The following is a 416,375-nucleotide window of genomic DNA, read 5'->3' as shown; positions in this document are numbered from 1 at the left end:
AAGTGCGGTGGCGATAGCGAGAAGGATACACCTGTTCCCATGCCGAACACAGAAGTTAAGCTTCTCAACGCCGAGAGTAGTTGGTGGGTGACTGCCTGCGAGGGTAGGAAGCTGCCGCGCTTTTTTTGTTTTTCCGGATTAGCTCAGTGGTAGAGCACCTGACTGTTAATCAGGGTGTCGTCAGTTCGAGCCTGACATCCGGAGGAGATACGGGCCGCCTGCGGCCTGTTTTTTTATCTTGAGACCGGCCGCAGATCGCGCAAAAAGACCCTGAAAAGGGGTTTACACCGCGATTTGCGTCAGGTATAATCAATCTTGTTGTTGCGACGGCTTGGCCGTCTGGCAGCGCATGATGCCGTCTTAGCTCAGTTGGCAGAGCACTTCATTCGTAATGAAGGGGTCGCTGGTTCGAATCCAGTAGACGGCAGATTGGCCTCGCGGACGCGAGGCTTTTTTGATACCAAGGGGGACTTGTAACATGGCAAGACGACGCAAGCAGGCCAGCCTGGCCAGTGTGGCCGCCACCGCGCTGATCGCGTTGGCGGCGTGGGGATTCAACGCGTGGCAAAACGGCCAGGCGCCGGCACCGGCGCAAAAGACCACGACCACGGTGGCGGCCGGGGCAGACCAGACCACCTACAAGAAGCTGGCCGCGATGGACTACGCAAACGACAGCGACCCCGTGATCGAGGTCGGCGGCGACGCGTCCGGGCTGGACCTCGCCAAGTGGCAGGGGCCGCGCATCCAGTACGGCAACCTGGATTCGCTGAATCGCACGACCACCAACGTCGGCTACCTGGACGCGCGCACCCTGATCAAGTCGGCGGGGCGGCCGGGGCAGACCTTCGAGCCCACCGGTTGGCACAACCGCTACACCTGGGTGGACGGGCGCCGGGTCAACCGCCAAAACCGCGGGCACCTGATCGCCTACACCCTGTCCGGGAACCTGGACAGCGATGGCAACTACAAGCAAGGCGAGCTTGGCTCAAGCGACAACCCCAAGAACCTCGCCTCACAGACCGAATTCGCCAACCAGGTGCTGATGCAGCCCTTCGAGCAGCAGGTGCGAGACGCCCTGGCCAAGCGCCAGCGCGTGATCTACAAGGTCACTACCGTGTTTCGCGGATCGGAGCTGATGCCGCGCGGCTACTGGCTGCGGGCCAAGGCGGCTTCGGGGCTGGACTTCAACGTCTACGTGTTCAACGTGCAAAACGAGATCCGCTACGACTACGCGACCGGGCGCAGCACCGTGGACCGCAGCGTGTCGGTGCCGGACAAGGACCAGTGAGCGCCGGCACGCGGAGGCCGTGGGCCGGCCGCGCCGCCTGCCTGCGCGGACCGCGACCGTCTGGGGGCACGGCGTAACCGGGCCCTTGTGACTGCCGGGTCAGGCATAGTTCAAGCCTCAGCAAAAAACGGCAGCCCCGCCTCCTCAATCGGAGGCGGGGCTGCCGTTTTGGCGTCATCAGTTGCTCAGCAGGAAGTCGAGCACGTTCATGCCGGTGCTGGTGGTCTGGCGGTACAGCTCGGTGTAGCCGCACTGGGTGCAGGAGACGGTCACGAAGCGCTTGTTTTGGACGTCGAAAATCTTGGCGAAGTTGCCGCCGGTGGCCTGGAACTTGTCGGCCTCGTAGCTGTGGTTGCCGCACTTGGGGCAGACGTACTGAATTGGGTTCATGCGTTATCCTTTCTCCGCGTCATCGCGAAATCGCAGTGCCGATTGATCCGTGGCGGGCGCGACGATCGGGGCGCCCTGCCAGAACATGATGTCGAGGCTGTGGTCGGGGTACTGGTGGTAGGTGATGTCGAGCTCGGCGAGTGTGCGCTGCATCACGGCGAAGTAGACCGGCAAAGGCGCCTTGTCGATGCGCCCGGCCAGGACCACTAGGTACTTGGTCATCTCCTCGAACAGCGCCTGGGTCAGGCCGATCGGCTGCACGAAGTCGAGGTCGACGTACCACAGCTCCTGGGTTTCCCGGACGATGCCGACGTGGTTCAGGGCAAAGCCGCCGAACGACTGGGCGTCCTCCAGGGTGTAGACGATGTGTTTCATCTGGCCTTTGGTGTAGGCCGGACGCTTAAACATGAGGTGCCATAGGGCCACGCTGTCGCCTCCGCTCAATTATGCTATGATATTAGGCACAAGGTGTCTGCCCACAGTATACCAGAAAAAACTTTGGGCCGACGCACGGGAAGGAAGACGCACTGTGGAATTCAAGGCAATCGTACAACAACCCCTCACCGAGGCCGACTGGGCGCTGACGCTGCAGGCCGCCCTGCAGGCGCTCGCACGCCTGGGCGGCGGGGCAACCACGCGCGTGGCGGTGCTGCCGGTGGGGCAGACCACACTGGTCGAGGTCCAGGGCCTGTGGCCGGCCCGGCTGACCCTGGACGGGCAAAAAGTGGCCGCGCCGGGCCTTGCGCCGACCGTCGAGCTGTGGGAGACGCCGCGCGCCGGGCAGCCGGTCGACAAGGTGCTGCGCAAGCTGATCGCCGCGTACGTCGCGACGCTCCGCGACCCCGCGCAGCTGCCCGCAACACTGGCCGCGGACTGGCCGCGGGTGCGGGCGGTCGCCAACCACCTGCTGGCGCTGCAGGCCGTCTGTCACCGCCTGCGCCTGGAGCCCGAGCGCACGCTGACCGTCACGCTGTACGGACCGGTGGCGGCGGAAACCGCGGCCGTTTTGGCGAGGGCCGGGCTGCCGCTGACGGTGCGGCCGATGATGACGCCGTGGCCGCAGGCGTTCACCGCAGACGCCATCGGGCCGATCGTGCTCGGCGCACCCAAGGCGACCAGCTGGGCCGGCCCGGAGCAGCGCGCGGCGGCCACGGCCCGGGCGCGCGCCCTGCGCCCGCACCGCTACCCGAAACCGTCGCACCCGGCCTTCGCCAGGCGCGAGGCGCCTTTGGTGCTGGCGCACGACGCGCCGCGCGATTACACCGTCTTTGACCTCGAGTTCTCCAGCGGCAACGCGCGCGAGGGCTGGTTCATCACCGAGATCGGTGCGCTCAAGGTGCGCCAGGGCAGGATGGCTCAGGCGTTCAACACGTTCGTCAAGATTCCGGCCGGCTGCCACCTGAACCTGCAGTCGCAGCGGATGACGGCGCTGGACGCGCGGCTGTTGAACCGCTACGGGCAGACCCCGGAGGCCGCCTTGGCCGCCTTCCTGGGCTTTGTCGGCGACGACGAGCTGCTCGGCTTTTCCGTGCGCGGCGGGGACCTGGCTGTGCTTCGGCGCCAGTTCGCGCTTTTTCCCCAGGCCGGCCGGGTGCTGGACGTGGCCAAGCTCGCCGAGGCGGTGGGGCCGATGCCGGGGATGCCCGAGGTCAGCCTGTCCAAGTACCGCGTGTACCTGGGGCTCAACGCGGTGATGGCGCACGGCGCGCTGTACGACGCGCTGACCACCCACGCGCTGTACGCCTACCTGCAGGGCCACCCGGTGGATCCAGCGGCCGCGGTGGCCGGCGTGAACCGCCTGATGAAGGAGGAGGAAACCCGATGACGTCAATCAGCCTGAACACCCCGGTGCGGGAGCTGGTGCTCGCCCACCCGGCCATCGTGCCGGTCATGGTCCAGATGGGCCTCGACGGCGTGACCGACCCGGCGCTGTTGAACACGGTGGGGCGCTTCATGACGCTGGCCAAGGGCGCGCGCATGAAGCACATTCCGATGACGCAGCTGACGGCCGCGCTGGCGGCCGCCGGCTTTGAGGTGACAACAGATGACTGAACACAACGCCGTGACCCGGCAGAAAAAAATTGTGGAGATCCTGTCCATGCTGCACGACGGCGGCGACTTCGAGGCGGCCAAGGCGATTTTTGACGCGACCTTCGACGGCGTCGACGTCGCAGAGATCACCAGCGCCGAGCGCGAGCTGATCGCAAGCGGCCTGAACCCGATGGCGATCCAGACGCTGTGCAACGTGCACGCCGCGGTCTTCCGCGGCAAGATCACCAACGGCGAGAAGACGCCGATGGCAGACATTCCCGGCCACCCGGTGCAGGTGATGAAGCTCGAAAACGTCGTGCTGATGTCGCTGCTCAACGACGAGCTGCTGCCGGCGCTCAAGAAGTGGCAGCAATACGGCACCGACGCGGCACTTTTGGCCCGCATCGCCGCCGCGCTTGAAGACCTTGCGACCATCGACCGCCACTACCTGCGCAAGGAGAACCTGATTTTCCCGCTGATGGACAAGTACGGCATCACCGCGCCGCCCAAGGTGATGTGGGGCGTCGACGACGAGATCCGCGGCTGGATCAAGGACGCCCGGCGGCTGGTGGCGACGCGGCCGCTGAACGATTTGTATGTGATCGAGGCGGCCGTCGAGAAGGCGGCCAAGGAGGTCGACGAGATGGTCTTCAAGGAAGAGGAGATCATGCTGCCGATGGTGCTTGAGGTCTTCACCGCCGCCGACTGGGCGCTGGTGCAGCGCGAGTCCGCGGCCATCGGCTTCACGCTGATTCCCGAACCGCTGCCGTGGCAGCCGACCAAAGCACAGCTGGCAGCGCAGCCGAAGCCGTCCAAGATGGCGCAGGAGCTCAACGAGATGGCCAAGGCGCTGGCCGCAAGCCAGGAGCTGGGCTCCGCTCGCACTGCAAAGGCGCCAAGCGACGCCGAGCTGCTCGCGACAATCCACCAGGGCCAGCCGGCGCCGGTGCCGCTGGCCACGCAGGCCAAGCTTGAGGCGGCCCGGGCCGCGGCCCCGCAGGCAGACGCCGCGGATGCGGACGCTTCGCCAGACGGCCCGCGGATCTCGATCGCGCCGCGCAAGGCCGGCGGCACCGCAGCCCCGGCCGCCGAGGCGATCCCGGCGGGCCACCCGGCCAAGTCGGCCCCCGCAGCCCCGACCGCGACCGAAGCGGCGGCCGTCCCGGAAGCGACCGCGGCTGCCGCCACAGCACCGGACGTCCCGGCCGGCATGCCGCCCGAGATCGCGGCCGCGCTGGCCCAGGCGCCGAGCGGGCCGGTGCCCGGCACCTCGGGCACGGCGGACGGGCGCATCGAGATCGACGGCGTGCACCCGGCGCGGGTGCTGCTGCCAACCGGGAGCTTCGACCTGGCCCAGCTCACCCATGTGCTGCGCCTGCTGCCGCTTGACCTCACCTTCGTCGACGACACCGACACCGTGCGCTGGTTCTCCGACTCCGGCGAGCGGGTCTTCCCGCGCACCACGGCCGTGATCGGGCGCAAGGTGCAAAACTGCCACCCGCCGCGCTCGGTGGACAAGGTCGAGAAGATCCTGGCCGACTTCCACGCCGGGCGGGAGACGCACGCCGATTTTTGGATCAACTTGCACGGTGAGCGCATGGTGTACATCCGCTACTTCGCCATCACTGACGCCGCCGGCCGCTACCTCGGCTGCCTCGAGGTGACCCAGGACATCACGGCGATCCAGCAGCTGGAAGGCGAGAAGCGGCTGGGCGACTGACGGCCCAAAATTTTTCACTGATGACAGCGCTCACGCGGCAAAAAGGCGTCGCCCCGGGCTTTGGCCGCTGAAGTGCAATAGAAAAGTTAGACAAGTTCAATTTTGAATCAAGCAATCATGGCCTGTTCCCGGTACGCGACTGGGGTCAGGCCATTTTTGGTTCTCGAGATTCTGGCATTGTTGAACCAATCAACGTAGCCGTTCACCAGCTGGCGCAGGCTGGCAAGGTCATCAATCCGATAACGATTCAGGCACTCGCGCTTCATCAGGTTGAAGAAGCTTTCAATTGGCGCATTATCATGGCAGTTGCCCTTGCGTGACATGCTCTGAACAATGTTCATGTCCTTCAGGCGCTGCTGATAGTCTGGCATCTGATACTGCCAGCCTTGATCAGAGTGAAGAATCGGTCGTACTCCTGCTTTGAGATGATGTTTGAGTTCGTCAAGCGTCGCTTGGATAAGCGCCTTATTTGGTGAGGCACTGACAATGGTGGCGAGGACTTCGCGACTAGCCTCATCGGTAATCGACGAGATGTAACCCCATTCGCCGTTATAGAGCCGAACCTGGGTGACATCGGTGTGAAGGACGGTGAGCGGCTGTTTCGCGCCAAAATGTTGCTTCAAGATATTGGGGACGATATTACCAACCGTGCCTTTGTATGAGTGGTACTTGGCCGTGTGTTTGGAGTAAATCGTCACTTTCAAGCCCATGTCGCTCATCAGACGTCGAATCGTCTCCTCGGCATAATGAAACCCGTGCTTCAACGCTTCATCATGAATCCGCCGGTAACCGTACGTCTCCCTAGAATCGTAGTAGACCCGCTTGATGAACTTCTTAATCTCAGCGTACTTGTCGGCCTTCTTATCCCGCTTAAGGCGATCATAGTACGTTGCTCGAGGCAACTTGAGTTGCCTAAGCAGCTCTTGAAAACCATAGCGCGACCTCAACGAGGTAACGATGCCCGCCTTCACTTTTGCTGAGAGTGCTTCGGTGAGTTCTTCGTCAGGGTCGCGAGTGCTTTTAAAATATCACGATCCAGCTCTGCCTCGTGAAGCTTGCTTTTGAGTTCCAGAATCTCCTGTTGGTACTTCTCTTCCTGCGTCGGCTCAAGTTTCTTGATTGGTTTGATTTTCTTGTGCTTACCCATGGCTGGTCTCCCTTTTTGAGTAGTGCGCAATCCAGCCACCCCTTGATCTCTCACGATGCGATACCAAGAATTGACCTGGCTGGGTGAGATGCCGAAATGAGCCGCAGTTTGCGCACGACTTATTTGATGTGTATGCACATACTCTACCACTGCAATCTTGAATGTTTGGGAGTATTCAACGTTTGTATGCTTAACTTTTAGAGAATCGAGGCCATGAGCCTTAGCCTGATTAACCCAAGTTTGGACGATTCTGGCATGGGGTATTCCAAACTCTGTGCACAGATTTTTATAGCTTATGCCACCCTTAAGATACCTGGAGACAACCCTGATTTTAAATTCACTACTGTATTTAGTCATAAGAAAAGCCCCACAATCGTTAGACTTCTTGTCTAACAATTGTAGGGCACTTCACGCAGGGGGGCGCCTTTGGTGTTGCCCCGTTTTCTGGTACAATAATAGCGATACGCGCCACGCATTCGGCGCGCTTAGCCAGTGGCTTCGGCCACGCGCACGCGAAAGGACGATTCCATGGATTCTGCACTGATTGGCATGAACGACAAGCAACAAGAGGCCGTGCTGGCCACCGAGGGGCCGGTTTTGATCATGGCCGGCGCCGGCTCCGGCAAGACGCGGGTCCTGACGCACCGCATCGCCTACCTGATTGAGGAGAAAAACGTCAACCCGTGGCGGATTCTGGCCATCACCTTCACCAACAAGGCGGCCAAGGAGATGCGCGAGCGCGTCGGCAAGCTGCTGGATCCGGAGCTCGCCCGCGACGTCTGGGTGTCGACCTTCCACGCGCTGTGCGTGCGCATCCTGCGCCGCGACATCGAAAAGCTCGGCATGGCCCGCGCTTTCACCATCGCCGACCCGGCGGAGCAAAAGACGCTGGTCAAGCACATCCTGGCCGACCTGAACCTCGACCCCAAGCGCTACGACCCCAAAGCCTTGCTCGGCACCATCTCCAACGCCAAAAACGACCTGCAGACGCCGGAGGACTACGCCAAGGCGGCCGGCACGCCGTACGAGCAGATCGTCGCCAGCGTCTACAAGGAGTACCAGCGCCGGCTCAGATCCGACCAGGCGCTTGACTTCGACGACCTGATCATGCAGACCATCGTGCTGTTCCAAGAGAACCCGGAGACGCTTGAGTTCTACCAGCGCAAGTTCCAGTACATCCACGTCGACGAGTACCAAGACACCAACGAGGCCCAGTACCAGCTGGTGCACATGCTCGGCGAGGGCTACCACAACGTCTGCGTGGTCGGGGATGCCGACCAGAGCATCTACGGCTGGCGCGGCGCCAACATGCAAAACATCCTGGACTTCAAGAAGGACTACCCGACGGCGCAGGTCGTGATGCTCGAGCAGAACTACCGCTCGACCAAAAACATCCTGGCCGCGGCCAACGCGGTGATCAAAAACAACAAGACGCGCCAGGTCAAGACGCTGTGGACGCAAAACAAAACCGGCGACAAGATCACCTACTACCGGGCGCAAAACGAGATGGACGAGGCCTTTTTCATCATCAAGGAGATCGAGGCCCAGACCGCGTCGCACCACCGCCGCTACGGCGACTTCGCGATCCTCTACCGCACCAACGCGCAGTCGCGTGCGATCGAAGAGGTGTTCGTCAAGTCGAGCATTCCCTACAAGATGGTCGGCGGCCACAAGTTCTACGACCGCAAGGAGATTAAAGACGCCCTTGCGTACTTCCGGCTGGTGGTCAACCCGGCCGACGACATGTCCTTCAACCGCATCGTCAACGAGCCCAAGCGCGGCATCGGCCCGACGTCTTTGGAGAAGCTTCAGGCCTTCGCCGACGGCAACGGCTGGAGCCTGCTGGAGTCGGCGGCGAACGCCGAGCTCTCTCAGGTCGGCGGCAAGGCCCGCACGGCGCTGGTGCAGTTCGGCCGCACCATTGAAAAAATCGCGGCCAAGCGCCAGGACGGCTCCGTGACCGCCCTGATGGAGGCGATTCTCGACCAGACCGGCTACCTGCCGACGCTCAAGGCCCAGGAGTCGGTGGAGGCGGACACCCGCATCGAAAACCTGCAGGAGCTCCTGTCGGTGACCCAGCAGTTCGACGCGCGGTACCGGCCCGAAGAGGAGGATTCCGACATCTTCGTCGATTTTCTCGCGGAGCTGTCGCTGTTGTCCGACCAAGACGACGTTGAGGAGGACGCGCAGGAGGTCACGCTGATGACGCTGCACGCCGCCAAGGGGCTGGAGTTCCCGGTCGTTTTCCTGGTCGGCATGGAGGAGGGGCTTTTCCCGCTGTCGCGCGCTTCGATGGACGAGACCCAGCTTGAGGAGGAGCGCCGGCTGGCCTACGTCGGCATCACCCGCGCCAAGTCCAAGCTCTACCTCAGCAACGCGTACGGCCGGATGCTTTACGGCCAGCGCCAAAACAACCCGGAGAGCCGCTTCATCACCGAGATCGATGACGACCTGCTGACGCGCGCCGGGCAGGCCCAGCCGAAGACCAACATTCCGTTCATCGACCGCACCCAGCGCGCCGTGACGCCGACCTACTCGCGCCACCCGGTCGGCACCGGCGCCAAGGTCGTCGCGGCCGCGCCGACAAGCGCGGCGGGCAAGGTGGCCTGGGCCGTCGGCGACAAGGCCGAGCACCGCAAGTGGGGCGTCGGCACCGTGGTCAAGGTGTCGGGGTCAGGCGACGATCAGGAGCTTGACATCGCCTTTCCGCAGCAGGGCGTCAAGCGCCTGTTGACCGCCTTTGCCCCGATCGTCAAAAAGTAAAGGAGAGACACGATGGCCGAATCTGATGTGACAAGCGAATACCGGGCGCTGGTGGCCAAGCTCAACGGCTGGCGCCGCGAGTACTACACCGAAGACGCGCCGAGCGTGGAGGACCATGTCTACGACGTCGCCTACCAGCGCCTGCTGGCTATCGAGGCCGCGCACCCGAATCTGGTGGCCGTGGACTCCCCGACGCAGCTGGTCGGGGACGTCGTGTCGCCGGACTTCAGCAAGGTGCCGCACCCGGTGCCGATGCTCTCGATGGGCGACGTGTTCTCGCTTGAGGCGCTTCAGGCCTGGGCGGACCGCCTGGCTGCGAGCGACCCGGCGCCGGACGGCTACAACGTCGAGCTCAAGATCGACGGCCTCTCGCTGTCTTTGGTGTACGAAAAGGGCGTGCTGGTGCAGGGCTCCACGCGCGGCGACGGCAGCGTCGGCGAGGACGTGACCGCCAACGTCCGCACGATTCCGGACATTCCCCAGACGCTGCCGCGCCCGCTTGACCTCGAGGTGCGCGGCGAGTGCTACATGCCCAAGGCCGCCTTCGCCAAGCTCAACGCGGCGCGCGAGGCGGCCGGCGAGCCGCCGTTTGCCAACCCGCGCAACGCCGCGGCCGGCAGCCTGCGCCAGCTGGACGTCGCGGTGACCCGCGCGCGCAGCCTGGCGACCTTCATGTACACGGTGGTCGCCCCGGAAAACTACGGGCTGACCACCCAGCATGAGGCGCTTGGCTTCATGAAAGACCTCGGCTTTGCCACCAACCCGACCAGCGTGGTGGCCAAGGACATGAGCACCATGGCCGACTACATTCAAAGCCAGACCGCCGACCGCGACGCTTTGCCGTACGGCATCGACGGCATCGTGGTCAAGGTCAACGACCTGGCGCTTCAGGCGGCCCTTGGCAACACGGTCAAGGTGCCGCGGTGGGAGATCGCCTACAAGTTTCCGCCCGAGGAGGCGGCGACGACGGTCCTCGACATCGAGTGGACCATCGGCCGCACCGGTGTGGTCACGCCGACCGCGGTGATGACGCCGGTGCAGCTGGCCGGCACCACGGTCGCCCGCGCCAGCCTGCACAACGTCGACCTGCTGCGCCAAAAGGACATCCGCATCGGCGACACGGTGATGCTGCACAAGGCCGGGGACATCATTCCCGAGGTGTCGACCGTCGTGATGGCCAAGCGGCCGGCGTCAAGCGTGCCGGCGCCGGTGCCGACGACCTGCCCGTCCTGCAAGGAGCCTTTGGTCCACCTGGACGACGAGGTGGCGCTGCGCTGCATCAACCCGCGCTGCCCGGCGCAGGTGCAGGAGCAGCTGACCCACTTCGCCTCCCGCAACGCGATGAACATCGACGGGCTGGGACCCAAGATCATCCAGCAGCTGTTGGCCCGCAAGCTGGTGGACGACGTCGCCGGGCTGTACCGGCTGACCGCCGCCGACTTGGCCGACCTGGACAAGTTCAAGGAGAAGTCCGTTAATAATTTGTTAAAGGCGATTGAGGCCAGTCGGCAAAACTCGGTGGAACGCCTACTATTTGGGTTAGGCATCCGCCACGTCGGCGGCAAGGCCGCCGCGTCTTTGGCTGCAGCCTTCGGCGACCTGGACCACCTGGCGACAGCCGCCCACGACGACATCGCGGCGGTCGACGGCATCGGGCCGATCATCGCCGATTCGGTGGTCGCCTACTTCAAGAACCCGGGCGCCAAGGTGCTGATTGAGGAGCTGCGCGAGGCCGGCGTCAACCTGGCCTACAAGGGCGCGGCGCCCGCCGCAACCGACGGCTTTTGGGCCGGCAAGACGGTGGTGATCACCGGCAGCTTCGCGGACTTCTCGCGCCCGGCGCTGACCGCGCGGCTGAAGCAGCTCGGCGCCAAGGTCACCGGGTCCGTGTCCAAGCGCACGGACCTGCTGGTGGCCGGCGAGGCGGCCGGGTCCAAGCTGACGAAGGCCCAGGACCTCGGCGTGACCGTGATGGACGCGGCCGAGCTGGCCCAGACGCTGAACCAGGCGTGACGAGCAGGAGGCGCGCGCGTGCAGATGCGCGCACGCAAAAAGGAGAATGACGCAATGAAGAGATTTTTGGCCGGTGCCCTCGCACTGGTGGCCGTGACGCTGGTCGGGTGCGGCAAGCTGAGCTTCGATGACACGAGCACCGCAAGCTCCGGCACCAAGACGGCGACTTACCAGACCACCGGCACGGTGGACGACAGCATGTACCAGGGCGTCATCAAAAACGGCCGCTACCAGACCAGCTCCGCGCGCGGCCTGACCCTGCAGACCAACACCCAGGGCGGCAACAGCTTCAACATCAAGAGCATGGAAACCGGGCTTCAAGACATCGCCAAGACCCATTTTGCCACGTCCAAGTACGTGTTCCAGGAGGGGCAGCTGCTGAGCACCGCGACGACGACCAAGTGGCTCGGCCGCAAGAGCAAGAGCAACGCCGACGGGCTCAACCCGACGGACAACAAGAAGACCGGCGAGAACGACCGGCGCCCGATCTACCTGCAGAGCCTGGTCGAGCAGGACTACATGCTGCAGAGCAAGGGCAAGCTCAAGTACGGCGGCATCGCCATCGCGTTGGGGCTCAACGAGTACGACTACTACCAGAAGGTGAAGTACGGCGCGACCTACACGACGCACATCGACCAGGCGAAGCTTGCAAGCGAGGGCAAGCAGATGGCCGCCACGGTGATCGCGCGCATCCGCCAGATGAAGGGCGTCGGTCAGGACATTCCGATCGTGGTCAGCCTGTACAAGAACGCGGCGCGCGACTCGCTGGTCGGCGGCACCTTCTTCGCCACGGTCACCGCGTCAAGCGGCACGACCCTCGGTGACTGGAAGACCCTCAACCAGCAAAACGAGGTGCTGCCGGTGGTGAACAACGCCAAGCCGGTCAACACCACGGTCGCCACCGACTTCAACAACTTCTCGACCCAGGTCGAGAACTTCTTCCCGACTTTGGCCGGGATCACCGCGCAGGCCCACTACGACGGCGGGGAGCTCAGCGGCCTCAACGTGACCATCAACACCCAGTTCTACGGCGAGACCGAGGTGGAGAGCTTCACCCAGTACGTCGCGACGACGGCGGCCAAATACCTGCCAAGCGGCGCCAAGATCGAAATCACGGTGCAGGCGACGCAGGGCATCCAGGCCTTCCTCGCCAGAGAAAGCGGTGAAAAGAACTTCACGACCCACGTCTTTGGCAGCTACTGACCGCACGGGGGCGCAAGTTGCGCGCGTTTTGGCCGGCGGTTTATGGTAAACTATGATGAGAATACGGGCCAAGCGGGCCAGTCATTCGTGGCTGGCTTTTCGCGTTGCCCCAACAGAAAGTAGGGATTCGATGATCACCAAAGAAAGTGTTGCCCACGTGGCGGAGCTGTCGCGGCTGAGCTTCAGCGACGCGGAGCTCACCCAGTACACCGCCCAGCTCGGCGAGATTCTGAACATGGTCGAGCAGCTGGAGGAGGTCGACACCACCGGCGTGCCGGCGACGACCCAAAGCATCCACCTGCACAACGTGATGCGAGAAGACGTGCCGCACAACGACACCAAGGTCGAAGACCTGTTCAAAAACGTCCCGACGGCCAAGGGGACGCTGATTCAGGTTCCGGCCATCATCGACAAGGAGGAAGACTAGTGGCGGATAAGTTAACGATCACCGCAATGCACGCGGCGCTTGCGGCCAAGCAGACGTCGGCCCAGGCGCTTTTGGCCGCGGCCAACGCGCGCATCGAGGCCAAGGACGGCAAGCTTCAGGCCTTTTTGACGCTGAACCCACAGGCGCAGGCGCAGGCCGAGGCCGTCGACCAGGCCGGCGACTTCTCCCAGCCGCTGGCCGGCGTGCCGGTTGCCGTCAAGGACAACATCGTCACCAAGGGCCTGACCACCACCGCGGCCTCCAAGATCCTCGAGCACTTCGAGCCGATCTACGACGCGACCGTGGTTGAGAAGCTCAACGCGGCCGGCGCCGTCACCGTCGGCAAGGTCAACCTCGATGAGTTCGCCATGGGCTCCTCGACGGAAAACTCGGCCTTCAAGGTGACCAAGAACGCCTGGGACGACAGCCGGGTGCCGGGCGGCTCCTCAGGCGGCAGCGCGGCCGCCGTGGCCGCCGGCGAGGTGCCGGTGGCCCTGGGCACCGACACCGGCGGCTCGATCCGCCAGCCGGCCGCCTTCAACGGCGTGATCGGCATCAAGCCGACTTACGGCCGCGTGTCGCGCTGGGGCGTCATCGCCTTTGCGTCAAGCCTCGACCAAGTCGGCGTGCTGAGCCGCACGGTGACAGACGCCGCGTTGACCCTGAACGTGATTGCCGGCCACGACGACAAGGACGCGACCACCTCCCCTGAGCCGGTGCCGGACTTCACGGCAAAAATCGGGAAGAGCATCGCGGGGATGAAGATCGCGCTGCCGGCCGAGTACCTCGGCGAGGGCGTTGACCCGCAGGTCGCCGCCCGCATCCAGGCGGCCGCCGACCAGTTCCGCGCGCTTGGCGCGACGGTCGAGACGGTCAGCCTGCCGCACACCAAGTACGCCGTGCCGGCGTACTACATCATCGCAAGCTCCGAGGCCAGCTCCAACCTGCAGCGCTTCGACGGCATCCGCTACGGCTTCCGGGCCCAAGACGTCAAGAACCTGACGGACGTCTACGTGCGCTCGCGCTCCGAGGGCTTTGGACCCGAGGTCAAGCGCCGCATCATGCTCGGCACCTTCTCTTTGTCCGCGGGCTTTTACGACGCGTACTTCAAGAAGGCCGCGCAGGTGCGCACCCTGATCACCCGCGACTTCGAAAAAGTCTTTGAGGACTACGACCTGATCATGGGCCCGACGACGCCGACGGTCGCCTTCAAGATCGGCGACAAGGTGACGGATCCGTTGACCATGTACATGAACGACATCCTGACCATCCCGGTCAACCTGGCGGGCCTGCCCGCCGCGTCGATTCCGGCCGGGTTCGTGTCGGACATGCCGGTCGGGCTCCAGCTGATCGGCAAGCCGTTCGAAGAGACCACGATTTTCCAGGCCGCCGATGCGTTTGAGGCCGCCAACGATTACTTGGCCCAGCTGCCAGGAGGTGCAGAATGAATTTTGAAACCACCATCGGGCTTGAGGTCCACGTCGAGCTGAAGACCAAGTCCAAGATGTACTCGCCGACGCCGGTGTCTTACGGCGCCGCGCCCAACACGCAGACCAACGTGATCGACTGGGGCTTCCCGGGCGTTTTGCCGAGCATCAACAAGGGCGCGTACAGCTACGGCATCATGGTCGCGCTGGCGCTTCACGCCGACATCACGCGCGACACCCATTTTGACCGCAAGAACTACTTCTACCCGGACAACCCGAAGGCCTACCAGATTACGCAGTCCGAGACGCCACTGGCGACCAACGGCTACATCGAAATCGAGGTTGACGGCAAGAAGAAGCGCATCGGCATCCACGAGCTGCACGTCGAAGAGGATGCGGGTAAAAACCAGCACGAAGACGACGGCTACTCCTACGTCGACCTGAACCGCCAGGGCACGCCGCTGATCGAAATCGTGTCTGAGCCGGACATCGCAAGCCCCGAGGAGGCCTACCAGTACCTCGAGCAGCTGCGCCAGATCGTGCAGTTCACCGGCGCCTCCGACGTCAAGATGGAGGAAGGGTCCATGCGCGTGGACACCAACCTGTCCGTCGCGCCGATCGGCAGCGCCAAGTACGGCACCAAGACCGAGATCAAAAACCTGAATTCCTTCGTGCACGTTCGAGACGGCCTGGCCTACGAGCAAAAGCGCCAGGCCCAGCTGCTGATGGCCGGCGGCACCGTGCGCCAGGAGACGCGGCGCTGGGATGTCGACAAGAAGGAGACCATCCTGATGCGCGTCAAGGAAGGCGCGGACGATTACCGCTACTTCCCGGAGCCCGACCTGCCGCCGGTGCACGTGTCCCAGGCCTGGATCGATGAGGTCGCGGCCACTTTGCCGGAGCCGCCGGCCCGCCGGCGCGCCCGCTACGTCGACGACTGGAAGATTCCGGCCTACGACGCCGGCGTTTTGACCAACACGCTGGAGATGTCCGACTTCTTCGAGGCCACCGTGGCTGAGGGCGCCGACCCGAAGCTTGCGTCCAACTGGCTGATGGGCGAGGTGTCGGGCTACCTCAACGCCGAGCACGCCGAGCTCAAGGACGTCGCGCTGACCCCGGCGCACCTGGCCGAGATGATCAAGCTGATCGCGGACGGCACCATTTCCAGCAAGATCGCCAAGAAGGTCTTCAAGGAGATCATTGTCAACGACACGGATCCCAAGGCCTGGGTTGAGGCCAAGGGCATGGTGCAGCTGTCCGACCCCGCTAAGCTGACGCCGATCATCGACGCCGTTTTGGACGCCAACCAGCAGAGTATCGACGACTTCCACAGCGGCAAGGACCGCGCCGTCGGCTTCCTGGTCGGCAAGATCATGCAGGAGACGCACGGCAAGGCCAACCCGAAGGTGGTCAACCAGATTCTGATGAGCGAGCTGAGCAAGCGCTAAAAGGAGGACGTCATGCAACGGGCACGACTGATCTACAACCCAACCAGCGGCAATGAGGGCATGAAGCGCTACGTTGCGGACATTCTGGACGTGATGGAGCAGGCGGGCTACGAGAGCAGCGCCTTTCAGACCACGCCCACGCCATGGTCCGCAAGAACCGAGGCGGCGCGCGCGACGGAGGCCGGCTTTGACCTGATCGTCGCGGCCGGCGGCGACGGCACCATCAACGAGGTGGTCAACGGCATCGCGCCGCACGAGAAGCGTCCGAAGATGGCGCTGATCCCGGCCGGCACCACCAACGACTACGCGCGCGCCCTGCGGATTCCGCGCGAGGACCCGGTGGCCGCGGCCAAGATGATCCTGCAGGGGCAGACGCTTCTGATGGACATCGGCCAGGCCAACGACCACTACTTCATGAACATCGCCGCCGGGGGCATGCTGACCGAGCTGACCTACGCGGTGCCGTCCGAGTTCAAGTCGATCTTCGGCTACTTCGCTTACGTCATCAAGGGCGCGGAGATGCTGCCCGGCGTGCGCCCGGTGCCGATGCACCTGGAGTTCGACGACGGCAGCTACGACGGGCCGGCCTCGATGTTCCTGCTCGCGATGACCAACTCGATCGGCGGCTTCGAGCAGATCGTGCCCGACGCGTCGCTCGGCGACGGCAAGTTCTCGCTGATTGTGGTCAAAACCGGCAACCTCGGCGACATCCTGGTGCTGATGGCCAAGGTCCTGAACGGCGGGCGCCACGTGGACGATGCCAACATCATCTACACCAAGACCCGGACGCTCAAGGCCACCCGCACCGACGGCGGCGAGATGAAAATCAACCTGGACGGCGAGTTCGGCGGCCAGGCCCCGATGACGTTCCAGAACCTGCGCCAGCACATCGAGATCTACGCCAATGTCGACGAGATTCCGAAGAACAACCTGCCACCGGCCGACGCCCAGCACGACTACATGGCCGAGGTCGAGCACCTCACCGGCCACGACATCAACGGCAACGGCACCATCGGCAGCTAACCCGCTGCTTTGCGACCCCCGCACCGGCACTTCGCCGGTGCGGGGGTTTTGCTGTTTGTGTGGTGGCGGCCGCGGCCTCCGAAGCCCGGATTCGTGCGGGCTGACGGCCGCGGCCTCCGGGTCCCGGGCCGGTCAGGCTGTGCGGCCGGGCCAAGCCTTGGTCTCGGCCCTAGATTTGGCGCCGGAGCCGCTTCGCGTTTGGCCCGTCGCCAAATCTGCCGGAACCGGTGGCGCGAATGCCCCGCAAAACCCGCGGGTCATCCGGGCCACCGGTTCTCTCTCGGCCTGACCGGCCCGGGACCCTGCGGCCGCTACGGTGCAGGTGGCTGGCTACATTGGGGATGGCCCGGTGCGCCGGGGAGGGGGGCGACGACGGCCAGGTGGTTGGCGGTGAGGCGGCGCGAGTCAGTGCGCGCTGGCCCACTCATGCCGCACCGCGCCCGTTGTGCCGCCGTTGCGGCAACGGTATACTGAACCTAACTGAGATGCGGAGGGATTGCGATGGACTACATTCAGGACCTGCGCCGGGCGGTCGGGCACGCGCCGGTGATTCTGACCTTTGCCGGGGGCATCGTTTCGGACGCCGACGGGGCGATTCTGCTGCAGGAACGCAGCGACGGCGGCTGGGGACTGCCGGGCGGAGCGCTTGAGTTCGGCGAAACCGCGGCTTCGGCCTGCACGCGCGAGTTTCGGGAGGAAACCGGGCTGGCGGTCGCGCCGATTCGGCTGCTCGGGGTCGACTCCGGGGCGATTCAGCACTACCAAAACGGCGACGTCGCCCAGTGCGTCGTGCTGTTTTTCGCCTGCCGCGTCGTCGGCGGTCGGCTCGACGCCGCCAACGCCGAGACCGCGGCGCTGCGTTACTTCGCGCCGGACGCCCTGCCCAAGCTGTTTTCCCCGCAGCACGAGCGGGCGCTTGCGCACTACCTGAACGGCGACGTGCCGTTCGCCGATTAGGAGGACACGATGAGGATTCGCGAGATGCGGGAAACGGATATTGACGCGATCAACGCCGGCTTCGCCGCGATGGGCTGGCCGGGGCGGCCGCGGGTGCTCGCGCAGTACCTGGCGGAGCAGGCGGCCGGCAGTCGCCGGGTGTTTGTGGCGGAGGTGGCGGGTCAGGTCGCCGGCTACCTGACGCTTTTGCCCAAGGCGCCGCACGGGCCCTGGGCCGGGCAGTTGCCGGAGCTGGCCGACTTCAACGTGTTTGCGGCCTTTCGCCAGGCCGGCGTCGGCACGTCGCTGATGGCCGCGGCCGAAACCGCCGCCGGGCTGCCGGTGACGCTGGGCGTCGGGCTGCACCCCGGCTACGGGCCGGCCCAGCGGCTTTACGTGCGGCGCGGCTATGTGCCGGACGGCTCCGGGGCGTGGCTGGACGGCAGGCGGCCGGTGGCGGAGGACGAGGTGGCACCGGTCGCCGACTTGGTGCTGTACATGATCAAGGAGCGGTAGCATGGACGTGGTGATCAAGGAGACGGCAGCGCTGACGCCGGAGGAGCTGCTGACGATTCTGGCGGCGCGCACCAAGGTGTTCGTCGTCGAGCAAAACTGTGCCTACCAGGAGGTCGACGACCGCGATCGCCAGGCGGTGCACGTGGTGCTGGCAGACGCCGGCGCGTTGGTCGCCTACGCGCGCATCGTGCCGTGGCCGGCCGGCGGCGCGATCAGCTTCGGTCGGGTGCTGGTGGTGGCCAAGCGCCGGCACGAGGGCCTGGCCCGCCGGCTGGTGGAAGCGACGCTGGCCGAAATCGCGCGACGCTACCCGGATCAACCGGTGCGCATTCAGGCGCAGGCCTACCTGCAGGATTTTTACGCGGGGTTCGGCTTCGCGCCGACCAGCGCGGTTTACCTGGAGGACGGCATTCCCCATCTGGACATGCTGCGCGCGGTCGGGTAGGGTAGAGGTAAGAATCTGAACAAAAGGGGATCACGACTTGGTGCAACTACTGAACATTCATCACGGCTACAACTTCCGCGACCTGGGCGGCTACCGCACGGCGGACGGTCGCACGGTCGCCGACCACCGGCTGGTGCGCGCCGGCAAGCTGGACCGGCTGTCCGAGCGCGACCAGGCGTTCCTGGGCGCGCACGGCGTCACCACGGATCTTGACTTCCGCTCGCCGGAGGAGCGCGCGGAGGCGCCCGACCGGCTGCCGGTCGGCGCGGACTACGACTTCAACCCCGTTTTTCCCTACGACAAGACCCAGGTGACGAAGTCCTGGGCCGAGGAGCAGGCCGAGTTCGCCTTCGACGCTAAGGGCGGCTACAAGAACATGCTGAAGACCTACCGCGAATTCATCACCAACGCCACGTCGCAAAAGGCGTACCGCCACTTCTTCGACCTGCTGCTGGCCAAAACGGACGGCACCGTGCTGTTTCACTGCTCGGCCGGCAAGGACCGCACGGGGATGGCCGCGGTGTTCGCGCTGGCGGCGCTCGGTGTGCCCGAGGCGACGATCCGCGAAGACTACCTGGCGACGAACCAGTACGTCGGCGGCCAAAAGGCGAAGGTGATCGCGGACGCCAAGCGTGAAGGCGCCAACGCCAACATGCAGCAGAGCCTCGCGGACCTGTGGATCGCCCGGCCCGAGTACCTGGACGCGGCGCTTGCCACCATCGCAAGCGAGTACGGCGGCATGGCCCGCTACCTGGAACAGGGCCTCGCGCTGTCTGCCGGCGAGCAGGCGGACCTGAAGCGGCTTTACCTCAAGGAGGCGTGATGATGCTGACTTTCAAACCCGTGAGCGCCATGTCCGACCGCAAGGCGGCGCTCGCCCTGTACCAGGGAGCCCCGGACTACTTTCGCCTGACCCACCAGCCCGCCCCGACGCGCGCGACGGTGACCGAGGACCGGCTGGCCAAGCCGGCCGACGCGCCGGCCAGCGCCAAGCACTACGGCCTGCTGCTGGAAAACGGCGTGCCGGTCGGCGTCTTGGACCTCCTGGTGGGGTACCCGGACGCGGGCACGGTGTACATCGGCCTGCTGCTCCTGCCGGCCAGCAACCAGCGCCGCGGCCTCGGCCGGCAGGCTGTGGCGCAGCTTGCGGCACACTTCAAGGACTACGCGCGCCTGCGCGTCGCCGTGGTCGACGACAACAAGCCGGCCGCCGCGTTCTGGCAGGCGGAAGGCTTCGTGCCGGTCAGCGCGACCACCACGGACCTCGGCGACCTGAACGTGGTCGCCGTCACCATCATGGACAAGGCGCTGTCCGAGGGGTGAAAGCGGCGCGGCCAGCACCGCACACGCACAAAACCAAAAGTTAACGCGCACGTCTGCAAGGGCGCCTGCCACGCATTTCCCAAGGGAGGGCGTGGTGGGCGCCCTTTGCGCTGCCACGGCGCTACCGGTCGTTGGGGTCGAGAATCAATCGTGGGAGCGCACACGGCACCACGCGCACCACGCGATAGGGCGGAGGCCGCGGTCCGTTCGTGCCGGCGCCCGGGCCGTCGGTTTTGCGTCGTCGCGCGAAATGTGACAAAATGTTCGAAGCATCACAATTTTCTTGCGTGACCGCGCACAACGGTCTATCTTATGAGTAAGTACTCACTGCATTTTGGGTGAACAGTTGAACAAGGAGGACATCATGGCATCAGCACTGATCGTTTACGCCAGCCTGACTGGCAACAATGAACTTATCGCCAACCACATCAACGAGCGGTTGGAAGCGGCGGGGTACGACACCGACGTGCAGGAGATCTCCCAGGCGGTGGCCGAGGACTTTCTGGACGTCGACCTCTGCGTCGTCGCCTCCTACACCTACTCCGGCGTGACCGACGGCGAGCTGCCGGACGAGGCGCTGGACTTTTACGACGAGCTGCAGGAGCTCGAGCTGCCCGGCAAGGTGTTTGGCGTCGCCGGCTCCGGCGACACGGCCTACGAGCGCTTCTGCACGGCCGTCGAGATGTTTGAGGCGGCCTTCAAGCAGACCGGCGCGACCCAGGGTTCGGCCAGCGTCAAGATCGATCTGGAGCCCGAGGCCGAAGACCTTGAGCGCCTCGACACCTTCACCGACGAGCTGATCGCCAAGGTGGGCGACAAGTAGGTTTTTGTGCCGGCACGGCCGGCACCGTTTTGAGCAGCCGCGCATTCAATGAAGCGCGGCCGTGGCACCAGGCACCGGCGACTGCGGCCGCCACGGGAGGTAAGTATGGATCAGCACTGGATCGGCGGCATCGACGTCGGCTCCACCACGGTTAAGCTGGTGGTGATGGATGAGGCGCACAACACGCAGTTCGCCCGCTACGAGCGGCATTTTTCGGACGTCAAGGCGGCCAGCCGCAAGATTATCGAGGAGGCCGTTCACGAGCTGGGCCCGCTGACCCACCTGTCCTTGACCATCACGGGATCGGGCGGCATGGGGCTGGCCAACCTGCTCAACCTGAAGTTCGTCCAGGAGGTGATCGCCTGCACCAAAACGGTGGAGACGCTGATCCCCCAAACCGACGTGGCGATCGAGCTGGGCGGCGAGGACGCCAAGATCACGTTCTTCGGCGCGGCGCTTGAGCAGCGCATGAACGGCTCCTGCGCCGGCGGCACCGGGGCGTTCATCGACCAGATGGCGACGCTGCTCAAGGTGGACGCCGACGGGCTCAACGAGCTGGCCAGGGACGCCAAGGTGATCCACCCAATCGCCAGCCGCTGTGGCGTGTTCGCCAAGACCGACGTGCAGCCGCTGATCAACGACGGCGTCGCCAAGGCCGACATCGCCGCCAGCATTTTCCAGGCGGTGGTCAACCAGACCATCTCCGGGCTCGCCGCCGGCCACAAGATCCGCGGCAACGTCGCCTTCCTCGGGGGGCCGCTCTACTTCATGGACCAGCTGCGCGAGCGCTTCATCACGACACTGCACCTGACCCCGGAGCAGGTGGTGTTCCCGGCCGATCCGCAGCTGTTCGTGGCCAAGGGCGCGGCGTTTTACGCCGAAGATCAGCCGCAGACCACGCTGGTCGCGCTGCTCGATCGCCTCGAGCACGGCGACGACTCGGGCATGCGCCCGGCGCACGCGCTGACGCCGCTGTTTGAAGACGACGACGCGCTGCAGGAGTTCCGCAAGCGCCACGCCGAAGCACGGGTCGACACCCGCGACCTGGCGAGCTACCAGGGGCAGGCCTTCTTGGGCATCGACGCGGGGTCGACGACGACCAAGGTGGCCCTGATGAGCGACGACCGCAAGTTGCTGTACACCTACTACGACAGCAACGACGGCGACCCGCTGGAGAAAACCAAGCAGATCATGCGCGACATGTACGCCAAGCTGCCGGCGGGTGTCACCATCGCCAAGGCCGCGGTGACGGGTTACGGCGAGCACCTGATCAAAAACGCGCTGATGGTCGACATCGGTGAGGTCGAAACCGTCGCCCACTACCGCGCGGCCAGCTTTTTCCAGCCGGACGTCGACTTCATCCTGGATATCGGTGGCCAGGACATGAAGGCGATGACCATCAAGAACCACGCGCTGTCGACCATCAAGCTCAACGAGGCCTGTTCGAGCGGCTGCGGGTCGTTCCTCGAGACCTTTGCGACCAGCCTGAACTACAAGATCCAGGACTTCGCCCAGGCGGCGCTTTTGGCCAAGCACCCCAGCGACCTGGGCTCACGCTGCACCGTGTTCATGAACTCCAAGGTCAAGCAGGTGCAAAAAGAGGGCGCGACCATCGGTGACATCGCCGCCGGTCTGTCCGTTTCAATCATCAAAAACGCGCTGTTCAAGGTGATCAAGATGCGCAAGCCGTCGGACATGGGCCAACACATTGTCTGCCAGGGCGGGACCTTCTACAACGAGGCCGTGCTGCGCGCCTTCGAGCAGATCGCCGGGGTCAACGTCATCCGGCCGAACATCGCCGGGCTGATGGGCGCGTACGGCGCGGCGCTGATCGCCCAGGACGCCGCCGCGGCCGGCGACCACACCACGATGCTTCTGCCTGCCCAGATGGACAATCTGACCTTCACCAAGGAGTACATGCACTGCGGGGGCTGCGAGAACAACTGTGCCCTGACCATCACCGTGTTCAACGACGGCCGGCGCTTCGTCACCGGCAACCGCTGCGAAAAGGGTGAGGCGCGCGGCCTCAAAGAGCGCTTGCCCAAGGACAACGGCAAGGTCAACCTGGTGCAGGAGAAGTACAACCTGCTGTTTTCCTACAAGCCGATGCGCAAAAAGCTCGCGGTGCGCGGCACCATCGGCCTGCCGCGGGTCTTGAACATGTACGAGAACTACCCGCTGTGGCAGACGTTTTTCACCCAGCTGAAGTTTCGCGCGGAGCTTTCGCCTAAGGGCTCGGCGGCCCAGTACGAAAAGGGCATGGAGACCATCCCGAGCGACACGGTCTGCTACCCGGCCAAGCAGGTGCACGGCCACATCCAGGCGCTGATCGACAAGGGCTACCAGCACATCTTCTACCCGGCGGTGGTCTACGAGGTGACCGAGTCCCAGCAGGCCCAAAACCACTTCAACTGCCCGATCGTCCAGAGCTATCCGGCGGTGATCCGCAACAACGTCGACGAGATCGCCTCGGGCCAAGTCGACATGCGCTCGCCTTATTTGAACTTGGCCGATCACGCCGGCACCGCGGCCAACCTCTACGAGTGCCTGCAGGACTTCGGCGTGACCAAGCAGGAGGTGACCGACGCGCTTGAGGCAGGCTACAAGGAGCTTGACCACTTCCACCAGCAGATTCAAAACCGCGGCGAGGACACGCTGAGGATGCTGATGGCCACCGGCGAGCACGGCATCGTGCTCGCCGGGCGCCCGTACCACCTGGATCCCGAGGTCAACCACGGCATCTCGCAGCTGATGACGGCCGAGGGCTTCCACGTGCTGACCGAAGACTCGATCGCCCACCTCGGCGATGTCGAGGGCCTGCGCGTGGTCAACCAGTGGGTCTACCACAGCCGGCTTTACGCGGCGGCCAAAATCGCGGCCAAGACGCCGCAGCTGGAGTTCGTCCAGCTCAACTCCTTTGGCTGCGGCATCGACGCGATCGACGCCGACCAGGTCGAGGAGATCATGGACCGCTACAACCGCCTGTACACCAGCCTCAAGATCGACGAGGGCACCAACATGGGCGCGATTCGCATCCGGCTGCGCTCCCTGAAGGCCGCCGTCGCCGAGCGCGAAGGCCGCCACATCCTGCCGCAAAAGCTTGCAGACGCGCCGGAGCCGGTCGACTTCACCAAGGCGATGGCCCAAAGCGGCTACACGCTGCTTTTGCCGATGATGTCGCCGATTCACCAGGCCGGCCTGGTCGACGTCGCGCTTCAGGCGTCGGGCTACAACGTGGTCAACCTGCCGATGGAGGATCGCAAGGCGGTCGACGTCGGCCAGCAGTTCGTCAACAACGACGCCTGCTACCCGGCGATCATCTCGATCGGCCAGATGCTCGAGGCGCTGCAAAGCGGCAAGTACGACCTGAACAAGACGGCGGTGATGATGACCCAGACCGGCGGCGGATGCCGCGCGACCAACTACATCCCGCTGATTCGAAAGGCCTTGAAGGACGCCGGCTTCGCTAACGTTCCGGTCGTCTCCCTGTCTTTGGGCAACCAGGGCGTCGAGGAGACCCCGGGCTTCAAGTTCACGCTGCCGCTGTTGCGGCGCGTCGCCATCGCCTTTTTGTACGGCGACCTGTTCGAGCGTGTCGTCTACCACACCAGGCCCTACGAGTTGGAGCCTGGCGCGGTCGACAAGCTGCACGCGGACTGGCTGGACCTGGTGCGCCCGTCGATTGAAAAGGGCAGCTTCCACGAGTTCAAGAAGAACGTCGCGCAGATCGTCCAGGACTTCGACACGATTCCGCTCACCGCTGCGGTGAAACCAAAGGTCGGGCTGGTCGGCGAAATCCTGGTCAAGTACTCGCCAATCGCCAACAACGACCTGGTGCGCCTGCTTGAAAAAGAGGGTGCGGAGGCCGTGGTGCCGGACATCGTCGGCTTCATGAACTACTCGCTGTACAACCAGGTGTTCAAGTACGAGCACCTCGGCGCCAAGGCCTCGGCCAAGTGGTTCGGCGAGTTCGCCATTCAGGTGATTCGCTGGTGCGAGCTGCCGATGCAAAAGGCCCTCAAGGCGTCCAAGCGCTTTGAAGGCATCGAGGCGATCGAGGAGATTGCGCACGACGCCAGCAAGGTCTTGAGCCTGGGCAACCAGACCGGCGAAGGCTGGTTTTTGACCGGCGAGATGATCGAGCTTTTGAAGTCCGGCGTGCCGAACATCGTCTGCATGCAGCCGTTCGGGTGCCTGCCCAACCACATCGTCGGCAAGGGCATGGTCAAGGCGCTGCGCGAGCAGTTCCCGGGCGCCAACATCGCGCCGATCGACTACGACCCCGGCACCAGTGTGGTCAACCAGCTCAACCGCATCCGGCTGATGCTGGCGACGGCCAACAAGCACCTGGCCGAAACCCAGGCGGTGGCGAGCCGCTAGCGGCGGGTGCGCCACAAAAATACGGTCACTGCGCGAATGCGTGGTGGCCGTTTTTTTTGCGTGGCGGGGATGCGGCGTGGCGGGGATGGCGGCGTGGCGGCGCGGACCGGGGCCGGATGAAGGCCAGGCGCGGTGACTCAATCCGCAGGGCCTTGGTCAAGCGGCGCAACGGCCCCGGCGGCGTTTTGCTGCCACTGCTCGAACAGCTGGTGGCGGTAGGATGCGTCGGTCAGTCGGGCGGCGTCGATGGCAAGCATCGGCAGCATTTCGCCGCCGTCCGTTGTGACCTGGTCGGTGATGTCGGCTAGAAACCACGCCGGACGGGTCAGCGCTTGGTACTTGTGGGTGTAGGCCCGCCAAGCCGCGGTTTGACGGGCGGCCAGCGGCGGGTCCGCGGCGCGGAGCTTGCCAAGCCGCTTGAGGTAGTCGGCAAAGCCGAGTTTTCCCGCCGCCAGCCGAGTCGACAGCCGCGCGTAGATTGGCAGAACCGGGTCGCCGGTGGCCGCAAGCGACTGGTCCAGCAGCTGGCGCAGGCGGTGCAGTACCTGCTGTTGGGCGCGAACTAGGGCGGCCTGCTGCGCGGGGACCACGAGCCGCACCTGATTGAATGTTCCTGTGAGCACGCCCTGCCAGCCTGGGGTCAGCTGCAGGCGGGCCAGTGCAGCATCGTACACGAGAAAGGTCGCAAAGTGTGGATTGAAGGCTGCGCCGCTGCCGTCGGTGGCCTGAGGCGGCAGGTCGAAGGCAGTCACCGTCGCAGCCAGGGCGTCCATCGTGGGCAGTGGGCCGAGTTTGGGGGCCAGGCACACGGTTTCCGCGTGCCGGACGGTGACGGTGAGCGAGACTTGGACGGGTGCAGCATGACCCGGGGCACGGCCAGACGTTGGATTTGACTCAGAATTAGGAAGGTGGACACGGGGCGGGTCCCCCGGGTTAATCCAGCGCTCGTGGGTGTGGATGCTCATCAGAAGCTGGTGGTGGTAGTCGTCATCGGCGGCGCGGTCGCGATTAATCTGCATTGCAAGTTTGCCGCCGCTCGTCAGTTGACGCACGCGGATTGTAGTGGGGTGCGTAATGATAAAGGTGTCCGGTGCTAGCTGGGTCATTGCGATGCGAAGGGCGCGCCATGTCGCCATCTGTTGATCCTGAGCCGTGCGCAGATTGCGGCGAATTCGCGAGGAAAGGGGACGACTCTGGGTCCGCAGCTGATTCTGAAACTGGGCAAACGTGATGTCGTTTAGGATGAAGCGTTTTAGGCTCCGACTCAGCATTGCACGTGTGGTCGGACGGGGGATTTGGCGTAACCAGGTGCGTGTTGAGCCGGTAACGTCGTGGATCGCGCTTTCACGAAGTCGACTGAGCTGCTCGAACTGAACACGTCCCGGGTAAAGGTGGGTCTTGTGGAGGCGACCGGACACCTGAAAGGCGTCGCCGACGCGCCACAGCAGACCCAGTGGCGTCTGGGTCGGGTCGAATTCCAGCAAAACTTGAACCGGTGTAATCGGAATTTCGGTGTCATCGGAGAGCACTAGCGAGTCGACGGTCACGACCAGCATCTCGGTGTGGGTGAGGTGGAGGGTATCGTCCAGAAGGTTGCCAAAAAAGACGTCAGAGAGCGTCACGTTGACGCGAATGAGGGGAGCGTTTCCTGTCATCTGCGGTACCTGCCTTCCTGCTTTTTGTCAGTATATATCCGATTGGTCTAAAAGTAACGTAATCTGTCCGATAGTTGAAACGGAGAGAACTGAGTTTGGCGATAAAGTCAATTATTCTGCGCTAGTGCGGTGTCTAGCGACCTCGAAGTGGAATTTGTCGTCGTGTGATCGCGATGCTTGACGAGAAATTGGTATAGTGTTAAGATGCCTTCAGATGATTATCTTAGCACGGAGATTCAGCTAGGCCATGGCTGTGTACTATCTACCGCGCAGGATCGGGCTACGGTTAGCACCGCGGTGCCGGTTCACCCTTGCCAAGCCGCAGTGTTGTGCCACACGGCTTTTGAGCGCAAACGCTTTAGTGCAACCCCGGTACGAAGTGAGGGGACACCAGGGAGACCCGCTCCACCCCGCCGGCTGCTTGCCGGCAACCGCCACTCCTAAACGAGCCAGCAGCGCGGTTGCCGGAACCGGTGGGTGCACCACAAGGACCACCACGGTAAGACGAAGCCGGAAACCTAGCCGAACAAGGCCAAAGCCACCGCACAGTGTGAGTGCGGTGGCTTCGGCGCGCCCGTCGCAGCTTGTGGCGGGCGTTTTTGCGTTAGGGGGATCCGGCGGCGCTCTGGATGCGCGAGCGGCCGCCAATTTTGCATATTGTATCCGCTTACAATCAGTGGCATAATGCGATTAGAGGGCGGCGCGGGGCCGCTTGGAGACTGCGGACATGCGGGAGGTGCGCGCGATGGCTTGGTTGATGTGGATTGTGTTGATCGGGGCAGCGGTGGTGTTTGTTCAAGATGTGCAGCTGGCACGGTTTTCGGCCAGCATACCGCGCGATCCCGCCGCGCTGGAGGCGGCCGCTCGGCGGCTGACCCAAGACCTTGGCTTCGGCCAGACGCAGGCCATCCGGGCGCTCCAAAAGGCCTTCCCGGGCCTGTCGGTGGTCGCGGCCCAGGGCATCGTCGACCGGGTACTGACGGAGCAGCCGCGCCAGGCGGCGTGATGCGACGTGCGACAAGACGCAAGATGAGACGCAAACGGCAGGCGGCCGGATTCCATTGCTGGGGTCCGGCCGCCTGCCGTTTTGCGTCTTAGGCCGCGTGGTGCAGCCTTTTTTCGAAGTGGTGCAGCAGGCGCGACAGGCCGAAGGTGAGGATGAAGTACAGGACCATCGCGATGGTGATCGGCAGCACGCCGGAGTAGGTGTCGGCCTGGACGACGCGCAGCTGGTAGATCAGATCGGCGACACCGATGATCGAGACGATCGAGGTCTCCTTGATCAGCGAGATGAACTCGTTGCCAAGCGCCGGCCAGATGTTGGCCAGTGCCTGGGGCAGCACGACGTAGCGCATGGTGTCCTTTTGGCTGAGGCCCAGGGACCGCGCGGCCTCGCTTTGGCCCTTGGCAATCGAGTCGATGCCGCCGCGGAACACCTCGGAGACGTAGGCCGCCGAGTTCAGGCCCACGGCCAGGGTGCCGGCGACCACGGCGGAGATGTCGTAGAACATGCCGATGCCAAAGTAGATGAACATCACCTGCACCATCAGCGGCGTGCCGCGCACGAAGGTGACGTAGGCGGTGGCCAGCGCCCGCAGCCAGGCGAGGTGGCCGAGCCGCACGAAGGCGATCAGCGCGCCGAGCAGAGTGCCGATGACGACGGCCACCAGCGAGATGCCGACGGTGTAGAGGACCCCCTTGGCGAAGTACGGCCAGTAGTGCCACATCGACTTGGTCGCGTTGGTCTGCGCAATCGCCTTGCCGGCGTCCTTGAGGTAGACCTTGTTGAACAGGTCCTGCTTTTGCACCTTGGCGATGGTCTTGTTGACGGCGGCGGTCAGGCTGGTCGCGCCCTTGGGCAGAGCGATCGCGTTGCCGGCCTCGTCCGCGGAGACTTCGAACTTGCCGTCCATGGCGGCCAGGCTGCTGTCGCTTTGGGCGTAGGCGATGGCCGACGCGGAGTCCTTGACGATGGTGTCGATCTTGTGGGCCTTCAGCGCCAGCACGAGGTCGGCCGCGTTCTCCATCGTCGTCAGGTCCGCGCCGGGCATCTGCTGCTTGACCAGGGTGGCCGCGGTGCTGCCGAGCACCGCCCCGACCTTTTTGCCGGAGAAGGAGTGGCGGTCCTGGTAGTAGCCCTTGTCGGCCTTGTTGACGATCAGGTACTGCTTGGAGACGTAGTAGTTGGCGGAAAAATCGACGTGGGCCTTGCGCTCGGGCGTCGGGGAGAAGCCGGAGAGGATCATGTCGACCTTGCCGGTTTCAAGCGCGACCAAAAGGGAGTCAAAGGACATCTTCTTGATCACGAGGCGCACGCCGAGGTCCGCCGCAATCTGCTTGCCCAGCGCGATATCCATGCCGACGATCTTCTCCTTGCCGTTCTCGTTGACGGTGAACTCGTAGGGCGGGTAGTTCGGCGAGTTGCCCATGACCAGGGTGCCCTTGGCCTTGATCTGCGCCAGCGAGTCGTCGCCGGCCGCCTGAACGGGGTGGGCGGCCAGCCCGCCGAGGCACAGCAGCCAGGCGAACAGCCAGATGAGGGGGGATTTCAGTTTCATGATGCGCTCCTTTGCAAAAAACAATATGCCCTACTATACGACTACGTGGAATAATATTCAATAAAAATTCATATCGACGCGCGCAGCCCACGCCAAAAAGCCGGCGCGGGCCCCAATTGGGACTGCGCCGGCTGCCTTTTCAGTGCCGGGTTGTGAGCGGGGCGGCCGCGTGCCGGCCTGCCAAGGCTTCAGTCGCGCTCGCTTGCCGCGTGCTTGGCGCGGTACTGCGACGGCGTCAGGCCGGTGTGGTGCTTGAAGTGGCGGTCGAAGCTCGCGGGGTTCTTGTAGCCCAAGGCCGCCGCGATGTCGTTGATGCTCTGGTCGGTCAAGGTCAGCATCTTCTTGCCCTGGTTCATGCGGATGAAGCGGACCTCCTCGGAGAACGGTTTTTGGAACAGCTGGTGGCACAGGCGCGAGAAGTAGTTCGCCTCGTAGCCAAAATGCGCCGCCGCGGCGTTCAGCGTCACGCGGTCGATGTGCTGCATGATGTAGTTCAGGATGCTGCCGGCCTGGCGGTCCTTGGGGGTGTGGCGCAGGTCGGTCTCGGGGAAGTCGGATTCGATGATCATCATCGCGTTGAGGTCGGAGCGCGACAGCTCGGTCAACAGCAGGTGGGCGACCGACTCCTGCTGGTAGGCCAGCAGGTCGTCTTGCGGCGTGGTGCGGATCAGCCGGGCGAGCTGGGCGCAGTAGCCGTTGGTCAGCGCGTGGTCGATGCGGCGAAACACGATGTGGGCCGTCTCGGTCGAGGCCAGCATCGCGTGGATCAGCTCGTTGGGGCCGAAGCTCGCGTCGGCGGTCAGTGGCACGGTGAAGTAGCGGGCGTTCAGCGGGCCGGTGGTCGGCGCCAGGGTGAACGGGCCGTTGGGACGCAGCAGGGCGATGTTGCCGGGCTTGAGCGTCACGTCGCGCGAGGCCAAGCGCAGGCCGGCGCCGGTCAGGCACTGCAGGATGCCGAAGGGCACGCGGCTGCCCAGTGGGGTGTCGAGGGTGATTGGGTCGGAGCCCGAAAGTTCAGTGTACATCGCGGCTCCTTTCAGCCAAGCGGCGAATACGGGTGGTCGTGCAGCAGCCCGGCGTAAAACGCGAGGTCGTGACGGGCGACGGCCAGCCGGTGGGCGTAGTCAGCGCTTTGGGGCAGCGCCTCATCGAGGCGGCCGTCGACCGTGAAGTGGCGGTCGCAGCGGGCGAGGCACACGGGCTTGGGCAGCACCAGCATGTCGAGCATGCGAAAGACGTTGACCATGCTTTCGGCGGCCATGATGCCGCCGGTGTCGTCGTGCGAGTAGGTGACGATCTGCACCGGCTTGCGCGCGACCTCGGGGCCGACGTAATCCAGCGCGTTTTTCAGGGCGCCGGTCATCGCGTGGTCGTACTCCGGGCTGATGATCAGGTAGCCGTCCTGCGCGGCCAGGGCGTCGAGCCACGCCCGCTCGCCGGGCACCAGGTTTTGGACCGGCTGGTGGGCCGGGGTCTCCGCGTGGTCGTACAGCGGCAGGGGAAAATTGTGCAGGTCAATCCAGTCGTAGTGCACGTCGGCCTGGTCCGGCCAGGTGGCCTGCAGGTAGGCGAACAGCTTGCCGCCGATCGATTGCGAGCGAATGGTGCCGAGGATGATGCCGAGCTTCAAAGGCATGATGTGCTTCCTTTCGGGGGTTACTTTTGGACGTGGCGGGCGCGGTAGGCGGTCGGGGACTCGCCGTTGAGGCTTGAGAAGGCCTTGGAGAAGGAGAACTGGTTCTCGTAGCCCACCGCGCGGGCGACCACCTGGATTGGGTAGTCGGTTTCGCGCAGCAGCTGGCTGGCCTGGTCCATGCGGTACTTCTTGATGTAGGCCTGCGGGGAGCGGCCGACGCGCTTGGTGAACAGGCGGTGCAGGTAGGTGCGGTCGATGTGCATCACCGCGGCCAGGCTGCCGACGGTGATCGGCTCGCTGTAGTTTTGGGAGATGTAAAACAGGGCGTACTCGACCAGCTCGCGGTGCGACATCGTGGTGGTCGCACGACGGTTGGGGTAGTCGGTGGCCAGCCGGTACAGAAACTCGAACAGCCGCCCGGTCATGATCAGGTTGCGGTTCTCCTGGTGGTTGGAGCCTTCGATCACGCCGTTGGCCGCGCGCAGGATCGCCGAGTTGAACTCGAAGTCAAACAGCGGGGCGGCGGAGGAGAGGCAGGTGCCGGCGATGTACTTGGCCGCGCTTTGGCCCGAAAAGCCGATCCACAGGTAGGTCCAGGGCTTGTTGTGGTCGGCCTGGAACGTGATCAGGGTGTGGGGCTCGATGAGAAAGCCCTGCTTTGGGCCCAGGTGGTACTGGCGGTTGCGCACGGTGTAGGTGCCCTCGCCGTTGAGCACGAAGTAGATCATGTAGCCGGAGCGGACGGTCGGACCGTACGCGTGGTCGGGCTCGCAGGCCTCGCTACCGCAGGTGTAGACATTGACGTCCAGGTTGAAGGTGCGGTTGGTGTTGGAAAAATCGTAGATCCGCGGATTCTCGTGGGTTGTCGACATTTGGCGATGCCTCCTCAACATTTGCATATATCGCTTTTCAGTGTAAGCGGTTAAGATGGGTCTTGTAAATCGATTTATTCAAAATATTTTGTTCGTGGGGACATCGCTTCGGCAACGCTCGTCTCGGCCAAGACACGGCCGCCGGTTCCCCCCAACGCCATAATTATAGGAGGCACATCGCATGAGTATGCAAGATGTGATGACAGACAAGGTCCTACCGATTGCGACCAAGCTGTCAGAAAACAAGTTCTTGTTAAGCGTTCGTGATGGGATGATGGTTGCGTTCCCGGCAACCATGTTCGCGTCCATCATGATCATTGTTCAGAACCTTCCAACGACCTTCAGCTTCGCCAAGTACCTGCCGAAAGTGGTCACCGATTTCCTTAACAACTTCCTCGGCCCCATCAGTAACGCGACCATGAACATCACGGCGCTGTTCGTCGTGTTCGGCATCGCCTATCACCTGGCCGGCAAGCTTCACGCGACGCAGCTTTACGCCGGCGGCATCTCGCTGGCCGCGTTCGCGATGCTTCTGCCGATCATGACCAACAAGACCAGCTCCTACATCGACATCAACTACCTGGGCTCCAAGGGGATGTTCGTCGCCATCATCACGGCGATCATCGCCACCGAGATCTTCGCGGCGCTTGAGAACGCGAACATCACGATCAAGATGCCCGAGTCCGTGCCGCCCGCAATCGCGACCTCGTTCACCGCGATCATCCCGGGTTCCGCCTCGCTGCTGGTGTTCACCACGGTGCGCTACCTCTTCACCTTCACCAGCTGGGGCAACGCCTTCGACTTTATTTATGACATTCTTCAGACCCCATTGCAAGGGATTGGCGCCACGCTTCCCGCAACATTAGTCGTGGGCTTCTTCTCCCAGTTCCTGTGGTGGTTCGGGATTCACGGCACCCTGGTTGTCAACTCGGTGGTTCAGCCGATCTACGACGCCCTGGCGCTTCAGAACTACAAGGCCTACTCCTTGGGCCAGCCGATTCCACACATCATCTGCACGACCTTCATGGGTGTGTTCGAAATCACCGGCATGATCCTGGGCTTCGCCCTGGCCATGGGCTGGGTCTTCGCCCGTTCCGCACGAATGAAAAAGACCATGCGCATGGTTGCCGTGCCGGCCTTCTTCAACATCTCCGAGCCTGTCACGTTCGGCCTGCCGATCGTGCTGAACCCGACCATCTTCATTCCTTGGGTGCTCGGCCCGATGGTGATGATCACCATCGGCTACGTCGCCATGGCCATCGGCCTGGTGCCAAAGCCAATCGGAGCGACCGTCGTCTGGTCCACGCCAATCTTCCTTTCCGGCTGGATTGCCGTCGGCTCTTGGAAGGGTGCCGCGCTGCAGCTGGTTCAGGTCGCCGTCTCGACTCTGATCTGGATTCCGTTCCTTCAGGTCTTGGATAAGCAGTTCTTGAAGGACGAGCAGGACGGCGAAAAGGAACTCGCCAAGGCCGCTGAAGGAAAGTAACTTCCTGACGTGTACCCGAAGGCCGGGCTCCGGCGCGAGCCGACCACGACTTCCGGCTCCGGGCCGGGACGGCGGAACGCGTGCGGCTCCCGCAAGCCCGAAGACCGGTCTTGCGACCCGCCGTTGCTGTAAGCCAGCCAAACCCGCTGGCTAACAGCAATTTCACGCTGGCTCGCCCCGGCCCTGCGCCTGCAGCCGTGGTCGGCTCGCGCCTCCGCCCTACGGATGGGGTGTGTGGCTACCTGGGTCAATGCCGAGTATTAGCCACACGAACAATTGGGGGGTGGTGCCCGGGTTGTTCCCGATCATAACGGGGCAGTCACGTCACGCGTGCTGACACATGCCGGCGTGCAGCGTGCCCAAGCCAACTTAGAATGATGACCAAAGAAACGGAGGCCCCACCATGCCACTGAAGCCGATGACTTACACCACCACCCTGGACGCGCCGCTTGAGGCGACCTACCAGACGGTGTACGACCAGCAGCTCAAGTACTTCCAGCACTTCGACCCGAGCATCACCGAGCTGGTGCCGGGGGAGGTCATCGAAAGCCAGATGCGCACCAAGGTTCAGCAGGAACAGGTGCCCACGCAGGTCGAAGTGACCGCAATCACGGCCGACGCGGCGATCGAAACCAAGGTCTCCTACAGCCAAGGCGAGATCACCGTCGGCTACCGCTTTGAGGCGGCTGAAAGCGGCACCCGGGTGACGTACTCGGAGCTCAACTCCTTCAACAAAAACAGCCTGACCACCAACTTCTGGTTCGTCGGCTGGCTCTACACCTTCATGTACAAGCGCAATCTGAAGAAGCGCATGGCCGTCATCGAGCAGCTTGCCCTAAAAGCTGCGAAGTGAGCCGCGCCGCTTCTGGAGCGGGCCCGGCGGACTGCACGGTCCGGCGGGCTCGTTTTTTGCCGCAAAATATTCCGAACGTTCAATCAACCGCCGCATGTGGCGGTGACACAGAAAGTAGATGAGACCACTGCTTAATGTAATCAACGACCGCGTGTTCCACCTTGCCAACGACACGGTCAGCTACATCCTGTACCTGCTGCCCAACAACCAGCTCGGCCACCTGTACTACGGGCCGCGCGTGACGGTCGACGAGGCGACGCTTGCCGCCTACACGACGCTTGAAAGCAAGTCGGGCGGCACGGTGCACTTCGACGCGACCAACACGATGTTCACCCTGGCCGACCAGCTGCAGGAGTACCCGGTGTACGGCACCTCCGACTTCCGCCAGGGCGCCATCGCCGCCGCCGACGGGGACACGCCGCTGTACCTGAACTTTACCTACGTCGGCTACCGCGAAAGCCACGAGAAGCCGCGCGACCTCGCGTTCCCCAAGAGCTTCGCAAGCGACGGCGAGGTCGACGTGCTGACCATCACGCTTGAAGACGCCGCCCACGGGCTGACGCTTGAGCAGCACTACGCGATTTTTGAAGACGCTGCAGCAATCGTGCGCTGGCAGACTGTCACCAACACGGGGACGACGGCGGTGACGCTGACGCGCGCGCTGTCCGGCGGGCTGGACCTGCCGACCGCCGACTACCGCTTCGTGCAGCTGTCCGGCAACTGGGCCCGCGAGCGCCACGTCAAAACGCGCAAGCTCGCGCAGGGGACCACGGCCATTGAATCGCAGCGCGGCGCCTCCAGCCACCAGCAAAACCCGTACGTGGCGCTGCAGGCGGAAGGCGGCACGCTGACCACCGGCGCCGCTTACGGCTTCAACCTGATCTACTCCGGCAACTTCCAGGCGTCGGCCGAGGTCAACGAGTGGAACCAGACCCGCTTCATGATCGGCATTCACCCCGACCAGTTCGCCTGGCGCCTGGATCCCACCGCCAGCTTCACCACGCCCGAGGCCGTGGTGACCTACAGCGGCGCGGGCTTGTCCGGGCTTAGCGCGGCCAACGCCGACTTCGTGCGCAACCACGTGATCGCGCCGGAGTGGCGCAATCGCAAGCGCCCGGTGGTGCTCAACTCCTGGGAGGCGGCGTACTTTGATTTTGACACCGAGAAGCTCTTGAAGCTGGCCGCCGCGGGCAAAAAGGTCGGCATCGACTGCTTCGTCCTGGACGACGGCTGGTTCGGCCACCGCGACGACGACCGCTCGAGCCTCGGCGACTGGCAGGTCTACGACAAAAAGTTCCCGCACGGCATCGACGGCTTCGCCGAGTCGATCCATAAGCTTGGGCTGCAGTTTGGCCTGTGGTTTGAGCCCGAGATGATCTCGCCGCGCTCCAACCTGATCGCCGCGCACCCCGACTGGGTGGTCGCGCCGCCGCACGAGCGCCGCGCGATCGGGCGCAACCAGTACGTGCTGGACTTCGCCAACCCGGACGTGGTCGACAACCTGTTCGCCCAGATGACCAAGGTGATCGACGCGACGCACCTGGAGTACATCAAGTGGGACATGAACCGTAACATCACCGAGGCCTACTCGCAGTACCTGGCCCGCATCTGCCGGCCGCAGGGAGAGTTCTTCCACCGCTACATCGGCGGGGTGTACAATCTGTATGCGCGGTTGCTTGCGGCCTACCCGGATCTTTTGATCGAGGGCTGTGCCGGCGGCGGCGGCCGGTTCGACCTCGGCATCCTGTTCTACTCGCCGCAGATCTGGGTGTCCGACGACTCCGACGCCGTCGAGCGGCTGCGGATCCAGACCGGCACCGCGCTGGGCTACCCGCTGTCTGCGATGAGCAACCACGTCACGGCCGTGCCCAACGGCCAGGTCCAGCGCACGACGCCGCTTGATACCCGCTTCAACGTCGCGCTGTTCGGGACGCTGGGCTACGAGCTCGACTTGACCAAGGAGCCGCAGGCGGTGCTCGACGCGATCGCCCAGCAGATCACCACCTACAAGGCGCTTCAGCCGCTGGTGTTGACCGGCCGCTTCCACTTCCTGCGCACGCTTGAGGACCCCGGGCACAACACGGTGGCCTGGGCGCTCGAGGCGGCGGACCAAAGCCGGATCGTGTTTGGCTTCTACCGGCTGCTGGCCAACCCGGACGGCAACGCGGTGGACCGCATCGCGATTCCGTTCGCGGACCCTGCCGCACGCTACACCATCAGCGGCCGCGAAGGCACGGTCACGGGGTCGGCGCTGCGCCACCTGGGGCTGCGCCTGCCGTACGAGTTCAACGGCCCCAACCAGGCCGTGGCCGAGCTCGCCGGTGATTTTCAGTCCAAGCTTCTGATTCTGACCAAGGAGGACTAACATGCGATTCGATGTCGATTCACGCCTGCTGCACGGCGGCGACTACAACCCCGACCAGTGGCTGGACTACCCGGAGGTCCTGCGACAGGACCTGGCGCTGATGAAAAAGGCGCACATCAACACGGTGACCCTGGGCGTGTTCGCCTGGAGCGCGCTTGAGCCGGAGGAGGGGCATTTCACCTTCGACTGGCTGGACCGCGTCTTCGAAGACGTCAACGCCATGGGCGGCAACGTGATCCTCGCCACGCCGAGCGGGGCGCGCCCGCAGTGGCTGTCCGAGAAGTACCCGGAGGTCAACCGCGTGGACGCGGACCTGCGCCGCCACACCCACGGCTTTCGCCACGACCACTGCTACTCAAGCCCGGTGTACCGCAAGTACGTCGCGCGCATCGACGCGGAGCTGGCCAAGCGCTACGGCAACAACCCCGCGCTTGCGATGTGGCACGTGTCCAACGAGTTTTCCGGCGAGTGCTACTGCGACCTGTGCCAGGCGCAGTGGCGCGCCTGGCTGCGCCGCAAGTACGGCAGCCTCAAGGCGCTCAATGACGCCTGGCTGATGGCGTTTTGGAGCGGGACCTACACGGACTGGGACCAGATCAAGACGCCCAACAACCTCGGCTCGACCAAGGTGCACGGCATGGCGCTGGACTGGAAGCGGTTCGTGACCGACCGCACCATCGACTTCTTCGACGCCGAGGTGAAGGTGCTGCGGGCGGCCAACCCGGCGGTGCCGGTGACCACCAACTTCATGGCGGAGGGGCCGGGCCACGACTTCATTCCGCTTGAGGGCATCGATTACGCCGAGTTCGCCAAGCACGTCGACGTCGTCTCCTGGGACGCGTACCCGCAGTGGAACAACAACTTCGAGCCGCTGGCCGAGACCGCGATGAAAACGGCCTTCGTCCACGACACGTTCTACGGCCTGAAGCACCAGCCGTTTCTGGTGATGGAGTCCACGCCGTCGCGGGTCAACTCGCCGGTCGCCAAGGCCAAGCGCCCGGGTGTCCACGCGCTCAGCTCCTTTCAGCAGGTCGCGCACGGCTCCGAGGGCAGCCTGTACTTCCAGATCCGCCAGGCCCGCGCCAACTCCGAGAAGTTCCACAGCGCCGTGATCGGCCACGACGGCAGCGCCGACTCGCGGGTTTTCCGCGAGGTCGCGGCCTACGGGGCGCGGCTGGCGGCGATCGATGGGGTGCGCAACACCACCCGCGAGGCGCGCGTGGCGATTGTCTACGACTGGCAGAGCCTCTGGGCGCAAAAGCGCGAGGCGGCGTTTGGCCGCGACCGCAAAAAATACTTCCAGACCCTGCAGGACCACTACGCGTACTTTTGGGCCCACGACATTCCCGTCGCGATGGTGCCAAGCGACCAGGACTTTTCCCAGTACGACCTGGTGATCGCCCCGATGCTGTACGTGATGACGCCGACTCTGATGCAGCGGCTGACCGCCCACGTTCAGGGCGGCGGGACGCTGGTCTCCAGCTACTTCACCGGCATCGTCGACCCGACGGACACCGTGTACCTCAACGGTTGGCCGCGCCCGCTGCAGGCGCTGTTTGGCATTCGGCTGCTGGAGCTCGACTCGCTGTACGAGGGTGAGCACAACGCGCTGACCTTCGAGGGTGCGCGCTTTGAGACCACGCAGTTCAACCAGGTGCTCGAGTCGACCGGCGCCACGACGCTTGGCACCTACCAGCAGGACTTCTACCAGGGCAGCCCGGCCTTGACCGTCAATGCGGTCGGCGACGGGTTCGCGTACTACATCGCGCCGCGCACCGGCCGCGACTTCCTGTTCACCCTGTACAAGCAGCTGGCCCAGCGCCTGGACCTGCGCTCGACGCTGGTCACGACGCCCAACCCCGCCGTTTCGGTGCAGGCGCGCCACGGCCAGGCGGCCACGACCTACTTTGTGATGAACATGAGCGAGCAGGCGCAGGCGGTGACCACGGCCAAGGCGACCACGGACGTCGAAAGCGGCCAGGCGGTGCCGGCCGGGTCGCTTGAGCTCGCCCCGTACGCGGTGCGCGTGCTGCGCGCGTGAGGAGGGAAAAACATGCAATATCTCGACATGGACCTGCACAACGTCGCGCGGGTGATTCCAAGCGACCACGGGGTGCTGCTCGACCGCGTTGACGCCGCCACCTTTGCGAAGCTCGACGAGCCGGCGACGCACACGTCCAACAACGCCTCGGGCATCGAGCTGCGCTTCGTCATGACCACCGACACCGTGCGCATCACGCTGCAGGCGCAGGAGGCAGAAGAGCTGCAGGTCGCCTACGTGATGCACGGTTGCTTTGCCGGCACCTACCAGGAGGCGAACCTTTTGGTGCACACCACGCCGACAACCCTGACCATCCACCGGCCGGCCAACCTGCCGCGGCTGCAGGAGGTCGCCGAAGCCTTGGGCCAGCCCTTCGACCCGGCGGTGGTGCGCGTGTGCCTGCCGTACTGCCGCAACTGGCTGATCGGCGTTGCCGGCGGCCTGCGCCCGCCGCGCCCAAGCGAGGTGCCAAGCCTCACCTACCTGGCTTACGGCTCCTCGATCACGCACGGCACGCTGGCGCTGACGCCGATGACCACCTACGCCCAGCAGACGGCCGCCAAGCTTCGCGCGGACCTGTTGAACTTCGGCTTCCCGGGCTCCGCCTGGCTTGAGCCGGGGCTGGCCGACGCGCTGTGCGCGCGGCCGGACTGGGACTTTGCGACCCTTGCGATGGGCATCAACATGCTCGGCGGCTTCAGCGTTGACGACTTTCGCGCCCGCGTGCGCCGCTTCATCGCGCCGTTCGCAAAGGACTCCCGGCCGGTTTTGGCCTTTGACATGGTGGCCACCGATTACCCGCTGGACCAGGCCAAGGTCGGCCAGTTCCGCGCCGTGGTCAAGGAGGAGTGTGCGGGCAAGCTGCCGTACATCAGCGGTCTGACGCTTTTGCCCGACCTGAGCGGCCTGTCCGCCGACCTCCTGCACCCGAGCATCGGCGGCATGACCACCATCGCCGCCAACCTGGCGACCCAGCTGCGGCCGCTGTTGCGCGGGCGCGAGTAGCGCCGCGGCGACGGTTCGGTGCGCGGGACGCCGCGCGGCGAGCTGGAGATGATCCGCACAGCAAGCGACAATTAACCAGATGCGAGCAACCCAAATTCTCGTGTGGCGTCTGGCGCGGCTTTTCCCCCCTAGAAAGCCGCGCCGGGCGCCATTTTGGTGTGCGCCGGAGGTTGAATCCGGCAGGGGCGGGGACAATTAATAGGTGAGCGCGGCGCCGCGGCGTGCTAGAATAGAAACCGGATTCAATCAATCGTGAAATGAGGGTGATGACGATCACAGAAACTCGTCTTGGCAGCATTGAGGCCGGCGGCACGAAGTTCGTGCTGGCGGTGGCCGATGCGGACTACAACATTTTGAAGACCTTACGCATTCCAACCACCACACCGGAGGAGAACCTCGCGCAGTGCGTGGCGTTTTTCAAGGAGAACCCGGTTGATGCGCTGGGCATCGGGAGCTTCGGCCCCATCGACGTCAAAAAGGACTCCGCCACTTACGGCCACGTGCTGGCGACCCCTAAGCCGCACTGGGAGGGCGCAGACGTGGTCGGCACCCTGAAGGCTGCGCTGAACGTGCCGATCGCCTTCACCACCGACGTGAACGCGTCGGCCTACGGGGAGTACTCGGAAGGCGCCGGCAAGGACGTCGACTCGCTGGTTTACTTCACCATCGGCACCGGCATCGGCGGCGGCGCAATCCAGGACGGCCACTTCATCGGCGGCCGCGCGCACGCCGAGATGGGCCACGCGCTGGTCGTGCCGTACCCCGGCGACGACTTTGCAGGCGTCTGCCCGTTCCACGGCAACCACTGCTTCGAAGGCATGGCGGCCGGTCCGTCGATCGAGAAGCGCCTGGGCATCCCGGGCGAAAAGGTGCCGCGCGACAACAAGGTGTTCACCTACATCAGCTACTACGCCGCCCAGCTGGCGCTTGACGCCTACCTGAACCTGGCCCCGGCCAAGATCGTGTTCGGCGGCTCTGTGCTCAGTGAGGCCGAACTGCCGAAGGTGCGCGACTTCTTCAAGCAGCTCAACAACGGCTACGTGCAGACGCCACCGCTGGAGGACCTGATCGTCTTGAGCCAGGTGCCGAACAACGGCTCGGCCACCGTCGGCGACTTCGCCACGGCCAAGGCACTGCTCAACTAATTCGCCTGAACCCGCAGCGTGGCTGCGGGTTTTTGTGTGGGCTGCGTTGGGGGTGAGGGAGACTGGTTGAGGTCAGCATGCGGGGCTGGTGGCGGCCGCGTTGCGCGGTTGACACTTGCGCTGCGCCATGAAGGCGACCACAAATTGAGGTTACTTGCGCGCGTCGCGGCATTTGTCTGGGCAAGCGGATTTAGCCGTATGTTCGAGTGCGGGCCTGTCGTATAATGGCCTCAAGCGCATCACACTTTCTTGAAAAGAGGTCCCGCCATGCAAGACGCCGACGTAAAGCAAGCCTTTCTCGACTATCTCACCCATGTTTACGATAAGTGCAACGACCACCTGCTCGAGCAGGGGCACAAGCGCGACCAGGTCATCGCCTTTTACATTGTTCTGCTCTCCTTTGTCGTGACTTACGGGCGCCAGTTGGCCGGGGAGGCGAACATGATGGTGATCGACCTTGGGCTGGTGGTGGTCGGCTGGATCTGCGTTCGGCTGATTGCCGACCTGCGCAGCTGGCACAAGCAGTACCTCGACTGCATCGAAATCATCAACTGGGCCATGGCGCATCAGCAGTTTTTTGATACGGTGACCGCGCTCAAAACGGCCATTCAGGCGTTGGTGAAGTCTGAACGCGGGCACGGGCCTGATCAGCTGGCGGCACGAAACGCCAAGCAATCTGGCGGCGAGTCGGCGCCTGAAGCCGCAGTCGGCGTTGCCGCCGGTACGGCGAGGCAGGCCCAGAACCCGCGGCTGCGTTGGCCAAGCCTCAGTACCGACGATGCCGTGTACTACGGGGTCCTTTTGATGACCGTTTTACCCGTACTTTTCACGACCCACGATCTGCTGACTCAGCTTGGCCCATGGGCGGGCTGGGTGACGGCGGCGGTGGTCGGCGTCTATGCCGTGCTGGGTTATGTCGTGGCGCGTCGGTACCTCAAGCGCGTGACGCACAACGGGCTGACGTACCTGACCTGGATTCTGGATTTTGATTACGCCGGGAACACCTTGACTTACAATAATCGGTACATGACTGTGTCGGTCGAAGGTGAGCGGCTGCACGTGACGCAAAAGACCGGCGGCGTTGTGATTGTCGCCCAGTACGAGGGACGGTTCGTGCTGCTGACCAGTCAGCGCGGCGAGCGCGAGCTGCTCGAGTTTCCACGCGGCTTTCGTGAGCGCGGGGAAAGTGGGGTGATGGCCGCGGCAAGGGAGCTTCAAGAAGAGGTGCAGGTGCCGCGCAAGCCGTACACCGGCGCACCGACGCTGCCGAATGCCGCGGTGTCCGACCTGATCGACCTGGGTGAGCTGATTCCGGATTCGGGGTTGATCACAAGCGACGTGCGGGTGGTCGCGGCGACGCTGCACCTTGCGCCGCAGCCGCACCGAACGCACTACGAAGGAATCGACGGTGTGACGCTGGTCGATGAGGCACAGCTCGCCGCGCTCATTTCCGACAATGACATTAAGGACGGGTTCACGCTCGGGGCATGGAGCCTTTATCGAGCACAGCGCCAGAATCGCTGAGGGAATGCGGGGTTCAAGCCGCTCACCCTTCACAATGGCGCGGTCGCCTCGCGAGACGGACACCGCCCCGGCACCCGGTGTGTTTGTGACCTAGTCACCACCGCCGACGAGTGGTGACAAAGGTTCAGGCTGCCCCTCGCAGCCGGCAGGACGCGTGGCGGCCTGCCGGTGGCGAGGGGTTTGTGCGTCCCGGGCGGGTGCCCACCAAAGGCGCAACATCGTGTTAGTTTTCGCTTCGATTCTTCAAGCCGCCGGCGGCCGCGTCGGCTATCATGACGTTAGGCCTTGACCTCGGCGGGCGCATTCGTGTTAACGCCCGCGGCCGCGGCCGGTTGGACCGCCAAGACAGGCCAACTTTCACCGCGAATCGCGCTGAAACCGTTGACATTCGCGGCCGCTTTCGTGAGAATGGCGGTATTGAACCTAAGGAGATAGACGATGTTTTCAATTCTGATGGTAATTATCTACGTGGCCTTCATCAGCCTCGGCCTGCCGGACTCCCTGATCGGGTCGGGGTGGCCGGCGATGCACACGGCGCTTGGGGTGCCGACCAGCTACGCGGGCATCCTGACCATGATGATCTCGGGCAACACGATCATCTCAAGCCTGTTGTCCGACCGGCTGACGCGGCGGTTCGGCACGGGGCTGGTGACGGCGACGTCGGTTCTGACCACCGCCGTAGCGCTGTTCGGCTTCTCGCTTGCGCCGAGCTTCGCGTGGCTGGTGGTCTGGACCGTGCCGTACGGGCTTGGGGCCGGCGCGGTGGACGCGGCGCTGAACAACTACGTGGCGCTGCACTACAAGGGCCGCCAGATGAACTGGCTGCACTGCTTTTGGGGCGTCGGCGCGTCGATCAGCCCGTACGTCATGAGCTTCGCCCTGACGCACAAAATGGGCTGGACCGCCGGCTACCGCCTGATCGGGATCGCGCAGCTGGTGTTGACCGTCGTGTTGTTTGCGAGCCTGCCACTGTGGCAGCGCTCCACCGCTCAGGCCGGCCCGGCGGCGGCCAAGCTGAGCTTCCGGCAGCTGCTCGGGCTGCGCGGCCTGCGCCAGCAGCTCACCACCTTTTTGGCTTACTGCTCGCTTGAGGCGACGGCGGGAATCTGGGCGGCGACCTACCTGGCGCAGGCCCGCGGCGTCGGCATCAGCGCCGCGGCGCGCTACGCCTCGCTGTACTACCTCGGCGTGATGGGCGGGCGCTTTGTGGCCGGCATCATCGCCGATCGGCTCGGCGACCGGCGGATGATCTGGCTGGGCTCGTCTCTGATCCTGACCAGCCTGGTGTTGATCGTCCTGCCCGGGCTGCCCGTGACCGTGACGCTGGCCGGCCTGCTGATGCTGGGGCTTGGCTGCGCGCCGATCTACCCGACCATCATCCACGAGACGCCGACCAACTTCGGGGCGGCCAACTCGCAGGCGGTCATCGGCGTTCAGATGGCCTTCGCCTACGTCGGCTCGACCTTTGCGCCGCCGATTTTCGGTGTGCTGGCCGGGATCGTCGGCATCGGGCTGTACCCGTACTACATCCTGGCCTTCACCGCGGTGATGGTCGCGGCGGTGTGGTGGGGTAACCGTCTGTTGCCGGCTGCGTGACTTCTCCTTATAATTGAGGAAAGGGGGTGAGCGAATGCTTGAGGCCGACCAGATTCGCGCCATGTTTGAAAAAGATCAAAAAGTGAACTACGACCTGGTGCTGCAGCGGGAGATCAAGTCCTGGCAGGCCCAGGCCAGGCGTCCGCGCATCCTGATGCACTCGTGCTGCGCGCCGTGCTCCACGTACACGCTGGAGTACCTGACCCAGCACGCCGACGTCACGATTTACTACGACAACCCAAACATCCACCCGCGCGCGGAGTTCGAGCGCCGGCGGCTGGTGCAGCAGCAGTTCATCCTGGACTTCAATGCGCGCACCGGCAACCACGTGTCGTTTCTCGGTGCCGACTACCGGCCCAGCGACTGGCTCAAGGAGACGGCCGCTTTGAAGGACGAGCCGGAGGGCGGCGCGCGCTGCCGGGTGTGCTACAACTACCGGCTGGACCGCGTCGCCCAAAAGGCCCAGGCGCTGGGGTTTGACTACTTCGGCTCCGCGTTGACCATCAGCCCGAGCAAAAACGCGCAGGTGATCAACGAGCTGGGGCTTGAGGTGCAGCACCTGTACGCGGTGGCCTACCTGCCGTCGGACTTCAAGAAGCGCGGCGGCTACGCCAGAAGCGTGGCGATGTCCAAGGAATACGACGTCTACCGCCAGTGCTACTGCGGCTGCGTGTTCGCCGCCACCAAGCAGGGCATCGACCTAACCAAAGTCAACCGCGAGGCCACGGCCTACGTGCGGGCGCACGCCCAAGACGATTTTGCCGCCATTCAGTTCGCCATTGCCCGCCCGGCGGGGGTGGACCATGTTTGACGCGGCGTTCGACGCGCAGTACGCCTTCGACGGCTGGCTCGGTGTGCGCTACACCCCCGAGGCCACCGCGTTTCGCCTGTGGGCGCCGACCGCGACCAGCGTCACGCTGTGCCAGTACCAGGGCGTGGACCCGCAGGCCGCAATCGTCGCGACCTGGCCGCTGACGCGAGCGGCGCGCGGGGTGTGGACGCTGGGCCTGCCCGGCGACCGGCGCGACCTGGTGTACACCTACCAGCTGACCTTCGCCGATCGCCTGCAGACGGAAACCATCGATCCCTACGCGACGGCGGCCACGGTCAACGGGCTGCGCGGCGTGGTGCTCGCGCCGGAAGCGCAGGTGCCCGAACGCTGGACGCCGCGGCTGCCGGCGTTTGGGCCGCTCACCGACGCCGTGATCACCGAGCTGCACCTGCGCGACGTGACCAGCGGGGCGGCCTCCGGCGTCGGCCACAAGGGCCAGTACCTGGGGCTTGCGGAGCGGGGCACCTGCACGCCGGCGGGGCAGCCGACCGGGCTTTCGTACCTTGCGCAAAGCGGCACGACGCACGTGCAGATCATGCCGATGTTTGATTTTGCCACGGTCGACGAGGCCCACCCGGAGCGCGCGCAGTACAACTGGGGCTACGACCCGGTCAACTACAACGTGCCGGAGGGCTCCTACGCCACGAACGCCTGCGACCCGGCGAAGCGGCTGGTCGAGGCCAAAACGATGATCCAGGCGCTGCACGACGCGGGCATCCGCGTGATTATGGACGTGGTGTACAACCACGTCTTCGACCCGGCGACGCACGCCTTCAACCAGACGGTGCCCGGCTACTTCTTTCGCACCTGGCCGGACGGCACCCCGGCCAACGGCACCGGCGTCGGCAACGACGTGGCGTCCGAGCGCGCGATGGTGCGCAAGTACATCGTCGACAGCGTCTGCTACTGGGCGCGCGCCTACCACATCGACGGCTTCCGCTTCGACCTGATGGGCATCCTCGACGTCGAGACGATGCGGGCCGTGCGCGAGGCGCTGGACGCCATCGACGACGGCATCGTGATGCTCGGCGAGGGCTGGGACATGGCGACACCGCTTGCCGCCGGCCAAAAGGCGACGCGCGACAACGCCGCGGCGCTGCCCGGGGTCGCGTTTTTCGACGACGACTTCCGCGACCTGGTCAAGGGCCACGTGTTCACCGCGGCCGCGCCGGGCTTCGTCAGCGGCGAGGCCGGCCACGAGGCGGCGCTGCTGGACGCGATGCTGACCCGCGGCCGCGAGCCCGCCCAGGAGGTGCAGTACGTCGAGGTGCACGACAACCTGACGCTTCTCGACAAGCTGGCGGCGGTCAGCCCGGGTGCGGACGCCACGACGCTTGCGCGCCAGGCGCGCCTGGCCAACGCGATGGTCGCGCTGAGCCCCGGGGTGCCGCTGATCCAGCTGGGTCAGGCCTTCATGCGCAGCAAGGGCGGGGACGCGAACTCCTACCGCTCGCCGGACGCGGTCAACGCGATTGACTGGACTCAGGCGTCAGTGCACCGTGACGCCGTGGCCGAGCTTCAGGCGCTCTGGGCGCTGCGGGCGCACCGCCCGGAGCTTAGGCCCGCGACCGCGGCGGCGCTGGCCGGCGTTTCGCGGCTGCGGGCGGACGACCGGGTGATCGCCTGGCGCGCGGGCCAGCTGGTGGTGGCGTTCAACGCCGCACCGGCCCCTGCGCAGCTGGCGGTGCCCGGCGCGTACCGCGTGCTGTTCTCAAGCGACGCGGCGCAGCAGGCCGAGGCCGGCACGGCAAGCGTGGCGCTGCCGGCGGTTGGCGCGCTGGTGCTGGCGCTTGCTGATGCGCCCACAGCTGAATCATGAATGACCAGGGACCCGCCGCGCGCGGGTTCTTTTTTTGGCCCGGCCAGCTTGCGCAGGGGTGAACATTCAGGCGCGGTGCCGGGCGCGGCCGCGCCTGCCCGGTGGTTGCCGCCGTGTCCCAACGGCCGGATTCTCGACGGGCGGCGATGGTTCAGCAACGACATTAGCCCTGACTTACTGGACTTTTCGCCCTGTCTTATCTGCGATTTAATCGTGCGCTATCTGGCATTGTGCGTGCGGAGTGTGCTACAATACCCTTGTGAAAGCAGTATCATTTACCGCCTCGCGCACAACGAAAGGAAGCCTTACGATGAAAATCATTGTGGTTGGTGCCACCCATGCCGGCACCTTTGCAACCCAGCAGATTCTGACCGCGCACCCCGATTACGACGTGACAGTTTACGAGCGCAACGACACAGTGTCCTTCCTGTCCTGCGGCATCGCGCTGTGGGTCGGCGGCCACGTGTCCGACCCCAACAAGATGTTCTACTCGAGCCCCGAGGCGCTGACGGCGCTTGGGGCGACGATGCGGATGCAGCACGAGGTCACCTCGATCAACGCCGACACGCGCACCATCTCCGTGACCGACCTGGCCACCGGCGCCCAGCTCACCGACACCTACGACAAGCTGGTGTTCACGCCGGGCTCGTCCCCGATCGTGCCGCCGCTGCCGGGCATCAAGTCCCTGAAGCTTTTCCTCTGCAAGGACTGGAAGGATGCCAAGCGCCTCCAGGAGAACGCCGACAGCGTGCGCTCGGCCGTCGTGATCGGCGCCGGCTACATCGGCGCGGAGCTGGCCGAGCAGTACGCGCTGGCCGGCAAGCAGGTGACCCTGATCGATGCGCTGCCGCGCGTTTTGGCCAAAAACTTTGACCAGTCGATCACCGACCGCGTTGAGGCGCTGTACCGCGCCCACGGCACCCACCTGGCGCTCGGCGAAAAGGTCACCGGCTTTGAGGACACGGCAGACGGCATCACCGTCACCACCGACAAGAGCACCTTCACCGCCGACATCGCCGTTTTGGCCATCGGCTTCCGCCCGGCCACGACGCTGCTCAAGGACCAGGTCGACATGCTGCCGAACGGCGCCATTCTGACCGACGACTACATGCGCACCAGCCGGCCCGAGATCTTCGTCGCCGGGGACTCCGCGGCCGTGCACTACAACCCGACCGGCAAGTCCGACTACATTCCGCTGGCGACCAACGCGGTGCGCCAGGGGATGCTGATCGGCCAAAACATCGAGGTCGCGACGGAGGCCTACCTCGGCACCCAGGCGACCAGCGCCGTCGAGCTGTTCGGCCACTGCATCGCGGCCAGCGGCCTGACGCAGGAAGGGGCCAAGGCGCGCGGCGTGGCCGCCGCCTCGGTCGAAATCGAGGAGCCGTACCGGCCGGAGTTCATGACCAGCACGACCAACGTGCTGGCCAGCCTGACCTACGACCCGGCCACGCGCCGGGTGCTCGGCGGGGCCTTTTACAGCCAGCACGACGTCTCCATGTCCGCCAACGTGATCTCCATGGCGATTCAGACCCAGATGACCATCGACCAGCTGGCGATGGTGGACTTCTTCTTCCAGCCGAACTTCGACCAGCCGCTGAGCTGGATCAGCTCGGTCGCCCTGGCGGCCAAGGCCCGCGCCGACCAGGCCTAGGACACGGCCGGAAAAACCGGGGGCCCGGCCCCAACCGGCCGGTTTGCCGGATTGCCACCGGCGCGCCCCGCTTCGTGGTACAATGAACGAAACCAGCATGTGGCGGATGACCGCCCATGAGGCCTTTGGCGCCCATGTCTCCTGACGTGGGCGCCTTTTTTGATGAGGAGTGATCAATATGACAAGCATTGAGTTGGCCCCAGGCGTCGCGGTGCCGCGCATCGGCTTTGGCACCTTTCAGATCTGGGACCAGGCGGCGGCCGAAAGCGCGGTTGCGGCGGCACTGGGCACGGGCTACCGCCTGATCGACACGGCGGCCGGGTACTTCAACGAGGAAGGCGTCGGGCGCGGCCTGCGTGCAAGCGGGGTGCCGCGCGACCAGGTCGTGGTGACGTCCAAGCTTTGGCCCACTGACGCGAGCTACGAGGGGGCCAAGGTCGCGCTGCGGCGCAGCCTGACCAAGCTTGGCCTCGACTACCTCGACGTCTACCTGCTGCACCAAGCGCTCGGCGACTACTACGGCGCCTGGCGCGCCATGCAGGAGGCCCAGGCGGCCGGCCTGGTGCGGGCCATCGGGGTGTCCAACTTCAGCGCCGAGCGGCTGGTGGACCTTGCGACCTTCAGCGGGGCGGTGCCGGCCCTCAACCAGATCCAGCGCCACCCCTTCAAGCAGCAGCGCCTGACCGTGGCCGCGGCCGCAAGCCTTGGTGTCGCCGTTGAGGCCTGGCAGCCGCTGGGCCACGCGGACCCCGAACTGCTGGGTCACCCGGTGCTCGCCGGCATCGCCGCAACGCACGGCGCCACCGTCGGCCAGGTGATGCTGGCCTGGCAGATGCAGCAGGGCGTGATCGTGATTCCCAAGACCAGCCACCGCGCGCGGATGGAAGAGAACCTGGCCGCCCAGGCGCTGACGCTGACGGCCGCGGAGATGGCGGCCATCGCCGCCTTGGACCGGGCGCCGCGGGATCCGGGCCCGCAGAACTCGCCGGACCTGATCGCGCGCCTGATCCAGATCGATCCGGCCGGCCGCCACCAAGGCTAGGTTTGCGAAGCGCCCGTCCGACCTGCTATACTGGGGTGTTTGGTGCGGCGACGCACGGAAAAGGGGTGCCTCATGAAAGTTAGATGGATGCTGGTGGTCGGCCTCGCGCTGGCCCTGGTCGGCTGCGGCCGGCGGCAGGACTCAAGCGCGGTCGGCGCCGTGTACACCGCCCAAAGCTACACGGTGGGCGACAAAACCACGAAGCTGACGGCCAAGCACAACCTGACGATGACGCTCAGCCTGGCGGCCAACCACAAGCAGGGGATGCTGCAAAACAGCACCGCCGACGACGGGCAGTACGTCCTGAACGCCGAGCTTTTGGACGTGACCAAGTCTGCGCTGCACAGCACCGGCGAGTCGACCGTGGTGCAGTACGGCAGCGCGTCCGACCTGCAGCACGGCATCAACGCCACCGCCTACGCGTACCGCAAGGACGGCCCGACCGGCAAGCTCGGCACGTACACGCGCACCGGCAAGACGCTGGACCTACGCTTGGGCAAAACGACCTGGCACCTGCGCCTCAAGGAGGCCAAGACCCGCTTCACGCTGCCGTACGGCATTGCCACGCAGGCCAAGGAAATCGGGGTTCAGGCGCTGAAGTGACCCCGGGTGCGGCCAATGTGTGCTATCCTTAAAGAACAGAATGGTGGTGGGGGAACATGGCGCAGCAAGACGTGTCGGACTTGTTCGCATCGGAGCTGGATCAGACAACGTTATCCAAAAAGCAGCAGGCGGTGCTCAAGGCCAGCCTGAAGCTTTTTGCCGACCAGGGATTCGCCAGCACCAGCACCCTGGACATCGCCCGCGCGGCGGGGGTGTCGGAGGGCACGGTGTTCAAGCGCTTCAAGACCAAGGAGGGCCTGCTGCGGGCGATCCTTGGGCCTTTTTTGCGCGGCGTCCTGCCGATTGCCGCCGGTGAGTTCATGAACCGCTTGGTGCGCACGCACGCGCCGCACTTCAAGGACCTGCTCGAGTTCGCCGTGCGGGACCGCGTCACCTTCGTCATGGCCAACCGCAACGAGATGAAGGTGTTTATCCAGGAGATGGTCAAGGACCCGAACATGCTGGCCGACCTCACCACCCAGCTCAACCAGCTGATCAATAGCGCCCTGGCGCCCCTGTTCAAGCAGTACCAGGACGCCGGCGAGCTGGTGTGCTGGGAGCCGATGCGCATCGTGCGCTACATCACGGGCACCATCCTGAGCTACCTGCTGCCCAACGTGGTGATGAGCGCCGCGCCGCTGGACATCGACCAGGTCTGCCAAGACTCCTACGAGTTCCTGCTGCGCGGCCTGACCCCGCGCAGCGACGCCGACCCGCTGCCGTAGCGCGCGGCCGCTCAAGACGAATTAACCAACACAAAATACGACCGCCACGCATGGTCCCCGACTGGGAGGCCATGCGTGGCGGTCGTTTTGCGGTGTGCGCGGGCCGAACCGGCTGCACCGGCGTCGAACCGGAGGCCGTGGCCCGTCAGCGGCCGGTCCAGCCGGCGATGTCCCGGGGGCTGAAGCGGTAGGAGAGCTTTTCGCCGTACGCGGTTTCGTAGGCGGCGACCTTTTGGCGGTAGTCTTGCTGCATCATCGCCAGGCTGTTCTCGCGGACCGACTTGGCCGGGTCCGGGTAGATCAGCGGCTGGATGTACATGTCGTAGCCGACGGCGTGAAAATCGGGCGCGGTCAGCCGCGCGCGCGGCGTCATCGCGACGAAGCAGGAGATGATCGGCACGCCCAGGCGCGCCGCGTAGTAGTAGGCGCCGCGCTTGGGCGGGCGGGGCTTCTTGTACTGGTACCACATCTCCTGCTCCGGGTAGATCAGCACGCGGTGGCCGGCGTCGAGCGCCTGGACCAGAAGCTGCGGGAAGGCGTGGCCGAGGTAGTCGACGTTGTTGCCGATCGGCAGGGTGTCGGCGTAGTTCATCATGAAGCCCAGCGTGCCGGGCATTTTCAGGTTGGTCGCCTGGCTGACGATGAACAGCCGGTGCATGCCCAGGGCCTTTCTGACCACCATGTTCTCCCACGGGGAAAAATGGTTGCTGGTGACGATGGCGCCGCCGGTGAGGCCCGCGAGGTTGGCGCGCCCGTGCACGGTCAGGTCGTGGGCCTTGACGCGCGTGGTCATGTTCATCGCGGTGCGCGCGATCACGTTGTTCAGGCTGTAGCGCCAGGTGCCGCGGTTGGTGACGAAGTCGTCAAGCAGCGTGTGCTCCTCTTCCGGCGCCAGGGTCGGGTCGTTGACCTCGACCTTGGCGTTGAACTGGCCGGTCGCCACGGCGTCCTTGATGTTGGCAATCACGGGGTTCATAGCTGCACCCCGCCTTCTGAAGCCGCCACCTTGGCGAAGGTGACGGGCTGTTCGCAGATGCTTTGCGCAAGCTGAATCAGGTTGGCCTTGTGCTGGCAATCGGCCGCCACCTGCGCCGGGCCGAAGGCGGCCTGCGCGGCGTGCAGGTCGGCGGCAGCTGCGGTGTCGTCGGCGGCCGCCCAGAATTCGGCCTCGTGCGGCACACCCTGGTAGTGCCACGGCTTGTCGAACAGGTTGTAGTGGATCAGTCTTGGTTGCGCAATCTGCGGCTGCTCGCCCTGCACGTTCCACGCCGGGTCCAGGTGCAGCAGGCGGTTTTTGGTCATCGCGTTGAGGTAGTCCTGGTCGGGCGCCAGGCTGCGGAAGTGGTAGCGGTTGAGCAGCGTCAAAAAGGCGTTGGCGAAGCGGGCCTCGCGCATCGCGGCCAGGTCCATCACCAGCACGCCGGAGTTGACGTAATCCGCCACCGGCAGGCCGATCGCCTGGGCCGCGTAGTTGGATGTCTCCGGGTTGGCCGCCATGAACGGGTCGCTGACCGCGCCGACCAAGGCCCCGTCGAGCGGTGTGTTGAACAGTTCCGCGACGTCGGCCAGCACCACGGTGTCCGCGTCGAGGTACAGCGCGCGGTCGAGGTCCGGGAACAGCTCGGCGATGAACAGCCGAAAGTAGATGGTCAGCGTGAAGTAATCCGCGCGCAGCGTGTTGCCGTGGTCGTCGATGCGCGCCTTGAACTGCGCGCCGATGGAGGCGAAGTCCACGTGCACGTTGCTTGTCGCCTGGGCCAAAAGCAGCGCGCGGTGCGGCTGCGTCAGGTGCTCGGTCAGGATGTAGACCTGGTACTCGCGCTTGGGGTCGGCGTGCTGCGCCAGCGAGTGCAGCGCGACGGTCAAAGGCCCCACGTAGTTGTCATCGACGGAAAAGAAAATCGGGATCATGATAGTCCCTCCTTTGTGAAGTTGGTCAAAGCCGCGAACTCGTCGAGCAGCTCGTCTTGGCTGTGATCGTGAAGCGTCTCGTGCATGGCGGCCACGTTCCAGGGCTTCACCGTCACCGGGTGAAACCACGGCCACAGGTGCAGGCGCGTCGAGTAGTGCGCAAACACGGTGTCCGGGTGCGGGCCGTGCTGGTCGTTGGCCCACCGCGGGGCGATGCGCACGTGCGTCGCCAGCCGGTTCAGCACGCTTTGGTCCGGCATGAAGTAGCGCTTCGTGGCCAGGGCATGGCGGCAGCGCGCGAACAGGCCGGTGCGGCGAATTTCCGCAAGGTTTAGCAGCAGCACGCCGGAGTTCAGGTAGGACAGGCGCCAGCCGTGCCGGAAGAACCACCTACCGTAGTGGTCAAGCGTGCCGACCACCTCGACGCCTTGAAGGTCCTGGTCGTAGTAGGCCGTCGGGTCCTTGACGCTCAGCACGTCAAAATCCAGGTACAGCAGCCGGTCTGGCAAGGGCAGCAGGTCGGCGTACAGCCGCAGCATGCAGTAGGGCGTGAAGCGCGTGGCGAGGTTGGCGGTCGGCGGCGCGGCTTCGAACTGCGGTGTCGCGTCGATCAGGGTCACGGTGTGCGCCGGGTCAAAGCGCGCAAGCAGCGCGGCCAGCCGCGCGCTGGCGGCTTCGGACAGCGGCGAGAAGCCTGCGATGCGGGCCGTCAGCAGGTACACGTGCAGCGGCCGGTGCACCTGGTGGACCAGCGCGAGGCTGGCCAGCGTGATACCGACTTCGGCGCGGGCATCCCCGCAAAATAGAATGTTCACGACGTTTTCCTCCGGTACAGAATATGCTGCGCGGTGCTGGCCTCGGCGCGCGCGGTCATCGCCCCTTGCACCTGCGCCGCCAGCGCCGCCTGCCGCTTGGCCTTGGGCAGCGTGGCGTCCGGCCAAAACGGCCCGTCGACGTACACGGTGCAGCCGGCCTTCTGGTAGGTGGTGGTGAAGGCGAAGCTCGGGCGGTTGGTCGCCACCGGGTAGTGGAACGACCCGGCGCGAAACGGCCGGATGCCGGTGTAGTAGGGCCAGACGTGGGCCTCCGGGTAGATCGCCACCGCGTGGTTGGCGGTCAGGGCCGCCTGAAGCGCCGCCAGGAAGCGGCGCGTCTGGGCCTTGGTCTGCGGCAAAAGGAGCGCGTGCCCGTACGGCAGCAGCGGCCCGAGCACCGGCACCTTGCGGTTGGCGGCGCCGGCCAGGGTGTGGACGGGCTGTTGGACCAGCTGCATCGGCAGGAACGGGTCGCCGACCTCCTGGGTGTGGTTGCCGTAGAGAAACAGGCTCTGGTTGCGGTAGGGGGCCAGCACGTCCAGGTTGACGAACCGCGCGTGCAGGCGCCGGCGCCAGTACCAGCGGCCGAACCACCTGGCGGCCGAGTAGACCACCGCCGTCAGCAGCCGCTCGCCGGGTCTGGTGCGCGCGAAGCGAAAGTTGGCCGGCAGCGCCGGCTCGGCCTGGCCCGGCGCGATCACGTCGTCGGTCAGGGCCTGGTAGTGAATGGTTCGCATCGCCGCGCCTCCGTTTCTAAGTGAGTGCTCACTTTACTTTCCATATTATACCGCCGTGAAAAGCCGCGTCAACGTTTATGAAAACGCGGGGACCGTTTTCACCCGCGCATACCGGTGCAAGCGACGCCTGGCGCTCCCGGCCAGACGTGGTATCCTAGTGGTGGAGGTGGCCTCATGAGCAGACGTTGGGTGAAATGGGCGATTCCGGTGGCGGCACTGGGAATTGGTACAGGGGTGTGGGGCGGTGCGCGCGTGCTGCTGTCGGCGCCCCAGTCGGCGGCGCGGCACGCGGGCGCCGGCAAAGTGGACAGGCCCGCGAAGGCGGGGGACGGGGTGAAGGCGCGCGACTCGGTGAAGGCGCCTAGCACGGCGAAGGCACCCGGCAGTGGGGCGCGCTCGGCGCCCGGCAGGCCAGCCGCGGCGGCCGAGTCGTCGTCACCGAGCGGCAAGTCTTCGCCGGCGGCCAAGCCCGCGGCGCCGGCCAGCCCCAAGGCGGCCACGGCGACCGGCGGCGCGGCGCAGCTGTTCTTGGGCGGGCGCAACCACGTGCCGGCGGCCGCGGCCTACGCGACCCCGGCCAAGGCGGTGCACGACGGCCTCTTCGCCCCGCTTGACCCCAAGCGGCCCAAGGTGGTGTACCTGACCTTCGACGACGGGCCGAACCTGACCATGACGCCGCGGGTGCTGGCGGTGCTGAGGGCGGCCAAGGTGCACGCGACCTTTTTCGTCGTCGGCTCGCAGGTCGGCGCGGCGACCGCGCCCGTGCTGCGCCAGACCCTGGCGCAGGGCAACGCCATCGGGCTGCACAGCTTCAGCCACACGTACGGCTTTGAAAAACGCGGCAGTGCCGCCGCCACGACCCGCGAGGTGACGCTGACGCTCGCGGCGCTGCGGCGGGCGCTTGGGCCGGGGTTTGCCACCCACGCCTGGCGCTACCCGGGCGGGCACATGTCCTGGTCGACCCTGGCCGCCCCGGACCGGGCGCTGGCCCAGGCCGGGCTGTCCTGGATCGACTGGAACGACGCGGTGGGGGATGCGCTGGGCGAAAGCGGCCCGCACTCGGTGGCCGGCTACCTCGCCTACCACCGGCACGCGCTGGATGCGTATGGGACGCACAACACGGAGGTGGTGCTGATGCACGACGCCGCGGGCAAGGCGCTGACGCTTTCGACGCTGCCGAAGCTGATCGCGGATTACAAGGCGCGCGTCTACCGCTTCGGGATTATCGAATGAGGGCTTGACCTGTAACGCGTTACAGGTGGCATACTGGGTAAAAAGGCGGCGCTGCCGCAAGAAAGAGGACACAATGATTCGCATGATTTTCTCCGACATGGACGGCACGCTGCTCGACGACCACGGCGACGTCACCGCTACCAACGCGGCGCTGATCAGAAAGGCCAAGCTGCCGGTGACGCTGGTGTCGGCGCGCGCGCCGATCGAGATGGCGGCGGCCATCGACGCGCTCGGCCTGACCGGCCCGCAGATCGGCTTCAACGGCGGGCTGATCTACCAGCCGACCGCCACCGGCTACGAGCCGCTGGTGGCCACACCGATGGTGCCCGCCACCGCCAAGGCCATCATCGCCGCGGTGGAGGCCTGCTTCCCCAAGGTCAGCCTGAGCTACTACACCGCGACGGACTGGTTCGCGCCGCGCATGGACGCGGGGCTTGAGCACGAGGTGGCGGTGTCGCACCTGCACCCGACGATTCGGCCGACGGCGGCGGTGCTTGCGCAGCCCGACCTCGCGTTCTTCAAGATCATGATGATCGCGCTGGACCCGGCCGAGCTGGTGCGGCTGCAGGCGTTTTTCGCCGCGCAGGCCTGGCCGGGCATTGCCGCTCAGCGCTCCGGCACCGCGTGGCTGGAGGTGACCGCCGCCGCGGCGCAAAAATCGACGGGCATCCGCTACATCCTCGACCGCTTCGCGCTGAGCCAGGCGGAGACGGCGGCCTTTGGCGACGGGCACAACGACCTGCCGATGTTTGAGGCGGTCGGCCACGCCATCGCCATGCAAAACGCGCTGCCTGAGATCAAGCAGCGCGCGGACGCGGTCACCGCGGCCAACAGCGAAGACGGCGTCGGCCGCGGCATCTGGCAATTTCTGATGCCGTGAGGTATACTTTGGTTAACGCGATGGCGATGGTGTTCGCCTAGGACCAGTTGATGACACCTACCTGATAATGAGGGTAGGTGTCATCTTTTTTTTACGGAGGGCTGACGATGACGAGAACAATTGATTGGCGGAATGCGGCGGCGGTGTTTGGCGGCGGGGCGGTTGGCGGTGTGCTGCGGTACGGGCTGAGCCTGGGGTTGGCCGACACCACCACCTTGATGGGGACCACGGTGGTCAACCTGCTGGGCAGCTTCGGCTTGGCGTTCCTGACCGCCGCGACGCTTCACCGCTGGCCGCTTGCAGACTGGGTGAGCCTGGCGCTTGGCACCGGGCTGATCGGCGGCTTCACCACGTTTTCGACGCTGATGCTGAGCGTCGGTCTTGGCATCGCCGCCGGCCGCTGGGCGGTTGTGGCGGTGCTCGTGGTGAACCTGCTCGGCGGCCTGGCCGCGGCCGCACTGGGGCGGCGCCTCGGCGTCGGGGGCCGGGCGTGATTGCCCTGGTCGCCCTGGGCGCGGGGCTGGGCGCGGTTGCGCGCTACCTCGTGGCCCAGGCGGGCAAAACCCGGTGGCCCAACCGCCCGTACGCGACGCTTCTGGTCAATGTGGTCGGGGCCTTTGTCGCAGGTCTGCTCACTGGCGCGGCGCTGCCCGCGGCGGCTTCCGCACTGCTGCTGACCGGCGGGTGCGGTGGGCTGACCACGTTTTCGACGCTCGAGGTCGAGGCGCTTGGCCTGCAAGGCCGGCGGCGTTGGAGCTACCTGCTGGAGTCAACTGGACTCGGGCTGCTGGCCGTCGCGCTGGGGACGTGGCTCGGTGGCCTGCTCTGAGCGCTGGCCGTCTCGTGAGCTGGACGAAGCCCGACTGATGGCCCGGCCTCGCCTCGATTGCGTTGTGCCGGGAGTCGCGGCAGTCAGTCGCGAGCGGTGGCCGGCGTCAGTTCGTGATTCAGCGTCAGCTCCGAGACGTGGTCGCGTGCCAGCAGCTGGCGGTCGTAGTGGTGCGCGACCTCGATCACGGTCTGCGGCAGCCGGTACAGCAGCTCGCGAATCGCTAAGGCGGCCTGGTCGTCCAGCCCGGCGGTGATCTCGTCCAACAGCAGCACCGGGCGCTTGCGCAGCAGGCCGCGGGCAATTGCGAGGCGCTGCTGCTGCCCACCGGACAGGGTGGCGGGGGAGACGGGCCGGTCCAGCGGCGCGTCGCCCAGCTGGCTGGTCAGGCCGACCTGGGTCAGCACGGTTGTCAGCTGCTGGTCGGAGAAGGACTGGCCCAACGTCAGATTCTCGCGCACGGTGCCGGCGAAAATCCAGGCCTGCTGGGTGATGTAGGTGACCGCCTGGGGTGTGGCCTGGGTGCCGTCAATCGTCACGTTGCCGGCGGTCGGCTTCAGGCGGCCCGCAATCAGGTTCAGCAGGGTGGTTTTGCCCACCCCGGACGGCCCGGCAATCAGCGTCTTCGAGCCGGCGGGCAGGTGACGGGTGGTCGGCGCCAGCACTTCCTGGTCGCCGAAGGTCTGGCTGACGCCGTCAAGCACCACCGCGCCCGGTCCGGCCGCAACCGGCGCAGGGGCCGGCGTGGCGTCAACCGGCGGCAGCTGGCGCAGCGCGCGGGTGCCGGCCAGGCCGCTCCAGCCGGCGACCACGGCCCGCACGCCGGCCGTCACGTGGTCGGCCGACAGCTGAAGGGTCAGCAGCGTGGCAATCGTGATGCCGAAACCGCCGCGCGCCATCAGCAAAAAGCCGATCAGCATCGGGACGAAAAGGCCGAGTACCACCATCAGCGCCGTTGCGAACTGCGCGGTGTACTGGCGCGCGGTCTGCTGCTGCAGGCGCCGCTCGCTGAGGGCCAGGGCCGCCTTGACCCGGGCGAAGAACGTGCCGGCGGCCAGGTACTGCTGCAGCTCCGGCTGGCCCTGCAGCCAGTCCTGCGCCGCGGCCAGGGTCTTAGCGTTGGCGTCGCTCCACTGCTGCCCCAGGCGCGAAAGCGACTTGGTGAAGGCGAGCATCGGGAGCATCGCCGCGGCGGAGAACGCGATGAAAATCAGCCCCATCAGCCAGTTGACGGTCAGCACGAACCAGGTGGAGACCAGGGTCATCGCCGCGTTTTGCATCAGACCGACCACGGCCTCGAAGTAGCGGGCCTGGATCTGGGCGGCGTCGTTGGTCAGGCGGTTCATGCCCGTGCTTTCAGCCTCGCCGCCGGCCGCGCTGGCCTGAAGCATCTGGGTCTTGAGCGCGACGTTCCAACGGCGGATGGCGGCCTGCTGCAGCAGGTTCAGGATGTAGCCAGCGCAGTACGTGCCGGCGTACAGCGCGATCGCCACGCCGACGTACCGCAACCGCCCGGTGAGCCCGACGGCGGTGAGGTTGGGGACCTGCCCCAGGACGTAGCCGTTCAAGACGCCCTCGAAGCCGCCGAGAAACGCGAACAGCACCAGCGCCAGGCTCAGGCGGCGCGGCAGGTGACGGTAAAGTCAGGTGAAATCGATCATGTTTAACATCTCCCTTTCATGCCCGTAGTTTAGCTGGTAGACTGGGGGCAACACGAAAGGGTGACAAAAATGGCACAATCAATCGGCGGCTTCATCCGCCAGCTGCGGGAGGCCCGCGGCATCAGCCAGGCGGTGCTTTATGCGGCGCTGCTATCGCCGCGACAGGCGATTCGCTTTGAGGCCGGCGGCTCGGTGCGCGCCGACACGCTGCTGGCGCTTTTGCGCCGGCTTCAGGTGTCGGCCGCTGCACTGCAGGCCGCCTGTGACCCGCTCGACGAAAAAGGCGATGCGAACATGCGCGCTGCCCTGGGCAAGCTGGCCGCGTGGGGGGATTGGCCGCTGACGCCGGCGGAGCAAAAGGCGGTGCTGTCGGCCCTGGCGAGCGCCGACACGCTGACGCTGCCCCTGATCCAGCGCATCGGCGCCTTGGTCGCGCGGTTTTCACCGCTGCCCTGGGCGAGCTACCGCCGGCTGTGGCACAAGGCCCAGGCGTTCCGGACGGCGCCGGACTACCCAGACGTGGCGCTCGGGCTTTGCATCGACGTCGGGTTTGCGGCGCTGTTCGGACGGGAGGCGGCCATTGCGGCGGACTTTCTGCGCCGCGGGCAGACCGTGCTGGCGGCGGCGCCGGCGACCTGGCAGGCGGCGCTGTTGCCGCGGCTGCAGTTCCGGTTCCTGACGGCGATTGCCACGGCCATTCCCGCGGGCCAGGCGACCGCCGCCGCGGCGGGGGACGAGCTGATCGCCGGGCTGCGGATGATGGGCGAGGTGCAGCTTGCCGACGGCTTCGTGGACAACCGCCGCCACATCCTGACCAGCTTCGACCTGCACCCGACTTGGACCGAGGCGGAACTCGGGGGCGCCGCGCGGGCGATGGCCGCTGCCAGTCGCCGGGTGCCGGACCTCGACGTCGCGGCCTACCAGCGTCAGCTGCCGGGGTTGGACGCGGCGCTTGCCGGTCGGCCGCTGAGCGCCTTTGAGTCGGTGTTTTGAGCGCGCCGACGTGGCAACTTGCTTCTATTTTGATCTCGCCGCGCAAAAATCCCGCCGTTTTGACCAGGTGAGCGCCAATCGTTCATCTGGTCAAAGTGGCGGGATTATCGTAACAACGGCGTCTGGCCTGCTAGTTCTGTGGGCGGCGCCGGGCCAGCCGCCGCAGCGCGTTGAAGCTGGCCTCGGCGATGACGAAGCCGACCGCCAGCGCGATGGCAATCGTCAGCGTCTTGGTCAGCCCCTGCTGGGCCGCGGCCTCGCGCCCGAGGGTGAAGTCCTTCATCGACATGTAGATGATGGCGCCGGGCACCAGCGAGACCAGGCTCGGGATGTACATCACGTTCACCGGCGCCTTGACGCGAATCGCGAACAGGTTGGCGAGCACGCCGATGGTGACGCCGGCCATCAGGTTGGGCAGAATCACGGCGTGGGTCGCGGCGGTCAGCGCGACGTACACCAGCCAGGAGGCGGCGCCGGTGATGCCGGCGGGCAAAAGCGTCCGGCGGGGGATGTTGGTGATGATGCCAAAGCCGACCGACGAGGCGAAGCTGATCAGCGCGTGAATGAGGTAGGTCATAGCAAGCCTCCCAACAGCCCGTGGGCCAGGGCGTTGCCGACCACAACGCCGGCGCCGATCGCCCCGGCGACCATCACGGCGTCGACGGCGCGCACCAGGCCGGAGATGGTGTGCTTGGCGATCAGCTCCCGCAGCGAGTTGGTGATCGCGACCCCCGGCACCAGCGGCATCAAAGCCGAGATCACGATGTTGTCGGCGGAGGCGCCGAGGCCGGCCAGGGCCAGCGTGGTGGCCAAAAAGCCGATGGTCAGCCCGCCGACCCCGACGGCGATGTAAGGCGTGCTGGTGTGGCGGCCGGTCAGCTGCGCGGCGAGGTAGCCGGCGATGCCGACGCCAAAGGCCAGCGCCAGGTCGCCCCAGGTGGCCTGAAACAAAAGCATCGGCGCGACCGACACCAGCCCGGCGCCGAGGATTTTCTGCGGCCAGGTGTAATCGACGCGCTGGCGCTCGACGTCGGCCACGCCGCTTTCAAGCGTCGCCCAGTCGATGCGCCCGGCGACGAAGCGGCGCGACAGGGTGTTGACCGCGTCGACCTTGCGCAGGTCGAAGTCCTTGGTGCGCACCTTGACCAGGTGGGTCGCGGTGTCGAAATCCGCGTCGACGAACAGCGCGGTCATGGTCGCGTGGCAGGACACGGCCAGACCGGCGGCGCGGCCGATGTACTCGACGGTGCCCTCGACGCGGCCGGTTTCCGCGCCGTTTTCCAGCAGCAGCTTGCCGACGCGGCCGCACAGCGCGATGATCGCTTTTTCATTGGTGACCACGCGGCCGCCTCCTTTCGTGATGCTGACCTCCCAAGTATAATGGCGGTCCCCAGACTGTGCAAAAAAAGTTGCGCCGGGCCCGCTGATTGGGGGTATGATAGGTCTCATTGACGACAAGGAGTTCGACATGACGACGCGACATAAGGGAATCCTGTTTGCAATTTTGGGGCCGCTGCTCTGGGGCATCTCGGGCAACGTGGCGCAGTGGCTGTTCGCCCAGCCCGGCATCCGGCCCGACTGGCTGGTGGCGGTGCGGCTGCTGTTGAGCGGGCTGATCCTGCTGGCGGGCAACCTGGCCACGCAGCGGACCGAGATGGCGGCGGTGGCGCACGACCGCCGCGCGCTTTTCGGCCTGTTCGTCTTCGGGGTGTTCGGCGTCGTGATCTCGCAGTTCACGTACTTCACGGCCGTGGCCGTCAGCAACGCGCCGACCACCACCGTCATCCAGTACCTCGGGCCCGTGTTCATCATCATCTACCTGGCGCTGCGGCACTGGCGGTGGCCGCGGCGCATCGATCTGGTCTCGATTGCCGTCGCGTTCGTCGGCGTGGTGTTTTGGTCACGCACGGCCACCTGACGACGCTGTCGCTGTCGCCGCAGGGCCTGTTTTGGGGCCTGGCCGCGGCGGTCGGGGCGGCGGCCTACACGCTGATGCCGGTCGGACTTCTAAAACGCTACAACGCGCGGCTGGTCACCGGGTGGGGGATGCTGTTCGGCGGCCTGATCCTGTCGCCGATCCTGATTCTCCAGCCCGGTCCGCACCTGACCTGGCCGATCGTGCTCGGCATCGGCTACGTCACGCTGTTCGGGACGCTCATCGCCTACCTGCTGTACCTGGAGAGCCTGCGCTTCGTGCGCCCGACCACCGTCGCGATGCTCAACGTGTTCGAGCCGCTGTCTTCAACGGTCATCGCCATCGCGCTCTTTCACGCCCACTTCGGCTGGGCCGAGGTGCTCGGCGGCCTGCTGGTCCTGAGCACCACCTTCCTTCAGGTGCTGCCCGCGCGCCGGCCGCGGCGGCTGGGGTAGGGCCGGGCTAGGGCCGGGCTGCGGTCCGGACGCGCGACGGCTTCCGGCTTCGGGCCGGGGCGGCGGAACGCGTGCGGCTCCCGCAAGCCCAAAGCCCGGTCTTGCGACCCGCCGTTGCTGTAAGCCGGGAAAATCACCCGGCTAACAGCAATGTCACGCTGGCTCGCCCCGGCCCGAAGCCTCCAGCCGTGGCGCGTCCGAACCGAAGCCCTACACAGTGGGTCGGCCGCGTTCACGGAAGGGTGTCGCTTCGACGCGGACCGGGCGCACACGAGCAACCGGACGGATTGCTCATGAACAGCCACGCATTCTAACCGTTTCTAACGCCGCAACGCAAACCGCGCGCCGGCCGCATGTCCAATCAAGGACACGCGGCCGGCGCGCGGTTTTTTGGTTTGCGGTTAGTCGCTCAGCGGCGTCAGCTCGATCACCTTGGTTGCCACGGCGTCGATGAAGTGCTGGTCGTGCTCGGTGAAGAGCATGGTCGGCTTGACCGCCTGGATCACCTGGATCAGCTGGTCCTGGTTGAAGACGTCGAGGTAGTTCAGCGGCTCGTCCCACACGTAGAAGGCCGCGGAGGTGGCCATGCTGGCGGCCAGCTCGACTTTTTTCTGCTGGCCGCCGGACATCTGCTCGATCGGCGTGGTGAACACGCTGCGCTCGACGCCCAGCTTGTGCAGGTTGTTCAACAGGTCCTGGTAGTTCAGGCGGCGGCGCTCGGCAAAATCCGCCAGGTTGCCCACGTTGTCGGCGTACTGCTGGCGCACTAGGGCGCGCGTGGCGTTGACCAGCGTGATCTCGCCGGCCACGGTGCCGGTGAAGGCGGCGCTCTCCTGGCCGGTGGCCGTGGTGCGGCCGGCGGTTTCAAGCACCGCGTCGAGCAGCGAGCTCTTGCCGGCGCCGTTGGGGCCGACCAAGGCCACCCGCTCGCCGCGCTTGACGGAAAATGTCACCGGGGCAAACAGCGGCTGGCCGTTGAAGCTCAGGGTGACCTCGCGCAGCGTCAGCAGGGTGTTGTGGTAGTCGGGGACGTAATCCAGCGCCAGCGGGTCGATGAACTCGACGTTTTGCAGCAGCGCCTCCTTGTCGGCGATCTCGGTTTGCATCCGCCGGTCGAGGTTTTTGGCCTTTTGCATCATGCGCGCCGCGCGAGCCGTGGTGAAGCCGTCGTGGCCGGTACCGCCCGAGCCCTTGACGTGCGGGTCGCCGTGGATGTCGCCCTCGCGGCTCTTGGACCAGTCGGCCTTGTCGCGCGCGCTTTGCTTGAGGCGGCCGATGTCGCGGCGGAGCTTGCTCTGCTCGGCCTGCTCGCTCTGGTCCTGGGTGGCCTTGGCCTGGCTGTACGCGGTGAAGTTGCCGTGGGTCAGCACCAGCTGCTTTTTCTCGATGGTCAGGGTGTGGTCGGTGACGGCGTCCAGGAAGTCGCGGTCGTGCGAGACCACGATGTAGCCGCTCTTCTTGGCGGCCAGGTAGGCGGCGACCTGCCGGCGACCTGGCGCGTCGAGGTGGTTGGTCGGCTCGTCGATCAGGGCGAACGCGGTGGTCTGGGCAAAAAGCGCCGCCAGCAGCAGCTTGGTCTGCTCGCCGCCCGACAGGCTCCGGTACGGCCGGTACAGCACGTCCTCGGCCACGCCCATGGCGGACAGCTCGCGCTGCACCTCCCACAGCTCGGCGGGGGTGATGTCGGCTGCGACCTGCCAGGCGTCCTGGGTTGGGTCCGCCACCGGCTGCGGGAAGTAGGTCAAGGGCACCGGGACGCTCAGGCGGCCGCTGGAGGGCGAAAGTTCTTGCTGCAGCAGGCGCAGCAGGGTGGTTTTGCCCCGGCCGTTGCGGCCGTTCAGGCCCAGGTGCCAGCTCAGGTCGAGCGTCAGGCTCTGGTCGGTGAAGATGTCCGCCTGCCCGGGGTAGGCGAACGTGAGGTGCGAAATTGTGATGTTAGACATGGTGACCCCCTTGTGGTGAGTCCAGCCGACCGCCGGGGGCGTGCGGTGCATCCCACACAAAAAGCCCCCAGAGACTCCGGGGGCTTGCGGCCCGCCGAAGAAGTCTAGCGGTCGTCTGGACGGCGCACGAATCCCGTGGTGCGGTGATGGGACGTGCTTGGTTCAGACAACTCGCTTAGAACTTCAATGGCGTGACCTCCGTTTTCGTAATTGACTTATTTATATCACGGCGCGGCACGGGCGTCAACCGCGCGGGGGCAGCGGGCGCACCGCGCTCATCTTCGGCAGTGCCATCACCGGCCGGCTGAGCCAGTAGGTGATGGCGCCGCCGATCAGGCTCAGGCCCAGGAGCGCCATGCCCCACCGTGCGCCGATGCTGGCCAGCACCCAGCCGCCGAGCAGGCTGCCCGCGGGCATGGCGACGGTGATCAGCGAGTCGACCGTCGTGTTGACGCGCCCGAGCAGCGTGGCGTCCGGCAGCACCTGGTACAGGCCGGCGTACAGCGTGTTGGACACGCTGCCGAGCGCCGAACTCAGCGCCAGGAGCGCCGCGGTGGCGACCACCTGGTGCACCGCCACCGCCAGCACCCAGGCAGCGCCCTCACCGACCAAAAGCCAGCTGATCAGCCTGCCCACGCCGGCACGGCGGGCGAGTGCGGTGACCGCCAGCGCCCCGAGCATCCCCCCGACGCCTTCCGCCGTGGTGAACAGCCCGAACACGAGCTTGGGCCGCGCGAATTCCTGGCTGAAGTAGGGCATCGCCACGCTGGCCAGCGCCGTCGCCGCGTTCATGGCCACCAGCGGCCAGGTGAGCGCGCGCAGAAGCGGTGCGCCGATCAGGTAGCGCCAGCCCGCGGCAAGCTCGGTGCGGTAAGCCTTGGCGGAAAACGGCACGGTGGTCACCGGCCCGCGGTGGAACCGAAAGGCCACCAGCGGCACGAACACCAGCGCGAACACGCCGAGGTCCGCGGCGTAGAGCGCAAAGAAGCTGAGCGCCGACAGGAGCAGCCCGGACACGGCGTTGAACGCCGTGTCGACGGCCTTGTAGGCCACCGCAAACAGGCTGTTGGCAAACACCAGCCGGTTTTGCGGCGCGAGCCTTGGAATCAGCACGTCCTCCAGCGGGTAGGTCAGGCTCGACGCCAGCGTGCTGCCGAGGGCCAGGGCGTAGGTCAGCGGGAGGTTGAAGGGGGTGAGCGTCGCCAGCCGCACCAGCTGAATGGCCAGCTGCAGCCCGCTTGCGACCACCAGCAGCCGCCGGGGCTCGAAGCGGTCGATCAGCGGGCCGATGAACACCGCCAGCACGTCCGGCAGGGTGAACAGCGCCACCAGTGCGCCGGTGGCGAGCGCGTCAGCCGCCTGGGTGACGTTCCAGAGCGTGACGACGTAAAATAAGCTGTCGGCGAGGTTGATTAAAAGCCGCACCGCCAGTAATTGATAGAGATTTTTCACGTGAATCCTTTCTGCGCCGGGAGCACCCGGCCGCCATGACTAGCCGTCTGTCATGGTGTGCTCCCAGTTAATAAGGCGCCACATGCGCCGGGGGTCCGGTGCGGGTGGCAGCGGCCAATCGCGAAAGTCTGCGGTCATGGCAATGCCTTCTTCCTGCCGTGAGGCGATGATAGGCCCATTCTACCCCGCAGCGCGCAAAAAAGCCCGCCGAATCGCAATTCGGCAGGCTCTGGATGCGGATTACAGCGCGGCGCAGAAGCGGTCGAAGGCCGCCTGACCTTCAGGGGTGCGCTTGAACACGCCGGCGTCTTCGAGCACGCGGGCGAAGACCTTGCCCACGGCCTGGTTCAGCAGGTCGTCGGCGTTGGCCGGGGTCCACGCGAAGCTCTGGCGCAGCTGATCCGCCCACGGCCGGTGGGACTCGGCCATGGCGTTGGGCTGGTCCAGCAGGTACTTCTTGACCTCGGCGAGCTCCAGGCGCAGGCGCGCCGGCAGCACCGCCAGGCCCATGACCTCGATCAGGCCGATGTTTTCCTTCTTGATGTGCTGCACGTCCTGGTGCGGGTGGAAAATGCCGTCGGGGTAAGCGGCGCTGGTCTGGTTGTCGCGCAGCACCAAGTCGAGCTGGTAGTCGGCACCGACGCGGCGTGCGATCGGGGTGACGGTGTGGTGCGGCGTGCCGTCGGTGACGGCGCGCACGTCCACGGCCTCGTCGCTGTAAGTCGCCCAGGTCGCGCGGATGTGCTCGGCGGCCGCGGCGAGCTCGCTGCGGTTGGCGCCGGTCAGGCGAATCACGCTCATCGGCCACTTCACGCGGCCGGCCTCGACGCCGTCAAAGCCGGGCAGGCTGAGCGTTTTCTCCAGCGGCGCCACGGCCATCGCGAAGGTGAGGCGGCCGCCCTGGTAGTGCTCGTGCGACAGCATCGAGCCGCCGACAATCGGCAGGTCGGCGTTGCTGCCGACGAAGTAGTGCGGCAGCATGGTCACGATGTCCAGCAGGTTGGTGAAGGTCTGCTGGTTGATGTGCATCGGCTCGTGAACCGCGTCGAGGAAAATCGCGTGCTCGTTGAAGTAGGCGTAAGGGGAGTACTGAAACCCCCAGGTCGCCCCGCCCAACGAAAAGCGCACGATGCGGTGGTTGCCGCGGGCTGGGTAGTCGGCGCGGCCGCGGTAGCCCTCGTTTTCAAGGCACAGCTGGCAGGCCGGGTAGCCGAAGGACTTGACCTTGGCCGCCGCGGCGATGTCCTTGGGGTCCTTCTCCGGCTTGGACAGGTTGATGGTGATCTCAAGGTCGCCGTACTCCGTGTGGGCCGGGAACTGGATGTTCTTGGCGATCGCGCGGGTCTGGATGTAGTTGTTGGCGCGGCTGAGCGCGAAGAACCAGTCCGTGGCGCTTTGCGGCGACTGCTGGTAGCGCGACCAGAACGTGGCGTTGACCGTGCTCGGTTTCGGCGTGGCCAGGGCCATCAGCTCGGCCTCGAGAATCTGCTTGGCCGCCACGGTGTCGTCGCAGGCGCCGTGTTCAACGGCGGCCGCGACCAGCGCGTCGAGGTTGGAAAGCGCGGTCGCGGCGCCCGGCGTGTCCGCCGCCGCGTCGCCGACCAGAGCCAGCACGCGGTTTTTCAGGTACACGCGGTCGAGTTCCGTGTAGTCCGGATTTTGCTTGAGGATGTAGTCCAACTGTTGGTCAACGGCGGTCAAATCTTGTCACCGAATCCTTCCGGCTTGCTTTCGTGCCAATTCCAGGCGGTCGCGAGGATCGCCTCGATGTTGTCGTAGTTCGGCTGCCAGCCAAGCACTGTGCGGGCCTTGTCGGAGGCCGCAATCAGGGTGCTCGGGTCGCCGGCGCGGCGCGGGCCGATGGTGGCCGGGATGGCCTTGCCGGTCACCTTGCGCGCGGCGTTCAGGATCTCCAGGTTGGAGAAGCCGGTGGCGGAGCCCAGGTTGAACGCGGTGCTCGGCTTGCCGGCCTTCAGGTAGTCCATCGCCAGGATGTGGGCGTCGGCCAGGTCGACGACGTGCACGTAATCGCGGACGTTGGTGCCGTCCTTGGTCGGGTAGTCGTCGCCGAAAATCTGCAGCCCGTCGCGGGTGCCCGCGGCCACCTGCAGGATGATCGGAATCAGGTGGGTCTCCGGGTGGTGATCCTCGCCGATCGAGCCGTCCGGCATGGCGCCGGCGACGTTGAAGTAGCGCAGCGCGACGAAGTGGATGCCGTACGCGACGTCGGCCCAGTGGATGATTTTCTCCATCGCAAGCTTCGACTCGCCGTAAGGGTTGGTCGGAATCTGCGGGTCGGTTTCCTTGATCGGGATCTGCTTGGGCTCGCCGTACGTGGCGGCGGTGGAGGAGAAGACGATCTTGTTGATGCCGAACTGCTTCATCGCCTCAAGCAGCGTGATCATGCCGGAGGTGTTGTTGTCGAAGTACTTCAGCGGGTCCTTCATCGACTCGGGCACGATGGAGAAGGCCGCGAAGTGGATGACGCCGTCGATTTTTTCCTTGGAAAAAACGCTGCTCAAAAACTTGTAGTCGCGGATGTCGCCCTGGTAAAAGCGCGCCTTGGGGTCGACGGCCTTGCGGTGGCCGGTGATCAAGTTGTCGAGCACGACGACGTCTTCGCCGTGCTTGATCAGCTGCGCAACGGTATGGGAGCCGATGTACCCGGCCCCACCTAAAACAGCAATTGTCATGTGGAAAACTCCTTTCAATGTGTGAGGCAAGCGCATTGCGTTGGCTTGCGATGGCCGTGTAGTGGACGGTCTGTTAGACGCTCTAAGTGGCCTGAATTCTGATGATTCCTATCGACCAGCCGTATTCACAGTCGGTTAACCACTGTATAGGGCGGATGCACGACCGGGTCACAGCTTCCGGCGTAGGGCCGGGGCGAGCCAGCGTGAAATTGCACTCAGCCGGCGTACTTTGTCGGCTTAGTGCAAGGGCGGGTCGCAAGACCGGTCTTTGGGCTTGCGGGAGCCCCACGCGTTCCGCCGCCCCGGCCCGGAGCCGCAAGCAGTGGCCCCGTCGTGCCGGAGCCCGGCAGGGACGGCTTAGTCCAGCTGGCGCGGGCCGTCGGCGATTTCGGCGACGTAGAAGTCCGCCTTGTAGCCGACCGTCTCCAGGTAGGCGGCACCGACCGCTTCGGTGAAGGCCGGCACGGCGTCCTTGTTCACCAGGGCGATGGCGCAGCCGCCAAAGCCGGCGCCGGTCATGCGGGCGCCGAGGACGCCGGGCTGCTTCAGCGCGTTTTGGACCAGGGTGTCGAGCTCAAGGCCGGTGACCTCGTAGTCGTAGGCCAAAGACACCCCGGAGGCGGACATCAGGCGGCCAAACGTCGCCAGATCGCTTGCCTTGAGGGCCGCGGCGGCCTGCAGCGTCCGCTGGTTTTCAAACACCGCGTGGCGGGCACGGCGGATCAGCGTGCCGTCGTAGATCAGGTAGCTGTACTGGTCGAACTCGTCGATGCTCAGATCACCCAGGCTCTTGATGTCAAGCTTGGTCTGCAGGCGGCGCAGGGCCTCCTCGCACTCGCTGCGGCGCTCGTTGTACTTGGAGTCGGCCAGCTCGCGGCGCTTGTTGGTGTTCATGATCACGACCACGTTGTCGCCCATGTCAAGCGGCAGCGACTCGTACTCCAGCGTGTTGGTGTCCAGCAGGGTGGCGCGGTTCGCTTGGCCCATGCCGATGGCGAACTGGTCCATGATGCCTGAGTTGACGCCGATGTACTGGTTTTCCACCTTCTGGCCGTTCTTGATCAGGTCCAGCATGGTCTCCGGCAAGCCGTACGTGGCCTTCAGGATGATGCCGGTCAACAGCTCAAGCGAGGCGGACGAGGACAGGCCGGACGCGTTGGGCAGGTTGCCCTTGATGTAGACGTCCAGGCCGTGGTTGAAGTCGGCGCCGCTCTTGGCGAGAACCTGGGCCATGCCCTTGAAGTAGTCGGTCCAGCTGTTGGCCTTGGCGGAATTCAGGTCGGCCAGCGCAATCGTGGTCAGACCGGCGTCCGGGAAGTTGGCGGAGAACAGGCGGAAGGCGTCTTCCGTGTTCGCACCGACGGCCGCGTAGGTGCCGAGGCTGATGGCGCAGGGGAAAACGTGGCCGCCGTTGTAATCGGTGTGCTCGCCGATCAGGTTGATGCGGCCGGGGGCGAAGTAGGTGTGGGCCGGCGCGTGGCCGAAGACCTCAGTGAAGCCGGTGCGAAGTTCCTGTGTATCCATGGTGCTCCTCCTTTGTGATGGTGCGGTTTTTTTAAAAGTAGCGTAATGCCAGTGGTTAGTCGCTGGAGTCGCGCAGCAACAGCGTGCTGCCCAGCGTGATGCGAACCGGGGTGGTCGCCAGGCCGTCGAGCTGGTCCTTCAGCAGGCGCGCGGCGTTCATGCCCATCAGCTGGGTGGCGACCTGCACGGTGCTCAGGCTCGGGCTGATGTAGCGGCCCACGGCCAGGTCGTTGAAGCCGATCACGCTGACCTGCTCCGGCACCTGAATGTGGTGCTCCTGAAGCGCCTTGATCGCGCCGATGGCCATCGTGTCGCTTGCGACGAAAAACGCGTGCGGCAGGTCACCCTGAAGCTTCTCGATGACGGCGGTCATGGTCTGGTAGCCGCCCTCGATGGTGAAGGGCCCGGGGAAAATCAGCGCCTCATCGAGCGTGGCGCGGCGGCTCATCGCCCGCTTGAAGGCGGTCAGCCGCGCGTCGGTCAGCGGCACGCCGTCGGTGGTCTGCTCCGCGCCGGTGATCATCGCGATGCGCCGGTGCCCGGCGGCCAGGAAGTGCTGCACGATCCGGTCGACCGGATCGCCGAAGCTCGTGGTCACGCAGCTAATTTCCTGGGCCAGGGTGTCCTGGTCCACAATCACCAGCGGCAGGCCGAGCGCCTTGAAGTTGGCCAGCTGGGCCTCGGAGTACTTGCCGATGGCGATCAGCCCGGCCAGCTCGGTGCTCGGCAGCGTGTCGCTGGCGAAGACGTGGTCGATGGCGAACCCGTCGGCCTGAAGCTGGGTCTCAACGCCCCAGCGCACGGCGCGGTAGTACAGGTCGTTGGTCTCGGCGGCCTCGGAGTACCACTGGACCAGGCCGATGGTGCTGGCCGCGGGGGTGGCGCGCCGCTGGTGCTTCGTGTAGTTCAGGGCCTCCGCGGCGGCGAAGATGCGCCGGCGCGTGTCCGGGGCGACCGAAAGCGACGTGTCCGCGTTCAGCACGCGGGACACGGTGGCGGCGCTGACGTGCGCGGCCTTTGCGATGTCTTTCAGGGTGGCGATGACGACCCCTCCTTTCCAAGCCAGGCGCTGCTCGCGCCTTCACGGATAGTTTACTAAAATTCCGGGGAAAAGTGAACCGAAAGTTTACTAAATTTTGCCGTGATTCATTTTGAGTGAACCGCTGCCAATCCCGTCGCTTCGGGAATGATTCGCAGTGCTAAATGTTTACTAAACTTTGGGCAAAAAAATAGCCGCCGGGGCGCGACGGCGGGCGAAACTAAACGGTATCTGAAAATACAGCCTGTCTGTTTTGGGCATCGAATGTCGCGACTTGGCGGATGAATCACTAGGCAGGGCGTAGGCTGGATGCATCACTGCTGGAGGCGCAGGGCCGGGGCGAGCCAGCGTGAAATTGCTGTTAGGCGGCGGTTTTTGCCGCCTTACAGCAAGGGCGGGTCTTGAGACCGCACTTTGGGCTCAAGAGAGCCCCACGCGTTCCGCCGCCCCGGCCCGGAGCTGGAAGTAGTGATGCGTCCGGGCCGGAGCCCGGGTGTTCAGATGTTAATTAGTGGAACAGCAGTTCGGTGTTTTGGCCCGTCACGTTCAGCACGTAGACGAAGAGCAGCACCGCGTTGACGATCAGCGACAGGATGATGACGGCGTAGCGGAAGGTGAAATTGTGCGCCCAGGTGCTGAAGTTGAACCAGCCCAGCCGCTTGCCCTTGTAGGCGAACGTCATGATGAGCAGCGCCAGCGTCAAGACGCCCTGGAAAATGGTCCCGGCCATGTGCAGGCCGGACGTGGCCTGGACGTGGTAGCCGGCCGCCGCCAGCCCGTCGATCAGAATTGCGATGAGTGTCATCTCGGACCTCCTAAGTGTTTAGGCGTAGTGTACACTAATTGACCGCAAAACCCAACCGCGTCACGTGGCGCAGGTCGGCGATGCGCACCGCCACGTCGCCGATCTGCACGCCGTCGTCGGCCGTGTAGCCGCGCACCTTGCCGGTGAAGGGCGGCTGCAGCGCGTGCTCGTAGTCGACGGTTTTCAGCTGGCAGGTGACGGACTCGCCGCTGGCGTAGGCCAAAGCCAGCGCGGCGCGCACCGTGGCCTGGTCCTGAGGCTCAAGTTCGGGGACGGCCACCGCCGCCTTGGCCTGCTCCTTGTTCAGCGCGGCGGTGTGGTCGGACAGGAAGAACCCCTGCCACTTCAGCATGCCGCGGTCGCGGTACTCGTGGGCGAAAAAGTCGGCGACGCGGCGGGCCGCCGCCCGGTGATCCACGCTCATGGCGCTCACCTCCTCGAGATTATTATACAAACACTTGTTCGGTTTAACGACGACGAAATGCTTTTGTAACATTTTGGCCCGGCGGACGGTGCCGCCAACTCGGCGATTTCTTAAGAATGTGTCAATTACGTTACAGATTCGTGTCGCCGTGTTATACTGGGCGTAACAAAACAAAAGGAGTGATCGCGATGAAGAAGTGGCTGTTGATTGGGCTGGTAACCCTGGGTGTGGGCACGTGGGCAGCAAGTCGGGTAGACGTGCAGACGGACACGGCCGCCACTCGCACCGCGGTCACCACAAAGACGGCGCGGACGACCGCGACGACGAAGCAGGTAGCGGCAGCAAAGAAGACAGCAGCGACCGAGAAGGCAGCAGCGGCCAAGCAGGCGGCGGCAGCGAAGCAGGCGGCGGCAACCAAGCAGGCAGCCGCAGCGAAGCAGGAAGCGGCGGCCAAGCAGGCAGCCGCAGCCAAGCAGGCCGCGGCAGCCAAGCGGGCAGCGGCAGCGAAGCAGGCCGCGGCAGCGAAGCAGGAAGCGGCGGCCAAGCAGGCAGCCGCAGCCAAGCAGGCCGCGGCAGCGAAGCAGGCAGCCGCAGCGAAGCAGGCAGCGGCGGCCAAGGCGGCCACCGGGCTCGCCGGCTACTACGGCACCTGGCGCAACCCGAATGTGACCATCACGCTGACGGCGACGACGCTGACCGTCGCGCAGCCGGGGATGACGCCGGTCACCACCGGCTACCGCGCGGCGCGCACGGGGAACGGGTACATCTTCACCCCAACTCAGGCCGCTGATCCGCTGTACCTGGTTCACGACGGCAGCACGCTGCAGTGGGTGACGGGCGCATCCGCGCCGCTGGTGCTGACCAAGTAACGCGATGACAGACCAAGATGCCGGGCAACCGCCCGGCTTTTTTGTGCGGCGACTTGCCGAACTTACTACTCGGTAATATAATTTACTGGAAGGCGCGGACGCGCCGGCTTGAAAGGTGGCAACAATATGAACGGTTCGACGGAGCTTCTGAAGGGGGCCCTGGACGGCATCATCATGCAGCGCATCAGCCAGGGCGAGACCTATGGCTACGAGATCACCCAGTACCTGGCGGATCACGGCCTGGACGACATCGTGGAGGGCACGGTGTACACCGCGCTGTTGCGGCTGGAGAAAAAGGGCCTGCTGGACGTGACGCGCCGCCAGTCCAAGCTCGGGCCGGCGCGCAAGTTTTATTCGCTCAACGAAGCGGGCAAAATGTACCTGGCGGATTTTTGGCTGCGGTGGGACTGGCTGACGGCCACCGTCGCGGGTCTGCGGAGGTGACGGCATGAATTTCTGGGACAAAATTACCGGCAACGACATGAACCGCGAGCTGGCCGGCTTCGACAAGCGCGTGCAGCAGCTGCCACCGGACTACCGCACCGCGTGGCAGACGGTGCTGGCAACCGTGATGGCCCGCAGCGATTTTTCCGGGCGCAACCTGATGCCGATCCTTTCGGGCATCCTCGAGCTGATGGAGGCCGCCGCCGCCCGCGGTGCCAGCGCCCAGGACGCGCTGGGTGAGGACGTCGCCGAGTTCGCCGACGGGGTTGGGGCGGCCAGCGGCGCGACCAGCCTGCAGGACCGCTGGCGCGCGCAGCTCAACGCCGCGGTGTACCGGAAGCTGGGGAGGAAGCAGCCATGAGCCTGATTGAGGACAAGCGCGCGTGGCGCGCGCACGCCGCGGCGGTGCACGCGCTGCCGCACGACTACGAAGTGGTGTACAAGGAGATTCAAAAGTACCTGCTCAAGGTGACCGCGCCGGTGTGGGCCGACCAGTTCGCGCGGCTTCAAGACCTGCTGGCGCTGTTTGAGGCCGGCGCGGCGCGGGGCGAGGACGTCCTGGCGGTGACCGGCCCGGACGTCGCGGCCTTCGCCGACGGGCTGATCTGAGCCGCCGCACCCGAGGAAGCCTGTGGAGGCTCTGAAAATCCGGGCTCCGGCCCAGACGGCCCACTGCCTCCGGCTCCGGGCTAGGGCGGCGGAACGTGTGGGGCTCTCCTGAGCCCGTTCCGGTCTCAGGACCCGCCCTTGCTGTAAGCCGACAAGTTCGGTCGGCAACAGCAATTTCACACTGGCTCGCCCCAGCCCTGCGCCTCCGCCAGTGGGCCGTCCGCACCTCCGCCCTACATTGTTGATAATTCCACAGATTTGTAATACGCGCTTCTAAATCCAGACAAGTTAGATTTCAAGTGCACATCTTAGCTATAAAACGCAAAAAGCCTGCCCGATAATAATTCGGACAGGCTTTTGTGTCGCTCAGTGAAGCGCGATACCGCAGGGGAGCCGAGGCACTTGGTTCTGGATAACCTGTTACCGGCGGTCGCGCTACTGAATCGTGACGACGATGGTGCTTCTGATCGACTGCACACCCAGGTCCAGGAACAGCCCGGTGGCCGGACGGTGCAGCACGTCGTCCGGGCGCGGGCCGACCACACCCTGAACGTCAAGCGGCTGGCCGTCGACGGTGACGGTCGCGGGGCCCGTGGCACCCTGGACGAAGACTCGAAGCGGCACGCACTCGGCCTGACCTTCAAAGTGGCCGGTGGTCGCTTCGATGGTCAGCGCCTGCGCCGTGCCGGTCAGCTCGGTGCGGGCCTGCTCGCCCCTGAGGTAGGCGTCACTTGCCCCGTCGTCCTCAACCAGGGTGAAGCGGCCGACGCCCGGCGTCCAGTCGATGACGCGCGTCGCCGGGCGGGCGTCCGGGGTCAGGTGCGGCGCCGTCAGCGCGAGGATCGCGCCCTCGCGCACGAAGAGGGGCAGCCGGTCCAGCGGGGTAACCAGGTCGTGCAGGGTGGCGTCACCGGTCAGTTTTTCCCCGGTCCAGAAGTCGTACCAGGTGCCGGCCGGCAGGAAGACGTGGTCGCGCCGGCTGGTGGTGCCGTCAAGTCCGTACGCGTTGACGATCGGCGCGACCAACAGCGCGTCGCCGAGCAGGAACTGGTCTTCAAGCGCCGGGCCCTGGGTGTAGGCGCTCGGCGCGCTCCAGAAGGTCGGCCGTATCACCGGGGCGCCGGTGTCGCGGGCCAGCGCCGCCAGGCTGTACAGCGTCGGCAAAAGCGCGGTGTGGAACTGCAGGAACGCGCGGTTGATCGCGCGGTACGGGTCAGGCAGCTCCATGCCCATCAGCTTGGGCTGGTCGCCCCAGCCGTCCATGGCGAAAAAGTGCGGGGTGAAGGCCTTCCACTGCAGGTCACGGGTCTGGATCACGGGGTTGCCGCCGGCGTAGATGCCGTCGACATCCGAGGCGACGTTGGGCAGCCCGGACAGCCCGGCGGAGAGGTAGGAACCGATGTGCACCGCGAGGTTGAGCCAGTCGGCGCCGTCCTGGTCGCCGGTCCAGGTGATGCCGGTGCGCTGCGAGCCGGCCCAGCCGTCCAGGGTGACGATGGCCGGGCGCAGCTGGCGCTTGGCGAACTCGGCGGCGGCGCGCGCCCCGGCGTTCAGGCCGAAGGTGTAGCCCTCGCCGACCCAGGCGACGTCGGTTTTGATCGCGCGGACGCCGACGTCAAGCTCGCGGGCGAAGTCGCGGTCGCCCTTTTGCGGGGCAGCCGGGTCCTTGGGCGTCAGGTTGGCCTGGGTCCACAGCCCGGTGGTGACGCCGCGGCCGCGCGCGTAGTCGGCAAACGCCGCGAGGTTTTGCAGGTCGCCGGCGAGCGAGTCGGTCTGGCCGTACCCGGCGCCGTAGCCGTCGTTGGGCAAAAGCCAGCCGAGCGGAAAGCCGTTGTCGAGGTAGCGGTCCAGCACCGCGCGCGCGGAGAACTGCGGGTCGTGCTCGCCGTTGAGCGTCTCGCGCACGGCGCGGCGCGGGTTGCCCGCCTCGTCAGGCTCGGTGAAGGTCACGTGGCCGTGGCCGAAGACGTTGGGCACCAGCGTCACGCCGGCGACGGTGATGGCGCCGCGGCGAAAGCCGGTGTTGAAGGTCTCCTTTTTGATCGGCTGGTACTCCTTGTACCACTGACCGTCGGCAAAGCGGATCGCGCCGGCGGAGTCTTGGGTGACAGGCACCCAGTAATCGCGGTTGTAGGCGTTGAAGTGGGCGGGGTAGAAGGTGAAGGCCGGCGGCAGCGCCGGCAGGCCGGTCAGCTCGTGGTAGCCGTGGATCAGCCCGGCCGGGGTCGTCGCGAGGATCAGGTAGGCGTCAAAAACGGGATCCTCGTGCATCAGGTAGGCGCCGGCGTGCGGGTTGGCGAAGTCGTACTCGCCGGGGGTGAAGGAGTTGACCAACAGGCCGTAGCCGGTGGTGGACCAGTAGAACGGCACCGGCGAGGTCACGCCGCCCTTGGTCCAGCGGTTCTCGTTGCGAATCGAGATCAGCTGGCCGTTCAGGTTGACCCGCCCGTTTTGCATCCCGCCGCCGAAGTAGTCGGCGCCGGGCGTCGTGCGGATGCGGGTCGTCCAGCGGTGGTCCTCCAGCTGCGGCAGCGCGAGGGTGCAGACCATCTGCTCGCCGAGCGTCACGGTCAGGCGGCCGTCCTCAAGCACCAGGCGGTAGGCGCCCAGCGCGGCGGTGTTGGCCGTCAGCGTCAGCGGCCGGTGCGCGGTTGCGGTGACGATTGGGGCATCGAAGCGCTGGCCGGAGCCGCCGCTGGCGACCGTGGCGTCGGCGTGCTTTTGGATGTCCGGGGCTTCCTGGATGCTGGGATGGGCCGGCCAGTCCGGGGCCTGGGTGACGGTCAGGCGCACCAGGTGGTCGTTGACCGCGGCCAGGCGGGCGTGCCAGCCGTGGTAATCGAAGTGGACGTCGCCTTCGACCAGCGTGAGCGGGCCAAGGGCGTTGGGATCTGGAATCATGGCAGTGCCTCCTGCGTTTTTCCCCACTATAACCCAAATCGCTTGCGGGTGCGCACCGATTCTCCGGCGCGGCCGGCCGACATTGGGTATAATCGAGACTTGGAGGTGCGAGATGAACTATCAATTCGAATTCACGGCAACACGAGAGACGACGGTGCGGCGGCTTCTGGACGCCCACGGGGTCAGCTGGCGGCTGTACAAAAAGCTGGCGGCGGCCAACACCGTCTGGCTGGGGCGCCGGCAGACCAGCGTGAACGAGCGGGTCGCCAAGGCCGCCAAGGTGCGCTTTGAGCTGCCACCGAGCGACGCGGTCGCGCAGACGCCCGGGGACCTCGACATTGTGCTGGAGCTGGACAACTGGCTGGTGGTCAACAAGCCGGCCGGGCTCAACAGCGTGCCCGGCCCGAGCCACCCGACCGAAAGCCTGCTGAACCGAGTGGCGGCCTACCTGGCAAGCGAGGGCATCGACGGCCCGCAGCCGGCGATTATGACGCGGCTGGACCGCGACACCACCGGCCTGGTGCTGGTCGCCAAGCACGTGTTCGCGCAGAGCCTGCTGGACGAAAGCACGCTGACCAAAACCTACCAGGCGGTGGTCGAGGGCACGCCGGAGCCGGCCCAGGGCGTGATCGACCTGCCGCTGGGCAAGGGGGAGGATGGCATCCACCGCGTGGTGACGCCGGCGGGCCAGGAGGCAATCACCGACTACCGGGTGTTGGCCGCCGGGCCGCAGAGCCTGGTCGAGCTGACGCTTCACACCGGGCGCACGCACCAGATCCGCGCGCACCTGGCGTACATCGACCACCCGGTGGTCGGCGACCCGCTGTACGGGCACGCAACGGCGCAGTGGCCACACCAGCTGCTGTGTGCCTCCACCCTGGCCATCACCGACCCGTTCACCGGCGAGCGCCACGCACTCAGTCTGCCGCTTCCGGCGGGCTGGCCGGTGATCGGCGCGTGACGCGCCGCGCGCTGCCTGAGGTGGCGCTGCGCCCGATCGGCCCGGGGGATGCCGCGGCGTTTCTGGCTTACGCCAACGACCCGGCGGTGGCCGGGCCGGCCGGCCTCGCGCCGGTGGCGGACCTCGCCGCGGCCGAGACGCGGCTTTCGCACGCGCCGGAGGTGTTGGCGGTGGTGCACGACGGCCGGATGGTCGGCCAGGTCGGGGTCTACGCCCGCGCCGCCGGCGGGCCCGACGCGCCGGAGCGGGAGCTGGGGTACGCCTTGGCGCGCCCGTACTGGGGCCGGGGGCTGATGCAGGCGGCGCTGACCACCGTAATCTATGACCTGCGCCGCCAGGGCATCGCGCGGGTCTGGGCGTTCGTCGCGGTCAGCAACCGACGCTCGGCCGCGGTGCTTGAGGCGCTCGGGTTCACCCGCGCGGATCGGCTTGAGGCCCAGCCCGGCGCGCTTTTGGGGCGGCCCGAGGCGGTCGACGTCTTCACCCTGGATTTGAAAAATGAAAACGAAAATCAATTAATGTGATGTAAAATATTTTTTCTTTTCATTTTTCAAAGATTACTCGTGGCATGGCCGAGTTAATGCTATAATGAAACCAACATTATATGTGGAGGTTTCACAATGAGCTCGCAGACAGAGTATGATCAGGTGTACGCCAAGCGGCTAGCCGCGATCGAGAAGGATCCCCAGTTCACGATTCTCTCGAGCATGAACCGGCCCCAGGCGCCCGGCGAGACGACCGCGACGCAGTACATCGTCTACACCGATTACAAACTCGAGGATAAAAAACGCAGCAGCTTCACCGTCAGCGTGTACACCCCGTTCGAAAACGTCGACAAGTACGGCCACTCCAAGGCCGACTTCCAGTCCCAGCTGCTGTTCGACCTGAACCGCTGGCAGAACACGATGCACATCACCGTGCTCGAGACCTTGGGTTCCGAAAGCCGCCTGGCGTTCTACGATTTCCAGAACATGGGGCTGGCGACGCTGGCGCTGAAGGCGTTCATCAACCTCGCCAAGAAGGCGGGCATCACGACCATCGACGGCAACCTGAGCTCCTTTGACCGCGACAACTTCAAGAAGCTCACCCACCTGTTCTCGAAGTTCGACTTCGACATCACGGTGATGGATTCGGCCCAGGGCATCGGCAAAATCGCGCTGACGGTCTGATTCAGGCCCGCCGTAGCGGGTGACAAGGATTAGTGCTTGACTTTCCGGCAGAATCCTGTATGCTAGTAAAGTTAGTAATTCTTGAAAGGGGAGGTGAAAGTAAGATGCGTGATAACATTCTTCTTGCTTGCGCCGAAACCGGCGAACGAATTTACCTAACTTCTAAGAACAAGCGTAACACGCCTGATCGTCTTTCTTTGAAGAAGTACTCTCCAAAGTTGCGTAAGCGTGTGACCTTCACCGAAGTTAAGAAGTAGTTCGTCGCTTACGGCCGTAGCGACTAACCGACAGGGCACCGCAGACATTGTCTGCGGTGCCCTGTTTGCGTTCCCCAGAGCAGAGCGGGGCGCACTTAGGCCACCGGCCAGCGTAAGTCCAGCGCTTGGGCCGCACTTTGGCCCGAGCGCTGGACTTAGCTGGACGGGTGGCCGTTGCCCCGCGGAGCTCGACGATGACCAGAGCGGAGAAGCGCGGGCTCAGCGGGACGGGCTTGACGACCAGAGCGGAGCAGCCCGGGCTCCGGCACGCACGGGTCACGGCTTCCGGCTCCGGTCCGAGGCGGCGGAACGCGTGGGGCTCTCTTGAGCCCAAAGTGCGGTCTCAAGACCCGCCCTTGCAGTAAGTCGGCACAAATCGCCGACTTACTGCAATTTCACGCTGGCTCGCCTCGGCCCTCCGCCTCCAGCCGTGACCCGTGCGTGCCTCCGCCCTACATCGTGGTTGATTGGCTACGGGGTTCAAAGCACGAGTGATCCGCGCTGGGAGCTTGGACTGTCCGAGCCTTGCGGTACTGTTAGTGCTTGGCATTGCGGGCAGACCTTGGTTGGGCACAATGGGGCGTTGTGCTGAGCACACCTGGGCGAAGCGCTGCGGACGGGTTTTCTTGGCCGAATCTGCGGGCAATTTGCTGCGCCGATTCTGCGCTCAAAAGTTCTGAAAACTTTTTTTGCTGGAACGCTTGACCTGAAACGCGTTACACAGAATACACTGATTTTGCAGGTGAGGGGCGCGCCGACCTGCAGCCGATGACACTGCTCAGTCTACTATGGAGGGATTACCATGTTCACATTGTTTGCTAAGAAGCACGCGGTTGTTGACCTGCCCCTGGATAACGCCAACGAGTTGGCCGCCCTGACCGCCGTTGCGGCGGTTGTCGCCGACCGGCTGAACCTGGATCGCCAGGCGCTCAAGTCGAGTTTCATTGCCAGCGAGGTCGCCGGCACGCAGATTGTGGCCGACCGCGTGGTGGTCATGCACGCCACCTCGGACCAGCTGACTCGGCCGCAGTCGCTGTTAATCACCTTCCAAGAGACGGTGCGCTGGGGCGACACCAGCACGCCGGTCGACTACGCCCTGGTTTTGGTCATCCCCGACGGCAGCGACTACGAGACCGTGGCTGCCCCGGCGGTCGCCAAGCTGGTTGCTCAACAAGACACGCTTGGCACGCTGAAATCCAACGCTTCGGCTTTGAACCGCCTGAACGCCACGCTGCTTTAACTCTCCCTGGCCGCAGTTTTTGCTCACTCGCCTTCTGAGCAGAAGCCCGGCCATTTTGGTACACTGGGGGAGATGCCGGGAGGAGACAACATGACAACCATTCGTGATGTGGCGAAAAAAAGCGGGTACTCGGTGGCGACGGTGTCGCGGGTGCTCAATCACAAGCCCTACGTGAAGCCGGCGGTGCGCGCGGCCATCGAGGCGGTGATCCAGGAGCTCAATTACGTGCCCAACGACGTCGCGCGCGACCTCAGCCGGGGCAGCACGCGCGCCATCGGGGTGGTGCTGCCGCAGTTTTTGCACCCGTACTTCACGGATCTGACGGTGGGCATCATGGACGCCGCCTTTGCCGCCGGCTACAACGTGGTGATGCTGCCGTCGGGCTACGACCCGGCGGTTGAAAAGGATTACCTCGAGCAGCTGCGGCGCAAGGCCTACGACGCGCTGATCTTCACCTCCCACCAGCTGGCGCTTGCGGCGCTTGAGCCGTACCTGGCGTTCGGGCCGGTGGTGGTGTGCCAGGACCCGGGGGCGACGAAGCTGCCGGCGGCCTACACGGACCGCGGGCAGAGCTACGACGACGCGCTGACGTGGATCCGCGACCGGGGCTTCACCCGCGTCGGCCTGATGCTGCCGCGCAAGGCGGCGCTGTCCGCCACATCGCAGGCGCTGGTCGCCGCCTACACCCGCGTGTTCGGCGCGGCACCGGACCCGGCGCTGTGCTGGGTGGACTCGATGAGCTACGAAGACGGGGTCGCCGCCGGGGCGTTTTTCGCCCGGGCCAAGGCCGACTTCGTGTTCGCAAACGGCGACGACATCGCCGCCGGGGTGCGGCAGTCCTACCTGGACCACGGCCTGGCGGTGCCGGGGCTGATGGGGCAGGAGAACCAGCTGGCCGGGCGGCTACTCGGGCTGCCGACGATCGACCACCACTTCAAGCGCGTTGGCCGCGCGGCGTTAGAGCTTGCCATCGGCCGGCGCAGCGGCCGGGTGGTGGTGCCCGCGGACTTCATCGCGCGGTAGCGGCGCAGGGCCTGGGGCGCGTCTGCCTTGCGGGCTGCGACTGCAGCACAAAAAAAGCCGGCACGATTGTGTCGGCTTTTTTGCTGCACTGATTCAGGCCGCGCGGTGCCTTACCCAGGCCTTGCGCGCCTCCTCAATCAGAAAAATCGGGAAGGGAATTACGGCGAGCAGCGCCCAGTCGGCGAGGCCCAGCGGCGTGGTGTTGAACAGGCCCTGCAGCCCCGGGGTCACGGTGAGGACGAAGAACAGCGCGACCTCAAAGGCGATGCCAAACCAGATGCGGCGGTTGGCGAACAGGCCGGACTGGATCACCGAGGCGGCCTTGGTGCGGCAGTTCAGGGCGTTGCCGATCTGCGAGAAGACGATCGCGCCGAGCACCATCGTGGTGGCCTTGGCGTAGGTCACGCCGCTGGCCGCCAGCGCGGTCTGCGGCCAGCCATTTTGCAGGTTGACGAAGAAGTAGGCGAAGGTCGAGACGATGCTTGCCATCAGCCCGTACCAGGCGAAGGCCGTCCAGATCACGCGGCGGCTCAGCAGGTGGGCGGAGCGCTTGCGCGGCGGCTGGTGCATGATGCCCGGCTCCGCCTGCTCTGACCCCAGCCCGAGCGCCGGCAGCATGTCGGTGCCCAGGTCAACGGTCAGGATCTGCATCACGGTCATCGGCAGGGGAATCAGGCCGCGCGAGAACAGGAACAGGACGCTCGGCACCGCCTCGGGCACGTTGCTGGTCAGGATGTAGGTCAAAAACTTCTGGAGGTTGGCGTAAACGGTGCGGCCCTCCTCGATGGCGGCGACGATGGACGCGAAGTTGTCGTCGGTCAGGATCATGTCGGCGGCGTCCTTGGCGACGTCGGTGCCGGTCACGCCCATCGCGACGCCGATGTCGGCCTTCTTGAGCGCCGGCGCGTCGTTGACGCCGTCGCCGGTGGACGCGACGATCTCGCCGTTTTTCTGCAGCGTCGAGACGATCTTGTACTTCTGCTCGGGCGCGACGCGGGCGAAAATGATCTCGCCCTTCAGCGCGTCTTGGAGCGCGGACTCGCTCATCGCGGCGAGCTCGCTGCCGGTGACCACCCGGGCGGCCGGGCTGGTCAGACCGATTTTGACCGCGATCGACTTGGCGGTCAGCGCCGAGTCGCCGGTGACCATGATGATCTTGATGTTGGCGGCGTGGCACTTGGCGACCGCGTCGTAGATCTCCGGGCGCGGCGGGTCGGCCATCACGGCCAGGCCGACGAAGGTCAGGTGGGCCTCGGTGTTTTCGATGGTGAGCTGATCCAGCTGAGACGCCTCCTCGCCCTCGCGCGGCAGGGTGCGGTACGCGGCGGCCAGGCTGCGCAGGCCAAGCGCCGCGTACTTCTGGTTGGCGGCGTTGATCGCGCGGACGTCGTCTTCGGTCAGCGGCCGCTCACGGCCGTTCACGAGGATGGCGTCGCACTGCGGCAGCAGGTCGGACAGCGAGCCCTTGACGAAGGCGGCAAGCGCCGAGTCGTCCAGCCGGTGGACGGTGCACATGCGCTTGCGCTCGGAGTCGAACGGGAAGGCCTTGAGCCGCGGGGTGGCGGCCGCCGCGGCGGTCGCGTCAAAGCCCGCCTTCTGGGCCAGGATCACCAGCGCGGCCTCCGTCGGCGTGCCCAGGAGCTTGGGCTTGCCGCCGTCTTTGGCGGGTTCGACGGCCGAGTCGTTGGCCAGAGCCATGATTTCGATCAGCTTCTTCAGATCCGGGTCGGCGTCGTAGCGCTGCTTGGTGCCGTCAAGCTCGACTTGGCCGTTGTTGACGTAGCCGAGGCCGGTGACGGCAAAGGTGTGGGCGCGGGTCCAGACGTGGTTGACGGTCATCTGGTTTTGGGTCAGCGTGCCGGTTTTGTCCGAGCAGATCACCGTTGTTTCGCCCAGCGTCTCCACGGAGTTCAGGTCCTTGACCAGCGCGTGCTTCTTGGCCATGCGCTGGACGCCCTGCGCGAGGCTCAGCGTCACCGTCGGCAGCAGCCCCTCGGGGATGAACGCGACGATCATGCCCAGCGCGAAGATGAACGCCTGGGCCGCCGGGTAGTGCACGAACAGAATCGCGGCGGCGAAAAAGGCGGCGCCGATGCCGATGGCAATCAGCGAAATCTGGCGGGTCAGGCGGTTGAGCTCCAGCGTCAGCGGGCTTAGCACCTTCTTTTGGTTCTGCGTCAACGCGGCGATCTTGCCGAACTCGGTGCGCATGCCAGTCGCGTAGGCGAGCGCCTTGCCGCTGCCGGCGCCGACGGTGGTGCCGGCGTAGACCAGGTTGGACTCGGCGAACTCGCCCTCGCCGGGGTCGTAGCGCACGGTTTTGGACTCCGGCACCGACTCGCCGGTCAGCGCACTCTGGTCGACCTGCATCGCGCTGGCCTCAAGCAGCCGGGCGTCGACGGGGACCGCGTTGCCGGCCTGCAGCACGAACACGTCGCCGGGCACCATCGCGGTGGCGTCGAGCTGCTGCAGCTTGCCGTCGCGAAAAACCTGCACGTAGGTCGGCAGCATCGCCATCAGGGAGTCCGTCGCCTTCTTGGCCGCGCGCTCCTGCCAGTAGCTGAACAGGCCGTTGATCACGTTGACCAGCCAGATCGCGACGCCCAGCGCCACGGTGCCGGACAGCATCGCGATCAGCCCGGACACCCACAGCAGGATCGCCATCAGGCTGGCGAAGTTTTTGAGAAAAACCAGCCACTGCGACTGCCCGCGGGCCTTGTTGATCGTGTTGGGCCCGTACTGCTGCAGGCGGCGTGCGGCCTCTTCGGCGCCGAGGCCGGTCGGTTGGGTCTTCAACAGCGCGAGCGCCTGCGCCGAATCCGCCTTGGCGAACTGGGCGCGAAGATTTGTTTCGTCCATCATTGCCACTCCTTTCGAGACGTCCCCGAGGGTCGCGGCTGTGCGTCCGCACAGTTGTCTGTTTACCCGTATTCTAACGCATTGAGGGCGGGGCGGCACAAGCATTTAGGCTCCCGTCGCCGGCGGGCCGCGCGGGGCCGGGGCGCATTTTTGACCGCCCGTAATGTGCGGAAAAAATCACAAGCTGATAATTCGAGTTTTGGCCGGTTAGCCGTTATCCTTATGCCGAGCGGCCGGAAAACGGTCGGACGATGGAGGCGAAGCGATGATGAACTTGTGGGTGACGCACCACCCGATTCCGGTGGTCCTGACTTACGCGGGCCAGACCTGGCCGACGACGATTCCCGCCGGCGTGGGGTTCGCGACGGCAGACGAGACGCGGGGCGCGGGGACGGCCGATGGGGGCGCCGCGCCGGCAGCCGACGCGGGGGTGCCACTGGCGGGCGACGCGACGTTCGCGGCGGCAGGCGAGGCGAGGGGCGCGTCGTCAGGCGACACGGCGAACGCGGCGGCAGGCGACGCAAAAGAAAAGACGGCAGGCGACGCGTTGGGGAAGGCGGCAGGCGGCGTGGCCCGGGTGGCGGCGCGCCGGATTGTCACCCCCTGGCAGGGCAGCGCGACGGTGGCCTGGCCGGCGCTTGCGACCGGGGCGGCCCCGGTGGACAGCCGGCGCTTCATGGCGCAGCCGTCCTGGATCTACCCGGACTGGGTGGTGACCGCGCCGATCGGGGCCAAGCTCGGCGGGGTCAAGCCCCGGCTGCTGCACGTCGGCGACCGCCTCGAGATTCAGCAGGCGCGCCGGGTGGATCAGGACCTGTTCCTGTATGTGGTGCGCGTGGGGACGGCCGAGCTGACCGTGAAGCTGCCGGTGGCCGAGCTGGTCGCCAAGGCCGCACCGCTGCGGCGCGGTCGCGGGGTGTGTGCGGCACCCGATGCGGCGGCGGGCCAGGGCTGATTGGGCGGCCGGGTCGTCACGGCCAGCGAGATGGCGGCTTGAGCGCGCCGCCGCGGCGGTGCCGGGCCGAGGGGCCGCCGCGGCCCGGGAGACCCGGGACAGCCCGCGGTGGGTCGGGGGCGCGGCCAGGTCGGCGCGGCGCGTGTCGACGGCAATCGGGGTGTTGGGGTGCAGCAGGCGGAGGTCGAACGGGCGGGTTCGGCCTTTTTGGCGTGGCCGGCCGGGTGCGGGGATGCCGGCATTACAAGGATTCTGTTTACCGCCTCAATTCCGTTATGCCGGCGTGGTATAATAATATGTAACACGACGGCCGATTTTGGCCGGCACTGAATTGGAGGCAAGTCTATGCAGGATTTTTGGACCAATCTGCTGCGTTGGTCGACGCTCGCCAACGTGATCGACATCCTTGTGGTTTGGTACGTGGTCTACCGGCTGATCGTGCTGATTCGCGGGACCAAGGCCGTCCAGCTGCTCAAGGGCGTGTTCGTGATCGCCGTCATCAAACTGGTGGCGGTGGCCCTGCACCTGCAGACGGTCGGCTACATCATCGACCTGATCATCACGTGGTCGGTGCCGGCTTTGGTCATCATTTTTCAGCCGGAGATTCGCCGCGGACTCGAGCACCTCGGCCGCGGCTCGGTGCTGCCCTGGATGCGCACCGACCGCCACGACGTCGAGGAGCGCATGGTCAAGGAGCTGGACAAGGCGATTCAGTACATGAGCAAGCGCCGCATCGGGGCGTTGATCTCCATCCAGCAGAACACGGGGCTTGAGGATTACATCGAAACCGGGATCCCGCTGGACGCGGACGTCTCCGGGGAGCTTTTGATCAACATCTTCATCCCCAACACCCCGCTGCACGACGGCGCGGTGATCATCCGCGACAACCGCATCGCCGTGGCCGCGGCCTACCTGCCGCTGTCCGAGAGCAACCTGATTCCCAAGGAGCTCGGGACGCGCCACCGCGCCGCGGTCGGCATCTCGGAGGTCACCGACGCCTTGACCATCGTGGTGTCTGAGGAAACCGGTGGCGTGACGGTGACCAACAACAACCACCTGATCCGCGACCTGACCCGCGAGGATTACCTGAAGCTTCTGACCGCCCAGCTGGTGCCGGCGCCCGAGGCCAAAACCAACCCGGTGAACAGCTTCTTCGCCGAGCTCCTGCACAAAGGAGGGACCAAGCGATGAAACTCAGCAAATTTTGGGAAAGCGCCTGGTTCTACCGGCTGCTCGCGCTGCTTTTGGCCGTCGGGCTGTTCGCCTACGTCCACGCCGAGGACCTCAACAACTTGACGCCGTCCACCAGCCGCCACAACGCGATTTCGGCGACCACCAAGCGCACGCTGAACGTGACGCTGCAGCTCAACGCCGACACGGACAAGTACTTCATCACCGGTTTCCCCAAAAAGGTGGCGATCACCCTTGAGGGGTCCAACAGCCTGGTGACGATGACGGCCAACACCCTGAACTTCCAGGTGATTGCCAACCTCCGCAAGCTCGGCCCCGGCAAGCACACGGTCGCGCTGACCACCAGCGGCCTGAACAAGGACCTGACCTACACGCTCAAGCCCAAGACGATTCAGGTCACCATCCGCGACCGCAAGACCAAGACCATGCCGATCCAGGTCAAGTACAACCAGGACAGCCTGGCGCCGGGCTACACCGCGGACACCCCGCAGCTGTCGGCCGAGACCGTGTCGGTGACCGGCAGCAAGGGCGAGATCGACCGCGTCGCGCAGATCGTCGCCAACCTGCCGCTGAACCGCAACACCAAGAGCACGGTGTCGCAGACCGTGCTGCTGCAGGCACTCGATAAGAGCGGCAACACCGTCAACGTGGTGATGACCCCCGAGACGGTGCAGGTCAAGTTGCCGATTGCGCTACCGTCCAAAAAGGTCCCGCTGGCCCTGAGCCAGGAGGGCAAGGGCACCAGCGGCCTGGCGTACACGCTGAGCACCACCACCAAGTCGGTCACGCTGTACGGCCCCAAGGAGATTTTGGCCAAGCTCGACAAGCTGGTGGTGCCCGTCGCGGTCGCCGACATCGGCCAGACCACGACCAAGACCATCGCGCTGTTGGACGTCGAGCCCAAGCTGATTGCGACCGCGCCGACCACCGTCAAGGTCAAGGTCACCGTGGCACCGACTGTCAGCTCCGGCGAGGTGACCAGCCCCGCCAGCAGCAGTAGCAGTAGCTCAAGCAGTTCTGACGCAACGGCGTCGAGCAGCGCATCAAGTTCCACCACGTCCAGTAGCGAAGACGCGGACTAAACACCGAGAAGAAATGAGGAAATTACGATGACGAAGTATTTTGGTACGGATGGGGTCCGCGGAATTGCGAATCAGGAACTGAGCCCGGAGCTGGCGTTTCGCCTCGGCCGCTGCGGCGGCTACGTGCTGACCCAGCACAACCAGGACCCGGCCAAAAAGCCGCTGGTGCTGGTCGCACGCGACACGCGCGCATCGGGGGAGATGCTCGCGCAGGCGTTGACCGCCGGGCTGTTGTCCGTCGGCATTGAGGTGCTGTCCTTGGGCGTGATCACCACGCCGGCCGTCGCCTACCTGATCAAGGTGCAAAGCGCGGCTGCCGGGATTCAGATCTCGGCCTCGCACAACCCGGCCGCCGACAATGGCATCAAGTTCTTCGGCCCGGACGGCTACAAGCTGTCCGACGCCACCGAAGAGGAGATCGAGGCGCTTTTGGACGCCCCGGAGGACACCCTGCCGCGGCCGGCCGCTGAGGGCCTGGGCACCGTCGCCGACTACCCGGAAGGCGCGCTCAAGTACACCCAGTTCCTCGAGCAGACCCTGTCGGATGACCTGTCCGGCATCCACGTCGCGCTCGACGCGGCCAACGGCGCCACCTCGAACCTCGTTTCCCGCCTGTTCGCCGATCTGGACACCGAGTTCGACCTGATGGCGACCCACCCGGACGGCCTGAACATCAACAAGAACGTCGGCTCGACGCACCCGGAGGCCCTGGCCAAGCTGGTGGTTGAAAAAGGCGCGCAGGTCGGCCTGGCCTTCGACGGCGACGGCGACCGCTGCATCGCCGTGGATGAAAAAGGGCAGATCGTCGACGGCGACAAGATCATGTTCGTTCTGGGCAACTACATGAAGGCCAAGGGCCGCCTGAAGCAAGACACCGTGGTCACCACGGTGATGAGCAACCTCGGCATGTACAAGGCCCTGGCCGCCAACGGCATGAAGTCCGTTCAGACCGCGGTCGGCGACCGCCACGTCGTCGAGGAGATGCGCGAGCACGGCTACAACATCGGCGGCGAGCAGTCCGGTCACGTCGTGCTTTTCGACTACCACAACACCGGCGACGGCATGCTGACCGGCATCCAGCTGCTCAACGTGATGAAGCAGACCGGCAAGCCGCTGTCCGAGCTGGCCGCGCCGGTCACGACCTACCCGCAGAAGCTGGTCAACATCAAGGTGACCGACAAGAACAACTGGCACAACTACCCAGCCATCCAGCAGGCCATCGACACCGTCGAGGCCCAGATGGCCGGCGACGGCCGCGTGCTGGTGCGCCCAAGCGGCACCGAGGCGCTGCTGCGCGTGATGGCCGAGGCCAAGACGCAGGCGCTGGTCGACCAGTACGTCGACTCAATCGCCGCGGTCGTGGAACAAGAGATGGGCTGCTAGACCAGCCGCAGAGAGACCCGGGAAACCGGGTCTTTTTTTGTTCCCCAGGGCCTCTAAGCGCGTACTTAGCGGGATGGATTGCCTAGCGAGGAGGCTTGAGCCGTACTTTGGCTCGAGCCTCCTCGCGTAGCAATCCATCCCACGTAGCCCGACGACACTGTGACTGTCGCCCGGGCTCCGGCCCGGCCACGGCGGCGCTTCCGGCTCCGGCCCGGGGCGGCCGTGCCTCCGCCCTACATCGGGGGGGCGTCATGTGGGAGGTTGTACTGAGCGACTCGGTGAGCCACTTGGGCAATCCTGTGGGCAGTGCCCACATTTCCATCGAATCACTTCTCCACGTCAATCAATTTGGTCCTGACCAAAAATGTTAAGAAAGATATACCAATAACGATATTTTCCTTGACCACGCTTGATACACGGGTTTATAGTTTGAACTACCGTTAATACCAATTTGTGAAAAACGGAATATACCAATAAAGGATGTTGAGTGGTTATGTGTGGAATCGTCGGTGTCATTGGCAGGCAGGATGCGACCCAGGTGTTGCTGGGCGGGCTTGAGAAGCTGGAGTACCGCGGCTACGACTCGGCCGGGCTGTACGTGAACGACCAGCACGGGCACGACCACCTGATCCGGCGCGTCGGCCGAATCAGCGCGCTTGAGGCCGCGGTCATGCCGGACATTCAGGGCGTGATGGGCATCGGCCACACGCGCTGGGCGACCAACGGCCGGCCGACGGAGGCCAACGCGCACCCGCAGGTCTCGTCAGACGAACGCTTCTACCTCGTGCACAACGGCGTGATCACCAACGCGCAGGCGCTGGCCGACCGGTTCCTGCAAAACGTGACGCTTGCCAGCGACACCGACACCGAGGTCCTGGTTCAGCTGGTTGCCGTTTTCGCGCGCCAGGGGCTCGACACCCCGGCCGCCTTCAAAAAGGCGCTGAGCCTGTGCGAGGGCTCGTACGCCTGCTGCCTGGTCGACCGCCTCGATCCCTTGCACCTGTACGCGGCCAAGGCCAAAAGCCCGCTGCTGATCGGGCAGGGGGACGGGTTTTACGTCGTCGCTTCGGACGCCTTGGCGATGCTGGATCGCACCGACCAGTTCCTCGAGCTCGAGGACGGCGAGGTGGTGACGCTGACGGCCGACAGCTGCCGCATCGAGACGCTGGCCGGCCAGGTTCAGCACCGCACGCCGATCACCGTGGCGCTTGACGCCGCCGACCTCGACCTCGGGCCTTACCCGTACTACATGCTCAAGGAGATCGACGAGCAGCCGGCCGTGCTGCGCCGGCTGGTCAGCCGCTACGTCGAGGCCGACAGTCGCATCGCCGTTGACCCGGCGCTTTTGACCGCGCTGGCTGCCGCCGACCGGCTGTACATCGTCGCCGCCGGCACCAGCTACCACGCGGGGCTGGTCGGCAAGCCGCTGTTCGAACAGCTCGCCCAGGTGCCGACGGAGGTCCACCTGGCCTCGGAGTTCGGCTACCACCAGCCGCTTTTGGCGGAAAAACCCTTCTTCATTTTCCTGAGCCAAAGCGGTGAGACGGCCGACAGCCGCCAGGTGCTGGTCAACGTCAAGCGGCAGGGCTTCCCGAGCCTGACCATCACCAACGTCGCCACCTCGACGTTGGCCCGCGAGGCGGACTTCGCGCTGGACCTGTGCGCCGGCCCCGAGATCGCGGTCGCGTCGACCAAGGCCTACACCGCCCAGATTGCCGTCGAGGCGCTGTTGGCGCAGGCGCTGGGGCAGCAACGCGGCGTGCCGGCGGCCCAGGCCTTTGACGTCGCCCACCAGCTCAGCCTGGCGGCGACGGCGCAGGAGGCCATCCTGGCCGAAAAGCCGACGGTGCACGCGCTGGCCGGGGAGCTGTTCGGCGACACCCGCGACGCGTTTTTCATCGGGCGCGGCGCGGACTACGCCGTGAGCCTGGAGGCGGCGCTCAAGCTCAAGGAGATCTCCTACGTGCAGGCCGAGGGCTTTGCGGCCGGCGAGCTCAAGCACGGCACCATCGCGCTGATCACGCAGGGCACGCCGGTGGTCGCCTTCATCACCGACCCGGCGACCGCGGCGCACACCAGAAGCAACGCCCAGGAGGTTGAGGCGCGCGGCGGGCGGGTGCTGCGCATCGCCGCGGCGAGCCTGGCCACGCCCGACGACGAGCTGGTCGTGCAGGACGTGCCAAGCCTCCTGACGCCGCTTGTGACCATCGTGGTCGGACAGCTGCTCGCGTACTTCACCAGCCTCGACCGCGGCTACGACGTCGACCGGCCGCGCAACCTGGCCAAGTCCGTCACGGTGGAGTAGGCGACGGTCACGTGTTTTTTTCGGAAAATGGCGATGGCAATTTTTACACGATAGAGCCGGACGGAATACCGGCTGCCGGTACGCAGCGCGTAACCAATTGACGAGAAACGCCGCCTTCTAGGGCGGAGGCACGAACCGGTCAATGCTGGAGGCGTATGGCCGGGGCGAGCCAGCGTGAAATTGCACTTAGCCGGCCGGGTTTGCCGGCTTAGTGCAAGGGCGGGTCGCAAGACCGGGCTTTGGGCTTGCGAGAGCCCCACGCGGACCATTGCCCCGGCCCGGAGCCGGAAGCAGCGGCCCGTTCGCGCCGGAGCCCGGTTACTGACCGCAAAAAAAGGAGCTTTGCACGACGCAGATGCGCGGTGCAAAGCTCCTTTTTGTGGTTGCGATTAGTCTTCATCAGGCCATTCGGCGCTGGTGTAGACGTTTTGAACGTCATCGTCGTCTTCGAGGGCGTCGATCATGTTCTGCATGGTCTCAAGCTTTTCGGTCGGCACGGCCACGGTGTTTTGCGGCACCATGGTCAGCTCGGCGGTGGTGAACTTGAAGCCCTGTTCCTCGAGGGAGTCGCGCACGGCGGCGAAGTCCTTCGGGTCGGTGTAGATGGTGAACTCATCATCGGTGGTCTGCAGGTCCTCGGCGCCGGCCTCGAGCACGGCTTCGAACATCTGGTCTTCATCCACGTCGAGGTCCTCGCGGTCGATGACGAACATCCCGCGGCGGTCGAACATGTAGGAGACGGCACCGGCGCTGGCCATCGTGCCGCCGTGGCGGGTGATCGCCACGCGGACGTTGGAGGAGGTGCGGTTCTTGTTATCGGTCAAGGCCTGAACCAGAATGGCGATCCCGGCCGCGCCGTAGCCTTCGTAGGTGACCTCGTCGTAACGCGTGGTGTCGCCACCCTCGGCCTTATCTAATGCGCGCTTGATGTTGTCCTTGGGCATGTTGGCAGCACGAGCCTTGTCCATGACAAGCCGAAGCGCTGGGTTGTTGTTGGGGTCAGAACCACCTTGCTTTGCTGCCATGAAAAGCTCACGGGAGATTTTCTGGAAAATTTTGCCACGCTTAGCATCCTGGGCGTTCTTGCGGCCCTGGATGTTATGCCATTTACTGTGTCCTGACATCGTAAACCCTCTTTTCAAAATTATTGATGCACATAAGCGCTCCTATTATACCAAACCAGGCGGGTCCATTCAACGCTTTTCACCGCGGCCGCGCGCCCGCCGCCACCACCAAAACGCAAGCCCGGCGCCGACAAGCGCGCCGCAAGTGTCCAGCACCACGTCCTGGATCAGCGGGCTGCGGCCGGCCGTCAGCGATTGGTGGAACTCGTCGCCGGCCGCCACCAGCAGGGCGGCCAGCACCGCGACCACGGCCGCCCAGCCGCCGCGGCGGGTGCGCGCGGCCAGGCCGCGGGTCACCGCCAGGGCGAAGACGGCAAAGACGGTGAAGTGGGCGGCTTTTCGGATGAAGAACTCGACGAAGGCGGGAAAACCCAGCGCGTTCACGCTGATGACGGTGCCGGCGTAGGTGAAGCGCACGCCGGCAAGCCAGTGGGGCGCCCGGGGCAAAAGGCGGGTGAGCAGCGGGATCAGGGACTGCTGGTTGTAGGACATGCTGGAGCTGACGGCGAGCACGCCGATCACCACCAGGGCCAGGGTCAGCCAGCCGATTTTCTTGCGCACGGGCGGCGCCTCCTTTGCGGTGCGTTTTTCCCATCATAGCACACCGCATCAATGCTATAATGAGCGCAATCACACGTTGGAGGTAAATTAATGAAATATCCAATTAACTGGCAGCTGGACTCGATCTTCCCCGGCGGCATCGACTCCCCACAGCTCAAGGCGCGCATCAAAGACGTCACGGCCAAGCTGCCAGAGCTTGCCGCGCAGATTGCGGCCTGGGATCCGGCAAGCGACAAAGACTTCGCCGGCCTGACCGCCATCATGGCGCTGCTGGAGGACGTGGAGAACGGCCTGGCCACCTGCGCGACCTTCGCCAACATGATCCAGTCCGCCGACACGGCCAACCAGCAGGCCGGCGTGGTGGCCGACGCGGTGCAGAACCACTTCGCCGACCTGAGCGCCGCCGTCCTGCCGCTGCAAAAAAAGCTGTCGGCGATGTCAGACGCGGACTTCGCCGCGCTGACGAAGACGCCGGCGCTGGCCCCGATCGCCTTTGGCCTCGGCGAGATGCGCCGCGACGGCTGCGAGCTGCTGGACGACGCCACCGAGGCCCTGATCGACCGACTGGCGCTGGACGGCTTCAACGGCTGGTCCAGCCACTACGACAACCTGAGCGCCGACCTGCACTTTGCCATCGACGCCGGTGGCCAGCCGCTGTCGGCCGGCCAGGCACAAAACCGCTTCGAGGGCGATCCAGACGCCGACAAGCGCGCGCACGCCTTTGACGTCTGGGAAAAGACCTGGGCCGCGCACGCGCAGCCGTTCGCCGACACCCTGAACCACCTCGCCGGCTTCCGCCTGAGCAACTACCGCGCCCACGGCATCACGGATTACCTGCAAAAGCCGCTGGAGCTCAACCGCCTGAGCCGTGCCAGTCTCGATCAGATGTGGGCGACCGTCGCCGCCAACAAGGCGCCGTTCGTCGATTACCTCGATGAAAAGGCGCGCCTTGCCGGCCAGACCAAGATGGCGTGGCAGGACCAGTGGGCACCGGTGGTGGTCGGCGATTACGTGCCGAAGACCTACACCTTCGACGAGGCCGCCGAGTTCATCATCGCCAACTTCGCGAAGTTTTCCAAGAAGATGGCGGCCTTCGCCCAGCACGCCTTTGAAAGCGGCTGGATCGAGGCCGAGGACCGGCCGGGCAAAATCGCCGGCGGCTACATGACCTCCGTGCCGGACGTCAAGGAGGCGCGGATCTTCATGACCTTCGACGGCTCGGCCGCCGGCGTCTCGACCATCGCCCACGAGCTCGGCCACGCCTTCCACAGCAGCATCCTCAAGGACTTCCCGGCCATGCGCCGCGACTACGCGATGAACGTGGCGGAAACCGCCTCGACCTTCGCCGAGCTGATCGTCGCCGACGCCACGGTCAAGGCCGCGGAGAGCCCGGAGGAGAAGCTGAACCTGCTGGACGCGAAAATGAGCAACCCGCTGGCGATGTTTTTGAACATCCACGCCCGCTACCTGTTCGAACGCAGCTTCTACGACGCGCGCCAAAACGGCCTGGTGACGGCCAGCCAGCTGTCCGACCTGATGACCAAGGCCCAGGAGCAGGCCTACGCCGGCGGCCTGAGCAGCTTCGACCCGATGTACTGGGCCAACAAGCTGCACTTTTTCATCGACGATGTGCCGTTCTACAACTTCCCGTACACCTTCGGCTACCTGTTCTCAAGCGGCATCTACGCCAAGGCCCAGGCCAGCGGCGGCGACTTCGAGGACGCCTACATCGCGCTGCTTCAAGACACCGCCAACATGTCCACCGAGGAATTGGCCCAAAAGCACCTCGGCGTCGACCTGACGAAGCCTGACTTCTGGCAGCAGGGCATCGATCTCGCCGCGGCGGACGCCAAGACCTTCATCGACCTGAGCCGCAGCCTCAAGTAGGGCGCACCAGCGCAGGACAACACAAAGGCGCGCATTCGCTGGAATGCGCGCCTTTGCTGGCTGTGGGGCCGGGCTCCGGCCCGGCAACGCCGCGGCTTCCGGCTCCGGGCCAGGGCGGCGGAACGCGTGGGGCTCTCCTGAGCCCAAAGTGCGGTCTCAGGCCCCGCCCTTGCACTAAGCCGGCAAGCCCGGCCGGCTTAGTGCAATTTCACGCTCGCACGCCCTGGCCCTCCGCCTCCAGCCGTGGCGTGGCCGTACCTCCGCCCTACGGAGTGGGTGAGGGGCTACAAGGCGTCATTGCGATTGGTGTGCGTAGCCTTGATTGCCAGACTGCCGCTTGCCGAGTCGCGGGTGGCTTGAGGCAGGGTTTAATGCGGGGTCGGGGGCGGTTGTCTCCGGAGCTCGAAACGCGGGCTCCTCTGCGCCAGCTTCCGATACCACAATCGCAGGGCTACTTGCGAGAGGCTCACTCGGCCTTGCTTGGTCATTGAGACGGATTGTACCTAGGTTGATAGTGCCGACCCGAGGATGGTCATGCGCTTCGGCAGGATGAATATCGCTACGTTTGACTCTACAGACAACAATGGCGCGCATTCTAGTGAATGCGCGCCATTGTTGTCAATGTATGCAATCTACCTCGTTTCGATCATTTCGGCCGCAACTGACGGCCGGTCAAGACCCTCGAGCCGTCATATCGCACGGATTGGTTCACCTTGCGATGTAGGGCGGAGGCACGAACCGGTCACTGCTGCAGGCTTCGGTTCGGGGCGAGCCAGCGTGATATTGCTGTTAGCAGGCGAACTTTGCCTGCTTACAGCAAGGGCGGGTCTTGAGACCGCACTTTGGGCTCAAGAGAGCCCCACGCGTTCCGCCGCCCCCGGCCCGGAGCCGGAAGCAGTGGCCCGTTCGCGCCGGAGCCCGGCCTTTAACCAGTCAGCCCGGGCTTAGTCCCGCGCCAGGTGCAGGCGCTTCACGGAGAAGAGGGCCTTGACGATGATTGGGGTGAGGATCACGGCGCCGATCACCTCGGGCACGCCGTTGGTCGCAATCACGCCCATCAGGACCTTGAGCAGGCCGCTGGAGGTGACCCCGTAGGCCTTGGCCACGGTTCCAGTGTATAATAGCCCCATGAGGGCGATTACCAGCACCGTGTTGGTCAGCGTGCCCAGCGCCGCGGCGACGACGCTCGCGACCACGGTGTGGAACCGCTTGTACAGCGCGTTGAACGTCACGCCGGCGACCAGGCCGATCAGGACGCGCGGCACCACCGCGACGATCGGGTTGGTGAAAATGATCGGGTCAAGCGGCGTCGTCGGCGCGGTCAGCGCCCGCACGATGGTGAACAGGCCCCACATCAGGCCGATGAACATGCCGTCCCATGGTCCGAGCACGATGGCCGCGATGATCACGGTGATGTGGATGACGGTCAGCGAGGTGAAGCCCAGCGGGATGAAGCCGATGGTCATGGTCTGGACGATGATCAGGGCGGTGAGCAGGGCCCGGATGGTCAGGCGATAGACGGACTTTTGGTTGTGCATGTTAGCCTCCAAGGTGCGCGTCGAACTGACACGCGTGTCATTTTGCAGTTAATTAAACCACACCGTGAGAACGCTGTCACGCGTTTTGCGTTAAAAAATTGGGGGAATTTGTGTGTCAGATCAGCTCAGGGAAAAAAAGCGCGCGGCCATACTGGAGGCAGCGCGCGGCGTGTTCAGCCAAAAGGGGCTGATCGGGGTCACCATGTCCGACTTGGTGGCGGCCAGCGGCATCAGCCGCGGCGGGCTTTACCTCTACTTCAAGTCGGTGGACGAGGTCTTTTCCGCCGTGATTCGCGAGCGCGAGGTGCACCGCTTCGCCGGCATCGTCGACGCGGCCAAGCGCAACGTGCCGTTTTCCGCACTCTTGGACACCTACCTGGCCGAGCACAAGACGCGGCTTTTGCACCAGATGGACGACTCGATGCTGCGCGCGATGTACGAGTACTACTTCACGCACAAGACGCCGGCCGACCACGCGTTCCAAAAGGCGCAGTTCGCCACCACCCAGGGGACCATCGAGTCGCTGCTGGGCCTGGGGGTGTCCCAGGGCGTGCTGCGGCCGGTGCCGCTTGAACCGGTGGCCCAGCACGTGATGTTCACCATCGAGGGGATGAACGTGCTGGCTCTGACCGGCGGGGTGTCGGAGGCGCAGATCGACGCGCAGTGGCAGCTGCTGCGGCGGGGGTTGCCCTGGGTGGCGAGCGTCTGAGACGCGATTGAGAGTCCGACCGGGCGATTGTAATAAGAATTAGTGAGATTTCATATTTTCCTCATTAACTAAAATTTCAGTCTCATTTTTTAGCTAGGGTGTCCGAACTCCGTGAACGCCTGGCGCTCAGCATGGACACCGACATTTCCCGACGGGCGGGCCCGGACTTCGATGAGAAGTCTATGGCACCGCCCGTTTGCAATTTGTAGCCGGTTTCGCACCGGCGTATAATGGTCACCTGTGCTTGTCCGCAGAACCCAGGCGGGCAGCAGCACGACGAGGAGATGTCGATAATAATGAAACAAAATTCGCAAAAAATGTTCCTCGGCCACCCGCGCGGGCTGCTGACCCTGTCGATGACCGAGTTCTGGGAACGCTTCAGCTACTACGGGATGCGGGCCATCCTGATCTACTACATGTACTACTCGGTCGAGTCCGGCGGCCTGGGCTTCGACAAGCCGACCGCGCTGTCGATCATGTCGATCTACGGCTCGCTGGTCTACCTGAGCGCGACCATCGGGGGCTTCATCTCCGATCGGCTGCTCGGCAGCCGCAAGACCGTGTTCTGGGGCGGCATCCTGATCATGCTGGGCCACATCGTGCTCAGCCTGCCGATGGGGGCCGCGGCGCTGTTCGCCTCGATCGCCCTGATCGTGCTCGGGACCGGTCTGCTCAAGCCCAACGTGTCCGAGATGGTCGGCTCCCTGTACCCTGAAAACGACCTGCGCCGCGACGCCGGCTTCAGCATTTTCGTCATGGGCATCAACTTCGGCTCGCTGATCGCGCCGATCATCGTGCCGTGGCTGCAGGACCGCTACAACTTCCACGTCGGCTTCTCGCTGGCCGCCTTCGGGATGGCCATCGGGCTGGTGTTCTACGTGGTCGACGGGCGCAAGTACATCAACCCGGCCGACAACGTCGCGCCCGATCCACTGCAGCCGGGCGAGCTGCGGCCGCTTTTGGCCAAGTGCGGGCTCGGCGTCGCGGCGCTGGCCGTGGTGCTCGGCGCCATGGCCGGCCTCGGCAAGTTCACCGTGCCGAACGTGATCACCCTGATCACCGTCATCGCGCTGGCCGTGCCGATCACGTACTTCGTGATGATGCTCAAGAGCCCGAAGGTGTCCAAGATCGAGCGCTCGCGCGTGTGGGCCTACATCCCGCTGTTCATCGCGGCCGTCCTGTTTTGGGCGATCGAGGAGCAGGGGTCCGTGGTCCTCGCGGTGTTCGCCGCCGACCAGACCCAGCTGAACTTCGGCGGCTTCCACATCCTGCCGGGCTGGTTCCAGACTCTCAACCCGCTGTTCATCCTATTGTACGGGCCGATTTTCGCCACCCTGTGGATGCGGCTGGGCAAGCGCCAGCCGAGCTCGCCGAAAAAGTTCGCGTACGGCCTGGTGTTCACCGGGATCTCATACCTCGTGATGGTCGTGCCGGTGCTGCTGTTCGGCACCGGGACCCGCGTGTCGCCGCTGTGGCTGGTGCTCTCCTGGGCGATTGTTGAAATCGCCGAGATGCTGATCTCGCCGGTCGGCCTGTCGGTGACCACCAAGCTGGCCCCTAAGGCCTTCGCCAGCCAGATGATGAGCATGTGGTTCCTGGCCGACGCCGCGGCGCAGGCCATCAACGCCCAGATTGTGAAGCTCTACACCCCGGCCACCGAGGTCGCGTACTTCACCGTCGTCGGCGTGGTCACCATCGGCTTCGCGGTGCTCCTGTGGTTCCTCATTCCCCGCATCGAGAAGCTGATGCAGGGCATCAACTAGCGCGGCACGCGCAGGCCGGGCTCCGGCCCAGACGCGTCACGACTTCCGGCTCCGGGCCAAGGCGGCGGAACGCGTGGGGCTCTCCTGAGCCCAAAATGCGGTCTCAGGACCCGCCCTTGCAGTAAGCCGGCCAAACCCGCCGGCTAACTGCAATTTCACGCTGGCACGCCTTGGCCCTGCGCCTCCAGCCGCGACGCGTCCGGGACTCCGCCCTGTACAGTGTTTGAATCGTAACTTGTGCCACTCGCGGAGGACGGGGACGGCACACCATCCGCGATATCGTTTCGTCAATCCAGGGTCAGGCCCATTAGTGCCTGGCTCTTTTTGTGCGCAAGGAAGCCGTCAGAGGCGGCGTGGTATACTGGAGAAAAAAGGAGGGACGCCATGAGACTCGCCTTCAGTGTGGACAACCACGTCGATGTCAACCGGCTCGACGCCGCGGCGGTGGCGGCGCAGCAGGCGGCCTACCTGACCGAGCAGGGGATCGACTACTACATCAACGCCGGGGACACCTTCAACGACTTTGGCAAGACCCGCGACTTTTTCCACCACCTGGCCGCGCTTGCACCTCACACTGTCGTCCGCTTCCTGGCCGGCAACCACGACCTCGTGCAGGGCATCGACTACGCGACGGCGCAGGGGCCCGCCGACCCGCTGTACCTCCACGAGCGGACGCTGGCGGTGCCGGGCACCGACACGGTGATCATCGGCAACAACGGCTGGTACGACTACACGCTGGCGCCCGTCGACCTAGGCAAAACGCCGGCGGAGTTCGCGCAGTGGAAGCGCGCGTACTGGATCGATGGCGCGATTCCCCAGCCTGTCAGCGACCAGGCGCGCATGAATCGCGTGCTGGCCACCACCGAGGCGGCGCTTGACGCCAGCGCCGGCAAGCGCGTCATCTACGTCACGCATTTCGTGCCGACGCCGCTTTTGATGGTGTACGCGCCGGACCACCCGCGCTGGCAGATGGCCACGGCGGTGATGGGCTCGGCCCGCCTCGGTCAGCTGTTGGAAAGCCGGCGCGTGGCGGACGTCGTGTTCGGCCACCTGCACCGCCGCGACGCCCCGCTGACGGTGGGGCAGACGACCTACTGGCACCGGCCGATGGGCTACGGCATCGCGCGGCTGAACGAGTGGGCGACGCCCGACTGGTTCACGGAGTGGCGCCGGACGCTGGTGGTGCTGCAGGCGTAAAAAAGCGTTGCATTTTGCTGCGGTATCTTGTATATTATTAAACGTTGATTCGATCAACGTTTCGGAGGATTAGCGAAGAGGCTAAACGCGACGGACTGTAAATCCGTTCCTTCGGGTTCCTAGGTTCGAATCCTAGATCCTCCATCGAACGGCTTGCTGCGGCAGGCCTTTTTTTGTGCCAGAGTGGAGAACCGCGGGCTTAGCGGGACGGGTAGCCTAGCCAAGGCGGTTGGGCCGCACTTTGGCCCGAACACCTTGGCGTAGCTAACCGCTCCCGCGTTGCGGTTCGCAGCTCGAGGAGGCCAGAGCGGAGCAAGGCGAACTTAGGCGACCGGGCAGCGTAGGGCCGGCGCTTGGGCCGCACTTTGACCCGAGTGCTGGCCCTAGCTGGACGCGTCGCCGTTGCCTTGCGCAGCTCGAGGAGACCAGAGCGGAGCGGGGCGCTCTTAGCAGGCCGCATAGCGTAGCGCCGGCGCTTGGGGCGCACTTTGCCCCGAGTGCCGGTGCTAGCTATGCGAGCCCGCGTTGCCCCGCGCAGCTCGACGGTGCCAGAGCGGGCCGACTGGTAACCGGACTACCCACAATGAAGTGACGTTCTGCCGCTCACTTGTCGCAGTCCAGACCGCGACGCGTCTGTCGCCGCCACCACCACGCAATTTTTCTAATTGGTATTGCCCAGAGGTGGTTGACCTGAACCGGCGCCGCTGCTAGGCTAGAGAAAACACGAGGGAGCATGATTATGAAAATTGGTTTCATCGGGGCCGGCAACATGGCGCAGGCCATCATCGCCGGGCTGCTGCAGGCCGGCACGGTCGCAAAGTCGGACATCATTATCCACGGCGGCACGCCGGCGCACTACGAGGCGTTCGCGGCGGAAAGCGGTGTGCTGACCGCCGCGAACAACGCGGCCGTGGTTGCGGCAAGCGACGTCGTGGTGCTTGCGGTCAAGCCGCAGCTGGCCAGCGACATCATCGCCGAGATCCAGCCGGCGCTTGCAACCAAGCGGCCCGTTCTGGTGTCGTTGATGACCGGCGTGTCGATCCTCCAGATTGAAGGGTACCTCGGCACCAAGGACTACCCGCTGGTGCGCACGATGCCCAACCTCAACGTCGCCATCGACGCGGGGATGACGGCCTACGCCGCCAACCCGGCCGCCGAACAGGTGCTGCCGCAGGTCGTCGGCCTGTTCGACGCGCTCGGCGAGACGATTCCCTTGGCCGAGGCGCATTTTTCCACCTTCGTCGCGCTGGCCGGCTCCAGCCCCGCGTTCGTCTACCTGTTCATCGACGCGCTGAGCCGCGCCGGGGTGAAGTACGGCCTGACCAAGGACGCGGCGACCAAAATCGCGGCGCAGGCGGTGCTGGGCTCCGGCGCGATGGTGCTGCAGAGCCCGGAGAGCCCGTTCAACCTGATCGACAAGGTCTCAAGCCCCGGCGGCTCGACCGTGGCGGGCCTGTTGGCGATGGAGGCGGGCGGCTTCATGTCCGCCGTGGTCGCCGGCGTGGACGCGACGATCGCCAAGGATCAGGAGGAATAGCCTTTAATTTGCGCGAGGGCTTGCTTTTTCGGTCTATACCAGTTATGGTGGTAGGGAAACGGTAACCAGGAAGGACGACGACTTTGGAATCTCCAATCTATATTCAAATTCACAACCAGATTCGACAGGAAATCGAGGCGGGCAAGTGGCAGATCGGCGATCGCATTCCAAGCGAGCGCGACCTGGCGCTGACCTTTAACGTGTCGCGCATGACGCTGCGCCAGGCGATCCAGACCCTGGTCGACGAGGGCATCCTCGAGCGCCGCATCGGGGCCGGGACCTTCGTGGCCAACCAGAAGGTCCAGGAGAAGGTCAGCGGCGTGACCAGCTTCACTGACATCATGCTGGCGCAGGGCAAGACCCCGTCGAGCAAAACGATTTCCTACCACATCGCCAAGCCGTCCCTCTCCGAAAGCGAGAAGCTGCAGCTGGCCGACGGCGCCCAGGTGCTGCGCATGGAGCGGATTCGCTACGCCGACGCGGTGCCGATCAGCTTCGAGGTCGCAACCGTGCCGTACGAGCTCGTGAAGGACTTCTCCAAGAGTGAGGTGACCAAGTCCTTCTACCACGCGCTGGAGAAAAAGGGCGGCTACCACCTCGGCGGCGCGACCCAGACCGTCAGCGCTCAGGTGGCCTCCGAGCGCATCGCGGACTACTTGGACATCAAGCGCGGCTCCGCGATTCTGCGCCTGCGCCAGGTGTCCCTGCTCCAGGACGGCCGCCCGTTCGAGTACGTGCGCACCCAGTACGTCGGCGAGCGCTTCGAGTTCTACCTGGAACGTTAGGCTCGGGCTCCGGGCCGATTGACCCACCGGGTGTTACCTAGCCGACCACAACTTAGACAGTCATCTGGCGTGCCGCTTGCGGCACGCCTTTTTGCTGGGTGCGGGCTTACGGGTGGCCGTGCGCGCCGGTTTGCGCAAACGGCCGTCGCCGCCGGCTGCCACGGTGCCCGCAACGGGCGCCGGTCGGCCCGCGCCGTGCCACTGGTCAGCCTAGCACCGGCCCCGCGGCACCGGCCCTAGCGCGTGTCACGACACGGATTGAGCGAATTGCGCGCGTTCTTGCTGAAAGTCTGGTATAATTCAACGTAATTGGTGAAATCATTCACGCGAATAGGCACCGAAAAAGGAGAATTTTTGGCATGACTTATGAAGATGACAGCTTAGTCCTTCATACCGACTTTTACGAGCTGAACATGATGTACACGTACTGGCAGCAGGGGATTGCGGAGCGCAACGCGGTGTTCGAGGTTTACTTCCGCGACTTGCCGTTCGGCAGCGGCTTTGCCGTGTTCGCCGGGCTGGAGCACGTGGTTGACTACCTCAACCAGCTGACCTTTACTAAGAGCGACCTGGCCTACCTGAAGGAAACCACGGACTACCCGGAGGCGTTCCTGGATTACCTGCGCGACTTCAAGTTCACCTGCAGCGTGCGCTCGGCCGTCGAAGGCGACCTGGTCTTCAACAACGAGCCGATCCTGCAGGTCGAGGGGCCGCTGGCGCAGGGCCAGCTGGTCGAAACCGCGGTGCTGAACATGATCAACTACCAGACGCTGGTCGCGACCAAGGCCGCCCGTATCCGTGCGGTGGTCGGCAACGACCCGCTGATGGAGTTTGGCACCCGGCGCGCGCAGGAAACCGAAGCGGCGATCTGGGGCACCCGGGCGGCCTTCATCGGCGGCTTCAACGCGACGTCCAACGTCCGCGCCGGCAAGCTGTTCGGCATTCCGATCTCCGGCACCCACGCGCATGCTTTGGTGCAGGCCTACCGCGATGATTACACCGCCTTCAAGGCCTACGCCGAGGCCAATCGCGACGTCGTTTTCCTCGTGGACACCTACGACACGCTCAAGTCCGGCGTGCCAGCCGCCATTCGCGTGGCCAAGGAGATGGGCGACCGCATCAACTTCCAGGGCGTGCGCATCGACTCCGGCGACATGGCGTACATCTCCAAGCGCGTGCGCCAGCAGCTCGACGAGGCCGGCTTCACCGAGACCAAGATTGTGGCCTCCAACGACCTGGACGAGCACACCATCCAAAACCTCAAGATGCAGGGCGCCAAGATCGACACCTGGGGCGTCGGCACCAAGGTGATCACCGCCTACGACCACCCGGCCCTGGGCGCGGTCTACAAGCTGGTCGCCATCGAGGACGAAGGCGGCGCGATGGTCGACACCATCAAGCTGTCCAGCAACGCCGAGAAGGTCTCGACCCCGGGCAAAAAGCAGGTGTGGCGCATCACGCGCCGCAGCAACGGCAAGTCCGAGGGGGATTACATCTCCCTGTTCGACGAGGACATCAAGGACCTAGACGAGCTGTACATGTTCCACCCGAGCTACACCTACATCAACAAGACCGTGACGGACTTCAACGCGCGGCCGGTGCTGCGGAACATTTTCGACCACGGCGAGCAGGTTTACAAGCTGCCGACGCTTGAGGCGATTCGCGCGTTTTGCATGCAAAGCGTCGACTCGCTGTGGGACGAGTACACTCGCGTCTTGAACCCGCAGGAGTACCCGGTGGACCTGTCGCAGGCGCTTTGGGACAACAAGATGAACCTGATCAAGCACATCCGCACCAAGGTCGCCAAGGGCAAGTTGTAAACTCAAAAGTCTGCCGGCGACGGCAGGCTTTTTGCGCGCAATGTCAGCTAAGCTTGCAGGAATGCTGGGCGAATCCCGGCGCTTGCGGTATGCTGAAGGCAAAAATTCGGGAGGCAACACATGAGTTCAACACAAGAAGCAATCATCAAGGCACTGGGCGTGGCGCCGACCATCGACCCGCAGGCGGAAATTCGCCGCAGCGTGGACTTCCTCAAGGCGTACATCCAGCACTACCCGTTCCTCAAGACCTACGTGCTGGGCATCTCCGGCGGCCAGGACTCGACTTTGGCGGGCACGCTGGCCGAGATCGCGATGACCGAGCTGCGGGCGGAAACCGGCGACGACGGCTACCGCTTCATCGCGGTGCGGCTGCCGTACGGTGAGCAGGCGGACGAGGCCGACGCGATGGCGGCGATCGCCTTCATGAAGGCCGACGACACGGTCCGCGTGAACATCAAGGCCTCGGTCGACGCGATAGTGGCCGCGGTCACCGCGACCGGCATCACCGTCACCGACTTCAACAAGGGCAACATCAAGGCGCGCGCCCGCATGATCGCCCAGTACGCGATCGCCGCGGCGCAAAACGGCGCGGTGATCGGCACCGACCACGCGGCCGAGGCCGTCACCGGCTTTTACACCAAGTTCGGCGACGGCGGCGCCGACCTGACGCCGCTGTCCCGCCTGGACAAGCGGCAGGGCGCCGCGATGCTCAAAACGCTTGGGGCGCCTGCACACCTCTACCAGAAGGCGCCGACCGCCGACCTCGAGGAGGACCGCCCGGCGCTGCCCGACGAGGTCGCGCTCGGCGTCTCCTACAAGGACATCGACGACTACCTGGAGGGCCGCACCGTCTCCGCCCACGCGGCAGCCACCATCGAGGGCTGGTACAAGAAGTCCGCCCACAAGCGCCACCTTCCCATCACCGTCTTCGACGACTTCTGGAAGAAGTAGGGGGGCGGCCGGGCGACGGCGGGGACGGGCCACTGCCTCCGGCTCCGGGCCAAGGCGGCGGAACGCGTGGGGCTCTCTGGAGCCGAAGTGCGGTCTCCAGAACCGCCCTTGCTGTAAGCGGACAAAGACCATCCGCTAACAGCAATTTCACGCTGGCTCGCCTTGGCCCGGAGCCTCCAGCAGTGGCGCGTCCGCGCCGTCGCCCTACATCGCGGGTTGCCATCCATCGGGCGCTCGATGTTACACGGCGAGCGCGTGAGCTTATGCGGCTGCGTGGAATCCGACTGGGTCAGGATATGCACAAGACCGCGTCACGACCTGACTGTCCGATCATACCTGTACATCAGTGTCCTGTGGCGCATAGCGCGAATAGTGAACCAAGACTGTGGCGAGACCACTGTGTAGGGCGGAGACGCGGACGCGATGGCGCTGGAGGTCCCGGTTCGGGGCGAGCCAGCGTGACATTGCTGTTAATCGGCGGTCTGTGCCGATTTACAGCAAGGGCGGGTCGCAAGACCGGGCTTTGGGCTTGCGGGAGCCCCACGCGTTCCGCCGCCCCGAACCGGGACCGGAAGTGCCATCTCGTCCCCGCCGCAGCCCGGCTTGGCCGCAATTGCCGCTTGTCAGGCGATGGCTGAGCCGGTATACTGATGATAGACATAAGGGAGTAACACGCGGCGAATGCCGTGGTAGTGCCACCAGCTAGGCGAATATTCTGGCGCTGCCTTAATCTGTGAGACTTATGACCTGCCTGTTTGGGCGGCCGTAAGTCTCTTTTTTTCCCGCCACTCCCGTCAATCGAAGGAGGAATTCAATTGACCCAACGACCTGTGTACGCCCAGACCGACGCGGAGGTGCTTACCGCGGTTGACGTCGACCCCAAGCGCGGCCTAACGCCTCAGCAGGCGGCCGAGCGCCTGGCGCAAAACGGCCCGAACGCCCTGGCCAAGGGGGAGAAAAAGACCCTGGTTCAGCGCTTTTTGGCCCAGTTCAAGGACTTCATGATCATTGTGCTGCTGGTCGCCGCGCTGGTGGCCGGCGTCGTGGTCCACGAGTGGGCCGACGCCGGCATCATCCTGGCCGTCGTGCTGCTCAACGCGGTCTTCGGCGTGTTCCAGGAGAGCAAGGCCGAGGAGGCAATCGATGCCTTAGCCGAGATGGCGACGCCCAACGCGCACGTGCGCCGCGGCGGCGCCGTCGAGACCATCGCAAGCCCCGACCTGGTGATCGGCGACATCGTGCTGCTGGAGGCCGGCGACGTGGTGCCGGCCGACCTGCGCCTGCTCGAGTCCGCCAACCTGAAGGCCGAGGAGTCCGCTTTGACCGGCGAGTCGGTGCCGGTGGAGAAAACCACCGCGCCGCTTGACGGCACGGACGTGGGCATCGGCGACCGCACCAACATGGCCTTCATGAACGCCAACATCACCTACGGCCGCGGGGTCGGGGTGGTGGTCGCGACGGGGATGCAGACGGAGGTCGGTCGCATCGCCGGCATGATCAACGCGGCCGAGGAGACCACGACGCCGCTGCAGGAGAACCTCAAGCAGCTGGGCAAGTCGCTGACGCTGATGATCCTGGTGATCGCGGCCATCGTGTTCGGCGTCGGCCTGTGGCGCCAGGCGGCCAGCCTGCCCGAGATGTTTTTGACCGCAATCTCCCTGGCCGTGGCCGCGATTCCCGAGGGGCTGCCGGCCATCGTCACCATCATCCTGGCGCTGGGCACGCAGAAGATGGCCAAGAGAAACGCCCTGGTGCGCAAGCTGCCGGCCGTTGAGACGCTGGGCTCCACCGACATCATCGCCTCGGACAAAACCGGGACGCTGACGCAAAACAAGATGACCGTCGAGAAGGTCTACTACGACGGGGCGCTGCACGACGCCGCAAGCGGCATCCAGGGCGGCAACCGCATGATGACCATCATGAACTTCGCCAACGACACCAAAATCCAAGAGGACGGCGTGATGCTCGGCGACCCAACCGAAACGGCGCTGGTGGCTTACGGCCAGACCCAGGGCTTCGATCTGGCGGCCGCCCTGACCGCGACGCCGCGCGTCGCCGAGGTGCCGTTCGACTCCGAGCGCAAGCTGATGAGCACCGTCCACCAGCTTGAGGACGGGCGCTTCCTGGTTGCGACCAAGGGCGCGCCGGACCAGCTGCTGCGCCGCGTGACCGGGATCGCGACCGGCGACGCGGTGGCGCCGATCGAAGACGCCGACCGCGACGCCATTTTGGCCGCCAACACCGGCATGGCCAAGCAGGCGCTGCGCGTGTTGATGATGGCCTACAAGGTGGTGGACGCCATGCCGGCCACCATCGACTCGGCGAGCGTCGAAAACGAGCTGATCTTCGCCGGCCTGGTCGGCATGATCGACCCGGAGCGGCCGGAAGCCGCCAAGGCGGTGGCCGAGGCCAAGGCCGCCGGCATCCGCCCGATGATGATCACCGGTGACCACCAGGACACCGCCGAGGCCATCGCCGTGCGCCTAGGCATCATCGACGCAGGCGAGGACGACGCCGTGATCACCGGCGCGCAGCTCGATGCGCAGTCCGATGAGGAGTTCGCCAAGAACGTCACCAAGTACAGCGTGTACGCCCGCGTGGCGCCGGAGCACAAGGTCCGCATCGTCAACGCCTGGCAGAAGCGCGGCAAGGTGGTCGCGATGACCGGCGACGGCGTGAACGACGCGCCGGCGCTCAAGGCTGCCGACATCGGCATCGGCATGGGCATCACCGGCACGGAGGTCTCCAAGGGCGCGTCCGACATGGTCCTGGCCGACGACAACTTCTCGACCATCGTCGTGGCCGTGGAGGAGGGCCGCAAGGTTTTCTCCAACATTCAAAAAAGCATTCAGTACCTCCTGTCGGCCAACCTGGGCGAGGTCTTGACCCTGTTCATGATGACCATGCTGGGCTGGGACCTGCTGGCACCGGTGCATATCCTGTGGATCAACCTGGTCACCGACACCTTCCCGGCCATCGCGCTTGGGGTGGAGCCGACCGAGCCGGGCATCATGAAGCAAAAGCCGCGCGGCCGCAAGTCCAACTTCTTCTCCGGCGGCGTCGGCCAGGCCGTGATCTGGCAGGGGCTGCTTGAGGGCGCGCTGACGCTTGGCGTCTACTTCGTCGGCATCACCTGGCCGGTTCACACCGGCAGCGCGGCAATCCACGCCGATGCGCTGACGATGGCGTACGCGACGCTGGGCCTGATCCAGCTGTTCCACGCCTTCAACGTCAAGTCGATCCACCAGAGCCTGTTCACCGTCGGCGCCTTCCGCAACAAGGCGTTCAACTGGGCAATCCTCGCGTCCTTCCTGCTTTTGGCCGTCACCATCCTCGTGCCAGGCTTCAACGGGCTGTTCCACGTGACCAGCCTCGACTGGCACCAGTGGGCGACCGTGCTCGGCGCCGGCGTTGCGATCATCGTGATTGTCGAGCTGGTGAAATTGGCTTTACGTCTGCGCAAAAACAAGTAAACTAGAACTAGACTGCCCCGCGGCAACGCGGGGCATTATTTTTGGAGGTCAACATGAACAAGAATCAAGTGAAAATGGTCCGTTACGGTCAACTGGTCAACAAGGTGATCGAAGACACCGAAGCCGTGCAGGAGACGATGAGCCCGAAGTTCCAGGTGCTCAAGGACGCAATCGTCGCCGGCACCATCGCCGACGTCGCGGAGGCCGATTACGAAGACACGTTGAAGAGCTTCACGGAGGGCACCGCCCAGTACCAGGGCTTCTTGACCAAGCTGCAGGGCGTCTCCGCCCCGGCCCGCCTGATGGGCAACCACAAGCTGCTGTGCGGTGCGTACGCCGAGTTCGTCGCCGGCTGCGAGGCGATGGTCACCTCCCTGCACAACGCCCCGGCCCAGCTGGACGAGGCCGCCTTCAGCGCCGCCGAGGCCGACCAGGACGTCGCCACCGACAAGCTGATGCACTACCTGCAAAAGATCTCGGCGCTGATCTAGCTTTGGTGGGGGTGGCCGGGCACCGGGGCCGGCAGGTCGCGGCTTCCGGCTCCGGGCCAGGGCGGCGGAACGCGTGGGGCTCCCCTGAGCCCGAAGTGCGGTCTCAGGACCCGCCCTTGCTGTAAGCTGGCCAAGTCCGCCAGCTAACAGCAATGTCACGCTGGCTCGCCCTGGCCCTCCGCCTCCAGCCGCGCCCGGCCGGCGCCGGCGCCCTACACAGTGGGGGACGGCGACTCGGCGCGGGATGCAGCATTCATCGCGGCTGCGGGAACTTCTTGGCTGACGTGTCGATGGACCGGTGATGCACCGTTGGATTAGTTGAGGAACGGTTGGCGCTCCTGTGCCTGGCCTTGGCAAGACTGCCGAGAACTGTTGATAATCGTGGCCTCCGATTCGAAGGCTTACGACCGTCTGACGCGCGTTGCCCACTCCGCCAAATAACCGTGCATTGCTGTGTAGGGCGGAGGCGCGGACGCGATGGCGCTGGAGGTCCCGGTTCGGGGCGAGCCAGCGTGACATTGCAGTTAGCAGGCGGTTTTGGCCTGCTTACTGCAAGGGCGGTTCTGGAGACCGCACTTCGGCTCCAGAGAGCCCCACGCGTTCCGCCGCCCCGAACCGGGACCGGAAGTGCCATCTCGTCCCCGCCGTAGCCCGGCCCCACCCACAACAGAAGTTTTTTCGCCGCCAGGGTTGACAACGCTTGCGGCAGGCATTATCGTAAGACACAAGAACTGATTGAGGAGGAAGCAGACATGACTAAGGTATCTACTGTCATCAAGAGCTGGCAAAGCTAACAGTAGGTAGGTTGTCGCGACACAACCTGCCAGACGCGCAGGTTGTGTCTATGTTGGCTTCCATTTTGTCCGCATAGACACCCATATACTGGGGCTATGCGGACTTTTGTGTTTTTCGGCAGATCTTCGCATTGCGGGGACCTGCCATTTTTTGTTGGAACACAAACCTCACACATTAGGGAGAAAATTATCATGAAAAGAATGATTGCACTCGTTGTTGCACTGCTCGCCTTCATCGGCATCGCGTACGCCGTCACCAGCCACAACGACGCCAAGCCGGCGACCAAAAAAGAGGTGCCGACCGTCGGCATCCTGCAGATGATGAGCCACCCGGCCCTCGACCAGATTCACAAGGGCATCCTGAAGGGCCTCAAGGATGAGGGCTACAAAGTCGGCAAGGACGTCAAGATCGACTTCCAAAACGCCGAAAACGATCAGAGCAACATGAAGACCATGTCCGAGCGCTTCGTCAACGAGAAGGCGGACGTCGTCGTCGGCATCGCGACCCCGGCCGCGCAGGCGCTGGCCAACGCGACCAAGAAGACCCCGATCATCCTCGGCGCCATCACCGATCCCAAGGGTGCCAAGCTGGTCAAGAGCAACACCAAGCCCGGTGGCAACATCACCGGCGTCTCCGACCAGGCCCCGATCGATGCCCAGCTGAAGCTGATCCGGCAGCTGATGCCCAAGGCCAAGGTGCTGGGCGTGATCGCCACCTCCAGCGACGACTCCGCGCAGACGCAGGCCAAGATGGTCGATGAAAAGGCCGCCAAGTACGGCTTCACCGTCAAGGACTTCGGCATCAGCTCCACTAACGACCTGAACCAGGTGGCCGGCGAGATGGCCAGCCAAGTCGACGCCGTGTTCGTCCCGACCGACAACACCATCGCAAGCGCGATGCAGACGCTGGTCGCCGCGACCAACGCCAAGAAGATCCCCGTTTTCCCAACCGTTGACACGATGGTCAAGGACGGCGGGCTGGCCACGATCGGCCTGAACCAGTTCCACCTGGGCGTCTCGACTGGTAAAATGGTAGCGGCCGCGCTCAAGGGCAAGAAGCCGGCCACCACGCCGATCCACTTCGAAACCACCGGCGACCTGGTCGTCAACCTCAAGGTGGCCAAGAAGCTGGGCATCACGATTCCCGACAGCGTGGTTACTAAGGCAGAAAAGAACGGAGAAGTGATCAAATGAGCTTAGGCGTTTCCGCCATCGGGCAGGGCCTGTTGTACGGCCTGCTGGGCGTCGGGTTGTTCCTGACGTTTCGCATTCTAGATTTCCCGGACATGACCGTTGAGGGTACGTTTCCCTTCGGGGCCGCGGTGGCGGTGTCCGCCATCACCCACGGGATTCACCCGCTGGTGGCAACGCTGCTTGCGCTGCTCGCCGGAATGCTGGCGGGCCTGACCACCGGCCTGTTGTCCACCAAGGGCCACATTCCGGTGCTTCTGGCCGGCATTCTGGTGATGACCGGGCTGTTCTCCATCAACCTGCGCGTGATGGGGCGGGCGAACCTGTCGCTGCTCAACCAGCGCAACCTGTTCGACACGCCGTTCCTGAAGTCCCTGCCGGTGTACTCGGACAGCGTCGTGGTCGGCGCCATCGTCTGCGCCGTGGTCGTCGCGCTCTTAATCGGTTTTCTCAACACACAGCTGGGGCAGGGCTTCATCGCCGCCGGGGATAACCCGACCATGGCGCGGAGCCTGGGCATCAACCCGGCCCACCAGCAGGTGCTCGGGCTGATGCTCGGCAACGGGCTGATCGGCCTGTCCGGCGGCCTGATCGCCCAAAACAACGGCTACGCGGACGTGAACATGGGCATCGGCGTCATCGTCATCGGCCTGGCCGCAATCATCATCGGCGAGGTGGTGTTCGGCCAGCTCAGCCTGAGCCAGCGCCTGATCGCCACGGTGCTCGGCAGCGTGCTGTACCGCTTCGTGCTGCTGATTGTGCTGAAGCTCGGGTTCGCCCCGGACGACCTGAAGGTGATCTCCGCGGTGGTTTTGGCCATCGCCATCGCCGTGCCGCAAGTCGAGTCGCGCCTGCGCATTCGCCGGGTGCTGAGGAATGGGGTGACCAACAATGGCTGATGTGCAGCTGCAACTGAGTCACGTGCAGGTCAACGTCGCGGTCGGCGAAGAAGTGCGGCCGCTTCTGACCGACATCTCGCTTGACGTCGCGCCCGGCGATTTCGTCACCGTGCTCGGCAACAACGGCGCCGGCAAGTCCACGCTGTTCAACGCGATCACCGGCGACAAGCCGCTGGCCGGCGGCACCATCACGCTGGCCGGCACCGAGATTTCCCGCATGGCCCCGGAAAAACGCGCCCGCCTGATCGCCCGCGTGTTCCAGGACCCGAAGATGGGCACCGCGCCGCGCATGAGCGTCGCCGAAAACCTCGCCCTGGCGACCCGCCGCGGGCAGCGCCTGACGCTGGGCTCGCGCAAGCTGCGCCAGCAGCTGCCCGAGTTCCAGAAGCTGGCGGCCCAGACCGGCAACGGCCTCGACAAGGCGCTGGACAAGCCGACCGAGCAGCTGTCGGGCGGCCAGCGCCAGGCGCTGAGCCTCCTGATGGCCACCATGCGCCAGCCCGAGCTCCTGCTTTTGGACGAGCACACCGCGGCGCTTGACCCGCACACCAGCGCCTCAATCATGGCGCTGACGGAGCAGATCGTCGCGCGCGAGAAGCTGACCTGCCTGATGATCACCCACCAGCTGGAGGACGCGCTGAAATACGGCAACCGCCTGATCGTGCTGGACGCCGGCCGCATCGTCGCCGACTACGACCGCGCGGCCAAGGCCAAGCTGACCCAGGCCGACCTGCTCCAGTACTTCGGCTAGACGCCTGCCAAAAAACGACCGGGAGCGGCCGTTTTTTGCGTTCCAGAGCGGAGCGGGGCGCGTGTAGGACACCGGGCTCCGGCGCTAACAGGGCACTGCTTCCGGCTCCGGGCCGGGGCGGCGGAACGCGTGGGGCTCTCCTGAGCCCAAAGTGCGGTCTCAGGACCCGCCCTTGCTGTAAATCGGCAAAGCCCGCCGATTAACAGCAATTTCACGCTGGCTCGCCCCGGCCCTCCGCCTCCAGCAGTGTCCTGTGCGCGCCTCCGCCCTACATGGCGGTTGCCCAGTGGTTACGCGGTCATTGCGGTGGGGGCTGTGATGTGGATTCCTCGCACGATTGGGCAGGTTGATCGGCGGGCCATTGCCAGAATAGGAGCAAACATGACGAATCAAGATTTGCAAGCGCTGGTGGCGGCGGTGTCGACGGAGTGGTTCCACCGGCCGTTCACCAACCGCGCGAGCTTCAACAACCGGCTGCGCACCACCGGCGGGCGAATGCTTTTGGCGACCGAGAACCTCGAGTTCAACCCCAAGGTCTTCGAAGCGGGGGACGAGGCGGTGCGCCTGGGCATCATCAAGCACGAACTGTGCCACTACCACCTGCACCAGCTCCACCGCGGGTTTCGCCACCGCGACGCGGACTTTCGGGCGCTTCTGCAGCAGGTCGGCGGGCTGCGGTTCACGCCGCAGCTGACGCCGCCCGCGCCGCCGCGCTACCTGTACGTCTGCACGGGGTGCGGCACGCCATACCCGCGCAAGCGGCGCATCGACCTGCGGCGCCTGCGCTGCGGCAAGTGCGGTCAGCGGCTGCGGCTGGTGGCGACGAACGGCAAGTAGTTTACTTAATAAAACAAGGCGTCCGGCCCGGATTTCCGTAGTGGAAAATCCGAGCCGGACGCCTGATTTGTGTGTGTGCGTCGGTGCTGGCTTGGCTTGGCGGGGCGCTGCGGACGCGGCTACGGCAGCCGGCGCAGCGTCAGGTTGGCGGTGGTGAAGCCCAGGCTCGCGTAGAACTGGCGGGCGGCCAGGTTGTCGCCGAGCACGTCCAGCTGGAGGAACTCCAGGTCGTGGGCGGTCTGCCACGCGGTCACGGCGTCGACCAGCGCGCGGCCGACGCCGCCGCGCCGGGCCGCGGGCGCGACATACAGCGCCGGGACGTAGGCGAAGCGGTGGGCGACGGCCTCGGCCTCCACACCCGTGGACGCTGTGACCACCAGCGCGAAGCCGAGCAGCGTGCCGTTTTCCACGGCGACGAGGACCGCGCTGGCGGGATCTTGGATGTAGTCGCGAAACATCGCGACGTCCGGCTCGCGCAGCGGCCGCAGCGTGAGCGGCGAAATCAGCGCCATCTCCCGGGTCAGCGCCAAGTAGGCGTTGGCCACGGCCGGGGCGTCCTCAACGGTAGCAGTTCGAATCATGACAGCCTCCTAGCGCCGGCGACGGCGCTTGACGTCGCCCAGCACGGACCCGAGAATCGGCGTGACCACCGCGGCCATCGCCGACTCGGCCACCGCGTTGATGGCGAATGCGATGATCAGCAGCCACCCGAGGTTCTGGGCGTTGGCGCCCGGCACCACCGCGGTGGCCCGGCTGGCGAAAAACAGCCAGGTGAAGCCGATCACGAGCAGCGTGTTGGTCAGCGCCCCGCAGATGCCGGCGAGGCTCATGCCGATCAGCGCCCCGCGCCGCGTCTGGAAGCGGCGGGTGAACGCGGCGAAGACCAGAGCGGCGACGACGCCGACCGCCACGCGCGGCAGAATCGCGATCACCGGGTTTTGAAACAGCAGCAGGGTCATCGGGTCCGTCGCGCCGGTGTAGGCCTTAATCAGGCTGATGGCGCCCCACAGAAGCCCGAGCCCCGCGCCGCCGCGCACGCCGAGCAGCACGCCGCCGAGGATCACGGTGAGGTGGATGGTGGAGATGGCCGGCCACATCGGAAAGATGCGGATGTAGCCGATCATCGGAATGTAGGCCTGCAGGATGATCAGCGCGCCGAACACGCCGAGCACGCTGATCATGTAGGATGAATTCTTGTGTGTCATGCGGCACCTCCGTGTTTGCCAAAATTGTAGCAGACCGGGCCGGGTTTGGCGAGTGGCGAACGTGACGGAATTATTCGGCGGAGTGTCGCGTGGCAGTCCGAGCCTCCTGCCCGGGGATGTCGATTATGTCGGGAGAATTATTACGAAAGGCGTTGACATTAGTCCGCGTACCTAATATACTATTTCTTGTGCTTATGACACATGCGGGCATGGCGGAACTGGTAGACGCGCAAGATTAAGGATCTTGTGGGCATTGCGCCCGTGGAAGTTCGAGTCTTCTTGCCCGCATCGCATGGCCCTCAACCGAGATGGTTGAGGGCCTTTTTGTTACCCAGAGCGGAGCACGGCGATGACCAGAGCGGAGAACCGCGGGCTTAGCGGGACGACCTCGCGTAGCAAGCCGCTCCCGCGTTGCAGTTCGGAGCTCGACGATGACCAGAGCGGAGTGTGGCGGCACCTTGGCACTAACACAACAGCCCCGTGCCAATTCGGCACGGGGCTGTTCGCATCACGCATCAGTCTGGTTCAGGCTTCTCCCGGCAGCTTCAGCACGGTGGCCGCCACGCTCGCCGCGGCGAAGACCACGCCGATGACCAAAAGCACCGCCTGGGCGCTGATGCCGATGAACAGCGAGACGATGGCCGGGCCCAGCAGGTTGCTGAGACCGGAGCCCAGGTTTAGCGCCGTCACGCCGGTTTCCAGGTCGTGGGGCAGGAGGCTGGGGATGATTGCCGACAGCGGGCAGAAGCCGGCCATGCCGACCGCGTAGGCCAAAAGGGGCAGGTACAGGGCCAGTTGGTTGTGGCCCAGCAGCGGCGGCAGCAGGAGCAGGCTGAACGCGCTCAGCGCGCAGAAGGTGCCGGAGAAGGCCACGACCGTTTTGCGCCAGCCGATGCGGTCGCCGATCCAGCCGAACAGGTAGTCCAGGGGGATGTTGACGGCGTTGGCCACGCTCCACGCGATCAGCCACTCGCTGAGGGAAAACCCGTAGTGCGCGAGGTACACGGGCACCACGATGACGAAGCCGAACTTGCCGATGTCGTTGGTGCCCTTGACCAGGACACCGACGCCGAGGCGCCAGTTGCCAGCGATGGTGCGCAGCTGCTGCCACAGCACCTCCAGCAGGTTGGTGTCCGGCGCGTTTTTGGCCAGGCGGTCGCGGTTGATCAGCAGCGCGAGCGCCGCGCCCAGCAGCACGAACAGCAGGCCGCTCCAGATCACGTTCACCTCACCGATGCGCGGCATCAGGGCGTTGGCGACCAGCGGCCCGACGATGACGAAGCCGAGGGCAAAAAAGATCCAGAACCAAGACACCGCCTGGCCGAGCGTCGCCTTGGCCGCGCGGTAGTTGACCCACACCAGGAAGGAGTAGGCGAACAGCGGGTAGGCCGCCCCGCGCAGCGCGTAGAGCACGAGCAGCCCCCAGGCGCTGTGCGCGGGCAGCGCCCACAGCAAAAGCGGCACGGTCGCAGCCAGCGAGGTCGCGGTGCCCAGCCACATCATGCCGCGCACGCCGAGCATCCGCGTCCCGACGCCGCTCAGGCACGCGGCGACGGTGACCACCAGCCCGTAGCAGGTGAAGACGGTGCTGACGAAGGACGCGGCGAAGCCTTGGTGGATCAGGTAGGTGGAAAACCAGCTCTGCTCAATCGAGGTGCCGAGGATAAAGAAGAACAGGCCGACAAAGCCCCACACAATCTGGTGGGGCAGCCCGATGCGGTCGAGGCGGGCTTGAAAGGTGGATGTAGTCATTCGTTAATCTCCAGTATTAATCGGAATGTAAACGCTGCTAACTCTAACAAAAAAGCCCCGCGCATTCAAGCGTGGGGCGGTGGTGAATTCAATGTTTGGGCGCGGGTGGCAACCGGGCCGAACGCGCCGCGTGTCAGCGGGGCGCTGGTTGGTCGGTGGCGTCAGTCCATCTTGGCGATGGCCTTGGCCAGCGCCTGGGCCTGCACCGTCACCGTCTGCAGGTTGGCCGTGACGATTTCGGCCTGCTGCGCCAGGGTGCTGTCGAACTGGTTGAGCCGCGTCAGCGCCGTGTCGATGTCGTCTTGGCTGTCGGCCTCCGACACATCCTTGAAAAACACGCTTTCCGCCTCGGCCAGCTCCTTGTAGTAGGCATCGTAGGTCTTGTGGTCGAGCTTGGCCAGCTTCAGCCCGTTCAGCGCGTCGGTCAAGGCCGCCGCGGGCAGGTTCGCGTTGGTCTGCGTGCGGGCCTTGATCAGCACCGTGGTCGCGTCCTCGATGGCCTTTTGCGCCGTCTCGAGCTTCTGGTACGCGGCCTCGCGCTTGGCGATCAGCTTGGCGACGCTGCCGGTGCTCTTGAAGTCGCGGGCCGGGTTGGCCGCGTACGCCTTTTGGAAGGTGGAGGGGAATGCCGTGGCGGTGTCCGTCATCGTGTCGAGCGCCTTGTTCTCCGTGGCGACCTGCGTCAGGATGGTCTGCGTGGCGTCTTTCATCTGCGCCTTTTGGTCGAACACCCTGGCGGAACAGCCCACCAGAACGAACAGACTGGCGAGTAGGATTGCGATTCTCTTCATGACGAGCCCCCCTTGATTGCTTTAATCGTAGCTGATTTGGCGGGGAAATGCTAGCACTCACCAATCAAAAATAAAAACGCCACCATTCTGCCGCTCGCGCCGCACATGGACACATAGTATCTGGAATTGGGCCGAAACCGCACGCCAAATATTAAAAATTTGATACGAAGGCCCCAAACTTGAAGGGATTTGCCGATGGTGTTAGAATTCAGGAGTGCTTTTTGATGGGCGCGGTCGGGGCAGTTTCAACATGGCCGCGCCATCAAGGGCTGCAATTATCAATTCGCGCTTGGCGCAAGGAGGAAGTTCACTCATGGAACACGGCACAGTTAAATGGTTCAACGCAGAAAAAGGTTACGGCTTCATCACCCGCGAGGACGGGTCTGATGTCTTCGTTCACTTCTCTGCCATCCAAGGCGACGGCTACAAGACGCTTGACGAAGGTCAGGCCGTAACGTTCGAAGTTGAGCAAAGCGACCGCGGCCCACAGGCGGTCAACGTCAACAAAGCCTAATCCGCCATCAAGGCCTTGGCCGGGGAAACCCGGCCTTTTTTGATCCGCCGACGAATTGACACTCTGATGGCAGGTTTCTGGCTGAGTTTGACGATCGTGTTCTTCGAGGATCTGCATGGAAAGCCGTGGTCGCTGCTGACCACGGCTTTTGTTTGCAGTCGTATATCTGATGTACTATACTAAACTAGACATTAGATATACTAAAAAGGGGGGCACCCGATTTGGATGAAATAGCTAGTGCTTCAGAACAGATCTCATTGTTTTGTCGCCTGAACGTTAATGCAAAAGTTGATTTACCGATCCGCTCGAGTGAAATGGGCATGTTGATCTACTTATGCCAAAAAGATGCGCAAGCGACGCCGATGGCAGTGGCGGACTATTTCCAAGTCACCAAGGCCATGGCCACGAACATGGCGACGGCGTTGGTGAAACAAGGTTATTTGCAAAAAGTCCCATCAAAAACCGATCGGCGGCAAAAATACTTGGTTCCAACTGACCAGGCGAGAGCCCTAGTGGCGACGACGTACCAGCAATATTATCAATCGGTGCAGTTGATCAAAGCGAAACTCGGCGATGCGCAATTCGACCAGCTCATCCACAGCTTGGCGCTGGCCAATCAAGTGCTATTGGAGGCAAAACGCGATGAGTAAGATTTTGATCACTGGGGCATCAGGCAATGTGGGTCAGTATGTGGCCAAGTATGCGTTGCAGCATGGCGCCGATATCAGAGTTGCCGGCCGCAGCGTTGAGAAATTGCGTGGGCAATTCGGCCAACAAGTTGACTGCGTGGCCTTTGATTTTAGTGATCCCAGCAGCTTTGATGCGGCGCTTCAAGGTGTCGACCGCGTGTTTTTAATGCGACCGCCATATATGGGCAAGCCAGAAGACTTACAACCGTTTATCGAAGCGATGGCGGCAGGCGGCCATATTAAGCTGGTCAGTTTTCTCTCGTTGATCGGCATCGAGCATAACCCAATACCACCGCATCATAAAATTGAAAAGTATATCGAACAAGCCGGATTGCCGTATTGTCATATTCGGCCCAGTTTCTTCATGCAAAATCTCAGCGGGGTGCACGCTTTTGAGATCAAGTATTTCAATCGCATCGTGGTGCCAGTCAAACAAGCACTGACCAGCTTCATTGATGCAGAAGATGTCGGGGAGCTGACCTCTACCGTGTTGATGCATCCAGAAAAGCACACCAATCAGGCCTATGCGATCACTGGGGCAGAGGCGCTGAATTACGTTCAAGTGGCAGGTATTCTCAGTGATGTGCTTGGCCGCACGATTACGTACGCAGATCCCGCGCCACGCTTAGCCAAGCAGTATTGGATTAATGTGCGCGGATTAGATCCCGAATACTCCAAGGTGATGGGGATGCTTTACATGATGACGCGCATGGGGACTGCCAAGCAGACCACGGCGACCTTTGAACAAGTCATGGGCAAACAGCCACAAACCTTCAGACAGTTTGCCGAGAAGAATATTGCCGCTTGGCAGTAAAGCCGAGACTCATCTTTTTTGCACTTCGGAGCCCGACGGCCAGAGCGGCGCGAGGCGTTCGGGCTCCGGACCGGCCGGCATGGCGCTTCCGGCTCTGCCTCGGCCCGGCGCCTTCAGTCTTGACGCGTTGACAACGGAGCCCGGGCTGCGATGCTTTTTCGCTTGCACCGCCCGCCTCGCTGCGGTAGCGTGAAGTTAGCGAGATAGATAGGAGGCAGGACGATGCGCAGTGAGATGTTGCAGGAGCTGACCCGGTTGCGGGGCGAAAAGGGGATTGCCAGCGTTGAGGCGCTGCGCGAGCGCGGCCGGGCCCTGCGCGAGCAGGTGCCGCTGGCCGCGCTCGGGCGGCGGCCGGTGATTCAGCGCGACCCGGTCGCGTTCATCGACGCGATTGAGGCCCAGCTGATTCCCGCGCTGTTGCCCAAGCGCCACCAGCGCATGGCGCAGAGCCCCGCGGCGTTTTTCCGCGGCACGGCCGAGCTGATGGCGTACGACCTCAGCCACGAGGTCAAGTCGGACATCCGCGTGCTGGGCGACGGCGACGCGCACCTGCAGAACTTCGGCTTCTACGCCTCGCCCGAGCGCAACCTGCTGTTCGATCTCAACGACTTCGACGAGGCCGCGCCCAACCCGTTCGAGTTCGACGTCAAGCGGCTGCTCACCTCGGTTTACCTGCTCGGCGCCCAGAACCACTACGAGGAAAACGACCTGGATCACCTGGCCGCCAAGGTGGCCAAGACCTACCGCAAGACGCTCAAAAACGCCTTCAAAAAGGGCGCGCTGACGCGTTTTTACACCTCAAGCGCCGTACGCGACCTCGCCGCGGCCCTGCCGGAGTCGGCGGACCTGGACTTCGTGGCGGCCATCAGCGACCGCGCGCAGAACCGCGACAACGAGTCCGTCGTCGCCAAGTACACGACCGTCCAAAACGGCCAGCTGCGCTTCAAGGTCGCGCCGCCGCGCTCGGCGCGCGTCGACCCCGGCACCGAAATTGCGCTGATGAAGGGCATGATCGCCTACCAGCAGACCACGCGCGCGGACGTCGCGCTGCTGCTCAGCCAGTACCACACCACCGACATCATCCGCCACAGCGTCGGCATCGGCAGCTTCGGGACGTCCTGCTACCTCGTGCTTTTGACCGGCCTCGGCGGCTCCCACCTCGTGCTGCAGGTCAAAGAGGCGCTGCCGCGGCGCCGCGAGCTGACCGCCCCGGTGCAGGTGGACCTCGCGCGCGAGGTCAGCGAGGGCCAGCGCATCATCGCCGCCCAGCAGATTTTGCAAAAAGCCTCCGATCCGTTCCTCGGCTGGTTCAGCCAAGGCGACAAGAGCTACTACGTCCGCCAGTTCCGCGACATGAAGGAGTCCATCGACGTCGCCGCACTGACCTGGCCGCAGTTCACCGCGTACTGCCGCATCACCGGCTACCTGCTGGCGATGGCGCACGCGCAAAGCCCGACCGCCGCAATCGCGGCCGGTTACATGAACCACGACTTCGACGCCGCCATCCAGCACTGGGCCAAGGGCTACCTCGGTCAGGTGATCGACGATTACGCCGCCTTCGTGGCCAAGTACGCACCGGCCAAGTAGCCACGAACGCCCACCGCAGACGATAGCGGTGGGCGTTTTTGCATGGCAGGCAAGCAAAAAGCACGCCGGAGAAGCGGCGTGCCTGATGGTCTAGCAGGGAATGATGAAGAAGATGAACAGCGGCGCAATCATCGCCAGCATGCCGACGGCCAGGGCGACCTTGGCCAGCCGCCCGCGGTGCGTCGCCAGGCCGAACACGGCCAGGCCGAGAACCAGGATGCCGGTAATCGTGAAAGGTAAGAACATGAGGCGCCTCCTAACTGTCGGGCCAAGCGCGGCCCACGTGACTTGTTGATTCTAGTATAAGCCCGGTGTGTGCGGGGCGCACGAAAGGGGGCGGGGCTTGAGCAAAGCTTAACAAGTTGAGGATGAGGATTCATCGTGGTGCCAGACACTGAATCCGGGTTCGAGTCGAGCTGAGCGGGAATGATGCGTCGTGCAAGATATCAGAGACGCGAAACTTCTCGGTGATACGGTGGAGGCGATCGGTACATCGAATGATCAGGTATCCGCTATGTAGGGCGGAGGCGCGGACCGGTCACGACTGGAGGCGGAGGGCCAAGGCGAGCCAGCGTGAAATTGCTGTTAATCGGCGGGCTTTGCCGATTTACAGCAAGGGCGGTTCTGGAGACCGCACTTCGGCTCCAGAGAGCCCCACGCGTTCCGCCGCCTTGGCCCGTAGCCGGAAGTCGTGGCCAGTCCCCGCCGGAGCCCGGCCCTAAAACCGCTAAGTTCGCTCGGCTCCGCCCTCTACCATTGACCTTACTGCAAGTTTTCAGTATCATTGATGTAATTCAAAAGAGGAGCGTGGCAAAACGTGGCTAAGACGACCCAGGACTATGATCAGATCATCGTTCTCGATTACGGCAGTCAGTACAACCAATTGATCACGCGGCGCATTCGTGAGTTCGGCATCTACTCCGAGCTCAAGCCGCACACTATTTCCGCTCAAGAGGTGCGCGAGATTGCGCCCAAGGGGATCATTTTCTCCGGCGGACCGAACTCCGTGTACGATGAAGGGGCGCTGGACGTCGACCCCGAGATCTTCGAGCTGGGCATCCCGATTCTGGGCGTGTGCTACGGCATGCAGCTGATGGCCGAGCGACTCGGCGGCCGCGTCGAGTCCGCCAAGAACCGCGAGTACGGCAAGGTCGACATCAAGGTCACCGACGACTCCGCCAAGCTGTTCCAGGACCTGCCGGCTGAGCAAACCGTGTGGATGAGCCACGGCGACCTCGTGCGCGCCGTGCCGGAGGGCTTCCGCGTCACCGCCACCTCCGACAACTGCCCGATTTCCGCGATGGACGACGACGCGCGGAAGTTCTACGGCATCCAGTTCCACGCCGAGGTTCAGCACACCCGCTACGGCCACGAAATTCTGCACCATTTTGCCTTCGATGTCTGCCACGCGACCGCCAACTGGAACATGGGCGACTTCATCGAGCAGCAGATCACCGCGATTCGCAAGGAAGTCGGGGACAAAAAGGTCCTGCTCGGCCTCTCCGGTGGCGTGGACTCCTCCGTCGTTGCAGCGCTGCTGAACAAGGCCATCGGCTCCCAGCTCACCGCCGTCTTCGTCGACCACGGCCTGCTGCGCAAGAACGAGGCCGACCAGGTGATGGCCGCGCTGTCCCGCGACCTCGGCGTCAACATCGTCAAGGTCGACGCCGCCGACCGCTTCCTCGGCGACCTGAAGGGTGTGACCGACCCTGAGCAAAAGCGCAAGATCATCGGCCGCGACTTCATCGAAGTCTTCAACGAAGAGGCCCGCAAGCTCGACGGCATCGAGTACCTCGCCCAGGGCACGCTCTACACCGACGTGGTCGAGTCCGGTACCGACACCGCCCAGACCATCAAGTCCCACCACAACGTCGGCGGTCTGCCGGACGACCTACGTTTCAAGCTGATCGAGCCTTTGAACAAGCTGTTCAAGGACGAGGCGCGCGAGCTCGGCGAACGCCTGGGCATCCCGCACGAACTCGTGTGGCGCCAGCCGTTCCCGGGCCCGGGCCTCGGCATCCGCGTCCTCGGTGAGGTCACAGAAGACAAGCTCGAGATCGTCCGCGAATCCGACTGGGTCCTGCGCGATGAGATCAAAAAGGCGGGCCTGGACGAAAGCATCTGGCAGTACTTCACCGTTCTGCCGGGCTTCCGCAGCGTCGGCGTGATGGGCGACGGCCGCACCTACGACTACACCATCGCAATCCGCGCCATCACCAGCATCGACGGCATGACCGCCGACTTCGCCCGCATCGACTGGGAAGTCCTGCAGAAGATCTCCGCCCGCATCGTCAACGAGGTCGGGCACATCAACCGCGTGGTTTACGACATCACGTCCAAGCCGCCGGCAACGGTTGAATGGGAATAAAAGGTACATGTTAATTGAGTCCGGAATGTTGATTTAACGGCGTTTTCGGGAGATGCAAAGGATACGATTGGCGGGGAAATTATTACGTTCCCCGCCAAAATCCCCGCCAAGTTTGGGCTGTAAAAGCCTAATCAGGCAGGGATTTTTTTGACTAAGCCGATGATTTTTGGGAGGGTCTGTGTAACTGGTGAATCGCTGCACGCTAATAGTAGCGGAATCGGGTCTGATGTTCCAGACGGGTGCAGTACCTAATCTGCTCCAGCAGATGCCGGTGAATCAAGCCTACGCTCCTAGCCGCGATAATCCAGTTGGCGTATGTCCTTTCTGGAAGGTTGATGTCGCCATGGTGGACAGTGTTGTTAGTATGTTGATATTGGGGTATCCATCTTGATCTGGACAATATCAGATTTACCAGCAATTGAAAATATGTCATCACAATGATGTGGCAAGTGTTCTACAAGATGATGTAGGGTGAGAAACTGTTCCATTATCTCATGATAAATGATAGGTGTCAGCCTATTTGACAAAGAGCTATGTATTCTTTATGCGGTTACTATTTGTCCAGAAAGCATCCTATATTGGAAACTTACCCTGAAACTCCACCGAATTCTCTGTATAATCAGGATGAGAACAAATGCTCAGATAATCACTCTTGAGCCAACAAATAGGGGGTAACACGATGGCGTTAACGCACGAAAGAGAAGCACTGATCTGGAAAACCTTGAATGACACTCGGGGTAAGATTGAGCCGTCACAGTATCAGAACTATGTCTTCGGTGTGATGTTTTACAAGTTCTTATCTGAGAAAGCAGAGAAGTGGCTAACAAGCGTGCTCCGTGGTGAGACCTGGGCGAATGTATGGGCAGAAGATGCGGGCAAGGCTGCCGAGTTTATGCAACGCAATCTGGGGTATGTGATTCAGCCTGGTGATATGTTTGATGACTGGAAGACGGCCATCGATGAAGATAAGTTCAATGTGACCATGGTGGCAGACGCCTTGCTTCATTTTGACCAAGGGGTAAGTTCGGACGCTAAGCATGATTTCGCTGGGATTTTTGCCGACATGGATTTGACGTCTTCGCGGCTTGGCGCAAATGCACAGACGCGGACGACAACGATGATTAGTTGGATCGAGTTGATGGATAAGATCGAACTGGACGACAACGCGGATGTGCTCGGCGATCTCTATGAGTATTTGATTGGAATGTTTGCCGCAAACTCCGGTGCAAAGGCCGGGGAGTTCTATACGCCGCACCAAGTTTCAGATATCATGGCGCGTATTCTGACCGCTGGCCGTGAAAATGTTGAGGAATACAGTCTCTATGACCCTGCACTGGGGTCCGGCTCGTTGCTTCTGACCACGGCGTCATATATGCGTAACGCCGGGGTGCGTGGTGCGATCAAGTATTACGGACAAGAGCTGATCACGACGACCTTCAACCTTGCCCGCATGAACTTGATGATGCATGGCGTTGAATATAATGATATCAACTTGCGCAACGCGGATACGCTGAACAACGACTGGCCGGATGGCGTTATTGAAGGGGTGGATAACCCGCGGATGTTTGATGCCGTAATGGCCAACCCACCGTATTCGCAACACTGGGACAATCAAAACCGAGAGGACGACCCTCGGTTCAAGTTCGGTGTGGCGCCGAAGACTAAGGCGGATTATGCCTTCTTGTTACACAGCCTTTATCACTTGAAAGCTGATGGTCGTATGGCGATTGTGTTACCACACGGCGTTTTGTTCCGAGGGGCCGCGGAAGGAAAAATTCGGCAAGCACTGTTAGACAATCACAATATTGCTGGGATTATTGGGCTGCCAGAGAAGATTTTTACCAATACCAGTATTCCAACAATCATCATGATGTTAGAGAAGAACCGTTCATCAGACGATGTGATGATTATCGATGCGTCCAAGGGCTTTGAGAAGCAAAAAAACAGTAATCGATTGCGTGAAGAGGATATCAACAAGATCGTTGAAACCTATTTGACGCGCAAGGATGTTGATAAATATGCGCACCTTGCTCCGTTAGCTGAAATCCAAGAAAACGACTACAACTTAAACATTCCGCGATATGTGGATACTTTTGAAGAAGAGGCACCAATTGATACGGCGGCACTGCTTGCTGACATGAAGTCTATTTCAGAAGAAGAAGCCAAGCTTAACACCGAATTGAAGGAAATGATGGCAGATTTGGTAGTAACCGATTCGGCTGATCAGAAGCTCCTCGATGACCTGAAGGGAGTTCTAGACTATGAGTAAAGATCGAGGAAAACAGAGGCTCATTCCGACCATTCGTTTCAAAGGATTCACTGACGATTGGGAACAGCGTAAGCTCTCAGACGTTGCAACTTTTTGGGATTCGCAGCGGATACCTGTCACAGCAAGTGATAGGGTTCCTGGGGAAACTCCATACTACGGCGCTAATGGTATTCAGGATCATATTGAGGGTTATACACATGAAGGAACTTATGTGCTAATTGCTGAGGACGGCGCAAACGACCTAATAAACTATCCAGTTCAGATTATTGAAGGTCGCTCATGGGTCAATAACCACGCGCATGTCGTCCAAGGGATAACCGCCCAACTTGATACAAAATTTTTAGCCTACAGAATCTCTTCTATGGATATTTCTCGCTGGCTGGTTGGTGGCGGACGTGCAAAGTTAAATGGCGAGGTTCTCCAAAAGATGCCAATAACCATTCCAAGATCTGAAGAACAAACTATGATCAGAAGGTTACTTTCGAACTTAGATAAAACGCTCGTTCTTCATCAACGTAAGTATGAAAACTTACAGGCAGTAAAAAAAGAATTATTGAAAAGAATGTTCGCTTCTGACAAGAAACCAGTCCCTGATTTTCGATTCAATGGATACACTAACGATTGGGAACAGCGTAAGCTCTCAGACGTTGCAACTTTTTGGGATTCGCAGCGGATACCTGTCACAGCAAGTGATAGGGTTCCTGGGGAAACTCCATACTACGGCGCTAATGGTATTCAGGATCATATTGAGGGTTATACACATGAAGGAACTTATGTGCTAATTGCTGAGGACGGCGCAAACGACCTAATAAACTATCCAGTTCAGATTATTGAAGGTCGCTCATGGGTCAATAACCACGCGCATGTCGTCCAAGGGATAACCGCCCAACTTGATACAAAATTTTTAGCCTACAGAATCTCTTCTATGGATATTTCTCGCTGGCTGGTTGGTGGCGGACGTGCAAAGTTAAATGGCGAGGTTCTCCAAAAGATGCCAATAACCATTCCAAGATCTGAAGAACAAACTATGATCAGAAGGTTACTTTCGAACTTAGATAAAACGCTCGTTCTTCATCAACGTAAGCTCGAAGACCTCAAACAACTGAAGAAAGTCCTTCTGCAGAAACTGTTTGTATAGTTCGACTTTTTCAGTACGGCGAACACATCTCAACGAAACAGGAGGGGGAGCATGTATGGCAGAAAATAAATTTGAAGATGCCGTGATCGAGAAGCTAAAGAATGAGGGGTGGACTTATCGCAAAGACCTTTCCGGTGTGACGGCGCCGCACCTGTATGACCATTGGCGAGAGATTCTAAATCAGAATAATGCAAGAAAACTGGATGGCAAGGAACTCACAGACGGCGAATTTGCACTGATTAAGCAGGAAGTTGCCAAGAACAAGACACCGTATGACGCGCAGTTGATGTTAGCCGGTTCCGGCGGAGTCGGTACGGTGCCGTTGTTACGTGAAGATGGCACCAAGTTAGAAATTGAAATCTTCTACGGAGATGAAGTGGCCGGTGGCCGCTCACGTTATGAGATCGTTAACCAGATCACCTTCACTGACTTGCCATATACCCTCAGCAAGAAACGCCGCATCGACGTGATGCTATTGATCAATGGGTTGCCTGTGGCACACATTGAGGAGAAGGACGAATCCCTTCAGAATCAGTGGAACGCCTTCGAACAGCTGCAGAAGTATGATGGCGACGGGATGTACACTGGCCTGTTCTCATTTGTGCAGGTGCAGTTCATCTTGTCACAACATTCAGCTCACTACTTGGCACGACCACGAAGCACTGAGGATTATAATAAGGACTTTTGCTTTGGTTGGCGCGACGACAACGGCAAGGACGTTACGGATACCATGACCTTCATTCACCAGGTAATGGGGATTCCAGCGCTACATCGGCTGGTCACCGTCAACATGATCCCTGATGAATCTAATGACAACTTGATGGTCATGCGCTCTTATCAGATTCAAGCAACGCGCGCGATCCTGGATCGGATGCGTACAATGGATGCCAACGGCTTGATTGAAAAAGAAGGCGGGTATGTGTGGCATACCACTGGCTCCGGTAAAACGGTCACTTCTTTCAAAGTTGCGCAGTTATTGGCAGCGATGCCGCGTGTGCGCAACGTCTTGTTCATTGTCGATCGCGTCGATCTGATTAACCAGACCTTCGAGAACTTCAAGTCGTATGCTTATAAGACGTTTGAAGATCGGATTCAGGTGGTGAAGGGACATGAACTCAAGAAGGCACTCAAACATAGAAAGGCAGCCTCACACATTTTCCTGATCACGGTACAAGGTTTGGATAAAGCGGTAAAAGCAGGCCTGACCTCCGATGAGCGCAATGTCATTCTGATGGATGAGGCGCATCGTTCGGCCAGCGGCGATACCGTGAAGCGAATCAAGGCGGCTTTTCCTAAGACCACATGGTTTGGCTTTACAGGCACGCCGAATTTCTATAGCGATGAAGTCAATGATGTGACCACGTCGCGCGCAATTTCTACTTATGACGTTTTCGGCAAACGCCTACACCGATATACCATCAAGGACGCGATCGGCGATGGCAACGTGTTGGGCTTCGATGTGACCTATAGTACGGTGGATGTGGAAGCTGACGCCAACACTGAATGGACGGAAGAGGAACTTGAGCGGGAGGTCTACACGTCGCTTCCTTATCGGCAGGAAGTGGTTCAAGATATTCTCAATCATTGGGCTGACGACCATTCTGGTCCGATTGAGATGGGGGTTCGCCAGCCCAATCAGTTCCATGGGATCTTTGCGGCTTCTGGCAAACAGGCAGTGGTGGCCTACTACAACCTGTTTCGAGAGATGGCACCAGAGCTGCGGGTGGCGATGACCTATTCGCGTGATGAGGCGAATGGTGTCGGTAGTTCAGATTTGCAGGCCGCCTTGAAGAAAGCGATGACAGACTATACTGCCTTCTTTGGCACACAAGATTTTCTCAACAGCCGCAATCCGGAACGCGACTACCTGAACGATATCACGAAGCGGTTGGCCCACAAGAAGCCCTACAATCATCGGCTGACCGCCGCCGAAGAGGCTACGATGCCGCAACGCCTGGACCTGGTGATCGTTTCTGATCAACTCTTGACGGGGTTTGATGCCAAGTATGTGAACGTGATCTACTTAGACAAACTACTTAAGGAAGGTATGCTGATTCAGGCAATGTCACGGACTAACCGCACCATCGACAAGAACGCGAAGCCGCACGGGAAGGTGCGCTTCTTCCGTAAAGGCGAGTTGATGGAGGAGAATGTCCGCAACGCATTGATTATCTATACCAAAGGTGGCAACGACACGATCGAAGACGCCAAGAAGCAGCCTGATGATTCTGAGCAACAAGACTTATTCGATGATGATATTCTGGCGCCTAAGATGGCGACACAGATCAACGACTTGGCACCGAAAATCGCGCGTTTGAAAGCAATCGCAGGGGATGACTTCAGCCAGACGCCGCGTTCTGAGAAGGAACAACTTGAATTTGCTGTCATCGCTGCCGAAGTGAATCAGAAGGTCCAGCGATTGGTCCAGCAAGGCTACGCTTTTGGCTCGGCAGTCGATGACTTCGATGAGAAAGGCAAACCAACTGGTGAGAAAGTCAGGTTGGCTATTCAAGACAAGGATCGCTTCAGTGCGCTCCAGGCACGGCTCAACGATGTCAACGAACTACTCCCTGATGATAAGAAGATCGACCTGACCAATATCAAAGTCGCAATTGATCTTTACAACCACGAGATCATCGACTACGACAAGCTGGTTGAGTTGTTGAACACCTATATCGACGATACGATTCCGGCTAACCGTGATGCGGTTGAAGATCATATCACACCGATGGATGATGATAACCGGTCAGAGATCGAAGATATCCTAGATGGGATCGAAAGTGGTGATTATACTGAACACTTTGATACAGATTCCCTTCAGCACGCGCGCCGCACCATCCGCACGGAGAAGAAGGAATTGAAGATCAGACGCTGGTCTGCTGACAATAATTACAACGGGAATGCAATCATGGAAGCATATGATTGCTATTTGCCAGGCGTTGGCCTGAATGACAACCCGAAGCTGAAGGATCGTATTGACAAGATTGAAGAGTCAGAGAACTTAGGATTCTTCGAAACCGCTGACTTCGAAGACGGATTATTGGCATTCTTTTCCGCATTGAAGTGAGAATCAGTCTAGAAAACGTCGAAAAGGCCTTTTTCTTGCTGAAGTTAGCCTTTCAAAACATACAGCGCTTTATCGAAATCCCCGACCGTTATTCTGCATGTAGCAGTGGTAACGATCGGGGATTTATTTCACTAGAATGATCTATTTTAGACTAACGATGCACATGAGCGACAGATTAGATCAGCCCAGATAGGAACCGCATTGCCTTGTCGGTATCTTGGCTTTCTAATTCTTGAATGATATGGAGATAAGTTTGCTGAGTCGTCGTCATGTTGGAATGGCCGAGTCTGCGGGCCACACTCGCAATCGTTACGCCAGCGAATAGGAGTAGAGATGCATGGGTATGGCGAAGCCCATGAATGGAGATTACTGGTACGCCAACATTCTCACAGTGTTTGCGAAGTTGGTTGTTGACCGTGGAGTTGAAGACTCTGCCATTAACAAATATTGGTTCATCCTCTGGCAGATCTTTGACAAGCTGGGAGAACTGGGTAATTGTCTGCCAGTCGATTTGGATTCGACGCTTTGAGCTGAAGTTCTTAGTTGGCTGAAAGCCACCGTTAGCTGATTTATAGTTCCAAGTTTGCTTGATATTCAGTGATTGGTGCGTGAAGTCAAAGTCTTTTGGGGTCACGGCTAACGCTTCAGCAAAGCGCAGTCCAGTTTTGGCAACTAGAAGGAGGAACCAGTCCCAGTTCGGTGTATCGCTAAGATCCAGATCTGAAAGTACTGCATGTAGTTCAAACTGATTGAGGTATTTTGCCTTTTTCGGCACAGGGGCCATTCCTTTAACGACGATTTTGCGGGTTGGATCGGTTTTGATTAGACCCTCATCGAACGCATCTAACAGTGCACTTCGCAGGTGGTGATGAAAGGCGAGTACGGTCTGGCGTTCATGGTTGTCGGCAAAAAGGTTAAGTAATTGTTGGTAAGTTTTACGGTCGATCTGATTGAGCGTAAGTGTCGGTGCGAGTGCAATCAGATGATGATAGGTCATGTCGTATTTCTGCAAAGTGACAGTGCGAACCGCACCAACTTTGTAAAGTTCGTACCATTCTTTGAAATAGCGGTAGAAGAGTGAACTCTTTGTGATGGTAGTTTCCATTGTATAGCCTCCGAAATATTTAATTGATGAAATCCGTTCATCGCTCATACTGTAATTCAAAATCGATAGGTAATGAAATAATGTAATTTCGGAGGTGGAAGGGAAAAATACTTACGTTGATGAAGAGCGACAGTCTGAGATATCTCATCAAGAACTTTGGCGATCTTCACGGCTTCATCGTCGTGAGTGATTGAGATAGTCAGGTTAGATACGATTCCAAGGCTTAGATTGGCTTGACCGCCTTCATTTGCCAACCTACGAATCCTAGAGTAATTGGACTCAAGTTGGTAATACACAATCTTGGTTAATGATGAATTGTGTACGGTTATATTGGCATTTGCTTGGTTAGTTGCTGCATCCATCCCTAAGATGCCAACCTGTCCACGTGTTTTACCTTGACCGTACATGGCCATCACAATACTACCTTTAGGAATCATTTTTGCGGCAGAACTCGCCATCCCATTTGAAGTTATTTTTTCTGCGGTATCCACAATAAGTTGATAATTAACTTCTGCGGTAGTGACCCAAGGAATATTGCCATTCCAGTATTCAGCAACATCACGTCTGGGGGTCCCTCCAGACGAAATTGAACTAATTTCATCAAGCTTACGTTGTTCCCAAACGTACGAATGTTTGACCGAGATATCATGGTTAACAATATGATGCATTTTTAGTGTCAAATAATGCGTCAAATAATGCGATAAAGCATGTAAATCGCCATATTATCGCCTCGATTATTGGAACTTTATGTGAGAACGTTCCAATAATGTAAGCTTTCATGTTTTTGAAAATGAGCACTCGACACTCCAACATCGGCGCTATAATAATCCTGATTCATTCATAGGTTTGTGAAATACAACCATAGGCTCAATAGCGACACTAACTTCGCCATGCCGAATCAATACACCTTGATTTTGGCCAACTTATTCAGAGTCGGCGTCGCCAAATAGACCGAACGTATTTCAACACTTCGGCCAGGCCCGACCATTTAGTTGCTTTGGTCACGTTTGCAAAATATCGTTCAACACATTGCCTATAAAGCCACTAAAAACTTGGCTTGAAGCTAAATGTAGGACGATTCGGTGCGCGTGATGCGTGACCTTACCCGCAACATGGAGCAATTCAAAGCGCAAGGTTGCGATTGTCTTTCGTGCGTCAAAAGGTATCAAAATGAGTTTGAATAGTTGAACGATGTTGTAAGCAACAGCACTGATCAAGGCCCTAGCAGCGTTCATCGTAAACGAGTGACTGTCAGTCTTGTCGAAAGCAAAACCGGCTTTCAATTCTTTGATCAGATCTTCGACTCTTCCGCGTTGACGATAGCGGGTGATCAATGTTTCACACGGAATCTTCGTATCATTAGTGACCAACCAAGTATGATCGTCCCAAAGAAAAGACTCAGCCTTACTTTCAGAATGCACGATCACGCGATAATTATCCGCCCAAGTTTTAACTTGATAGTCCAGTTCGTGGTCTTCACTTTGAAAATCAGTCGTCATCTCAGTGGCTTGAGTTGCCGTTGTGGTGAGTTCGTTAATGCGGTTATTCTTCTTCAGCCGGACAATAAATTTAACACTGCGCTTGGCACAGGCTGCATAAAACTCTGGCTTGGCAAAGCCTGAATCACCGCGGACTGTGATGTTCATATCAGGGCGTAAGGCTTTAAGATGATCAAGGATCGGGGCGATGAACGTATCAGCATCGCTACTGGTATAGACGTTACCCGGGCGCAACTGCGCACCTAGTGAAAGCCCGGTGGCATCATCAAAAACCAGCAGAGGGTGATAGCCATTAGCTGAATAATGACCATTATAGGTTGCGTGTTCTTGATGGCCGAAGGTATCCGAGTGTGTGGAGTCGATATCAAGGATCATTTCAGTGCGTGAAGGATCTTTAAGGACCACATCAGCCAGTTTCAGCAACAGGTTTTGGATTTCAACCAGATTATCTTGAGTCAGGCTTGCGATGAAACGTGAAATAGAAGCTGGAGAGGCCACACCACACTCACCTAAAGCAGTCCTAATAGCAGGATCCTGACGCCAAGTATTTGCCGCAGAGTCAGTGCAATAACCGGCAATCCGGAGCATAAGCGTAAATTCAAATAGATCTACGAAAGAGATCTTGGCAAATTTTCGCTCATCATTAAAGAAAATCGTATTACGAATCAAGTTTTTGAGGTGGATCCGATTGGCAAATTCAATTGGTAGTATCATTCCAGCATCATTGGATAATTGTCCGGCGTCGTTGATAACAGATAAATGAGGATTGCATTGAAGTGAAGTTGCGCGTAGTCTAAGCATTGTGTTATGGCCTTCATATTGTTGGTTTTCAGCGACTCTACAATATCACAAGACCGCACCCAGTGGGTGAAAAACACAAAGCAGCGCAACTTCATGCCAGTCATGAGGTTGAGCTGTATTTTTTCGTGTTTAAGAATAATCCAGGCTAAATGTTCTCCCGCTCCGAAGTCTGTTATACTATGCTTTATCGTATAAATTTCAATTTTAATGAATTTCTTTAGGGGGAATAGGTAATGCTATTTGTAAAGGATATGTTCGTGCTACTAGTCGCCGTTGAGGCATTGCTGATAATGCTTCTCGAGATGTTTGGCACCCAAACAAAAATGGCCCGTAAGGCTTTTGACTTGTCAAAAGGATATCTTGCCACCAAAGAAGCCAAATCATCGATGGCAAACCAAGGACTATATAATGGATTCATCGGTGTAGGCTTGTTATATGCTCGATATGGGCTCAGTGGTGGTGCCTCCTACCACGTTCAGATTTTATTCGTGGGTTTTGTCGTGCTTGCTGCCGCTTTTGGATCACTGACAGCTAACAAGAAAATCATATTTACACAGGGTAGTCCCGCAATCGTAGCGCTTTTTCTGCTTATATTTGTACACTGATGTGCTCCTCATAGTAAGATAAACTTTGGCTCCTAAAGAAACGGTAAGAATCGTTAGATATGCCAGTTAATTCTGATGAGGATAAGCAATTGAAAGTATTATTGGCCTGCCATCCGGTGGGCTTTTTGATTGCAAAAAAAATAAGCCCCATATAGGGACTAGGGTGTACTAATTGGTATGCACATGGTTGGTACACGTGACTACTCTGTGGTCTTTCATGACGTGCAAGTTATATGGGCCTCGCCTCTAGAATGAGTTATTATTGAGTGCCACGGGTGCTCAAAATATCGGTATAAAAGCATTTCTAGTTTTGGGCTTGTCACTGATTTGCACTGATTTTCAAACCTAGGTGATTATCTAAATAGCTAGGCAGACGCCAGCTAATTCATTATGAGGCGCTATTTTTAATTTTCAGAACGTCCCCACTCTGCTATAATTCTTTTCGTAACATAAAATTTGGAGGCATTCAAAATGATTAAAGAATTTAGAGACTTCATTATGCGTGGCAACGTTCTAGATCTTGCAGTAGGTGTCATTATTGGCGGTGCGTTCACCGCTGTTGTAACTTCCCTGACCAAAAACTTGATCAACCCAATTATTTCTATGTTTGTAGGTAAGGCTGATTTAAGTAAGCTATATTTTACATTTTTGAACGCAAAATTTACGTATGGCAGCTTTCTTAACGACGTCATTAACTTCTTGATCACTGCTTTTGTAGTCTTTCTTATTGTCAAGACGGTTAATCGTATTATGCCGTCTAAGAAACCTGATGCTCCTGTTGTTTCGAAGGAAGAACTCTTACTTACACAGATTCGCGATTTACTGCGCAATTCAAAATGAGCTATCATAAGTATAAGAGGGAATAGATACCTTCGGCTTTCTTTTTGGCCTTAACTCCTGTATACTTATAATTAGTAACAAAGAATATATTTAATGGGAGGGATTTACATGCACTTCATTTGGTCACTAATTGTTGGCGCAATAATCGGTGCTATTGCTGGCGCTATTACAAGCAAAGGAAAATCGATGGGTTGGATTGCAAATATTATTGCTGGGCTCATCGGATCATCTATTGGTGAAGCACTACTCGGCCATTGGGGTCCTAAACTTGCTGGTATGGCAATAATTCCATCGATAGTTGGTGCAGTGATTGTCGTAGCGGTTGTATCATTCTTTGTTGGTAGATCTAAAGATTGATTGGAGGTCATATGCATGGATGCTTTAAAATCAATTTTTACATTTATGGTAGCCAGCACTTTGCTGGTTGGAGGAGCTCTGGTAGCTGGTACAATTTTGGCAGCCAAGGAAATAGATAAGGCTGGGGATAAATTGCAGGATTCGATTCATGACTAATGATATACGGGCCGTCTGTGATAGACACACGTTCGCAAAATCCTGCTGAAAGCGTAACTTTCAGCAGGATACGGTACGGTTGAGGTACGAGAAGACCTGATGCTACACACGGCAAAGGGTATCGTGGTTTAAAATGCATCGAAATTAACCCCAGCTCGGCATGTCAATTGGCATGCCGAGTTTTTTTACTCTTTCAACGAGCTATACCAATTACCTAGCGGCACGAAAAGCTGTGAGCTCAGACAAAAAGTACTCCGGCGGGCTGGTCATGGAACGCAATGTCGCTCGTCGGAGCTAACTCGCAAAAACCGCGAGTGGATCTCCTTGTATATTAGATTTATCAGTTAGCACCACAAATGGACTACACTGATAATGAGCGCTGCGGATTAGTTTGATCTCCGACAGACCTTGTTAAGGTACTGGTTCGAGAAGGCTCTAACCACAGCTTTTTGTCATATTGTTAATGAGTTAGATAACACGTGGTGCACTGCGCTTCGATGTTTAATTTGACGCAAGGTTACATCGGCAAAAAGCTTGTGGAGCACAGTGCATCTACATATTTGAGGAGCGAGTGAGATGTTATACGTAGGAATTGATGTCGCCAAGAACAAACATGACGTCGCAGTTATTGACTCTGAAGGAACCATTTTTGTCAGACACCTTGAGATCACCAACAACAGCGAAGGCTTCCAGTGTCTAAAGCAGACGCTGCACAATCTCATGCGAGCAACTGGCGACACTGTTTAAGTAGGGCTAGAAGATACTGGCCACTACTGTTACAACCTCATCTCGTTCCTACGGCAAAATGATTTTGCCCCGCGTTTTACAATCAAGTTAGCCACTATCGTTAGCACTCAGACAAAATAAAAAACACCAAGTCGATACGACCTGTTATCATTAAAGTTCCTACACAATTAATGAAAGAGGTATCGTCTTGATGCAAGAACAGAATATCATGTCTCACACCAAAGGTCACCATCTGACTGCTTTCGAACGTGGAAAAATCGCTGCACTTCATGGAGAGGAGAAGTCAAATCGAGAAATTGCACGCATACTTGGTATCTGCCGGCAAACCGTCGCCAACGAGCTAAACCGAGGCCAAATCGATCAGGTCCAGAAGGTCAATGGCAAGCGTGTGTATCGCACTGAATACAGCGCTGAGGCAGCCCAGCTTCGCTATAAAGAGAACCGGCGGCGATGCCACAGACCCCTCCAGATCGTCCAAGCCGCTGACTTCATCGCCCACTTCACAGAACACTTCAAACAAGACGGCTGGTCCCCAGACGCCGTGGTTGGTCGCGCCAAGAAGAAGAAGCTCTATCGACCTGAGGAGATGGTTTGTACGACGACGCTGTACAACTACATTGATGCTCAGCTCCTGGAGATCAAGAATATTGATCTGCTGGAGAAGACCAGCCACCGCATCAAGCATAAGGCCAACACTCAGCACAAACGACTGCTTACTGGACGTAGTATCGATGAGCGCCCGAAACGTGTGGATAGTCGCCGTGAGTTCGGCCACTTCGAGCTAGACACAGTGGTGGGTAAGCGTGATGGTCAAGAGAGTGTCATTATGACGTTCATCGAACGCAAGTCACGTTTCCAGTTCATGCGTCTGATTGACGGCCGCGACGCCGATTCGGTAAACTACGCCATGCGCGGTATCGTTGCGGAGTACGGCGAGGTCATTAAAACGGTTACTGCCGACAATGGCTCTGAGTTCGCCGACCTAGACTCGGTGCTCGATGGCGTGACCACTGTGTACTATGCGCACCCATACCGTTCCAGTGAGCGCGGCACCAACGAGGTCCACAATAAGATGGTTCGGCGAGACTTCCCCAAAGGTGAGTCCTTAGACGCTGTCAGCCCACTAGCTGTCGCCGAGACTCAAGATCGGCTCAACCGCCTCCCTCGTCGCCAACTCAAATATCGCACAACCGAGGAAGTCTTCATCGCTGAGCGCGCTCGAGCTCAGCGACGAGCTGCCAAGTCAGCCGTAGCCAGCTAACTCAACTCATCAAAGGTAACAGTTCGCCTCACGGTGTCGTGCCACGGAGTGGCTAACTTGTTCTTGCAATTTGCGAAAATGATTTTGCCGTGTTTAGCTATAATCCCTAAAAACCGCAATTTCACAAGGGGAAACATTTGCCTGAAGCCTTACGTAATCAGATAGTGACTAACTTTGATTTTGACAAACTGGAGCAGTTAATTCGAAATCGTCGGCGAGGGGGATACTTCAAGGAAGACTGGGAGCAATACTGGCCCGGCTTCGGATTAAAACGGCTTTGGCAACACGTTTGTCGATCGTTAAATTGTCCACAGAGAATTCGTGCTGAAGTGAAGCACGTTATTGGAGCAAGGCTCAATGAGTTTTATAATGCATATAATGATTGCATTATTTCCGATGAAAATCTCCCAAGTCTTGATATACGTGACGCATTTCAAGATTACACGCCAGATTATGCTCAAAAGTCATATTTAGAAGGGCAAAAACTGTTTGCCAATATTGCACATGAATTTAATAAAAAACATGGTGATGATGACGCCGACGTTGACTATCTGCTTAAATTTATTGATGTAGCAAACCAAGCTCTGGATGTGCCACTATCTTTGGAAAATTCGGTAGACGGTGTGGTATGCGATTACTTCGTTAAATCCGTTGAGACGAAACTATCGAAGATGTGACATTCGAGTTTTTACTATTCACACCCTGAGATAAAATACTCAGTTTTGAATTGCTACTATTTAGTTGATTTCAACGCCGCCTATCGAGGTGCGATGAATCTTAATGAGTGCTGTAGCGCTGTGATGCTGATACTCTTGCATGCCGTCACGATGTATCTGTAATCCACAACAGGGAGGCTACCGAATAGTAACAGCAGTGAGTAGATTGATTGGAGAGTTACAATGGTCGACATCTATTACTGTGTCGGCCTTTTTTGGTTTCCAAACCGATATTATGACCGCAGTCAATGGTGTGGGTATTTCCTTTTCAGAGAGCGTCGGAATAGAATTATTATTCATAAATCTCGCGATCTATATTGCGGATGGTCATATTGATATGCGCTATATCGGCGCGTAAAGCCGATAACATTAAGAGTTTGTTACAGTACCAGCTTTTGTTTCAAAGCGTGTCCCACAAACTGTCTGTATATGTTGAGAGCGAAAGTTCTCGCAGACCTTCCGGAGGGGTCTTGCAACGTACGCCGCCGTGCGCGGCGTGCAGCGCGAAAGCCGCTAGCGCGAGCGGCGGCGGTCGGCGTTAGCCGGCCGCCACAAGCCCCCGGTCTCTAATAGGGGGGCAAATATTAGAGACAAAATACACGTAAGTAGGACGAAAGCGCCGGTGGCAAGCCACTTTGCGTAGGCAGATAGGTGGCTTTGCTGTCAGGTTGCTTCGAAAGGAGCTAACATGCTGAAAGATTTGAACTTAGTCGGCGGGATGACGAATATCGACTGGCTAAACCAGTTTCATGATGAGATGCGCATGCACAAGATTACTCAGGGTCAATTAGCGAAGACGGCTGATTATAGTCGGTCGCATTTGAACCAGTTGCTGACAGGGAAGAGTCCGATTAACAAGCAAGCGCGATTGCGATTGACATTGGCACTGCGGTCGTTGACCGGCCAGAACAACGTTGACGTCTGTATTGATTACTTGGGCGTTACCTTCAAGTCGCACGACTATGAAGAACTGGTGACCGAACTGTTCCAGATTAACCTGAATCACTTTAATCTCAAAGAAGGGGCGCGATACGGGTACGCGGCGACCTTCAAATGTGGTGAAATCGATGTGTTGCTGTCGCCGTATCAAGATGTGAATGCAGACGGTTATGATCCAAGCGAAGACAGTGGCACAATGATTGAACTGAAGGGCCAAGGCTGCCGCTATGTTGAATCGTATTTGCGCCAGCAGAATCGCACCTGGTACGACTTCCTAGAGACGTGCATTGCGCTTGACGGTCATTTCACCCGAGTTGACCTCGCCATCAATGATCGCAATGGCTTGCTTGACGTACCAACCTTGATTGAGAAGTGTGACCGTGATGAATTCACCTCACGTTTTCATGGTTTCCGAGATAATCGCACCAAGCAGTGGAAGGTATCGGGCAGAACCTTGTATCTGGGGTCGCCGCAAAGTGAAGTGTACTTCTGTATTTACGACAAGGCTTTTGAGCAACACCAGAAGCACCCTGAGATTGCGATTGAAGATCAGCCGATACGGACACGCTTTGAAGTCCGGTTACGTCGCAAACGCGCCGCTGCGGCAATTAAGAATTTGTTGGCAGAGCATGATCCAGAGAAAGTTGTGTTCGGCATCATCAATCGCTACCTGCGTTTTTTGACGCCGAGTCACAAAGCGAAGAGTCAGTGGGCGACAGATCCGCGCTGGGATGCTTTCATCGGCAATTATCGCGACAAGCTGCGACTTTCTACCAATCCTGAACCATTGAGTTACGCGCACATTACCCGTTGGCTCAAGAAGCAGGTCGCGCCGTCGCTGAAGATGTTGCAGCTGATTGATCAGTACAATGGCACTACTGAGCTGAAGGCGATTATTGACGGCGGCAAGTTGACGCAACGCCACTGGGACTTGATTCACCACTATCAGCATCACCGCAACGGCGTTTTGACGGATTCAGAACCGAGTGAGACATCAAAAAAGAGCGACTATGCCGACCAAAGCAAGTAGTCACCCTTCACAGATAAGATTTGGGTCCTATCTGGTTTGATTATCTCACTTCAATCAATGAGAAGGAAGTGACGTAATTGGATAAGAGTTTTGTCTGCTATCAAGATCTGATGGCATTAGGTTTTAAGCAGCACACCGCGCGCAATATTATTAGACAAGCGAAGCAAAGGATGGTACAAAAGGGTTATCCCTTGTATCTCAACCGAAACTTAGGGCGCGTGCCGCGTTCTGTCGTTGAGTCCATTCTCGGGTCACCGATGAATGGAGCTGTTGAGAATGAGTAAAACCAAATATCCAGGCGTATTCATAGACGCCAAAGGTAACTTCTACTATGAAACCGAGTTGGGCACCGATAAGATGAGTGGCAAGCGCGTCCGCAAGAAAGGGCGGAAGGACAGTCAAGGAATGCCATTCAACACTGCGTTTGCGGCGAACAAGGAACTTACGCGGGTGAAGCGTGAATATCATGAGGCGCATGGGTTTACGAACTTTCGCATGACCTACTGCCAGTTCATGAAAGACGCGTATATCCCAGCATACAAAACCGACGTGGAGGAAAGCACCTTCGCTGTCCGTAATCGCAGCTTTGATATCTGTATCGCCCGCTTTGGCGACCAGCTGTTGCGCGATATCGATATCACCGACGTGCAGAACTTCCGCACGTGGCTGCTCACGGATGAAAAAGACGGCGGTGCGGGCTACTCGCAAGGCTATGCTGGTTTGGTATTCGGCTGCTTCCGCAAGTCCCTTGACCATGCGGTGCAGATGCAGTACCTGTCCAGCAATGTGTCGAAGCGGGTCAAGGCGATCCCTAAGGCCAAAAGCAGCGTGCCGTTCTGGACGAAAGCTGAGTTTGAACAAGTCATCGCGCAAATCTGCATTGATGACATTTACGGTCACCTGAACTTCGTGATGTTGTGGCTGTACTTCCTGACTGGCGTGCGCGTCAACGAAGGCACGGCGCTGTGGTGGCGAGATGTTGATCTCGCCAAGAAGCAGCTACACGTTGACCACATGCTGGTGATGAAGAACCGGCATGACTGGGAGCGCCACGACTACACGAAGACAGACAGCGGCAAGCGCATCTTGACGCTCGACGATGACACCGTGGCAATTCTACGGCGCTGGCGGGAGGTACAGACGAGTTTCGGGCTGGGTGGGATTGATGATTTCATCATGACCTACGACGGCCTGCCGATGACCAAGTCCACGATCTCACGGATTATTCACCGCTACGCCAAGTTGGCGCAGGTGCACCCAGTCGAAGGCAAAGGGCTGCGCCACAGTCACGCGTCGTATCTCATCAATGAGTTCAACGTCTCGGTGCTGGTGTTGTCCAAGCGCTTAGGGCATTCGTCTCCTGAGATCACGCTGAAGCACTACTCACACTTGTGGGGCGGGCTTGATGCGGACATCGCCGAACAGATCGCAGGCAACATCACGATCAAGACGGCGGGTCAGAATCAGGTGCGATTCGTGGGGAATCAGGCGGTGAAGTACGATCAATTAAGCCCCGCCAAACTCCCCGCCAAAACGGCAGTTGAAGCATAGAAAACCAGTAGTGACGCAGGTTAGCGCTGCTGAAGATACCCTCGAATGGGAATAATGTGCAGGTGGCACTTGAGATGAAAAGCCTGATTTAACGGCGTTTTCGATTGAGTGAAACGAGTTGAAATAGGTAGAATTCAAGTGGTTCCCTGCCAAAATCCTGCCAAGACATGAAGAGCCAGTCCGGAGAAATTTGGACTGGCTTTGTTGCGCAAATATAAAAGCAGTAGATTCGCCTGACCTGTGGTGTGCGATTAGGATAGCTAATCATCTAACAAGTTGCATTAACTTAAAGGAGCCCTTATGAAATTTAAGCGTAGATACCAAATATTTGTGTCTTCAACTTTTCAGGATTTAAATGATGAGCGTGTCGAGGTTGTTATGTCAATATTAAAGTCAGGACACATTCCGGTTGGAATGGAATTGTTTACCGGAACAGGCAAGCAGCAAGAAATCATCGCAAGAACAATTGAAGAATCTGATATGGTCGTATTGATCATTGGGATGAGATATGGAAGCCTGATTGAAAATTCTGAAATTAGTTATACAGAATGGGAGTATCAACAAGCGCTCGCTTCGGGAAAGCCGGTCATTGTTCTTTCATTGTCAGATCAATTTCTTGCGATGAAGTTGCGTGATGATGATTTCGTATTGGGAAACGCTCAGATGGCTGATCCTAAATATAAACAATTCAAGCAAAAGGTCTTGAGTGAAAATTGGGTGGAGATAATTGAAAATATTGATCAAATTGATGGAAGATTATCCCATTCAATTGATTCTGTGATTAACGATTACGGCTCTAGCTTGATTGGATGGGTATCGGGTCAAGTTATTACCGAATTGGAGTCAAGGAATCGCTCTGTTTCTGAACTCACTGAACAAAAATCTGCTTCGGAGCGGCGTGCAATTCGTCTAGAGAAACAAGTTCAGCATGCGCAAAATGATGATAAGCTTTCTTCTGAGGATATTGCCGACATTTCCACAAGGTTAAAGCAGCGTGCGAGTGAATTAGAAAAGAAACGACCTGCGGAAAACGCAATTGCCTTGATTGGAACAATGCTAAAGGATTATCTCGATAAGTTGATTGTGAATGGTGTGGATACCAAGCGCTTGAACATTTCGACAGGTGCAGTACTCAATACTTCAACGCCACAGGCATATCTAAAGCTAGAAGATCATATGCTTGCATTTATTTATAAAGATTATCAGACAATACGCGTTAGGGATGTGGTTTTAGGAGGAAAACCACGAATTAAAGAGGATGCCTTAAACATCCTAGATGCGAATAATCCAAAATTTATCAGTTCTCAGTTTAATTTAGAGATATCTGAGGAGCTAATTAACAAGTATATGGACGATTTCATAACTCATTTAGATGAATAACTGGATTAGTAAAATATGGTAAACCAGAAATGCTAGATGTATGTGGGCCTGAGTCCTGAAGCCATCGTACTAGGGCCTGAGCACTCCGGGCATCCGCCGTGCCAGACTCCTTGCCTTGTATGCTTTGCGCGTATGGATTGCCGTTTCCATTTGGGTTCAGCATCTTATAGTACACAAGAAATTTTCACAACGGTCGGGCGTTGTGGCTCTTCAAGGTGTCGTGAAGCACTTGGTAGGTCTCACACGCCGTGGCAACCGAGGTTTGATGGTGAAAGCTACATTCAAAGCACTTTATCCGTGATGTTTCGTTCAGACCGCGCATGTAGTTGACATTTGTCACGTCGATGCTATTTTGTGGACTAGCTGCGACAGATGCCTAAGAATCCGATAGGTCCGGACCGTTTTTGAGGAAAACTTGACATTTTCTGAAAACAACCGATATAATAACCCTTGGTTAAGTCACAAGCTCATGTCAATTCGACATGAGAGATCAGAATCGTAGTCATCCGGTCGCCATTCCGGATTACTGCTCGCCCGAGTGCAGACTCGGATTCGGCCTTTAGGGGCCGATTTTTTTTGCTCTCGGTTGTGCTTCGGCCGAATCTGGGGGCAGCATTCCCAGCTTGAATACATACCCAAAATTGGAGGATTTATATTTTGCAAACAGAGCAATCTCAAGTCACGCCACGGACCTTACTGGCCATCTTCGGCACCACTGGCCTGGCCTTTTGCGGGGTCTTGGTTGAGACGTCGATGAACGTCACGTTCCCAACCCTGATTCAACAGTTTCATACCTCGATGAACGCGGTCCAGTGGGTCACGACCGCGTACCTGCTCGCGGTTGCGGCCACCATGGTCATCGCCGGGTACGTTCAGTCTCGCTTCACCGCGCGCAGCATCATCGTGACCGCCGGCGCGGCGTTTGCCATCGGGGGGGTGTTATGCGCGGTGGCGACCAACTTGCCGGTCATGCTGCTCGGACGGATCATTCAGGCGGTCGGCACCGGCTGCGCGATGCCACTGGTGTTCGCCTTGATCATGCTCCAGATTCCGCAGCGCAAGCAGGGGATGTTCAACGGTCTGGCCGGCATGGTGATCGCCCTAGCGCCGTCGCTCGGCCCCACTTACGGCGGCAGCATTGTTCAGTTCACCACCTGGCGGCTGATTTTCATCATCACCGTCCCGGTTGGCGTCATCGCGTGCTTGATTGCCGCCAAAAATGTGACGCAGCCTTATCCCGTCCAAAAATCCAAGTTCGCCCTTGATCAGTTCGCGCTGATCCTGGTCGCGCTGATTGCCCTGACCCTGGCCGCCAACACGCTGGGCACGGCCGGCCCGGCCAGCGTCAGCTTCATCGCGGCGCTGATCGTCGCCGTGCTCGCCTTCGCCGGCTTCATCATCCGGTCGCTGAAATCTGAGCACCCGATCCTGCAGGTGACCATCTTCAAGAACCACTTTTTCGCCCTTGCGATTACCATCTACTTCTTGATTCAGTTCGGTCGGATTGGCTTCACGTTCCTGCTGCCCAACTTTGCCCAGCTGACGTTGGGGGCCAACTCGATGGTTGCCGGCGCAATGCTGCTGGTCGGTAGCATCGTGTCCGCAATCATTTCGCCGCTGGCAGGGCGCTTGATGGATTCGATCGGCATCAAGCACCTGGTGCGCACCGGGAGTGTGCTGCTGGTCATTGCCACGCTGTGCTTCAGCCTGCTGGCCAGCCGGCTGACGGTCGGGCTGATCACGGGGATTTTCACGGTTTACCTGGTCGGTTTTTCGCTGATGTTCAACACGTTGCTCACGTTCGGCTTGCAGCAGCTGGCACCGATGCAGATGGGGGACGGTAACGCGGCCTACAACACGCTGCAGCAGTACTCCGGGTCGCTGGGCACCGCCATCATGGCCGCGCTGCTTGCGACCGGCGCGCGGTTTGCGCCGCACGCCAACACCGTGCACCAGACGCTGCAAGGCGCCAAGCTTGGCTTCTACTTCATGACCGCGATCATGGTGATCGTCTTGGTCCTGAGCTGGATTGTCACGAGCAAAAAGCCAGCCGCTACCGAAGAAGAAGATATCAATCTCATGAATTAAGCGGGAGACCCCGGGTGCAGGACGTTTGAGCTGACTTGCCGATGCGGCGTCGCAGAACTCCGCGAAAAATCGCGTGCACCGCGCCGACTCCGACGCAATCGGCGTCACCCGTACTGCAAAACTCGCTCCGCCACCCGTAATTGGGTGGCTTTTTTGTACTCGGGGCGTCGTAACGAGAGACGCAGGAACGCCACGCACTTCATCCGTTCATTGATAGCAGGGGGGATAGGCACATAGCTGTGCGAATCACGTTGCGATGTCGACCGGGCGTCGGCCTTGTGCATGGTTGCGGTGATTAGTGAAAATATTGGCCCAACCACGGCACAATTCCAAGCCACAAAAATGGCTTGCACTCAGCACAACACCGAAGGCAAGCCATGGTCGTTCAGTTCATACGGTCATCGGGCTGTTACTTGTGATTCCAGTAATCTGGGTTCAGACCGATGATTGCCACTGTAAAACTGCGGTGCATCAAGTACGGCGCCTTTTACCCATCGTCCCGATCACAAGCGAGACAATGAAGACCAGAATCACGGCGCCGATGATTGCCGGCAAGATGGCCATGCCGCCAACAACCGGGCCCCAAGTCCCAAGTAGCTTGGTGCCAATCCAAGCCCCCAGCAACCCGGCGACAATATTGCCAATCCAGCCACCGGGCATGTCGCGCCCAACAATCAGCTGGCCGATTGCGCCGATCACGGCGCCGACGATTAGTACCCAAATGAGGTGTAACACGTCCGCATCTCCTTTCATTTGCGAGCAACTACCGCTAAGCATGCCGCAATCACCAGCCAGCACAGGCGGCGTCATTAAAAAAGTGATTACGGCATACTCAATTCAAGCATAACGAAATGCGAGAGTGGGCGTCAAAACTTAGCCTGTTGCGGGTACTAACTCCCACGGCCGGACACGCAGCTACGCCTTAGCGCAGGACGAAGCGCCGCACCGCGTAGGTCACGACGAAGCTGAGCACGAGTCCGCCCGCCAGCGTCGGTAGGAGATCGACGCCGAGCAGCTGCGGCCCGTAACTGACGAGGTAGGTGCCAGAGTAGCTACCCAGCGCCCCAAAGACCAGGTCCAGGCCCAAGACCGCGAGGCTTCGGCCGTGGATCAAGCTATCGATGACATAAACCAAGGCCCCCATGATCAGGCCGATGATAACTGCAGTAATGATTGACAACATGGTTGACTCCTCCTTAATGTGCGTGACGGGTGGGCATTTCGACGGCGCGGCGCGAGCGCTTGTGCCGGTACCAATACGTCCCAAGGCCACAGGTTGCTATAACAAGCGTGATAAGTTTCAATTCAGTCATTGTGGCCCACCTCAATGCATCAGCTGAAAGGCCTGCTGGCAGCTGTCCGCCGCCGCGTCGTAGGTCTGAGTCAGGACCGGGGCAAGTTTTGCGATCCGACGGCTTTTGGCCCAGTTATAGCTCAGGTAGGCCAGCCCCCAGCCGGCAAATCCCGGCACCGCCAGGATGATCGAGAGAATCAAGAAACCGCCGAGGTAGGCGAACACCGACCCGGCCATAAAGGCGGTGCCGAGCAGGCCGACGCCCAAGGCCACCATCGTCGGAATCGACGTCTTGCTGCCTTCCATCAGCGCCGCTGACGCCATCTCCTGCTCGAATTGTTTCTGCAGGCGGTTCAGGGCCGCCTTCTCCGGCAGGCTGCGGTCGCGCTTGAGCTTCAAGGTGACAGTGTTTTTGCCGAGGTCCGGCGTCCGATCGGTGACGGTCCAGCCGAAGTTCGCGTAGCCGTCGAGGTATGCGTTTTGCATGGCCTTGGGGATGCGCTGTTCCAGGTATTCGTAAGCGATGAAGTTGGTGTCTGTCATTTGAATGTCTCCCTTGGTTGATTTAACAAGATCAGTATATAAAGCCACTGTTGGCGAAATGTTCACGAGATGTTGCCGAGATGTTAAAGCTGTTTTTGAGGCAAAAAAATACTGGCAACTGCCAGTATTGCTCAGCGCGGAAGCGTGATGGTGAAGGTGCTGCCTTGAGCGACCGCACTGGCGACCTGAATCTGCCCGTGAACGAGCCTCAGGATCTGGGCGACCATGGCCAGACCAAGCCCGTTGCCCATGGCCTTGTGCGATGAGTCGCCCTGGAAGAATTTTTGAAACATGTGGGCCTGGGTGCGTTCGTCCATGCCGACACCGGAATCGGCGATGCTGACGGTGACGTGGTTGGCGTGCTCGCTGGCGGTTAACGTGATGCGGCCGTGATCCGGGGTGAACTTGATGGCGTTGGCCAGCAGGTTATTCCAGACGACTTTGAGCAGCTCCGGGTCCCCAATCATCGCCAGGCGTTCGGGCATGGCCACGGCGAGGTCCAAGTGGTGCGCCTCAATCAGCGAATCGCTGGCGAAAATCACCTGGGTCAGCTGCTCAACGAGGTCAAAGGCCTCGCGCTTTGGTTCAGTGACCTGGGTTTCGAGCTTGTTCAGCCGCAAAATGTTGGAAACCAGGTCGGCCAGATCGGTCGCGGCGGTGTCGATCGTGTGCAAATACGCGCGGCGCGTCGCTTCGTCGACGTCTTCGCGCTGTAAGGTCTCGGTGTAGCCTTTGATGATGGCCAGTGGGCGCTTGAACTCGTGAGACACGTTGGCAACAAAATCGCCCCGCAGCGTTTCAATCGAGTTGAGTTCCGCCACCATCGTGTTGAAGTTGGCGAACATCGCGTCGAGGTAGTCGTAGTGCGCCGGCCGATGAATCGGCTGGAGGTACACCGAGTAGTCGCCACCGGCAACCTTTTCGGCGGCGGCACTCAACTGCCTCAGTGGTTTGTCGAATCTGCGGTATTTCTGCCATGCCGTCAGGGCCGCCAGGAGCAGCGCGACGAGTAGGCAGTACAGCAGGTACCAGCCGGCGTAAGGCGAGAAGACGTCTCGCCAATCCCTTGAGTAGGCGAGACCGGGCACCGCGGCGAGGCCGCCGAAGCCGAGAAACAGGCCGGTCATGGCCAACCAGGAGAAACGGGTCGTGTGTGTGATGAAAGTCGCCCTGCGCTTAGTCATTGATCAAGACGCCCTTGTAGCCCAGGCCGTGCACGGTTTTAATGGCAAAACCATCCGCCTGAGCGAATTTCTCGCGCAGCTTCGTGATGTAGACATCGACCGACCGCAAGCTGGTGTCGTGGTCGAGAGCCCAGAACTCGTTGATCAGCTCGGGGCGTGAGAAGGCGTGGTTCGGATAGGTGAGAAACTTCGTCAGCAGGTTGAACTCACGCACGGTGAGGGCGACTTCCTCCCCGTTCAGGGCGGCGACGCGACTGTCGGCATCAAGTGTCACGTTGCCGGCTGTCAGCACGTTGGTTCTGCCGATGTTGGCACGACGCAGCAGGGCGCGGACGCGCAGCTTCACTTCGTCGAGCTGCACGGGCTTGATCATGTAATCGTCGATGCCGACGTTGAACCCTTTTTCCTTGGAGGCGATGTCGTCACGGGCGGTGATGAACAGAATCGGAATCGCGGGGTCCGTCCGCCGAACGGTGGCGGCGAAGGTGTAGCCGTCAGTCTCGGGCATCATGATGTCCGAGACAATCAGGTCAAAATGCTGGTCGTACATGAGATTGTAAGCCGCATTGGCGCTGGTCGCCCCTTGCGCTTGGTAGCCGGCCTGGCCCAGGGTGCGTGTCAGGATTGCATTGAACTGGTCGTCGTCTTCGACCACTAAGATTTTTTGCATCATTGCTCCCTTTCTTGTCCCGATAGATCACGGTGCGTCGCGACAATCGTGATCCACAGCCCGACAATCACGACGACCACGCTGATGGCCATGCCGAACAGGCCGGTGGCCGCGTTGGCCTGAGGACTGTGCTGGTAGGTCAGCAAGGCGTATTGGGTCAGCACAATGGCCGTCATGCCGTCGGCGACGCTGTAAGCCTTCAGTAGCGTGATCAGAGGGCTCAGCAGGTGTCTTGAGCGCACCAGGCCGACGGTGGCCGAGGTCAGCTTGGTGAAGCCGATCATCGCGACGATCAGCGCCGCGTTGAGGTTGAACCGCTGATCGTAGCCGTGCGCGTACATCACGTAGCAGAAACTGCCGAAGGTGATGCCGATCAGGCAGTACCCGATTCCGCCAAGCGTTAAGAAGGCCTGCTCGGCGTGAATCTTCGCCTTAATCGGTGCGTCTTTGACGCGAATGCGACGGTAGCGCCACAGGGTGGTGCTCTTGACCGCCAGCAGCACCACGTAGTAAGTCCCGAAAATCAGCAGCCAGCTCGAGGTAAACAGCAGGCCCATCACCAGCTTGGTGAGCGCCATGATCAACCCGACCGGGATGCCGAGCGCGGCGTACATGGCGATGCGGTCGCGGCGATGGTCGAGCTGAAAGGGCAGGTGAAGCCGTTTGATGATGGCATTAAGCATGGGGGGCCTCCGGTTGATGATGAAAGTGCGTGCGTCTCGCCTGATTTTCGGCCGATGCGTCAGTCGCTCGGCACCGGTGAAGCCTGGAAGAACAGTCGCCGGCAGCACGTCGAGGAAGGACCTGAGTCGTGCGGACCCAAAGACGTGGTGTGTCGGCGGCCCGCCGCAATCATGGGCTGTCTCGATTGTGAGCGTGCGAGGTTAGGATAATGTTGCTGAGATGTTGCCGAAATGTTAATGCGCCGGGGCCGGTTTCGTCGCCGCAGCGATCACGGCAATGATGACTAAGACCACCGCAACCACGCTCAGGGCGATGAAGGCCGCGTTGATTCCGGCATAGGTCGTCGCCCCGTGGCCGAGCTGGCTCATCAGGCTGGTGGCGCCGACCATGCTGATGGCGCCGGCAATGGTGCGCAGGGTGGTGATGATGGCGGAACCGTCAGCCGTCAGGTGCGCCGACAGTGCGGCCAGCCCCCAAGACACCAGCGGCATCATCAAGGTCGCGACCGCAAGCATCCGAACCGCGTAGACGAGAACAATGTACCACACTGCGGTGGTGGCGGACACCGTGGTCAGGCCGACGCAGCTCAGGGTTAAGGCCGCGCTGCCGATGATCAACAGCGGCTTCATGCCGATGCGATCATACAGCTTGCCGGCAACCGGTGACCACAGCAGCATGACCAGCGATCCCGGCAGCGTGATCAGACCGCTCGTCGTCGCGGTCATCCCGCGCAGGCTCTGCAGGTAGATGGGCAGGAGCAGCGAACCCGCCATCATCACGGCATAAAGCAGCATGCTGGCGATTAGCGCTAGGACAAAGGGGCGATTGGCCAGGGGACGCAGGCTCAAGAAGGGAACCTCGGCCCTGAGCTGCCGGCGAACGAACAGGCCGAGGCTGATGGCGGCGGCAACCAGCAGGCCGATGGCAAAGCTTGGCGCCACGGTGAGCTGATCGAGGCCTAGGGTGAGCCCCCCGAAGCCAATCGCGGAGAGGGCAAAGGACACCCAGTCCAGCCGCGCGGTGTCGGCCGCGGAAATGTTTTTGGCGGCGAGCAGGGCGAACCCGAGCGTGAGCAGGGTCAAACCGGCGCCGCCAAAGAAGATGGCCCGATAACCGAAGGCATCGGACACGTACCCGGCCAGCGTCGGGGCGATAATCGGAACGCCGCCGACGACCAGCCCGTAGATGCCCATGTACGTGCCCGTTTTGGCGCGCGGGAACAGCGCCAGAATCGCGACTTGTGTGATGGAGACGAAGATCCCCGAGGCCAACGCCTGCAGGACCCGGCCAATCAGCATGACGGCCAGGCTGGTCGCCAGCCCGGAAATCACCAGGCCGACCGTGAAAAGGCTGAGGCCGCCGATCACGACCTGGCGGGTCGAGAACCGCCGCAGCAGAAACGGGGTGACCGGAATCATGATGCCCATCGCCAGGGTGAAGGCACTGGTGAGCCATTGCCCGGCGGTGGCGTTGACGTGCAAGCCGACCATGATGGCCGGCAGCACGGTGGTCATCGCGGTCTGCATCAGCGAACTGGCGACGCAGCTGAGAAGTAAGACAACGAACAGGCGATTGGCCTGCGATTTTGTGAGAGTGGACATGGGCGGCTCCTTCATTGATTAGTTAAACATTCGTTGAGATTATGATATGCTAGCGGTGCGTCCGGCACCACCGTCATTACACGGACGAATGTCTTATTAATGGGAGCGAACATGGCGAATACCAAGAATAATCAGCGGTACCAAGACCCCGAGACCAAGATCAAGCAGGCCTACCTACACCTGATTGCCCAAGAACCCGACCGGCGCGTCAAGGTCATTGACTTGTGTCAGACCGCTGCCATCAACCGGGCGACGTTTTACGCCCACTATTACGATGTCGATGCGGTCGCCGAGGCGATTCAGCAGGCCATGATGGGGGAGTTAGTGGATGCCCTGCAAGCGGCGGACCTGCAGCAGGTGTTCACCGAAGTGTTGAGGCTGATTAAGTCGCAGCGGACCTTCTTCTATCACGTTTTTGTCACGGCGCGGTCCGCCAAGAGCATTGATGTGCTCCAGACGCTGGCGCCGAGAATCGAAGCCGCCCGCGCAAGGAGCAAGTCGCGGTTATTCGACTATCAGCTGGCCTTCTTCAACGGTGGCCTAGCGTCCCTGTTCCAGCAGTGGCTGGAGCAGGACTGCCGGACGCCGATTCCGGTCTTGGTCGACCTGCTGCTGAGTAAGGTGAGCGGCTTTGAGGCGTGAGGGCGCAACTGCTGGCAGTTAATGCCTGGCCTCCAGTGACGCGCTGGCGTCACCAGCCACCAATGATGCGAGAAATGTTGGCTCCCAGCAACGCAACATGACAAAACAAGCCTCAAGCTATCGAACAGACGATGGCTTGGGGCTTGCCGCATGGTTAGGTTTGAGGTCACTAGGTTAGAAGAAGGCCGGAGTGCTTGGGGGTGAGTTCAAAGTTAGTGAGGCCGTAGATGGTATGCACGACGTTTCCGCTGCGCGCCCAGATTAACCGCGTACCCGGGCCTGCATTGCGCAAAGTCAGCGCGGTTCTGAGCAATCCCGCTACGGCATCGGTGACGCGGATGATTGGGGTCAGCGACTCGCACGCCTCAGATGATTGGCTGCTGCGGCTTCAGTTCCCAGACCTGCGCCGTGTGCTGGTCGTCCAGCGGCTCGAGGGTCAGTGCGGCGTTCACCTGGTCGTTGGGGCTGGTCAGGTACAGCGCGGCGTCGGCCAGGCGGATGCGGAATTGGTGCGCCTGCACCTCCTCGAATCGCCAGTGCTGCAGCGCATTGCCGCCGATTGGCATCTGCACCAGCGTTGCCCCGGCCGTGGGGGTGGCGGGGTTGAACGACTTTTGCGTGTACAGGTCTTTGAGCAGGTACTCATCGTTGCCGATGGCGATCATCTGCCAGGTGACGCACTCCCAGTTTTGCGGGAGGTACTGGACGATTGGGGTACCGTCCGCGATGTTAGCCGCCTTGGGCCGCACGACCTTGCCGCTTTCGACGTTTTGAATCATCACCGCGTTGGCGGTCTGGCGCTTGCGCTGCATCGTTTTGTGCAACCGCGGGCCAAAAATCAGTGCGCCTACCGCCACGACGACGAGGTCAGCAATCAGTAGAATGGTAAATGGCATGTTTTTCTCCTCATGTTAGAGCCAGGCGGCCAGGGTGGTCTGGCAGTACTGCCAAAGCGCGGCCCTGTTCTGCGGTGAGTCCTTCTTCGTTGCCGGCTGCTGCTCCCGGCTGTTGCCGAAGTACTTGCCGGTGACACCCGCCACCTCGGGCGATGAGGCGAGGTACACATCCGTGGCGGCGCCGTGTTCGACCGAGAAGTGGCGGCCGATCGGCGGGAACTTGCTGAGCGTGATTGCGGTTTTGTAAATCGCGTTGTTGACGAAGCCCTTGTCGCTCGCCTGGCCGAACTTCGTGGCGACGGTGCCGGGGTGGGCGGCGTTGACCGTGACGTTGGTGATGCCGGCGGCCGAAAGCCACGCCGCCTGCGTCTGAGTGTTCCAGATCAAAAAGCGCTTCGACAGGCCGTAACGCCGCTGCGCGGAGGGCGTGTGCTGCAGATTCAGGTCCGCCATGTCCGGCCTGCCGCTCATCTGGTGCGCCGCGGAAGAGAGGTTGATGATGCGGCCGTCGTCACTCTGGCGCAGGCTGGGCAGCAGCAGCTGATTCAGCAGGAAGGGGGCCATCACGTTCAGGGCCATGGTCACTTCGATGCCCTGCTTGGTCTCGCGGCGCTGGTTATCGAACACGGCGCCGGCGTTGTTGATCAGCACGTCCAAGCGCGGGTAGCGCTGCGTGAATTGCTGCACCATCGCCTTGATGGCCGCGGGGTCCAGCAGGTCGGCAATCAGGTAGTCGATGTTGGGGTTGTGGCTCGCCGCCTTGAGCTCCGCCACCACGTCCTGTGCCTTTTGCGGGTTGCGGCCGTGGACGATCACGTGCATGCCCAGCCCCGCCAATTTCAGTGCGGTCATCTTGCCGATGCCGTCGGTGGCACCGGTGATCAGAACAAGTCTCATTAGCTTTCCTCCCATCGGGTAACTAAACAGTTACTTTTGAACAAAAGATAAAGCGCTACGGCTGTAACGCTTTGACAATCAGTGCGATTGCGCTGTCGATTTCGGCGTCGGTGACGTCGTGATTCTGGTGCCACAGGGTCATCGGCACCGCCAGCATCGCGGCCAGCACCGTCGGCGGAATCTGGCGGATGATGGAGTCCTCATCCAGTAGCCGGTAGAAGTCCAGGAACTCCTGATCGGGTCGCTGCGTGAAGGCGATGGCGTGGGCATCGAGCATCTCGGGGTTCGCCCACATCGCGGAGACGAAGTTGGCCTCGCGGGGAAAGCGGCGCGACTGCTCGACACTGAAGCGCATCAGTAGGTCAATCTGCGCCTTGTGGTCGCCCTGCAGCTTCGCCGATTGCGTCCGCAGTCCGGCGTGGAGCTTCGCCTTCGCCTGCTCGTAAATCCGGCTCAGCATGTCCGTCTTGTCCTGGTAATTGAGGTAAAGCGTGCGCGGGCTGACGCCGGCGGCCTTGGCGACGCTGGCCGTGGTGAGGTTGGTGATGCCGTTTTGCTGGCACAGATCCAGGACCGCGTCGGTGATGGCCTGAATCTTACTTTCATCTTTTGTTCTCATGGGCCAATTGTAACTGAACAGTTACTAATGGTCAAGCCCCCCTGCAATCGCGTGATTCGGGTGACCAGGGGCGGCTGAGTGGCCTGGGCCGGCGTGGTACGGGAAGTGACGTTGCATGACCAATGGGCCTGCTCCGCAGTTGGGAGTAGGCCCGTTCTCGTCATTCCGTCCGCGTGTTCGCGGCCGGAAGTCAGTACACCGGCCGGTCTTCGCCTTGGGTGGCGGGGTCGGCCATGCCGATGCTGTTGTTGGCCGCAAAGCCCGGATCGGCGACGATGCGCAGCACGACGTCGGCGACGCTTTGGCGGGACCCGGACACGCCGACGTAAGGCTCGCTGCGGCTGGTGACGGTGTACCTCACCTCTGGCCGGTCGTTGAGCCACGGCAGGCGCAGGGTCGTGTAGGTCAGGCCGGAGTCGGCCAGCAGCTGGTCGGAGCGCTGGGCGGCGGCAAGGCCGGCGCGGACCTGCACCAGGTTCCAGCGGCCGAACTCGCCGGGCACTTCGTTGTACAGGCCCAAGATATTGGTGAAAATGACCCGCGCAACGTGGTGTTGCTGCATGGCGCCGATCACGTTTTTGGTCATCGCGTTGTCGCGGTCGTGATCGACCACCGCAACGAAGACCAGGTCCTGGCCGGCCACCGCGGCGGCGACGGATTGCGGACTTTCGAGATCGACATCCAGCAGGTGGACGCGCGGGTTCCTCGAGAGCGCCGCCAACCGCTCCGGACGGCGCAGCCCCAGGGTCAGCTGCACGTCTGCGAATTTGGATTCGTTCAGGATTCGGTGCTCAACAATCCGGGCAATCTGCCCATTGGCGGCTAAAATCAATAGTTTCATTGCGACGCTCCTTACTTGCGATTGATGCCAAGACTGTCGCGGCTGCCCAGTTCGGGGTCGTGGGCGAGCCGCATCACCAGGTCGGCGATGCTGGCCCGCGCGACGTCGTGGCCGCCGAACGGTTCGCCCTTGTGGGTCACCTGGTAGGCGGTGCTGCCGTTGTCGAACCAGCCGGGGCGAATCACCGTGTAGTTCAGGTCCGAGGCCTCGATGATGTCGGCGGCCCGGCGGTAGGGTGCCAGCACCGGATTGTGGTCGAGGTTGCCGTCGGTACCGATGCGAGCGGGAATCTCGTTGTAGATGCCCATCGAGCTGATGAACAGCAGGCGTTCAACGCCGGCCTCGGTCATGCCGGCGACCAGAGCCTGTGCCATCCGCGGCAGGTCGCCGCTCAGCGCCGCAAAAACGACCTGTTGGCCTTGCAAGGCTTTTTGCAGCGCGCCTGGGTCGGTGACGCTGCCTTCAATCACGCGTTCGCGGGTCGCATCAAGGCTGCGCAGGCGCTGGGTGTGCCGGGCCATCAAGGTCAGCTGGTCGGTCGTGTTTTGCAGTAAGTAGTTGCGGGTGGCCTGGCCGATCGAGCCGGTTGCGCCGATGATTAAAATGTTGGTCATTATGAATGCTCCTTTGGTGTGTGGTCTGGGATTAAAGTGAGTTCTTGCCGTGACGCGTAAAGCAGGCGCATGGCGTCGTCATCGTGCAGCCGGCTGAGATCGGCGGGCGACCCGAGCCGGATCGCGTCCAGCTGGCGGATATCCGCGGCCCAGCCCCTAAGCTGCTTTGTCCGGCCGCTGACGCCTGACGCCGCCAGAACCTGAATCAGCCGGTCGGTGTCAGAACGCGACCAGGGTTGCCCGATACTGGCCAAAATGGCGGCGAAGGTAGCGTGCAGTTGCCCTAGGTCGATGCGCCCGCGGTCTGTGAGGTAGCGGCTGAAGCGGCTCAGGCCGTCGTCGGCACTGTTGTCGAGGGGGTCTTGGCCGAAGTCGTGGAGGTAGGCCGCCAGCAGTAGGAGATTCACGTCGCGCGGGGCCAGGGGTTTGAGCGCCGCCAGGTAGAGCGTGAGGTACCCCAGCCGCATGGCGTGCGCGGCGCCGTAGTGGGCGGCGCCGCGGTCGAGCTGTGCGCCCAAGAGTGCGTCGAGGACCGCAATCAGGCGGCTGCCCGCCGCGCTAGGTCGCGGCGCCATGAGGCCAATTGCCTCGAGCGTCAGCTGCGGCTCGATCGTCGCCACGACGCTGCAATCGGTTTGATCATCCGGCGACTCATGGCAGATCAGCAGCTTGGCCTGATGGTGGCCGTAGAGATAGCGCACGATTGGGGCAGAATCTCGCGTCCAGTCGCGCAGGTAGTCGCCGTCGACACCGACGACGGCGTAGTAGACCAACGGGTTGGTCATGGTGATCACCTCCGGTTACGCGGTTAGTGGGCGCGGCGTTCGCCCGGGAGAACCAAGAAGATTGCGGCCAGCAGCGCCAGGAACAGGAGGGCGGAACCGGTCAGAATCGCGTGTTGAAAACCGGTCACGGCGTCGCGCGCCAGCCCCTCGACGGCAACCAAGATCGACAGGCCGATCGAGCCCCCAATCTGGTGCATCACATTGACGACCCCGCTGGCGGCGCCGGCGTCTGCCCCGAGGGTGTTGGCGACCCCGGCGGCAGTGAACGGACTCAGCGCCAGGCCTTGCCCGACCCCAATCACCACCATCGGCAGGGCGATGCCTAACCAGTACCCCGTGGCCGGGGCGAAGCGGCTGATCCAGAACATGCCGGCGAAGGTGAGAAAAATGCCGATGATCAGCAGGCCACCGTTGCCGAGTTTTTCCGTCAGGCGCGCCACCTGCAGGGCGACGACGAAGTTCACGATGGTCAGCGGGAAAAAGGCGATGCCGGCCATCAGCGGGGTGAAGCCGAGCTGACTTTGCATCAGCTGCGGCGTGATGAACCAAAAGCCAAGCATCGCACCCATATAAAGGAAGCGGCCGAGGTAGGCGCCGACGCGTTGGCGATCGGCGAACAGCCGCAGCGGCATGATCGGCTGGCCGGTGTGGGCCTCCTGCGCGATGAAGATGCCCAACAAGACGATGGCGGCAATCAGGGTGTACAGCTGGCCCACGCTGCCGACGATGCTGTAGACCAGGGCAATCATGCCGAACAGCGACGTGAAGGTGCCGATCCAGTCGAGCTTGCCCGCCTGGGTCGGGTCCTTGCGCAGGTGGCGAATTGAGAGATAAAACATCCACGCGGCGATCGGCACGTTGATGAAGAACCCGACGCGCCAGGTCAAAAGGCTGGCGAAAACGCCGCCGATCACCAGGCTGACGGAGGCGCCGATGCCGGCCATCGCGCCGTAGTAGCCGATGGCGCGGACGCGCTTGCTGCCGGTGTAGGTGTCCATCAGGATCGCCAGGGTCGTCGGGGCGAGGATCGCGCTGCCGATGCGCTGGAAGGCGCGGGCGGCGATGATGACCGCGGCCGAATTCGCGGCTCCAACTAGGAACGAGCCGAGGCCGAAGATGATCAGGCCGATCTGAAAAACGCGCCGCCGGCCGAACAGGTCACCGGCGCGCCCGCCGACCAGCAAGAAACCGCCGAAAGTCAGTGAGTAGGCGGAAGACACCCAAGACAGCGTGCTTTGGTTCAGGTGCAGGTCCTGGGCGATTTTGACGGTGCCGGTGAAGATAATCGAGTTGTCTAGGAGAATCATGAAGTAACTGAACAGGATCACCAGTAAGATCCAGTCGAAGCGTTTGTGCTGTTGCATGGGTGTGCCTCCGTTTTCGTTGATGACCTTAGCTTAAGGGTTACAGCTGGTGGAGGCGCAAGGCTTTTTCAGAAAAAACTTTCAGGCCCGGCCCAGCGGCCTTTCGCCGCGGCAGGCGCCGCGCCGACGGCAGTTGGGCGAAGGCACGGCCGCCTTCGCGCGGTTGAAATGCCGTTGCGTCGCGGGTTCGTCTTACTGTAATTAGGGCTTGCCTTACAGTGGGGCTAAGGGGGTATGATAGCCCCAGAGATTCCTGAAAGGAGTTATCACCATGACTTACACAGTCCAAGAAGTTGCCAAGAAGATGGGCCTGACCACATACACGGTGCGCTACTACCACGACCACGGCCTGCTGCCTTACGTGAAGCGCGACGAGAACAACAACCGCGTGTTCGACGACGTGGACCTCGAGTGGGTGCACCTGATCACCTGCCTGCGCCAGACGGGGATGCCGCTGGAAAGCATCAAGCACTACTTCGATCTGGTGATCGAGGGCCAAAGCACCGTGCCGGAGCGCTACCAGATCATGCTGAAGCAGCAGCAGCGCACGCTTGACGAAATCGCCGAGCTGAACCACCACCTCGAAACCATCAACAAGAAGGTCGCGCACTACGCCGACGTGTTGATCAACGCCAAGCCCGACACCTACGAACCGTCTAACGTTGCCGCCGTTCCCGACGGTGACCCGGACATGGCGACCAAGGCCTGAACCCAAAACACGCGCCTACCATCAGCGGTAAGCGCGTGTTTGCATTTACCCGTTTTCAGGAAGTAGGCCGGTGCCAAGGCCGACAGGAAATCGTTGGCGTCAGTGCCGCCTCACTGGCTGACGATGAGCAGCGACTTGATGGCCTTGCGCTGATCCATCGCGTCGTAGGCCTGCTGGACGTCTGCGAGGGCGAAGCGCTGGGTGAACACGTGGCCGGGGTGGATCTCGCCGCGCAACACCGCGTCAAGCAAAACGCTGCGGTCGTAGGTGGTCACCGAGGCAATCCCGCCGCGCAGGCCGACGTTGGTCCAAAACGGGGCGGCGTTGGCGTTGGTGGCCTCCTGCGGCACGCCGACCCGGCCGACGATCGCACCGGGCCGCGCGACTTTGATCGCAGTGTCGACGGACAGGGCCGTGCCGACGCATTCGAGCACCGCATCGGCGCCGCCGTCGGTCAGCGCCAGCACCTTGGCCACGGCTTCATCGCCGCGTTCCGCGATGATGTCCGTGGCGCCGAACTCGCGCGCCAGTGCCTGGCGGTCGGCGTGGCGGCTCATGGCGATGATGCGCTTGGCCCCCATCAGCTTGGCAGCAATCACGCCGCACAGGCCGACGGCACCGTCGCCCATCACCACCACGGGTCACCGGGGTGGACCTCGGCGCTGGCCGCGGCGTGGTAGCCGGTGGCCATCACATCGGACAGCGCCAGCAGGTCGTTGAGTTGCTCGTCGGTGTAGTCTGCCGGCTGGCCGGGGATTTTCACCAGCGACCAGTTCGCTTCGGTGAAGCGCACGTACTCACCCTGGAACCCGCTGGAGCCGTGTTCCGTCGCGTTCAGGCAGTTGCCCTCGAACCCGGCGCGGCAGGCGGCGCAGTGGCCGCAGCCGTGGGTGAACGGCAGGATGACGAAGTCGCCGGCCGCCACGTTGTTGACCGCCGCGCCGACGGCCTCAACCACGCCGATGGCCTCGTGGCCGACGACGCTTCCGGCCTCGCGCTTGGCCAGGCCGCGGAACCACCAGAGGTCCGAGCCGCAGACACAGGCGCGGACGATTCTGATGATCGCGTCGGTCGGCTTTTGAATCTCCGGCATGGCGAAGTCACGGACGGCGACTTTGCCTGGTGCTACAAATACAGCTGTTTTCATTGTCATGTCTCCTTTAGAGTTGGTCTAACCATTGTTGAATCTGCGGCGCGGAGTCCGAGATGCTGGACCCCGATAGCCCCAATCCCGTTGCGAGCGGCCGCGCGCCGGCCGCCTGCCTGAACGCCGCCTCGTAGTCGCCGGCGGTGCCGGCGTGCGTGTAAAACGGGGCGAGCACCGCCGGACCGGTGTCGGCGGTCGCCAGAAAACTCAGCACCGGCGTGGCCGGCGCCCCCGACCAGACGGGTCCACCGACCAGAATCAGGTCGTAGCGGGCAAGCTCGGGCAGCGGCCGGCTGAGTGGGGGAAGCTCGCCGGTGGCCAGCTGTGCCTTGGCGATGTCCGAGGTCTCGTACATGTCCGTCGAAAAGGTGTCGGCGGGCACCTGAATCTCGTACGTGTCCGCCTGGGTGAGCTGCCGAATCTTGTTGGCCAGGGCGGCGGTGTGGCCGGACCATGAGTAGTAAACAATCAGTGTTTTGGACATCAGTGCCTCCTTAGTCACGGTGACGTCGCAATGCGCGGTTGAATCACGCAAGCCGATCACCGTATCCTTGCGGTGGGCTGCCGGGGGACGCGCACTGCCGCCGCTAAGATGTTAAGACTAGCATAGTGCCTTACAGTTGGTGTAAGGCAAGGCCAAATTCGATTTTTTTCGTGCGCACACCAAAATCGCCAGCAGGGGTGAGCCCTGCTGGCGATTCGACGTGTCGGCGACGCTTGGCTGACGGTGCGAAAGCACGTTAATCGACAATCAGGTACGACTTGATTGCCTCACGCCGGTCCATCGCCTCGTAGGCCGCCTGGACGTCGTCGAGCTTGAAGCTCTTCGTGAAGATCTTCCCCGGATGAATCTCGCCCTTGAGCACGGCATCCAGCAGTAGCTTTTTGTCGTAGGTGGTCACCGAGGCCGGGCCGCCGGCGATGGTGGTATTGCGGAAGAAAAGCGGGGTCAGATCCATCTTCGGGTTGTGGGGAACCCCAACGCGGCCAATCGTGGCGCCCGGACGGCCGACCTTGACGGCGGTGTCCACGGACTGTTCCGTGCCGACGCACTCAAGCACGGCGTCGGCGCCAACGCCCTGGGTCAAGGCCATCACCTTCACGACCCCGTCGTCGCCGCGTTCCGCAACGACGTCCGTGGCGCCGAATTCGATGGCCAGCTTTTGGCGGTCGGCGTGGCGGCTCATGATGATGATGCGCTTGGCCCCGCGCATCTGGGCCGCAATCACGCCGCACAGTCCGACGGCGCCGTCGCCGACAACGACAACGGTGTCGCCCGGCTTGACGTTCGCGGTGCGGGCGGCGTGGTAGCCGGTCGCCATGACATCGGCCAGGGAGAGCAGGGACTTCAGCATCTCCTCGCTGTAATCTTCAGGCTTGCCGGGCACCTTGATCAGGGACCATTCCCCGTGCTGGTAGCGCATGTACTCCGCCTGCGCCCCGTTGCTGAAGTTGTCCTCATGGCTGAGGCAGCCCCCTTCAAAACCGGCGCGGCAGGCGGCACAGTGACCGCAGCCGTGGGTGAACGGCGCGATCACGAAGTCGCCGGGGACCAGCGTGGTGATGGCGTCGCCCACGGTGTCAACGACGCCGATCGCCTCGTGACCGCTGTTTTGGGCGTGCGCGGCCATGTCGTCCTGGCCACGGAAGCCCCAGAGATCGGAGCCGCAGACGCAGGCGCGCAGGACGTGAATGATGACGTCATCTGGGAATTGAATGCTGGGCTTGGCGACGTTTTCGATGGCCACCTGGCCGGGTTGGATAAAAATTGTGTCCTTCATGCTGAAAACCTCCATTGTATTGTGATGGTTACATCCAGGCCGGCTTGTCGCCGTCGGTGTTGGGCTTGTTCAGGCCGATGCTGTCGTTGGGGTACAGGGTTGGGTCCTTAATCAGGCGCACGACGAAATCGGCCACGCTTTGCCGGGAGACCTCCGTGCCCCTGAATGGGTCGTCGGCACTGGTGGTTTCGTAGTCGATTTCGTCCCGGTCGGTCAGCCAAGCGGGGCGAATCTGCGTCGCATTGAGCGCGGGATGCGCCGCCAGAATCTTGGCGGATTCGCGGAACCCCGGCAGGTAGGCGGCAATCGCCTGCTCATTCCATGCGCCGAACTTGCCGGGCACCTCGTGAAGGGCACCGAGGGCACTGTAAAAAATCAGGCGGGCGACGCCGGCCGCGCTCATGGCGGCCACCAGCGCGTTGGTGGTGCTGGCCAGCGCAGTCCCGCCGAGGTTGGCGTACACGAGGTCGATGCCGACCATCGCGGCGGTCAGCGCGGGAACATCAGTCGCATCGCCCTCGATGACGGTCACCCGCGCGTTGCCGGCGTACCGCGCCAGGCGCCGGGCGTTGCGCAGGTACAGCACCAGGGTGTCGGTGGTTTCCCTCAACAGCCGTTCGGTGACGATTCTTGCGGTGGCGCCGTTCGCCCCGACAATCAAAATATGTGCCATTCAACACACTCCTTTTTTGTCCTTAATCATGCGTCATTGCGCCTTTTGAATGGTGCGAATGACCTTCGCGGGGACGCCGGCGACCACGGTGTTGGCCGGCACGTCCTTCGTGACGACCGCGCCGGCCCCGACAATCGCGTTCTCGCCGATGGTCACCCCCGGCAGCACCGTCACGTTGGCGCCGAGCCATGCGCCGCGCTTGATGCGAACGGCCTTCAGCACCAGGTCGCGGCGATGGGCCGGGTCTTCGTTGTGGCCGACTGAGATCAACATGGCCCGGGGCCCAATCAAGGCGTGGTCTTCAATGTAGAGGCCGCCGAGGTCGACGAAGAAGCAATCCCGATTGATGAAGACGTGTCGGCCGATGAACGTGTGCGCGCCGAAGTCGGTCTGAAACGGCGGGTTGATCACCGAATCCTGGGCCAGCGGCGCCGCGAAAAGCTGACTGAGTAATTCGCGCCGCGCCGCCTCGCTTTGTGACTGGTTGAACGCGAGGAGGGCGCGGCTGGCGCGGGCGACGATTGCGTCGATCTGGCGCGGCGTGTCGCCTTGCCACTGCACCGCGCCGAAGTCGATTAGCTCTGGTAACGGAATTGTCATTGATGGGCCTCCTTGTTGGTGACAGTCATGAGTATAACTGGGATCCGTCCTCCTGACTAATATCTATGCTGAATGCTATACTATGTTCAAAATGCATGGAGGACGGACGGATGGAACTACGTGTTTTGCGTTACTTTTTGACGGTTGTCGACGAGCGCAACATCTCGCACGCCGCGGAGAAGCTGCACGTGTCGCAGCCGACAATCTCACGGCAGCTGCACGACTTGGAGGACGAGCTCGGGGTCACGCTGTTCGAGCGCGGGAGCCGGAGCATCGCGTTGACCAGCGCCGGCGACTACTTCGTTCACCAGGCGCGGCAGATCGTCTCGCTGGCGGACAAAACCATCGCCAACGTGCAGCGGACCCAGGAGGTGACGGGCAACATCACGATCGGTAGCGCGGAGGCGCCGATGATGGCGACGGTCGCGACGGCAATCGGCAGGCTGCGCGAGACGGCGCCGCACGTCACCGCCAATGTTTACAGCACCGACGCCAACGATGTCCACGCCCGGATGGCAACCGGGCTGTTGGACTTCGGGGTCGTCATGGAGCCGACCGATAAGACCGACTACCACTACCTTAACCTGCCCGGCACCACCGGCTGGGGAGTGCTGGTGGGGCGCGATTCGCCGCTGGGCCAGCGAGCCAGTGTGACGGTGGCGGACCTGCGCGACCAACCGGTGATCGCCCCGCAGCAGACGGGGAGCCTCGACCTCCTGGGGGATTGGCTGGGCGCTAGTGAGAATCGCCTGCACGTCGTGGCCACCTACAATCTGCTGTACAACGCCAGCATCATGGTGAGCGCCGGCGTCGGCGTGGCCCTGTGCCTGGACGGCATCATCAACACCGCAAACACCGATCTGCGGTTCGTGCCGCTGGCCCCGCGGCTGGAGGGGCACGCCAGCCTGATCTGGCCCAGGGCCGGGCAGCTTTCGCCTGCGGCACGCGCCTTCTTGGCGCCCATGCAGGCCCTCATGCCCGGCAACGCGTGATCACTGAACGAACGTGATGTGGTGCAGGCGGTAGGCCTCCTCGCAGGTGTCGACCGCCAGAATCAGGGGGTGGCCGGTGTCGAGCGCGGCGATGGCCGCCATGTCTGCCCCGGACAGCGTGAAGTCATCGACGGCGAAGTTCTGCCGAATTCGCGCCAGGTGAACCGACTTGGGAATGGCGATGATGTTGCGTTGCCGCAGCCAGCGCAGCGTCACCTGAGCGGGGGTTTTGCCGTACCGGTCGCCGATTGCCTTGAGCACCGGGTGCGTGAACAGGTCATTGCGGCCCTCGGCGAACGGTGCCCAGGCCATCGGCGCGATGCGGTACTTGGCCATCAGGTCGCGCAGCGCGCGGCGCTGAGAGAACGGATGCAGTTCGATCTGGTTGACCGCGGGCATAACGTCGAAGGACTGAATCAGGTCAACCAGGCGGTCGGGCAGGAAGTTGCAGACGCCGATTGCGCGGATTCTGCCGGCCCGGTATAGTTCCGTCATCGCCCGCCAGCTGCCGTAATAGTCGCCGTAGGGCATGTGAATCAAGTACAGGTCGAGGTAGTCCGTCTGCAGGTTAGCGAGCGTCTTTTGAAACGAGGCCATGGTCTTCTCGTAGCCGGTATCTTGAATCCAGACCTTGCTGGAGACGAAAATGTCCTGGCGCGGGACGCCGCTTTTGGCGATGGCGCGGCCGACGGCGGCCTCGTTGCCGTAGGTGGCCGCGGTGTCGATCAGTCGGTAGCCGGTTTGCAGGGCGTCAAGCACGGCCTGCTCGCACTGCGCTAAGTCGTCAATCTGAAAGACGCCGTAGCCGAGCTGCGGCATGGACACGCCGTTGTTGAGTTGAATCTGCTTCATGATGGGACCTCCATTCGATTGCGGATACAGCTTATGGCGTTTCGGCCGCCAAGTCTAATGCTTATATCGAACGTTAATTCATAGCCAAAACGTATTGATGTGGTGATCGGCGGGTCACAAATCCCAGCCCGCCGCGTGCGGTTACGGTGCACCTCGCATCTTTTCGGTCTGCACAAAAACGCCCGCTCAGGAAGGCAAGCGTTTCCGAGTGGCTTGTCTACCCAAGAGGGCGGATTGTGTTGGATTCGTTGGCGCGAACGTGGACTTTTCGGCTACACGTGCGCAGTTCGCCGGGTCGTCTGAATTGCGAGTGGGTACAGGATGAAGGCTGCGATGATGAACCAAGCGGCGTTGGCTTCCTTAAGCAGCGCCGTCATTTTTCCGCCCAGAATGAGGCTGGCGTTCAGCACCCCCAACGTCAGCGGCAGGGCACCGACTAAGCGCGCCTCCAACCGTTCAATCCAGCTCAGCAGGGTCTGAGGCATGCCCAGCTGGGAAAGCGTGTCTGTGTTGCTGATTGCCAGACCGTTCAAGCGTTGCGCAAGACCGAGGATGATGGCCGTTGCAATGATGGTGGCCAACCCGATTACGGTGGTGGTGAATAAGGAGATCCCGGCGACGGCATCGATTCCGACACCGTTGACGGGAATCAATGCGCTCAGGAAGGGCACCAGCGGCCTTGCCGTGTGCAGTGCCTGGTACTGGATCAGGCCGGCAATCAGCAGCACGAACGCGCCGCTCAGCAGACCCGCGGCCAGGCTCATCGTCAGCCAGTGGTGCCGCAAGAACTCGCGACTGGTGGTGACACCTAATAGCCATGCCGCCCGCCGTCTGACGGCGGACGCCCTGGCCAGCAGAGCCAACGCTGCTGGCAGCGTGGCGGCGCAGGTCCCAATCAGGCCAATCAGTGCCAGACCAAACCAGGCGGCGTCGTCTAATGGGGAGGCCGCCCAGTGACCCAGTCCGTAATCGCCGACGCCTAAGCCTAGCGGGGACAAGGCAGCCGCAATCCACCACCACCGGGTCGGGTCAGGGCGTGCGCGACGGCCGCCATCGCGACCGCTGGCTGGCTGGCCCAACCGCAGCCAGCCGCTCACGGCCAGCGCAGCGTAGCCAAGGGTGTAGCCGATCAGCAGCAGGCCCGCCGCACGTCCCGACCACAGGATACCGGTGCTCAGCGGCAGTGCCATCATCCGCACCAGCCACATGACCCAAAATTTAGAGGTGAGGATGCCAAAGACGATTCCGAAGCCGACGGTCAGTACCGCCCAGACGAGATTATCGCCGATCAGCTGGCAGGCGAGGTACCACCGCGGCATTCCAATCGTTCGGTACAGGCGAAACTCGGACGTGTAGCGGGATAGCATCACCTGGTAGAGGTACGCCATGACCAGCACCTCAAGTCCTCCGAGTATCTCAACGAGGGGCCACAGGCATTGTGCGATGAGCCGTGCCGTGGTCGGCATGGTCGCTTGGGTGATTGCCGGGTCGGCCAGAATTGCGAGCAGCGCGTACAAGACGGCCGCTAGCGTCCCGCCGGCGAAGACCAGCACCCGGCCCAAGGCCTTGTGGAGGGCCAGCCTAGTCTTGATTGAATGTCGCATCCTGCCGCCTTCCCCCGCCGATGGTCGCGGCCATGTCGATGATTCGCTCGAAAAAAGCTTCTCGGTCGCCGTGGCGCGTGACCTCGGCGAAGAATTGCCCGTCTTTAATGAAGACGATGCGGTCACAAAAGCTTGCGGTGAACGCATCGTGCGTGACCATCAGGATGGTCGTCTGGGCCCTACGATGCAGCCAGTCTAGGTGCTGCAAGAAGGTGGTTGCGGCATGTGAATCGAGGCTGCCGGTCGGCTCATCGGCCAGAATCAGGCGGGGCCGGGTGATGATGGCGCGCGCAGCGGCGACGCGCTGCTGTTGGCCGCCGCTCAGCTGGTGGGGGTACTGGGTCAGCAACGGCTCGAGGCCGAACTGATCTGCAACCTGGGCTACCCGCTCGGCCAGATCCTTGGGCCGCGGCGGCAGCATGGTCAGCGGCAGCGCGAGGTTGTCCGCAACCGTCAGCTCTGGAATCAAGTTGAACGTCTGCACAATCAGGCCAAGCTGGGTGCGGCGAAATGCGGCGCTTTTGGCGTCGCCCCACTGTGTCACCGGTTGGTCGCCAACATGCACGGTGCCTGAAGTCGGCTTCGTCAGGGTCGCAATGATATTGAGCAGGGTTGATTTGCCCGCCCCGCTTGGGCCCATAACGCCGACGAACTCGTTGGCTGCGACATCTAGGCTGAAGTCGTTCAGCACTGCCCGGTGCTGCCCGTAGCGTTTGGTCAGGTGCTGAATCCGAACGAATGCCACTGCAATCATCCCCCTTTGAACCATCATAACACCGCTTGAGATGGCCACGCAAAACCGCTAAGCTAAGTATAGAAGGGGAGCGATGCCGATGGTGAAAATCATGCTGATTGAAGACGAGGGCACGGTTGCCGAGCTGTTAGCCAAGGCCCTGCGCAAGTGGCAGTTTGAGGTGCAGGTGGTGACCGATTTCACGACCATCGAGCGCCAGGTTGCCGACCGCCGTCCCGAGTTGATCTTGCTGGACATTAATCTGCCGGTGTACGACGGCTTCTACTGGATGCAGAAAATCCGTGACTTCAGCCAGGTCCCGGTCATTTTTATCTCGAGTCGCGATGCGGATGCCGACCAGATTATGGCAATGAACCTCGGCGGCGATGACTACATCCAAAAACCGTTCGACATGGACGTTCTGATCGCCAAAGTCAACGCGATGCTGCGGCGCACGTATCAGTACCGCGACGACGCGACCGCACTGGCCCACAACGGTGTGAGCCTCAATGTCCAAACGCGCGAGGTGCTTGTCGGGGAGCAGCAGATCACGTTGTCAACCAACGAATTTCAACTGCTGTGGCTTCTGATGCGCGCCCACGGCCACATCGTCACCCGCGACGAACTGCTCAACAAGCTGTGGCAGGATAAGCGCTTCGTGGACGATAACACGCTGACGGTCAACATCTCCCGGTTGCGGCAAAAAATTGCCGCGGCGGGCGTTGATCAGTACATCGTCACCCGGGTCGCCCAGGGCTACATGGTGCCATGATGATTGAAAAGAATCGGATGTCTTTTCTCGCGTACCTCAAAGATCGTCGGATCGATATTGCCCTGCTTTGCGGCGGCGTCGGTCTTTTTTGCTTTGGTCTGTGGCTGGATCCGCTTCAGCAGGTGCGCGCGGCGACGCTGGTGTACATCGCAACGTTGAGCCTCCTGGCCGGAGCGGGCAATCTTTGGCGCCAGTACCGCCGCGCGCGCCGCTTCCTGGACCGCTTGGCGGCGGTTCAGGCGAGCGATGACACCCCGCTGGTGGGGCGAACGGCTTACCAGCGGGAGGTGGCCGCGGCGGTTGACCGCCTGCAGTTGACGCATCGCGAGTCATACAACCACCTGCTTGTGGCCCATCAAGACCAGGCAGCCTTCATCGAGTCCTGGGTGCACGAGATTAAGCTGCCACTGGCGGCTGCCGGCTTGCTGGCCGACGAGGCGACGGATTTTGCGACGAAATCGGCGCTGCACCATCAGCTGAGGCGCGTTGATCATTACGTGGCGCAGGTCCTCTACTACGCGCGAATGGACAGCTTTGCCCACGATTACCTGCTTGCGACGTGTTTTCTTCAGGCGCAGGTTGAGCAGGTGATCGTCGGCTTGCGCGACGAATTCATTCAGGGTCGCCTCAGCGTCGCAATCGAAGGGGATGATTTGCAGGTCGTGACCGACGGCAAGTGGCTGCGCTTCATCCTGACGCAGCTTTTCTCCAACGCGCTGAAGTACACCGCGCCCGGTGGCCACATTACGGTGACGCTCGCGTCGCTGGCCAATGAGGTAACGCTGACCATCCAGGACGACGGCATCGGCATCGCTGCGGATGAGCTGCCCCGGGTGTTCGACAAGGGCTTCACCGGCACCAACGGCCGCGTCAACGACACCAAGTCAACCGGCTTAGGCCTGTACCTAGCCCAGCGGTTGAGTGAACGCCTGGGACATCACCTCACCATTGCCTCGACGCCGCACGTCGGGACCGCAGTCACGCTGCATTTTCCACGGCTGAGTTACTTCGACCAGCAAGACGAGACGGTTGGTCATGGCACGTCGTCGTATCAATGGTTCCGCCAGCAGCCGAGTCCGCCGAAGCAAGCCAAGGGCTCTGAGAATCAGCAGTAGCACGTGGTGATGGTTGCGGTGCCTGTGCGCTGATTGACCCAGCCAAAATAAATCGGCACGCGTAGCGTTGGCATTATCCAGTGTCGGTACGGGTCGGGCCATTTTTCCTTGGCGGTTAAGGGCTCATTCTGGCTCAGGACGGGCGAGGGGCTCACCCCACCCGCACCGGCAGCTGCAGCCTTAGGAACATGTGCCGCGAGTCGCCGGCCAGGTTCGGCGCCTCGGTCAGCACCTCGCACAGGTAGTCGCCGCAGACCCGGTAGTGCCCGCCCTGCACCGCCCGCCTGAGCCGGCCGATCGCCGCAATCTCGTCCTCGAAGCGGTCGCAGTACGTGGTGAGGTAGGGGCCGGCCGGCATCACCTTGGTCGGCAGGCCGCGGTGGCCCGCCGCCATGACGAACATGGTGTCGGCAACCAGCGGCGCGTCGCCGGTGAAGTAGCGCCCGTCCAGCACCGAGCCGACGCGCTGGTAGTAGAACGCGTCCACGCCGTTTTCGGCCAGGTAGCCCTTCATCTCGCGCAGCGCCAGCTCGTAGGTGGTCGCGTCCATCTGGTAGATGTTGCCCCGAATCGCGTGGGTCAAAAGCCGCCGCTCGGGGCGCTGCTCGAGGTGCGGTGTCGCGTCCAGGTGGCCCTTAATCTGGTAGGCCTCGCTGGCCCGGTAGTCGTTCAGAATCCGGCGCTGCTCCTGAATCCGCACGGTCAGGGCGTCCAACTTGGCCTGCTTGGCGTCCAGCGCCGTTGCCAGCGCGCGGTTGGCGTCCGGGGCGGTCATCAGGGTGCGAATCTCGGCCAGGCTGAAGCTGAGCCCGCGCAGGAACTGGATCATGTCCAGCTGCGGGCACTGGGCCAGCGTGTAGTAGCGGTAGCCGGTGTCCGCGTCGCGCTCGGCCGGCGAGAACAGGCCTTCCTGGTCGTACAACCGCAGGGTCTGAATCGAAATGTGATTGAGCTTGGCCATCGCGCCAATTTTGAGTAAGTTCACAAGTGTCCCTCCTTGACTCTCTACCTGCCATAGACATTATACTTAATTATGTTCAAAAGTGAGCAATCAATCTATGGGAGGCTTTTCAATGACGAATCAAAAAGTGCGTGTGATCCAGTACGGCTGCGGGAACATGGCGAAGGTGATCGTGCCGTACCTGCTTGAGAAGGGCGCCGAGATCGTCGGCGCCATCGACACCAACCCGGCGATTGTGGGGATGGACGTCGGCGAGTTCGCCGGCCTCGACCACAAGCTCGGCATCACCATCTCCGACGACGCCGACCAGGTGCTGGACACCGTCAGCGCCGACATCGCCGTGGTCACGCTGTTCAGTTTTGTCTCGGATAACTTCGCACACTTCAAGCGCGTGCTCGAGCACGGCGTCAACGTGGTGACCACCAGCGAGGAGATGTTCTACAGCTGGAACACCTCGGCGCAAAAAACCAACGAGCTCAACCGCATCGCCAAGGACCACGGCGTCTCGATCACCGGCTCCGGCATGCAGGACATCTTCTGGAGCCAGCTGCCGCTGACCGTGATGGCCGGCGCGCACCAGGTCGACCGCATCGAAGGCGCCGTCAGCTACAACGTCGAGGATTACGGCCTCGCGCTGGCCCAGGCGCACGGCGTCGGCCTGTCGCCGGATGACTTCAAGCACCAGATCACGGAGGTCGAAAGCTTCCCGTCCTACATGTGGAACTCCGGCGAGGAACTGGTCAGCCACCTGGGCTGGACGATCCGCAGCATCAGCGAAAAGCGCGTGCCGGTCACGGCCGACCAGACCGTGCACTCCGACACCACCGGTGAGGACATCCCGGCCGGCCACGCCATCGGCATGTCGGCGGTCTGCACCATTGAGACCTACCAGGGCCCGACGCTGGTGCTTCAGACGATCGGCAAGGTCTACCAACCGGGTGAGGGCGACCTCTGCGAGTGGCACCTGAAGGGCACCCCGAACGTCGACTTCGCAGTGGCCAAGCCGGACACGGTGGCCCATACCTGCGCCACCATCGTCAACCGGATTCCGGACGTGATCAATGCCGCACCTGGGGTTGTGACGGTGGATCAGCTGCCCGGGCTGCGGTACCGGTCGGCGCCGCTTGGGAGCTATGTGAAGTAGCACTAGACACGCAGACCGAGTGTACGTACTTTGCTCGTAGTCATGAAGTCCTGTTCTCCTTTTATTTTGGAGACTCAGGGCTTTTTTGGTCGAGACAAAGAAATTCGCCTTAATATTTACTTCCACTTTTCTATATTGAGTGTTCCATACTACGTTCGGAGAAAGGATGAATCGGGAAAAAATTTCTGACCCTATGTCGCGAAATAAGATAGGCTGCGCCTGCCGTAAAATTTTACGTGAAGCCGAATATTCAATGACCAAATCAGGTAGAATGAAGCTATTGAGAAGCCATTGGAGGAAAATTTGATGCCAGCTAAGAGCAACGAACTGAAGATTGAAGATAAGCTTTGGGAAGCCTGTGACAAGTTGCGGGGGTCTATGGATCAGTCGACTTACCGGAATGTTGTGCTAGGGCTGATTTTTCTCAAGTACGTGTCTGACACATTTGAAGAACGACACGCTGAGCTTGTTGCAACCGAGTACCCAGAAGACGCTGAAGATCGCGACGCGTATGCCGAGAAAAATATTTTCTGGTTACCTGAGAATGCACGGTGGTCTGTAATAGCGGCGGCAGCCAAAACGCCAGATGTCGGAACCATTATTGATTCTGCCATGACCTCGATTGAAAACGAGAATGACAGCATCAAAGGTGTGCTGCCAAAGAACTATGCATCTGACGACCTATCTAAGGAACGGCTCGGTGAAGTAATTGATCTGTTTACTGATGTGCAGGTTGGGGATGAAGAGTCGCGGAAGAACGACGTGCTGGGGCGCGTCTACGAGTTCTTCTTGCGCAAGTTTGCAACCAATGGTGATGGTGAATTCTATACACCGCGCTCGATTGTTCGAACGTTGGTAGATATGATTCAGCCGTTCAGTGGCAAAATCTATGATCCGTGCTGTGGTTCAGGCGGAATGTTCGTCCAGTCTGAAGAGTTTGTAAGCGAACATCAAGGAAATATACTTGACCTTTCTGTTTATGGTCAAGAATGGAATCCGACGACTTGGCGTTTAGCAAAGATGAACCTGGCAATCCATGGTATCGACAACAATCTTGGCCCACGAAATGCTAACACGTTATTAGATGATCAGCATTGTGGTGAACGTTTTGACTTTGCGCTGGCAAACCCACCATTCAATTTCAAAGATTGGGGCGCGGATAAGGTTATCGACGATGCTCGCTGGAAGTGGGGAATGCCTGGAAATAGCAATGCCAACTATGCTTGGATTGAACATATTCTAAGCAAGCTCGCACCTGATGGTAAAGCTGGTATTGTTCTCGCTAACGGTGCACTGTCCACATCAGTTAAAGATGAACTTGCTATCCGTAAGGCACTACTTGAGGATCATAAGGTGGATGCGATTGTGGCGATGCCATCTCAGATGTTTTATTCGGTTTCGATTCCTGTCGCCGTTTGGATTTTTGATATGAATCAGGCAAGTGTAGGTGAGCGTGATCGGACTGGTGAGACGCTATTTATTGACGCGCGTGAAATGGGGTCAATGACTGACCGTACTCACAGGGAGTTTAGCCGTGACGATGTTGATAAAATTGCGGGTACTTATCATGCATACACAGGAACTTCTGGTGAAAAATATGACGATATTCCGGGATTCTGTAGATCGGCAAAGCTTGAAGAAATTGAAAGAAATGACTATGTTCTTACGCCGGGTCGATATGTTGGCTTGGTTGAAGAAGAACAGATGAATGCTGAAGACTTTGATGCCGAAATTAAAAAAATAAGCAGTGAATTGCAGAATCAATTTGAAGATAGCGACGTGCTTCAGAAGAAGATTCTAAATGTATTGCGAGGGCTTAATAGTGGAAACTAAAAATTATCGTCTGGGCGATGTGGTTGAAGTTGTTGATACTTTGCATTCTACTGCACCAGTAGCTGAGAACGACACTCAGTACAGGATGATTAGAACTGCGAACGTTCGTGACGGTCATTTGTTGACTGATACAATGAAATGCGTAACTGAAGAAACATATGACAAGTGGACACGTCGTGGGACGCTTGAGGTTGGTGATGTAATTTTAACTCGTGAAGCTCCTATGGGTGAAGTTGGTATCATAAAACGTAACGATGTACGTTATTTTTTAGGACAACGGACACTTCGTTTGAGGCCAGTTAGTGACGTATTGAACAACGAGTTTTTATATTACTACTTGCAAGGATCATATATGCAAAATCAAATTGGCTTCAACGAAGGTACCGGTGCGACGGTAAGCAATATTCGAATTCCAATTCTACTTAGCATGCGGATGGAATTACCGACACTGGATTTTCAGCTCCGAATGGTTCAAATCCTTGATGCCATAGATAGCAGAATTGAACTTAATCAGCAGATTAATAGTAATTTGTTGAAACTATCATCGAATATAGTGATGGTGGCTTCGTTAAAAGCAGAACAGATTACCGATTTGCAGACACTGCTCAGCAGTAGTCGTAAGGCGAATATTTCAACAGATGAAATTTCGTTGGATACGTATGTGTCAAATACAAGTCTGCGAGCAAATAAGCGCGGGTTAAACACTGCAGAGGACTATCCATCTGTGAAGTCGGTTCGATCTGTTGACCCGGGAGACATCCTAGTCGGCAATATTAGACCATATTTCAAAAAGATATGGTTTGCTGATCGAAAGGGCGGTGCCTCTAATGATGTCTTAACGTTCCATGCTGATAGTGCGGTTGTCACACCGGAATTCTTATTTGGAATACTGTATTCTGATCGATTTTTTGATTATGTGACTACCACGAGTAAGGGGACAAAGATGCCACGTGGTGATAAGCAGGCCATTGAACTCTATCAAGTTGGCTTACCCGACAAAGGTGAAATTGCTTCAGTGACAGATGTGGTGAAGCCTATGCTCGAACAGGTATCACTTAATGAAAGACAGAATCGGCAGCTAACAGAGCTTCGTAATTTGCTTTTGCCTAAACTGCTTGCTGGTGACATCGACCTATCAAACATCGAAACGGTGATGAATAATGCCTAACACCAGATCATTTACAAACGAACAAGATGTTGAGCTAGAGGCAATCGATGCGCTGGTCTTTTTGGGGTATCAAGATTACCGGAGTCAAAGCTATAAAGACCCCAACGACGTCATTGATGCTGAACGTGACAATGACCACAAACAGGTCATTTTGCACCGACGCTTGCGAAGCGCTCTAGAACGCAATACACCAGGACTGAAGGACGCCATATATAAAGAGGCAGTCCGTCAGTTTTATTTGGTGACAGATGGCCCTGACTTGATGGCTAATAACCATCAACTACATAGGCTAATCGTTGAGGGTGCAAAAGTTAAAGTTTCTGAAGATGGGCAAGACCGTACCTATATTCTTAAACCAATCAATTTCGACGATGTGGACTCCAATGATTTTGTAGTGACTAACCAGTTTACGATGGAGCAGGGTAATTGTATACGGCGGCCGGATATTACGATATTTATAAGCGCCCCAGTTTACAATTCAAGTGCAACACCCTGACGACTAGACCAAAAAGGCCATGAAGACCTATTCTTGTTAGTGCTAGCTAAACAAGAAAGCAGGAATCTTCATGACCCACTCTCAGACTAACACCCACAAGCATTACCAACAACTCAGTTTTAGCGACCGTGCTACAATTCAGGCCCTTCAGGCTGCTGGTGACACCGCGACCGTGATTGCACAGAAGCTTCATCGCAGTAAAGCGACAATCTCACGAGAAATCACGCGTGGATCTGTAACTCAGCTCGACTCGAAGCGTCACTCGCATCAAGTCTATCTTGCGGAAACTGCCCAAGCCATGCACGACCGTAAACGCGATAGAACCGGTCACTACGCCTTTCTTAAGACCGGCCGTGCGTTCTTCAAGGCTCTCGCCAGGGAGCTTACTCGTAAGCCGCGCGTACACAGCGTTGATAGCTTCGTACACTTCTATCGCGACCAGGGCAAGGCTTGCCCTTCAACGACAACTGTGTATCGCTACATCGACGCCGGGCTGCTTGAGCTAGACAACATGACACTTCCCAAGAAGCTCCGACGCCGCATCAAAGGCTATAAGAACGCCCACAAGCGCAAGAATAAGAAGATATACGGCGACTCAATCGAGTTGCGTCCTGCGGCCGTGAATGACCGCACAGGCGTGGGACATTGGGAAGGCGACTTGGTCAAAGGTATTCGCTTAGCTGATGAGCCAGCATTAATGACGCTCACAGAACGGTACAGCCGGACTGAGATCATCGTCAAGATTCCTGACTATCATGCGGACACCTGCCTTAAAGCCTTGCAGGACACGATCGACGACTACGGGGCCAAGGAATTTGAGAGTATCACTTTTGACAATGGTTCCGAGTTTGCCAAGTTATCAGAGATTGTTGGAACCCAGATTTACTTCGCACATCCGTACTCGCCTTGGGAGCGTGGCACAAACGAGAACGCCAATGGACTGCTTAGGGAATTCTTCCCGAAAGGGAAGTCTCTCAGAGCAGTTACCCTGGTTGAAATTCAAGCAGTCCAATCCGCACTGAACCATCGTCCCAGACGTATTCTGAACTATCTTCGCCCATGCGATTACTACCGATGCATGGCGTAACAGCCTAGACCACTATCAAGAATTCGTTATCATCGTTGCACTTGACTTGAAAATTGAGGGATATTTATAAGCGGCTTGCCACTTGTAACTTTTGAATTGAAGAATCAGGCCAATGCTAATGTAGGAATTGAAGATGCGTTTAACCAGTTACAGACCTACAAGCAAGATATTTCTGACTACATGGCTTACAACGAAATTCTCGTCATTAGCGACGGGGTGAATGCGCAAACGGGTTCCCTGTCTGCTGGCTTTGACCGCTTCATGCAATGGCGATCACCTGAGCAGCGCGATGACAAGCAGTTGGATGTCTATGCAATGGAGACGCTAATCAAGAACATGATGAAGCGTGACGTTGTATTAGACTTGATTCAAAACTTCATTATTTTTGAGACTGATGGGGCGAAGACTTTCAAGGTTCTCGCCGCCTACCATCAATACTACATGGTCAACAAAGCAGTCGATGCTGCGGCTAAAACGCTCCAAAACCCTGATAGCAACCGCATCGGGGTGGTTTGGCATACACAAGGTTCTGGCAAGTCCCTTTCAATGGTGTTCTTCTCGGGTATCGTCAGTCGCAAGCTGGGCAATCCGACGATTCTGGTTGTGAATGATCGCAATGATCTTGATGACCAACTAGGGCAGACTTTTGCTGCAGCACATGACTATCTGCGGCAGACGCCACAACAGGCAAAATCGCGCACGGAAGTTCGTGACTTGTTGGAGCGAAAGGGCGGGGGTATTGTCTTTTCCACCATTCAGAAGTTCACACCAGAAGATAACGAAGACAGAATGCCGGTTCTCAATACACGGTCTGACATCATTGTGATCTCTGATGAAGCCCACCGTTCGCAGTATGGTTTGAAGGCGAAGTTTACCAAGAACGGGGTGAAGTACGGTTACGCGCAATATATGCGAGAAGCATTACCAAACGCTTCGTTCATCGGTTTTACCGGTACACCGATTGACTTCAGCGATAAGTCGACACGCGGTGTGTTCGGTGACTATATTGACGTGTACGATATGACCGCGGCGGTGCGTGATCACGCAACGGTACGAATATACTACGAGAACCACATTATTCCGTTAGATCTCGATCCCCAAGTACAACATAAGTACGAGATGGTTATGGAAGAGGCGGGCGTGTACAACGCTGGCGAGGAGACAGAAGAGCAGAAACGTCGAGCCGAGTATACGAAGCTGGAGCGATTGGCTGGTACGAAAGGCCGTTTGGAAGTACTGGCGAAGCACTTTGTAAAGCATTTTGAGGCGCGTCAGGCGCGTGAATTTGGCAAGTCAATCATCGTTGAAATGTCACGTCGTAACGCGGTAAAACTCTATGACGAAATTATCAGAATTCGACCAAATTGGCATTCGGACGACTTGATGAGAGGCAAGATAAAGGTCATCATGACTTCCGACGCCGCCTCTGATGGACCGGAGCTTGCCAGACACCACACGAATGCAGCTGACCGTCGCAAGCTGCAGATGCGAATGAAGGACGATCGAGATGAGCTCCAGGTCGTGATTGTTGTCGACATGTGGCTGACAGGGTTTGACGCTCCTGCGGTTAATACGATGTACATTGATAAACCGATGCGCGGGCACAACCTGATGCAGGCCATTGCCCGTGTTAACCGCGTTTTTAAAGACAAAGATGGCGGTCTGATTGTTGACTACATTGGGATTGCTGACAGTCTGAAGACCGCGCTGCAGCAATATTCTGATTCTGACCAGGAGCAGACAGGCATTAACGTGGACAAGGCTGTGTCGCTGATGAAGGAGAAATACGACATCATCACGAATGACTACCTGTACCACGTTGATTACAGTGGCTTCACCAGTGAAGACCGTAAGGCAAGTCAGAAGGCCTTTCGCACAGCGCTCAACGCTGTCGCAGCTCTTCAGCCAGATCAACAACACAGATTTGCTGACACCGTTGTCCAGCTTCAGAAAGCACATGCGCTAGTTGTCACGACGGAACAAGCTGTTGCGATTGCTGGGGAAGTCGGATTCTTCGTAGCGGTTAAGAACGCGTTGATTAAGTTGATGCAGACTGCCACTGACTCCAGACGCAAGATTGGCAACAGCCAGTTAAACTTGAAGCTTGATCAGCTGGTTAATCAGTCGGTCCTTGCAGATAAGCCGATTGATTTGTACGAAGAGCTAGGATTAGAGAGACCGGAATTAAGTTTACTCTCTGACGATTTTCTGGACAGCGTTGGAAAAATGCCGGAGAAGAGTTTAGCGATGAAACTGCTCGAACGTCTACTCAAAGGCAAAATCAAGGCAATGACCAAGATGAACCTGGTTCAATCGCGCAAGTTTGGCGACATGCTGGAGGCGTCGTTGGATGCTTACAATCGGCGTGGTGTGACAACCGAATTAGTGATTCGTAAGCTCATTGAACTCGCGAAGACAATGCAAGCGGCGGAGACCGAGGGGCAGGATCTTGGCTTGTCTCTTGAGGAAAAAGCGTTTTATGACGCGCTAGCCGATGAGAAACGTGCTGCTGAGGAATTAGGTGCGGATAAGCTGCAAGAGATTGCGAGAGCGCTAGTAAAGGAAGTGCGTGAATCTGCACAGCGAACGGACTGGGTACAGCGCGAGTCAGCGCGGGCAAGCATGCGAATCGCGGTCAAGAGATTGCTGCGCAAGTATGGGTATCCGCCTGACTTTACGAAGTCTGCCGTAGATACGGTGGTGGAACAGGCCGAGAAGATGGCATTCAACCAAAGCGTAAATCATGACTGACCGATTGATCATGACAAAGGACACTTTGTCGTGAAGGAAAGAGGAATTATTCAAATGCTTAAAGTGGATAAGGCCATTTTAGACACAAATAGCGTAATTTGCGACAATATTTCTCGATTGGCTACGACTGATAGGGGACTCTTAAGCCAAAATGTTCTCAGTCAAGTTCGTAATTTTGTAGAATATGTTGCGATCAAAGTATGCTCTAATGATCTTGATGTCGATCCCAATGACTATAATTTAAATGTGCAGTCCTTGAAAAATGTGCAGCGCCGAGGTGATCTCCAATTCCTTTATAAATTTCATGAAATGCTACAGAAATCGGTATCGCATTATACCCTTGACAAGGATGGTTCAGAACGTCTTATGCTCAAATACTACGAGCATCTACTAAAAATTAAAATGTACCTGAAAAAGAATTTCGATTTTGAAGTGCTTGAAAACATTTGCGATTTTCCAATAAATACTGACGCAGAGCTTTCGAGTTATTTTACAAAAATTGCTGAAAGAATTGAAAATCCGAGTTCATGCAGTTACCCGGTAACTTATAATGATCGGTATTATGTGAAAAAAGTAAAACCGTTTTTCGTTGATCAGAGAATATATTATGAGATAACCTTCACTGCTGCAAATTCCAATGCAAGTAAATTCGATAGAGTGATTGCATTTACGAAACAAGAAATTGTTGATAACTATGCCGTGAAATTCTCGCTCCATACTGATACAATTCGTATTCTACACAAGAATATGACCATTCTCGTGATCGATGGATATAATGTATCAATTCGACCGTGTGAGTGGGATAATCTGTCTGAAATCTTTGGGCCAAGAGTGAGACATAGTACTAACTCCAATGAGTATAAAGAGCTGATGAGATACCTTTCAAGCGTCAAGATGTCTTTGACTGAGCTGGTGAGCAGCGACCAAACTTACTATGATTCTATAAAACATCAGGTTACAGCTGGTGTTCAATCGGTTAGTATTTACGAAATGCTTGATCAGTGTCGAAATATTATAGTCGGTAATAAGCAGGGTGCCAACATACTAAGATATTTGCTCTTAAGAATGAATAACCGTGTTATCAGATGGCAGTATTCAAATGAGAAATGCGGCCGTCTGTCGAATCTTTATTTGGATTATGGCTGTATTCCATTTGATGAGATGCCTTATTGCACATCGCTTCGAAGACATAACCCGAAAATATCTGATTTGTTTGCATCTATTCCCGTTTTCGGACATGAACACGAATTGTTTACTAGATACATTAAAAACAACACGGAAGTAGAGGAACAGCTATTTACACCAAAAAACAAAATTGATGGCTTCGAAAATATTGATAGGCTGGTTTTGAAATACAACTCTTCACTGTACTATAAACACATCGGACGTAGAATTGAAGAATATAAAAACCATCTCTACATCAAAAGTCATGTTGATGATAGCACTGTGATAATCAAAACACTACAGCAGCTAGCGACTACTGGCGTATCACAATATACGAGATCGGTTGATTCTTGGCTATCAAGAGAGGCATATACAATTGATGATAAGAGCAAGAAAGAGGCTCTTCGGCGGATGTTTTCAAAATCCCATGTTGCATTGATCTACGGATCTGCTGGCACTGGGAAATCTACGCTAATCAATCATATTTCTAATTTTTGGGCCAAGAAAGCGAAGATATACCTGGCCAACACGCATCCAGCTGTAGATAACATTCGCAGAAAAGTCACGGCTGGAAATAGCGAGTACCATACGATTGCAAAATTTCTTTCGAAACTGAACATTCGCCCGGAATGCGATATCCTCTTTATTGATGAGTGTAGTACCGTCAGCAATGAAGATATGCGACAGGTTTTAGAGAAAACAAACTTTAAACTGCTTGTCCTTGTTGGCGACATCTATCAGATTGAGTCTGTCTATTTCGGAAATTGGTTTAGTATTGCAAAAGAATTTGTACCTGAAACATCCATTTTTGAATTGAATAATCCATATCGTACAACTGACCAGAATTTGCTGACTGTCTGGGATCGAGTCCGCAAACTTGATGATGCAATTCTAGAACCATTAGTCAAGAACGGGTATGTGTCGAGATTGGACGAATCCATCTTTGAGCACGGCGCAGGCGATGAAATTGTTCTGTGTCTGAATTACGATGGACTTTATGGAATTAACAATATCAATAGATTTCTGCAAAATAGTAATCCTTCTAAGAGTATTTATTGGGGAATAAATACTTATAAAGTAGGCGATCCAATTTTATTTAATGAATCCAACGTTTTTTCTCCTTTGATTCACAATAATTCAAAAGGAAAAATTGTTGACATCCGCCCAGAACAGCAACAAATCTGGTTTGAAATCGAACTCGAAGAATCATTGAATGAGTTTGATGCTAGTGGATATGACTTTGAACTTATTGGAGAGTCTGAGTCGGGAAAGTCAGTTATTTCATTTTGTGTGAATAAATATCGAAGCACCGATGAGGATGATCAGGATAACGATTCTACTATTGTCCCATTCCAAATTGCGTATGCTGTCTCCATTCATAAAGCACAAGGACTAGAATATGATTCAGTTAAAATTGTGATTACAAATGAGACAGAGGAGAAAATCACACAAAATATTCTCTACACGGCTATTACTCGGGCTAAGAAAAAGCTGAAAATTTACTGGAGCCCTGAAACTGAAAAGTCTGTGCTTGAACGACTGGCAGTTAAAAACTTTGCAAAAGATGCGCACTTGTTGTCTCAACTTTCTTCGCTACCAATGATGAAATAAACCTCGTGAGGGGTAGGCCTTTCATTTCCAAATTCCTAATGCGGTTTTTCGAGATCTAGCAATACGAGTTAGGCTGTCAGCTTGTCAGTTGTGTCAATCATTCGATGTACTTGGATTCCTGTTTGACTTTGGAGCGCTACTCTCGGTCTCATCTCAAGATATTTCTTTCCCTCAATTTTCAAGTCAAGTGCAACGATGATAACGAATTCTTGATAGTGGTCTAGGCTGTTACGCCATGCATCGGTAGTAATCGCATGGGCGAAGATAGTTCAGAATACGTCTGGGACGATGGTTCAGTGCGGATTGGACTGCTTGAATTTCAACCAGGGTAATTGCTCTGAGAGACTTCCCTTTCGGGAAGAATTCCCTAAGCAGTCCATTGGCGTTCTCGTTTGTGCCACGCTCCCAAGGCGAGTACGGATGTGCGAAGTAAATCTGGGTTCCAACAATCTCTGATAACTTGGCAAACTCGGAACCATTGTCAAAAGTGATACTCTCAAATTCCTTGGCCCCGTAGTCGTCGATCGTGTCCTGCAAGGCTTTAAGGCAGGTGTCCGCATGATAGTCAGGAATCTTGACGATGATCTGAGTCCGGCTGTACCGTTCTGTGAGCGTCATTAATGCTGGCTCATCAGCTAAGCGAATACCTTTGACCAAGTCGCCTTCCCAATGTCCCACGCCTGTGCGGTCATTCACGGCCGCAGGACGCAACTCGATTGAGTCGCCGTATATCTTCTTATTCTTGCGCTTGTGGGCGTTCTTATAGCCTTTGATGCGGCGTCGGAGCTTCTTGGGAAGTGTCATGTTGTCTAGCTCAAGCAGCCCGGCGTCGATGTAGCGATACACAGTTGTCGTTGAAGGGCAAGCCTTGCCCTGGTCGCGATAGAAGTGTACGAAGCTATCAACGCTGTGTACGCGCGGCTTACGAGTAAGCTCCCTGGCGAGAGCCTTGAAGAACGCACGGCCGGTCTTAAGAAAGGCGTAGTGACCGGTTCTATCGCGTTTACGGTCGTGCATGGCTTGGGCAGTTTCCGCAAGATAGACTTGATGCGAGTGACGCTTCGAGTCGAGCTGAGTTACAGATCCACGCGTGATTTCTCGTGAGATTGTCGCTTTACTGCGATGAAGCTTCTGTGCAATCACGGTCGCGGTGTCACCAGCAGCCTGAAGGGCCTGAATTGTAGCACGGTCGCTAAAACTGAGTTGTTGGTAATGCTTGTGGGTGTTAGTCTGAGAGTGGGTCATGAAGATTCCTGCTTTCTTGTTTAGCTAGCACTAACAAGAATAGGTCTTCATGGCCTTTATGGTCTAGTCGTCAGGGTGTTGCACTTGAATTGTAAACTGGGGAGATATTTCTTTCGATTGTCTTGAATGCTACAGTGAACACATATGTACAGAATGAACGATAGAAAGGAGTACTAACATGACAGAACAACTCAAACGCAGCGAGGCCCCGGAGTCCCTGACCTGGAACCTGACCGCACTATTCCCCAACCAGGCCGCAATCTCGGTGGCAGTAACCGAAGTCTTGGCAAAGTCGCAGGCACTGTCGCAGATGGAGTCAATCTTCACCGCCGACCCCAAGCACTTCGCAGACACCCTGGCGGCGTACTACGCAGCCAGCGAACTGGTGGACCGCATGAACATATACGCCATGCTGGCGGTGGCCCAGGACACCACCGACCCGCAGGCCCAGCAGCTGGAGGCGACCGCGGATCAAGTTGCGACCGCGTTCGCGCAGGCGGTGGCCTGGCTGGAGCCGGCGATTGTGGCGTTGCCCGAGGTGAAGCTGGCTGAATTCGAGGCGGCCGAGCCGGCGCTGACGCAGTACCGCCACGCGCTGGCCGCCATTCGCACGCAGGTCGGCCACGTGCTGGCGCCGGGGGAGGAGCGCCTGCTCGCCGCGCTGGACACCACGATTGCGGCGCCCGAGGCGATTCAGTCCACGCTCGACGACGCGGACCTGGCCTTTGGCAGCATCGTTTTTGCTGGTAAAACGCAGCCGCTGACCAAGGGGTTGCAGTACCTGATCGCCGAGAACGGCACGCGCGACGAGCGGCGGCAGGCGTCCCTGCAGTTCGGGGAGGCGTACTACCAGCACCGCTTCACCTTCGCGCAGAGCCTGCAGGCGCACATGCACGCCCAGAACACGCTGGCGCAGCTGCGGCACTACGACTCGGCGCGGGCGATGGACTTGGGGCAAAATCGAATCCCGGAGGCGGTCTACGACACCCTGGTGGCGGAGACCCACGCGCACCTGGACCTGGCGCACCGCTACTACGCGCTGCGGAAAAAGGCGCTGGGCCTAGATGTGATGTACGGGTACGACCTGTCGGTGCCGCTGACCGGCGGCAAGCCGCCGTTTGCGCCGACGTACGAGGAGGCGAAGACGACGACGCTGGCCGCGCTGGCACCGCTCGGCCGCGACTACCGGGACCACCTGGAAGACGAGTTAGCGCACCGCTGGGTCGATGTGCTGGAGACCAGGGGGAAGACCTCCGGCGGTTTCGAGGACGCGGCGTACGGCGTGCACCCGTACATTTTGCTCAACTGGACCGACAGCTTCGATGCCATGAGCACGCTGGCGCACGAGTCGGGCCACGCGATGCAAAGCGTGTACTCGGACGCCAATCAGCCGTACTGGGACGCGCAGTACCCGATTTTCACCGCCGAGGTCGCATCGACCACCAACGAGAGCCTGCTCAACGCCTACCTGTTGGACCAGTCCCAAGCCGACCGGGACAAGCTGATCTACCTGCTGAGCAGCGAGGTGGAGGACTTCCTGGGCACGTTTTACGCTCAGGTGCGCTTCGCGGAGTTCGAGCAGTTCATGTACGAGACAGAGGCCAGCGGCCAGCCGCTGACGGTGGAGACGCTGACCGCCAAGTGGGACGAGCTGGAGGCCGCCTACTACGGGCCGAGCGTTACGCCGACGGGCTGGCCCCATGCGCAGTGGGCCAGAATTCCGCACTTCTTCTACGACTACTACATGTACCAGTACGCGACGTCCAAGGCGGTGGCGACGACCCTGGCCCGGCGCATCCTGACCGAGGGCGCGCCGGCGGTGGCTGCGTACAAGGACTTCCTGAAGGCCGGCAACTCGGACACGCCGGTGAAGCTGCTGAAGCGCGCCGGTGTCGATGTCACCAAGCCGGAATACTTGGAGACGGCGTTCGCGCAGGTCGAGTTGCGGCTGGATCAGCTCGAGGCGCTGCTCAAGGCGTAGGGCGGTGAATTGAAAAAGGGCGCGTCGGTGATCGGCATCCTCGGTTGCCGGCGCGCCCTTCGCGTGGCGGCATCGCTCGCCGAGGCGGACCTGCCCGATTCTCGCGAATGTGGCTAGTGCATATGGCAAACTATGCGCCGTGGGGTGGTGCGAACCCAGGCACAGTGCAGGTTTTCGGCGCCCGGGTGAATATGTCCTGCACGCGGCCATATCCAGTCCGTCGGAGCCGATGCCGTCACGGCGCGGGTTCGGGCGATTGCTTGCGCATAGTTGTGAATAGGCACTAGCCGTCTTTCGATTTTTCGCGTGAAGGGCGCCGCGCGCGCGACGGCCGCTTGCGAAGCGCGGGCGTTGGCGGTAGAGTGGAGGCGACGATGACGGAGCTGTCGCGAATGGAGGGCGAACGATGAGTCGAGCAAAACGCAAGCGTAAGAACGCGATGAAGCGGCGGGCGGCGCAGCGCCCTGGGACGCTGACGCTGGATGAGGCCAAGCGCGCGGTCGATCGCGCCATAGTGAATCTGCAGCCGCAGCTCAACGCGATGGCCGAGCAGCTGGTGCAGCAGGCAATCCGGAACGCGGCCGCGAGCCAGGACGACGCGGCGGACTTGGCGCCGATGACAGACTTCGAGGGCACCGACGACGATGAGACGGATGAGGACACCTTGGCCGCCGACCGTGACGACGACGCCTTTCCGGGCGAGAACGAGGATTCCGACGCCTGGCTCGAGGACGAGCAGATGGCGTACGGCGACGACTGGGACGGCCTCGGCGACGGGGATGACGACCGGTTGTAGCCCGGCGCGGCCAGCACAGTTGAAGACTGATTGAGGCGGGGAGTCGCGCATTTGCGCGGCTCCTCTTTTGTGGTTGCATAAAAGTGATGTTGAAAGCTCGCTCGAGGGCCGGCACTATGATGAGTCTTCGGACGACAATTGGCCGATTAGTCGCTTCAAGGGGCTGGCGTGGTACGCGTACATTGTGAATTATTTCTCGCAATATTCATGCAGTTTTTAATAATAATGGAATTGCATACGCTTCTGGTCACTTGTTCTTTACTATATCCAGGCCCTTTAATATACTTAACCTATTGATTTAGAAAAAATTGGGGGCTGGACACATGGCGGATTACGAGCGAGTCAGGGCGGTCGCGTACCTCGACGTTGAGAACAGCAGTCGCTACCGGCGCATCATGCATTTTTGTTACACCCAGAATCTTAGCGTGCGGGCGGCGCTGTACCGCGATGAGCTGCTCGAGGGCGTGCGGGCGCAGGGGTTGACCGATTACACGGATGAGCAGCTGGAGGCCGATCTGAACTACTTGGTGGCCAACGGCAATCTGACCCGGCGCCAGGAGATGAACCAGGCGCGCAGCATCGAGGAGTTCAAGAACAAGCATTTTCGCTATCAAATCACCGCGGCCAGCATCGCCATTGAGCACCTGATGGCTCACCTACCACAGGAGGACGCGGAATCCGGCGACCTGAACGCCCATCTTTTCGAACGGCTGCTCAAGCTGTTGACGCCGCTGGCTACCCTGCACGAGGTGGATCTTGCGGATCAGTGGCAGCAGGTGATGGGGCTGTTCGAGGAGCTTCAGCAGGGGGCCGCGCTGTATGTTAACTACCTGACGTCGGTTCAGATGGATCAGATGCTTCAAACGCGCGAATTTCTGGGCTACAAGGCCGAGTTTGTCCATTACCTGCAGGTGTTCATTCGTAAGATGCAGCAGAGCGCTGCGGAGATCCAGGAGACGATTCGCAGTCTGCCGTCGTCGATGCTAGAAGAGGTTGCAGCGGAACTGCTGCGGCAGAAAACGACCCAGCCGAGTTTCGAGGCTGCGGACGAGGCCGACCTCGCGGCATCGGTTCACAACCAGTGGCAGGCCCTGCACCGGTGGTTTTTTGACACGGGATCGCGGCCGAGTGAGTATCACAACCTGATTCAGCAGACCACAAGCGCCCTGGATCGCATTACCCGGGTGATTCAGTCACTGACCGCGAACTTGCAGCAACAACGCAGTCGGGCCAAGGACTACCGTCAGCTCGTGCAGTGGTTCCTTGAGATTGCGGAGGGACCGGATGTGGAAGCGGAGAAGCTCCAGGCAGCCAATCAGCTGGCCGCGGCCTTTCTCAGCTTCGACAAAACCTTGCACATCCAGGCCCCGAAGGCGGATGCCCAGGGTACAATGACGGACCTCTGGACGCTCAAGTTGAGTCCGACCCAGCTGACGTCGAAGAGTCGTGCCAACCGCAGGCGGGTGGCGGTCAAGCCGTTCAAGCGCGACCGGGCGGCGTCGGCGGCGGTTGCCAAGCAGTACCGCGAGGAGCAGGCCGCCTACAAGGCACTGTGGATTCGCTACTTGGATGACGGCAAGCTGAGGCTCAGCGACCACGCAAGTCTACCGCGGGCGATGCGCCGCGACCTGCTGCGTTACATCTCGCAGGCGCTGATGGCGCTGGCCGAGAATCGCGTGATTCTGGCGACAGAGAATCCCGGTGCGTACACGCTGATTCGCCGCAACTTCCTTGACCTTCGCCGGTTGTGCCTGGAGAACCTGGGGCTTGAGCTGATTCAGCACCCCGATTTCTACAAGCTGGAGAAGCTGATGGCACGGCCGCGCGGCTTCATGACGGTGAACGGTCTGACACAGCCGATGGACTTCGTATTCATGACCGCGATCTTAACGTACACGGAGACGCTCGGGGCTGATCAGCCGTTCCTGCTGTCGGAGATGGTGACCGCGCTGAATGAAATCATGGCGCGCGCGGTGGACTGGACTCAGTTCGCTCAGCGACGCAGCCTGGTGCGCGTGCTCAATGTGATGACGCAGCTGAATCTGCTGACCCGCCTCGATGGAGAACTGGCCGGATACGAGAGCAGTGGCCTGGAGGTCCTACTGATGGCGACGACCTATTCGACCTACTTTCTGGCGCGCGAGGTGGACGACCTCGGCGGTTTTCCCGACTGGCACGCTGCGGTGGCGAACCGCACCGAGCTGACCACCCGGCAGCAGGTGCTGCAGGAGCTCCTGTTCACACCGGGGCTCTGTCGGACGCCCGAGACGGTGCCGCTGTTCACCTACATGCGCAATCAGGCCGCGTCCCTGCACCAATTTTTGGCTCAGTACACAGAATTTGCGTTCGAGCTGACCAAAAACGTGGCGATGTTGACGCTGTCGGAGCGCCGAGCGGGATTCGGCCAGCTCCCTGGTGGCAGGAACATTGATGATCTGCTGATGGTGATGGGGCACAAGCTGCGAGCGTCCGCTTGGGAGCCGGACGAGTTCGGCCAGATTCGCCTGACGCGGGCGCAGTGGGTCGCGATGGTCGGCGAGCAGACGGCCATCAATCATGACTGGCTGGCCAAGAGCGATCGCGAGCGGTCGGTCAAGGAAATGAGTGAGTTGCTACTGGCGCAGGCGCTGTCGGCGGGGATGGTGCGGACGACCGAGACCGCGGTGATCATCACGCCGCTGTTTGGGCGGCTGGATGGGACGTACGGGGCAAAGGAGACAAGCAATGAGTAAATTCGTGTTAAATCGCATGGGGCTGGTCAACTTCTGGTATTACCCCGAGATGGTGTTCGAGCTCAGCGACGGCCACATGCTGCTGCGCGGTCACAATGCATCGGGCAAATCAGTCACGATGCAGAGCCTGCTGCCTGTGCTTTTGGATGGGGTGACGAGCGCTCAACGAATGGACTCGTTCGGGAGTCGGGACCGCAAGATGGCCGACCTGCTGCTCGGAGAGTACGACGCCAACCACAAAGAGGAGGCCGTGGGCTACCTGTGGGCGGAGTACCGCAACGGGGCGCAGTACCTGACGACGGGGCTGGGGCTCCACGCCCGGCGCGGTGGGGATCTGACCCGGTGGTTTTTCGCCGTTGAAGATGGGCGGCGCATCGGTCAAGAGCTTCGGCTGACAACCAACGACACCGGCGACAGCGCGGCGCCGCTGCCGAAACGGGCGCTGCGCCGTGCGATGCAGACCGGTGGCCGATTCTTCGAGCACCAGCACGACTACGCCGAGTACGTCCGGACGCACGTATTCGGCTTCGAAAGCGTTGAGGACTTCGACGATGCCATTCGGCTGATGATTAACCTCCGCAGCCCGAAGCTTAACAGCGACTTCAAACCCGAGGTGTTGGAGGCCATTCTGACCGAATCGCTGCCCAGCCTGAAGGTCGATAACGTGCAGGCGAGCGCCCAGACCCTCAAGCAGATTGAGGCGATCAACAAGAACGTCGAGAACAATCAAAACGAGTTGCAGGAGCTCAAGCCGCTGATGAACGCCTACGCCAAGTATCAAAATGCCCAGCTGGCCAAGGTGGTCGCGCAGACGGCGCGGGCACAGCGCGAGGCCAAGGCCGCCCAGGCGCAGGTGACGCGCCTGGCTGACGAGCAGGGGTCCTTGATGGCCACGATGGCGGCCGCTAAGGCGCGTTTGGCGACCATTGAGGCCGATCAGCAGGCCGCCTTCACCCAGCGGGAGCGCCTGGAGCACTCCGCCGGGTTCGATCTTGCGGACGAGGCGGCCAAGCTGGCGGCGGCACTGGCCAAAGCGACCAGCCAGCGGGATGCGCTGCGTCAGCGGGTGATCAAGGCAGAGACCAAACTGCGCAGCGCACAGGCGGCGGTGGCGGCCGCTGTGAAGGAATTGGACGCCAAGCAGGCAGCGTTGGCAACGCTGCGGCAGTCAGCCGATGACTTCGCAGCGAAGGCCGGCTTTACCGCCGAGCATGTGCTCTTGGTTGCCGGTGAAGAACCGGAAAGTCGCGTGGCGTTCGCGACCGTTGATGACCGGATCACGCCGTACCGACAGCACCTTGAGGCGGTCATCGAGCTGTTCGTCACACTTGATGAGTTGGGGCGTGAGGTCACGCGCCTGAATGAGGCGTTGGAGAAGGCCAATGCGGAGCTGGATCGACTGAAGCGTGAGCAGTTTAACTGGCAGGCGCAGTACGATGACGAGCTGGATCGACTCAAGCGCCTTCTTTTGACCCAGCGCGATTCCTGGACCGCGGCGGTGGCGCCGGAGGTAATCGGTGAAGTGCAGCGGAACATGGATCATCTGTACACCGCCGAGATGCCGGAGTGGTCTCTGGCGCTTCGCCCGCTGCATGCGGCGTTTGAGGCCGCTCAGCAGGCGCTGATCGCTGAGCGGCATGAGCAGCAGGCGCGAAAGGCTCAGGCCGAAAAAGAGATTGACCGGCTCCTGGTCGAGCAGGCAGCAATCCGCAAGGCGCCGTACCCCGTTCCGGAGCGACTGCCGCGGGTGGCGACGGCACGGCAGTCCGAAAATGGCCATCCGCTGTACCAGCTGGTTGATTTTCGCGCCGCCGTTGACGAAACCACGCGTGATGCGCTGGAAGGGGCGCTGCTCACCAGCGGAGTTCTGGACGCACTTGTTGTCACGGATGGGCGCCTTGTCTGGGGTGATCAGACCCTGAGCGCGCAACCGGTGATGTTTGCCGAGACGCTCGCGGACTACCTGCAGCCGGACCTTGACGAGGCCGATGTACTGCTTCAGTCGCAGGTTGAAAACCTGCTGCAGACGGTGCAGGTCAGCGGCGCGGCGCTTGGGCAAGGTGAGCTCGGCGTCGCCACCGTCAGTCTGACCGGCGACTTCAACATCGGTGTGCTGACCGGCCACGGCCCTGCGGCTTATCAGGCGCAGTTCATCGGGGCCTCGGCGCAGGCGCGCACGCGTCAGCGTCAGATTGAGGCGCTTCAAGCGCAGATCGACGGCCTGGCGACGACGGTGGGGGAGCTGAACACGACAATCGACGCACTGAATACCCAGCACGAGCAGATTGCGGCCGACCGGGAGCATCTGCCGGTGGACGATGACCTGAGCGGGTTGAACCGGGAGCTTCTGGATACCGACCGCAAAATGGCCGACGTTCGCCGACAACAGCGTGACCTGAGTCAGCGGCTGGGGCAGGCGCAGGCGAACCAGCAAGCGTCGCAGATCAAGCAGCGTCGTCTGATGAGCCAAGATGCCCTTGCGCAGACGGCGCAGGCTTACCGCGATGCCCGGATCGCGTTGTCGGCCTACCGTGATACGATGCGGGACTTGGACGCTGGCTGGCGCAACCTGGCCACCCAGCAGCAGCTTTTGGCGGCACAGCGAGCAGGGGCAAGCGATGCGGCCGAGACGCTCGAGTCCACTACTCGCCAGGCGCAAGACGCCGAGGCGACGGTGACCACGGTGACGGCCTCGGTCACCGCCAATCAGCAGTTGCTGGACGCGGCGGGTGATTTGGCCGAGATTCGCGCGCAGATTACCGCGCTGCGTCAGCGCGAACAGGCACTGCAGCGGGAGCAGAAGCAGCAGACCGAAAGTTATACTGAGGCGGACAAGCGGCTGGCGGTGACCCAAGCCGACCTGAAACGGGCAGAGGAGGCGCAAAACGACTCACAGCGCCTTGCAGATCTGTTCCTGGGAACGCAGGCGGCTGCCGTGAAGGCGGCCGGCGGGGACGACGCACTAGCAGCGGCACGTCAAGCAAGCGTACCGAGCGACGAGGAGTTGACGACGCTGCTGGACCGGGCGGGGAAGCAATTCAATCTGCACAGCGGGGTCCTGATGGATTTTCGCCCGCAACAGGTGACCCGGCCGTTCATCGAGAGTCCCGACTGGGCGACGCATTCCGAGTTGCCGGAAATTGCAGCCTGGCGCACCCAGAGCAATCAGCGCATGGTGATTGAGGCGATGATCGACAATCTGTACCAGCTGCTGGGCGCGCTGAAGGCCCTGCTGACCGATCAGGTTGAAAGTGATCGACTGGCCATGCAGCGCAGCGAGGAGCAGTTGTTCAAGACCATCATTTTCGAAAGCCTTGGCAACGTCATTCGGCAGAAAATCACCAGCGCGGAAGGTTGGGTAGCGCGCATGAACCAGGTGCTGGCGGAGCAGGAGAACAACTCCGAGCTCAAGCTGCACATCGCGTGGCAGATTAAGCCCCGCGACGACTTCAGCGACGCCACCACCCAGGAGATTGTCCGGCTGTTTCGCAAGGATGCCCGCCTGCTGACCGAGGCGGACACGCAGAAGCTTCAGCGCTTCTTGGCCGCACAGATCAGCGACCGTCAGAAGGCCTACGCCGCGATCGATGCGCAGCCGCAGATGCCGGTGGTGCTGCAGGAGGCGCTTGACTACCGGAACTGGTTTGAATTTCACCTGTTTTTCTCCAAGGCCGGACGCGAGCGCAGGCCGCTGACCGATAAGGTGTTCAACCAGTTCTCCGGCGGGGAAAAGGCGGTGACGATGTACACGCCGCTGCTTGTGGCGATGTACTCGCGCTACCAGAACGCGGGGCCGAGCGCGCCGTACATCATCACGCTTGACGAGGCGTTCGCCGGCATCGACGACCGCAACATCAGTGAGTTATTCAAGACCATCGATCGCTTAGGCTTCAATTACGTGATGAATTCCCAGTTTCTCCAAGGCGAGTACGCGACGGTGCCAAGCCTTAATACCTACGAGCTGCTCCACCGACAGGGCAGCGACTTGGTCACGGCGATTAAGACTCACTGGAACGGTAAGCAGAGCAGCATGCCAGCGGACGGCGACAATGATCGGATGGAGGTGAACGACGATGGCAACACTGAGTGACGCACGGGCGTACTTCCAAAGCGCGCCTGCGCTCCAGGCGTTGATGGCGGCGCTGGCTAAGCGCTATCGTCAGTACGGTGAGTTCAAGGGTAAGGTGGCCAAGGCGAGCCTGAACCCGGCTGAACCGGTCATGAGTTTCCTAGGGGTCAGTGCGACCGAGTGGACGGCGAGCAAAACCCTGGATGTCGCGCTGGTGCTACGGGCCTACGACAGCACCGCCTTCGCTACGCTGCCGCTGACTGCGGTAGTGGCTGCGGTCACGGGCAAACCGCTGATTACGAATGAGGCTGCGCGCGTCGTCGCGCAGAGTGCTCGGGCAGCGTTCGATGATGAGGCGCGGCGAACCGCGCCACACGTGGCAGAGTTACTGAGGGACGGTCAGCTGGGCCATTATTATCGCTCGGGTGAGCTGGCCCTACTTCGGCAGGGTGAGGCGGTGTGGCAGCACCTGCCAACACAGCCAACCGCGCTGCCCCTGTTCGCCTACCAGCAGACAGGCAATCCGCACGCCCTCGATCGTGACCGACCGCTGGGGGCGCTGCTCCTGAAGCTGCTTGCCGCCAGCGCTGATCGGCCGGTTGAGACCGCGGCAGATCAGTTCGAGCGTTACCTGCAGGTCAACCTGGTCCCAGACAGTGTGCTGAACTTCGTCACGGTGCAGAACCTGACCGCCGATTCGACGTTGTTTGAGGCGGCAGCTGCCGAACGGCTCGTCTGGAACGTGCCCATGATGAGTCTGCTGCCATTGGCGTCGGTGCGTCCGGTGGTGGGATCAAAGGTGTTCCTGATCGAAAACTCCAGTGTGTTCGCGATTTTGAGCGCGAGGTTTCCCGCGCTGCCGATGGTCATGACCAGCGGTCAGTACAGTGCGGCCGTCTGGGCGCTCCTTGCGCGGCTGCCGGAATCTTCGACCATCTATTACGCCAGTGATCTTGACGCCGCCGGGCTCGGGATGGCGAACCGCCTGTGGCACCGCTACCCGCACCGCGTCCGCTTTTTCGGCATGGCGGTTGCGGACCTGGAGGCGGCAGACCAATCAAGTCCAATCGACGTGGCGACTCAGATTATCGAGCTCAAAAACATCACCGCGCCGCCGCTGCTTGCGGTGCGGCACGCGATGGTGATGGAACGCCGGAAGGTCTTTCAGGAAGCCATTATTGCGCGGCTGGCGGCTGAAATTGAGCGGATTAACGGGAGTCAAGCGGACTGATCGGACCAAGTCTTGTCGGGTATTGGAGCGGAAACCGGCGAGCACCGGTTGCAGAGGGGGGGCTGAGCACCGGTACAGAATCGTGCTTGTGTTTGAAATAATTGGAAGCGATTGAACCAATCCTGAAGCGGCAAACAAATGGCGGATTGAGGTGAATCGTCGGACTAGACCTTAAAAGAAGCGTGAGAAGTCCGTCGTAACACGCAACCAGATTCTGGTTGTGCGCTTGCAAAGTGAGGAGAAGTGTCAGTTTACTCTTGACATCGAATGCTCACGCGCTATTATGTAGTTAAATAAGATCGTATGTATCAAGAGCGTTGGTAGTGGCTATGCACTGTGACCAACCGGCAGCGTACCGAAAGGCAACGTGCCCCACCATAGACGGATGCAGATCAGCCTCGGAGGGTCGTGCATTTAGTGTACGACCTTTTTTAATTCTTTGGGGGTGATGAAGTGACACAACGAGTGCGTGAGACTTCTAGATTGACGTGGCAGGATTATCTGAAAGAGCGGTATGGCGGGCGACTCATCGCGGATTCCGTCATTCAGGTGCAGGCGGGCTTGGCGGAGGCGCTCAAGGCGGGGCGAATTGTGAAGGACCCGATCCTTGGGTACAAAGGTCTGGCCTTTCGAGAAGCGCTGGAAGCGAACGGCTTCCTCTGCAACCTCAAAAATGCGGTGCCGACGAGAGCGTGTCCGATGACGCCATCAGTGAAGAACAATCCAGCGCCAGTGAAGAACAATCCGTTACCCGTGAAGAAAGATGCGACACCAGTGGATGATTTTGATCCCAATCAGGTGATCGCGGACATCGACGCCGGAACGCTTGACACCATTCACATCCAGCGCGGATTTGCTGATAATACGGCGATGGTGGCGGAGTACCAGCAAAGCCGGGATCGGAGCCAAGCGGTCTACGAGAATCTCTTTATCGCCAATCAGGGGCTGGTGCGAAAAGTCGCATTGAGGTACGTTAGGCAGGCGAGTCGCACCTGCCTCACCCTTGATGATCTGATCGGGTATGGGAATGAGGGCCTGATCAAGGCAATCGAAAAATTTGACCCGAAAATGGGCGTATCATTATCCACCTACGCCACGGAATGGATTCGGCAGTCAATCACCCGACATATCGCCGATGACGGGTCGATGATCCGGCTTCCGGTGCACCTTGTTGAGAAGATTAACAAGATGACTAGGCTCGAGCAGAGTCAGCTTAAAGACTTGGGGAAGATCAACGTTGACGAAATTTGCGCAGCGCTAGAAATCGACCTGGACAAGTATCACGACTACCAGCGCCTGATCTACCAGTTTCGCAGCGCGGCCTCGCTGAACAAGCTGATCGAGGCGGATGGCGAGGGGGGTACAGAGCTCGGCGACTTCATCGTGACCGACTTCAGCGGAGGGCTCGCGCCTGCCATTGATCCGGAGACAGAGGCGCTGAACGAGTCCGCGCGGCAAAGCATCCACGGGTTATTGACCGCGTACCTCACACCGCGCCAGGCGCAAGTCATTGACATGCGCTTTGGTTTTGAGGACGATCAGACCCACACGCTCGAAGAAGTTGGTCAACAGATGGGCGTGACCCGTGAGCGGATTCGGCAGATTGAATCCAAAGCGTTGAGGCGCTTGAAGCGTAAGATGGACAGAGACGGTAAGGAGGACTATACGATTGAGTAAGTTGGACATTAACACAACAATTGCGGCACGCGGTTATGACACACCCGACAGTGTCGTTGTCATGAAGGGCTTTGCGCCCGATTCCTTAGCGGCGTTACCAAACAAGCTGAGCAGCCTGCCTGTCGGGGCCGGCATCGATGAGATTGCCCAGCAATCCAGCAGTGACTATGCGAAGTGGATGGTCGCACTTCAGGGCGGTCACTGGTGCTGGCTCACCTTCGAGGAATTTCTCCAAGTGAACGCCGCCGGGTGGAGCGTGCCACTTTTTGGAGACAAGCGGGTGCTTGTTCTCGAGAATAATCTGTACCCGCGCCTGCAGCCTCTGTATACGCCCTTTGACCACGTTGACGAAGCCTATCAGTCGCTGTCTCAGAATGATGCTGAGGATCTTCCCGATGAGCTTGCGTCGCTGGCCGACGTTTTCTATCGGTTTTACGAGCAGATCGACCGATTGGATGGGACATATTATGTCCGGTGCGCCGAGGTTCCCAAAGACTCGCGACTGAAAATTCAGACGCAACCGCTGTGGACGGCGGCCGAACTCGACGTAGTGCCGGTCTCAATTCTGGAGGAGCCTGCGGAAGCGTCGGTCTTTAATCTCGAGTCCTCCGAGAGTGATTTTCAGCACTTTATGACTCAGCTTGTCCAGGCCCCCGTGCATGATTTGAAGGTTGCCTTCACGACCAAGCTTGAAGACAGCTCCCAAAGCGAAGAGCGGTTGAAACAACTGCGGGTCCTGGTGAAGCTTGGGTTTGCGAGCCGCATCACCGGCTATCGCCAGATTCCGGTTTTGCGCCCCGTTCAGAACGAAGCGGCCTACCTGGCAATTCTGAAAGAGAACTGGCACTACGACGGTTTTCGCCCGTTGAAGATGTACAAGGATCCTGATTCTGGCGCCAATACAACCATCGAGGTCTCACAGGCCCGCATCATCGAGGATATTGTGGATCAGGCGGAAGTCGCACTGAAGGGCAAAGTGCCGCGTGACGTGTTCATCACCGCCTCGACCGGCGCCGGGAAGTCCGTCATGTTCCAGATTCCGGCCCTGTACCTCCTTGCCAAGCATCCCGCAGAACGACCGCTGACGATTATCATTTCGCCGTTGATTGGGTTAATGACGGACCAGGTCGACAGTATGATGGCGCACGGCATCCAGAATGCCCGCACGATTAACTCGGCCTTGGCGCCCAGCGAGAAGGAGGAGATTGTTCAACAGATCAAGAACAACGAGATTGACCTGCTCTACCTGTCGCCGGAGACGCTTCAAAACCAGGCGGATATCACCCAAATCATCGGCGATCGGCACATCGGGATGGTGATTGTGGACGAGGCGCACACCGTTGTGACCTGGGGGAAGAGCTTCCGCGCGGATTACTGGTACCTCGGCCTGTACCTGCAGAAGCTGCGCAAGGCGCAGCATTTCCCGATTGTCACCTTCACAGCAACCGCCACAGTCGGGGGTACGAGCGATATGTTCCGGGACATTCGCGACAGCCTCAACATGATCGACCCGATTCGCTACATCGGCTATGTCAAGCGCGACGACATCGACATGCAGATTACGCAGCTCAATCCTTTGAAGGGCAGGGATAGCCTCGAGGTGAAGGCCACCATTCTCGAGAAGCGCATGCGGATCTGGCTTCGTAACGGTGAAAAAACGTTAATCTATTTTCCGACGGTGAAGCTGTTAAACGCGGTGAAGCGTGCAATCTCGGAAACGCCGAAGCTTGGCGACCAGAGTCGGGCCTACTACGGCAATATGACAGCGCCTGATAAGCTCAACAGTCTGAATGACTTTAAGGACGGCAAGGCACTGTTCATGTTTGCTACGAAGGCATTCGGGATGGGCATTGATATCCCGGACATTAAGAACGTCTACCACTACGCCCCAACCGGTGATGTGGTTGACTACGTTCAGGAAATCGGCCGTGTGGCACGCAAGCATGAGTTGGTGCCGCGCGGGAATGCCGTCTTCGATTTTCTGAAGCCGGATGACTTCAAGTACGTCAAGCAGCTGCACGGCATGTCCACTATCAAAACCTGGCAGCTCAAGGATGCCATGAAGAAGATTTTGGAGCTGTACAAGCAAAATCGCGGCAGCCGCAACCTCGTGATCAGCGCGGAGGACTTCAAGTACGTCCTCGATCTTGATGACGATAAAGACAACCAGGCAGACAACAAGCTGAAAATCATTCTGTTGATGCTCGAGAAGGACTTCGCCTCCAACGGGACGTACAACTACGCACCATTCGTTGCGCGACCAAAGTCAGTCTTTGGCAAGGAGCTTGTGCTCGTGCGGCGCGAGGAGGCCGCGCACCTGCTTCAATCGAAACTCGGGCCATACCTCGATATGGTTCGGGAGGCCCAAGAAGGCTTTCCGACAGTGTACAGCCTGCGGATGGCAGACTTTTGGCGGCACGTGGATCGCAAGAACAGTTATCCAAATTTCAAACGGCAAATCTTCGACCAGAAGGAACGCGCCCAAAAGCCGATGTTGAAGGTGTTTGATCGACTCGATTTTGCCACCCAAATTGACGTGACCTGGTCCGATTACGACGGCTTGAACGCCGCAAAAGCGGCTTCTAGTCGCGTCCAAACGGTCCTGCGTGACATCCTTTCCGAGTATGCATACTCGGGCAGTCAACTGCGGGCTGATGTACTGGCGAGCGCACTTAAACAGCGGGTATCGGAAGTCAAATCCGAGACCGAGGCGCTGACGGTCGTCGCGAGCTTCATCAATCTGTGTGATGTTTACGAAAAACACACAAAGAACGCCATCATCTCGCGTCGCATTAAGGCCAGCGCTGACCAAATCAGGGTGACGCGAACATTTTCAAACCTGTTTGACAAGATCCGTGAGCTCAACGCGCAACTCTTTGAGGAGCAGCCAAATCGCCGCCTCACACTGAAAGATAAAGAACTTACGCTGTTTTACAAGCGCACTTTCGGTTCTAATAAATCCGAGCGGTATGAGTTAATGCTCGCCTACGTCGGTTTCCTGGAGAGTCTCGGCCTGATTACTTTCTCGACCCGCAGCGGCGGTGACGCGCAAATCTACGTCCGCATTAACAACACGTACCGAATGGAACAGGCCATCAAAAACCCGAAGTACAAAAATGATATTTTATCGAAAATTACGCGCGATTACTGGCAGAACGTGGCAATGCTGGAGTACCTCTTCACGCATAAAGGCCAGGGAAACGATAAAGCCGAGGTGGCGGCGGATTACACCGAGTTCTTCTGGAATCGCGTGGAAGACTTTTTCCTGGGCCACATCCCTGAAGAGGTCAAGCGGGCCGAGGAGACACTGGCCAAGGCAAAACCCGGTAAGCAGTAAACAGTGCGCTGACTTTTGAAGGGCGAATGATTAGTCGAGCATAACGCATGCGCAACAACGTGATGAGGCGTCGGGCGGCGCAGTGCTCTGGGACGTTGACGCTGGACGAGTGCATGCACAACGGCTGATCGCGCCGTTGCGAACTTGTAGCCTCAGCTCAACGCGATGGCAGAGCAGTTGGTGCAGCAGGCGCTCGAAAACGCGGCCGACCAGAACGACGCAGCGGACCTTGCGCCGATGAACTGGATAGTGAGGATGACGACCGGCAGTAGCCCGGCCCGGCAAGCACAGTTGAAGACTGATTGAGGCGGGGAGTCGCGCAGATGCGCGGCTCCTCTTTGCGTCGCCTCGGCCCCGAAAAAACTTTCGGCCGTCTGTTGACAGCCAAACTACTCGGCGTTATTATGTACCGGTACTTAGCGTTGACGAATAGCTAAGCAGACCGCACAGAATGAGGAACGCAAAACAGAGAAGAGATGGCGGAGCCGGCCGTGCCGGCCCGCGCGAAGGAGCGATCACATGAGCAACGTGTTTAATGGTGTGAACCAGATGGTGAAGGACAAGAAGCGGTACCGGCAGTTCCTGAGGGACGTCAAGGCGCTGCCGCCGGCGTACGCCGAGACGCTGCTGGCGCTGCAGGCCTACCTGTGGAATTTTGCCCGCAGCGGGGGAATCATCGTGCCCCTGGAGGAGATGCTGCGAATGTTTCAGGAAAGCGCGGCGGAGCAGGTGCCGGTCGCGCAGCTGGTGGGCGGCGACCCGGTCGCGTTCGCCGACAACATCATGGCCCAGTACCCCGACGAGCTGTGGCTGATTAAGTACCAGAACCGGCTGCGCGCGGCCGTGAAGGAGGCAGAGCAACATGAACGCGATTGAAGTGCATGGCGTTAAGAAAAATTTCGGCAAGCTGGCGGTGCTCAAGGGCATCGACCTGACCGTCGCACAGGGTGAAATCTTCACGCTGCTGGGGGAGAACGGCGCGGGCAAAAGCACGCTGATCAACATCCTCGCGACGCTGTCCAAGGCGGACGGCGGCGAGGTTCGGGTCCTCGGCCTGGACCCGGTGCGCGACGGCAACAAGGTGCGCGAGTTGATCAGCCTGAACGCGCAGGAGACGACGTTCGACGAGGAGTTCACGGGCAGCGACAACCTGCGCCTGATCGCGCAGCTGCGGGGCATTCCCAATGCCGCGGCGACCATCGCGGACGTCACGGCGCGCCTGGACCTCGGCTCCTTTCTGGCGCGCAAGGTCAAGACGTACTCGGGCGGCATGAAGCGCCGGCTGGACTTGGCGATGTCGCTTCTGGGCAAGCCCAAGCTGATTTTCCTCGACGAGCCGACCACCGGCGTCGACCCGAAGAACCGCCTGGCGCTGTGGCAGCTGATTCGCGAGATCCGAGACGCCGGCACCACGGTGTTTCTGACCACGCAGTACCTGGACGAGGCGGACGCGCTGTCCGACCACATCGCGTTCATCAAGGACGGCGTGATTGTGAAAAACGGCACGCCGGCGGAGATCAAGCGGCGGCTCACCACGACCTACACGCTGCAGGCGGCCGACGGGCAGGGCGCCCGCGCCCGCCAGGCGCTGACCGCCGGCGGGGTCGCGTTTGCCGACAAGGCCGACGCGCTTTCGCTGGATGAGGCGAACGCCGCGCGGGGGCTTGAGGTGTTGACTGTGGATGGCATCACCGTCGCGCACTACAACCGCGACGAGGCCGACCTCGAATCCGTGTTTTTGGCCGTCAACGGCATGGAGTGAATCATGCAAGTCATTAAGCAATTGAACGTCTTGACCGCGCGGATCGTGCGGCAGAACCTGACCAACGCGGACACGCTGATCACCGTGATCGCCATGCCGGTGTTCATGCTGCTGTTCTTCGTCTTCGTGCTCGGCGGCAACATCGCCATCGCCGGCACCGCCGGCGGGGCCGGCGCCTATCTGCGCTATGCGCTGCCCGGCTTTCTTCTATTAACCATGGCGATGGGGTCGGCCTACACGTCGCTGCGCATTAACAACGACCGCACCTCGGGCTTTCTCAGTCGCCTGCACTCGCTGCCGATCCACCGCTGGGTGATCCTCGGCTCCCACGTGCTGGCGTCCGTGATCTTCATGGTGCTGGCCGAGGTCGTGGTGATGGTGGTCGGCATCGCGGTGGGCTACCGCGTCCACGCGTCCTTCGGAGCCTTCCTGGCTTTCTTCGGCCTGTCGCTGCTGTTCGGCCTAGCCATCACGCTCTTGGCGATTCCGTTCTCGCTAAAGGCCGACAACTACGCCTCGGCCGGCGGCTTCTCCTATGTGCTGCTGATGCTGCTGTTCGTCAGCTCGGCTTTGATGCCGACGCGCGGCATGGCCAAGGCGGTGCAGGTCTTCGCCGACAACCAGCCGATGACGCCGATTGTGAATGTGGCGCGCGGGCTACTCGATTCGGGCGTCAGCGTCGGCGGCAACACAATCTGGATTGCGCTGGCCTGGCTGATCGGCGGAATCGTCGTGTGCGGGGTCGCCGCGTACCGGGTGTACGCGCGGATGTACTTGGGGAAATAGCGATACTGCTTTGGTCCTCGTTTAGAGAACTCTGACTAACTGGGGTTCTCTTTTTGTCTGTCTGATTTAGCGGACCTGTGATGTATTTCATTGGGTACTCTTTCACGGCCAATCGTGTGACACGTCTTTCGCAGTTACGGAATAAACGGCATAATAGGGTGTGAACAGCCTACAGCTATCGGGGGCAGCACGAATGCCCGGGACGTGAATCCGTTGCTTTGCTGAATACTTATGTTGAGGGAGTTAATCCAGATGTCAGAGCTTTCGCAAAAGAACTTTACCCTAACGATTACCGCAGAGAAAACCGTGTCGACGGACTCACGCTTCACGATGGCAAACCTATCGCTGGGTGACAACTATAAACCGTTGGACGTGTACTACAAGCCTAATGAGGGTGAGATTGAATATCGCCGCTATGCCAAAGGCGAGTGGCGTAGCACGAATCAGACGCTTCCTCGTCTGGCATGTCAGGTTTTTGAGGAGCAGTTGCTCGGTCTGTCGACTGAAGAACGGCTCAACTTTCCTGTGTGTCAGTACCGACCAGAGTCAGATGTTATCCGCGGGATTTTTGAGAGTGTTGAAGCATTTAAGCAGTATCGTAACTCGATTGAGTCGGTTGTCTATCGATATGACGTTGACAAGCAAATGGTTTTCTATTGCTGGAACATCTTTTCTACCGTTGTATTCGTCTCGGAATGCTTGAAGCGATTTGGGCATCAAGGCGATAGCTTTGTTCTCACCTACACAGAAAAGGAAAAGAGGGACCAAGGACTGCCAGGTGCGCAGGAATTCAACGATGACGCTGAACAAAAGCAGGGCGTGACGTATAACAACCCGTATTCGGAGTCGTTGCTTCAGGCGAAGAACATCATCTTTCGCGGTGCTCCCGGAACCGGGAAGTCGTATCTGGCTAGAGAGATTGCTACCGACATTATTAGCCACGGCGAATTCGATGACTACACTCAGCTCACGGATCAGCAAAAGCAGCAGGTGGAGTTCGTCCAATTCCACCCGAGTTATGATTATTCGGATTTCGTTGAAGGCTTGCGTCCGACAACAAGCGAGGATGGCGCCATGTCGTTCGAGCTGCAGGACGGGGTATTTAAGCGCTTTGTTGCTCGTGCACAGCGCAATCTAGACAACTCTCGCAAATCTCCGGAGACCATTTCCAGGGAAGTCACGACTCAAGAGATGATTGACACCTATTTTGAAAATGTCGAGTTGGGTGTTGATCAACTTCAGACGTTGAAAGGAACAAAATTCGTCATCTCCGGCTTTGATGAGAAGCATATCAACATCTCGATTCCGGAGAACCAGGTGTCCAACAAGCTGAAACTGAACATTAATGAGTTGCGAACGATGCTGGAGTCGGATCAGACCTTCACACAGGTCAAAGAAGTCGTTCATCTCTTCAACAAGACCAACGCGACTCAGAATTTCTCCTACGATCTTGCACTCTACGCAGACATCAGGGCGAAAATGACGAATGTTGCCAGCACCGTCGTTGAACCCGAGTCGATGAAACCCTATGTCTTTATCATTGACGAAATCAACCGTGGTGAGATTTCTAAGATTTTTGGCGAGTTATTCTTTTCAATTGATCCCGAGTACCGTGGCCCAGCTGGAGAGGTGTCGACGCAGTACGCCAATCTTCATGAAAACCCAAGCGAGAAGTTCTCGATCCCGGAGAATGTGTTTATTATTGGGACGATGAACGACATTGACCGGTCGGTTGATACGTTCGACTTTGCAATGCGACGGCGTTTTCGCTTCATCGAAATTAAGGCGGATGATCGTCTGGAGATGCTGGATTGCCTCGGCGAAGAGCTGAAGATGAAGGCAGTCTCACGAATGACGGCACTCAATCAGGCAATCTCTGACGTCGATGAGTTGAACGACAACTATCACGTTGGGGCCTCGTATTTCTTGAAGTTGCAGGAAGTCTCGTTTGCTCAGCTATGGACCGACTATCTCGCACCCTTGCTTCGCGATTATGTGCGAGGCATGTACGACGAGGATGAGATTATGGGGACATTCCGTAAGGCGTACAATGCCTCACCGGCGGACAATCCAACCAAGGAACCAAGCGATGCAGCTCAGGGATAACACGCGGTATAAACAGGCAGAGCTGGACGGCATTCCAAATGTTGTGAAATCAGTTGCTGACAAGACGCTACTACAGCTGGAGCGGGAAGGTCTTCTGGTTTTCCCACCCGTGGTCAGTCATTCCAATGGATTGACCGAAGATCAGATGATTCTCCAGCACGTCAACTCGGAATACCGGACGAGCAACGTGATGGGGTTTCTCGGCCATGGGCAAGAACGTCTCACGATTGCGTCGCGCTTCTCGAGTGGTGCAAAGGACTTTTTCTTTGAGTATCTTTTGGCTCAGATATTCGATTTTCCGAGTGTTGTGGCGCTGGACAGCGATGTCGGACGAGACCGGCAGCTTCTTCAAATCGTGCAGTTCATGTTCCCCCAATATCTTAAGTCGGCCATGCGCAAGGGTCTGTTCAAGGCCTACGTGAATCGACAGTATAATGACCTGACCGTAAAGGGGGTAATTGACATTGCCCGCCACATTCAAGTCAACACACCCTTCATCGGCAAAATTGCGTCTAATCAGCGGGAATTCTCGTTCGATAATCAGCTGATGGAGTTGGTAAGGCACACGATTGAACTTCTGAAGCAGATGCGCTACGGCGAGATGATTCTGCAGCCGGTGAGTGCCGAGGTGAGGGCCGTGATCAACGCCACGCCGGGGTATCAATCGGCCAGTCGGCGGAAGGTGATTGAGGTCAATGAGAAGCAACCCGTTCGCCATGCTTACTATGCCGAATACCAGGCGCTACAGCGACTGTGCCTCTTCATTCTGAAGAACAGGAAGCAGGCACTCGGGGGCAGCACTCAGCACGTGCGTGGCATCCTGTTTGACGGTGCCTGGCTTTGGGAGGAGTACGTCAACCAATTAATTCACGGGGCCTTCTTTCACCCGATGAACAAGCGTAAGAGCGGCGCGCAGAAGCTCTTTTCAACGCTGTCCGGGAGTAAGGTTGGGTTGATCTATCCCGACTTCATCAGTCGATGTGCACATCCGCGCGTAATCGCGGACACTAAGTATAAGCCGTGCGCAAATATTGGCAATCGTGACTATCTTCAGCTGCTGGCCTATATGTTTCGATTCGATGCGAAACGGGGCTTCTACCTCTATCCCGAACAAGACCAGCAGGAAGCGCTCGTGTTGCAGCTGAATCAGGGTTCTACATACGAGCAGGATGTCATCGGTCGTGAGGGCGTGGACGTCACAAAGCTGGGATTGAGGATACCGGTGGTGACGCCCGAGCTCGGTTATGATGATTTCGTCAGCCTGATGCACGTCAGCGAACAGAGCTTCGTGGATAGGCTGCTTGCGGCAACCAACTGAAGTGGTGTGACAACCTTGTTCAAGACGCTGATGAGCTGGGCAGACTCATGCGCTCACAGATATCCTGCTTGGTAGTTGGGATTCGAGTTGGAGATTGCTTCCGAGTCGTATTGTTTGCCGAACTCCCGATTCCGGGCTATACTGGCTTCATCTTCAGGGGCGGGCGCGACCGCGTGCCCGCCCGGCAGCTTTTCCGTAACCCCGATGGAGGCGAGATCATGACCGCAATCGAAGTTTTGGGTGTCCGTCAACCGAGCCTGCAACTGCCGGACGAGTTCGTCCTGGTTGCGACCGAGCACCGCTCGCGCAATGTGGAAAAAGTGCGGGTGGAGCGCTACCAGGCGCAGGCGCCGCCCGTGCCGTTTCGCGCGCACGCGACGCTGGTGTACGGCAACGACGACCGGCTGCTGAGCTTCAACCGCTTCACGGTGCCGCTGGACGCGCCGCTGCCAGACCTGGCGGAGGCGCAGGCCATCGCTCGGCGCGTTTTCACTGAGCTCGATCCGGATTACGCCGCGGGCCTTGAGTACATCCGCACCGACAAGCTGCGGCGCGAGGTCGTGGACGCGAAGGGCGCGGTGGTGCCGATCCCGATTCGGTGGGTGAAGTTCACGCACGAGAACGGCAGCTACAACTGGGTGTCGGTCGGCGCGGGCGGCGCAGTGGTCGAGTACGAGCGCGAGTCGATGTGGGACTACCGGGAGAACTGGCGAGCCACGGAGGAGTGGAACTACGACCAGTGGGTGCTGGCGCGCGCGGGCAAGGCGGTTCAGCCGCCGGCGCCCGAGGCGGTGGCCTGGGGGCGCGACCATGGCAGATGAGGCGCGGCTCGACCGCTTGATCCAGCAGCTGGGGGAGGCCAACCGCCGACTGCAGCAGCTGGTGGACGTCGACTACCCGACGGCGGCGTACAAGGGCTTCAGCCAAAACGGTGACACCCTGGCCGACGTCAAGGCTGCAATCGACGAGGCCGAGGCGCGGGTCCAGCGGCTGGAGGAACAACTGGCCGCGGCCGACGCGGCGGATGAGTAAACAAATCAGTGAGACACACGAAAACAGCCCTGAGATTGCACATTCAATGTGTACAATCGCAGGGCTGTTGCTCACCGCTCACGCCGAAGCGAACGCGGTGGTCAGCTTAATCTCGTGGACCTTGAACCGAAGCGGTTCGATCTGGGCCGCCTGCCACTGGGCGAGCAGCGGGGTGAAGTCGGTGCGGCGGTCGATCAGCGCGATGCCGCAGTCACCGCCGCCGGCCCCGGAGGACTTGGCCGCGGCGCCGAAGGACTCGGCGATGTCGCAGAGCTTGCGCAGCGCCGGGGTCTCGATGGCCACGCCGGAGCGGCGGCTGAGGTCCTCCAGCAGCAGGCGGTTCTTGCGGATGCCGGCCTGAATCCGGTCGATGGCGCCCTGGTGGAAGCCTTCAATCAGGTCCTCGAGCACCGCGCGGCTGGCCGCCAGGAACTCGCGGTAGGCGGGCTGCTGGTTGGCCTTGAACACGGCGATTTTGTCTACGAGGCGCGAGGTCGAGGCGGGGGAGCCCGTCCAGCCAATCAGGAGGGCGAGGTCCTTGGGGGCCTTGAGCAGCTCGACGGACAGCTGCGGCCAGGTCATGGCCAAAAGCGCCTTGAGGCTGTGCGTGCGCTGCATCTCCGCCAGCCACGTTTTGTCGAACGACCGGTAGGCAATCCAGCCGCCGTACACGGAGGCGGCGATGTCGCCGAGCGACCCGTTGCCCTGAACGGCGAGGTGGGCGATGGCGGACAGCTTGTACACCTCGTCGTTGGTCATCTGCAGGTGGTACAGGGCGTCAAGCGCCCGCACAGTGGCGACGGTAATCGCCGCGGAGCTGCCCAGGCCGTACTTGCGGCCGCCCTCGGAGTCGAGCTCCGAGTCGACGCGCAGGTCGTAGACGGTAAGCTGCCGCCCCAGCTCGTGGGCGTACTGCTCGGTGTAGCGGATGGCGCTGAGAATGTAGTGGAACGGGTTGTCGCGGTTGTCGAAGACCATCTCGTCGCCGTTGCGCTGCCACATCAGGGCGTTCTCCTGGTACTGCTCGGAGACGATGCTCCCGACGTCGGTTGTCTCCGTCACGGTGACGGTGACGAATTGATCCAAGGCCACAATGATTGCGGGGTAGCCAGTCTCCACCACCGCGTACTCCCCGGCAATGAACAGCTTGCCCGGTGCCTGCGCTGTTACCACTTCATCAGTTCCCTTCACTCTTAACTCACCTCGCTAGTGCGAGGCACTGCTGTTGATGCCGCGCTGCGCGACAATCACGATTACGCTTTGGGCAAAAATCGAAAGATCGCGTCGCATCGAGTAGGTCGCGGCGTACTCGGCATCGTAGGCGGCCTTCTCCGGATTGCTAATCTCGTTGCGCCCGTTGATCTGAGCCAGCCCGGTGATGCCGGGGCGGACCCGGTCGGCGCCGCTGGCCTGCCGCAGGTCGAGCACCTCGCGGTCGGTGGCCGCAAGCGGCCGCGGCCCCACCAAGCTCATTTTGCCGCTCAGCACGTTGAAAAACTGGGGCAGCTCGTCCAGAGACGACTTGCGCAGAAACCGCCCGAGCGGGGTGACGAAGGAGGCCATGGCCTCCTTGGTGAAGTCCTTGTTGGCCTTGACCGGCGCGTTTTGAACCATGGTGCGGTACTTGATGATCACGAACGGCCGGCTGTCCTGGCCGAAGCGCTCCTGGCGGAAAAAGACGGGGCCGGGGCTGGTCAGCTTGACCAGCGCAGCGATGATCAGCATCGGAATGGCGGCGACCACCAGGCCACAGGTGGCGAGCACGATGTCGCACAGGCGCTTGCCGCAGCGGCGGTACACTGTCGGGCGCGGAACCGGTCGCGCGGCCGTTGTGCTTTGGTTGGCCTCCTCGACCTGATCCTGATTCTCGTGATTCATCGCGCCCGTGGCCTCCCAACCGTGACAGACTCGCTCACGGCGTGCGGTGCGCGTCGTGACACATGTTACAAGTATATCAAATTGTTCAGGGTTAGCTTAGGCGAATGAATAGTTTTAGTAGAATTTAACAAACCCGAGTGGGGGCGGCCGGGTTCCGGTGCGAGCGGGCCACGGCTTCCGGCTACGGGCCGGGGCGGCGGAACGCGTGGGGCTCCCGCAAGCCCAAAAACCGGTCTTGCGACCCGCCCTTGCACTAAGCCGGCACAAACCGCCGACTAAGTGCAATTTCACGCTGGCTCGCCCCGGCCCTCCGCCTCCAGTCGTGACCCGCACGCACCTCCACCCTACAGAGTGGAGGGTGTCCTCACGGTTCCATCGTCTTGAGTGCCAATGACTTGAATGCGATTGGTGAGCACTGGCGCAGCGGGTGCCAATGACTTGAAAGCAATTGGTGAGCGCTTGTGCTGGGGGTGTCAGTAACCCGAATTCAGGTGGCGATGTTTGTGCCGCGGGCTTGCCACGGCAAAGAAACGGTGGACCGGCCTTTGGGCGCGGTCCACCGTTTCAGCTCTTGTCTTGGTGTCAGCCGAGCGCCGCCTTCAGCGCCACCGCCAGTGCGCCGAGCACCAGCAGGGCGGTGGCCGCCCATAGCGTCATGCGCGCCGGGCCCGCCAGGTGCAGGCGCCGCGTGATCAGCGTCGCCACCAGCAGCAGCCCTGCGGCGGCGAGCAGCGGCGCGACCACGGCGCTCACTGCAGCCGGTGCAGCGTGACCGTGGTGGATCGGTCGAACGGCCGCGCCGGGGTGAGCATGAAGTTACCGTTTTGGGGCCGGATGCCGACCGCGACGTGCGGGTGGCCCGGGATGCCGTTGAAGTAGTTGGTCTCGTCGACGTCCGGGAAGGTCGTGACCTCCAGGCCCTTGGCGTCGGTCTCAAGCGACAGCGACCAGCGCTTGCCGATCAGGCTGGCGGTCTGGGACTCGGAGCGCACCGGGCGGTCGTCGGGCAGGGCGACGCGCTCGGCGTCCAGCCGCAGTTTTTGGCTCATCACGGACTGGGCGGGGTCGCCGGTCAAAACGAACGGGATGTTGATCAGCGGGCGGCACGGCAGGGACGCGGTGGTCTCGACGTGCCAGTCGATGGTCCAGTGGTTGTCCTGGTCGAGGGTGTGCAGCACGGTGACGTGGCGCTCGCCCGGGTAGCCGTCGGCGCCGTCGGGCAGGTCAAGCGTCAGGCGAATCTGCACGTGGCTTTCGTCCTGGCGGGTCTCCGCCTGCCAGTTCCAGTTCTGCCAGCCGGTGCGCCCGGAGTGCTCGGGCAGGTCACCCTGGGATCCGAAGACTGGGCCGACGGTGGCGCCGAACAGCCCGGGCTCGTTGATGTAGTCCTGGAAGGTGATGTAGCCGAGCGTCAGGTTGGGATTGTTGCCGTCGCGGTCGGGCAGCCGCACGCGCGAGACGCGGGCGCCGAAGGTGAGAAAACTCAGGCTCATACCCGCGTCGTTGGTCAGGGTGTACTGCGTGATGTTGTCGTCGCGCAGGCGGACGAAGGTGGCCGACTCAATTTGCATCTGTAACCGCTTCCTTTCATATCTGTTACAATCGTACCGAATTTACCCGCTGGAATCAAGGCTTTTCCGCTCGAGACTGTCGTGGTCGGGGGCTGGGGAAAAGGGCTAGGAGAATGCGGCGGATTCTGGTACGCTTAGGGGGACGAAACAGACGTTCGTAGATCGGAGGCTACCATGCACCGCTTACTCATGAGACTGTACTGGCTGTGGACCGCGGGGTTCGCGCTCGCATTGGGCTACGCCTTTTGGGGGCGCGCCTACTTCCTGGCGTGGCGACCGCGGCTGGACCTGGCCGCGTTCGTGCTGATCGCCGGCTGGGCCGCAATCAACGCGTGCCTGCTGTACCGGCGCCACTTCCGCTACCGCGACCTGCAGATGGAAAAAGTCGACGCGATGGAGGGCGAGGAGTTCGAGCATTTTTGCGCCTACCTGCTGCGCCGCAACGGCTACAAGCACATCCAGGTGACGCAGTTGGCCGGCGACCAGGGCATCGACGTGATCGCTAAAAAGGATAAGAAAAGCATCGGCTTTCAGTGCAAGCGCTACACGGGCTTCGTCGGCAACAAGGCGGTGCAGGAGGTCTGGACGGGGCACAACTTCTACAAGCTGGATGAGGCCGCGGTGATCACCAACTCCGAGTTCAGCGACTCGGCCAAGGAGCTCGCCGACGACCTCGGCGTCAAGCTGATCGACCGCCCGCGCCTCCGTCGCCTGATGCGCCGGCTGCCGAGCTGAGGTCGGGCTGCTGCCGGGCTGCGGCGGGGACGAGACGGGCTTCCGGCACCGGGCCGGGGCGGCGGAACGCGTGCGGCTCTCCTGAGCCCGAAGTGCGGTCTCAGGACCCGCCGTTGCTGTAAGCGGGCAAAGACCGCCCGCTTACAGCAATTTCACGCTGGCTCGCCCCGGCCCGGTGCCTCCAGTGTCGCCGCGTCCGCGCCGGAGCCCTCCACGGCGGCGGCTCGTCTTTGCGGGGAGTCACTTATTCGTGGCGATTCAGCAGTCGCGGCTTGCGCGGTCGATTGGGCGCGAGCGCTCAGGTCCGTGCGGCCTGCCTGGCCGGCCGTCGCTTTCCCCTCAGTTGATCACCAGCGCCGCCTTGCGCTGCTGGAAGCCGAAGGCCGGGACCGGGCCGGTCGGGGTCTGCAGGTAGACGTAGCGCGGGCGCAACTCCGTGCGGTCCAGCAGCACGCGCAGCTCCCAGAGGCGGTGCGGGTGGCCGCCCGCCTTGGGGATGAGCGTCAGGTGGTCCGATTCCAGCACGGTGCTCAGCTCGAAGCGCTCAATATTTGCCACCGTCTCACCGCTTTGCATCTGCACGGCGGTGTTTTGGTTGTAGTCGGCCAGCAGGGCCAGCAGATCGATCACGCGCATGGCGCACCTCCTCGAGTCGTTGCCTCCATGATAAGCCCGCGGTGTGGCAAAATGCTAAGTTTTTCTTAGCGGTCGGCCCGGGCTTGCCCGCGCTTGGTATACTAATAGTCATAACCAGTGGCCCTAGGGCCCGAGGAGGAAACGATGACCGAAGTTGTGATTCTAAGCGCCGCCCGCACGCCGATTGGGCGGCTGGGCGGCAGCCTTGCCGGCGTGTCCGCCGTCGAGCTGGGCACCGTGGCGGCCAAGGCCGCGATTGCCCGGTCCGGGCTGGCGGCAAGCGAGCTCGACCAGGCGGTGTTCGGCAACGTTCTGCAGGCCAACTCCGGCCAAAATGTCGCGCGCCAGATTGCGCTGGGCAGCGGCATGGGGACGGCCAGCACCGCGATGACCGTCAACGAGGTCTGCGGCTCCGGGCTCAAAGCCGTGCGCCTGGGCCAAAGCGCGATTCTGCTGGGCGACGCCGAGGCCGTTCTGGTCGGCGGCACCGAGAGCATGAGCCAGGCGCCGTTCTACGCGCCGGACCTGCGCTTCGGCCACAAGTTCGGCGGCGTGTCCTTCGTCGACGGGCTGCAGCGCGACGGCCTGACCGACGCGTTCACCGGCCAGCCGATGGGCATCACCGCCGAGAACGTGGCGGCGCAGTTCGGCATCAGCCGCGAGGCCCAAGACGCCTTTGCCCTGGCTTCGCACCAAAAGGCAGTGGCGGCGCAGGCGGCCGGCGATTTTGCCGCCGAGATCGCCCCTGTGACGGTGCCAACGCGCCGCGGCCCGGTGGTGGTGGATACTGACGAGGCGCCGCGCCCGGACACCAGTGCCGCCAAGCTTGCGGCGCTCAAGCCGGCCTACCAGGCGGGCGGCACGGTGACCGCAGGCAACGCAAGTGGCATCAACGACGGCGCGGCCGCCTTGGTGCTGATGGACAAGGCGGCGGCCGAGCGCCGCGGCCTGCCGTACCTGGCGACCATCGCCGGCTACAGCGAGGGCGGCATCGACCCGAACTTCATGGGGTACGCCCCCAAGCGCGTGATCGAGAAGCTTTTGGCCAAAACGGGCAGTAAGATGACCGACATCGACCTGTTCGAGATCAACGAGGCCTTCGCGGCGCAGAGCCTGGCGGTGGCCCAGGAGCTGGCGCTGCCGGCGGCCAAGCTCAACGTGGCGGGTGGCGCCATTGCGCTCGGCCACCCGCTCGGCGCGTCCGGCGCGCGGGTGCTGATGACGCTTTTGGCCGCCATGGCCCGCCGTGACGTGACGGAGGGCATCGCCGCGCTGTGCGTCGGCGGTGGCATCGGCGTGGCGATGCAGGTGCGGCGGTGAAGTTCTACGAGCTGAGTCCCGAGGAACGGCGCCGGCAGCTGGTCGAGGCCGGCCTGATGACGCCGGCAGACGCCGCGCTGTGGGCCGGCACGCCCGGGCTTGACCCGGCCGTGGCCGCGCACCTGATCGAAAACCAGATCGGCCAAATCGCGCTGCCGCTGGGCGTGGTGCGGGACCTGCCGGTGAACGGCCGCAGCGTGCAGGTGCCGCTGGCCACGGAGGAGCCCTCCGTGGTCGCCGCGGCCAACAACGGCGCGCGCATCGCGGCGCTCAACGGCGGCGTGCAGGCGCAGGCGCCCGCGCACCTGGTGGTCGGGGAGGTGGTGTTTGCCACCGCCGCGCCGGACCGGGTGGTGGCGCTGCTCGCCGCGCACGAGGCCGAGATCCGCGCGGTTGCGGCCGCGGCGCACCCGTCCATCGTGCGGCGGGGCGGCGGGCTGCGCACGGTGACCGTGACGCGGCTTGACGGCTTCGTGAAGCTGGCGCTTGGCGTCGATTCGCAGGCGGCGATGGGGGCCAACATCGTCAACACCATCGCCGAGGCGGTCGGCCACGCCGCCGCGGCCTGGGTCGGGGAGCCGCCGCTGGTGGCGATTCTGACCAACGGCGACACCGAGCCGACGGTGGCGACCGTCACGCTGGCTCCCGACACGCTTGCGACCCGCAACGTCGCCGGGGCCGAGATTGCGCGGCGCATCGCGCAGCTCAGCCGGCTGGCGACGGTCGACGTCGCCCGCGCGGTCACCCACAACAAGGGCATCATGAACGGGGTCGGCGCCGCCGTTTTGGCCACCGGCAACGACTGGCGCGCCGTGGCGGCCGGGGCGCACGCCTTCGCCGCCGCCAGCGGCCGCTACCAGCCGCTGGCGACTTGGCACCTGCAGGAAGACGGGCGGCTGGCCGGGCGCATCGCGCTGCCGCTTCAGGTCGGCGTGGTCGGCGGCGCGATGAGCGCGCTGCCGAGCGCCCAGGCGGCGCTGCGGCTCGGTGGGTTTGACAGCGTCGCGGCGTTGCAGCAGGCGCTGGCGGCGCTCGGGCTGGTCCAAAACCTTGCGGCGCTGCGGGCACTCGCCGGGCCCGGCATTCAGGCCGGGCACATGGCGCTTCAGGCCAACTCGCTGGCGATCGCCGCCGGGGCCACCGGTGACGAGATCGCCGTGGTGGCCGCAACGCTTCGCGGCACGGCGATGAGCCTGGCCGCGGCACAACAGGCGCTTGCCGCCTTACGAAAGGATGAACAGCAGTGACAATCGGCATCGACCAGATCGCTTTTGACACCACGACTCTCTTCGTCGACCTGCGCGACCTGGCGCAGGCGCGCGGCGACGAGCCGGACAAGTACACCATCGGCATCGGCCAGGACCAGCAGGCCGTCGTGCCCAGCAGCCAGGACATCGTGACGCTGGGCGCTTCGGCCGCCAGCCGGCTGACGCTGGATCCGGCGCGTCTGGGGCTGATTGCGCTTGGCACGGAGTCCGGCGTCGACGCCAGCAAGGCCGCCGCGCTGTACGTGCAGCGGCTGCTGAAGCTGGGACCGTGGGTGCGCGCGGTCGAGCTCAAGGAGGCCTGCTACGGCGGCACCGCGGCCTTGATGATGGCGCGCGATTACGTCGCCGCCCACCCGGACCGCCAGGCGCTGGTGATCGCCGCCGACGTCGCGCGCTACGGCCTGGCGACGCCGGGCGAGGTGACGCAGGGCGCAGGTGCCGTGGCGATGGTGGTTTCGGCCGAACCCAGGCTGCTGGCGCTTTCGGACGATTCCGTCCACTACGCCGAGGACATCCAGGACTTCTGGCGGCCGGTGTACACCGATCGTGCGCTTGCGCGGGGCAAGTTTTCCACCGAGCAGTACCTGCGCTTCTTCAATCTCGTGTGGGCGCGCTACAAGGCGACGACGGGCCGGGGCATCGCGGACTTCAAGGCGCTGTGCTTCCACCTGCCTTACACCAAAATGGGCCTGAAGGCGCTGCGGCAGGTGCTCCCGGAGGCGACGCCGGCCCAGCAGGCGGCGCTGAGTTCGGCCTTCACCGCCAGCGCCGCGTACAGCCGCCGGGTGGGCAACCTCTACACCGGCTCGCTGTACCTGGGCCTGCTGTCGCTGCTGGAGCACGCCTCGGACCTGGCCGAAGGCGACCGGATCGGCCTGTTCTCCTACGGCTCCGGCGCGGTCGGCGAGTTCTTCAGCGCGACGCTTCAGCCGGGGTTTGCCGCCCAGCTGGACGCGGCCGGGACGCTCTCGCGCCTGGACGCGCGCCGGCGGCTTACCGTGGCCGAGTACGAGTCAGTGTTCAACGACAAGGTGCCGTACGGCCCGGCGGACTATGAAGCCGACCCGGCGCTGTTCGCCGGCCGCTTCGTGCTGACCGGCGTGACCGGCCAGGAGCGGCAGTACCGGGCCAACGCCTGACGCGGCCGCGATGAGCTGAACTGCATTGACGCAATGACGGCCGGCGGGCTGTCCCACTTAGGGGCGGCGCGCCGGCTTTTTGCGTGGCGCGAGCCGCATTCTGGCGCGGCGGGGCCCTGCGATGGTACGCTTGCCTTGGAACCGTTTTTATTAATCCACTTGTTTTTTGTCAGCAACTCGTTATACTCAGGTTGTAACTTATTTTAAGTAAGCGGAGGGAACGCCCATGACAAAGATCAATGCATCAGACGCAGCGCTCAAGGTCATCGAAAGCTGGGGGGTCAAAAACATTTACGGCCTGCCCGGCGGCTCGTTTGATTCCACGATGAACGCGCTGCACAACCGCAAGGACACCATCAACTACATCCAGGTTCGCCACGAGGAGGTCGGCGCGCTGGCCGCCGTCGGGGAGGCCAAGATCACCGGGAAAATCGGCGTCACCTTCGGCTCGGCCGGGCCCGGCGCCGTGCACCTGCTCAACGGCCTGTACGACGCGCAGTACGACCACGTGCCGCTGCTCGCCCTGGTCGGCCAGGTGCCGACCGCAACCATGAACACCAGCTACTTCCAGGAGATGAACGAGAACCCGATGTTCGCCGACGTGTCGGTGTACAACCGCACGGTGATGACCGCCGCGCAGCTGCCGGGGGTGGTGGACGAGGCGATTCGCCAGGCCTACGCCAAGCGAGGCGTGGCCGTGATCACGATCCCCAAGGACCTCGGCTGGGAGCCCATCGAGGACGATTACGTGTCCACGGCCAGCCTGTACCAAAAGCCGCTGCTGCCGACGCCGGACCCGGCGCAGGTCGCTGAGGCCTGGGACATCCTGGCTTCGGCTAAGCACCCGCTGCTGTACATCGGCACCGGCGCGCGCGGCGCCCGCGCCGAGATTCTCGCGCTGTCCAAGCTGCTGCACGCGCCGATTATGAGCTCCGCGTTGGGTAAGGGCATCGTGCCCGATTCCGATCCGGCCTACATGGGCTCGGCCGGACGCGTCGCCAGCAAGCCCGGCGTCGAGGTGGCGCAGGGCGCCGACGCCGTGCTGATGCTCGGGACCGACATGCCGTTTCAGGCCTACTTCATCGCCCCGGACGCCAAGTACATTCAGGTGGACATCGACGGCACCAAGTTCGGGCGGCGCCACCATGTCGACCTCGCGATGCTGGCCGACGCCAAGCAGGTGATGCAGGCGCTGTTGAGCGTCGGCCACCAGCTGCCGGAAACCGGCTGGTACCGCGCCGCGCTGCGCAACAAGCAGAACTGGGCGGACTGGATCGCCAGCAAGGAAACCGACCCGACCACGCCGCTGCGCGTGGAGCCGGTGTTCAAGGCGATCAACGACGCCGCGACCGCCGATGCTATTTTCCAGGTCGACGTCGGCAACGTGACGATCAACGGCATGCGCTTCCTGCGCATCGACGACCAGCAGCGCTTCACCACCAGTGGCTGGTACGCGACGATGGGCTACGCGCTGCCGGCCGCGATCGGTGCGCAGGCGGAGTTCCCGAAGCGCCAGGTGTGGTCGATCTCTGGTGACGGCGGCTACGCGATGGTGATGCAAGACATCCTGACCCAGGTCAAGTACCGGATGCCGATCATCAACGTGATCCTGACCAACGAGAGCCTGGGCTTCATCGAGGCCGAGCAGGACGACACCAAGCAGCCGCACTCCGGCGTCGATCTGATCGACGCGGACTACGGCACCGCGGCCCAGGCGCTGGGCGCCACGGGCTTTGAGGTGCACAACTTGGACGAGCTGCACGCGGCCTTTTCCGGCGCGGCCGAAGCCACGGGGCCGGTGGTGATCGACGTGAAAATCTCGGACCTGCGCCCGCTGCCGGTTGAGCAGCTGGTGCTCGATCCCGAGGTGCAGGATCCCGAGGCCGTGCGGGCGTTCGTCGCCAAGTACGCCGCGGAGGACCTGATTCCGTTCCGCAAGCTGCTGGCGGAAGAGGAGAACTAGCAGTCAGCAGCATCAGGGGTCGCGTCCACGGGCGCGGCCCTTTTTGCGGCCGGCCGCGCACCGTCCAACTTGGCAACGGGCGGGGAAGGGGCGTAGAATAGGCCCATTGGAGGCGATCGATATGGATAAAACGGCACTGGTCCTGGAGGGCGGCGCGCTGCGCGGACAGTACACCGCCGGGGTGCTCGACACGTTTTTGACCCACGGGCTGCACTTTGACACCGTCATCGGCGTGTCGGCGGGCGCGCTGTGCGGCACCAATTACGTGTCCGAGCAGCTCGGGCGCACCACGCACGTGAACGTCGGCTACCGCCACGATCCCAACTACATCTCGCTGCGGCGCGCGCTGCACCGCGAGGACATCATCAACCTGGACTACCTGTTCGCCCCGCACGGTGACGGCTGGGAGGACTTCGACCAGGCGACCTACGACGCCTCGCCCACCCAGTTCGTGGTGGTCGCGACCAGCGTCACCAACGGCCGGCCGGTATACTTCGTGCACCCGACCGGTTCGGAGCTGGTCGACGCGCTGAAGGCGTCCAGCGCGATGCCGTTCATCTCGGCGCCGCAGGACACGCGCCTGGGCCTGTGCCTGGACGGCGGCATCACGGACTCGATTCCCTATGGCTACGCGCAGGCCGCCGGTTTTGACAAAATCGTCGTGATCCGCACCCGCGAGCGCGCGTACCGAAAGGCGGCGACCTCGCCGGTGCTCGCCGCGGCGTACCAGCATACGTTCGGCGAGCACCCGGCCTTCGTCGAGGCGGCAATCGGCCGCCCCGAGATGTACAACCGCCAGGCCGACGCACTCGACGCGCTGGAGCGAGCCGGCGCCGCGTTCGTCATCGCGCCGAGCCAGCCGGTCACCGTTAAGCGGCTGGAGGGCGACACCGGCAAGCTTCAGGCCCTGTACGACACCGGTCGGCAGGAGGGCGAGGCCAGATTCGCCGCGCTTCAGGACTACCTCAAGGCCTAGTTGGGTTCACCGGGAGACGACAAACGCCCCTGAATCGTTCGGATTCAGGGGCGTTGTCGGTGTGTACGTCAATCTCAAGCCGTGGCCCGGCTTCTAGCGGACGATCTAGGCCTCCAGCCGCGCGCGCAAGTCGGCAATCAGCGCGTCTTCGGTGTTGTACACCGCGCCGTTGAGCTTGATCAGGCCGACGGTGTAGAGGTTCAGGTAGGCGAACTGGTTCTCGGCGATTTCCGCCAGGGCGGCGAGCTTCTTGGCGTTGCCCGCGCCCTGCTGGCGGGAGTCGGTGTACAGCCCGAGAATCGGGATGCCCTTGGCGTAGGCGACGCCGATCTCGCTGGCGACGCCCGCGTCGATCACCGGCCCGTCGAGCACGGCGATCATTAGGTCGGACGCCAGCACCTCGTCGGTGTCCGCCTGCGCGATCATTTTGGCGTCGGCGTAGGCCTGCTTGTCGTTGATCGCCGCGTTCTCCTGCGGCAGGTAGATGTCAAGCGCCGGCAGCGCCTGGCGCAGGCGGGCGACCAGCGCCTGGTTGTAGTTGAAGTCGGCCTGAGAGAAAAGGCCGTTGGCAAAGTAGAGTTTCATGACAACCTCCGATTGAAAGGGTGAGCAGATGAGGATTCAGGAAGTGACCGGCGACCGGGCCCCGTACCGGCAGCTGTTGCTGCTGGGGGATGAGGACCCCGCGATGCTCGACCGCTACTGGCTAAGCGGCACGCTGCTGGCGGCCGTCCAGGACGGCGAGCCGATCGGCGTCGCGCTGGTGACCGTGGCCGATGGGACAGGTGGTACCGAGACCGAGACCAGGGCTGACCGCGAAACTGCGCCGGCCGTGGATGCCGTCGCCTCGCTGCTTGAGCTCAAGAACCTGGCCGTGGCCGAGCCCTGGCAGCGCCACGGGGTCGGCGCGGCGCTGGTCAACGCGGTGCTCGACCGCTACCAAGGCGCCGCCGCGCGCCTGATTGTGGGCACCGGCGACGCCGATTTTGCCAACCTGCGCTTTTACCGCCGGCTCGGCTTTCGCTTCTGCGGGGTGCGCCGCGAGTTTTTCACCGCGTACCAGGCGCCGATCGTGGTCGACGGCCTCGCGCTGTGCGACATGGTGCTGCTGGATCACTCGTTGGGGTAGGCGAAGCCCCAGGCCTTGCGCGCGTCGGTCATGATGGCCATGACGTCGCGGGTCCAGGCCAGCGTCGGGTTCTCGCCGGTTTCAACCGCCGTTGCCATGTCGTGGGCCTCGTAGGCCAGGGCCTGGCCGGCGTCGCCCTCGAGGATCACCTCGGAGAGCTGGTCGGGGCTGGTGAAGGTCGCCTCCTGGCTGCGCGGGTACTCCATGACGCTGTAATAGCCGCCGTCGTACGCGACGATGCCCTGCTTGGGCATGCGCGCCTCGAGGTTCAGCGCGACGGTGACCATCTCGTTGTTGGCGTTGTTCAAAAGCAGCGTGCTCTGGCCGTCGACGCCGGTCGAGGTCGGGGTCCACTGGGTGGCCACCAGGTGCGGGGTCGCGGTGAGGAAGCGCCGCGCGAAGCTCAGGGCGTAGACGCCGATGTCGAGCATCGCGCCGCCGCCGAGTGCCGGGTCGTACAGCCGCCCGTTGGTCTTGCCCTGGGCGAAGGAGCCAAACATCACGTTGATGGTCTTGAGCTTGCCGAGGTCCTTGGCGCCTTCCGCCAGCCGCGGGTACAGCGGCATGTGGTAGATGGTCTGCGCCTCCATCAGAATCAGGTGGCGCGCTTTGGCCAGTGCGATCAGCTCGTCCAGCTGCGCGAGGTTTTCCGTGATGGCCTTTTCCGCCAGCACGTTTTTGCCCGCCATTAGCGCCGCCTTGATGTTCTCGTAGTGAAAATTGTGCGTGGTCGCGACGTAGACGATGTCGATGGCCGGATCGGCGAACAGCGCCGCGTAATCGGCGAAGGCGTGCTGGGCGTGGTACTTGGCGGCGAAGGCCTGGGCCCGCGCAAAGTCGTGGGCGGCCACGCCGTAAAGTGTCTGATCCTCCGGCAGGCTCGCGGCGAACTGGCTGCCGATGCCGCCGAGGCCGATGATGCCCCAATTGTGTGTCATGTGCATTCCTCCTTGATTGTGGTTGCGCTTTAATGTTAGCACAATCCGGCCGGCGATTCTGCTACAATGGTAGAGTAATCACCGGTTGAAAGGAGCGATTCGTTGTGAATGATCAGACGTTACTGGCGCTTGCGGCGCTGACCTTGGCGGCCGCGGGCGAGACGGAGAAAAACAGCTGGCTCGATCGGCTGCACGTGCCCGTGACCGCGGTGCTCGCGGGGGATGCGGCGCTGACCGGCAAGCAGCGTGGCAGCCTGCGCTACCTGTTTTCCGATTACGAGTGGATGCTGGCCAACAAGGTGGCGGTGCAAAACGAAACCGCACCGGCCGAGCAGGGCGTGGGCTGGCGCTACCAAAACGCCAAGGCGACCATCGCCCTGGCCTGGCTGCAGGCCGGCGCCGCCACCGCGGTGACCCAGAGCCAAAGCGGCACCGCGCACCTGGAGATTCGCCGCGGCTACGGCGTGCGCGGCCTCGACGACATCCTGGACTTCGCGGTGCCGGCCCCGGTGGCCAAGAAGCTGCAGATGCAAAAGCTCGACCTGCTGGAGTGGGCGCAGACCCAGCTGCCGGCGCCGGGCGAGGCGACCGACTGAGCGGTTGCGCGCGGCACGCAGCCGGGCCGACCGCAATCCGCAGCGTGACCGCGGCCCAGCATTGTGGGCGCATGCCGTGAATTGGCGGTTGACAGCGGCCGCGCCGCCGCGTAATCTCGGTGCAACTGGGTGAACCGGCACGTGACCGGCCACCCAACCGGCGTGTGATTGGTGAGGCAGCCAACACGGGACCGGCAACGCAACGAAATGGAAGTGACGAGATGGCGCGACGGCGCAAGTTCCACAAGATTCCGCTTTTTGTGACATTGGTGATCGCCCTGATGCTGACCGGCGTGGCCGTCGTCGCGGTGCAGACGCTGATGACGCGCCGCGACCTGGCGCGGCAGGCCAGCATCGCCAAGAGCCAAAGTGAAAGCGTGCTGGCGGAGAAAAAGGCCTTCATCACCCGCCTGGCGCCGTACGCCCAGACGCTGCACACTCAGTACCACGTGCTGCCCAGCATCACGCTGGCGCAGGCGATTCTGGAGTCCGACTGGGGCCGCTCGACGTTGGCCAGCGAGTACCACAACCTTTTTGGCATCAAGGGGTCGGATCCGGCCAAAACCAAGCTGCTGGCGACCAAGGAGTACGTCAACGACCAGTGGGTGACAGTCAAGGCGCGCTTCGCCGTGTACGACAGCGACGTCGCGTCGATGAAGGCCCACGCGCTGCTGTTCGTCAACGGCACGGCGTGGAACAAGAATCAGTACGCCGCCGTGATTGCCGCGCGCGACTACAAAACCGCGGCGCAGGCGCTGAAAACGGCGGGGTACGCGACCGACCCGGACTACCCGGCCAAGCTGATCAGCGTGGTCGAGACCTACGACCTGGCGCGCTACGACTGAGCGTCCGCCTAACCGCATGACAAAGCAGGACCGCCGCGGCCCATCCCCAATCTGGGATGGGCCGCGGCGGTCCTGCTTCTTTCGGCTGAATTTGGCCGCCGAGCCGGCCGGTCAGCGCAGGTCCTGCGCCCGCAGCTTCAGCGTGCGCCTTGAGCGCACGTTCAGGCGCTGAACGTAGGCGGGGCGGTCGCCGTCCCTCAGCGCGGCGTTCGGGTCCAGGTAGATGACGGCGTCCCACTTGCCGTCCTTGGTGCCGGGCGGGGTCAGCACCACCCGGTAGACAATCGGGCAGTTGGCAAGCGTCAGCTTCGCGGGGTCCTTGCCCCGATGCGTCGCGTAGGCGCGGCTGGCCTTCAGCGCCGCCGCGTCGGCAAAGGTGTAGTTGTACCAGGCGATGCCGCTGAGGGGCCGGTGGCCTCCTTGTAGACCCTTCGCCGCACGGTGCGCTTGGTGTAGCCCGCGTCGGCCAGTGCGTGGTCGGTGCGCTGCGCCACCCGATGCAGCGTGGGCGCGCGCCAGCCGAACCACACCCCTGTGACGGCCAGCAGCGCCACGGCGACGATGAGCAGCGCCTTGCCCTTGGTTCCCATGTTCTGCCACTTCAATCCCATCACTCCCAACCCTGCGGCCCGCGGGTCAACGCGAGTCGTGCCTCAGAGAAAACGCGTATCCAACGACCCGAGCATAGCCTGCGCCAATCAATGATTCAAGTGGATGACAATGTGAACGCGGTGAATAAAAGGTGAGTGACGACCGGTCGGGTACCGGTAGCCTGTCACTACGAGGCAAAAACGGCCGATTCGCCGATTTTTAGTTAGTGAATCCGCAAAATGTTCGGATAAAGCCCCGTAACGGCGCGGATTCGGTTGCAAATTCGCCGCCCGGGTGGTAAAATTTGGAAAATTCTTATTTCTGAAAAGGAGTGCTAACAGGTGAAATTACTGGAGGATCGGATCAAGCAGGACGGCCAGGTGCTGGGGGCGGATGTCTTAAAGGTGGATAACTTCCTCAACCACCAGATCGACCCGGACCTGATGACGGCGCTTGGCGCCGAGTTCTACGCCCGCTTCAAGGACACGAAGATTACCAAGATCCTGACGGTTGAAAGTTCCGGCATCGCGCCGGCTTTGGCCGCCGGCATGCAGTTCCACGTGCCGGTGGTGTTCGCCCGCAAGCACAAGTCGCTGACCCTCAAGGACAACCTGTACACCGCCGAGGTCTACTCCTTCACCAAGAAGACGGCGAACATGATCGCGATTGCCCAGAAGTTCCTGAACCAGGACGACACGGTGCTGATCATCGACGACTTCCTGGCGAACGGCCAGGCGGTCGAGGGCCTGATCGACATCATCGGCCAGGCCGACGCGACGCTGGCCGGGGTCGGCATCGTGATCGAAAAGACCTTCCAGAAGGGCCGCAAGCTGCTGGACGAGCGCCATATTCACGTGGAGTCGCTCGCGCGGATCGCGGCGTTCGAGAACGGCGAAGTCGTTTTCGCCGAAGAAGACTAGGAGGGCATGATGAACAAGCAGCCAGATGTTTCCGCACCAAAGGCCGCAGTGCTGGGGATCCAGCACCTGCTGGCGATGTATTCCGGTTCCGTGCTGGTCCCGATTCTGATCGGGGCATCGCTTCACTTTTCAAGCGAGCAGATGACGTACCTGGTGTCGATCGACATCTTCATGTGTGGGATTGCCACTGCGCTGCAGATTTTTGCCAACAAATACTTCGGCATCGGGCTTCCGGTGGTGCTGGGCTGCGCCGTGCAGGCCGTCGCACCGCTGATCATGATCGGGCAGAAGTTCGATTTCCGAACGATGTACGGGGCGATCATCGCCGCCGGGCTGTTCGTGTTCCTGATCTCGGGCGTGTTCGCCAAGCTGCGGCGCTTCTTCCCGCCGCTGGTCACCGGCACCTTGATCACCGTGATTGGGCTGTCCCTGATCCCGGTCGCGTTCCAGAACCTCGGCGGCGGCGACACCGCGGCCAAGTCCTTCGGGAACATGGGTAACCTCGCCATCGGCGCCTTCACCGTGCTGCTGATCCTGGCGTTCAACGTGTGGGGCCGCGGCTTCGTCCGCTCGATTGCCATCCTGATCGGCCTGGTCGGGGGCACCGTGCTCGCCGGGCTGATGGGCCAGGTCAGCTTCGCGCCGGTCGCCGAGGCCAGCTGGTTCCACGTGCCGACACCGTTCTACTTCGGGGTGCCGAAGTTCGAGTGGAGCTCGATTGTCACGATGATTCTGATTTCGCTGGTCTCCATGGTCGAGTCCACCGGCGTGTTCTTCGCCTTGGGGGACGTGGTCGGGCGCCGCATCGAGCAGGACGACCTGCGCCGCGGCTACCGCGCCGAGGGGATTGCCGTATTCCTGGGCGGGATTTTCAACACCTTCCCGTACACGACCTTCTCCCAAAACGTGGGCCTGGTGCAGCTGTCCGGGATTAAGACCCGCAAGCCGGTGATTTTCTCCGCGCTGTTCCTGGTGATCCTGGGGCTGCTGCCTAAGGTCGGGGCGCTGGCCACCATCATTCCCAACCCGGTGCTGGGCGGGGCGATGCTCGTGATGTTCGGCATGGTGGCCGTTCAGGGCATCCGGATGCTCCAGCAGGTTGATTTTCACAACGACAAGAACCTGCTGGTCGCCGCAATCTCGATCGGCCTGGGCCTGGGCGTGACCGTTCAGCCGGACATCGTGCAGTTCCTGCCGAAAACGGCGCAGCTCCTGTTCTCGTCCGGCATCCTGATGGCCTCGATCTCGGCGGTGGGGCTGAACCTGCTGTTCAACGCCCGCACGCCGCAGCCCGACCTCGACATCAAGGACGGCCTGAACGAGAAAGACGACGACAAATAAGGGGAAGCTATGAGTCAATTCATTCAACCCGGCGCGGTGCTCGGCATCGTCGGCGGGGGCGTTCTGGCCTACCGCATGGCACTGACCGCGCGGCAGCTGGGACTGAAGGTCGTGGTGCTGGCGCCGACCGACGGCGACGTCGCCTTTGACGCCGCCGACATGGCGCTGACCGGTTCCGTGACCGACGCGGCCGCGCTGGCGCGCCTGGCCGAGGTCACCTCGGTCATCACCTACGTGGACGAGAACGTCAACGGGGACGTGCTGACCAGCCTGACCACCGCGCGGCAGCTGCCGTCCGGCGTCGACATTCTGGCGGTCACCCAGGACCGCTACCTGGAAAAGGTGTTCCTGGACGACCTGAACATGAACACGCTGCCGTACGCCCAGGTGGTGTCGCCGGCCGATGTGACCAAGGCCGTGGAGTCCGTGGGCTTCCCGGCCGTGCTGAAGCCGATCCAAAAAAGCGGCGGGCAGGCGGCCCAGATGCTGCTGAAAACGCCGGCCGACGTGGCCCGCGCCCAGGCGCTTTTGGCCACCCAGCCCTACGTGATGGAGGCCTGGCTGAGCCAGCCGGCCGAGTTCGCGGTGATGGTCGCCAAGAGCGGGGACACGGTGCGCGTCGCGCCGCCGGTGCAAAACGTGTTTGCGGCCCACCAGCTGCAGGCGTCGATTGCGCCGGCCGGCGGCGGGGCCGCCGTGGCCCAGGAGATCACCCGGGTCGCGCAAGTCATCGCCAAGCGCCTCGACTACTGCGGGGTGTTCGGCATCGAGTTCTTCATGACCCCGGCGCAGACGCTGTACGTCAAGCGCATCTTCCCGGGGCCGCAGCTCAACGGGCACGTGCTCGCACCGACCACTGGCGTTTCCGAGTACGAGCTGCACCTGCGCGCGCTGCTCGGCTGGCCGCTGCCTGAAGTCAAGCTGCTGCGGCCCGGCGTGCTGCTGCCGCTGCGCGAAGGCGACCGCGCCGCCGCGATCACGCAGCTGGCGATCAAGCCGGACTGGCAGTTTCGTTTCTACCCGGCGCCGGCCAGCGGTCTGATTGGGCAGGTCGCCCTGTTCGGCAACCTGCCACAGGTCCAGGCCGCGCTCAACGCGACGGACCATTTTCACCTGTAACCCCAACGGATTCGAAGGAGGAAGAACATGATCGAGCGATACAGCCGCCCGCAGATGGCGGCGGTGTGGACCGAAGAGAACCGCTACCGTGCCTGGCTTGAAGTCGAGATTCTCGCGGCGGAGGCCTGGTCGACCCTGGGCGAGCTTCCGGCCGAGGACGTCGCCAAGCTGCGCGCCAACGCCAGCTTCACCGTTGACCGCATCCACGAGATCGAGGCCGTGACCCGGCACGATGTCGTGGCCTTCACCCGCACGGTGTCCGAGTCCCTGGGTGACGAGAAGAAGTGGGTCCACTTCGGGCTGACCTCAACCGACGTCGTCGACACGGCGCAGGGGTACGTGCTCAAGCAGGCCGACGCGATCCTGCGCGAGGACCTGGTGGCGCTTCAGGCCGCTTTGGCCAAGCTGGCCAAGGCCTACAAGCACACGCCGATGATGGGCCGCACCCACGGCGTCCACGCCGAGCCGACCACCTTCGGGCTGGTCGTCGCGACCTGGTACTCCGAGATGACCCGCAACATCGCCCGCTTCGATGAGGCCGCATCCGAGGTCGAGGCCGGCAAGATCTCCGGGGCGGTCGGCACCTTCGCCAACACGCCACCGGCGGTCGAGGCCTACGTGACCGAGCACCTCGGCATCCGCGCCCAGGAGATCTCCACCCAGATCCTGCCGCGCGACCTGCACGCGCGCTACGTCCAGACGCTGGGCCTGATTGCGACCTCCGTCGAGCGCTTCGCCACCCAGGTGCGCCACATGCAGCGCACCGAGGTCCACGAGGTCGAGGAGCACTTCAACCCCGGCCAAAAAGGCTCCAGCGCGATGCCGCACAAGCGCAACCCGATCGGCTCCGAGAACGTCTCGGGCCTGGCCCGCATCATCCGCGGCTACAGCATCCCGGCGCTTGAGGACGTCAACCTCTGGCACGAGCGCGACATCTCGCACTCAAGCGCCGAGCGCGTGATGCTGCCGGACGCCACCGGCCTTTTGGACTACATCCTGCACCGCTTCACGTCAATCATCGAGCACCTCGACGTGTTCCCGGAGACGATGCTCGCCAACATGAACAAGACCCACGGCCTGATCTACAGCCAGCGCGTGATGCTCAAGCTCATCGAGGCCGGCCTGTCCCGCGAGGCCGCCTACGACCTGGTTCAGCCCAAAACGGCGCAGGCCTGGGATGAGCACCGCGACTTCCGCCAGCTGCTGGAGGCCGACCCGGCGGTCACCGCCCGGCTCGATCAGGCGGCCCTGGACGACGCCTTCGACTACCACTACCACCTCAAGCACGTGGACGAGATCTTCGCCCGCATCGGCCTGGGAGACTAGCACCACCGACGCCACGCAACCGCGTGGCGTTTTTGATTCCAGAGCGGAGAAGCGCGAACTTAGCTAGGCGTACCGGCGTTGCGCTTCGCAGCTCGACGATTCCAGGGCGGCCCGGGCTCCGGCGGGGACGGGCCACTGCTTCCGGCTCCGGGCCAAGGCGGCGGAACGCGTGGGGCTCCCGCAAGCCCAAAGCCCGGTCTTGCGACCCGCCCTTGCTGTAAGCAGGCAAAGACCGCCTGCTAACAGCAATCTCACGCTGGCTCGCCTTGGCCCTTCGCCTCCAGCGCCACGCCGTCCGCCCCTCCGCCCTACAAGGTGGGGGACCTTCCGGGTAGCCCTGCGGACATCGCGCGCATTGTTGTTTCAGCATCGTGGGTTACTAGGGAGTCGTGCGCCGTGCTGGTGGAGAGGAGCCAGACAACCGGTAGTCTGCGCCTGTGTGAGCAAGACGCATGGTCGGTGATTATGGGGGACCGGACGTTGCCCGCCGCGCCTCGGTGGGGTAAGATGGGCACATTGAATCTGTGACCAAAAGGAGTAACCATGACCCAAGCCCTGGTATTTTTCGATCTCGACTACACGCTGCTCAACGACGCCAAGCAGGTGCCGCCGGAGAACCTGGCGGCGATTCGCGCGCTGGTCGCCAACGACTGCCTGCCGATTCTCTGCACCGGCAAGAACTACTGGGAGGTGGCGGACCTATCCGCGCAGACCGGCATCGACACGCTGGTCTGCGCGAACGGCGCCGACCTTTACATCCGCGGCGAGCACGTCAGTCAGCAGCCGATCGGCCGGCCGCAGCTTCGGCGGCTGTTGAAGGCGGCCGCCGAAGCCGACCTGCCCGTCGCGATGTTCAATGAGGACACGGTGGTCCTCGACCGCGCAACCGCGGCGACCAAAGAGGAGTTCGCGATGATGCACCAGCCGCAGCCGGCGGTCGATCCGGCCTTTTACCTCAAGGCGCCGGTGTGCATGTGTCTGCTGTTCATCGCGGATGAGCCGGCCAATGCGGCGCAGGTCGCGGCCTTCACCGCGGCCTTCCCTGAGCTGACCTTTTACCGCAACGGGCCGTTCGCGCTGGACGTGGTCGCGCACGGCATGACCAAGGGCGCGGGCATCGCTCAGCTGCAGGCCCGCCCGGAGTTCGCGGGGGTGAAAACCTTCGCGTTCGGCGACGGCAACAACGACCTGCCGATGTTCGCCCAGGTCGACGTTGCGGTGGCGATGGGCAACGCGCTGCCCAACGTTCTGGCCGCGGCGGATTACGTGACCGCCGACTACCTGCACGGCGGCATCCCCAAGGCCTTGGCCCACTTCGGCCTGATCGCGGGCGAGTAGGGGGTCGACACCCGCAAATGATTGACCGGCCCGTGACACGGCGACACAAAAATGGCCCACCGCATTTTGCGGTGGGCCTTTCTGTGTCTAGTGGTTAGTGGTGGTGGCGCTGCTTGCCGGCGTTGCGCCCATGTGCGGGACGCTCCGGGCGGCCGTTCTCGTCGATGGTTTCAACGGTTGCGGCCGGCGCCGGTTCCGGCTTGGCGAAGGTGTTCTCGTCGACCACGATCACCGGCGGGTTCTCGGCGAGCTCGGCGTCCATGCGGGTGCGAATCGCCGGGGTGATCACGTAGGTCACGATGACCTGCTGGACCAGGATGATGATCCCACCGGCAAGGAAGTAGAGGCCCAGGCCGGCGTTGTACATCATACAGAAGAAGAAGGTCATCAGCGGGCTCAGGAAGGCCGTGGTCTGCATCTGCTTGCGCTGCTCCGGCGGGTAGGTCTGGAGCATGATGTAGCTCTGCGCGACGTAGAGCAAAGTCGCGATGATGGTGATCACCATGCTGGACTGGCCCAGCGCGATGCCGAAGAACTTACTCGAGGAGATCTCGGGTGAGTAGGCGACCGCCTGGTACAGGCCGGAGAAAATCGGCAGCTGAATCAAAAGCGTGAGGCAGCCCATCGACGGGATCATGCTGGTGCCGTTCTTGCGGTAGACGTCTTGCATCATCTGGTTGAGGCGCAGCGTCTCGGCCTGGTCGTGCGGCCGCTTCATCTCGGCCTGAATCAGGTCGATCTGCGGCTTGAGCACCTTCATCTTTTCCTGCGACTGCGTCATGTTCTTCTGCTGGCGCAGCATCAGCGGCAGCAGGATCAGCCGCACGACCACCGTGATGATGATGATGGCGATGCCGTAGCCGCTGGCGGTGCCGAGGTGGTTGGCAATCAGCTCCATCAGGTTCTGCAGCGGCTTACCGATCCAGTTGTAGAAAACGCCGAAGAATCCGGTCGGCGGCTTCAGCTGAGTGGTGGTGCGCTGGCACGCGGTCAAAAACACGGCGGCGGCGCTCATGCCACCGAGAAGCGCCCATTTCTTCAAATTACGCATGTTGTCTGTCCCTTCAATGTACTGCAAACAATCATACTTGAAGCGGTCCATGGGCGCAACCCGCCTCGAGGCTGATTTTGCCTCGTGTCACTTCAGCGCACCGAAAAGCGGCTGTAAGCCGGAATCGGGTCCAAAAGCTCCTCGTGGTACTCGGTGACGCGGCCGCTGGGACTGGGGCTTGCCTTGACCGCCGCGGTGAACTTGGCCATCGCGTCTTCTGGGCCCACGGCCTCGATCAGCACCGTGCCGTCGTCCAAGTTCTCCGCCTTGCCGACGATGTGCAGCTGCTGGGCCACCATCAGGGTCATCCAGCGGAACCCGACGCCCTGCACGCGGCCGCCGACGCGCATTCGCTTTGCAATCATAGTCATGACCATCCCTCCATTATTATTCTATTTTAGCATAATTGCCGGCGCGCTATGTTAGACTGAAGGCCGGAGGTGCGACATGGAATACATTCAATCTGCTAAGAACGAGCACATCAAAAACGCGAAGAAGCTGACCACCAAGAAGTACCAAAAGGAGGGCCAGGCCTACCTGCTGGAGGGCTGGCACCTGGTGGAGGAGGCGCTTGAGGCCGGCATCACGCCCAAGCGCATCTACGCGACGGAAAAATACCTGAACGAGCGGCTGCTCAAGCCGTTCTACGACATCACCACGCAGATCTCGGACGACGTGGCCAAGCACCTGAGCGAGACGCCGACGCCGCAGGGCATCTTCGCCGTGCTGCCGCGCGTGCCGGGCAAGCTGGACGAGCCGGTGTCGGGCCAGTATCTGCTGCTGGACGGCATCCAGGACCCGGGCAACGTCGGGACGCTGGTCCGCACCGCGGACGCCGCCGGAGTGGCCACCGTGGTCTTTGGCAACGGCACCGCCGACGCCTTCAACCCCAAGGTCCTGCGCGCGATGCAGGGCAGCCAGTTCCACGTCAACATCGTGACCGCGCCGCTGCTTGACGTGATCCCGCAGCTGCAGGCCGCTGCGATTCCGGTGTACGGTACCGAACTGAACAAGGACGCCGAGGGCTACCGCGACGTCGCACCGGCCGCGCAGTTCGCGCTGGTGGTCGGCAACGAAGGCAACGGCATGAGCCCCGCCGTTTTGGCCCAGACCGACGCCAACCTCTACATTCCGATCAAGGGCCGCGCGGAATCGCTCAACGTCGCGATTGCCGCGGCGGTGGTGCTTTTTCACCTTACAGCCTGATTAAGAATTGCCTTTCTCGTGCCTTCCATTCGCGCAACCTGTTATACTTAGGGTGTGTTGAACGACAGGCACAAGAAGGGGACTTGCAATCGATGTCACACAAGGCTTGGACATCCGACGCCGAGTACATGGCGCTGGTCCAGGATCTTCTGGATCAGCCGGCGGTGCAAAAGCTGGCCGATTACACCCAGCACCACTACTCCAACCGGTTGGAACACTGCATCAGCGTCTCTTACCAAAGCTACCTGCTTGGTAAGAAATGGCACCTGAATGTCCGCGCGCTCGCGCGTGCGGGGCTACTTCACGATCTGTTCTACTACGACTGGCGGACGACGAAGTTTGATCTAGGCACACACGCCTACATTCATCCACGCATTGCCCTGCGCAATGCGGAGAAGCTCACTGACCTGACACCGATGGAGAAGGATATTATCATCAAGCACATGTGGGGTGCCACACTGGGCTTGCCGAAGTACCGCGAAAGTTTCGTGGTCTCCTTGGTCGATGATTACGCTGCGGTCGACGAAGTCTTAGTCCCGTGGCTGAAGAAGGTCCGTCATCCCTTCCGTTACAGCCTGAACTGATCGTCGGGGGCCACGCCTAGCGTGGCCCTTTTTGCGTCCCAGAGCGGAGAAGCGCGTACTTAGCGAGACACATAGCCTAGCCGCAGCGTTCGGGGCGTACTTGGCCCCGAGTGCTGTGGCGTAGCTATGTGCTCTCGCGTTGCGCTTCGCAGCTCGACGAGGCCAGAGCGAAGCAAGGCGCATTTAGCGGGCTGCGGAGCTCGATGATGCCCGGGCTCCGGCCCGGCAGGCAGGATGCTTCCTGCTTCGGTTCGGGGCGGCGGAACGCGTGGGGCTCTCTTGAGCCCGAAGTGCGGTCTCAAGACCCGCCCTTGCTGTAAATCGGCAAAGATCGCCGATTAACAGCAATTTCACGCTGGCTCGCCCCGAACCGAAGCCTCCAGCAGCCTGCCGGCCGGGCCTACGCCCTACCTAGCGGGTGACGCAACCTGCGGCTTGTCCGCACGGCGACCCAAGTCGTAGGCCGAAACTGCGCTGACGCCGGTGCCTCGTGTAGTTCAGCGCATCAGATAACGGGTGAGGTCGAGGCTGCGGTTTCGGATTCGTACAGGCAACGATTCGGGCCGGGGTTTCGCGTTTTGCGAGGTCATTTTGGTTAGCTTCTCGGGGCGTCAGAGATTCCCCCCTTGTAATCTTCGCCAAGTGCGCTATACTGATACTATCTAATTGTAAGTGCAAATATCATGAGGTGAAAGAATATGGCTGAGAGCTTGACGACGACAACGAGTGAGTGTGACAAACTGACCCTTTGTCCGAAGTTTACCAAGACCTTCGCAATCTTGGGCAAGAAGTGGAACGGGATGATTCTTGAGGTGCTTTTGAATCACGGCCCGTCGCGCTTCAAAGACATCGCCGGCGCCATCACCAAGTGCTCCGACCGCGTCCTGGTTGAACGGCTCAAGGAGCTCGAAGGCGAGGGGCTGGTCGACCGTGTGACGCACACGAACTCCGCTTTGATCGAGTACACACTGACCGGTAAAGGGGCGGCGCTTGGCCCGGTGATGGCCGCTGCTCACACCTGGGGCGATGACTGGCTGTCCGACGCCGAGTGCGAATAGCAAGACGGTGACGGGCGTGGCTGGGTGATTCGTCCGGCTAAGCCCGCGCTTCTCCGCTCTGGGTGCCCTTGTCCCCCGTGGCCAAACGTGCTACACTGAACCCATCTTAATCAGACAAATACGATGACGAAAGCTCGGGTTGGCGGCCTTTGCAGGGAATGGCACTCATGACTGGAAGGTGCCTCAAGGCCAAGAACCTGTTTTCACTTTCAGAGTAGACTTTGGAGGCTGCGGCCAAGAAAGCTCCGGTCCTGCCGTTATGCTGTTGAGTTGCACGATTATTTCGTGAACAAGGGTGGTACCGCGACGCTTCGTCCCTTTTTGGGGTGGGGCGTCTTTTTTGTGCGCCGCGCCGCGTCGTCAAGAGTTACGAAAGGAAGATCACGATGGATCTTAAGACCAAGTTAGAGCAACTGTTCGAAGAGAATCACCAGCAGATTGGGGAGACCCACGACCTCGAGAAGCTGAACCAGATTCGCGTCAGCCTGCTGGGCAAAAAGGGCCCGATCACCGAGGTGCTGCGCGGGATGAAGGACCTGAGCCAGGAGGAACGTCCCAAGGTCGGCGCCTTCGCCAACAAGATCAAGGCCGACCTGCAAGACGCCATCGCGGCGCGCAAGCAGGTGCTGGAAAACGCCGCGATTCAGGAGAAGCTGGCGGCCGAGACGCTGGACGTCACGCTGCCCGGCGACGCGGTGGTGCAGGGCACCCCGCACATCCTGGCGCAGATCATGGACGACGTCGAGGACTTCTTCATCGGCCAGGGCTACCAGGTCGTCGACGGCCCCGAGGTTGAGGAGGACCACTACAACTTCGAGATGCTGAACATCCCAAAGGACCACCCGGCCCGCGACATGCAGGACACGTTTTACATCGACTCTCAGCTTCTGATGCGCTCGCAGACCAGTCCGGTTCAGGCGCGGACGATGGAGATCCACGACTTCAAGAAGGGCCCACTCAAGATGATCAGCCCGGGTCGCGTGTACCGCCGCGATGACGACGATGCGACCCACAGCCACCAGTTCCACCAGATCGAGGGCCTGGTGATCGACAAGCACATCACGATGGCCGACCTGAAGGGGACGCTGCTCGCACTTGCGCAGCACGTGTTCGGCGCCGACCGGCAGATTCGCCTGCGCCCGAGCTTTTTCCCGTTCACCGAGCCGTCCGTCGAGGTCGACGTGTCCTGCTTCCGCTGCAACGGCGCGGGCTGCCCGATCTGCAAGTACTCGGGCTGGATCGAGGTGCTGGGCGCCGGCATGGTGCACCCGAACGTGCTGAACGCCGCCGGGGTTGACGCCGACGTGTACGGTGGGTTCGCGTTCGGGCTCGGCCCGGACCGCTTCGCGATGCTCAAGTACGGAATCGACGACATCAGAAGCTTCTACCAGGGCGACCTGCGCTTCTTGTCCCAGTTCCAACAGGAGGGTTAATTCATGGATGTCTCATACGCTTGGCTCAAAGAACTGGTGGACGTGCCGGCCACGCCGGAGGAGCTGCTCGACAAGGTTTCCCGCACCGGCATTGAGGTCGACTCGGTCACGTACCCGGACGACCAGAAGATGAAAAAAGTGGTGGTCGGCAAGGTCGTCGAGCTCGCCGATCACCCGGATTCCGACCACCTGCACATCGCGCAGGTCGACGTCGGCGAACCGGAGCTGCGCCAGATTGTCTGCGGCGCGCCGAACATCGCGGTCGGCCAGACCGTGATCGTGGCGCTGCCGGGTGCGCGCATCGGCGGCAACGAGAAAATCAAGAAGGGCAAGATGCGCGGGGTCGAAAGCCTCGGCATGATCTGCGCCCTGCAGGAACTCGGCTTCAGCGATTCCGTCGCACCCAAGTCCTTCGACGCGGGCATCTACGTGTTCGACGAGCCGCTGACCCCGGGCAGCGACGCCCTTGAGGCGCTCGGCATGCACGACGCAATCCTCGACTTCGAGATCACGCCCAACCGCGCGGATGCCCTGGGCATGCGCGGGGTGGCCTGGGAGGTCGGCGCGACCTACAACACCACGCCGCACTTCACCGACCTGCCGGTGGAAGAATCCGGCAAGCCGGTCACCGACTACCTGAAGGTCGCGGTGGCGGACGCCGAGGACGCGCCGAGCTACCAGATGCGCGTGGTCGACGGCGTCACCGTCAAGGACTCGCCGCTGTGGCTGCAGCGCCGCCTGTGGAACGCCGGCGTGCGGCCGATCAACAACATCGTGGACATCACCAACCTGATCATGCTGACGTACGGCCAGCCGCTGCACGCGTTCAACTACGCGGCGCTGACCAGCCGCGAGATCCTCGTGCGCCGCGCCGCGGCCGGCGAGCAGCTCAAGACGCTGGACGGCAACGACCACGAGCTCGATCCCGAGGACATCGTGATTACCGACGGCACCAAGCCGATCGCACTGGCCGGGGTGATGGGGGGCTTTGACTCCGAGATCACGCCGACCACCACGACCGTCGTGATCGAGGCGGCCAAGTTCGCGCCGACGCCGGTGCGCCGCACCGCGCTGCGCCACAACCTGCGCTCCCAGGCCTCGGCCCGCTTTGAAAAAGGCATCGACGTCGGCGCCATCAACCAGGCGCTGGACGAGGCTGCACGGCTGATGGCGGAGCTGGGAGAGGGCACCGTTGCCAAGGGGACGCTGGCCGCCACCAGCATCCCGGCCGAGCCGGCCGTGGTCGACATCTCGCTGTCGCGCATCAACCACGTGCTGGGCACGGCGCTTGACGCCGACACCGTCACCGCCATTTTCAAGCGGTTGGGCTTCGGCGTCACCGAGGCGGACGGGCTGTTCGCCGTCTCCGTGCCGACCCGCCGCTGGGACATCGCCATCGAGGCCGACCTGATCGAGGAGGTCGCGCGCATCTACGGCTACGACAACCTGCCGAGCACGCTGCCGACCACGACCATGACCATCGGCGAGTTCACGCCCAAGCAGGCGCGCCTGCGCCGCAGCCGCAAGCTGCTCGAGGGGCTGGGGCTGACCCAGGTGATTTCTTACAGCCTGACCAGCACGGACAAGGCCGGTCGCTTCATGATTGAAAAAGGCGACGAGACCCACGTCGCGCTGCCGATGACCGAGGACCACGCGGCGCTGCGCCGCAACCTGGTCTCCGGGCTGGTCGACGCCGTGGCCTACAACGTCGCGCGCAAGCAGACCGACCTCGCCCTTTACGAGCAGGGCCGCGTGTTCCTGCGCAGCGCGGGCCACACCCGCCCGGCCGAGCACGAGTACATCGCCGGCGCCTTGAGCGGCAACGTGATCGCCAAGGGCTGGCACCAGGCCGCCCAGACGGTGGACTTCTACTACGTCAAGGGTCTGGTCGAGGCACTTTTGGCCGACTACCGGCTTGAGGCGCACCCGCGCTTCGAGGCCCTCACCGACCTGCCGGAGCTGCACCCGGGCCAAAGCGCCGCAATTCTGCTCGGAGACGAACAGATCGGGCTGATCGGTCGCCTGCACCCGCAGTTCGAGGCCGACAACAGCCTGCCGCAGACCTTCGTGTACGAGCTCAACCTAGACGCGCTGATGGCCGCCGACCGCAGCCAGATGCAGGCCGTCCCGGCGCCGAAGTACCCGGAGATGACCCGCGACATCGCGGTTCAGGTCGCAACCAGCGTGACCAACGCCGAGATCGAGGCCAAGATCCAGGAGGCCGGTGGCAAGTACCTGCAGGACATCCGCCTGTTCGACCAGTACATCGGCGACAAGGTCGGTGACGGCCAAAAGAGCCTGGCCTACACGCTGACCTACCGGCGTGACGACGCCACCTTGACCGAGGACACCGTCAGCGCGGCGTTCGCCAAGGTCCAGGCGGTGCTCGAGTCCCAGCTCGGCGCCCAGATCCGCTAGGTACCATCCTGCCGCCCTGCGCGGCAGGTTTTTTTAGAGGTGCGGCACCGGCTCCGGCGCGGCCACCGCCATACACAGCAAGTCGGCATTCGGTATTCGGCTTGCGTCCCGCGTCGGCTGATTCGAGAGGGCCGCACAGGCCGCCTTGCCCGGACCCGGTGCCGCGGCCGTTACCAGCAGTGCAGGCGATTTTCCTTAAGTAAGCGTTTGGATTGGCAAGTTGAATTGCCGCCGGGCGGCGTAGCGGGTACAATGGTTCCTGATGGCGCGGCGGCGGCCGCGACGATACTGACTGCGATCACTTGGTCGCAGTCAATTTTTGAGGAGGGCGACAGTTGGATAACTCGCCGAAAGATAACCAGCAAAGGACCCGCGACCAGCAGGTGGCGCGCGCATCACAGCACATTGTCGGCTGGGTGGTGGGCGTCGTGGCCACACTGACCGTGATTGTGGGGCTGATGGCGGCGCTGTACGTGCGCCGCGCCCTGCAGCCACTGGATGAGACGGATCACACCAAGATTGCCGTGACGGTGCCCGTCGGTGCTAGCACCGGGGACATCGGGGAACTGCTCGCCAAGAAGGGCGTGATTCAAAGCGCCCTGATTTTCAAGTTCTACGTGAAGTTCCACAACGTGCCGAGCTTCCAGGCTGGCCCCTACCAGTTCACCAAGGCGGACACCTTCGATGACATTCTGACCAGCCTGCGTGGCGGCGCCGATTCCGACGTCACCGTCGGCAAGGTGCTGGTCGCCGAAGGGGTGCGCGCCGAGGCGGTGGGCGATCAGATCGCCAAGCTGGCCAAAAAGAACCCGAGCATGACCAAGGCGGCGTTTTTGACCACGCTGAAGGACGACGCGTTCTTCAACTCGCTGGTCAAGAAGTACCCGCAGCTGCTCAAGAGCGCGCAGACCGCCGAGGGCGTGCGCTACCGGCTGGAGGGCTACCTGTTCCCGGCGACCTACGACGTCGGGTCCAAGACCACGATGGCGACCCTGGTCACGCAGATGGTGGCCAAGACCGATGAGGTGATGAAGCCGTACTTCGCCACCATCAAGGAGAAGGGCTACTCCGTCCAGGAGGTCATGACCCTGGCCAGCCTGCTGGAGCGTGAAGGGTCCAACGACGCGGCGCGGCGCAAGATCGCCGGCGTGTTCCTCAACCGCCTGGCGCTCAAGATGCCGCTGCAGTCCGACGTCTCCGTCACCTACGCGCTGAACACGTACAAGACGGTGCTGACGAACAAGGACACCAGCGTCGACTCCCCGTACAACCTGTACAAGCACACGGGCTACGGTCCCGGACCGTTCAACCAGCCGTCGGAGGCCGCCATCCGTGCGGTGTTGTCGCCGACCGACCGCGCGTCCAACTACCTGTACTTCGTGGCCAACCTGAAGACCGGCGAGATCCTCTACGCCCGGACCTTGGCCGAGCAAAACATCAACCTCGCGAAGTTCGCGGACGATAACAACAGCGCCAAGTGACGCTGATCTGATTTGGAGGCAGCTTTTTGACAGTTCAAAAACCCATCGTGATCGGCGTGACCGGCGGCTCCGCCAGCGGCAAGACCAGTGTGTCGCGGGCCATCTTCGACCACTTTTCCGGCCACTCCCTGCTTTTGCTTGAGCAGGATTCCTACTACAAGCACTCGGACCTGCCGTTCGAAAAGCGGCGCAAGATCAACTACGACCACCCGCTGGCCTTCGACACGCCGCTTTTGCACCAGCAGCTGCGCGAGCTGATCGCCGGGCACGCCGTGGACAAGCCGGTGTACGACTACGCCAACCACAACCGCTCGGACCAGGTCGTGCACGTCGAGCCCAAGGACGTGATCATCGTCGAGGGCATCCTGATCCTCGCCGACGAGGAGCTCCGCAACCTGATGGACATCAAGGTCTACGTGGACACCGACGACGACATCCGCATCATCCGCCGCATCCGGCGCGACATGAAGGAGCGCGGCCGCGACCTGGACGACATCATCGGCCAGTACCTGCGGACGGTCAAGCCGTCCTACCACCAGTTCATCGAGCCGACCAAGCGCTACGCCGACATCATCGTGCCGGAGGGCGGCAGCAATTCGGTCGCCATTGACCTGCTGGTGACCAAGATCAAGGCGATCCTGGACGCGCGCGGGTTGGTGGACTAAAACCGGTCGCAACCCCGGGCTCCGGCACGAACGGGCTGCTACTTCCGGCTGCGGGCTAGGGCGGCGGAACGCGTTGGGCTCCCGCAAGCCCGAAGTGCGGTCTTGCGACCCGCCCTTGCAGTGAGCCGGCAAAACCGGCCGCCTAACTGCAATTTCACGCTGGCTCGCCCTAGCCCTCCGCCTCCAGTCGCGGCCCGTTCGTGCCTGCGTCATCTCACCGCTTGCGAAGTCTCCGCTGATTCATCAGGCGGTTTTGGATTCGTCTCGACTTTGCCCAGGCGAGGGTGCTTTTGCCCGGTGGGGACAAGAGAAGGCGACGGCTGATTGTTGACAAGGCCGGGCGCCAGGTTGTACATTGCTATTTGATAAGAAGAAGAATTGAGGAAAATACTATGGCAGATAAAGTCTATCCAATGACCGAAGCCGGCAAGGCGAAGTTGCAAGAGGAATTAGAGACCCTGAAGACCGTCAAGCGGCCCGAGGTCATCAACCGCATCAAGGTGGCCCGCGGCTTCGGCGACCTGTCCGAAAACTCGGAGTACGAGGCGGCCAAAGACGAGCAGTCCACGCTTGAGACCCGCATCGTGACCGTCGAGAACATGCTGCGTTACGCGCAGATCATCGACGCCAACGCGGTGGCGGCAGACGAGGTGTCCTTGGGCAAGTCCGTCAGCTTCGTTGAGGACGGCGACGACGAAGAGGAGACCTACGAGATCGTCGGGGCCGCTGAGGCGGACGCCTTCAACGGCAAAATCTCCAACGAAAGCCCGATCGCAGAGGGCCTGATCGGGCACAAGGTCGGCGACGTGGTCTCCATCCAGACCCCGGGCGGCGACATGACCGTCAAGATCACCAAGGTGCAGGGCTAACCGCACCGACCGAAGGACTCCGGCTTGCCGGGGCCTTTTTCGGTCTTAGGCCGGACGGCGCGGGGCACTTGGCTTGATATAATGGGGCCATAAGCCCCGCGCAACCGTGGGGGAGGAGGTAATCATGCATAGGCGATGGCAACTATTCTGGCTGATTGAGTGCGGCCTGTTAATTCTGCTGGGCTTTCAGACGGTGACCAACCCGTCGTCTTTGACGCCGCTTCTGGTCGGCAGCCTGGCCCTGGTGCTGGGGCTCAAGGGCCACTTCTGGCGCACCTTCTGGCTGACGCTCGGCGCGGTCCTGATTGTCGTGGCGGTGTTCTCCAACCCCACCGTGTGGGTGATCCTCTTCATCGGGCTGATCGGGCTACTCAGCGTTTTTTCCGGCAAGCAGCACGACCGCATCGTGCCGTGGGCCAAGAAGCAGTACGTCGCGGTGCGCGCCACCGAGTCCACGCTCAAGGGCGGCACGCGCAGGCGTCACCCGTGGTTCGGGGATGAGACGATTGGCCAAAACGTCTACGAGTGGGATGACATCAACCTGACCCTGGCGGCCGGCGACACCATCGTTGACCTCGGCAACACGCTTTTGCCTCAGGGCGACAGCACCATCGTGATTCGCAAGGGGTTCGGCAAGACCCGCGTGCTGGTGCCGGTCGGCGTCGGCATCCTGGTCGACCACAGCGCGGTGATGGGCGACTTGACCCTTGATGGCGTCGAGCTTTCGCTTCATAATGAGTGCGTGAAGCATTACAGCCAGGACTACGACACCGCGGCGCGCCGCGTGCACATCATCACCAACGTGCTGGTCGGCGACTTGGAGGTGCTATCCGTATGAAGCGTAACCGTTTATGGTGGCAGTTCCTGGTCACCTTGGTGCTCACCGGGGCGCTCGAGTTCGGCCTGGTGTACATGGTGGCGGTGCGGCTCAAGCGCGGCTACCTCGACCTGCTGATGACGTCGGTGTTCGCCGGGCCGCTTTTGGCCTACCTGATCTCCGGCGCGGTGCTGGTCGCGCTGGTCGTCAGCCTGTCCACTTACGGCATCGTGCGCTACCAGCACAACCAGCTCTCCCGCCGGCTGACGCAGCTTGCGGCCGGCCAGTACGAGGCGCCGGTCCTGGCCCGCACCGGCCAGGCGAACGCGGCGCTGGGCGCCGACGTGGCGACGCAGCTGGAGACCCTCCGGCAGAAAATGATCCGCCTGCAGCACGAGATCGAGCGCTACTCCAGCGCCCCGGTGATGGTGGGCGGCGAGACCAAGGAGGAGATTCTGACCGGCGAGCGCCACCGCCTGGCGCGCGAGCTGCACGACTCGGTGTCTCAGCAGCTGTTCGCGGCGATGATGATGCTGTCGGCGCTGCGCTCGGTGGTCACCCAGACGCGTCCGGAGGCTCCGGAGCTGCGGCAGATCACGACCATCGAAACCGTGATCAACGAGGCCCAGGCCGAGATGCGGGCGCTTTTGCTCCACCTGCGGCCGACCACGCTTGAGGGCAAGTCCCTGCGCGAGGGCATCATCGCCTTGCTCAAGGAGCTGCAGACCAAGATCAAGATTCAGATCACCTGGGAGCTGGCGGATGTTCACCTGTCCGCGGCGGTCGAGGACAACCTGTTTCGCATCGTCCAGGAACTGCTGAGCAACACGCTGCGCCACGCCAAGGCCCAGCACCTCGAGGTCTACCTGCGCCGCATCGACACGAACGTGATTCTGCGCGTCGTCGACGACGGGGTGGGCTTCGATCCGAAAACCGAAAACACGACCGGGAGCTACGGCCTGTCCAACATCACCGAGCGCGCCGCAAGCATTGGCGGCGCGGCCAAGGTGATCTCGTTTCCCAAGCAGGGCACAAGCGTCGAGATCCGGGTTCCACTATCAAAGGAAGTAGCGCATGATTAAAGTATTGATCGTAGACGACCACGAAATGGTTCGCCTGGGCATCTCCACCTACCTGGGCGTTTTGCCCGACCTCGAGGTGATCGGGGAGGCGACGGACGGCAAGGAGGGCCTCGACATGGCCCTCGACCTGCGCCCGGACGTGATCCTGATGGACCTCGTGATGCCGAACATGGACGGCATCGAGGCCACCCAGAAGATCCTCGCCGCCTGGCCCGAGGCCCGCATCATCATCCTGACCAGCTTCATCGACGACGAGAAGGTCTACCCCGCCATCGAGGCCGGCGCGGCCAGCTACATCCTGAAGACCGCGACCGCCGAGGAGATCGCCAACGCGATTCGCCAGACGGCCCAGGGCGAGTCTGTGCTCGAGCCGCAGGTCACCACCAAGATGATGAACCGCCTGACCCAAAAGGCTAAGCCGGAGCTGTACGACGACCTGACCAACCGCGAGCGCGAGGTGCTGATGCTGATCGCCAAGGGCAAGAGCAACCAGGAGATCGCCACGGAGCTGTTCATCACGCTCAAGACGGTCAAGACCCACGTCTCCAACATCCTGGCTAAGCTTGAGGTCGAAGACCGCACCCAGGCGGCCATCTACGCCTTCCAGCACGGCCTGGTCAAGAAGGACGCGGACTGAGGCCCGGGCTCCGGCTCGGGGCCGGGTCACGGCCTCCGGCTCCGGGCCGGCGCGGCGGAACGCGTGCGGCTCTCCTGAGCCCGAAGACCGGTCTCAGGACCCGCCGTTGCAGTCAATCGGCCAAACCCGCCGATTAACTGCAATTTCACGCTGGCTCGCGCCGGCCCGCCACCTCCAGCCGTGACCCGGCCGCGCCTCCGCCCTACATGGTGGGTTGCTTGCCCACCACGCAGCTTACATACGCTGATTCACTGGATTGGCTGCGTTGACGGCCAGCGCGCAAGGTCGGTCGTCACGATAAGAAAGCTCCCGCCGCGTTCGCGTTCGCACATTGTGTGCGAACGCGAACGCGGCGGGAGCTTTGTCGTCTCGATTTTTGTCAGGGCTGCGGTGTCGGGCCCGCTTCGGGCTCGGCGCGCCGGCGCCACCGGCGAGGCTGCGCGTGGCGGCCCACCGGCGAGAGCGTCAGCACCAGGGCGAACACCAGCAGCGCCAACGCGCTGACGGCGACGCCGACCCACAGGTACGGCGGGGTGTAGGTCATGGCGATGCGGTGGGTGCCGGCGGTCAGCGGCACGGCGATGAACAGGCCGAGCGCCGTCTGGGCGGTGACGCGCTTGCCGTCGACCTTGACCGACCAGCCCGGGGCGTTGGGGATGCTGGTCATCAGCACCTGGCGTTTGGCGACGGTAGCGGTGGCGCTCAGTCTGCGGTCGCCCAGGCGCAGGTTGTGCCAGGCGCCGCGCTTCAGGCCGGTCAGCGCGGTCGTGACCTTGCTTTGGTCGAGGCGGTAGAGCTGAACGTCGCCGAAGTCGGCCGAGTCCTTGTTGAGCGTGAAGGTCAGCGTGGTCGACTTGCCGGGCTCGCTGGGCGTGACGTTCAAGAGCTCCTTGTCGCGGAAGGTGTCGTAGATCGGCACCGCGCGGCCGTCCTGGGTCAGGCTGACCAGGCCGTCGGTGAAGTTCGCGCCGATCTGCAGGTAGTACGGGTCGGTGGTGGGGGCGGTGAAGGTGTAGGCCACCGTCTTGGTTTTGGCAATCGGCTTCTTGGTGAACACCGCGCCGGTCTGCGTGACGCCGATCAGGTGCGGCGCTGCCAGGGCCACCGGCGTGAAGTAGGTGTCGGCGGTTTGACCGAGCAGGCCGTTGAGCAGGCGCTCCTGGTTGAGCACCGGGGCGTTTTCGGTCAGCTTGGTGGTCAGGATGTCGGCGCTGGCGGCAAAACCAAGCCCCAGCGCGTAGGGGTTCTCGTACAGGGACAGCGCCGTTGTGTGGCCGGCCTCGTCGTAGCGCAGCAGGTCCGGGCGCGCGGAGACCTGAGGCAAAAAGGCGGTGCTGGTGCCGTCGAGGTTCGGCGACACGAAGCCGCGCAGGTCCAAGAAGGCGTCGGTGATCACGGTGCCGGCGGTGTAGGCCACGAAGCCGTCCCCGGCGGACTGGCCGATGGCGCCGAAGAAGGTCGGCACCGCGGGCTCGAACATCGAGTTGAACTGGTCGGTGCCCATGTAGCCGACCTGCATCGCGTCGTTCTTGGTTCGCAGCACCGTTTTGCCGATGCGATCCGCCGTGCCGATGCGCCGCTGCAGCTTGGTGATGCCACCGCGCAGGGCCTCGGTGTAGGTGTGGTAGTCCGAGTGGCTGATGTAGCTGAGCTGATTGAGCGTCACCACGGCGTTGGCGCCGGCGTTGACCACCAACAGCGTGCAGGCCAGCAGGGGAAACCAGGGCCGAGCGTCGTCGCGGATCGCCATCAGCACGATGGCGGCGGCGAACATCAGGGTCGTCAGCACAATCTGGCTGGTCGACAGGTACGGGTAGTCGTCGGCCTTGAAGAAGACGAACGCGCACAGCGCGCCGGTGCCGGCCAGCGCCCCGAGCAGCTGAATGAGGCTGGGCCCGTTGGGACGGGCCGCAAGCTCGCGCCAGGCAATCTGCAGCATCCAAAAGACGATGACGAACGAGAAGCGGTAGGGGTACCAGACCGGAAACTGCATCCCGTGCCACAGCAGGTCCAGCGGCTCGAACATCACCGACAGGCCGAGAAACAGGGTCCACGCCCCGGCGGCCAGCCGCTCCTGCCAGCGGATGCGCCGGTCGAAGAAGTACAGGCCAAAGGCAATCAGCACCAGCCCCGCCAGGAAGATGTTGGCCTCGCCGCTGGGCATCTGGTCAAAGGAAAAGGAGCCGGCAAACAGCTTGCCCAACAGCTTGATGGGGTCGGACTCAAAGCGCCAGTGAATCTTGGTGACGGTGTAGGTGCCCTTGCTCTGCGCCAGCTGAAACAGTGTCGGCAAGAGCACCCCGGCGGCCAACCCGCCGGCCAGAAGCGAGCCGGTGGCGAAGCGCCAGAGGCTGCCCCAAAGCCTGCGCCCGGTCTGGCCGGCCGCCACGACGGCGAAGCCGAAGTAGCCGATCAGAAACAGGCAGATCATGTAGCCCATGTAGTAGTTGGCGATGATCGCCACCGCCAGCCACGCGGCATAGGCCAGCACGCGCCCGCGCGCCACCAGCCGGTCGAGGCCAAGCGCAATCAGCGGCAGGAACACCGCGGCGTCCAACCACATCAGGTTGAGCTGGTTCGCCAGCATCCACCCGGACAGCGCGTAGGTGGTGGCCAGCCCGATCAACCAGCCGCCGCGCGCGTCGCGGCCGCGCAGGTACCAGCCCGCGGCCAGCCCGCACGCCGCGTACTTGGTCAGGGTCATCGCGGTGATGGCCAGATCCAGCGCCGTTTTGGGGAACAGGAGGATCACCACGTTGAAGGGGCTGAGCAGGTAGTAGGCGAACACGCCGAACATGTCGCCGCCCAGGTCCTTGCTGAAGGCGTAGAACAGCTGCCCGGGATGCCCCAGCACGGTCTGGCGCCACAGGCTGTAAAAATCGATGTACTGCTGGCCCATGTCGACGGTCATGACGCTGCTGTTGCCGAAGGGGTAGACCTTGGTTGCGGCGAAGTAGACCGCCATGATGAGGGCCGGCACCAGCGCGGCGAACCACAGCGCGTGGCGGTTGACGAAGCGAATCAGGCGCATGAATTCCTCCAAGAAACGTTAAAGTTCTTCAGTAAAGAAGCCAAAAGTGTTACTCATAGTCTAACATACTGGGTGAGCCGTGGCGTTTGAACCCAATTTTTGCTACACTCGAAGCAGACACTTAAAGGGGATCTGATCTTGAAATACATCCGGACGCCAAAACCCAAGCGCGAGCGCTCACACATTCCGTTTCGCCTGAACCTGCTGTTCTTTTTCGTGTTCGTCCTCTTCGCGGCCCTGGTCGCGCAGTTGGCGTACCTGCAGATCATGAACGGCGAGAAGTTCCGCGCCACGGTCGATAGCACCGGCTCCGCCACGGTCACCGGCACGGTGCCGCGCGGTGAGATCTTCGACAGCCTGGGCCGGCCGCTGGTCACCAACGAGCCGAACTCCGCCATCACCTATACCAAGGGCGTCGGCATCACGTCCGAGCAGATGCGCGCGGTCGCCGACCGCCTCGCCGGCTACATCACCGTCACCGTCGACGGGATGCTCGACGGCGATTACGCCGACTACTACCTGGCCGACCCGGAGACCTCTAAGGCCGTGATCGCCAAGCTGCCGGCCGCGATGCAAAAAAACGGCGTGAAGCCCGCCGTCCTTTACCAGGCCGAGCGCGAGTACGCCAAGTCGCACCTGCCGACCTACACCAGCAAGCAGCGCCAGGCCGCTTTTATCTACAAGAAGCTCAACGGGGCCGGTCAGCTGACCACCGTGTTCATCAAGGACCAAGACGTCACCACCAAGGAGGTCGCGACGGTCGGCGAGCACCTGACGCTGATGTCCGGCGTCAACCTCGGCACCAACTGGACCCGCAGCTACCCCAACGGCAGCTCGATGGCCGGCATCATCGGCACCGTATCGAGTGAAAAGGCCGGGCTGCCCGAGGAGACCATCAACGCCTACCTCGCCAACGGTTACGCCCGCAACGACCGCGTCGGCACCTCGTACCTGGAAAAGGCCTACGAAAACGTGCTGCGCGGCGCCAAGTCCCGCACCAAGGTGGAAATCGGCAACGACAACTCGATCATCGACCAGGTCCAGCAGTTCAAGGGGGCACAGGGGGACAACCTCAACCTGACCATCGACTCCCAGTACCAGGCCAAGGTCCAGACCGCGTTGACCAAGACCTTCGCGGCCGCCATCAAGTCCGGCAAGGCCCAGTACGCCGACGGGGCCTACGCGGTGGCCATCAACCCCAACACCGGGGCGATCCTGGCCATCGCCGGTCGCGCCCACAACACCAAGACCGGCAAGGTGACGGACGACTCGCTGGGCGTGATCAACCGCGCCTTCACCATGGGGTCCGTCGCCAAGCCCGCGATGGTGCTCGGGGCGCTTCAGGACGGCGTCATCACCACCACCGACAACACCCAGTCCGATGTGCCGATCTACCTGCCGGGCACCGGGGTCAAGAAGTCCGACTACGCGGCCGGGACCTTCGGCAGCCTGACCGCGGCCAAGGCGCTGGCGGTGTCCTCGAACATCTACATGATGCGCCTGGCGATGAAGGAGGGGCACGCCAAGTACGTACCGAAGAAGCTGTTCGGCATGGACGACGACATTTTCCAGAAGATGCGCTACTACTTCTCCCAGTTCGGGCTGGGTCAAAAAACCGGCATCGACCTGCCCGGCGAGGTCACCGGGGTCGCCGGTGCCACCATCAACCCCGACACCGGCCTGACCGCGTACGGCTCGGCGCTGGACTTTTCCTTCGGTAACTTCGACACCTACACGCTGATCCAGGAGGCCCAGTACGTCTCGGCCGTGGCCAACAACGGCTACCGCCTCAAGCCTTACGTGGTCAAGAGCATCAGCAAGACCCTGAGCAACGGCCAGGCCGGGCCGATCGTCTCGACCACCACGCCGACCGTGCTGAGCAAGGTCAAAAACACGCAGGCCCAGCTGAACCTGGTCAAGCAGGGGATGTGGGAAGTGGTCCACGGCACCTCCGGCTGGTCCACGGGTATGGCGCTCAAGCCGCTGAACCCGGGCGTCGCCGGCAAGACCGGGACCGCGCAGTCCTTCGCGCACGTCGACCCGGACAACATGAACTCCAAGATGGTCGAGACCATCACCCAGAGCTTCATCGGCTTCGCCCCGGCGAAGAACCCGCAGATTGCCATCGCGGTGGTGGTCCCGAACCTCTCCGAGCAGACCAGCTACGCGATTGAGATCGCCAAGCAGATGTTCTCCGATTACTACAGCCTCTACAAGGTCGCCAAGCTCAAGGACTACAACGAGACCCAGGCCACCATCAACGGCTAAGTGGGCCGCGTGTCTGGAATGCCGGGCTCCGGCGCGGACTGGCCACGACTTCCGGCTCCGGGCCGAGGCGGCGGAACGCGTGGGGCTCCCCTGAGCCCAAAGTGCGGTCTCAGGACCCGCCCTTGCAGTAAGCGAGCAAAGTTCGCTCGCTAACTGCAATTTCACGCTGGCTCGCCTCGGCCCTCCGCCTCCAGTCGTGGCCGGTCCGCGCCTCCGCCCTACACAGTGGTCAGCGGGTGCTTGGGTAGTTGCTTGCGCAATCTGAGGTAGTATCGATAAATCATGATAAGTCCGACCTTAGAAGCGGGTTTACTTCTGGGGTCGGACTTATTTCGTCCTAGCCAATGACACTTTTGCAGGCCGTCGATTGGGACGATTACTCGGGTCAGAATTGACTCGCTCATTGGGCAAGTAATGAGTGAATTGCTGTCTCACTGCGAAATCTGTGGTAACAAGTGTCGCGATGCGAGCGTCAGTGTACCTCTGGACGCTATTAGTAAGGAGCCGCCATGTTTTCTTCTCTCGGAACGAATGCAAACCGCTGAGTAGGGCGGAGGTACGAACGGGCCACGACTGAAGGCGGAGGGCCGGGGTGAGCCAGCGTGAAATTGCAGTTAGTCGGCGGGTTGGGCCGACTTACTGCAAGGGCGGGTCGCAAGACCGGGCTTTGGGCTTGCGGGAGCCCCACGCGTTCCGCCACCCCGGCCCGGAGCCGGAAGTCGTGGCCCGTTCGTGCCGGAGCCCGGACTTTTCAGCACAGTTAGGGCTGTCTACCGACCTAAGCCCGCGCTTCTCCGCCCTGGTTCGTCGGGCTCCGCAAGGCGACGCGAGGCCACATAGCGAGACCCGACACGCGAGGCCAAGTGCGCCTCACGCATCAGGTCACGCTATGTGTCTCGCTAAACCCGCCTTGCTCCGCCCTGGTTTACTAGGCAGCGCATTCAAAAAATGCTACACTGTAAGGGATAACTGGACTGACCAGTTGTAGGGGATAAGTTTTGGCTCCCGCTTGCGGGGGTGGCAGCGCCCCGTCCGGGTGACCGTGACGGGGCGTTGTGCGTGACTGTGATTGTCAAAGGAGGGTGCCATGCAGCGCACTTGGCGAAGATTAGACGACACACCGTTCGTGACCTACATTCTGCTTGGGGTGACGATTGCCGTGTTCCTGCTGGAGACGCTGGCCGGCGGCTCCACCAACAGCTTTGTGCTGCTGCGCTTCGGCGCGCGCTGGAACCCGCTGATTTACATCGGGCAGTGGTGGCGGCTGATCACGCCGATGTTCGTGCACATCGGCGTCACGCACATCGTGGTCAACGCGGTGTCGCTGTTTTACCTCGGCTCGATCACCGAGCGAATCTTCGGCCACTGGCGCTACCTGGTGATCTACCTGGTGTCGGGCATCGCCGGCAACGTCGCGAGCTTCGTGTTCAACGCCGACGGCCTGGCCGCCGGCGCGTCGACCGCGATTTTTGGGCTGATGGGCGCCTTCCTGATGCTCGGGGACACCTACCGGCACAACCCGGTGATCACGCAGCTGTCGCGGCAGTTCATGCTGTTGGCGGCGATGAACCTGGTGTTCAACCTGTTCTCAAGCGGCGTGGACATCTTCGGGCACATCGGCGGCCTGGTCGGCGGCGTGCTGATCGCCTTTGCGGTCGGCGCCCCGCAGCTTGGCCCGACGCCCACCAGCCGCCGCGTGATCGGCGGGGTGGTGCTCGCCGCGGCGCTGGTGTTGCTGCTCGGTGTGGGGTTCGGCTATGCATGACGAGATGAAGACCTACTACGACGTCCTGCAGCTGCTCAAGCGCTACGGCACCTACATCCACGTGGGCAAGCGGCTCTGGGACATGGAGCTTGCCGCCGTGGAGGTCGACCGGCTGCACGAGACCGGCCTGATTGACGACAAGCTGTACGCAACGGCCAAAATCGTGCTGCGCCACGCGCACGAGCAGGAGCTGAAACACCCCTTAATTCAACCTGACGGAGGAAAAACTGATGACTGACAAGAAGCTGATCGGCGTAGACTTGGGCGGGACGACCTGCAAGTTCGCCATTTTAACCGCGGAGGGCGAGATTCAGCAGCGCTGGAGCATCGACACCAACATTTTGGACGAGGGGCGCCACATCATCCCCGACATCATCGAATCCATTAACGACCACCTGAAGCTGTACAACATGAAGCCGGAAGACTTCAACGGCATCGGCATGGGCACGCCGGGCACGGTCGACACGGAGGCCGGCACGGTCATCGGCGCCTACAACCTGAACTGGAAAACGCTCCAACACCCGAAGCGCGACATCGAGGCCGCAACCGGGATTCCGTTCAGCATCGACAACGACGTCAACGTGGCGGCGATGGGCGAGCAGTGGAAGGGCGCCGGCGACAAGTCCAAGAACGTGACGCTGGTGGCCCTCGGCACCGGCATCGGCGGCGGCATCATCGCCGACGGCCTGTTGCTGCACGGGACGGCCGGCTCCGCCGGTGAGATCGGCCACGTGACCGTCGATCCGGACGGCTACATGTGCACCTGCGGCAAGAAAGGCTGCCTTGAGACCGTGGCCAGCGCCACCGGCGTCGTGCGCGTGGCGCGCGACATGGCCGAGGAGTACGCGGGCGACTCCACGCTCAAGCAAATCCTCGACAACGGCGACGACATCTCGTCCAAGATCGTGTTCGACTGCGCCCAGGAAGGCGACAAGCTGGCACTGATGATTGTGGACAAGGTGGCCTTCTACCTGGGTCTTGGCCTGGGCAACCTGGGCAACATGCTCAACCCGGAGTACATTCTGATCGGCGGCGGCGTCAGCGCGGCCGGCGACTTCCTGCTCTCCCGGGTCAACCAGTACTTCCAGTCCTTCGTCTTCCCGAACGTGCGCAACACGACGCACCTGCGGCTGGCGACCTTGGGCAACACGGCTGGCGTCATCGGAGCGGCCAGCTTGGCACGTTAATACGTAATTAAGGGGCGATCTTGTGATTCAATTTCTGGTTATTTTACTGGGTGCGGGGCTCATTGTCTGGGCCGCATCATGGGGCATCGGGGCCTTCCAGAAGTCGCGGCTGAAGTCCGTCGGCGGGGAGCTTGCACCCGAGGAATTCGAAAAAACGATGCGCAAGGCGCAGATCATCGACCTGCGCGAGAAGAAGGACTTCGACGCCGGCCACGTGCTCGGCGCGCGCAACCTGCCGTACACGGTCCTGAAGACCCGCATGGGCGAGCTGCGCAAGGACCTGCCGGTGTACATGTACGACCTGACCGGCCAGATGTCCGTTCGCGCGGCCACGCGGATGAAGAAGGCCGGCTTCACGCAGCTGTTCTTCCTCAAGGGCGGCTACGACAACTGGTCCGGCAAGACCAAGGCCAAGAAGATTTCAGAGTAAGCAAAAACGCCGACCGCGATGGTCGGCGTTTTTGGTTGGGGCTTAGCCCATGTGTGCGCCGTGGCGCTTGCGGTTGGCCTTGCGGCGGTTCGCGTTGATCTCCTCGACCTTGTCTTCGACCGGTTCGATGTAGGATTTCTTGAAGGCAACAACGCTGCCGGCAACGGCGCCGGCGGTTGCGATGACCCCGAACAAGAAGCCCGTGATGAATTTGTGCTTCATAAAGATCCCTCTTTTCATTCCTGCGGCAATCCGCGGGTTTGGTAGAACTTAGGTGCCACATTCAGTATACTAGAAGCTGGTGATGAAATGAACTATGAGACAGTGAAACCCCAAATTTTGATCATCGGCGGCCCCACCGCGACGGGCAAAAGCGCGCTGGCCGTCGCCGTGGCCAAGCGCTTTTCCGGCGAGGTGATCAACGGCGACGCCTACCAGATCTACACCGGCATGGACATCGGCACGGCCAAGGTCACGGCCGAAGAGATGGCCGGGGTGCCGCACCACCTGATCGACATCGTGGTTCCCGGCACACCGTTCTCCGCGGCCCAGTTTCAGGCCCGCGCGGCGGCCGCCATTCATGCGGTGCGGGCGCGCGGCCACCTGCCGATCGTGGTCGGCGGCACCGGCTTTTACCTCAACGCCCTTCGCCTGGGGCTGAACCTGGGTGGGGCGGCGCCGCCCGATGCCAGGCGCCAGGCGCTGCGCGAGGAGCTGGCCGCGCTTGGCCCGGAGGCGCTGCACGCACGACTTGCGGCGGTCGACCCCGCGGCGGCCGCCGCGATTCCCGTCGGCAACGCGCGGCGCGTGATGCGGGCGCTTGAGGTTGTGGCCTCGGGCCAGCTTTTTTCCGCGCAGGTTCAGCCAGAACCCGCCTACGACGCGCTGGTGCTCGGCCTGACCACCGAGCGCGCGGCGCTGTACGATCGGATCAACGCCCGCGTCGACGCGATGCTCGACGCGGGGCTGTTGGCCGAGGTGCGCCGGGTGCTTGATGCGGCCGGACCGGACGCCCAGGCGCTCAAGGCCATCGGCTACAAGGAGTTCGTGCCGTACCTGGAAGGGCGGGGCGACCTTGAAACGGCGGTGGCGGCGGTCAAACAGAACTCGCGGCGCTACGCCAAGCGGCAGCTCACGTATTTTCGCCACCAGATGCCGACGCACTGGTTCGACCTGGTGGCACACCCAGAGGAACTTAGAGACATCGAGGCGCTGGTCGCCTCGTGGCAGACAAAGGAGAACAAGCATTGAGTTGGAAAGATGAGTACGATCCCAAGCTGATTGCGCTGGTCGAGGACGTCGACCGGCAGATTGCGCCGCGGCTGGCGGAGATTGACGAGCAGATCATGGACAACCAGGCCAAGGTGCTGACGGCTTACCGCGACAACCACGTGGCGGAAAACAGCCTGCTGGGCACCACGGGCTACGGCGATGACGACATGGGCCGCGACACCCTGGAGGCCATCTACGCCCAGGTGCTAGGCGGCGAGGACGCGCTGGTGCGCCCGCAGTTCGTCTCCGGCACGCACACCATCGGCGTGGCCGAGCTCGGCCTGGTGCGGCCCGGCGACGAGCTGCTCTACATCACCGGCGAGCCCTACGACACGCTGCAGCAGGTGCTGGGCATGGCCGGCAACGGTATCGGCAGCGCCAAGGAGTACGGCATCAACTGCGATTACGTGCCGCTGAAGGCGGACGGGTCGGCCGACCTTGAGGCGATCAAGGCCCGCATCCGGCCGGAGACCAAGGTGGTCTGCATCCAGCGCTCGCGCGGCTACGCGACCCGCGACTCCTTCACCGTGGCCAAGATCAAGGAGATGGTCGACGCGGTGCGCGAAGTGGCGCCTGACATGTGGATTTTCGTCGACAACGCGTACGGCGAGTTCTCCGAGACCCTCGAGCCGCTGGACGTCGGCGCGGACCTGATGGCGGGCTCCCTGATCAAAAACGCCGGCGGTGGCATCGCCAAGACCGGCGGCTACATCGTCGGGCGCAAGGACCTAGTCGAGCGCGTGTCCTACCGCATGACCGTGCCGGGCATCGGCCCGGCGGAAGGGGCCACCGGCAGCAACCTGTTCGATATGTACGAGGGCTTCTTCCTCGCGCCTTCCGTCACCGGGAACGCGATCAAGGGCGCGATTTTTGAGGCCGCGCTGCTCGAGCGCCTCGGCCTCGCCGTGTCCCCGAAGTGGGACGCGCCGCGCACCGACCTGATCCAGACGGTCAACTTCGGCAACCCGACGGACATGGTTGCCTTCACCAAGGCCGTGCAGGAGAACTCGCCGGTCGACGCCTTCGTCACCCCGGAGCCGTCCGAGATGACCGGCTACGAGGACAAGGTGGTCATGGCCGCCGGCAACTTCGTGTCCGGCTCGACCATCGAATTCTCCGCCGACGGCCCGCTGCGTGAGCCTTACACCCTGTACATCCAGGGCGGGCTAACCTACGCGCACGTGCGCCTTGGCATCATCGGCGCGGCGCAGGCCACGTTCTTCAACAAGTAGCACGCACTCCCGGGCTGTGGCCCGGGAGTTTTTGCGTCGCGAAGGCCGCGGCAGCCACCTGACGTACCGCTGACCAGGGCACCGCGACCGGCATTGGTCTACGTAAATCCGAACGTTAAAAAGTCTGTCAGCTAATCTGACACACACCGTTGACAAGGGGGAGGGGCATTGGTAGACTGAACCGGTGATGAAGGGAGCCATGTCATGACCGAGATCAGCGATTTGCGCACCCGCCCCGTTCTGCCGATTGGTACAGTGATCGCCTTGACCGACCTGACCGCCCGCCAGATTCGGTACTACGAGGCGCAGGACTTGATTCACCCCGTTCGAAGCCAGGGGAACCACCGGCTGTATGCCCTGAACGACGTCGACGACCTGCTCGACATCCGCTCACAGCTCGCCGCCGGGTTCAGCCTGGCCGACATTCGGCGCCTCAAGCACCCGCGCCACGAGGCCGAGACCAGCGATTCGGCGGTGCGGCGGATGCTGCGCGACGAGCTGATGAACCAGGGCCGCCTGAACGCCGGCGGGAGCAACTTCCCGACGCAGGGCTTTGGCTTCCGCAACTAACCCACTTTTAGAAGGAGTCTTCAATCTGATGGCAAAAAAACAGATCACCGCTGAGATGATTCGCGAAAGCGTCGCGCAGGAGAACGTGCAGTTCCTGCGCCTGATGTTCACGGACATCAACGGCATCATCAAGAACGTCGAAGTGCCGGTCTCCCAGCTGGACAAGGTGCTGGCCAACAAAATGACCTTCGACGGCAGCTCGATCGACGGCTTCGTCCGCATCGAGGAAAGCGACATGCTCCTGTTCCCGGACCTGAACACCTGGCTGCTTTTCCCCTGGGAGAACGATCACGGCAAGATTGCCCGCCTGATCTGCAGCGTGCACGAGCCGGACGGCAGCCCGTTCGCCGGCGACCCGCGCAACAACCTGATCCGCATCGTCGCCGAGATGAAGGCCGCCGGCTACTCCGCCTTCAACATCGGCCCCGAGCCGGAATTCTTCCTCTTCAAGCTGAACGAGAAGGGCGAACCGTCGCTGCAGCTCAACGACAAGGGCTCCTACTTCGACTTCGCGCCGCTGGACATGGGCGAGAACTGCCGGCGCGACATTGTGCTGGAGCTTGAGAAAATGGGCTTTGAGGTCGAGGCGTCGCACCACGAGGTCGCGCCGGGCCAGCACGAGATCGACTTCAAGTACGCCGACGCCCTGAGCGCCGCCGACAACATCCAGACCTTCAAGCTGGTGGTCAAGACCATCGCCCGCAAGCACGGCCTGTACGCGACCTTCATGCCCAAGCCACTGCACGGCATCAACGGCTCGGGGATGCACATCAACATGAGCCTGTTCAAGGACGACGCCAACGTCTTCTACGATGAGCAGTCCGAAAGCGGCCTGTCCGCCGACGCGATGCATTTTCTGGCGGGGCTTTTGCTTCACGCCCGCGGGTTGACCGCCATCAACAACCCGACCGTGAACTCCTACAAGCGCCTGGTGCCGGGCTTCGAGGCGCCGGTGTACATCGCCTGGTCCGGCACCAACCGCAGCCCGCTGATCCGCGTGCCGAACGGCAAGGGCCTCTCCAAGCGCCTCGAGTTGCGCTCGGTCGACCCGACCGCCAACCCGTACCTGGCCATCGCCGCGATTCTCGAAAGCGGCCTGGACGGCATCAAGAACAAGCTGACGCCGGAGCAGGGCATCGACCGCAACATCTACCGGATGCAGGACGCTGAGCGCAAGGCCAACCACATTCAGGACCTGCCGTCGACGCTGCACAACGCGCTGAAGGCCCTGGAAGAGGACGCCGTGGTGAGAAAAGCGCTGGGTGAGCACCTGTACCAGTCCTTCAAAGACTCCAAGGACCTGGAATGGGCGGCCTACCGCCAAAGCGTCTCCGAGTGGGAACGCGATCAGTACCTCGAACTTTACTAACGGCCCAGTGGATTTTCCCAAAAGCCTGGACCCAGACCCGACCGGCGTGTGCTGGTCGGGTTTTTTATGGTTCGGGGGGACCAGACAGTGGTGGGCGGGCCCAAGCGGCCGCCGGCGAAGCGTGTGCCCGTGGCCGCGGCGCAGCGGACCGGCCGGACAAGCGCCGTGGGATGTGGTATGCTGTTGTCGCACAAGGAGGACGAACATGAACAGCGTAACCATTCTCGGCAGCATCAATGTCGACAGCATTCTGCACATTCCCGCCTTGCCCAAGCCGGGCGAGACGATTGCGATGACCGGCTTCGCCCAGGCCGCCGGCGGCAAGGGCGCCAACCAGGCGGTGGCCGCGGCGCGCTCGGGCGCTGCCGTGGCGTTCATCGGGGCCACGGGCGACGATGCCAACGCGGCCTTCATGCGCCGGCAGCTGGCGGACGCCGGCGTCGACCTGACGGCGGTGGCGACCATCGCCGGCCAGCAGACCGGCCAGGCCTACATTTTGCTGCAGGCCAGCGGGCAAAACTCGATTGTGATTCAGGCTGGCGCCAACGCGGATGTCGCGCCCGCACCCGCCGTGGCCGCGTACCGCAAGACGGCGTTCACGGTGGCGCAGTGCGAGACGCCCCTTAACACCACCCAGGCCGTTTTTGAACAGGCGCGCGCCCAAGGCTCCGTGACCGTGCTGAACCCGGCGCCCGCGCAGCCGCTGCCGGACGCACTGCTTGCGCTGTGCGACCTGATCGTGCCCAACGAGACGGAAAGCGCGAAGCTGAGCGGTATCACGACCGACACGGCCGCCGGGCTGGCCGCCAACGCCGCCTACTTCCACGCGCGCGGGGTGCGCGGCGTGATCATCACGCTGGGCGACCACGGCGCATACGTCGACCTGGACGGCCAGGCCTTCACCGTGCCGGCCTTCAAGGTCGCCGCCGTCGACACCACGGCGGCCGGCGACACCTTCATCGGCGCGCTGGTTGCCAGCCTCACGCCGGACCTCGCCAACCTGCGGGAAGCGGTCGAGTACGCGAGTGAGGCCTCGGCGCTGGCCGTCCAAAGCCTCGGTGCGCTGCCGTCGATTCCCACCCGCGCGGCCGTCGAGGCGGCGCTGGCGGTGGCGCATGGCTGACGCGGCCGCGGCCCTGTGGCAGCACCGCGCTGAGCACCACGGGTTTCACGCCGAGTGAGCACCAAGCGAGCGACGACACTGCTCGCCGGCCGACCAACCTCAAGCGGCGCCGCCCCCGATAGACCCAAAAACTGCCGCCTCGGTTACGCAACCGAAGCGGCAGTTTTGTATCTTACGGTTAGTCCTGCGTGCGCAGTGGCAGCGTCAGGAAGCTCTGGTCGAGGTCGACGTGGTAGTTGGTGACGGCAACCGGGCGGTGGGTCTGGGCCATGTCGGCACCGTGGATGATCAGCGCCAGGTGGCGGTCGGCCGGCAGGGTCAGGTGCGTCGGCTGCAGCTCGAAGTCGATGTCGAACGGCTCACCCGGCACCACCGGCACGTTTTCGTACGCGTTGTGCTGGTTTTGCACGTTCGCGTGGCCGAAGGTGATCAGCTTGCTGGCGGTCGGGGCGACCTTAGCGAACTCCAGGATGTTGGTCGCCTTGTAGTCGTAGCCGAGCTTGTAGCCGGCGCCTTCGACCAGCTTGGCGGTGGCGCCGAAGCGCTGGGCCTCGCCGGCGTCGACCAGGCGCACGGAGAGAATCGCGGTCGGCTGGTCGATCCACAGGCGCAGGTGGATGTGCGGGGTGCCCTCAAGCGTCACGGTGTCGGCAAAATGGGGCAGGTCCAGCCACAGACGGCTGGTGTTGTAGAAGCTGTCCGGCTTCACGATCTCGAGCTCGTAGGAGTCCGAGGTCTCGTGGTGCGCGTTGAACGTCTGCGTCGCGGTGTCGGCGAAGCTGGCGCGGTCGGCGGTGAAGTCCTCGGCGAGGTTCAGCGTCTTTTCGGTGTGGCCGGCGCCCGCGCCGAAGTCCTCGTACGCGTGCCAAGTTTGCTCCTCGACGTTGTCTTGAACCAGGACGTTCGGCAGCAGCTCCGGCGCGCCGTTTTGCACGTCCAGCAGCTCGTAGGACAGCCACAGGTTCATCATGTCGGTGAAGTCCAGGGACAGGATGTTGTTGACGTAGACGTGCTGGCCTTGGTGCAAAATCAACTTCTTGTTGATTGGCAGGTCGCGCAGGCCGTCCCAGAGCTTGATCACGTTCTTGGGCTTGACGTTCCAGTCGTTGAGGCCGTGGGTCGACACGACGTCGCAGGTGATGTTGGCCAGGTCGTTGCGGTAGTTGCGCGCGTCCCACCAGGCGGTGTAGTCGCCGGTGGTGCGGTCCTGGTCCCGGGTGATGGCGGCCAGCGCCTTGTCCCAGGTCGGCTTCATCTTCAGGTAGTCGCCGGTGTTCTTCTGGCGCGAGTAGGTGTCGACGGCCAGGACGTCGGCGTCCTCGCCCTGGAAGCCGCCCGGCGCAACCACCAGGCCGTTTTCACGGTAGTAGTCGTACCAGCTGGAGATCGCGGACTCGGAGATGACGGTCTTGAGGCCTTCGACGCCGGACGTGGCGGCAGCCACGGCCAGGGTGCCGAGGTAGGACTTGCCGGTCATCGCGACCTTGCCGTTGCTCCACCAGGCCTTGATCTCAATGTTGTCGGTGCGGTTGGTGAACGCGCGGCGGGCGCCGGTCAGCCACTCGATCACGGCGACGGCGCTGGCCGTTTCGCCGGGGCCGCCGGTTTCGCGGACACCATCGGAGCCGCGGGTGCCGATGCCGGCGGAGTAGACGGTGGCGAACCCGCGGGCCAGGAAGTAGTCGTTCAGCGGGTAGATGCCGTCCTCGTCGCCGTAGACCTCGGCCGTCTGGCGCTCGCCCTTGACCTCGCGGTGTGGCAGTGCCGGCTGCGGCTCCGGCTTGGCCGTGACCTCCTCAAGCGTCCGCGAGTGGGTCTTGACCGCCACCGCGTCGCTCGGCTTGTGGGTGATCCAGTCCACGTCGTTGGTGCCGTGGAAGTAGGGGTTGGCGGTGAAGAGCACCGGCACGCGGAGCCCGGCGTCGGTTTCAAGCGGGCGGAAAATCGTCGCCTCGAGCAGATCGCGCTGCCCGTCGCCGTCGGTGTCGAGGTCGGATTCGATCCAGACCACCTCGCGGTGAATGCGGCGCGGATCGAACACGTTTTGCGCCTTGCCGTTGAAGAACAGGAACCGCGGCGTGTCGCCCTGGAAGTCCTTGAAAAAGCCGCGGGTGGCCAGCGCGTCCAGGTAGTTGACCAGGTGCTTGGTGCGGGTGGTCAACAGCAGGTACAGGGCGGCGAGAAACTGCTGCGGCGTGGCGATGTCTTCATCGACCACCGGCAGCTTGGTGGCGGCGGCGAAGCTCAGCGGGTCCTCGAGCTTGAAGTCGGTGAGACCCTCAAAACCCAGCAGCTGAAGCGCCGCGGCGTAGAACTCCTGGCGCGTGATGACGGTCAGACCGGGCTGCAGCAGGTCCAGCAAGGTGCGGTGGTCGTCGATGGCGATCCCGGAAAGCTGTTGCGCCTTGGTGGTCGCCGTGCGGGCCTCAGGGAAAAGCAGGGCGAAGTCGGTGCGCGCCAGCTTCGCAAGGCCGAGCGCCGGGTCCGTGGCGAAGCCGAGGTTCTGAAGTTCCTGCAGCTGCGTCGCGGCATCCGGCGTCAGGCGTGCGAACTGATTAAGTTTCAATGAGATCACTCCTATGTCTTATAATGATTCAAGTGTAAACAAGTCGGCCGCGCCTTTCAAGCGTTGACTCTCCTGAGTCCTATCCTTATAATAATTAAGTTCGATTAGGTGCCAGTAGCTCAGTCGGATAGAGCAATGGTCTTCTAAACCATCGGTCGCGGGTTCGAATCCCGCCTGGCACACTTGTAAGCCCGCAGCCCGGGCTTTTTTTGTTCAAAAACGGTGACACCCGGCCGCTTGTGCGGCGGCCAGATTGGCCAAATCCGGGCATGGCGAGTATGGTAGGACGTAAAGTGAGAAAGGTGGACCCACAATGAGCGAAGACCAGACGGTAAGGCTTGTGCACAAGGAGGTGCCGGGCGTCAGCGAGCGCCAGATTGGCACCGTTTTGACCATGATGGACGCGGGCAACACGGTGCCGTTTATCGCGCGCTACCGCAAGGAGGCCACCGGCAGCCTCGACGAGGTGCAGCTGGAGGCGATTGCCGAAGCGGCCCAGCACGTTGAGGCGTTGACCGCGCGCAAGGCGACGGTGGGCAAGGCAATCGAGGCGCAGGGCAAGCTGACGCCGGGGCTGAGCGCGAAGCTGGCCGCGGCGGAGACCTTGCAGGACGTCGAGGACCTCTACCTGCCTTACAAGCAAAAACGCCAGACGCTGGCGGCCAAGGCCCAGGCGGCGGGGCTCTTGCCGCTTGCCCAGTGGATCAGAAGCTTCCCGGCCGGCGCGCTTGAGCGCACCGCGCACCGCTACGTCGGCCGCGGCGTGCCGGATGTCGCGGCGGCCCTGGCCGGCGCCCACGAGATTCTCGCGGAGGCCTTCAGCGAGGACGCCGCCATTCGCAACTTCGCCCGGCGCACGACCGCGCGCCGCGGGATGCTGGAATCCGCCGTGAGGCCCAAGGCGGAGGCCGAAGACCAGCTCGGCACCTACCGCCACTACTACGACTTCAAGGCGCCGCTGCGCCAGATCAGCGCGACGCAGACGCTGGCCATCAACCGCGGGGAAAAGGAGAAAATCCTGACCGTGAAGGTGACCGTGGATCCGGCCGAAATCCTGAACTTCTGCCGTTTCCGCCTGCTGGGTAAGCGGCCCAAGTCGCCGGCGACGGCGTTCATCGCCGCCGCGTACGAGGACGGCTACAAGCGCTTCGTCGCCCGGGCCATCGCACGGGAGGCGCGGGCCAACCTGACCGAGGCCGCCGCTACCCGCTCGATTCAGGTGTTCGGCCAAAACCTGTACAACCTGCTGATGCAGGCACCGCTGCGCGGGCGCGTGGTGCTCGGGTTCGACCCGGCGTACCGCACCGGCTGCAAGCTCGCGGTGGTGGACCCGAGCGGCAAGCTGCTGGACGTGGCGGTGATCTACCCGCACAAGCCAGCCAGCGAGGCCAAGCGCCACGCCGCGGCCGGTGAGCTGCGCGCGCTGATTGCGCGCTACGGCGTCGACACCATCGCCATCGGCAACGGCACGGCCAGCCGCGAGTCCGAGCAGTTCGTCGCCTCGGTCCTGCGCGAGCTGGAGCGGCCGGTCGATTACGTCATCGTTAACGAGGCCGGCGCGTCCGTTTACTCGGCCAGCGCCGCGGCGCGCGCCGAGTTCCCGCAACTGCACGTCGAGCAGCGCAGCGCCATCAGCATCGCCCGGCGCCTGCAGGATCCTTTGGCCGAGCAGGTCAAGATCGACCCGACCGCGGTTGGCGTCGGCCAGTACCAGCACGATTTGCCGGAAAAGGACCTCGCGACCGCCGTCGATGTGGTGGTCGAGCGCGCCGTCAATCGCGTCGGCGTGAACCTGAACACCGCAAGCGCCGCGCTGTTGACCCGCATCTCGGGGCTGTCGGCCACGGTCGCGGGCAACATCGTGACCTACCGCGAGGCCAACGGGCGCTTTTCGAGTCGCGCCGCGCTCAAAAAGGTGCCGCGCCTGGGCCCCAAGGCCTTCGAGCAGGCGGTCGGCTTCCTGCGCATCGTCGACGGCCGCGAGCCGCTGGACAACACCGACATCCACCCCGAAAGCTATCCGGCGGCCAAGCGCATCCTGGCCACCGCCGGGGTCGCGGCCACGGCGCTCGCCACGCCGGCCGCCAAGCAGGCGCTGGCCGCCGTCGACCTGGCGCCGCTGATCGCAACGGGGCTTGGCGCCGCGACCGCCCAAGACATTGTGTCAAGCCTAGAGCACCCCGGCCGCGACGAGCGCGACGGCATGCCAGCGCCGCTGTTGCGCCGCGATGTCACCACGCTGGCTGACCTCAAGCCCGGCATGGAGCTGTCCGGCACCGTGCGCAACGTCGTGGACTTCGGCGCCTTCGTCGACATCGGCGTCAAGCACGACGGGCTGGTGCACCGCACGCAGATGGTGGCGGGGGAAAACCGCGACCCGTACCGCATGGTGGCGGTGGGCGAGATCGTGACCGTCTGGGTGAAGGCCGTCGACCCTGACCGCGAGCGCATCCAGCTGACTATGATCGACCCGAGCAAGCGGGCCGGCCGCTGAGCCGAGCCCGGGTTGGCGCCCGGTCTGGCCAACCTCAGCGTTTGGCCCGGGCCGCCTCGCCCCCCGGCTCGCTCGACCTCGAATCCTGATTCGACTAGCCGCGACGCCTGATGCGACGTGCCACGACCCCGGGTTCGACCAGCCTCGGCGTCTGACGCGACTGGCCTTGGTGCCCGCTGCGATTGGGCGCATTCGCCTGGCACCGGCACCGATCCGCCGTCGCGGCTTGGGTCTGGCCACGTGTGGTATCATGGAGTCAACACGAAGGAGGGCGGGCGAATGACGGAATCGCTGAACGACTTTATCAAGACCAAGGCGCTCGGGGTGCCGACGCTGCATCCCGACGAGAAGCGCGCGTTTCTGGGCAACTTCCGGGAGCGCGTCGCCATGGCGGTGACCATCCGCCAGCTCCACGACCCGCGCATCGTCGCGCTGCTGGATTCCGTTTTGGCCCGCTACCCCGGCTACCGGGTGTACCTGAACGGGCGGATGACGCCCGCGATGATCAACGCCTACATGAAGCAGGCGCTCGCGCACGATTACCCGTTCACCGTGATGGCGCAAACGGGGATGCGGGTGCAGCGCGACGCCTCCGCCGACGACTTCGGCTGGGTGCTCGCGCATCCGACGGAGAAAATCAGCCGCCCGATTCTGATCTGACAAAGGAGACCCAATGAACGAAGAACTTGCACGCGTCAAGGCGCAGATCCAGGACCTGCGCAACAGCCTGCTGGCCGGGAAGGTGTTCACCAAGCTGCCGGCCGCTTTGGCCGACATCATGAACGGGGTGCGGCGCAGCCAGCCGACGCCTTTGATCCTGCCGAGCGACGACGTCCGCGCGCTGGCGCGGATTCACACCATCGGCATGCGCATCAAAAACAGCAAGCATCCGGATGTTTCAGACGACGAGCTGCGCTTTTTGCTCGACCACCTCGCGTCACGCAACCCCGCGGTGCGCGACAAGGGGGTCTTCTTCCTGATCTCCGACCTGTTCCAGGCCGACGCGTTCACGCAGCCGCAGGTTGAGTGGCTGTTCCACCAGCTGCAGGGGCCGGAGCTCATGTTCTCCCACATTCTGGAACCGGAGAACTCCGGCGTGTTCGCCCGCAGCTTCTCGGTGATGCTGCTGTCGGGGCTGGTGTACGCCGACCAGAACCGCTACCACGCGCTGAGCCAGGCCGACTACCGGCTGCTGCTGTTGAACCTGGTCAGCTACGTGGCGCTCGAGCAGGACGGCCGCGGCTTCGTCGAGGGCGCCGGCTGGGCCCACGCCTACACCCACATCGGCAACTTGGCCGACGAGCTCACCGCGGTGCCCGTGTTGACCCGCGGGGAAAAGGTGCTGCTGATGGCCGCGGTGTTCGAGGGCTGGCAGCGCAACACCTACTCGCTGGCGTTCGGCGAGGATCAGCGCGTCGCCGGCTACCTGGTCAACCTGGCGGCCAAGCACCAGTTCTTCGCCGAGTCGCAGGTACTGTGCCTGACCGCCTGGCAGGCCCGGCTGAAGGACCTGCGCCCGCAGGATTCCGTGGCCTTTTGGAACCGCTGGTACAACCGCAGCCGGCTGCTCGAGGCGCTGTTGATGCGCGCCGACCTGCCCAAGGTGGTCGTGGATTATCTGCAGAAAATCATCGACTTGTACTGAATCGGACCAAGGGAGCGGCCGCGTCGACCAAGACGCGGCCGCTTTTGTTCGCTTTTTTTTCACAAACTGCTGGCACCGGGGTGAGGATTACAGATATTTTTCGTGAGACCAACGCATCAGGTTCGCCATCTGGAAGAGGAGACCCGGGACGGCGTTAACACAACAAAATAAATAAATGGCGGTGCACCGGCGGAATAAGGGCTGTCATGATAAGGCTGATGAGTCTTCCGGGAGTGGTAAGCGCTCCTGCCATGATATTCACATTTGTTCAAATTAATAACAATAATTATCAGGGTTTGTTAAATCAATAACAAATGAGGAAAAGTAGTCAGGAAGAATAACTTTCAGTATAATATAAACCCTGGATTATTCACCTCGGTATTTGGGACATGAAATCGCATCTGGCCGGTCTGAAAGCAACGTTTGGAGCGTTGCGAATACTGACTGAGCGGAGAAGTTGGTGATCGATGCACCACGAACAGACCGACCCAGTTTTCGGCTCGACGCACGACCTATTCAGTTATTCAGTTCAGGTCGCCAACTGATGGACTTCGTCCATGAGCCGACTAAACCAGTTCTTGTAAACATAGTTAGAAGCAAGATGAATCACCACACGACGGGCGTGCCAAGTAATCCTACCGGCGATGTGAAAGAGACTGAACCGTAGCGAGGAGATGGTTGAACGACGGTCTTCCGAGACAAAGAGCTGTTTAAAGAGCTGAACCAGGTTATAGGCAATACCGGTGATCAAGGCTCGTGCAGTGTTCCGTGCAAAAGTTGAGCTGTCTGTTTTGTCAAAGCCAAACCCGCATTTCAGCTCCTTAATTTGGTTCTCAGCATTGCCCCGCTGTCTATAGGTCTTGAACAAAGTCTCTGGAGCCTCGGAGGCCAGGCTGGTCACTACGAATGCGTGGTTCCAGGGAACTAGCTCATCTGCCGTATGAGTAGAACATACGATAACACGGTGAGCTTTACCCCATGACGCGGCCTGATACTTGAATTCGTGGTAGACGCATTTGCTCTCTTCATATTTTGGAGGGCAATCCACTAAGGCCGTTTCTGCCAGCTTCCCAAGCTTTGAATTTGCCTTGAGTCGAACCAAAAAGTCGACGCCATGTGTGTCGCACATCTCGTAAAATTTTGGCGCAGCAAACCCCGAATCGCCTCGAATGATGACGCTGGTGCTTTGAGGGAGCGCCGATAGGCGCGAAAAAGTTGTCTCGACGAACTTATCGGCTTCCTTGCCGGTGTACTCATTGCCAGGGCGCATCAAGGCGTCTAAGAGCAACCCGGACTCTTGATCAAATACAACCTGAGGGTGATATCCATAGGCCATATAGTGAGCGTTGAAGGCGGACCGTTCTTGATTACCGAAAGTATCACAATGCGTTGAGTCTATATCCAGCACGAAGCGGGATTGACCACTAAGACGGAAAGCCAAGGCGGCTACTTGCCAGATAAGCTTCCGAAAGTCATCTAGGTCGGCGTCTTCAAGGCGCTTGAAAAACCGTGAAAGTGAGGGCTGTGAGACTAGCCGAGAGCTACCCAAGGTGGCCGCCAGTACGGGATCACGTTGCCAGTCATTGGCACTACTGTCATGTAAATACCCGGCAACGTCGAGCAACAATTTTTCCAAGAAGATGTCGATCATCGAGGCCTTCCAGAATCGTCGTTGGTCTGGTAACTTGAGGCACTGATTGGCAAGTTGCCTAAAGTTGATACGATGAAGAAACTCTTGGAACAAAACGAGCCCGGCGTCATTTGAAAGTTGACCGCCGTCGGCGGTCACAGTCACATTGGTATTGCATTGCAGGGATAAGCTGGTTAAAGTTGAGATGGTGTGAAGCCTCGCTTTCGTGATGGTTTTTGTCGACTCAACCTTAGCATATAGGCGCACCCAATGGGTGAAACACCAAAGCAGCGCAGTCCCGTGTGAATCATGGGATTGCGCTGCTTTTTTGAAATTCTATGAATAATCCAGGTTTATATTTGATGAAATGGTGGATTGGGTGTGCCATCCACATTTTCGTAGTATATTCAGAAACGCCGTTGCGTAAGTGTCTCTACCTTGTGTTCGGGCAATCTGGTTGTATTTAGTACCCCCCTGTTAGAGTACTGGGGGTATGGGCGGCCGGCTGACGCCGACCGCCCTTTGCTCGCGCTTGCGCCTTTCGCGCTGCACGGCGCGCGCGGCAAAGTGGTGAGATAGAAACGGCAATCATCCATGTTTTAGATGACCGCCGATAAGGTATCCTTGGATGAAGTTGTGGCACAGAGATGGCACACTTCAAAGTGTTTTCGTTGATTTTCGACGTTTTTAGCTCTGCTGAAACGCCGCTAACTCGCTATTCTTACCTCAACTTATATGAGGGCTTGTTTTCACGTGAAACGGGTCACGTTCGCCTGGACGAATACGGTCTACTGAAGTTGCACCGTCCGTTTTCATCGCAAAAATACTTCGGATAACCCGCATCACAACGCACCGTGAAAGTCGATATTCAAGATTGGCTTTTCACATTCTTTAAGTGGCCTTAAGAAACTTAACGAAATCCCATAAAAGTCGATTGACTTTGAATTGTTATCAATTATGATAGGGATAGACGTTTCATAAAGTTAAACGCATAGACGATTATCGGGGAACGACTACGGATTGGGGAATCCGTAGCCATTTTTAGGGGAGAACTTACATATGCAAAGTCAGCACGTCACCACCGCGCCGGCTGTGCCTGATCCTGAGCTGCACCAGGATGGGCACAGTGCCACGCGTATTAATGTGGACTTATTAGAGCGGCAGTACGGTTACCGCTTCGCCAAGCGCGCCTTCGATATCGTGGCCAGCGCGGCGGGGCTGATCGTGCTGTCGCCTGTTTTCGCGATCCTGGCAATCATGATCAAGCAGGACGACCACGGACCGGTCTTCTTCAGTCAACCACGCGTCGGTCAAGACGGGCGGGAGTTTCGCATGTACAAATTCCGCTCCATGTGCGTCGACGCCGAGGCCCGGCTGAAGGCGCTGCTCGACCGCAACGAGGTCGAAGGCGCGATGTTCAAGATCAAGGACGACCCGCGCGTCACGGAGATCGGCAAGTTCATCCGTCGCACCAGCCTCGATGAGCTGCCGCAGCTCTGGAACGTGCTGTGCGGCGACATGAGCCTGGTCGGGCCGCGCCCGCCGCTGCAGCGGGAGGTCGCCGAGTACACCGAGTACGACATGCAGCGGTTGGCAGTGAAGCCAGGCTGCACCGGCCTGTGGCAGGTCGGGGACCGCAACCATGTTGGCTTCCACGAGATGGTGGAGCTGGACCTCGACTACATCGAGCACCGCGGGGTCTGGAATGACCTGCAGATCGTTGGGCGCACCGTGGCGATCGTGTTCAAGGCGACGGGGATCTGAAGCACGAAGACTGATGGGGGAGGTCTGGATCAGGCGGGCAGCCTGGCCAGGCTTCTTGTTGCATTTGCGGATATTTTTGAAATGGAGTAATTGAATGACCAAGCCTCGACTATTGATCTATGCCCACTACTACACCCCGGACGTCGCCTCGACCGGCCAGCTCCTCCAAGAGCTGGCTGAGGGGATGCGCGACACCTTCGATATCACCGTGATCTGTGTGGTCCCGTCGTACTCCGGCACTGTCGCGCCGGCGTACCAGACGCAGAAGTACTATCGCGAGACGATCAACGGCATCAAGGTTCTGCGCATCCGCGTGCCGGCCTTCAGCAAGCAGAACAAGCGCTCACGCATCCGCAACATCCTCGCCTACTTCTTCGGCGCGATGGCCGCGACCTTCAAGGTGGGGCACCAGGATTACGTCTTCTCCATCTCACAGCCACCGATCCTCGGCGGGCTGCTCGGGGTGTGGGGCAAGTGGGTGCGCCGCGCCAAGTTCATCTATAATATTCAGGACTTCAACCCGGAGCAGACCATGGCCGTGGGCTACAGTCAAAACCGGCTGGTCCTGCGCCTGATGATGGCGCTCGACAAGTTCAGCTGCCGCCAAAGCGACCTCGTGATCACTGTCGGCCGCGACCTGGTGGAGACGCTGCGGGGCCGCTTCAAGCCGGGCAAGGCGCCGAAAGTGGCGATGATCAACAACTGGATCGACGAGCAGGCGATCCGCCCGCTGCCGGCAGACGAGCCGCATGTGGTCGCCTTCAAGCAGCAGTATGGATTAGACGGCAAGTTCATTATCATGTATTCTGGCAACATCGGGTTGTACTACGACCTCGAGAACCTGATCAAGGTGATCGCCAAGTTTCCTGCCGGGACCAAGGCCGCGGATGGTCGCGAGGTGGTCTTCGCCTTCATCGGTGCCGGCTCCGTGTTGCAGACGCTGAAGGACTACGTGGCGGCACACGACATGCAGAACGTGACCTTCATTCCGTACCAGCCCAAAGAAGACCTGATCTACAGCCTCAATGCCGCCGATGTGCACTGGTGCGTCAACGCCAAGGGCATCAAGGGTGTCAGCTGCCCAAGCAAGTTCTACGGCATCGCCGCTGCTGGGAAGCCGGTGCTCGGGGTGCTGGAGCAAGGGGCTGAAGTGGAGCGATTGATCCGCGAACACAATGGCGGCTATCTTGCGACGCCTGGGGATTACACGCAGGTGGCGGAGAACATCACGACGCTACTGGCGCATCCCGCGGAGCTGGCGGAGATGGGGCAACGCAGTCGACAGATGCTGGAGACGGGGCTGACCAAGACGGTCTCGGTTCAGGGCTACCGCGACCAGATCGTCAATCTATAAGTGAGGAGGAGCACACAATGAACAGTAATTGGTTCAAAGGCGTGATGCGTCTGACCAAAGTGAAGATCGGCAAGCGCGTCACGCTCAAGGGTGTGCCCGTGATCTTCAACCAGAAAGGCGCCACGCTGAACATCGGTGACGATGTGATGATCAAGAGCTCATTCCTATCGAACCTGGTCGGGTTGTACTCGCGGACAATCATTGTGACACGGACGGCAAACGCAAGAATCGTAATCGGTAACCACGTCGGGATTTCCGGTGCGACGATTTATGCCCGCGAGGAGATTACAATCGGCGAGGGGACGCTGATTGGCGGGAATGTGAAGATCCTCGATAACGACTTCCATCCCGTTGAGATTGAGGCCAGGCTGGCTAATGATACGCGTAGAATCGGGACGCGCCCGATCCACGTTGGCAAGAACTGCTTCATTGGTTGCAATGCCCTGATCCTCAAGGGTACTGAGTTGGGGGAAGGGTGTGTGGTTGGTGCCGGAACGGTCGTGAGTGGGCAGTTCGAGGCAGGAAGTGTGATTGTGGGGAATCCAGGACGCGTAATCAGGAGTAACGTTAATGAGTAAGAAGAGGGTTTGCTTTCTCGGACAATTTCCACCCCCAATTCACGGGTTATCTAAGGCAATTGCGACTCTATATAATTCTGACTTAAATACCCAATTTGAATTTTCTAAGCTTAGCCTGACGAATAATAGATTTTTTCTACTTAACCTAATAAGGCTCTTGTTCAGCCGCTCTGATCTATACTATCTGACAATCAGCCAAACAAAGATGGGCAATCTGCGCGATCTGATTTTGATGGGGCTGATTTTGATAAAACATAAACCGTGCTTGATTCACCTTCACGGTGGCTACTATCGAAAATTAGTTGATACGGACGTTGACCATTGGCAAAGAGCGTTGAACTATGCGCTAGTGAAGCGGCTGAACGGTGTGATTGTTTTGGGAGAGTCGCTCAAGCCGCTGTTCATGGGAATGATTGACCCACTTAAAATATTTGTCGTTGAGAACTGTGTCGATGATGAATATCGAATGAGTGATGAAGAGCTCAAATGCAAACTTAGTTGCACATCAAAACGTGCGCAGCACATTCTTTATCTCTCAAATATGATTCGCTCCAAAGGCTATCATGATGTTCTAGAGTTAGCTTTACTTGATAGAGATCGAGGAAGCTATGTGTTTGATTTCGCAGGTGCCTTTTTTGATAAGAACGAAAAGATTGAATTTTTTAAATTCATTCAAGATAACAAACTTGAGAGTAGTGTGATGTATCACGGAACCGTATCAGGTGAAACCAAGCGAACTTTACTAAGGAAAGCTACCTTCTTTATCTTACCTACCAGATACCCGAAGGAGGGTCAGCCTATTAGTATACTCGAGGCTATGGGGAATGGGAACGTCATAATTACAACGAATCATGCGGGCATTCCTGATATAGTCGAGGACGGTGTTAATGGAATTGTTCTTCAGGCGGGTTATTCGAAGGAAAGACTTTTGTCGCGTATGAGCAGAGTAGATTTTGAGAAAACGGCAAAAGTGAATTTTGATACAGTATCGCACAACTTTTCAGAGGAAAGGTACGTGAGCAAGGTGCTATCGATTTTTAGCAAGCAATTTACTTGATTCCTTATGGGTGGTCTATGCACGTTAAGGCGAAAACATACGACATGAAGTCTAGTCGGATAGAATTCAAAAAACGACATAGCAGATACTTCGTTTTACGCAGGATAATGGTAGGCGCATCTAGGTACAGGATAGTAAGCATGCATGAGAGCAGAAGGGTGTAGGAGATGAAAATTCTTTATGTTGATACGAGTATCGATGGGCATCATCTGCCTTATATTAAGGCGCTAGCGTATCGCGAAAAAAATCGGTGCAGTGTGGTCATTCCCGAAAGTGTTCCTGAGTTGGCGGGTATAGATCAGTTTGTTGTTCGTGAGAATGTTAGGAGTCTTCGTGGGTATCTTAGCTGGATTGAGTCCGTAAGGAAAATTGCTAAGAACGGTAATTACCAAATCATTCATTTTGTTTATGGCGATGTCATGTACAGATTTTTTGGTCTTGGTTTGGGCCGATTAAGTGATTTTAAACTTATCGCAACTTTCCATCAGATTCGATATTCCTTTTTGAGGAAAGTTAGTATTAAGCGGTTGTTTAAAAAATTGAATATCGGGGTTGTCCACACGAAATCTTTGCGTCTGTACTTAAAACAGTGCGGAATCTCAAACTGTACTGAGGTTACTTATCCAGTATTTGAATCGATTAGTGAGCTCGACGATGAGCAACGTCGTAATATTCGCCATCAATCAAGCATCCAGGATAAAGATAAAGTGCTGCTCGCATTGGGAGGAACTCGATATGACAAGGGACTCGATATACTGTTAGTTGCTCTGCAGAACATAAAAGAAAACTTCACCTTAATAGTTGCGGGTCAAGAGTCGGACATTAAGCGCAAACAAATTGATGAAGAATCTAGTTTATATTCGGATAGCGTAAGGCTACAGCTTCGTTACCTTTCAGAGCACGAGATCTCAGATCTGGTGAATATTGCTGATATAATCGTGCTTCCCTACCGTAAGGTGTTTGATGGAGCCAGTGGCCCGTTAGGTCTTGGGGTACTTGGGATGAATCAGATAATTGGACCAAGTCACGGCAGCTTGGGGCAGATAATAAGAGATAATCATCTGGGCTCCGTCTTCGAAGCGGAGAACAGTGAAAATTTGGCTGAGATACTGGAGCGTGCGCTAAGAACGCCGTTTGAGGCTGATTCAAAATATCTCTCATATCGGGGACGCCTTTCACCAGAAAAATTTGCAGACGCTTATCACAACCTTTTTCGGGAAATGATCAATTAAAGATTGTGAGCCTAAGCAACGAAAGAAAGCCCCGCGTTTTAGAATCAAGTTAGCCACCCTCGCTCCAAAATTCGGGCGATAAAAAAACACCAAGACAAAAGTCCTGTTATCATTGAAGCTACCACACAATCAATGAGAGAAGGATGTCTTGATGCAAGATCAGCTTATCACGTCCCACACCAAAGGTCACCACCTAACATTGCTTGAGCGAGGAGAAATTGCTGCCCTCCACGCCCGCGGCGAGTCTAACCGCCAGATTGCCACGCTCCTTGGCATCAATCGTCAGACCATCGCTAACGAGCTCTCTCGCGGTCAGATCGACCAGGTTAAGAAGGTTAACGGCAAGCTGAGGTACTACCGCGTGTACAGCCCTGAAACAGCACCGATACGCTATCAGGATAACCGCCAACTCAGCCATCGCCCGCGTAAGCTCGAGAAGGTCCAGGACTTCATCGCCTACTTCACGACCCACTTTCGCGAGGATGGGTGGTCACCTGACGCGGCGGTCGGCCGGGCCAAGACTGCGGGGTTGTACTTGCCCGACGAGATGGTCTGCACGGCGACGCTCTACAACTACATTGAGGCGCAACTGTTGGAAGTGAGGAACATCGATTTGCTTGAGAAGACGGGTCGGCGCGTGAAGCACAAGGCCAACCACAAGTTCAAGCGTATGTTGACGGGGCGCAGTATTGACGACAGGCCAAAGCGCGTTGACACTCGCAGAGAGTTCGGTAATTTCGAGCTAGACACCGTGGTCGGTAAACGCAATGGCCAGGAGAGTGTACTGATGACGCTCATTGAGCGCAAGACTCGCTTCCAGTTCGTGCGCCTGATTGATAGCCGTGATGCGGACTCGGTCAACCATGCCATGCGCACAATCGTCAAGGACCATGGTGACGTCATCAAGACCATCACGGCGGACAATGGCTCGGAGTTCGCAGATCTATCGCGCGTACTCGATGGTGTGGCCGACGTCTACTACGCCCATCCATATCGCTCCAGCGAGCGCGGCACCAACGAAGCCCACAACCGAATGCTCCGGCGAGACTTCCCCAAAGGTATGTCTCTGGATACCGTAAGCCCACAGGACGTGGCGGAGTCCGCGCGCAAGATCAACGACCTCCCACGACTCATCCTGAAGTACCAGACCCCCACAGAACGGTTCAATGCCGAATCTAATCGGGTCCGGCGCCGGGCCGCCAAGGCAGCCACCGCCGGCTAACCCACCAACTTCATAGATAACAGGCTGTCACACTCGGGATTGGGCCGGGTGGCTAACTTGTTCTTGCAATTCGCGGATTTAAAAAGTAGCCTCTTTGGTGTATAGATCGGGGTATTGACAGAATATTTCGGGAAGTTTCTAAAAAGCAATATTCTTGCTGCGCATAATGACCTTGAAAAAGGAGGGTAGTCTTGAAAGTATTAATTAACTATGCGAGTGCCGCTTACGAGAAGACTCGTGCGCTCAACTCGTGGACGGGAATCCATGTTGCAGGTTTTGATAAAGTCGTTGAGTATTCGCCGAGTGATATTGATAACGCGTTTTTCGATGAGAATAAAGAGATATTAGAAAAGTCTCGTGGCGCAGGAATGTGGCTTTGGAAACCATACATCATTCTCAAAGAAGCCAGGAAGCTAGATGAAGGAGATCTGTTGTTCTATGCAGACTCAGGGTCTTTTTTTATCAGAAAAATTGACCGGGTAGTTAACATTCTGAAACACGAAGATATCTGGCTTACACGTACTCCCTTAATTGAAAAACAATTTACAAAGAAGGAAACCTTTAGAGAGCTTGGTTGTGAGGGAAGGCGATTTGAAAACACGCCACAGATCATGGCTACTTTTGTAGCGATACGTGTGAACAAACAGTCGATAGATTTCGTAAAATCCTGGCTTGAAAACTGCTGCAATCCACTGGCTCTGTTACCACCTTCCTCGGAAAGCGAGCAGAAAACTGTATTTCTGGCGCATAGAGAGGACCAGTCGATCATTAGCCTTTTGGCAAAGAAACAAGGACTACACACGTTCTCAGATCCAACGCAATATGGCAAGTTGCCGGAGAAGTATTACGACTCTGGACGTGAAATGTGCTATGCAAGTAAACGTGACTATCCTACGATGATTATCCTTCATCGAGGACGGATACCTAAGCTGAGTACGTGTCTGAAGCAATACGTATTAGGAGTACTGCCTAGGAGCATTGGCCTTAAACTTATCAGAAGAGGTTAAGTATATACTATGGGACGAGTAGAAGCGGCGATAAAAGGAAGCGTGACGGGGCTGTCATCTCAACTAATCACGCTGGTTTTAAAGTTTATCGTACGGACCTTCTTAATAAGGAAGCTCGGCGTTGAAGTGATTGGCCTAGATTCAGTCCTTATTGATCTTGTCAGCATGTTATCGTTGGCAGATTTGGGAATAACTACAGCTATGTTGTACCGCTTGTACAGGCCAGTTATCGACAGAGATTTTAAACGTATATCGGAACTTCTTTCGGCGTATAGGACTGTTTTTAGAACTGTTTCGCTGGCTATAATCGTATTCGGAATTATATTGAGCTTTTTTTTACCGATGATCATAGCTCATCCAACAATCGGCTGGGGGAAAGTCTACACCGCATTTTACCTTCAGCTTTTTGCGACTGCAGCATCCTATCTAGTGTCGGAGCAGAGGCTGTTACTTGACGCCGATAAGAAACGTCACTGGAGCATGTTGATGGACTTAGCCGGGTACGTCACGACGGCAATTCTTGAGATTGTCGTACTGATCCTCTTCGCCGACTATATCGGCTATCTAGTTATTGCAGTGCTACAGCCCCTGATTAGCGGGATTGCAATTCACCTTTTGTACAAGAGAAAATATGGTGACTTAGTTACAAAACCAGGTCGCTTAAAGAAGGATATCGTTGCACTATACCAAGACGCAAGAGAAGTCCTTGGAAATAAAATTGCGGGGTACGTATACTCTTCTACAGATAACGTTGTAATTTCTATTTTTCTAGGGGTATCTGTGGTGGGCACTCTTTCGAACTACCGCTACATAACTAATGCACTTAAGGGGCTTATGAACAGTGCGATGAGTGCCGTTCAGCCTCTCGTGGGTAACCTGCTAAACTCAGATTCATCAACTCATCATGTTTTTAAGGTTCTGCAACGTTATACATTCATCCGGTTTAGTATTATCGGGGCGTTTGCGGTTCCGGTAATGGTACTTTCTAGTGACTTTATTCCGATCTGGACTGGAAGTGCCAAGTATGTCCTTCCCTTATGGGTGCCGATTTTGTTGATTGCAGACTTATACTTTGGTAGTTTGTTGGGGCCTTTGGGAGAGTACTTGTTAGGTTTGGGGGAGTTCCGCCTTAGTCGTAGAATATCCGTAATTGCGGCGGTTACTAATCTAGTGATTTCGCTGATACTTGTAACTGTAGTAGGCTATGTGGGCGTCTTGATAGGAACAGTAATAAGTCAACTGATAACTTGGGTTTTAAATATCCGATCATTGTTTAAACGGTTTGGCGATTCTAGAAGTCGCTACTTGCACCGGTACCTGAACAGACAGATTAGGTATGCTGCGATTATAGTCATATGTACAATACTCTGTCGACAGTCACTGAACCTATGGAATCTTAACATTCGTTCGTGGTCAACTCTTATTTTGGCCGGCTTTGGGGTTGAGGTAGTGTACCTCGGAGTTGCCTTCCTTGGAGTTCGGCGGATATCAGAATTTAGATATCTAATTGACGTTTTCAAGAGAATTATCTCAAAAAGATAATGGAGTCAACGTTAGACATTATTTGTGTATACGTTCGAAGGAATTCAGCGCGAGGAGCTTGAAGGATAAAATAAGCCCAACGGACAAGCGACTCTAAGAATTTTTTCACATTTTAGAAACTATAAACGCCACTTGGGAAAACCGTGATTAGGATAATTGAAATGAAATATAGTCTTGTTGTTAAAAAAGATACCTTTTGGTTAGTTATTATTTTTATTTTGATAGGGTTGCAAAACAATGTCTTTGACACCCGTGCGGCCGTTGGAGGAATGGACATGGTTAGTTTGGGGCTTTCCATTTCATTGCTGATGCTAGCGGCAAGATTACTCATGCTCGGAAGGGTTCGTTTGTCGCGAGCTCTGGCACTTTTAATTTTATATTTAGTTTTTCTTGTGCTGTGGGGTGTCGCTTCAGCGAATTCACTATTTCGTATTTTTGTAGACGCAAGACCGCTTCTATTTCTTTTCTCTGGATACATTGTTTTTCAGGGCCTTAGGGTTAACGAGCATACGTTTGAGATGGCTCTGAATCTAAGTGGGCTAATCTGCTCGGTGTTTTATCTAGTTACATATGAACAACAAAGCGCTTTGTTTGGAATTGGGTATAGAAATGTTTCTTTTCCGCTGGTATTTACACTGTCTGCAATTTCGATAACTCTGCTTTCGCAGAATATCGAGAGTCAGTCAGCGATAAGCCGAATATTTGACTGGACGGTCGTTTTTTTAGGATCAACGGCCATAGTAATCTCTCAACAAAGAACCTTGGTGATACCTCTGGTGCTTTGCTTTGTAATTTTTATTCTCAAAAATTTTAAATTCAATCTAAGAAATATTGGCAGAGTATTGCTGCTTACACTATGTGCTTTTGCGGTGTATTCAGTATTTCAAAAAATTGGAGTCATTAGCATTCTGAGAAATCGATTTAGAGTGAGCAGTTTTTTTGCGCAAGATAGCACCTTAATTGTAAGAGGGAATACAACTTCGTCAACCTTCCAGAATCTGAGCTTTTTATCGTGGACTATTGGAACCCCGTTTGGTAGTGCAGCTGATTTAGAGATGTGGATTCCAAACCTAGTGGCAAAGTATGGAATAGTAGGTACGCTAGTAGTCTTCGCAGCGGTTGGAGGTAAAGCACTGAGGCATGTTTTGACTTGCTTAAGGTCCAACTTTACTGAGCTCAATTCATACTTTTTCTCCTTTGTCGTTATTTCAATCGGTGGTTTTATATCCGGATTTGGAGGAAATATCGGGCAGCTATATATAGCGATGAGTATGGCTATGATTGTTAAATCATCCGATAGGTATACGGAGCATCTGTGATGTATGTATGATTGGGAACATGCCAGCAGGTTGGTCTCTAGCGCCGTGTCTACCAGCAAAGTTTTAAACAAATGGGGGATTTGAAATGCTCTTGCTTTAACTCCGCAAAATGCTTTTATATAACCTACAAGTAACAGTCTAGCATTATCGTCGTTGTGCGTAGGAATATTGTACGGTCAATTAGGGAGATATAATGTATAAACACCTCAAGCGTACCAAAGCGCTGTTCATAACGAATTATCCGGCGCCGTATAGAGTTGATTTTTTTAATCTCTTGGGAGAAAAAATTGATCTGACGGTTGCTTTTACGAGCTCTGCCGCTAAACAGAAGCATCGTAATCCCGCGTGGTTTACTGAAAAAAAGCAGGCATTCAGTGCTGTGTATCTGAAAGGGCAAAACGGGAACAGAGTAGGGAGCTCATTGTCTCGTATTATCGGTCTTTTGCGGCAAGATTTTGAGCAGGTTATTGTGGGGACATACTCAAAGCCTAAAGCCATGTTGCTGATTGTGATTATGAAGATGCTCAAGAAACCATATTGGATTGAAACCGATGGTGGAATGAAAAAGTCCGGCCAAGGTTTTCGTGAACAAGTCAAACGATTCCTAATAGGTGGCGCTGTTGGCTACTATAGCCCTTCTTCCGTTTCGGATGACTATCTCTGTTTTTATGGAGCCGATCGATCACAAATTCATCGTTATCGGTTCAGCTCTGTTCACAATACGGACGTGATTTCTCATGGTGTAGCTGCATCCCAGAAGGTGGCGCTACGTAATAACCTTAGGCTTGGAGTAGAACCCCTGGTCATAGGTGTTGGCCAGGTTATTCCTCGTAAAGGATGGGACATCCTTATTAAGGCTCTGGCCAAGATATCCGATCCAGTCCAAGTCGTGATTGTTGGCGGTCAAGCAACTCCAGATTTAGAACAGTTAATTAGCAGTGAGCTTATTGGCAATATTAAGTTCATTCCCTTCTTAGGTAGAGAACAGCTCATAGATTATTATCGCGCTGCGGACATCTTTGTGTTGCCGACGCGCGAGGATATTTGGGGGCTTGTTGTCGGTGAAGCGTTGGCGCAGGGACTGCCGACTGTCACTACCAACAACTGTGGAGCTGGTCTTGAGATGATACGCAATGGGTTCAATGGATATCTTGTGGCTTCCGAGAATACTGATGATTTAGCGACCAAGATTGTGAAGCTCTTAGGGGATGAGGAGCTAAGGCACCGAATGTCAATAAATGCAATTAACGTAGCGCAGGGATACACCATAGAAGCAATGGTCTCGGATCATGTGAACAGTATAAAAGCAGCTACCGCAGAGTTCGACAACTAAAGATACTACAATATACCTAGAATTGATGAGAAGGCGAAGGCTATGCTTGGTATCCCCGTCTAAGAATCTGTTGACTAGCTTTATACCAAGTTGAATATGCTCCGCCTGAATACCCAGGCGTGGGGGTACAAAGTCTGTACTGGCGGGATTACGTGGCGTGGTCGCGCCTAATTGTACTATGCACGGATTGCGCTGCGGGGAAGTCGCGCAGCCGGTTAACCACACTCCGGTACAACTTCTGCATCTCCGTCGGCACCACGATCTCAGCCGCGTCGAGCGCTAGGATCACTTCACGCGCGGTGCCGCTCACACCATCTCAATCAAATTGATATCCTGTAGCAATGCCAGTACGTTAATTGTAGTGATAGCTCAGAGCTGGTCCAAACGCGTTGATATATTAAATGAGGGATTCAGATGGAAAAAGAAACTCTAAATAGGCTTCAAAGTATCGAAACTGAGATGCTCAAGTATGTTCATGATATCTGTGTAGAACATCATCTCCACTATTTTATGGTTGGCGGAACATTGCTCGGAGCAGTGCGGCATTCTGGATTCATACCGTGGGATGACGACATGGATATTGCTTTACCGCGAGATGATTATCAGAAATTAATCACTGTTTTACACAACAAGTCAAGCGCCCAGAACCCATATTGGATTCAGAGCATAGAAACTCAGCCCGATTATTGGTTTCCCTACGCTAAGTTACGAAAAAAGCATACGGTCTTTGCTGAAGATAGTATGAAAAATTATCGTGGCGAGAGTGAAATATTTATAGATATATTTCCCTTGGATCAAGTCCCAAAACAATCTAGTTTTTTTCAAGATTTACAGGCACTTGTCATTAAGGGGTGCGGATCTGTTGTGATTTGGAGACGACTTCATTACGGTAAGCCGCCGCATGAGAGAGGTATTATAGGTAGTGTCTTAAATTTACTTACTACCAATAGCTTAGTCAAAATTCGCGAGAAGGCAATGCGATTTTATAATACTCGTAGTGAGTTGAAATATGTTTCGAATTTAGGAAGTAATTATAATAATAGGCGGCAGACTATGCCCGAGAGTGTCTACGGTAACGGTACTCTTATCAAGTTTGGCTCGTACGAGTTTTATGGTCCTGATGATAGTCAGCAATATCTGAAGCAGCTATTTGGAGACTACCTAAAGCTTCCTCCCAAGGATAAGCGTCAGAATCATAATCCTGTACGTGTTGTTTTTAAATCAGAATCTTAGAAAGCTTGAGGAAAGTGAATTGGCAACACAAGTGATTGGATACACAACAGGGGTTTACGATATGTTTCACGTTGGACATCTGAATATAATTCGTCGTGCAAAGGAGCAGTGTGATTATTTAATTGTAGGGGTTAGCACCGACGAACTTGTAAGGAAAGAGAAGGATAAAACTCCCGTAATCCCACTGACTGAACGAATGGAGATCGTCAGTGCAATTCGTTACGTTGATGAAGTGGTAGTTCAACCGGACAAGGACAAACTCTCTGCCTGGAAAAGATTACACTTTAGTAAAATGTTTGTTGGATCTGACTGGGAAAATACACCTCAGTGGAAAATATATGAGAAGCAACTAGCCCCTAAAGGGGTTGAGATTGTATATCTACCTCATACTGATGGAATTTCAAGTACAAAACTTACAGGCGTGATCAAATCAATTTTGGACGAACATCCGAATAAATAGATCTCGGACATTTGTTTCTAGGGAATTATCAACTATGGCGTGTCTTTAAACTCAAAATTGTACGTGATTTGGCCTTAGTTGATATGCTGGGATAGACGAGTGATTTTCATGATCCCCCCGGTAGGAACTTACTGATGCGGAATGAGCTCAAATTATATCCCTGTTTCCTGCAAATACAGCTGGCAGACCAACAATTCTGGATCATCGAGTAGTTCTAAATGCGATCTTGTGGCTGGGGGTGCACTGGCGAGCGGTGACACGATTTTCCTGTGCGATTTGAGTGTTGGAAGTTGATTTGCACCCGAACCACGAAGAATCTTGAATCAGCTCTTGAAGATTGTGAGATTGACGTTAGATACTTTGCCGGCGATGGGTATCTAAAAATGGGACAGTAAAAAAGGCAAAGAAACTTTCAGATGGTGAAAAATCATTATTACTCTCTGTTATCGGAGTAGCAAAGTTATAGACACAGAAGAACTGATGCCGGATGTTTGAAATATCTTGATTTGCGTAAAGGAGCAAAATATGAATACTAGAATTACTAGAATTAAACACCAATCGCTGATGAAATACTTGCTTGAAGATGTATCCAACAAGAACCTACTCCACGCGTACTATAGTTCGAAAGGGCAGCAGGCGGTTATTCTGTATAGACTTTCGCGGTATGCACAGTTAAGAGGATTCGATAAAATATCCATACTGATACGAAGCCATAGTATTCGAGTGACGGGAGCAGATATTTCGCCAAAAGCAAAGATTGAATCAGGGTTTAAACTCGGACATAGTGTTGGTGTAGTCATAGGTCCGAATGCGATTATAGGTCATAATTGCTTTCTTCAGTCAGGTGTAACAATCGGCGCAAGGAAACGTTCCTTAAATGATTCAAATGTCGTTATAAAAAACGATGTGGAAATAGGATCGGGTGCAAAAATCATTGGAAACCTAGTAATTGGTTCAAACGCAAAAGTTGGAGCCAATTGCGTCGTGCTTTCCGACATCCCAGATGGGGCTACAGCAGTAGGAATACCATCGAGAATAGTTCATCCTTAAATATTAATAACAATGTCATCGCGAGTGAATTATGTACTATTTGAAGCTACTAAGGTTCCCATGTCTCAAGACTATATTTTTTCTGACGGAAAATCGCCAGGAACCGCGGTCAGCGTATTTTAATGGCTCTATGGTTTCCTGGAAACGCTCTTTAAGAATCCGTGGATGACATTTGCGCCAATTTGTGCAAATTATTCGTCGCCGATACACTTATTGCCATGGTAGTGGCTGGTGAATAATTTATCCAAGTTATTTGTAACGCTTTGCTGACCCGTTATCGTTGTCTAATAAATGAATGGGAATTACGGGATATCCGCGATTATCCATGCAGTTTATGAAAACCTATCGGAGGCGTTACTCATGGTTTATCGACAAACCGTCACTCAACTCTCAGTCGAATCCTTTGGCACTGCTCTAAGCACCGTGCTCAGAGCTGATAACAAGTGGGTTCAGTTAGCTGATCAGATGCCCTGGGCTAAATTGAGTGAAGCAACCCAATTGGCCTCTCCCTCCAAGCTTGGTCGGGCTGGCAAGCCAGTTCGTCTCCTACATGGTGCTGAGCTGGTTAAACAACGCACTGGATTGTCTGATTGGATGGTAGTCGCTGCAATTCGAAATACCCCCGCGTATCAGTATTTCATCGGGACGCGAATTGCAAGAACAAGTTAGCCACCCGGCCCAATCCCGAGTGTGACAGCCTGTTATCTATGAAGTTGGTGGGTTAGCCGGCGGTGGCTGCCTTGGCGGCCCGGCGCCGGACCCGATTAGATTCGGCATTGAACCGTTCTGTGGGGGTCTGGTACTTCAGGATGAGTCGTGGGAGGTCGTTGATCTTGCGCGCGGACTCCGCCACGTCCTGTGGGCTTACGGTATCCAGAGACATACCTTTGGGGAAGTCTCGCCGGAGCATTCGGTTGTGGGCTTCGTTGGTGCCGCGCTCGCTGGAGCGATATGGATGGGCGTAGTAGACGTCGGCCACACCATCGAGTACGCGCGATAGATCTGCGAACTCCGAGCCATTGTCCGCCGTGATGGTCTTGATGACGTCACCATGGTCCTTGACGATTGTGCGCATGGCATGGTTGACCGAGTCCGCATCACGGCTATCAATCAGGCGCACGAACTGGAAGCGAGTCTTGCGCTCAATGAGCGTCATCAGTACACTCTCCTGGCCATTGCGTTTACCGACCACGGTGTCTAGCTCGAAATTACCGAACTCTCTGCGAGTGTCAACGCGCTTTGGCCTGTCGTCAATACTGCGCCCCGTCAACATACGCTTGAACTTGTGGTTGGCCTTGTGCTTCACGCGCCGACCCGTCTTCTCAAGCAAATCGATGTTCCTCACTTCCAACAGTTGCGCCTCAATGTAGTTGTAGAGCGTCGCCGTGCAGACCATCTCGTCGGGCAAGTACAACCCCGCAGTCTTGGCCCGGCCGACCGCCGCGTCAGGTGACCACCCATCCTCGCGAAAGTGGGTCGTGAAGTAGGCGATGAAGTCCTGGACCTTCTCGAGCTTACGCGGGCGATGGCTGAGTTGGCGGTTATCCTGATAGCGTATCGGTGCTGTTTCAGGGCTGTACACGCGGTAGTACCTCAGCTTGCCGTTAACCTTCTTAACCTGGTCGATCTGACCGCGAGAGAGCTCGTTAGCGATGGTCTGACGATTGATGCCAAGGAGCGTGGCAATCTGGCGGTTAGACTCGCCGCGGGCGTGGAGGGCAGCAATTTCTCCTCGCTCAAGCAATGTTAGGTGGTGACCTTTGGTGTGGGACGTGATAAGCTGATCTTGCATCAAGACATCCTTCTCTCATTGATTGTGTGGTAGCTTCAATGATAACAGGACTTTTGTCTTGGTGTTTTTTTATCGCCCGAATTTTGGAGCGAGGGTGGCTAACTTGATTCTAAAACGCGGGGAAAGTTTTTAAACCAGCTAAACAAGTATGACATCGTCCAATTTATCGGTGCCTTAGGGGACGGCCTAGCGAAGTTGGCTGACAAAGATCGTGTAGAAGACCAAGTACGAGTGCCAAACAAGGATAGCAATTGGCAATTACTTGAAGAATTGCATGATCTGAAATTGGTTGGCAAACCAAGCGAGCGCACGACGCAGAATCTCATTGTGGTAACACGGTTGAAGACGTTGAAAGAGATTCTGGCAGGCACTTACTGAGATAAAGCGGCAGAAAATTTTGACGATAATTCTGAAAGAATAATAAATATTAATGTGCTACACAGATAACCAGCATTGGAGGAAAAGAAGTATGACATTAGACTACAGCACGCCGTCAAAAGTTCGGGAAACGCTCGACTTCCTCAAGACGGCTGCAGATTCATGGTTACTCGAGAATCAAGGAATGATTATCTATCAAGCGACTACCTTAACGAAAGAAGGGGTCGCTAGTGTGAAGAAAGATGGTATTAGGAACGCTACTGGCGTTATGCAACAGCCCGGACTTTCCACGTTTCTTAAACGTCATGGGGTAGCGATAGACACCGTGAATCTAGTTGTAGACGTAGATGGACATAAATATGAGCTCTCCAATTACTCAGAGCGGTCCGCAACAAATCTGAAGGTACAGTTTGGGGCTGATTATGGACAAATCTGGGGGTTCGCTTCTCCGTGTCCTAAGGATCAATTTAGTTATAATGGGACCATTACGAAATGGCCGGAGTTGATTGGTCGTATCTGCGATTTCCTCGGAGATGTCCACTTGCCCGAGAAAGTAAGTGAATTAGAGAATGATTGGTGCAAAGAAAGTACGTTTTATTGGCTGAGGGCAGAGGTCTCGCTGATGGACATTGAAGAGCTCAAGGACGAGTTCACAGAAATGACAGGAGCTAATCTTGTCAGTTTCGGGGAAGCTATACGGGCAGATGTCGACCAGGATACTCCAAGTAAACTAAATTGCGAGCGTGGGATGGTCAAGTTGAAGCGGAGGGTTGATCGTTTGAATCCTGGTCACGTCAAATTCTTTGATGGGGATCTGCAGGAAATGGAGAACGAGGCTCTCAAATAGGGATGATGGCCGCCTCGAGTCCCTTTACCATCTCTTCCGATACTCCCGCCCCGACACCCCTTCGACCTGCCGAAACACCCGGGCGAAGTACTCAGTGGAACTGAATCCGCACGCCAAGCCGATCGCTTCGATCGGCTTTTTTGTGAACCGCAGAAGTTGCTTGGCGTGGGTGATGCGCACCTCCAGCAGGTACTGGTTGATCGACTGGCCATAGGTGGCCTTGAAGAGGCGGGTGAGGTAGTACTTGTTGATGTAGAAGGTCTGGGCGAGCTGGTCGAGGGTGATCTTCTCGGCGTAGTGGGCGTCGAGGTAGTCGCGCACGGCGGTGAGCTGGCGCTGCTTGGTGGTCTGCTGGCGGTGCTCGGGGTGCCAGCTCTCGGCCAGCAGCTGGGTCATGAGGTCGGCGAGGCGGGCGTTGATGGCCATGTCGCGGACGTAGGAATCGCTGCGGGCGGTGGCGTTGAGCGCGGCCCAGCAGTCGGCGAGCGCCTGTGGCTCGCGGGGGCGAAAGACCGGGGTGCCGCCGCGCGCGCAGTATTTTTCCTCGATGCTGGGCATGGTGCGGCCGTTGAAGTGGCACCAGTTCAGCGCCCAGAGGTCGTGGGAACTCTCGTGGTAGTAGGGGTGGCGGCAGTCGATGAAGACGCAGTCGCCGGCGGTCAGCGCGTAGGTCTTGCCGTCGTAGGCGAGGGTGCCGGAGCCGGCGGTAACAGTGAAGAAGAGGTAGGAGGCGAGGTCCTCGCGCTGGGAGCGGTGCGGCTTCTGGGCGCGCAGACTACCGATCTCCTGGAGGTAGAGCAGGCTGGCCTTGGCGAATTCAGACGGCGTGTAGAGTAGCCGGTCGGCGTTGACGAGGTCGCCGTGAAAAAGGGTGGGGGTCTGCTCAGTCATTGTCGTTGGCCTCGATCATCTGGCTGATGGCGCGGTCGAAGTCGGATCGGATGCGCTGGTGCTGGTTGAAGGCGGCGTATTCCGAAGCGGCCTTGGCCTGCGCCGCCTGCATGGAGACGCTGCCGTTGTCGGGCAGGATGGCATACTCGCGGAAGGACAAGAAGCGGTCGATGCTGGCGGCGAATTCCCGCATGGTGAACTGGGTGCGCCGCGCAATTAGGTCTTCGATGTAGTCGAAGTAGCCGGTCACGTTGCGCTCCAGTGCCTTGATCTGGGTGGCGGAGAGGTAGTTCTTGGCCACCATCGCGTCGCGCTTGAGTACGCGGCCATCCGGGGCGTTCTGCCAGGTGGTCAGCCCCATGTGCGGCTGATCGCGGTCGGCGCGGTGGTAGATGATCTCCGCGGCGGTCTGGCCGGTGATGGCGTAGTGGAACTTGTTCTGCACGGTCGCGTAGAATTGCTGGGTGACGGGGCTGTTCTTGTCATAATCGGCACTGATCTCGGCAAAAATATCCGTGAGCTTCTGCCAGATCCGGCGTTCGCTGGCGCGGATCGAGCGGACGCGCTCGAGCAGCTCGTCGAAGTAGTCCTGGCCCAGCAGCGTGCTGCCCTGCTTGAGCCGCTCATCGTCCAGCACGAAGCCCTTGATCATGAAGTCCTTCAGGGTGGTGGTCGCCCATTGGCGGAAGTGGGTCGCCTGCACGGAGTTGACGCGGTAGCCGACGGAGATGATCGCGTCGAGGTTGTAGTAGGTGGTCTCGCGGGTGACGGTGCGGTGGCCTTCTGTGCTGGTGAGCGCGAACGTGTGGGTCACCGCCGCCTGGTCGAGCTCCCCGCAGTCGAAGATGTTCTTGAGGTGCCGGTTGATGGTCGGGATCGTGACGTCGAAGAGTTGGGCCAGCGCGCGCTGGCTTGCCCACAGCGTGTCCGCGTGCACGAGCACCTGAATGCTGGCTCGTGCGTGCGGGGTCTGGTAGAGGACGAAGTTGGTCTGCTCAGTCATGAGACACGGTCCTTTCTGGCGTGAAACGCCGGTGCGACGGGGTTTTGAACTATTACATAAAGCGTAATAGTTCAATGGGTGAACGAATTGAGCCAGACTGCGACCACCGGTGGTAGGGTGCGTGGGTCGCTGCCGTCGCCACTTAAGCAGGCGACGCAAGCCCACTGATGGCAGCCCGACATGCTTAGTCAATATTATACAGCTTTTGGCCAATATCGCCCAACTATCCCCGCCAATTGGCTGGCATAATAAGATAGATAATTCATAAAAGGGGACAGAATCCATGACCAAGACTGCACTGATCACCGGGATCACCGGCCAAGACGGCTCGTACCTGGCGGAATTCCTGCTGGAGAAGGGCTACGAAGTCCACGGTATCCACCGGCGCTCGTCGATCTCGAACACCGGCCGCATCGACCACCTGATCGAGGCCGGCACCATCACGCTTCACGACGGCGACCTGTCCGATTCGTCCGGCCTGATCCGGATCATCGGTGAGGTGCGGCCGGATGAGATCTACAACCTCGCCGCCCAGTCGCATGTGCAGGTGTCCTTCGACGTGCCGGAGTACTCCGGGGATGTCGACGCGCTGGGCGTGCTGCGCATCCTGGAGGCGGTGCGGATCTGCAAGCTGGAACAGCATACCCGGATCTACCAGGCCTCCACGTCCGAACTTTACGGCAAGGTCGAGGAAGTGCCGCAGCGCGAGACGACGCCGTTCCACCCGTACAGCCCGTACGCGGTGGCCAAGCAGTACGGCTTCTGGATCGTCAAGGAGTATCGCGACGCGTACAACATGTTCGCGGTCAACGGCATCCTGTTCAACCACGAGTCCGAGCGGCGCGGGGAGAATTTTGTCACCCGCAAGATCACGCTGGCAGCCGGCCGCATCGCGGAAGGCCTGCAGGACCACCTGGAGCTGGGCAACATGGATTCCCTGCGCGACTGGGGCTATGCCAAGGACTATGTGGAGTGCATGTGGCTGATCATGCAGCAGGCCACGCCGGATGATTTTGTCATCGCGACGGGCGAGCAGCACACGGTGCGCGACTTCACGGAGAAGGCCTTCGCGGCGAACGGCATGACCGTGCGCTGGGAAGGTACCGGCGTGGCCGAGAAGGGCTACGACGCCGCCACCGGCAAGCTGCTGGTCGCGGTCAACCCGCAGTGGTTCCGCCCGACGGATGTCGACAACCTCTGGGGCGACCCGACGAAGGCCCGCACCGTGCTGGGCTGGGATCCGCAGAAGACGAGCTACCAGGAGCTGGTCGAGATCATGGCCAAGCACGACCGCCAGCTGGCCAAGCGCGAGGCGGCCTTCCGCGCCATTGACGAACAGTGATCACACAGAAAGAAGCGAATTGAACTCATGATGGAAAAAGATGCCAAGATCTATGTTGCCGGTCACCGCGGGATGGTGGGCTCCGCGATCGTGCGCGAGCTGAAGCGCCAGGGGTACACGAACCTGATCACCCGCACGCACGCGGAGCTGGACCTGCAGCGGCAGGCCGATGTTGAAGCCTTCTTCGCCGCCGAGAAGCCCGATTACGTTTTTCTCGCCGCGGCTAAGGTCGGCGGGATCGTCGCCAACCAAGAGGCGCTGGCGGACTTCATGTACGACAACATGATCATGCAGATGAACGTGATCCACGAAGCCTGGGCCAACGGGGTCAAGAAGCTCGAATTCCTCGGCTCCAGCTGCATCTACCCGCGCCTGGCGCCGCAGCCGATCCAGGAAAGCTCGCTGCTGACCAGCGCGCTGGAGGAGACCAACGAGGCGTACGCCCTGGCCAAGATCTCCGGGCTGAAGTACTGCGAGTACCTCAACCGCCAGTACGGCACGGACTACATCTCCGTGATGCCGACCAACCTCTACGGCCCGAACGACAACTACCACCCGACGCACAGCCACGTGCTGCCGGCGCTGATCCGCCGCTTCCACGAGGCCAAGCAGCAGGGCCTCGACACCGTCACCTGCTGGGGCGACGGCAGCCCGCTGCGTGAATTCATGTACGTCGACGACCTCGCCAACCTCTGCGTGTTCCTGATGAACAATTACAGTGGCAACGAGACGGTCAACGCCGGCACTGGCAAGGAGCTGACCATCAAGGCCCTGACGGAAAAAGTGGCCGAGATCATCGGCTACACCGGCAAGATCGAGTGGGACACCAGCAAGCCGAACGGCACCCCGCGCAAGCTACTCGACGTCTCCAAGGCCGCCGACCTCGGCTGGACCTACCAGACCGAGCTCGACGACGGCATCCGCTTAGCCTACCAGGACTTCTTGGCCAACCCGATGCGGGCGGAACGGTAGCCCAGAGCGGAAGCGCACGGGCTTAGGGGAACAGGTAGCCTAGCCGAGGCGTTGAGCCCCGGGCTTTGGGGCTCGGCGACTTGGCGTAGCTAGCTGCTTCCCCGTTGTGCGCTGCAGCTCGACGATTTCAGAGTTGCCTGGGCCTTCACCCTAAGATCGCGACAGCGCTTGGCCGCGTATCGTTACTGGGTCCGCGGAGTTCGGCCAAACTTAAGGGGAGTCAGCGTCGCCAGCCCGCTGGCCCGGCCAGACCACTAGCCTGTGCCGGCGACTGCACTTCCAAGCTCCACGCCCGCCACGCCGCTCGGGGAAGCCGCGTGGTGGGCCGCACCTGATCCGCAATGCATTGACAAGCACTCACTGCGGCCGCCGCCTTCGCGGAGGCCGTTTACATAGACGGGGGAAACTATGCAAATCGTTCTGTTATCCGGCGGTTCCGGCCAGCGCCTTTGGCCGCTGTCCAACAATGTGCGTTCCAAGCAGTTCATCGACCTGCTGAAGAGCCCGAGTGGCGAGTACGAATCCATGGTCCAGCGGGTGTACCGCCAGATCCGCACGGTGGATCCCGAGGCGGCGGTGACGGTCGCGACGGCCAAGTCGCAGGTCTCGACGCTGCACAACCAGCTCGGCGCCTCGGTCGGCATCTCCGTTGAGCCGTGCCGGCGCGACACGTTCCCGGCGATCGTGCTGGCGGCGGCGTACCTGCGCGACGTGCGCGGGGTCGCCCCGGACGAGCCGATCGCGGTGTGCCCGGTCGATCCGTATGTCGAAGACAGCTACTTCGAAGGCGTCCGCGATCTGACCGCGCAGGCCGCCAAGGGCGAGGCCAACCTGGTGCTGATGGGCATCGAGCCGACCTACCCGAGCGAGAAGTACGGCTACATCCTGCCGACCAGCACCGAGGCGGTGGCGGATGTCGAGACGTTCAAGGAAAAACCCGACGCGGCCACGGCAGCGGCCTATATCGACCGCGGGGCGCTGTGGAACGGGGGGATCTTTGCCTTCAAGCTCGGCTATCTGCTGCAGCGCGCGCACGAGCTGATCGACTTCACCGACTACCACGACCTGTTCGCGCGCTACGCCGACCTGGACAAGATCAGCTTCGACTACGCGGTGGTCGAGCACGAACCGAAGATCCAGGTGATGCGCTACGCCGGCGAGTGGAAGGACCTCGGGACGTGGAACACGCTGACTGAGGCGATGGACGAGCCGAGTGTCGGCAAGACGATGCTGAACGATTCGTGTGCAAACGTCCATGTGATCAACGACCTCGATGTGCCGATCCTCGCGATGGGGCTGCACGATGTCGTGATCTCGGCGAGCCCGGAAGGCATCCTGGTCGCCGATAAGGAGCAGAGCAGCTACATCAAACCCTTCGTCGACCAGATCGACCAGCAGGTGATGTTCGCGGAGAAGTCCTGGGGCAGCTTCCGTGTGCTGGATGTCTCCGACGGGGGCATGACGATCAAGGTCACGCTGAATCCGGGGCACCACATGAATTACCACAGCCATGTTCACCGCGACGAGGTGTGGACGGTGCTGACGGGCACCGGCTGGACGGTGATCGACGGCGCGGTGCGCGCGGTGCGGCCGGGGGATGTCGTGCGGCTGCCGGCGGGGAGCCGGCATACGATCATCGCCGACACGGAGCTGCGCGTGATCGAGGTCCAGACCGGCGAGTCGATCAGTGCGCAGGATAAGCGCAAGTACGCGTATGATTTTGATCGCTTAGGGGAGGAACACGCATGACAGATGGGGATAAATACGCACAGTGGCTGACGCACGCCACGGCTGACGCCGCGGTGCGCGCCGAGTTGGAGGCGATGGCCGGCGACGCGGCAGCGATCCAGGACGCCTTCTACCGCGACCTGGCCTTCGGCACCGGGGGGCTGCGCGGCACGCTCGGCGCGGGCACCAACCGGATGAATGTCTACACGGTGGCCAAGGCGTCCCAAGGCCTGGCCAATTATGTGGTGGCCAACTTCGCGCCTGACGCGCGGCGGATCGCGGTCTCGCGGGACTCGCGGCATCAGTCCGACGAGTTCGCGCAGGTGGCGGCGGCGGTGTTTGCCGCCAATGGCATCCAGGTGGTGCGCTACGCCGACATCATGCCGACGCCGTGCCTGAGCTTCGCCACCCGCCAGCTGCACTGCGCGGCGGGGATCATGATCACCGCCAGCCACAACCCGGCCAAGTACAACGGCTACAAGGTCTACGGCGCGGATGGCTGCCAGATCACGACCGAGGCCGCCGCTGTGATCCTGCGCGAGATCGAGGCGCTAGATATTTTCACCGACGTGTGGCGCGGCGATTACGCCGCGGCGGTCGCCGCCGGGCAGATCACCGATATCCCGGCCAGTGTCACCGATGACTTCGTGGCCGCGGTGCGGCGGGAGTCGCTGCTGGCACCGGGGACCGCGATCGACCGCGACGTGGCGATCGTCTACTCGCCGCTCAACGGCACGGGCCTGCGCCCGGTCACGCGCACGCTGCGGGAGGCCGGGTTCACCAACCTGTTCGTCGTGCCGGAGCAGGAACAGCCGGACGGGGATTTTCCCACCTGCCCGTTCCCGAACCCGGAGATCCAAGAGGCGATGGCGCTGGGGATGCGCTACGCCAAGGCGCGCGGCGCCGACCTGCTGCTGGCCAATGACCCGGATTGTGACCGGGTCGGCACCGCGGTGCGCGACGCCAACGGCGAGTACGTGCTGCTGTCGGGCAACGAGATGGGTATGCTGCTGCTGGACTACATCTGCGCGCGCCGCACCGAGAACGGCACGATGCCGGCGGACCCGGAGCTGGTCAAGACCATCGTCACCATCGACATGGCGGACCGCATCGCCGCGCATTACGGGGTGCGCACGGTCAACCTGCTGACGGGCTTCAAGTTCATCGGCGAGGAGATCGGGCGGCTCGAGGCGGCGGGGCATGCCGACAGCTATATTTTTGGCTTCGAGGAGAGCTACGGCTACCTCAGCGGCACCTATGTCCGCGACAAGGACGGGGTCAACGCGAGCTTCCTGATCTGCGAGATGTTCGCCTACTACAAGACCCGCGGCGTCAGCCTGCTGGAGCGGCTCGACCAGCTCTACGCCGAGTATGGTTACTGCCTGAACACGCTGCACGCCTTCGAGTTCGACGGGGCGGCTGGGTTCGCGAAAATGCAGCGGATCATGCGCCAGTTCCGCGGCCCGATCGCGGCGTTCGGTGGCCAGGCCGTCACGCAGGTGCGCGATTACGCGCCTGGGCTCGACGGGCTACCTAAGGCCGACGTGCTGAAGTTCACCCTGGCCGACAACGGCTCAGTGGTGGTGCGGCCAAGCGGCACCGAGCCGAAGCTGAAGGTCTACCTGTCCGTCAGCGCGCCGACACGGGCGGCCGCGGCGGCGCGCGAGGCGGCGATCGTGGCCGACTTGCAGGCGTACTTCGCCTGATTTTCACGCCGCGGCGTCAACTGGCGCGGCAGTAATGATACAATAGTCGATAATGCATCGACGTGGGGGGCATCGAGATGAAACGATCAATCGCGTACACGCTGATCGTTGTGCTGTGCCTGGGGCTGATCGGGGCGCTGGTGGTCGTTGGCCGCCAGCGGCAGGCCCAGGCACTCAACGAGCAGACGGCCGCGTATCACCGCGGCAGCGCCAAGCACGCCAGTCAACAGGCCGGCAGTGGCGCGGCGACCGCCAAGGTGAAAAAGCCGGTGGCCGCTCAGTCAGCGGCGGCAAAAGCCAAGGCCGCACAGCTGCGCGCCGTCGGTCAGGGGCAGACGCTGAACCTGGCCGTGATGGGCGACGATATCGCCGCGGCCAAGGCAGACGGCGGCTTCCAGTACCAGCTGCGGGATTACCTGCAGACCACGCTGGGCTACACCGTTGACGTTAGCGGCAACTGGGCGACCGGCGCCACGATCGGCGGCACCGGGCTCTGGCAGGTCACCTCGATCGCGGCCAAGCAGCCGGGCCTTGTGATCGTCGAGTACGGCACCAACGAGCAGGACCAGCAGAACCGCTACTTCGCGCACACCAACACGCTGCAGATTAACCTGACCGCGCTGCTGAACGACTTGCGCGGCCGGTTGCCCAACGCCAAGCTGGTGGTCCTGACGTCTTGGCGCCAGGCGGCCGACACCGGGGCCGACTACGACACTGCGATCCGCGCGGCGGCCACGGCCGCCGGCGCCAGCGTCGTTGACCTCAGCGCACAGTGGGCCAAGGCCAGCAACTCCGCGACCGACCACTGGCCGACTAAGGCGGGCCAGCGCGCGATCGCCCAGGCGGTGATCAAGCAGGCGCTGGTGCCGATCTACGTGCCGGAAGCCCTGCGTTGAGCGGACTGGCTGGCGCTTAACGGCGCCGCCCCCGCCACTGCACGCGGGGTCAGGTCCAGCACCATCACGCACATCGAATTCGGGGAGAGTGACATCATGGACAATCAGGAGACACCGCAGCCGCAGCCAACGCCGCAGCCGCATCATCACCACCACCATCACCACCGCCGGCCCAAGCGCCGCTTCCACCCGTGGCGGTGGCTGGGCGGGGTCGTGGCGGTGGTGCTGATCGCGATCGGCGCGTATGGCTGGTACGTCTACCACAGCATCAAGACCACCACGCAGAACACCTACATCCCGCTGTCCAAGAAGAAGGCGGACGCCGCTAAGCAGGCGCTGAGCAGCCAGAAGCCGCTGAGCATCCTCCTGATGGGCACGGACACCGGCGCGTTCGGGCGCACCGAGGTCCGCGGGCGCTCGGACACGATGATCCTGGTGACGGTCAACCCGACCACCAAGGTGACCACGATGACGAGCATCCCGCGGGACACGATGGCCCAGATGATCGGCTCGACCGGCGTCAACATCCAGAAGGTCAACGCGGCCTACAGCCTCGGCGGCGCGGACATGGCGGTGGACACCGTCAGCGCGCTGTTGAACGTGCCGATCCAGCAGTACGCCGTGGTGAACATGGGCGGGCTGGAAAAAGTGGTGGACGCGGTCGGCGGGGTGAACGTGACGGTGCCGTTCGACTTCAAGAACACGGGCTACACGTTCACGAAGGGCGACATGCACCTCACCGGCGCCGCGGCCCTGGCCTATGTGCGCATGCGCTATGAGGACCCCAAGGGCGACTACGGCCGCGCCGAGCGCCAGCGCCAGGTGATCACCGCGATCCTGAAGGCGGCGCCGTCGCTGAACACGCTGGCGAACTTCAAGACGCTTTTGACCCAAGTGCAGGACAACCTGCGCACCAGCATGAGCCTGGACGACATGATCGCCATCTACCAGCACTACAAGCCGGCCGCCGCGACGGTCAAGCAGGATGTGCTGCAAGGCGTGGGCGCGTACCTGAACGGCTCGTCGTACCAGATCGCCTCGACCAAGGAGCTGCAGCGCGTCTCCGACAAGCTGCGCGGCGAGATGGGCCTGAGCAAGGCGACGCTGGAGAACGAGGAGACGAAGCAAAACGCCAACAACCCGCAGTTCGACTGGACGGCGACCAACGCGACGGGCTACACCGTCACCGGCGCTGATAAGGTCAACTAGCCACTCGCTGGCGCCGGCGGTCAGCGCGCACCAGCCGACCGCCGGCGACGCAGGGCGGCCCAAGACACGTGAGATTCGTAATTGGAGGAACCTAATGGACGACGACGTAATCAACCTGAGCCAGATCTTCGCGATCCTCAAGAAGCACCTGGCGCTGATCCTGATCATGATGGGGCTGGGCGGCATCCTGGCGACGGGGGCGACCTATTTCGTCATGACCCCGCAGTACCAGTCCAGCTCGCTGATGCTGGTCAACCAGAAGAGCACCAGCGACAGCGCGATGCAGTACAACCAGATCCAGACCGACCTGCAGATGATCAACACCTACAAGGACATCATCACCCAGAGCGTGGTGCTGAACCAGGTGAAGAAGAACCTGCACAAGAACGGCTTCGTGCCGCAGGATGACCTGGCCAGTGCGATCTCGCTGTCGAACAACGAGAACTCGCAGGTGGTCAAGGTCACCGCGACGGCCAAGGACCCGTACCTGGCGCGCGCCATCGCCAACGAGGTGGTGAAGGTGTTCCAGACCAAGATCACAACGATCATGGCCAACGCCAAGAACGTGTCGATCGTGGCGGAAGGGACGCTGGAGAAGGCGCCGGTCAGCCCGCGCCCGAAGATCAACATCGCCGTGGGCCTGCTCGCCGGGCTCGTGCTCGGCGTCCTGGTCGCCTTCATCCGCGAGCTGACGGATAAAACGGTGCGGGAGCCGGCCTTCGTTGAGGACGCGCTGGACCTGCCGCTCTTGGGCTCGATCTCCGAGATCGACACCCAGGACATGAAGCTCGGGGCCAGCCGCACCGGTCAGATCCAGGGCCGCAAGTCGCGCAGCCGGCGATAGGAGGGAACAAGATGATTTTCAGACGAAAGAACACCCTATCTAGCGAAAGCCTGCGCAACGGGGTCGCGCTGATCACCGATTACGACCCGACCAGCCGCGTCTCCGAGGAGTACCGCACGCTGCGCACGAACATCCAGTACGCCAAGGCCGACGACCCGATCCGCACCCTGGTCTTCACCTCGGCCGGGCCGAGCGAAAGCAAGTCCACCGTCTCCGGCAACGTCGCCGTCACCTTCGCGCAGGCGGGCCGCCGCACGCTGATCATCGACGCCGACATGCGCCGCCCCAGCGTCCACGCGACGTTCGGCCTGCAGAACAACGTCGGCCTGGTCGACCTGCTGACGGGGGATGAGGACAACGAGCTGCTGCAGCGCGCCTGCCAGAAGACCAGCGTCGAGAACCTCTTCGCCCTGCCGTCCGGCCCGATCCCGCCGAACCCGTCCGAGCTGCTCGCCAGCAAGCGCATGGGGCGCCTGCTGCAGGCGGTCACCGGCGCCTTCGACCTCGTGATCCTGGACGCGCCGCCGGTCCTGTCCGTGACCGACGCCCAGATCGTCGCCTCCCGCGCGGATGCGACCATCCTGGTCGCTCCGTTCGGCATCGCGCAAAAGGCGATGGTGGCAGAGGCCAAGGACCTCCTGACCAAGGTCGACGCCAACATCATCGGCGTTGTCATGACCCGCGTCCCGGAAACCGAGCGTCACACGCGCTACGGCTACTACTACGACGCCTACTACAGCAGCGACGCGAAGAAGAAGCGCTGATCGCTGCTTGCCGCTCGCCTGGCGTTCTCGATCGTGAGGACGCCGGGCGGGCGGTTTTTTCGTCACAGATCGAACGATTGCAAAAAACGTGATCGTTCGATTTTGTTCGCGGTCGAGGCCAGGGGGCGGTGTGCGTGAGGCGCGGTGACTAGGAAATGGGTGCTGCGGGTAGCGGTCACGTATTGGCGCAAGCACGAAGGTTGTGCAAAATAAAATCAGGTTACTTGACACATTTGAGCGGCAGCCGGTAAACTTACGGTGGTATGAGCAAACCTGATTTTTGGATCAGCTGATTTGTAAACCAGGTCGTTTTTTCTGAACGCTTAGTAAAGGTGGTGAAGTGTTAATGGAGTCGTTTGATGTTGTGCGTCAGTATAGTGAGCCGATGCAGGAGCAGTCGCACCAGCTGTATATGAACATTATCCGTGTGGCAGATCAGCTTAAAGCACTGATTCAAGCTGAGCCTGATGCGGCGGACAACGAGTTTAACACGCAGTATCTGCATGCCATCTATTCAAAACATGATGAAGGTAAGATCGGGAGCACTTATAGTCAACTTAGAAGACAGCTCGATAACTTGAAGGACTCCGATGATAAGCAGCAGGTCGTTCGGGCGATCTTGGGCATGACGAATCGGAACGTGCTGACGATAGAAAAAGAGCTTCGGCAGCAGCCGGTATCCGATTCACTCTTCGCACTCAATCAGTCAGATGAGATCGCGCTCAGAAAAATCGATAAGCTGGCGCCGGTCAAGTGGTCAAAACTACATGGGCCGGCCGTCAGCAAGCAGTATCGGGAGATCTCGGTCGCGTCGCCTAAAACAGACAAAGTGATTTACGCCTATGATGTGAGGTCATTATGAACCTGGATTATTCACCTCGGTATTTGGGACATGAAATCGCATCTGGCCGGTCTGAAAGCAACGTTTGGAGCGTTGCGAATACTGACTGAGCGGAGAAGTTGGTGATCGATGCACCACGAACAGACCGACCCAGGTTTCGGCTCGACGCACGACCTATTCAGTTATTCAGTTCAGGTCGCCAACTGATGGACTTCGTCCATGAGCCGACTAAACCAGTTCTTGTAAACATAGTTAGAAGCAAGATGAATCACCACACGACGGGCGTGCCAAGTAATCCTACCGGCGATGTGAAAGAGACTGAACCGTAGCGAGGAGATGGTTGAACGACGGTCTTCCGAGACAAAGAGCTGTTTAAAGAGCTGAACCAGGTTATAGGCAATACCGGTGATCAAGGCTCGTGCAGTGTTCCGTGCAAAAGTTGAGCTGTCTGTTTTGTCAAAGCCAAACCCGCATTTCAGCTCCTTAATTTGGTTCTCAGCATTGCCCCGCTGTCTATAGGTCTTGAACAAAGTCTCTGGAGCCTCGGAGGCCAGGCTGGTCACTACGAATGCGTGGTTCCAGGGAACTAGCTCATCTGCCGTATGAGTAGAACATACGATAACACGGCGAGCTTTACCCCATGACGCGGCCTGATACTTGAATTCGTGGTAGACGCATTTGCTCTCTTCATATTTTGGAGGGCAATCCACTAAGGCCGTTTCTGCCAGCTTCCCAAGCTTTGAATTTGCCTTGAGTCGAACCAAAAAGTCGACGCCATGTGTGTCGCACATCTCGTAAAATTTTGGCGCAGCAAACCCCGAATCGCCTCGAATGATGACGCTGGTGCTTTGAGGGAGCGCCGATAGGCGCGAAAAAGTTGTCTCGACGAACTTATCGGCTTCCTTGCCGGTGTACTCATTGCCAGGGCGCATCAAGGCGTCTAAGAGCAACCCGGACTCTTGATCAAATACAACCTGAGGATGATATCCATAGGCCATATAGTGAGCGTTGAAGGCGGACCGTTCTTGATTACCGAAAGTATCACAATGCGTTGAGTCTATATCCAGCACGAAGCGGGATTGACCACTAAGACGGAAAGCCAAGGCGGCTACTTGCCAGATAAGCTTCCGAAAGTCATCTAGGTCGGCGTCTTCAAGGCGCTTGAAAAACCGTGAAAGTGAGGGCTGTGAGACTAGCCGAGAGCTACCCAAGGTGGCCGCCAGTACGGGATCACGTTGCCAGTCATTGGCACTACTGTCATGTAAATACCCGGCAACGTCGAGCAACAATTTTTCCAAGAAGATGTCGATCATCGAGGCCTTCCAGAATCGTCGTTGGTCTGGTAACTTGAGGCACTGATTGGCAAGTTGCCTAAAGTTGATACGATGAAGAAACTCTTGGAACAAAACGAGCCCGGCGTCATTTGAAAGTTGACCGCCGTCGGCGGTCATAGTCACATTGGTATTGCATTGCAGGGATAAGCTGGTTAAAGTTGAGATGGTGTGAAGCCTCGCTTTCGTGATGGTTTTCATCGACTCAACCTTAGCATATAGGCGCACCCAATGGGTGAAACACCAAAGCAGCGCAGTCCCGTGTGAATCATGGGATTGCGCTGCTTTTTTGAAATTCTATGAATAATCCAGGTAAACATTGAAATGACCGCACCACCGGCACGGCGGGAGCCGCCAAAGGAGTGTTAGACAATGAAAAATTCGCAACCGGCCCTACGGATCCTGGGGGAACGGGTCCGTCACTACCGCAAGCTCAAGGGCCTCTCCCAGGCCGAGCTGGCCAACGGGATCTGCACGCAGGCCACCATCAGCCTGATCGAGAAGCGCAACAAGGTGCCCAGCATGAACATTCTGCTGCGGCTGATCGACCGGCTGGGCATCACCCTGGAGGACATCGTGGTCGAGAATCGCACGCGGGTCCAGCGTACGCTGGCCCAGGTCGACACCCTGGTGCGCCACGGCGACTTCGCCCAGGCGGACGCCAAGCTTGCGACCATCAAGAGTCCGAAGTCGCTTAGGGTGGAGGACGAGCGCCGGTACTACTACGCGATGGGGATGGTTCAGCTGTTTTTGGTTCAGAACCAGGACGAGGCGATCTACTACTTCGGGCGGGTGCTGAACCCGCTCGCCGCCACGCTCAAGGACCTGCCGGCGATCATGGCGACGCTTGGGCTGGGGCTGGCCTACGCCGAGAAGGGCACCACCGAGCGCGCCCGGGTGTACATCGACTCCGCGCTTCAGCTGCTGGAGACGATGCCGCTGGCCGAGGGGCGCTACCTCGACATCGAACTGACGATTCACTGGCACGTCGCGCGCATCTACTACGAGCTGGGCGAGGACCAGCTGGTGCTTCAGCACGTCAAGATCGGCATCGACAGCGCGGTGAAAAACGACAGCCTGTTTCTGCTCGATGAGTTCTACGCGCTGCGCGCCCGCGCCCTGGTGCGCATCGGCGACGCCGCCGCTCCGCAAGCCTACCAGATTGCCCTGGCGCTCGCCCGCGTGACGCAAAGCGCGCGGCTGATTGAGGCCCTCGAGGCCGATCCGATCAGCGCCTGAAGGAGACGAGAACGGCGTGACCCCGGTTGGGGCCACGCCGTTTTGTGTTTCGGTGTCATTGAGGGGCACGACTCGTCTTGCGGTGCTACTCGGCCAAGACGCGCTCGAGCTCCGGCACCATCTTGAGCGGGTCGGTCTTGGGCGCCACGCGGGCGACCACGTTGCCGGCCTTGTCGACCAGGAACTTGGTGAAGTTCCACTTCACGCTGGTGCCCATGGCGCCCGGCGCCGCCTGCTTGAGGTAGGCGAACAGCGGGTCGGTGTCCGGGCCGTTGACCTTCAGGAGCTCGTGCATCGGGAAGGTGACGCCCCAGGTGGTCCGGCAGGCCTCGGCCGCCGCAGTGCTTGAGTCAAGCTCCTGGTGGAACTGGTCGGACGGGAAGCCGAGGACGATCAGCCCCTGGTCCTTGTAGGTCTGGTACAGCTTCTCAAGCGACTCGAACTGCGGGGCGAAGCCGCACTTGGTGGCGGTGTTGACGATGATCATTGGCCGGCCGCGGTACTTGGCCAGCGAGTAGGTGGTGCCGTCCTCAAGCGTTGCGGTGAAATCGTAGATACTCATGGGAATCCCTCTTTCTGGGTGAACAAAAGCCAGGCCGCGGCCTGACTTGTTGAGTTATTTGACTGGCGGCTTCGGCTTTTTGGTGGAGGCCAGGGCCGGCTTGTTGTTGAGGTCGGTGCGCACAACGAGCACGTCGCAAAGGGCGTTGCGCGTGACGTACTCGGTCACGCTCCCAATCAAAAGGCGCTCGACGGCGTTCAGCCCGGTGGCGCCGATCATGATCAGATCGATGCTCTTGGCCTTGGGAATGTCACGGGCGATGATGGTCTTGGGCGCGCCGTACTCGATGCTGTACGAAACGTTCTCTAGCCCCGCCTTGTGGGCCTGGTCGATGTAGCCGTCCATGGTCTGCTTGGCGGTTTCGGTGACCTGCTCGACCATGGCGGAGTCGAAGCTGGACACGTTTTGGAAAGCGCGGGTGTCGACAATGTGAATCAAGAACAGTTCACTGTGGTTGCGCTTGGCGACTGCAACGGCCTTTTGGAAGGCCAGCTCGGACTCGTAGGACCCGTCGATCGCGACTAGAATGTGTTGGTATTGTTGTAACATGTCAATCACCTCTCTCCTTTTATTGTACTCGATTGAGGTGCGCACTGCCAGTCTCTAGCGCAGGTATTTCGGCACGCGAAGCCCCAGCAGGCCCGCGATGACGGCCGCCAGCACCAGCGCGATCAGCTGCAAGACGGTGGTCGACACGAAGGCGGCGACCAGGCTGACGAGGGCGCTGGCGCCGAACCCGACGGCAAACCCGGTCAGCTCGCGGCCAAGCGCGGCGGGCACCTCAGCGAGGTTCAGGAAGTTGGCGCGCCGGTGCGCCAGGAGGTAGTAGCCCAGCCCGAGCTGAAGGAGGGCAAAGACGATAAAAACAACGGTAATCAAGACGGTCATCCTTTCCGGTTCGATAGCCTCATTGTACACGCCGCCACGCGGTGGGGGAAGGGCGGCGGCCAGGCGTCAAGCTTCGCTCTGATCGTCGAGCTATGCGGGGTAGCGGCCACTCGTCCAGCTAAGGCAAGCGCTCGGGGCAAAGTGCGCCCAAGCACTTGCCTTACGCTGGCCGGTGGCCTAAGTGCACCCCGCTTCGCTCTGGACGTCGAGCTACGCAAGGCAACGCCGGCTCATCTAGCTAGGCTTGGCGCTCGGGCCAAAGTGCGGTCCAAGCCCCAAGCCTACGCTAGCCGGCCGGCTAAGAGCGCCTTGCTGCACTCTGGACACAAAAAAACCGGCGCGAAGCCGGCCACGGAAGGCTAAATTGATGCCGTTCTCTTTCCAAATCGTTGAAACCCGCTGTTAAGCAAGTGGGCCCAGACGACGCACACGTTAGACATTAAGTGAGATAACGTCACGGTATGCGCCACTTCCGGTCCCAAGGTCTCGAAACTGTTCGGTCAACTGATAACAGGAAAGCGCGCACATCTTAGGAATCTTCCATGCACTTATCGTAGCACTGTCCGGGCAAAATGGCAAGAATCAGCGCCTTCAAAGATTGATCTGGCGCGGTTGTAACCGCTATTGCTGCCACTGGCGAAGCTGGGCCAGCCGTTGCGCCAGCGCCGCCTCGTACTTGCCGGTCTGCTTGGGCTGGTAGTAGTGTCGCCCACGCAGCTTATCCGGCAGGTACTGCTGCTTGACGAAGCCGTTGGGGTAGTCGTGGGGAAGCTTGTAGTGAACGCCGTGACCCAGGGCCGCGGCGCCCTTGTAGTGGGCGTCGCGCAGGTCGTCGGGGATGCTGCCGGACTTGCCGGCCTGCACGTCCGCGATGGCCGCGTCGATGGCCGCGATGGCGGTGTTGCTTTTGGGCGCCAGGCACAGATCGATCACGGCGTTGGCCAGGGGGATGCGGCCTTCCGGCAGCCCCAGCCGCTCGGCGGACTGAATCGCCGTCAGGGTGCGGCTGGCCGTCTGCGGGTTGGCCAGCCCGACGTCCTCGTAGGCGATGACCAACAGGCGGCGCAGGATGGACGGCAGGTCGCCGATCACGATCAGGCGGGCTAGGTAGTGCAGCGCGGCGTCGACGTCCGAACCGCGGATCGATTTTTGGAAGGCGGAGATCAGGTCGTAGTGCGCGTCGCCGTCCGCGTCACCGGCGATGGCGCGCTGCTGCAGCGACTGGTGCATGACCGTGTCGTCCAGGGTGATGCGCCCGGCGACCTCGGGCGTCGACAGGGTGGCCAGCTCCAGCGCGTTGAGCGCGGCGCGCAGGTCGCCGTTGGTCGCCGACAGCAGGTAGTCGCGGCCGGAAGCGGTGAGGTCAACGGGGTACTTGCCCAGCCCGCGGTCGGCATCCGCCAGCGCCCGGTCGACGGCCTTGCCGATGTCCTGCGGCGTGAGGGGGAACACCTGGAAAATCTGGCTGCGCGAGCGGATCGCCGGGAGTATGCTCATGTACGGGTTCTCGGTGGTCGCGCCGATCAGCACGATGCGGCCGGATTCGAGGTGCGGCAGCAGGAAGTCCTGCTTGGTTTTGTCCAGCCGGTGAATCTCGTCGAGCAGCAGGATCACCGTGCCGGACATCTTCGCCTCCTCGGCCACAATCTGCAGGTCCTTCTTGGTGTCGGTGGCCGCGTTGAGCATCCGAAACGCGTACTTGGTCGCACCGGCGATGGCGCTTGCGATGCTGGTCTTGCCGGTGCCGGGCGGCCCGTACAGAATCATCGAGCTGAGGCGGTGGGCCGCCACCATGCGCCGGATGATCTGGTCTTGGCCGACCAGGTGCTGCTGGCCGACGACCTCGTCCAGGTTCTGGGGGCGCATGCGGTACGCCAGAGGTTGTTGCATTTTGCCACGTCCTTTCGCCTTCAGTATAGCGTACGTGGTAAAGTAAGAGAAGATGACAAGGGGGAGACCATGACGACACTAGGTGAAACCATTCAGGCACTGAAGCTGACCGCGCTGCAGGACCAGACGCAGTTCCAGCTGGTCGCGACGTTCGCGGGTCGCGTCGGCCGCACCGGCGCGTACGTGACGCAGGCGGCCAAAACGGTGCGCGTGACGACCGACGCGTTCGCGTCCGCGCGCGAGGCGACCGATCAGCTGGCGGCGCTTCTGGGCACGCTGCAGGAGCCGCAGCTGACCGGCCCCGGCACGGTGACGGTGCGCCTGACGCTGCCCGAGACGCTGTTTGGTCGGCTGTATTCGGCCATGACGTTCAGAAAGGACCCGGGCTACGTCGCGTTTCGCAACACGCTGTACAAGCAGTGGGTGGCGGAACTCGCCACCCAGGGCCAGACGCTGGCTTCCGTGCTGCGCGCGCCGACCGGCGTGCGCCTCGGGCTGGCGCAGGCGACGGCGGAGGCGGTGACCACCGTGACGGCGCTTGCGGTGGTTGACCTGCCGGCGACCGCCGATCCCGCCGGCATCGCCCCAGCGACGCTGGACTGGCTCAACACCGCGGTGTGGCAGGCGATGCAGGCGCCGCGCGGTGAGTGGCTGACGCGACTTGCCGCGCCGAAGCTGACCGCGGCCACTGCGTTACCGGCGGCGGTGGCCCGGGCGACGCGGCCGCTGCCGGGGCTCGCAGACCTTGGGGCGGACACGCAGCTCATGATGGCCGCCGCGTACGCGGCCGGCCTGCACGTGCAGGTGCTGGACCGCACCGCCGAGCTGGTGGCGCTGCGTGACGGGGCCCGCGAGCGCTTGGTGGCGCGCGGGCGGGTGACGCAGCTGAACTCGGCGGCCGCGGCGGCCACCGGCGACAGCAAGCAGGCGCAAAAAACGCTGCTGGGTGCGGCGGGCATTGCGGTGCCCCGGGCCGCGCTTTTCACCACCCTGGACGCGGCGCTTGCCGCCTTCGACGCGGGGCTGAGCGCCAAGAGCCTGGTGGTCAAGCCCAACAACGGCCACCACGGCGCGGGCGTGACCGTGTTCATGCTGCCGCCGACGCGGGAGGCCTTCGCCGCCGCGGTCACCGCGGCCAACGCCTTCGGACCGGTGCTGGTCGAGCTGTTCGTGCCGGGCAACAGCTACCGCTTCTTCGTGCTGAACGGGGCGGTGCTGGCCGTGCTCGAGTGCGAGCCGGCCGGCGTGGTCGGCGACGGCCGCCGCACCATCGAAGCACTGGCCGCCGCCCGCGGCTTGACCATCGACGACGCGGCGCGCGCCGTGCTGGCCAGCCAGGGCAAAACGCCGGCGGACGTGCCGCTGCGCGGCCACTCGGTGTTCCTGCGCTTCAACAGCAACCTGAGCACCGGCGGGCGCGGCGTGGCCGTGACCGATGAAATCGACGACGGCTACAAGCAGCTGGCCATCGCGGCGGCCCAAGCGGTGCACGCGCCGCTGGCCGGCGTCGACATCGCGATCCCCAACCTCTACCTCGCGCCGACCCCGGACCACCCTGACGCCGCGCGGGTGCTGGCGGTGACCCCGGCACCGCGGCTTGCCGTGCACGCCAACCCCGAGATGGGGGCCGGCGTCGACCTGGCCACGCCGCTGGTGGCGGCGCTGTTTGACGCGGAGTGACCCGCCGAGGCGGGTGCGGCACCGCGTCGCACTGTTTGGCAAAGAAAAAAAGTCGCCTTGGCGACTTTTTAGTGGAACAACCTGTCGAACAGGCTCGGCTTCTCCTCCGGGGCCTTGGGGGCTGAAGGCAGGCCGATGTCCGGCTTGTTGATGGCGACGCTTGCGGTGACCAGTACCGCGCAGCCGTTGGGCGTCAGGTCGGCCTGGTCGTTGTTGACTAGGCGGAAGGGGTAGTCCAGCGCGGTGGCCGCGCCCATGAACGGGGCGGTGGTGCTCGGGCCCAGCTTGCCGTTGATCAGCAGGATGTAGCCGTCCTGGCCGTTGGTTTCGGCCAGCGCCTTTTTCACCGCCGGCAGGGCGTGGGCGTCGCGCACCTGGGTGTTGGTCACGAGCAGGTAGGCCCGCTCGCGCAGGGAGCCCAGGTAGTGGCGGCGCTCGTCCGGGTTGGTCTGCGGGGTGCCCGTCATGCTCTGGGTCAGGCGGGACTGAACGTCTTCGTTGTCTGTCATGATTACCTCCATCGGCATTTACTCTTAGTTTAGCATAAGGACGTGAGAACTTGTTTGATCGCGATGATTTCGCCGTGTTCGCCGACCCGACGCTTGCCGGGCGGCTGAACCTGATTCGCACCCGGCTCGACCCCAAGTTTTCGGTGGCCGGGCCCGTGCTGGCTGCGACACTTGAGGCGGCGGGCGGACCGGCGCAGACGCTGCACCTGGCGCGCCACCTGCGCCGGCACAAGAATCCGCCGCCGGACACGTGGCTGGCGCTTTCGGCCAGCCCGCGCGGGTACAAAATGCTGCCGCACCTGGAGCTTGGGCTGTGGGACGACCGGCTGTTCCTGTGGGTCGCGCTTTTGACCGAAAGCAAGGCGCACGAGCCGGTGCCCGACCCGACACGCGTGCGCGACTTGGCACTCGCGTTGCCGGGCCCATTCGAGCTCGGCCGCGATCACACCAGCAAGGAAGTCATGCCGCTGACCGCCGCGAACTTCGACCGGGTGGCCGCGGGCTTCACCGCCACGGCCAAGGGCGAATTTTTGATCGGCCAGACCTACCGCCGAGACGGCGCGCTGTTCGCCCAGCCCGACGAGCTTTGGGCCGACATTCAGGACCGCGTGGCCGCGCTGGCGCCGCTTTACCGTGCGCTTCAGGCGTGAACTTTGCGCCCGAGTTGCGTTACAATGGTGGCAAAAGGGGTGACAAAATGACAGTGTTAACTAAGACTATCAAGCTGAACAACGATATTTTGATCCCACAGGTGGGCTTTGGCACCTGGCAGATTCCGGACGGCGACGTCGCGTACCAGGCGGTCCTGACCGCCCTGAAGACCGGCTACCGCCACATCGACACCGCGTACGTGTACGGCAACGAGAAGAGTGTCGGGCGCGCCATCAAGGATTCCGGCGTGCCCCGCAACGAGATTTTCGTGACCTCGAAGCTGCCCGCCGAGGTCAAGGACGCGCGTGAGGTGCGCGACTACTTCGATCAGACGCTGGCCAACCTCGGGCTGGACTACCTCGACCTCTACCTGATCCACGCGCCGTGGCCGTGGCGCGAGGCCGGTACCCGCTACGACAAGGAAAACACCGCCGTCTGGCAGCAGCTCGAGGAGATTTACGAGTCCGGGGCCGCGCGGGCCATCGGGGTATCCAACTTCGACGCCCACGACCTTGAGAACCTGCTGGCAACTACCACCGTGGTGCCGGCGGTCGACCAGATCCAGTACTACATCGGCTTCACGGAGCCGAAGATTTCCAGCTTCGCGGCGGCGCACGGCATCCTGATTGAGGCCTACTCGCCGCTGGCCACCGGCGGCCTGCTCGACAACCAGGACGTCGCGGCCATCGCGGCCCACTACGACGTTTCCACCTCGCAGCTGGCCCTGCGCTACGTCCTGCAAAAGGGTGCGCTGCCGCTGCCAAAGGCGACCAGCGAGGCGCACATCGTGGCCAACACCAAGCTTGACTTCACCATCTCGGATGGGGACATGGCCGCGCTGGACGCGATGCCGGACGCCGCACCGGGCAAGTCGCACAATTCGACCCAGGGCTGATTGCCACGCAACCGCCCGACGGACGCAAACATCCCCGTCAACCGAATCTCTCGGTTGACGGGGATGTTGTCGTCTACGCGCTGGTCATCAGTCCTGGTTGCGGCCGCGGTCCTGCCTGCCGTGGCCGGCGCGGTGCGCCTGCTGCAGCCAAAAGGCCATTTTCGCCTTCTGCTCCGGTGTCGCGTGCAGGTAGCGGTTGCGCAGCTGCTGGCGGCGCCGTGGGTCGACGTTGGAGTCCAGCCACTGCGCCCAGCCGACGGGCAGTTCGCTGGTGTCGGCCAGAATCTCCTGGTGCGCCTTTTGAAAGTCGCGGCGCTGCAGGGCGGTGAGGTGCTCGTACTCTTTTTGCTGGTCCTCCGGCAGGCTTTCCGCCTCGCAGAACTGCTGGCGGGCCTGGGCGCTCAACACGAACATCAGAATCGGGTAGGCGAGGTAGAAAAACATCGCCGCCTCTGGCCAAAAGTACGCGGCGACCAGGGCGACCAGGCTCCAGGCACTGAGCAGCAGGTTGTTGTCGCCGTAGATTTTGGTGTAGACCTTGCGCATCTCGGAGCGGTCGGTGTACTGCAGGTGGATGATCGACTTGGCCAGCCAGCGGAAAAGCCAGTTGACCAAAAGCTGCAGCGCGCCGTACAGCATGACGGTCCAGCGCGTGGTGTTCAGCGCCATCATCTTGGTCAGCAGCGGCATCAGCGCGAGCGGCCCGAGGAACAGCAGGTCGAGCAAAAGCAGGCGGTAGGTCACCCGGTCGATCTCGGCGAAGGCGGTGGCGTGCTGGTACCAGATGTTGGCGATGAAGAGAAATGAGATCAGGTAGATGCCCACGCTCTTGCCCAGCTGCAGGTAGCCCGACACCGAGTCGTGCAGCACCGGTGGAATGTTCATCACCATGATGGTGATGATGATGGCGATGATCGCATCCGAGAACGCGTCCAGCCGCGTTTTGAGTTTTGTCATAGTAGCCTCTTTCGTGGTGTTGCCCGTATTCTACGCGCTCAAAGCGGCGGATTGCAAGTCGCGGGCGGGGGGACGCACAAAAACGCGGGACACAAAGGCTGCGTCCCGCTAAGAGCGCCTTGCGCCGCTCTGGGTTTAGTCCAGCTTCACGAAGTCGCCCGCCGCTGCCAGCAGGTCGACGAACTCGGGCACGGTTGCGGTGCGGTTCCAGTCGCGCTGCCACTCGCAGGCCAGCTGCGCGTTGGTGATCAGGCCGGCGCCGGCCTGGCCCAGGCGCGCCAGCGCGGTGTCGTGGGCGAGGGTCGACGTGCCGCCCACGGCATCGACCACCGGGTGGACCTGGTAGCCCTCGCGCAGCGCGTCGAGCGCCGGGAAGGTCAGGCAGGCCTCGGTCCACAGGGCGGCCATCACGAGGTGCGGACGGCCGAGGTCGTGGACCGCGGCCAGGAACTCGCGGTCCTGCCACGCGTTGATGCTGGTACGGTCGAGGCTCGGCACGTCGGGCATCAGGCGGCGCAGTGCGGGGACGGTGTCTTGGTTGCGGCCGGTGGCGACGTTGACGGTGGACAGCACGATGGGCACCTCGTAGAGCCGCGCGAGGCGGATGGTCAGCGCCACGTTTTGCAAAAGCTGCGGGTGGGGCATCGACTGGATCGATTCAATCTGGGTGGGCTGGTAGTCGATCACCAGCAGAGCCGAATTTTCCGGGGTCAAAAGTGGGTCGGTGCTTGGGTCACGGCGGGGTAAGCTGGTCATGGTAACACCTCCTATACCCGCAGTGTAGACCGCGACCGAAGATTTGACCAGAAATCTGCTTACTAGCCCTGAAGCTTGCCGGAGTCGACCAGCTGGCGCACCTTGGTCTGCAGGCGCAGCAGCGTCGCGTGGGCGTCTGCCTTGAACGCGGCAACCTGGGGCGCCGGCTGAAAATCGGGCTCGGCGTATGCCACCGCGCCGGTGATGCCGATCACAGTGAGGCCGCGGTCGTCGAGCGTGACGGTCAGGTAGCCGCCCTCGAAGGCCTCGTCGCACAGCTCCTGAAGCCAGTTCTGCAGGCCGAGTCGAATCACAGTGTCGAGGCTCAGCGGGTGCGCCGAGCCGGCGGATTTTGCGGCCAGGGCCTTCGCCGCGTCAAGTGTCTGGGGAATTTCATGCATCGTTAACACCTCCGCGACCAGTATACGCGCCGGCGCCGGGCTTGGCGACATTCAACGTGTCCTTCTTGTCGGACGCCGGCAAACCGGCCAACTCAAAACGCCGCTGGGTCCCAGCGGCGTTTTGGCTGATCAATCGTAGTAGGTGACGCTGCCCAGAATCACGGGGCGGCTGGCCCCGGTGGCGCTTGGCACGTTGCTCGGCAGGTGGTGGAGGGTCTGGTTGCCCAGCACGACCATCGCCACGGCCTCCTTGGCGTCCGCGCGCTGGCCCAAGTCCTCCTGGGTGCGCACGGTCGCCTCCGGCAGGGCGGCGCGGATCGCCGCCATCAGCGTGGGGTTGTAGCCGCCACCGCCGCCGACAATCAGCTCGGTGGGGCCGATGGCGAAGGGACGCACGGCATCGGCGATGGTCTGGGCGGTCAGCGCGGTGGCCGTGGCGATCCAGTCGTCGGGGGTCAGGTGGTGTGTCGCCAACAGCTCGTCGACGTACTGCGCGCCGAACAGCTCGCGCCCGGTCGTTTTGGGTGGGCGCCGCGCGAAGTAGGGGTGGGCCAGCAGCGCATCGAGCACCGCCTGGTTGACGTGGCCCGCCGCGGCGTGCGCGCCGTTCTTGTCGTACTCCTCGTGGTAAAAGCGCCGGCATAGCTCGTCGATCACCATGTTTCCCGGGCCGGTGTCGAAGGCGGTGAGCCGATCCAGCGTCGCGTTGCGCGGAATCACGGTCGCGTTGCCGATGCCGCCGATGTTTTGGAGGATGCGGGTGCTGGTGGTGCTGCGGTACAGGACGTACTCGGAGTACGGCACAATCGGGGCGCCCTGGCCGCCGACCGCCATGTCGCGCTCCCGGAAGTTGGCGACCACGGTGGTCTGGGTCCGCTCACAGATGACGCTGGCGTTGCCCAGCTGCAGCGTCGAGGCGACCTCTCCGGCCGGCGGCTTGGGCAGGTGGTAAAGGGTTTGGCCGTGCGAGGCGACGAAGCCGAGGTCGCGCGACGCGATGCCGAACGACCGGCAGGCTTGAACGACCGCCGCGGCGAAGGCCTCACCCAGCGCGAAGTCCAGGCTGGTCAGCGCCTCGACCGTGCTCGTCTCATTAGCCAGGTTGGCCTGAATCTTGGCCCGGAGCGCCGGGTCGATCGGGTAGGTGGCGAAAAATTTCAGCGCCACCTGCGTCTCCTCCGCCGCCCCAGTGATGTCGACCAGTGCGACGTCGATGCCGTCAAGCGACGTGCCGGACATGATCCCCGCCGCTAGCATGAGGCCGCCTCCGCCACGCCGAGACGCAGCAGCGTTTTCGTCGCGGCAGGAGCGACGCGGCGAAAGTCCGACAGGTAGATTTCGCGGTGGTGGTAGCCGTCAAGCTCTCGCAGCCTCAGTCCGCGGGCGGCGGCCTCGGCCTCCAGCTTGGCGAAGGTCTCACCCTCGGTGTCGAATGGTCCGACGTGGATTGCCTGCAAGCACAGGCCGTCGTGCTGTTTGCTCAGGCGCACCGCGGCCAGCTCGGGCAGGCCCTTTTTGGCCGCTGCGGCCATTGCGGTCTGGAAAATCTCGGGCGTGGCGCGCTCCGGCTGGCGGATGCCGATCCGGTAGATCAGCTCCGTCTTGTTCAGCGCGCCCGGCTGCGGCGCGGCGGGGGTGGTCCACAGGCCCTCCAGCGGGTAGACGGTGTAATCGGCTTCTGCCTTCAGCAGGTTGCGAATCGCGTAGCTGATGGTGTACAGCGCCTGGATCTTCGCGCCAAAGGCAGGGGTGTTCGGGTCGCCGGTGCCGTCCAGCGTGACGTAGGGCGCGGCGGGAACATCAATTAGCGCGATGTCCTTGGGCAGGTACAGGTTCTTCTCGGCTTGACGCCAGACGTGCTTCATGTTTTTTCCTCCTGTGCGTGACGGTGAGAACGCTACCTCAAGTGTAGCGCAATTGGTGTCGCGATGCGAAGCAACGTGATAGCATGGACACGGGAGGGATGACGATGCGGGAATTGAGTAAAACGGCGCTGCGGCGGCAGGCCATTGATCAGGTGCTGATGCTGGTGCTGCTGTTGGGCGCGTGGCTAGGCCGCTCTTGGCTGAACGCCTGGTGGGCGCAGGGACTGGTGGCGCTGGTCTTCGTGGCGCTGGTGGTGGATGCGCTGCGGCACGGGGCGCGGAAAAAGCCGGCCGAGCCGCAGCCTCAAGCGGCGCCGACTACACCGCGGCCACGAACCGCGACCAAGCGCAGAAAACGGCGGAAGCGGTAGGGGCACGGCCTTAGTCGATCTGCTAAGCCCGTGCTTCTCCGCCCTGGTCGTCGGGTTCCGCGGGGCAACGCCGGTGCGTCTTGCTACGCCAAGTCACTCGGGCCAAAGTGCGGCCCAAGTATCCGAGCTAGGCTAGTCGATCTGCTAAGCCCGTGTTTCTCCGCCCTGGAATACAAAAAAAGCGCCGACCGCAGTCAGCGCCTACTCAGCCACCACCAAAAAACCGCGTAGCCCAGGCACAGCGCACCGTACACCACCGTGCCGAGGACCCCGAACAGGAGCCACGGCCAGTGGAAGGCGTAGCTCGACAGGTACAGCAGGAAGGCCAGAATGCCGGCCTGAATCGCCTTTTGAACCAAGGCGCGGGTGCGCTTATTCAAAGGAGGCCTCGATGTACAGCTCGCTAGCGGCCGTCACGTGACTCAGCGTGAGCCACAGCTCGGTGGGCACCGGCGGCTCGTCGGGATCGAGCTTGCTGCCCAGCCAGGCCACGAGGTTCGCCTGCTCGGTGAGAAATTCATCGGGGACGCGAAACGCGTTGAGCTGGTCGGCCGGGAAGACCTCGGCGCCGTAGGGAAAAAGCACGTTGTCGGGCAGGGCGAAGGCCACCACGTTCTGGTAGCCTTGGGCGATGTCGCGGCGGTTCTCTGGGTGTGAATGTAAATATGTTAAGACCATCTCTGCGATTTTCATGCAGCCACCTCCGACTTAGGTCCCTGTTTGATATTCGGCCAATATGTTACCATGAAAGCATATGAAAGTACAGGAGGGGACAGTGCGATGACAGTTCATCTATACCTTGTGAGACACGGCGAAACCGCAATGAATAAGGCGCAGCGGCTTCAGGGCTTCACCGACGCGCCGCTGACGGCCAAGGGGTTGGGGCAGGCCGACCGGCTCGGTGAGCTGCTCGCGCCGATCCGCTTTGACGCGGCCTTCAGCTCGGATCGCCAACGCGCCGTGACCACGGCCAACCGTATTCTGGCCGCGCACCCCAATCCGCCGCGCCTGGAGCAGCTGACCGGCCTGCGCGAGTACTACTTCGGCGGGCTCGAGGGCGTCTCCAACTGGGGCCTGATCACGGCCTCGCTGCGCCGCTACGGTGCGGCGACCATGGCCCGAGTCTGGACCGGCGGGCAAAAATTCCCGCAGCTGATTCGCAATTTCCAGCGCATGGACTCGACCGGCCAGGCCGAGAGCCTGCCGGCACTGTGCGACCGGGTGACCACCACGGTACGCGGGTTGGTCGCCGACATTGCGGACGGCGCCAACGTGCTGATCGTCGCGCACGGCGTGGTGCTCAGCGCCCTGGTCTACCAGCTCGCGCCCGCGAAGCTGCCGACCACGCTGCTGAAAAACACCAGCGTGACCCGCGTCGATGTGACCGGCGACGACTGGCAGGTGCTGGGGGTCAACCTGACCGCCCGGCGCAGCCTGCTCGCGCTATCCGACCAGACGCCCGAGCCAACAGACTAAACGTGAAAGGGTGCCGGCAAGCTGCCGGTACCCTTTTTGACGCGGTCAAGTCGTTGGGCTCCGCGGGGCAACGGCAACGCGTCCAGCTAAGGTAACGCATCGGGCAAAGTGCGGCCCAACGCGTTACCTTACGCTAGCCGGTTGCCTAAGTGCGCCCAGCTCCGCCCTGGGTTCTAAATTGTGAAAAAACTGTGAATCCGCCTCGAGACGCTTGCCTGATTCTTTCATCGGTGTATAATGACATCTTGTCACATGACAGTGTGTCGCCGCGTGGCGGCGCCGTCATTCGCCTGTCGAACGCCTTTTGCGCGGCAGGCGCACACACATGGAAAGGAGTGCCTCATGCCAAAGCCAACATTCTTTCGGCTTGCGGACGAGAAGCGGATGCGCCTGATCAAGGCCGCGTACGCGGAATTCGCCCGCGCGCCGTTCGCCGACGCCAGCATCTCGAACATCATTAAGGACGCCGGGATTCCGCGCGGCAGCTTTTATCAATACTTCGACGACAAGGCCGACGTCTTCTTCTACCTGCTCGAGCGCATGCGCCAAAACACCGAGCAGATGATGCGCCAGACGGTGATTGACCAGCACGGCGACTTCTTCGCCGCGATGGCCGAGATGTTCGACCGCCTGATCGACACCATCGTCCAGGGGCCGCACGCCGATTTTTACGCCAACGTCTTCATGTACATGGACTTCCACTCGGTGTCCAAGCTGTCGCCGGGGCCGAAGAAGCCGCCGCACGGCCAGCTGACCCAGTTTCTGGTCGAAAACATCGACCGCACGCCGCTGCGCGTGGACTCGGACGATGACCTGCGGATGCTGATTCGGCAGGTGATGGGGTTGTTCATGCAGACCATCGGCCATTATTACAACCACCGGGCGGCGGGGGAGGTCCTGCCGATCGGCGAGGTCAAGTCCCGGCTGGCCCAGCTGCTGAACTGGATTCAGTACGGGGTGGTCGCACCTAAGGAGGCAACGAATGTTTAAGTTAGCAAAGGGTCGCGCTTCGGCGTGGGCCATCCTCGGCGCGGTCTTGTTCATGATCGTGCAGGTGGTCGCAAGCCTGTACCTGCCGAACCTGACCGCCGACATCGTCAACAAAGGCGTCGCGCTCGGCGACACCGACTACATCTGGCACGCCGGCTTCAAGATGATCGGCTGCGCGGTGATCTCCGTTGTCGCCAGTGTCTGCAACGTTTTTCTGGCCGCCAAGGTGTCCCAGAAGCTCGGGCAGCGCATCCGCTCGGACATCTACCGCAAGGTGATTAACTTCTCCCACGACGAGATGGATCAGGTCGGCACCAGCTCCCTGATCACCCGCACCACCAACGACGTCACGCAGATTCAAAACGTGTGGGTGATGATCCTGCGCATGATGATCATGGCGCCAATCATGCTGGTCGGGGCAAGTTTTCTGGCCTACCAGAAGAACCACACGCTGACGATGATCTTCCTGATCGTCATCCCGATTATGATGGTGTTCATCGGCATCATGATGGTCTTCGCCGTGCCGCTGTTCCGCAAGATGCAGGAGAAAACGGATAAGATCAACCTGGTCTTCCGCGAGGGTCTGACCGGCGTCCGCGTCATCCGGGCCTTCCGCCAGGACGACTTCGAGCAGGAACGCTTCGACGACGCCAACAAGGACTATACCGACAACGCCGTCAAGGTCTTCTCGATCATGGCGCTGGCGATGCCGGTGATGACCCTGATCATGTCGGGGACCAACATCGGCATCGACTGGTGGGGCGGTCACCTGATCGCGCAGCAGGCGCTTGAAACCGGGAACCTGATCGCGTTCATCACCTACGCGATGCAGATTCTGATGAGCTTCATGATGCTGTCGATGATTCTGATGTTCATCCCGCGTGCGCAGGCCTCCGCGACCCGCATCAACGAGGTGCTGAACCTCACCACCACCATCAAGACGCCGGCCAACCCGACGCCGCTTGATCAACAGCACGCAAGCCTGACCTTCGACCACGTGGACTTCCGTTACCACGGCGCCGAGGACCCGGCCCTGACCGGCATCGACTTTGACATGCACGCCGGCCAGACGCTGGCCATCATCGGCGGCACCGGTTCCGGTAAGTCGACCTTGGTCAACCTGATTCCGCGCTTTTACGACGTGGAGGCCGGGGCGGTCAAAGTTGACGGCGTGAACGTGCGCGACCTTGACCTCAAGGCGCTGCACGACGCGGTCGCCTTCGTGCCGCAAAAGGCCAACCTGTTCACCGGCACCGTGCGCGACAACATGAAGTACGGCAACGAGGACGCGACGGACGACGAGATCTGGCACGCGCTTGAGATCGCCCAGGCCAAGGACTTTATCGAAGAGAACCCGGAAGGCCTGGACTACCACGTCGAGCAGGGCGGCGGCAACTTCTCCGGCGGCCAAAAGCAGCGGCTGGCAATTGCCCGTGCGCTGGTCAAGGACGCCAGCGTCTACGTGTTCGACGACTCGTTCTCGGCGCTTGACTTCAAGACCGACGCGATGCTGCGCCAGGCGCTGAAGGACGACGAGAAGATTTCCAACCGCGTCGTTGTCATCGTCGGCCAGCGCGTCTCCACTGTCGCCGACGCGGACACCATCGTGGTGCTCGAGGACGGCAAGATGGTCGGGCGCGGCAGCCACGCCGAGCTGAAGGCTTCCAACGTCACGTATCAGGAGATCATCAAGTCACAGATTCGGGAAGGGGATGAGGACTAATGGCAGAAACGAAACGGCCACAGCAGCGCATGGGTGGCGGCCACGGCCCGGGTCCGCGCATGGGCCTAGTCGAAAAGCCGAAGAATTTCTGGGGCACGACCATGCGGCTTTTGGGCTACATGAAGTCCCGCCTCGTCGGCATCGGGGTGGTGCTGCTTCTTGCCATCGCCGCGACGATTTTCCAGATTCGCACCCCGAAAGTGCTGGGTCAGGTCACCACCGAGATCTTCAAGGGTTACATGAAGGGTGTCGCCCAGCAGAAGGCCGGCATCCAGATGGCCGAGTTCCCAATCGATTTTGACAAGATCAAGGGCATCATCATCACCGTCATCTTCATGTACCTGGCGTCTGCGGTGTTCTCCTTCCTGCAGCAGTTCATCATGACCCGCATCTCCCAGCGCACCGTCTACGACCTGCGCAAGGAACTCAAGCACAAGATGAAAACCGTGCCGATCAACTACTACGACACCCACTCCAACGGGGACGTGATGTCACGCGCGGTCAACGACATGGATAACATCGCCTCGACCCTGCAGCAGAGCCTGACGCAGATCGTCACCAGCACCGTCACGTTCATCGGGACGCTGTGGATGATGATCTCGATCTCGGGCAAGATGACCCTGATCGCCCTGATCACCATCCCGCTGTCTTTGGTGGTGGTCGGCATCGTCGCGCCGAAGTCGCAGAAGTTCTTCGCCGGTCAGCAAAAGGCCCTCGGGCTCTTGAACGACCAGGTCGAGGAGAACTACGCCGGCCAGGTGATCGTCAAGTCCTTCAACCGTGAAGAGACGGTCATGCAGAACTTTGAGGTGGAAAACCAGAAGTTCTACGACGCGGCCTGGAAGGCGCAGTTCGTCTCCGGCATCATCATGCCGCTGATGACCTTCATCAACAACATCGGCTACGTCTTCGTCGCCATTTTCGGCGGCCTGGCCGTGTCCAACGGCACGGTCAGCCTGGGGGATGTGCAGGCGTTCCTGCAGTACACCCAGCAGTTCTCCCAGCCGATCTCGCAGCTGGCCAACCTCGCCAACACCATTCAAAGCACCATCGCCTCGGCGGAGCGTGTCTTTGAGGTGCTGGACGAACCCGACATGACGGACGAGCCGTCCGGCATGCCGGCCGTGCCAGACGACCACAACAAGCTGACCATGGACCACGTCAAGTTCGGCTACGACGGCGCGGACCTGCTGATGACCGACTACAACCTCGACGTCAAGGAGGGGCAGATGGTCGCCATCGTCGGCCCGACCGGCGCCGGGAAAACGACCGTGATCAACATGCTGGAGCGCTTTTACGACGTCAAGGGCGGCGCGATTCGCCTGGACGGCGTCGACACGCGCGACATGAGCCGTGAGGACCTGCGCAGCCACTTTGCGATGGTGCTCCAGGACACCTGGCTGTTCACCGGCACCATCTGGGACAACCTGAAGTACGGGCGCGAGGACGCCACCGACGACCAGATCCTGGCCGCCGCCAAGGCCGCGCACGTGGACAACTTCGTCCGCCAGCTGCCTAAGGGCTACGACACCGTCCTGAACGAGGAAGCCTCAAACATCTCCCAAGGCCAGCGTCAGCTTTTGACAATCGCCCGGGCCTTCGTCGCCGATCCCGAAATTCTGATTCTGGACGAGGCGACCAGCTCCGTCGACACCCGCACCGAGGTCCACATCCAGCACGCGATGAGTCGCCTGCTGAAGGACCGCACCAGCTTCGTCGTCGCGCACCGTCTGAGCACCATCCGCGACGCGGACAACATCATCGTGATGAACCACGGGTCGATTGTCGAAACCGGCAACCACGACCAGCTGATGGCCAAGAACGGCTTTTACGCCGATCTTTACAACAGCCAGTTCTCCGGCAACGTGGCGATCTAATCATTTTCAAGCGACAAGGGCGTGCTGCGGCACGTCCTTGTTTTTGTGCCCAGGGCGAAAGCCGACGCACTTAGCGGGTCGAGTAGCCTAGCAACGGTACTTGGGGCGCACTATGCCCCCGAGTGCCAAAGCGTCGCTAGTCGGGTCCGCGCCTCGGGTCCTGGGGTGGCGCGCCGCCTTGTGGTAGACTGGGCATGCACGGCCAGCCGTGCGAGGAGGCAGACATGAATACAGAAGAAATTGTGGCGGCGATGGGCATTTCGCCGCAGGATTCGATTCAACCGGCCCAGACGCGCTACCGTCAGCGGCTGGTCGCCCACTGGGGCATCCGGCCCGGGGCCCGCGTGCTTGAGGTCGGCTGCGGTCAGGGCGACATGACGGCGGCCCTGGCCGCGGCGGTCGGGCCGAGCGGGCACGTCGAGGCCTACGACATTGCCAGCCCTGATTACGGCGCGCCGGTGACCATCGGGGAGGCGCAGGCCAAGTTGGCGGCCGGGCCGCTTGGCGCCCGCATCAGCTGCCACCTCGGCTGCGACGTCACCCGGGCCGCGCTTGCTCCGCGCAGCTTCGACGTGCTGGTGATTGCGCACGCCAGCTGGTACTTCCCAAGCCTTGCCGCCTTCACCGTGCTGCTGGAGGCGGTGGTCCCGGCGGTCAACGCGGTCGCCATCGCCGACTGGTCGCTGGTGGTGGCCGATGTCGCCCAGGTCGCGCACCTGCAGGCGGCCCTGATTCAGGCCGCCATCGCCAACACCCTGCCGGCCGGGGCGGCCAACATCCGCACACTGATCACGCCGGAGGAGCTGACTGCGCCGCTTGCGGCGCTCGGGTTTGCCCCGACCACCGCGACGGTTGCGACCACGGGCATGCAGGATGGACAGTGGGAGGTCGCCGGCACACCGGACCTGGTGGCGCAGGCGGCGCTGCCTGCGGCCGCGGCCGCCCGCATTCGGGCGCTGTTGCCGCCGCTGGCCGCCCAGGCGGCCGCGCACGGCACGGCGCCGCTTGACGCCTTTGCCATCACCGCGCCGCTGCGAGCAGATTAATCGCTTTTTGCCGCCGCCGGTTTTATCCTTAGGGATGGGGGAACCGGACTCGAGGTGGTGGCGATGCAACGTTTTGTCTTGGACCGGCGCACGCGCCTAGGCTTCGTCGGCGTGCGCGTGCAGAACATGGCGCAGATGGTGGCGTGGTACCAGGACACGCTGGGGCTGACGCTGCTCAAAAAGGACGCGCACCAGGCGCTGCTCGGCAACGGTCGGCGGCACGTGCTGGCGATGATCGAAGGCGGCGGCCGGCTGCTCAAGACGCCGCCGGCCGGGCTGTCGGGCTTCGGCCTGAACCTGCCGACCCGCAACGCCCTGATGGCCGTCGCCGCGCGGCTTGCGGCGCACGGGGTGGCGCTGTCTTGGTGGGAGACGGGCTTTGCGCTGGGGGTCAGCTTCGTGGACCCGGAGCACAACCTGGTCCGTTTGGCCTTTGACCCGGGGCTGAGCGGGGCAATCTCGCGCACCTACGACTTCGCCGATGGGACCACGGTGGCTATCCCGGCGCCGAGCCTGCCGCGCGGCGTCCACTTTGCGAGGCCGGAGCGTGTCGAGCTGGCGCAGCTGGTGGTGCGCACGCGGCTGGTGGCCGAGACGGCAACGTACCTCGGGGACATCCTGGGGATGGTTCCGCAGCAGCAGGCCGAGGACCACGCCTTTTTGACCGTCGGGGATGCCGCAGCACATTTTTCCGTCGTCGTGGAGGCGGCGCCCAAGGCCCGCGCGCGGCGCGAGGTCCACGCCGGCGGCCGCTACGTTAACCTGGTGCTGCCCAACGCGGCAGCCCTGGTGGCGCTTGAGGCCAACGTGCGCGGCCACCAGTGGCCGGTGCGCCGCGTTGATTCGGCCCAGTACCTGATGGTGACCGGGCCCAACCGGCTGACCATGTGGTTTTCGGTCGGGCCGTAGAGAGGAAGAGATTGAATGGATACACTGCGCCTGCTGAGGGAAAAAATGGCGGGGGTCGCGCCGGGCCTGTCGGCGGCCTACCTGCACGCCGGCCGGGCCGACCTGCAGGTGCTGGGGAACGCGCAAACGGCGCCGCACCCGGCGCCGCTGCACGCCGGCGCCTTGTACGATCTGGCGTCGTTGACCAAGGTGATCGGCACCACCACGCTGTTCCTGCAGGCGCTGGATGCCGGCAAGGTGGCGCTTGACCAGCCGATTGCGACGCTTGTGCCCGAGTTCACCGGCACCACGACCTTCCGCCAGGCGCTGACCCACACGTCGGGGCTTGAGGGCTACATTCCCCACCGCGACGACCTAGCGGCACCGGCGCTGCGCCAGGCGCTTTTGACCCAGCTTTCGGTGACGCCCGAGGTCGATCAAGTGGTGGTGTACCGCGACGTCAACCTGCTGCTGGTCGGTTGGGCGCTAGAGCGGCTGGATCTCGCGCCGATTCAGACCCTGATCACGCACCGGGTGCTGCGGCCGCTGGACCTGCCTCAGGCGACCTTCACGCCGCACCCCGAGCGCTGCGTGCCAACCAGCTACAGCCCGGAGTTCGGGCTGCGGCAGGGGCGGGTGCACGACCCCAAAAGCGCGGTGCTCGGCTGCCACAGCGGGGCCGCCGGGCTGTTTGCGAGCCTCGAGGACCTGATGCGCTTTTCCGAGTTCGCGTTCGGCACGCGGCAAAGCCCGGCGTGGCCGGCGAGCTTCGCGCGCTTGGCCGAGGACTACACGGTCAACGGCCTGGGCCGCAGCCTCGGCTGGGACCTGCGAACTGACGCGGCCGGGCGCACCTGGCTGTACCACACCGGCTTCACCGGAACGTTTTGGCTGCTGGCGCCCGCGCTGCGTCAGTCGGTGATCGTGCTGACCAACCGAGTGCACCCGCGGCCCAACCTGGCGTTTCTCGACCGCCGCGACGAATTCGTGGCCGCGTTCCTGAAAGCGCAACATTGAGCCGGGCGGTATGTTAGAATGTAAGCGGATGAAAAGTCTAAATCTCGCGTCACCTTCAAGGAGGAAGTATTTTGACTGAACCTATTTTTCTCGAACCTGTCTTTCACCACAAGATCTGGGGCGGCCGCAAGCTGGCCACCGACTTCGGCTACGACATTCCAGATGGCCAGATCGGCGAACTGTGGGCCATCTCGGCGCACCCGAACGGCCCGGACGTGATCGCCAACGGCCCGCTTGCCGGCACCACGCTCGACGTCGCGTGGCGGGATCACCAAGAGTACTTCGGCCACCAAAAGGGCAAGGTTTTTCCTCTGCTGACCAAGATTCTGGACGCCAACGACAGCCTGTCCGTTCAGGTGCACCCGGATGACGCCTACGCGGCCGCGCACGAGCGCGAAGGCGAGCTCGGCAAGACCGAGTGCTGGTACGTGATCTCCGCCGAACCCGGCTCCTACCTGATCTACGGCCACCACGCCAAGACGCGCGAGGAGCTCGCCGACATGATCCACAAGGGCGACTGGGAGCACCTGCTGCGCAAGGTGTCGGTCAAGACCGGCGACTTCGTGTACGTGCCGAGTGGGACGATCCACGCCCTGAACAAGGGCATCATGGTGCTTGAGACCCAGCAGAGCTCGGACACGACCTACCGCCTGTACGACTACGACCGCACCGACGCTGCAGGCAACAAGCGCGAGCTGCACCTGCAGCAGAGCATCGACACGACCACCGTGCCGAGCGTTGACCCGAAGCTCAACATCACGACCCAAAAGGTGGACGATGCGACCATCACGACCTTCGTCACCGCGCCAATCTCCAAGTTCTTCTCCGTGTACAAGATCGACCTCGACGGCAAGCTGACCCAGCACGCAACGGCACCTTACACGCTGTTCTCCGTCCTAGAAGGGTCCGGGACCCTGACGGCCGATGGGCAGACCTACCCAATCGAAAAGGGTCGCCACTTCATCATCCCGAACCAGATCAAGGACTGGACACTCGACGGCAAGATGATGATCATCACCTCCACGCCAGGCGCCGAGGAAGCGTAGAACGGTTCGATTAGACAGTAAAACGCCCGGCTCACAATTTTGTGGGTCTACACTTTCTGGTGTTGGAGAATTCCAACGCCGAGAGTGTAGACCTTTTTTCAATAACAGCGCAAAATAAAAGGGCACCATCTAGCACCCGTTCTTCGCTCCAAGCGACCAAACCTAAAACAAAGCGAGGTATTAGTGATGTCCAACCTTGATTCTACGCTCTCTGTCCTGGGATTGCCATACGAGAACATTCATGTAACCGCAGTTTACGACGGCTACCGAGGCCGGGGCAAGCGGCGCCTTCAGTACCACGTCATTGCGTGTGATCTCACTTACCACCGCGATACTTGTCCTCACTGTGGTGAAGACGCGTTGCGACCTAACGGTCATAAGGCGACACACATCCGCATTCAATCACTCAGTCAACTTCCAACGCTTCTTGAGCTTTCCAAACAGCGCTGGCTCTGCTCGGCCTGCCATCGTACCTGTTCCGCAGAGACACCGCTTGTGGCCTACAATGACACGATTGCCCACTCAATCAAGCAAACAGTCCTACAGCTTGCCAGGCAGTCCCTCCCCGAAGCAGTGATTGCCAAAAATACGGGTATCTCTGCAGCGACAGTTCGACGAGAACTCAAGTCCCATCTCCACCATCGCAGTCGCCCGGAGTTGCCGACCAACCTATGTTTTGACGAGTTTCGATCAACTCAGAATATGATGTCCTTCATCTGTATTGATGGCGATACCCATCGATTGGTGAAGCTTCTTGGCGACCGTCTGAATAAGACTATCAAGGACTTCTTTCTTGCCAACTACTCCACGGCAGAACGCGCCGCCGTTCAGACCATCACAATGGACATGAACGCCTCCTACCAAGCTTTTATCCACCAAGTTTTCCCCAATGCCCAGCTCATCATCGATCGCTTCCATATCGTTCAGTTGCTCGGTCACGCGGTGGACACTGTGCGCGTCGCAACGCTTAAGCAGCTCGACGACAAAACGAGCCGAGTCTACCGTATTCTTAAACATCAGTGGCGGCTCTTCCACAAGGCCGCACCGGACGCGATACACACCAAATACATGCGTGGGCTGAACGAGCATATCACGGAACAGGGCGCCCTAGATGTGGCGTTCACCGCCAACCCTCGGTTGGCCACAGTATGCGAAACCTACCAAGCGCTTCACGATGCCTTGATGGGCCACAATCCGCGGCGGTTGTGGCAGTTACTTGAACACTACGAGTCAACCGGAACCGAAATGGACACCGCAATCCGCACGCTCAAATCGAACCAGGCTGGAATTCTGGCGGCAGCGGACAGTTGGCGTTCCAACGGTCCACTTGAAGGGATTAATCGCAAGATCAAAGCGCTCAAGCGATCGTGCTATGGATTCAGAGACCAAGCTCACTTCTTCGAGCGGATCTACCAGATTATCGCATAAATAACAAAAGAGCCCCTCCAAAGAGGAACTCCCAGAAAATATCAAATTATTCTTCAACACCAGTTGACGCAGAGCCAATTTTGTGAACCGGGCGTTTGCTTTGGCACAAGGCATCAATTGTTCAGGTGTGCGACCGCCTGCTCGATGGTTCGACCGGTGGCAGTGTGTTTCTGGTCACTGAGGTCGATCGCGATGAAGAGTTGGTTGGACGTGTCTAATTGAATCTTGTATTTCATGTATATTACCTCCATTCGTATAAGTACATGAATGGCCTTTTGACAATGTGACTAGTCTACTTGTATTTAATAAGTTAGTCAAGTGCAATGGCTGAAATAAGTGAAACATCAGACCTGAGACCGAGCCGCACCGCGAGGCATATTGTTGGACACGGCGCCCCCAAATGACTATAATTAGGTTGTAGACAATCTTGTCACGGAAGGGGAAATGATGATGACAGAAACGTTCACCAAGGAAACACTGGCCAAGTACAACGGGGTGGATGACCCCAAGAAGTACGTCGCAATCGACGGCGTGGTGTACGACCTCACCAACGTGCCGGCGTGGGCGGGCGAGAACCACCACGGCAACCACGCCGGGCAGGACCTGAGCGACGTGATTGTGCACGCACCGCACGGCAAGTCCGTCCTGGCCAAGCTGCCGGTGGTCGGTAAGTACGTCGGCTAACCAGTGTTGCAGCCTGCAGGATCGGTGGTATACTGAAGGTCCTTGGCAGGGGCAAGGCGGCGCGATCATGGCGCCGCCTGTTTTTGTACCAGGGCGAAGAAGCGCGCACTTAGCGTGACGGGTTGCCTAGGCAGGGCGCTTGGGCCGCACTTTGGCCCGAGAGACCTGGCGTAGCAAGCCGTTCCCGCGTAGCGCTTCGTAGCCCGACGACAATCCAGGGCGCAGCGGGGCGCACTTAGCCGGTTGGCTTAGCTAGACGAACCGGCGTTGCCCCGCGTAGCTCGACGATCCCACGGCGCAGAAGCGCGCACTTAGCGTGACGGGTAGCCTAGACGAGACGGTTGGGCCACCGGCCGGCGCATAAACAGCAAACGGGACCCACCGGTCGGTGGGTCCCGTTTCTTAGCGCTTGTAGCTCAGTGCTCGCGCAGGAAGTAGCTCAGTGTTCGCGCAGGAAGTAGCGCAGCGCGTTGAGTGCGACGGCCAGCGCCAGCATCCAGGCGGCGAGGCCGACGGTCAAGGCACCGGTGCCGAAGAACTTGGCGGACGCGCCCGCGACGACTAGGATGCACAGCGCGGCGACGATGTAGCGCCACGGCGCGTGCAGCTTGGCTGTGGTCATCACCGTCAGGCCGCCTGACAATATAAATAAGAGAAGAACAATCAGGGTTGTCATGGGTTCGCCTCGTTTTTGGGATTCTGAAAGACAGTATAACGGAACGCGGGGCCTGCCACAAGGCGACTTTGACATTTTGCTTGCGCGGGGGAGTGGTCTTTGATACAATCGATACGTTGTATTTGTCACCCCTCATCTGCAACCGCGCAACGCCGGGTTTCAAAGCTTAGCACCCGGCTTGGCGAGTCCTCAGGGGAATTAGCCTACGGGCAACAGGAGGTGCACAAGATGTACGCAATTATCAAAACTGGCGGCAAGCAGTACAAAGCTGAAGTCGGTTCGGCACTTTACGTCGAGAAGCTCGATGTTGAAGAAGGCGCAACGGTGACCTTCGATCAGGTTATCCTGGTCGCAGGTGAAGGCGATGCCAAGATCGGCACGCCGACCATCGACGGTGCAACGGTCACTGGTAAGGTTGAGAAGCAAGGGCGCGAAAAGAAGGTTGTTACCTACAAGTACAAGCCTAAGAAGCACAGCCACCAGAAGAAGGGCCACCGCCAGCCATACACGAAGGTCGTTATCGACGCGATCAACGCCTAACAGGGGTTGAACTCATGATCAAAGCGCAGTTTTTGCTCGCCAAGGACGGCACGATCCGCAAGCTCACGCTGAAGGGTCACGCCGACTCGGGGGAATACGGGCACGACATCGTGTGCGCCGCGGTTTCGGCCGTGACCATCGGTGCCGCCAACGGCATCGAGCACCTGACCGGGTTCGACCCGGTCACGGCGGTGGATGCAATCGAGGGGGGACACTTAACGGTGGCCATCCCGACGACCCTGTCCCCGGATGCCGCCCACACGGCGCAGATTCTTCTTGAGAGTCTGCGGTTTTCCTTGGGCCAGATTCAGGCGACCAGCGCGGACTATCTGAGCGTCACAACGAACCATATAACCTAATTCAACATTCGGAGGTGTACAGATTATGTTAAAGATGGACTTACAATTCTTCTCCCACCATAAGGGGGGCGGTTCCACTTCTAACGGGCGGAACTCTGCCGGTCGTCGTCTTGGTGCTAAGCGCGCCGACGGCCAGTTCGTACTGGCAGGCAACATCTTGTACCGCCAGCGCGGCACGAAGATCCACCCAGGGACCAACGTTGGTCGCGGCGGCGATGACACGCTGTTCGCAACGACGGACGGCATCGTGAAATTCGAACGTCTGGGTCGCGATCGCAAGCAAGTCTCCGTTTATCCAGTCGAAAAAGCTGAATAACACGAAAATGCCCCGGTCACGGGGCGTTTTTTTTGCCCGCGGCCGTGCTGCGGGCGCTCCTGCCGCTGCGGCGGCGTTGACCAATAACGATGAAGGGATGGATGAGCATGACGAATGACTTGCGACTCAAGCGGCTGCAGGCCAAGCTGGCCGAAGCGAACCTCGACGGCTTTCTGGTGACCGATGCGACCAACGTGACGTATTTGACCGGCTTCACCGGCGACGAAAGCGCGCTGTTGGTGAGCGCCACGCAGAGCTTTTTGATCACGGACTCGCGATTCACGACGCAGGTGCAGGCCGAGGTGACCAACAGCGAGCTGGTGCTACACACGGCGGGGCTGTTCGCCAAGGCCGGGGAGCTGGCCGTCGCCCACGGGCTGGCGCGCGTGGGCTTTGAGGCCGAGGTGCTGGTGTACGCCGACTTCAAGCGGCTGCCGGCGCCGACTGAGTGGCAGCCCACCCAGAACTTCGTGGCGACGCTGCGCGAGGTCAAGGATGACGCGGAGCTGGCCCTGATTCAAAAGGCGATCGAGATCGCCGAGGCGGGGTACGAACACGTGCTGGCGACCATTCAGCCCGGGATGACCGAGGCCGAGGTTGCGCTTGACCTGGACTTTTACATGCGCAAGCTCGGCGCATCCGGCACCTCCTTTGAGACCATCGTCGCAAGCGGCGCGCGCTCGGCGATGCCGCACGGCGCGGCCACAGCGAAGGTGATTGAGGAAGGCGACGTGGTCACGCTGGACTGGGGCTGCATCTACCAGGGCTACGTCTCGGACATCACGCGCACCTTTGCCGTCGGCGAGCCCGACGCGCGCATCAAGGCGATCTACCGCGTGGTCTACGCCTGCAACCAGGGTGTGGCCGAGCTGATGGCGCCGGGCGTCACAGGGCGGCAGATCAACGATTTCGCCCACGGCTTCATCGATGACGCAGGCTTTGGCCAGTACTTCGGCCACGGCACCGGGCACGGCATCGGCCTGTCGATTCACGAGGGGCCGGGCGCCTGGGGCGTCTACAACGCGGTGCCGCAGGTTCCAGGCAACGTCGAAACCGACGAGCCCGGCATCTACCTGCCGAACGTCGGCGGGGTGCGCATCGAAGACGACCTGTTGATTACCGAAACCGGGGCCAAGGTGTTGACCACCAAGGCGCCGGCGGAAATTCTCGTGGTGAAGGTGAAATAGTGGAAAAAAGTCGCAGCGGCCCGGACCTGAGCCAAAAGCTTGCGGTCAGTGAACGGGGACACCCATTATCGTGAGGCCGGCCGGCGGTTGCGCCGGTTGGGCAGTCTTGTTATAGTAAAGTGGAGTTTACAAACGATAATGGAGGAACCATAATGATTTCTGTAAATGATTTTAAGAACGGCTTGACCATCGAAGTGGATGGCGGTCTCTGGCGGATCGTCGAGTTCCAGCACGTTAAGCCGGGGAAGGGCTCTGCCTTCGTGCGTTCGACGCTGAAGAACCTGCGCACCGGCGCCGTGCAGGAGAAGACCTTCCGTTCCACCGAAAAAGTGGAGAAGGCGCAGATCAACACCAAGACCATGCAGTACCTGTACGCGGACGGCGACAACTACGTCTTCATGGACATGGAGACCTACGAGCAGCTGTCTCTGCCGGGCGACGAAATCCGCGAGGAGCTCAAGTACCTCAAGGAGAACATGGAGGTCAAGGTGATCATGCACGACCAGGAGACGCTGGGCGTCGAGGTGCCGAACACCGTTGACCTGGCCGTCACCGCCACCGAACCCGGCGTGCGCGGCAACACCAGCAGCGGCGGCTCCAAGCCTGCGACCATGGAAACCGGGCTGGTGGTTCAGGTGCCGTTCTTCATCAACGAAGGCGACGTTTTGACCATCAACACCCAGGACGGGACCTACATCTCGCGCGCCTAACCGACCGAACAACAATCGAGGAGGATGCCTAATGGCTGAAGAAACAAATATCATACTTGCGAACCGCACGGATGCTCAGGGGACAATCGAGATCGTCCCGGAAGTTTTGGAGGTTATCTTGGGCATCGCCGCGGTCGGCGTCGATGGCGTCTACCAGATGCGCGGCAGCCTGACCAGTTCGATCAACGAGTGGTTCGGCCGCGCCAACCACGGCAAGGGCGTGGCCCTGACCGTGGACGGCACGCACCTGACCGCGGACGTCTACGTGTACCTGGACTACGGGGTCTCCGTGCCCAAGGTCGCGCTGGACATGCAGCAGACCCTGCGCGAGCAGCTGCTGTACATGACGGATCTGACGCTGGACGCGGTGAACGTCCACGTGGTCGGGGTGGTGCCGGAAAAGGCCACGCCGGTCGATCCCGAGAACCTTTTTGCAGACGACGAAGAAACCGAGGATGACGACTAGATGCTAGGCAGACATGAATCACGGGAGGCGGCGTTCAAGGCGCTGTTCGCGCTTGCGGGCAACCCGGACGCCGACCGCCAGGCGGTGTACGCCGACGTGGTCCCGGAAGACGAGACCGCCTCGGCCTACATGATCACCTTGATCGACGGCGTGCTCGCCCACACGGCCGAGCTTGATGCGGCCATCGAAGGCAAGCTCAAGAAGGGCTGGTCGCTGTCTCGGCTGACCAAGCCGGACCTGATCGTCCTGCGCCTCGGCCTCTACGAGCTGCAGTTCGAGCCCGACTTGCCGGCCAAGGTGGCCGTCAACGAGGCCATCGAGCTGGCCAAGACTTACAGCGACGACCAGGCCGCCCGCTTCGTGAACGGCATCCTGGGTCATTTCGTGTCCGCGGCCCCAAAGGCCTGAGACCGCACCACCTGAGGGCCGTGACTTGTCACGGCCCTCGCTGTGTCTTCGTTCGGCTTTGAGCCTTTCTTAGCCCCGGGTGAGAGTCTCTTGAGGAATCGTGCGCCGCGCTTTACGAATCATCGCGTCGTCTTGTATGATGACACCACGGCTGCGTTCGGCCGCACCCACAAGACGGGGTCTGGCCCCAGAGACGGAGGAAGACAATGACAACAATCCTAGATGGTAAGCAAACCGCCAACGACCTGATGGTGACCCTCAAGGCGGAGGTGGCGCAGCTGATCGCGCGCGGGGTGACCCCGGGACTGGCCGTGGTGCTGGTCGGCGACGACCCGGCAAGCGCCATTTACGTCCGCAACAAGCAGCGCCGCGCCGAAAAACTCGGCATCCGCTCCGTCAAGCACACCCTGCCGGCGGACACCGACCAGGCGACGCTTTTGGCCACCATCGCGGCGCTGAACGCCGATGCCAGCATCGACGGCATCCTGGTGCAGCTGCCGCTGCCGCCGCAGATCGATGAGGCGGCGGTGATCGCCGCAATCGCGCCGGACAAGGACGTCGACGGCTTCCACGCCGTCAATGTCGGCCGCCTGTGGACCAACACCCCGGGGGTCGTGGCCTCGACGCCGCTTGGCATCATGGCGCTGCTCGACCACTACGGCATCGCCGTCGCCGGCAAGCACGCGGTGATCGTCGGCCGCTCCAACATCGTCGGGCGGCCGATGGCGGGGCTGTTGCTCAACCACGACGCGACCGTGACCATCACCCACAGCAAGACGCCCGACCTGTTCGCCCTGACGCGGCAGGCGGACCTGTTGGTGGTGGCGACCGGCCAGCCGGAGTTCATCACGGCAGACGCCGTGAAGCCGGGGGCCGTGGTGATCGACGTCGGCATGGACCGCAATGCCGCCGGCAAGCTGGTCGGCGACGTCGACTTCGCCTCGGTGGCGCCGGTTGCCGGCGCCATCACGCCGGTGCCGGGCGGCGTGGGCCCGATGACCATCGCCGCGTTGATGATGCAGACCGTAACCTTAGCCAAGAGGCGACTACAATGACTGAACCCGAGTACCTCAGCGTCAGCGACCTGACGACGTACCTGCGCCGCAAGTTCGACATGGACCCGTACCTGACGCGCGTTTTTCTGACCGGCGAGCTGAGCAACTTTCGCCTGCGCCCCGGTCACCAGTACTTCTCCCTGAAGGACGATGGGGCCAAGATCTCGGCCGTGATGTTCAAGGGGGCCTTCGCCAAGCTGAAGTTTCGCCCCGAGGAGGGGATGAAGGTGCGCGTGGTCGGCCACGTGACGCTGTACAACGCCTCGGGCCAGTACCAGATCGTGATCGAAAGCATGGAGCCGGACGGCGTCGGCGCGCTGTACCAGGCGCTTGAGCAGCTGAAGGCCAAGCTTGCCGCGGAGGGCCTGTTCGCCAAAAACCAGCGCCCGCTGGTGCGTTTTCCCAAGCGCGTGGCGGTGATCACCAGCCCCAGCGGTGCGGTGATCCAAGACATCCGCACCACCGTCGCGCGGCGCTACCCGATCCTGCAGCTCGTGTTGTACCCGGCCGTGGTGCAGGGGACGGCGGCGGCCGGTGACCTAGTGCGCCAGCTGAGGCGCGTGCGCGAGGCCGGCGATTACGACGCGCTGATCATCGGGCGCGGCGGCGGGTCGATCGAGGACCTGTGGCCGTTCAATGAGGAGGCCGTCGCGCGGGAGCTTGCGGCGATGCCGATGCCGGTGGTCAGCTCCGTCGGTCACGAAACCGATGTCACCATCACCGACTTCGTCGCCGACCACCGCGCGGCCACGCCGACCGCGGCCGCCGAACTGGTGACCCCGGTGCCCCTGGTCGACGCGCTGGCGCGCCTCGAGGAGGACCGGCTGCGCGTGGTCACCGCAACCAAGGCGCTTTTGGCCAACCAGGCCGCGCGGCTCGCGCGGGTGCAGGCCAGCGTCGTGATGACGCAGCCGACGCGGCTGTACGATCAGTACGTCCAGCAGCTCGACCAGCTGACTGGCCGGCTGACCAGCGGCATCCAGGCCGTCTTGGCCGACCGGCGTCACCGCCTGACGCTGGGCGAGAGCAAGCTGCAGCCCCAGGCCCTGGCCAGCCGGCTTGCGGCGCTCGATCAGCGCCTGGCCCAGGATCAGGTGCGGCTGGGGCTTGCGGCCAAGGCCCACACGGAGGCCAAGCGGGCCCAGCTCGCGCAGGCCGCCGGCGCCCTGGACCACCTGAGTCCGCTTAAGATCCTCGGGCGCGGCTACAGCTACGTCACGGACGAGTCCGGCACCATGTTGAAGACGCGGGCCGATTTTCACGCCGGTCAGCACGCAAACATCCACCTGGAAGACGGCATCGTGCCGGTGGTGGTTGAGGAAAGGAAGACCAACAATGGCTGAACCAACTTTTGAAGAGAACCTCGCGCGCCTGGAGCAGATCGTCGCCGGCCTCGAGCAGGGACAGGTGCCCTTGGAAGAGGCGATGGACCAGTTCAAGACCGGCGTCAAGCTGAGCCAGCAGCTGGAAAAAACGCTGAAAACCGCTGAGCAGACGGTGACCAAGATGGTCAAAGAGGACGGCACCCTGGTGGACTTTGCGCCGGAAGACCATGATTGAGCCCGAGACCCAGACCCTGCTCGCCCCGCTTGAGGCCACGATGACCCAGGCCCTCGACGCGGTGGCCAACACCCACCTGCAGGACGCGATGCGCTACTCCGTGATGGCGGGCGGCAAGCGGCTGCGGCCGCTGCTGCTCCTGGCGACCGTGGCCAGCTTCGACGGGCCGGTGCAGCAGGCACTGCCCGCCGCTGCAGGGCTTGAGTTCCTGCACACGTACTCGCTGATTCACGACGACCTGCCGGCGATGGACAACGACGACCTGCGCCGCGGCCGCGCGACCAGCCACAAGCGGTTCGGCACGGCGACGGCGATTCTCGCCGGCGACGCGCTGCAGGCCGAAGCCTTCGGGCTGGCGGCCCAAGTCGCCGCCCCGCCGGCCGTGGTGGTCGCCCTGGTGCAGACGCTGGCCCGGGCGGCCGGCGCCTCCGGCATGGTCGCCGGGCAGGTGCGCGACATGGACGGCGAGCACCACCGGCTGGACCTGGCCGCGCTGCGGCAACTGCAGGCGGAGAAAACCGGCGCGCTGATTGAGGCGGCGGTGCGCATGGGCGCGCTGATCGCTGGCGTCGGCGCGGCCGACCTGGCGGCGCTCGGCGACTTTGCCGCGGCGTTTGGCCTGGCCTTCCAGATCCAAGACGACATCAACGACGCGACCAAGACGGCCGCCGAGCTGGGCAAGACGCCCAACAAGGACGTGGCCGAGGGCAAGGCGACCTTCCCGAGCCTGCTTGGGCTTGACGGGGCGCGCGCGGCCCTGGCCGAGCAGGTCGCCGCCGCCCGTGCGGCGCTTGGCGGCCTCAGCCGGCCGGTGCCGCAGCTGAGCGCTTTTCTGACGTATTTCGAGTGAGGTAACTGTGAAAAAAGAACGAGTAGATGTGCTGCTGGTCGAGCAGGGATTGTTCCTGTCGCGCGAGCAGGCCAAGCGGGCCGTGATGGCCGGCGAGGTGTACGACCAAAACAACGAGCGCCTGGACAAGCCGGGCGTCAAGATTGACGGCGAGTCCGTCCTGCACGTCAAGGGCAAGGTGATGCCCTACGTCTCCCGCGGCGGCCTGAAGCTGGCCAAGGCGCTGGACGTGTTCGGCCTGGACCTGAGCGGCCTGACGGTGCTTGACATCGGCGCCTCGACCGGTGGCTTCACCGACGTGGCGCTGCAAAACGGCGCCAAGCTCAGCTACGCGCTGGACGTCGGCTACAACCAGCTGGCCTGGAAGCTGCGCGAGGACCCGCGCGTTGAGGTGATGGAGCGGGTGAACTTCCGCTACAGCAAGCCGGCCGACTTCACCAAGGGGCCAGTCGAGTTCGCGATGACGGATGTCTCCTTCATCTCGCTGAAGCTGATCCTGCCGCCCTTGCGCGCAATCCTGCAGCCCGGCGGCCACGCCGTCGCGTTGATTAAGCCGCAGTTCGAGGCCGGGCCGGCCAACGTCGGCAAGAAGGGCATCGTGCGCGACCCTGCCGTCCACAAGGCGGTGCTCGAGATGATCGTCAACTTCGCGCTTGAGGCCGGCTACAACGTGCTGGGGCTGGACTTCTCGCCGATCAAGGGCGGGGAGGGCAACATCGAGTTTTTGATTCACCTCCAAAACGCGCAGGTGCCGGGCGTTCAGGCCGAGACCGTCAGCGTGGCCGACACCCTGGCGCGCGCCTACGCGGAGCTGCGGCCTGGCCACTAGCACCAGCGGCTGCATATCTATTCATCAGTCTGGCGTAAATATGCAGAATGCGGTATGCTTTGATTAACATCGAAAGCAGGTGCGTCATGCAAAAAAGTGAACGTCAGGCCCACATCAGGCAATTAGTTGAAACCAGCGTCATCGAGCGGCAGGGCGAGTTCGTCGCCAAGCTCAAGGCCCTTGGCATTCCCGTGACCCAGGCGACCATCTCCCGCGACATCAAGGAGATGCAGCTGGTCAAGGTGCCGGAGCCAAGCGGTGCGTACCGCTACGCCCTGCCGCCGGAAAAGCAGCTGGCGCCCTTAGACAAGCTCCGACGCACGCTGGTCGGGGCCTTTGTGCGTGGCGATGCGATGGACCGCTTCGTGCACCTCGTGATGACGCCGGGCACCGCGCCCGCGGTCGGCAACCTGATCGACCAGCTGGAGGACGCGCGCGTGTTTGCGACCATCGCCGGCGATGCCGCAATTCTTGTGATCTGCCGCACGCCCGAAGCGGCGGCGGCCTTTTTGGCAGAACTCGAGGAAATGGTGGGATAATCCATGCTTCAGGAACTTGTGATTCACGACTTCGCGATCATCGAGACGCTTGAGCTCAGCTTCGCCGGCGGCATGACCACGCTGACCGGGGAGACCGGCGCCGGCAAGTCGATCATCATCGACGCCGTCAGCCTGCTGGCCGGGGGCCGCGGCAGCACCGACTTCGTGCGCACCGGCGCGGCCAAGGCGACGCTGCAGGGGCTGTTCGACGCGACCTCCAACCCGAAGACCGCGGCGGTGATGGCCGAGTACGGGCTCGCCCCGGACGACGGCACCGTGCTGTTGTCGCGCGACCTCTACGCGTCCGGGCGCAACCTCTGCCGGGTCAACGGCGAGCTGGTGAACACCGCCACGCTGCGCGCAATCGGCGAGACGCTGGTGGACATCCACGGCCAAAACGAGCACCAGCAGCTGATCCACCCGGAGACGCACCTGGGGCTGTTGGACCAGTTCGCCCAGGCCACGGTGCAGCCGCTTTTGGCCGCATACCGCACCGCTTTTGCCGCCTACCAAAAGGACCGCGCAGCGCTGGCCAAGAAGCAGCAAAACGAGCGCGAGTGGGCCCAGCGGCTGGACATGCTGCGCTTTCAGGTCAACGAGATTCAGTCCGCAAAGCTTGCCGCCGACGAGGAGGACAAGCTCTCGGCCGAGCGCGACCGCCTGGCCAACTACCAGCGCATCGTCGACGCTCTGAACGACGCCTACGCGGTGCTGAGCAACGAGGAGCAAAGCCCGCTGGATCAGGTGGCCGCCGCGATGACCGACATGCAGGGCATCGCCAAGCTCGACCCCGCCTTCGACGCGATCAGCCAGGGCATCGCCTCCGCGTATTACGCGCTGACCGACGCGCAGGGCGACCTGTCGCGCCAGCTCGACCAGCTGGAGTGGGACGAGGGGCGCCTGGACGCCGTGGAGAACCGGCTGGACCTGATTGCGCAGCTGGAGCGCAAGTACGGCGCCACCCCGGCAGCCGTGATCGCGTACGGCGACAAGGCCGCGGCGGAGCTTGCCGCGATGGAGGCCACCGAGGCCGACGCCGAGGGACTGGACCAGCGCGTCGCCGCGCAGCACGCCGCGCTTCTCGCGCAGGCCACCAAGCTGACGGCGGCGCGCAAGGCGGCGGCCAAGCAGCTGGTCACCGCGATTCACGAGCAGCTTGCGGCGCTGTACATGGCCAAGACCGTGTTCTCCGTGCACTTTGGCGCCGCCGACACGCTGCACGAGTTCGGGGCGGATGCGGTCGAGTTTTACATCCAGACCAACCCGGGCGAAAGCGCCAAGCCGCTGGCCAAGATTGCCAGCGGCGGTGAGCTGTCGCGCATCATGCTGGCGCTCAAGACCATTTTTGCCAAAAGCGACGGCGTCACCAGCATCATCTTCGACGAGGTCGACACCGGCGTCTCCGGGCGCGTGGCGCAGGCCATCGCCAACAAGATCAGCCAGATCGCCATGCACAGCCAGGTGCTGTGCATCAGCCACCTGCCGCAGGTCGCTGCGATGGCCGACCACCAGTACGTGATTCAAAAGGCGGTGGCGGGCGGCCGCACCAGCACGACGGTCCAGAAGCTCGACCACGCCGCGCGGGTGCAGGAGATTGCTCGGATGCTGGCGGGCGAGGAGGTCACGCACCTGGCCGTGGCGCACGCGACGGAGCTGCTCGACCTCGCCAACAAGACCAAGGCCGGGCTGCGCGGCGAGTAGGCGCGACCTAGCGCCAGACATTTGAAGGCTTGGAACCGCCGCGGGCGGTTCCTTTTTTTACGTCAAGGAGCGGTTGCCCGCGCCCGCCTCGGGTTTTCTGGGGGAGTTAGTCCAGACCGTGGCGACGCAAAGAAGCACCGAGTCAGGCAGTCTGACTCGGTGCTTCGACGTGAAGGGGTGGGATTAGACCCGCTTGAGGTAGCGCAGTGCGGCCAGCGGGGCGACACGCACGACGTTGCTGCGGTATGCTTGAATCAGGAGGCGGTCCTGGCCCAGTCGGTGCGCCACGTGGCCGACCAGCGGCTGGTCTTCGCCCGCAAAGTACACGGCGACAAGGTAGTGGCGGGCCTGGGCCTGGTCGGCGAACAGCTTCAGCTGGCTTTGCGGCATCGCGGCCGCCGGGGTGCTGAGGTCGAAGAGATCGCGGGCGCGGTTGACCAGGGTCAGCGTGACCGTTTGAAGCCTGCTTGCTTTGTTTTCCATTGTGATGGCCTCCGAACGTTTGTTTGTGACTTCATTATACGAACAGACGTTCCGAAAGGCAAGCGCCTGGCACAAAAAAATTTTCTCAGGGGAGGGACAACGATGGTGATGGCAATCGTGCTCGGCGGCGGGGGCAGTCGCGGGGCCTATCAGGCCGGTGTGCTGGCCGAACTGCTCGAAGGCGGGGTGCGGCCGCGCTTCGTCATCGGCACCTCGATCGGCGCCGTCAACGCGCTGGGGACCACCAGGCTGACCGGTGCGGCGCTCGCCGCCTGGTGGGCGCGGCCGCTGCCAGCGGCCCTGCCGCACCGACTGCTGGCCCGCGAGCTGGCGGCCCTTGCGGCGCTGCCCGTGGTTCGGCCGTGGCCGGCGCTGGCCGTTGCCTGCGACCTCAGGGCCCGGCACCCGCACGTCGCGGACGTCACCGTGCGGCCCGACTTCATCCAGGCCTCCGCCGCGCTGCCGGGGCTGATGCCGCCGGTGCGCTGGCAGGGGCGATGGTACGCGGACGGCGGGCTGGTCGACGACCTGCCGGTGGATCTGGCGTACGCGCTGGGGGCCACGCAGGTGCTGGCGATTCACGCCAGTGGGCTGGGTCCGGTGCCGGCGCGGGCGGCGACGCTGCGGCTGGATGCGCCGCGGCTGGCGGGCCTGGCGGATTTTTCCCTCGGCCACCGGCGCCGGCTGCTGGCGCAGGGACGCAAGGACGGTGCACAGACCCTTGATATTTGGCGGCAAAAAACGCATAATAGTCCTAATACAGTGAATGAAAGAGGTTAGAGCATGCATGAACGGGGAATGCTGATCGTGCTGTCGGGTCCGTCCGGGGTCGGCAAGGGGACGGTTCGGCAAGCCATGCTGGAAGGTGACTACCGGGATTTTCAGTACTCGGTCTCAATGACGACGCGCAACATGCGCCCAGGTGAGCAGGATGGGGTGGACTACTACTTCCGCACCAAGGCCCAGTTCGAGCAGGAAATCGCGGACGGCCAGATGCTCGAGTACGCCAAGTACGTCGACAACTACTACGGCACGCCGCTGAAGTACGTGAACCAGACGCTGGATTCGGGCCGCGACGTGCTGCTCGAAATCGAGGTCAAGGGCGCGATGCAGGTGCGCGAGAAGTGCCCCGACGGCGTGTTCATCTTCCTCACCCCGCCCGACCTGGTCGAGCTCAAGAACCGCCTGACCGGGCGCGGCACCGACTCGGCCGAGGTGATCGAAAAACGCATCACCCAGGCCCGAGAAGAGATCCAGATGATGGCCAACTACGACTACGCGGTGGTCAACGACGAGGTGCCAAAGGCCGTCCAGCGCATCGAGCGCATCATCGAAAGCGAGCACCTGCGCGTGCCGCGCGTGATCGATCGCTACAAGAACATGGTCAACTGACGCAGCCATTGCGGCCAAAAGGAGAAACTCATGATTATTTACCCATCCATCGATAAGTTGCTGGCCAAGGTGCCGTCCCGCTACTCGCTTGCCGTGCTTGCGGCCAAGCGGGCCCACGAGCTCGAGACGCCGGGCAGCATCCGCATGCTGACGAGCTACCGGTCGCTCAAAACCGTCGGCCAGGCGCTTGAAGAGGTCGCAGCCGGTGACGTGATCATCGACCCGGACTCCAAGCTCTTGGAGCGCGACGCGGAGAAGCTCGACCACGAGGCGTAGTGATTTGGCAACGGTCAATCCGATGGGGTTGGCCGTTGTTTGCGTTAAGGGCCAAAAATTTTTGGTATAATGAACCCAGACTGTGACTGGAGGGGTAGAGATGACCAAACACATTGGCGTGTTCGTGACCGGCGGCATCGCCGCCTACAAGGTGCCGGGCATCGTGCGGGACCTGATTCGCGCGGGGCACGAGGTGAGAGTTGCGATGACGGCCAGCGCCGCGACCTTCGTGACCGAATCCACGCTGGCCACCGTCAGTCAGCACCCGGTGCTGACCGACGCCGCCGAGCTCGCCGCCCCTGAGCAGGTCGGCCACGTCGCGCTGGCCCGCTGGTGCGACCTAGCCGTGGTGGTGCCGGCGACAGCCAACACGCTGGCCAAGCTTGCGTGCGGGCTGGCCGACAACGTGGTGACCACGACGCTTTTGGCCTTCAACGGCCCCAAGCTCCTGGTGCCCGCAATGAACGACGGCATGTGGCGCAACCCGCAGACCCAGGCCAACGTGGCGCACCTCAAGGATTGGGGCTTTCACGTGCTGCAGCCGGCCACCGGCTTTTTGGCCGAGGGTCACTCGGGCGTCGGGCGCATGCCCGACCCCGCGGTGATTGCCGCGTTCATCGCCACCGTGCAGGATGAGGCCTTTCTGGCCGGCCGGCGTGTGCTGGTGACCGCCGGCGGCACCCGCGAGCGGCTGGATCCGGTGCGCTACATGACCAACGACTCCAGCGGCAAAATGGGCACAGCGCTGGCCAACGTCGCCGCGGCCGCCGGCGCCACGGTGACCCTGGTGACCACCGCGACGTTACCGGTGCTGCCCGAAGTGGCGGTGGTCCCCGTGGTGAGCGCCGAAGAGATGGCGACCGCGGTGCTTGGCGCCTTTGCCCAGACCGACGTGGCGATCATGGCCGCGGCGGTCAGCGACTACCGGCCGAAGCAGGCGGCCGACGCGAAGCTCAAGAAGAACGGCCCGGCCGGCCTGACGCTGGCGCTTGCGCAGACCCAAGACATCCTCAAGACCCTGGGTGAGCGGCGCACCCACCAGTTCGTGGTGGGCTTTGCGGCCGAGACGGACCACCTGCTGGCCCACGCGCAGGCCAAGCTGCTTGCCAAGGGGGCAGACCTCCTGGTGGCCAACCAGGTCGGCGGCGGGCGCGGCTTCAACGCAGACGACAATGCCGTCACGCTGCTGGCGCCGGGCCAACAACCGGAGCCGCTGCCGGCGGCCGCCAAGGTTGAGGTGGCCGCGGCGATTCTGCGCCGCATCGAGGCCAGCCTGTGACGGCGGTGGCCAAGGTCGTCGTCGACGTGCCGACCATGCAGACGGACCGGCCCTTCGACTACGCGATTCCGGCGACGCTTGAAGGCGCCATCCAGCCCGGCATGCGGGTGTGGGTTGGATTTGGCCGCGGCCAGCGCCAGGTCGCCGGCATGGTGGTGGGCGTCGAGTCAACGAGCGCCTTCGCCGGCGACCTCAAGCCGATCCTGGCGGTGCTGGACTACGCGCCGGTGCTCAGCCAGGCGGGGCTTGCCCTCTCCAAGTGGCTGGCCGACACCACCTTCGCCTTTTGGATCACCTGCATCCAGACCATGCTGCCGACGATGCTGAAGGTGGACACGGTCAAGACCGTGACGCTGGGGACGCACCCGACCCAAGAGGCCCAAGCCCTGCTGGCCGGCGCCTCAAGCGTGCCGGTCGCCGACCTGCCCGAGGCCGCCGTCGCGCGGCTGGTGCAGCAGAACGCGCTGAGCCTGCGCTACGAGGCCAAGGACCGCGCCAAGGTCAAGACGGCCGATTACGTGGTGCCCGCTGACTTGGACTTTGCAGCGGAGGCCGCAAAACTGCGGGCCAACGCGGCCAAGCAGCGCGAACTCCTCACGCTGTTGGCCCACTGGCGGGAAAACGGGGAGGAGCCCGCAGTGGCCAGCATTCAGGCGGTCACCCGCCCGCAGCTGGTCGCCGCCGCCAAGCGCGGCTGGCTGACGCTTGAGGCGCGCGAGGTCTACCGCGCCCCCTACGAGCTGCTGGATCACCAGGCGCACACCAAGCCACTGGCCCTGACGCCGGAGCAGGCGCAGGTGACTTCGACCATCACGGCCGCCGTGACGGCGCAGCAGGCGTCAACCTTCCTGCTGGAGGGCGTGACGGGCTCGGGCAAAACCGAGGTCTACCTGCAGGTGATGGCCGCCGCACTTGCGGCCGGGCGCACGGCGATGATGCTGGTGCCCGAGATCGCGCTGACGCCGCAGATGGTGCGGCGCGTCAAGGGCCGCTTCGGTGCGGCGGTCGCGGTGATGCACAGCGGGCTGTCGGACGGTGAGAAGTTCGACGAGTGGCGCCGAATTCAGCGCGGTGAGGCCCAGGTGGTCGTCGGCGCGCGCAGCGCCGCCTTCGCACCGCTGCAAAACATCGGCGTGTTCATCATCGACGAGGAGCACGAGTCCAGCTACAAGCAAGACGATGCACCGCGCTACCACGCCCGCGACGTGATTCTGCACCGCGCTGCCGAGGCTCACGCGCCGGTGGTGCTGGGTTCGGCCACGCCGAGCCTGGAGTCGCGGGCCCGCGCGGCCAAAAACGTGTACCAGCGTCTGGTGCTGCCGCACCGCATCAACCAGCACCCGCTGCCGCCGGTGCACATTGTGGACATGCGCCAGGCCTACCAGCAGGGCGGGCAGGGGGATTTTTCCAAGCCCCTGCTCGACGCGCTGCAGCTGCGGCTTGAGCGCCACGAGCAAAGCGTGCTGATGCTCAACCGCCGCGGCTACTCGAGCTTCGTGATGTGCCGCGAGTGCGGCTTCGTCGTGCAGTGCCCCAACTGCGACATCAGCCTGACGCTGCACATGGACAGCCACTCGCTGCGCTGCCACTACTGCGGCCACGAGGAGCCGATTCCCACCCGCTGCCCGAGCTGCGGATCCAAGAAGATTCGCTACTACGGCACCGGCACCCAAAAGGTTGAGCAGGCGCTTCACGAGCTTTTGCCGACCGCGCGGGTGCTGCGCATGGACGTGGACACCACGCGGCGCAAGGGCGGCCACGAACGCATCCTGAACGCCTTTGGGGCCGGGCAGGCCGACATCCTGCTGGGCACGCAGATGATCGCCAAGGGGCTGGACTTTCCGAACGTCACGCTGGTCGGTGTGATCAACGCGGACAACGGGCTGTCCATGCCGGACTTCCGCGCCGCCGAGCGCACCTTCCAGCTGCTGACCCAGGTGGCCGGCCGCGCGGGGCGCGCCAACAAGGCCGGGGAGGTGGTCATTCAGACCTTCAACCCGGACCATTACGCGATTCAGTTCGCCCAAAACCACGATTACGAGGGCTTTTTCGCCCAGGAGATGGCGATTCGCCACCGCGGCGACTACCCACCGTACTACTACACTATCAAGCTGACCGTCAGCCACCCCGACGAGAGCCAGGCGGCCAAGGCCATCTACAGCATGAGCCGGGAGCTGACCGCGGCGTTGTCGCCGGCCGCCATTGTGCTGGGCCCGTCGCCCAGCGCAATCGCGCGCCTGAAGAACCGCTACTTCTACCAGCTGGTGGTCAAGTACAAGCGCGAGCCCAAGCTGGACGAGACGCTGACGCGGCTTTTGGACGAGACGCAAAAAAGCACGCGCGACGGCTTCTTCGTCGCCATCGACCGCGAGCCGCAGAGCTTCCTGTAGCCCGCCACCAAGAAAGGATCTTCAATTCATGACGTCACTGATTTTTCTGGGCACCCCCGAGTTCGCGGTACCGATTCTCACGGCGCTTGCCGCCGACTACCAGGTGGTGGCCGTGTTCACCCAGCCGGACCGCCGCGTCGGGCGCAAGCAGGTGCTGCACGAATCGCCGGTCAAGGCCAAGGCCAAGGCATTGGGCCTGACCGTGCTGCAGCCGGAGAAGCTCGGCGGCTCGCCGGAGCTTGAGCAGGCCATCGCGCTTTCCCCGGACCTGATCGTCACGGCGGCTTACGGGCAGTTTCTGCCCACGCGCTTCCTGAAGGCGGCCAAGGTGGCGGCGGTCAACGTGCACGGCTCGCTGTTGCCCAAGTACCGCGGCGGCGCGCCGATTCAGTACAGCATCATCAACGGTGACGCCGCAACCGGGGTCACCATCATCGAGATGGTCAAGCAGATGGATGCCGGCGGGATGTACGCGCAGGCGAAGCTGCCGCTGACCCGCCAGGACGACACCGGCACCGCGTTCGCCAAGCTCAGCCTGCTCGGGCGCGACCTGTTACTGGACACGCTGCCGGGCATCATCGCGGGCACCGCGGTGAAGACGCCGCAGCCGGAAGACCTCGTGACCTTCTCGCCGACCATCAAGAAAGAGGAGGAGCACCTCGACATCACGCTGCCGGCTGACAAGCTGGACAACTGGGTGCGCGGCCTGCGCCCCGAGATCGGCGGCTGGGTCAGCCTGAACGGCGAGCGCACCAAGCTCTGGGCGATCACGCCGCTGACCGACACCACCACCGCGACCCCGGGCACCGTGGTCGCGCGCACCAAAAAGCGCCTGGTGGTGGCCGCAGGGAACGGCACCACCTTTGCCATCGATTCAATCCAGCCCGCCGGCAAGGCCCAGCAGCCGATCGCCGCGTTTTTGAACGGCGCCGGGCGCGACATCCAAGAAGGAGACCTCATCATTGCGTAACGACCCGCGCACGCTTGCCGTGCAGATTCTGACCAAAGTGAAGGCGCAGCACAGCTACGCCAACCTCGCGCTGGACGCGACGCTGCAGCAGGCGCGGCTTGACCCGCGCGACGCGGCGCTTGCCACGACCCTGGTGTACGGCGTGATTCAACACCAGCTGACGCTTGACTACTACCTGGCCCCGTTCACCGCAGGCAAGAAGCTGGATGACTGGGTGCTCGCGCTGTTGGAGACGGCGGTGTACCAGATGCACTACCTCGACAAGATTCCGGACCGCGCGATCTTCTTTGAGTCCACCCGCATCGCCAAGACGATGGGGCACGTCGGCATCGCCAAGCTCGTCACCGCGGTGCTGCGCAGCATCCAGCGCAAAGGTCTGCCGGATCCTGCAACCATCGCCGATCCGCTTGAGCGGCTGAGCGTCACCTACAGCGTGCCGCGCTGGCTGGTCGCAAAGCTTCAAGACCAGCTGGGGGAAGCCAAGACCGCGGCGATTCTGGCCAGCATCAACCAGGCACCGGCCGCAAGTCTGCGCGTCAACACCACCAAGGGCAGCCGTGAGGCGCTCCTGGCAGAGCTTGCCGACCGCTTCCCGGACGCGGCCCCGAGCGCCCTGAGCCCCGACGGCATTGTGGCCCCGGGCGGGCACTTCGCCGGGCTGCCGGAGTTTGCCGTCGGCGCCTTCACCATGCAGGACGAAAGCTCGATGCTGGTGGCCCCAAGTCTCGACCTGAAGCCGGGTGACCGGGTGCTGGACGCCTGCGCCGCGCCGGGGGGCAAGACCACGCACATCGCGCAGTTCCTCGACCCGGCCCAGGGCGGGGAGGTCGTCGCGCTCGACCTGCACCCCCACAAGGTGCGGCTGATCGCCCAAAACGCCAAGCGCCTGGGCCTGGACGACCGCGTCACGGCCCGCGCGATGGACGCGCGGACGGTGGGCGAGCACTTTGACGCGGCCACTTTCGACAAGATTCTGGTCGACGCGCCGTGCTCGGGGCTGGGCCTGCTGCGCCGCAAGCCCGAGATCCGCTACGGCAAGCGGCCTGAAGACCTTGAGAATTTGCCAAAAATCCAGCTCGCCCTGCTCGACGCGGTCGCACCGCTGCTAAAATCACATGGACGGCTGACCTACTCGACGTGTACGATGGTGACAGAGGAGAACCAGGAAGTCGTCGCCGCCTTTTTGGCCGCGCACCCGGACTTTCACCAGGTGCCCGTGCCGACCGCGACGCCGGTGGCCCGCGCGCACAATGCGCCGGCCCTTCAGCTGTTCCCGGACGATTACGGCACGGACGGCTTCTTTATCGCAAGCTTGGAGCGCGCCTAACGCGCAGGAGTGCAAGATGGAATACACGTACCGCACAGACATCGGCCAAAAGAGGCCGAACAACGAAGATTACGTCGGGCTGTTTCACAACACCGCCGACACGACGCTGGCCATCGTGGCCGACGGCATGGGCGGCCACCTCGGCGGCGATGTCGCCTCCGAGATGGCGGTGTCCCACATCGGCTACGCGTTCGAAAAGACGAGCACCACCGACGTTGAGACCATCGTCCGCTGGCTGATTTTCGAGCTGCAGGAGGAGAACTCCGTGATTCTCGAGAAGGCCCAGCAGTACGCCGACCTGACGGGGATGGGCACGACCCTGGTGGCCGTGATCATCTCGGGGTCGCGCTTCGTGGTCGCCAACATCGGCGACTCGCGCTGCTACCTGTACCGCCGTGGCCGGCTGATGCAGATCACGGAGGACCACAGCCTGGTCAACGAACTGGTCAAAACCGGCGAGCTGACGCCCCAGGAGGCCAAGAACTTCCCGCAAAAAAACGTGATCACGAGAAGCCTCGGCGTCTCCGCCGATGTCGACGCGGACGTGACCATCTACGACATGGAGCAAGACGACTACCTGCTGTTGTGCTCAGACGGCCTGACCAACCAGGTGCCGGACGCGGACATCGCGACCGTTTTGGCCGGCGAGCAGCCCCTGGGCGACAAGGCGCAGGAGCTGATCGACCGGGCCAATGCGGCCGGGGGACCGGATAACATCACCGCACTCATCATTCATCAAGACGGGGGGCCAACAGTGTGATCGAACCAGGCTACATTCTCAACGAGCGCTACCAGCTCCTCAAAACCCTGGGCGAGGGCGGCATGGCCAACGTCTACCTGGCCCACGACCTGATCTTGGACCGCGACGTGGCCGTCAAGGTGCTGCGCCTGGACCTGCAAAACGACCCGGACACCATCCGGCGCTTCCAGCGCGAGGCGATGGCGACCACCGAGCTGGTTCACCCGAACATCGTGTCGATTTACGACGTCGGCGAAAGCCACGGCCAGCAGTACCTGGTCATGGAGTACGTCCAGGGGTCAGACCTCAAGAAGTACATCGTGGAGCACTTTCCGATTCCGTACCAGCGGGTCGTCGATATCATGACCCAGATTCTCAGCGCGGTGCAGATGGCCCACGACCACAACATCATCCACCGCGACCTGAAGCCCCAAAACATCCTGATCGATGCGGATGGCAACGCCAAGATCACTGACTTTGGCATCGCCGTCGCCCTTTCGGACAACTCGATGACCCAGACCAACTCGCTTCTGGGCTCGGTGCACTACCTGTCGCCCGAGCAGGCCAGGGGTTCAATGCCGACGCGCCAAAGCGACATCTACGCGCTGGGGATCATCCTGTTTGAGATGCTGACCGGCACCGTGCCGTTCGAGGGCGACTCGGCGGTGTCCATCGCCCTCAAGCACTTTCAAGAGGACATGCCGGCGGTGCGCGACTTCGACCCGCGGATTCCCCAGGCGCTTGAAAACGTCGTGCTCAAGGCGACCGCCAAGGACCCGACCAACCGCTACACCAGCGCCAGCGCGATGAGCCTCGACCTCAAGACGGCGCTGTCGCCGACGCGCGCCCACGAGGCCAAGTTCGTGGTGCCCGCCGATGGCAGCCTCGAGGAGACCAAGGTGATTCCCACGGCGCCTTTGGCCGCCGCACCGGTGGTCGCCGCCGCGGCCGCAGCGCCTGAAAAAACCGAGGCCGCGACCAAGCCCAAGCCGGCCAAGAAGCGCAACTTTTGGGCTAAGTACTGGCCGTTCATCCTGCTCGGTGTCGTCGTGCTGGCCATCGCCGGGGGACTGGCCTTCGCCTTCTCCGGCAAGCAGGGGGACGAACGCGTCCCGGACCTCGCCGGCATGACCCGCGCCCAGGCGCAAACCGCGCTTGAGGCGCAGAACCTGGAGCTGGGCAAGGTGACCACCGCCTACTCGAGCAAGGTGGACAAGAACCTCGTGATCTCGACGGATCCCAGGGCCGACACCAGCCTGAAGACGGGCACCAAGGTCGCCATCGTGCTGTCCAAGGGGCCCAAGAAGGTGACACTGTCCGACTACACCGGTGCCGTTTACACCGACACCAAGGCGGACCTTGAGGCGCGCGGCTTCAAGATCAAGCAGAAGAAGCGCGAAAGCGACAACGTGGAGCCGGGCACAATCCTGAGCCAGGACCCCGTGGCCGGCACCAAGGTGGTGGCCAAGGACACCACCATCACCTTCACCGTGGCCAAGGCACCCAAAAAGGCGGCCGAGTCCTCCTCCAGCAGCACGCCGACCTTCGAGATGGCGAACCTCACCGGTCAGACCCAGGCGCAGGTGCAACAATACGCCGACGACAACGGCCTGACCGTGACCTTCGACGACGGCGAGTACTCGGACACCGTTGATGAGGGCAGGGTCATTGCCCAGAGCACGGCGGCCAAGACCAACGTGAAGGCGGGGGACAGCTTCTCGGTCACCCTGTCCAAGGGTAAGGACCCGAAGACCCAGGCCAAGACGGTCACCCGCAGCTTCACCGTCCGGTACAACGCGCCGACCACCGACTCGAGTGAGTCGGATGGGGACAGCGACGCCTCAAGCAGCAGCCAGGCCGGCAACACCATCACCATCTACCTGCAGGACAGCGACCACCAGATCGGCAACGTCTACAAGACGATGGTGATCACCAGCGACCAGCAGGTGAACCTGAGCTTCAACTTGGTCGGGGATGCCAAGGGGGCCTACAAGGTCGAAAACGACGGGGTCGTCGTGCAATCGGAGGACAGTATCAGTGAGTGATGAGCAAAAAACCGGCCGCATCATCCGCCAAATCAGCGGCTACTTCGATCTGGCGGTCGGCGACACCATCTACCGCACCCGCGCCCGCGGCAGCCTGCGCAAGCTGCAGGTCAGCCCGGTCGTCGGCGACTTCGCCCGCTTCACCCCCGGCGAAGGCGAGAAGCTCGGCACGCTTGAGTCCGTGTGCGAGCGGGACAACCTGCTGGTGCGCCCGCCGGTGGCCAACGTCGACCAGGCGCTTTTGGTGGTCGCGGCCGCCGAGCCCGACTTCTCCCTGAACCTGCTGGATCGCTTCCTGGTCTACCTCGAGGGGCAGCGCATCCACGCGGCGATTTATCTGACCAAAACCGATCTGGTGCCGGCCACCCGGCTCGCCGAGATCACCCATGCGCTGGCCGGCTACGCCGCGATCGGCTACCGCAGCTTCCACAGCGAGCCGCCGTTTGGCCCCGCCACGCTTGACGCGGTGCGCCGGACCTTTGCCGATCGGCTGACCATTTTCACCGGCCAGACCGGCGCCGGCAAGTCGACGCTTTTGAACCACCTGGTGCCCGGCCTCGAGCTTGCGACCGGCGAGATCTCCAAGGCCCTGAACCGCGGGCGCCACACCACGCGCGTCACCGAGCTGTTCGCCACGGATGGGGGACTGGTCGCCGACACGCCGGGGTTCAGCTCGCTGGACCTGCTGGACGTCACCCTGGACAACCTGCGCGACCGCTTCCCGGAGTTCGTCGCGGTGGCCGGCGACTGCAAGTTTCGCTCCTGCCAGCACCTGGCCGAGCCCAAGTGCGCGGTCAAGGCGGCGGTTGAGGCCGGCACCATCATGCAGAGTCGCTACGACGACTACGTGCAGTTTCACACCGAGCTTGCGGGCAAGCGGCCGGTTTACACCAAAAAATAAGTGAGTGGCGCAGTCGCAGCGACTGCGCTATTCTTATGGGGAAGGCGCCGCCGGGCGGTGCCCAAGGAGGAAGCAGCATGAAATTAGCACCATCGATTCTGAGCGCGGACTTCGCCCACCTGGCCGACGACATCGAGGTCGTCGCGGCGGGCGGGGCCGACCTGTTGCACGTCGACGTGATGGACGGGCATTTCGTGGCCAATCTGACCTTTGGCCCCGGCATGGTGGCCGCGATTCGACCGGTGACCAACCTGCCGCTGGACGTGCACATGATGGTCTCGGATCCGGCGCGCTGGATTCCAGCCTTCGCGCAGGCGGGCGCCGACACCCTGCTGATTCACGCCGAGGCGACGCCGCACCTGTACGGCGCGCTGCAGCAGGTGCGCGCCGCCGGTTGCCGGCCCGGGGTCGTGATCAACCCCGGCACCACGGTGGCCAGCATCGAGGCGGTGCTGCCGATCGTCGACCAGGTGCTGGTGATGACCGTCAACCCGGGCTTTGGCGGTCAGCGCTTCATTCCGGCAATGGCGGCCAAGGTGGCACAGCTTGCTGCCCTGCGCCAGCAGCTGGGGCTGAGCTATGAGATCGAGGTCGACGGCGGCATCACCACCGCCACCGCGCCGGTGGTGCTTGAGGCGGGCGCCGACATTCTGGTGGCCGGCTCGTTCGTCTATGCCGCACCGGATCCGGCCGCGCAGCTGGCCAAGCTGCGGCGGGTGGCGCGATGAGCACGCTGAACCTGATGCTCGGCGGGCCGCAGGGGCTGTTGCCGGCCGGCTGGCCAGCGCTTGACGGCGATTGGGTCGGCGTGGACCGCGGCACCCTGCACCTGCTGGATGCCGGCCTCACCCCCGCCTTTGCCGTCGGGGACTTCGACTCGCTCACCCAAGCCGAGCACGCGCGCGTGGCCCAAGCGGTCGCAACGCTTCACACCGCACCGGCGGAAAAAGACGAGACGGACACGGAGATGGCCGTGCGCCTGGCCTTTGCTGCCGGCGCCGCTCGGGTGCGGCTGGTGGCCGCCACGGGCGGGCGGCTGGACCACCTGCTCAGCACGCTTTTCCTGCCGACGCAGCCGCGGTTTGCGGCCCACACGGAGCAGCTTGAGGTGCTGGACCGCCAGAACCGCGTCCGCTTCTTCCGGCCGGGCGAACACGTGCTGCAGCCGGCGCCGGGCTACCGGTACCTGGGCATCGTGCCGCTGACCGCGGTGGCGGCGCTGACGATTGTCGGCGCCAAGTACCCGCTGCACGACTGGTCGAGTGCCACGCCGTTTTCCTGGGCGTCCAACGAGTTTTTGGGCCAGCAGCCGGTCACCATCCGCTTCACGCAGGGCGTGGTCGCGGTGGTGGACAGTCGCGACTGGCGCGGCCAGACCGTCGATAACTGAAAGGAGGGCACGCGATGCGCGCAACGATTCACCTCGCCGACCTGGCGATTCAAAAAGGCGGTGTGCTGCCGGCGCCGTACCCGCTTCGCCTGACGGGCCTGAGCGCGCCGGACTGGACCGCGGCGGACTTCGCGGGGCTTAGCACGGATGCCATCGGGGGCCACCAAGTGACGCTGTCCGAGGGCGGCCTGACGCGCCTTCGCCAGGCCAATCCGACCGTTGCGCCGGCCAGCATCGCGGTGGTGCCCGGCACCATGACCGTGGTGCCGGCCGTCACGCCGCGCACCATCGCGCTGACCCGCACCATCACCTACGTCGGCGCGGGGGCGGGCACACCGCCGCCACTGGTGCAGCGCCTCGATGTGGCGGTTTATCAGGAGATCAGCGTGGCGCAGCCCCGGGTTGCGTACGTGCCGCAGGGCGCTTTTCCCGCGGTGCCAAGCCCCGCGCGCTTCGGCTTTGTGCCCGACCGCTCGGTGCCCGCGGAGGCGCCGCAGACGGGCTTCAGACGCCCGGCGCACCGCTTCGTCACCGTGTCGTACCTGCCCAACGTGATCGAGTACGTTCTGGCGCCGGTCGACCGCAACGGTGTGGCCATTGCCGAGCCGCAGCGCGTGTACGGGCTTCAGGGCCAGTTGATCACCACCTACCCGGATTTCGCGGCGCTTGAGCGGCTGCCGCAGCCGCTGCGGGTGCCGGCCAAGCCGGGCGGGCGGGTCGCGGCCATTTACGTGCCGGCCGACCCGTGGGCGCCGACGCCGGAGGCCGAGCTGCAGGCGCTGGCCCAGCGATTGATGCCGGACGCGGCGGTGCGCGATGCCGTCGCAGACGGTCCCGGCCTGCCGGTTTCGGACCAAGCCACGCAGCAAAACGAGCAGGGGACGGCGGTGCCTGAAGTCTCGGCGCGCGATTCCGAGCCAGCGGCCGCCGCGGTGAGCGGCGCGGCACCGGTGCCGGGGGCGATCGATGAGCCGAGCCTGCCGCTGACGGTACCGGCGGCCTTGGTGCAGCCGGTGCACATGTCCGCGCTGCTGCGGCGTGCGACCCGCCAGCTGTTTGGACGCGAGGCACTGCAAGATGACGTGCCGCAGGATGACCAAGATAACTAGGATAGACAAACGCGGGCGGCCCTGAGGGACCGCCCGCGTTTGCATTCTGATGGTTTGGGGAAGGTTGGTGCGCCCTGGTCGTCGAGCTTGGCAGGGCAAACCGTCGGTAAGTGCGCCGCCGCTGCGCTCTGGCATCGTCGAGCTCCGCGGGGCAACGCGGGAGTGGCTTGCTACGCCGGGGGACTCGGGCCAAAGTGCGGCCCAAGTTCCCCGGCTAGGCAATCCATCCCGTTAAATGCGCCCTGCTGCGCTCTGGCATCGTCGAGCTCCGCGGGGCAACGCGGGAGTGGCTTGCTACGCCGGGGGGCTCGGGCCAAAGTGCGGCCCAAGTTCCCCGGCTAGGCAATCCATCCCGCTAAGTTCGCCCCGCTGCGCTCTGGAAACGTCGAGCTCCGTGCGGCAACGCCCACTCGTCCAGCTAGGGGAGCGCTCGGGCCAAGGTGCGCCCCAAGCGCTGCCCTTACGCTGGCCGGTGGCTAAGCCCGCCGCACTCCGCTCTGGAAACAAAAAAGGCCACCCGCTTGGGGTGGCCTCACGTGCTCGGGAGGTTAGACCCGAGTCACTTTACCTGATTTCAATGCGCGGGCAGATACCCAAACGCGCTTCGGCTTACCGTCGATCAGGATGCGAACCTTTTGCAGGTTAGCCTTCCAGGAGCGGCGGCTGGAGTTCAAAGCGTGCGAACGCTTGTTGCCAAATACAGTGTGGCGCCCTGTGATTACGTCTTTTGCCAATTCTCGGACCTCCTTGCTTATCCACTTACGCAGATTTTTCACTCAACTAACTTATCATAGGGCACCGCGGATTGCAAGAAGTTTTGCCAAGTTCTTTTACTTGACAGGGTGGCGGGCGGCTTTCAAAACCGCATTTGCTATGCTAAACTAGACTAGAATTACTGAGCCCAAGTGGGGCTTGGCCCGTTTTCCTAAGCGCATCGCGCTTATTACATTCCCAAACATTAGGAGGTCAGCGCATGGCGGTCAAAATCAAAACCAAGTACGGGACCATCGATATCTCGAACAATGTCATCGCGACAGTTGTTGGTGGCGCCGCGACCGATATCTACGGGATCGTTGGCATGGCCAGCAAGAACCAGATTCGCGACAATCTCAACGAAATCCTGAACCGCGAGAACTTCTCGCGCGGCGTCGTGGTGCGCCAGGCCGACAACGGCGTCACCGTCGAGGTCAACATCGTGGTCGGTTACGGCACCAAGATTTCCGAGGTGTGCCGCAACGTCCAGGACAAGGTCAAGTACAACCTCGAAACCATGCTGGGGGTCACGGCCAACACGGTGACCGTAATCGTGCAGGGCGTGCGCGTCATCGGCGAAGATTAACAGATCGTGGCCTGCAGGCACGACCTGCAGGCGCCAATACGGAGGAATTACCGAGTGGAAGTTACTGAAATCACGGCGGCGAAGTTCTCGGACATGATCCGGATCGCCGCGCACCGCATCAAGAAGAATGCCGAATTCGTCAACTCACTGAACGTGTTCCCGGTGCCGGATGGCGACACGGGCACCAACATGTTCCTGACGTTCCAGACCGGGGCCAAGGCGGTCCTTGAAAGCGACAGCGACCAGGTCGGCGAGCTGGCCAAGCACTTGGGCAAGGGCCTGTTGATGGGGGCTCGCGGCAACTCCGGCGTCATCTCGTCGCAGCTGTTCCGCGGCTTTGCCAAAAGCGTCGCAAGCAAGGACACGCTGTCCGCGCAGGACTTGGCCGACGCGTTCGCCGGCGGGGTCGAGACGGCCTACAAGGCGGTCATGAAGCCGGTCGAAGGCACGATTCTGACGGTCGCGCGCGAAGGGGCCAAGGCGGGGCTGAAGGCCGCCACCCAGACCACCGACGCCGTGGTCGTGATGAACGCGGTGGTCAAGGCCGCCAAGCGCGCCCTGGCCAAGACGCCGGACCTGCTGCCGGTGCTCAAGGAAGTCGGCGTGGTCGACTCCGGTGGCCAGGGGCTGGTCTTCATCTACGAGGGCTTCAAGGAAGGGCTGTCCGGCGAAGTTGACGACGACGCGTACGTGCCGGACGAGACCGAGATGGGCGAGATGGTCAAGGCCACCCACCACCAGGGCGCGCAGGCCCAGCTGAACCCGGAGGACATCGTCTACGGCTACTGCACGGAGATGATGGTCAACCTGGGCAAGGGCGACAGCCCGAAGCCGTTCGACTACGAGACCTTCCGCCAGTACCTCAACCAGCTCGGCGACTCCACTTTGGTCGTTGCCGACGACGAGGTGGTCAAGGTTCACGTCCACACGGAGCACCCGGGCACGGTCTTCAAGTACGGGCAGCAGTTCGGGACGCTTGAGAAGATCAAGGTCGACAACATGCGCCTTCAGCACGAGTCGATCATCGAGCGCGAAAAGGAGGCTCCGGCGCAGGAGCAGCCTAAGGCGTTCGCCGGCGTGGTGGCCATCGCCGCCGGTGCCGGTCTCGGTGAGCTGTTCAAGAGCCTAGGCGTGACCCACGTGCTCAACGGCGGCCAGACCATGAACCCAAGCACCAACGACATCCTCGAGGCGATTACCGCCGCCCACGCCGAAAACGTGATTGTGCTGCCGAACAACAGCAACATTTTCATGGCGGCGACGGAGGCGGCCAAGGCCGCGGACGTCAACGTGGCGATCGTCAAGAGCCGCACCATCAATCAGGGCATGACCGCAATGCTCGGCTTCAACCCGGAGGCGACGCTTGAGGCCAACACGGAGGCGATGACCGAAGAGCTCGGCAATGTCATCTCCGGTTCGGTCACCCAGGCGATTCGCGACACCACCATCGACGGCCTCGAGATCCACAAGGACGACTGGATGGGCATCATCGACAACAAGATCAAGATTGCCGAACCGGATCGCACCCAGGCGGCCAGCGACATGGTGGCCGCGATGCTCGACGAGGATTCCGAGATCGTCACCCTGATCATCGGGGCGGACGGCAGCGAGGCTGAGGCAACGGCAATTGCCGAGTCGATCACTTCCGCCAACCCGGATGTCGAAGTCGAGATTCACCAGGGGGACCAGCCGGTTTACCCGTACCTGGTTTCCGTAGAGTAAGTGATAGGGCGGCGCACCCAGTGGGCCGCCCTATTGTTATCCAACGCAGCCGAAAGGAGGTCAGCCATGGCACTGACAGAGGCATTGACGGTCCTGCCTGGGGTCGGGCCCAAGAAGGCGGAGCAACTCGCGACGCTCGGGTTGACCAACCTGGGCGACCTGCTGTTTTACTTTCCGTTTCGCTACGACGATCTGCAGGTCAAGGACCTGGCGGAGGCCGCCGACCAGGAGAAGCTGACCATCAAGGGCGTCGTGGTGGCGCCGCCGGTGGTCAGCCGCTTCGGCCCGCGCAAGAACCGGCTGAACCTGCGCCTGCAGGTCGACCACGACGTCGTGCTGATCACCTTCTTCAACCAGCCCTGGCTCAAGGACAAGTTCGAGCAGGGCGAGGAGGCCGCCATCTACGGCAAGTGGGACGCCAAGCGCCACACGATGACGGGGATGAAGGTGCTGGCCACGCAGGAGGTGGATGCCCCCGACCTTGCCGGCATCTACCCGGTCAACAAGCACGTGCGCCAGGCGACGCTGGTCGAGCTGGTCAAAACGGCGTACGAGCGCGAGGCCCAGACGATGGGCAACGTGGTGCCGGCGGCGATTCGCGCCGAGTTCCGCCTGCTGGACGACGCGCAGATCGTGCACGGGATGCATTTTCCGGACAGCGCGGCCGAGGCCAAGGCGGCGCGGCGCAGCGCGATTTTCCGCGAGTTCTTCCTGTTTGAAAGCCAGATTCAGGCGCTGCGCGAGGACAGCCACAGCGCGGGCAACGGCTTGGCGATCCCCTACGACAACCAGGCGGTGCGCGGGCTGATCCAGACGCTGCCGTTCACGCTGACGACGGCGCAAAAAACGGTGGTCAACGAGATCTGCGCGGACCTGCGCGCCCCGTCGCACATGAACCGGCTGCTGCAAGGGGACGTCGGCTCGGGCAAGACCATCGTGGCCGCGATCGTGATGTACGCGACAGTGACGGCGCGCTACCAGGCCGCCCTGATGGTGCCGACCGAGGTCCTGGCCGAGCAGCACTACGCCAAGCTGAAGAAACTCTTTGCGCCCTTCGACGTCACCGTCGCGCTCTTGACCGGCTCGACGAGCGCAGCGGCGCGCCGGCCGATCCTGGCCGGGCTGCGAAGCGGCGCCGTCGACATTGTGATCGGCACCCACGCGCTGATCCAAAAGGCGGTGGACTACGCCAACCTCGGGCTGGTCGTGATCGACGAACAGCACCGCTTCGGCGTCAACCAGCGCCGCGTGCTGCAGGAGAAGGGCCTGCACCCCGACCTTTTGGCGATGACCGCCACGCCGATTCCCCGCACACTGGCCATCACGGCGTACGGCGAGATGGACGTCTCGAGCATCACCGAGCTGCCCGCCGGCCGCAAGCCGATCACCACCAGTTGGGTGCGCAAGAATCAGGTGCGCCAAGCCATCGACCGCATGCGCCAGGAGCTCGCCGCCGGCCACCAGGTCTTCGCCATCACACCGCTGATCGCCGAGTCCGAGAAGGTCGACCTTCAAAACGCGGAGCAGCTGTACGAGAAGCTGAGCACGGCGTTCGCCGGTCAGGCCAAGGTGGCGCTGTTGCACGGGCAGATGAAGCCGGACGAAAAGGACGCAATCATGCGGGCCTTTGCCGCCAATGAGGTGCAGGTGCTGGTCTCGACCACCGTGGTCGAGGTCGGCGTCGATGTGCCCAACGCGACGGTGATGGCGATTTTTGACGCCGACCGCTTCGGCCTGGCCCAGCTGCACCAGCTGCGCGGGCGAGTCGGGCGCGGGGCCGCCGCGGCCTACTGTGTGCTGATCGCCGACCCCAAGAACGACGCCGGCGTCGAGCGCATGACCATCATGACCACCACCACCGACGGCTTCAAGCTGGCGGAAAAGGACCTGGCGCTGCGCGGCTCCGGCGACCTGTTCGGCGACAAGCAAAGCGGGCTGCCGGAGTTCAAGGTGGCCGACCCGGTGGCGGACTACGCGACGCTGGCGGCCGCCCAGCAGGTGGCCGCCGCGCTGTTCGCCAGCGACCCGACGCTCGATGCGCCGGAGCTGGCCCCGCTGCGCGCGCACCTGGCGCGGATGCAGCAGCAGACCGGCAGTCTGGACTAGCGGCAGGAGTTGCAAAATGCGCCGGCTTGGCGCAAAGTAAGCCTATCGGAATCAAAGGAGTGAGCTGAGTGAAAATTGCCGTAGACGCAATGGGCGGCGACCACGCCCCCGAAGTCGTGATTCAAGGGGTCGAGCGGGCGCGCAACGAGCTGCCCGAATCCGTCACCTTCACCCTGTACGGGGATGAGACCAAGATTCGACCGCTGATTCAAGACGACACCCGCCTGACCATCGTGCACACCACCGAGAAGGTCGAAAGCACCGACGAGCCGGTGCGCGCGATTCGCCGCAAGAAGCAGGCCTCCATGGTGCTGGCCGCCCAGGCGGTGAAGTCGGGCGAGGCCGACGCCGTGATTTCCCTGGGCTCCACCGGGGCGCTTTTAGCTGCCGGGCTGTTCATCGTCGGCCGCATTCCGGGCATCGACCGCCCGGGGCTTGCGCCGACGCTGCCGACCGTTGACGGCAAGGGCTTCATCATGCTGGACGTCGGCGCCAACGCGGAGAACCGCGCCGTGCAGCTGGTGCAGTACGCCGTCATGGGCAATTTTTACGCCCACGACCTGCGTGGGCTTGAGAAGCCGCGCGTGGCGCTGCTCAACAACGGCAGCGAGGCCAACAAGGGCGACGACCTGCACCAGGAGACCTACAAGCTGCTGGAGGCGACGCCGGGCATCAACTTCATCGGCAACGTCGAGGCGGATTCGCTGCTTCAGGGCGCGGCCGACGTCGTGGTGACCGACGGCTTCACCGGCAACGCGACGCTCAAGGCAATCGAGGGCACGGCCAAGACGATCCTGCGCCTGGTCAAGCACGCCATCATGGACAGCGGCGTCAAGGGCAAGCTCGGCGGGCTGCTCCTGAAGGGCGGCATCAAGGAGATCGCCAAAACCTTTGACGTCTCGAGCTACGGCGGTGCGGTGCTCCTGGGCCTGCGCGCGCCGGTCGTCAAGGCCCACGGCAACGCCGACGCGGACACCGTCTATTACACGGTCAAGCAGGTGGCGGCGATGGTCGAAAACCAGACGGTCCAGAAAAGCGTGGCGTACTTCGATGCGCACCAGCCGGACTGACCGACGGGAAATGGCATAGACAATCCGGACGAAATCGGGTATGCTTGAATGCGTGTTAACAACAAGGAGGAGCCGTGTCATGACTGAGCAAGAAGTATTTGATAAGATCGCTGGCCTGATTGAGGATCATTTCCAGACCCCAGCAGATAAGATCACCAACGACTTGAACTTCAAGAAGGACCTGGATGCCGATTCCATCGACACCGTCGAGTTTGTCCTTGAGCTTGAAGATACTTTCGGCGCTGAGATCCCTGACGAAGATGCCGAACACATCGATACCGTCGGCGATGCCGTCCAGTACGTCCTGAATCACCAGAAAAAATAAGCAAACACTGCGGCCGCCCCGGTTTCCGGGGCGGCTTTTTGAGTCCCAGAGCGGAGAAGCGCGGGCTTAGGCCACCGGCCAGCGTAGGGAAGGCGCTTGGGGCGCACTTTGCCCCGAGTGCTTTCCCTAGCAGGACGAGCGGCCGCTGCGCTTCGCAGTTCGACGAACCAGAGCGGAGAAGCGCGGGCTTAGGCCACCGGCCAGCGTAGGGAAGGCGCTTGGGGCGTACTTGGCCCCGAGTGCCTTCCCTAGCAGGACGAGCGGCCGCTGCGCTTCGCAGCTCGACGAATCAGAGCGGCGCGCGGTACACATAGCAGGACGAGCGGTGTGCGTGTGCAGCGCCGACCCCAGTCGCCACCGCGTGTCGCCTTGCAATCTCCCCGGGGCCTTTGTAGAATGGAAACTACGACATGATGGGGGCCGAGAGGCGGAAAAGGGGTCACGATGAGGGGTTACAGGGGATTCAGGCTGGTTGCAGTGCTCGCGCTGGCGCTGGTGCTTGGGGGCTGTCGCAAGCAGGCGGTGCAACCGACGCCGAGCAAGCCGGTCGCACCGGCGACGTTCAAGACGGCAATCGGTGCCAACGAAAAGCCGATTGCCGGCGGCCGACTGGCGGTGGCCGTGGTCGCCGACGCGCCGACCCCGGGACTGTTTTCCGAGGAGCTGTACGACGCAGCGACGGACGCGGACTTCATGCGTCCGGCCGCCGAGCCCCTGTTCGCCACGGATGCGGCCTTCAAAATCACGGACAGCGGCGCGGCGACGCTTCGCCTGGACAACCGGGCCAAGACGGCGACAGTCACCATCAAGGACGCGGTGCGCTGGGCCGACGGGCGGCCAGTCACGGCGCGCGATTACGTTTTTGCCTACGAGATGCTTGCCAACCCCGCGGTGGACACGGCGCGCTACACGACGGCGATGACGGACATCGTCGGCATGGCCGCCTACCACGCGGGCAAGGCGAAAACGATCTCCGGGCTGACGATGCCGGACGGGCCGGACGGGCGGCGGGTGGTGATTCACCTGCAGCGCATGCGGCCGTCGTTCACCCAATCGGGCAACGGCATCATCTGGGAGTCGGCCGCGCCGTACCACTACCTGAAGGACGTGCCCTTTGCCGACCTGGCCCAGAGCCAAAAGATTCGCCGGCACCCGCTGTTCTTCGGCCCGTTTCGCATGAAGGCGGTGGTGCCGGGGCAGTCCGTGACCTACGCGCCGAACCGCTATTACTACAAGGGCGTGCCGAAGCTTGCGGGGATGACATTCTCCCTGGTCTCGTCGGCGGCGATTGTCGGGGCCCTGCGCGCCAAGCAGTTCGACCTGGCACTCGAGATGCCAAGCGCCGGTTTTGCCGACTACCGCAAGCTGGACGACTACGTCAACCTCGGGCGCGCGGACCTGTCCTACCGCTACCTCGGTTTCAAGGTCGGCCACTGGGACGCGGCGCGGGGCAAAAACGTGATGGACCCGGCCGCGAAGATGAGCGATTCGGCGCTGCGCCGGGCGATGGTTTCCGCGCTGGATATTGAGGGCACCAACACCCGTTACTTCGGCGGGCTGGCGCAGACCGCCACCACGCTGATTCCGCCGCTGTTCGCGCGGTTTCACGCGAAGCTTGCGGGCTACCGGCAGGACGTGGCCAAGGCCAACGCGCTGTTGGACGCGGCCGGCTACAAGCGCGGCAAGGACGGCTGGCGCACGGATCCGACCGGCAAGCGCCTGACCATCAACTACGCGGCGGCGGCGTCGGACGGCGCAGCGGAAAAGGTTGCGGCTGCCCGCATCCGCCAGTGGCGAGCGGTGGGGCTGCGCGTGCGCCTGACCGCGGGGCGGCTGCTGGAGTACAACAACTTCTACGACAAGCTGCACGCCGACTCCAAGGACATCGACGTCTTCGAGGCCACGTGGGGCGTGTCGTCTGAGCCGTCGCCGGCCACGCTGTACGGGCCGACCGCGCGCTACAACCTGACTCGCTTCGTGACCCCGACCAACACGCGGCTGTTGGCCGCCATCGACGCGCCGGCCGCCTTGAACCAGGCGACGCGCGTTCAGGCCTTCCGCGACTGGCAGGATTACATGCTCAAGGCCTGCTACGTCGTGCCGACGGCCTACCGCACGGTGGTGGTGCCGGTCAACGACCGGGTCCAAAACCTCTCCATCGCGTACGGGGCGGCGGGCTACCGCTGGCAGGACATCACCGTTTCGCGCCGCACCCGCTGAGGCGGGCGTCAGACCGGAGCGGCTAACGACGGCAATGCGGCCGGCGCGGATTCTTCGGGAATTCGCGCCGGCCGCGTTTTGCTTCGGCGGATCGGGGCGAAAGCCGAGATTTGGCCCGATTGGGCGACGCGACGCCGGTACCGGTGGCAATCACCCGCCCCGACTTGTATAATGGATAAGAATAATGCGCGGATTCTGCGCAGAGGGGGATACAAAATGGTTGCATCAGAGTTCGTGAGTGAGCTGAGGCAGCGTTACGGCATCGAGTTCCACGACCTATCGCTTCTCGACGAAGCCTTCACCCACTCCTCGTACGTCAACGAGCACAAGGAATTGGGGCTCAAAGATAACGAGCGACTGGAGTTTTTGGGCGACGCCGTGCTCGAGATCACGGTGTCCGATTACCTGTACCGTCACTTTCCTGACCTGCCAGAGGGCAAGCTGACCCGCATGCGGGCCGCCATCGTGCAGACGAAGAGCTTCTCGGCGTTCGCCAAGGAGGCCCACTTCGATCAGTACATCAAGCTGGGCAAGGGTGAGGAAAATGCCGGTGCACGCCAGCGCAAGACGCTGCTCGAGGACCTGTTCGAGGCCTTCAACGGCGCGCTGTACCTGGATCAGGGGCGCAAGGCCAACGTGCTGTTTGCCGAGCAGGTGATTTTCCCCAAGATTGCGGCCGGCCAGTTCGCGGCGAACATGGACCACAAGACGGCGCTGCAGGAGTTCGTGCAGCAAAACGGCGAGGTGGTCATCGCCTACGAGCTGCAGAGCGAGGCGGGCCCGGCGCACGACCGCCAGTTTTTGGTCGACGTGACCGTCGACGGCAAGGTGCTGGGGTCCGGCACCGGCAAGAACAAGAAGGCGGCGGAGCAGGCGGCGGCCAATGACGCGCTGACCAAGCTGCAGCGGCCGAGTGAGTGAGCGCATGCAATTAACACATCTGACGATTCTCGGCTTCAAGTCCTTCGCGGACAAAACCGAGATCGACTTCGTGCCGGGGCTGACGGGCATCGTCGGGCCCAACGGCAGCGGTAAGAGCAACATCACCGAGGCGATTCGCTGGGCCCTGGGCGAGCAAAGCGCCAAGAGTCTGCGCGGCGAGAAGATGGGCGACGTGATTTTCGCCGGCACGGCGCAGCGTCCGGCGCTCAACCGCGCCGAGGTCACCATGACCTTCGACAACAGCGATGGCTACCTGAAGAATCAGCCGGTGACGGTCACCGTGTGTCGCCGGCTTTATCGTGATGGCGAGTCCGACTTCCTGATCAACAACCGCAGCGTCCGCCTCAAGGACATCATCGACCTGTTCATGGACTCGGGGCTGGGCAAGGAGTCCTTCTCCTTCATCTCCCAGGGACGCGTCGAGGCGATTTTCAATTCCAAGCCCAAGGACCGTCGCGGCATCATCGAAGAGGCCGCCGGGGTGCTGAAGTACAAGCAGCAAAAGGAAAAGGCCGAGCAGAAGCTGCACGAAACCGACGACAACCTGGACCGCGCCAACGACATCGTGACCGAGCTCTCGCGCCAGGTGACGCCTTTGGCCGAGCAGGCCTCCTTGGCGCGCGACTTCGAGCGCCAAAACGCCGACTACCAGGCGGTTCACAAGAGCATCCTCGCGCTTGAGATTCGGCAGATGGGTGTGGAGCAAACCGAGGTCAAGGCCCAGCACGCGGCAACCGCGGAGACGCTGACCGCCCTCGGCGCTAAGGTCAGCCACCTCGAACAGCGCTCCGAGGCCCTGACCGCCGCCGACAGTGAGTATGAGGCCAAGCTGACGGCCCTCAACGACCAGCTGCTCAGCCAGTCCATGCGGCTGGAGAACCTCAACGGCGAGGTCAAGCTGACCGCAGAGCGTGCCAGCAACGCCCGGGCCACCCTGGCCGAGCTGAAGGACCAGCTGGGCGTCGCCGGCAAGCTTGAGGCGGACCAGCAGGCCAAGGCGGCCGCGCTGACTAAGACGGCCAAGGAACAGGCGACCCAGCAACAAGAGCTGCAGCGCCAGCAGCAGGCCCAGGCGGCGGGCGCCGATCCCGCCGCCCTGAACCGGGAGCTCGACGCGGCGCAGACCCGCTACATCGCGCTGCTTCAGGAGCAGGCCGAGACCAAAAACGCGCTGACCGGCACCAAGAAGGACGCGGCGCTGGCTGCCTCCCAAAGCGCCGCGGCCACCGCGCGTCAGCGTGAACTGGCGGCGGCCGTGGCGGCGCAGCGGGAGAAGGTGCTGGCCGCCAAGAAGGCGCAAGACGCGCTGACCGACGCCAAGACGCGGGCCCTGACCGCGCGCGACGCGGCCAGTGTCGCCGAGCAGACCGCCCGGGCCGCGTACGCGGACGAGCAGGAGCGCCTGAGTGCCGCCAGCAGCATCTACCAGCGCACCAACGCGCGCTACGAGACGCTCCAGGAGCTGCGCGACGACTACGCTGGCTTTTATGCCGGGGTGCGGGCGGTGCTCAAGCACAAGGACGCGCTGCCCGGCGTTATCGGCGCGGTGGCGGAGCTGCTCGCCGTGCCCGCCAAGTACCAGCAGGCGCTCGACGTCGCGCTGGGCGGCAGCCTGCAGGCGGTGGTCACCACCACTGAGCAGGCCGCCAAGCAGGGTATCACCTACCTCAAGCGCACCGCGGCCGGCCGGGCCACGTTCCTGCCGACCGCCGTGGTGCGACCACGGCAGCTCCCAGCCAGCACCCTGCAGGCTCTGGCCGGCCAGCCCGGCTACCTCGGCGTCGGCGTCGACTTGGTGCGCTTCAAGGACGAGGTGCGCCCGGTCATGGCCAACCTGCTGGGTAGCCTGATCGTCGCGTCGACTCTGGACGACGGCATTCGCTTGGCCAACCTGACCGGGCACCGCTACCGCATCGTCAGCCTCGACGGCGACATCCTGGCGCCGGGCGGGGCGCTGACCGGGGGCCAGACCAAGAAGTCCGGCGCGTCGCCCCTAGCCCGCACCCAGGAGGTCGCCGAACTTCACGCGCACCTGCGCGAGATGACCGCGGCGCTGGACAAGCAGCGCGGCGTCGTGGCGGCCAAGAAACAGGCACTGGCGGACCGCCAGGCCGCGGGCGAAGCCGCGGCGGCCGCGTTCGATGAGGCCCAGGCGGCGCTCGCCGCCCAGGCGGCCCAGACCGCCGCGGCGGACACCGCGCTGGCCCAGCTGACGCGCCAGGCGCAGGCCGCCGGGCTTGCCGAGACGGCCGCCGCCGACTACGACGCACAGCTGGCCAAGCTTGAGGCCCAGGCGACCGCAGTGGCCGCGGCGATCGAAGGCCAAAACGCCACCATCGCCGACCTCAAGCAGCGCCTCGGCGCGGCCAGCCAGACCGCCGCGGCCGCGCAGGCGGCGCGAAGCGAGCTAGCGACCCAGCTGGCGGTGCTCAAGCAGGCCCAAGACACCACGAAGGCCGCGCTGGCTGGGGCCAAGGACGCGGCCAAGGACGCGGCGGCGCAAAAGGCCAAGCTGGCCGAGCGCATCGCGGCGATCACCGCGGCCGCCGAGACCCACACCGACCTCGGCGCCGATTCGGCCGCGACCATCAAGTCACTGACGGCGACCATTGCCGGGCTGCGCAAGTCGCAAGACGAGCTGACCCGCGCCAAGGCGGCCAACCGCGAGCAGCTGAGCAACGTGTCGGCTTCGATCACCACCGCCTACACGCAGCAAAAGGCCGCGATGGCCGCCTCCGAGCAGCAGAGCATCAGCCTCAACCGGCTGAAGATTCACCTGGACGACCACCTGACGACCCTGCGCGAGACCTACCAGCTGAGCTTTGAGGCCGCGTTGGCCGCGACAACGGCCAAGGTCGCCGACCTGCCGATGCTCAAGAGCCGCCTGAAGCTGTTACGCCGGGGGCTGGACGAGCTGGGGCCGATCAACCCCAACGCGATCGCCGAGTACGACGCGGTCAAGGAGCGCTACGATTTTCTGACCAAGCAGCAAGACGACCTGCTCGAGGCCAAGGCGATGCTGCAAAAAACGATGGGCGAGCTCGACTCGGAGGTCGCCAGCCGCTTCGCCGCGATGTTTACGGCGACCAACCAGGCGTTCACGGAGATTTTCCCGCGGATGTTCGGCGGCGGCAGCGCGCAGCTGTCGCTGACGGATCCGGACGACCTGCTCAACACCGGCATCGAGATCTCGGCCCAGCCGCCTGGCAAGAAGCTGCAGCGCCTGTCGCTTTTGTCCGGCGGCGAGCGCGCGCTGACCGCCATCGTCCTGCTGTTCGCCATCTTGCAGGTGCGGCCGGTGCCGTTCTCGATCCTCGATGAGGTCGAGGCCAGCCTGGACGAGGTCAACGTCAACCGCTTCGGCGAATTTTTGCGGCACTACAGCTCCGACACCCAGTTCATCGTGATCACGCACCGGCGCGGCACGATGCTTGCGGCCAACATGCTGTACGGCGTGACGATGCAGGAGTCCGGGGTGTCCAGCATGGTGGCCGTGTCCTTGGACCAGCTCGCCACCGACGACGCAACGCACAAAGGAGACTAGTATGGGATTATTCGATCGAATCAAGAAGGCCTTCGGCGGCGGCGAGCCGGAGACGCAAGAGACCGCCAAGTATGACGCGGGCCTCGAAAAGAGCCGCAACACCTTTTCCGCCAAGCTCAACGCCTTTTTCGCCGGGTTCCGCACCGTCGATGAGGACTTCTTCGACGACCTCGAGGAGATGCTGATCGGCGCGGATGTCGGCTACGAGATCGCCGTGCAGCTCACCGACGAGCTGCGCGACTCCGTGAAGCTGCAAAACGCCAAGCGGCCGGAGGAGGTCTCACAGGTCGTCGTTCAAAAGCTCGTCGACATCTACGGCGAGGCGGGGGAGGCCGAGGACAACGCGCTGCACTACGCCCCTGTTGGCCCGACGGTGTTCCTGTTCGTCGGCGTCAACGGCGCGGGCAAGACCACGACCATCGGCAAGCTCGCCCACCAGCTGCAGCAGCAGGGTAAGTCCGTGTTGCTGGCGGCGGGCGACACCTTCCGCGCCGGCGCCATCGCGCAGCTTGAGGAGTGGGGCCGCCGCGACGGGGTGCCGGTGGTGACCTCCGAGCCCGGCGGCGACCCGGCCGCCGTGGTATACGACGCCGTGCGCCGCGCCAAGGCGGAGGCGTTCGACGTGCTTTTGGTCGACACGGCCGGCCGGCTCCAAAACAAGGTCAACCTGATGAACGAGCTGGATAAGATTCGCCGCGTGATCGTGCGCGAGCTGCCCGAGGCGCCGCAGGAGGTCCTGTTGGTGCTCGACGGCACCACGGGCCAAAACGCGCTGAGCCAGGCCAAGGAGTTCAACCAGACCACCAAGGTGTCCGGCATCGTCTTGACCAAGCTCGACGGCTCGGGCAAGGGCGGCATCGTGCTGGCAATCCGCAACGAGCTGCACGTGCCGGTCAAGCTGGTCGGGCTGGGCGAGGGGATGGACGACCTGCAGGCGTTCGACCCCAACAAGTTCGTCTACGGCCTGTTCAAGGGCCTGATCGAACCCAAGTCGGACGAGAACTAGGGCAAAATAAAAAAGGGCCAGCGGCCCTTTTTTGATTGTTACGCCTTCGCGATCTTCTTCTCGCGGCCCAAGATCAGCTGCAGGACAATCAAGACGACGTAAGCGATGATGATGTAGAACAGGAGCGGTCCGTTCGTGACGGAATCCACGAGCCAGAACTTCTGCCACGCGGTGTTGGACATCACAACGCTGAAGATGACCGTGAACAGCACGGTCAGGACGTTGAGAATCGCGAAGAACCACAGGTTGCCGTTTTCGTGGTTGTGAACGTAGATGGCGCTGAACACAATGTTCCAGGCACCCCAGCCGATCAGCGCGCAGACGACGGCCCAGTAGAGAATCGTTGCTACCATAGAAAGTCCCTCCATTTCATTGCCTCTCCATTCTAGCACGTTTGAAAGCGCAACACATTAGTTTTGTGAAAACGTTCGCGAGGGGTAACCGCGGGCCGGCAGCGATTGACGCCGGCCGGTGGAATCGGTATTCTAATGTAAGACCAGCCAAAGGAATGACGATATGCAAATCGATAAAAATAACCGGATGAACTCGCTGTTCGAGTTCTACGGGGCGCTTTTGACCGAGAAACAGCACAGCTACCTCGAGCTTTACTACGGCGACGACTACTCGCTGGGCGAGATTGCCACCGAGTTCGACGTCTCGCGCCAGGCGGTGTACGACAACATCCGCCGCACCGAGGCGAGCCTCGAGGAGTACGAGGCCAAACTGCACCTTTTGGCCAATTACCAGGCCCAAAATCAGGCGGTCGACGCCTTGGTGCGCTACGTTCAGCACACCTACGCCGAAGACGCCAAGCTGAGCACGCTGTTGACGCGCGTTGCCGATCAGGCGGCGCGGTAGAAAGGAAGACTTATGGCATTTGAAGGATTATCCGAGCGGCTCCAAAAGGCCTTCGCCGGGCTGCGCCGCAAGGGCAAGGTGACCGAAGCCGACGTTCAAGGCGCGATGCGCGAGATTCGCCTCGCGTTGCTCGAGGCTGACGTCAACTTCGGCGTCGTCAAGGATTTCATCAAGGCGGTGCGGGCCAAGGCCCTCGGCGCTGAGGTGCTGGAAAGCCTGACGCCGGGCCAGCAGATCGTCAAGATCGTCAACGACGAGCTGGTCAAGACCATGGGCGAGGCCGCCGTGCCGCTGAACAAGTCGCCGCACATCCCGACCGTAATCATGATGGTCGGGCTGCAGGGCGCCGGGAAAACCACGACGGTCGGCAAGCTGTCCAAGTACCTGATCGAAAACGAGCAGGCGCGCCCGCTCCTGATTGCCGCCGACGTTTACCGCCCGGCCGCCATCGAGCAGTTGCAGGTCGTCGGTCAGTCCGTCGGCGTGCCGGTGTTCGAGCTGGGCACTTCGGTCGATCCGCGCGACATCGTGCGCCAGGGGATGGCCCAGGCCGCCCTGCAGCACAACGATTACGTGATCATCGATACCGCCGGCCGCCTGCAGATCGACGACAAGCTGATGACCGAGCTGGCCGACATCAAGGACATCGCCAACCCGACCGAAATCCTGCTGGTGGTCGATGCCATGACCGGTCAGGCGGCCACCGAGGTCGCGACCGGCTTCAACGAGCGCCTCGACCTCACCGGCGTCGTGTTGACCAAGCTGGACGGGGACACCCGCGGTGGGGCGGCGCTGTCGATCCGCGCCGTCACTGGCAAGCCGATCAAGTTCGTCGGCCAGGGCGAAAAAATGGACGCCCTGGACGTTTTCTACCCGGACCGCATGGCCAACCGCATCCTCGGCATGGGGGACATGCTGACCCTGATCGACAAGGCCCAAAAGACCTACGACGAGAAGCAGGCCCAGCAGGTCGCCGAGAAGATCAAGGAGAACAGCTTCGACTTCAACGATTTTCTTGAGCAGATGGACCAGGTCTCCAACATGGGCTCCTTCGACGAGATCATGAAGATGATCCCGGGCCTGGCCAACAACCCGGCGATGAAGAACTTCCACGTCGACCCCAAGGACATCGCGCACCAAAAGGCCATCGTCTACTCGATGACCCCGGCCGAGCGCGAGGATCCCGACCTCCTGAACCCGAGCCGCCGGCGCCGCATCGCGGCCGGCTCCGGGCGGCCGATCGTCGAGGTCAACCGCATGATCAAGCAGTTCAACCAGTCCAAGCAGATGATGAGCCAGATGTACAAGGGCAACTTCAACGGCATGGACGGGCTGATGGGCGGCGGCATTCAGGGCCGCCTCGGCAAGATGGCGATGAACAACATGATTCGCAAGCAGAAGAAGAACAAGAAAAAGCGCCTGAAGAACGTGAAGCGCTTCAAGTCCTGATGCCCAGACCAACGAAAGGCGGCGCAACCGAGAAGTGAAGTGCCCTACAATTGTTAGACAAGAAGTCTAACGATTGTGGGGCTTTTCTTACGACTAAATACAGTAGTGAATTTAAAATCAGGGTTGTCTCCAGGTATCTTAAGGGTGGCATAAGCTATAAAAATCTGTGCACAGAGTTTGGAATACCCCATGTCAGAATCGTCCAAACTTGGGTTAATCAGGCTAAGGCTCATGGCCTCGATTCTCTAAAAGTTAAGCATACAAACGTTGAATACTCCCAAACATTCAAGATTGCAGTGGTAGAGTATGTGCATACACATCAAGTAAGTCGTGCGCAAACTGCGGCTCATTTCGGCATCTCACCCAGCCAGGTCAATTCTTGGTATCGCATCGTGAGAGATCAAGGGGTGGCTGGATTGCGCACTACTCAAAAAGGGAGACCAGCCATGGGTAAGCACAAGAAAATCAAACCAATCAAGAAACTTGAGCCGACGCAGGAAGAGAAGTACCAACAGGAGATTCTGGAACTCAAAAGCAAGCTTCACGAGGCAGAGCTGGATCGTGATATTTTAAAAGCACTCGCGACCCTGACGAAGAACTCACCGAAGCACTCTCAGCAAAAGTGAAGGCGGGCATCGTTACCTCGTTGAGGTCGCGCTATGGTTTTCAAGAGCTGCTTAGGCAACTCAAGTTGCCTCGAGCAACGTACTATGATCGCCTTAAGCGGGATAAGAAGGCCGACAAGTACGCTGAGATTAAGAAGTTCATCAAGCGGGTCTACTACGATTCTAGGGAGACGTACGGTTACCGGCGGATTCATGATGAAGCGTTGAAGCACGGGTTTCATTATGCCGAGGAGACGATTCGACGTCTGATGAGCGACATGGGCTTGAAGGTGACGATTTACTCCAAACACACGGCCAAGTACCACTCATACAAAGGCACGGTTGGTAATATCGTCCCCAATATCTTGAAGCAACATTTTGGCGCGAAACAGCCGCTCACCGTCCTTCACACCGATGTCACCCAGGTTCGGCTCTATAACGGCGAATGGGGTTACATCTCGTCGATTACCGATGAGGCTAGTCGCGAAGTCCTCGCCACCATTGTCAGTGCTTCACCAAATAAGGCGCTTATCCAAGCGACGCTTGATGAACTACAAAATCATCTCAAAGCAGGAGTACGACCAATTCTTCACTCTGATCAAGGCTGGCAGTATCAGATGCCAGACTATCAGCAGCGCCTGAAGGACATGAACATTGTCCAGAGCATGTCACGCAAAGGCAACTGCCATGACAATGCGCCAATCGAAAGCTTCTTCAACCTGATGAAGCGCGAGTGCCTGAATCGTTATCGGATTGATGACCTTACCAGCTTGCGTAAGCTGGTGAACGGCTACGTTGATTGGTTCAACAATGCCAGAATCTCGAGAACCAAAAATGGCCTGACCCCAGTCGCGTACCGGGAACAGGCCATGATTGCTTGATTCAAAATTGAACTTGTCTAACTTTTCTATTGCACTTCAGAAGTTTGCGCCGCCTTTGCGTTGCCGCGGGTCGCTCTTAGCGGGACGAATCACTGGGATTGCCGCCGCGGTGAGCGGTCATGCCGAATCTGGCGCGGTCCGTTGGCGCGGACGCCTCACGGCCGCGGCCGCTGGTAGCGGACCATGGTGACCTCGCGCCCGGTCTGGTCCGGCTCGCGCAGCGTCTCCGCCAGGGTGAAGCCGTGCGCTTCAAGCAGGCGGCGGGAGGGCAGGTTGGTTGACGCCGTGTAGCAGTCGAGCGCAACGAGCGGATCGCGTGCAAAGGCCTGCGCGCACACCGTCTCCAGGGCCTGGCCCATCAGCCCGCGGCCTTGGTAGGCCGGCAGCAGGCCGTAAGCCAGCTCGCAGCGGGTGCGGTCGGCGGTGTACCCCCACAGCCCAATCATGCCGACGGCGCGGTCGTCGACAATCAAGAACCAGGTGCGGCTGGTGCCAGCGGCCTCACCGGCCAAGAGCCGGGTCAAAAACGCGGTCGCCGCCGCCCGGGTCGGTGCCGGGTCGCGCCCCTCCGCCTGGGCAATCGTTGGGTCCGTGCGGTAGGCCACGATGAAGTCGGTGTCGGCCGGGGTCGGCGCGCGCAGCGCCAGTCCGGTTGGTTGTTCGCGTGTCATGCGCATCACTCCTTTGCCGCCAGTGTACCACACCGCGCGGCCAAGTCACGCGGGTTCGGGGGCGGGATTGACCGCGAAAAAAATGGCCGCGGTGCCGCTCCCTAGTAGGCAGCCCCGCCGAGATTTGGTACACTCCTTTTTGGATTTAATGATGAAAAGGGGAGTACGATGAAATTCTTGACGCGCCTGCCGCTGCCGGTGTGCGGGCTGATGCTGGGGCTTGCGTCCTGGGGGTCCTTGAACGCGAGCTTGGGTCTGGTGGTGCTGGGCAGCAGCTGCCTGTGGCTGGCGCTGGGGCTGTGGGTGCTCGTGGTGCTGAAGTTTCTGCTGGTACCACGGGTGGCCTTTGCGGGCTTTGCGGATCCGGTGATCACCTCGGTCCTGCCCAACCTGACGATGGCCACGATGCTTCTGGCCGTTTTTGCCACCGGGCTCGGCGTGCCGCTGGCCGTGACCCGTGCTGCCTGGTGGGTCGCGGTTGGCGCACACTACGCCATCATGGCGACGTTCGTCTGGCGCCATCTGCTGCGCGCACCGAAAAAACTCGCGATGGTGATGCCCAGCTGGTTCGTCACCTTCGTGGGCATCGGCGTGATTCCGGTGACCTGCGGGGGCTTTGCGCCCTGGCTTGGGCCTGCCACCAGCTGGCTGGCACTGGTGCTTTACGCGCTGGTGTTCCCGTGGGTGATTGCGCGGCTGATCCGGCTGCCGCTGCCCGTTTCGGCACTGCCGCTGACCACGATTCTGGCGGCCCCGGCCAGCCTGTGCCTCGCTGCCTACCTGACGGTGACGCCGCGGCCGAACGCCGCCTTTGCCACGGCGCTGTTCGTGTTCTGTCAGGTGCTGTACGCCGTCGCCCTGCGGTTGGCCGTGCCGTACGTCCGCCACGCCTTTGTGCCGAGCATGGGCGCCTTCACCTTCCCGCTTGCGATCACCGCCACCGCCATCACCAAGTACGTCGCGGCCCTGACCCAGCACAGCGCGGCTTTGACCGCGCTTCAGTGGGCGGAGTGGGCCGTAGCCGGTGCGGCGGTTTTGATGGTGCTGGTTCGCTACGCATGGTTCATGACAAAAGATTGGCGCCAATCAGCAGTCGACTGAGGTCGGCTGTTTTTTTTGGCTCTGCGTCAACTGGTGTTGAAGAATAATTTGATATTTTCTGGGAGTTCCTCTTTGGAGGGGCTCTTTTGTTATTTATGCGATAATCTGGTAGATCCGCTCGAAGAAGTGAGCTTGGTCTCTGAATCCATAGCACGATCGCTTGAGCGCTTTGATCTTGCGATTAATCCCTTCAAGTGGACCGTTGGAACGCCAACTGTCCGCTGCCGCCAGAATTCCAGCCTGGTTCGATTTGAGCGTGCGGATTGCGGTGTCCATTTCGGTTCCGGTTGACTCGTAGTGTTCAAGTAACTGCCACAACCGCCGCGGATTGTGGCCCATCAAGGCATCGTGAAGCGCTTGGTAGGTTTCGCATACTGTGGCCAACCGAGGGTTGGCGGTGAACGCCACATCTAGGGCGCCCTGTTCCGTGATATGCTCGTTCAGCCCACGCATGTATTTGGTGTGTATCGCGTCCGGTGCGGCCTTGTGGAAGAGCCGCCACTGATGTTTAAGAATACGGTAGACTCGGCTCGTTTTGTCGTCGAGCTGCTTAAGCGTTGCGACGCGCACAGTGTCCACCGCGTGACCGAGCAACTGAACGATATGGAAGCGATCGATGATGAGCTGGGCATTGGGGAAAACTTGGTGGATAAAAGCTTGGTAGGAGGCGTTCATGTCCATTGTGATGGTCTGAACGGCGGCGCGTTCTGCCGTGGAGTAGTTGGCAAGAAAGAAGTCCTTGATAGTCTTATTCAGACGGTCGCCAAGAAGCTTCACCAATCGATGGGTATCGCCATCAATACAGATGAAGGACATCATATTCTGAGTTGATCGAAACTCGTCAAAACATAGGTTGGTCGGCAACTCCGGGCGACTGCGATGGTGGAGATGGGACTTGAGTTCTCGTCGAACTGTCGCTGCAGAGATACCCGTATTTTTGGCAATCACTGCTTCGGGGAGGGACTGCCTGGCAAGCTGTAGGACTGTTTGCTTGATTGAGTGGGCAATCGTGTCATTGTAGGCCACAAGCGGTGTCTCTGCGGAACAGGTACGATGGCAGGCCGAGCAGAGCCAGCGCTGTTTGGAAAGCTCAAGAAGCGTTGGAAGTTGACTGAGTGATTGAATGCGGATGTGTGTCGCCTTATGACCGTTAGGTCGCAACGCGTCTTCACCACAGTGAGGACAAGTATCGCGGTGGTAAGTGAGATCACACGCAATGACGTGGTACTGAAGGCGCCGCTTGCCCCGGCCTCGGTAGCCGTCGTAAACTGCGGTTACATGAATGTTCTCGTATGGCAATCCCAGGACAGAGAGCGTAGAATCAAGGTTGGACATCACTAATACCTCGCTTTGTTTTAGGTTTGGTCGCTTGGAGCGAAGAACGGGTGCTAGATGGTGCCCTTTTATTTTGCGCTGTTATTGAAAAAAGGTCTACACTCTCGGCGTTGGAATTCTCCAACACCAGAAAGTGTAGACCCTTTTTTTTACCCAGGGCGCAGCGCGGCGCGCTTAGGCCACCGGCCAGCGTGCAGTAAGGCGATGATCAAACTGCCTAGCATCAGGCAGATTTCTTGCCCGCGGTGCAGTCGGGGCGGACAATGGAGGGGATGGGAGACACCTCACTGTTGTTGACTGGTACAGTTTTGTCAGTTTTGGGAAACAATCAGGATAGATGCGGATATGGTCAAAACCGTGAACGGGGGCTAGACTAATCCTTGTAAAGCGGTTCCATGGTAATTTCGGTTCCGCTAACGCCCGCTTTCAGACTTACAGCACTTACACGCATGAAACACATAGGAGGCTCATTATGACACAAACAATCAGCGGCTCCGACGCCGTCCTCAAGGTCATTGAATCCTGGGGTGTCAATCACATCTACGGTTACCCTGGTGGCTCGTTCGACTCCACGATGAACGCGCTGCACAACCAGCAGGACAAGATCAAGTTCATTCAGGTTCGTCACGAGGAGGCTGGCGCTCTCGCCGCCGCCGCGGACGCGAAGCTCACCGGCCAGATTGGTGTCTGCTTCGGTTCCGCCGGCCCCGGCGCGGTTCACCTGCTCAACGGGCTGTACGACGCCAAGATCGACCGCGTGCCGGTTTTGGCCATCGTCGCCCAGGTGCCGTCCAAGAACATGAACATCGACTTCTTCCAGGCGATGAACGAGGAACCGATCTTCAACGACGTCGCGGTCTGGAACCGCACCGTCATGACCGCCCAGAGCCTGCCGAAGGTGATCGACGAGGCGATTCAGGAGGCCTACGAGAAGAAGGGGCCGGCCGTGGTCACCATCCCAAGGACTTCGGCTGGGCACAGATCAAGGACAATTACGTTTCCAACGCCAACACGCAGATCACGCCTTACGCGATTCAGCCGGATCCGGTGCGCATCGAAGAAGCCGTCGCGTTGATCAAGCAGGCCAAGGGCCCGATCATCTACTTCGGGCTCGGTGCCAAGCACGCCCGCAAGCAGCTGATCAAGGTGTCCGAGAAGTACAAGATGCCTCTGGTCTCCTCCGTTTTGGCCAAAGGGGTGCTCGACGAGGACTACCCGGCCTACCTCGGCTCTACCGGCCGTGTCGCACCAAAGCCTGGTGTTGAGGCCGCGATGGCCACGGACCTGATCCTGTGGGTCGGCAACGATGTGCCGTTCGCAAGCCTCTTGTTCAACCCGAACGCCAAGGTGATCCAGATCGACATCGAAAGCACGAAGTTGGGCAAGCGCCGCCACAACGACGTCGCCATCCTGGCCGACGCCAAGGAAGCGCTGAAGGCGATCTACAAGGCGGGCACGGAGTCCAAGCCGACACCGTTCTATGAGGCCTGCATTGCCAACAAGAAGAACTGGACCGAGTGGCAGGACAGCTTCAAGGATTCCAGCGAGTCCCCGGTTCGCCCGGAGCCAATCTTCGACGTGCTGAACAAGACCGCGTCCGACAAGGCGGTCTGGGCCATCGATGTCGGCAACGTCAACATCAACTTCGAGCGCCTGCTGGACATTAAGCACACGATGAAGTGGACGACCTCCGGGAAGTATGCGACCATGGGTTACGGCCTCCCTGCCGCAATTGCGGCCAAGGTGGTTTACCCAGATCGCGACGTCTACTCCCTGTCCGGTGACGGTGGCTACGCGATGCTGTGCGAGGAAATCCTGACCCAGGTCAAGTACGGCCTGCACATCATCAACGTCGTGTTCTCCAACGCAACGCTGGGCTTCATCGAGGCCGAGCAGCGCGACGACACGCACCAGCCACTTTCCGGGGTTGATATTCCGGACACGGACTGGGCGACAATCGGCAAGGGGATGGGCGCCAAGGCCTACACCGTGCACGACAAGGCCGAGTTTCAGGCGGCCATCGACGACGCGAAGAACACCGATCTGCCGGTGGTCATCGACGTCAAGCTGACGCACAAGATGCCGTTCACCACGCAGCACATGTTCATCGACCCGGCCTACCAGGACCAAAAGCAGATCGATGAGTTCGTGGCCAAGTACGATGCGCAGGCCATTAAGCCGTTCCGGGCGTTCCTGAAGGACGCCAAGGACGCGCAGCTTGCGAAGGCGGACGCCAAGAAAAGCGGCAAGAAGGCCAAGTAGGCAGGAGGGGCAGGCGCATGGACGTGACGATGCTCAACCTCACCGCTTCCCCGGTGCCCTTGCACGCGCCCTGCGTACTGGCGCTTGGATTCTTCGATGGGGTGCATCGCGGCCATCAGCGCGTGATCGCGGCTGCTCGGACGGCCGCACGCGACGCGGGCGTGGCACTGTCGGTCCTGACTTTCGACCGGCACGCCTCGGCGCTGTTCGCCAAGCGCCCCGTGCCGTACCTGACCACCATCGCCCAAAAGGCTGAGCTGATGGCAGAGCTCGGGGTCGACCACCTGTACGTGGCCACCTTCGATTCGGCCTTCGCAAACCTGAGCCCAGAGGCCTTCGTGGCCGACTGCCTGGTGCCGCTCGGTGCGGTGCGGGTGGTGGCCGGGTTCGACTACACGTTCGGCCGCGGCGGCACCACCACGGCGGCCGCACTGCCGGCGCTTGCCGCCGGACGCTTCGCCACCACGGTGGTGCCGAAGCTGACTGCGGCGCGCCAGAAGGTGTCGTCCACGCGGATTCGCGGCCTGATTGCGGCCGGAAACTTCGCGGCCGCGACGGCGCTTCTGGGCCACCCCTACGTCATCGCCGATCCGACCTCGCAGCAGTTACCTCCTAATGGCTGCTACGAGGCGGTGGATCAAGGCGGACGGCCGGTGCGCGTTCGGGTCGCCGACAACATCCTGCGGCTGCCAGCCGGCTGCACGCAATTGCGCTTCTTGCGCCGTCAACCCCAGATTCAGGCGGTCGGCGGCTAGGAAAAAGCCCAGAGGACTGGGCTTTTTCCATGACACACTTCGCCGCAGTCAGGCACCGCGGCAACAGGAGGATAAATCATGAGTAAACCAGAGTACGATGGCACCTACATCCAGTTCCCAACCGGCCGGCTGACGCTGACCGAGGTGCAGCAGATTTTCAGCACCATTCCCTTCGAAATCGACCTGATCGACCACACAGACCACTTCACCTGGTTCTCCAACAAGCCTAACCGCGAGCACGTGCGCACGGTTGACCAGCTGAACGAAACCGTGGCGGAATGCCACCCGGCCCGCGTGCTGCCGGTGGTGATGGGCATCATTAACAGCTTCAAGGACGGCTCCCGCGACTTCGTGGCCCGCCCGCTGATGATGCATGGTCACCGCGTCTACATCCAGTACTACGCGCTGCGCGACGTCGATGGCGAGTACCTTGGCACCATCGAGTTCACGGGCAGCGTAGAGGCAATCCTGACGGCCTACGAGAACGGCGGCTGGTCCGATGCCTCCACCGGCGCCTCCAAGGCCGATGGCAAGACCGGCACGGTCGACGCGACCAGCGGCGCCTCCGAAGAGGAGGCAGCCCCGGCACCGAAGGCCGACGCGACCAGCGGTGCCTCCGAAGAGGAAGCGACCCCGGCACCAAAGGCCGATGCGACCAGCGGTGCGTCCGAGGAAGAGGCCGCTCCGGCGGTTGACGCCACCAGTGGCGCGTCTGAAGAAGAGGCGGCCCCGGCACCGAAGGCCGACGCGACGACTGGCGCCTCCGAGGGCCCGGCCACGGCCGGCAAGCCTGGGCCGTTCACATACGACCTGTGATGACGACGAAGCGGGTTAAGACGCTGCACGCCCTGGGGACGCGCATCAACCTGACCGTGTTTGGCGAGCTCGACGATTCGGCGCTCGACGCGGCGGCCACGCTGATCAACCGCGAGGAGGACCGCCTGACGGTCAACCGCGCCCAGTCCGAGGTGATGGCGGTCAACCACGCCGCCGGCACGGCCGCGGTGGCGGTGTCAAGCGCCACCTACGGCCTGATCCGCCAGGCGGCCGCGGCCAGCCGCGAGGGCTTTGGTTTCAACGCGCTGATCGGCCCCCTTGTCAAGCTGTGGAAGATCGGCTTCACCGGCGCCAACGTCCCGAGTGACCTGGCCATCGCGGCGCGCCTGGCGCTGAGCGACCCGGACGGGGTGGTGCTGGATGACGCGGCCCACACCGTGCGCCTGGCGCACCCAGGCATGGAGCTTGACCTCGGCGGTATCGCCAAGGGCTTCATCGCCGACCAGATTCGCGCGCTGTGGGGCGCGTACGGCGTCGCCGCCGGCATCATCGACCTCGGCGGTAACCTGCTGTTCGTCGGTGACTCGCCACGGCGGACCGACGGCAAGTGGGTGATCGGCGTGCAAGACCCCAGCAAGTCGCGGCACACCGACCTCGGGTGCACGGTGCTGCCGGCCTGCTCGGCGGTGACGTCGGGCATCTATGAGCGCTTTTTGGTCAAGGACGGCAAGAAGTACCACCACCTGATGGACCCGCGCACCGGCTACCCGCTTCAGACCGAGCTTGCCGGGGTGACGGTGTTCACCAAGGACTCGATTCAAGGCGAGCTTGAGGCCAAGCGCCTGTTTTTCGCCGGCGGCCCCGTGCCCGACTGGAACGATGATCCGACCCACTTCGGCGCGGTGTTCGCCTACCAGGACGGGCACACCGAGGTCGTCGGCACCACGATCACCAAGTAACGCAAACACGGCACCACCCTCTGTGGGTGGTGCCGTGTTTGCGTTGCGGTCAGTCGCTTCGCCGCCGCCACTCACCGGGGCGCACGCCCACCGCCTTGGTAAAAGCGTTGGAGAAGTAGTGTGCGTCGGCGAAGCTCAGCCGGCTGGCAATGGCGGTTACCGGTAGGCTGGTGTGGCGCAGCAGCGTTTTGGCCATTGCCAGCCGCCGGTCCTGCAGGTAGGCGTAGGGGGTGGTCCCGAAGGCCTGCTTGAACTGGCGGGTCAGCTGCGACGGCGACAAGCTGACCAGTGCCGCAAGCTGCGCGATGGTGACTGGTTCCTCTAAGTGATTGTCCAGGTAACCGCGTACCACCGCGGCCTCTGGCGCCTGCTGGACGCGGGCGTGGGTGGCGGCGAAGGCGTGCAGGCTGAACAGCAGCCGGTGCACGGCGACTGAGCCCTCAAGCCCGCGGGCGACCGGCGTCAGCGTCGCGTCGGCGCACTGGCGGTGCAGCGCGTCCAGCTGCGGCCCGACGTCCAGCCCGGGGAAAACGACCTGGCCGCTGAGCTGGTAGGCGGTCACCAGCTGCGTCGGCACGGCGCCGGCGAAGTTCACCCAGCGTTTTTGCATCGGGTCGTGGGGGTCCGACCAGTAGCGGTGGTCGGCGCCCGCCGGCAGAAGGTAAGTGTCGCCGCCCTGGACCAGGTGGCGCACGCCGTCGGCCTCAAGGATGCCGCGCCCTGCGTCGACGTGCTCGAGGCAAAAGACGGCGGAGTGTGTCCGCTCGACATGGTACGAGGGGAACGGGTAGGTGACGCCGGCCAGCTCAATCCAAAACAGGCTGGGGTCCGAAAACTGGCTGGGCAGGAAGCTGTAGATTAATTCCTTCATGCGGTTATTCCTCACTTTTGTAAGCGAATGCACTCTTGTCTGTGCCCCAGCATACGCTAAACTAGAGGCAAAATAAAGCGGAGGTGTAACATGACGACAATTCCTCGTCCAGAATTTCCAGAACCGATGATGCAACGCGCCCAGTGGCAGAACTTGAACGGCCAGTGGGACTTTCTGATCGATGCGGCCGACTCCGGTCGCGACCGCCACTTCGAAACCGCGGCGCCTTTCGACCGCCAGATCACCGTGCCCTACCCGCCGGAGAGCACGCTGAGCGGGATCGGCAACGTCGACTTCATGGCGGCGGTCTGGTACCGGCGCACCATCACGGTGACCGCGGCCCAGCTCGCCGACACCGTGCGCCTGCACTTTGGCGCCGTCGACTACCGCGCCACCGTGTTCGTCAACGGGGTTCAGGTGGCGGAACACACCGGCGGCTTCGTGCCGTTCGCCTGCGACATTCAGGCCCAGCTGCACGAGGGTGACAACACCTTGGTGGTCTGCGCGCAAGACGACGTGCGCTCTGGCAAGCAGCCCGGTGGCAAGCAGAGCCACCTCTACCAGTCGCACGGCTGCGATTACACCCGCACCACCGGCATCTAGCAGACGGTGTGGCTCGAGTTCCTGCCCCAGACCCACGTCGAGACGGTCCGCTTCGTGCCGGACGTTGCCAGCCAGTCGGTGACCGTTCAGCTGACCCTGGCCGGTGAGGCCTCGCTTGACGTTGCGGTGACCTACGCCGGAAAACCCGTGGGGGAGGCGCACGTTGACCAGGCCGCAGGCACGCTGACCATCGGTGTGCCGCTGAGCGAAAAACACCTGTGGGAGATCGGCCACGGTCGGCTGTACGACGTCGTGTTGACTTTTGGCGCCGACCGGGTGACCAGCTACTTCGGGCTGCGCGACGTGCGCTACGACGGCTACAAGTTCCTGCTGAACGGCAAGTCCGTGTTCCAGCGGCTGGTGCTTGATCAGGGCTTTTACCCCACCGGCATCTTCACCGCACCGGACGACGCGACCTTTGAGGCCGACATCGCGTTGAGCGTGGCCTGCGGCTTCAACGGCGCACGGCTGCACCAGAAGGTCGTCGATCCGCGCTACCTTTACCACTGCGACCGCGCGGGTTACATGGTCTGGGGCGAGATGGCCAGCTGGGGCATCGACATGGCGGACGCCGACGGGCTCTACCACTTCCTGCCCGAGTGGCTGGCGGCGGTGCGTCGCGACTGGAGCCACCCGAGCATCGTGACTTGGTGCCCCTTCAACGAGACTTGGGACATCGATGGCCGACCGCAGCGGCTGGACGCCATCAACCTGGTGTACCAGACGACTAAGGCACTGGACGCCACGCGCCCGTGCGTGGACACCAGCGGCAACTACCACGGCGCAACCGACCTGTACGACGTGCACGACTACACGCAGGATCCGGCCGTCATGGCGCAGCACTTTGATGGCACCCAGGCGGCCAACGGCGAGTTTTGGGACGAGCACGACGCCCGCCAGCACTACCAGGCCGGACTGCCGATTGCAGTGTCCGAGTACGGCGGCATCAAGTGGGCGCCTGGCACCGCGGAAGGGGTGGCCTGGGGCTACGGCGAGCCGACCGATGAGGCGGCCTTCGCTGCGCGCTACCGCGGCCTGACCGACGTGCTGCTGGGCAACCCGCATGTCTCAAGCTTCTGCTACACGCAGCTGTACGACGTCGAGCAGGAGCGCAACGGTCTGTACTACTACGACCGCACGCCGAAGTTCAATCCGGCCCTGTTCGCCGCCATCAACCAACAGAAGGCGGCCATCGAGGACTAGGCAGTCGCCCGGCTTTTCGGGGGACTGTTAGACACGTGGCGTTGCGGCCGCGCGCGCCGTCGGGGATGACCCAGACGGTGCGCGCGGCCGCTTGTGTTTGGCGGACAAAACCGGTATGGTAGCTGCTGGAGGTGGCAGGATGCAGATCATCATTTCCCCGGCCAAGCGAATGGTGCAAGACCTGGACAGCTTCGTGCCGGTCAGCCGGCCGATGTATATAGAAGAAGCGACCACGCTGTTGGCGGCGATGAAGCGCCTGTCGCGCCCGGCCGCCCAGGCGCTGTGGCGCTGCAGCGACCGGGTGGCGGACGCCGCCTACAAGACGCTGCAGAACAGCCGGCTGGACGGGCCGCTGACGCCGGCCTTGATGAGCTTCGTCGGCCTGCAGTACCAGGCGATGGCCCCGGACCTGTTCACCGCGCCGGCGCTGGATTACGTTCAGACCCACCTGCGGATCCTGTCCGGGCTCTACGGGGTGCTGCGCCCCTTCGACGGCGTGGTGCCGTACCGGCTGTCTTTGGACGAGGCACTTGCGGTGGGCGGGGCACGCAACCTCTACGACTTCTGGGGGGCGCGGCTTCATGCCGGGCTGGCCTTTGGCCCGGGTACAGTGCTGGACCTCGCGTCCGTCGAGTACAGCCGCGCCGTCACGCCTTACCTGACACCCGGGCAGGCGCTGGTGCCCGTGGTGTTCGGCCGCGTGGTCGGCGGGCGCGTGCGGGTGCAGGCGACGCACGCCAAGCAGGCGCGCGGGGCGATGGTGCGGTTTTTGGCCGAGCACCAGGTCACGGCGCTGGCCGACGTGGCCGCCTTCGACGATCCGCGCTACCGCTTCGACGCGGCGCGCTCGGACCGAGCGCACCTCGTCTTCACCGAGCGCTGAGACACCGGAAAAAAGTCGCGCCCACAACTTTTTGGGGGTTGTAAAGAAAAACCTCTTTACACGCCTATGAATCTTTGCTATTATTTTGAGGTTGAGAAATTTACAGGAGGTGGACTTAATGGCAGTTAAAATTCGTTTGAAGCGGATGGGTTCCAAGCGTAAGCCTTTCTACCGCGTCGTGGTTGCTGATTCTCGCTCCCCACGCGATGGCCGGTTTATCGAATCCGTCGGTTACTACAACCCGTTGACCGAACCAGTTGACTTGAAGCTGGACGAAGACAGCATCTTGGATTGGCTTCAGAAGGGCGCACAGCCTTCCGATACCGTTCGCAACTTGCTTTCCAGCAAGGGCTTGATGCAGAAGTATCACGAAGCGCGCTTCACCAAGAAGTAGGGGATAACGTGGACATCGCGGCTTTGATTCGAGCAATCGTGACGCCATTAGTCACCCACCCCGAAGCCGTGCAGGTCACGCCGCACGAAACGGCGGACTACATGGCCTTTGACTTGACGGTGGCCGCAGACGATGTCGGTCGCGTGATCGGCAAGAGCGGGCGGGTTGCCCAGGCAATCCGCACGATCGTCTACTCCGTCAAATCACCATATACGAAGCGGGTGCGCCTGAACATCATGGACGCGCCGCAAGACTGACAACGACCGGCGAAAGCTGGTCGTTTTTGGTATCAGACAGCCAAGGAGGACTCATGGCAAACCTTTATCACGTTGGCAAAATCGTCAACACGCACGGCATTCGCGGCGAGCTCAAGGTCGTGCCGATTACCGACTTTCCCGCCAAGCGCTTCGCCAAGGGCAGCAAGCTGGTCGTGGAGGGCAAGACGAACGTCGAGGTCCAAGTGACCGCCAGCCGCGAGCAAAAGGGCATGTACCTGCTGACGCTTGCCGGCTACGACGACATCAACCAAGTGCTGCCGTTCAAGGGCCAGATGCTGTCGGTGGCGGACACCGAGCAGGGCGAGCTTGACGACGGCGAGTACTACTACCACGACATCATCGGCCTGACCGTGATCGATCAGACCGGTGCCACGTTGGGTCAGGTCTCGGAGATTCTGAGCCCTGGGCCCAACGATGTCTGGGTGATCCCGCGCCCGGGCAAGGCGGACGTCCTGCTGCCGTTTTTGAACAGTGTGGTCTTGCGCATCGATCTGGCGGCCCACACCGCATGGGTCGACGTGCCGGAGGGGCTGATTGACGATGCGGATTGATGTGCTGTCGCTGTTCCCCGACATGTTCGGTCCGATGTCGCAAAGCATCATCGGCAAGGCGCTTGAGCAAAAACTGCTGGACTTCAACGTCATCGACTTTCGCCGCTACAGCCACGACAAGCACAACCACGTCGACGACACGCCGTACGGCGGCGGGGCGGGGATGCTGTTGAAGCCCGAGCCGATTTTTGAGGCGATGGACGAGCTGGAATCCGCCCACCCGGGACCCAAGCGGGTGATCCTGCTGGACCCGGCCGGGCGCAAGTTTGACCACGTCGCGGCCAAGGAGCTGGCGGCAGAGGACCATCTGGTCTTCATCTGCGGCCACTACGAGGGCTACGACGAGCGCATCCGGACTTTGGTCACCGACGAGTTTTCCATCGGCGACTTCGTTTTGACTGGCGGCGAGCTGCCGGCGATGATGATGATCGACGCGACCGTCCGCTTCCTGCCCGGCGTGCTGGGCAACGCGGAAAGCGCGGCGACGGACAGCTTCGAAAACGGCCTGCTGAACTACCCCGAGTACACCCGGCCGGCCGAGTACCGCGGCATGCAGGTGCCGGCGGTGCTTCAAAACGGCAACCACCAGCTGATCGCGCAGTGGCGGCTCAAGGAGTCGCTGCGGCGCACTCTGGCACGCCGCCCGGACCTTTTGGCGGATCTGCCGCTGGACAAGGCGGCCCAAAAGCTGCTGCGCGAGGTCGAGCGCGAGGCGCGCACCGTGGTGGCGCCGGACGACCAAGACTAATTATCGTGCGACCGCACCACCCGACTGCTCGGCAGCCGGGTGGTTTTTTGCGTCGGCGCGGTCGTTGACCCGAAAGAACTCATAATCCGTGATAATTAATTTACATCTTCCGGTCATCGGCGTATAATCCAAATTCGCTGCGCCGCCAGGAACAACGGGCGGCAACTCTCAACGCGTGAGGAGAACGATATGGTAATCAAGGCAATCGGGAAGTACAAGTGGCTGGTCGCCGCGGCCCTTGCGACGATGCTGTTGCAGGTGGGTACCACCCTTTGGCAGCCCAGCTACATGAAAAATATTTTGAGTGTCATGGCCGACATGAGCCTGTCGACCAACGGCAAGATCGACCGCATCTCCGGCTACGGGGTGGGGCTTTTGATCGTCGCCGTGGTCGGGCTGATCGGCTCGGTCCTGAACACGCTGGCCGCCGCCAAGATCGCGCAGGCCGTGTCCGCCGACCTGCGCGAGCAGACGTTCCGCAAGATTCAGACCTTCTCCTACGAAGACATCGAAAAGTTCAAGGCGGAAAACCTGGTCGTGCGCATGACCAACGACGTTAACCAGGTCCAGATGCTTTTGATGATGGTGTTCCAGGTGCTGATCCGGGTGCCGCTGCTGTTCGTCGGCGCGTTCATCCTGTCGATCATGACCATGCCGCGGCTGTGGTGGATCATCATCGTGATGGTGGTCCTGATCGTGCTGGTCACGGCGGTGTCGATGGGACGGATGGGCCCGCACTTTGCGGCCTTCCAGAGCCTGATGGACAAGATCAACGGCATCGCTAAGGACAACCTGCGCGGGGCGCGGGTGGTGAAGTCCTTTGTGCAGGAGGCCAACCAGGCGGCGCAGTTCGATGCCGCGTCAGACACCCTGAACGGCCACAACCTGGCGGTGGGCTACACCTTTTCGACCATGATTCCGGCCTTCACCATTATCTCGCAGCTGGCGATTTTCGGCGCCATCCTGCTGGTTGCCAACTTCGTGACCGAATCGGCCAGCGTGGCGCAGGACCAGCTCGGCGGCATCATGTCGTTCATCCAGTACATGATGCAGATCATGTTCGCCATCATTATGGGTGGCATGATGTCGATGTTTGCCTCGCGTGGCTTCGTTTCGATCGGCCGCATTCAGGAGGTTCTGAACACCGAAACCGCGATGACGTACGACACCGACGCGGTCGAGGACCTTGGTGGTGACGTCGAGTTCGACCACGTGAGCTTCGCGTACCCCAACGACGAGCACCCGACGCTGCAGGACATCAGCTTCAAGCTGGCGCCCGGCGAGATGGTCGGGGTGGTCGGTGCGACCGGTGCCGGCAAGTCCACGCTGGCCCAGCTGATTCCGCGGCTGTTCGACCCGACTGAAGGCCGGGTGCTGGTCGGCGGGCGCGACCTGCGGCACGTGTCGCAGGCGACGCTGCGCCAGACCGTCGCGATGGTCCTCCAAAAGGCGATCCTGTTCTCCGGCACCATCTCCGGCAACCTGAAGCAGGGCAAGCCCGACGCGACGGCCGCGGACATGGACCGCGCCGCCAACATCGCCCAGGCCGCCGAGTTCATCGACCGGCTGCCGGAGCGCTACGAGGCGCCGGTCGAGGAGCGCGGCAACAACTTTTCCGGCGGTCAAAAGCAGCGGATGTCCATCACCCGCGGCGTGATCGGCGCGCCGAAGGTCCTGATCCTCGACGATTCGACCTCGGCGCTGGACGCGCGCTCCGAAAAGCTGGTGCAGGACGCCTTCAACCGCGAGCTGAAGGGCACCACCACCATCATCATCGCGCAGAAGATCTCAAGCGTCGTGCACGCCGACAAAATCCTGGTGCTGGAGGCCGGCCGCCTGGTGGCGATGGGCACGCACCGCGAACTGGTCGAAAGCTCGCCGGTTTACCAGGAAATCTACAACACGCAAAAGGCAAAGGAGGCGTAAGATGAGCGACACGAAACGGGCCATCAAATTCTTCTACCTGTACCTCAAGAAGTACAAGCCGCAGTTCCTGCTGATTGCGGTGCTCATCATCACCGCCACCTACCTGCAGGTCAAGGCGCCGGTGGTGATGGGCGATGCGATCACCGACCTGTCGACCTACGTCGGCGACTTCTTCACCCACCAGCACGCCCCGGAGGCCAAAAAGGCGCTCAAGCAGATGGCAGACGGCGGCATCAAGGCCCAAGACGCCCTGGAAGGCATCGCAGGCAAGCTCGGCCAGGCCAGCGGCGAGACCGTCGACTGGCGCGACCTGACCGACGCCAGCGTGCCAAGCCAGGTCACGGCCAGCCTGCCTGAGGGCACCACCATCAAGGGGCTGCAGGCGCTGGCCGCGATGCCGGACGCCTGGCAGCGGCTGACCGACGCCAACGTCCCGGCCAGCCTGCAAAAACACCTGCCCAAGGGCACGACGGTGGCCACTCTGCACAAGGTTGCGGTTTCCGGTGCCGCCAGCAAGGCCGATTTTCTCGGCACGATGTGGAAGCTGTTGGCCTTTTACGTCATGACCGGCGTGGCGCAGCTGCTGTACACGCTGCTGTTCACCCGGATTGTCGCGCACGCGACCAACCGCATGCGCAAGGGCCTGTTCGGCAAGCTTGAACGCATGACCATCGCGTACTTCGACCGCCACGAGGACGGCGACATCCTGGCGCGCTTCACCTCGGACCTGGACAACATCCAAAACACGCTGAACCAGGCCGCCGTGAACGTCACCACCAACGTCGCGCTGTTCGTCGGGATCGTGATCATGATCTTCCGCCAAAACGTCAGCCTAGCGTGGGTGACCGTGTCCACGACCCCGGTCGCCGTGCTGTGCGCAATCGTGATCGTCGCGCAGGCCAAGCGCTACACCGACCGCCAGCAAAAGGAGGTCGGGGACCTCAACGCCTACATGGACGAGAAGATCTCGGGCCAAAAGGCGATCATCGTGCAGGGCCAGCAGCAGCAGGCAATCGCCGGCTTCGTCGGCCGCAACGCGGCGGTCCAGCGTTCGACCTTCGCCGCGCAGGCCTGGTCCGGGATGATTTTCCCCCTGATGAACGGCTTCTCCTTGGTCACCACGGCGCTTGTGATCTTCCTGGGCACGCGCATCGCGCTCAACGACGCCAGCCTGAGCACCGCCGCGGCGCTCGGCCTGGTGGTGACCTTCATCCAGTACGCCCAGCAGTACTACAATCCGATCATGCAGATCTCAAGCTCCTTTGGGCAGCTGCAGCTGGCGGTGACCGGCGCGACGCGGCTTAACGTGATGTTCGACGAGCCCGAGGAGGTGCGTCCGGTCAACGGCAAGCACTTCGACCGCATCGGCGATGGCATCCATATCGACCACGTCGACTTCGGCTACCTGCCGGGAAAGCCGATTCTCAAGGACGTCAGCATTGCGGTCGCCCCGGGCGAGATGGTCGCCTTGGTCGGCCCGACCGGCTCTGGCAAAACCACGGTGATGAACCTGATGAACCGCTTCTACGACGTCGACGCCGGCGCGATCCGCTACGATGGCACCGACATCCGCGAGTTCGACCTGGACTCGCTGCGCTCTCGGGTCGGCATCGTCCTGCAGGAGTCCGTGCTGTTCTCCGGCACCATCGCCGACAACATCCGCTTCGGCAAGCCAGCGGCGACGATGGCCGAGGTGATCACCGCGGCCAAGACCACGCACATTCACGACTTCATCATGAGCCTGCCCGAGCAGTACGAGACCCACGTGGACGAGAGCAACGCCGTGTTCTCCGTCGGCCAAAAGCAGCAGATCTCAATCGCCCGCACAATTCTGACGGACCCGGCGATCCTGATTCTCGACGAGGCGACCAGCAACGTCGACACCGTGACCGAACAGCAGATCCAGTGGGCGATGGAGGCCGCGATTGCGGGGCGCACCAGCTTCGTCATCGCGCACCGCCTCAAGACCATCCTGAACGCGGACAAGATCATCGTGCTCAAGGACGGCCAGGTGATCGAAAGCGGCACCCACGAGTCGCTGGTCGCCGCCAAGGGCTTTTACGCCGAGCTCTACCACAACCAGTTCGTCTTCGAGTAATCCTTTACAGCCGGCGGGCGCTATGTTAAACTACTTACTTGTGATAACTCACAACAGCAACGATGTTCCGCTGGTCGGGATGATTATGAATGTCGGAAATAAGGAGAACTAGCTATGAACCCATTGATTCAAGAAATCACGAAGTCTCAGCTCCGTGACGATATCCCAGACTTCCGCCCTGGTGACACCGTCCGCGTCCACGCCAAGATCGTCGAAGGCGAACGCGAACGTATCCAGATCTTCGAAGGCGTCGTAATCAAGCGTCGCGGCTCCGGGATCTCCGCCACCTACACGGTCCGCAAGATTTCCAGCGGCGTCGGCGTTGAACGTACCTTCCCTCTGAACACCCCGCGTGTTGAGAAGATCGAAGTCGTTCGTCACGGCCAAGTTCGGCGTGCGAAGCTCTACTACCTGCGTGCACTGCGCGGGAAGGCTGCTCGTATCAAAGAGAAGCGTCGTTAATCAAAGGGGCCGCATCCGCGGCCTTTTTTGTTGCAAGAGCGAAGACCCGCGGGCGAAGACGCCGGCTTGGACGACGCCGCGGCCTTTTGCTTGGAATCGCAGTCGGCAAGCGGGTAGGCCGGCGGGCTGGCACAATTAGCACCACCGCGCGCTGCGCGGCGACACAGAAGTGGAGGGGTGCGCATGGATTCGATTATCTACATTGTTTACTACGATCAGCCAGGCGAGCCCACGAAGCTGATCAAGGGCTTTCACGCCGAGCGTCGCGCCCAGGAGTACCGACAGATGCTGGCGGCGGCCCCGTTTCCCGGCCAGGCGCCGGAGGGTTACCGGGTCGGGACGCTGCACCTGAATTAAGACTTGATTGAGATTGCGCGGCTAGGGCCGCGCGGGGAGGTGGCAGAGATGGCACAACAACCACAGGAGCGGCTGGATCGGATCAACGAGCTGGCCCGCAAGGATAAGGAATTCGGCCTGACGGAGGCGGAGGTCGCGGAGCGCAAGGCGCTGCGTGAGGCCTTCCTCAAGGATTTTCGCGCCGGGTTCCGCGAACAGCTGGAGACCACGGCCTTTTACACCAAGGCGGGCAAGGAAGTCACGCCGGAGAAGGTGCGCGAGATTCAGCGCAAACGCGGTCTCCGCGAAGATTAGGCTTTCAAAGCGTCGCGAGCTTTTGTACAATAGTTAATGTTGAGAAAATCACAGAGGGGAGGATTGACAATGCCATTCGTGTTAGGACTGATTCTCGGGCTGCTGGTCGGCGCCGTTGCCGGCTTTTTCGGTGCCCGAGCTTATATGAAGAAGTATTTCCGCGATAACCCCCCAGTTAACGAGGACATGATGCGCAGTATGATGTTATCAATGGGTCAAAAGCCTTCCGAAAAGAAGCTGAACCAGATGATGCAGCAGATGAAGCAGGCGCAGAAGCGTTCGAAGTAGAACTGTCTGGGAAGCGGTTCGGCCCCGTTGTGGGTCGGGCCGTTTTGTTTTGCGCTTGCACCGGCCGCTCTCAGCAGCCTGTTTGCAATTGTTCACCGAATTATTCTATAATTTTCAAACAATCTCATTTATTGGAGGCATCTCTTGGGTATTTTCAAAAAATTGGGCTGGTACTTCGCGCAGGAGCGCAAGCGTTACGGGCTTGGCATTCTGTTCCTCGCGCTGGTGGCCCTGGTGAATCTGATCCCGCCGAAAGTGATTGGCACGCTGGTTGACGCCATGGACGCCAGCAGCCTGACCACTGACCGGCTGCTGTTGTGGCTCGCGCTGCTCCTGGCGGCCGGGGTCGGCCAGTACCTGTTTCGCTTCGGGTGGCGCAACGCCATCTGGGGTGGGGCGGCGAAGCTTGAAAAAACGCTGCGCACGCGCCTGTTTTGGCACTTCATGAAGATGGACGCGACGTTCTACCAGCGCCACCGTACCGGGGATCTGATGGCCCACGCGACCAACGACCTCAACGCGATTCAAAACGTGGCCGGCGCCGGCATCCTCACGCTGTTCGACTCCATCATCACCGGCGGCACGACGATCCTTGCGATGATCTTCTTTGTTGACTGGCGCCTGACCATCCTCGCGATTTTGCCGATGCCGCTTCTGGCGGTGATGGCGCGCAAGCTCGGCATGCGGCTGCACGCGGCGTTCGCGCGCTCGCAGGCGGCCTTCTCGCGCCTGAACGACAAGACGCAGGAGTCCGTCTCCGGCATCAAGGTGATCAAGACCTTTGGCCAGGAGGCGGAGGACACCGCCGACTTCAACAAGATCGTCGACAAGACCATCCTGATCAACAAGAAGGTCAACTTCTTGGACGCCCTGTTCGACCCGACCACCAGCATCATTATGGGCATCACCTACGTCATCACCATCGTCTACGGCGGCCACCTGGTGCTGACCAGCCAGATCACCATCGGACAGCTGGTCTCCTTCGTCTCCTACGTTGCCTCGCTGGTTTGGCCGATGTTTGCCATCGGCCGGCTGTTCAACATCTTGGAGCGCGGGAACGCGTCGTATGACCGCGTCAACAGCCTGCTGCAGGAGAAAAGCGCGATCATCGAGGCTCCGGACGCCATCGCGGCCCCGGCGCACGGCGACATCCGCTTCAAGGTCAACAAGTTCAGCTACCCGGGGGATGACCACGCGACCCTGGTCAACGTGCACTTCACGCTGCGCGAGGGGCAGACGCTTGGCATCGTCGGGCGCGTCGGCGCGGGCAAGAGCACCATTTTCAAGCTGCTGTTGCGCGAGTTCGACGACTACTCTGGGGTGATCGAGTTCGGCGGCCACGACATCCGGCGTTACACGCTGGACGCGCTGCTGGATTCCATCGGCTACGTGCCGCAGGATAACTTCCTGTTCTCGACCACCGTGGCGGACAACATCCGCTTCTCAAGCTTCGACAAGGCCCAGGGCCAGGTCGAGGAGGCGGCGCGCGAAAGCGCCGTCCACGACGACATCCTGGACTTCGCCGAGGGTTACGGGACGCTGGTCGGCGAGCGCGGGGTCTCTCTGTCCGGGGGCCAAAAGCAGCGCCTGTCCATCGCCCGTGCCGTGATCACGACCCCTGAGCTGTTGATCCTCGACGATTCGCTGTCCGCGGTTGACGCGAAGACGGAAAACGAGATCCTGGGTAACCTCAAGGATGTGCGGGCCAACAAGACCACGATCATCGCGGCCCAGCGCCTGTCATCCGTGATGCATGCCAACGAGATCATCGTGCTCGAGGACGGTCACGTGATCGAGCGCGGCACCCACGACGAGCTGTTGGCCAATCACGGCTGGTACGCCGAGATGTGGGCGAAGCAGGAACTCGAACAAAAGATTGAAGGTGAACGACTTGGCTAAATACGAAAGCGCCTGGGCGAGAAGCATTCCGTTCAAGGAGCAGGTGCACATCATGAAGCGGCTTTTGGGCTACACCAGGCCGTACAAGAAGCAGTTCCTCGGCGCGCTTTTGGCCGCCGCGCTTTTGGCCGGCGCCAACGTGGTGCTGCCGCAGATTCTGCAGTACTACATGGACCACTTCCTGAGCAAAATGAGCGCGACCACCGCCATCATTTTTGCCTTCGGGGGGCTGTATGCGCTGGGCACGGTGATCAAGGCCGTGTTCCAGTTCTTCCAGACTTTCCTGTTCTCGATGGGCGCCGAGCGCGGGCTTGAGGACGTGCGCCGCCAGCTGTTCAAGAAGCTGCATTCGCTTGGAATGCGCTACTTCGACCAGACACCGGCCGGCTCGATCGTCAGCCGCGTGACCAACGACACCATGACCATGACCGACTTTTGGAACGTGATCCTGAGCGTCATCGTCGGGCTGTTCTCGATTGTCTCAAGCTTCATGATGATGTATGCGCTCAACGCCAAGGTGTCGCTTCTGGTGCTGGCGTTCCTGCCGGTGCTGATTTTGGCCATCTGGTACTACAGCCACTACTCCAGCAAGGTTTACCGCCACATGCGTGAGAAGCTTTCGGAGCTGAACACCAAGCTCAACGAGTCGATTGAAGGCATCGGCATCATCCAGCAGTTCCGCCAGGAGAAGCGCATCGCAAGCGAGTTCGAGGCCACCAACAACGAGTACCTGGACACGCGCAACGCGATGATCCGCACCAACTCGCTTCTGCTGTCGCCGATCATCAACCTGCTGTACAGTCTGGCCTTGGTCGCCGTGCTCGGGGCGTTCGGTGTGATGTCGATGGACAACTTCGTGCAGGCCGGTGTGATCTACGCCTTCACCACCTACGTGTCCAACTTCTTCAACCCGATGACCAACATGATGGATTCGCTGTCGAGCTTCCAGGACGGCGTGGTTGCGGGCAGCCGCATTTTCCGCATCATGGACAACACCGAGTATGCCCCGAGCCAAAACCCGGGTGCCAGCGCGACCATTGCGGTGGGTAAAATCGAGTTCCGTCACGTCAGCTTCGCCTACGACGGCGTCCACGAGATTCTGCACGACATCAGCTTCGTCGCCAATCCCGGCGAAACCGTCGCGTTGGTCGGGCACACCGGCTCGGGCAAGTCGTCGATCATCAACGTGATGATGCGCTTTTACGAGTTCGGCACCGGCGAGATCCTGATCGACGACGTGGACATCCGCGACTACCCGATGACGGAGCTGCGCCGCAAGCTCGGCTTGGTGCTGCAGGACTCCTTCATGTTCTACGGCGACGTGTCGTCCAACATCCGCCTGTTCAATGAGGACATCACCGATGATCAGGTCGTCGCCGCTGCGAAGTTCGTGCAGGCCGACCGCTTCATCGATAAGCTGCCCAACACCTACCACGCGCGGGTGATCGAGGGCGGCAGCCAGTTTTCAAGCGGCGAGCGCCAGCTGTTGAGCTTCGCCCGTACCGTCGTCACCGATCCCAAGATTCTGGTGCTCGACGAGGCAACGGCCAACATCGACACGGAAACCGAGTCGGTGATCCAGGAAGGCCTGCGCCGCATCCGGCAGGGCCGCACGACGATTGCCATTGCGCACCGCCTGTCGACCATCAAGGACGCCAACCTGATCCTGGTGCTCGACGCCGGCCGCATCATCGAGTCGGGCACGCACGACCAACTGCTGGCCAAGCAAGGCCGCTACTACGACATGTACCGGCTCCAAAACGGCGACGTGGACTAAGCAAGCCGACACATCGGCACATCAAAACAACTCGGCGACTTTGCGTGGCAAAGTCGCCGAGTTGTTTTTGGGTGGGTGAGATGGGGTGTAACCGGGCAACACGCAGACCCGGCGCGGGGCCTGTGCGGCGCTTCAGTCTTGGACCTTGCCCTGGTGCCGGAAGCCATAGGCAAAGTAGACGACAAGGCCGAGGCCGAACCAGACCAAGCTCATCAGCCAGGTCTCGCGGCTCAGCTGGCTCATCAAAAGCAGGCAGAACAGGAAGGAGATCACCGGCACGACCGGGTAGCCCGGCACCTGAAAGCCGTGGTTTTCGATGCGCTCGTGGCGGCGCAGTGGGATGATGCCCAGCGACACGAACGCAAAGGCGATCAGGGTGCCGATGTTGACCAGGTTGACCAGTTGCGTCAGTGGCACCAGCCCGCCCATCACGGCGATGACCAGGGTGACGGTCCACAGCGCGTTGAGCGGCAGCTTGCGCGAGACGTGGCCGAACCACTGCGGCAAGAGGCCGTCGCGGCCGATGGCGTACACCAGCCGGCTGGAGGAGTAGATCATGGTGACCATCATCGTGAACATCCCGGCCAGGGCGCCGAGCGCGATGATGCCGCCCAGCTGCGGCTGGTGGATCAGGGCCAGCGCGTAGGACACCGGATCGGCGACGTCGAGCCGGGTGTAGGACACGATGCCGGTCAGCACCACGGCGACGGCGACGTACAGCAGCGTCGCGATGATCAGCGTGCCGATGATGCCGCGCGGCAGCGTTTTTTGCGGGTCACGCACCTCGGGCGCCGAGGCGGACACCGCGTCGAAGCCGAGGTAGGCGAAGAAGACCAAGGACGCGCCGGCGAGCACGCCCTTGAAGCCGAAGGGCAGGTAGGGCTGCCAGTGCACCGGGCGGATGTAAAACGCGCCGACCACCACGAACAGGGCGATGATTGCAAGCTTGACGACCACCATCGCGCGGTTGACCTTCATCGATGTCGACATCCCGCGCGACAGTAGGAAGCCGATGATCAGGACCACCACCACGGCAATCAGGTTGACGTAGGTGCCGTGGGCCGGGTCGAAGGCGCCGGCCAGGTCCTTGGGAATGGTGAGGCCAAAGCCGCTCAGCAGGCTTTGGAAGTAGGCGGCGAAGCTGGTGGACACCGCCGCGACCGCCAGCATGTACTCGAGAATCAGCGCCCAGCCGATGATCCAGCCGAAAATCTGGCCGAACACGATGTTGCCGTACGCATAGGCAGATCCCGCCACCGGCAGCGCCGAGGCGAACTCGGCGTAGCACATGGCGGCGAGGCTGCACACCACCGCGGCCAAAACAAAGGCCAGCGTGATGGCTGGCCCACTGGTGGTGGCGGCGACGGTGCCCGGCAGGATGAAGATGCCCGTGCCGATCACGGCGCCGATGCCCAGCACGATCAGGTCGCGGGTGGTCAGCGTGCGTGCCAGCTGGTGGTCGGCCGCCAGGGTCTTATCCAGATCGGGCTTGGCGGTCAGTCGTTGCCATAACGTCATGAGATTGTCCTTCCTGCGGCTACTTGAGCTTGCCGGCCTGTTTTTCCTGCTCGTACTTCTTTTGGTCCGGAACATAGGTGAAGTTCGGGTCGATGTCGTGGTCCAGGGCATCGAACGCGGCCTGCATCTGATCGCCCAGCGCCTTGGTCTGGTCCTCGGTCAGCCGACCGCCGGGCACGGCGATCGGGTCGCCGAAGCGCACGGTGACGCGCTTGCGCAAAAACAGCTGCGAGAACTTCACCGGCCCCTGGTAGACGGCCGGCACCAGCGGCACGCGGGCCAGCTTGGCGATCAGAATCGCGCCGCCTTTGAGCTGGTTGGAGTAGCGGGTGCCAGAGGGGAACACGATGATCGACAGGTCCTGGTTCTTGATCATCTTGACCGGGGTCTTGATCACGCTCGGGCCCGGGTTGGCGCGGTTGACCCCGAAGGCATTGGCGTGCACCAGGATCCACCGCAGAATCGGGTTGTGGAACAGCTCCTCCTTGGCCATGAAGCCGTAGCGCCTTGGGCTGCCGGCCACGGCGAAGAAGATCGGGTCCCACCAGGTGCGGTGCGGTCCGACCAGCACGTAGGGGCCGTCGGGCAGCGCCGCCTTGTTCTCGTAGTGCGTGTTGCCGTTGATGATCAAGATCAGGAACTTGGCAACGGCGCGAATGAATCGGTAAAACATCTGGCCACTTCCTTTGGGTAAATTGCTTGCATCATTATACCACACGGCCGTGCGCCGACCAGCGCGAGATGGTATCATTGAAGGCAACGATTAGGGGGATGACGATGACATTACAAGATGACGAGCGCATCGACCGGCTGCAGGGCGCCGGCGTGCAGATCATTCAATCCAAAACGGTGTTCGCCTTTTCGCTGGACGCCGTGCTTCTGGCGGACTTTGCGGAGGTCAAGCCGACCTCGCGCGTGGTGGATCTGGCGGCCGGCAACGGCGCCGTCGGCCTGTTCGTGGCGCAGCGGACGCGCCGGCAGGTGACCTTGATTGAGCTGCAGCCGCGCCTGGCCGACATGGCCCAGCGCTCCGTTGCGCTCAACGGCTTCACCAACGTCGACGTGCACCAGCTGGACCTCAAGGACACACCGCTTGTGGTGGCCAACGACTCGGTTGACGTGGTGACCTGCAACCCACCGTACTTCAAGGTGCAGCCGGGCAGCGTGCAAAACCCCAATGAACACCTTGCGCTGGCGCGCCACGAGCTGACCACCGACTTCGCGACGGTCTGCCGGGTGACGGCCGGGCTGTTGCGCTACCAGGGCAAGGCCTTCTTCGTCCACCGGCCGGACCGGCTGGCCGAGCTGCTGGAGACCATGCGCGCGGCGCACCTGGCCCCCAAGCGGCTGCGCTTCGTCCACCCGCGGGCCGACCGCGAGGCCAATATGGTGCTGATCGAGGGCATCAAGGCCGGCAAGCCCGACGGCATTCGCATTCTGCCGCCGGTCACGGTGTACGGCACGGATGGCCAGTACACAACGGAGGTCTCACGACTGCTGTATGGCTAAACCCTACTACTTCTATGTCCTGCTCTGCGCGGACGGAACCTTTTACGGCGGCTTCACCGATGACGTCGGCCAGCGCGTGGCGACGCACAACGCCGGGCGCGGCGCCAAGTACACCAAGGCGCGCCGGCCGGTGCGGCTTTTGTATGCCGAGGCCTTTGAAGACAAGCACGACGCGCTGTCGGCCGAGTGGCACTTCAAGCACCAGGCACGTGCGGCCAAGGAGGCGTTTTTGACCGCCCACGGCATTTCTTGGTGATGTCAAGCGATAATGCTTGTCAAAGCCGGCCGCGTTCTGTATACTATACCAAGTGTGAAAACACAACTCACATTCCAGCGTGATCGCAGGCGCGGTGCTGCTCAGCAGTTCGCCGGCGAGGTGAGCGCTGGAAGAGGACAAAACCATATTGGAGGACTACACATGTCTGTATTAAGCATGAAGCAACTGCTTGAAGCCGGTGTCCACTTCGGTCACCAGACCCGTCGCTGGAACCCGAAGATGAAGCCATTCATCTTCACGGAACGCAACGGCATCTACATCATCGATCTGCAAAAGACCGTTAAGATGGTGGACGACGCCTACAACTTCGTCAAGGACGAAGCCCAAGACGGCGGCGTGTTCCTGTTCGTCGGCACCAAGAAGCAGGCCCAAGACGCCATCGCTGAAGAAGCGACCCGCGCCGGCCAGTTCTACGTCAACCACCGTTGGCTCGGCGGCACGCTGACCAACTGGAACACCATCCAGACCCGCATCAAGCGCCTCAAGGACATCAAGAAGATGGCCGAAGATGGCACCTTCGACAAGCTGCCGAAGAAGGAAGTTTCCCTGCTCAAGAAGCAGCAGGAGAAGCTGACCAAGTTCCTCGGCGGGATCGAAGACATGCCTCGCATCCCGGACGTGCTGTTCATCGTTGATCCGCGCAAGGAAAAGATCGCCGTTCAGGAAGCACAAAAGCTGAACATCCCGATCGTTGCGATGGTCGACACGAACACCGACCCAGACGACATCGACGTAATCATCCCGTCTAACGATGACGCGATTCGCGCCGTTCGCCTGATCACGGCCAAGATGGCCGACGCGATCGTTGAAGGCAACCAGGGTGAAGACCAGGAAGACGCACCGGTTGAACAGACCGCAGGCGACGCCAAGGTCGACTCCATTGAAGACATCGTTGAAGCCGTTGAAGGCGACAACCAGGATGCCGAATAATACGCTATAACAAGGCCGCCGATCGTTTCGCATATCTTTTGCAAGACTGTCGGCGGCTTTTTATGAAAACCAGCCCACACTAGGAGGAACTACTAACATGGCAATTACTGCTGCACAAGTGAAGGAATTACGCGATCGCACCCAGGTCGGCATGATGGACGCGAAGAAGGCCCTGGTTGCCGCCGACGGTGACATGGACAAGGCCATCGACGTCCTGCGCGAAAAGGGTCTGGCCAAGGCCGCCAAGAAGGCCGGCAACGTTGCCGCCGAAGGGCTTGCCGCCATCGCCGTTGCCGGCAACACCGCCGCGGTGATCGAAGTCAACTCCGAAACCGACTATGTTGCGGCCAACGACAAGTTCAAGGACTTCGTCAAGCAGATCGGTGACGCCGTGGTCGCCAACAAGCCGGCCGACCTTGAAGCAGCGCTTGCCCTCGACATCGACGGCCAGACCGTTGAGGCCGCGGCCAAGGCGCTGACCGCCGTTATCGGCGAGAAGATCAGCTTCCGTCGCTTCCAGCTGGTTGAAAAGACCGACAGCGAGAACTTCGGCGCGTACCTGCACAACGGCGGCCAGATCGCCGCTTTGGTCACCGTTGAAGGCGCCGACGAGGAAACCGCGCGCGACATCGCGATGCACGTCGCCGCTATCCACCCGAAGTACCTCGACCGCACTGAGGTTCCGGCCGCAGAGCTCGCGCACGAAACCGCCGTCTTCACCGAGGAGACCAAGGCAGAAGGCAAGCCGGAGAAGATCGTGCCGCGCATCGTCGAGGGCCGCGTGAACAAGTGGCTGTCCGAGATCTCCTTGGTTGACCAGGAATTCGTCAAGGACTCTGACAAGACCGTTGCCGAGTACGCCAAGAGCAAGAACGGCTCCGTAAAGGGCTTCGTTCGCTTCGAAGTCGGCGAAGGCATCGAGAAGAAGGCCGATAACTTCGTTGATGAAGTGATGGGTCAGATCAAGTAACACCACACTAAAGCGTGCTCGCGGGCACGCTTTTTTGTTGCCCAGGGCGAAGAACTGCTCCCGCGTTGCGGTTCGTAGCCCGACGCAGCCCGACGCTACCCGTGGTGCATTCGGCGGCTGCCCGAGCGTTTTGGCGCGCACTCATAAACGGACTAATTCCGACATTTTTGCCGCTCGGCGGGCCGGACGGCATAACGGGCCACTCGCCGCGCGGCCGATTCGCAAAGACATTGCGCCTCGTGCCGGCGCCCGGTTTGTGATAAACTATTATCAGCAACTAACGGAAGGAAACGTGAACATGGTGAAATACAAGCGAATCGTACTGAAGGTGAGCGGCGAGGCCCTGGCCGGCAAGGACGGCTTTGGCATCAAGCCGCCGGTGATCCGAAAGATTGCCGAGCAGATCAAGACCGTCCACGATCTTGGCGTTCAGATTGCCGTCGTCTGCGGCGGTGGCAACATCTGGCGCGGGGAAACCGGCGCGGAGATGGGCATGGAGCGCGCACAGGCCGACTACATGGGGATGCTGGCGACGGTCATGAACGGCCTGGCGCTTCAGGATAACTTGGAGAGCCTCGGCGTGCCGACGCGCGTTCAGACCTCAATCGAGATGCGCCAGATTGCCGAGCCGTACATTCGGCGCAAGGCGGTGCGCCACCTCGAGAAGGGCCGCGTCGTGATTTTTGCCGGCGGTACCGGGAACCCATACTTCAGCACCGACACGACCAGCGCCCTGCGCGCGGCCGAAATCGGCGCCGATGTGATCCTGATGGCCAAAAATGGGGTGGACGGCGTCTACTCCGCCGACCCGAACAAGGACAGCTCGGCCGTCAAGTTCGAGGAGCTCAGTCACTTGGACATCATTAACAAGAACCTGCACGTGATGGATTCCACCGCCAGCACCCTGTCCATGGACAACGATATTCCGTTAGTCGTGTTCAACTTGAACGAACCAGACAACATCAAGCGGGTCGTCGAAGGCGAAAACATCGGGACGACCATCAAAGGGAGAGAATAAGATGGCCAATGAACTTATTGATAACGCAAAGGCGCAGATGGCAAAGACGGAGGCTGCTTTTTCACGCCAGCTCGGGAACATCCGGGCCGGCCGGGCGAATGCCAGCCTGCTGAACCGCATCGAAGTCGAGTACTACGGCGTGATGACGCCGCTGAACCAGGTGGCCGCCATCACGATTCCGGAGGCGCGGGTGCTGATGGTGAGCCCGTACGACAAGTCGGCGCTCAAGGCGATCGACTCGGCACTGAACGCGTCCGACCTGGGCATCAACCCGGCCAACGACGGCACCGCGATTCGCCTGGTGATTCCGCAGCTCACTGGTGAGCGCCGCATCGAGATCGCCAAGGAGGTCGGCAAGTACGCCGAAGAGGCCAAGGTGGCGATCCGTAACATTCGCCGCGACGCCCTGGACAAGGCTAAGAAGCTGGAGAAGGCGTCCGAGCTGTCCGAAGACGACCTGCACCGCGCCGAAAAGGACGTGCAGAAGGTGACGGACGAGGCGACCAAGCGCATCGACGCGCTGGCCGCGGAGAAGGAACAGGAGATTAAGGAGGGCTAGGCCCACCGCAATCACAAGGGCCGGCGCTTGGCGCCGGCCCTTTCGTCGTGTCCCCGGCCACAGAGGGGCACGTTTTAGGAAAACTTAGGCGCCTGCAGGCCGCAAAGTCGCCCTGCGACGCGCCGCTGCAGTTGTTGCCCGGGGTGTGGTCTGATACAATTGTCCAGAATGACTGCGCACCGTGTGTGCGAAGAGGAGGCATCTTTTGTTCGCGGATAAATCAACTCCCGCGCTGGACCCGGCGCGGATCCCGGCCCACGTGGCCATCATCATGGATGGTAACGGGCGCTGGGCCAAGAAGCGCTTCCTGCCGCGCATCGCCGGGCACAAGGCGGGCATGGAGAATGTCAAGGTGATCACCAAGGCGGCCAGCCGCATGGGCATCAAGGTGCTGACGCTGTACGCCTTTTCCACGGAGAACTGGAAGCGCCCGGACGCCGAGGTCAACTACCTGATGAGCCTGCCGGTCGACTTCTTCAACGTGTTCATGCCCGAGCTGATCGCGGAGAACGTGCGCGTCCAGGTGATGGGCGAGCTCGCTGCGCTACCGGCCAAAACCCGGCAGGCGGCGGCTGCCGCCGAGGCGGACACCGCCCAGAACACGGGCATGATTCTGAACTTTGCGCTCAACTACGGCGGGCGCGACGAGCTGATCGAGGCGACGCGGGCGATTGCCACCGAGGCGGCGGCGGGCACGTTGGACCCGACTGCCATCGACGGTGACACGGTGGCCGCGCACCTGATGACCAACCGGCTCGGGGCGCTTGCGGATCCGGACCTGTTGATTCGCACCAGCGGCGAGGAGCGGCTGTCCAACTTCCTGTTGTGGCAGATGGCCTACAGCGAGCTGGTTTTTGCGCCCGAGTACTGGCCGGACTTCACGCCTTCGGTTTTGACCCGTGCGGTCGCCGATTACCAGGCCCGCGACCGGCGCTTCGGCGGCATCGACGCGAACAGTTAGGAGGCAATTGATATGAAACAACGCATCATCACAGCGGTGGTGGCCCTGGCCATCTTCATTCCGATTCTGTACTGGGGTGGCTGGTCGCTGGAGCTTGCCGCCGCGGTGCTCGCCGTGATTGGCATGTCCGAGATCTTCATCATGAGAAAACGCATCATCATGTCGCTCGACTTCCTGCTGGCGAGCATCGGGGTGCTGCTGGTGACGCTTCCGGACCACATGTTCGCGTGGCTGCCGCAGTTCATCACGCGGCTTGATCTGATCTACGTGATCGTCGTGCTGCTGCTTTTGCACACGGTTGCCAGCAAGAACAAGACCACCTACGACGACGCGGGCATCGCAACCCTGTCGCTGTTTTACATCGGCACCGGCTTCCACAACCTGGTGGCGGTGCGCAACGACGCGGGGCTGGACACGCTGCTGTTCGCGATGATCATCGTCTGGTTGACCGACTCCGGCGCCTACTTCGTCGGGCGGGCGTTCGGCAAGCACAAGCTGTGGCCAGCCATCAGCCCGAACAAGACCTGGGAGGGCTCCGTCGGCGGGAACGTCGTCGCACTGATTTTTGCGGCGATCTACCTGCAGTTTTTCCCGCAGGTCTACGCGTTTTGGCCGATGATGGGCATCGCGCTGTTCCTCAGCGTGATCGGCAGCCTCGGTGACCTGATCGAATCGGCGCTCAAGCGCTACTACGGCGTGAAGGACTCGGGCAAAATCCTGCCGGGCCACGGCGGGATTCTGGATCGCTTCGACAGCCTGCTGATCGTGCTGCCGATGCTGCACCTGTTCGGCATTGTCTAGGAGGTGACTGAATGACCACGATCATTGCCTTTCTCATTGTCTTCGTCATCCTCGTGCTGGTGCACGAATTCGGCCACTTCATTTTCGCCAAGTGGGCCGGCATCCTGGTGCGCGAGTTCTCAATCGGCATGGGGCCCAAGCTGGTCGCGTGGCACAAGAACCACACCACCTACACGCTGCGCCTGCTGCCCTTGGGCGGCTACGTGCGCATGGCGGGCTGGCAGGACGAGGACGACGCCATCAAGCCGGGCACGATGCTTGCCATCGAGACCAACGGCGACAACGTGGTGACGCGCCTGAACCTGTCGAGCAAAACGACGCTGCAGGGCGGCATTCCCGTGCAGGTCGCCAAGGTTGACCTGGTGCACGACCTGATCGTCCAGGGCTACGCCAACGGTGACGAGTCGCAGCTTTTGACCTGGCACGTCGACCACGACGCGACCATCATCGAGGAGGACGACACCGAGGTCGTCATCGCGCCGGACGACGTGCAGTTCCAAAACGCGCCGGTGTGGAAGCGGCTTTTGGTCAACTTCGCCGGCCCGATGAACAACTTCATCCTCGCCATCCTCGTGTTCATCGGCTTTGCGATGGCCAGCGGCGTGGCGAACCTGAACACCAACCAGATCGGTGGCGTTCAGGCCGGATCGCCCGCGGCCAAGGCGGGACTTGCCGCCGACGCCAAGATTCAGTCGGTGGCGGGGCAGGCGATTCACAAGTTCACGGACCTCAGCCCGATTGTCGCCAAGCACAAGGGCGAGCCGATGACTGTGAAGGTGACGCAAAACGGCGGCCCAAAGACGCTGACCATTACCCCGACCAAGAAGGGCCTGATCGGTGTGACGCCGGCGGTCGACCGCAGCGTCGGCACGGCCGTTAAGTACGGCTTCACCCAGTCCTGGTACATCGCGACCTCGATCGCCCATGTGCTCAAGCAGCTGGTCACCGGCCAGTTCTCTTTGAACAAGCTCGCCGGGCCGGTTGGCATCTACACGATGACCAGCCAGGCCGCGGCCGGCGGGTTCAGCACCCTGGTCCTGTTCCTGGGCATGCTGAGCATCAACCTGGGCATCATGAACCTGATCCCGATTCCCGTCCTGGACGGCGGCAAGATCCTGCTGAATCTGATCGAAATGATTCGGCGCAAGCCGCTGTCGCAGGAGCGCGAGGGGCTGGTCACGATGATCGGCGCGGGGCTGATGCTCGCGCTGCTGGTCGCCGTCACCATCAACGATATCCTGCGGGCGTTCTGACGGCGTGCTGTCAGTGCACGCGCACAAACGAGTTCCCCGAGGCAACTCCGGGACGTCCAGCTAGACCCGCCACTTGAAGCCAAGTGCGCTTCAAGCACCAGGTCTACGCTAGCCGCCCGGCTAAGCCCGCCTCGGGTCACTCTCTCAAACGAGTTCCAAAGCGCAACGCCGGATGCCCAGCTAGGCCCGGGACTTGAAGCCAAGTGCGCTTCAAGTTCCGGCCGTACGCTGGCGACTCGGCTAAGCCCGCGCTTTTGCACTCTCTCAAACGAGTTCCCCGAGGCAACGCCGGGACGTCTTGCTAGACCCGCCACTTGAAGCCAAGTGCGCTTCAAGCGCCAGGTCTACGCTAGCCGCCCGGCTAAGCCCGCCTCGGGTCACTCTCTCATACTTTGGAGGCCATGTTTTGAAGCAATCTCGATTATTCATTCCTACCGTTAAAGAAGTGCCTAGCTCCGCCGAGGCCAAGTCGCACCAGATGATGTTGCGCTCCGGCTTCATTCGCCAGGTGTCGGCCGGCGTTTACGCCTACCTGCCGCTGGCCTATCGCGTGCTCACTAATATCGAGGCAATCATCGACGACGAGATGACCAAGATCGACGCGGTGAAGATGCAGATGCCGGCAATCCTGCCGGCCGAGCTTTGGCAGCAGTCCGGGCGCTACGAGACGTACGGCCCGAATCTGTTCAAGTTCAAGGACCGCCACGCGCGCGACTTCATCCTGGGGCCGACGCACGAGGAGACCTTCACCGACCTGGTCAAAAACCAGCTGAACTCCTACAAGAAGATGCCGCTGGTGCTCTACCAGATCCAGACCAAGTTCCGCGACGAGGATCGCCCGCGCTACGGGCTGCTTCGCGGCCGCGAGTTCATCATGCTCGACGACTACTCCTTCACGGCCAACGAGGAGGACCTGGACGTCATCTACAAGCAGATGGAAAAGGCCTACACCAACATTTTCAACCGGCTTGGCCTGAAGTTCCGCGCCATCATCGGCGACGGCGGCGCGATGGGCGGCAAGGACTCCAAGGAGTTCTCCGCAATCGCGCCGATCGGTGAGGACACCATCGTCTACTCCGACACCTCCGACTACGCGGCCAACCTCGAGATGGCCAAGAGCCTGACGCGCCCGACGCGCAGCCACGAGGAGGCCAAGGCCCTCGAAACGGTCGACACCGGCGACGCCAAGAGCATCGAGGAAGTCGCGGCGAAGCTTGAGGTGCCGGCCAGCCAGATCATCAAGGCGGTGCTGTTCATCGCCGATGAAAAGCCGGTGCTGGTGCTGGTTCGCGGCGACTACGAGGTCAACGACGTCAAGCTCAAGAATCTGCTGGGCGCCGACTTCCTCGACCTGGCAACGCCGGAGCAGGTGCTCGCCGTGATGCACACCGAGATCGGCAACATCGGCCCGGTTAACGCGCCGGAGGATGTCCGCATCATCGCCGACGACAGCCTGAACGGGCTGGTAAACCTGGTGGCCGGCGCCAACGCGGCCGGCAAGCACTACCTGAACGTCAACCTGGACCGCGACTTCACACCGGAGCAGTTCGCCGACGTGCGCTTCGTCACGGAAGGCGAGCTGTCCCCGGACGGCGAAGGGGTGCTGAAGTTCACCCGCGGCATCGAAATCGGGCACATTTTCAAGCTCGGCACGCGCTACACCGAGACCATGGGGGCCACGTTCCTGGACGAGAACGGCCGCGCCAAGCCGATCATCATGGGCTCCTACGGCATCGGCGTCTCCCGCCTGCTGTCGGCGATCGCCGAGCAGACGCTTGACGACTCCGGCCTGGTCTGGCCGAAGTCGATCGCGCCGTTCGACATCCACGTGGTGCCGGTCAACCTGAAAAAGGCGGACCAACAGGCGCTGACGGCCAGCATCGAGGCAGACCTCGAGCAGGCCGGCTACAGCGTGCTGGTCGACGACCGCAACGAGCGCCCGGGCGTCAAGTTCGCGGACGCGGACCTGATCGGTATTCCGGTGCGCGTGACGGTTGGCAAGAAGGCCGAGGACGGCATCGTCGAGCTCAAGCTGCGCAAGTCGGGCGAGACGCTCGAGGTCAAGGCCACCGAGCTGACCAATTCCCTGAAGATTCTGCTGGATCAGCTGGACTGATTTTCGGCCTGAAACACGAGCCATCAGTGGCCGCCGCGCCTTCCCGCATGGGAAAGCGCGGCGGCCGTTTTGGTGCAGGCGGTGGGAACCGGAGTTCGGGAACGGGGGTTGCCACTGCTTCTGGGCTGGGTTACGATTGGGTGATGACGCAGGGCAAGCGGCCCTGCGGAGACGAAAAGGAGTGGGCACAGTTGGCCTTATCGAAACAAGAAATGTTCGGCAAGCTGCTCAAGCAGATCAAGCTGCCGGAGGACATCGCAAACTACCCGGGATTTGCCGCAGCCTGGGTCGACGGCGTGGTGGTCCACGAGAAATCCAGGCGCTACGCCTTCACCCTGGGCTTCAACGAGATTTTGCCCTTTGCGGTTTTCTCCCAGCTTGAGGCGCACCTGACCGCGGCGTTCAAGTCGATTGCCGAAACTGAGCTCAAGGTGGTGGTGGCGGCACCCGAGCTGAGCCAAGACCTGATTGCGGCGTACTGGCCCTTCGTGATCGCGCATGCCGGCATCACCTCGAGCATCGTCAGCGAGCAGTGCGCCAAACAGACCCCGGAGCTCAAAGACGGCCGGGTGACGGTGACGGCGGAGAACGAACCGGTGCAGCAGATGATGATCGAGCAGGGGCTGGGCAAGCTCGAGGAGACCTACCGCGACCTCGGCTTCGGCGGCCTGCGCCTGACCGCGGTGGTTGACTCGGCGCAGACCGAGGTGAAGCTTGCGGCCTTCCAGGCCCAAAAGGCGGAGGAGGCCGCGGCGCTGGCCAAGCGCGCGGCCGCCGTGGTGCAGGCGCGCGAGCAGGCGGCGCCGGAATCGGCCGACGGTCCGGTCCAGCTGGGCCGGGGCCTGCGCCCGTCCGACGAGCCGCAGCAGATGGTCACCATCACCCAGGAGGAGCGCAGCGTCCTGATCGAGGGCTACGTGTTCGACGTCGAGGTGCGCCAGCTGCGCTCCAAGCGGTCGCTTCTGATGCTCAAGGTCACCGACTACACGTCGAGCTTCCTGGTCAAAAAGTTCAGCAACGGCGCCGAGGACGAGGCCGTTTTTGCTCGCATCAAGGAGGGCATGTGGCTGCGTATCCGCGGCAACGTGCAGGAGGATTCCTACTCGCGCGAGCTGACCGTCAACGCCCAAGACATCCAGGAGGTGCACAAAGACGCGCCCAAGGACACGGCGGAAGGCGAGAAGCGCGTGGAGCTGCACCTGCACACCAACATGAGCCAGATGGACGGCATGACGCCGATCAGCGCCTATGTCGCCCGCGCTAAGTCGTGGGGCCACACCGCCATCGCGGTCACCGACCACGCCGGGCTGCAGGCCTACCCGGAGGCCCACAGCGCCGCGGCCAAGGCCGGGCTGAAGATGATCTACGGCGTCGAGGTCAACTTGGTCGACGACGGCACGCCGGTGGCCTATCAGGCGGACGCACCGCGCGACCTGGCCTCTGAAACCTACGTGGTGTTCGACATCGAAACCACCGGGCTGTCCGCCGTGTACGACAAGATCATCGAGCTGGCCGCCGTGAAGATGCAGGACGGCAAGGTGATCGACGAATTCGAGCAGATGATTGACCCGGGCTTCGCACTGTCGGAGACCACGATCAACCTGACCAACATCACCGACGACATGGTGCGCGGCTCCAAGACCGAGGAGCAGGTGTTGCACCTGTTCCGCGACTTCTGCGAGGGCGCCATCATGTGCGGGCACAACGTGACGTTCGACGTCGGCTTTTTGAACGCCGGCTACCAGCGCCTGAACGAGGATCAGATCCAAAACCCCGTGATCGACACGCTGGAGCTGTCGCGCATGCTCCACCCGGAGCGCAAGAACCACAAGCTCGACACGCTGACCAAGGCCTACAAGATCTCCCTTGAGCACCACCACCGCGCCAACGCCGACGCTGAGGCGACCGGCTACCTGATGTACGCGCTGGAAAAGGAGGCGGCCACCAAGTACGGCATGACCATGTTGAACCAGCTCAACGACCGGGTCGGGGAGGGCGACGCTTGGCAGCAGAGCCGCCCGAGCCACGCCGTGATCCTGGCCAAGACCCAGGCCGGGCTGAAGAACCTGTTCAAGCTGGTGTCGATGAGTAACGTCGAGACTTACTACCGCATGCCGCGGGTGCCGCGCAGTCGGCTGCAGAAGCTGCGTGAGGGCCTGGTCGTCGGCTCCGCCTGTTCAAGCGGCGACGTCTTCACCGCGATGATGCAAAAGGGCTACGCCGAGGCGCTGGCCCGGGCGCGCTTTTACGATTACCTGGAAGTGCAGCCGCCGGCCAACTACCTGCCGCTGCGCGAGGCCGAGCTGATTCAGGGGGAGACCCACCTGCGCGACATCCTCAAGAAGATCATTCAGATTGGAGACGAGCTGAACCTGCCGGTGGTGGCCACCGGCGACGCGCATTACCTGGACCCGACCGACGCGATCTACCGCAAGATCCTGATCCACAGCCAGGGCGGGGCCAACCCGCTGAACCGCCACAGCCTGCCCGACGTCCACTTCCGCTCCACCCAGGAGATGCTCGACGCCTTTTCCTGGCTGGGCCCGGACGTCGCACACCGCATCGTGGTCGACAACACCCACGTGGTGGCCGACTGGATCGACGGCGACATCACGCCGGTCAAGGACAAGCTGTACACGCCGGAGATCCCCGGCGTTGAGGAGAACCTGACCAACGACGTGATGCGCACCGCGCACCGCCTGTACGGGGACCCGCTGCCGGAGATCGTGCAAAAGCGCCTGGACAAGGAGATGAAAAGCATCATCGGCAACGGCTTCTCGGTGATCTACAACATCGCCCAGCAGCTGGTGCTCAAGTCCAACAAGGACGGCTACCTGGTCGGCTCCCGTGGGTCGGTCGGCTCAAGCCTCGCCGCCACGATGTCCGGCATCACCGAGATCAACCCGCTGCCGCCGCACTACCGCTGCCCGAAGTGCTGCCACTGCGAGTTCTTCACCAAGGGGGAGTACGGCTCCGGCTTCGACCTGCCGGACAAGGACTGCCCGGACTGCGGCACCGAGATGGTCAAGGACGGCCAGGACATTCCGTTCGAAACGTTCCTGGGTTTCCACGGCGACAAGGTTCCCGATATCGATCTGAACTTCTCCGGTGACTACCAGCCGGTGGCGCACAACTACATCAAGGTGCTGTTCGGCGCCGACCACGCCTTTCGCGCCGGGACCATCGGCACGGTGGCGGACAAAACGGCGTACGGCTACGTCAAGGCTTACGAGCGCGACACCGGGCAGATGCTGCGCGGCGCCGAGATCGACCGTCTGGCCAAGGGCGCAACCGGGGTCAAGCGCACGACCGGGCAGCACCCGGCGGGCATCCTGATCGTGCCGGCGGACAAGGACATCTACGACTTCTCGCCGATCCAGTACCCGGCCGACGACCAGAATGCGGCGTGGATGACCACCCACTTCGATTTTCACTCCATCCACGACAACATCCTGAAGATGGATGTGCTGGGGCACGATGACCCGACGATGATCCGCATGCTGCAGGATCTGTCGGGCATCGACCCAAAGTCAATTCCGATGGACGACCCCGGCGTGATGTCACTGTTTTCAAGCCCCGACATCCTCGGGGTCACCCCCGAGCAGATCAACTCCAAAACCGGGACGCTGGGCGTGCCGGAATTCGGGACCCGCTTCGTGCGGGGGATGCTCGAGGAGACGCACCCGGCCAAGTTCTCCGAGCTGCTTCAGATCTCCGGGCTGTCCCACGGCACCGACGTGTGGCTGGGGAACGCCGAGGAGCTGATTCAGCAGGGCGTGGTCACCATCAAGGAAGTGATTGGCTGCCGTGACAACATCATGATGGACCTGATCCACTGGGGCATGGACGAGTCCATGGCTTTCAACATCATGGAGCACGTCAGAAAGGGCCGGGGGATCCCGGACGACTGGCAGCAGGCCATGCGCGACAACGAGAACGTGCCGGACTGGTACATCGACTCGTGCCTGAAGATCAAGTACATGTTCCCGAAGGCCCACGCCGCGGCGTACGACCTGATGGGCCTGCGCATCGCGTGGTTCAAGGTCTACCTGCCGCTGGTGTACTACGCCGCGTACTTCTCGGTGCGCGCCGAGGACTTCGACCTCGCCGCGATGAGCCACGGCAAGGACGCGGTCAAGGCGGCGATGAAGGCGATCACCGACCTTGGCAACGACGCCTCGGCCAAGGAGAAGAGTCTCCTGACGATCCTCGAGATCGCCAACGAGTGCCTCGAGCGCGGGTTCCACATCAAGATGGTCGACATCGAGCACTCCGACGCGCACGACTTCACGATTGTGGACGACCACACGCTGCTCGCGCCGTTCCGCGCGGTGCCGGGGCTGGGCGATAACGTCGCCAAGCAGATCATCTCCGCCCGCGAGGAGAAGCAGTTCCTGTCCAAGGAGGACCTCGCCAACCGCGGCAAGGTCTCCAAGACCTTGATCGACTACATGACCGAGAACCACGTGCTCGACCAGATGCCGGACGAAAACCAGCTGTCCCTGTTCGACAGCCTGTTCTAGCCGCAACTGGCTACACCTGTCAGGGCGAATAACTTGACATTGCGCGTTGCAATTCGGTGCGGTCTGTGCTAAATTATTAGTAGTGAAATAAATCCTCGGAAGGGAGTGAGCAGAAATGCTCACTCTTTTTATTGGAGGTCCCGGGCAACCAGTTGGCCGGGTGAAAGGGGGAAAAAGCTTGAGCACGGTTGTTGAAACTGTCACTGCAATCGTTGATCCGATCCTTACGGCGCACCACTTTTCGCTCGCCGACCTTGAGTTCGTCAAGGAGGGCGGCAGCTGGTACCTGCGCGTGTACATCGACAAGCCGGGCGGCATCACGCTCAACGAGTGCGTCATGGTCTCCGAAGAGCTGTCCGAAAAGCTCGACCAGACGGAGCCCGACCCGATTCCGCAGGCCTACTTCCTGGAGGTCTCAAGTCCCGGCGCCGAGCGGCCGCTTAAGACCGAGGCGGACTACCAGGCCGCGGTGAACGACTACATCCACATCTCGCTGTTCGCCAAGCTGAACGGCAAGAAGGTGTTCGAGGGCACGCTGCTTGAGCTGACCGACACCGAGCTGACCCTTGAGCTCAAGGACAAGGCTCGCCGCTACCAGCAGACGTTCACGCGGGCCAACATCGCCAGCGCCCGCCTGGCCATCGAATTCTAGGAAATTGCGCGCACGCGCGGTAAAGGAAGGAACAACATGTCAAAGGAAATGATCGAAGCCCTCGATGCGCTCGAGCAGGAGAAGGGCGTCAAGAAAGAGGTTGTCATCGAGGCCCTTGAGGCGGCCCTGGTGTCGGCCTACAAGCGCAACTACAACCAGGCCCAAAACGTCGAGGTCAACTTTGACCCGAAGCTTGGCGACATCCACATCTACGCCGTCAAGGAGGTCACCGAGCAGGTCTTCGACTCACGCCTTGAGGTCAGCTTGAAGGACGCGCTTGAGATCAACCGCGCCTACGAGGTCGGCGACGAGATTCGCTTCGAGGTCACCCCGCGCGACTTCGGCCGCATCGCCGCGCAGACCGCCAAGCAGGTGATCATGCAGCGGGTTCGCGAAGCCGAGCGCAGCATCATCTTCGACGAGTACTCCCAGTACGAAAACGAGATCATGACCGGTCAGGTTGAGCGTCGCGACAACAAGTTCATCTACGTCAACCTCGGCAAGATTGAGGCGGTTCTCGGCAAGCAGGACCAGATGCCCAACGAGCACTACGAGGCCCACGACCGCATCAAGGTCTTCGTCTCCAAGGTCGAAAACACCAGCAAGGGCCCCCAGGTCTTCGTTTCCCGCACCAACCCCGGCCTGGTCAAGCGCCTGTTCGAGCAGGAAGTGCCCGAGATTTTCCAGGGCGTCGTTGAAATTGCCGGCATCGCCCGCGAGGCCGGCGATCGCACCAAGATTGCGGTGCGCTCGACCAACCCATCCGTCGATCCCGTCGGCACCACCGTCGGGCCGAAGGGCTCCCGCGTGCAGGCCGTGGTCAACGAGCTGTCCGGCGAGAACATGGACGTCGTGCAGTGGGAGGAAGACCCGGTCGATTACATCGCCAACGCCCTGAACCCCGCGCAGGTCATCGCCGTGCAGTTCAACGACTCCGACAACGACCGCTCCTGCACCGTGATTGTGCCCGACTACCAGCTGTCTTTGGCCATCGGCAAGAAGGGGCAAAACGCGCGCCTGGCCGCCAAGCTCACCGGCTACAAGATTGACATCAAGCCGGAATCCGAAGTCGAATTCGTCGACGACGAGGAGCTTGAGGAGGCCGACGAGGCCGTGGCAGAGCAGGCCGACCTGGCCGCAGCGACGGATTACGATGAGGCACCGGCCGACCAGGATCTGGATGCCGAAGCTCAGACCGACGCGACAGACACCGAGGGCCAAGCCGACGCGGCAGAGACGGCCGACGACACGGATGTCGCGGACGCCGAATAGGAGGTCACGATGAAGACTCGTAAGATCCCGCTGAGAAAGGACCTCCTTTCCGGCGAGATGTTTCCTAAGAAGTCCCTGGTTCGCATCGTGCGCAACGCAGACAACAGCGTGGCCATCGATCCGACCGGCAAGGCTCAGGGTCGCGGCGCTTACGTCGCCCTAGACCCGGACGCGGTGCTTGCCGCCAAGAAGAAGCAGGTGATCGACAAGGCCTTTGCGGTCAAGGTCGATCCCGCGTTTTACGACGAACTGTTCGCCTATGTGGATCACCAAAAGGCGCGCCGCGAGTTGTTCGGCGACACCAAATGATGCTGGAACAAGCCATGAACCTGCTGGGTCTGGCGCAACGGGCCAACCGGCTCGTGACCGGCGAAAGCTTCGTGCTGGGCGCCATCCGCGACCACAGCGCCAAGCTCGTCTTCGTCGCCCAAGATGCCAGCGCCAACACTCACAAGAAATTTACAGACAAAAGTAGCTTTTACAAGATTCCACTTGTTGACACGCTGACGACCAGCCAGCTGTCGCACGCGATCGGCGCTAAGCGGAGTCTGATCGCAGTCTGCGATGCCGGCTTTGCAACGAAGCTATTAAAGCTGCTCACCTAAAAAACAAGGGAGCGTGAAGAAATGGGCAAAAAACGCGTTTACGAATTTGCCAAGGAATTGAACCTCACAAGCAAGCAGGTGATCGATGCCGCCAAGTCAAAGGGCATCGACTTCTCCTCGCACATGGCGACCATCGATGCGGCCCAGGAGGCCACCATCAAGGCGGGCCTCAAGCCGGCTGCCGCGGCCAAGCCGGCCCCGGTTGCCAAGCCGGCGGCTGCTGCCAAGCCAACCCCGGCGAAGCCAGTGGTTGCCAAGTCCGAACCTGCCAAGCCAGCCCCTGCAGCCAAGCCCGCAGAGGCCGCTAAGCCTGCCGCTCGGCCGGCGGCCGAGAAGCCGGCACCGGGCACGCACCACACCGTTCAAAAGACGGCGGACGGCAAGACGCTGATCTCTAAGTCTGCCATCCGTCGGCCGAAGAACGCGCCGGCCCGCGGCCAGCGCTTCGGCGGCGGCCAGGGCCAGGGTGGTCAGGGTCAAAATCGCAGTCAGGGTGGCCAGAGTCAGGGTCAAAACCGTGGCGGACGCGGCGGCCAGAGCCAAAACAACCGCGGCGGCCAGGGTCAGGCCCAGGGCCAAACCCGCAACGGCGGCCAAAGCCGCAACAACAACCAGGGTCAGCGTCCGGCAGGCCAGGGTCAAAACGGGCAGCAGCGCGAGCGCCGCAACGATCGCAACGATCGGTTTGCGACCAGCGGTGCCCCAAGCCCACGCCCACGCGCAGGGCGCGCCACGCAGGCCAACTCCAATCCACGTCCGGTGGCCGGCAACGACGAGAAGTTCATTCAGCAGCTGAAGGACTCCCGTCGTCGCCGTGAGGAGCAAAAGGCCGAAAAGCAGGCGGCCCACGTCGAGCCGACACCGGCGCCGAAGCCAACCCCGGTTGAACCTGCCAAGGCGGTTACCCCAAGCACCCCGGCCAAGCCGGTCGAGGCGCGCAAGCCAGAGCGTAACCGTCCGCAGTTCCAGGGACGTCAGCAGCAGTCTAACGACAATCGCGGCAACTCCTTCAACAAGCGGCGCAACAAGAAGAACAAGCGTCGCGCACAGGCCCAGCCGAAGAAGGAAATGCCACAACGTAAGGAGCGGCCATTGCCAGAAAAACTGATTTACACCGTCGGAATGAACGCCCAGGATCTGGGCAAGATTCTGCACCGCGAACCAGCGGAAATCATCAAGAAGCTCTTCATGCTCGGCGTCATGGTGAACCAAAACCAGAGCCTGGACAAGGATGCGATTGAGCTGATCGCCACCGACTACGGCATTGAAGCCGAGGAGAAGGTGGTCGAAGATATCGCCGACATCGACACCCTGTTTGCGGCCGAGGCCGACAACACAGATCATCAGGCACCACGCCCACCAGTTGTCACCATCATGGGCCACGTCGACCACGGGAAAACCACGCTGCTGGATAAGCTGCGTCACACCCACGTGACCGAGGGCGAGGCCGGCGGGATCACCCAGCACATCGGGGCCTACCAGGTGCGCCTGAACGATCGTCTGATCACCTTCCTGGACACCCCAGGGCACGCGGCGTTCACCAACATGCGTGCGCGCGGTGCCGACATCACCGACATCATCGTGCTGGTGGTGGCGGCCGATGACGGCGTGATGCCTCAGACCATCGAGGCGATCAACCACGCCAAGGCGGCCCACGCGCCGATCATCGTGGCGGTCAACAAGATCGATAAGCCGGGTGCGAACCCGAACCACGTGATGGAACAGCTCACCGAGTACGGCCTGATTCCAGAAGATTGGGGTGGCGACACCATTTTCGTCCAGATCTCCGCGAAGTTCGGCAAGAACATCGACGAGCTGCTCGAGATGATTCTGCTCGAAGCCGACGTGCTCGAGCTGAAGGCCAACCCGAAGCAAAAGGCCATCGGGACCGTCATCGAAGCCAAGCTGGACAAGGGCCGCGGCCCTGTCACTACTGTCCTGGTTCAGCAGGGGACGCTGCACGTCGGCGACCCGGTCGTGGTCGGCAACACCTTCGGGCGCATCCGCGTGATGACCAACGATCGCGGGCGTCGGGTCAAGGAGGCCGTGCCGGCGATGCCAGTGGAAATCACCGGGCTCAACGACGTGCCGCAGTCCGCCGACAAGTTCGTGGTCTTCGACGACGAAAAGAGTGCCCGTGCGGCCGGTGAGGAACGCGCCAAGCGCGCCCTCGACAAGGTTCGCCAGGAAACGCACCGCGTGACCCTCGACAACCTGTTCGAGACGATGAAGGAAGGCCAACTCAAGGAAGTCGACGTCATCATCAAGGGTGACGTTCAAGGCTCCGTCGAGGCCCTTGCCGGCTCGCTCAACAAGATTGAGGTCGAAGGCGTTCGCGTCAACATCATCCACCAGGCCGTCGGGGCGATTAACGAGTCCGACGTCACGCTGGCCAGCGCGTCCAACGCGATCATCATCGGCTTCAACGTGCGTCCGACGCCGCAGGCCAAGGTTCAGGCCGACGCAGACGACGTGGACATTCGCCTCCACCGGGTCATTTACAAGGCCATCGAGGAGATCGAGTCCGCGATGAAGGGGATGCTCGAACCGACCTTCGAGGAGAAGATCATCGGCTCCCTGACCGTCCGCGAGACCATCAACGTCTCGAAAATCGGCACGGTTGCCGGCGCGTTCGTCGACACCGGCTTCATCACCCGCGATGCGGGCGTGCGCCTGATTCGCGATGGCATCGTGATCCACGAGGGCAAGCTCGGTTCCCTGCGTCGCTTCAAGGACGACGTGAAGAAGGTCACCACCGGCTTCGAGCTCGGGCTGACCATCGAGAACTACAACGACATCAAGGTCGACGATCAGATCGAGGCCTACACGATGGAAGAAGTGCCAGTCAAGTAAGCGGTGCAGCCAACGGCCGCGCCGCCGCGGAGGTAGCAACATGAAACATCGAATCGGTCGGGTTGAAACCCAGATTCAGCGCGAAATCGACGACATCCTGCTCAAGGACGTCAACGACCCGCGGGTGCAAGGGGTGACCATCACCGGCGTGCGCATGACCGGTGACCTGCAGGAGGCAACCGTGTACTACAGCGTCTTGCAGGACGACCCCAAGCATGTCGAGCAGACCCAAGCCGGCCTAGATAAGGCCCAGGGGCTGATTCGCCGCGAGGTGGGCCAGCGCATCAAGCTGTTCAAGGTGCCGACGATCACATTCGTCCAGGACACCTCGGTCCAGTACGGTGCCCGCATCGACCAACTGCTCAACGAGATGCACAAGGATTAACTCAAAAGCCGCCAAGTGCGGCTTTTTTGTTACCCAGGGCGGCGCAAGGCGCACTTAGGCGACCACCCAGCGTAAGGCCGGCGCTTGGGCCGAACTTTGGCCCGAGTGACGGGCTTAGCTGGGTGAGTCGCCGTTGCCTTGCGGAGCCCGACGAACCAGGGCGGAGAGGCGCGCACTTAGCGGGTCGGGTAGCCTAGCGCTAGCGCTGAGGTGCGCCTTGCCTCGGCGCTAGGGCGTAGCTAACCTTCCCCGCGTTGCGACTTGCAGCCCGACGATATCCAGGGCGGAGAGGCGCGCACTTAGCGGGTCGGATAGCCTAGCGCTAGCGTTGAGGCGGGCTATGCCTCGGCGCTGGGGCGTAGCTAGCCGTCCCCGCGTTGCGGATCGCAGCCCGACGATATCCAGGGCGGAGAGGCGCGCACTTAGCGGGTCGGATAGCCTAGCGCTAGCGTTGAGGCGGGCTATGCCTCGGCGCTGGGGCGTAGCTAGCCGTCCCCGCGTTGCGGATCGCAGCCCGACGACAACCCAGGGCGGCGTAAGGCGCACTTAGGCGACCGCCCAGCGTAAGGTCGGCGCTTGGGCCGCACTCTGGCCCGAGTGACGGGCTTAGCTGGGTGAGTCGCCGTTGCCTTGCGGAGCCCGACGAAGGCAAGGCCACTTGGTCACTGCGGGCCGCACGTCCGAACTCGCCTTGGCCCGCGTGGCTTGGCACGGTATAATAGAGGGAATGCGGTCGCCTGGCGACCTGGATAGGAGCAATGTTCATGGATGGCATTTTGCCAGTATACAAGCCCAGCGGCATGACCTCGGCGGACGTGGTCAGCAAGCTGCGGTACCTGCTACAGATGCGGCGCATCGGGCACTCCGGGACGCTGGACCCGAGCGTCGACGGCGTGCTGCCGATTGCGCTGGGGTCGGCGACCAAGGCGGTGACGGCCCTGATGACACTGGGCAAAACCTACACGGGGTCGATCACGCTCGGCTTCGCGACGGAAACAGAGGACCTCGACGGGGCGGAGGTCGCGCGCACGCGGCTTGAGGCGCCGGTGGCCGACGCGGCAATTGACGCCGCGATGGCGGGCCTGACCGGCGACATCGTGCAGATCCCGCCGATGTACTCGGCGGTGAAGGTCAACGGGCGTCGGCTCTACGACTACGCCCGCCACGGTGAGCAGGTCGAGCGGCCGCGCCGCGCCGCGCACATCTACGCCTTCACGCGCACCGGTGCGCCGGTGTTCCACGCGGCGGCCGGCACCGTGACCTTCACCTTCACGGCCACCGTCAGCAAGGGCACCTACATCCGCACGCTGGCGGTTGACACCGGCAAGGCGCTGGGCCTGCCGGCGGTGATGAGCCAGCTGACGCGCACCCAAAGCGGGGGCTTCGCGCTGGCGGACACGCTGGATTTGCGCGAGCTGACGCGCGAAACCGCGCCGGCCGCGGCGCTTGCCCACCTGCGTCCGATTGAGATTGCCTACCCGCAGGTTCCGCGCCACGCGCTGACCGACTCGGAGTGGGCGGACGTGCAAAACGGCAAGGCGCTGGCGCTGCCCGAGACCGCGCCGCAACTGGCGCTGATGCAGGGGACAACGCTCAAGGCGGTTTACCGCCGCGCGGGGTCGGTTTACCGGCCCGATGTGATGTTTCTAGCCAATGTTTGGAACGGGGATACAACCAATGGAAGTTTATGATATTCTCCCGCCGCTAGACGGCAGCATGCGCCCGACCGCACCGATCGTGCTTGCGCTGGGCTTTTTCGATGGGGTCCACCGCGGTCACCAGGAGGTGCTGCGCCAGGCCAAGGCCCAGGCGACGGCCCGTGGGCTGCACCTGGCCGTGATGACCTTCGACGTGCACCCGGCGGTGATCTACCGCCACGTGCCGGCGGCCAGCGTACACTACCTGTCGCCGCGCAAGCGAAAGGAGGCGTTGATGGCCAACTGCGGGGTGGACCTGCTTTACTTCGTCCACTTCACGCCAGAGTTTGCGGCGCTTGACCCGCAGACGTTCGTCGACCAGTACCTCGTCGGGCTGAACGCGGCGGTGGTGGTCGCGGGCTTTGACTACACCTATGGCAAGCGCGCCGTGGCCAACATGGCGCGGCTGCCCGAGTACGCGGCGGGGCGCTTTGACGTCATCACGGTGCCCGAGGCGCTTGCGGACGGGGAGAAAATCTCCTCGACGCGCATCCGCCAGGCGCTGGACGACGGCAACGTCGATCTGGCGAACCGGTTGTTGGGCTACCACTACCAGACCTCGGGGCCGGTGGTGCATGGCGAGGCGCGCGGGCGCACGCTGGGCTTTCCGACCGCCAACATTGATACCCCGGCCGTGGAGCGCCTGCCCGGCATCGGCATCTACGTGGTGCGCGTCAACGTCGGCGGCCGCTGGGTGCCGGGCATGGCCTCGGTGGGCCGCAACGTGACCTTCGGCGCCGGGCGCCCGGTCACGCTGGAGATCAACCTCTTTGACTTCCACGATGACATCTACGGGCAGGCCACTCAGGTCGAGTGGCTGCACTACCTGCGCGGCGAGGTCAAGTTCGAAGGCGCCGCCGGTCTGATCAAGCAGCTGGAAACCGACCGCGCGGCCTCGCTTGCGTACCTCAAGGAGCACCGGGACTGATGGCCGGGGCCTACATCCACATCCCGTTTTGCGCGCACATCTGCTACTACTGCGACTTCAACAAGGTGTTCATCGAGGGCCAGCCGGTCGACGCGTACATCGACGGGCTGCTTAAGGAGATGCGCCTGGTGATGGCCGCGCACCCGGACGAGCGCATCGAAACGGTGTACATCGGCGGCGGCACGCCCACGGCGCTGACCGCGTCCCAGCTGGACCGGGTGCTGACCGGCGTGCGGCGCGCGCTGAACTTTGAGCAGGGCGAGTTCACCGTTGAGGCCAACCCCAACGACCTTTTGACGACCGACAAGCTGCAGGTGATGAAGGACCACGGCGTCAACCGGCTGTCCATCGGCGTGCAGTCCTTTGACGACGAGATTCTCAAGCGCATCGGCCGCACCCACAAGGCTAAAGACGTCTACCAGGCGATTGCCAACGCGCGGCGGGTCGGCTTCGACAACCTATCGCTCGACCTGATTTTTCGCCTGCCGGGCCAGTCGCGGGAGAACTTCCTGGCCAGCCTGCACAAGGCGCTTGAGCTGGACCTGCCGCACTACTCGACCTACTCGCTGATTCTGGAGAAGAAAACCATCTTCTACAACCTGATGCGCAAGGGCCGCTTGCAGCTGCCGGGCCAGGACGTCGAGGCGGACATGTACCAGGACGCCATCGACCTGATGCGAACGCACGGGCGCGAGCAGTACGAGATCTCGAACTTTGCCAAGCCCGGCTACCAGTGTGAACACAACCTGCTGTACTGGCGCAACGATAAGTACTTCGGCTTCGGCGCCGGCGCGTTCGGCTACGTCGGGCGCGACCGCTACCACAACTTCGGGCCGATTCAGCAGTACCTCGCGCCGCTGGCAGCGGACAAGGTGCCGGTGATCGAACACCACCTGGTGCCGCTGTCCGAGCAGATTGAAGAGGAGATGTTCCTTGGCTTGCGCACGCGCGAAGGCGTCAGCCGCGAGCGCTTCGAGGCGCGCTACCACATGACCATCGAGGCGGTGTACGGCGACCTGATTGCACAGCTGAAGCAGGCGCAGCTCTTGACTGAGGCCAACGGGCGGCTGGCACTGACCACGCAGGGCATGTTTTTGGGCAACGAGGTGTTCCAGCAGTTTTTGATCGATGAGCCACTGATCTGACTCGGGCTAGGGGCTGATTTAGCAACCCGGGGTTGACTTTGCTAAGGCCGGTTGCTATATTAGTAATTGTGTTAGCACTCATCGATTGTTAGTGCTAAAAAGGGGTGGCAATATGTTGACGAAACGCCAACTGCTCGTCCTGAAGGAGATCATTCGGCTATTCACGGAAAGTGGTCAGCCTGTGGGGTCCAAGACGCTGATGACGGAGCTTCCAATCCGGGTCAGCTCGGCGACCATCCGCAACGACATGGCCGCCTTGGAAGAGCAGGGATTGATTACTAAGACGCACAGTAGCTCGGGGCGCGTCCCTTCGACGAAGGGGTACCGCTATTACCTGGATAACTTGGTTGAGCCGGCCGCGGCGACGCCCAACGAGATTGCGGCGATCCAGCAGGGGTTCGGCGGGCATTTTTACAAGATCGACGAGATCGTGGCTCAAAGCGCCCGCATCCTGTCCAACCTGACCAGCTACACGGCCATCAGCCTCGGCCCCGAGGTCGCCAACATTCGACTGACAGGTTTTCGGATGGTGCCGCTGGGCAACCACCAGGTGATGGCCATCCTGGTCACCAGCAACGGCAACGTGGAGAATCAGCTATTCACGCTGCCGCCGGAGGTCGACCCCGAAGAGGTGGAAAAGGCGATCCGCATCATCAACGATGAGCTCGTCGGCCTCCCGCTCGGGGCGGTCGCGCGCAAGCTGCAGACCGACGTTCCGGCCGTGCTGTTCAAGTACATGACCAGCGCCCCGGGGTTCCTGGACATCTTCGGCAACGTCTTGCAAAAGGCGGCGGCCGAGCGCTTCTACGTCGGCGGCCGGCTGAACCTGATGGATTACGTCGGGGATGCCGACGCCGGGCAGCTCAAGCGGCTTTTGGGCATGATTGACTCCGAGCAGGGGGACATCAACCGGCTGCTCGACCCCAAGGCGGCCAGCGACCTGCAGGTGCGGCTGGGCGCGGAGCTGACGCCGGACGTGATGGCCAACCTGAGCGTCATCACGGCCAAGTACAGCGTCGGCGAGCACGGCACCGGCATGATTGCCCTGATCGGCCCGACCCAGATGCCGTACTCCAAGATGATCGGGCTGCTGACGGCTTTTCGCGAGGAGCTGGCCAAGCGATTGACCAATTACTACTCGCACTTTGATCAATGACAAGGAGGCTCCCATGACGAAAAAGGAGAAACAGCCGGACACGACGAAGGCAACAGCCGACGACGTGAAGCAGCCGGCGGAACCCTCACTGAAAGACGAGATTGCCGCCGAGATGGCGGCGGACCTCGACGACCAGGTGAAGGCGGACGCGGTGGATGTCGCGGCGCTGCAAAAGGAGCGCGACGAGCTCGAAGACAAGTACCTGCGCGCCGCCGCCGAGATCAGCAACATGAACAACCGCTTCAAGAAGGAGCGGGCGCAGCTTCTGAAGTACGACGGTCAAAAGCTGGCCGCCGCGGTGCTGCCGGTGCTCGACAACCTCGAGCGTGCGCTTCAAAGTGAGGTGTCCGAGGATTCAGCGCAGTCCCTGAAGAAGGGCGTCGAGATGGTTTACACCCACCTCGAAACCGCGCTGAAGGACAACGCCGTCACCGAGATCGCTGCGACGGCGACCTTCGACCCGACGCTGCACCAGGCGGTTCAGACCGTGCCGGCGGACGCCGACCACCCGAAGGACACCGTGGTTCAGGTGCTCCAGAAAGGCTACATGCTCAAGGACCGCGTGCTGCGGCCGGCCATGGTTGTTGTGGCCAATTAATCTGACAATAAACTGTTAAGAGAAGGGATATTACTATGAGTAAAGTTATCGGGATTGACTTAGGAACGACCAACTCCGCCGTCGCCGTGCTTGAAGGCGGCGAGCCGAAGATCATCACCAACCCGGAAGGCAACCGCACCACGCCGTCCGTCGTCGCGTTCAAGGACGGCGAGATTCAAGTCGGTGAGGTCGCCAAGCGCCAGGCCATCACCAACCCGGACACCATCATCTCCATCAAGCGCCACATGGGCGAGGCCGGCTACAAGGTCAAGGTCGGCGACAAGGAATACACCCCGCAGGAAATCTCCGGGATGATCCTTCAGTACATCAAGAAGTTCTCCGAGGACTACCTGGGTGAAGAGGTCACGGACGCGGTCATCACCGTGCCGGCCTACTTCAACGACTCCCAGCGTCAGGCGACCAAGGATGCCGGTAAGATCGCGGGCCTGAACGTTTCCCGGATCGTCAACGAACCGACGGCCTCAAGCCTGGCTTACGGCCTGGACAAGACCGACAAGGAAGAAAAGGTCCTGGTTTACGACCTTGGCGGTGGGACCTTCGATGTGTCCATCCTTCAGCTCGGCGACGGCGTGTTCGAAGTGCTGTCCACCAACGGGGACACGAAGCTCGGCGGCGATGACTTCGACAACAAGATCATCGACTGGCTGGTCAGCGAGTTCAAGGCCGAAAACGGCATCGACCTCGCCAAGGACAAGATGGCGATGCAGCGCCTGAAGGACGCCGCCGAAAAGGCCAAGAAGGACTTGTCCGGCGTTTCCTCCACCCAGATTTCCCTGCCGTTCATCTCCGCCGGCGCCAACGGCCCGCTGCACCTTGAGCGGACGCTGACCCGCGCCCAGTTCGACCAGATGACCGAGGACCTAGTTCAAAAGACCAAGGTGCCGGTTGACAACGCGCTGCGCGATGCCGGCCTGAGCGCTTCCGACCTCGACAAGGTGATCTTGAACGGTGGTTCCACCCGCATTCCGGCCGTTCAAGAGGCCGTGAAGTCCTGGACCGGCAAGGAGCCTGACCACAGCATCAACCCGGACGAGGCCGTTGCCCTCGGCGCCGCCATCCAGGGCGGGGTCATCTCTGGTGACGTCAAGGACGTGGTGCTGCTCGATGTGACCCCACTGTCCCTCGGGATTGAAACCATGGGCGGTGTGTTCACCAAGCTGATCGACCGCAACACGACCATCCCGACCTCCAAGAGCCAAGTCTTCTCCACGGCCGCGGACAACCAGCCGGCCGTTGACATCCACGTGCTGCAGGGCGAACGCCCGATGGCAGCGGACAACAAGACGCTGGGTCGCTTCCAGCTCACCGACATCCCGAGTGCCCCACGCGGCGTGCCTCAGATCGAAGTCAAGTTCGACATCGACAAGAACGGCATCGTGCAGGTTTCCGCCAAGGACCTCGGCACCGGCAAGTCCCAAAACATCACGATCAAGAGCTCGTCAGGCCTGTCCGACGAGGAAATCGACCGCATGATGAAGGAAGCCAAGGAGAACGAGGAAGCCGACTCCAAGCGCAAGGAAGAGGTTGACCTGAAGAACGACGTCGACCAGCTCCTGTTCCAGACGGACAAGACCCTCAAGGAACTCAAGGGCAAGGTCTCCGATGACGAGATCAAGAAGGCCGAAGACGCCAAGGAAGCCCTCAAGAAGGCCCAGCAGGAGAACAACGTCGAGGACATGAAGGCCAAGCGCGACGACCTGAACAAGATCGTCCAGGACATGACCGTCAAGATGTACGAGGCGGCGCAAAAGGCTCAGCAGGCGGCCGGCGATGCCGGTGCCCAGGCCAACGGCGCAACCGCGGCCGACGGCGACAAGGGTGCCGACGACGATACCATCGACGGCGAGTACAAGGACGTCGACAAGAAGTAGTTGTCAGTTGAGGTCCGTTCTGAAAAAGCCTTAGCCTCGCCGGCTTTGGCTTTTTCATTCAGGTGTGCTATCCTGAAGGAACTTTCCGCGCGGGCCTTGGCTTGCGCCGCTCAAAGGAGACAGTATGGCAGAGAAAGATTATTACGAGACGCTGGGAGTGGCGCGCGACGCGGACGACGCGGCGATTAAGCGCGCCTTCCGCCAGATGTCAAAGAAGTACCACCCGGACATCAACCACGAGCCGGGCGCGGAGCAGAAATTCAAGGAGATCAACGAGGCCTACCAGGTGCTGTCCGACCCGCAAAAGCGGGCGGCCTACGACCAGTACGGCTCCGCCGACGGGCCGCAGGGCTTCGGCGGCGGCCAAGGCTTTGGCGGTCAGGGCTTCGGTGGCCAGGGCTTTTCGAGCCAAGGCTTCGGCGGCTTCGACGACATCTTCAGCCAGTTCTTCGGCGGCGGTGGCGGCGGCCAGGCGCCGAACGCCCCGCGCCAGGGCGCGGACCTGCAGTACCGCATGGATCTGACCTTCACCGAGGCGATTTTCGGCAAGAAGACCAAGATCTCGTACGACCGCGATGCCGTGTGTCACACGTGCGGCGGCAGCGGTGCCAAGCCCGGCACCAGCCCGGTGACCTGCAGCAAGTGTCACGGCTCCGGCTACATCCAGGTTCAGCGCAACACGCCGCTGGGCGCCATGATGAGCCGTGAGGTCTGCGACGTCTGCCACGGCACCGGCAAGGAAATCAAGGACAAGTGCGTGGACTGCCACGGCACCGGGCACCAAAAGGAGCGTCACACCATCGATGTGACCGTGCCTGCCGGCGTCGAGGACGGTCAGCAGATGCGCCTGCGCGAGGCCGGCGAGGCTGGCCAGAATGGCGGGCCTTACGGGGACTTATTCATTGTCTTCCGCGTGGCCGAAAGCGCCAAGTACAAGCGCGACGGGTCCACCATCTACCTGAGCCTGTCGATCAGCTTCGCCCAGGCCGCGCTCGGCGATGCCATCAAGGTCGACACCGTTCACGGCCCGGTCGAGCTGAAGATTCCGGCCGGCACCCAGACGGACAGCAAGTTCCGCCTGCGGGGCAAGGGGGCGCCGCGCCTGCAGGGCGCCGGCACCGGCGACCAGATCGTCACCGTGACGGTCAAGACGCCGAAGTCCCTGAACCAGAAGCAAAAGGACGCGCTGATGGCCTTCGCGGCCGCCAGCGGCGAGGACGTGACCCCGCACGAAGGGTCGCTTTTCGACAAGGTGCGCGACGCGTTCAAGAAGTAAGCGAGACAAGACGAGCTGTGACGGCTCGCCTTTTTCGTACCCAGGGCGCAGCGTGGCGCACTTAGGCCACCGGCCAGCGTAAGGGTGGGCAGTGGGCCGTTCTTTGGCCCAGTGACCACACTAAGCTGGGCGGGTGGCCGTTGCCACGCGGAGCCCGACGATACCAGGGCGCAGCGTGGCGCACTTAGGCCACCGGCCAGCGTAGGGGTGGGCAGTGGGCCGTTCCTTGGCCCAGTGGTCACCCTAAGCTGGGCGGGTGGCCGTTGCCACGCGGAGCCCGACGATGTCCAGGGCGCAGCGTGGCGCACTCAGGCCACCGGCCATGCTAGGCCACGCTTTGCGGCCCGGATGCCGGCAGGCAGTGGCGCAGTTGACGACTTTTCGGGTATACTGAACGTAGTGAATTTCAGAAAGAGGCAACGCATTGGACAAAGCAGAGTTATTGAACCGCCAACAGCACATCCGCAACTTCTCGATCGTCGCGCACATCGATCACGGCAAGTCGACGCTGGCCGACCGCATCCTTGAGCTCACCGACACGATTGCCAAGCGCGACATGCAGGCGCAGGTGCTGGACGACATGCCGCTTGAGCGCGAGCGCGGCATCACCATCAAGCTCAATGCCGTGGAGC

The 416,375-nt window shown here is 61.6% G+C and carries 373 protein-coding genes, 5 tRNA genes, 1 rRNA gene, 8 pseudogenes, 1 riboswitch and 1 other annotated feature (1 of these 389 cut by a window edge); of the genes and pseudogenes, 284 read left to right on the top strand and 103 right to left on the bottom strand.

What is annotated here, in order from left to right:
* The first annotated feature begins 3 nt into the window (after positions 1-3).
* The 4 genes from rrf to LE416_RS07350 all read left to right on the top strand — a co-directional run bounded on the left by rrf (position 4) and on the right by LE416_RS07350 (position 1,288).
* Positions 4-120, top strand: a 5S ribosomal RNA gene (gene rrf, locus LE416_RS07365).
* Positions 121-132: 12 nt separating this feature from the next.
* A tRNA-Asn gene (locus LE416_RS07360) sits at positions 133-204 on the top strand.
* 150 nt (positions 205-354) lie between these two features.
* Positions 355-427 (top strand) — tRNA-Thr (locus LE416_RS07355).
* Between the two features lie 51 nt (positions 428-478).
* Positions 479-1,288: a DNA/RNA non-specific endonuclease gene (locus LE416_RS07350; protein WP_225047803.1), complete on the top strand. Its 810-nt coding sequence runs from the start codon at positions 479-481 to the stop codon at positions 1,286-1,288.
* 177 nt (positions 1,289-1,465) lie between these two features.
* Here the strand turns inward: LE416_RS07350 and LE416_RS07345 are convergent, their stop codons facing one another.
* Positions 1,466-1,678, bottom strand: coding sequence for a zinc ribbon domain-containing protein (locus LE416_RS07345; RefSeq protein WP_225047802.1), 213 nt, complete (start codon positions 1,676-1,678; stop codon positions 1,466-1,468).
* A gap of 3 nt (positions 1,679-1,681) precedes the next feature.
* Complete coding sequence (locus LE416_RS07340) at positions 1,682-2,104, bottom strand: hypothetical protein (protein WP_225047801.1); 423 nt, start codon at positions 2,102-2,104, stop codon at positions 1,682-1,684.
* A 103-nt stretch (positions 2,105-2,207) separates the two neighbouring features.
* Here LE416_RS07340 and LE416_RS13175 point away from each other — a divergent pair, with 103 nt between their 5' ends.
* The 3 genes from LE416_RS13175 to LE416_RS07325 are packed head-to-tail and all read left to right on the top strand — an operon-like array spanning position 2,208 to position 5,429.
* On the top strand, positions 2,208-3,503 hold the full coding sequence (locus LE416_RS13175) for a 3'-5' exonuclease (RefSeq protein WP_225047800.1): 1,296 nt from the start codon (positions 2,208-2,210) through the stop codon (positions 3,501-3,503).
* Complete coding sequence (locus LE416_RS07330) at positions 3,500-3,730, top strand: DUF1858 domain-containing protein (RefSeq protein WP_225047799.1); 231 nt, start codon at positions 3,500-3,502, stop codon at positions 3,728-3,730. Before LE416_RS13175 ends, LE416_RS07330 begins: the two co-directional genes overlap by 4 nt.
* Positions 3,723-5,429 (top strand): DUF438 domain-containing protein, encoded by a 1,707-nt coding sequence (locus LE416_RS07325; RefSeq protein ID WP_225047798.1) that lies wholly within the window; start codon positions 3,723-3,725, stop codon positions 5,427-5,429. The genes LE416_RS07330 and LE416_RS07325 overlap by 8 nt, the downstream gene beginning before the upstream one ends.
* 107 nt (positions 5,430-5,536) lie before the next feature.
* Here the strand turns inward: LE416_RS07325 and LE416_RS07320 are convergent, their stop codons facing one another.
* The 3 genes and pseudogenes from LE416_RS07320 to LE416_RS07310 form a co-directional block, all read right to left on the bottom strand.
* Positions 5,537-6,400, bottom strand: a complete 864-nt coding sequence (locus LE416_RS07320) for an IS3 family transposase (RefSeq protein WP_225046558.1) — start codon at positions 6,398-6,400, stop codon at positions 5,537-5,539.
* Complete coding sequence (locus tag LE416_RS07315; RefSeq protein WP_225047806.1) at positions 6,397-6,576, bottom strand: hypothetical protein; 180 nt, start codon at positions 6,574-6,576, stop codon at positions 6,397-6,399. Before LE416_RS07315 ends, LE416_RS07320 begins: the two co-directional genes overlap by 4 nt.
* 15 nt (positions 6,577-6,591) lie before the next feature.
* Positions 6,592-6,933, bottom strand: a pseudogene (locus LE416_RS07310) (transposase); the annotation flags it as partial.
* Positions 6,934-7,104: 171 nt separating this feature from the next.
* On the opposite strand from LE416_RS07310, the gene pcrA reads away from it, so the two are divergent.
* The 14 genes from pcrA (at position 7,105) to LE416_RS07240 (ending at position 25,303) form a co-directional block, all read left to right on the top strand.
* A complete protein-coding gene (gene pcrA / locus LE416_RS07305; RefSeq protein ID WP_225047797.1) occupies positions 7,105-9,339 on the top strand; it encodes a DNA helicase PcrA in 2,235 nt (744 codons plus the stop codon).
* A gap of 12 nt (positions 9,340-9,351) precedes the next feature.
* On the top strand, positions 9,352-11,352 hold the full coding sequence (gene ligA / locus LE416_RS07300; protein WP_225047796.1) for an NAD-dependent DNA ligase LigA: 2,001 nt from the start codon (positions 9,352-9,354) through the stop codon (positions 11,350-11,352).
* Positions 11,353-11,406: 54 nt separating this feature from the next.
* Complete coding sequence (locus tag LE416_RS07295; protein WP_225047795.1) at positions 11,407-12,555, top strand: CamS family sex pheromone protein; 1,149 nt, start codon at positions 11,407-11,409, stop codon at positions 12,553-12,555.
* Positions 12,556-12,685: 130 nt separating this feature from the next.
* Positions 12,686-12,982: an Asp-tRNA(Asn)/Glu-tRNA(Gln) amidotransferase subunit GatC gene (gatC, locus tag LE416_RS07290; protein ID WP_225047794.1), complete on the top strand. Its 297-nt coding sequence runs from the start codon at positions 12,686-12,688 to the stop codon at positions 12,980-12,982.
* Between the two features lie 26 nt (positions 12,983-13,008).
* Positions 13,009-14,430, top strand: a complete 1,422-nt coding sequence (gene gatA, locus LE416_RS07285) for an Asp-tRNA(Asn)/Glu-tRNA(Gln) amidotransferase subunit GatA (protein ID WP_225047855.1) — start codon at positions 13,009-13,011, stop codon at positions 14,428-14,430.
* Positions 14,427-15,857 carry an Asp-tRNA(Asn)/Glu-tRNA(Gln) amidotransferase subunit GatB gene (gene gatB, locus LE416_RS07280; protein WP_225047793.1) on the top strand — a complete coding sequence of 477 codons (1,431 nt, stop codon included), beginning with the start codon at positions 14,427-14,429 and terminating at the stop codon, positions 15,855-15,857. The genes gatA and gatB overlap by 4 nt, the downstream gene beginning before the upstream one ends.
* 12 nt (positions 15,858-15,869) lie before the next feature.
* Positions 15,870-16,880 (top strand): diacylglycerol kinase, encoded by a 1,011-nt coding sequence (locus tag LE416_RS07275; RefSeq protein ID WP_225047792.1) that lies wholly within the window; start codon positions 15,870-15,872, stop codon positions 16,878-16,880.
* Between the two features lie 501 nt (positions 16,881-17,381).
* Entirely contained in the window at positions 17,382-17,837 is a 456-nt protein-coding gene (locus LE416_RS07270; protein WP_225047791.1) for an NUDIX hydrolase, read from the top strand.
* A 9-nt stretch (positions 17,838-17,846) separates the two neighbouring features.
* Positions 17,847-18,332, top strand: a complete 486-nt coding sequence (locus tag LE416_RS07265; RefSeq protein WP_225047790.1) for a GNAT family N-acetyltransferase — start codon at positions 17,847-17,849, stop codon at positions 18,330-18,332.
* A 1-nt stretch (position 18,333) separates the two neighbouring features.
* Complete coding sequence (locus LE416_RS07260) at positions 18,334-18,777, top strand: GNAT family N-acetyltransferase (protein ID WP_225047789.1); 444 nt, start codon at positions 18,334-18,336, stop codon at positions 18,775-18,777.
* A 40-nt stretch (positions 18,778-18,817) separates the two neighbouring features.
* Complete coding sequence (locus tag LE416_RS07255) at positions 18,818-19,600, top strand: tyrosine-protein phosphatase (RefSeq protein ID WP_225047854.1); 783 nt, start codon at positions 18,818-18,820, stop codon at positions 19,598-19,600.
* A gap of 2 nt (positions 19,601-19,602) precedes the next feature.
* Positions 19,603-20,100: a GNAT family N-acetyltransferase gene (locus tag LE416_RS07250; RefSeq protein WP_225047788.1), complete on the top strand. Its 498-nt coding sequence runs from the start codon at positions 19,603-19,605 to the stop codon at positions 20,098-20,100.
* A 364-nt stretch (positions 20,101-20,464) separates the two neighbouring features.
* Entirely contained in the window at positions 20,465-20,923 is a 459-nt protein-coding gene (locus LE416_RS07245) for a flavodoxin (RefSeq protein WP_225047787.1), read from the top strand.
* A 105-nt stretch (positions 20,924-21,028) separates the two neighbouring features.
* Positions 21,029-25,303, top strand: a complete 4,275-nt coding sequence (locus LE416_RS07240; protein ID WP_225047786.1) for a 2-hydroxyacyl-CoA dehydratase — start codon at positions 21,029-21,031, stop codon at positions 25,301-25,303.
* Positions 25,304-25,440: 137 nt separating this feature from the next.
* Here LE416_RS07240 and LE416_RS07235 read toward each other — a convergent pair whose 3' ends face one another.
* A complete protein-coding gene (locus tag LE416_RS07235; RefSeq protein WP_225047785.1) occupies positions 25,441-26,958 on the bottom strand; it encodes a hypothetical protein in 1,518 nt (505 codons plus the stop codon).
* Positions 26,959-27,703: 745 nt separating this feature from the next.
* Between LE416_RS07235 and LE416_RS07230 the strand changes: the two genes are divergently transcribed.
* Positions 27,704-27,964 carry a hypothetical protein gene (locus LE416_RS07230; RefSeq protein ID WP_225047784.1) on the top strand — a complete coding sequence of 87 codons (261 nt, stop codon included), beginning with the start codon at positions 27,704-27,706 and terminating at the stop codon, positions 27,962-27,964.
* 88 nt (positions 27,965-28,052) lie between these two features.
* Here the strand turns inward: LE416_RS07230 and LE416_RS07225 are convergent, their stop codons facing one another.
* The 4 genes from LE416_RS07225 to LE416_RS07210 form a co-directional block, all read right to left on the bottom strand.
* Positions 28,053-29,510, bottom strand: a complete 1,458-nt coding sequence (locus LE416_RS07225; RefSeq protein WP_420844380.1) for an ABC transporter substrate-binding protein/permease — start codon at positions 29,508-29,510, stop codon at positions 28,053-28,055.
* A gap of 194 nt (positions 29,511-29,704) precedes the next feature.
* Positions 29,705-30,541 (bottom strand): helix-turn-helix domain-containing protein, encoded by an 837-nt coding sequence (locus LE416_RS07220; RefSeq protein ID WP_225047782.1) that lies wholly within the window; start codon positions 30,539-30,541, stop codon positions 29,705-29,707.
* 11 nt (positions 30,542-30,552) lie between these two features.
* Positions 30,553-31,152 carry an NADPH-dependent FMN reductase gene (locus LE416_RS07215; protein ID WP_225047781.1) on the bottom strand — a complete coding sequence of 200 codons (600 nt, stop codon included), beginning with the start codon at positions 31,150-31,152 and terminating at the stop codon, positions 30,553-30,555.
* A gap of 20 nt (positions 31,153-31,172) precedes the next feature.
* Positions 31,173-32,024: an AraC family transcriptional regulator gene (locus tag LE416_RS07210; RefSeq protein WP_225047780.1), complete on the bottom strand. Its 852-nt coding sequence runs from the start codon at positions 32,022-32,024 to the stop codon at positions 31,173-31,175.
* Between the two features lie 181 nt (positions 32,025-32,205).
* On the opposite strand from LE416_RS07210, the gene LE416_RS07205 reads away from it, so the two are divergent.
* The 14 genes from LE416_RS07205 to LE416_RS07140 all read left to right on the top strand — a co-directional run bounded on the left by LE416_RS07205 (position 32,206) and on the right by LE416_RS07140 (position 50,714).
* Positions 32,206-33,510, top strand: coding sequence for a PTS sugar transporter subunit IIC (locus LE416_RS07205; protein WP_225047779.1), 1,305 nt, complete (start codon positions 32,206-32,208; stop codon positions 33,508-33,510).
* A 403-nt stretch (positions 33,511-33,913) separates the two neighbouring features.
* On the top strand, positions 33,914-34,363 hold the full coding sequence (locus tag LE416_RS07200) for a DUF3284 domain-containing protein (RefSeq protein WP_225047778.1): 450 nt from the start codon (positions 33,914-33,916) through the stop codon (positions 34,361-34,363).
* A gap of 118 nt (positions 34,364-34,481) precedes the next feature.
* Positions 34,482-36,728 (top strand): alpha-galactosidase, encoded by a 2,247-nt coding sequence (locus LE416_RS07195; RefSeq protein WP_225047777.1) that lies wholly within the window; start codon positions 34,482-34,484, stop codon positions 36,726-36,728.
* Position 36,729: 1 nt separating this feature from the next.
* Positions 36,730-38,769 carry a beta-galactosidase gene (locus tag LE416_RS07190; RefSeq protein WP_225047776.1) on the top strand — a complete coding sequence of 680 codons (2,040 nt, stop codon included), beginning with the start codon at positions 36,730-36,732 and terminating at the stop codon, positions 38,767-38,769.
* Positions 38,770-38,781: 12 nt separating this feature from the next.
* A complete protein-coding gene (locus tag LE416_RS07185) occupies positions 38,782-39,774 on the top strand; it encodes a GDSL-type esterase/lipase family protein (RefSeq protein ID WP_225047775.1) in 993 nt (330 codons plus the stop codon).
* 266 nt (positions 39,775-40,040) lie between these two features.
* Positions 40,041-40,919: an ROK family protein gene (locus LE416_RS07180; protein WP_225047774.1), complete on the top strand. Its 879-nt coding sequence runs from the start codon at positions 40,041-40,043 to the stop codon at positions 40,917-40,919.
* 267 nt (positions 40,920-41,186) lie between these two features.
* Entirely contained in the window at positions 41,187-42,443 is a 1,257-nt protein-coding gene (locus LE416_RS07175) for an NUDIX hydrolase (RefSeq protein ID WP_225047773.1), read from the top strand.
* Between the two features lie 438 nt (positions 42,444-42,881).
* Positions 42,882-44,039, top strand: a complete 1,158-nt coding sequence (locus tag LE416_RS07170; protein WP_225047772.1) for an MFS transporter — start codon at positions 42,882-42,884, stop codon at positions 44,037-44,039.
* A 34-nt stretch (positions 44,040-44,073) separates the two neighbouring features.
* Positions 44,074-44,850, top strand: coding sequence for an epoxyqueuosine reductase QueH (locus tag LE416_RS07165; RefSeq protein WP_225047771.1), 777 nt, complete (start codon positions 44,074-44,076; stop codon positions 44,848-44,850).
* Entirely contained in the window at positions 44,843-46,690 is a 1,848-nt protein-coding gene (gene pulA, locus LE416_RS07160; protein ID WP_225047770.1) for a type I pullulanase, read from the top strand. Before LE416_RS07165 ends, pulA begins: the two co-directional genes overlap by 8 nt.
* Before the next feature lie 310 nt (positions 46,691-47,000).
* Entirely contained in the window at positions 47,001-48,344 is a 1,344-nt protein-coding gene (locus LE416_RS07155) for an FAD-dependent oxidoreductase (RefSeq protein ID WP_225047769.1), read from the top strand.
* 178 nt (positions 48,345-48,522) lie between these two features.
* Positions 48,523-49,386, top strand: coding sequence for an aldo/keto reductase (locus LE416_RS07150; RefSeq protein WP_225047768.1), 864 nt, complete (start codon positions 48,523-48,525; stop codon positions 49,384-49,386).
* A 72-nt stretch (positions 49,387-49,458) separates the two neighbouring features.
* Entirely contained in the window at positions 49,459-49,989 is a 531-nt protein-coding gene (locus LE416_RS07145) for a hypothetical protein (RefSeq protein WP_225047767.1), read from the top strand.
* Positions 49,990-50,045: 56 nt separating this feature from the next.
* A complete protein-coding gene (locus LE416_RS07140) occupies positions 50,046-50,714 on the top strand; it encodes a TetR/AcrR family transcriptional regulator (protein ID WP_225047766.1) in 669 nt (222 codons plus the stop codon).
* Positions 50,715-51,089: 375 nt separating this feature from the next.
* Here LE416_RS07140 and LE416_RS13220 read toward each other — a convergent pair.
* From LE416_RS13220 to LE416_RS07120, 4 genes and pseudogenes are all read right to left on the bottom strand, one after another.
* Positions 51,090-51,432, bottom strand: a pseudogene (locus LE416_RS13220) (1-acyl-sn-glycerol-3-phosphate acyltransferase); the annotation flags it as partial.
* Between the two features lie 254 nt (positions 51,433-51,686).
* On the bottom strand, positions 51,687-52,625 hold the full coding sequence (locus LE416_RS07130) for a glycosyltransferase family 8 protein (protein ID WP_225047764.1): 939 nt from the start codon (positions 52,623-52,625) through the stop codon (positions 51,687-51,689).
* Entirely contained in the window at positions 52,622-53,440 is an 819-nt protein-coding gene (locus LE416_RS07125) for a glycosyltransferase (protein ID WP_225047763.1), read from the bottom strand. Before LE416_RS07125 ends, LE416_RS07130 begins: the two co-directional genes overlap by 4 nt.
* Positions 53,437-54,177, bottom strand: a complete 741-nt coding sequence (locus tag LE416_RS07120; protein WP_225047762.1) for a lysophospholipid acyltransferase family protein — start codon at positions 54,175-54,177, stop codon at positions 53,437-53,439. The genes LE416_RS07125 and LE416_RS07120 overlap by 4 nt, the downstream gene beginning before the upstream one ends.
* A gap of 174 nt (positions 54,178-54,351) precedes the next feature.
* Here LE416_RS07120 and LE416_RS07115 point away from each other — a divergent pair, with 174 nt between their 5' ends.
* The 4 genes from LE416_RS07115 to LE416_RS07100 all read left to right on the top strand — a co-directional run bounded on the left by LE416_RS07115 (position 54,352) and on the right by LE416_RS07100 (position 57,119).
* The gene (locus tag LE416_RS07115; RefSeq protein WP_225047761.1) at positions 54,352-55,410 is read left to right on the top strand and encodes a polysaccharide deacetylase family protein; all 1,059 of its coding nucleotides are present in this window, start codon (positions 54,352-54,354) and stop codon (positions 55,408-55,410) included.
* A 73-nt stretch (positions 55,411-55,483) separates the two neighbouring features.
* On the top strand, positions 55,484-56,290 hold the full coding sequence (locus LE416_RS07110; RefSeq protein ID WP_225047760.1) for an HAD family hydrolase: 807 nt from the start codon (positions 55,484-55,486) through the stop codon (positions 56,288-56,290).
* 13 nt (positions 56,291-56,303) lie between these two features.
* Positions 56,304-56,357, top strand: a riboswitch (Fluoride riboswitch).
* A 40-nt stretch (positions 56,358-56,397) separates the two neighbouring features.
* Entirely contained in the window at positions 56,398-56,784 is a 387-nt protein-coding gene (locus LE416_RS07105; RefSeq protein ID WP_225047759.1) for a fluoride efflux transporter FluC, read from the top strand.
* A complete protein-coding gene (locus LE416_RS07100) occupies positions 56,781-57,119 on the top strand; it encodes a fluoride efflux transporter FluC (protein ID WP_225047758.1) in 339 nt (112 codons plus the stop codon). The genes LE416_RS07105 and LE416_RS07100 overlap by 4 nt, the downstream gene beginning before the upstream one ends.
* A gap of 83 nt (positions 57,120-57,202) precedes the next feature.
* Here the strand turns inward: LE416_RS07100 and LE416_RS07095 are convergent, their stop codons facing one another.
* The gene (locus tag LE416_RS07095) at positions 57,203-58,723 is read right to left on the bottom strand and encodes an ATP-binding cassette domain-containing protein (RefSeq protein WP_225047757.1); all 1,521 of its coding nucleotides are present in this window, start codon (positions 58,721-58,723) and stop codon (positions 57,203-57,205) included.
* A gap of 126 nt (positions 58,724-58,849) precedes the next feature.
* Here LE416_RS07095 and LE416_RS07090 point away from each other — a divergent pair, with 126 nt between their 5' ends.
* Positions 58,850-59,773, top strand: coding sequence for a helix-turn-helix domain-containing protein (locus LE416_RS07090; protein ID WP_225047756.1), 924 nt, complete (start codon positions 58,850-58,852; stop codon positions 59,771-59,773).
* A 130-nt stretch (positions 59,774-59,903) separates the two neighbouring features.
* Here LE416_RS07090 and LE416_RS07085 read toward each other — a convergent pair whose 3' ends face one another.
* Positions 59,904-60,350, bottom strand: coding sequence for a threonine/serine exporter family protein (locus tag LE416_RS07085; protein WP_225047755.1), 447 nt, complete (start codon positions 60,348-60,350; stop codon positions 59,904-59,906).
* On the bottom strand, positions 60,347-61,114 hold the full coding sequence (locus LE416_RS07080; protein WP_225047754.1) for a threonine/serine exporter family protein: 768 nt from the start codon (positions 61,112-61,114) through the stop codon (positions 60,347-60,349). The genes LE416_RS07085 and LE416_RS07080 overlap by 4 nt, the downstream gene beginning before the upstream one ends.
* A 127-nt stretch (positions 61,115-61,241) precedes the next feature.
* On the opposite strand from LE416_RS07080, the gene LE416_RS07075 reads away from it, so the two are divergent.
* Both LE416_RS07075 and LE416_RS07070 read left to right on the top strand, forming a co-directional pair.
* On the top strand, positions 61,242-61,691 hold the full coding sequence (locus tag LE416_RS07075; RefSeq protein ID WP_225047753.1) for a DMT family transporter: 450 nt from the start codon (positions 61,242-61,244) through the stop codon (positions 61,689-61,691).
* Positions 61,670-62,143, top strand: a complete 474-nt coding sequence (locus tag LE416_RS07070) for an EamA family transporter (RefSeq protein WP_225047752.1) — start codon at positions 61,670-61,672, stop codon at positions 62,141-62,143. Before LE416_RS07075 ends, LE416_RS07070 begins: the two co-directional genes overlap by 22 nt.
* A 401-nt stretch (positions 62,144-62,544) precedes the next feature.
* On the opposite strand, the gene abc-f is transcribed toward LE416_RS07070, so the two are convergent.
* The 8 genes from abc-f to LE416_RS07030 all read right to left on the bottom strand — a co-directional run bounded on the left by abc-f (position 62,545) and on the right by LE416_RS07030 (position 72,023).
* On the bottom strand, positions 62,545-64,086 hold the full coding sequence (abc-f, locus tag LE416_RS07065; RefSeq protein WP_225047751.1) for a ribosomal protection-like ABC-F family protein: 1,542 nt from the start codon (positions 64,084-64,086) through the stop codon (positions 62,545-62,547).
* A gap of 243 nt (positions 64,087-64,329) precedes the next feature.
* Positions 64,330-65,538: an MFS transporter gene (locus LE416_RS07060; protein ID WP_225047750.1), complete on the bottom strand. Its 1,209-nt coding sequence runs from the start codon at positions 65,536-65,538 to the stop codon at positions 64,330-64,332.
* 240 nt (positions 65,539-65,778) lie between these two features.
* Entirely contained in the window at positions 65,779-67,239 is a 1,461-nt protein-coding gene (locus tag LE416_RS07055) for a UDP-glucose--hexose-1-phosphate uridylyltransferase (protein ID WP_225047749.1), read from the bottom strand.
* Entirely contained in the window at positions 67,236-68,231 is a 996-nt protein-coding gene (gene galE, locus LE416_RS07050) for a UDP-glucose 4-epimerase GalE (RefSeq protein ID WP_225047748.1), read from the bottom strand. Before galE ends, LE416_RS07055 begins: the two co-directional genes overlap by 4 nt.
* Before the next feature lie 357 nt (positions 68,232-68,588).
* Entirely contained in the window at positions 68,589-69,755 is a 1,167-nt protein-coding gene (locus LE416_RS07045; protein ID WP_225047747.1) for a galactokinase, read from the bottom strand.
* Between the two features lie 55 nt (positions 69,756-69,810).
* A complete protein-coding gene (locus LE416_RS07040) occupies positions 69,811-70,779 on the bottom strand; it encodes a LacI family DNA-binding transcriptional regulator (protein WP_225047853.1) in 969 nt (322 codons plus the stop codon).
* Positions 70,780-71,302: 523 nt separating this feature from the next.
* Positions 71,303-71,599, bottom strand: coding sequence for a hypothetical protein (locus tag LE416_RS07035; protein WP_225047746.1), 297 nt, complete (start codon positions 71,597-71,599; stop codon positions 71,303-71,305).
* A gap of 34 nt (positions 71,600-71,633) precedes the next feature.
* Positions 71,634-72,023 carry a phage infection protein gene (locus tag LE416_RS07030; protein ID WP_225047745.1) on the bottom strand — a complete coding sequence of 130 codons (390 nt, stop codon included), beginning with the start codon at positions 72,021-72,023 and terminating at the stop codon, positions 71,634-71,636.
* 188 nt (positions 72,024-72,211) lie between these two features.
* On the opposite strand from LE416_RS07030, the gene LE416_RS07025 reads away from it, so the two are divergent.
* From LE416_RS07025 to LE416_RS07010, 4 genes are all read left to right on the top strand, one after another.
* The gene (locus LE416_RS07025; RefSeq protein ID WP_225047744.1) at positions 72,212-72,892 is read left to right on the top strand and encodes a hypothetical protein; all 681 of its coding nucleotides are present in this window, start codon (positions 72,212-72,214) and stop codon (positions 72,890-72,892) included.
* 126 nt (positions 72,893-73,018) lie between these two features.
* Positions 73,019-73,336 carry a PadR family transcriptional regulator gene (locus tag LE416_RS07020; RefSeq protein ID WP_225047743.1) on the top strand — a complete coding sequence of 106 codons (318 nt, stop codon included), beginning with the start codon at positions 73,019-73,021 and terminating at the stop codon, positions 73,334-73,336.
* Positions 73,337-73,340: 4 nt separating this feature from the next.
* The gene (locus LE416_RS07015; protein ID WP_225047742.1) at positions 73,341-73,697 is read left to right on the top strand and encodes a DUF1048 domain-containing protein; all 357 of its coding nucleotides are present in this window, start codon (positions 73,341-73,343) and stop codon (positions 73,695-73,697) included.
* Positions 73,694-73,945 carry a DUF1048 domain-containing protein gene (locus tag LE416_RS07010; protein ID WP_225047741.1) on the top strand — a complete coding sequence of 84 codons (252 nt, stop codon included), beginning with the start codon at positions 73,694-73,696 and terminating at the stop codon, positions 73,943-73,945. The genes LE416_RS07015 and LE416_RS07010 overlap by 4 nt, the downstream gene beginning before the upstream one ends.
* A gap of 435 nt (positions 73,946-74,380) precedes the next feature.
* Here LE416_RS07010 and LE416_RS07005 read toward each other — a convergent pair whose 3' ends face one another.
* Complete coding sequence (locus LE416_RS07005) at positions 74,381-76,846, bottom strand: TIM-barrel domain-containing protein (RefSeq protein ID WP_225047740.1); 2,466 nt, start codon at positions 76,844-76,846, stop codon at positions 74,381-74,383.
* A gap of 112 nt (positions 76,847-76,958) precedes the next feature.
* Here LE416_RS07005 and LE416_RS07000 point away from each other — a divergent pair, with 112 nt between their 5' ends.
* The 6 genes from LE416_RS07000 to LE416_RS06975 all read left to right on the top strand — a co-directional run bounded on the left by LE416_RS07000 (position 76,959) and on the right by LE416_RS06975 (position 81,496).
* The gene (locus LE416_RS07000) at positions 76,959-77,807 is read left to right on the top strand and encodes an RluA family pseudouridine synthase (RefSeq protein WP_225047739.1); all 849 of its coding nucleotides are present in this window, start codon (positions 76,959-76,961) and stop codon (positions 77,805-77,807) included.
* Complete coding sequence (locus LE416_RS06995; RefSeq protein WP_225047738.1) at positions 77,804-78,331, top strand: GNAT family N-acetyltransferase; 528 nt, start codon at positions 77,804-77,806, stop codon at positions 78,329-78,331. The genes LE416_RS07000 and LE416_RS06995 overlap by 4 nt, the downstream gene beginning before the upstream one ends.
* 96 nt (positions 78,332-78,427) lie before the next feature.
* Positions 78,428-78,976, top strand: a complete 549-nt coding sequence (locus LE416_RS06990) for a hypothetical protein (protein WP_225047737.1) — start codon at positions 78,428-78,430, stop codon at positions 78,974-78,976.
* A 104-nt stretch (positions 78,977-79,080) separates the two neighbouring features.
* Positions 79,081-79,233 carry a 50S ribosomal protein L33 gene (rpmG, locus tag LE416_RS06985; protein ID WP_054718962.1) on the top strand — a complete coding sequence of 51 codons (153 nt, stop codon included), beginning with the start codon at positions 79,081-79,083 and terminating at the stop codon, positions 79,231-79,233.
* 802 nt (positions 79,234-80,035) lie between these two features.
* Positions 80,036-80,473 carry a PTS sugar transporter subunit IIA gene (locus tag LE416_RS06980; protein ID WP_225047736.1) on the top strand — a complete coding sequence of 146 codons (438 nt, stop codon included), beginning with the start codon at positions 80,036-80,038 and terminating at the stop codon, positions 80,471-80,473.
* A gap of 90 nt (positions 80,474-80,563) precedes the next feature.
* Positions 80,564-81,496 (top strand): LacI family DNA-binding transcriptional regulator, encoded by a 933-nt coding sequence (locus LE416_RS06975; RefSeq protein WP_225047735.1) that lies wholly within the window; start codon positions 80,564-80,566, stop codon positions 81,494-81,496.
* A 93-nt stretch (positions 81,497-81,589) separates the two neighbouring features.
* Here LE416_RS06975 and LE416_RS06970 read toward each other — a convergent pair whose 3' ends face one another.
* On the bottom strand, positions 81,590-84,355 hold the full coding sequence (locus LE416_RS06970) for a cation-translocating P-type ATPase (protein WP_420844372.1): 2,766 nt from the start codon (positions 84,353-84,355) through the stop codon (positions 81,590-81,592).
* Positions 84,356-84,620: 265 nt separating this feature from the next.
* Between LE416_RS06970 and LE416_RS06965 the strand changes: the two genes are divergently transcribed.
* The 5 genes from LE416_RS06965 to glmS all read left to right on the top strand — a co-directional run bounded on the left by LE416_RS06965 (position 84,621) and on the right by glmS (position 91,271).
* Complete coding sequence (locus tag LE416_RS06965; protein WP_225047733.1) at positions 84,621-85,310, top strand: hypothetical protein; 690 nt, start codon at positions 84,621-84,623, stop codon at positions 85,308-85,310.
* Positions 85,311-85,655: 345 nt separating this feature from the next.
* On the top strand, positions 85,656-86,501 hold the full coding sequence (gene cdaA / locus LE416_RS06960; protein ID WP_225047732.1) for a diadenylate cyclase CdaA: 846 nt from the start codon (positions 85,656-85,658) through the stop codon (positions 86,499-86,501).
* Positions 86,498-87,583, top strand: a complete 1,086-nt coding sequence (locus LE416_RS06955) for a CdaR family protein (protein ID WP_225047731.1) — start codon at positions 86,498-86,500, stop codon at positions 87,581-87,583. Before cdaA ends, LE416_RS06955 begins: the two co-directional genes overlap by 4 nt.
* A 27-nt stretch (positions 87,584-87,610) precedes the next feature.
* Entirely contained in the window at positions 87,611-88,966 is a 1,356-nt protein-coding gene (gene glmM, locus LE416_RS06950; RefSeq protein WP_225047730.1) for a phosphoglucosamine mutase, read from the top strand.
* A gap of 493 nt (positions 88,967-89,459) precedes the next feature.
* On the top strand, positions 89,460-91,271 hold the full coding sequence (gene glmS / locus LE416_RS06945) for a glutamine--fructose-6-phosphate transaminase (isomerizing) (RefSeq protein WP_225047729.1): 1,812 nt from the start codon (positions 89,460-89,462) through the stop codon (positions 91,269-91,271).
* Between the two features lie 389 nt (positions 91,272-91,660).
* Here the strand turns inward: glmS and LE416_RS06940 are convergent, their stop codons facing one another.
* On the bottom strand, positions 91,661-92,395 hold the full coding sequence (locus tag LE416_RS06940) for a YebC/PmpR family DNA-binding transcriptional regulator (protein ID WP_225047728.1): 735 nt from the start codon (positions 92,393-92,395) through the stop codon (positions 91,661-91,663).
* Between the two features lie 69 nt (positions 92,396-92,464).
* Positions 92,465-92,956 carry a VanZ family protein gene (locus LE416_RS06935; RefSeq protein WP_225047727.1) on the bottom strand — a complete coding sequence of 164 codons (492 nt, stop codon included), beginning with the start codon at positions 92,954-92,956 and terminating at the stop codon, positions 92,465-92,467.
* Between the two features lie 90 nt (positions 92,957-93,046).
* Between LE416_RS06935 and LE416_RS06930 the strand changes: the two genes are divergently transcribed.
* The gene (locus LE416_RS06930; protein ID WP_225047726.1) at positions 93,047-94,843 is read left to right on the top strand and encodes a M3 family oligoendopeptidase; all 1,797 of its coding nucleotides are present in this window, start codon (positions 93,047-93,049) and stop codon (positions 94,841-94,843) included.
* Positions 94,844-95,787: 944 nt separating this feature from the next.
* Here the strand turns inward: LE416_RS06930 and LE416_RS06925 are convergent.
* On the bottom strand, positions 95,788-96,381 hold the full coding sequence (locus tag LE416_RS06925) for an ECF transporter S component (RefSeq protein WP_225047725.1): 594 nt from the start codon (positions 96,379-96,381) through the stop codon (positions 95,788-95,790).
* A gap of 112 nt (positions 96,382-96,493) precedes the next feature.
* On the opposite strand from LE416_RS06925, the gene LE416_RS06920 reads away from it, so the two are divergent.
* From LE416_RS06920 to LE416_RS06855, 14 genes are all read left to right on the top strand, one after another.
* Positions 96,494-97,090 carry a TetR/AcrR family transcriptional regulator gene (locus tag LE416_RS06920; RefSeq protein WP_225047724.1) on the top strand — a complete coding sequence of 199 codons (597 nt, stop codon included), beginning with the start codon at positions 96,494-96,496 and terminating at the stop codon, positions 97,088-97,090.
* Between the two features lie 296 nt (positions 97,091-97,386).
* Positions 97,387-98,853, top strand: coding sequence for a peptide MFS transporter (locus LE416_RS06915; RefSeq protein ID WP_225047723.1), 1,467 nt, complete (start codon positions 97,387-97,389; stop codon positions 98,851-98,853).
* Positions 98,854-99,237: 384 nt separating this feature from the next.
* Positions 99,238-100,050, top strand: coding sequence for a metallophosphoesterase (locus LE416_RS06910; protein ID WP_225047722.1), 813 nt, complete (start codon positions 99,238-99,240; stop codon positions 100,048-100,050).
* A gap of 63 nt (positions 100,051-100,113) precedes the next feature.
* A tRNA-Tyr gene (locus LE416_RS06905) sits at positions 100,114-100,194 on the top strand.
* A 595-nt stretch (positions 100,195-100,789) separates the two neighbouring features.
* The gene (gene proC, locus LE416_RS06900; protein ID WP_225047721.1) at positions 100,790-101,587 is read left to right on the top strand and encodes a pyrroline-5-carboxylate reductase; all 798 of its coding nucleotides are present in this window, start codon (positions 100,790-100,792) and stop codon (positions 101,585-101,587) included.
* 83 nt (positions 101,588-101,670) lie between these two features.
* Positions 101,671-102,372 (top strand): GntR family transcriptional regulator, encoded by a 702-nt coding sequence (locus LE416_RS06895; RefSeq protein WP_225047720.1) that lies wholly within the window; start codon positions 101,671-101,673, stop codon positions 102,370-102,372.
* A 359-nt stretch (positions 102,373-102,731) separates the two neighbouring features.
* The gene (locus LE416_RS06890; RefSeq protein WP_225047719.1) at positions 102,732-104,192 is read left to right on the top strand and encodes a nicotinate phosphoribosyltransferase; all 1,461 of its coding nucleotides are present in this window, start codon (positions 102,732-102,734) and stop codon (positions 104,190-104,192) included.
* A gap of 120 nt (positions 104,193-104,312) precedes the next feature.
* A complete protein-coding gene (nadE, locus tag LE416_RS06885; protein ID WP_225047718.1) occupies positions 104,313-105,143 on the top strand; it encodes an ammonia-dependent NAD(+) synthetase in 831 nt (276 codons plus the stop codon).
* An 815-nt stretch (positions 105,144-105,958) separates the two neighbouring features.
* Complete coding sequence (locus LE416_RS06880; RefSeq protein WP_241864933.1) at positions 105,959-108,616, top strand: cation-translocating P-type ATPase; 2,658 nt, start codon at positions 105,959-105,961, stop codon at positions 108,614-108,616.
* 53 nt (positions 108,617-108,669) lie between these two features.
* Positions 108,670-109,107, top strand: coding sequence for a hypothetical protein (locus LE416_RS06875; protein WP_225047717.1), 438 nt, complete (start codon positions 108,670-108,672; stop codon positions 109,105-109,107).
* Positions 109,108-110,093: 986 nt separating this feature from the next.
* The gene (gene trpX, locus LE416_RS06870; RefSeq protein WP_225047716.1) at positions 110,094-111,095 is read left to right on the top strand and encodes a tryptophan ABC transporter substrate-binding protein; all 1,002 of its coding nucleotides are present in this window, start codon (positions 110,094-110,096) and stop codon (positions 111,093-111,095) included.
* Positions 111,092-111,991: an ABC transporter permease gene (locus LE416_RS06865; RefSeq protein ID WP_225047715.1), complete on the top strand. Its 900-nt coding sequence runs from the start codon at positions 111,092-111,094 to the stop codon at positions 111,989-111,991. Before trpX ends, LE416_RS06865 begins: the two co-directional genes overlap by 4 nt.
* On the top strand, positions 111,984-112,742 hold the full coding sequence (locus tag LE416_RS06860; RefSeq protein WP_225047714.1) for an ABC transporter ATP-binding protein: 759 nt from the start codon (positions 111,984-111,986) through the stop codon (positions 112,740-112,742). Before LE416_RS06865 ends, LE416_RS06860 begins: the two co-directional genes overlap by 8 nt.
* A gap of 381 nt (positions 112,743-113,123) precedes the next feature.
* Positions 113,124-113,579: a SprT family protein gene (locus LE416_RS06855; protein WP_225047713.1), complete on the top strand. Its 456-nt coding sequence runs from the start codon at positions 113,124-113,126 to the stop codon at positions 113,577-113,579.
* A gap of 119 nt (positions 113,580-113,698) precedes the next feature.
* Here LE416_RS06855 and LE416_RS06850 read toward each other — a convergent pair whose 3' ends face one another.
* Together LE416_RS06850 and LE416_RS06845 are read right to left on the bottom strand one after the other, a co-directional pair.
* Positions 113,699-114,160 carry a GNAT family N-acetyltransferase gene (locus tag LE416_RS06850; RefSeq protein ID WP_225047712.1) on the bottom strand — a complete coding sequence of 154 codons (462 nt, stop codon included), beginning with the start codon at positions 114,158-114,160 and terminating at the stop codon, positions 113,699-113,701.
* Between the two features lie 9 nt (positions 114,161-114,169).
* Positions 114,170-114,784 carry an ECF transporter S component gene (locus LE416_RS06845; protein ID WP_225047711.1) on the bottom strand — a complete coding sequence of 205 codons (615 nt, stop codon included), beginning with the start codon at positions 114,782-114,784 and terminating at the stop codon, positions 114,170-114,172.
* 203 nt (positions 114,785-114,987) lie between these two features.
* On the opposite strand from LE416_RS06845, the gene LE416_RS06840 reads away from it, so the two are divergent.
* Positions 114,988-115,072, top strand: a tRNA-Leu gene (locus LE416_RS06840).
* 237 nt (positions 115,073-115,309) lie between these two features.
* On the opposite strand, the gene LE416_RS06835 is transcribed toward LE416_RS06840, so the two are convergent.
* Entirely contained in the window at positions 115,310-116,536 is a 1,227-nt protein-coding gene (locus LE416_RS06835) for an MFS transporter (RefSeq protein ID WP_225047710.1), read from the bottom strand.
* 161 nt (positions 116,537-116,697) lie between these two features.
* A complete protein-coding gene (locus tag LE416_RS06830) occupies positions 116,698-117,327 on the bottom strand; it encodes a 23S rRNA (guanine(1835)-N(2))-methyltransferase RlmG (protein ID WP_225047709.1) in 630 nt (209 codons plus the stop codon).
* A gap of 313 nt (positions 117,328-117,640) precedes the next feature.
* Here LE416_RS06830 and LE416_RS06825 point away from each other — a divergent pair, with 313 nt between their 5' ends.
* From LE416_RS06825 to LE416_RS06810, 4 genes are all read left to right on the top strand, one after another.
* Complete coding sequence (locus tag LE416_RS06825) at positions 117,641-117,841, top strand: cold-shock protein (RefSeq protein WP_225047708.1); 201 nt, start codon at positions 117,641-117,643, stop codon at positions 117,839-117,841.
* A gap of 221 nt (positions 117,842-118,062) precedes the next feature.
* Positions 118,063-118,491, top strand: a complete 429-nt coding sequence (locus LE416_RS06820; protein ID WP_225047707.1) for a MarR family winged helix-turn-helix transcriptional regulator — start codon at positions 118,063-118,065, stop codon at positions 118,489-118,491.
* Complete coding sequence (locus tag LE416_RS06815; RefSeq protein ID WP_225047706.1) at positions 118,484-119,344, top strand: NmrA family NAD(P)-binding protein; 861 nt, start codon at positions 118,484-118,486, stop codon at positions 119,342-119,344. The genes LE416_RS06820 and LE416_RS06815 overlap by 8 nt, the downstream gene beginning before the upstream one ends.
* A 222-nt stretch (positions 119,345-119,566) precedes the next feature.
* Complete coding sequence (locus LE416_RS06810) at positions 119,567-120,931, top strand: DUF2252 domain-containing protein (RefSeq protein WP_225047705.1); 1,365 nt, start codon at positions 119,567-119,569, stop codon at positions 120,929-120,931.
* Between the two features lie 90 nt (positions 120,932-121,021).
* On the opposite strand, the gene LE416_RS06805 is transcribed toward LE416_RS06810, so the two are convergent.
* The gene (locus LE416_RS06805; protein ID WP_225047704.1) at positions 121,022-121,177 is read right to left on the bottom strand and encodes a hypothetical protein; all 156 of its coding nucleotides are present in this window, start codon (positions 121,175-121,177) and stop codon (positions 121,022-121,024) included.
* Positions 121,178-121,748: 571 nt separating this feature from the next.
* Here LE416_RS06805 and guaA point away from each other — a divergent pair.
* From guaA to LE416_RS06785, 4 genes are all read left to right on the top strand, one after another.
* Positions 121,749-123,299, top strand: a complete 1,551-nt coding sequence (gene guaA / locus LE416_RS06800; RefSeq protein ID WP_225047703.1) for a glutamine-hydrolyzing GMP synthase — start codon at positions 121,749-121,751, stop codon at positions 123,297-123,299.
* Between the two features lie 679 nt (positions 123,300-123,978).
* On the top strand, positions 123,979-125,568 hold the full coding sequence (locus LE416_RS06795; protein WP_225047702.1) for a type I restriction-modification system subunit M: 1,590 nt from the start codon (positions 123,979-123,981) through the stop codon (positions 125,566-125,568).
* Positions 125,561-126,706 (top strand): restriction endonuclease subunit S, encoded by a 1,146-nt coding sequence (locus LE416_RS06790; RefSeq protein WP_225047701.1) that lies wholly within the window; start codon positions 125,561-125,563, stop codon positions 126,704-126,706. Before LE416_RS06795 ends, LE416_RS06790 begins: the two co-directional genes overlap by 8 nt.
* 55 nt (positions 126,707-126,761) lie before the next feature.
* Complete coding sequence (locus LE416_RS06785) at positions 126,762-129,773, top strand: type I restriction endonuclease subunit R (RefSeq protein WP_225047700.1); 3,012 nt, start codon at positions 126,762-126,764, stop codon at positions 129,771-129,773.
* A gap of 175 nt (positions 129,774-129,948) precedes the next feature.
* On the opposite strand, the gene LE416_RS06780 is transcribed toward LE416_RS06785, so the two are convergent.
* From LE416_RS06780 to LE416_RS06770, 3 genes are all read right to left on the bottom strand, one after another.
* Positions 129,949-130,878, bottom strand: a complete 930-nt coding sequence (locus LE416_RS06780) for a site-specific integrase (RefSeq protein WP_225047699.1) — start codon at positions 130,876-130,878, stop codon at positions 129,949-129,951.
* A gap of 56 nt (positions 130,879-130,934) precedes the next feature.
* Positions 130,935-131,558, bottom strand: coding sequence for a restriction endonuclease subunit S (locus tag LE416_RS06775; RefSeq protein ID WP_225047698.1), 624 nt, complete (start codon positions 131,556-131,558; stop codon positions 130,935-130,937).
* A gap of 321 nt (positions 131,559-131,879) precedes the next feature.
* The gene (locus LE416_RS06770; protein ID WP_225047697.1) at positions 131,880-133,178 is read right to left on the bottom strand and encodes an IS1380 family transposase; all 1,299 of its coding nucleotides are present in this window, start codon (positions 133,176-133,178) and stop codon (positions 131,880-131,882) included.
* 233 nt (positions 133,179-133,411) lie between these two features.
* Here LE416_RS06770 and LE416_RS06765 point away from each other — a divergent pair, with 233 nt between their 5' ends.
* From LE416_RS06765 to LE416_RS06710, 12 genes are all read left to right on the top strand, one after another.
* The gene (locus LE416_RS06765) at positions 133,412-133,783 is read left to right on the top strand and encodes a DUF1304 domain-containing protein (RefSeq protein ID WP_125706724.1); all 372 of its coding nucleotides are present in this window, start codon (positions 133,412-133,414) and stop codon (positions 133,781-133,783) included.
* Positions 133,784-134,254: 471 nt separating this feature from the next.
* Positions 134,255-134,623, top strand: coding sequence for a large-conductance mechanosensitive channel protein MscL (mscL, locus tag LE416_RS06760; RefSeq protein ID WP_225047696.1), 369 nt, complete (start codon positions 134,255-134,257; stop codon positions 134,621-134,623).
* 108 nt (positions 134,624-134,731) lie between these two features.
* Positions 134,732-134,980 carry a GlsB/YeaQ/YmgE family stress response membrane protein gene (locus tag LE416_RS06755; RefSeq protein ID WP_033572653.1) on the top strand — a complete coding sequence of 83 codons (249 nt, stop codon included), beginning with the start codon at positions 134,732-134,734 and terminating at the stop codon, positions 134,978-134,980.
* A gap of 15 nt (positions 134,981-134,995) precedes the next feature.
* Positions 134,996-135,136, top strand: coding sequence for a hypothetical protein (locus tag LE416_RS06750; RefSeq protein ID WP_164507541.1), 141 nt, complete (start codon positions 134,996-134,998; stop codon positions 135,134-135,136).
* A 576-nt stretch (positions 135,137-135,712) separates the two neighbouring features.
* Positions 135,713-135,883: an IS110 family transposase gene (locus tag LE416_RS06745; RefSeq protein WP_225047695.1), complete on the top strand. Its 171-nt coding sequence runs from the start codon at positions 135,713-135,715 to the stop codon at positions 135,881-135,883.
* A gap of 190 nt (positions 135,884-136,073) precedes the next feature.
* Positions 136,074-137,144: an IS30 family transposase gene (locus LE416_RS06740; RefSeq protein WP_225047851.1), complete on the top strand. Its 1,071-nt coding sequence runs from the start codon at positions 136,074-136,076 to the stop codon at positions 137,142-137,144.
* A gap of 137 nt (positions 137,145-137,281) precedes the next feature.
* Entirely contained in the window at positions 137,282-137,821 is a 540-nt protein-coding gene (locus tag LE416_RS06735) for a hypothetical protein (RefSeq protein WP_225047694.1), read from the top strand.
* A gap of 727 nt (positions 137,822-138,548) precedes the next feature.
* Positions 138,549-139,829, top strand: a complete 1,281-nt coding sequence (locus LE416_RS06730; RefSeq protein WP_225047693.1) for a replication initiation factor domain-containing protein — start codon at positions 138,549-138,551, stop codon at positions 139,827-139,829.
* A gap of 77 nt (positions 139,830-139,906) precedes the next feature.
* Positions 139,907-140,113, top strand: a complete 207-nt coding sequence (locus tag LE416_RS06725) for a DUF3173 domain-containing protein (protein WP_033572650.1) — start codon at positions 139,907-139,909, stop codon at positions 140,111-140,113.
* The gene (locus tag LE416_RS06720) at positions 140,106-141,380 is read left to right on the top strand and encodes a tyrosine-type recombinase/integrase (RefSeq protein WP_225047692.1); all 1,275 of its coding nucleotides are present in this window, start codon (positions 140,106-140,108) and stop codon (positions 141,378-141,380) included. Before LE416_RS06725 ends, LE416_RS06720 begins: the two co-directional genes overlap by 8 nt.
* Positions 141,381-141,680: 300 nt before the next feature.
* A complete protein-coding gene (locus LE416_RS06715) occupies positions 141,681-142,760 on the top strand; it encodes a DUF4062 domain-containing protein (protein ID WP_225047691.1) in 1,080 nt (359 codons plus the stop codon).
* 657 nt (positions 142,761-143,417) lie between these two features.
* Complete coding sequence (locus LE416_RS06710; RefSeq protein ID WP_225047690.1) at positions 143,418-144,848, top strand: DHA2 family efflux MFS transporter permease subunit; 1,431 nt, start codon at positions 143,418-143,420, stop codon at positions 144,846-144,848.
* Between the two features lie 471 nt (positions 144,849-145,319).
* Here the strand turns inward: LE416_RS06710 and LE416_RS06705 are convergent, their stop codons facing one another.
* The 7 genes from LE416_RS06705 to LE416_RS06675 form a co-directional block, all read right to left on the bottom strand.
* A complete protein-coding gene (locus tag LE416_RS06705; protein ID WP_225047689.1) occupies positions 145,320-145,583 on the bottom strand; it encodes a GlsB/YeaQ/YmgE family stress response membrane protein in 264 nt (87 codons plus the stop codon).
* A gap of 187 nt (positions 145,584-145,770) precedes the next feature.
* Entirely contained in the window at positions 145,771-146,031 is a 261-nt protein-coding gene (locus LE416_RS06700) for a hypothetical protein (protein ID WP_225047688.1), read from the bottom strand.
* A 141-nt stretch (positions 146,032-146,172) separates the two neighbouring features.
* On the bottom strand, positions 146,173-146,685 hold the full coding sequence (locus LE416_RS06695; RefSeq protein ID WP_225047687.1) for a hypothetical protein: 513 nt from the start codon (positions 146,683-146,685) through the stop codon (positions 146,173-146,175).
* 131 nt (positions 146,686-146,816) lie between these two features.
* On the bottom strand, positions 146,817-147,869 hold the full coding sequence (locus LE416_RS06690) for a HAMP domain-containing sensor histidine kinase (protein WP_225047686.1): 1,053 nt from the start codon (positions 147,867-147,869) through the stop codon (positions 146,817-146,819).
* The gene (locus tag LE416_RS06685; RefSeq protein WP_225047685.1) at positions 147,862-148,539 is read right to left on the bottom strand and encodes a response regulator transcription factor; all 678 of its coding nucleotides are present in this window, start codon (positions 148,537-148,539) and stop codon (positions 147,862-147,864) included. Before LE416_RS06685 ends, LE416_RS06690 begins: the two co-directional genes overlap by 8 nt.
* On the bottom strand, positions 148,539-149,222 hold the full coding sequence (locus LE416_RS06680; protein WP_225047684.1) for a hypothetical protein: 684 nt from the start codon (positions 149,220-149,222) through the stop codon (positions 148,539-148,541). Before LE416_RS06680 ends, LE416_RS06685 begins: the two co-directional genes overlap by 1 nt.
* Positions 149,223-149,456: 234 nt before the next feature.
* Positions 149,457-150,824 (bottom strand): DHA2 family efflux MFS transporter permease subunit, encoded by a 1,368-nt coding sequence (locus LE416_RS06675; protein ID WP_225047683.1) that lies wholly within the window; start codon positions 150,822-150,824, stop codon positions 149,457-149,459.
* Between the two features lie 111 nt (positions 150,825-150,935).
* On the opposite strand from LE416_RS06675, the gene LE416_RS06670 reads away from it, so the two are divergent.
* Complete coding sequence (locus tag LE416_RS06670; protein ID WP_225047682.1) at positions 150,936-151,466, top strand: TetR/AcrR family transcriptional regulator; 531 nt, start codon at positions 150,936-150,938, stop codon at positions 151,464-151,466.
* Between the two features lie 365 nt (positions 151,467-151,831).
* Here the strand turns inward: LE416_RS06670 and LE416_RS06665 are convergent, their stop codons facing one another.
* The 7 genes from LE416_RS06665 to LE416_RS06635 all read right to left on the bottom strand — a co-directional run bounded on the left by LE416_RS06665 (position 151,832) and on the right by LE416_RS06635 (position 157,482).
* The gene (locus LE416_RS06665; protein ID WP_225047681.1) at positions 151,832-152,362 is read right to left on the bottom strand and encodes an RICIN domain-containing protein; all 531 of its coding nucleotides are present in this window, start codon (positions 152,360-152,362) and stop codon (positions 151,832-151,834) included.
* Positions 152,363-152,377: 15 nt separating this feature from the next.
* Complete coding sequence (locus LE416_RS06660) at positions 152,378-153,259, bottom strand: SDR family NAD(P)-dependent oxidoreductase (RefSeq protein ID WP_225047680.1); 882 nt, start codon at positions 153,257-153,259, stop codon at positions 152,378-152,380.
* Between the two features lie 55 nt (positions 153,260-153,314).
* Complete coding sequence (locus LE416_RS06655) at positions 153,315-153,878, bottom strand: TetR/AcrR family transcriptional regulator (protein ID WP_225047679.1); 564 nt, start codon at positions 153,876-153,878, stop codon at positions 153,315-153,317.
* Positions 153,879-154,068: 190 nt separating this feature from the next.
* A complete protein-coding gene (locus LE416_RS06650; protein WP_225047678.1) occupies positions 154,069-154,719 on the bottom strand; it encodes an NAD(P)H-binding protein in 651 nt (216 codons plus the stop codon).
* 11 nt (positions 154,720-154,730) lie between these two features.
* Positions 154,731-155,333, bottom strand: coding sequence for an NAD(P)H-binding protein (locus LE416_RS06645; protein WP_225047677.1), 603 nt, complete (start codon positions 155,331-155,333; stop codon positions 154,731-154,733).
* Positions 155,333-156,118 carry a hypothetical protein gene (locus LE416_RS06640; protein ID WP_225047676.1) on the bottom strand — a complete coding sequence of 262 codons (786 nt, stop codon included), beginning with the start codon at positions 156,116-156,118 and terminating at the stop codon, positions 155,333-155,335. Before LE416_RS06640 ends, LE416_RS06645 begins: the two co-directional genes overlap by 1 nt.
* A 23-nt stretch (positions 156,119-156,141) precedes the next feature.
* Positions 156,142-157,482, bottom strand: a complete 1,341-nt coding sequence (locus LE416_RS06635; protein WP_225047675.1) for an MFS transporter — start codon at positions 157,480-157,482, stop codon at positions 156,142-156,144.
* A 271-nt stretch (positions 157,483-157,753) separates the two neighbouring features.
* Here LE416_RS06635 and LE416_RS06630 point away from each other — a divergent pair, with 271 nt between their 5' ends.
* Complete coding sequence (locus LE416_RS06630) at positions 157,754-158,191, top strand: MerR family transcriptional regulator (RefSeq protein WP_225047674.1); 438 nt, start codon at positions 157,754-157,756, stop codon at positions 158,189-158,191.
* A 110-nt stretch (positions 158,192-158,301) separates the two neighbouring features.
* Here the strand turns inward: LE416_RS06630 and LE416_RS06625 are convergent.
* The 5 genes and pseudogenes from LE416_RS06625 to LE416_RS06605 form a co-directional block, all read right to left on the bottom strand.
* Positions 158,302-159,338 (bottom strand): annotated as a pseudogene (locus tag LE416_RS06625) (zinc-dependent alcohol dehydrogenase family protein).
* Between the two features lie 13 nt (positions 159,339-159,351).
* Positions 159,352-159,822 (bottom strand): flavodoxin family protein, encoded by a 471-nt coding sequence (locus LE416_RS06620; protein WP_225047673.1) that lies wholly within the window; start codon positions 159,820-159,822, stop codon positions 159,352-159,354.
* 256 nt (positions 159,823-160,078) lie between these two features.
* Positions 160,079-161,119 (bottom strand): zinc-binding dehydrogenase, encoded by a 1,041-nt coding sequence (locus tag LE416_RS06615; RefSeq protein WP_225047672.1) that lies wholly within the window; start codon positions 161,117-161,119, stop codon positions 160,079-160,081.
* A 28-nt stretch (positions 161,120-161,147) separates the two neighbouring features.
* Positions 161,148-161,792 carry an NAD(P)H-binding protein gene (locus LE416_RS06610; protein WP_225047671.1) on the bottom strand — a complete coding sequence of 215 codons (645 nt, stop codon included), beginning with the start codon at positions 161,790-161,792 and terminating at the stop codon, positions 161,148-161,150.
* A 33-nt stretch (positions 161,793-161,825) separates the two neighbouring features.
* Positions 161,826-162,392 (bottom strand): sugar O-acetyltransferase, encoded by a 567-nt coding sequence (locus LE416_RS06605; RefSeq protein WP_225047670.1) that lies wholly within the window; start codon positions 162,390-162,392, stop codon positions 161,826-161,828.
* 110 nt (positions 162,393-162,502) lie between these two features.
* Between LE416_RS06605 and LE416_RS06600 the strand changes: the two genes are divergently transcribed.
* The gene (locus tag LE416_RS06600) at positions 162,503-163,384 is read left to right on the top strand and encodes a LysR family transcriptional regulator (RefSeq protein WP_225047669.1); all 882 of its coding nucleotides are present in this window, start codon (positions 162,503-162,505) and stop codon (positions 163,382-163,384) included.
* Here the strand turns inward: LE416_RS06600 and LE416_RS06595 are convergent, their stop codons facing one another.
* From LE416_RS06595 to LE416_RS06585, 3 genes are all read right to left on the bottom strand, one after another.
* On the bottom strand, positions 163,385-164,236 hold the full coding sequence (locus LE416_RS06595) for an aldo/keto reductase (RefSeq protein WP_225047668.1): 852 nt from the start codon (positions 164,234-164,236) through the stop codon (positions 163,385-163,387).
* 272 nt (positions 164,237-164,508) lie between these two features.
* Complete coding sequence (locus tag LE416_RS06590) at positions 164,509-165,840, bottom strand: FtsX-like permease family protein (protein ID WP_225047667.1); 1,332 nt, start codon at positions 165,838-165,840, stop codon at positions 164,509-164,511.
* Positions 165,818-166,585 (bottom strand): ABC transporter ATP-binding protein, encoded by a 768-nt coding sequence (locus tag LE416_RS06585; RefSeq protein WP_225047666.1) that lies wholly within the window; start codon positions 166,583-166,585, stop codon positions 165,818-165,820. The genes LE416_RS06590 and LE416_RS06585 overlap by 23 nt, the downstream gene beginning before the upstream one ends.
* Before the next feature lie 88 nt (positions 166,586-166,673).
* On the opposite strand from LE416_RS06585, the gene LE416_RS06580 reads away from it, so the two are divergent.
* Both LE416_RS06580 and LE416_RS06575 read left to right on the top strand, forming a co-directional pair.
* Complete coding sequence (locus LE416_RS06580; protein ID WP_225047850.1) at positions 166,674-167,345, top strand: response regulator transcription factor; 672 nt, start codon at positions 166,674-166,676, stop codon at positions 167,343-167,345.
* Positions 167,342-168,460: a sensor histidine kinase gene (locus LE416_RS06575; RefSeq protein WP_225047665.1), complete on the top strand. Its 1,119-nt coding sequence runs from the start codon at positions 167,342-167,344 to the stop codon at positions 168,458-168,460. The genes LE416_RS06580 and LE416_RS06575 overlap by 4 nt, the downstream gene beginning before the upstream one ends.
* 151 nt (positions 168,461-168,611) lie before the next feature.
* Here the strand turns inward: LE416_RS06575 and LE416_RS06570 are convergent, their stop codons facing one another.
* Positions 168,612-169,445, bottom strand: a complete 834-nt coding sequence (locus LE416_RS06570; RefSeq protein WP_225047664.1) for a MerR family transcriptional regulator — start codon at positions 169,443-169,445, stop codon at positions 168,612-168,614.
* Between the two features lie 88 nt (positions 169,446-169,533).
* On the opposite strand from LE416_RS06570, the gene LE416_RS06565 reads away from it, so the two are divergent.
* The 7 genes and pseudogenes from LE416_RS06565 to LE416_RS06535 all read left to right on the top strand — a co-directional run bounded on the left by LE416_RS06565 (position 169,534) and on the right by LE416_RS06535 (position 180,675).
* Positions 169,534-170,565 (top strand): NAD(P)H-dependent amine dehydrogenase family protein, encoded by a 1,032-nt coding sequence (locus LE416_RS06565; protein ID WP_225047663.1) that lies wholly within the window; start codon positions 169,534-169,536, stop codon positions 170,563-170,565.
* A gap of 306 nt (positions 170,566-170,871) precedes the next feature.
* Positions 170,872-172,398, top strand: coding sequence for a type I restriction-modification system subunit M (locus LE416_RS06560; protein ID WP_225047662.1), 1,527 nt, complete (start codon positions 170,872-170,874; stop codon positions 172,396-172,398).
* Positions 172,388-173,566 (top strand): restriction endonuclease subunit S, encoded by a 1,179-nt coding sequence (locus tag LE416_RS06555; protein ID WP_225047661.1) that lies wholly within the window; start codon positions 172,388-172,390, stop codon positions 173,564-173,566. The genes LE416_RS06560 and LE416_RS06555 overlap by 11 nt, the downstream gene beginning before the upstream one ends.
* Positions 173,559-174,029: pseudogene (locus LE416_RS06550) on the top strand (type I restriction endonuclease); the annotation flags it as partial. The gene LE416_RS06555 and the pseudogene LE416_RS06550, both read left to right, overlap by 8 nt.
* Positions 174,030-174,132: 103 nt before the next feature.
* The gene (locus tag LE416_RS06545) at positions 174,133-175,149 is read left to right on the top strand and encodes an IS30 family transposase (RefSeq protein WP_063558467.1); all 1,017 of its coding nucleotides are present in this window, start codon (positions 174,133-174,135) and stop codon (positions 175,147-175,149) included.
* Between the two features lie 60 nt (positions 175,150-175,209).
* Positions 175,210-177,900, top strand: a pseudogene (locus tag LE416_RS06540) (type I restriction endonuclease subunit R); the annotation flags it as partial.
* Positions 177,901-177,954: 54 nt separating this feature from the next.
* A complete protein-coding gene (locus LE416_RS06535) occupies positions 177,955-180,675 on the top strand; it encodes an ATP-dependent DNA helicase (RefSeq protein ID WP_225047659.1) in 2,721 nt (906 codons plus the stop codon).
* A 228-nt stretch (positions 180,676-180,903) separates the two neighbouring features.
* Here LE416_RS06535 and LE416_RS06530 read toward each other — a convergent pair whose 3' ends face one another.
* Complete coding sequence (locus LE416_RS06530) at positions 180,904-181,920, bottom strand: IS30 family transposase (RefSeq protein WP_215649482.1); 1,017 nt, start codon at positions 181,918-181,920, stop codon at positions 180,904-180,906.
* Between the two features lie 178 nt (positions 181,921-182,098).
* Between LE416_RS06530 and pepF the strand changes: the two genes are divergently transcribed.
* From pepF to LE416_RS06460, 14 genes are all read left to right on the top strand, one after another.
* Positions 182,099-183,901, top strand: a complete 1,803-nt coding sequence (gene pepF, locus LE416_RS06525; RefSeq protein WP_225047658.1) for an oligoendopeptidase F — start codon at positions 182,099-182,101, stop codon at positions 183,899-183,901.
* 406 nt (positions 183,902-184,307) lie between these two features.
* On the top strand, positions 184,308-184,697 hold the full coding sequence (locus LE416_RS06520; protein WP_225047657.1) for a hypothetical protein: 390 nt from the start codon (positions 184,308-184,310) through the stop codon (positions 184,695-184,697).
* Positions 184,698-185,020: 323 nt separating this feature from the next.
* Positions 185,021-187,429, top strand: a complete 2,409-nt coding sequence (locus tag LE416_RS06515; RefSeq protein WP_225047656.1) for a TIGR02677 family protein — start codon at positions 185,021-185,023, stop codon at positions 187,427-187,429.
* Positions 187,422-191,519 carry a TIGR02680 family protein gene (locus LE416_RS06510; RefSeq protein WP_225047655.1) on the top strand — a complete coding sequence of 1,366 codons (4,098 nt, stop codon included), beginning with the start codon at positions 187,422-187,424 and terminating at the stop codon, positions 191,517-191,519. Before LE416_RS06515 ends, LE416_RS06510 begins: the two co-directional genes overlap by 8 nt.
* Positions 191,503-192,729 carry a TIGR02679 domain-containing protein gene (locus LE416_RS06505; RefSeq protein WP_225047654.1) on the top strand — a complete coding sequence of 409 codons (1,227 nt, stop codon included), beginning with the start codon at positions 191,503-191,505 and terminating at the stop codon, positions 192,727-192,729. The genes LE416_RS06510 and LE416_RS06505 overlap by 17 nt, the downstream gene beginning before the upstream one ends.
* Before the next feature lie 483 nt (positions 192,730-193,212).
* Positions 193,213-194,406 carry a sigma-70 family RNA polymerase sigma factor gene (locus tag LE416_RS06500; protein ID WP_225047653.1) on the top strand — a complete coding sequence of 398 codons (1,194 nt, stop codon included), beginning with the start codon at positions 193,213-193,215 and terminating at the stop codon, positions 194,404-194,406.
* Positions 194,399-197,743, top strand: a complete 3,345-nt coding sequence (locus LE416_RS06495) for a DEAD/DEAH box helicase (RefSeq protein ID WP_225047652.1) — start codon at positions 194,399-194,401, stop codon at positions 197,741-197,743. Before LE416_RS06500 ends, LE416_RS06495 begins: the two co-directional genes overlap by 8 nt.
* A gap of 519 nt (positions 197,744-198,262) precedes the next feature.
* Positions 198,263-198,619 (top strand): DUF1048 domain-containing protein, encoded by a 357-nt coding sequence (locus LE416_RS06490; RefSeq protein WP_225047651.1) that lies wholly within the window; start codon positions 198,263-198,265, stop codon positions 198,617-198,619.
* Complete coding sequence (locus tag LE416_RS06485; protein ID WP_225047650.1) at positions 198,606-199,505, top strand: ABC transporter ATP-binding protein; 900 nt, start codon at positions 198,606-198,608, stop codon at positions 199,503-199,505. The genes LE416_RS06490 and LE416_RS06485 overlap by 14 nt, the downstream gene beginning before the upstream one ends.
* 3 nt (positions 199,506-199,508) lie before the next feature.
* Entirely contained in the window at positions 199,509-200,291 is a 783-nt protein-coding gene (locus LE416_RS06480) for an ABC transporter permease (protein ID WP_225047649.1), read from the top strand.
* A gap of 252 nt (positions 200,292-200,543) precedes the next feature.
* Positions 200,544-202,397 carry an McrB family protein gene (locus tag LE416_RS06475; protein WP_225047648.1) on the top strand — a complete coding sequence of 618 codons (1,854 nt, stop codon included), beginning with the start codon at positions 200,544-200,546 and terminating at the stop codon, positions 202,395-202,397.
* Entirely contained in the window at positions 202,381-203,715 is a 1,335-nt protein-coding gene (locus LE416_RS06470) for an McrC family protein (RefSeq protein ID WP_225047647.1), read from the top strand. Before LE416_RS06475 ends, LE416_RS06470 begins: the two co-directional genes overlap by 17 nt.
* A gap of 218 nt (positions 203,716-203,933) precedes the next feature.
* A complete protein-coding gene (locus LE416_RS06465; RefSeq protein WP_225047646.1) occupies positions 203,934-204,536 on the top strand; it encodes a hypothetical protein in 603 nt (200 codons plus the stop codon).
* Positions 204,526-204,747: a hypothetical protein gene (locus LE416_RS06460; protein ID WP_225047645.1), complete on the top strand. Its 222-nt coding sequence runs from the start codon at positions 204,526-204,528 to the stop codon at positions 204,745-204,747. The genes LE416_RS06465 and LE416_RS06460 overlap by 11 nt, the downstream gene beginning before the upstream one ends.
* A gap of 78 nt (positions 204,748-204,825) precedes the next feature.
* Here the strand turns inward: LE416_RS06460 and LE416_RS06455 are convergent, their stop codons facing one another.
* The 4 genes from LE416_RS06455 to LE416_RS06440 all read right to left on the bottom strand — a co-directional run bounded on the left by LE416_RS06455 (position 204,826) and on the right by LE416_RS06440 (position 208,196).
* Positions 204,826-205,920: a phosphomevalonate kinase gene (locus LE416_RS06455; protein WP_225047849.1), complete on the bottom strand. Its 1,095-nt coding sequence runs from the start codon at positions 205,918-205,920 to the stop codon at positions 204,826-204,828.
* A gap of 33 nt (positions 205,921-205,953) precedes the next feature.
* A complete protein-coding gene (locus LE416_RS06450) occupies positions 205,954-206,625 on the bottom strand; it encodes a sugar transferase (protein ID WP_225047644.1) in 672 nt (223 codons plus the stop codon).
* Between the two features lie 582 nt (positions 206,626-207,207).
* Positions 207,208-207,369, bottom strand: a complete 162-nt coding sequence (locus tag LE416_RS06445; protein ID WP_225047643.1) for a hypothetical protein — start codon at positions 207,367-207,369, stop codon at positions 207,208-207,210.
* Between the two features lie 5 nt (positions 207,370-207,374).
* Positions 207,375-208,196, bottom strand: a complete 822-nt coding sequence (locus LE416_RS06440; RefSeq protein WP_225047642.1) for an aldose epimerase family protein — start codon at positions 208,194-208,196, stop codon at positions 207,375-207,377.
* Between the two features lie 174 nt (positions 208,197-208,370).
* Between LE416_RS06440 and LE416_RS06435 the strand changes: the two genes are divergently transcribed.
* Positions 208,371-208,931, top strand: coding sequence for a restriction endonuclease (locus LE416_RS06435; protein WP_225047641.1), 561 nt, complete (start codon positions 208,371-208,373; stop codon positions 208,929-208,931).
* Positions 208,932-209,270: 339 nt separating this feature from the next.
* On the opposite strand, the gene LE416_RS06430 is transcribed toward LE416_RS06435, so the two are convergent.
* Positions 209,271-209,567, bottom strand: coding sequence for a hypothetical protein (locus tag LE416_RS06430; RefSeq protein ID WP_225047640.1), 297 nt, complete (start codon positions 209,565-209,567; stop codon positions 209,271-209,273).
* Between the two features lie 144 nt (positions 209,568-209,711).
* Between LE416_RS06430 and LE416_RS06425 the strand changes: the two genes are divergently transcribed.
* From LE416_RS06425 to LE416_RS06405, 5 genes are all read left to right on the top strand, one after another.
* Complete coding sequence (locus tag LE416_RS06425) at positions 209,712-210,887, top strand: acetyl-CoA C-acyltransferase (protein WP_225047639.1); 1,176 nt, start codon at positions 209,712-209,714, stop codon at positions 210,885-210,887.
* Entirely contained in the window at positions 210,884-212,134 is a 1,251-nt protein-coding gene (locus LE416_RS06420) for a hydroxymethylglutaryl-CoA reductase, degradative (protein ID WP_225047638.1), read from the top strand. Before LE416_RS06425 ends, LE416_RS06420 begins: the two co-directional genes overlap by 4 nt.
* Positions 212,131-213,294: a hydroxymethylglutaryl-CoA synthase gene (locus LE416_RS06415; protein ID WP_225047637.1), complete on the top strand. Its 1,164-nt coding sequence runs from the start codon at positions 212,131-212,133 to the stop codon at positions 213,292-213,294. The genes LE416_RS06420 and LE416_RS06415 overlap by 4 nt, the downstream gene beginning before the upstream one ends.
* A 226-nt stretch (positions 213,295-213,520) precedes the next feature.
* Positions 213,521-215,257 carry a pyruvate oxidase gene (gene spxB / locus LE416_RS06410; protein ID WP_225047636.1) on the top strand — a complete coding sequence of 579 codons (1,737 nt, stop codon included), beginning with the start codon at positions 213,521-213,523 and terminating at the stop codon, positions 215,255-215,257.
* A 121-nt stretch (positions 215,258-215,378) separates the two neighbouring features.
* Entirely contained in the window at positions 215,379-216,233 is an 855-nt protein-coding gene (locus LE416_RS06405) for a patatin-like phospholipase family protein (RefSeq protein ID WP_225047635.1), read from the top strand.
* 105 nt (positions 216,234-216,338) lie between these two features.
* Here the strand turns inward: LE416_RS06405 and LE416_RS06400 are convergent, their stop codons facing one another.
* Positions 216,339-216,818 carry a nucleoside 2-deoxyribosyltransferase gene (locus tag LE416_RS06400; RefSeq protein WP_225047634.1) on the bottom strand — a complete coding sequence of 160 codons (480 nt, stop codon included), beginning with the start codon at positions 216,816-216,818 and terminating at the stop codon, positions 216,339-216,341.
* A 28-nt stretch (positions 216,819-216,846) separates the two neighbouring features.
* Here LE416_RS06400 and LE416_RS06395 point away from each other — a divergent pair, with 28 nt between their 5' ends.
* Entirely contained in the window at positions 216,847-217,362 is a 516-nt protein-coding gene (locus LE416_RS06395) for a GNAT family N-acetyltransferase (protein WP_225047633.1), read from the top strand.
* Here LE416_RS06395 and LE416_RS06390 read toward each other — a convergent pair.
* Entirely contained in the window at positions 217,347-218,300 is a 954-nt protein-coding gene (locus LE416_RS06390) for a Gfo/Idh/MocA family protein (protein WP_225047632.1), read from the bottom strand. The two genes, LE416_RS06395 and LE416_RS06390, sit on opposite strands and share 16 nt — an antisense overlap.
* Before the next feature lie 104 nt (positions 218,301-218,404).
* On the opposite strand from LE416_RS06390, the gene LE416_RS06385 reads away from it, so the two are divergent.
* A complete protein-coding gene (locus LE416_RS06385; RefSeq protein WP_225047631.1) occupies positions 218,405-218,896 on the top strand; it encodes a hypothetical protein in 492 nt (163 codons plus the stop codon).
* A gap of 221 nt (positions 218,897-219,117) precedes the next feature.
* Positions 219,118-219,741: a glycoside hydrolase family 73 protein gene (locus LE416_RS06380; RefSeq protein ID WP_338034762.1), complete on the top strand. Its 624-nt coding sequence runs from the start codon at positions 219,118-219,120 to the stop codon at positions 219,739-219,741.
* A gap of 111 nt (positions 219,742-219,852) precedes the next feature.
* On the opposite strand, the gene LE416_RS06375 is transcribed toward LE416_RS06380, so the two are convergent.
* Together LE416_RS06375 and LE416_RS06370 are read right to left on the bottom strand one after the other, a co-directional pair.
* Positions 219,853-220,014, bottom strand: coding sequence for a hypothetical protein (locus tag LE416_RS06375; RefSeq protein WP_225047630.1), 162 nt, complete (start codon positions 220,012-220,014; stop codon positions 219,853-219,855).
* A gap of 80 nt (positions 220,015-220,094) precedes the next feature.
* Positions 220,095-220,346 (bottom strand): hypothetical protein, encoded by a 252-nt coding sequence (locus tag LE416_RS06370; RefSeq protein WP_225047629.1) that lies wholly within the window; start codon positions 220,344-220,346, stop codon positions 220,095-220,097.
* A gap of 327 nt (positions 220,347-220,673) precedes the next feature.
* On the opposite strand from LE416_RS06370, the gene LE416_RS06365 reads away from it, so the two are divergent.
* From LE416_RS06365 to LE416_RS06345, 5 genes are all read left to right on the top strand, one after another.
* Positions 220,674-221,252: a xanthine phosphoribosyltransferase gene (locus LE416_RS06365; RefSeq protein ID WP_225047628.1), complete on the top strand. Its 579-nt coding sequence runs from the start codon at positions 220,674-220,676 to the stop codon at positions 221,250-221,252.
* Between the two features lie 6 nt (positions 221,253-221,258).
* Positions 221,259-222,593: a nucleobase:cation symporter-2 family protein gene (locus LE416_RS06360; RefSeq protein ID WP_225047627.1), complete on the top strand. Its 1,335-nt coding sequence runs from the start codon at positions 221,259-221,261 to the stop codon at positions 222,591-222,593.
* Between the two features lie 9 nt (positions 222,594-222,602).
* Entirely contained in the window at positions 222,603-223,712 is a 1,110-nt protein-coding gene (locus LE416_RS06355) for an ATP-grasp domain-containing protein (RefSeq protein WP_225047626.1), read from the top strand.
* Between the two features lie 27 nt (positions 223,713-223,739).
* Positions 223,740-225,038, top strand: coding sequence for an adenylosuccinate lyase (gene purB, locus LE416_RS06350; protein WP_225047625.1), 1,299 nt, complete (start codon positions 223,740-223,742; stop codon positions 225,036-225,038).
* A 543-nt stretch (positions 225,039-225,581) separates the two neighbouring features.
* Positions 225,582-226,376 carry a Cof-type HAD-IIB family hydrolase gene (locus LE416_RS06345; RefSeq protein WP_225047624.1) on the top strand — a complete coding sequence of 265 codons (795 nt, stop codon included), beginning with the start codon at positions 225,582-225,584 and terminating at the stop codon, positions 226,374-226,376.
* A 94-nt stretch (positions 226,377-226,470) separates the two neighbouring features.
* Here the strand turns inward: LE416_RS06345 and yidC are convergent, their stop codons facing one another.
* Complete coding sequence (gene yidC, locus LE416_RS06340) at positions 226,471-227,427, bottom strand: membrane protein insertase YidC (protein ID WP_225047623.1); 957 nt, start codon at positions 227,425-227,427, stop codon at positions 226,471-226,473.
* 92 nt (positions 227,428-227,519) lie between these two features.
* Complete coding sequence (locus tag LE416_RS06335) at positions 227,520-227,798, bottom strand: acylphosphatase (protein ID WP_225047622.1); 279 nt, start codon at positions 227,796-227,798, stop codon at positions 227,520-227,522.
* 76 nt (positions 227,799-227,874) lie between these two features.
* Here LE416_RS06335 and LE416_RS06330 point away from each other — a divergent pair, with 76 nt between their 5' ends.
* From LE416_RS06330 to LE416_RS06280, 11 genes are all read left to right on the top strand, one after another.
* A complete protein-coding gene (locus tag LE416_RS06330) occupies positions 227,875-228,633 on the top strand; it encodes a TrmH family RNA methyltransferase (RefSeq protein ID WP_225047621.1) in 759 nt (252 codons plus the stop codon).
* A 92-nt stretch (positions 228,634-228,725) separates the two neighbouring features.
* Positions 228,726-229,217, top strand: coding sequence for an HD domain-containing protein (locus LE416_RS06325; protein ID WP_225047620.1), 492 nt, complete (start codon positions 228,726-228,728; stop codon positions 229,215-229,217).
* A 698-nt stretch (positions 229,218-229,915) separates the two neighbouring features.
* Positions 229,916-230,275, top strand: coding sequence for a winged helix-turn-helix transcriptional regulator (locus LE416_RS06320; protein WP_225047619.1), 360 nt, complete (start codon positions 229,916-229,918; stop codon positions 230,273-230,275).
* Between the two features lie 386 nt (positions 230,276-230,661).
* The gene (gene pheS / locus LE416_RS06315; protein ID WP_225047618.1) at positions 230,662-231,708 is read left to right on the top strand and encodes a phenylalanine--tRNA ligase subunit alpha; all 1,047 of its coding nucleotides are present in this window, start codon (positions 230,662-230,664) and stop codon (positions 231,706-231,708) included.
* Between the two features lie 3 nt (positions 231,709-231,711).
* Positions 231,712-234,126: a phenylalanine--tRNA ligase subunit beta gene (gene pheT, locus LE416_RS06310; RefSeq protein WP_225047617.1), complete on the top strand. Its 2,415-nt coding sequence runs from the start codon at positions 231,712-231,714 to the stop codon at positions 234,124-234,126.
* 335 nt (positions 234,127-234,461) lie between these two features.
* Complete coding sequence (gene mltG, locus LE416_RS06305) at positions 234,462-235,607, top strand: endolytic transglycosylase MltG (RefSeq protein WP_225047616.1); 1,146 nt, start codon at positions 234,462-234,464, stop codon at positions 235,605-235,607.
* A gap of 26 nt (positions 235,608-235,633) precedes the next feature.
* Positions 235,634-236,272: a uridine kinase gene (gene udk / locus LE416_RS06300; protein ID WP_225047615.1), complete on the top strand. Its 639-nt coding sequence runs from the start codon at positions 235,634-235,636 to the stop codon at positions 236,270-236,272.
* A gap of 392 nt (positions 236,273-236,664) precedes the next feature.
* Positions 236,665-237,141 carry a transcription elongation factor GreA gene (gene greA / locus LE416_RS06295; RefSeq protein WP_225047614.1) on the top strand — a complete coding sequence of 159 codons (477 nt, stop codon included), beginning with the start codon at positions 236,665-236,667 and terminating at the stop codon, positions 237,139-237,141.
* A gap of 124 nt (positions 237,142-237,265) precedes the next feature.
* Positions 237,266-237,979 carry a cell wall-active antibiotics response protein LiaF gene (gene liaF / locus LE416_RS06290; RefSeq protein ID WP_225047613.1) on the top strand — a complete coding sequence of 238 codons (714 nt, stop codon included), beginning with the start codon at positions 237,266-237,268 and terminating at the stop codon, positions 237,977-237,979.
* Positions 237,976-239,040 carry a sensor histidine kinase gene (locus tag LE416_RS06285; protein ID WP_225047612.1) on the top strand — a complete coding sequence of 355 codons (1,065 nt, stop codon included), beginning with the start codon at positions 237,976-237,978 and terminating at the stop codon, positions 239,038-239,040. The genes liaF and LE416_RS06285 overlap by 4 nt, the downstream gene beginning before the upstream one ends.
* Positions 239,033-239,677 (top strand): response regulator, encoded by a 645-nt coding sequence (locus tag LE416_RS06280; protein ID WP_225047611.1) that lies wholly within the window; start codon positions 239,033-239,035, stop codon positions 239,675-239,677. Before LE416_RS06285 ends, LE416_RS06280 begins: the two co-directional genes overlap by 8 nt.
* Positions 239,678-240,056: 379 nt before the next feature.
* Here LE416_RS06280 and LE416_RS06275 read toward each other — a convergent pair whose 3' ends face one another.
* Positions 240,057-242,708 carry a YfhO family protein gene (locus tag LE416_RS06275; protein WP_225047610.1) on the bottom strand — a complete coding sequence of 884 codons (2,652 nt, stop codon included), beginning with the start codon at positions 242,706-242,708 and terminating at the stop codon, positions 240,057-240,059.
* Between the two features lie 138 nt (positions 242,709-242,846).
* Between LE416_RS06275 and LE416_RS06270 the strand changes: the two genes are divergently transcribed.
* The 5 genes from LE416_RS06270 to LE416_RS06250 all read left to right on the top strand — a co-directional run bounded on the left by LE416_RS06270 (position 242,847) and on the right by LE416_RS06250 (position 248,358).
* Entirely contained in the window at positions 242,847-244,976 is a 2,130-nt protein-coding gene (locus tag LE416_RS06270) for a peptidoglycan D,D-transpeptidase FtsI family protein (protein WP_225047609.1), read from the top strand.
* Positions 244,977-246,063: 1,087 nt separating this feature from the next.
* Positions 246,064-246,741, top strand: a complete 678-nt coding sequence (locus tag LE416_RS06265) for a rhomboid family intramembrane serine protease (protein WP_225047608.1) — start codon at positions 246,064-246,066, stop codon at positions 246,739-246,741.
* A 4-nt stretch (positions 246,742-246,745) separates the two neighbouring features.
* Positions 246,746-246,979: a YqgQ family protein gene (locus LE416_RS06260; RefSeq protein ID WP_225047847.1), complete on the top strand. Its 234-nt coding sequence runs from the start codon at positions 246,746-246,748 to the stop codon at positions 246,977-246,979.
* Entirely contained in the window at positions 246,972-247,928 is a 957-nt protein-coding gene (locus LE416_RS06255; protein WP_225047607.1) for an ROK family glucokinase, read from the top strand. Before LE416_RS06260 ends, LE416_RS06255 begins: the two co-directional genes overlap by 8 nt.
* A gap of 85 nt (positions 247,929-248,013) precedes the next feature.
* Positions 248,014-248,358 carry a rhodanese-like domain-containing protein gene (locus LE416_RS06250; protein WP_420844379.1) on the top strand — a complete coding sequence of 115 codons (345 nt, stop codon included), beginning with the start codon at positions 248,014-248,016 and terminating at the stop codon, positions 248,356-248,358.
* 42 nt (positions 248,359-248,400) lie between these two features.
* Here LE416_RS06250 and LE416_RS06245 read toward each other — a convergent pair whose 3' ends face one another.
* Positions 248,401-248,580, bottom strand: coding sequence for a DUF3042 family protein (locus LE416_RS06245; RefSeq protein WP_225047605.1), 180 nt, complete (start codon positions 248,578-248,580; stop codon positions 248,401-248,403).
* Between the two features lie 87 nt (positions 248,581-248,667).
* Here LE416_RS06245 and miaA point away from each other — a divergent pair, with 87 nt between their 5' ends.
* The 5 genes from miaA (at position 248,668) to rbsK (ending at position 253,924) form a co-directional block, all read left to right on the top strand.
* Positions 248,668-249,609 (top strand): tRNA (adenosine(37)-N6)-dimethylallyltransferase MiaA, encoded by a 942-nt coding sequence (gene miaA / locus LE416_RS06240; RefSeq protein WP_225047604.1) that lies wholly within the window; start codon positions 248,668-248,670, stop codon positions 249,607-249,609.
* Entirely contained in the window at positions 249,606-250,862 is a 1,257-nt protein-coding gene (locus LE416_RS06235; protein WP_225047603.1) for a methionine gamma-lyase family protein, read from the top strand. The genes miaA and LE416_RS06235 overlap by 4 nt, the downstream gene beginning before the upstream one ends.
* A 204-nt stretch (positions 250,863-251,066) precedes the next feature.
* A complete protein-coding gene (locus tag LE416_RS06230; RefSeq protein WP_225047602.1) occupies positions 251,067-251,432 on the top strand; it encodes a MerR family transcriptional regulator in 366 nt (121 codons plus the stop codon).
* 28 nt (positions 251,433-251,460) lie between these two features.
* A complete protein-coding gene (gene glnA, locus LE416_RS06225) occupies positions 251,461-252,801 on the top strand; it encodes a type I glutamate--ammonia ligase (RefSeq protein ID WP_225047601.1) in 1,341 nt (446 codons plus the stop codon).
* A 205-nt stretch (positions 252,802-253,006) separates the two neighbouring features.
* Positions 253,007-253,924 carry a ribokinase gene (rbsK, locus tag LE416_RS06220; RefSeq protein WP_225047600.1) on the top strand — a complete coding sequence of 306 codons (918 nt, stop codon included), beginning with the start codon at positions 253,007-253,009 and terminating at the stop codon, positions 253,922-253,924.
* Positions 253,925-254,102: 178 nt separating this feature from the next.
* Here rbsK and LE416_RS06215 read toward each other — a convergent pair whose 3' ends face one another.
* Complete coding sequence (locus LE416_RS06215) at positions 254,103-256,490, bottom strand: Xaa-Pro dipeptidyl-peptidase (RefSeq protein ID WP_225047599.1); 2,388 nt, start codon at positions 256,488-256,490, stop codon at positions 254,103-254,105.
* A gap of 108 nt (positions 256,491-256,598) precedes the next feature.
* Between LE416_RS06215 and LE416_RS06210 the strand changes: the two genes are divergently transcribed.
* The 4 genes from LE416_RS06210 (at position 256,599) to LE416_RS06195 (ending at position 260,629) form a co-directional block, all read left to right on the top strand.
* A tRNA-Arg gene (locus LE416_RS06210) sits at positions 256,599-256,672 on the top strand.
* 131 nt (positions 256,673-256,803) lie between these two features.
* Positions 256,804-258,984: a helix-hairpin-helix domain-containing protein gene (locus LE416_RS06205; RefSeq protein WP_225047598.1), complete on the top strand. Its 2,181-nt coding sequence runs from the start codon at positions 256,804-256,806 to the stop codon at positions 258,982-258,984.
* Positions 258,985-259,263: 279 nt separating this feature from the next.
* The gene (locus LE416_RS06200; protein WP_225047597.1) at positions 259,264-259,644 is read left to right on the top strand and encodes a DUF1694 domain-containing protein; all 381 of its coding nucleotides are present in this window, start codon (positions 259,264-259,266) and stop codon (positions 259,642-259,644) included.
* 13 nt (positions 259,645-259,657) lie between these two features.
* On the top strand, positions 259,658-260,629 hold the full coding sequence (locus LE416_RS06195) for a DUF2785 domain-containing protein (RefSeq protein ID WP_225047596.1): 972 nt from the start codon (positions 259,658-259,660) through the stop codon (positions 260,627-260,629).
* Between the two features lie 529 nt (positions 260,630-261,158).
* Here LE416_RS06195 and LE416_RS06190 read toward each other — a convergent pair.
* The gene (locus LE416_RS06190; protein ID WP_476737495.1) at positions 261,159-262,424 is read right to left on the bottom strand and encodes an IS1380 family transposase; all 1,266 of its coding nucleotides are present in this window, start codon (positions 262,422-262,424) and stop codon (positions 261,159-261,161) included.
* An 894-nt stretch (positions 262,425-263,318) separates the two neighbouring features.
* Here LE416_RS06190 and LE416_RS06185 point away from each other — a divergent pair.
* From LE416_RS06185 to LE416_RS06120, 14 genes and pseudogenes are all read left to right on the top strand, one after another.
* Entirely contained in the window at positions 263,319-264,023 is a 705-nt protein-coding gene (locus LE416_RS06185; protein ID WP_225047594.1) for a sugar transferase, read from the top strand.
* Positions 264,024-264,117: 94 nt separating this feature from the next.
* Positions 264,118-265,377 carry a glycosyltransferase family 4 protein gene (locus tag LE416_RS06180; RefSeq protein WP_225047593.1) on the top strand — a complete coding sequence of 420 codons (1,260 nt, stop codon included), beginning with the start codon at positions 264,118-264,120 and terminating at the stop codon, positions 265,375-265,377.
* 17 nt (positions 265,378-265,394) lie between these two features.
* A complete protein-coding gene (locus LE416_RS06175; RefSeq protein WP_225047592.1) occupies positions 265,395-265,955 on the top strand; it encodes an acyltransferase in 561 nt (186 codons plus the stop codon).
* A complete protein-coding gene (locus LE416_RS06170) occupies positions 265,948-267,012 on the top strand; it encodes a glycosyltransferase family 4 protein (protein ID WP_225047591.1) in 1,065 nt (354 codons plus the stop codon). The genes LE416_RS06175 and LE416_RS06170 overlap by 8 nt, the downstream gene beginning before the upstream one ends.
* Positions 267,013-267,179: 167 nt before the next feature.
* Positions 267,180-268,244: a glycosyltransferase family 4 protein gene (locus LE416_RS06165; RefSeq protein WP_225047590.1), complete on the top strand. Its 1,065-nt coding sequence runs from the start codon at positions 267,180-267,182 to the stop codon at positions 268,242-268,244.
* A 151-nt stretch (positions 268,245-268,395) separates the two neighbouring features.
* Positions 268,396-269,466, top strand: coding sequence for an IS30 family transposase (locus LE416_RS06160; protein ID WP_225047582.1), 1,071 nt, complete (start codon positions 268,396-268,398; stop codon positions 269,464-269,466).
* Between the two features lie 191 nt (positions 269,467-269,657).
* The gene (locus LE416_RS06155) at positions 269,658-270,473 is read left to right on the top strand and encodes a hypothetical protein (RefSeq protein WP_225047589.1); all 816 of its coding nucleotides are present in this window, start codon (positions 269,658-269,660) and stop codon (positions 270,471-270,473) included.
* 9 nt (positions 270,474-270,482) lie between these two features.
* On the top strand, positions 270,483-272,015 hold the full coding sequence (locus LE416_RS06150; protein WP_225047588.1) for an oligosaccharide flippase family protein: 1,533 nt from the start codon (positions 270,483-270,485) through the stop codon (positions 272,013-272,015).
* Positions 272,016-272,176: 161 nt separating this feature from the next.
* Entirely contained in the window at positions 272,177-273,334 is a 1,158-nt protein-coding gene (locus LE416_RS06145; RefSeq protein WP_225047587.1) for a hypothetical protein, read from the top strand.
* Between the two features lie 193 nt (positions 273,335-273,527).
* Positions 273,528-274,667: a glycosyltransferase family 4 protein gene (locus LE416_RS06140; RefSeq protein WP_225047586.1), complete on the top strand. Its 1,140-nt coding sequence runs from the start codon at positions 273,528-273,530 to the stop codon at positions 274,665-274,667.
* A 414-nt stretch (positions 274,668-275,081) separates the two neighbouring features.
* Complete coding sequence (locus tag LE416_RS06135) at positions 275,082-275,900, top strand: LicD family protein (protein WP_225047585.1); 819 nt, start codon at positions 275,082-275,084, stop codon at positions 275,898-275,900.
* A 19-nt stretch (positions 275,901-275,919) separates the two neighbouring features.
* On the top strand, positions 275,920-276,360 hold the full coding sequence (locus LE416_RS06130; protein WP_225047584.1) for an FAD synthase family protein: 441 nt from the start codon (positions 275,920-275,922) through the stop codon (positions 276,358-276,360).
* Between the two features lie 525 nt (positions 276,361-276,885).
* Positions 276,886-277,410, top strand: coding sequence for a serine O-acetyltransferase (locus LE416_RS06125; protein WP_225047583.1), 525 nt, complete (start codon positions 276,886-276,888; stop codon positions 277,408-277,410).
* A gap of 360 nt (positions 277,411-277,770) precedes the next feature.
* Positions 277,771-278,055: pseudogene (locus tag LE416_RS06120) on the top strand (transposase); the annotation flags it as partial.
* A gap of 76 nt (positions 278,056-278,131) precedes the next feature.
* On the opposite strand, the gene LE416_RS06115 reads toward LE416_RS06120, so the two are convergent.
* Entirely contained in the window at positions 278,132-279,202 is a 1,071-nt protein-coding gene (locus LE416_RS06115; RefSeq protein ID WP_225047582.1) for an IS30 family transposase, read from the bottom strand.
* A gap of 469 nt (positions 279,203-279,671) precedes the next feature.
* On the opposite strand from LE416_RS06115, the gene LE416_RS06110 reads away from it, so the two are divergent.
* On the top strand, positions 279,672-280,427 hold the full coding sequence (locus tag LE416_RS06110; RefSeq protein WP_225047581.1) for a hypothetical protein: 756 nt from the start codon (positions 279,672-279,674) through the stop codon (positions 280,425-280,427).
* 24 nt (positions 280,428-280,451) lie between these two features.
* Here LE416_RS06110 and LE416_RS06105 read toward each other — a convergent pair whose 3' ends face one another.
* The gene (locus tag LE416_RS06105; protein WP_225047580.1) at positions 280,452-281,318 is read right to left on the bottom strand and encodes an AraC family transcriptional regulator; all 867 of its coding nucleotides are present in this window, start codon (positions 281,316-281,318) and stop codon (positions 280,452-280,454) included.
* Positions 281,311-282,321 carry a virulence RhuM family protein gene (locus LE416_RS06100; protein ID WP_225047579.1) on the bottom strand — a complete coding sequence of 337 codons (1,011 nt, stop codon included), beginning with the start codon at positions 282,319-282,321 and terminating at the stop codon, positions 281,311-281,313. Before LE416_RS06100 ends, LE416_RS06105 begins: the two co-directional genes overlap by 8 nt.
* Positions 282,322-282,604: 283 nt before the next feature.
* Here LE416_RS06100 and gmd point away from each other — a divergent pair, with 283 nt between their 5' ends.
* From gmd to LE416_RS06055, 9 genes are all read left to right on the top strand, one after another.
* Positions 282,605-283,663 carry a GDP-mannose 4,6-dehydratase gene (gmd, locus tag LE416_RS06095; RefSeq protein WP_225047578.1) on the top strand — a complete coding sequence of 353 codons (1,059 nt, stop codon included), beginning with the start codon at positions 282,605-282,607 and terminating at the stop codon, positions 283,661-283,663.
* A 27-nt stretch (positions 283,664-283,690) separates the two neighbouring features.
* Positions 283,691-284,635 carry a GDP-L-fucose synthase family protein gene (locus tag LE416_RS06090; RefSeq protein ID WP_257793754.1) on the top strand — a complete coding sequence of 315 codons (945 nt, stop codon included), beginning with the start codon at positions 283,691-283,693 and terminating at the stop codon, positions 284,633-284,635.
* A 408-nt stretch (positions 284,636-285,043) separates the two neighbouring features.
* A complete protein-coding gene (locus LE416_RS06085; protein WP_225047577.1) occupies positions 285,044-286,384 on the top strand; it encodes a sugar phosphate nucleotidyltransferase in 1,341 nt (446 codons plus the stop codon).
* Positions 286,381-288,069: a phospho-sugar mutase gene (locus LE416_RS06080; RefSeq protein ID WP_225047576.1), complete on the top strand. Its 1,689-nt coding sequence runs from the start codon at positions 286,381-286,383 to the stop codon at positions 288,067-288,069. Before LE416_RS06085 ends, LE416_RS06080 begins: the two co-directional genes overlap by 4 nt.
* Before the next feature lie 77 nt (positions 288,070-288,146).
* The gene (locus LE416_RS06075) at positions 288,147-288,965 is read left to right on the top strand and encodes an SGNH/GDSL hydrolase family protein (RefSeq protein ID WP_225047575.1); all 819 of its coding nucleotides are present in this window, start codon (positions 288,147-288,149) and stop codon (positions 288,963-288,965) included.
* A 96-nt stretch (positions 288,966-289,061) separates the two neighbouring features.
* Entirely contained in the window at positions 289,062-290,174 is a 1,113-nt protein-coding gene (locus tag LE416_RS06070; RefSeq protein ID WP_225047574.1) for an LCP family glycopolymer transferase, read from the top strand.
* A gap of 94 nt (positions 290,175-290,268) precedes the next feature.
* Positions 290,269-291,018 (top strand): YveK family protein, encoded by a 750-nt coding sequence (locus tag LE416_RS06065; protein WP_225047573.1) that lies wholly within the window; start codon positions 290,269-290,271, stop codon positions 291,016-291,018.
* Between the two features lie 11 nt (positions 291,019-291,029).
* Positions 291,030-291,782 (top strand): CpsD/CapB family tyrosine-protein kinase, encoded by a 753-nt coding sequence (locus LE416_RS06060; protein ID WP_225047572.1) that lies wholly within the window; start codon positions 291,030-291,032, stop codon positions 291,780-291,782.
* A 346-nt stretch (positions 291,783-292,128) separates the two neighbouring features.
* Positions 292,129-292,644: a hypothetical protein gene (locus LE416_RS06055; RefSeq protein WP_225047571.1), complete on the top strand. Its 516-nt coding sequence runs from the start codon at positions 292,129-292,131 to the stop codon at positions 292,642-292,644.
* A 170-nt stretch (positions 292,645-292,814) separates the two neighbouring features.
* On the opposite strand, the gene LE416_RS06050 is transcribed toward LE416_RS06055, so the two are convergent.
* A complete protein-coding gene (locus LE416_RS06050; protein ID WP_225047570.1) occupies positions 292,815-294,155 on the bottom strand; it encodes an IS1380 family transposase in 1,341 nt (446 codons plus the stop codon).
* A gap of 171 nt (positions 294,156-294,326) precedes the next feature.
* Between LE416_RS06050 and LE416_RS06045 the strand changes: the two genes are divergently transcribed.
* Positions 294,327-295,193, top strand: a complete 867-nt coding sequence (locus LE416_RS06045) for a helix-turn-helix transcriptional regulator (protein WP_225047569.1) — start codon at positions 294,327-294,329, stop codon at positions 295,191-295,193.
* 85 nt (positions 295,194-295,278) lie between these two features.
* Here the strand turns inward: LE416_RS06045 and LE416_RS06040 are convergent, their stop codons facing one another.
* The 4 genes from LE416_RS06040 to LE416_RS06025 all read right to left on the bottom strand — a co-directional run bounded on the left by LE416_RS06040 (position 295,279) and on the right by LE416_RS06025 (position 298,533).
* Positions 295,279-295,755: a glutathione peroxidase gene (locus tag LE416_RS06040; RefSeq protein WP_225047568.1), complete on the bottom strand. Its 477-nt coding sequence runs from the start codon at positions 295,753-295,755 to the stop codon at positions 295,279-295,281.
* Between the two features lie 54 nt (positions 295,756-295,809).
* The gene (locus LE416_RS06035; protein WP_225047567.1) at positions 295,810-296,304 is read right to left on the bottom strand and encodes a universal stress protein; all 495 of its coding nucleotides are present in this window, start codon (positions 296,302-296,304) and stop codon (positions 295,810-295,812) included.
* Between the two features lie 54 nt (positions 296,305-296,358).
* Positions 296,359-296,634, bottom strand: a complete 276-nt coding sequence (locus LE416_RS06030; protein ID WP_225047566.1) for a hypothetical protein — start codon at positions 296,632-296,634, stop codon at positions 296,359-296,361.
* Positions 296,635-297,264: 630 nt separating this feature from the next.
* Positions 297,265-298,533: a replication-associated recombination protein A gene (locus LE416_RS06025; protein ID WP_225047565.1), complete on the bottom strand. Its 1,269-nt coding sequence runs from the start codon at positions 298,531-298,533 to the stop codon at positions 297,265-297,267.
* A gap of 69 nt (positions 298,534-298,602) precedes the next feature.
* Between LE416_RS06025 and LE416_RS06020 the strand changes: the two genes are divergently transcribed.
* Positions 298,603-300,213 carry a hypothetical protein gene (locus LE416_RS06020; RefSeq protein ID WP_225047564.1) on the top strand — a complete coding sequence of 537 codons (1,611 nt, stop codon included), beginning with the start codon at positions 298,603-298,605 and terminating at the stop codon, positions 300,211-300,213.
* Between the two features lie 68 nt (positions 300,214-300,281).
* On the opposite strand, the gene LE416_RS06015 is transcribed toward LE416_RS06020, so the two are convergent.
* Positions 300,282-300,722 (bottom strand): YueI family protein, encoded by a 441-nt coding sequence (locus LE416_RS06015; RefSeq protein WP_225047563.1) that lies wholly within the window; start codon positions 300,720-300,722, stop codon positions 300,282-300,284.
* Positions 300,723-300,772: 50 nt separating this feature from the next.
* Between LE416_RS06015 and LE416_RS06010 the strand changes: the two genes are divergently transcribed.
* Positions 300,773-301,372, top strand: a complete 600-nt coding sequence (locus LE416_RS06010) for a DUF1054 family protein (protein WP_225047562.1) — start codon at positions 300,773-300,775, stop codon at positions 301,370-301,372.
* Positions 301,373-301,419: 47 nt separating this feature from the next.
* Positions 301,420-302,268, top strand: coding sequence for an aldo/keto reductase (locus LE416_RS06005; RefSeq protein WP_225047561.1), 849 nt, complete (start codon positions 301,420-301,422; stop codon positions 302,266-302,268).
* Positions 302,269-302,355: 87 nt separating this feature from the next.
* Here the strand turns inward: LE416_RS06005 and LE416_RS06000 are convergent, their stop codons facing one another.
* The 5 genes from LE416_RS06000 to LE416_RS05980 all read right to left on the bottom strand — a co-directional run bounded on the left by LE416_RS06000 (position 302,356) and on the right by LE416_RS05980 (position 306,247).
* A complete protein-coding gene (locus LE416_RS06000; protein ID WP_225047560.1) occupies positions 302,356-303,225 on the bottom strand; it encodes a TMEM175 family protein in 870 nt (289 codons plus the stop codon).
* A gap of 135 nt (positions 303,226-303,360) precedes the next feature.
* Positions 303,361-303,981, bottom strand: coding sequence for a hydrolase (locus tag LE416_RS05995; protein WP_225047559.1), 621 nt, complete (start codon positions 303,979-303,981; stop codon positions 303,361-303,363).
* Positions 303,982-304,043: 62 nt separating this feature from the next.
* Positions 304,044-304,382 carry a hypothetical protein gene (locus LE416_RS05990; protein ID WP_225047558.1) on the bottom strand — a complete coding sequence of 113 codons (339 nt, stop codon included), beginning with the start codon at positions 304,380-304,382 and terminating at the stop codon, positions 304,044-304,046.
* A 129-nt stretch (positions 304,383-304,511) separates the two neighbouring features.
* Positions 304,512-305,639 carry an anhydro-N-acetylmuramic acid kinase gene (locus tag LE416_RS05985; RefSeq protein ID WP_225047557.1) on the bottom strand — a complete coding sequence of 376 codons (1,128 nt, stop codon included), beginning with the start codon at positions 305,637-305,639 and terminating at the stop codon, positions 304,512-304,514.
* On the bottom strand, positions 305,633-306,247 hold the full coding sequence (locus tag LE416_RS05980; protein ID WP_225047556.1) for a GyrI-like domain-containing protein: 615 nt from the start codon (positions 306,245-306,247) through the stop codon (positions 305,633-305,635). The genes LE416_RS05985 and LE416_RS05980 overlap by 7 nt, the downstream gene beginning before the upstream one ends.
* A gap of 104 nt (positions 306,248-306,351) precedes the next feature.
* On the opposite strand from LE416_RS05980, the gene LE416_RS05975 reads away from it, so the two are divergent.
* Positions 306,352-306,618 (top strand): hypothetical protein, encoded by a 267-nt coding sequence (locus LE416_RS05975; protein WP_225047555.1) that lies wholly within the window; start codon positions 306,352-306,354, stop codon positions 306,616-306,618.
* A 194-nt stretch (positions 306,619-306,812) separates the two neighbouring features.
* Here the strand turns inward: LE416_RS05975 and LE416_RS05970 are convergent, their stop codons facing one another.
* Positions 306,813-306,998, bottom strand: coding sequence for a hypothetical protein (locus tag LE416_RS05970; protein ID WP_225047554.1), 186 nt, complete (start codon positions 306,996-306,998; stop codon positions 306,813-306,815).
* A complete protein-coding gene (locus tag LE416_RS05965; RefSeq protein ID WP_225047553.1) occupies positions 306,991-307,311 on the bottom strand; it encodes a hypothetical protein in 321 nt (106 codons plus the stop codon). Before LE416_RS05965 ends, LE416_RS05970 begins: the two co-directional genes overlap by 8 nt.
* 87 nt (positions 307,312-307,398) lie before the next feature.
* Between LE416_RS05965 and LE416_RS05960 the strand changes: the two genes are divergently transcribed.
* From LE416_RS05960 to LE416_RS05920, 9 genes are all read left to right on the top strand, one after another.
* A complete protein-coding gene (locus LE416_RS05960; RefSeq protein WP_225047552.1) occupies positions 307,399-308,094 on the top strand; it encodes a histidine phosphatase family protein in 696 nt (231 codons plus the stop codon).
* A gap of 342 nt (positions 308,095-308,436) precedes the next feature.
* Positions 308,437-309,084, top strand: coding sequence for a TetR/AcrR family transcriptional regulator (locus tag LE416_RS05955; RefSeq protein ID WP_225047551.1), 648 nt, complete (start codon positions 308,437-308,439; stop codon positions 309,082-309,084).
* A complete protein-coding gene (locus tag LE416_RS05950; protein ID WP_225047550.1) occupies positions 309,077-310,807 on the top strand; it encodes an ABC transporter ATP-binding protein in 1,731 nt (576 codons plus the stop codon). Before LE416_RS05955 ends, LE416_RS05950 begins: the two co-directional genes overlap by 8 nt.
* Positions 310,807-312,684 carry an ABC transporter ATP-binding protein gene (locus LE416_RS05945; protein ID WP_225047549.1) on the top strand — a complete coding sequence of 626 codons (1,878 nt, stop codon included), beginning with the start codon at positions 310,807-310,809 and terminating at the stop codon, positions 312,682-312,684. Before LE416_RS05950 ends, LE416_RS05945 begins: the two co-directional genes overlap by 1 nt.
* Positions 312,685-312,908: 224 nt before the next feature.
* Complete coding sequence (locus tag LE416_RS05940) at positions 312,909-313,730, top strand: methyltransferase domain-containing protein (protein WP_225047548.1); 822 nt, start codon at positions 312,909-312,911, stop codon at positions 313,728-313,730.
* A 63-nt stretch (positions 313,731-313,793) separates the two neighbouring features.
* Complete coding sequence (locus LE416_RS05935) at positions 313,794-314,639, top strand: VOC family protein (RefSeq protein ID WP_225047547.1); 846 nt, start codon at positions 313,794-313,796, stop codon at positions 314,637-314,639.
* Positions 314,640-314,654: 15 nt separating this feature from the next.
* A complete protein-coding gene (locus LE416_RS05930; protein ID WP_225047546.1) occupies positions 314,655-315,635 on the top strand; it encodes a serine hydrolase domain-containing protein in 981 nt (326 codons plus the stop codon).
* Between the two features lie 71 nt (positions 315,636-315,706).
* On the top strand, positions 315,707-316,681 hold the full coding sequence (gene manA / locus LE416_RS05925; protein ID WP_225047545.1) for a mannose-6-phosphate isomerase, class I: 975 nt from the start codon (positions 315,707-315,709) through the stop codon (positions 316,679-316,681).
* Between the two features lie 186 nt (positions 316,682-316,867).
* Positions 316,868-318,109: an ISL3 family transposase gene (locus LE416_RS05920; RefSeq protein WP_225046665.1), complete on the top strand. Its 1,242-nt coding sequence runs from the start codon at positions 316,868-316,870 to the stop codon at positions 318,107-318,109.
* 113 nt (positions 318,110-318,222) lie between these two features.
* On the opposite strand, the gene LE416_RS13135 is transcribed toward LE416_RS05920, so the two are convergent.
* Positions 318,223-318,345, bottom strand: a complete 123-nt coding sequence (locus tag LE416_RS13135; RefSeq protein ID WP_257793753.1) for a hypothetical protein — start codon at positions 318,343-318,345, stop codon at positions 318,223-318,225.
* 211 nt (positions 318,346-318,556) lie between these two features.
* Here LE416_RS13135 and LE416_RS05915 point away from each other — a divergent pair, with 211 nt between their 5' ends.
* Entirely contained in the window at positions 318,557-318,793 is a 237-nt protein-coding gene (locus tag LE416_RS05915; RefSeq protein WP_225047845.1) for a cytochrome b5 domain-containing protein, read from the top strand.
* A gap of 439 nt (positions 318,794-319,232) precedes the next feature.
* Here the strand turns inward: LE416_RS05915 and LE416_RS05910 are convergent, their stop codons facing one another.
* Positions 319,233-319,469, bottom strand: coding sequence for a hypothetical protein (locus LE416_RS05910; RefSeq protein WP_225047544.1), 237 nt, complete (start codon positions 319,467-319,469; stop codon positions 319,233-319,235).
* 130 nt (positions 319,470-319,599) lie between these two features.
* Positions 319,600-319,669: a sequence feature (ribosomal protein L21 leader region), on the top strand.
* Between the two features lie 28 nt (positions 319,670-319,697).
* On the opposite strand from LE416_RS05910, the gene rplU reads away from it, so the two are divergent.
* From rplU to recN, 14 genes are all read left to right on the top strand, one after another.
* Positions 319,698-320,009, top strand: a complete 312-nt coding sequence (gene rplU, locus LE416_RS05905) for a 50S ribosomal protein L21 (RefSeq protein ID WP_225047543.1) — start codon at positions 319,698-319,700, stop codon at positions 320,007-320,009.
* Between the two features lie 14 nt (positions 320,010-320,023).
* Entirely contained in the window at positions 320,024-320,368 is a 345-nt protein-coding gene (locus LE416_RS05900) for a ribosomal-processing cysteine protease Prp (RefSeq protein WP_225047542.1), read from the top strand.
* A gap of 25 nt (positions 320,369-320,393) precedes the next feature.
* On the top strand, positions 320,394-320,684 hold the full coding sequence (gene rpmA / locus LE416_RS05895; RefSeq protein WP_225047541.1) for a 50S ribosomal protein L27: 291 nt from the start codon (positions 320,394-320,396) through the stop codon (positions 320,682-320,684).
* A 107-nt stretch (positions 320,685-320,791) separates the two neighbouring features.
* Positions 320,792-321,871, top strand: a complete 1,080-nt coding sequence (locus LE416_RS05890; RefSeq protein WP_225047844.1) for a M24 family metallopeptidase — start codon at positions 320,792-320,794, stop codon at positions 321,869-321,871.
* Positions 321,872-322,023: 152 nt separating this feature from the next.
* A complete protein-coding gene (gene efp / locus LE416_RS05885) occupies positions 322,024-322,581 on the top strand; it encodes an elongation factor P (RefSeq protein ID WP_225047540.1) in 558 nt (185 codons plus the stop codon).
* A 31-nt stretch (positions 322,582-322,612) separates the two neighbouring features.
* On the top strand, positions 322,613-323,047 hold the full coding sequence (locus LE416_RS05880; RefSeq protein ID WP_225047539.1) for an Asp23/Gls24 family envelope stress response protein: 435 nt from the start codon (positions 322,613-322,615) through the stop codon (positions 323,045-323,047).
* Positions 323,048-323,455, top strand: coding sequence for a transcription antitermination factor NusB (gene nusB / locus LE416_RS05875; protein ID WP_225047538.1), 408 nt, complete (start codon positions 323,048-323,050; stop codon positions 323,453-323,455).
* 206 nt (positions 323,456-323,661) lie between these two features.
* Positions 323,662-324,510, top strand: a complete 849-nt coding sequence (gene folD, locus LE416_RS05870) for a bifunctional methylenetetrahydrofolate dehydrogenase/methenyltetrahydrofolate cyclohydrolase FolD (protein WP_225047537.1) — start codon at positions 323,662-323,664, stop codon at positions 324,508-324,510.
* Entirely contained in the window at positions 324,507-325,853 is a 1,347-nt protein-coding gene (gene xseA / locus LE416_RS05865) for an exodeoxyribonuclease VII large subunit (RefSeq protein WP_225047536.1), read from the top strand. Before folD ends, xseA begins: the two co-directional genes overlap by 4 nt.
* A complete protein-coding gene (locus tag LE416_RS05860) occupies positions 325,846-326,070 on the top strand; it encodes an exodeoxyribonuclease VII small subunit (RefSeq protein ID WP_225047535.1) in 225 nt (74 codons plus the stop codon). The genes xseA and LE416_RS05860 overlap by 8 nt, the downstream gene beginning before the upstream one ends.
* Positions 326,063-326,920 (top strand): polyprenyl synthetase family protein, encoded by an 858-nt coding sequence (locus LE416_RS05855; RefSeq protein WP_420844371.1) that lies wholly within the window; start codon positions 326,063-326,065, stop codon positions 326,918-326,920. Before LE416_RS05860 ends, LE416_RS05855 begins: the two co-directional genes overlap by 8 nt.
* A gap of 7 nt (positions 326,921-326,927) precedes the next feature.
* Positions 326,928-327,749 carry a TlyA family RNA methyltransferase gene (locus LE416_RS05850; protein ID WP_225047534.1) on the top strand — a complete coding sequence of 274 codons (822 nt, stop codon included), beginning with the start codon at positions 326,928-326,930 and terminating at the stop codon, positions 327,747-327,749.
* 86 nt (positions 327,750-327,835) lie between these two features.
* A complete protein-coding gene (locus tag LE416_RS05845) occupies positions 327,836-328,288 on the top strand; it encodes an arginine repressor (RefSeq protein ID WP_225047533.1) in 453 nt (150 codons plus the stop codon).
* Between the two features lie 3 nt (positions 328,289-328,291).
* Positions 328,292-329,989 carry a DNA repair protein RecN gene (gene recN, locus LE416_RS05840; protein WP_225047532.1) on the top strand — a complete coding sequence of 566 codons (1,698 nt, stop codon included), beginning with the start codon at positions 328,292-328,294 and terminating at the stop codon, positions 329,987-329,989.
* Between the two features lie 183 nt (positions 329,990-330,172).
* On the opposite strand, the gene LE416_RS05835 is transcribed toward recN, so the two are convergent.
* Complete coding sequence (locus LE416_RS05835; protein ID WP_225047531.1) at positions 330,173-330,472, bottom strand: hypothetical protein; 300 nt, start codon at positions 330,470-330,472, stop codon at positions 330,173-330,175.
* 102 nt (positions 330,473-330,574) lie between these two features.
* Between LE416_RS05835 and LE416_RS05830 the strand changes: the two genes are divergently transcribed.
* From LE416_RS05830 to LE416_RS05770, 13 genes are all read left to right on the top strand, one after another.
* The gene (locus tag LE416_RS05830; RefSeq protein WP_225047530.1) at positions 330,575-331,252 is read left to right on the top strand and encodes a patatin-like phospholipase family protein; all 678 of its coding nucleotides are present in this window, start codon (positions 330,575-330,577) and stop codon (positions 331,250-331,252) included.
* 3 nt (positions 331,253-331,255) lie between these two features.
* Positions 331,256-331,864, top strand: a complete 609-nt coding sequence (gene gmk, locus LE416_RS05825; protein ID WP_225047529.1) for a guanylate kinase — start codon at positions 331,256-331,258, stop codon at positions 331,862-331,864.
* Positions 331,865-331,894: 30 nt separating this feature from the next.
* A complete protein-coding gene (rpoZ, locus tag LE416_RS05820; protein ID WP_225047528.1) occupies positions 331,895-332,140 on the top strand; it encodes a DNA-directed RNA polymerase subunit omega in 246 nt (81 codons plus the stop codon).
* 100 nt (positions 332,141-332,240) lie between these two features.
* Entirely contained in the window at positions 332,241-333,419 is a 1,179-nt protein-coding gene (gene coaBC, locus LE416_RS05815; protein ID WP_225047527.1) for a bifunctional phosphopantothenoylcysteine decarboxylase/phosphopantothenate--cysteine ligase CoaBC, read from the top strand.
* Positions 333,416-335,809, top strand: a complete 2,394-nt coding sequence (gene priA / locus LE416_RS05810) for a primosomal protein N' (protein WP_225047526.1) — start codon at positions 333,416-333,418, stop codon at positions 335,807-335,809. Before coaBC ends, priA begins: the two co-directional genes overlap by 4 nt.
* 28 nt (positions 335,810-335,837) lie before the next feature.
* Entirely contained in the window at positions 335,838-336,779 is a 942-nt protein-coding gene (gene fmt, locus LE416_RS05805) for a methionyl-tRNA formyltransferase (protein WP_225047525.1), read from the top strand.
* Positions 336,772-338,106, top strand: coding sequence for a 16S rRNA (cytosine(967)-C(5))-methyltransferase RsmB (rsmB, locus tag LE416_RS05800; protein ID WP_225047524.1), 1,335 nt, complete (start codon positions 336,772-336,774; stop codon positions 338,104-338,106). Before fmt ends, rsmB begins: the two co-directional genes overlap by 8 nt.
* Before the next feature lie 16 nt (positions 338,107-338,122).
* On the top strand, positions 338,123-338,866 hold the full coding sequence (locus LE416_RS05795; RefSeq protein ID WP_225047523.1) for a Stp1/IreP family PP2C-type Ser/Thr phosphatase: 744 nt from the start codon (positions 338,123-338,125) through the stop codon (positions 338,864-338,866).
* On the top strand, positions 338,863-340,890 hold the full coding sequence (gene pknB, locus LE416_RS05790) for a Stk1 family PASTA domain-containing Ser/Thr kinase (RefSeq protein WP_225047522.1): 2,028 nt from the start codon (positions 338,863-338,865) through the stop codon (positions 340,888-340,890). The genes LE416_RS05795 and pknB overlap by 4 nt, the downstream gene beginning before the upstream one ends.
* Positions 340,883-341,791, top strand: coding sequence for a ribosome small subunit-dependent GTPase A (gene rsgA, locus LE416_RS05785; RefSeq protein ID WP_225047521.1), 909 nt, complete (start codon positions 340,883-340,885; stop codon positions 341,789-341,791). Before pknB ends, rsgA begins: the two co-directional genes overlap by 8 nt.
* 77 nt (positions 341,792-341,868) lie before the next feature.
* A complete protein-coding gene (gene rpe, locus LE416_RS05780; RefSeq protein WP_225047520.1) occupies positions 341,869-342,519 on the top strand; it encodes a ribulose-phosphate 3-epimerase in 651 nt (216 codons plus the stop codon).
* Positions 342,516-343,181 carry a thiamine diphosphokinase gene (locus LE416_RS05775; protein WP_225047519.1) on the top strand — a complete coding sequence of 222 codons (666 nt, stop codon included), beginning with the start codon at positions 342,516-342,518 and terminating at the stop codon, positions 343,179-343,181. The genes rpe and LE416_RS05775 overlap by 4 nt, the downstream gene beginning before the upstream one ends.
* A gap of 14 nt (positions 343,182-343,195) precedes the next feature.
* A complete protein-coding gene (locus LE416_RS05770; RefSeq protein WP_225047518.1) occupies positions 343,196-344,290 on the top strand; it encodes a hypothetical protein in 1,095 nt (364 codons plus the stop codon).
* 548 nt (positions 344,291-344,838) lie between these two features.
* Here LE416_RS05770 and rpmB read toward each other — a convergent pair.
* Positions 344,839-345,024, bottom strand: a complete 186-nt coding sequence (gene rpmB, locus LE416_RS05765; protein ID WP_225047517.1) for a 50S ribosomal protein L28 — start codon at positions 345,022-345,024, stop codon at positions 344,839-344,841.
* A gap of 239 nt (positions 345,025-345,263) precedes the next feature.
* On the opposite strand from rpmB, the gene LE416_RS05760 reads away from it, so the two are divergent.
* The 9 genes from LE416_RS05760 (at position 345,264) to ftsY (ending at position 358,564) form a co-directional block, all read left to right on the top strand.
* Positions 345,264-345,629, top strand: a complete 366-nt coding sequence (locus LE416_RS05760; protein ID WP_225047516.1) for an Asp23/Gls24 family envelope stress response protein — start codon at positions 345,264-345,266, stop codon at positions 345,627-345,629.
* A 54-nt stretch (positions 345,630-345,683) separates the two neighbouring features.
* Positions 345,684-347,351 (top strand): DAK2 domain-containing protein, encoded by a 1,668-nt coding sequence (locus LE416_RS05755; protein ID WP_225047515.1) that lies wholly within the window; start codon positions 345,684-345,686, stop codon positions 347,349-347,351.
* A 33-nt stretch (positions 347,352-347,384) separates the two neighbouring features.
* Positions 347,385-349,457 carry an ATP-dependent DNA helicase RecG gene (gene recG, locus LE416_RS05750; RefSeq protein ID WP_257793752.1) on the top strand — a complete coding sequence of 691 codons (2,073 nt, stop codon included), beginning with the start codon at positions 347,385-347,387 and terminating at the stop codon, positions 349,455-349,457.
* Between the two features lie 68 nt (positions 349,458-349,525).
* On the top strand, positions 349,526-350,527 hold the full coding sequence (gene plsX / locus LE416_RS05745) for a phosphate acyltransferase PlsX (protein ID WP_225047513.1): 1,002 nt from the start codon (positions 349,526-349,528) through the stop codon (positions 350,525-350,527).
* A 79-nt stretch (positions 350,528-350,606) separates the two neighbouring features.
* A complete protein-coding gene (acpP, locus tag LE416_RS05740) occupies positions 350,607-350,852 on the top strand; it encodes an acyl carrier protein (protein ID WP_225047512.1) in 246 nt (81 codons plus the stop codon).
* 444 nt (positions 350,853-351,296) lie between these two features.
* Complete coding sequence (locus tag LE416_RS05735) at positions 351,297-353,072, top strand: oligopeptide ABC transporter substrate-binding protein (protein WP_225047511.1); 1,776 nt, start codon at positions 351,297-351,299, stop codon at positions 353,070-353,072.
* Between the two features lie 216 nt (positions 353,073-353,288).
* A complete protein-coding gene (gene rnc, locus LE416_RS05730) occupies positions 353,289-353,993 on the top strand; it encodes a ribonuclease III (RefSeq protein ID WP_225047510.1) in 705 nt (234 codons plus the stop codon).
* Between the two features lie 4 nt (positions 353,994-353,997).
* Entirely contained in the window at positions 353,998-357,558 is a 3,561-nt protein-coding gene (gene smc, locus LE416_RS05725) for a chromosome segregation protein SMC (RefSeq protein WP_225047509.1), read from the top strand.
* Position 357,559: 1 nt separating this feature from the next.
* Positions 357,560-358,564, top strand: coding sequence for a signal recognition particle-docking protein FtsY (gene ftsY / locus LE416_RS05720; protein WP_225047508.1), 1,005 nt, complete (start codon positions 357,560-357,562; stop codon positions 358,562-358,564).
* Between the two features lie 38 nt (positions 358,565-358,602).
* Here the strand turns inward: ftsY and LE416_RS05715 are convergent, their stop codons facing one another.
* Entirely contained in the window at positions 358,603-358,917 is a 315-nt protein-coding gene (locus LE416_RS05715; protein ID WP_225047507.1) for a hypothetical protein, read from the bottom strand.
* Positions 358,918-359,080: 163 nt separating this feature from the next.
* Between LE416_RS05715 and LE416_RS05710 the strand changes: the two genes are divergently transcribed.
* From LE416_RS05710 to LE416_RS05690, 5 genes and pseudogenes are all read left to right on the top strand, one after another.
* Positions 359,081-359,422, top strand: a complete 342-nt coding sequence (locus LE416_RS05710; RefSeq protein ID WP_225047506.1) for a putative DNA-binding protein — start codon at positions 359,081-359,083, stop codon at positions 359,420-359,422.
* Between the two features lie 12 nt (positions 359,423-359,434).
* Positions 359,435-360,871, top strand: coding sequence for a signal recognition particle protein (gene ffh, locus LE416_RS05705; RefSeq protein WP_225047505.1), 1,437 nt, complete (start codon positions 359,435-359,437; stop codon positions 360,869-360,871).
* 50 nt (positions 360,872-360,921) lie between these two features.
* Positions 360,922-361,302: pseudogene (locus tag LE416_RS05700) on the top strand (transposase); the annotation flags it as partial.
* Between the two features lie 15 nt (positions 361,303-361,317).
* Positions 361,318-361,497: a hypothetical protein gene (locus LE416_RS05695; RefSeq protein ID WP_225047806.1), complete on the top strand. Its 180-nt coding sequence runs from the start codon at positions 361,318-361,320 to the stop codon at positions 361,495-361,497.
* A complete protein-coding gene (locus LE416_RS05690; protein ID WP_225047504.1) occupies positions 361,494-362,357 on the top strand; it encodes an IS3 family transposase in 864 nt (287 codons plus the stop codon). The genes LE416_RS05695 and LE416_RS05690 overlap by 4 nt, the downstream gene beginning before the upstream one ends.
* A gap of 155 nt (positions 362,358-362,512) precedes the next feature.
* On the opposite strand, the gene LE416_RS05685 is transcribed toward LE416_RS05690, so the two are convergent.
* Positions 362,513-363,028: a GNAT family N-acetyltransferase gene (locus LE416_RS05685; protein ID WP_225047503.1), complete on the bottom strand. Its 516-nt coding sequence runs from the start codon at positions 363,026-363,028 to the stop codon at positions 362,513-362,515.
* A gap of 168 nt (positions 363,029-363,196) precedes the next feature.
* Here LE416_RS05685 and LE416_RS05680 point away from each other — a divergent pair, with 168 nt between their 5' ends.
* Positions 363,197-364,129, top strand: coding sequence for a TDT family transporter (locus LE416_RS05680; RefSeq protein ID WP_225047502.1), 933 nt, complete (start codon positions 363,197-363,199; stop codon positions 364,127-364,129).
* A 93-nt stretch (positions 364,130-364,222) separates the two neighbouring features.
* Here the strand turns inward: LE416_RS05680 and LE416_RS05675 are convergent, their stop codons facing one another.
* On the bottom strand, positions 364,223-365,464 hold the full coding sequence (locus tag LE416_RS05675) for an ISL3 family transposase (RefSeq protein ID WP_225046665.1): 1,242 nt from the start codon (positions 365,462-365,464) through the stop codon (positions 364,223-364,225).
* A 472-nt stretch (positions 365,465-365,936) separates the two neighbouring features.
* On the opposite strand from LE416_RS05675, the pseudogene spxB (LE416_RS05670) reads away from it, so the two are divergent.
* From spxB (LE416_RS05670) to LE416_RS05650, 4 genes and pseudogenes are all read left to right on the top strand, one after another.
* Positions 365,937-367,726 (top strand): annotated as a pseudogene (gene spxB / locus LE416_RS05670) (pyruvate oxidase).
* Between the two features lie 17 nt (positions 367,727-367,743).
* Positions 367,744-368,481 carry an FAD synthetase family protein gene (locus LE416_RS05665; RefSeq protein WP_225047501.1) on the top strand — a complete coding sequence of 246 codons (738 nt, stop codon included), beginning with the start codon at positions 367,744-367,746 and terminating at the stop codon, positions 368,479-368,481.
* A 78-nt stretch (positions 368,482-368,559) separates the two neighbouring features.
* Positions 368,560-369,297: a PAS domain-containing protein gene (locus tag LE416_RS13160; protein ID WP_274705062.1), complete on the top strand. Its 738-nt coding sequence runs from the start codon at positions 368,560-368,562 to the stop codon at positions 369,295-369,297.
* Positions 369,297-370,217 (top strand): FAD:protein FMN transferase, encoded by a 921-nt coding sequence (locus LE416_RS05650; protein ID WP_225047500.1) that lies wholly within the window; start codon positions 369,297-369,299, stop codon positions 370,215-370,217. The genes LE416_RS13160 and LE416_RS05650 overlap by 1 nt, the downstream gene beginning before the upstream one ends.
* A gap of 49 nt (positions 370,218-370,266) precedes the next feature.
* Here LE416_RS05650 and LE416_RS05645 read toward each other — a convergent pair whose 3' ends face one another.
* Positions 370,267-371,088, bottom strand: coding sequence for a helix-turn-helix domain-containing protein (locus LE416_RS05645; protein WP_225047499.1), 822 nt, complete (start codon positions 371,086-371,088; stop codon positions 370,267-370,269).
* 90 nt (positions 371,089-371,178) lie between these two features.
* Between LE416_RS05645 and LE416_RS05640 the strand changes: the two genes are divergently transcribed.
* From LE416_RS05640 to LE416_RS05570, 15 genes are all read left to right on the top strand, one after another.
* Positions 371,179-371,691 carry a sugar-binding domain-containing protein gene (locus LE416_RS05640; protein ID WP_225047498.1) on the top strand — a complete coding sequence of 171 codons (513 nt, stop codon included), beginning with the start codon at positions 371,179-371,181 and terminating at the stop codon, positions 371,689-371,691.
* Positions 371,692-371,697: 6 nt separating this feature from the next.
* Entirely contained in the window at positions 371,698-372,894 is a 1,197-nt protein-coding gene (locus LE416_RS05635; RefSeq protein ID WP_225047497.1) for a glycoside hydrolase family 2 TIM barrel-domain containing protein, read from the top strand.
* 139 nt (positions 372,895-373,033) lie between these two features.
* On the top strand, positions 373,034-373,777 hold the full coding sequence (yaaA, locus tag LE416_RS05630) for a peroxide stress protein YaaA (protein WP_225047496.1): 744 nt from the start codon (positions 373,034-373,036) through the stop codon (positions 373,775-373,777).
* 118 nt (positions 373,778-373,895) lie between these two features.
* A complete protein-coding gene (gene rpsP / locus LE416_RS05625) occupies positions 373,896-374,171 on the top strand; it encodes a 30S ribosomal protein S16 (protein ID WP_225047495.1) in 276 nt (91 codons plus the stop codon).
* 8 nt (positions 374,172-374,179) lie between these two features.
* Positions 374,180-374,428 carry a KH domain-containing protein gene (locus tag LE416_RS05620; RefSeq protein WP_225047494.1) on the top strand — a complete coding sequence of 83 codons (249 nt, stop codon included), beginning with the start codon at positions 374,180-374,182 and terminating at the stop codon, positions 374,426-374,428.
* Between the two features lie 53 nt (positions 374,429-374,481).
* Positions 374,482-375,000 (top strand): ribosome maturation factor RimM, encoded by a 519-nt coding sequence (rimM, locus tag LE416_RS05615; protein WP_225047493.1) that lies wholly within the window; start codon positions 374,482-374,484, stop codon positions 374,998-375,000.
* Positions 374,990-375,748: a tRNA (guanosine(37)-N1)-methyltransferase TrmD gene (gene trmD, locus LE416_RS05610; RefSeq protein WP_225047842.1), complete on the top strand. Its 759-nt coding sequence runs from the start codon at positions 374,990-374,992 to the stop codon at positions 375,746-375,748. The genes rimM and trmD overlap by 11 nt, the downstream gene beginning before the upstream one ends.
* Before the next feature lie 189 nt (positions 375,749-375,937).
* A complete protein-coding gene (locus LE416_RS05605) occupies positions 375,938-377,674 on the top strand; it encodes an ABC transporter ATP-binding protein (protein WP_225047492.1) in 1,737 nt (578 codons plus the stop codon).
* Between the two features lies 1 nt (position 377,675).
* The gene (locus LE416_RS05600; protein WP_225047491.1) at positions 377,676-379,772 is read left to right on the top strand and encodes an ABC transporter ATP-binding protein; all 2,097 of its coding nucleotides are present in this window, start codon (positions 377,676-377,678) and stop codon (positions 379,770-379,772) included.
* Positions 379,773-379,886: 114 nt separating this feature from the next.
* Positions 379,887-380,234, top strand: a complete 348-nt coding sequence (gene rplS / locus LE416_RS05595; RefSeq protein WP_225047490.1) for a 50S ribosomal protein L19 — start codon at positions 379,887-379,889, stop codon at positions 380,232-380,234.
* Positions 380,235-380,417: 183 nt separating this feature from the next.
* Entirely contained in the window at positions 380,418-380,591 is a 174-nt protein-coding gene (locus LE416_RS05590) for a hypothetical protein (protein WP_225047489.1), read from the top strand.
* A 48-nt stretch (positions 380,592-380,639) separates the two neighbouring features.
* Positions 380,640-380,885, top strand: coding sequence for a DUF896 domain-containing protein (locus LE416_RS05585; protein ID WP_225047488.1), 246 nt, complete (start codon positions 380,640-380,642; stop codon positions 380,883-380,885).
* A gap of 69 nt (positions 380,886-380,954) precedes the next feature.
* Positions 380,955-381,173 (top strand): YneF family protein, encoded by a 219-nt coding sequence (locus LE416_RS05580; RefSeq protein WP_225047487.1) that lies wholly within the window; start codon positions 380,955-380,957, stop codon positions 381,171-381,173.
* A gap of 144 nt (positions 381,174-381,317) precedes the next feature.
* Entirely contained in the window at positions 381,318-383,072 is a 1,755-nt protein-coding gene (locus tag LE416_RS05575) for an ABC transporter ATP-binding protein (protein ID WP_225047486.1), read from the top strand.
* A 52-nt stretch (positions 383,073-383,124) separates the two neighbouring features.
* Positions 383,125-384,849, top strand: coding sequence for an ABC transporter ATP-binding protein (locus LE416_RS05570; protein ID WP_225047841.1), 1,725 nt, complete (start codon positions 383,125-383,127; stop codon positions 384,847-384,849).
* Between the two features lie 132 nt (positions 384,850-384,981).
* Here LE416_RS05570 and LE416_RS05565 read toward each other — a convergent pair whose 3' ends face one another.
* Both LE416_RS05565 and LE416_RS05560 read right to left on the bottom strand, forming a co-directional pair.
* Complete coding sequence (locus tag LE416_RS05565; RefSeq protein ID WP_225047485.1) at positions 384,982-386,367, bottom strand: APC family permease; 1,386 nt, start codon at positions 386,365-386,367, stop codon at positions 384,982-384,984.
* A 19-nt stretch (positions 386,368-386,386) separates the two neighbouring features.
* Positions 386,387-387,040 (bottom strand): lysophospholipid acyltransferase family protein, encoded by a 654-nt coding sequence (locus tag LE416_RS05560; protein WP_225047484.1) that lies wholly within the window; start codon positions 387,038-387,040, stop codon positions 386,387-386,389.
* Positions 387,041-387,144: 104 nt separating this feature from the next.
* Between LE416_RS05560 and LE416_RS05555 the strand changes: the two genes are divergently transcribed.
* The 25 genes from LE416_RS05555 to lepA all read left to right on the top strand — a co-directional run.
* Positions 387,145-387,876 (top strand): tRNA1(Val) (adenine(37)-N6)-methyltransferase, encoded by a 732-nt coding sequence (locus LE416_RS05555; RefSeq protein ID WP_225047483.1) that lies wholly within the window; start codon positions 387,145-387,147, stop codon positions 387,874-387,876.
* Complete coding sequence (locus LE416_RS05550) at positions 387,869-388,132, top strand: GIY-YIG nuclease family protein (RefSeq protein ID WP_225047482.1); 264 nt, start codon at positions 387,869-387,871, stop codon at positions 388,130-388,132. Before LE416_RS05555 ends, LE416_RS05550 begins: the two co-directional genes overlap by 8 nt.
* A gap of 162 nt (positions 388,133-388,294) precedes the next feature.
* A complete protein-coding gene (gene rpsB / locus LE416_RS05545) occupies positions 388,295-389,083 on the top strand; it encodes a 30S ribosomal protein S2 (RefSeq protein WP_225047481.1) in 789 nt (262 codons plus the stop codon).
* Positions 389,084-389,180: 97 nt separating this feature from the next.
* The gene (gene tsf / locus LE416_RS05540) at positions 389,181-390,053 is read left to right on the top strand and encodes a translation elongation factor Ts (RefSeq protein ID WP_225047480.1); all 873 of its coding nucleotides are present in this window, start codon (positions 389,181-389,183) and stop codon (positions 390,051-390,053) included.
* A gap of 298 nt (positions 390,054-390,351) precedes the next feature.
* Positions 390,352-391,071: a UMP kinase gene (gene pyrH, locus LE416_RS05535; protein WP_225047479.1), complete on the top strand. Its 720-nt coding sequence runs from the start codon at positions 390,352-390,354 to the stop codon at positions 391,069-391,071.
* A 1-nt stretch (position 391,072) separates the two neighbouring features.
* Positions 391,073-391,630, top strand: a complete 558-nt coding sequence (gene frr / locus LE416_RS05530; protein ID WP_225047478.1) for a ribosome recycling factor — start codon at positions 391,073-391,075, stop codon at positions 391,628-391,630.
* 205 nt (positions 391,631-391,835) lie between these two features.
* On the top strand, positions 391,836-392,591 hold the full coding sequence (locus tag LE416_RS05525; protein WP_225047477.1) for an isoprenyl transferase: 756 nt from the start codon (positions 391,836-391,838) through the stop codon (positions 392,589-392,591).
* 12 nt (positions 392,592-392,603) lie between these two features.
* Positions 392,604-393,392, top strand: a complete 789-nt coding sequence (locus tag LE416_RS05520; RefSeq protein WP_225047476.1) for a phosphatidate cytidylyltransferase — start codon at positions 392,604-392,606, stop codon at positions 393,390-393,392.
* Positions 393,393-393,403: 11 nt separating this feature from the next.
* Entirely contained in the window at positions 393,404-394,645 is a 1,242-nt protein-coding gene (gene rseP / locus LE416_RS05515; RefSeq protein ID WP_225047475.1) for an RIP metalloprotease RseP, read from the top strand.
* 406 nt (positions 394,646-395,051) lie between these two features.
* Entirely contained in the window at positions 395,052-396,761 is a 1,710-nt protein-coding gene (locus LE416_RS05510) for a proline--tRNA ligase (protein WP_225047474.1), read from the top strand.
* Between the two features lie 191 nt (positions 396,762-396,952).
* On the top strand, positions 396,953-401,284 hold the full coding sequence (locus tag LE416_RS05505) for a PolC-type DNA polymerase III (protein WP_225047473.1): 4,332 nt from the start codon (positions 396,953-396,955) through the stop codon (positions 401,282-401,284).
* A gap of 178 nt (positions 401,285-401,462) precedes the next feature.
* Positions 401,463-401,936, top strand: coding sequence for a ribosome maturation factor RimP (gene rimP, locus LE416_RS05500; protein ID WP_225047472.1), 474 nt, complete (start codon positions 401,463-401,465; stop codon positions 401,934-401,936).
* A 36-nt stretch (positions 401,937-401,972) separates the two neighbouring features.
* Positions 401,973-403,208, top strand: coding sequence for a transcription termination factor NusA (gene nusA, locus LE416_RS05495; protein ID WP_225047471.1), 1,236 nt, complete (start codon positions 401,973-401,975; stop codon positions 403,206-403,208).
* Positions 403,209-403,217: 9 nt separating this feature from the next.
* Complete coding sequence (gene rnpM, locus LE416_RS05490) at positions 403,218-403,517, top strand: RNase P modulator RnpM (RefSeq protein ID WP_225047470.1); 300 nt, start codon at positions 403,218-403,220, stop codon at positions 403,515-403,517.
* Positions 403,514-403,813 carry a L7Ae/L30e/S12e/Gadd45 family ribosomal protein gene (locus LE416_RS05485; RefSeq protein WP_225047469.1) on the top strand — a complete coding sequence of 100 codons (300 nt, stop codon included), beginning with the start codon at positions 403,514-403,516 and terminating at the stop codon, positions 403,811-403,813. Before rnpM ends, LE416_RS05485 begins: the two co-directional genes overlap by 4 nt.
* A 21-nt stretch (positions 403,814-403,834) precedes the next feature.
* Complete coding sequence (gene infB, locus LE416_RS05480; protein ID WP_225047468.1) at positions 403,835-406,666, top strand: translation initiation factor IF-2; 2,832 nt, start codon at positions 403,835-403,837, stop codon at positions 406,664-406,666.
* Positions 406,667-406,706: 40 nt separating this feature from the next.
* A complete protein-coding gene (rbfA, locus tag LE416_RS05475) occupies positions 406,707-407,051 on the top strand; it encodes a 30S ribosome-binding factor RbfA (RefSeq protein ID WP_225047467.1) in 345 nt (114 codons plus the stop codon).
* A 764-nt stretch (positions 407,052-407,815) separates the two neighbouring features.
* Positions 407,816-408,742 (top strand): tRNA pseudouridine(55) synthase TruB, encoded by a 927-nt coding sequence (gene truB, locus LE416_RS05470; RefSeq protein WP_225047466.1) that lies wholly within the window; start codon positions 407,816-407,818, stop codon positions 408,740-408,742.
* On the top strand, positions 408,729-409,676 hold the full coding sequence (ribF, locus tag LE416_RS05465) for a riboflavin biosynthesis protein RibF (RefSeq protein WP_225047465.1): 948 nt from the start codon (positions 408,729-408,731) through the stop codon (positions 409,674-409,676). The genes truB and ribF overlap by 14 nt, the downstream gene beginning before the upstream one ends.
* Positions 409,676-410,821 (top strand): radical SAM family heme chaperone HemW, encoded by a 1,146-nt coding sequence (gene hemW / locus LE416_RS05460; protein ID WP_225047464.1) that lies wholly within the window; start codon positions 409,676-409,678, stop codon positions 410,819-410,821. Before ribF ends, hemW begins: the two co-directional genes overlap by 1 nt.
* Positions 410,822-410,933: 112 nt before the next feature.
* Positions 410,934-411,977, top strand: coding sequence for a heat-inducible transcriptional repressor HrcA (hrcA, locus tag LE416_RS05455; RefSeq protein ID WP_225047463.1), 1,044 nt, complete (start codon positions 410,934-410,936; stop codon positions 411,975-411,977).
* Between the two features lie 13 nt (positions 411,978-411,990).
* Positions 411,991-412,575 (top strand): nucleotide exchange factor GrpE, encoded by a 585-nt coding sequence (grpE, locus tag LE416_RS05450; protein ID WP_225047462.1) that lies wholly within the window; start codon positions 411,991-411,993, stop codon positions 412,573-412,575.
* Positions 412,576-412,610: 35 nt separating this feature from the next.
* The gene (dnaK, locus tag LE416_RS05445) at positions 412,611-414,467 is read left to right on the top strand and encodes a molecular chaperone DnaK (RefSeq protein WP_225047461.1); all 1,857 of its coding nucleotides are present in this window, start codon (positions 412,611-412,613) and stop codon (positions 414,465-414,467) included.
* Between the two features lie 124 nt (positions 414,468-414,591).
* Positions 414,592-415,743 carry a molecular chaperone DnaJ gene (gene dnaJ / locus LE416_RS05440; RefSeq protein ID WP_225047460.1) on the top strand — a complete coding sequence of 384 codons (1,152 nt, stop codon included), beginning with the start codon at positions 414,592-414,594 and terminating at the stop codon, positions 415,741-415,743.
* 424 nt (positions 415,744-416,167) lie between these two features.
* Positions 416,168-416,375, top strand: partial view of a translation elongation factor 4 gene (lepA, locus tag LE416_RS05435; protein ID WP_225047459.1) — the 5' end (the start) only. 1,631 nt of this gene lie beyond the right edge of the window; 208 of the gene's 1,839 nt are visible here — the first part of the coding sequence; it begins with the start codon at positions 416,168-416,170; the stop codon falls past the right edge of the window.

This window comes from Lacticaseibacillus kribbianus, from assembly GCF_020180945.1.
In the GTDB taxonomy this organism is placed as follows: domain Bacteria; phylum Bacillota; class Bacilli; order Lactobacillales; family Lactobacillaceae; genus Lacticaseibacillus; species Lacticaseibacillus kribbianus.
The sequence above is the reverse complement of the archived record's forward strand: the minus strand, read 5'-3'. Positions and strand labels throughout refer to the sequence as shown.

What these genes read in the sequence shown, in the direction of transcription:
- LE416_RS07350 (WP_225047803.1), top strand. Translation starts at nt 479, where the DNA reads ATGGCAAGACGACGCAAGCAGGCCAGCCTGGCCAGTGTGGCCGCCACC.
- LE416_RS07345 (WP_225047802.1), bottom strand. Translation starts at nt 1,678, where the DNA reads ATGAACCCAATTCAGTACGTCTGCCCCAAGTGCGGCAACCACAGCTAC.
- LE416_RS07330 (WP_225047799.1), top strand. Translation starts at nt 3,500, where the DNA reads ATGACGTCAATCAGCCTGAACACCCCGGTGCGGGAGCTGGTGCTCGCC.
- LE416_RS07325 (WP_225047798.1), top strand. Translation starts at nt 3,723, where the DNA reads ATGACTGAACACAACGCCGTGACCCGGCAGAAAAAAATTGTGGAGATC.
- LE416_RS07315 (WP_225047806.1), bottom strand. Translation starts at nt 6,576, where the DNA reads ATGGGTAAGCACAAGAAAATCAAACCAATCAAGAAACTTGAGCCGACG.
- pcrA (WP_225047797.1), top strand. Translation starts at nt 7,105, where the DNA reads ATGGATTCTGCACTGATTGGCATGAACGACAAGCAACAAGAGGCCGTG.
- ligA (WP_225047796.1), top strand. Translation starts at nt 9,352, where the DNA reads ATGGCCGAATCTGATGTGACAAGCGAATACCGGGCGCTGGTGGCCAAG.
- LE416_RS07295 (WP_225047795.1), top strand. Translation starts at nt 11,407, where the DNA reads ATGAAGAGATTTTTGGCCGGTGCCCTCGCACTGGTGGCCGTGACGCTG.
- gatC (WP_225047794.1), top strand. Translation starts at nt 12,686, where the DNA reads ATGATCACCAAAGAAAGTGTTGCCCACGTGGCGGAGCTGTCGCGGCTG.
- gatA (WP_225047855.1), top strand. Translation starts at nt 13,009, where the DNA reads ATGCACGCGGCGCTTGCGGCCAAGCAGACGTCGGCCCAGGCGCTTTTG.
- gatB (WP_225047793.1), top strand. Translation starts at nt 14,427, where the DNA reads ATGAATTTTGAAACCACCATCGGGCTTGAGGTCCACGTCGAGCTGAAG.
- LE416_RS07275 (WP_225047792.1), top strand. Translation starts at nt 15,870, where the DNA reads ATGCAACGGGCACGACTGATCTACAACCCAACCAGCGGCAATGAGGGC.
- LE416_RS07270 (WP_225047791.1), top strand. Translation starts at nt 17,382, where the DNA reads ATGGACTACATTCAGGACCTGCGCCGGGCGGTCGGGCACGCGCCGGTG.
- LE416_RS07265 (WP_225047790.1), top strand. Translation starts at nt 17,847, where the DNA reads ATGAGGATTCGCGAGATGCGGGAAACGGATATTGACGCGATCAACGCC.
- LE416_RS07260 (WP_225047789.1), top strand. Translation starts at nt 18,334, where the DNA reads ATGGACGTGGTGATCAAGGAGACGGCAGCGCTGACGCCGGAGGAGCTG.
- LE416_RS07250 (WP_225047788.1), top strand. Translation starts at nt 19,603, where the DNA reads ATGCTGACTTTCAAACCCGTGAGCGCCATGTCCGACCGCAAGGCGGCG.
- LE416_RS07245 (WP_225047787.1), top strand. Translation starts at nt 20,465, where the DNA reads ATGGCATCAGCACTGATCGTTTACGCCAGCCTGACTGGCAACAATGAA.
- LE416_RS07240 (WP_225047786.1), top strand. Translation starts at nt 21,029, where the DNA reads ATGGATCAGCACTGGATCGGCGGCATCGACGTCGGCTCCACCACGGTT.
- LE416_RS07235 (WP_225047785.1), bottom strand. Translation starts at nt 26,958, where the DNA reads ATGACAGGAAACGCTCCCCTCATTCGCGTCAACGTGACGCTCTCTGAC.
- LE416_RS07230 (WP_225047784.1), top strand. Translation starts at nt 27,704, where the DNA reads ATGGCTTGGTTGATGTGGATTGTGTTGATCGGGGCAGCGGTGGTGTTT.
- LE416_RS07220 (WP_225047782.1), bottom strand. Translation starts at nt 30,541, where the DNA reads ATGTACACTGAACTTTCGGGCTCCGACCCAATCACCCTCGACACCCCA.
- LE416_RS07215 (WP_225047781.1), bottom strand. Translation starts at nt 31,152, where the DNA reads ATGCCTTTGAAGCTCGGCATCATCCTCGGCACCATTCGCTCGCAATCG.
- LE416_RS07210 (WP_225047780.1), bottom strand. Translation starts at nt 32,024, where the DNA reads ATGTCGACAACCCACGAGAATCCGCGGATCTACGATTTTTCCAACACC.
- LE416_RS07205 (WP_225047779.1), top strand. Translation starts at nt 32,206, where the DNA reads ATGAGTATGCAAGATGTGATGACAGACAAGGTCCTACCGATTGCGACC.
- LE416_RS07200 (WP_225047778.1), top strand. Translation starts at nt 33,914, where the DNA reads ATGCCACTGAAGCCGATGACTTACACCACCACCCTGGACGCGCCGCTT.
- LE416_RS07195 (WP_225047777.1), top strand. Translation starts at nt 34,482, where the DNA reads ATGAGACCACTGCTTAATGTAATCAACGACCGCGTGTTCCACCTTGCC.
- LE416_RS07190 (WP_225047776.1), top strand. Translation starts at nt 36,730, where the DNA reads ATGCGATTCGATGTCGATTCACGCCTGCTGCACGGCGGCGACTACAAC.
- LE416_RS07185 (WP_225047775.1), top strand. Translation starts at nt 38,782, where the DNA reads ATGCAATATCTCGACATGGACCTGCACAACGTCGCGCGGGTGATTCCA.
- LE416_RS07180 (WP_225047774.1), top strand. Translation starts at nt 40,041, where the DNA reads ATGACGATCACAGAAACTCGTCTTGGCAGCATTGAGGCCGGCGGCACG.
- LE416_RS07175 (WP_225047773.1), top strand. Translation starts at nt 41,187, where the DNA reads ATGCAAGACGCCGACGTAAAGCAAGCCTTTCTCGACTATCTCACCCAT.
- LE416_RS07170 (WP_225047772.1), top strand. Translation starts at nt 42,882, where the DNA reads ATGTTTTCAATTCTGATGGTAATTATCTACGTGGCCTTCATCAGCCTC.
- LE416_RS07165 (WP_225047771.1), top strand. Translation starts at nt 44,074, where the DNA reads ATGCTTGAGGCCGACCAGATTCGCGCCATGTTTGAAAAAGATCAAAAA.
- pulA (WP_225047770.1), top strand. Translation starts at nt 44,843, where the DNA reads ATGTTTGACGCGGCGTTCGACGCGCAGTACGCCTTCGACGGCTGGCTC.
- LE416_RS07155 (WP_225047769.1), top strand. Translation starts at nt 47,001, where the DNA reads ATGAAAATCATTGTGGTTGGTGCCACCCATGCCGGCACCTTTGCAACC.
- LE416_RS07150 (WP_225047768.1), top strand. Translation starts at nt 48,523, where the DNA reads ATGACAAGCATTGAGTTGGCCCCAGGCGTCGCGGTGCCGCGCATCGGC.
- LE416_RS07145 (WP_225047767.1), top strand. Translation starts at nt 49,459, where the DNA reads ATGAAAGTTAGATGGATGCTGGTGGTCGGCCTCGCGCTGGCCCTGGTC.
- LE416_RS07140 (WP_225047766.1), top strand. Translation starts at nt 50,046, where the DNA reads ATGGCGCAGCAAGACGTGTCGGACTTGTTCGCATCGGAGCTGGATCAG.
- LE416_RS07130 (WP_225047764.1), bottom strand. Translation starts at nt 52,625, where the DNA reads ATGATCCCGATTTTCTTTTCCGTCGATGACAACTACGTGGGGCCTTTG.
- LE416_RS07120 (WP_225047762.1), bottom strand. Translation starts at nt 54,177, where the DNA reads ATGCGAACCATTCACTACCAGGCCCTGACCGACGACGTGATCGCGCCG.
- LE416_RS07115 (WP_225047761.1), top strand. Translation starts at nt 54,352, where the DNA reads ATGAGCAGACGTTGGGTGAAATGGGCGATTCCGGTGGCGGCACTGGGA.
- LE416_RS07110 (WP_225047760.1), top strand. Translation starts at nt 55,484, where the DNA reads ATGATTCGCATGATTTTCTCCGACATGGACGGCACGCTGCTCGACGAC.
- LE416_RS07105 (WP_225047759.1), top strand. Translation starts at nt 56,398, where the DNA reads ATGACGAGAACAATTGATTGGCGGAATGCGGCGGCGGTGTTTGGCGGC.
- LE416_RS07090 (WP_225047756.1), top strand. Translation starts at nt 58,850, where the DNA reads ATGGCACAATCAATCGGCGGCTTCATCCGCCAGCTGCGGGAGGCCCGC.
- LE416_RS07085 (WP_225047755.1), bottom strand. Translation starts at nt 60,350, where the DNA reads ATGACCTACCTCATTCACGCGCTGATCAGCTTCGCCTCGTCGGTCGGC.
- LE416_RS07075 (WP_225047753.1), top strand. Translation starts at nt 61,242, where the DNA reads ATGACGACGCGACATAAGGGAATCCTGTTTGCAATTTTGGGGCCGCTG.
- abc-f (WP_225047751.1), bottom strand. Translation starts at nt 64,086, where the DNA reads ATGTCTAACATCACAATTTCGCACCTCACGTTCGCCTACCCCGGGCAG.
- galE (WP_225047748.1), bottom strand. Translation starts at nt 68,231, where the DNA reads ATGACAATTGCTGTTTTAGGTGGGGCCGGGTACATCGGCTCCCATACC.
- LE416_RS07045 (WP_225047747.1), bottom strand. Translation starts at nt 69,755, where the DNA reads ATGGATACACAGGAACTTCGCACCGGCTTCACTGAGGTCTTCGGCCAC.
- LE416_RS07035 (WP_225047746.1), bottom strand. Translation starts at nt 71,599, where the DNA reads ATGACACTCATCGCAATTCTGATCGACGGGCTGGCGGCGGCCGGCTAC.
- LE416_RS07030 (WP_225047745.1), bottom strand. Translation starts at nt 72,023, where the DNA reads ATGAGCGTGGATCACCGGGCGGCGGCCCGCCGCGTCGCCGACTTTTTC.
- LE416_RS07025 (WP_225047744.1), top strand. Translation starts at nt 72,212, where the DNA reads ATGAAGAAGTGGCTGTTGATTGGGCTGGTAACCCTGGGTGTGGGCACG.
- LE416_RS07020 (WP_225047743.1), top strand. Translation starts at nt 73,019, where the DNA reads ATGAACGGTTCGACGGAGCTTCTGAAGGGGGCCCTGGACGGCATCATC.
- LE416_RS07015 (WP_225047742.1), top strand. Translation starts at nt 73,341, where the DNA reads ATGAATTTCTGGGACAAAATTACCGGCAACGACATGAACCGCGAGCTG.
- LE416_RS07010 (WP_225047741.1), top strand. Translation starts at nt 73,694, where the DNA reads ATGAGCCTGATTGAGGACAAGCGCGCGTGGCGCGCGCACGCCGCGGCG.
- LE416_RS07005 (WP_225047740.1), bottom strand. Translation starts at nt 76,846, where the DNA reads ATGATTCCAGATCCCAACGCCCTTGGCCCGCTCACGCTGGTCGAAGGC.
- LE416_RS07000 (WP_225047739.1), top strand. Translation starts at nt 76,959, where the DNA reads ATGAACTATCAATTCGAATTCACGGCAACACGAGAGACGACGGTGCGG.
- LE416_RS06990 (WP_225047737.1), top strand. Translation starts at nt 78,428, where the DNA reads ATGAGCTCGCAGACAGAGTATGATCAGGTGTACGCCAAGCGGCTAGCC.
- rpmG (WP_054718962.1), top strand. Translation starts at nt 79,081, where the DNA reads ATGCGTGATAACATTCTTCTTGCTTGCGCCGAAACCGGCGAACGAATT.
- LE416_RS06980 (WP_225047736.1), top strand. Translation starts at nt 80,036, where the DNA reads ATGTTCACATTGTTTGCTAAGAAGCACGCGGTTGTTGACCTGCCCCTG.
- LE416_RS06975 (WP_225047735.1), top strand. Translation starts at nt 80,564, where the DNA reads ATGACAACCATTCGTGATGTGGCGAAAAAAAGCGGGTACTCGGTGGCG.
- LE416_RS06970 (WP_420844372.1), bottom strand. Translation starts at nt 84,355, where the DNA reads ATGGACGAAACAAATCTTCGCGCCCAGTTCGCCAAGGCGGATTCGGCG.
- LE416_RS06965 (WP_225047733.1), top strand. Translation starts at nt 84,621, where the DNA reads ATGATGAACTTGTGGGTGACGCACCACCCGATTCCGGTGGTCCTGACT.
- cdaA (WP_225047732.1), top strand. Translation starts at nt 85,656, where the DNA reads ATGCAGGATTTTTGGACCAATCTGCTGCGTTGGTCGACGCTCGCCAAC.
- LE416_RS06955 (WP_225047731.1), top strand. Translation starts at nt 86,498, where the DNA reads ATGAAACTCAGCAAATTTTGGGAAAGCGCCTGGTTCTACCGGCTGCTC.
- glmM (WP_225047730.1), top strand. Translation starts at nt 87,611, where the DNA reads ATGACGAAGTATTTTGGTACGGATGGGGTCCGCGGAATTGCGAATCAG.
- glmS (WP_225047729.1), top strand. Translation starts at nt 89,460, where the DNA reads ATGTGTGGAATCGTCGGTGTCATTGGCAGGCAGGATGCGACCCAGGTG.
- LE416_RS06940 (WP_225047728.1), bottom strand. Translation starts at nt 92,395, where the DNA reads ATGTCAGGACACAGTAAATGGCATAACATCCAGGGCCGCAAGAACGCC.
- LE416_RS06930 (WP_225047726.1), top strand. Translation starts at nt 93,047, where the DNA reads ATGAAATATCCAATTAACTGGCAGCTGGACTCGATCTTCCCCGGCGGC.
- LE416_RS06925 (WP_225047725.1), bottom strand. Translation starts at nt 96,381, where the DNA reads ATGCACAACCAAAAGTCCGTCTATCGCCTGACCATCCGGGCCCTGCTC.
- LE416_RS06915 (WP_225047723.1), top strand. Translation starts at nt 97,387, where the DNA reads ATGAAACAAAATTCGCAAAAAATGTTCCTCGGCCACCCGCGCGGGCTG.
- LE416_RS06910 (WP_225047722.1), top strand. Translation starts at nt 99,238, where the DNA reads ATGAGACTCGCCTTCAGTGTGGACAACCACGTCGATGTCAACCGGCTC.
- proC (WP_225047721.1), top strand. Translation starts at nt 100,790, where the DNA reads ATGAAAATTGGTTTCATCGGGGCCGGCAACATGGCGCAGGCCATCATC.
- LE416_RS06890 (WP_225047719.1), top strand. Translation starts at nt 102,732, where the DNA reads ATGACTTATGAAGATGACAGCTTAGTCCTTCATACCGACTTTTACGAG.
- nadE (WP_225047718.1), top strand. Translation starts at nt 104,313, where the DNA reads ATGAGTTCAACACAAGAAGCAATCATCAAGGCACTGGGCGTGGCGCCG.
- LE416_RS06875 (WP_225047717.1), top strand. Translation starts at nt 108,670, where the DNA reads ATGAACAAGAATCAAGTGAAAATGGTCCGTTACGGTCAACTGGTCAAC.
- trpX (WP_225047716.1), top strand. Translation starts at nt 110,094, where the DNA reads ATGAAAAGAATGATTGCACTCGTTGTTGCACTGCTCGCCTTCATCGGC.
- LE416_RS06865 (WP_225047715.1), top strand. Translation starts at nt 111,092, where the DNA reads ATGAGCTTAGGCGTTTCCGCCATCGGGCAGGGCCTGTTGTACGGCCTG.
- LE416_RS06860 (WP_225047714.1), top strand. Translation starts at nt 111,984, where the DNA reads ATGGCTGATGTGCAGCTGCAACTGAGTCACGTGCAGGTCAACGTCGCG.
- LE416_RS06855 (WP_225047713.1), top strand. Translation starts at nt 113,124, where the DNA reads ATGACGAATCAAGATTTGCAAGCGCTGGTGGCGGCGGTGTCGACGGAG.
- LE416_RS06850 (WP_225047712.1), bottom strand. Translation starts at nt 114,160, where the DNA reads ATGATTCGAACTGCTACCGTTGAGGACGCCCCGGCCGTGGCCAACGCC.
- LE416_RS06845 (WP_225047711.1), bottom strand. Translation starts at nt 114,784, where the DNA reads ATGACACACAAGAATTCATCCTACATGATCAGCGTGCTCGGCGTGTTC.
- LE416_RS06835 (WP_225047710.1), bottom strand. Translation starts at nt 116,536, where the DNA reads ATGACTACATCCACCTTTCAAGCCCGCCTCGACCGCATCGGGCTGCCC.
- LE416_RS06830 (WP_225047709.1), bottom strand. Translation starts at nt 117,327, where the DNA reads ATGAAGAGAATCGCAATCCTACTCGCCAGTCTGTTCGTTCTGGTGGGC.
- LE416_RS06825 (WP_225047708.1), top strand. Translation starts at nt 117,641, where the DNA reads ATGGAACACGGCACAGTTAAATGGTTCAACGCAGAAAAAGGTTACGGC.
- LE416_RS06815 (WP_225047706.1), top strand. Translation starts at nt 118,484, where the DNA reads ATGAGTAAGATTTTGATCACTGGGGCATCAGGCAATGTGGGTCAGTAT.
- LE416_RS06810 (WP_225047705.1), top strand. Translation starts at nt 119,567, where the DNA reads ATGCGCAGTGAGATGTTGCAGGAGCTGACCCGGTTGCGGGGCGAAAAG.
- LE416_RS06805 (WP_225047704.1), bottom strand. Translation starts at nt 121,177, where the DNA reads ATGTTCTTACCTTTCACGATTACCGGCATCCTGGTTCTCGGCCTGGCC.
- LE416_RS06795 (WP_225047702.1), top strand. Translation starts at nt 123,979, where the DNA reads ATGGCGTTAACGCACGAAAGAGAAGCACTGATCTGGAAAACCTTGAAT.
- LE416_RS06790 (WP_225047701.1), top strand. Translation starts at nt 125,561, where the DNA reads ATGAGTAAAGATCGAGGAAAACAGAGGCTCATTCCGACCATTCGTTTC.
- LE416_RS06785 (WP_225047700.1), top strand. Translation starts at nt 126,762, where the DNA reads ATGGCAGAAAATAAATTTGAAGATGCCGTGATCGAGAAGCTAAAGAAT.
- LE416_RS06780 (WP_225047699.1), bottom strand. Translation starts at nt 130,878, where the DNA reads ATGGAAACTACCATCACAAAGAGTTCACTCTTCTACCGCTATTTCAAA.
- LE416_RS06770 (WP_225047697.1), bottom strand. Translation starts at nt 133,178, where the DNA reads ATGCTTAGACTACGCGCAACTTCACTTCAATGCAATCCTCATTTATCT.
- LE416_RS06765 (WP_125706724.1), top strand. Translation starts at nt 133,412, where the DNA reads ATGCTATTTGTAAAGGATATGTTCGTGCTACTAGTCGCCGTTGAGGCA.
- mscL (WP_225047696.1), top strand. Translation starts at nt 134,255, where the DNA reads ATGATTAAAGAATTTAGAGACTTCATTATGCGTGGCAACGTTCTAGAT.
- LE416_RS06755 (WP_033572653.1), top strand. Translation starts at nt 134,732, where the DNA reads ATGCACTTCATTTGGTCACTAATTGTTGGCGCAATAATCGGTGCTATT.
- LE416_RS06750 (WP_164507541.1), top strand. Translation starts at nt 134,996, where the DNA reads ATGGATGCTTTAAAATCAATTTTTACATTTATGGTAGCCAGCACTTTG.
- LE416_RS06745 (WP_225047695.1), top strand. Translation starts at nt 135,713, where the DNA reads ATGTTATACGTAGGAATTGATGTCGCCAAGAACAAACATGACGTCGCA.
- LE416_RS06740 (WP_225047851.1), top strand. Translation starts at nt 136,074, where the DNA reads ATGCAAGAACAGAATATCATGTCTCACACCAAAGGTCACCATCTGACT.
- LE416_RS06730 (WP_225047693.1), top strand. Translation starts at nt 138,549, where the DNA reads ATGCTGAAAGATTTGAACTTAGTCGGCGGGATGACGAATATCGACTGG.
- LE416_RS06720 (WP_225047692.1), top strand. Translation starts at nt 140,106, where the DNA reads ATGAGTAAAACCAAATATCCAGGCGTATTCATAGACGCCAAAGGTAAC.
- LE416_RS06715 (WP_225047691.1), top strand. Translation starts at nt 141,681, where the DNA reads ATGAAATTTAAGCGTAGATACCAAATATTTGTGTCTTCAACTTTTCAG.
- LE416_RS06700 (WP_225047688.1), bottom strand. Translation starts at nt 146,031, where the DNA reads ATGTTGTCAATCATTACTGCAGTTATCATCGGCCTGATCATGGGGGCC.
- LE416_RS06695 (WP_225047687.1), bottom strand. Translation starts at nt 146,685, where the DNA reads ATGACAGACACCAACTTCATCGCTTACGAATACCTGGAACAGCGCATC.
- LE416_RS06690 (WP_225047686.1), bottom strand. Translation starts at nt 147,869, where the DNA reads ATGACTAAGCGCAGGGCGACTTTCATCACACACACGACCCGTTTCTCC.
- LE416_RS06685 (WP_225047685.1), bottom strand. Translation starts at nt 148,539, where the DNA reads ATGCAAAAAATCTTAGTGGTCGAAGACGACGACCAGTTCAATGCAATC.
- LE416_RS06680 (WP_225047684.1), bottom strand. Translation starts at nt 149,222, where the DNA reads ATGCTTAATGCCATCATCAAACGGCTTCACCTGCCCTTTCAGCTCGAC.
- LE416_RS06675 (WP_225047683.1), bottom strand. Translation starts at nt 150,824, where the DNA reads ATGTCCACTCTCACAAAATCGCAGGCCAATCGCCTGTTCGTTGTCTTA.
- LE416_RS06670 (WP_225047682.1), top strand. Translation starts at nt 150,936, where the DNA reads ATGGCGAATACCAAGAATAATCAGCGGTACCAAGACCCCGAGACCAAG.
- LE416_RS06665 (WP_225047681.1), bottom strand. Translation starts at nt 152,362, where the DNA reads ATGCCATTTACCATTCTACTGATTGCTGACCTCGTCGTCGTGGCGGTA.
- LE416_RS06660 (WP_225047680.1), bottom strand. Translation starts at nt 153,259, where the DNA reads ATGAGACTTGTTCTGATCACCGGTGCCACCGACGGCATCGGCAAGATG.
- LE416_RS06655 (WP_225047679.1), bottom strand. Translation starts at nt 153,878, where the DNA reads ATGAGAACAAAAGATGAAAGTAAGATTCAGGCCATCACCGACGCGGTC.
- LE416_RS06650 (WP_225047678.1), bottom strand. Translation starts at nt 154,719, where the DNA reads ATGAAACTATTGATTTTAGCCGCCAATGGGCAGATTGCCCGGATTGTT.
- LE416_RS06645 (WP_225047677.1), bottom strand. Translation starts at nt 155,333, where the DNA reads ATGACCAACATTTTAATCATCGGCGCAACCGGCTCGATCGGCCAGGCC.
- LE416_RS06640 (WP_225047676.1), bottom strand. Translation starts at nt 156,118, where the DNA reads ATGACCAACCCGTTGGTCTACTACGCCGTCGTCGGTGTCGACGGCGAC.
- LE416_RS06635 (WP_225047675.1), bottom strand. Translation starts at nt 157,482, where the DNA reads ATGCAACAGCACAAACGCTTCGACTGGATCTTACTGGTGATCCTGTTC.
- LE416_RS06630 (WP_225047674.1), top strand. Translation starts at nt 157,754, where the DNA reads ATGACTTACACAGTCCAAGAAGTTGCCAAGAAGATGGGCCTGACCACA.
- LE416_RS06620 (WP_225047673.1), bottom strand. Translation starts at nt 159,822, where the DNA reads ATGTCCAAAACACTGATTGTTTACTACTCATGGTCCGGCCACACCGCC.
- LE416_RS06615 (WP_225047672.1), bottom strand. Translation starts at nt 161,119, where the DNA reads ATGAAGGACACAATTTTTATCCAACCCGGCCAGGTGGCCATCGAAAAC.
- LE416_RS06610 (WP_225047671.1), bottom strand. Translation starts at nt 161,792, where the DNA reads ATGGCACATATTTTGATTGTCGGGGCGAACGGCGCCACCGCAAGAATC.
- LE416_RS06605 (WP_225047670.1), bottom strand. Translation starts at nt 162,392, where the DNA reads ATGACAATTCCGTTACCAGAGCTAATCGACTTCGGCGCGGTGCAGTGG.
- LE416_RS06600 (WP_225047669.1), top strand. Translation starts at nt 162,503, where the DNA reads ATGGAACTACGTGTTTTGCGTTACTTTTTGACGGTTGTCGACGAGCGC.
- LE416_RS06595 (WP_225047668.1), bottom strand. Translation starts at nt 164,236, where the DNA reads ATGAAGCAGATTCAACTCAACAACGGCGTGTCCATGCCGCAGCTCGGC.
- LE416_RS06590 (WP_225047667.1), bottom strand. Translation starts at nt 165,840, where the DNA reads ATGCGACATTCAATCAAGACTAGGCTGGCCCTCCACAAGGCCTTGGGC.
- LE416_RS06580 (WP_225047850.1), top strand. Translation starts at nt 166,674, where the DNA reads ATGGTGAAAATCATGCTGATTGAAGACGAGGGCACGGTTGCCGAGCTG.
- LE416_RS06575 (WP_225047665.1), top strand. Translation starts at nt 167,342, where the DNA reads ATGATGATTGAAAAGAATCGGATGTCTTTTCTCGCGTACCTCAAAGAT.
- LE416_RS06565 (WP_225047663.1), top strand. Translation starts at nt 169,534, where the DNA reads ATGACGAATCAAAAAGTGCGTGTGATCCAGTACGGCTGCGGGAACATG.
- LE416_RS06560 (WP_225047662.1), top strand. Translation starts at nt 170,872, where the DNA reads ATGCCAGCTAAGAGCAACGAACTGAAGATTGAAGATAAGCTTTGGGAA.
- LE416_RS06545 (WP_063558467.1), top strand. Translation starts at nt 174,133, where the DNA reads ATGACCCACTCTCAGACTAACACCCACAAGCATTACCAACAACTCAGT.
- LE416_RS06535 (WP_225047659.1), top strand. Translation starts at nt 177,955, where the DNA reads ATGCTTAAAGTGGATAAGGCCATTTTAGACACAAATAGCGTAATTTGC.
- LE416_RS06530 (WP_215649482.1), bottom strand. Translation starts at nt 181,920, where the DNA reads ATGACCCACTCTCAGACTAACACCCACAAGCATTACCAACAACTCAGT.
- pepF (WP_225047658.1), top strand. Translation starts at nt 182,099, where the DNA reads ATGACAGAACAACTCAAACGCAGCGAGGCCCCGGAGTCCCTGACCTGG.
- LE416_RS06520 (WP_225047657.1), top strand. Translation starts at nt 184,308, where the DNA reads ATGAGTCGAGCAAAACGCAAGCGTAAGAACGCGATGAAGCGGCGGGCG.
- LE416_RS06515 (WP_225047656.1), top strand. Translation starts at nt 185,021, where the DNA reads ATGGCGGATTACGAGCGAGTCAGGGCGGTCGCGTACCTCGACGTTGAG.
- LE416_RS06510 (WP_225047655.1), top strand. Translation starts at nt 187,422, where the DNA reads ATGAGTAAATTCGTGTTAAATCGCATGGGGCTGGTCAACTTCTGGTAT.
- LE416_RS06505 (WP_225047654.1), top strand. Translation starts at nt 191,503, where the DNA reads ATGGCAACACTGAGTGACGCACGGGCGTACTTCCAAAGCGCGCCTGCG.
- LE416_RS06490 (WP_225047651.1), top strand. Translation starts at nt 198,263, where the DNA reads ATGAGCAACGTGTTTAATGGTGTGAACCAGATGGTGAAGGACAAGAAG.
- LE416_RS06485 (WP_225047650.1), top strand. Translation starts at nt 198,606, where the DNA reads ATGAACGCGATTGAAGTGCATGGCGTTAAGAAAAATTTCGGCAAGCTG.
- LE416_RS06480 (WP_225047649.1), top strand. Translation starts at nt 199,509, where the DNA reads ATGCAAGTCATTAAGCAATTGAACGTCTTGACCGCGCGGATCGTGCGG.
- LE416_RS06475 (WP_225047648.1), top strand. Translation starts at nt 200,544, where the DNA reads ATGTCAGAGCTTTCGCAAAAGAACTTTACCCTAACGATTACCGCAGAG.
- LE416_RS06470 (WP_225047647.1), top strand. Translation starts at nt 202,381, where the DNA reads ATGCAGCTCAGGGATAACACGCGGTATAAACAGGCAGAGCTGGACGGC.
- LE416_RS06465 (WP_225047646.1), top strand. Translation starts at nt 203,934, where the DNA reads ATGACCGCAATCGAAGTTTTGGGTGTCCGTCAACCGAGCCTGCAACTG.
- LE416_RS06460 (WP_225047645.1), top strand. Translation starts at nt 204,526, where the DNA reads ATGGCAGATGAGGCGCGGCTCGACCGCTTGATCCAGCAGCTGGGGGAG.
- LE416_RS06450 (WP_225047644.1), bottom strand. Translation starts at nt 206,625, where the DNA reads ATGAATCACGAGAATCAGGATCAGGTCGAGGAGGCCAACCAAAGCACA.
- LE416_RS06440 (WP_225047642.1), bottom strand. Translation starts at nt 208,196, where the DNA reads ATGCAAATTGAGTCGGCCACCTTCGTCCGCCTGCGCGACGACAACATC.
- LE416_RS06435 (WP_225047641.1), top strand. Translation starts at nt 208,371, where the DNA reads ATGCACCGCTTACTCATGAGACTGTACTGGCTGTGGACCGCGGGGTTC.
- LE416_RS06430 (WP_225047640.1), bottom strand. Translation starts at nt 209,567, where the DNA reads ATGCGCGTGATCGATCTGCTGGCCCTGCTGGCCGACTACAACCAAAAC.
- LE416_RS06425 (WP_225047639.1), top strand. Translation starts at nt 209,712, where the DNA reads ATGACCGAAGTTGTGATTCTAAGCGCCGCCCGCACGCCGATTGGGCGG.
- spxB (WP_225047636.1), top strand. Translation starts at nt 213,521, where the DNA reads ATGACAAAGATCAATGCATCAGACGCAGCGCTCAAGGTCATCGAAAGC.
- LE416_RS06405 (WP_225047635.1), top strand. Translation starts at nt 215,379, where the DNA reads ATGGATAAAACGGCACTGGTCCTGGAGGGCGGCGCGCTGCGCGGACAG.
- LE416_RS06400 (WP_225047634.1), bottom strand. Translation starts at nt 216,818, where the DNA reads ATGAAACTCTACTTTGCCAACGGCCTTTTCTCTCAGGCCGACTTCAAC.
- LE416_RS06395 (WP_225047633.1), top strand. Translation starts at nt 216,847, where the DNA reads ATGAGGATTCAGGAAGTGACCGGCGACCGGGCCCCGTACCGGCAGCTG.
- LE416_RS06390 (WP_225047632.1), bottom strand. Translation starts at nt 218,300, where the DNA reads ATGACACACAATTGGGGCATCATCGGCCTCGGCGGCATCGGCAGCCAG.
- LE416_RS06380 (WP_338034762.1), top strand. Translation starts at nt 219,118, where the DNA reads ATGGCGCGACGGCGCAAGTTCCACAAGATTCCGCTTTTTGTGACATTG.
- LE416_RS06360 (WP_225047627.1), top strand. Translation starts at nt 221,259, where the DNA reads ATGATGAACAAGCAGCCAGATGTTTCCGCACCAAAGGCCGCAGTGCTG.
- LE416_RS06355 (WP_225047626.1), top strand. Translation starts at nt 222,603, where the DNA reads ATGAGTCAATTCATTCAACCCGGCGCGGTGCTCGGCATCGTCGGCGGG.
- purB (WP_225047625.1), top strand. Translation starts at nt 223,740, where the DNA reads ATGATCGAGCGATACAGCCGCCCGCAGATGGCGGCGGTGTGGACCGAA.
- LE416_RS06345 (WP_225047624.1), top strand. Translation starts at nt 225,582, where the DNA reads ATGACCCAAGCCCTGGTATTTTTCGATCTCGACTACACGCTGCTCAAC.
- yidC (WP_225047623.1), bottom strand. Translation starts at nt 227,427, where the DNA reads ATGCGTAATTTGAAGAAATGGGCGCTTCTCGGTGGCATGAGCGCCGCC.
- LE416_RS06335 (WP_225047622.1), bottom strand. Translation starts at nt 227,798, where the DNA reads ATGACTATGATTGCAAAGCGAATGCGCGTCGGCGGCCGCGTGCAGGGC.
- LE416_RS06330 (WP_225047621.1), top strand. Translation starts at nt 227,875, where the DNA reads ATGGAATACATTCAATCTGCTAAGAACGAGCACATCAAAAACGCGAAG.
- LE416_RS06325 (WP_225047620.1), top strand. Translation starts at nt 228,726, where the DNA reads ATGTCACACAAGGCTTGGACATCCGACGCCGAGTACATGGCGCTGGTC.
- LE416_RS06320 (WP_225047619.1), top strand. Translation starts at nt 229,916, where the DNA reads ATGGCTGAGAGCTTGACGACGACAACGAGTGAGTGTGACAAACTGACC.
- pheS (WP_225047618.1), top strand. Translation starts at nt 230,662, where the DNA reads ATGGATCTTAAGACCAAGTTAGAGCAACTGTTCGAAGAGAATCACCAG.
- pheT (WP_225047617.1), top strand. Translation starts at nt 231,712, where the DNA reads ATGGATGTCTCATACGCTTGGCTCAAAGAACTGGTGGACGTGCCGGCC.
- greA (WP_225047614.1), top strand. Translation starts at nt 236,665, where the DNA reads ATGGCAGATAAAGTCTATCCAATGACCGAAGCCGGCAAGGCGAAGTTG.
- liaF (WP_225047613.1), top strand. Translation starts at nt 237,266, where the DNA reads ATGCATAGGCGATGGCAACTATTCTGGCTGATTGAGTGCGGCCTGTTA.
- LE416_RS06285 (WP_225047612.1), top strand. Translation starts at nt 237,976, where the DNA reads ATGAAGCGTAACCGTTTATGGTGGCAGTTCCTGGTCACCTTGGTGCTC.
- LE416_RS06280 (WP_225047611.1), top strand. Translation starts at nt 239,033, where the DNA reads ATGATTAAAGTATTGATCGTAGACGACCACGAAATGGTTCGCCTGGGC.
- LE416_RS06275 (WP_225047610.1), bottom strand. Translation starts at nt 242,708, where the DNA reads ATGCGCCTGATTCGCTTCGTCAACCGCCACGCGCTGTGGTTCGCCGCG.
- LE416_RS06265 (WP_225047608.1), top strand. Translation starts at nt 246,064, where the DNA reads ATGCAGCGCACTTGGCGAAGATTAGACGACACACCGTTCGTGACCTAC.
- LE416_RS06260 (WP_225047847.1), top strand. Translation starts at nt 246,746, where the DNA reads ATGAAGACCTACTACGACGTCCTGCAGCTGCTCAAGCGCTACGGCACC.
- LE416_RS06255 (WP_225047607.1), top strand. Translation starts at nt 246,972, where the DNA reads ATGACTGACAAGAAGCTGATCGGCGTAGACTTGGGCGGGACGACCTGC.
- LE416_RS06245 (WP_225047605.1), bottom strand. Translation starts at nt 248,580, where the DNA reads ATGAAGCACAAATTCATCACGGGCTTCTTGTTCGGGGTCATCGCAACC.
- miaA (WP_225047604.1), top strand. Translation starts at nt 248,668, where the DNA reads ATGAACTATGAGACAGTGAAACCCCAAATTTTGATCATCGGCGGCCCC.
- LE416_RS06230 (WP_225047602.1), top strand. Translation starts at nt 251,067, where the DNA reads ATGACCGAGATCAGCGATTTGCGCACCCGCCCCGTTCTGCCGATTGGT.
- glnA (WP_225047601.1), top strand. Translation starts at nt 251,461, where the DNA reads ATGGCAAAAAAACAGATCACCGCTGAGATGATTCGCGAAAGCGTCGCG.
- rbsK (WP_225047600.1), top strand. Translation starts at nt 253,007, where the DNA reads ATGAACAGCGTAACCATTCTCGGCAGCATCAATGTCGACAGCATTCTG.
- LE416_RS06205 (WP_225047598.1), top strand. Translation starts at nt 256,804, where the DNA reads ATGAGCGAAGACCAGACGGTAAGGCTTGTGCACAAGGAGGTGCCGGGC.
- LE416_RS06200 (WP_225047597.1), top strand. Translation starts at nt 259,264, where the DNA reads ATGACGGAATCGCTGAACGACTTTATCAAGACCAAGGCGCTCGGGGTG.
- LE416_RS06195 (WP_225047596.1), top strand. Translation starts at nt 259,658, where the DNA reads ATGAACGAAGAACTTGCACGCGTCAAGGCGCAGATCCAGGACCTGCGC.
- LE416_RS06185 (WP_225047594.1), top strand. Translation starts at nt 263,319, where the DNA reads ATGCAAAGTCAGCACGTCACCACCGCGCCGGCTGTGCCTGATCCTGAG.
- LE416_RS06180 (WP_225047593.1), top strand. Translation starts at nt 264,118, where the DNA reads ATGACCAAGCCTCGACTATTGATCTATGCCCACTACTACACCCCGGAC.
- LE416_RS06175 (WP_225047592.1), top strand. Translation starts at nt 265,395, where the DNA reads ATGAACAGTAATTGGTTCAAAGGCGTGATGCGTCTGACCAAAGTGAAG.
- LE416_RS06170 (WP_225047591.1), top strand. Translation starts at nt 265,948, where the DNA reads ATGAGTAAGAAGAGGGTTTGCTTTCTCGGACAATTTCCACCCCCAATT.
- LE416_RS06165 (WP_225047590.1), top strand. Translation starts at nt 267,180, where the DNA reads ATGAAAATTCTTTATGTTGATACGAGTATCGATGGGCATCATCTGCCT.
- LE416_RS06160 (WP_225047582.1), top strand. Translation starts at nt 268,396, where the DNA reads ATGCAAGATCAGCTTATCACGTCCCACACCAAAGGTCACCACCTAACA.
- LE416_RS06150 (WP_225047588.1), top strand. Translation starts at nt 270,483, where the DNA reads ATGGGACGAGTAGAAGCGGCGATAAAAGGAAGCGTGACGGGGCTGTCA.
- LE416_RS06145 (WP_225047587.1), top strand. Translation starts at nt 272,177, where the DNA reads ATGAAATATAGTCTTGTTGTTAAAAAAGATACCTTTTGGTTAGTTATT.
- LE416_RS06140 (WP_225047586.1), top strand. Translation starts at nt 273,528, where the DNA reads ATGTATAAACACCTCAAGCGTACCAAAGCGCTGTTCATAACGAATTAT.
- LE416_RS06135 (WP_225047585.1), top strand. Translation starts at nt 275,082, where the DNA reads ATGGAAAAAGAAACTCTAAATAGGCTTCAAAGTATCGAAACTGAGATG.
- LE416_RS06125 (WP_225047583.1), top strand. Translation starts at nt 276,886, where the DNA reads ATGAATACTAGAATTACTAGAATTAAACACCAATCGCTGATGAAATAC.
- LE416_RS06115 (WP_225047582.1), bottom strand. Translation starts at nt 279,202, where the DNA reads ATGCAAGATCAGCTTATCACGTCCCACACCAAAGGTCACCACCTAACA.
- LE416_RS06110 (WP_225047581.1), top strand. Translation starts at nt 279,672, where the DNA reads ATGACATTAGACTACAGCACGCCGTCAAAAGTTCGGGAAACGCTCGAC.
- LE416_RS06105 (WP_225047580.1), bottom strand. Translation starts at nt 281,318, where the DNA reads ATGACTGAGCAGACCCCCACCCTTTTTCACGGCGACCTCGTCAACGCC.
- LE416_RS06100 (WP_225047579.1), bottom strand. Translation starts at nt 282,321, where the DNA reads ATGACTGAGCAGACCAACTTCGTCCTCTACCAGACCCCGCACGCACGA.
- gmd (WP_225047578.1), top strand. Translation starts at nt 282,605, where the DNA reads ATGACCAAGACTGCACTGATCACCGGGATCACCGGCCAAGACGGCTCG.
- LE416_RS06090 (WP_257793754.1), top strand. Translation starts at nt 283,691, where the DNA reads ATGATGGAAAAAGATGCCAAGATCTATGTTGCCGGTCACCGCGGGATG.
- LE416_RS06085 (WP_225047577.1), top strand. Translation starts at nt 285,044, where the DNA reads ATGCAAATCGTTCTGTTATCCGGCGGTTCCGGCCAGCGCCTTTGGCCG.
- LE416_RS06080 (WP_225047576.1), top strand. Translation starts at nt 286,381, where the DNA reads ATGACAGATGGGGATAAATACGCACAGTGGCTGACGCACGCCACGGCT.
- LE416_RS06075 (WP_225047575.1), top strand. Translation starts at nt 288,147, where the DNA reads ATGAAACGATCAATCGCGTACACGCTGATCGTTGTGCTGTGCCTGGGG.
- LE416_RS06070 (WP_225047574.1), top strand. Translation starts at nt 289,062, where the DNA reads ATGGACAATCAGGAGACACCGCAGCCGCAGCCAACGCCGCAGCCGCAT.
- LE416_RS06065 (WP_225047573.1), top strand. Translation starts at nt 290,269, where the DNA reads ATGGACGACGACGTAATCAACCTGAGCCAGATCTTCGCGATCCTCAAG.
- LE416_RS06060 (WP_225047572.1), top strand. Translation starts at nt 291,030, where the DNA reads ATGATTTTCAGACGAAAGAACACCCTATCTAGCGAAAGCCTGCGCAAC.
- LE416_RS06055 (WP_225047571.1), top strand. Translation starts at nt 292,129, where the DNA reads ATGGAGTCGTTTGATGTTGTGCGTCAGTATAGTGAGCCGATGCAGGAG.
- LE416_RS06050 (WP_225047570.1), bottom strand. Translation starts at nt 294,155, where the DNA reads ATGAAAACCATCACGAAAGCGAGGCTTCACACCATCTCAACTTTAACC.
- LE416_RS06045 (WP_225047569.1), top strand. Translation starts at nt 294,327, where the DNA reads ATGAAAAATTCGCAACCGGCCCTACGGATCCTGGGGGAACGGGTCCGT.
- LE416_RS06040 (WP_225047568.1), bottom strand. Translation starts at nt 295,755, where the DNA reads ATGAGTATCTACGATTTCACCGCAACGCTTGAGGACGGCACCACCTAC.
- LE416_RS06035 (WP_225047567.1), bottom strand. Translation starts at nt 296,304, where the DNA reads ATGTTACAACAATACCAACACATTCTAGTCGCGATCGACGGGTCCTAC.
- LE416_RS06025 (WP_225047565.1), bottom strand. Translation starts at nt 298,533, where the DNA reads ATGCAACAACCTCTGGCGTACCGCATGCGCCCCCAGAACCTGGACGAG.
- LE416_RS06020 (WP_225047564.1), top strand. Translation starts at nt 298,603, where the DNA reads ATGACGACACTAGGTGAAACCATTCAGGCACTGAAGCTGACCGCGCTG.
- LE416_RS06015 (WP_225047563.1), bottom strand. Translation starts at nt 300,722, where the DNA reads ATGACAGACAACGAAGACGTTCAGTCCCGCCTGACCCAGAGCATGACG.
- LE416_RS06005 (WP_225047561.1), top strand. Translation starts at nt 301,420, where the DNA reads ATGACAGTGTTAACTAAGACTATCAAGCTGAACAACGATATTTTGATC.
- LE416_RS06000 (WP_225047560.1), bottom strand. Translation starts at nt 303,225, where the DNA reads ATGACAAAACTCAAAACGCGGCTGGACGCGTTCTCGGATGCGATCATC.
- LE416_RS05995 (WP_225047559.1), bottom strand. Translation starts at nt 303,981, where the DNA reads ATGACCAGCTTACCCCGCCGTGACCCAAGCACCGACCCACTTTTGACC.
- LE416_RS05990 (WP_225047558.1), bottom strand. Translation starts at nt 304,382, where the DNA reads ATGCATGAAATTCCCCAGACACTTGACGCGGCGAAGGCCCTGGCCGCA.
- LE416_RS05985 (WP_225047557.1), bottom strand. Translation starts at nt 305,639, where the DNA reads ATGCTAGCGGCGGGGATCATGTCCGGCACGTCGCTTGACGGCATCGAC.
- LE416_RS05980 (WP_225047556.1), bottom strand. Translation starts at nt 306,247, where the DNA reads ATGAAGCACGTCTGGCGTCAAGCCGAGAAGAACCTGTACCTGCCCAAG.
- LE416_RS05975 (WP_225047555.1), top strand. Translation starts at nt 306,352, where the DNA reads ATGCGGGAATTGAGTAAAACGGCGCTGCGGCGGCAGGCCATTGATCAG.
- LE416_RS05965 (WP_225047553.1), bottom strand. Translation starts at nt 307,311, where the DNA reads ATGAAAATCGCAGAGATGGTCTTAACATATTTACATTCACACCCAGAG.
- LE416_RS05960 (WP_225047552.1), top strand. Translation starts at nt 307,399, where the DNA reads ATGACAGTTCATCTATACCTTGTGAGACACGGCGAAACCGCAATGAAT.
- LE416_RS05955 (WP_225047551.1), top strand. Translation starts at nt 308,437, where the DNA reads ATGCCAAAGCCAACATTCTTTCGGCTTGCGGACGAGAAGCGGATGCGC.
- LE416_RS05950 (WP_225047550.1), top strand. Translation starts at nt 309,077, where the DNA reads ATGTTTAAGTTAGCAAAGGGTCGCGCTTCGGCGTGGGCCATCCTCGGC.
- LE416_RS05945 (WP_225047549.1), top strand. Translation starts at nt 310,807, where the DNA reads ATGGCAGAAACGAAACGGCCACAGCAGCGCATGGGTGGCGGCCACGGC.
- LE416_RS05940 (WP_225047548.1), top strand. Translation starts at nt 312,909, where the DNA reads ATGAATACAGAAGAAATTGTGGCGGCGATGGGCATTTCGCCGCAGGAT.
- LE416_RS05935 (WP_225047547.1), top strand. Translation starts at nt 313,794, where the DNA reads ATGCAACGTTTTGTCTTGGACCGGCGCACGCGCCTAGGCTTCGTCGGC.
- LE416_RS05930 (WP_225047546.1), top strand. Translation starts at nt 314,655, where the DNA reads ATGGATACACTGCGCCTGCTGAGGGAAAAAATGGCGGGGGTCGCGCCG.
- LE416_RS05920 (WP_225046665.1), top strand. Translation starts at nt 316,868, where the DNA reads ATGTCCAACCTTGATTCTACGCTCTCTGTCCTGGGATTGCCATACGAG.
- LE416_RS13135 (WP_257793753.1), bottom strand. Translation starts at nt 318,345, where the DNA reads ATGAAATACAAGATTCAATTAGACACGTCCAACCAACTCTTCATCGCG.
- LE416_RS05915 (WP_225047845.1), top strand. Translation starts at nt 318,557, where the DNA reads ATGATGACAGAAACGTTCACCAAGGAAACACTGGCCAAGTACAACGGG.
- LE416_RS05910 (WP_225047544.1), bottom strand. Translation starts at nt 319,469, where the DNA reads ATGACAACCCTGATTGTTCTTCTCTTATTTATATTGTCAGGCGGCCTG.
- rplU (WP_225047543.1), top strand. Translation starts at nt 319,698, where the DNA reads ATGTACGCAATTATCAAAACTGGCGGCAAGCAGTACAAAGCTGAAGTC.
- LE416_RS05900 (WP_225047542.1), top strand. Translation starts at nt 320,024, where the DNA reads ATGATCAAAGCGCAGTTTTTGCTCGCCAAGGACGGCACGATCCGCAAG.
- rpmA (WP_225047541.1), top strand. Translation starts at nt 320,394, where the DNA reads ATGTTAAAGATGGACTTACAATTCTTCTCCCACCATAAGGGGGGCGGT.
- LE416_RS05890 (WP_225047844.1), top strand. Translation starts at nt 320,792, where the DNA reads ATGACGAATGACTTGCGACTCAAGCGGCTGCAGGCCAAGCTGGCCGAA.
- efp (WP_225047540.1), top strand. Translation starts at nt 322,024, where the DNA reads ATGATTTCTGTAAATGATTTTAAGAACGGCTTGACCATCGAAGTGGAT.
- LE416_RS05880 (WP_225047539.1), top strand. Translation starts at nt 322,613, where the DNA reads ATGGCTGAAGAAACAAATATCATACTTGCGAACCGCACGGATGCTCAG.
- nusB (WP_225047538.1), top strand. Translation starts at nt 323,048, where the DNA reads ATGCTAGGCAGACATGAATCACGGGAGGCGGCGTTCAAGGCGCTGTTC.
- folD (WP_225047537.1), top strand. Translation starts at nt 323,662, where the DNA reads ATGACAACAATCCTAGATGGTAAGCAAACCGCCAACGACCTGATGGTG.
- xseA (WP_225047536.1), top strand. Translation starts at nt 324,507, where the DNA reads ATGACTGAACCCGAGTACCTCAGCGTCAGCGACCTGACGACGTACCTG.
- LE416_RS05860 (WP_225047535.1), top strand. Translation starts at nt 325,846, where the DNA reads ATGGCTGAACCAACTTTTGAAGAGAACCTCGCGCGCCTGGAGCAGATC.
- LE416_RS05855 (WP_420844371.1), top strand. Translation starts at nt 326,063, where the DNA reads ATGATTGAGCCCGAGACCCAGACCCTGCTCGCCCCGCTTGAGGCCACG.
- LE416_RS05845 (WP_225047533.1), top strand. Translation starts at nt 327,836, where the DNA reads ATGCAAAAAAGTGAACGTCAGGCCCACATCAGGCAATTAGTTGAAACC.
- recN (WP_225047532.1), top strand. Translation starts at nt 328,292, where the DNA reads ATGCTTCAGGAACTTGTGATTCACGACTTCGCGATCATCGAGACGCTT.
- LE416_RS05835 (WP_225047531.1), bottom strand. Translation starts at nt 330,472, where the DNA reads ATGGAAAACAAAGCAAGCAGGCTTCAAACGGTCACGCTGACCCTGGTC.
- LE416_RS05830 (WP_225047530.1), top strand. Translation starts at nt 330,575, where the DNA reads ATGGTGATGGCAATCGTGCTCGGCGGCGGGGGCAGTCGCGGGGCCTAT.
- gmk (WP_225047529.1), top strand. Translation starts at nt 331,256, where the DNA reads ATGCATGAACGGGGAATGCTGATCGTGCTGTCGGGTCCGTCCGGGGTC.
- rpoZ (WP_225047528.1), top strand. Translation starts at nt 331,895, where the DNA reads ATGATTATTTACCCATCCATCGATAAGTTGCTGGCCAAGGTGCCGTCC.
- coaBC (WP_225047527.1), top strand. Translation starts at nt 332,241, where the DNA reads ATGACCAAACACATTGGCGTGTTCGTGACCGGCGGCATCGCCGCCTAC.
- fmt (WP_225047525.1), top strand. Translation starts at nt 335,838, where the DNA reads ATGACGTCACTGATTTTTCTGGGCACCCCCGAGTTCGCGGTACCGATT.
- LE416_RS05795 (WP_225047523.1), top strand. Translation starts at nt 338,123, where the DNA reads ATGGAATACACGTACCGCACAGACATCGGCCAAAAGAGGCCGAACAAC.
- rpe (WP_225047520.1), top strand. Translation starts at nt 341,869, where the DNA reads ATGAAATTAGCACCATCGATTCTGAGCGCGGACTTCGCCCACCTGGCC.
- LE416_RS05775 (WP_225047519.1), top strand. Translation starts at nt 342,516, where the DNA reads ATGAGCACGCTGAACCTGATGCTCGGCGGGCCGCAGGGGCTGTTGCCG.
- LE416_RS05770 (WP_225047518.1), top strand. Translation starts at nt 343,196, where the DNA reads ATGCGCGCAACGATTCACCTCGCCGACCTGGCGATTCAAAAAGGCGGT.
- LE416_RS05760 (WP_225047516.1), top strand. Translation starts at nt 345,264, where the DNA reads ATGGCGGTCAAAATCAAAACCAAGTACGGGACCATCGATATCTCGAAC.
- acpP (WP_225047512.1), top strand. Translation starts at nt 350,607, where the DNA reads ATGACTGAGCAAGAAGTATTTGATAAGATCGCTGGCCTGATTGAGGAT.
- LE416_RS05735 (WP_225047511.1), top strand. Translation starts at nt 351,297, where the DNA reads ATGAGGGGTTACAGGGGATTCAGGCTGGTTGCAGTGCTCGCGCTGGCG.
- rnc (WP_225047510.1), top strand. Translation starts at nt 353,289, where the DNA reads ATGGTTGCATCAGAGTTCGTGAGTGAGCTGAGGCAGCGTTACGGCATC.
- smc (WP_225047509.1), top strand. Translation starts at nt 353,998, where the DNA reads ATGCAATTAACACATCTGACGATTCTCGGCTTCAAGTCCTTCGCGGAC.
- ftsY (WP_225047508.1), top strand. Translation starts at nt 357,560, where the DNA reads ATGGGATTATTCGATCGAATCAAGAAGGCCTTCGGCGGCGGCGAGCCG.
- LE416_RS05715 (WP_225047507.1), bottom strand. Translation starts at nt 358,917, where the DNA reads ATGGTAGCAACGATTCTCTACTGGGCCGTCGTCTGCGCGCTGATCGGC.
- LE416_RS05710 (WP_225047506.1), top strand. Translation starts at nt 359,081, where the DNA reads ATGCAAATCGATAAAAATAACCGGATGAACTCGCTGTTCGAGTTCTAC.
- ffh (WP_225047505.1), top strand. Translation starts at nt 359,435, where the DNA reads ATGGCATTTGAAGGATTATCCGAGCGGCTCCAAAAGGCCTTCGCCGGG.
- LE416_RS05695 (WP_225047806.1), top strand. Translation starts at nt 361,318, where the DNA reads ATGGGTAAGCACAAGAAAATCAAACCAATCAAGAAACTTGAGCCGACG.
- LE416_RS05685 (WP_225047503.1), bottom strand. Translation starts at nt 363,028, where the DNA reads ATGACACGCGAACAACCAACCGGACTGGCGCTGCGCGCGCCGACCCCG.
- LE416_RS05680 (WP_225047502.1), top strand. Translation starts at nt 363,197, where the DNA reads ATGAAATTCTTGACGCGCCTGCCGCTGCCGGTGTGCGGGCTGATGCTG.
- LE416_RS05675 (WP_225046665.1), bottom strand. Translation starts at nt 365,464, where the DNA reads ATGTCCAACCTTGATTCTACGCTCTCTGTCCTGGGATTGCCATACGAG.
- LE416_RS05665 (WP_225047501.1), top strand. Translation starts at nt 367,744, where the DNA reads ATGGACGTGACGATGCTCAACCTCACCGCTTCCCCGGTGCCCTTGCAC.
- LE416_RS13160 (WP_274705062.1), top strand. Translation starts at nt 368,560, where the DNA reads ATGAGTAAACCAGAGTACGATGGCACCTACATCCAGTTCCCAACCGGC.
- LE416_RS05650 (WP_225047500.1), top strand. Translation starts at nt 369,297, where the DNA reads ATGACGACGAAGCGGGTTAAGACGCTGCACGCCCTGGGGACGCGCATC.
- LE416_RS05645 (WP_225047499.1), bottom strand. Translation starts at nt 371,088, where the DNA reads ATGAAGGAATTAATCTACAGCTTCCTGCCCAGCCAGTTTTCGGACCCC.
- LE416_RS05640 (WP_225047498.1), top strand. Translation starts at nt 371,179, where the DNA reads ATGACGACAATTCCTCGTCCAGAATTTCCAGAACCGATGATGCAACGC.
- yaaA (WP_225047496.1), top strand. Translation starts at nt 373,034, where the DNA reads ATGCAGATCATCATTTCCCCGGCCAAGCGAATGGTGCAAGACCTGGAC.
- rpsP (WP_225047495.1), top strand. Translation starts at nt 373,896, where the DNA reads ATGGCAGTTAAAATTCGTTTGAAGCGGATGGGTTCCAAGCGTAAGCCT.
- rimM (WP_225047493.1), top strand. Translation starts at nt 374,482, where the DNA reads ATGGCAAACCTTTATCACGTTGGCAAAATCGTCAACACGCACGGCATT.
- trmD (WP_225047842.1), top strand. Translation starts at nt 374,990, where the DNA reads ATGCGGATTGATGTGCTGTCGCTGTTCCCCGACATGTTCGGTCCGATG.
- LE416_RS05605 (WP_225047492.1), top strand. Translation starts at nt 375,938, where the DNA reads ATGGTAATCAAGGCAATCGGGAAGTACAAGTGGCTGGTCGCCGCGGCC.
- LE416_RS05600 (WP_225047491.1), top strand. Translation starts at nt 377,676, where the DNA reads ATGAGCGACACGAAACGGGCCATCAAATTCTTCTACCTGTACCTCAAG.
- rplS (WP_225047490.1), top strand. Translation starts at nt 379,887, where the DNA reads ATGAACCCATTGATTCAAGAAATCACGAAGTCTCAGCTCCGTGACGAT.
- LE416_RS05590 (WP_225047489.1), top strand. Translation starts at nt 380,418, where the DNA reads ATGGATTCGATTATCTACATTGTTTACTACGATCAGCCAGGCGAGCCC.
- LE416_RS05585 (WP_225047488.1), top strand. Translation starts at nt 380,640, where the DNA reads ATGGCACAACAACCACAGGAGCGGCTGGATCGGATCAACGAGCTGGCC.
- LE416_RS05580 (WP_225047487.1), top strand. Translation starts at nt 380,955, where the DNA reads ATGCCATTCGTGTTAGGACTGATTCTCGGGCTGCTGGTCGGCGCCGTT.
- LE416_RS05570 (WP_225047841.1), top strand. Translation starts at nt 383,125, where the DNA reads ATGAAGCGGCTTTTGGGCTACACCAGGCCGTACAAGAAGCAGTTCCTC.
- LE416_RS05565 (WP_225047485.1), bottom strand. Translation starts at nt 386,367, where the DNA reads ATGACGTTATGGCAACGACTGACCGCCAAGCCCGATCTGGATAAGACC.
- LE416_RS05560 (WP_225047484.1), bottom strand. Translation starts at nt 387,040, where the DNA reads ATGTTTTACCGATTCATTCGCGCCGTTGCCAAGTTCCTGATCTTGATC.
- LE416_RS05555 (WP_225047483.1), top strand. Translation starts at nt 387,145, where the DNA reads ATGACATTACAAGATGACGAGCGCATCGACCGGCTGCAGGGCGCCGGC.
- LE416_RS05550 (WP_225047482.1), top strand. Translation starts at nt 387,869, where the DNA reads ATGGCTAAACCCTACTACTTCTATGTCCTGCTCTGCGCGGACGGAACC.
- rpsB (WP_225047481.1), top strand. Translation starts at nt 388,295, where the DNA reads ATGTCTGTATTAAGCATGAAGCAACTGCTTGAAGCCGGTGTCCACTTC.
- tsf (WP_225047480.1), top strand. Translation starts at nt 389,181, where the DNA reads ATGGCAATTACTGCTGCACAAGTGAAGGAATTACGCGATCGCACCCAG.
- pyrH (WP_225047479.1), top strand. Translation starts at nt 390,352, where the DNA reads ATGGTGAAATACAAGCGAATCGTACTGAAGGTGAGCGGCGAGGCCCTG.
- frr (WP_225047478.1), top strand. Translation starts at nt 391,073, where the DNA reads ATGGCCAATGAACTTATTGATAACGCAAAGGCGCAGATGGCAAAGACG.
- LE416_RS05520 (WP_225047476.1), top strand. Translation starts at nt 392,604, where the DNA reads ATGAAACAACGCATCATCACAGCGGTGGTGGCCCTGGCCATCTTCATT.
- rseP (WP_225047475.1), top strand. Translation starts at nt 393,404, where the DNA reads ATGACCACGATCATTGCCTTTCTCATTGTCTTCGTCATCCTCGTGCTG.
- nusA (WP_225047471.1), top strand. Translation starts at nt 401,973, where the DNA reads ATGTCAAAGGAAATGATCGAAGCCCTCGATGCGCTCGAGCAGGAGAAG.
- rnpM (WP_225047470.1), top strand. Translation starts at nt 403,218, where the DNA reads ATGAAGACTCGTAAGATCCCGCTGAGAAAGGACCTCCTTTCCGGCGAG.
- LE416_RS05485 (WP_225047469.1), top strand. Translation starts at nt 403,514, where the DNA reads ATGATGCTGGAACAAGCCATGAACCTGCTGGGTCTGGCGCAACGGGCC.
- infB (WP_225047468.1), top strand. Translation starts at nt 403,835, where the DNA reads ATGGGCAAAAAACGCGTTTACGAATTTGCCAAGGAATTGAACCTCACA.
- rbfA (WP_225047467.1), top strand. Translation starts at nt 406,707, where the DNA reads ATGAAACATCGAATCGGTCGGGTTGAAACCCAGATTCAGCGCGAAATC.
- truB (WP_225047466.1), top strand. Translation starts at nt 407,816, where the DNA reads ATGGATGGCATTTTGCCAGTATACAAGCCCAGCGGCATGACCTCGGCG.
- ribF (WP_225047465.1), top strand. Translation starts at nt 408,729, where the DNA reads ATGGAAGTTTATGATATTCTCCCGCCGCTAGACGGCAGCATGCGCCCG.
- hemW (WP_225047464.1), top strand. Translation starts at nt 409,676, where the DNA reads ATGGCCGGGGCCTACATCCACATCCCGTTTTGCGCGCACATCTGCTAC.
- hrcA (WP_225047463.1), top strand. Translation starts at nt 410,934, where the DNA reads ATGTTGACGAAACGCCAACTGCTCGTCCTGAAGGAGATCATTCGGCTA.
- grpE (WP_225047462.1), top strand. Translation starts at nt 411,991, where the DNA reads ATGACGAAAAAGGAGAAACAGCCGGACACGACGAAGGCAACAGCCGAC.
- dnaK (WP_225047461.1), top strand. Translation starts at nt 412,611, where the DNA reads ATGAGTAAAGTTATCGGGATTGACTTAGGAACGACCAACTCCGCCGTC.
- dnaJ (WP_225047460.1), top strand. Translation starts at nt 414,592, where the DNA reads ATGGCAGAGAAAGATTATTACGAGACGCTGGGAGTGGCGCGCGACGCG.